The sequence below is a fragment of the Paraburkholderia sp. RL17-380-BIE-A genome, assembly GCF_046028085.1.
In the GTDB taxonomy this organism is placed as follows: domain Bacteria; phylum Pseudomonadota; class Gammaproteobacteria; order Burkholderiales; family Burkholderiaceae; genus Paraburkholderia.
Map to the genome: position 1 here is coordinate 1 of NZ_JARESQ010000002.1, position 461373 is coordinate 461373.

General features: G+C 60.9%; 418 protein-coding genes and 9 pseudogenes (1 of these 427 only partly in view). 202 read left to right on the forward strand and 225 right to left on the reverse strand.

Annotated elements, in window-relative coordinates:
* From P0D68_RS02745 to P0D68_RS02775, 7 genes are all read right to left on the reverse strand, one after another.
* Positions 1-632 (reverse strand): citrate/2-methylcitrate synthase (locus tag P0D68_RS02745; protein WP_408294446.1); only part of this gene is annotated, 632 nt, incomplete at its 3' end.
* An 81-nt stretch (positions 633-713) separates the two neighbouring features.
* A complete protein-coding gene (locus P0D68_RS02750) occupies positions 714-986 on the reverse strand; it encodes an FAD assembly factor SdhE (protein ID WP_091804882.1) in 273 nt (90 codons plus the stop codon).
* Position 987: 1 nt separating this feature from the next.
* Positions 988-1692 (reverse strand): succinate dehydrogenase iron-sulfur subunit, encoded by a 705-nt coding sequence (locus P0D68_RS02755; RefSeq protein WP_012428644.1) that lies wholly within the window; start codon positions 1690-1692, stop codon positions 988-990.
* A gap of 24 nt (positions 1693-1716) precedes the next feature.
* The gene (gene sdhA / locus P0D68_RS02760; RefSeq protein ID WP_091804886.1) at positions 1717-3492 is read right to left on the reverse strand and encodes a succinate dehydrogenase flavoprotein subunit; all 1776 of its coding nucleotides are present in this window, start codon (positions 3490-3492) and stop codon (positions 1717-1719) included.
* 4 nt (positions 3493-3496) lie between these two features.
* Positions 3497-3865: a succinate dehydrogenase, hydrophobic membrane anchor protein gene (gene sdhD / locus P0D68_RS02765; protein WP_091804890.1), complete on the reverse strand. Its 369-nt coding sequence runs from the start codon at positions 3863-3865 to the stop codon at positions 3497-3499.
* A 3-nt stretch (positions 3866-3868) separates the two neighbouring features.
* Entirely contained in the window at positions 3869-4285 is a 417-nt protein-coding gene (gene sdhC, locus P0D68_RS02770; protein ID WP_091804894.1) for a succinate dehydrogenase, cytochrome b556 subunit, read from the reverse strand.
* A 168-nt stretch (positions 4286-4453) separates the two neighbouring features.
* A complete protein-coding gene (locus P0D68_RS02775; RefSeq protein ID WP_091804898.1) occupies positions 4454-5254 on the reverse strand; it encodes a GntR family transcriptional regulator in 801 nt (266 codons plus the stop codon).
* A 494-nt stretch (positions 5255-5748) separates the two neighbouring features.
* Here P0D68_RS02775 and P0D68_RS02780 point away from each other — a divergent pair, with 494 nt between their 5' ends.
* The 6 genes from P0D68_RS02780 to acnA all read left to right on the forward strand — a co-directional run bounded on the left by P0D68_RS02780 (position 5749) and on the right by acnA (position 14211).
* Positions 5749-6732: a malate dehydrogenase gene (locus P0D68_RS02780; protein WP_007178772.1), complete on the forward strand. Its 984-nt coding sequence runs from the start codon at positions 5749-5751 to the stop codon at positions 6730-6732.
* 269 nt (positions 6733-7001) lie between these two features.
* A complete protein-coding gene (locus P0D68_RS02785; RefSeq protein WP_408294453.1) occupies positions 7002-8018 on the forward strand; it encodes an HpcH/HpaI aldolase/citrate lyase family protein in 1017 nt (338 codons plus the stop codon).
* A 160-nt stretch (positions 8019-8178) separates the two neighbouring features.
* On the forward strand, positions 8179-9366 hold the full coding sequence (prpC, locus tag P0D68_RS02790) for a bifunctional 2-methylcitrate synthase/citrate synthase (RefSeq protein WP_408294455.1): 1188 nt from the start codon (positions 8179-8181) through the stop codon (positions 9364-9366).
* 103 nt (positions 9367-9469) lie between these two features.
* Positions 9470-9976 (forward strand): hypothetical protein, encoded by a 507-nt coding sequence (locus P0D68_RS02795; RefSeq protein ID WP_091804907.1) that lies wholly within the window; start codon positions 9470-9472, stop codon positions 9974-9976.
* 25 nt (positions 9977-10001) lie between these two features.
* The gene (locus P0D68_RS02800; protein WP_408294458.1) at positions 10002-11453 is read left to right on the forward strand and encodes a bifunctional 2-methylcitrate dehydratase/aconitate hydratase; all 1452 of its coding nucleotides are present in this window, start codon (positions 10002-10004) and stop codon (positions 11451-11453) included.
* 40 nt (positions 11454-11493) lie between these two features.
* Entirely contained in the window at positions 11494-14211 is a 2718-nt protein-coding gene (gene acnA, locus P0D68_RS02805) for an aconitate hydratase AcnA (RefSeq protein WP_408294461.1), read from the forward strand.
* Positions 14212-14316: 105 nt separating this feature from the next.
* Here acnA and P0D68_RS02810 read toward each other — a convergent pair whose 3' ends face one another.
* From P0D68_RS02810 to P0D68_RS02845, 8 genes are all read right to left on the reverse strand, one after another.
* The gene (locus P0D68_RS02810; protein WP_408294464.1) at positions 14317-15378 is read right to left on the reverse strand and encodes a hypothetical protein; all 1062 of its coding nucleotides are present in this window, start codon (positions 15376-15378) and stop codon (positions 14317-14319) included.
* Positions 15375-16391: a sensor histidine kinase gene (locus P0D68_RS02815; RefSeq protein ID WP_408294467.1), complete on the reverse strand. Its 1017-nt coding sequence runs from the start codon at positions 16389-16391 to the stop codon at positions 15375-15377. Before P0D68_RS02815 ends, P0D68_RS02810 begins: the two co-directional genes overlap by 4 nt.
* Positions 16392-16403: 12 nt before the next feature.
* A complete protein-coding gene (locus P0D68_RS02820) occupies positions 16404-17012 on the reverse strand; it encodes a response regulator (protein ID WP_408467986.1) in 609 nt (202 codons plus the stop codon).
* Between the two features lie 191 nt (positions 17013-17203).
* The gene (locus P0D68_RS02825; RefSeq protein WP_408294506.1) at positions 17204-18271 is read right to left on the reverse strand and encodes an OmpA family protein; all 1068 of its coding nucleotides are present in this window, start codon (positions 18269-18271) and stop codon (positions 17204-17206) included.
* 152 nt (positions 18272-18423) lie between these two features.
* Positions 18424-19263, reverse strand: a complete 840-nt coding sequence (locus P0D68_RS02830) for an ABC transporter permease (protein WP_091805049.1) — start codon at positions 19261-19263, stop codon at positions 18424-18426.
* A 15-nt stretch (positions 19264-19278) separates the two neighbouring features.
* A complete protein-coding gene (locus P0D68_RS02835) occupies positions 19279-20547 on the reverse strand; it encodes an ABC transporter permease (protein ID WP_408295193.1) in 1269 nt (422 codons plus the stop codon).
* A gap of 177 nt (positions 20548-20724) precedes the next feature.
* Positions 20725-21774 (reverse strand): ABC transporter substrate-binding protein, encoded by a 1050-nt coding sequence (locus tag P0D68_RS02840; protein ID WP_091805055.1) that lies wholly within the window; start codon positions 21772-21774, stop codon positions 20725-20727.
* A gap of 110 nt (positions 21775-21884) precedes the next feature.
* Entirely contained in the window at positions 21885-22982 is a 1098-nt protein-coding gene (locus tag P0D68_RS02845; protein ID WP_091805058.1) for an ABC transporter ATP-binding protein, read from the reverse strand.
* A gap of 129 nt (positions 22983-23111) precedes the next feature.
* On the opposite strand from P0D68_RS02845, the gene pdxR (P0D68_RS02850) reads away from it, so the two are divergent.
* Positions 23112-24662, forward strand: coding sequence for a MocR-like pyridoxine biosynthesis transcription factor PdxR (gene pdxR, locus P0D68_RS02850; protein WP_408294511.1), 1551 nt, complete (start codon positions 23112-23114; stop codon positions 24660-24662).
* Positions 24663-24681: 19 nt separating this feature from the next.
* Here the strand turns inward: pdxR (P0D68_RS02850) and P0D68_RS02855 are convergent, their stop codons facing one another.
* A complete protein-coding gene (locus P0D68_RS02855) occupies positions 24682-28425 on the reverse strand; it encodes a DUF748 domain-containing protein (protein WP_408294514.1) in 3744 nt (1247 codons plus the stop codon).
* Positions 28426-28688: 263 nt separating this feature from the next.
* Positions 28689-30107: a DUF1254 domain-containing protein gene (locus tag P0D68_RS02860; RefSeq protein WP_408294517.1), complete on the reverse strand. Its 1419-nt coding sequence runs from the start codon at positions 30105-30107 to the stop codon at positions 28689-28691.
* Between the two features lie 297 nt (positions 30108-30404).
* Between P0D68_RS02860 and P0D68_RS02865 the strand changes: the two genes are divergently transcribed.
* The 3 genes from P0D68_RS02865 (at position 30405) to P0D68_RS02875 (ending at position 35689) form a co-directional block, all read left to right on the forward strand.
* A complete protein-coding gene (locus P0D68_RS02865) occupies positions 30405-31076 on the forward strand; it encodes an FMN-binding negative transcriptional regulator (protein WP_408294519.1) in 672 nt (223 codons plus the stop codon).
* Between the two features lie 139 nt (positions 31077-31215).
* Positions 31216-33552, forward strand: coding sequence for a heavy metal translocating P-type ATPase (locus P0D68_RS02870; RefSeq protein ID WP_408294521.1), 2337 nt, complete (start codon positions 31216-31218; stop codon positions 33550-33552).
* Positions 33553-33715: 163 nt separating this feature from the next.
* Complete coding sequence (locus P0D68_RS02875) at positions 33716-35689, forward strand: methyl-accepting chemotaxis protein (protein WP_408294524.1); 1974 nt, start codon at positions 33716-33718, stop codon at positions 35687-35689.
* Positions 35690-35774: 85 nt separating this feature from the next.
* Here P0D68_RS02875 and P0D68_RS02880 read toward each other — a convergent pair whose 3' ends face one another.
* Complete coding sequence (locus P0D68_RS02880) at positions 35775-36428, reverse strand: glutathione S-transferase family protein (RefSeq protein WP_091805076.1); 654 nt, start codon at positions 36426-36428, stop codon at positions 35775-35777.
* A 218-nt stretch (positions 36429-36646) separates the two neighbouring features.
* On the opposite strand from P0D68_RS02880, the gene P0D68_RS02885 reads away from it, so the two are divergent.
* Positions 36647-38107, forward strand: a complete 1461-nt coding sequence (locus P0D68_RS02885; protein WP_091809016.1) for a polyhydroxyalkanoate depolymerase — start codon at positions 36647-36649, stop codon at positions 38105-38107.
* A 122-nt stretch (positions 38108-38229) separates the two neighbouring features.
* Here P0D68_RS02885 and P0D68_RS02890 read toward each other — a convergent pair whose 3' ends face one another.
* The 7 genes from P0D68_RS02890 to P0D68_RS02920 form a co-directional block, all read right to left on the reverse strand.
* Positions 38230-38664, reverse strand: coding sequence for a cupin domain-containing protein (locus P0D68_RS02890; protein WP_408467987.1), 435 nt, complete (start codon positions 38662-38664; stop codon positions 38230-38232).
* Between the two features lie 169 nt (positions 38665-38833).
* Positions 38834-39445: a flavin reductase family protein gene (locus tag P0D68_RS02895; RefSeq protein WP_091805081.1), complete on the reverse strand. Its 612-nt coding sequence runs from the start codon at positions 39443-39445 to the stop codon at positions 38834-38836.
* A gap of 190 nt (positions 39446-39635) precedes the next feature.
* Positions 39636-40589 carry a 3-hydroxyacyl-CoA dehydrogenase family protein gene (locus tag P0D68_RS02900; protein WP_177205135.1) on the reverse strand — a complete coding sequence of 318 codons (954 nt, stop codon included), beginning with the start codon at positions 40587-40589 and terminating at the stop codon, positions 39636-39638.
* Positions 40590-40698: 109 nt separating this feature from the next.
* Positions 40699-41001 (reverse strand): invasion associated locus B family protein, encoded by a 303-nt coding sequence (locus P0D68_RS02905; protein WP_408294531.1) that lies wholly within the window; start codon positions 40999-41001, stop codon positions 40699-40701.
* A gap of 435 nt (positions 41002-41436) precedes the next feature.
* The gene (locus P0D68_RS02910; protein WP_177205136.1) at positions 41437-41595 is read right to left on the reverse strand and encodes a hypothetical protein; all 159 of its coding nucleotides are present in this window, start codon (positions 41593-41595) and stop codon (positions 41437-41439) included.
* A 328-nt stretch (positions 41596-41923) separates the two neighbouring features.
* Positions 41924-43243 (reverse strand): hypothetical protein, encoded by a 1320-nt coding sequence (locus P0D68_RS02915; protein WP_408294534.1) that lies wholly within the window; start codon positions 43241-43243, stop codon positions 41924-41926.
* A gap of 132 nt (positions 43244-43375) precedes the next feature.
* The gene (locus P0D68_RS02920; RefSeq protein ID WP_408185068.1) at positions 43376-44062 is read right to left on the reverse strand and encodes an MgtC/SapB family protein; all 687 of its coding nucleotides are present in this window, start codon (positions 44060-44062) and stop codon (positions 43376-43378) included.
* A 297-nt stretch (positions 44063-44359) separates the two neighbouring features.
* Here P0D68_RS02920 and P0D68_RS02925 point away from each other — a divergent pair, with 297 nt between their 5' ends.
* Positions 44360-45469, forward strand: a complete 1110-nt coding sequence (locus P0D68_RS02925; protein ID WP_408295196.1) for an AGE family epimerase/isomerase — start codon at positions 44360-44362, stop codon at positions 45467-45469.
* A gap of 201 nt (positions 45470-45670) precedes the next feature.
* On the opposite strand, the gene P0D68_RS02930 is transcribed toward P0D68_RS02925, so the two are convergent.
* Positions 45671-45946 carry a hypothetical protein gene (locus tag P0D68_RS02930; RefSeq protein WP_408294537.1) on the reverse strand — a complete coding sequence of 92 codons (276 nt, stop codon included), beginning with the start codon at positions 45944-45946 and terminating at the stop codon, positions 45671-45673.
* A gap of 218 nt (positions 45947-46164) precedes the next feature.
* Between P0D68_RS02930 and P0D68_RS02935 the strand changes: the two genes are divergently transcribed.
* Positions 46165-46368: a cold-shock protein gene (locus P0D68_RS02935; RefSeq protein ID WP_007178724.1), complete on the forward strand. Its 204-nt coding sequence runs from the start codon at positions 46165-46167 to the stop codon at positions 46366-46368.
* A gap of 112 nt (positions 46369-46480) precedes the next feature.
* Here the strand turns inward: P0D68_RS02935 and P0D68_RS02940 are convergent, their stop codons facing one another.
* Positions 46481-48103: a methyl-accepting chemotaxis protein gene (locus P0D68_RS02940; RefSeq protein WP_408294540.1), complete on the reverse strand. Its 1623-nt coding sequence runs from the start codon at positions 48101-48103 to the stop codon at positions 46481-46483.
* A 269-nt stretch (positions 48104-48372) separates the two neighbouring features.
* On the opposite strand from P0D68_RS02940, the gene P0D68_RS02945 reads away from it, so the two are divergent.
* The 3 genes from P0D68_RS02945 (at position 48373) to P0D68_RS02955 (ending at position 50633) form a co-directional block, all read left to right on the forward strand.
* Positions 48373-48807 (forward strand): PaaI family thioesterase, encoded by a 435-nt coding sequence (locus P0D68_RS02945; RefSeq protein WP_091805101.1) that lies wholly within the window; start codon positions 48373-48375, stop codon positions 48805-48807.
* A 116-nt stretch (positions 48808-48923) separates the two neighbouring features.
* Positions 48924-49226, forward strand: coding sequence for an ArsR/SmtB family transcription factor (locus P0D68_RS02950; protein ID WP_408294543.1), 303 nt, complete (start codon positions 48924-48926; stop codon positions 49224-49226).
* Positions 49227-49280: 54 nt separating this feature from the next.
* Positions 49281-50633: a pyridoxal phosphate-dependent decarboxylase family protein gene (locus P0D68_RS02955; protein WP_408294546.1), complete on the forward strand. Its 1353-nt coding sequence runs from the start codon at positions 49281-49283 to the stop codon at positions 50631-50633.
* Between the two features lie 160 nt (positions 50634-50793).
* Here the strand turns inward: P0D68_RS02955 and P0D68_RS02960 are convergent, their stop codons facing one another.
* From P0D68_RS02960 to P0D68_RS03000, 9 genes are all read right to left on the reverse strand, one after another.
* A complete protein-coding gene (locus P0D68_RS02960; RefSeq protein WP_408352389.1) occupies positions 50794-51642 on the reverse strand; it encodes an ureidoglycolate lyase in 849 nt (282 codons plus the stop codon).
* Positions 51643-51698: 56 nt separating this feature from the next.
* Positions 51699-52442, reverse strand: a complete 744-nt coding sequence (locus tag P0D68_RS02965; RefSeq protein ID WP_091805112.1) for an SDR family oxidoreductase — start codon at positions 52440-52442, stop codon at positions 51699-51701.
* A gap of 64 nt (positions 52443-52506) precedes the next feature.
* Positions 52507-53337, reverse strand: coding sequence for an amidohydrolase family protein (locus tag P0D68_RS02970; RefSeq protein WP_408295199.1), 831 nt, complete (start codon positions 53335-53337; stop codon positions 52507-52509).
* Positions 53338-53344: 7 nt separating this feature from the next.
* On the reverse strand, positions 53345-54385 hold the full coding sequence (locus P0D68_RS02975; RefSeq protein WP_408294552.1) for an aldo/keto reductase: 1041 nt from the start codon (positions 54383-54385) through the stop codon (positions 53345-53347).
* A 135-nt stretch (positions 54386-54520) separates the two neighbouring features.
* Positions 54521-55840 carry a UxaA family hydrolase gene (locus P0D68_RS02980; RefSeq protein ID WP_091805118.1) on the reverse strand — a complete coding sequence of 440 codons (1320 nt, stop codon included), beginning with the start codon at positions 55838-55840 and terminating at the stop codon, positions 54521-54523.
* 43 nt (positions 55841-55883) lie between these two features.
* The gene (locus tag P0D68_RS02985; RefSeq protein ID WP_177205137.1) at positions 55884-56210 is read right to left on the reverse strand and encodes a UxaA family hydrolase; all 327 of its coding nucleotides are present in this window, start codon (positions 56208-56210) and stop codon (positions 55884-55886) included.
* Positions 56211-56235: 25 nt separating this feature from the next.
* Entirely contained in the window at positions 56236-57285 is a 1050-nt protein-coding gene (locus P0D68_RS02990; protein ID WP_091805124.1) for an ABC transporter permease, read from the reverse strand.
* The gene (locus P0D68_RS02995; RefSeq protein WP_408294557.1) at positions 57275-58795 is read right to left on the reverse strand and encodes a sugar ABC transporter ATP-binding protein; all 1521 of its coding nucleotides are present in this window, start codon (positions 58793-58795) and stop codon (positions 57275-57277) included. Before P0D68_RS02995 ends, P0D68_RS02990 begins: the two co-directional genes overlap by 11 nt.
* 8 nt (positions 58796-58803) lie before the next feature.
* On the reverse strand, positions 58804-59853 hold the full coding sequence (locus P0D68_RS03000) for a sugar ABC transporter substrate-binding protein (RefSeq protein ID WP_408185060.1): 1050 nt from the start codon (positions 59851-59853) through the stop codon (positions 58804-58806).
* 346 nt (positions 59854-60199) lie between these two features.
* On the opposite strand from P0D68_RS03000, the gene P0D68_RS03005 reads away from it, so the two are divergent.
* The 3 genes from P0D68_RS03005 (at position 60200) to P0D68_RS03015 (ending at position 62770) form a co-directional block, all read left to right on the forward strand.
* A complete protein-coding gene (locus P0D68_RS03005) occupies positions 60200-60988 on the forward strand; it encodes an IclR family transcriptional regulator (protein ID WP_091805133.1) in 789 nt (262 codons plus the stop codon).
* Between the two features lie 194 nt (positions 60989-61182).
* Positions 61183-62115, forward strand: coding sequence for a fimbrial protein (locus tag P0D68_RS03010; RefSeq protein WP_408294560.1), 933 nt, complete (start codon positions 61183-61185; stop codon positions 62113-62115).
* A 109-nt stretch (positions 62116-62224) separates the two neighbouring features.
* A complete protein-coding gene (locus tag P0D68_RS03015; protein WP_091805141.1) occupies positions 62225-62770 on the forward strand; it encodes a hypothetical protein in 546 nt (181 codons plus the stop codon).
* Positions 62771-62918: 148 nt separating this feature from the next.
* Here the strand turns inward: P0D68_RS03015 and P0D68_RS03020 are convergent, their stop codons facing one another.
* Positions 62919-65348, reverse strand: coding sequence for a bifunctional acetate--CoA ligase family protein/GNAT family N-acetyltransferase (locus P0D68_RS03020; protein WP_408294564.1), 2430 nt, complete (start codon positions 65346-65348; stop codon positions 62919-62921).
* Between the two features lie 396 nt (positions 65349-65744).
* Between P0D68_RS03020 and P0D68_RS03025 the strand changes: the two genes are divergently transcribed.
* On the forward strand, positions 65745-66617 hold the full coding sequence (locus P0D68_RS03025) for a LysR substrate-binding domain-containing protein (protein ID WP_408294567.1): 873 nt from the start codon (positions 65745-65747) through the stop codon (positions 66615-66617).
* Between the two features lie 110 nt (positions 66618-66727).
* Here the strand turns inward: P0D68_RS03025 and P0D68_RS03030 are convergent, their stop codons facing one another.
* The 14 genes from P0D68_RS03030 to P0D68_RS03095 form a co-directional block, all read right to left on the reverse strand.
* Positions 66728-68329 carry a peptide chain release factor 3 gene (locus P0D68_RS03030; RefSeq protein WP_091805156.1) on the reverse strand — a complete coding sequence of 534 codons (1602 nt, stop codon included), beginning with the start codon at positions 68327-68329 and terminating at the stop codon, positions 66728-66730.
* 735 nt (positions 68330-69064) lie between these two features.
* Positions 69065-71653 (reverse strand): fimbria/pilus outer membrane usher protein, encoded by a 2589-nt coding sequence (locus tag P0D68_RS03035; RefSeq protein ID WP_408294569.1) that lies wholly within the window; start codon positions 71651-71653, stop codon positions 69065-69067.
* Positions 71654-71837: 184 nt separating this feature from the next.
* Positions 71838-72581 (reverse strand): fimbria/pilus periplasmic chaperone, encoded by a 744-nt coding sequence (locus P0D68_RS03040; RefSeq protein WP_408294571.1) that lies wholly within the window; start codon positions 72579-72581, stop codon positions 71838-71840.
* Positions 72582-72655: 74 nt separating this feature from the next.
* Positions 72656-73213, reverse strand: coding sequence for a fimbrial protein (locus P0D68_RS03045; RefSeq protein ID WP_091805162.1), 558 nt, complete (start codon positions 73211-73213; stop codon positions 72656-72658).
* A 277-nt stretch (positions 73214-73490) separates the two neighbouring features.
* Positions 73491-74051, reverse strand: a complete 561-nt coding sequence (locus tag P0D68_RS03050) for a fimbrial protein (protein WP_408294574.1) — start codon at positions 74049-74051, stop codon at positions 73491-73493.
* Positions 74052-74469: 418 nt separating this feature from the next.
* A complete protein-coding gene (locus P0D68_RS03055; RefSeq protein ID WP_408294577.1) occupies positions 74470-75852 on the reverse strand; it encodes an MFS transporter in 1383 nt (460 codons plus the stop codon).
* A 118-nt stretch (positions 75853-75970) separates the two neighbouring features.
* Positions 75971-77410 carry an NAD-dependent succinate-semialdehyde dehydrogenase gene (locus P0D68_RS03060; protein ID WP_408294580.1) on the reverse strand — a complete coding sequence of 480 codons (1440 nt, stop codon included), beginning with the start codon at positions 77408-77410 and terminating at the stop codon, positions 75971-75973.
* On the reverse strand, positions 77407-78444 hold the full coding sequence (locus P0D68_RS03065) for an aldo/keto reductase (protein ID WP_408294583.1): 1038 nt from the start codon (positions 78442-78444) through the stop codon (positions 77407-77409). Before P0D68_RS03065 ends, P0D68_RS03060 begins: the two co-directional genes overlap by 4 nt.
* An 83-nt stretch (positions 78445-78527) precedes the next feature.
* Positions 78528-79052: a formaldehyde-activating enzyme gene (gene fae, locus P0D68_RS03070; RefSeq protein ID WP_091809027.1), complete on the reverse strand. Its 525-nt coding sequence runs from the start codon at positions 79050-79052 to the stop codon at positions 78528-78530.
* Between the two features lie 603 nt (positions 79053-79655).
* Positions 79656-79946, reverse strand: coding sequence for an H-NS histone family protein (locus P0D68_RS03075; RefSeq protein WP_408185049.1), 291 nt, complete (start codon positions 79944-79946; stop codon positions 79656-79658).
* 138 nt (positions 79947-80084) lie between these two features.
* Positions 80085-81284, reverse strand: a complete 1200-nt coding sequence (locus P0D68_RS03080) for a serine hydrolase domain-containing protein (protein WP_408294586.1) — start codon at positions 81282-81284, stop codon at positions 80085-80087.
* Between the two features lie 241 nt (positions 81285-81525).
* Positions 81526-81729 (reverse strand): hypothetical protein, encoded by a 204-nt coding sequence (locus tag P0D68_RS03085; RefSeq protein ID WP_007178697.1) that lies wholly within the window; start codon positions 81727-81729, stop codon positions 81526-81528.
* Positions 81730-82229: 500 nt separating this feature from the next.
* Positions 82230-82490, reverse strand: a complete 261-nt coding sequence (locus tag P0D68_RS03090) for a YgdI/YgdR family lipoprotein (RefSeq protein ID WP_408185047.1) — start codon at positions 82488-82490, stop codon at positions 82230-82232.
* A gap of 87 nt (positions 82491-82577) precedes the next feature.
* Complete coding sequence (locus P0D68_RS03095; RefSeq protein ID WP_091805189.1) at positions 82578-84053, reverse strand: sigma-54 interaction domain-containing protein; 1476 nt, start codon at positions 84051-84053, stop codon at positions 82578-82580.
* Between the two features lie 311 nt (positions 84054-84364).
* Between P0D68_RS03095 and P0D68_RS03100 the strand changes: the two genes are divergently transcribed.
* Together P0D68_RS03100 and P0D68_RS03105 are read left to right on the forward strand one after the other, a co-directional pair.
* Positions 84365-85765 carry a GntP family permease gene (locus P0D68_RS03100; protein WP_091805191.1) on the forward strand — a complete coding sequence of 467 codons (1401 nt, stop codon included), beginning with the start codon at positions 84365-84367 and terminating at the stop codon, positions 85763-85765.
* Positions 85766-85868: 103 nt separating this feature from the next.
* A complete protein-coding gene (locus P0D68_RS03105) occupies positions 85869-86270 on the forward strand; it encodes a RidA family protein (protein ID WP_091805194.1) in 402 nt (133 codons plus the stop codon).
* 22 nt (positions 86271-86292) lie between these two features.
* Here the strand turns inward: P0D68_RS03105 and P0D68_RS03110 are convergent.
* From P0D68_RS03110 to P0D68_RS03145, 8 genes and pseudogenes are all read right to left on the reverse strand, one after another.
* Positions 86293-87903 (reverse strand): annotated as a pseudogene (locus tag P0D68_RS03110) (ATP-binding protein); the annotation flags it as partial.
* A 244-nt stretch (positions 87904-88147) separates the two neighbouring features.
* Entirely contained in the window at positions 88148-90244 is a 2097-nt protein-coding gene (locus P0D68_RS03115; protein WP_408467988.1) for a TnsB C-terminal domain-containing protein, read from the reverse strand.
* Between the two features lie 223 nt (positions 90245-90467).
* Positions 90468-91451, reverse strand: coding sequence for a PDDEXK family nuclease (locus P0D68_RS03120; protein WP_408467989.1), 984 nt, complete (start codon positions 91449-91451; stop codon positions 90468-90470).
* Positions 91424-93079: a hypothetical protein gene (locus tag P0D68_RS03125; RefSeq protein WP_408467990.1), complete on the reverse strand. Its 1656-nt coding sequence runs from the start codon at positions 93077-93079 to the stop codon at positions 91424-91426. The genes P0D68_RS03120 and P0D68_RS03125 overlap by 28 nt, the downstream gene beginning before the upstream one ends.
* Before the next feature lie 56 nt (positions 93080-93135).
* The gene (locus tag P0D68_RS03130) at positions 93136-94722 is read right to left on the reverse strand and encodes a TnsD family Tn7-like transposition protein (protein ID WP_408467991.1); all 1587 of its coding nucleotides are present in this window, start codon (positions 94720-94722) and stop codon (positions 93136-93138) included.
* 10 nt (positions 94723-94732) lie between these two features.
* Complete coding sequence (locus tag P0D68_RS03135) at positions 94733-95818, reverse strand: hypothetical protein (RefSeq protein WP_408467992.1); 1086 nt, start codon at positions 95816-95818, stop codon at positions 94733-94735.
* Positions 95819-96155: 337 nt separating this feature from the next.
* Entirely contained in the window at positions 96156-96341 is a 186-nt protein-coding gene (locus P0D68_RS03140; RefSeq protein WP_408467993.1) for a hypothetical protein, read from the reverse strand.
* Between the two features lie 1292 nt (positions 96342-97633).
* Positions 97634-98143, reverse strand: a complete 510-nt coding sequence (locus P0D68_RS03145) for an HAD domain-containing protein (protein WP_408467994.1) — start codon at positions 98141-98143, stop codon at positions 97634-97636.
* Positions 98144-98326: 183 nt separating this feature from the next.
* On the opposite strand from P0D68_RS03145, the gene P0D68_RS03150 reads away from it, so the two are divergent.
* From P0D68_RS03150 to P0D68_RS03215, 14 genes are all read left to right on the forward strand, one after another.
* Complete coding sequence (locus P0D68_RS03150) at positions 98327-98845, forward strand: DUF6471 domain-containing protein (RefSeq protein WP_408467995.1); 519 nt, start codon at positions 98327-98329, stop codon at positions 98843-98845.
* Positions 98846-99035: 190 nt separating this feature from the next.
* Positions 99036-99401 carry a hypothetical protein gene (locus tag P0D68_RS03155; protein WP_408467996.1) on the forward strand — a complete coding sequence of 122 codons (366 nt, stop codon included), beginning with the start codon at positions 99036-99038 and terminating at the stop codon, positions 99399-99401.
* Positions 99402-99554: 153 nt separating this feature from the next.
* A complete protein-coding gene (locus P0D68_RS03160) occupies positions 99555-100367 on the forward strand; it encodes a BPSL0761 family protein (protein ID WP_408467997.1) in 813 nt (270 codons plus the stop codon).
* Positions 100364-100621: a hypothetical protein gene (locus tag P0D68_RS03165; protein WP_408467998.1), complete on the forward strand. Its 258-nt coding sequence runs from the start codon at positions 100364-100366 to the stop codon at positions 100619-100621. The genes P0D68_RS03160 and P0D68_RS03165 overlap by 4 nt, the downstream gene beginning before the upstream one ends.
* Positions 100622-100784: 163 nt before the next feature.
* On the forward strand, positions 100785-101375 hold the full coding sequence (locus P0D68_RS03170; RefSeq protein ID WP_408468074.1) for an HAD domain-containing protein: 591 nt from the start codon (positions 100785-100787) through the stop codon (positions 101373-101375).
* Complete coding sequence (locus tag P0D68_RS03175; RefSeq protein ID WP_408468086.1) at positions 101263-101760, forward strand: hypothetical protein; 498 nt, start codon at positions 101263-101265, stop codon at positions 101758-101760. Before P0D68_RS03170 ends, P0D68_RS03175 begins: the two co-directional genes overlap by 113 nt.
* Positions 101757-102545: a metallophosphoesterase gene (locus P0D68_RS03180; protein ID WP_408467999.1), complete on the forward strand. Its 789-nt coding sequence runs from the start codon at positions 101757-101759 to the stop codon at positions 102543-102545. The genes P0D68_RS03175 and P0D68_RS03180 overlap by 4 nt, the downstream gene beginning before the upstream one ends.
* A gap of 143 nt (positions 102546-102688) precedes the next feature.
* The gene (locus tag P0D68_RS03185) at positions 102689-103666 is read left to right on the forward strand and encodes a hypothetical protein (protein WP_408468000.1); all 978 of its coding nucleotides are present in this window, start codon (positions 102689-102691) and stop codon (positions 103664-103666) included.
* A gap of 24 nt (positions 103667-103690) precedes the next feature.
* The gene (locus tag P0D68_RS03190; protein WP_408468001.1) at positions 103691-104272 is read left to right on the forward strand and encodes a DUF2442 domain-containing protein; all 582 of its coding nucleotides are present in this window, start codon (positions 103691-103693) and stop codon (positions 104270-104272) included.
* Positions 104273-104380: 108 nt separating this feature from the next.
* On the forward strand, positions 104381-104620 hold the full coding sequence (locus P0D68_RS03195) for a helix-turn-helix domain-containing protein (protein WP_408468002.1): 240 nt from the start codon (positions 104381-104383) through the stop codon (positions 104618-104620).
* Between the two features lie 41 nt (positions 104621-104661).
* Positions 104662-104874 carry a helix-turn-helix domain-containing protein gene (locus P0D68_RS03200; RefSeq protein WP_408468003.1) on the forward strand — a complete coding sequence of 71 codons (213 nt, stop codon included), beginning with the start codon at positions 104662-104664 and terminating at the stop codon, positions 104872-104874.
* Between the two features lie 115 nt (positions 104875-104989).
* Positions 104990-105292: a DUF2442 domain-containing protein gene (locus P0D68_RS03205; protein WP_408468004.1), complete on the forward strand. Its 303-nt coding sequence runs from the start codon at positions 104990-104992 to the stop codon at positions 105290-105292.
* Between the two features lie 159 nt (positions 105293-105451).
* Positions 105452-107236, forward strand: coding sequence for an SWIM zinc finger family protein (locus tag P0D68_RS03210; RefSeq protein ID WP_408468005.1), 1785 nt, complete (start codon positions 105452-105454; stop codon positions 107234-107236).
* Positions 107237-107328: 92 nt separating this feature from the next.
* Positions 107329-108873, forward strand: a complete 1545-nt coding sequence (locus P0D68_RS03215) for an IS630 family transposase (RefSeq protein ID WP_408468006.1) — start codon at positions 107329-107331, stop codon at positions 108871-108873.
* Positions 108874-108891: 18 nt separating this feature from the next.
* On the opposite strand, the pseudogene P0D68_RS03220 reads toward P0D68_RS03215, so the two are convergent.
* The 3 genes and pseudogenes from P0D68_RS03220 to P0D68_RS03230 form a co-directional block, all read right to left on the reverse strand.
* Positions 108892-109389: pseudogene (locus P0D68_RS03220) on the reverse strand (YncE family protein); the annotation flags it as partial.
* Between the two features lie 39 nt (positions 109390-109428).
* Positions 109429-109881 (reverse strand): chromate resistance protein ChrB domain-containing protein, encoded by a 453-nt coding sequence (locus tag P0D68_RS03225; RefSeq protein ID WP_408303222.1) that lies wholly within the window; start codon positions 109879-109881, stop codon positions 109429-109431.
* Positions 109878-110612, reverse strand: a complete 735-nt coding sequence (locus P0D68_RS03230) for a superoxide dismutase (RefSeq protein WP_408303220.1) — start codon at positions 110610-110612, stop codon at positions 109878-109880. The genes P0D68_RS03225 and P0D68_RS03230 overlap by 4 nt, the downstream gene beginning before the upstream one ends.
* A gap of 198 nt (positions 110613-110810) precedes the next feature.
* Between P0D68_RS03230 and P0D68_RS03235 the strand changes: the two genes are divergently transcribed.
* Positions 110811-111788, forward strand: a complete 978-nt coding sequence (locus P0D68_RS03235; RefSeq protein ID WP_408303218.1) for a chromate resistance protein ChrB domain-containing protein — start codon at positions 110811-110813, stop codon at positions 111786-111788.
* A 213-nt stretch (positions 111789-112001) separates the two neighbouring features.
* On the forward strand, positions 112002-113345 hold the full coding sequence (chrA, locus tag P0D68_RS03240) for a chromate efflux transporter (RefSeq protein ID WP_408303305.1): 1344 nt from the start codon (positions 112002-112004) through the stop codon (positions 113343-113345).
* 92 nt (positions 113346-113437) lie between these two features.
* Here chrA and P0D68_RS03245 read toward each other — a convergent pair whose 3' ends face one another.
* Positions 113438-114499, reverse strand: a complete 1062-nt coding sequence (locus P0D68_RS03245) for a DMT family transporter (RefSeq protein WP_408468007.1) — start codon at positions 114497-114499, stop codon at positions 113438-113440.
* A 148-nt stretch (positions 114500-114647) separates the two neighbouring features.
* Here P0D68_RS03245 and P0D68_RS03250 point away from each other — a divergent pair, with 148 nt between their 5' ends.
* From P0D68_RS03250 to P0D68_RS03275, 6 genes are all read left to right on the forward strand, one after another.
* The gene (locus tag P0D68_RS03250) at positions 114648-114923 is read left to right on the forward strand and encodes a metal/formaldehyde-sensitive transcriptional repressor (protein WP_408303216.1); all 276 of its coding nucleotides are present in this window, start codon (positions 114648-114650) and stop codon (positions 114921-114923) included.
* Between the two features lie 11 nt (positions 114924-114934).
* On the forward strand, positions 114935-116230 hold the full coding sequence (gene dmeF / locus P0D68_RS03255) for a CDF family Co(II)/Ni(II) efflux transporter DmeF (protein WP_408303214.1): 1296 nt from the start codon (positions 114935-114937) through the stop codon (positions 116228-116230).
* A gap of 214 nt (positions 116231-116444) precedes the next feature.
* Positions 116445-117140 (forward strand): VIT1/CCC1 transporter family protein, encoded by a 696-nt coding sequence (locus P0D68_RS03260; RefSeq protein ID WP_408303212.1) that lies wholly within the window; start codon positions 116445-116447, stop codon positions 117138-117140.
* 153 nt (positions 117141-117293) lie between these two features.
* Positions 117294-117989: a glycine zipper 2TM domain-containing protein gene (locus tag P0D68_RS03265; RefSeq protein WP_408303210.1), complete on the forward strand. Its 696-nt coding sequence runs from the start codon at positions 117294-117296 to the stop codon at positions 117987-117989.
* 152 nt (positions 117990-118141) lie between these two features.
* Positions 118142-118426 (forward strand): hypothetical protein, encoded by a 285-nt coding sequence (locus tag P0D68_RS03270; protein WP_408303208.1) that lies wholly within the window; start codon positions 118142-118144, stop codon positions 118424-118426.
* Positions 118335-118586 carry a hypothetical protein gene (locus P0D68_RS03275; RefSeq protein ID WP_408468088.1) on the forward strand — a complete coding sequence of 84 codons (252 nt, stop codon included), beginning with the start codon at positions 118335-118337 and terminating at the stop codon, positions 118584-118586. Before P0D68_RS03270 ends, P0D68_RS03275 begins: the two co-directional genes overlap by 92 nt.
* Here P0D68_RS03275 and P0D68_RS03280 read toward each other — a convergent pair.
* The 4 genes from P0D68_RS03280 to P0D68_RS03295 all read right to left on the reverse strand — a co-directional run bounded on the left by P0D68_RS03280 (position 118571) and on the right by P0D68_RS03295 (position 123150).
* Complete coding sequence (locus tag P0D68_RS03280) at positions 118571-119332, reverse strand: phosphatase PAP2 family protein (RefSeq protein ID WP_408303206.1); 762 nt, start codon at positions 119330-119332, stop codon at positions 118571-118573. The two genes, P0D68_RS03275 and P0D68_RS03280, sit on opposite strands and share 16 nt — an antisense overlap.
* A complete protein-coding gene (locus tag P0D68_RS03285) occupies positions 119329-120537 on the reverse strand; it encodes an MFS transporter (protein ID WP_408468008.1) in 1209 nt (402 codons plus the stop codon). Before P0D68_RS03285 ends, P0D68_RS03280 begins: the two co-directional genes overlap by 4 nt.
* Before the next feature lie 111 nt (positions 120538-120648).
* Positions 120649-121248, reverse strand: coding sequence for an efflux RND transporter permease subunit (locus P0D68_RS03290; RefSeq protein WP_408303202.1), 600 nt, complete (start codon positions 121246-121248; stop codon positions 120649-120651).
* 147 nt (positions 121249-121395) lie between these two features.
* Positions 121396-123150, reverse strand: a complete 1755-nt coding sequence (locus P0D68_RS03295; protein WP_408468009.1) for an SIR2 family protein — start codon at positions 123148-123150, stop codon at positions 121396-121398.
* Positions 123151-123967: 817 nt separating this feature from the next.
* Between P0D68_RS03295 and P0D68_RS03300 the strand changes: the two genes are divergently transcribed.
* Both P0D68_RS03300 and arsC (P0D68_RS03305) read left to right on the forward strand, forming a co-directional pair.
* Complete coding sequence (locus tag P0D68_RS03300; RefSeq protein ID WP_408468010.1) at positions 123968-125062, forward strand: ArsO family NAD(P)H-dependent flavin-containing monooxygenase; 1095 nt, start codon at positions 123968-123970, stop codon at positions 125060-125062.
* A complete protein-coding gene (arsC, locus tag P0D68_RS03305) occupies positions 125059-125481 on the forward strand; it encodes an arsenate reductase (glutaredoxin) (protein ID WP_408303196.1) in 423 nt (140 codons plus the stop codon). Before P0D68_RS03300 ends, arsC (P0D68_RS03305) begins: the two co-directional genes overlap by 4 nt.
* A 91-nt stretch (positions 125482-125572) precedes the next feature.
* Here the strand turns inward: arsC (P0D68_RS03305) and moaA are convergent, their stop codons facing one another.
* From moaA to P0D68_RS03320, 3 genes are all read right to left on the reverse strand, one after another.
* A complete protein-coding gene (gene moaA / locus P0D68_RS03310; protein ID WP_408468011.1) occupies positions 125573-126700 on the reverse strand; it encodes a GTP 3',8-cyclase MoaA in 1128 nt (375 codons plus the stop codon).
* Between the two features lie 80 nt (positions 126701-126780).
* The gene (locus P0D68_RS03315) at positions 126781-129258 is read right to left on the reverse strand and encodes an arsenate reductase (azurin) large subunit (RefSeq protein ID WP_408303192.1); all 2478 of its coding nucleotides are present in this window, start codon (positions 129256-129258) and stop codon (positions 126781-126783) included.
* A gap of 16 nt (positions 129259-129274) precedes the next feature.
* Entirely contained in the window at positions 129275-129799 is a 525-nt protein-coding gene (locus P0D68_RS03320) for an arsenate reductase (azurin) small subunit (RefSeq protein ID WP_310042955.1), read from the reverse strand.
* Positions 129800-129975: 176 nt separating this feature from the next.
* Between P0D68_RS03320 and P0D68_RS03325 the strand changes: the two genes are divergently transcribed.
* The 5 genes from P0D68_RS03325 to P0D68_RS03345 all read left to right on the forward strand — a co-directional run bounded on the left by P0D68_RS03325 (position 129976) and on the right by P0D68_RS03345 (position 134480).
* Complete coding sequence (locus P0D68_RS03325) at positions 129976-130854, forward strand: substrate-binding domain-containing protein (protein WP_408303190.1); 879 nt, start codon at positions 129976-129978, stop codon at positions 130852-130854.
* Positions 130855-130864: 10 nt separating this feature from the next.
* Positions 130865-132322 carry a sensor histidine kinase gene (locus P0D68_RS03330; protein ID WP_408303188.1) on the forward strand — a complete coding sequence of 486 codons (1458 nt, stop codon included), beginning with the start codon at positions 130865-130867 and terminating at the stop codon, positions 132320-132322.
* A gap of 11 nt (positions 132323-132333) precedes the next feature.
* On the forward strand, positions 132334-133674 hold the full coding sequence (locus P0D68_RS03335) for a sigma-54-dependent transcriptional regulator (protein WP_408303186.1): 1341 nt from the start codon (positions 132334-132336) through the stop codon (positions 133672-133674).
* 42 nt (positions 133675-133716) lie between these two features.
* The gene (locus tag P0D68_RS03340) at positions 133717-134025 is read left to right on the forward strand and encodes an acylphosphatase (RefSeq protein ID WP_408303184.1); all 309 of its coding nucleotides are present in this window, start codon (positions 133717-133719) and stop codon (positions 134023-134025) included.
* 239 nt (positions 134026-134264) lie between these two features.
* Positions 134265-134480, forward strand: a complete 216-nt coding sequence (locus tag P0D68_RS03345; RefSeq protein ID WP_408303182.1) for a GDCCVxC domain-containing (seleno)protein — start codon at positions 134265-134267, stop codon at positions 134478-134480.
* Between the two features lie 138 nt (positions 134481-134618).
* Here P0D68_RS03345 and P0D68_RS03350 read toward each other — a convergent pair whose 3' ends face one another.
* From P0D68_RS03350 to P0D68_RS03360, 3 genes and pseudogenes are all read right to left on the reverse strand, one after another.
* Positions 134619-134957 carry a cation efflux transmembrane domain-containing protein gene (locus P0D68_RS03350; RefSeq protein ID WP_408303180.1) on the reverse strand — a complete coding sequence of 113 codons (339 nt, stop codon included), beginning with the start codon at positions 134955-134957 and terminating at the stop codon, positions 134619-134621.
* A gap of 124 nt (positions 134958-135081) precedes the next feature.
* Positions 135082-135144: pseudogene (locus P0D68_RS03355) on the reverse strand (cation transporter); the annotation flags it as partial.
* Between the two features lie 209 nt (positions 135145-135353).
* Positions 135354-135551: a heavy-metal-associated domain-containing protein gene (locus P0D68_RS03360; protein WP_408303178.1), complete on the reverse strand. Its 198-nt coding sequence runs from the start codon at positions 135549-135551 to the stop codon at positions 135354-135356.
* A 157-nt stretch (positions 135552-135708) separates the two neighbouring features.
* Here P0D68_RS03360 and P0D68_RS03365 point away from each other — a divergent pair, with 157 nt between their 5' ends.
* From P0D68_RS03365 to P0D68_RS03385, 5 genes are all read left to right on the forward strand, one after another.
* Positions 135709-136071 (forward strand): hypothetical protein, encoded by a 363-nt coding sequence (locus P0D68_RS03365; RefSeq protein ID WP_408303176.1) that lies wholly within the window; start codon positions 135709-135711, stop codon positions 136069-136071.
* Between the two features lie 92 nt (positions 136072-136163).
* Positions 136164-137459: a TolC family protein gene (locus tag P0D68_RS03370; RefSeq protein ID WP_408303174.1), complete on the forward strand. Its 1296-nt coding sequence runs from the start codon at positions 136164-136166 to the stop codon at positions 137457-137459.
* Between the two features lie 11 nt (positions 137460-137470).
* Positions 137471-139000: an efflux RND transporter periplasmic adaptor subunit gene (locus P0D68_RS03375; RefSeq protein WP_408303172.1), complete on the forward strand. Its 1530-nt coding sequence runs from the start codon at positions 137471-137473 to the stop codon at positions 138998-139000.
* Complete coding sequence (locus P0D68_RS03380; RefSeq protein WP_408303170.1) at positions 138997-142206, forward strand: efflux RND transporter permease subunit; 3210 nt, start codon at positions 138997-138999, stop codon at positions 142204-142206. The genes P0D68_RS03375 and P0D68_RS03380 overlap by 4 nt, the downstream gene beginning before the upstream one ends.
* Complete coding sequence (locus P0D68_RS03385; RefSeq protein ID WP_408303168.1) at positions 142203-142550, forward strand: copper-binding protein; 348 nt, start codon at positions 142203-142205, stop codon at positions 142548-142550. The genes P0D68_RS03380 and P0D68_RS03385 overlap by 4 nt, the downstream gene beginning before the upstream one ends.
* Before the next feature lie 348 nt (positions 142551-142898).
* Here the strand turns inward: P0D68_RS03385 and P0D68_RS35625 are convergent.
* Together P0D68_RS35625 and P0D68_RS03390 are read right to left on the reverse strand one after the other, a co-directional pair.
* A pseudogene (locus P0D68_RS35625) lies at positions 142899-142997 on the reverse strand (YncE family protein); the annotation flags it as partial.
* A gap of 45 nt (positions 142998-143042) precedes the next feature.
* Positions 143043-143240: a heavy-metal-associated domain-containing protein gene (locus tag P0D68_RS03390; RefSeq protein ID WP_408303166.1), complete on the reverse strand. Its 198-nt coding sequence runs from the start codon at positions 143238-143240 to the stop codon at positions 143043-143045.
* Between the two features lie 261 nt (positions 143241-143501).
* On the opposite strand from P0D68_RS03390, the gene P0D68_RS03395 reads away from it, so the two are divergent.
* From P0D68_RS03395 to P0D68_RS03425, 7 genes are all read left to right on the forward strand, one after another.
* Complete coding sequence (locus P0D68_RS03395; protein WP_408303164.1) at positions 143502-143906, forward strand: hypothetical protein; 405 nt, start codon at positions 143502-143504, stop codon at positions 143904-143906.
* Between the two features lie 67 nt (positions 143907-143973).
* Positions 143974-144300, forward strand: coding sequence for a hypothetical protein (locus tag P0D68_RS03400; RefSeq protein ID WP_408303162.1), 327 nt, complete (start codon positions 143974-143976; stop codon positions 144298-144300).
* On the forward strand, positions 144300-145718 hold the full coding sequence (locus tag P0D68_RS03405) for a TolC family protein (protein ID WP_408303303.1): 1419 nt from the start codon (positions 144300-144302) through the stop codon (positions 145716-145718). The genes P0D68_RS03400 and P0D68_RS03405 overlap by 1 nt, the downstream gene beginning before the upstream one ends.
* Position 145719: 1 nt before the next feature.
* Positions 145720-147015 carry a multicopper oxidase family protein gene (locus tag P0D68_RS03410; RefSeq protein WP_408303160.1) on the forward strand — a complete coding sequence of 432 codons (1296 nt, stop codon included), beginning with the start codon at positions 145720-145722 and terminating at the stop codon, positions 147013-147015.
* Positions 147016-147078: 63 nt separating this feature from the next.
* Positions 147079-147429, forward strand: a complete 351-nt coding sequence (locus tag P0D68_RS03415) for a copper-binding protein (RefSeq protein ID WP_408181466.1) — start codon at positions 147079-147081, stop codon at positions 147427-147429.
* A gap of 67 nt (positions 147430-147496) precedes the next feature.
* Positions 147497-147871, forward strand: a complete 375-nt coding sequence (gene copC, locus P0D68_RS03420) for a copper homeostasis periplasmic binding protein CopC (protein ID WP_408303158.1) — start codon at positions 147497-147499, stop codon at positions 147869-147871.
* Positions 147871-148812, forward strand: a complete 942-nt coding sequence (locus P0D68_RS03425) for a CopD family protein (protein WP_408303156.1) — start codon at positions 147871-147873, stop codon at positions 148810-148812. Before copC ends, P0D68_RS03425 begins: the two co-directional genes overlap by 1 nt.
* Positions 148813-149074: 262 nt before the next feature.
* Here the strand turns inward: P0D68_RS03425 and P0D68_RS03430 are convergent, their stop codons facing one another.
* The 4 genes from P0D68_RS03430 to P0D68_RS03445 are packed head-to-tail and all read right to left on the reverse strand — an operon-like array spanning position 149075 to position 152705.
* Complete coding sequence (locus P0D68_RS03430; protein ID WP_408468012.1) at positions 149075-151312, reverse strand: copper-transporting P-type ATPase; 2238 nt, start codon at positions 151310-151312, stop codon at positions 149075-149077.
* Between the two features lie 20 nt (positions 151313-151332).
* Complete coding sequence (locus P0D68_RS03435; protein WP_408303301.1) at positions 151333-151989, reverse strand: methyltransferase family protein; 657 nt, start codon at positions 151987-151989, stop codon at positions 151333-151335.
* Positions 151973-152227 carry a DUF2933 domain-containing protein gene (locus P0D68_RS03440; RefSeq protein ID WP_408303152.1) on the reverse strand — a complete coding sequence of 85 codons (255 nt, stop codon included), beginning with the start codon at positions 152225-152227 and terminating at the stop codon, positions 151973-151975. The genes P0D68_RS03435 and P0D68_RS03440 overlap by 17 nt, the downstream gene beginning before the upstream one ends.
* A gap of 25 nt (positions 152228-152252) precedes the next feature.
* Entirely contained in the window at positions 152253-152705 is a 453-nt protein-coding gene (locus tag P0D68_RS03445; RefSeq protein ID WP_408303150.1) for a hypothetical protein, read from the reverse strand.
* A gap of 395 nt (positions 152706-153100) precedes the next feature.
* Between P0D68_RS03445 and P0D68_RS03450 the strand changes: the two genes are divergently transcribed.
* Genes P0D68_RS03450 through P0D68_RS03460 form a run of 3 tightly spaced genes read left to right on the forward strand, consistent with a single transcriptional unit; the run spans position 153101 to position 155066 of the window.
* The gene (locus P0D68_RS03450; protein WP_408468077.1) at positions 153101-153721 is read left to right on the forward strand and encodes a LemA family protein; all 621 of its coding nucleotides are present in this window, start codon (positions 153101-153103) and stop codon (positions 153719-153721) included.
* Positions 153718-154566 carry a TPM domain-containing protein gene (locus P0D68_RS03455; protein ID WP_408303148.1) on the forward strand — a complete coding sequence of 283 codons (849 nt, stop codon included), beginning with the start codon at positions 153718-153720 and terminating at the stop codon, positions 154564-154566. The genes P0D68_RS03450 and P0D68_RS03455 overlap by 4 nt, the downstream gene beginning before the upstream one ends.
* A 2-nt stretch (positions 154567-154568) precedes the next feature.
* Positions 154569-155066 (forward strand): TPM domain-containing protein, encoded by a 498-nt coding sequence (locus tag P0D68_RS03460; protein WP_408303146.1) that lies wholly within the window; start codon positions 154569-154571, stop codon positions 155064-155066.
* Positions 155067-155255: 189 nt separating this feature from the next.
* On the opposite strand, the gene P0D68_RS03465 is transcribed toward P0D68_RS03460, so the two are convergent.
* The gene (locus tag P0D68_RS03465) at positions 155256-156116 is read right to left on the reverse strand and encodes an MBL fold metallo-hydrolase (RefSeq protein WP_408468013.1); all 861 of its coding nucleotides are present in this window, start codon (positions 156114-156116) and stop codon (positions 155256-155258) included.
* Positions 156117-156202: 86 nt separating this feature from the next.
* On the opposite strand from P0D68_RS03465, the gene P0D68_RS03470 reads away from it, so the two are divergent.
* The 6 genes and pseudogenes from P0D68_RS03470 (at position 156203) to P0D68_RS03495 (ending at position 160405) form a co-directional block, all read left to right on the forward strand.
* Entirely contained in the window at positions 156203-156520 is a 318-nt protein-coding gene (locus P0D68_RS03470; protein WP_408468014.1) for a metalloregulator ArsR/SmtB family transcription factor, read from the forward strand.
* A gap of 15 nt (positions 156521-156535) precedes the next feature.
* Positions 156536-156970 carry a YeeE/YedE family protein gene (locus tag P0D68_RS03475; protein WP_408303725.1) on the forward strand — a complete coding sequence of 145 codons (435 nt, stop codon included), beginning with the start codon at positions 156536-156538 and terminating at the stop codon, positions 156968-156970.
* Between the two features lies 1 nt (position 156971).
* Positions 156972-157403: a DUF6691 family protein gene (locus P0D68_RS03480; protein WP_408468015.1), complete on the forward strand. Its 432-nt coding sequence runs from the start codon at positions 156972-156974 to the stop codon at positions 157401-157403.
* Positions 157404-157465: 62 nt separating this feature from the next.
* Complete coding sequence (locus tag P0D68_RS03485) at positions 157466-158284, forward strand: sulfite exporter TauE/SafE family protein (RefSeq protein WP_408468016.1); 819 nt, start codon at positions 157466-157468, stop codon at positions 158282-158284.
* Positions 158285-158477: 193 nt separating this feature from the next.
* A pseudogene (locus tag P0D68_RS03490) lies at positions 158478-159783 on the forward strand (MFS transporter).
* A gap of 100 nt (positions 159784-159883) precedes the next feature.
* Positions 159884-160405: an aspartate carbamoyltransferase gene (locus P0D68_RS03495; RefSeq protein ID WP_408303740.1), complete on the forward strand. Its 522-nt coding sequence runs from the start codon at positions 159884-159886 to the stop codon at positions 160403-160405.
* A 73-nt stretch (positions 160406-160478) separates the two neighbouring features.
* Here P0D68_RS03495 and P0D68_RS03500 read toward each other — a convergent pair whose 3' ends face one another.
* Both P0D68_RS03500 and P0D68_RS03505 read right to left on the reverse strand, forming a co-directional pair.
* Positions 160479-160826 (reverse strand): carboxymuconolactone decarboxylase family protein, encoded by a 348-nt coding sequence (locus P0D68_RS03500; RefSeq protein WP_095417062.1) that lies wholly within the window; start codon positions 160824-160826, stop codon positions 160479-160481.
* A gap of 66 nt (positions 160827-160892) precedes the next feature.
* Positions 160893-161411 carry a hypothetical protein gene (locus tag P0D68_RS03505; RefSeq protein WP_281663804.1) on the reverse strand — a complete coding sequence of 173 codons (519 nt, stop codon included), beginning with the start codon at positions 161409-161411 and terminating at the stop codon, positions 160893-160895.
* A 266-nt stretch (positions 161412-161677) separates the two neighbouring features.
* Between P0D68_RS03505 and arsD the strand changes: the two genes are divergently transcribed.
* Positions 161678-162046 carry an arsenite efflux transporter metallochaperone ArsD gene (arsD, locus tag P0D68_RS03510; protein ID WP_408299952.1) on the forward strand — a complete coding sequence of 123 codons (369 nt, stop codon included), beginning with the start codon at positions 161678-161680 and terminating at the stop codon, positions 162044-162046.
* A 13-nt stretch (positions 162047-162059) separates the two neighbouring features.
* On the forward strand, positions 162060-163814 hold the full coding sequence (gene arsA, locus P0D68_RS03515; RefSeq protein WP_408299943.1) for an arsenical pump-driving ATPase: 1755 nt from the start codon (positions 162060-162062) through the stop codon (positions 163812-163814).
* Between the two features lie 142 nt (positions 163815-163956).
* Here arsA and arsB read toward each other — a convergent pair whose 3' ends face one another.
* Positions 163957-165030 (reverse strand): ACR3 family arsenite efflux transporter, encoded by a 1074-nt coding sequence (gene arsB / locus P0D68_RS03520; protein ID WP_408299950.1) that lies wholly within the window; start codon positions 165028-165030, stop codon positions 163957-163959.
* 2 nt (positions 165031-165032) lie between these two features.
* A complete protein-coding gene (locus P0D68_RS03525) occupies positions 165033-165548 on the reverse strand; it encodes an arsenate reductase ArsC (protein WP_408299941.1) in 516 nt (171 codons plus the stop codon).
* A gap of 200 nt (positions 165549-165748) precedes the next feature.
* On the opposite strand from P0D68_RS03525, the gene P0D68_RS03530 reads away from it, so the two are divergent.
* Positions 165749-166090: an ArsR/SmtB family transcription factor gene (locus P0D68_RS03530; protein ID WP_310817220.1), complete on the forward strand. Its 342-nt coding sequence runs from the start codon at positions 165749-165751 to the stop codon at positions 166088-166090.
* A 114-nt stretch (positions 166091-166204) separates the two neighbouring features.
* Here the strand turns inward: P0D68_RS03530 and P0D68_RS03535 are convergent, their stop codons facing one another.
* The 3 genes from P0D68_RS03535 to arsH are packed head-to-tail and all read right to left on the reverse strand — an operon-like array spanning position 166205 to position 167716.
* Entirely contained in the window at positions 166205-166678 is a 474-nt protein-coding gene (locus tag P0D68_RS03535; protein ID WP_408299938.1) for an ArsI/CadI family heavy metal resistance metalloenzyme, read from the reverse strand.
* Positions 166679-167017 (reverse strand): ArsR/SmtB family transcription factor, encoded by a 339-nt coding sequence (locus tag P0D68_RS03540; protein WP_408299936.1) that lies wholly within the window; start codon positions 167015-167017, stop codon positions 166679-166681.
* 9 nt (positions 167018-167026) lie between these two features.
* Positions 167027-167716 carry an arsenical resistance protein ArsH gene (arsH, locus tag P0D68_RS03545; RefSeq protein WP_459252018.1) on the reverse strand — a complete coding sequence of 230 codons (690 nt, stop codon included), beginning with the start codon at positions 167714-167716 and terminating at the stop codon, positions 167027-167029.
* Between the two features lie 495 nt (positions 167717-168211).
* Between arsH and P0D68_RS03550 the strand changes: the two genes are divergently transcribed.
* The 4 genes from P0D68_RS03550 to P0D68_RS03565 all read left to right on the forward strand — a co-directional run bounded on the left by P0D68_RS03550 (position 168212) and on the right by P0D68_RS03565 (position 172713).
* Positions 168212-169453: an MFS transporter gene (locus P0D68_RS03550; RefSeq protein WP_408299932.1), complete on the forward strand. Its 1242-nt coding sequence runs from the start codon at positions 168212-168214 to the stop codon at positions 169451-169453.
* Between the two features lie 38 nt (positions 169454-169491).
* A complete protein-coding gene (arsN2, locus tag P0D68_RS03555) occupies positions 169492-169926 on the forward strand; it encodes an arsenic resistance N-acetyltransferase ArsN2 (protein WP_408468017.1) in 435 nt (144 codons plus the stop codon).
* 682 nt (positions 169927-170608) lie between these two features.
* Positions 170609-170947 carry a hypothetical protein gene (locus P0D68_RS03560; RefSeq protein WP_408299928.1) on the forward strand — a complete coding sequence of 113 codons (339 nt, stop codon included), beginning with the start codon at positions 170609-170611 and terminating at the stop codon, positions 170945-170947.
* A 1010-nt stretch (positions 170948-171957) separates the two neighbouring features.
* A complete protein-coding gene (locus P0D68_RS03565) occupies positions 171958-172713 on the forward strand; it encodes an H-NS family nucleoid-associated regulatory protein (protein ID WP_408468018.1) in 756 nt (251 codons plus the stop codon).
* A gap of 70 nt (positions 172714-172783) precedes the next feature.
* On the opposite strand, the gene P0D68_RS03570 is transcribed toward P0D68_RS03565, so the two are convergent.
* The 5 genes from P0D68_RS03570 to P0D68_RS03590 form a co-directional block, all read right to left on the reverse strand.
* Complete coding sequence (locus P0D68_RS03570) at positions 172784-173044, reverse strand: hypothetical protein (RefSeq protein WP_408468019.1); 261 nt, start codon at positions 173042-173044, stop codon at positions 172784-172786.
* Between the two features lie 52 nt (positions 173045-173096).
* Positions 173097-173405 carry a hypothetical protein gene (locus P0D68_RS03575; RefSeq protein ID WP_408468020.1) on the reverse strand — a complete coding sequence of 103 codons (309 nt, stop codon included), beginning with the start codon at positions 173403-173405 and terminating at the stop codon, positions 173097-173099.
* Between the two features lie 546 nt (positions 173406-173951).
* Entirely contained in the window at positions 173952-174620 is a 669-nt protein-coding gene (locus P0D68_RS03580) for a hypothetical protein (RefSeq protein WP_408468021.1), read from the reverse strand.
* Between the two features lie 141 nt (positions 174621-174761).
* Positions 174762-174980, reverse strand: a complete 219-nt coding sequence (locus P0D68_RS03585; protein ID WP_408468022.1) for a hypothetical protein — start codon at positions 174978-174980, stop codon at positions 174762-174764.
* Between the two features lie 244 nt (positions 174981-175224).
* On the reverse strand, positions 175225-176748 hold the full coding sequence (locus tag P0D68_RS03590; RefSeq protein ID WP_408468023.1) for an ATP-binding protein: 1524 nt from the start codon (positions 176746-176748) through the stop codon (positions 175225-175227).
* 897 nt (positions 176749-177645) lie between these two features.
* On the opposite strand from P0D68_RS03590, the gene P0D68_RS03595 reads away from it, so the two are divergent.
* The gene (locus P0D68_RS03595) at positions 177646-177768 is read left to right on the forward strand and encodes an H-NS family nucleoid-associated regulatory protein (RefSeq protein WP_408468024.1); all 123 of its coding nucleotides are present in this window, start codon (positions 177646-177648) and stop codon (positions 177766-177768) included.
* A 744-nt stretch (positions 177769-178512) separates the two neighbouring features.
* Here the strand turns inward: P0D68_RS03595 and P0D68_RS03600 are convergent.
* Positions 178513-179711 (reverse strand): IS3 family transposase gene (locus P0D68_RS03600; protein WP_085952698.1). Its coding sequence is split into 2 segments (ribosomal slippage): positions 178513-179396 and positions 179396-179711, totalling 1200 coding nucleotides; the frame shifts between segments, so codons are not numbered across the junction.
* 837 nt (positions 179712-180548) lie between these two features.
* On the opposite strand from P0D68_RS03600, the gene imuA reads away from it, so the two are divergent.
* The 3 genes from imuA to P0D68_RS03615 are packed head-to-tail and all read left to right on the forward strand — an operon-like array spanning position 180549 to position 185811.
* Positions 180549-181256 carry a translesion DNA synthesis-associated protein ImuA gene (gene imuA / locus P0D68_RS03605; RefSeq protein ID WP_408468025.1) on the forward strand — a complete coding sequence of 236 codons (708 nt, stop codon included), beginning with the start codon at positions 180549-180551 and terminating at the stop codon, positions 181254-181256.
* Positions 181186-182655, forward strand: a complete 1470-nt coding sequence (locus P0D68_RS03610; RefSeq protein WP_408468026.1) for a Y-family DNA polymerase — start codon at positions 181186-181188, stop codon at positions 182653-182655. Before imuA ends, P0D68_RS03610 begins: the two co-directional genes overlap by 71 nt.
* Before the next feature lie 6 nt (positions 182656-182661).
* The gene (locus P0D68_RS03615; protein WP_408468027.1) at positions 182662-185811 is read left to right on the forward strand and encodes an error-prone DNA polymerase; all 3150 of its coding nucleotides are present in this window, start codon (positions 182662-182664) and stop codon (positions 185809-185811) included.
* A 78-nt stretch (positions 185812-185889) separates the two neighbouring features.
* Here the strand turns inward: P0D68_RS03615 and P0D68_RS03620 are convergent, their stop codons facing one another.
* The 3 genes from P0D68_RS03620 to P0D68_RS03630 are packed head-to-tail and all read right to left on the reverse strand — an operon-like array spanning position 185890 to position 189285.
* The gene (locus P0D68_RS03620) at positions 185890-186822 is read right to left on the reverse strand and encodes a plasmid partitioning protein RepB C-terminal domain-containing protein (RefSeq protein WP_408468028.1); all 933 of its coding nucleotides are present in this window, start codon (positions 186820-186822) and stop codon (positions 185890-185892) included.
* Positions 186819-187718, reverse strand: coding sequence for a plasmid partitioning protein RepB C-terminal domain-containing protein (locus P0D68_RS03625; protein ID WP_408468029.1), 900 nt, complete (start codon positions 187716-187718; stop codon positions 186819-186821). The genes P0D68_RS03620 and P0D68_RS03625 overlap by 4 nt, the downstream gene beginning before the upstream one ends.
* A complete protein-coding gene (locus tag P0D68_RS03630) occupies positions 187690-189285 on the reverse strand; it encodes a recombinase family protein (protein ID WP_408468030.1) in 1596 nt (531 codons plus the stop codon). The genes P0D68_RS03625 and P0D68_RS03630 overlap by 29 nt, the downstream gene beginning before the upstream one ends.
* Before the next feature lie 275 nt (positions 189286-189560).
* Here P0D68_RS03630 and P0D68_RS03635 point away from each other — a divergent pair, with 275 nt between their 5' ends.
* From P0D68_RS03635 to P0D68_RS03665, 7 genes are all read left to right on the forward strand, one after another.
* Positions 189561-189920, forward strand: a complete 360-nt coding sequence (locus tag P0D68_RS03635) for a hypothetical protein (RefSeq protein ID WP_408468031.1) — start codon at positions 189561-189563, stop codon at positions 189918-189920.
* Positions 189921-189959: 39 nt separating this feature from the next.
* The gene (locus tag P0D68_RS03640; RefSeq protein WP_408468032.1) at positions 189960-190922 is read left to right on the forward strand and encodes an SOS response-associated peptidase family protein; all 963 of its coding nucleotides are present in this window, start codon (positions 189960-189962) and stop codon (positions 190920-190922) included.
* A 223-nt stretch (positions 190923-191145) separates the two neighbouring features.
* Entirely contained in the window at positions 191146-191418 is a 273-nt protein-coding gene (locus P0D68_RS03645) for a hypothetical protein (RefSeq protein WP_408468033.1), read from the forward strand.
* Between the two features lie 252 nt (positions 191419-191670).
* Entirely contained in the window at positions 191671-192228 is a 558-nt protein-coding gene (locus P0D68_RS03650; RefSeq protein ID WP_408468034.1) for a hypothetical protein, read from the forward strand.
* A gap of 161 nt (positions 192229-192389) precedes the next feature.
* Entirely contained in the window at positions 192390-193328 is a 939-nt protein-coding gene (locus P0D68_RS03655) for an H-NS family nucleoid-associated regulatory protein (RefSeq protein ID WP_408468035.1), read from the forward strand.
* A 253-nt stretch (positions 193329-193581) separates the two neighbouring features.
* Positions 193582-197484 carry an NACHT domain-containing protein gene (locus tag P0D68_RS03660; RefSeq protein ID WP_408468036.1) on the forward strand — a complete coding sequence of 1301 codons (3903 nt, stop codon included), beginning with the start codon at positions 193582-193584 and terminating at the stop codon, positions 197482-197484.
* 197 nt (positions 197485-197681) lie between these two features.
* On the forward strand, positions 197682-199520 hold the full coding sequence (locus P0D68_RS03665) for an ATP-dependent nuclease (RefSeq protein WP_408468037.1): 1839 nt from the start codon (positions 197682-197684) through the stop codon (positions 199518-199520).
* A gap of 291 nt (positions 199521-199811) precedes the next feature.
* Here P0D68_RS03665 and P0D68_RS03670 read toward each other — a convergent pair whose 3' ends face one another.
* Positions 199812-200738, reverse strand: a complete 927-nt coding sequence (locus P0D68_RS03670) for a DUF2971 domain-containing protein (RefSeq protein WP_408468038.1) — start codon at positions 200736-200738, stop codon at positions 199812-199814.
* A gap of 328 nt (positions 200739-201066) precedes the next feature.
* On the opposite strand from P0D68_RS03670, the gene P0D68_RS03675 reads away from it, so the two are divergent.
* Positions 201067-201987 carry an HNH endonuclease gene (locus tag P0D68_RS03675; protein WP_408468039.1) on the forward strand — a complete coding sequence of 307 codons (921 nt, stop codon included), beginning with the start codon at positions 201067-201069 and terminating at the stop codon, positions 201985-201987.
* Between the two features lie 90 nt (positions 201988-202077).
* A complete protein-coding gene (locus P0D68_RS03680) occupies positions 202078-202740 on the forward strand; it encodes an HNH endonuclease signature motif containing protein (RefSeq protein ID WP_408468040.1) in 663 nt (220 codons plus the stop codon).
* Between the two features lie 170 nt (positions 202741-202910).
* On the opposite strand, the gene P0D68_RS03685 is transcribed toward P0D68_RS03680, so the two are convergent.
* The 4 genes and pseudogenes from P0D68_RS03685 to P0D68_RS03700 form a co-directional block, all read right to left on the reverse strand.
* Positions 202911-203576: an HhH-GDP family DNA glycosylase gene (locus P0D68_RS03685; RefSeq protein WP_408468041.1), complete on the reverse strand. Its 666-nt coding sequence runs from the start codon at positions 203574-203576 to the stop codon at positions 202911-202913.
* Positions 203573-204193: pseudogene (locus P0D68_RS03690) on the reverse strand (7-cyano-7-deazaguanine synthase). The gene P0D68_RS03685 and the pseudogene P0D68_RS03690 overlap by 4 nt, the downstream one beginning before the upstream one ends.
* The gene (locus tag P0D68_RS03695) at positions 204190-205521 is read right to left on the reverse strand and encodes a nucleoside 2-deoxyribosyltransferase (protein ID WP_408468042.1); all 1332 of its coding nucleotides are present in this window, start codon (positions 205519-205521) and stop codon (positions 204190-204192) included. Before P0D68_RS03695 ends, P0D68_RS03690 begins: the two are co-directional and overlap by 4 nt.
* 2 nt (positions 205522-205523) lie before the next feature.
* Positions 205524-205910 (reverse strand): hypothetical protein, encoded by a 387-nt coding sequence (locus P0D68_RS03700; RefSeq protein WP_408468043.1) that lies wholly within the window; start codon positions 205908-205910, stop codon positions 205524-205526.
* Between the two features lie 711 nt (positions 205911-206621).
* Here P0D68_RS03700 and P0D68_RS03705 point away from each other — a divergent pair.
* Entirely contained in the window at positions 206622-207959 is a 1338-nt protein-coding gene (locus P0D68_RS03705; protein ID WP_408468044.1) for a hypothetical protein, read from the forward strand.
* Between the two features lie 67 nt (positions 207960-208026).
* Here P0D68_RS03705 and P0D68_RS03710 read toward each other — a convergent pair.
* The 9 genes and pseudogenes from P0D68_RS03710 to P0D68_RS03750 all read right to left on the reverse strand — a co-directional run.
* Positions 208027-208140 (reverse strand): annotated as a pseudogene (locus P0D68_RS03710) (HU family DNA-binding protein); the annotation flags it as partial.
* An 8-nt stretch (positions 208141-208148) separates the two neighbouring features.
* Entirely contained in the window at positions 208149-209636 is a 1488-nt protein-coding gene (locus P0D68_RS03715) for a hypothetical protein (protein ID WP_408468045.1), read from the reverse strand.
* 143 nt (positions 209637-209779) lie between these two features.
* Positions 209780-210460: a hypothetical protein gene (locus tag P0D68_RS03720; protein ID WP_408468046.1), complete on the reverse strand. Its 681-nt coding sequence runs from the start codon at positions 210458-210460 to the stop codon at positions 209780-209782.
* 92 nt (positions 210461-210552) lie between these two features.
* Complete coding sequence (locus P0D68_RS03725) at positions 210553-211563, reverse strand: hypothetical protein (RefSeq protein WP_408468047.1); 1011 nt, start codon at positions 211561-211563, stop codon at positions 210553-210555.
* Between the two features lie 31 nt (positions 211564-211594).
* Complete coding sequence (locus tag P0D68_RS03730; RefSeq protein WP_408468048.1) at positions 211595-212182, reverse strand: SLATT domain-containing protein; 588 nt, start codon at positions 212180-212182, stop codon at positions 211595-211597.
* The gene (locus P0D68_RS03735) at positions 212160-213044 is read right to left on the reverse strand and encodes an SMODS domain-containing nucleotidyltransferase (protein WP_408468049.1); all 885 of its coding nucleotides are present in this window, start codon (positions 213042-213044) and stop codon (positions 212160-212162) included. Before P0D68_RS03735 ends, P0D68_RS03730 begins: the two co-directional genes overlap by 23 nt.
* 204 nt (positions 213045-213248) lie before the next feature.
* Positions 213249-213467, reverse strand: coding sequence for a DUF2188 domain-containing protein (locus tag P0D68_RS03740; protein WP_408468050.1), 219 nt, complete (start codon positions 213465-213467; stop codon positions 213249-213251).
* A gap of 260 nt (positions 213468-213727) precedes the next feature.
* A complete protein-coding gene (locus P0D68_RS03745) occupies positions 213728-216265 on the reverse strand; it encodes a S8 family peptidase (RefSeq protein ID WP_408468051.1) in 2538 nt (845 codons plus the stop codon).
* 81 nt (positions 216266-216346) lie between these two features.
* Positions 216347-217354 carry an AAA family ATPase gene (locus tag P0D68_RS03750; protein WP_408468052.1) on the reverse strand — a complete coding sequence of 336 codons (1008 nt, stop codon included), beginning with the start codon at positions 217352-217354 and terminating at the stop codon, positions 216347-216349.
* A 701-nt stretch (positions 217355-218055) separates the two neighbouring features.
* On the opposite strand from P0D68_RS03750, the gene P0D68_RS03755 reads away from it, so the two are divergent.
* Both P0D68_RS03755 and P0D68_RS03760 read left to right on the forward strand, forming a co-directional pair.
* Positions 218056-218589: a hypothetical protein gene (locus P0D68_RS03755; RefSeq protein WP_408468053.1), complete on the forward strand. Its 534-nt coding sequence runs from the start codon at positions 218056-218058 to the stop codon at positions 218587-218589.
* A 505-nt stretch (positions 218590-219094) separates the two neighbouring features.
* Positions 219095-219475: a hypothetical protein gene (locus tag P0D68_RS03760; protein WP_408468054.1), complete on the forward strand. Its 381-nt coding sequence runs from the start codon at positions 219095-219097 to the stop codon at positions 219473-219475.
* 195 nt (positions 219476-219670) lie between these two features.
* Here the strand turns inward: P0D68_RS03760 and P0D68_RS03765 are convergent, their stop codons facing one another.
* Positions 219671-221608, reverse strand: coding sequence for a histidine kinase dimerization/phospho-acceptor domain-containing protein (locus P0D68_RS03765; RefSeq protein ID WP_408468055.1), 1938 nt, complete (start codon positions 221606-221608; stop codon positions 219671-219673).
* A 302-nt stretch (positions 221609-221910) separates the two neighbouring features.
* On the opposite strand from P0D68_RS03765, the gene P0D68_RS03770 reads away from it, so the two are divergent.
* From P0D68_RS03770 to P0D68_RS03795, 6 genes are all read left to right on the forward strand, one after another.
* Positions 221911-223614, forward strand: a complete 1704-nt coding sequence (locus tag P0D68_RS03770) for a methyl-accepting chemotaxis protein (RefSeq protein ID WP_408294594.1) — start codon at positions 221911-221913, stop codon at positions 223612-223614.
* A 549-nt stretch (positions 223615-224163) separates the two neighbouring features.
* Positions 224164-224415, forward strand: coding sequence for a hypothetical protein (locus P0D68_RS03775; RefSeq protein WP_007178686.1), 252 nt, complete (start codon positions 224164-224166; stop codon positions 224413-224415).
* Positions 224416-224754: 339 nt separating this feature from the next.
* Complete coding sequence (locus tag P0D68_RS03780; protein ID WP_091805204.1) at positions 224755-225747, forward strand: DedA family protein/thiosulfate sulfurtransferase GlpE; 993 nt, start codon at positions 224755-224757, stop codon at positions 225745-225747.
* A 90-nt stretch (positions 225748-225837) separates the two neighbouring features.
* Positions 225838-227571 (forward strand): FAD-dependent oxidoreductase, encoded by a 1734-nt coding sequence (locus P0D68_RS03785; RefSeq protein WP_408294597.1) that lies wholly within the window; start codon positions 225838-225840, stop codon positions 227569-227571.
* A 169-nt stretch (positions 227572-227740) separates the two neighbouring features.
* On the forward strand, positions 227741-228019 hold the full coding sequence (locus P0D68_RS03790) for a hypothetical protein (protein WP_408294600.1): 279 nt from the start codon (positions 227741-227743) through the stop codon (positions 228017-228019).
* A gap of 97 nt (positions 228020-228116) precedes the next feature.
* Positions 228117-229370, forward strand: coding sequence for a winged helix-turn-helix domain-containing protein (locus P0D68_RS03795; RefSeq protein ID WP_408294603.1), 1254 nt, complete (start codon positions 228117-228119; stop codon positions 229368-229370).
* A gap of 20 nt (positions 229371-229390) precedes the next feature.
* Here the strand turns inward: P0D68_RS03795 and P0D68_RS03800 are convergent, their stop codons facing one another.
* From P0D68_RS03800 to P0D68_RS03830, 7 genes are all read right to left on the reverse strand, one after another.
* Positions 229391-229990 carry a LysE family translocator gene (locus P0D68_RS03800; protein ID WP_408294606.1) on the reverse strand — a complete coding sequence of 200 codons (600 nt, stop codon included), beginning with the start codon at positions 229988-229990 and terminating at the stop codon, positions 229391-229393.
* A 226-nt stretch (positions 229991-230216) separates the two neighbouring features.
* Positions 230217-230474 carry a hypothetical protein gene (locus tag P0D68_RS03805; protein ID WP_091809029.1) on the reverse strand — a complete coding sequence of 86 codons (258 nt, stop codon included), beginning with the start codon at positions 230472-230474 and terminating at the stop codon, positions 230217-230219.
* A 202-nt stretch (positions 230475-230676) separates the two neighbouring features.
* Positions 230677-231885 (reverse strand): osmoprotectant ABC transporter ATP-binding protein OsmV, encoded by a 1209-nt coding sequence (locus tag P0D68_RS03810; protein WP_091805223.1) that lies wholly within the window; start codon positions 231883-231885, stop codon positions 230677-230679.
* Complete coding sequence (locus tag P0D68_RS03815; protein ID WP_121320045.1) at positions 231882-232535, reverse strand: ABC transporter permease; 654 nt, start codon at positions 232533-232535, stop codon at positions 231882-231884. The genes P0D68_RS03810 and P0D68_RS03815 overlap by 4 nt, the downstream gene beginning before the upstream one ends.
* A 15-nt stretch (positions 232536-232550) precedes the next feature.
* The gene (locus tag P0D68_RS03820) at positions 232551-233447 is read right to left on the reverse strand and encodes a glycine betaine ABC transporter substrate-binding protein (RefSeq protein ID WP_091805229.1); all 897 of its coding nucleotides are present in this window, start codon (positions 233445-233447) and stop codon (positions 232551-232553) included.
* A complete protein-coding gene (locus P0D68_RS03825) occupies positions 233444-234160 on the reverse strand; it encodes an ABC transporter permease (protein WP_091805232.1) in 717 nt (238 codons plus the stop codon). Before P0D68_RS03825 ends, P0D68_RS03820 begins: the two co-directional genes overlap by 4 nt.
* A 620-nt stretch (positions 234161-234780) precedes the next feature.
* Positions 234781-235680, reverse strand: coding sequence for a DMT family transporter (locus P0D68_RS03830; RefSeq protein ID WP_408185038.1), 900 nt, complete (start codon positions 235678-235680; stop codon positions 234781-234783).
* Positions 235681-235837: 157 nt separating this feature from the next.
* On the opposite strand from P0D68_RS03830, the pseudogene P0D68_RS03835 reads away from it, so the two are divergent.
* Positions 235838-236755, forward strand: a pseudogene (locus P0D68_RS03835) (helix-turn-helix domain-containing protein).
* A gap of 35 nt (positions 236756-236790) precedes the next feature.
* On the opposite strand, the gene P0D68_RS03840 reads toward P0D68_RS03835, so the two are convergent.
* The 4 genes from P0D68_RS03840 to P0D68_RS03855 all read right to left on the reverse strand — a co-directional run bounded on the left by P0D68_RS03840 (position 236791) and on the right by P0D68_RS03855 (position 243321).
* Positions 236791-239811 carry an FAD-binding and (Fe-S)-binding domain-containing protein gene (locus tag P0D68_RS03840; protein WP_408294612.1) on the reverse strand — a complete coding sequence of 1007 codons (3021 nt, stop codon included), beginning with the start codon at positions 239809-239811 and terminating at the stop codon, positions 236791-236793.
* Between the two features lie 33 nt (positions 239812-239844).
* On the reverse strand, positions 239845-240594 hold the full coding sequence (locus P0D68_RS03845; RefSeq protein WP_408294615.1) for a 2-keto-4-pentenoate hydratase: 750 nt from the start codon (positions 240592-240594) through the stop codon (positions 239845-239847).
* Positions 240595-240633: 39 nt separating this feature from the next.
* Positions 240634-241920: an MFS transporter gene (locus P0D68_RS03850; protein ID WP_091805248.1), complete on the reverse strand. Its 1287-nt coding sequence runs from the start codon at positions 241918-241920 to the stop codon at positions 240634-240636.
* A 180-nt stretch (positions 241921-242100) separates the two neighbouring features.
* Positions 242101-243321, reverse strand: coding sequence for a pyridoxal-phosphate-dependent aminotransferase family protein (locus tag P0D68_RS03855; protein WP_408185034.1), 1221 nt, complete (start codon positions 243319-243321; stop codon positions 242101-242103).
* A 161-nt stretch (positions 243322-243482) separates the two neighbouring features.
* Between P0D68_RS03855 and P0D68_RS03860 the strand changes: the two genes are divergently transcribed.
* Positions 243483-244205 carry a GntR family transcriptional regulator gene (locus tag P0D68_RS03860; RefSeq protein ID WP_408294620.1) on the forward strand — a complete coding sequence of 241 codons (723 nt, stop codon included), beginning with the start codon at positions 243483-243485 and terminating at the stop codon, positions 244203-244205.
* Positions 244206-244397: 192 nt separating this feature from the next.
* Here P0D68_RS03860 and P0D68_RS03865 read toward each other — a convergent pair whose 3' ends face one another.
* Positions 244398-244673, reverse strand: a complete 276-nt coding sequence (locus P0D68_RS03865; RefSeq protein ID WP_408294623.1) for a hypothetical protein — start codon at positions 244671-244673, stop codon at positions 244398-244400.
* A gap of 230 nt (positions 244674-244903) precedes the next feature.
* Between P0D68_RS03865 and P0D68_RS03870 the strand changes: the two are divergent.
* Positions 244904-245056, forward strand: a pseudogene (locus tag P0D68_RS03870) (GntR family transcriptional regulator); the annotation flags it as partial.
* A 432-nt stretch (positions 245057-245488) separates the two neighbouring features.
* On the opposite strand, the gene P0D68_RS03875 reads toward P0D68_RS03870, so the two are convergent.
* Positions 245489-245749 carry a hypothetical protein gene (locus P0D68_RS03875; protein WP_091805257.1) on the reverse strand — a complete coding sequence of 87 codons (261 nt, stop codon included), beginning with the start codon at positions 245747-245749 and terminating at the stop codon, positions 245489-245491.
* Positions 245749-246282, reverse strand: coding sequence for a hypothetical protein (locus P0D68_RS03880; RefSeq protein ID WP_286162147.1), 534 nt, complete (start codon positions 246280-246282; stop codon positions 245749-245751). The genes P0D68_RS03875 and P0D68_RS03880 overlap by 1 nt, the downstream gene beginning before the upstream one ends.
* A gap of 540 nt (positions 246283-246822) precedes the next feature.
* Here P0D68_RS03880 and P0D68_RS03885 point away from each other — a divergent pair.
* Positions 246823-248409 carry a Na+/H+ antiporter gene (locus tag P0D68_RS03885; protein ID WP_408294627.1) on the forward strand — a complete coding sequence of 529 codons (1587 nt, stop codon included), beginning with the start codon at positions 246823-246825 and terminating at the stop codon, positions 248407-248409.
* A gap of 48 nt (positions 248410-248457) precedes the next feature.
* On the opposite strand, the gene P0D68_RS03890 is transcribed toward P0D68_RS03885, so the two are convergent.
* Positions 248458-249096, reverse strand: coding sequence for an HD domain-containing protein (locus tag P0D68_RS03890; RefSeq protein WP_091805264.1), 639 nt, complete (start codon positions 249094-249096; stop codon positions 248458-248460).
* A 239-nt stretch (positions 249097-249335) separates the two neighbouring features.
* Between P0D68_RS03890 and P0D68_RS03895 the strand changes: the two genes are divergently transcribed.
* Together P0D68_RS03895 and P0D68_RS03900 are read left to right on the forward strand one after the other, a co-directional pair.
* Positions 249336-250295, forward strand: a complete 960-nt coding sequence (locus P0D68_RS03895) for a GlxA family transcriptional regulator (RefSeq protein WP_408294631.1) — start codon at positions 249336-249338, stop codon at positions 250293-250295.
* Between the two features lie 116 nt (positions 250296-250411).
* Entirely contained in the window at positions 250412-251170 is a 759-nt protein-coding gene (locus tag P0D68_RS03900; RefSeq protein WP_408294634.1) for an SDR family oxidoreductase, read from the forward strand.
* Positions 251171-251271: 101 nt separating this feature from the next.
* On the opposite strand, the gene P0D68_RS03905 is transcribed toward P0D68_RS03900, so the two are convergent.
* The 13 genes from P0D68_RS03905 to P0D68_RS03965 all read right to left on the reverse strand — a co-directional run bounded on the left by P0D68_RS03905 (position 251272) and on the right by P0D68_RS03965 (position 266179).
* Positions 251272-252018, reverse strand: coding sequence for a winged helix-turn-helix domain-containing protein (locus tag P0D68_RS03905; protein ID WP_408188023.1), 747 nt, complete (start codon positions 252016-252018; stop codon positions 251272-251274).
* 855 nt (positions 252019-252873) lie between these two features.
* Positions 252874-253239: a response regulator gene (locus tag P0D68_RS03910; protein WP_007178665.1), complete on the reverse strand. Its 366-nt coding sequence runs from the start codon at positions 253237-253239 to the stop codon at positions 252874-252876.
* A 20-nt stretch (positions 253240-253259) separates the two neighbouring features.
* On the reverse strand, positions 253260-254231 hold the full coding sequence (locus P0D68_RS03915) for a chemotaxis protein CheX (RefSeq protein WP_408294638.1): 972 nt from the start codon (positions 254229-254231) through the stop codon (positions 253260-253262).
* Positions 254232-254268: 37 nt separating this feature from the next.
* Complete coding sequence (locus P0D68_RS03920) at positions 254269-254811, reverse strand: hypothetical protein (RefSeq protein WP_408294641.1); 543 nt, start codon at positions 254809-254811, stop codon at positions 254269-254271.
* Positions 254808-255542: a methyl-accepting chemotaxis protein gene (locus P0D68_RS03925; protein WP_408294644.1), complete on the reverse strand. Its 735-nt coding sequence runs from the start codon at positions 255540-255542 to the stop codon at positions 254808-254810. The genes P0D68_RS03920 and P0D68_RS03925 overlap by 4 nt, the downstream gene beginning before the upstream one ends.
* 44 nt (positions 255543-255586) lie before the next feature.
* Positions 255587-257977, reverse strand: a complete 2391-nt coding sequence (locus tag P0D68_RS03930; RefSeq protein ID WP_408294647.1) for a HAMP domain-containing protein — start codon at positions 257975-257977, stop codon at positions 255587-255589.
* A 247-nt stretch (positions 257978-258224) separates the two neighbouring features.
* On the reverse strand, positions 258225-258920 hold the full coding sequence (locus P0D68_RS03935) for a DNA alkylation repair protein (protein ID WP_408294650.1): 696 nt from the start codon (positions 258918-258920) through the stop codon (positions 258225-258227).
* Positions 258917-259324 carry a DUF1398 domain-containing protein gene (locus P0D68_RS03940; RefSeq protein WP_408294653.1) on the reverse strand — a complete coding sequence of 136 codons (408 nt, stop codon included), beginning with the start codon at positions 259322-259324 and terminating at the stop codon, positions 258917-258919. Before P0D68_RS03940 ends, P0D68_RS03935 begins: the two co-directional genes overlap by 4 nt.
* A gap of 24 nt (positions 259325-259348) precedes the next feature.
* Positions 259349-259846 (reverse strand): MarR family winged helix-turn-helix transcriptional regulator, encoded by a 498-nt coding sequence (locus tag P0D68_RS03945; protein ID WP_408294656.1) that lies wholly within the window; start codon positions 259844-259846, stop codon positions 259349-259351.
* Between the two features lie 491 nt (positions 259847-260337).
* Complete coding sequence (locus P0D68_RS03950) at positions 260338-263688, reverse strand: enterotoxin A family protein (RefSeq protein ID WP_408294659.1); 3351 nt, start codon at positions 263686-263688, stop codon at positions 260338-260340.
* A 602-nt stretch (positions 263689-264290) separates the two neighbouring features.
* Positions 264291-264809 (reverse strand): hypothetical protein, encoded by a 519-nt coding sequence (locus P0D68_RS03955; protein ID WP_091805298.1) that lies wholly within the window; start codon positions 264807-264809, stop codon positions 264291-264293.
* A 211-nt stretch (positions 264810-265020) separates the two neighbouring features.
* Entirely contained in the window at positions 265021-265500 is a 480-nt protein-coding gene (locus P0D68_RS03960) for a nuclear transport factor 2 family protein (protein ID WP_408294662.1), read from the reverse strand.
* A 13-nt stretch (positions 265501-265513) separates the two neighbouring features.
* Positions 265514-266179: a TetR/AcrR family transcriptional regulator gene (locus P0D68_RS03965; RefSeq protein ID WP_408294665.1), complete on the reverse strand. Its 666-nt coding sequence runs from the start codon at positions 266177-266179 to the stop codon at positions 265514-265516.
* A gap of 108 nt (positions 266180-266287) precedes the next feature.
* On the opposite strand from P0D68_RS03965, the gene P0D68_RS03970 reads away from it, so the two are divergent.
* On the forward strand, positions 266288-266938 hold the full coding sequence (locus P0D68_RS03970) for a YceI family protein (RefSeq protein ID WP_091805309.1): 651 nt from the start codon (positions 266288-266290) through the stop codon (positions 266936-266938).
* Between the two features lie 75 nt (positions 266939-267013).
* Here the strand turns inward: P0D68_RS03970 and tdh are convergent, their stop codons facing one another.
* Both tdh and P0D68_RS03980 read right to left on the reverse strand, forming a co-directional pair.
* Positions 267014-268045, reverse strand: a complete 1032-nt coding sequence (gene tdh / locus P0D68_RS03975) for an L-threonine 3-dehydrogenase (RefSeq protein WP_408187654.1) — start codon at positions 268043-268045, stop codon at positions 267014-267016.
* Positions 268046-268058: 13 nt separating this feature from the next.
* On the reverse strand, positions 268059-269258 hold the full coding sequence (locus P0D68_RS03980) for a glycine C-acetyltransferase (protein ID WP_091805315.1): 1200 nt from the start codon (positions 269256-269258) through the stop codon (positions 268059-268061).
* A gap of 149 nt (positions 269259-269407) precedes the next feature.
* Here P0D68_RS03980 and P0D68_RS03985 point away from each other — a divergent pair, with 149 nt between their 5' ends.
* The 3 genes from P0D68_RS03985 to P0D68_RS03995 all read left to right on the forward strand — a co-directional run bounded on the left by P0D68_RS03985 (position 269408) and on the right by P0D68_RS03995 (position 271700).
* Positions 269408-270046: a helix-turn-helix domain-containing protein gene (locus P0D68_RS03985; protein ID WP_408294670.1), complete on the forward strand. Its 639-nt coding sequence runs from the start codon at positions 269408-269410 to the stop codon at positions 270044-270046.
* A 113-nt stretch (positions 270047-270159) separates the two neighbouring features.
* Entirely contained in the window at positions 270160-270558 is a 399-nt protein-coding gene (locus P0D68_RS03990) for a DUF2471 family protein (protein WP_091805320.1), read from the forward strand.
* Between the two features lie 59 nt (positions 270559-270617).
* Positions 270618-271700, forward strand: a complete 1083-nt coding sequence (locus tag P0D68_RS03995; protein ID WP_408294673.1) for a tyrosine-type recombinase/integrase — start codon at positions 270618-270620, stop codon at positions 271698-271700.
* 71 nt (positions 271701-271771) lie between these two features.
* Here P0D68_RS03995 and P0D68_RS04000 read toward each other — a convergent pair whose 3' ends face one another.
* Positions 271772-272977 carry a DNA-binding protein gene (locus tag P0D68_RS04000; protein ID WP_408294676.1) on the reverse strand — a complete coding sequence of 402 codons (1206 nt, stop codon included), beginning with the start codon at positions 272975-272977 and terminating at the stop codon, positions 271772-271774.
* A gap of 2091 nt (positions 272978-275068) precedes the next feature.
* Between P0D68_RS04000 and P0D68_RS04005 the strand changes: the two genes are divergently transcribed.
* Positions 275069-276418: a replication initiation protein gene (locus P0D68_RS04005; protein ID WP_091805329.1), complete on the forward strand. Its 1350-nt coding sequence runs from the start codon at positions 275069-275071 to the stop codon at positions 276416-276418.
* Positions 276419-276475: 57 nt separating this feature from the next.
* Here the strand turns inward: P0D68_RS04005 and P0D68_RS04010 are convergent, their stop codons facing one another.
* Positions 276476-277534: a ParB/RepB/Spo0J family partition protein gene (locus tag P0D68_RS04010; RefSeq protein WP_408294679.1), complete on the reverse strand. Its 1059-nt coding sequence runs from the start codon at positions 277532-277534 to the stop codon at positions 276476-276478.
* A gap of 25 nt (positions 277535-277559) precedes the next feature.
* Positions 277560-278222: a ParA family partition ATPase gene (parA, locus tag P0D68_RS04015; RefSeq protein ID WP_007178644.1), complete on the reverse strand. Its 663-nt coding sequence runs from the start codon at positions 278220-278222 to the stop codon at positions 277560-277562.
* A 1173-nt stretch (positions 278223-279395) separates the two neighbouring features.
* Here parA and arsC (P0D68_RS04020) point away from each other — a divergent pair.
* Complete coding sequence (arsC, locus tag P0D68_RS04020) at positions 279396-279755, forward strand: arsenate reductase (glutaredoxin) (protein ID WP_091805341.1); 360 nt, start codon at positions 279396-279398, stop codon at positions 279753-279755.
* 36 nt (positions 279756-279791) lie between these two features.
* On the opposite strand, the gene P0D68_RS04025 is transcribed toward arsC (P0D68_RS04020), so the two are convergent.
* On the reverse strand, positions 279792-280778 hold the full coding sequence (locus P0D68_RS04025; RefSeq protein WP_408294684.1) for a sulfonate ABC transporter substrate-binding protein: 987 nt from the start codon (positions 280776-280778) through the stop codon (positions 279792-279794).
* A gap of 229 nt (positions 280779-281007) precedes the next feature.
* Between P0D68_RS04025 and P0D68_RS04030 the strand changes: the two genes are divergently transcribed.
* The 5 genes from P0D68_RS04030 (at position 281008) to P0D68_RS04050 (ending at position 284260) form a co-directional block, all read left to right on the forward strand.
* Positions 281008-282384 (forward strand): GntT/GntP/DsdX family permease, encoded by a 1377-nt coding sequence (locus P0D68_RS04030; RefSeq protein WP_408294687.1) that lies wholly within the window; start codon positions 281008-281010, stop codon positions 282382-282384.
* Between the two features lie 134 nt (positions 282385-282518).
* Positions 282519-282809: a DUF1272 domain-containing protein gene (locus P0D68_RS04035; RefSeq protein WP_408294690.1), complete on the forward strand. Its 291-nt coding sequence runs from the start codon at positions 282519-282521 to the stop codon at positions 282807-282809.
* 302 nt (positions 282810-283111) lie between these two features.
* Positions 283112-283243 carry a hypothetical protein gene (locus P0D68_RS04040; protein WP_408187342.1) on the forward strand — a complete coding sequence of 44 codons (132 nt, stop codon included), beginning with the start codon at positions 283112-283114 and terminating at the stop codon, positions 283241-283243.
* Positions 283244-283694: 451 nt separating this feature from the next.
* A complete protein-coding gene (locus P0D68_RS04045) occupies positions 283695-283979 on the forward strand; it encodes a hypothetical protein (RefSeq protein ID WP_091805353.1) in 285 nt (94 codons plus the stop codon).
* 11 nt (positions 283980-283990) lie between these two features.
* Entirely contained in the window at positions 283991-284260 is a 270-nt protein-coding gene (locus P0D68_RS04050; protein WP_286162148.1) for a DUF6723 family protein, read from the forward strand.
* A gap of 168 nt (positions 284261-284428) precedes the next feature.
* Here the strand turns inward: P0D68_RS04050 and P0D68_RS04055 are convergent, their stop codons facing one another.
* Entirely contained in the window at positions 284429-284635 is a 207-nt protein-coding gene (locus tag P0D68_RS04055) for a hypothetical protein (RefSeq protein ID WP_091805358.1), read from the reverse strand.
* A gap of 366 nt (positions 284636-285001) precedes the next feature.
* Between P0D68_RS04055 and P0D68_RS04060 the strand changes: the two genes are divergently transcribed.
* On the forward strand, positions 285002-285556 hold the full coding sequence (locus tag P0D68_RS04060) for an NADPH-dependent FMN reductase (protein WP_091805361.1): 555 nt from the start codon (positions 285002-285004) through the stop codon (positions 285554-285556).
* 97 nt (positions 285557-285653) lie between these two features.
* On the opposite strand, the gene P0D68_RS04065 is transcribed toward P0D68_RS04060, so the two are convergent.
* Together P0D68_RS04065 and P0D68_RS04070 are read right to left on the reverse strand one after the other, a co-directional pair.
* Complete coding sequence (locus tag P0D68_RS04065) at positions 285654-286664, reverse strand: hypothetical protein (RefSeq protein ID WP_408294696.1); 1011 nt, start codon at positions 286662-286664, stop codon at positions 285654-285656.
* A gap of 226 nt (positions 286665-286890) precedes the next feature.
* A complete protein-coding gene (locus tag P0D68_RS04070; RefSeq protein ID WP_408294699.1) occupies positions 286891-289182 on the reverse strand; it encodes a hybrid sensor histidine kinase/response regulator family protein in 2292 nt (763 codons plus the stop codon).
* Positions 289183-289890: 708 nt separating this feature from the next.
* Here P0D68_RS04070 and P0D68_RS04075 point away from each other — a divergent pair.
* The 7 genes from P0D68_RS04075 (at position 289891) to P0D68_RS04105 (ending at position 296958) form a co-directional block, all read left to right on the forward strand.
* Positions 289891-290259, forward strand: a complete 369-nt coding sequence (locus tag P0D68_RS04075; RefSeq protein WP_408187339.1) for a response regulator — start codon at positions 289891-289893, stop codon at positions 290257-290259.
* Positions 290252-290875 (forward strand): chemotaxis protein CheC, encoded by a 624-nt coding sequence (locus P0D68_RS04080; RefSeq protein ID WP_091805369.1) that lies wholly within the window; start codon positions 290252-290254, stop codon positions 290873-290875. Before P0D68_RS04075 ends, P0D68_RS04080 begins: the two co-directional genes overlap by 8 nt.
* Positions 290872-291810, forward strand: coding sequence for a sensor domain-containing diguanylate cyclase (locus P0D68_RS04085; RefSeq protein WP_091805372.1), 939 nt, complete (start codon positions 290872-290874; stop codon positions 291808-291810). Before P0D68_RS04080 ends, P0D68_RS04085 begins: the two co-directional genes overlap by 4 nt.
* Positions 291811-292074: 264 nt before the next feature.
* On the forward strand, positions 292075-292923 hold the full coding sequence (gene hpnD / locus P0D68_RS04090) for a presqualene diphosphate synthase HpnD (RefSeq protein ID WP_091805376.1): 849 nt from the start codon (positions 292075-292077) through the stop codon (positions 292921-292923).
* A 4-nt stretch (positions 292924-292927) separates the two neighbouring features.
* Complete coding sequence (gene hpnE / locus P0D68_RS04095) at positions 292928-294196, forward strand: hydroxysqualene dehydroxylase HpnE (protein ID WP_408294704.1); 1269 nt, start codon at positions 292928-292930, stop codon at positions 294194-294196.
* Positions 294193-296223: a squalene--hopene cyclase gene (gene shc, locus P0D68_RS04100; protein WP_408294707.1), complete on the forward strand. Its 2031-nt coding sequence runs from the start codon at positions 294193-294195 to the stop codon at positions 296221-296223. The genes hpnE and shc overlap by 4 nt, the downstream gene beginning before the upstream one ends.
* 3 nt (positions 296224-296226) lie before the next feature.
* Positions 296227-296958 carry a phosphorylase gene (locus tag P0D68_RS04105; RefSeq protein WP_408294709.1) on the forward strand — a complete coding sequence of 244 codons (732 nt, stop codon included), beginning with the start codon at positions 296227-296229 and terminating at the stop codon, positions 296956-296958.
* 70 nt (positions 296959-297028) lie between these two features.
* Here P0D68_RS04105 and P0D68_RS04110 read toward each other — a convergent pair whose 3' ends face one another.
* Together P0D68_RS04110 and hpnN are read right to left on the reverse strand one after the other, a co-directional pair.
* Complete coding sequence (locus tag P0D68_RS04110; RefSeq protein WP_408294712.1) at positions 297029-298069, reverse strand: MlaA family lipoprotein; 1041 nt, start codon at positions 298067-298069, stop codon at positions 297029-297031.
* Positions 298070-298071: 2 nt separating this feature from the next.
* Positions 298072-300687: a hopanoid transporter HpnN gene (gene hpnN / locus P0D68_RS04115; RefSeq protein WP_408294714.1), complete on the reverse strand. Its 2616-nt coding sequence runs from the start codon at positions 300685-300687 to the stop codon at positions 298072-298074.
* A gap of 212 nt (positions 300688-300899) precedes the next feature.
* Between hpnN and P0D68_RS04120 the strand changes: the two genes are divergently transcribed.
* On the forward strand, positions 300900-301505 hold the full coding sequence (locus P0D68_RS04120) for an MlaC/ttg2D family ABC transporter substrate-binding protein (protein ID WP_408187333.1): 606 nt from the start codon (positions 300900-300902) through the stop codon (positions 301503-301505).
* A gap of 150 nt (positions 301506-301655) precedes the next feature.
* Here P0D68_RS04120 and hpnH read toward each other — a convergent pair whose 3' ends face one another.
* Positions 301656-302810, reverse strand: coding sequence for an adenosyl-hopene transferase HpnH (gene hpnH / locus P0D68_RS04125; protein WP_091805395.1), 1155 nt, complete (start codon positions 302808-302810; stop codon positions 301656-301658).
* Between the two features lie 10 nt (positions 302811-302820).
* A complete protein-coding gene (ispH, locus tag P0D68_RS04130; RefSeq protein ID WP_091805398.1) occupies positions 302821-303765 on the reverse strand; it encodes a 4-hydroxy-3-methylbut-2-enyl diphosphate reductase in 945 nt (314 codons plus the stop codon).
* Positions 303766-304106: 341 nt separating this feature from the next.
* Between ispH and hpnC the strand changes: the two genes are divergently transcribed.
* Together hpnC and P0D68_RS04140 are read left to right on the forward strand one after the other, a co-directional pair.
* A complete protein-coding gene (gene hpnC / locus P0D68_RS04135) occupies positions 304107-304973 on the forward strand; it encodes a squalene synthase HpnC (RefSeq protein ID WP_408294718.1) in 867 nt (288 codons plus the stop codon).
* Positions 304973-306145: a glycosyltransferase gene (locus P0D68_RS04140; protein ID WP_408294721.1), complete on the forward strand. Its 1173-nt coding sequence runs from the start codon at positions 304973-304975 to the stop codon at positions 306143-306145. The genes hpnC and P0D68_RS04140 overlap by 1 nt, the downstream gene beginning before the upstream one ends.
* A gap of 61 nt (positions 306146-306206) precedes the next feature.
* Here P0D68_RS04140 and P0D68_RS04145 read toward each other — a convergent pair whose 3' ends face one another.
* Together P0D68_RS04145 and hpnA are read right to left on the reverse strand one after the other, a co-directional pair.
* Positions 306207-306749 (reverse strand): hypothetical protein, encoded by a 543-nt coding sequence (locus P0D68_RS04145; RefSeq protein WP_408294722.1) that lies wholly within the window; start codon positions 306747-306749, stop codon positions 306207-306209.
* Between the two features lie 136 nt (positions 306750-306885).
* Positions 306886-307896, reverse strand: a complete 1011-nt coding sequence (gene hpnA / locus P0D68_RS04150; RefSeq protein WP_408294725.1) for a hopanoid-associated sugar epimerase — start codon at positions 307894-307896, stop codon at positions 306886-306888.
* Between the two features lie 223 nt (positions 307897-308119).
* Between hpnA and P0D68_RS04155 the strand changes: the two genes are divergently transcribed.
* Positions 308120-308413 (forward strand): acylphosphatase, encoded by a 294-nt coding sequence (locus P0D68_RS04155; protein ID WP_007178616.1) that lies wholly within the window; start codon positions 308120-308122, stop codon positions 308411-308413.
* A gap of 146 nt (positions 308414-308559) precedes the next feature.
* Here the strand turns inward: P0D68_RS04155 and egtD are convergent, their stop codons facing one another.
* Positions 308560-309540 carry an L-histidine N(alpha)-methyltransferase gene (gene egtD, locus P0D68_RS04160; protein ID WP_408294728.1) on the reverse strand — a complete coding sequence of 327 codons (981 nt, stop codon included), beginning with the start codon at positions 309538-309540 and terminating at the stop codon, positions 308560-308562.
* A gap of 600 nt (positions 309541-310140) precedes the next feature.
* Between egtD and rarD the strand changes: the two genes are divergently transcribed.
* Positions 310141-311037 carry an EamA family transporter RarD gene (gene rarD / locus P0D68_RS04165; protein WP_408294731.1) on the forward strand — a complete coding sequence of 299 codons (897 nt, stop codon included), beginning with the start codon at positions 310141-310143 and terminating at the stop codon, positions 311035-311037.
* 49 nt (positions 311038-311086) lie between these two features.
* On the opposite strand, the gene P0D68_RS04170 is transcribed toward rarD, so the two are convergent.
* Positions 311087-311626 carry an Mpo1 family 2-hydroxy fatty acid dioxygenase gene (locus P0D68_RS04170; protein ID WP_408294734.1) on the reverse strand — a complete coding sequence of 180 codons (540 nt, stop codon included), beginning with the start codon at positions 311624-311626 and terminating at the stop codon, positions 311087-311089.
* Positions 311627-311717: 91 nt separating this feature from the next.
* On the opposite strand from P0D68_RS04170, the gene P0D68_RS04175 reads away from it, so the two are divergent.
* A complete protein-coding gene (locus tag P0D68_RS04175; protein ID WP_408294737.1) occupies positions 311718-312431 on the forward strand; it encodes a Crp/Fnr family transcriptional regulator in 714 nt (237 codons plus the stop codon).
* A 254-nt stretch (positions 312432-312685) separates the two neighbouring features.
* Positions 312686-313240: a transglycosylase SLT domain-containing protein gene (locus P0D68_RS04180; RefSeq protein WP_408295205.1), complete on the forward strand. Its 555-nt coding sequence runs from the start codon at positions 312686-312688 to the stop codon at positions 313238-313240.
* Between the two features lie 44 nt (positions 313241-313284).
* Here the strand turns inward: P0D68_RS04180 and P0D68_RS04185 are convergent, their stop codons facing one another.
* From P0D68_RS04185 to P0D68_RS04195, 3 genes are all read right to left on the reverse strand, one after another.
* Positions 313285-314169, reverse strand: a complete 885-nt coding sequence (locus tag P0D68_RS04185; protein WP_408294740.1) for a 4-hydroxy-tetrahydrodipicolinate synthase family protein — start codon at positions 314167-314169, stop codon at positions 313285-313287.
* A 2-nt stretch (positions 314170-314171) separates the two neighbouring features.
* On the reverse strand, positions 314172-314513 hold the full coding sequence (locus P0D68_RS04190; RefSeq protein ID WP_091805430.1) for a hypothetical protein: 342 nt from the start codon (positions 314511-314513) through the stop codon (positions 314172-314174).
* Positions 314514-314772: 259 nt separating this feature from the next.
* A complete protein-coding gene (locus P0D68_RS04195; protein WP_408294743.1) occupies positions 314773-315153 on the reverse strand; it encodes a hypothetical protein in 381 nt (126 codons plus the stop codon).
* A gap of 336 nt (positions 315154-315489) precedes the next feature.
* On the opposite strand from P0D68_RS04195, the gene P0D68_RS04200 reads away from it, so the two are divergent.
* Positions 315490-317229: a methyltransferase type 11 gene (locus P0D68_RS04200; RefSeq protein WP_408294746.1), complete on the forward strand. Its 1740-nt coding sequence runs from the start codon at positions 315490-315492 to the stop codon at positions 317227-317229.
* 64 nt (positions 317230-317293) lie between these two features.
* Here the strand turns inward: P0D68_RS04200 and P0D68_RS04205 are convergent, their stop codons facing one another.
* The 3 genes from P0D68_RS04205 to P0D68_RS04215 all read right to left on the reverse strand — a co-directional run bounded on the left by P0D68_RS04205 (position 317294) and on the right by P0D68_RS04215 (position 319028).
* Positions 317294-317554, reverse strand: a complete 261-nt coding sequence (locus P0D68_RS04205) for a hypothetical protein (RefSeq protein WP_408294748.1) — start codon at positions 317552-317554, stop codon at positions 317294-317296.
* Positions 317547-318296, reverse strand: a complete 750-nt coding sequence (locus P0D68_RS04210) for a DNA/RNA non-specific endonuclease (RefSeq protein ID WP_408294751.1) — start codon at positions 318294-318296, stop codon at positions 317547-317549. Before P0D68_RS04210 ends, P0D68_RS04205 begins: the two co-directional genes overlap by 8 nt.
* 372 nt (positions 318297-318668) lie before the next feature.
* On the reverse strand, positions 318669-319028 hold the full coding sequence (locus P0D68_RS04215; protein ID WP_091805444.1) for a DUF3564 domain-containing protein: 360 nt from the start codon (positions 319026-319028) through the stop codon (positions 318669-318671).
* A 160-nt stretch (positions 319029-319188) separates the two neighbouring features.
* Between P0D68_RS04215 and P0D68_RS04220 the strand changes: the two genes are divergently transcribed.
* Entirely contained in the window at positions 319189-319899 is a 711-nt protein-coding gene (locus tag P0D68_RS04220; protein WP_408468056.1) for a DUF4410 domain-containing protein, read from the forward strand.
* A 52-nt stretch (positions 319900-319951) separates the two neighbouring features.
* On the opposite strand, the gene P0D68_RS04225 is transcribed toward P0D68_RS04220, so the two are convergent.
* Together P0D68_RS04225 and P0D68_RS04230 are read right to left on the reverse strand one after the other, a co-directional pair.
* Positions 319952-321655 (reverse strand): acid phosphatase, encoded by a 1704-nt coding sequence (locus tag P0D68_RS04225; RefSeq protein WP_408294756.1) that lies wholly within the window; start codon positions 321653-321655, stop codon positions 319952-319954.
* Between the two features lie 99 nt (positions 321656-321754).
* On the reverse strand, positions 321755-322042 hold the full coding sequence (locus P0D68_RS04230) for a hypothetical protein (RefSeq protein ID WP_091805453.1): 288 nt from the start codon (positions 322040-322042) through the stop codon (positions 321755-321757).
* A gap of 302 nt (positions 322043-322344) precedes the next feature.
* Here P0D68_RS04230 and P0D68_RS04235 point away from each other — a divergent pair, with 302 nt between their 5' ends.
* A complete protein-coding gene (locus P0D68_RS04235) occupies positions 322345-323319 on the forward strand; it encodes an IclR family transcriptional regulator (protein ID WP_091805457.1) in 975 nt (324 codons plus the stop codon).
* Between the two features lie 79 nt (positions 323320-323398).
* On the opposite strand, the gene P0D68_RS04240 is transcribed toward P0D68_RS04235, so the two are convergent.
* Positions 323399-324472, reverse strand: coding sequence for a porin (locus P0D68_RS04240; protein WP_408294760.1), 1074 nt, complete (start codon positions 324470-324472; stop codon positions 323399-323401).
* A gap of 440 nt (positions 324473-324912) precedes the next feature.
* Here P0D68_RS04240 and P0D68_RS04245 point away from each other — a divergent pair, with 440 nt between their 5' ends.
* From P0D68_RS04245 to P0D68_RS04320, 16 genes are all read left to right on the forward strand, one after another.
* The gene (locus tag P0D68_RS04245; protein ID WP_091805463.1) at positions 324913-325227 is read left to right on the forward strand and encodes a non-heme iron oxygenase ferredoxin subunit; all 315 of its coding nucleotides are present in this window, start codon (positions 324913-324915) and stop codon (positions 325225-325227) included.
* Position 325228: 1 nt separating this feature from the next.
* Positions 325229-325540 (forward strand): recombinase-like helix-turn-helix domain-containing protein, encoded by a 312-nt coding sequence (locus P0D68_RS04250; protein ID WP_091805466.1) that lies wholly within the window; start codon positions 325229-325231, stop codon positions 325538-325540.
* Between the two features lie 49 nt (positions 325541-325589).
* Entirely contained in the window at positions 325590-326681 is a 1092-nt protein-coding gene (locus P0D68_RS04255) for an aromatic ring-hydroxylating dioxygenase subunit alpha (protein ID WP_408294765.1), read from the forward strand.
* Positions 326674-327441 carry an SDR family oxidoreductase gene (locus P0D68_RS04260; RefSeq protein WP_408294768.1) on the forward strand — a complete coding sequence of 256 codons (768 nt, stop codon included), beginning with the start codon at positions 326674-326676 and terminating at the stop codon, positions 327439-327441. Before P0D68_RS04255 ends, P0D68_RS04260 begins: the two co-directional genes overlap by 8 nt.
* A gap of 26 nt (positions 327442-327467) precedes the next feature.
* Positions 327468-327995 (forward strand): cupin domain-containing protein, encoded by a 528-nt coding sequence (locus P0D68_RS04265; RefSeq protein ID WP_408294771.1) that lies wholly within the window; start codon positions 327468-327470, stop codon positions 327993-327995.
* A gap of 50 nt (positions 327996-328045) precedes the next feature.
* Positions 328046-328945 (forward strand): alpha/beta fold hydrolase, encoded by a 900-nt coding sequence (locus tag P0D68_RS04270; RefSeq protein WP_408294773.1) that lies wholly within the window; start codon positions 328046-328048, stop codon positions 328943-328945.
* Entirely contained in the window at positions 328946-329842 is an 897-nt protein-coding gene (locus tag P0D68_RS04275) for an IclR family transcriptional regulator (protein ID WP_091805483.1), read from the forward strand.
* On the forward strand, positions 329842-330639 hold the full coding sequence (locus P0D68_RS04280) for an SDR family oxidoreductase (RefSeq protein ID WP_408294776.1): 798 nt from the start codon (positions 329842-329844) through the stop codon (positions 330637-330639). The genes P0D68_RS04275 and P0D68_RS04280 overlap by 1 nt, the downstream gene beginning before the upstream one ends.
* A complete protein-coding gene (locus P0D68_RS04285) occupies positions 330632-332290 on the forward strand; it encodes a thiamine pyrophosphate-binding protein (RefSeq protein ID WP_091805491.1) in 1659 nt (552 codons plus the stop codon). The genes P0D68_RS04280 and P0D68_RS04285 overlap by 8 nt, the downstream gene beginning before the upstream one ends.
* Positions 332283-333113 (forward strand): aspartate dehydrogenase, encoded by an 831-nt coding sequence (locus P0D68_RS04290; protein WP_408294779.1) that lies wholly within the window; start codon positions 332283-332285, stop codon positions 333111-333113. Before P0D68_RS04285 ends, P0D68_RS04290 begins: the two co-directional genes overlap by 8 nt.
* 40 nt (positions 333114-333153) lie before the next feature.
* Positions 333154-334644 carry an aldehyde dehydrogenase gene (locus P0D68_RS04295; RefSeq protein WP_408468079.1) on the forward strand — a complete coding sequence of 497 codons (1491 nt, stop codon included), beginning with the start codon at positions 333154-333156 and terminating at the stop codon, positions 334642-334644.
* 16 nt (positions 334645-334660) lie between these two features.
* The gene (locus P0D68_RS04300; protein WP_408294782.1) at positions 334661-335623 is read left to right on the forward strand and encodes a VOC family protein; all 963 of its coding nucleotides are present in this window, start codon (positions 334661-334663) and stop codon (positions 335621-335623) included.
* Positions 335620-336885 (forward strand): NAD(P)/FAD-dependent oxidoreductase, encoded by a 1266-nt coding sequence (locus P0D68_RS04305; RefSeq protein WP_091805506.1) that lies wholly within the window; start codon positions 335620-335622, stop codon positions 336883-336885. Before P0D68_RS04300 ends, P0D68_RS04305 begins: the two co-directional genes overlap by 4 nt.
* Positions 336886-336910: 25 nt before the next feature.
* Positions 336911-338314, forward strand: a complete 1404-nt coding sequence (locus P0D68_RS04310; protein WP_408294785.1) for an MFS transporter — start codon at positions 336911-336913, stop codon at positions 338312-338314.
* A 608-nt stretch (positions 338315-338922) separates the two neighbouring features.
* Positions 338923-342396: an RHS repeat-associated core domain-containing protein gene (locus P0D68_RS04315; RefSeq protein WP_408294788.1), complete on the forward strand. Its 3474-nt coding sequence runs from the start codon at positions 338923-338925 to the stop codon at positions 342394-342396.
* 67 nt (positions 342397-342463) lie between these two features.
* Positions 342464-342964 (forward strand): Imm50 family immunity protein, encoded by a 501-nt coding sequence (locus tag P0D68_RS04320; RefSeq protein WP_408294791.1) that lies wholly within the window; start codon positions 342464-342466, stop codon positions 342962-342964.
* Positions 342965-343782: 818 nt separating this feature from the next.
* Here the strand turns inward: P0D68_RS04320 and P0D68_RS04325 are convergent.
* The 6 genes from P0D68_RS04325 to P0D68_RS04350 form a co-directional block, all read right to left on the reverse strand.
* On the reverse strand, positions 343783-345489 hold the full coding sequence (locus P0D68_RS04325; RefSeq protein ID WP_408294794.1) for a J domain-containing protein: 1707 nt from the start codon (positions 345487-345489) through the stop codon (positions 343783-343785).
* Between the two features lie 6 nt (positions 345490-345495).
* Positions 345496-347205 carry an Hsp70 family protein gene (locus tag P0D68_RS04330; RefSeq protein ID WP_408294797.1) on the reverse strand — a complete coding sequence of 570 codons (1710 nt, stop codon included), beginning with the start codon at positions 347203-347205 and terminating at the stop codon, positions 345496-345498.
* Positions 347206-347511: 306 nt separating this feature from the next.
* Complete coding sequence (locus P0D68_RS04335; RefSeq protein WP_408294800.1) at positions 347512-347973, reverse strand: GNAT family N-acetyltransferase; 462 nt, start codon at positions 347971-347973, stop codon at positions 347512-347514.
* A 127-nt stretch (positions 347974-348100) separates the two neighbouring features.
* Entirely contained in the window at positions 348101-349204 is a 1104-nt protein-coding gene (locus P0D68_RS04340; protein ID WP_408294803.1) for an NAD(P)/FAD-dependent oxidoreductase, read from the reverse strand.
* A 136-nt stretch (positions 349205-349340) separates the two neighbouring features.
* A complete protein-coding gene (locus P0D68_RS04345; protein ID WP_408294806.1) occupies positions 349341-349544 on the reverse strand; it encodes a DUF3562 domain-containing protein in 204 nt (67 codons plus the stop codon).
* 176 nt (positions 349545-349720) lie between these two features.
* Complete coding sequence (locus P0D68_RS04350; RefSeq protein WP_408294809.1) at positions 349721-350785, reverse strand: DMT family transporter; 1065 nt, start codon at positions 350783-350785, stop codon at positions 349721-349723.
* A 286-nt stretch (positions 350786-351071) separates the two neighbouring features.
* On the opposite strand from P0D68_RS04350, the gene P0D68_RS04355 reads away from it, so the two are divergent.
* From P0D68_RS04355 to P0D68_RS04390, 8 genes are all read left to right on the forward strand, one after another.
* Entirely contained in the window at positions 351072-351680 is a 609-nt protein-coding gene (locus P0D68_RS04355; protein WP_408294812.1) for a lipocalin family protein, read from the forward strand.
* A gap of 70 nt (positions 351681-351750) precedes the next feature.
* Positions 351751-352527, forward strand: coding sequence for a DUF1295 domain-containing protein (locus tag P0D68_RS04360; protein ID WP_408185850.1), 777 nt, complete (start codon positions 351751-351753; stop codon positions 352525-352527).
* Between the two features lie 68 nt (positions 352528-352595).
* Positions 352596-353708: an SAM-dependent methyltransferase gene (locus P0D68_RS04365; RefSeq protein WP_408294815.1), complete on the forward strand. Its 1113-nt coding sequence runs from the start codon at positions 352596-352598 to the stop codon at positions 353706-353708.
* A 297-nt stretch (positions 353709-354005) separates the two neighbouring features.
* Entirely contained in the window at positions 354006-354812 is an 807-nt protein-coding gene (locus P0D68_RS04370) for a class I SAM-dependent methyltransferase (RefSeq protein WP_408294818.1), read from the forward strand.
* A 198-nt stretch (positions 354813-355010) separates the two neighbouring features.
* The gene (locus P0D68_RS04375; RefSeq protein WP_408294821.1) at positions 355011-355610 is read left to right on the forward strand and encodes a cytochrome b; all 600 of its coding nucleotides are present in this window, start codon (positions 355011-355013) and stop codon (positions 355608-355610) included.
* 48 nt (positions 355611-355658) lie between these two features.
* Complete coding sequence (locus P0D68_RS04380) at positions 355659-357110, forward strand: glycosyltransferase family 2 protein (protein ID WP_408294824.1); 1452 nt, start codon at positions 355659-355661, stop codon at positions 357108-357110.
* A 171-nt stretch (positions 357111-357281) separates the two neighbouring features.
* Complete coding sequence (locus P0D68_RS04385; RefSeq protein WP_091805534.1) at positions 357282-358502, forward strand: Rieske 2Fe-2S domain-containing protein; 1221 nt, start codon at positions 357282-357284, stop codon at positions 358500-358502.
* Between the two features lie 453 nt (positions 358503-358955).
* Positions 358956-359372 carry a rubredoxin gene (locus P0D68_RS04390; protein WP_091805538.1) on the forward strand — a complete coding sequence of 139 codons (417 nt, stop codon included), beginning with the start codon at positions 358956-358958 and terminating at the stop codon, positions 359370-359372.
* 29 nt (positions 359373-359401) lie between these two features.
* Here the strand turns inward: P0D68_RS04390 and P0D68_RS04395 are convergent, their stop codons facing one another.
* Positions 359402-360256 carry an oxidoreductase gene (locus P0D68_RS04395; protein ID WP_408294828.1) on the reverse strand — a complete coding sequence of 285 codons (855 nt, stop codon included), beginning with the start codon at positions 360254-360256 and terminating at the stop codon, positions 359402-359404.
* Positions 360257-360430: 174 nt separating this feature from the next.
* On the reverse strand, positions 360431-361360 hold the full coding sequence (locus tag P0D68_RS04400) for a LysR family transcriptional regulator (RefSeq protein ID WP_091805544.1): 930 nt from the start codon (positions 361358-361360) through the stop codon (positions 360431-360433).
* A 112-nt stretch (positions 361361-361472) separates the two neighbouring features.
* Between P0D68_RS04400 and lysA the strand changes: the two genes are divergently transcribed.
* A complete protein-coding gene (gene lysA, locus P0D68_RS04405; protein WP_408294831.1) occupies positions 361473-362714 on the forward strand; it encodes a diaminopimelate decarboxylase in 1242 nt (413 codons plus the stop codon).
* A gap of 12 nt (positions 362715-362726) precedes the next feature.
* Here the strand turns inward: lysA and P0D68_RS04410 are convergent, their stop codons facing one another.
* The gene (locus tag P0D68_RS04410; RefSeq protein WP_408295211.1) at positions 362727-363647 is read right to left on the reverse strand and encodes a LysR substrate-binding domain-containing protein; all 921 of its coding nucleotides are present in this window, start codon (positions 363645-363647) and stop codon (positions 362727-362729) included.
* A 123-nt stretch (positions 363648-363770) separates the two neighbouring features.
* On the opposite strand from P0D68_RS04410, the gene P0D68_RS04415 reads away from it, so the two are divergent.
* Both P0D68_RS04415 and P0D68_RS04420 read left to right on the forward strand, forming a co-directional pair.
* Entirely contained in the window at positions 363771-364538 is a 768-nt protein-coding gene (locus P0D68_RS04415; RefSeq protein ID WP_408294834.1) for a transporter substrate-binding domain-containing protein, read from the forward strand.
* A gap of 38 nt (positions 364539-364576) precedes the next feature.
* The gene (locus P0D68_RS04420; RefSeq protein WP_408294837.1) at positions 364577-365692 is read left to right on the forward strand and encodes a succinylglutamate desuccinylase/aspartoacylase family protein; all 1116 of its coding nucleotides are present in this window, start codon (positions 364577-364579) and stop codon (positions 365690-365692) included.
* Between the two features lie 43 nt (positions 365693-365735).
* Here P0D68_RS04420 and P0D68_RS04425 read toward each other — a convergent pair whose 3' ends face one another.
* The gene (locus tag P0D68_RS04425) at positions 365736-366005 is read right to left on the reverse strand and encodes a cupin domain-containing protein (RefSeq protein ID WP_408294840.1); all 270 of its coding nucleotides are present in this window, start codon (positions 366003-366005) and stop codon (positions 365736-365738) included.
* Positions 366006-366151: 146 nt separating this feature from the next.
* Positions 366152-368305: a phosphocholine-specific phospholipase C gene (locus tag P0D68_RS04430; protein ID WP_408294843.1), complete on the reverse strand. Its 2154-nt coding sequence runs from the start codon at positions 368303-368305 to the stop codon at positions 366152-366154.
* Between the two features lie 159 nt (positions 368306-368464).
* On the opposite strand from P0D68_RS04430, the gene P0D68_RS04435 reads away from it, so the two are divergent.
* The 5 genes from P0D68_RS04435 (at position 368465) to P0D68_RS04455 (ending at position 376380) form a co-directional block, all read left to right on the forward strand.
* The gene (locus P0D68_RS04435; RefSeq protein WP_408294846.1) at positions 368465-368776 is read left to right on the forward strand and encodes a hypothetical protein; all 312 of its coding nucleotides are present in this window, start codon (positions 368465-368467) and stop codon (positions 368774-368776) included.
* A gap of 155 nt (positions 368777-368931) precedes the next feature.
* Positions 368932-370914, forward strand: coding sequence for an amylo-alpha-1,6-glucosidase (locus tag P0D68_RS04440; protein ID WP_408294849.1), 1983 nt, complete (start codon positions 368932-368934; stop codon positions 370912-370914).
* 51 nt (positions 370915-370965) lie between these two features.
* Positions 370966-373776 (forward strand): MGH1-like glycoside hydrolase domain-containing protein, encoded by a 2811-nt coding sequence (locus tag P0D68_RS04445; protein WP_408294852.1) that lies wholly within the window; start codon positions 370966-370968, stop codon positions 373774-373776.
* Between the two features lie 160 nt (positions 373777-373936).
* Positions 373937-375544 carry a glucose-6-phosphate dehydrogenase gene (zwf, locus tag P0D68_RS04450; RefSeq protein ID WP_408294855.1) on the forward strand — a complete coding sequence of 536 codons (1608 nt, stop codon included), beginning with the start codon at positions 373937-373939 and terminating at the stop codon, positions 375542-375544.
* 35 nt (positions 375545-375579) lie between these two features.
* Positions 375580-376380 carry an ROK family protein gene (locus tag P0D68_RS04455; protein WP_408294858.1) on the forward strand — a complete coding sequence of 267 codons (801 nt, stop codon included), beginning with the start codon at positions 375580-375582 and terminating at the stop codon, positions 376378-376380.
* A 42-nt stretch (positions 376381-376422) separates the two neighbouring features.
* On the opposite strand, the gene P0D68_RS04460 is transcribed toward P0D68_RS04455, so the two are convergent.
* Positions 376423-377418, reverse strand: a complete 996-nt coding sequence (locus tag P0D68_RS04460; RefSeq protein ID WP_408294861.1) for an aldo/keto reductase — start codon at positions 377416-377418, stop codon at positions 376423-376425.
* A 453-nt stretch (positions 377419-377871) separates the two neighbouring features.
* Here P0D68_RS04460 and P0D68_RS04465 point away from each other — a divergent pair, with 453 nt between their 5' ends.
* From P0D68_RS04465 to P0D68_RS04490, 6 genes are all read left to right on the forward strand, one after another.
* Complete coding sequence (locus P0D68_RS04465; protein WP_408294864.1) at positions 377872-380058, forward strand: TonB-dependent receptor; 2187 nt, start codon at positions 377872-377874, stop codon at positions 380056-380058.
* Between the two features lie 67 nt (positions 380059-380125).
* Positions 380126-380809: a Fe2+-dependent dioxygenase gene (locus tag P0D68_RS04470; protein WP_408294867.1), complete on the forward strand. Its 684-nt coding sequence runs from the start codon at positions 380126-380128 to the stop codon at positions 380807-380809.
* Entirely contained in the window at positions 380806-381528 is a 723-nt protein-coding gene (locus tag P0D68_RS04475; RefSeq protein ID WP_408294870.1) for a PepSY-associated TM helix domain-containing protein, read from the forward strand. The genes P0D68_RS04470 and P0D68_RS04475 overlap by 4 nt, the downstream gene beginning before the upstream one ends.
* 317 nt (positions 381529-381845) lie before the next feature.
* Positions 381846-386792 (forward strand): response regulator, encoded by a 4947-nt coding sequence (locus P0D68_RS04480; protein WP_408294873.1) that lies wholly within the window; start codon positions 381846-381848, stop codon positions 386790-386792.
* A gap of 121 nt (positions 386793-386913) precedes the next feature.
* Positions 386914-387603, forward strand: a complete 690-nt coding sequence (locus P0D68_RS04485; RefSeq protein ID WP_408294876.1) for a nitroreductase — start codon at positions 386914-386916, stop codon at positions 387601-387603.
* A gap of 70 nt (positions 387604-387673) precedes the next feature.
* Complete coding sequence (locus P0D68_RS04490; RefSeq protein ID WP_091805591.1) at positions 387674-387985, forward strand: high-potential iron-sulfur protein; 312 nt, start codon at positions 387674-387676, stop codon at positions 387983-387985.
* Between the two features lie 52 nt (positions 387986-388037).
* Here the strand turns inward: P0D68_RS04490 and P0D68_RS04495 are convergent, their stop codons facing one another.
* Both P0D68_RS04495 and P0D68_RS04500 read right to left on the reverse strand, forming a co-directional pair.
* Positions 388038-388388: a DOPA 4,5-dioxygenase family protein gene (locus P0D68_RS04495; RefSeq protein WP_091805594.1), complete on the reverse strand. Its 351-nt coding sequence runs from the start codon at positions 388386-388388 to the stop codon at positions 388038-388040.
* Positions 388389-388423: 35 nt separating this feature from the next.
* Positions 388424-388897: a GNAT family N-acetyltransferase gene (locus P0D68_RS04500; protein ID WP_408294880.1), complete on the reverse strand. Its 474-nt coding sequence runs from the start codon at positions 388895-388897 to the stop codon at positions 388424-388426.
* Positions 388898-389275: 378 nt separating this feature from the next.
* Between P0D68_RS04500 and P0D68_RS04505 the strand changes: the two genes are divergently transcribed.
* The 7 genes from P0D68_RS04505 (at position 389276) to P0D68_RS04535 (ending at position 394359) form a co-directional block, all read left to right on the forward strand.
* Positions 389276-389632 (forward strand): hypothetical protein, encoded by a 357-nt coding sequence (locus P0D68_RS04505; RefSeq protein WP_408468057.1) that lies wholly within the window; start codon positions 389276-389278, stop codon positions 389630-389632.
* 114 nt (positions 389633-389746) lie between these two features.
* Positions 389747-390019: a DUF1488 family protein gene (locus tag P0D68_RS04510; RefSeq protein WP_091805600.1), complete on the forward strand. Its 273-nt coding sequence runs from the start codon at positions 389747-389749 to the stop codon at positions 390017-390019.
* 870 nt (positions 390020-390889) lie between these two features.
* On the forward strand, positions 390890-391363 hold the full coding sequence (locus P0D68_RS04515) for a hypothetical protein (protein WP_408294886.1): 474 nt from the start codon (positions 390890-390892) through the stop codon (positions 391361-391363).
* Positions 391364-391632: 269 nt separating this feature from the next.
* Positions 391633-391986: a YciI family protein gene (locus P0D68_RS04520; RefSeq protein WP_408185874.1), complete on the forward strand. Its 354-nt coding sequence runs from the start codon at positions 391633-391635 to the stop codon at positions 391984-391986.
* Positions 391987-392133: 147 nt separating this feature from the next.
* Positions 392134-392547 (forward strand): YciI family protein, encoded by a 414-nt coding sequence (locus P0D68_RS04525; protein WP_408294890.1) that lies wholly within the window; start codon positions 392134-392136, stop codon positions 392545-392547.
* Positions 392548-392673: 126 nt separating this feature from the next.
* Positions 392674-393081, forward strand: coding sequence for a VOC family protein (locus P0D68_RS04530; RefSeq protein WP_408294893.1), 408 nt, complete (start codon positions 392674-392676; stop codon positions 393079-393081).
* Positions 393082-393084: 3 nt separating this feature from the next.
* Positions 393085-394359, forward strand: coding sequence for an RNA polymerase sigma factor (locus tag P0D68_RS04535; RefSeq protein ID WP_408294896.1), 1275 nt, complete (start codon positions 393085-393087; stop codon positions 394357-394359).
* A gap of 36 nt (positions 394360-394395) precedes the next feature.
* Here the strand turns inward: P0D68_RS04535 and P0D68_RS04540 are convergent, their stop codons facing one another.
* From P0D68_RS04540 to P0D68_RS04570, 7 genes are all read right to left on the reverse strand, one after another.
* Positions 394396-395088 carry a class I SAM-dependent methyltransferase gene (locus P0D68_RS04540; RefSeq protein WP_408294899.1) on the reverse strand — a complete coding sequence of 231 codons (693 nt, stop codon included), beginning with the start codon at positions 395086-395088 and terminating at the stop codon, positions 394396-394398.
* A 188-nt stretch (positions 395089-395276) separates the two neighbouring features.
* Positions 395277-395894 (reverse strand): LysE family translocator, encoded by a 618-nt coding sequence (locus tag P0D68_RS04545; RefSeq protein WP_408294900.1) that lies wholly within the window; start codon positions 395892-395894, stop codon positions 395277-395279.
* A gap of 61 nt (positions 395895-395955) precedes the next feature.
* Complete coding sequence (locus P0D68_RS04550; RefSeq protein WP_091805624.1) at positions 395956-396534, reverse strand: DUF4337 domain-containing protein; 579 nt, start codon at positions 396532-396534, stop codon at positions 395956-395958.
* A 192-nt stretch (positions 396535-396726) separates the two neighbouring features.
* On the reverse strand, positions 396727-396903 hold the full coding sequence (locus P0D68_RS04555) for a DUF1427 family protein (protein WP_408185880.1): 177 nt from the start codon (positions 396901-396903) through the stop codon (positions 396727-396729).
* A gap of 114 nt (positions 396904-397017) precedes the next feature.
* Complete coding sequence (locus P0D68_RS04560; RefSeq protein ID WP_408294906.1) at positions 397018-397983, reverse strand: quinone oxidoreductase family protein; 966 nt, start codon at positions 397981-397983, stop codon at positions 397018-397020.
* Between the two features lie 172 nt (positions 397984-398155).
* Complete coding sequence (locus tag P0D68_RS04565; RefSeq protein WP_408294909.1) at positions 398156-399010, reverse strand: AraC family transcriptional regulator; 855 nt, start codon at positions 399008-399010, stop codon at positions 398156-398158.
* Positions 399011-399133: 123 nt separating this feature from the next.
* Positions 399134-400078 carry an AEC family transporter gene (locus P0D68_RS04570; protein ID WP_408294911.1) on the reverse strand — a complete coding sequence of 315 codons (945 nt, stop codon included), beginning with the start codon at positions 400076-400078 and terminating at the stop codon, positions 399134-399136.
* A gap of 124 nt (positions 400079-400202) precedes the next feature.
* Between P0D68_RS04570 and P0D68_RS04575 the strand changes: the two genes are divergently transcribed.
* Positions 400203-401069: a LysR family transcriptional regulator gene (locus P0D68_RS04575; RefSeq protein WP_091805636.1), complete on the forward strand. Its 867-nt coding sequence runs from the start codon at positions 400203-400205 to the stop codon at positions 401067-401069.
* A gap of 9 nt (positions 401070-401078) precedes the next feature.
* Here the strand turns inward: P0D68_RS04575 and P0D68_RS04580 are convergent, their stop codons facing one another.
* The gene (locus tag P0D68_RS04580; RefSeq protein ID WP_408295214.1) at positions 401079-401747 is read right to left on the reverse strand and encodes a VC0807 family protein; all 669 of its coding nucleotides are present in this window, start codon (positions 401745-401747) and stop codon (positions 401079-401081) included.
* A gap of 231 nt (positions 401748-401978) precedes the next feature.
* On the opposite strand from P0D68_RS04580, the gene P0D68_RS04585 reads away from it, so the two are divergent.
* Positions 401979-402515: a GNAT family N-acetyltransferase gene (locus P0D68_RS04585; protein WP_408294914.1), complete on the forward strand. Its 537-nt coding sequence runs from the start codon at positions 401979-401981 to the stop codon at positions 402513-402515.
* Between the two features lie 70 nt (positions 402516-402585).
* Here P0D68_RS04585 and P0D68_RS04590 read toward each other — a convergent pair whose 3' ends face one another.
* The gene (locus P0D68_RS04590) at positions 402586-403326 is read right to left on the reverse strand and encodes a GNAT family N-acetyltransferase (RefSeq protein ID WP_408294917.1); all 741 of its coding nucleotides are present in this window, start codon (positions 403324-403326) and stop codon (positions 402586-402588) included.
* A gap of 109 nt (positions 403327-403435) precedes the next feature.
* Here P0D68_RS04590 and pdxR (P0D68_RS04595) point away from each other — a divergent pair, with 109 nt between their 5' ends.
* Positions 403436-404947: a MocR-like pyridoxine biosynthesis transcription factor PdxR gene (gene pdxR / locus P0D68_RS04595; RefSeq protein WP_408294919.1), complete on the forward strand. Its 1512-nt coding sequence runs from the start codon at positions 403436-403438 to the stop codon at positions 404945-404947.
* A gap of 250 nt (positions 404948-405197) precedes the next feature.
* Positions 405198-405530, forward strand: coding sequence for a hypothetical protein (locus P0D68_RS04600; RefSeq protein WP_091809052.1), 333 nt, complete (start codon positions 405198-405200; stop codon positions 405528-405530).
* Between the two features lie 44 nt (positions 405531-405574).
* Here P0D68_RS04600 and P0D68_RS04605 read toward each other — a convergent pair whose 3' ends face one another.
* Positions 405575-406381, reverse strand: coding sequence for an aminoglycoside phosphotransferase family protein (locus P0D68_RS04605; protein WP_408294922.1), 807 nt, complete (start codon positions 406379-406381; stop codon positions 405575-405577).
* 211 nt (positions 406382-406592) lie between these two features.
* Between P0D68_RS04605 and P0D68_RS04610 the strand changes: the two genes are divergently transcribed.
* Complete coding sequence (locus P0D68_RS04610) at positions 406593-407177, forward strand: flavin reductase family protein (RefSeq protein WP_091805650.1); 585 nt, start codon at positions 406593-406595, stop codon at positions 407175-407177.
* A gap of 30 nt (positions 407178-407207) precedes the next feature.
* Here the strand turns inward: P0D68_RS04610 and P0D68_RS04615 are convergent, their stop codons facing one another.
* Entirely contained in the window at positions 407208-407693 is a 486-nt protein-coding gene (locus P0D68_RS04615; RefSeq protein WP_408185888.1) for a GNAT family N-acetyltransferase, read from the reverse strand.
* Positions 407694-408059: 366 nt separating this feature from the next.
* On the opposite strand from P0D68_RS04615, the gene thrS reads away from it, so the two are divergent.
* Positions 408060-409274 carry a threonine--tRNA ligase gene (gene thrS / locus P0D68_RS04620; protein ID WP_408294927.1) on the forward strand — a complete coding sequence of 405 codons (1215 nt, stop codon included), beginning with the start codon at positions 408060-408062 and terminating at the stop codon, positions 409272-409274.
* A 74-nt stretch (positions 409275-409348) separates the two neighbouring features.
* Here the strand turns inward: thrS and P0D68_RS04625 are convergent, their stop codons facing one another.
* The 8 genes from P0D68_RS04625 to P0D68_RS04660 all read right to left on the reverse strand — a co-directional run bounded on the left by P0D68_RS04625 (position 409349) and on the right by P0D68_RS04660 (position 418181).
* On the reverse strand, positions 409349-410080 hold the full coding sequence (locus P0D68_RS04625; protein ID WP_408294930.1) for a maleate cis-trans isomerase family protein: 732 nt from the start codon (positions 410078-410080) through the stop codon (positions 409349-409351).
* 20 nt (positions 410081-410100) lie between these two features.
* Positions 410101-411480, reverse strand: a complete 1380-nt coding sequence (locus P0D68_RS04630) for an isoxanthopterin deaminase (RefSeq protein ID WP_408295217.1) — start codon at positions 411478-411480, stop codon at positions 410101-410103.
* Between the two features lie 86 nt (positions 411481-411566).
* Positions 411567-412907, reverse strand: a complete 1341-nt coding sequence (locus P0D68_RS04635; RefSeq protein ID WP_408294933.1) for a nucleobase:cation symporter-2 family protein — start codon at positions 412905-412907, stop codon at positions 411567-411569.
* Between the two features lie 143 nt (positions 412908-413050).
* Positions 413051-414157: a CobW family GTP-binding protein gene (locus tag P0D68_RS04640; protein WP_408294935.1), complete on the reverse strand. Its 1107-nt coding sequence runs from the start codon at positions 414155-414157 to the stop codon at positions 413051-413053.
* A gap of 40 nt (positions 414158-414197) precedes the next feature.
* Positions 414198-414788, reverse strand: a complete 591-nt coding sequence (locus P0D68_RS04645) for a UbiX family flavin prenyltransferase (protein ID WP_408294938.1) — start codon at positions 414786-414788, stop codon at positions 414198-414200.
* Positions 414785-416179: a UbiD family decarboxylase gene (locus tag P0D68_RS04650; RefSeq protein WP_408294941.1), complete on the reverse strand. Its 1395-nt coding sequence runs from the start codon at positions 416177-416179 to the stop codon at positions 414785-414787. Before P0D68_RS04650 ends, P0D68_RS04645 begins: the two co-directional genes overlap by 4 nt.
* A gap of 119 nt (positions 416180-416298) precedes the next feature.
* Positions 416299-417225 carry an amidohydrolase family protein gene (locus tag P0D68_RS04655; RefSeq protein ID WP_012428924.1) on the reverse strand — a complete coding sequence of 309 codons (927 nt, stop codon included), beginning with the start codon at positions 417223-417225 and terminating at the stop codon, positions 416299-416301.
* Entirely contained in the window at positions 417225-418181 is a 957-nt protein-coding gene (locus tag P0D68_RS04660) for an amidohydrolase family protein (RefSeq protein ID WP_408185894.1), read from the reverse strand. The genes P0D68_RS04655 and P0D68_RS04660 overlap by 1 nt, the downstream gene beginning before the upstream one ends.
* Before the next feature lie 240 nt (positions 418182-418421).
* Between P0D68_RS04660 and P0D68_RS04665 the strand changes: the two genes are divergently transcribed.
* Positions 418422-419309: a LysR substrate-binding domain-containing protein gene (locus P0D68_RS04665; protein WP_408185895.1), complete on the forward strand. Its 888-nt coding sequence runs from the start codon at positions 418422-418424 to the stop codon at positions 419307-419309.
* Here the strand turns inward: P0D68_RS04665 and P0D68_RS04670 are convergent.
* Positions 419296-420192: a LysR substrate-binding domain-containing protein gene (locus P0D68_RS04670; RefSeq protein ID WP_408294944.1), complete on the reverse strand. Its 897-nt coding sequence runs from the start codon at positions 420190-420192 to the stop codon at positions 419296-419298. The genes P0D68_RS04665 and P0D68_RS04670 overlap by 14 nt on opposite strands.
* 145 nt (positions 420193-420337) lie before the next feature.
* Here P0D68_RS04670 and P0D68_RS04675 point away from each other — a divergent pair, with 145 nt between their 5' ends.
* The 3 genes from P0D68_RS04675 (at position 420338) to P0D68_RS04685 (ending at position 423537) form a co-directional block, all read left to right on the forward strand.
* The gene (locus P0D68_RS04675) at positions 420338-420865 is read left to right on the forward strand and encodes a (2Fe-2S)-binding protein (RefSeq protein WP_408294947.1); all 528 of its coding nucleotides are present in this window, start codon (positions 420338-420340) and stop codon (positions 420863-420865) included.
* On the forward strand, positions 420866-423115 hold the full coding sequence (locus tag P0D68_RS04680; RefSeq protein WP_408294950.1) for a xanthine dehydrogenase family protein molybdopterin-binding subunit: 2250 nt from the start codon (positions 420866-420868) through the stop codon (positions 423113-423115).
* A gap of 107 nt (positions 423116-423222) precedes the next feature.
* The gene (locus P0D68_RS04685) at positions 423223-423537 is read left to right on the forward strand and encodes a helicase (protein ID WP_408185899.1); all 315 of its coding nucleotides are present in this window, start codon (positions 423223-423225) and stop codon (positions 423535-423537) included.
* Between the two features lie 25 nt (positions 423538-423562).
* Here the strand turns inward: P0D68_RS04685 and P0D68_RS04690 are convergent, their stop codons facing one another.
* A complete protein-coding gene (locus P0D68_RS04690) occupies positions 423563-423946 on the reverse strand; it encodes a nuclear transport factor 2-like protein (RefSeq protein ID WP_091805700.1) in 384 nt (127 codons plus the stop codon).
* Between the two features lie 33 nt (positions 423947-423979).
* The gene (locus P0D68_RS04695; RefSeq protein WP_408294954.1) at positions 423980-424777 is read right to left on the reverse strand and encodes a hypothetical protein; all 798 of its coding nucleotides are present in this window, start codon (positions 424775-424777) and stop codon (positions 423980-423982) included.
* Positions 424778-425018: 241 nt separating this feature from the next.
* Here P0D68_RS04695 and P0D68_RS04700 point away from each other — a divergent pair, with 241 nt between their 5' ends.
* Positions 425019-426146: an aminotransferase class V-fold PLP-dependent enzyme gene (locus tag P0D68_RS04700; protein ID WP_408294957.1), complete on the forward strand. Its 1128-nt coding sequence runs from the start codon at positions 425019-425021 to the stop codon at positions 426144-426146.
* 350 nt (positions 426147-426496) lie between these two features.
* On the opposite strand, the gene P0D68_RS04705 is transcribed toward P0D68_RS04700, so the two are convergent.
* The 6 genes from P0D68_RS04705 to P0D68_RS04730 form a co-directional block, all read right to left on the reverse strand.
* A complete protein-coding gene (locus tag P0D68_RS04705) occupies positions 426497-427474 on the reverse strand; it encodes a phytanoyl-CoA dioxygenase family protein (protein WP_408294960.1) in 978 nt (325 codons plus the stop codon).
* 724 nt (positions 427475-428198) lie between these two features.
* Positions 428199-428528 carry a hypothetical protein gene (locus tag P0D68_RS04710; RefSeq protein ID WP_408294963.1) on the reverse strand — a complete coding sequence of 110 codons (330 nt, stop codon included), beginning with the start codon at positions 428526-428528 and terminating at the stop codon, positions 428199-428201.
* 167 nt (positions 428529-428695) lie between these two features.
* Complete coding sequence (locus P0D68_RS04715) at positions 428696-429988, reverse strand: NAD(P)/FAD-dependent oxidoreductase (protein WP_408294966.1); 1293 nt, start codon at positions 429986-429988, stop codon at positions 428696-428698.
* A gap of 7 nt (positions 429989-429995) precedes the next feature.
* Positions 429996-430742, reverse strand: a complete 747-nt coding sequence (locus P0D68_RS04720) for an amino acid ABC transporter ATP-binding protein (RefSeq protein ID WP_408294969.1) — start codon at positions 430740-430742, stop codon at positions 429996-429998.
* The gene (locus P0D68_RS04725; protein ID WP_091805720.1) at positions 430739-431395 is read right to left on the reverse strand and encodes an amino acid ABC transporter permease; all 657 of its coding nucleotides are present in this window, start codon (positions 431393-431395) and stop codon (positions 430739-430741) included. The genes P0D68_RS04720 and P0D68_RS04725 overlap by 4 nt, the downstream gene beginning before the upstream one ends.
* Positions 431396-431424: 29 nt before the next feature.
* Complete coding sequence (locus P0D68_RS04730) at positions 431425-432189, reverse strand: substrate-binding periplasmic protein (RefSeq protein WP_408294973.1); 765 nt, start codon at positions 432187-432189, stop codon at positions 431425-431427.
* A gap of 153 nt (positions 432190-432342) precedes the next feature.
* Between P0D68_RS04730 and P0D68_RS04735 the strand changes: the two genes are divergently transcribed.
* Positions 432343-433167 (forward strand): IclR family transcriptional regulator, encoded by an 825-nt coding sequence (locus P0D68_RS04735; protein WP_091805723.1) that lies wholly within the window; start codon positions 432343-432345, stop codon positions 433165-433167.
* Positions 433168-433286: 119 nt separating this feature from the next.
* Here P0D68_RS04735 and P0D68_RS04740 read toward each other — a convergent pair whose 3' ends face one another.
* Positions 433287-433598 (reverse strand): H-NS histone family protein, encoded by a 312-nt coding sequence (locus P0D68_RS04740; protein WP_408294976.1) that lies wholly within the window; start codon positions 433596-433598, stop codon positions 433287-433289.
* A 215-nt stretch (positions 433599-433813) separates the two neighbouring features.
* Here P0D68_RS04740 and P0D68_RS04745 point away from each other — a divergent pair, with 215 nt between their 5' ends.
* From P0D68_RS04745 to P0D68_RS04760, 4 genes are all read left to right on the forward strand, one after another.
* On the forward strand, positions 433814-434443 hold the full coding sequence (locus tag P0D68_RS04745; RefSeq protein ID WP_408468058.1) for a TetR/AcrR family transcriptional regulator: 630 nt from the start codon (positions 433814-433816) through the stop codon (positions 434441-434443).
* Positions 434444-434768: 325 nt separating this feature from the next.
* Complete coding sequence (locus P0D68_RS04750; RefSeq protein ID WP_408294982.1) at positions 434769-435668, forward strand: LysR family transcriptional regulator; 900 nt, start codon at positions 434769-434771, stop codon at positions 435666-435668.
* 101 nt (positions 435669-435769) lie between these two features.
* Positions 435770-437110, forward strand: coding sequence for an MFS transporter (locus tag P0D68_RS04755; protein ID WP_408294985.1), 1341 nt, complete (start codon positions 435770-435772; stop codon positions 437108-437110).
* 4 nt (positions 437111-437114) lie between these two features.
* The gene (locus P0D68_RS04760; protein WP_408468059.1) at positions 437115-437831 is read left to right on the forward strand and encodes an aldolase; all 717 of its coding nucleotides are present in this window, start codon (positions 437115-437117) and stop codon (positions 437829-437831) included.
* A gap of 77 nt (positions 437832-437908) precedes the next feature.
* Here P0D68_RS04760 and P0D68_RS04765 read toward each other — a convergent pair whose 3' ends face one another.
* From P0D68_RS04765 to P0D68_RS04785, 5 genes are all read right to left on the reverse strand, one after another.
* Positions 437909-438742, reverse strand: coding sequence for an AraC family transcriptional regulator (locus P0D68_RS04765; protein ID WP_408294991.1), 834 nt, complete (start codon positions 438740-438742; stop codon positions 437909-437911).
* 211 nt (positions 438743-438953) lie between these two features.
* On the reverse strand, positions 438954-440456 hold the full coding sequence (locus tag P0D68_RS04770) for a DHA2 family efflux MFS transporter permease subunit (RefSeq protein ID WP_091805743.1): 1503 nt from the start codon (positions 440454-440456) through the stop codon (positions 438954-438956).
* 261 nt (positions 440457-440717) lie between these two features.
* Entirely contained in the window at positions 440718-441395 is a 678-nt protein-coding gene (locus P0D68_RS04775) for a glutathione S-transferase (protein WP_091805746.1), read from the reverse strand.
* A gap of 73 nt (positions 441396-441468) precedes the next feature.
* Positions 441469-442692: a dienelactone hydrolase family protein gene (locus P0D68_RS04780; RefSeq protein WP_408294995.1), complete on the reverse strand. Its 1224-nt coding sequence runs from the start codon at positions 442690-442692 to the stop codon at positions 441469-441471.
* Between the two features lie 227 nt (positions 442693-442919).
* Positions 442920-443906: a zinc-dependent alcohol dehydrogenase family protein gene (locus P0D68_RS04785; protein WP_408294998.1), complete on the reverse strand. Its 987-nt coding sequence runs from the start codon at positions 443904-443906 to the stop codon at positions 442920-442922.
* A 111-nt stretch (positions 443907-444017) separates the two neighbouring features.
* Here P0D68_RS04785 and P0D68_RS04790 point away from each other — a divergent pair, with 111 nt between their 5' ends.
* Positions 444018-444872: a LysR family transcriptional regulator gene (locus tag P0D68_RS04790; RefSeq protein WP_408295001.1), complete on the forward strand. Its 855-nt coding sequence runs from the start codon at positions 444018-444020 to the stop codon at positions 444870-444872.
* Between the two features lie 94 nt (positions 444873-444966).
* Here the strand turns inward: P0D68_RS04790 and P0D68_RS04795 are convergent, their stop codons facing one another.
* The 9 genes from P0D68_RS04795 to P0D68_RS04835 form a co-directional block, all read right to left on the reverse strand.
* Positions 444967-446607, reverse strand: coding sequence for an AMP-binding protein (locus P0D68_RS04795; RefSeq protein WP_408295220.1), 1641 nt, complete (start codon positions 446605-446607; stop codon positions 444967-444969).
* Between the two features lie 79 nt (positions 446608-446686).
* Complete coding sequence (locus tag P0D68_RS04800; protein WP_091805762.1) at positions 446687-447082, reverse strand: RidA family protein; 396 nt, start codon at positions 447080-447082, stop codon at positions 446687-446689.
* Complete coding sequence (locus P0D68_RS04805) at positions 447079-447522, reverse strand: acyl-CoA thioesterase (protein ID WP_091805765.1); 444 nt, start codon at positions 447520-447522, stop codon at positions 447079-447081. The genes P0D68_RS04800 and P0D68_RS04805 overlap by 4 nt, the downstream gene beginning before the upstream one ends.
* Positions 447519-448727, reverse strand: coding sequence for an acyl-CoA dehydrogenase family protein (locus tag P0D68_RS04810; protein WP_408295006.1), 1209 nt, complete (start codon positions 448725-448727; stop codon positions 447519-447521). Before P0D68_RS04810 ends, P0D68_RS04805 begins: the two co-directional genes overlap by 4 nt.
* A 1-nt stretch (position 448728) precedes the next feature.
* Complete coding sequence (locus P0D68_RS04815) at positions 448729-449580, reverse strand: enoyl-CoA hydratase family protein (RefSeq protein ID WP_408295009.1); 852 nt, start codon at positions 449578-449580, stop codon at positions 448729-448731.
* Positions 449581-449605: 25 nt separating this feature from the next.
* On the reverse strand, positions 449606-450166 hold the full coding sequence (locus P0D68_RS04820; protein WP_408295012.1) for a MarR family winged helix-turn-helix transcriptional regulator: 561 nt from the start codon (positions 450164-450166) through the stop codon (positions 449606-449608).
* Entirely contained in the window at positions 450163-450936 is a 774-nt protein-coding gene (locus P0D68_RS04825) for an SDR family NAD(P)-dependent oxidoreductase (protein ID WP_408295015.1), read from the reverse strand. Before P0D68_RS04825 ends, P0D68_RS04820 begins: the two co-directional genes overlap by 4 nt.
* The gene (locus tag P0D68_RS04830; RefSeq protein ID WP_408295018.1) at positions 450933-453305 is read right to left on the reverse strand and encodes a bifunctional salicylyl-CoA 5-hydroxylase/oxidoreductase; all 2373 of its coding nucleotides are present in this window, start codon (positions 453303-453305) and stop codon (positions 450933-450935) included. The genes P0D68_RS04825 and P0D68_RS04830 overlap by 4 nt, the downstream gene beginning before the upstream one ends.
* A gap of 116 nt (positions 453306-453421) precedes the next feature.
* A complete protein-coding gene (locus P0D68_RS04835) occupies positions 453422-454423 on the reverse strand; it encodes a bestrophin family protein (RefSeq protein ID WP_408295021.1) in 1002 nt (333 codons plus the stop codon).
* 423 nt (positions 454424-454846) lie between these two features.
* Between P0D68_RS04835 and P0D68_RS04840 the strand changes: the two genes are divergently transcribed.
* The 3 genes from P0D68_RS04840 (at position 454847) to P0D68_RS04850 (ending at position 456865) form a co-directional block, all read left to right on the forward strand.
* A complete protein-coding gene (locus tag P0D68_RS04840; protein WP_408295223.1) occupies positions 454847-455728 on the forward strand; it encodes an RNA polymerase sigma-70 factor in 882 nt (293 codons plus the stop codon).
* Between the two features lie 178 nt (positions 455729-455906).
* A complete protein-coding gene (locus P0D68_RS04845; protein ID WP_091805789.1) occupies positions 455907-456386 on the forward strand; it encodes a carboxymuconolactone decarboxylase family protein in 480 nt (159 codons plus the stop codon).
* Between the two features lie 71 nt (positions 456387-456457).
* Positions 456458-456865, forward strand: coding sequence for a cupin domain-containing protein (locus tag P0D68_RS04850; RefSeq protein WP_408295024.1), 408 nt, complete (start codon positions 456458-456460; stop codon positions 456863-456865).
* Between the two features lie 875 nt (positions 456866-457740).
* Here P0D68_RS04850 and P0D68_RS04855 read toward each other — a convergent pair.
* From P0D68_RS04855 to P0D68_RS04865, 3 genes are all read right to left on the reverse strand, one after another.
* The gene (locus P0D68_RS04855; RefSeq protein ID WP_408295027.1) at positions 457741-458538 is read right to left on the reverse strand and encodes a DedA family protein; all 798 of its coding nucleotides are present in this window, start codon (positions 458536-458538) and stop codon (positions 457741-457743) included.
* 72 nt (positions 458539-458610) lie between these two features.
* Positions 458611-459489, reverse strand: coding sequence for a hypothetical protein (locus tag P0D68_RS04860; protein ID WP_408295030.1), 879 nt, complete (start codon positions 459487-459489; stop codon positions 458611-458613).
* Between the two features lie 5 nt (positions 459490-459494).
* Positions 459495-460250 carry an SDR family oxidoreductase gene (locus P0D68_RS04865; RefSeq protein ID WP_408295033.1) on the reverse strand — a complete coding sequence of 252 codons (756 nt, stop codon included), beginning with the start codon at positions 460248-460250 and terminating at the stop codon, positions 459495-459497.
* Between the two features lie 802 nt (positions 460251-461052).
* Between P0D68_RS04865 and P0D68_RS04870 the strand changes: the two genes are divergently transcribed.
* Positions 461053-461373 carry the beginning of an NAD(P)/FAD-dependent oxidoreductase gene (locus tag P0D68_RS04870; protein ID WP_408295226.1) on the forward strand. The gene runs 888 nt beyond the window's last position, so the window shows 321 of its 1209 coding nt (coding positions 1-321); it begins with the start codon at positions 461053-461055; its stop codon lies beyond the right edge, outside the window.

Genomic DNA, 461373 nt, shown 5'->3' on the forward strand with positions numbered 1-461373 from the left:
CACGGGTTCGAGAACATCATGTGCATGAAGTTCGCGCTGTACGACAAGTCGTTCTTCGGGTACGCAAACGGCTGGCCGATGCTGTACTTGTACGCCATGGCGACGAGCGTAGGCAGCTTCGCGATCATGCGAATGGCCGACACTTCGCGGTGACGCGGATTGTTGATGTCGAGCGAGTCGTGATAGAAGGCCGACAATGCGCCGACTGCAGCGACCAGAATCGCCATCGGGTGTGCGTCGCGACGGAAACCACGGAAGAAGAAGTGCATTTGCTCATGCACCATCGTGTGGTTCGTGACCGTCTTCACAAACTCGGCGTTCTGCTGCGCGTTCGGCAGTTCGCCCTTCAGCAGCAGATAGCAGGTTTCGAGGAAGTCCGCGTTTTCCGCGAGGTTGTCGATCGGGTAGCCGCGGTACAGCAGCTCGCCCTTATCGCCGTCGATGTAGGTGATCGCGGAATTGCACGCCGCCGTCGACATGAAGCCCGGGTCGTACGTGAACTTGCCGGTCTGGCCGTACAGTTTGCGGATGTCGATCACGTCCGGGCCGAGAGTGCCCTTGTAGATCGGCATTTCAACGCTCGGCGAATTGTCGCTGAACGATAGCGTGGCTTTAACATCTGACGGGGTCATAGCAGATCCTCAATCGAAGTATGGAAACAGGTTTTCGATAATTGCACGCCTGGAACAACGGACAAGCGGCACACGGGCCGCTCAGGCATTCCGCAGCAACTCCAGCACCCGGATCACATCCGGGTCGGCAAGGTCGCCCTCCGGTTCCTTGCGCGCGAGCAGCAAGTCCATCAGGTCGTTATCGCTCAGCTCGAGCAGGCGCGTGAGAGCGCCCACGTCGGCATCGCTGAGGTCATGCTCATATCGGCCGAAAAAACGTTCAAAGATCAGATCGTTTTCCAGCAGGCCCCGCCGCGCGCGCCAGCGAAGGCGCGCGCGGCGGAGAGGGTCGGACTGATGCGATGTGTCGTCCATCTCAAACAGCGCGGCGAACCATCAATTCCTTGATCTTGCCAATCGCCTTGGTCGGGTTCAGGCCCTTCGGGCAAACGTCGACGCAATTCATGATCGTATGGCAACGGAACAGACGGTACGGATCTTCCAGGTTGTCGAGGCGTTCGCCGGTCGCTTCGTCGCGGCTGTCCGCGATGAAACGGTAGGCTTGCAACAGGCCGGCCGGACCAACGAACTTATCCGGATTCCACCAGAAGCTCGGGCACGAAGTCGAGCAGCTAGCGCACAGAATACATTCGTACAGGCCGTCGAGCTCGTCGCGTTCTTCCGGCGACTGCAGACGTTCCTTTTCCGGCGGCGGCGTATCGTTGATCAGGTACGGCTTGATCGAGTGATACTGGTTGAAGAACTGCGTCATATCGACGATCAGGTCGCGAATGACCGGCAGTCCCGGCAGCGGACGCAGCACGATCTTTTGCGGCAGATCGTTCATGTTCTGCAGGCAGGCCAGACCGTTCTTGCCATTGATGTTCATGGCGTCCGAACCGCACACGCCTTCGCGGCACGAGCGGCGGAACGACAGCGTTTCGTCAACTGCCTTCAACTTCAGCAGCGCGTCGAGCAACATGCGTTCGTGCGAGTCGATTTCGATCTCGTACGTTTGCATGCGCGGCGCTGCGTCCTTGTCCGGGTCGTAGCGATAAATTTCAAATGTACGCTTTGCCATTTCTGAATTCCTTTGACTTGTGCCTTAGAAGGTCCGCGCTTTCGGCGGAACCGATTCGACCGTCAGCGGTTGCATGTGAACCGGCTTGTAGTCGAGGCGATCGCCTTCGCTGAACCACAGCGTATGGCGCAGCCAGTTTTCGTCGTCGCGATGTTCGAAGTCGTTCTGCGCGTGCGCGCCACGGCTTTCCTTACGCGCTTCGGCCGAAACCATCGTGGCGCGGGCCACTTCGATCAGGTTCGCCACTTCCAGCGCTTCGACACGTGCCGTGTTGAACACCTTCGACTTGTCCTTCAGATGGATGCTGTCGACGCGGTCAGCCACTTCGCGGATGCGCTCGACGCCTTCCGACAGCAACGCCGAGGTACGGAACACGCCAGCGTGTTTCTGCATCGTGCCGCGGATGTCGTTTGCGACCGATTGCGCGTACTCGCCTGAGGACGAGCTTTCCAGCTTCGCCAGACGCGACAGCGCGAAATCAGCGGCGTCGGCCGGCAGCGGCTTGTGCTCCTTGATTTCCTTCACGTGCTTGACGATGTGATTGCCGGCGGCGCGGCCGAACACCACCAGGTCGAGCAGCGAGTTCGTACCGAGACGGTTCGCACCGTGCACCGACACGCACGAGCATTCGCCCACTGCGTAAAAACCGTTGACCGGCTCTTCGTGACCCTTCGACGTACCCACGACCTGGCCGTGAATGTTCGTCGGAATACCGCCCATCTGATAGTGGATGGTCGGCACGACCGGGATCGGCTCCTTGATACAGTCGACGTTCGCGAACTTCAGCGCGATTTCGCGGATCGACGGCAGACGCTTCATGATCGTCTCGGCGCCGATGTGCGACAGGTCGAGCAGCACGTGATCCTTGTTCGGACCCACGCCGCGGCCTTCCTTGATTTCCTGGTCCATCGAACGCGAAACGAAGTCGCGCGGCGCCAGATCCTTCAGGGTAGGCGCGTAGCGTTCCATGAAACGCTCACCGTTCGAGTTACGCAGAATGCCGCCTTCGCCGCGCACGCCTTCGGTAATCAGCACGCCCGCGCCGGCCACGCCGGTCGGGTGGAATTGCCAGAATTCCATGTCTTGCAGTGCGATGCCCGAACGCGCCGCCATACCCAGGCCGTCACCGGTGTTGATGAACGCATTGGTGGACGCCGCGAAGATGCGGCCCGCGCCGCCCGTGGCGAACAGCGTGGTCTTGCCTTCGAGAATGTAGACGTCGCCGGTTTCCATTTCCAGCGCGGTCACGCCGAGCACGTCGCCTTCGGCGTCGCGGATCAGATCCAGCGCCATCCATTCGACGAAGAACTGCGTCTTGGCCTCGACGTTCTGCTGATACAGCGTGTGCAGCAGCGCGTGACCGGTACGGTCAGCCGCCGCGCAAGCGCGTTGCACCGGCTTTTCGCCGTAGTTGGCGGTGTGGCCGCCGAACGGGCGCTGGTAAATCGTGCCGTCGGCGTTACGGTCGAACGGCATGCCGAAGTGTTCGAGTTCGTAGACTGCGTTCGGTGCTTCGCGGCACATGAACTCGATCGCGTCCTGGTCGCCGAGCCAGTCGGAGCCCTTGATCGTGTCGTAGAAGTGATAGTGCCAGTTGTCTTCGCTCATGTTGCCGAGCGAAGCGCCGATGCCGCCTTGGGCAGCGACCGTGTGCGAACGCGTCGGGAACACCTTGGACAGCACGCAAACCGACAGACCAGCGCGCGCGAGTTGCAGCGAAGCGCGCATCCCCGAGCCGCCTGCGCCGACGATAACCACGTCAAACTTGCGACGCGGCAGAGAATTCTTGATTGCAGCCATTCTTTTACACTCTCCAGAGAATCTGCGCAGCGTAGCCCGCACATGCGAGCAGCCAGACGATCGTCAGCGCCTGAAGGAACAGGCGCGTGCCAACGGGCTTCACATAGTCCATCCAGATGTCGCGGATACCAACCCAGGCGTGATAGAACAGCGAGAGCAGCGTGACGAACGTGGCGAGCTTCATCCATTGCGTCGCGAAGATCGACGCCCAGCCTTCATACGAAAAATCGCGCGCGCCGAAGAACCAGACGAGCAGGATCACCGTGTAGATCGCCATGATCGTGGCGGTAATGCGCTGGGCGAGCCAGTCGCGCAGACCGTAATGCGCGCCGACGACAAGACGCTTCGAACCGATTCGGTTATTAGCTGACATTTTTTAGAATGCTCCGAACAGTTTTGCCGCGAATGCGATGGTGAGCAGCGACGACACGACGAGAACTACGATAGAGGTCGACTTGCCTTTTTCCTTCGTGACCGCATTGTGGTTCGTGTCCATCAACAGGTGACGGACGCCGGCGCAGAAGTGGAACAGGAAGGCCCACGCGAGAACGAGCGTGATGAGCTTGACGACGATGTTGGAGAGGAAGCCTTTGAAGACTTCGAAGCTGAGTTCAGAAGTCAGACTCTGATCGAAGAGGTACAGCAGGAACGGAAGAAAAACAAAAAGCAGACCACCGCTCACGCGGTGCAAGATCGATACTCGCCCCGCTAGCGGGAGACGGTACGCAGTCAATATCTGCCCGATACCGATGTTCCGGAATTCCGGCCTCGGTTTTTTTACGGCTTCAGCCATGCTAGACCCCTACTATGTAGTCACACTAATCCGCAATTTTAGCGCCTTTTTATATCGCGCTGCAGCGAAAACCACGAGTAGTCCGTTGCAGCCTGCGCGATAAAGGCGCCTTCAAACAGGCACGCGCGCGGGACGCGGCGCCCTCATTCAAACCGTTTCAAACCCGTTTCAACTTAGATCGTTCTGATAGTAGTACCCGGTTGTGACATACCAACCACGGCGCACTTCGACCGGCCGGTCTCCGTATGTATAGGACACGCGCTCGACCGATAGCAGCGGAAAACCCGCCGGCACGTGCAGCAGGTCGGCCACGGCGGGCTCGGCCGCCACCGCGCGGATCTTCTCCGTTGCGCGGATCATGCGCGTGCCGAATTCCGTCTCGAACATCGCGTAGAGTGGACCTTTATACTCCGACAACCGCTCGAGCGTGAGGCCGCGAAACACGGCGCCGGGCAGCCAGATTTCGTCGAGCACAGTGACTTCGCCGTCGAACTGCAGCAATCGCTTGATCAATACAACCGGATCGGCGGGTTTCAGATCGAGTTGCCGTGCGATGTCCGCCGAAGCGCGCAAACGCCGGCACTCGAGCAGGCGGCTCACGTGCGGGTGTTCCGCTCCGTCATCGGCCAGCAATCTGAGGAAGCGAAACTGGGCGCGGTCTTCGTTGTGCGTTGCAACAAAAGTGCCCTTACCCTGGCGGCGCACCAGCAGGTTGTCGGCAGCAAGTTCGTCGATCGCTTTGCGCACCGTTCCTTGGCTGACCTTGTATCTGGCCGCCAATTCGACTTCACTAGGAATGATCTCGCCCGGCTTCCACTCGCCGCTTTCAAGGCTCTGCGTGATCAGCCCCTTGATCTGCTGATACAAAGGGCTGAAAGTGGGCGACGTGGCCGGGGCGGCAGCGGGTACACCCTCGCCTGCGGCGCCTTGGCCGTTCGGATTCGTGGTGTTCGCCGGGTTCGAATTCATCCGCGCATTTCATCATAAAGGGCTGGGCCGCGTCTAGGGTTTTCCCCTCAATAGATATGTCTTATATAAGACATAAGATAATGTTGACTTTGTGTCTAGCGACTCCTACACTCCTTGTCGAACAAGGGTTTGCGGGTTTTCGGAGGCTGTTTCGCGCAGCGCCGCGACGCCCCGGCAGCCACCCTGCACCATGCTGTTCCCACGCAGTTCAGGTTTCGATTTCGCCGCCATTCATTGGCCAGACGCTTGCCGAAACGCGCTGTTTGCAGGAGCCCGCACCGTGCAGCGGCTACCCGGCGCTTCGTATTCCCGCTCCCATGCAGTTGTACAGGTTTCCGGCACGGCGGTCTCGCCGCAACGCGCCGCTCGCCCTCGGCAGATTACGAGGCAGTCCGCGAACAGTGAATTCCGCCGTGTTTCATAACGCTTCGCTGAACGCGCATATAGAATGGCGTTTTCCCTAGCGTCTAACGCATCGTCCTGGAGATTTCTCAATGGCTAAGCCCGCAAAGCGCGTTGCCGTCACCGGCGCCGCAGGTCAAATTGCTTACTCCCTGCTGTTCCGCATCGCCAATGGCGACCTGCTCGGCAAGGATCAGCCGGTTATCCTGCAACTGCTCGACCTGCCGCAAGCACAAGGCGCCGTCAAAGGCGTCGTGATGGAACTGGATGATTGCGCATTCCCGCTGCTGTCGGGCGTCGTGATCACCGACGATCCCAAGGTCGCATTCAAGGATGCAGACGTGGCCCTGCTGGTCGGCGCCCGTCCGCGTTCGAAAGGCATGGAACGTAAGGACCTGCTGTCGGCGAACGCCGAAATCTTCACGGTTCAGGGCAAGGCGCTGAACGAAGTCGCCAGCCGCGACGTGAAGGTTCTGGTGGTCGGCAACCCGGCCAACACGAACGCTTACATCGCCATGAAGTCGGCGCCGGATCTGCCGAAGAAGAACTTCACCGCCATGCTGCGTCTGGACCACAACCGCGCGCTGTCGCAACTGGCGGCCAAGTCGGGCAAGCCGGTCGCTTCGATCGAAAAGCTGGCCGTGTGGGGCAACCACTCGCCGACCATGTACCCGGACTTCCGCGTTGCAACGGCAGAAGGTCAGGACCTGACCAAGCTAATCAACGACGAAGAATGGAACCGCAACACGTTCATCCCGACCGTCGGCAAGCGCGGCGCGGCGATCATCGAAGCACGCGGCCTGTCGTCGGCAGCGTCGGCGGCTAACGCGGCAATCGACCACGTGCGTGACTGGGTGCTCGGCACGAACGGCAAGTGGGTCACCATGGGCATTCCGTCGGACGGTTCGTACGGCATCCCGGAAGACATCATCTACGGTGTGCCGGTTACGTGCGAAAACGGCGAGTACAAGCGCGTCGAAGGTCTGGAAATCGACGCGTTCTCGCGCGAGAAGATGGACGGCACGCTGCAGGAACTGCTGGAAGAGCGCGACGGCGTTCAACATCTGCTCGGCTAAGCGGCTGATGCAGACAAACCGGAACTCCTGAGAAAACGCCGGGCCGCCCCAAGCTTGTTATCCCGCTTGGGGGCTTGGCGCAAAGCGAAAGGTCTGGGTGCTCCCAGACATCAACGTGGCGGGTTCCGGTTTTTTTTTGTGCGAACGCAGTTGTTCGCATCTGATTCGAGCGCGTTTTGCGTAGTTGCCGCGACGGTCTGGCAGAGCGCGCCCGAATCAGATTTCTCCAAACAGTTTTTCCAAACCCTACCCACACCCTGACGCCGAAGATGCGCGCCCTCACACCCGCCGAAGTGCTGTTTGACGGCGAAGTGCCGCCCGCTGTGCTGCCTGCCTGCGATCACTACGCCGGCAGCGAAAAGCTGATGCTGAAATCGCTCGCGTTGCAGCAGCAGCTCGGCCCGGTGTTCGATATCACGCTCGATTGCGAAGACGGCGCGCAGGTCGGTCGCGAAGCACAGCACGCGGAACTGGTCGCCTCGCTGCTCGGCAGCGAGCATGACCGCTTTGGCCGCGTCGGCGTGCGGATTCACGACTTCGACCACGCGCACTGGCGAGACGACGTCCGCCTCATTCTGCGTGCCGCGAAGCGAGCGCCTGCTTACATCACCCTGCCAAAAATCCGCAACGTCCCCGATGCCGCCGAAATGGTCGCGTTCATCGAGGCCACGCGCCGCGAACTCGGCATCGAGCAACCGGTGCCGGTGCAATTGCTGGTCGAGACGCACGGCGCGCTGACGCGCGTGTTCGATCTGGCCGCACTGCCCGGTGTGGAAGCGCTGAGCTTCGGGCTAATGGACTTCGTCTCCGCGCACGACGGCGCGATTCCCGACACGGCCATGCGCTCGCCCGGCCAGTTCGATCATCCTCTGGTCCGGCGTGCGAAGCTGGAAATCTCGGCTGCCTGCCATGCGTACGGCAAAGTGCCGTCGCACAACGTCAGCACGGAAGTGCGCGACATGAGCGTGGTGGCAAACGACGCCGCGCGTGCCCGCAACGAGTTCGGCTACACGCGCATGTGGAGCATCCACCCGGCGCAAATCGAGTCGATCGTCGCCGCGTTCGCGCCGCGCGACGAAGAGATCGCCACGGCCACCGAAATCCTGCTGGCCGCGCAGTCCGCCCAATGGGGCCCGACGCGCCATCACGACACGCTGCATGATCGGGCGAGCTATCGCTATTACTGGTCGGTGCTGCGTCGCGCGCAAGCCACCGGTCGCACCGTCCCACAAGACGCCGCGCCGCTCTTCGCGAAAGTGGGCACTAACGTGCAAGCCGCATCATGAGCATGCGCGTCCATGCGGCGATCGGCACGGCGGCGTTGAATGGTGTACCTGTACACCGTCTTGCAATCGAAACACTGAATCATCTGGCGCTGCGGGCGAGCGACGTCGAAGGCGTAGGTCAACCAGAAGCAATGAGCAGGCACAAAGGAGATTGCGGGAGATGAGCGAGACAACGCAAACCGCCGGTGCACAAGGCGGCAACGAACCCCAAAGCGGCTTCAAACCGAAGAAATCGGTCGCCCTGTCCGGCGTGACGGCGGGCAATACCGCCCTCTGCACGGTCGGCAAGACCGGCAACGACCTGCACTACCGCGGCTACGACATTCTCGATATTGCGAGCGCCTGCGAATTCGAAGAGATCGCGTACCTGCTGGTCCACGAAAAGCTGCCGACCCAGGCCGAACTCACCGCGTACAAGACCAAGCTGAAGGCGCTGCGCGGCCTGCCCGCGAACGTCAAGGCCGCGCTCGAATGGATCCCGGCCGCAGCACACCCGATGGACGTGATGCGCACCGGCGTGTCGGTGCTGGGCACCGTGCTGCCGGAGAAAGACGATCACAACCTGCCGGGCGCGCGCGACATCGCCGACAAGCTGATGGCCTCGCTCGGTTCGATGCTGCTCTACTGGTATCACTACTCGCACAACGGCAAGCGCATCGAAGTGGAAACCGACGACGACTCGATCGGCGGCCACTTCCTGCATCTGCTGCACGGCGTGGAGCCGTCGAAGGCGTGGGTCGACGCAATGCACGTGTCGCTGAACCTGTACGCCGAACACGAATTCAACGCATCGACCTTCACGGGCCGCGTGATCGCGGGCACGGGATCGGACATCTATTCGGCGATCACGGGCGCGATCGGCGCGCTGCGCGGGCCGAAGCACGGCGGCGCCAATGAAGTCGCGTTCGAGATCCAGTCGCGCTACCAGACGCCGGACGAAGCCGAAGCGGACATCCGCCGCCGCGTCGAGAACAAGGAAGTGGTGATCGGTTTCGGCCACCCGGTGTACACGATTTCGGACCCGCGCAACAAGGTCATCAAGGAAGTCGCGAAGAAGCTCTCGAAGGAAGCGGGCAACACCAAGCTGTTCAGCATCGCCGAGCGGCTCGAGTCGGTGATGTGGGAAGCGAAGAAGATGTTCCCGAATCTGGACTGGTTCAGCGCGGTCTCGTATCACATGATGGGCGTGCCGACGGCCATGTTCACGCCGCTCTTCGTGATCGCGCGTACGGCCGGCTGGAGCGCGCACATCATCGAGCAGCGCATCGACAACAAGATCATCCGTCCGAGCGCAAATTACACCGGACCCGAGAATTTGAAGTACCTGCCGCTAAATAGGAGAAAATAGCGGTCGCTGTGCGCTTTCAAAGCGCGTGCAGTTTAACCACGCGGTCGCCAGGACCGGTAGCCCGCGGAATGTTTAACTGAAACTAGATAGAAAGGTTTTCTCCATGAAAAAGCTGATGATCGCCGCCGTGATTGGCGCCCTGTCCACGACGATGCTGGCCGTCGCGACTGACGCCGTCGCGCAACCGGCGACCACCACGAAGCCGGCAGCCAACGCTGTCCCGAAAAAACCGCAGCCGAAGCGCCTGATCAAGCGCAAACCGAACCCGGCCAAGGAAGCAAAGGTCGATCCGGTGCCGGAAGGCGCGGAAAAGTGGTCGTGCAACGAAGGCCTCGCGTTCGAACTGAAGGGCGACATGAAGCGTGACCAGATCGTCACGGTTCACTGGGCTAACAAAAATTACAATCTGCCGCGCGAAGCAACCACCACGGGCGCAGACCGTTTCCACGACGCCGCAACGGGCATGGATCTCGTCGTGATCCCGACGAAGGCCATGTTGTTCTCGGACAAGGACAGCTCGCGCCTGGCCGACGAGTGCAAGACAGCAGCCATGGTTGAAGGCGCTCCGGCTCCGACGCAATCGAACGCGATCAACAAGAGCAGCAACTAAGTATCGTCATCAGGAAAACGTCCCGATGTCCGCTCCGATTTCCAACGTGCGACCCGACCCGGACCAAGTCCTGGTCGATATCGTCGATTACGTGCTGGAGTATCAGATCGACAGCACGCTCGCGCTGGAAACCGCGCGTCACTGCCTGATCGATACGCTCGGTTGTGGACTCGAGGCGCTCACCTACCCAGCCTGCACCAAGCTGATGGGACCGATCGTGCCGGGCACGATCGTCCCCAACGGCGCGAAGGTGCCCGGCACGTCGTTCCAGCTGGATCCCGTTCAGGCCGCCTTCAATATCGGCGCCATGATCCGCTGGCTCGACTTCAACGACACATGGCTCGCCGCCGAATGGGGCCACCCGTCGGACAACCTCGGCGGCATTCTCGCGACAGCCGACTGGCTCTCGCGCAGCGCCATCGCAGCCGGCAAAGAGCCGCTGGCGATGAAAGACGTGTTGGTCGCCATGATCAAGGCGCACGAAATTCAAGGCTGTATCGCGCTCGAGAACTCCTTCAACAAGGTTGGGCTCGACCATGTGCTGCTGGTGAAGCTGGCGTCGACCGCGGTGGTCGGCCAGTTGCTCGGTCTCACGCGCGACGAGCTGATCAATGCGGTCTCGCAGGCGTTTGTCGATGGGCATGCGCTGCGCACGTACCGCCACGCGCCGAACACCGGTTCGCGCAAGTCGTGGGCCGCGGGCGATGCGACATCGCGCGCGGTGCGTCTCGCGCTGATCGCGAAGACCGGCGAGATGGGCTATCCGTCGGTGCTGACGGCGAAGACGTGGGGCTTTTACGACGTTCTGTTCAAAGGCAACGCATTCAGGTTCCAGCGTCCGTACGGTTCGTATGTGATGGAAAATGTGCTCTTCAAGATTTCTTTTCCGGCAGAATTCCACGCACAAACGGCGGCGGAAGCCGCGATGAAGTTGCACGCGCAACTCAACGCAGCCGGAAATCATGTGGACGACATTCGCAAGATCACGATCCGCACGCATGAAGCCGCGATTCGCATCATCGATAAGAAAGGCCCGCTGAACAATCCGGCCGACCGCGATCATTGCATTCAGTACATGATCGCCGTGCCGCTGATCCACGGCCGCCTGACGGCCGCGGACTATGAAGATTCGACCGCACAGGACGCGCGCATCGACGTGCTGCGCGCGAAGATGGAATGTGTCGAAGACCCGCAGTTCACGAAGGATTACCACGATCCGGAGAAGCGCTCGATCGCCAATGCACTGACGATCGAATTCAACGACGGTTCGACATTCGACGAAGTCGTAGTCGAATACCCGATCGGTCATAAACGTCGTCGCGAAGACGGGATTCCGTTGCTGGTCGAGAAGTTCAAGACCAACCTCGCGCGCCGCTTTCCGGTCAAGCAACAACTGGCGATTCTCGACGCGTCGCTGGATCAGGCAAGGCTCGAAGCCATGCCGGTCAATGAATACGTCGATTTGTACGTCATCTAGTCAGGTACAGTAGTTCCGCGATCAAACCAAGGAAAACACCATGGCCCACAACCTCCACAAAACGCTCAAGGAATTCGACAGCGGTTCCGGCAAAGGCAAGTTCTACTCCCTGCCGCAACTCGGCAAGGCACTGAACATCAAGATCGACCGCCTGCCGGTTTCGATCCGTATCGTGCTGGAATCGGTGCTGCGTAACTACGACGGCAAGAAAATCGCCGAAGAACACATTGAGCAACTCGCGAACTGGAAGCCGACCGCAGCGCGTGTCGATGAAATTCCGTTCGTGGTGTCGCGTGTCGTGCTGCAAGACTTTACTGGCGTGCCGCTGCTCGCCGACATCGCCGCGATGCGCGGTGTCGCGAAACACATGGGCAAGGATCCGAAGTCGATCGAACCGCTGGTCCCGGTCGATCTGGTCGTCGATCACTCGGTGCAGATCGATCACTTCCGCGAAAAGAATGCGCTCGACCTGAACATGAAACTGGAATTCCAGCGCAACAACGAGCGCTACCAGTTCATGAAGTGGGGCATGCAGGCATTCGACACGTTCAAGGTCGTGCCGCCGGGCGTCGGTATCGTTCACCAGGTGAACCTGGAATACCTCGCACGCGGCGTGCACAAGAAGGCTGAAGGCGCGGACACGGTGTACTACCCGGATTCGCTGGTCGGCACCGATAGCCACACCACCATGATCAACGGTATCGGCGTGGTGGGCTGGGGCGTGGGCGGCATCGAGGCGGAAGCCGGCATGCTCGGCCAGCCGGTGTACTTCCTGACGCCGGACGTGGTCGGCGTCGAACTGAAGGGCAAGCTGCGCGAAGGCCTGACGGCGACCGATCTGGTCCTGACCGTCACCGAACTGCTGCGTAAAGAGAAGGTAGTCGGCAAGTTCGTCGAATTTTTCGGCGAAGGCACGAAGTCGCTGTCGCTGCCGGACCGTGCGACGATCGGCAACATGGCGCCGGAATACGGCGCAACGATGGGCTTCTTCCCGGTCGACGAAAAGACCATCGACTATTTCAAGGGCACGGGCCGCACCGACGCAGAAATCTCCGCCTTCGAAAACTACTTCAAGGCGCAAGGTCTGTTCGGTATTCCGAAGGCCGGCCAGATCGACTATACCAAGGTCGTCACGCTGGATCTCGGCACGGTCACGCCGTCGCTGGCAGGTCCGAAGCGTCCGCAAGACCGTATCGAAATCGGTCATGTGAAGTCGACCTTCAGCGACCTGTTCTCGAAGCCGGTGGCGGAAAACGGCTTTGCGAAGAGGGCGGAAGACCTCGACGCGCAATACACCACGAGCAACGGCGTCGACGTGAAGAACGGCGACATCCTGATCGCGGCCATCACGTCGTGCACGAACACCTCTAACCCGAGCGTGCTGCTCGCCGCCGGCCTGCTGGCGAAGAAGGCTGTCGAAGCCGGCCTGACGGTCGCTCCGCACATCAAGACGTCGCTGGCACCGGGATCGCGTATCGTCACGGAATACCTGACGAAGACCGACTTGATGAAGTATCTCGACAAGCTCGGTTTCACGCTGGCCGCTTACGGTTGCACGACCTGTATCGGTAACGCGGGCGATCTGACGCCGGAACTGAACGAAGCGATCACGAAGAACGACATCGTCGCGGCAGCGGTTCTGTCGGGCAACCGTAACTTCGAAGCGCGTATTCACCCGAACATCCGCGCCAACTTCCTGGCCTCGCCGCCGCTGGTCGTCGCTTACGCGATCGCCGGCAATATCACGCGCGACCTGATGACCGAACCGGTCGGCAAGGGCAAGGGCGGCAAGGACATCTACCTGGGCGACATCTGGCCGACCAGCGAAGAAGTCAACGCACTGCTCAAGTTCGCGCTGGACGCCGACGCGTTCCGCAAGAACTACGCGTCGCTGACCAAGAAGGGCGACCTGTGGAGCAAGATCGAAGGCGAAGAAGGTCAAGTCTACGACTGGCCGAAGTCGACCTACATCGCTGAGCCGCCGTTCTTCGGCAAGGACTTCTCGATGACGCCGGCCGACAGCATTGCTGCTGTGACGAACGCGCGTGCGCTGGGCATCTTCGGCGACTCGGTCACGACCGACCACATCAGCCCGGCTGGCTCGATCAAGGAAGACTCGCCGGCAGGCAAGTGGCTGAAGGAAAACGGCGTGCAGAAGGCCGACTTCAACAGCTACGGCTCGCGCCGCGGCAACCACGACGTGATGATGCGCGGCACGTTCGCGAACGTGCGGATCAAGAACCTGATGATCCCGGCGAAGGCAGACGGCTCGCGCGTGGAAGGCGGCCTGACGATTCACCAGCCGAGCGGCGAACAACTGTCGATCTATGACGCAGCAATGAAGTACATCGACGCCGGCACGCCGACCGTCGTGTTCGCGGGCGAAGAGTACGGCACGGGCTCGTCGCGTGACTGGGCTGCAAAGGGTACGCAACTGCTGGGCGTGAAGGCTGTGGTCGCACGCAGCTTCGAGCGGATCCACCGTTCGAACCTGGTCGGCATGGGCGTTCTGCCGCTGCAGTTCAAGGGCTCGGATAGCGTGCAGTCGCTCGGTATCACCGGCGAAGAAACGTACGATATCGAAGGCCTCGGCGCTGACTTCAAGCCGCAACAGGAAGTGACGCTGGTGATTCGCGGCAAGGACGGCAAGGAGAAGCGCGTGCAGGTACTGCTGCGTATCGACACGCCGATCGAAGTCGACTACTACAAGCACGGCGGGATTCTGCCGTTCGTGCTGCGTTCGCTGCTGGCCGCTTAAGGCTGGCGATAGCGCAAACAGCTTGGCTGTTTTGCAGGGGCTGCGTCCTGTGGAGGACGTGGCCGACTTTGAAGCCCGACCATTGGTCGGGCTTTTTTTTCGCCACTACTTCGGAATGCGACCTGTCTGGAACGCGTCCGGGTTGTCGGTGATCCTGCGCTGGGTCATGCGAACGCTCCAGTCGGTGTCACCCGGCGTCGGCGCGCCGGCGCGCGTTGTGATTGTCGCGCGACGCATCTGCGCCGCCCAAGCGAGCAGCGCCGTGCGCTCGGCCGTTTCGTTTGCGGACGAGGAGCGTGCAGTCCACTCGGATGACTTCGACGCGGAGGGCCGCGTGGCCGGGTTGGCTGTGCGGCTCAATGCGAGACGCCCGTCGACTTGCGCTTTGCTGAAGCGCACGATCGGAAGCGGGTGATCCGCCTTCGCGGGACGGCTCGGCGCCGTTCGATGCATCGGCTCTCGCAGCTCGGCATGTGACGCGATCTGTTCGACACGTTGCGGCTTCGCAGTCGGGACATGGCCAAGCGCAGTGCGCGGGGACGTATTGGTCGGCGTAGGCACTCCGGACACTGCGGCCTTTGGTGTCGCATTGGTCGGCTTAGGCGTTCCGGACACAGCAGCCTTTGGTGTCGATATTGAACTAGCCGCCAAGGCTTCGTCTTGCGCAATCGTTCCGGCGAATTCAGCTGGCGAACGAAGCGCCACCGGCCGTGTTACCGCCGTGGCCGCCAGCTTCCCGGCGTCGTGCGTCGTACAGGTGGTCAGCAGCCATGCTAGCGCAATGCTGCAGCCCGCGAAGATCGCCGCTCCAAGCAGATGATCCGACCGCGTCGAACGCGGGCGCACGCGCCCCATCTCCAGGTAATACCTCGCTTCGGCCAGCTGCTCGTCGAAGCGGCGCGAGTGGTCGCGCCGTTGAGGCAGTTTATAGAACAACAGAAACTTCACGCCCGGTGGAAACGGCCCGCGACGTGCCGCCGACGCCCCGCGTTGTACCGCATTCTCGATTACCTGTTGCGCGCCGGTACGTGCTACGGGTTGCGGTTCGCGTTGCGCCGCGGACTGCGCCGGCCGCCGCCGCGATCCGAAGGGCGGCGGCAACGCATCGAACGGCCGCGCGACCGGAAGCGCCAGATCGCCTTCGATCAAAGCCAGCGGTCGGCTCATCGTGAGGTGCTCCGGTATGCGCAGGCCGTTGCTTCGAGTTGCATGACGAGCATTCTCGCGCGCGCCATTAGCGCGTCGGCTAAGGTGGCTCTGTGCTCACGAGGCGATACGCTCGCGCGCCGCAACGCGTCCATCAAATCTCGCGCGCCGACGAGCCCCACTGCGCCACTCAAACGGTGCAGCACGCCTTGGAGATGCTCAAAGTGACCTTCACGAAGCAACCCGCTGAGCCGCCCGAGGTCGTCGTTCATTGCGTCACGCCAGTTGGTGATAAATGCTTGAAGATCGACTCCCTCTTCAGACAAGGCATCCAGATAACGGCTGTCGAAGGGCTCAAAGGAGCCGCTCGTTGAGCGATCCCGTGGCTGCGCGGCTCTGGAGAAAGGAGGCGTCTCGACGTTACCGCAAGTCGTTTGCGCGGACCGCGCCGATTGTTCGACGCAAAACGGCGCGTTGAAGATTGCTCGAGGGCCTTCCTCAAGATCGCTCGAGACGCAGAGTTCGCCGCGCATGCGCTGCGCCAATATTCTGCAAAGCGACAAACATGCTTCAGCGTCGCCAAGCCATCTGGCCATCTGTGGATCTTCAACAGTTGGAGCGTAAAGTGGCTGCGGGACAGCGGGCGCGTGTTTGACGGGCGCATCGACCACGCTGATAAAAATTCGTTGCGAGTTCGAACTCAACGGCTGTGCCCGCACGACGAGCGAAATCTCTCCCTGCATGGTGAGTTGAATCGTTCGATTGAGCAAATGGAAAACGAGCTGACCCAGGCGGGCACCGTCGGCAAGAATCGTTTCAGCTACCGATTGATCGACACACACGCGCAAACGCAAGTCGCGACGACGTGCGAATGGAGTGAGCAGAGCGATAACACCATCTATCACTTCGCGCAGATCCGTCATGCTCTCGTCGAGAACGAAAGCGCGGGATTCCAATGGCGAGGCGTCCAGCAGATCGTTAAGCGTTTGACGCCACGTACACGCGGAAGAACGGGACAGGCTCACAATGGTCATAGCCTACACAACCTAATCGACCAAACGATGCGAAGTCGCAAACTCGATTAGTCCTGCCAATGACGAAAGACCGAGTTTTTCCTGGATGCGGCTCTTGTAGGTGCTGACAGTTTTGTCGCTCAAGGATAGGCGGACGGCAATGTCCCGATTGCTCACACCGCGCGCCAGATATTGCAATACCTCCACCTCTCGCGCTGACAAAGCGCTCAGTCCGCTCACGGCCTCAGCTTCGGCGCTGTCAGCCGGGAAGCAGTCGTAGCCGGCCAGCACCGCCTCCACGCCGCGCATGATCTCTTTCATTTCCTGCGACTTGCCGACGAAACCGTGGACGCCCGAGCGCATTGCGCGCGGCGCGAACGTGGCCGGGTCGTGGCCCGACAACACCATCACTCGAATGGGTGGATGAACGAGCCTGAGACGGGGAATCACATCGAGCCCACTAATGCGCGGAATGTCGAGATCCAGTATGGCGAGTTCCGGGGTGTGCACCCGAGCCATCTCCACGGCGGTCTGGCCGTTGTCGGCCTCGATCACTTCTTCCACGCCGAGCAATTGCATGAGCTGCATTTTGATGACCATACGGAACGCCGGATGGTCATCGATAACCAGAATAGTTGACATATCTCCTAATCCTTCTGAACACGCGTTGCGACGCCGATTGTTGTCAGCGTCAAGCTTGAGAACGCACGTATGTGTGCGGGCACAATTGCCCGTGGCGAATGGTGGTACGACACGGACTCGTCGAAACGATCGACCTTCTGCGCGCTGTTGTTCGCACGCCGGAACGCAGGATCGTGTTAGCTGCAAGGGCACTAGGAACGCGCCGAGACAAGTTCGATCTCGACGCGGCGATTGGGCGCGAGGCATCGCCTCAAGACATCACGGCTGGTCTGCCGGCAATCGACCAGCGGGTCCGCACTGCCTCTGCCCAGCGCGGTCATCGGCAAGCTCACGCCATGCGCTCGCAGATATCGCTCGACCGTGCGCGCACGTCGCAACGACAAGCCAAGGTTGTATGACTTGTCGCCGAGGCGGTCGGCGTAGCCGGTGATCTTCAGCGCGTGCAATGCGGGAACGGCTCTAAGGTCTGTCGCCACGTCATCAAGCTGGCGCTTGCCGGCAGGCAAGATGGCGGCTTCTTCGCCGCCGTTGAAGCGGAAAAGCGAATCGGCCTTTAGCGTGATCTTTTGCGGCGACTTTGCAGCAGAGGCAAGAGCCGATGCGGGGGTTGGTATTGGCTGCCCGCATTGCAGAGCCCGTTGCGCCGATTGGCGCAAGTTGTCCTGCACCTCCGGCAAGCGCTTCTCGGCGTTGGTGAAGCTGCGGCGCCAAGCGTCATGCCCGGCTTGCATCAGTTCGACTTCAGCGCATGCGAGCGGCAGCTGCGCCGGCGGACATGAAACGACGGCGGGATCCGACTTGATGGTATTGACGATTTTCCACAGATCGGGGCGCACCGTGGACACCGTGCGCAGTGCGGGATTGGCTGCGGATAACGGCGTGCCATTTTCCAGACTCAGCGTGATCGTGGCCGCCTGGCCGATCGCTTCTTCGACGAAGCCCCAGTGGTCGTTAGCTTGGCGCGCCTGTTCGGCGGCAGTGATCCAGCATTGCGCCTTGGCGTGAAAATAGCCGTTCTTGTCGCCCGGCAACCGATCGAGCCGCGCTTGTAGACTGGTCAGCGCCGCACTACTGCTTGCGATGGGTGCGTAGGTGCTGACCCATTGCGCGTTGACCGCGCCTGCGGCTTCGTCTTGCGTGGCGCCGAAGCCGGTTTGCAGCAACGTGGCATCCTGGATGCCGAGCCGTTCACGCGCGGCGTGGTCCGCGCAGGCTGTCAAGGCCAGCGCGCACACAAGCACCGTTAGCTGGTGTTTCATTGATTCTCTGCGACGAGCGCATCTTCTTATCGACGGCTACGAGTATGAAGAGACGCTGATACGCAGGGAATGGGAACAATCTTAGAATATCGTCTGAAATTTGTTGCGCATCATGCGATGCGAACAACAACGCGTTGCCGTTCGCATTGCATTCAGGCCTTGACCGCCCGTGCTGCGTTTCGCCCACGCAGCCACTCGAGCGCCAGCAACAGGCTGGTCGAGAACACAATCAGAATTGTCGCCAGCGCCGCGATAGTCGGGCTGATATTTTCCCGAATGCCGGTGAACATCTGACGGGGCAACGTAGTCTGATCCGCGCCCGCAAGAAACAGTGTCACGACGACTTCGTCGAATGAAGTCGCGAATGCGAACAGTGCACCCGAAATCACGCCCGGCGCGATCACAGGCAACGTGATGCGGAAAAACGTCTTCAACGGATTCGCGCCCAGCGACAAACTCGCCCGCACCAGGTTGTAATTGAACCCCTGCAACGTCGCCGCGACCGTCGTCACGACAAAGGGCACACCGAGCGACGCATGCGCGAGAATCAGCCCGATGTACGTATTGGCCAGCCCGAGCGGCGCAAAGAACAGATACATGCCCACGCCGACCACCACCACCGGCACGATCATCGGCGAGATCAGGATCGCCATGAGCAAGCCTTTGCCGCGAAAATTCGCTTTGGTCAGTCCGATTGCCGCGAGCGTGCCGAGCACGGTTGCGACCACCGTCGCCGAAGGCGCGACGATAAAGCTGTTCTTGGCGGCCATGCGCCATTCATCGGATGCGATCAGGTTCTGATACCAGCGCAGCGACCAGCCCGGAATCGGATACACCAGGAACGTACTCGACGAAAACGAGAGCGGCACGATCGCCAGCACGGGCAAGATGAGATACAGCAACGTCAGCACGGCAAGACCGCGCAGCGCGAAATACCAGACGCGCTCGACCCATGACGTATGCGGCGCGAACAATGGCTTGGCAAGTTTCATCGCAATAAACTCCGTTCAGCCGAGGCTCAGTGACGAACGCGTGAAGCGCCCGTAAATGACATACAGCACGAGTGTCGCGGCGAGCAGCAGACCGCCGAGCGCGCACGCCATGCCCCAGTTGATCGTCACGTTGGTGTAGTACGCGACGTAGTAGCTGACCATCTGATCGTTCGGCCCGCCGAGCAAGGCCGGCGTGATGTAATAGCCGATTGCCAGAATGAAGACCAGCAGCGCACCCGCGCCGATGCCCGGATAAGTCTGCGGCACATACACGCGCCAGAACGCGGCGAACGGATGGCTGCCGAGCGAGACCGCGGCGCGCTGATAGGTTGGCGGGATCGACTTCATCACGCTATAGAGCGGCAGGATCATGAACGGCAGCAGAATATGCGTCATCGAAATGTAGACGCCGGTGCGGTTGAACAGCAGCGACAGCGGATCATGCAACAGTCCGCTGCCGATCAACGCTTTGTTCACCAGCCCCTCGCTTTGCAGAATCACGATCCATGCCGCCACGCGCACGAGGATCGAGGTCCAGAACGGAATCAGCACGAGAATCATCACCAGATTCGCGCGACGTTCGGGCAGCGTGGAAATCCAGTATGCAAGCGGGTAGCCGAGCAGCAGCGCGAAGACCGTTACCGCGGCGCCGATAACAAAGGTGCGGCTGAACACGGCGAGATAGATCTGTTGATCGGGATCGGTCGGGATGATGTGGCCGAACGCGTCCTGTTTGTGATCCAGTGAAGCAAGCAAATAGAACGGCGAATACGCGCCGGAGTTTTTGGCTATCGCTTGCCAGTACGTAATGTCGTTCCAGCGTTCGTCCAGTTCGACGAATCTGGCGTGGACCTGGGCGGGCGTCAGCTGCAAGGGTTTGCTGTTGTCGTCGGCGAACGGCATGGCGTGCGCGGATTTGGCGATCAGCGAGCGATAACCCGGAATCTCGACGTTCAGGCGTCGCGCGAGTGCGCCCATGCCGTCGCTGTCGGCGACTGCGGCGAGGTCGACGGCCAGGGCGGTATAGGCGGCGTCTGGTGGCGTGCTCTTGCGATCCCAGGCGCTCAACGCCGCGAGGGTATGCGGCAGCGCGTTGACCACTTCGGGATTCTGCGCGGCACGCGTGAGCAGCGCGCCGATTGGCACGACAAAGATCAGCAGCAGAAAGATCGCGAGCGGCGCGATCAGCAGCAGGGCCATGGCCCGCTTTCTGGATTCCGCGGCCTTCAGCTCGCGCTTGAGCCGGCCACTTGATTCAGGCGTCGAATCGGCAGCAATGGTCATCGAGGTCAAACCCGTCTCCTTTGTCGACCCGAGTTAGCGCTTTAGCGCTTACTCGGGTCCCATGCAAGGCTGTCGGCGGGAGTTAGCGCTTCAGCGCTTACTCCCGCCCCATGCGTTCACTACAACAACCCAGCGCGGGTTCACCCCAGGTCAACCCGCGCCTTCACACCTCACGCCCTACTTCGAAGCCCACGACGAAAAACGCTGCTCCAGTTCATCGCCATGATCGGTCCAGAACGCGAGGTTCTGCAGCACCGCGTTCTTGCCGTTAGCCGGCGAGTTCGGCAGATTGGACAGCGTCTTCGGATCGAGCGCCTTGATAGCCGTCACGTTCACCGGACCGTACGCAATGTTGTGCGCGTAGTCCTGTTGCGGCTTCGACGAAATCGAATAGGCGATGTACTTCTCGGCCAGCGCCTTGTTCGGCGTGCCCTTCGGAATCGCCCAGTAGTCGAGGTCGTAGATGCTGCCGTTCCACACCACCTTCAGGTTCTTGCCTTCCTTCTGCGCGGCGTCGATCCGGCCGTTGTACGCCGTGGACATCACCACGTCGCCCGCCACGAGGAATTGCGGCGGCTGCGCGCCTGCTTCCCACCACTGAATGTTCGGCTTCAGTTCGTCGAGCTTCTTGAACGCGCGGTCCTGGCCTGCCTTGGTGGCGAGCACCTTGTAGACTTCCTTCGGCGGCACGCCGTCGGCCATCAACGCGAATTCGAGGTTATAGCGCGCGCCCTTGCGCATGGCGCGCTTGCCCGGGAATTTCTTGACGTCCCAGAAATCGGCCCAGCCGGTCGGCGCCGTTTTCAGTTTGTCGGCGTTGTACGCGAGCGCCGTCGACCACACGAAGAAGCCCACGCCGCAGGTTTGCGGTGCTTCGGGAATCAGATCGGACTTCTTGCCGATCTTCGACCAGTCGAGTTTCTCGTACAGCCCTTCATCACAGCCGCGGCCGATATCGCCCGATTCGACTTCCACCACATCCCAGTTCACATGCTTGGCTTCGACCATCGCTTTCACTTTGGCCTGCTCACCGTTGTATTCGACAGCGGTGACTTTATTGCTGGTCTCCTTTTCGAACGGCTGGTTGAAGGCGACCTTTTGCGCGTCGCCATTCGCGCCGCCGAAATTGACGACCGTCAATTCGGCCGCATTGACTTGCGCGGCGCCCAGCGCGAGCGCCACAGCACCGACAGCGATGGCGCAGCGCGATTTCCCGATCTTGCTCATGGTGTGTTGCTCTCCTTTGGTGGTGTGCTTCCAGCTCAATACAGTGCGACTTTGTTATGTGCTACCTGATCTGACCTGCCCGCGTCGAACACAGTGCGTATCCGGCGCATTCACGCCCCTGCGAATACCCGCAGATGCTCGGGTGCGAACTCCAGTGCGACCGGCGCGCCGGGCGCGAAGGTGTCGAGCGCGTCGGTGCCGAGCGGCACCTTGACGAAGCACTCGTCCTGTTCATGCAAACCACAGCGCATGCGCACGTGGTCACCGAAATAGATCAGCCCGCGTGCCTCGCCGGCCAGCGCATTGGCGCCCGGCCGTGACAGGCCGTTGGCGAGCTTCATGCGCTCGGGGCGAATACATGCAACCGCCGGCGTACCCGCCCGCGCGCCGCCGATATTGCGACCGGTGAGCCGCGTGCCGTCGCTCAGACGGAATTCGCAGAACTCACCCTCGACATTCGCGATCGTGCCGCGCAGCTTGTTGCTGTCGCCGATGAAGTTCGCCACGAACTCATTGCATGGCGATTCGTACAGCCGATCGACGGTATCGAGTTGCTGCACGATGCCTTTATCGAACACGGCGACGCGGTCGGACATGGTCAGTGCCTCGCCCTGATCGTGCGTGACGTACACGAACGTCACGCCGAGTTTCTCGTGCAATGATTTAAGTTCGTACTGCATGTGTTCGCGCAACTGTTTGTCCAGCGCGCCGAGCGGCTCGTCCATCAGCACGAGCTTCGGTTCGAACACCAGCGCGCGGGCGAGCGCGATGCGCTGCTGCTGTCCGCCTGAAAGTTGCGCGGGATAGCGCTTTGCGAAGCTCTCCATGCGCACCATCTTCAACGCGTTATGGGTGCGTTCCGCGCGCTCCTGCGCCGAAATCTTGCGCACGGTCAATGGATAGGCAACGTTCTGTTCGACTGTCAGATGCGGAAACAACGCATAGTTCTGAAACACCATGCCAATGTTGCGCTTATGCGGTGGCACTGTGTTGAGCAGCGTGCCGTCCAGCCAGATCTCGCCGCCGGTGGGAAACTCAAAACCCGCCAGCATCATCAGGCAGGTGGTTTTCCCGGATCCGGACGGCCCGAGCAGGGTCAGAAATTCGCCCTGATAGATATCCAGATCAAGTTGTTTGACGACCAGCGTTTCGCCGTCGTACGTCTTGCGCACACCCCGAAAGCTGACGATCACGTCATCGGTTTTCATCGGTTAAGTCTCCTCTGCGGTCCGGCTGGCTCCCCCGCAAAGCAGCGGGATTGCATCCATTGCGTGGCTCACTATAGACCGTTACGGTTCTACAATATGGAACCATTTCATTATTCCGGATAGAACCACTTGGACACCGTGATCTTGTCGGATTGGCTGGCCGCGAGGCTCGACCGCACGGCCGCCGAACCGGTCTACAGGCAGACGCTGCGGCTCATGCAGCAAGCCATTCTGACCGGCCAGTTGCCGCCGGGCACCAAACTGCCCAGTTCGCGCACGCTCGCCGAAGACCTCGGCATTGCGCGCAACACGGTTCTGCACGTCTACGATCAGTTGACCGCTGAGGGCTACGTGATCTCGACCACCGGCAGCGGCACTTACGTCGCCGACACGAGGCCGGACACGGCAGCCGTGAATACGCGCAAGAAGCCGGCGGTGGCGAGCGTCGACAAGGCAGGCAGTACGGCCACCACGGAAACCCCGAAGCCGCCGAAGCGCGATCTGGGCGACCTGTCGACTCGCGGACGGCGCCTGATCGATAAAGCCGGCGTGTCCGCCAAACAATGGGGCGCGTTCATGCCAGGCGTGCCCGACGTCGCGGAATTTCCAGCGCGCACGTGGAGCCGCTTGCAGGCGCGTTTGTGGAAGGAGGCCAATCCCGATCTGCTGACCTACGCGCCAGGCGGTGGCTACCGGCCATTGCGGCGGGCATTGTCGGATTACCTGCGCGTCGCGCGCTCGGTGAATTGCACGCCGGATCAGATCATCATCACCACGGGTATTCATCAATCCATTGATCTGGCTGTGCGCCTGTTGACCGATGTCGGCGACCGCGCGTGGGTCGAAGAACCCTGCTATTGGGGCGCGCGTAGTGTGCTGCAGTCATCGGGGATTACCCTTGTGCCGGTGCCGGTGGATGACGAAGGTCTGAATCCGCGCGAACAGGATTTGCAACAGCCGCCGCGGCTCGCACTCGTCACGCCGTCGCATCAATATCCGCTCGGCATGGTGATGAGCCTCGCGCGCCGCCGCACGCTGCTCGAATACGCGCGCCAGCACAACGTGTGGATCATCGAGGACGATTACGACAGCGAGTTCCGCTACGGCAGCCGTCCGCTCGCCTCGCTGCAAGGACTCGACGATGCCGGCCAGGTGATCTACGTCGGCAGTCTGGGGAAGATGCTGTTTCCGGGCCTGCGGATCGGCTACATGATCGCGCCGGAGCATCTGGTCGACACGTTCCGCACGGGCGTGGCCGAGTTATACCGCGAAGGTCAGTTGATGCAGCAAGCGGTGATGACCGACTTCATCATGGACGGCCACCTCACCTCGCACGTTCGGCGCATGCGTGCGCTATACGGCGAGCGCCGGCAGATTCTGATCGACGCGATTACCGCGCGTTTCGGCACCGAGTTGCCGGTAATGGGCGATGAAGCCGGGCTGCATCTGGTGCTCGGCCTGCCGGATCACGCGAACGATCGCGCGGTGACGGCCGCCGCTTTCGACGCCGGCGTGATCGTGCGCCCGCTCGCGAGCTACTACAGCAGCGACCCGCCCGCGCGGCGCGGACTGCTTCTCGGCTATGCGTGCGTGCCGAACGACAAGATTGGTCCCGCGTTCGACACCCTTGCGCGCGTCATCGAGCAAACCGCATTGAAGACGCCGACGCGCGCCGCTTGAGCGCCGGGTCTGAGTCTGCTCACTTCAGGCCGAAGTCGACTCGCGTCGTCGCGCCCTTGTCCTTGATGCCGTCCGCGGTCAGCTTCGGCGCGACGATGAACACGCGGCTGCTGTCGATCTTGCCGTCCAGATACTGCTGCACGCTCTGCGCCCGCTGTTGCGCGAGCTGGCGCAGGCTGGCGTCATCGATCGGTGCGTTGGCGGCGAGCGCGCTCTTCATGTCGTCGTCCGGCAAGCTCTTGGTCAGGCCGACAAAGTTACGCGGTTTCTTGAAGTCCGCCGATTTGTAGGCCTTGCTCAGGTACTTGTCGTACTCCTTCGGATCAACGGTGACGGTCGAGAGATCAACGCTCTCGCCATTGCCCACCACGTCCTTGATCTTTTGCTGCTTGACGAGGCGGTCCACATAGCCGGTGCGCAACGCGGGTTCGTCCACAGCCGGATCCACGCGGCCAATCAGGTCCATGCGAATCGACGGCTTGTCGCTCAACGCCTTCACGATCGTGTCGAGCTTCTGGGTGTCGGCGTCCGTGAGTTTCGCCGAGCCCGGCTCGAACTCGACATAACCCAACTCCTCGCCCTTGCCGCCGAACGCATTGGCGATCAGAGAGAACGGCGCGGTCACCGCTTTTTCGAGCAGATTGAGCACCGCATGCCAGATCAGGCCGCCAATGCTGAATTCCGGATTCGACAGCGAGCCGGACACCGGCAGGTTCACGTCGATTTCGCCGCGCGAGTTCTTTAGCAGCGAAATCGCGAGACGCACGGGCAGTTTGGTCGCCGTATTGTTGTCGACGTGATCGCCGAACGTGAGTTGATCGATGAAAATGTGATTGTTCGCGTTCAGTTGATCGTTTTCGAGCTGGTAGTGCAGATCGACATTCAGCTTGCCCTTGGTGATCGGATAACCGGCGTATTTCGCCGAATACGGCGTGAGATTGGTCAGCTCGATATCGTGCGCGACCGCCGTGAGATCGAGCGCCGGTTTCGCAATCAGCGGATTGACCGTGCCGCGAATCGATAGCGGACCATTGGCGGCCAGTTTCGCGGCGATGTCGACCGGCGCGGATGTGGTGGATTGCGTGCCGAACGCGCCGACCGTGCCCTGAATGCCGACCAGGTTCGCCGTGAAATTCGGCTTGATGAAATTGTCCGTGTACGTCACGCGGCCCTGTTGCAGAACCAGCTGGCCGAAGTGCAGCTTGACCGGGCTTTGCGGCGGCGTAGCAGCCGTGACCGTGGCGTTTGCGGCCGACGCCGGCGGCGGTGCGGATGCGGCCGCCACCGTCGAAGCTGCTTGCGGCGTCAGCGGCACGGGTTCGGCGCCGCTCTTGTCACGCGTCAGCGATTGCGCGGCGCCGGATTCGTGCGCGACGACGTCCTTGAGGTTGAGCTTGCCCTGCGCGTCGAGCAGCACGCGACCATAGAACTTCGTGAACGTGACGCGGCCCGCGTCGACCACGGTGCCATGCTCGTCGTAATCGGCTTTCAGGTTGGACAACGCGAGCGAGCCCCATCCCGCGAATGGATCCGAGGTCGCCTTGTCGAGCATGCGCACTTCGACGAGCGCCATGTCGCCGTGATAGGTCGCCTTCAGCGACTTCGCCTGGCTCAACGCGAGAACGCCGTCCGCATTGAGCAGCGCGCTCGCGATCACCGCATTCAGCTTGCTGCCGAAGTACGGTTCGAAGGCCGCCGCGTCCAGCCGGTTGGCATTCACTTTGACGGCCACCTTGAGCGGCGTCGCCGTCACATCACCCTTGACGCCCAGCGTGCCCTTCTTGTTCAGCGTGGCCTGCAGATCGACCGGCAGCGGACGGCTCAGGTCGTCGCTGATGTTCTGCACCTTCAGTTGCAGCGGCGTGATGTTCAGTTTCACCGGCTGCGGCGTGGTGTTGTCCGTGAAATTGGCGGTGGCGTCCTTCAGGCTCAACTCGCCGATCTTGTAACGCCACGCGGGCCCTTCCGCGTGCGCCTTCTTGACCGCATGGATCGCGGTGCGCTCCGGCGTGGCTTCGTGCTGTCCGCCAAGCGAGGCGAGGTTGATGCTGCCGTCTTTCAGACGCTGGGCATCGACCGCGAGCCCGGTCGTGTCGATGCTGGTCACTTCGGCGGTGCGCGCCGTCACATCCACCTGCTTGACCTTTGCGCTGCCTTGCGTGAGCGCAATCACCGGATCCTTGCTGCCGCGCGCCGCGAGCTTCAGCGACTGCAGATTCACTTGGGTGTCGGTGACCATCACGGCCGCCGGCAACTTCGACCAGTTCGCGCCGACATTGGCCGTGGCGGAGAGCGTGCCGTCCATGACTTGCGCCGCGGTCGCGGTGTCGAGGTACGGTTGCAACCTGGGCAGGTTCAACGACTTCAGGTCGAGCTTCGCGCTCGCCGTTTTCGCCACGAAGCCGAACGCGCCGGCCACACCGAGCGATCCACCGCTGTCCTTGAAATCGGTATTGAGCGTGTAATGGGCGGGTGCGGTGGCGAGCGTCGAAAAATCGGTCAGCGTCACGGCCAGTTTTTGCATGCCGGCATCGACGGGGCGCGACGCGGCGTTGTCGCGAACGTTGACTGTGCCGTCATTGAGCATGAAGCGTTTGATCGCCAGGTCCAGTGGCGGCGCTGCCTTCGCGGTGGCATTGGCGGCGGATGCGGCAAGCGGCGCGCTTGCGGCCGGTTGTGCGGCAGCAGCTGCCGGTTCCGGCGCGAACATTTTCTCGACGCTCAGCACGCCGTCTTTATCACGCGCGAGATTGGCGGTCGGCGCGTCGATACGGATCTCGTCGAAGTGATAGAGGCTCTTCAACGGCTCCAGCGTGGCGGCGGCCACATGCACGGCGCGCGCCGCGAAGAACGGCGCCTTGCTTTGATCCTGCACGTCCACGTCGTTCATATCCACGGTGCCCGCCACGCGCAGCGAAGGCGCGTCGTTGGAGACCACGAAGTTGAGCTTGAGATCAGTGGACAGTTTGCCGGACTGCACGATCACCGGCAGTTTGGTCGGCACGTAGGAGATGAGACGCGGCACATCGAGCCCGTCGAAGCGCAACGACACCTCGGACTCTCGCGACGCGGCAAACGGCTTGGTCTTGCCGTCGATGGCAAGCGGACTGCCGTCGATGCGCGCCCGCAGCAGCGGCTCGACGAAGATATCGGTTTTCGAAGGCAGCGTAGCGATGAACGGAATGCCGAGCTTCCATTGATCGATGACGTGCGTGGCGCCGAGGAGTTTGTCGTCGAATGTGACCTGGCCGTTTTCGAGGCGAATATTCGATACGGAAAATAGCGTCGGTTTGCTGTCCGGCTTGGCCGGCTGCTTCGAGAATTTCTCGATCAGGTCCGTGAAATTGAAACGCTGCGCGTCGTAACGAACAATATGGAAGCGCGGCGAATCGAGCTGCACTTCGTCGATAATCGGCGCCGCGCGAAACAGCGAACTCCATGACGGCTGCACGATGAGCCGCGAGATATCCACGAAGTCACCCGCGCCGCCGCGCTCGCCAATATGCACGCGATCGGCTTCGAGCCGGAGCGTATACGGATTGAGCGCAATACGGCCGATGGTGGCGGGACGGTCCAGTTGTTTGCTGAGCTGCTGCTCGGCAATGTGGCGAATCAGCGGCGGTGCAGCAAAGAAGCCCAGCAGACCGAACAATACGAGGAAGATCAGCAGGCCGGTAATGACACGCCGGGTGCGGCGTGACTGCGCGACATCGCGCACGGTCTGCATGGACGATGCTAGTGATGCTTTATTAAGGCTTGCCATGCTCGGTCTTGGGTAGTGCGGCGGCAAGCCCGCCGCGAAAACGAAAATCCCGCAAGCGGCAGTATAAGTCTTGAATGTTTCGCGGGATATAAATGTAAGGCGAGGCTTACACATTCCCCTGCGCGATAGCGCCGCATGTCCGCCGTTGTAAATTGGCGGACATGCTTTGCTCGATGCGTTAGCGAGTTGTTAGCGGGTAATCCGCGCGTGTCTCTAGCCGGCCGTTATTGAACCACGGCTGTCACGTCACGGACACGCTGCTATCACTGACGCACGACGGCCGGCGGTTGCCAACTGCCGTCGGTGGCTTGCGCCTTGGGCGCGTACAGACGCAGCACGAGTTGCAGATCGGCGCGCGGCGCCGGCAGCCAGTTGCCGCTCTTGCTGCGAGCGGACGAGACGGTCACGTCGAGCGAGCCATCGCGATTGCGGCGCGCGCCATTGCGGTCGCCGACCGCGAGACGCGCCGGCGCGCTTTCGCCCAACGCGCCGTCTTTCGTGTAGGCGGTGATCGACCAGAAGCCGCGCACCGGCGGCAGCTGATTCGGCGCGAAGTGGATCACGTAACGGTTTGCGCCGTTGAGCGCCCGACCGTCGCTGTCCTGGGTGACGACCGCGCGAACTTCGTCGTCTTTCGTGCCGATACCCGGTTGCGCGTACGCGGCATAGGCGCGCAGCGCGTAGTCGGGACCGTAGGTGCCTACTCCGTCGCCGAACCAGCTCCAGCCGTTGCCGTTCAGCAGATTGGACGGCGGCGTGACGACGCGCTCATGACCGTCGGCAAGACCCGCCGTAATGGCTTCTGGCGCATTCGGCAGCTTGACCGGCTCGCCGGGCGTCACGCCGAGGTCGGAAAGGAATTTGAGCGCGTGCGGATCGGCCGGCGTCGGCGGATTGTCGGGCAAGGCCTGCGCGAGCCGGTTGAAGAACCCATTGGCATCGAGCGCGGCGACTTGCGCGGCCGGCGTGCCGGAAGCGGGCACGGCGGCGTCGGCGGCATTGCTGCGCGCGGGGGCGATGGAGGCAGAACGCGTGTCGCCCGCGTAGACGCTCAGCGGCGCGACGCGAATGGCGCGCTGTAGCTTGCGAACTACCGTCAGATCACGTGTGCCGTTCGACTGGATACGCACGCTCACCCATGCATTGCGAGTCGGCACGTCGACCCGCTTCACGCCTTTGGGCAACTCGCCCTGCCAGCCCGGGCCGACGAAGGCGATCGCCTGCGGCTTGATGCCAGCCGCACGAGTGGCGAACTGCGAGCTGGTCGACCAGACCACGTTAGTCCACATGTCGAGCACGCGGGCATCCACGTAGCGGCCGTGCGAGTCGGGCAGCGCCACGATCACCGGTTCACTGCCGAGGTCCAGCCAGCCGGTCGAATCGAACGTATCGAGGCTCGGCTGCATCGGATTGGCGGCGCCGATCGGCGGCAATGCCTGAGCGTGGCGCAGCGTATTGAGCGGCGCACGGCCGGGATCGGTGCCGACCGCCGCGTCGCGCGCGACGCCCATCAGCACCAGCGGATAGCCGAATACGTACGAATCGGCGACTTCGTCCTTGATCCAACCGGTGGATTTCTGCGTTGCGGTGGGAGTCGACGCGCAACCCGCCAGAAATACGAGGCCTGCGAGCGATGCGCAGGTCCAATGACTCGAGTACAGCTCTCGGCGATTTTTTATCATTCGTTCAGGTGGCGGAACGTGTGGTCCTAAGGGAGACGCCGGTGCGCGACGAACCCTGCTTGCGCGGCCTCCCAAAGCCCAACGCATCCAGTCCGCGGTTCGCGATGCCGACAACACCGGGTTGTATCGTATCCTTGGTCACCAGGCAAGCGCAAAGGCAGCAATAGCGCCGGTTCGCGCGCGCATACAGTCCTTTTTGCAGTACTGTTGACGTTTTTTTATTACATCGGCCCAGGCTTCGAAGCCTCGGGCGACTTTCATCGCTGCTCTTTCGCCCCCTCGTATCCGGAGCGCTTCATGTACATGCCTGCCCATTTCGAAGAGAACCGTTCAGAGGTTCTCCACCGCCTGATCGCCGAGCAGCCCTTCGGCGCGTTGATTACTCACGGGCCGAACGGGCTCGACGCGAATCATTTGCCGTTCGAATTCGAAGCGCCCGCTGCGGGGAGCCAGTCCGATTCGGCGACGGGTGAGACGTTCGGCATCCTCCGCGCTCACGTCGCCCGCGCCAATCCCGTGTGGCAGGAAGCCGCGGCGAACCCGGAAGCGCTCGTGATCTTTCAGGGCCCGGCCGCCTACATCTCGCCGAACTGGTATCCGAGCAAGCACGAGGCGCATCGGCAGGTGCCGACTTATAACTATATGGTGGTGCATGCGCACGGCCGGATCGTCGTGCGCGACGACGAGTCTTTCGTGCGCGGCCTCGTCGCGCGCCTGACCCGCAAGATGGAAGCCGGCGAACCGGTGCCGTGGAAAATGGGCGACGCTCCCGCCGACTTCATCGCGCAGATGCTCGGTGCGATCGTCGGCATCGAAATCGAGGTGACGCGACTCGTCGGCAAGTGGAAGCTCGGTCAGAACAAGGCGGCGGCCGACCGGCGCGGCGCGGCCGACACCCTGCTGGCGCGCTCAAGCGACGAACAGCAGGCGGTCGGCCAAGCCATGCTGGACGCGCCGCCCGCGTTCTGAGCGGACGTTTCCGCGATGAATCAGCGCCATACCGGCGCCGTTGAAGCACGCACTGCAATTCGTCCTTGACCTTCCCATTATGGGAAGGTCAATACTGGCCTCATGATGCGGCCTGATGCCGCCACGAGCCTTGCCTACCATGACCGAACTTGCCACCGCCCAGCGCCCCGCGGATGCCGCCGACGCTTCCGCCCACACCACCGAACTCGACATCGGCGGCATGACTTGCGCCTCGTGCGCGATGCGCGTCGAAAAGGCGCTCGCCAAAGTGCCGGGCGTCGTGAGCGCGTCGGTGAATCTGGCGACTGAAACCGCGACTGTCGATCTGGACGGCGCAGCCGCCGGCCCGGACGCGCTGATCGCCGCCGTCAAGAAAGCGGGCTACGAAGCGACGTTGAGCGCACCGCCGGATACCTCCACCGCCGCCGACGAGGCCGCGTCCGCCGACCGCAAGCGCGACCAGACCCGCCGCGAGCTGGCCGCCGTGCTCGCCTCCGCCGCGCTGACGCTGCCGCTCGCCGTGCCGATGGTCGGCGAATGGTTCGGTTTGCACGCAATGCTGTCGCCCTGGCTGCAATTCGCGCTCGCCTCGATCGTGCAGTTCGTGTTCGGCGCGCGCTTCTATCGCGCGGCCTATCGAGCGGTGCGGGCCGGCGCGGGCAACATGGACTTGCTGGTGGCGCTCGGCACATCGGCGGCGTATGGCATCAGCGTCTACGAACTGGCGACCCATCCCGGCGACATGATGCATCTGTATTTCGAAGCGTCGGCGGTCGTGATTACGCTGGTGCGCTTCGGCAAGTGGCTCGAAGCACGCGCCAAACGCCAGACCACCGACGCCATCCGCGCCCTCAACGCGCTGCGCCCCGATCGCGCGCGCATTCGTGTCGGCGCCGACGAGCGCGACGTGCCGCTCGCGCAAGTGCGGGTCGGCACGGTGGTGCTCGTGCGTCCTGGCGAGCGCGTGCCGGTCGACGGCGCGGTGCTCGAAGGCCGCACGCATATCGACGAATCCCTGATCACCGGCGAAAGCCTGCCGGTGCCGAAGCAGGTGGCCGACCCGGTCACTGCCGGCTCGATCAACGGTGAAGGCGCGATTGCCGTGACGACCACGGCGATCGGCGCGGAAACCACGCTTGCGCGCATCATCCGCCTCGTGGAAAGCGCGCAGGCCGAGAAGGCGCCGATCCAGCGGCTGGTCGATCGGGTCAGCGAAATCTTCGTGCCGGCGATCCTGGCGATTGCCGCGCTCACATTGGTGGGCTGGCTGATCGCCGGCGCGGGCGGCGAAACCGCGATTCTGAACGCGGTCGCCGTGCTGGTGATCGCGTGCCCGTGCGCGCTCGGACTGGCCACGCCGGCGGCCATCATGGCCGGCACCGGCGTCGCGGCGCGGCGCGGCGTGCTGATCAAAGACGCCGAGGCACTGGAAACCGCGCATCGGGTGACGATTGTCGCGTTCGACAAAACCGGCACGCTGACGCTCGGCCAGCCGTCTGTCACCGCGTTCGAGCCGATTGGCGGCATCAGCCGCGCAGAGGCGCTGGAGCTTGCGGCAGCGGTTCAGCGCAACAGCGATCATCCGCTGGCGCGCGCGGTGGTCAAAGCCTATGAAGCAGCTGCGACGCAGCCCGCCGACATGCCCGCGGCGATTGGCGACACCGTTGCGGCTCCCACGCAGACGCGCGCGCTGCACGCCAGCGCCGCACGCGCGGTCGCGGGCCGCGGCGTCGAAGCGGAGGTCGACGGCCGCACGCTCGCGCTGGGCAGCGGACGCTGGCTCAACGAACTCGGCATCGAATTGCCGCCTGAACTTGCCGCGCGGGCTCACGAACTCGAAGCCGCCGGCAACACCGTCTCCTGGCTCATGCAGCGCGATCCGCAAGCGCCCGCGGCTCTGGCATTGATCGCGTTCGGCGACACCGTCAAACCGACGGCGCGCGCGGCCATCGAACGGCTGGCACGCATGGGCATCACGAGCGTGCTGGTCACCGGCGACAACCGCGGCAGCGCGGCGAGCGTCGCCAAGGCGCTCGGCATCGACGAATTCCACGCGGAAGTGCTGCCCGACGACAAAGCCCGCGTTATCCGCGACCTGAAAATTCGCAGCGCCGGCATTGTCGCGATGGCCGGCGACGGCATCAACGACGCGCCCGCGCTCGCCGCCGCCGACATCGGCATTGCCATGGCGACCGGCACCGACGTCGCCATGCATGCAGCCGGCATCACGCTGATGCGCGGCGATCCGGCGCTGGTGGCCGACGCCATCGACATCTCACGCAGGACCTGGCGCAAGATCCAGCAGAACCTGTTCTGGGCCTTCGTCTATAACCTGATCGGCATTCCGCTGGCCGCCTTCGGCCTGCTGAACCCGATGCTGGCCGGCGCGGCAATGGCGTTTTCGAGCGTCAGCGTAGTCACCAATGCGCTGCTGCTGCGCACGTGGCGCGGTGCGCAGGATGGTTCGGCACGCTAAGCGAGTACGAGCCTAAATACCCTGTGCGCCGTACGGTTATTACGAACTACTTTCGAATTTTTAAAGAAGGCGGACGCAGCGGCCGTAAACCAGCCATCGATGCCGGTCATGCCTATGCATGGACCAGGCATTCCGCTTGTGCTTCTTTACTCCGCAACCGCCCATGGAATTTCTCTCTTTGCGCCGTGCCAGCGTTGGCGCGCGGCTCGCTATCCTGTCGTGCGTGCTGGTCGCGTTGATCTTCGCCGCGTTCACTTGGGCGCTCACCCGCACCGCCGGCAAGCAGATCAGCGACCAGGTGCTCGAACGCATCGCCGATAAAGACCGCTCGATCGCCGCGATGATCAAGTTGTTCGACAAGGCCTTATCGAACGAAGTCGACCGCTCAATGTCGCTGTTCGCGAGTTTCCTGCCCACCGAATACACGCTCGACGAGACCCAGAAAGTCGATATCGGCGGTGTCGCCACGCCGACCATCAAGGCGGGCGACAAAGTCCTGAACCTGGACTTTTCCATCCCCGATCTGTTTCTCGAACGCAGCGGCGCGGTCGCCACCGTATTCGCGCGCAATGGCGACGACTTCGTGCGCGTTACCACTTCGCTGAAGAAACAGGACGGCTCGCGCGCCATCGGCACGCTACTCGACCGCAAGGCACCGGCCTACGCACTGCTCCTCGCGAACAAACCCTATACGGGACTCGCCGCGCTCTTCGGCAAACGTTTGATCACCCAGTACCGCCCGATCACCAACGCGAGCGGCCGCGTGATCGGCGCGCTGTTTGTCGGCGTCAATGTGGACAAGGAAATTCAGTCGGTCGAAGACGGCATTCGCAATCTGAAGATCGGCGACAGCGGTTACTACTTTGTTGTCGATGCGTCGAAGGGCGCGGAGCGCGGCAAGCTGATCGTGCATCCGGCAGCGGCCGGCCAGAACGCCGACAACGCGAACGCACCGTATCAGCAGATGCTCGACATGAAGGACGGCCAGCTCGAATACAGCTCGGCCGACGCCACGCTCGGCGAGCGCGGCTCGCGCGACAAGTTCGTGTCGTTCGTTACCGTGCCGGAATGGCAATGGCTGGTTGGCGGCGTCGCGCCGCGCGACGAAGTGATGGCCGACGTCGTCGCCACCCGCAATGAATTTCTACTGCTCGGCTTCATCCTCGTCGGCGTGTTCGCGGTGGTGTTCCTGATAGCGGTGCGGCGCCTCGTGAGCCGTCCGCTCGAAGAAGCCGCCAAGGCGTCCGAACGTTTCGCCTCGGGCGATCTGAGCGTGCGCGTGGCGAATGGCGCAAACGCGCGCGCCGATGAAATTGGCCGCCTGATGCAGTCGATCGACGGCATCGGCGAAGGACTCGCGCGCATTGTTTCGCAGGTGCGCAATGCATCGACGGACATGTCCCACGGCACCGAAAAGATCGCCACCGGCAGCGGCAATATTGCCGCGCGGATCGCCACGCAGGCGAGCAGCCTCGAAGAAACGGCGGCGAGCATGGAAGAGATCACCTCGACGGTGCAGCAGAACGCCGACCACGCCGCGCAAGCCAACACGCTCGTCACGCGCGCCGCCGACGCCGCGCTCGAAGGCGGCCGCGCGGTTGAACGCGTGGTGTCGACCATGGGCGAGATCAGCCGCTCGTCGCAGAAAATCGCCGAGATCACGACCGTGATCGAGGGCATCGCCTTCCAGACCAATATCCTCGCGCTGAACGCCGCCGTGGAAGCGGCGCGCGCCGGCGAGCACGGCAAGGGCTTCGCGGTCGTGGCCTCGGAAGTGCGCGCGCTGGCGCAGCGCAGCGCGGCCTCGGTGAAGGAGATCGAGAGCCTGATCGCGAGTTCCACGGCGACCGTGCAAAGCGGCTTCCGGATCGCCGAAGAAGCCAGTTCGACGATGCAGGGCATCGTTCAACAGGTCAGCCAGGTCCGCGCGATCATGGGCGAAATCAGCGTCGCCTCGCGCGAGCAATCGGGCGGCATCGAACAGGTGAATCTCGCCGTCACGCAGATCGGCGAAGCCACGCAGCAGAACGCTACGATTGTCGGCGAAGCGGAACTTGCAGCGGCCGAGTTGCGCGATCAGGCCGCGCGCCTTGCGCAGGTGGTCAGCGTGTTCAAGCTGGAAAGCGCGCGCAATTGAGGGTGAGCATCGCGGCACGGCGTTGCGTGCCGCAGCGCGCCGCGCGCCGTTGCAGCAGCAACAGCGTTTCTTCAATACACCCGCTTCAGAATTCGACGTCCAGCTCGTCGATCTCTTCCACTTCCTGTTGCGCGTCGGCGATCCACTCCTGCATCTCGGGCAGCGCCATGATCCGCTGTCCGTATTCGACGATTTCCGGATCGAGTTTGACGTCGTAGGTGACGAATCGCGTCACCACGGGCGCGTACATCGCGTCCGCCGTGGTCCGCTCGCCGAACAGAAACGGCCCGCCATACTGCTTGAGGCACTCGCTCCAGATCGTCACGATCCGGTCGATGTCCGATTGAGCGCGCGCCCACACCTTGAAGCCTGGAAAATGCGCTTTGAGGTTCATCGGCAAGGCCGAGCGCAGGGAGCCGAAACCCGAATGCATCTCGCCGCAAATCGAGCGGCAATGCGCGCGTGCGCGAATGTCTTCTGGCAGCAGCTTCGCGTCCGGTTTGAGTTCGTTCAGATATTCGGCAATCGCCAGCGTGTCCCAGATCTCGATGCCGTCGTGAACGAGGCACGGCACCAATATCGATGGCGACAGCAGCAGCAGTTCGGCGCGTGCCGCTGGATCGTCGATCGGCATGACGACTTCTTCGAAAGGCAATCCGCTGAACCGGGTCAACAGCCAGCCGCGCAACGACCACGACGAATAATTCTTGCTGCTGATAGTGAGCGTGGTATTCGCCATACGATTCTCCTCCAGATGAGGCGTTCGGTCGACGCCTGACGCCATGCGTGCACGTTGCCGTGCGCGCGCGCACCAAAGCGCGGCAATTTCGGCCCGTTGCCCTGACTCGCGCAAATGCTATGCCAACGTGCAGGCAGGGCCGCCCCCGTGCTTATGCTGATTGGCACATGACTTGCCTCTATTTGGGTTCCATCCTCTTCAGCATTCGTGCGAAGGTTATGAACCTGTTCGCATATCCCACATATCAGGCTTTCGCCGACATGATGCTGCCCATGCGGCACGGTGCGGCACTGATGAATCATTCGCTCGACGCGTGGCCCGCGTTCGGCGAAACGTCGCATGGCCGATCGATCCGCGCCGCCTGCGAATTGTTGACACTCGCCGGTCTCACGCCCGTGCGGCCGCCGTTCGACATCGATAGCGTGGTGTCAGAGGGCAAATCCGTGGCGATCGTCGAAGAAGTCGCGGCGCACACGCCATTCTGCTCGCTGCTGCATTTCCGTAAGCAGACCCCGCCGTCGGTGCCGCAGCCCCGTGTGCTGGTGATCGCACCCATGTCCGGTCACTTTGCGACACTGCTGCGTGGCACTGTGCGCACCATGCTGACCGAACACGACGTCTACATCACCGACTGGCACAACCCGCGCGACGTTCCATTGAGCCAGGGCCGCTTCGGCTTCGACGAATTCGTGCAGCACGTGATCGACTTCACTGAAGCGATCGGGCCCGGCGCGCATCTGCTGGCCGTGTGCCAGCCGACAGTCGCCGCGCTGGCTGCGGTCGCGCTCATGGCCGCCGACGATCATCCCGCGCAGCCTGCGAGCATGACGCTGATGGCCGGTCCGCTCGACACCCGCATCAACCCGACGCGCGTCAACGACCTCGCGAAGAGCAAGCCGATCGAGTGGTTCGAGCAGAATCTGATCAGCGCGGTGCCGTTCGGTTTTGCGGGCGCGCACCGGCGCGTGTATCCGGGCTTCGTGCAGTTGACCGCGTTCATGGCGATGAATCTCAACCGCCATCTCGATTCGTTCGAGACGATGCATTACGAACGCGCCAAAGGCGATCCTGCGAAAGCCGACACGATTCACACGTTCTACGAAGAATACTTCGCGACGATGGACCTGACCGCCGACTTCTACCTGGAAACCGTCGATACGGTTTTTCAGCGGCATGCGCTGCCGATGCATGCGCTCGAAGTCAAGGGGCGTCTCGTCGAGCCGTCGAAAATTCGCCGCACGGCCTTGCTCACGGTGGAAGGCGAGAAGGACGATATCTGCGCCGTCGGGCAGACGCTCGCGGCGCAAGACATGTGCGACAAATTGCGGCCCTATCTGAAGACGCACCACGTGCAGACCGGCGTCGGGCATTACGGCGTGTTCAATGGACACCGCTGGGAGCGGCAAATCTATCCGCGCGTACGGGCCGTGATTTACGACAATGAGCCGCGCGCGGTGTTGGTCGGATCGCGGGCGCGCACGATCCAGCCAGTGCCCGCGGCCAAGGCTGCCGAGGTCACGGCGGCAGCGCCGGCCGCGACGGCGGTGGTCGATGTGGAAGTGGATGCGGCGGTGAGGGTCGGGTCGAATGGATCGGGTGCTGCGCCGAGTGAAAGTTCGGCCGCTGCCATCAAGCCGCAGACGCCACGCGCTCCGCGCAGGCGGCCGCCTGCAGCGTAATGCGCGTTTCTTGGTGCTTTCTTAGCGCTTTCCCAGCACCTTTAGCGGCGCTGTCTCGATGGGCGGTCTGCGTGCGTGGCCGCGCGTTGATGCGCGCTGCACACGCAGACGCGTTCCCTTCGCTATGCCGCGACGCTCTTCCAGGGCGTCACCGCCGGCACGTCACACGGCCCTTCGACGTCGATCGATTTGAAATCGGCCGGTGAGACGATTTCGATGTACTCCATATCTTCCGAATAATCGAACAGATAGTGAACGATGCCCGGCGCCTGATGCACGCAATCGCCGGCGGCAACGAGCGTCTCCTTGTCGCCGTACATGAAGCGCGCCCAGCCCTTCAGCATGATCACAATGTGGAAGTCGGCCTCATGACGGTGCCAGCCGGTGCCTTGCTCTGGTGCGTGATTCGCCTTGACGAGTTGCGCGAGCACCTTGCCGCCGGTCGCCTGCGCGATGCCTAAATCACGGTAGAGAAAAAAGTCGCGTAAGCCCTGGTCCACGTAGGACGTGTCTTGCGGACGGACATGGCTGAATTGCGTGGCGAATTCGGTGGACATGATCGCGCTCCTCGCGAGTGAGCCGGCAGTTGAAAACGACGCGTTGGAGCGTCGGTTGCAAGCATCAAGCGGGCCAGTCCACTGGAGCCGGTTTTGCACGATTCGCAGGCGCTGCGCTGAATGCCGCGCCGCCTCGCGCGGCGCGATCTGGTTTCAACCGCTGCGGTGCTTAGGCGCTTGGGCGGAACATCTGGAACATGTCGCCGATTTCCGCATAGTCCCCGCGATAGCCGGCGCGCATGATCGGCTGCGCCGCATGCGTGTCGAACAGGCCGTCTTTCAGATAGGCCTCGTTGATGTGCACGCCGACCACCTGGCCGAGCGACAGGTAGTTGTCCATCGGTTTGCCGTCGAGTGTATGCAGACGCACCACTTGCAGCAGTTTGCACTCGAGCGCGGCCGGCGATTCGGCAACGTGCGGCACGGCGACGTTACGGCCCGGCGCAGGCGTGAGACCCGCGAGTGCGAATTCGTCGACAGACGGCGCGACCGGCGCCGACGAACGGTTCATCTGCTCGGCGAGCGGTTTGGTGGCCAGGTTCCAGACGAATTCGCCGGTGGCTTCTATGTTGGTGACGCTGTCTTTACGACCTTCGCTGCAAAAACCGATGATCGCCGGGAAGGTGGCGAACGCGCCGAAGAAACTGTATGGCGCGAGATTCAAAGTACCTTCGGCGTCGCGCGACGAAATCCAGCCGATCAGCCGCGGTGCGACGATGGCTTTGAAGGGATCGTGCGCAAGGCCGTGGCCCGTGGCGGGATCGTAGAAGTAGTGGGACATGGCGCTGAGTCGGCTTGACGGATTGAGCCTGGATTGTGGGCTAGAGGGCATTTATACAGCAGAGCGGCGGCCGCTGCTGGGCATGGCATTTCCCGCAAGGCACCCCGCGCCATTTCCGGTGAGGCCGTGATGATGCGCAAGAAGCCTCGCCCCCGTTCCGGCAATCAGCCGCCGTCGCCGTGTCCGTTCATCAACCGCGACTGATCACGCGGCGGCGTCCTTCTTTCACCTGCGCCAGATGCGCGTCGTCCCATTCGTAGAAACCGGCGCCGCTGCGCACGCCGACGCGCCCTGCGTCGACCTGCTCGCGCAATAAGTCGAGCACGTCTTCGTCTTTGGCCAGTTCGGGCATCAGATGCGTGGAGATATCGAGGAAGGTGTCGAGCCCGCCCATGTCCGCGCCCTCGAGCGGCCCAACGATCCCCCAGCGGCGTCCGAGCGACGCCTTCATCACGCGGTCGACCACGTCAGGCGTCGCCGCCCCGGAGCGGACAATGTTCAACGCCTCGCGCAGCACCGCGAACTGCAAGCGGTTGCCGACAAAGCCCGGAATCGCCTTCGCCAGCACCACCGGCTCCATGCCGATCGCGCTCATCAACGCGGCGGTCTGCTGGGTCACTTCCGGCGCGGTCGCCGTGCCCGGCACGACTTCGACGAGCGGAATCATGTGCGGTGGGTTCCAGAAATGCGCGATCACGAAGCGCTCTTTCGCGCGCAACGGCGTGACCAGTTGATCAGGCGGGAAACCGCTGGTATTGCTCGCGAGAATCGCGTCATCGGAGAGCAACTCAGTCAGCGCCGCATACAGGCGATGCTTCAGTTCGAGCACTTCGGGAATCGCCTCGATCACGAATTGCGCCGACGCCATCACGTCGAGTTGCGCATGGGTTTCGATGCGCGCCAACGCCGCTTGCCGTGCCGCCTGATCGATGCGCCCGGCGTCGATCAGCTCGTCGAGCACCGCTTCCGCTTTCGACGCAACGCTCGCAAGACGCGCCGGATCGACGTCGTGGACGATCGTTCTGTGTCCGTGCAGCGCGCTTTGCGTCGCAATGCCGACGCCCATCAATCCTGTGCCAACTACGCCTATGACTGCCTTGTCCACGCCGCTCTCCCGCTGCCGTCGATAAAAGCTTCGAAGCATAGCGCAGCGCGCCGATTCGCAAGGCCGAACGCGACAAAGCCGGTCTTCCGCGAGGAAGGACCGGCTTTGTGCACTTCACGCCGCGTCGCGCGGCGCGGTCATTCGGCCATCAGTAGCGCGGCGGCGGCGGACGATGGTCGCCGTGGTGGTGCGGGTCGTAATCGTGCGGGTGATGGCGCATCCAGTCGTCATGAGCCCAGTAGCGGTGGCCGTCGTAGTAACGATCGCCATGCCAACCGATATTGATCGACACGCCAACAGGCGTCATGTGCGGCTGACCGTACACCGCCGGTCCCGGACCGTTCTCCACGACCACCCGTTCCTGGGCGAATGCGCTGCCGGCTGCGAGCACCGCGCCGCCCGCCAGCAGCGTTGCAATGATCGAACGCGATGTCTTGTTAAAGGTTTTCATAGTGACCTCCCATCAAAGTTTTGTATCAAGCCGGCGTCCGTCGATCGGCCTCGAACTGCAATGTCAGGCTCGAACCAGACGCCGTACGCTTGAGACCAACTTTAGCGGCGCAAACCGCGTGAAGACGTGAGCACTTGTAAGCGCTCATTTCAAAGAAGGGGACGGATGAAAGGCCCGCGTTTTAGCGGTCAACGCCCGTCCGTCAGGCCATGCGAGATGATTTGACCGTGCGGCAAACCGGCGCAGTGTCAGCCGCCGTTACATTCATTTCGGGGTAGAAATATTCGGACAGCAGGCCTGCGGGCGAAAAATGGGCCCCAAAAAACAAAAGCCACGGTACGCGTTTCGCGAACTGTGGCTTCAATCATTCGATGCGCACCCGAAGTGCGCGCCCGTACGCGGTGATCCGCGCTTCAGGCGGGTGCAGCGTGGCTATTAGTCGGTCAGCTTGATGCCGAACAACGTGGCTTGTGCCCTGCGCACGCGTTCTGCTTCGCGGCTGCGTGCTTCGTACGAATACTCAGCGTCCAGCGGCAGATGGGGCGACGCAAAGAGGTCGCTGACCTTTTGGAACAATGCAAAGATGAAGCTCATGGCGACTCCCGGTTGGTTACTGCATTAGCTAGGGTTTTCCCTTAAGAAGCATTATAGGGTTTTCCCTAGAGTAACGCTAGTGCAATGCAGCAATTTTTTGGCGTGGCGTCTTGTCACGGCGCATTTCCCACATTGTGCGTCGCATCATGACAACGTCCCCGTTTTCGGGCATTCAGGGCCGGAAGGGAGAGTCGCGCGCAGCGCGGTCTTGACGCGATTTCTGTTGAAACCGGCTTTGAGAGGGGAAGGGAGCAAGAGCACCGCCGGTCGGCGATCGTTGTTCGGATCGCCGCGGCCGGTGCGTTACCAGCGCGGCGGTCACTGACCATCACTGCGGAATAACCGCTTTCGGCCTATGCGAATGCTGCGCCCGCGCGGCGCGTTTGGTATGCGCCGCCGTGACGGCAGCTTGCGGAGAAGTGGCGGCGGCGGCCGCGGCCGCGCCGGAAGCGGCACTGGCGGCCGCGGCATTCGCCATCGCCATATGCGTGTCGAGCAAACTGGCCATCGCCGCTTGCTGGTTCTCCATCATCTGTTCGATGCGATGCTGCTGGGCAGTGGTTTCACGCGTCAGGCGCATTAGCAACACGGTCTGCGTGATGCCGATCGCAACCGTCACCAGCAACGCGCCCACCACGATCGACAGCATCCACTTCATGCGGCGCGAATGATCGGTCGCGGCGCGGCGCTGATCGGCGATCACGCCATACAGCGCGTCGACGGTATCGGCGAAGGCGGTGGCCCGCGCGCGATCGAGTTCCGGCGCGGCCCGCAGCGCGGCCGCGGCCGCTTCGGCGCGCCGGGCTTCGCGCCACGGCGCGGCGAACTCGGCGCTCGCTTGTGCGGATGCCGATGAATTCGTCGATGTCTGCGCGGCAGGCGTCGGCTCGGCGGATGCAGCGCTCGCCTGCGCCGAAGCGGTTTCATCCACCGTATTCGGGGGTTCAACTGAAGTCGCTTCTCGCGATGCCGAAGCCGAAGCCGAAGCCGCCTTGGCGAAAGTCGCAGCAAAACGTTGCGGCGCCTTGCTGCCGCCCAAGGTCTGCGCGGACGCGGCATCAGTCGACGCACCCGTCGTCGCGCCCGCCTCGGACGCCTGGCGCAGCGCGGTCACGCTGCGCACCACGGTTGCTGCCGCCATGGCTGGCGTCAACGGGGCCGCCGGTTTCTCGTCGGCATTAGCCGTTGCCGGCTTCGTGTCGCCCAAAGCCAGTTCGCCGACCGGCGAAGCCGTCGTCGCCAGCGGCTCCATTTCGAGCCCGCTCAGTTGCGCGTTGACCGGCATCGGTTCATCGGACTTCGCGGCGCGGGGCGCACGGCGCGCCGAGCGCGCGTCGAGCGGCCCGCTGTCGCCGGCATCGATCGCGCCGACCGCCGCCAGCACTACATCGGGTAACTCGAAACCGTGCAGCGTGCCTTGCCGGATGTCGATATTCATCGCTTCCAGCGTGGCGCGGGTGGGATCGTCGGGGAACAGGTCGAGCGTGCTGTCGTCGCGAGAGGCGTCGCTCAGTTGCGCGAGACGTTGTGCAGAGCGCGCGGCGCGCGCCAGCTTGTTTTCAGTTTCGGTCGAGACGGTGGCCTGACGCCGCTTCTTCGAAGCTGTGCGCGAAGGCCGGGACTGCGTGGATGCTACGGAATCTGCCATAGAGAAAAAAGCGGTCGTCGCCGGAAAGCGGGCGCCGAGCACCGCTCGTCAATGCCGTTGGAATTTTTCGAGACCGCATTGTCGCATGGCCGCCCGCGCCCGCCGAAGCCATTCGCCGAGGATTTTCCGTTTTCACGAAGTCGCGTCGTCCTGCCGGAACTGCTTCACGCCGTGCAGTTGTCGCAAGCGGCCGCAGATCGCGTGATATTCCGTATTCGACACGCGATGCAAGGTGATCATCACCTCGTCGCACTCGGGCGCGTCCTCGCTTTGCTGCATCACGAACTGTTTGACGCGCGGGCTTGCGGCGCCGAGTTCGTCGTGCAGCGAGTGGAAGGTCATGGTGCCGCGCTCGACGATCATCGTCAGTTGGCGCCGCTGCTTGACCGTGATGAAGCGGCGCTCGAGCGGCTTGATGCCGGCAAGGATGATCAAAATGATGATGGTCGCCGCGATCGACGCCGTGTACAGCCCGCCGCCCACCGCCAGACCGATGGCGGCGACCGACCAGAGGCTCGCCGCCGTCGTCAGGCCGCGCACGATCTCGCCGCGCAGCAGGATCGAACCCGCGCCGAGAAAGCCGATGCCCGACACGACCTGCGCGGCCATCCGCGACGGGTCGAGCACCACGTGCTCCCCGCCCAGCACTTCGGCAAAACCGTAGGCCGAGACGATCATGATGAGCGTCGAACCGACGCACACCAGCATGTGCGTTCGTAGACCCGCGGCCCACGAAAGCCGCTCCCGCTCGAAGCCGATGACACTGCCGAGCGCCGCGGCCAGCCCCAGACGGGCGATGAGTTCGATATTCCCCAGCATTGTTTTTCCTCCTTATCGGCAATTATTTGAGATGTTTTCCGCACCGGCGCCGGAGTGCCGGCGGGACCTGTTTGCTTTATGCTAGGCCGCACGCCGCGAGGCGGGTTGCCGGGCGGGTTGCCAGGCAGGTTGAGCCGGTCGCACTGCGAGTCGTGGTGCTGATTTCGGCTTGGCGGCCGGCAAAGCAGGTAGCATCCGCGCTCACCAACAGGTTGGCCGGCGAATGCGCCGCGCTGCGACTTTGGCTACGGCACTAACCCGTAGGCCCTTCGAAATACGCGTTTGACCAATTTGACTATGCAGAGCACGAACCCTTCCGCCGCTTCCACCATCGCCCTCGCGAAGAGGCTGCGCGACCACTTCACAGGCGTAGTGCTGCCCATGTGGCGGGGCGCGGGTTTCAACGCCGCACTGAAGCTGCCCTACGAAGCGGTTAGCGCAGAAGGGCATCAGCCGCTACCTGCCGAGCGTTACCGGGCCATGGCCTGCGCGCGGCAATTGTTCGTCTTCTCCCAAGCGGGCGACGAAGCTCACGCGCAGGTGCTGTTCGATTCGTTGACGCGTACCTTTCAGGACACCCGCCACGGCGGATGGTTCTTCAGCGTCGATCCGCAAGGCGCACCGCTCGACACCACCAAGGATCTATACACGCACGCATTCGTCGTGTTTGCCTGCGCGGAATTTGGCCGGCGCTCCGGCAATCCCGACGCGCTGGAGCTCGTGCATCGCACGTCGGCGGTGATCCAGTCGAACTTCGCCGCCGAAGGCGATCTGTTCAACGCCGCGCTGACCGCGGACTTCGCCGGCGTGACGGGCACGCCGATCCAGAATCCTTTGATGCACCTAACCGAAGCCTGGCTGGCCGCTCGCGAAGCCACACACGACAACGCTTTCGACGCCGCGTTGCGGCGCCTCGCCGGCGCGGTCGCCCGTCACTTCCTGCACGCGCCCACGGGTTGCATCGCGGAACTGCCGATCGGTGCGGCCGAGAACCGTCTGGAACCCGGTCATCAGTTCGAATGGTTCTGGCTGGTCAAGCAGGCGGGCGCCGTGTTCGAAGGTTCCGGTCTTGCCGAAGCGATGCCACGAGCATTCAGCTTCGCGCAGCAGCATGGGGTGGACGGGGAGACAGGCGGCGTGTGCGCCTCGCTTGATGAAACCGGGCGGACGAAGGATGCGACCCAGCGGATCTGGGCGCAAACCGAGTATCTGCGTGCGCTGGCAAGCCAGGACGAACAGATAGCGCTCGCCGCGCTGCCCCGGCAAATCGAACGGTTCCAACAACGCTTCCTGCGTCCGCAGGGCTGGTTCGAGTGCAAAACGCCGGCCGGTGAGGTGGCCCGGGCAGACATGCCGTCGACCACGCCTTACCACCTGGCGACCGCCTATGAGGCCTTGCCGGCGTAAGGCCGCCGGTGAGACGCGCATCGTGCGGCTGTCTTGTGTCCGCCAACCAACCTGTCCGACGCTGCCGAGGCCGCTAAAAACTTGACCAACCCCGGTAGCGTCCGCGACTTGGGCACCCGAGCGATCGCGAAGCCGGCTGGCGCCGGCCGCGATCTCACGACGTCATGACGGGTCCGGACAAAAAGCCGACCGCCTGGCCGATCAGTACTCTTCGCGCTGCCAGGTGCTCCAACCGGAGTCGGCAGATTTAAAACGCATATAAGTTGCGCTTTGCCCGGTGGGGGTGTCCGACACGTCGCCATGCGGCTTGCGATCGGTCGTGTGGAGGGCGAAAGCCTGGCGGTCCGCGGTATCGACCGTAATACGGCCGATCGGGTCCGGGGCGCCTTCTTGAGGGGATTTAGACTCCAATATCGCCAGATAGGGGGTCAAACGACTCCAGAACGAGGTAAGTTCTTCTTGCAAATAATGTGTCAATGTTTTTCCTGGAAGAGTAATACAAGCAGTTTACCCTACCGGGCGGAGTGGCCTTCCAATTGCTTCCCAAGCCGGAAAAATGCCGATGCGGGGGAATACCCGAATACTGGTTGGTTGGCGTCCGTCATAAAGACGTGATACAACTCCTACTTCGCGCTCGATCTCGCGTTGAGAAATAGCGGTCGCGAATGCAACACACAACATTTACTGGATTAAAAATGGCAACAGGTACTGTGAAGTGGTTTAACGATGCAAAGGGCTTTGGCTTCATCACGCCGGACGACGGCGGCGAAGACCTGTTCGCGCACTTTTCGGAAGTTCAAGGCAGCGGCTTCAAGTCCCTGCAGGAAAACCAAAAAGTGACGTTTGAAGTTAAGCAAGGCCCGAAGGGCAAGCAAGCTGCGAACATCCAGCCGGCCTAAGTACCGTCAGGTACGTTGAGGCACCCTTAGGCGCTTGCGTCTAATGCAAAATGGCCCGCTTTGGCGGGCCATTTTCTTTGTCTGACGGTTTGGTTTTTAGCGCTTGCGCGGGCTAAATCGCGCGCATGCCGGACAACGAAAAATCGGCTGATGGGCCACGCGCTTCGTCGAATTGTTGCGTGCGCAACACAGATTCCGAAATTTCGAACACGGAAACCGCCTGCTTCAACTGCTGCGTCTGCTGATGCAGCGATGCCGCCGCTGCCGCGGCCTGTTCGACGAGCGCCGCGTTCTGCTGTGTCATCTCATCCATCTGCACCACCGCCTGGTTGACCTGTTCGATACCCGTGCTCTGCTCAAGCGACGACGCGCTGATTTCCGCCATCATCTGCGTGACACGCGAAATCGAGGCGGACACGTTGCTCATCGCTTCCCCGGCATGCTCGACCAGCGCCGAACCGCCCTGAATTTCGGCGACCGATTCGCTGATCAGCGTTTTGATTTCCTTCGCCGATTGCGCGCTGCGCTGCGCGAGGCCGCGCACCTCGCCCGCCACCACGGCGAAGCCGCGCCCCTGCTCGCCGGCGCGGGCCGCTTCCACGGCCGCGTTGAGCGCGAGAATATTGGTCTGGAACGCGATGCCGTCGATCACCGAAATGATCTCGGCGATCTTGTCCGAGCTCTGCGCGATGCCGCGCATCTTGTCGACCACCTCGTTGACCACTTCGCTGCCGCGCGAGGTCGCCTCAAGCGCGGTTTCGGCGAGCGCATTGGCCTCCCGGGCGTGCTCGGCGTTCTGACGCACGGTGGCGGTCAATTCCTCCATGCTCGACGCGGTTTCTTCCAGCGAAGCCGCCTGGCTTTCCGTGCGCGCCGACAAGTCGGCGTTGCCGGTCGCGATTTCGTCGGCGCCGAGGTGGATCGAGTCCGCGGATTCGCGCACGGTTTGCACGGTACGCGCGACGCTCGCCTGCATTTTCGCGAGGCCCGAGAACAGCCGGCCGATCTCATTGGTGCCGCGCGCGGCGATCGGCTGGTCGAGGCGGCCTTGCGCGATACGGTCGAAGTGTCGGCCCGCTTCTTCCAGCGGCGCCACCACGCCCCGGCGCAACGCCGCATACACGGCGAACGTGCCGGCCACCAGCGCCAGCAGGATCACGAGGCTGACGGCGCGAAACGTCGCCATGCGCGTATCGATCGAATCGAGTGATGCGCGGCTCGCCGCGTTGCCGAACTGCACGAAGTTATGTGACTCGCCGAGGTAGGCGTCCTGGAACGACTGGGTCGGCTGGTCGAGGAACGCCTGAATGTTGTTCGCGTCGAGAAACTGCACCAGTTCCGCGAGCGCGTCGTGCAGCTTCTTGTAGCGCTCGGCGAGGGCCGCGGCACGGGCGCCGTTCTCGTCGCCGGTCTTGGGGGCGCTCATGAAGGCCGCGAACGACTGGTCGGCGGCCGTCAACTGTTCGCGAGCGTGCTGCACGATGTCGGTCGGCTCGGAGCCACCCCGCACCATGCGCGTGCCGGCGCGCGAGAGATTGATGCGCGCGTCCATCAGATGCTGGGTCGTTTCGTTGACCGCGTCCACCTGCTTCAAGGCGATGTTGGACAGATCGTTCACGTCGTCATGGGTACGCGTGAGCGACCAGAACCCCAAACCGACCGTGACAAGCTGGAAAACGCAGAAAGCGGCCAGAACACACAACAGGCCGGATGCGACCTTGATCTTGCTGAACATCGTGAATACCTGAAGGCAAAGAATAACGGGAGCTACGTCAGGGTTAACGGCATCGCCGAGCCGCGCTTGAGACCAATTCCATCAAAGATCGTCTTACGCCCCCTTTACATCGGCCAACTTCACCATTGCAATCACTTCGCACAACAATGCATGGAGCAAATTACCGATTCCCCTTGACGCGGCGCGTGCGCGCTTCCTAGAGTGGGTAGGGACTGCACGACGCAGGCCAGTGCAGATTGCCATCGCGGGCTATGCCCGAAGGACTCACAATGACCGACCTCCTCGACCGGGCGCGCGGCGCACTGCATGCCCAGCCGTTCAGCATGCTGTTGGGCGCAGAGTTGATGCACACGGGCACCAACGAACTCACGCTGAGTCTGCCGATCCGCGACGAGTTGCGGCAACAGCACGGCTTCGTGCATGGCGGCGTCATCAGCTATCTCGTCGACAATGCACTGACGTTCGCCGGTGCGCTGCTACTCGGGCCCAAAGTCGTGACCGGGGAATACAAGATCAATTACCTGCGCCCGGCCATCAACGGCACGCTGATCGCGCGCGCAAAGGTCGTCTATGCGGGCCAGCATCAGGCCACCTGCCAATGCAACGTGTTCGTGATGGAAGGCAACCGCGAAAAGCTGATTGCCGTCGCGCAGGGCACCGTGAACCGGATCAGCGAAAGCGGCGAACACGAACACGGCAACTGAGACCGTAGCCTTTCCTGAAGCACATCGCGCCGTCATCGAGGCGCTTGTTCACGTTTCGTCATTTAGCTAATATACGAAACGTTATCCACCGATGGCTCCATTCGGCGCACTGCCTCATGACAGACGACCTCACGCGCATCAACGCGCTCGCGAATGCCAGCCGGCTCGCCGTCATGCGCTGGCTGAAAGAGCCGACGCTGCATTTCCCGTATCAGGACCACGCCGATATCGAAACGATCGGCGTGTGCTGCACGTTCATCACCGACAAGCTCGGCATCGCACCCGCCACGACCACGCGCCACATGCGCATCCTCGCCGATGCGGGACTCGTTCGCGCGCAGCGGATCGGCAAATTCACCTATTACAAACGCATCGACGCCGAGTTGCAGAAGCTCGGCCGCGACCTCGCCAATCTGTAGGCGCGCGGTATTCACGAGACCGCGCCGCCACCTTCCCGACAGCTTAGGAGCCACATGGACGAACTCGCACTTGCCACCGACGCGGACCAGCGCGCGCACGCTTACCTTGCCGGTATCGGCAAACGCCGGGTGTTTCCAGACGCGGCCGCGCTCCAGCAACTCGCGGCCTTCGATGAAGCCTTCCCGCAACACGGCCACGCGCCCGCCGACGTACTGCGCCTGCTCGACGAAAGCGGATCGCCTGGCACGGTCGCGTCGAACGATCCGCGCTACTACGGCTTCGTGATCGGCGCGGTGCTGCCGGCCGCGGCGGCGGCCGAACGTTTGATGGGCGCGTGGGACCAGTGCGCGTCGACCTTCGACAACTCGCCGGTCGCGGCCACGATCGAGAAGATCGCCGCACGCTGGGTGCTCGACGCGCTCGATTTGCCGCGTGAAGCGGCGATCGGCTTCGGCACCAGCGCAACGGCCTGCACGCTCGTGTGCATCGCGGCCGCGCGGCGCGCTCTGCTCGCACGCAAGGGTTGGGATTTCGACAACGACGGCCTGGACGGCGCGCCGCCGGTGCGCGTCGTGATCTCCGAGATGGCGCATATCACCGTGAAAAAGGCGTTGCGCGTGCTCGGCTTCGGCATGAAGCGCGTGATCGCCGCGCCCGTGGATGCGCATGGCCGCATCGATCCCGCGCAGTTGCCGCCGCTCGACGACATGACGATCTTCTGCGTGCAAGCCGGCGAAGTGAACACCGGCGAATTCGATCCGTTCGCGGAAGTGATTCCTCGCGCCAAGGCGGCCGGCGCGTGGGTCCACGTGGATGGCGCGTTCGGCCTGTGGGCGCGCGCCTCGTCGAAACGGGCGCTGACCGAGGGCATCGACGGCGCGGATAGCTGGACCACCGACGGCCACAAGTGGCTCAACACACCGTACGACGGCGCAATGGCGATCTGCCGCGACGCGCGCGCGATCTCGGCGGCGATGAACAGTGACGCGGTCTATCTGAGCGGCGCGCATGACGCGCAGAAGAATTTGAACCTGGAGTTCTCGCGCCGGGCACGCGGCATTCCAATTTGGGCCGCCTTGCGTTCGCTCGGGCGCAGCGGCGTGCAGGAGATGGTCGACCGGCATTGCGCGCAGGCTTCGCGAATTGCCGAAGGTCTGCGCGCCGCAGGCTTCGAGGTGTTGAACCGTGTCGTGCTGAACCAGGTGCTGGCGCGGGCGAAGACCGACGCGCAGACCGTCGCGATTCGCGAAGCGGCGCAGGCGTCGGGCGAAACGTGGTTCGGTCAGACTGTCTGGCAAGGCCGGCCGGCGTTTCGCATCAGCGTGTCGTCGTGGCGCACGGAAGACAAGCACGTCGATCAGTTGGTGGCGTTGCTTGCGCGTTTGCTCGCCGAGCAGCGCGCCTGAGCGACGCGCCGGCGGCACGCCTGTCGATCGTCGAGCGGCTCCGCTCGCGCAACGGCTCACGGAGCAGCGCCATCAAACCGCAGCGGCGCACACAAAAAAGGCGGTTCCTGCTCGATACAGGAACCGCCTTTCTTCATGCAGCCAAACTCGCCAGCGAGACTTACTCCGCCGCGTAGGTCTTCTGCGTTTGCTCGCCCAGACCTTCAATTCCCAGGCGAATCGTCTGGCCCGGCTTCAGGTACACCGGATTCGGCTTCACGCCCATGCCGACGCCCGGCGGCGTGCCGGTCGAAATCACGTCGCCCGGTTGCAGGCTCATGCACTGCGATACGTACGAGACCAGCTTCGCGACGCCGAACACCATCGTCTTGGTGCTGCCGTTCTGATAGCGATGGCCGTCCACTTCGAGCCACAGGCTCAGGTTCTGCGGGTCGGCGACTTCATCGCGCGTCACCACCCACGGGCCGATCGGGCCGAACGTGTCGAAGCCCTTGCCCTTGTCCCACGTCCCGCCCTTTTCGATCTGCCATTCGCGTTCCGACACGTCGTTGATCACGCAGTAACCGGCGACGTAATCGAGCGCGTTGGCTTCGTCGATATATTTCGCCGGCTTGCCGATCACCACGCCGAGTTCCACTTCCCAATCGGTCTTCTTCGAGCCGCGCGGAATTTCCACGTCGTCGTTCGGGCCGCTGATTGCGCTCGTCCACTTGTTGAAGATGACCGGTTCGGCCGGCACCGGCAGATTCGATTCGGCCGCGTGATCCGCGTAATTCAAGCCGATACAGATGAACTTGCCGATCTTGCCGACGCACGGACCCATGCGCGGATTGCCTTCGACCAGCGGCAGCGAGGCCGGATCGAGCGCGCGCAGCTTGGCGAGACCTTCGTCGGTTAGCGCGGCGCCGTCGATATCGGCGACCACTTTCGACAGATCGCGAATCTTGCCTTGTGCGTCGAGCAAGCCCGGCTTTTCCTGGCCCTTCGGCCCATAACGAAGCAGTTTCATCCTGACACTTCCTTTGAGTGGTGTTCGGTTCGTGGTTCAGCTTGGGTCGGCGTACCTCAGTTCGACCAGCCGCCGTCGATCACATGCGCGTGGCCCGTGGTGAACGACGATTCGTCGGACGCGAGATACAGCGCCAATGCGGCGATCTCTTCCGGCTTGCCGATACGGCCCATCGGCTGACGGGCGACAAAAGCCGCCTGCACGGCGTCCAGCGTCGCGCCCTGTGCCTGAGCCTGGTCGACGATCCGCTGTTCGAGCGACGGCGAAGCCACCGTGCCCGGGCAGATCGCGTTACAGCGTACACCACGCGTAATGAAGTCGGCAGCAACGGATTTGGTCAGCCCGATCACCGCGGCCTTGGAGGCGCTGTACGCGAAGCGGTTCGGCACGCCCTTCACGCTCGACGCCGCCGACGACATATTGATGATCGACCCGCCGCCGTTGTCCAGCATGGCGGGCAGGAACGCGCGGATCGTGCGGTACATCGCCTTCGCGTTCAGGTCGAACGCGAAGTCCCAATCCTCTTCGCTGCATTCGAGAATGTTGCCCGCATGCACGAAGCCCGCGCAGTTGAACAGCACGTCGATCGCGCCCAGTTCGGCGGCCAGCGCCTTGATCGCCGCGTTGTCGCGCACGTCGAGCTTGCGGGCGTCGACCGGCTTGCCGGCGAGTCCGTCGATGCGGATGTCAGTGGCGATCACACGCGCGCCTTCGCGTGCGAAGAGTTCGGCGGTGGCGAGTCCGATGCCTTGTCCTGCCGCTGTGATCAGGGCCGTCTTGCCGGCCAGTCTTTGTGTCATCTACGACTCCAGTTGAATGGGCTGTGCATTTGCTTTTGCTTCTGCTGCTTGTCTCTTCCAGAAATCAAAGTCGATAAAACGCAGCGGCATTGCCGCCGAAAACGGCTTCGCGCTCGCCTTCGCTCAAGGAGCCGAGCAGCATATTTGCCACCGAATGCCAGAGCAGATAGTCGCCGTTCAGATCGAGCACCGGCCAGTCGCTGCCCCACATCAACCGCGCCGGCCCGAACGACTTCAGCAGATGCTCGACATACGGCTGTAGCGTTGCCTCGGTCCAGCCGGGCGAGGCCTCGGTCACGAGGCCCGACAGCTTGCAATGCACATTCGGCAGTTTCGCGAGCCGCGTAATCGCGTCGGCCCAGCCTGGATAACCGGCGTGCCCGTAGCGGATGGGCGGCTTCGCCCCGTGATCGACCACGATACGCAGCGCCGGAAACCGCGCCGCGAACGTTTCGAAAGGCTCGACGTGTCGCGCGTAAATCAAACCGTCGAACGCGAGGTCGTGTGCGATCAGCGCTTCGATCGCGGGGGCGAGATCGGGGTTGGTGATCCAGGTATCGTCGGGCAAATCCTGCAGCATCGGCCGCACGCCCTTGAACTTCGGCTCGTGCGCCAGCGCTTCGATCACGGCCGGCGCCGTGGGCAACAATAACGGCACCCAGCCGACCACCCCGGCAATCGACGGCTCATGCCGCGCGAGGTCCAGCAAATAGCGTGTTTCGTCGATGGTCGGGGCCGCCTGCACCACCACCGTCCGTTCAATGCCCGCGCGCTCTCGCAACGGTTTGAGATCCGCCGGGCCAAACGTCCGGTACAAAATCTTCAGTTCCGGCGTGAGCCACTCGTAGTCGCCGCGAGCGGGGTCCCAATAGTGCTGGTGGGCATCGATAAGCATCGTCAAATCAACTCTCCGGCGCGGGCGCGCGGTTGTCGAGCAAGCCTTCGTCACGCAATGCGGACCACAAGCCCGCGGGGATCGGCTGCTCGAACGACGCCGCGTTCTCGCGCAATTCGTCGGCACTGCGCGCGCCGGTCAACACCGTGGCGACCGCCGGATGCGCATACGGAAACTGCAAGGCGGCGGCCGCCAGCGGCACACCGTGCGCACGGCACACCGCTTCGAGCTGCGCGACGCGCTCGATCACTTCGCGCGGCGCCTCGCCGTAATTGAATTTCAGATCACCTTCGACGCCGCGCGCCAGAATGCCCGAGTTGAACGCGCCGCCTAACAGGATGCTGACGCCGCGTTCTTCACAGGCCGGCAGCAGGTCGTCGAGCGTGGTCTGTTCGAGCAGCGTATAACGGCCCGCGAGCAACGCGCAATCGATATCGAACTCGGCCATCGCATCGAGTATTACCGCACCTTCATTGACCCCCAGTCCGACGGCCTTGATCGCGCCCGCCGAGCGCAATCTGTCCAGCGCGCGAAACCCGCCGCCTTCGGTCAGTTGCCGCCAGTAATGGGGATGATTGTCGCCATGCGTGGCGCGGCCAATATCGTGCACCAGCAGAATGTCGATATCGACGATACCGAGGCGCTGCTGGCTGTCTTCGAACGAGCGCAGAATGCCGTCGTGCGTGTAGTCGTAAATGGCTTCGAAAGGGAGCGGGTTTTGCCAGCCTTCCTTGTCGTCGAAAGGCGTGGTGCGCGGCACGAAGCGGCGGCCCACCTTGGTGGACAGCACGTAGTCACCACGCGGATAGCGCCGCAAGACGTCGCCCAGGCGATGCTCGGCCTTCGTATTGCCGTAATGCGGCGCGGTGTCGAAATAACGCACGCCGGCGTCCCACGCGGCGGCGATGGTGGCGTGGGCTTCTTCATCGGACAGGTCGCGGTAGAGGCCGCCCAAGGGCGCCGTGCCGAGTCCCAATCCGCTCACCTGCACCGCCCCACGGCCGATGCGGCGCCGTTGCCCGATCTTCGATGCGATCGTTGCCGTCATTCAGCGCGTCTCCAGTATCGACCGGAGTTGACGCTTCAGCGCTAACTCCGGTCCCATTCGTGTTTTACCATGCACGCGCAGCATGTGCCCGCAGCGTGTACGACCTGCTTGCCGGAAGGCCTGCGGACAAACCGCTCAGTGCGGCTCGATCGCGACGACCCGGTGCTGCGACGCGGCGCTCGACGGCAAGCAAGCCGGGCCGACCGGATCGAACGTCTTGTAGGTCAGGATGAATTCCTGATGGCCGAGCGTTTCCGACTTCGAGGCCGCGCCACCCGACACCGCCACGGTTTGTTCGAACACTTCGCGGCCGACTTCGTCGAGTGTGCCGCGGCCCTCGAGAATACGACCCGCGTCGACATCCATGTCGCCGGCGAGGTTGCGATACGTCGCCGGATTCGCGCACACCTTGATGACCGGCGAGATCGCCGAGCCGACCACCGAGCCGCGCCCGGTCGTGAACAGGATCACATGCGCGCCACAGGCGATCAGTTCGCCGATCTCGGCGTTGTCGCTGATGTTCGGAAAGCCGAAGCGCGGTTCGCCGTCGGGCACCACGTCGAGCAGATACAGGCCGCCGGTTGGCGGAATGTCGCCGGGTTTGACGATGCCGACAATCGGCGACGCCCCGCTCTTGGCATAGGCGCCCAGCGACTTTTCTTCCTGCGTGGTGAGACCGCCGTCCGCGTTGCCGACCGCAAAACTGCCGTGGCCGAGAATCGAGTAATAGCGCGCTGCCTTCGCGACACAGGCAACGATCTCTTCACCAAGTTCGGGCCGTGACGCGCGCGTTTTCATATGGAACTCGCAACCCACCAGCTCGCCGGTTTCTTCGAAAATGCACGTCGCGCCCGCGTCGATCAGATGGTCGAACGCGCGGCCCACGGCCGGATTCGCGGTGATGCCGCTGGTGCCGTCCGAGCCGCCGCAAATGGTGCCGATCACCAGTTCGCTCAGCGCCATCGGTACTTTCTCTTGCGCGGCGAGTTGCCCGCGCACACTGCGAATCCAGTCGACGCCGTATTGAATCGTGCTGCGCGTGCCGCCCTTTTCCTGGATGGTCAGCACTTCGACCGGACGGCCGCTTGCGCGCACCACGTCCACCAGATAGTGCTTGTTCATGCTCTCGCAACCGAGCGAGACGAACAACACCGCGCCCACGTTGGGATGCGTGGTGAGCCGCTCGAGCATTTTTTCGGCATAGCTGTTCGGATAGCAGCCGGGAAAGCCGATCAGATGCACTGGCGGTTCGCGTTCGGCGGAAGGATCGTCGAACGCATCGAGCGGTTCGCGAAACTGCGTGACGATCTCGCGCGCGACGTGATGCGCGCATTCGACCAGGTAAGCCACCGCGACCACATTGCGGATGCCCTTGCGGCCGTCGCGGCGCAGGTAACCTTGCAGCGTGGGCTGCTGCGATGCGGCGGATGGAGATGCTACGGAAGTGTCAGTCATGATCATTCCAGCGCGGCGTCAAGGCCACGACATTGTGCTCACATCAGTGATGGACGAACTCGTGGCCCGCGTCGTGCGTATAGGTGGGCAGGTAGTCGCTCTCGAGATTGTGCGTATGCAGATGCGCACCGCGCGCCACTGCTTCCGTCACGTGACCGATCACTGCGCCGTAGCGCAGCACCTTGTCGTCTTTCGCGAGTTCATGGCGCGCCACCTTGTGACCGAGTTCGATGGTTTTGGTGAGCGTCACGCGCTCGCCTTCAATCTCGACCTGCGTGCCGCCGTCCAGCCGCGCCGCCGCGATCAGGCAGTTGTCGGCGGGGCTGAGCAGGATCAGGCGTGGGTCCGTTTGCATGGGGCGGCTGGTCAAGTGAGGTCTCCGGAATGCGTGTGCATTAGTTCTGGCCTTCGCCGCTTGCGAGGCGCGCCACCATCAGCGAGCCCAGGATGATCGCGCCGTAGATCGCCTGGATCCAGAAAGACGGCACCTGGGCAAGCGTCAGCAGGTTCTGCACGACGCCGAGCAGCAGCACGCCGGTGAGCGCACCGAACATGGTGCCCTTGCCACCGTCGAGCGAAATGCCGCCGATCACCGCTGCCGCGAACACCGTGAAGATCATGCCGTTGCCCTGGTTCGCGTTGATCGCGCCGACATAGCCGGTCACGATCAAACCGCCCAGCGACGCGAGCACGCTGCCGAGCACGAACACGCCCCACGTAATGCGCTCAACGCGAATCCCCGCGGCGCGCGCCGCCTCGGGATTGCCGCCGATCGCGTACAACGCGCGACCCAGCCGGTGATAGCGCAACACGAAGGCCGCGATCGCGAACGCCACCGCCGCGAGCCACACGGACAGCGGCAAACCGAACACGATGGTGGTCGCAAGCGTGAAGAACGACGGCGGCATATCGAACAGCGTGCCGCCCTTGGTCGCACCGACCAGCATGCCGCGCAGCACGATGAGCATGGCCAGCGTGACGATGAACGCGTTCAGCCGCAAACGCACCACCAGAAAGCCGTTGATGAAACCGATCACCGCGCCGACCGCCACGATGGCCAGCAAGCCGGCTGCCGCAGGCCATTGCAGGCCGAAGCCCGCGGACGCCGCCGGCATCACCAGCATCGCGCCCACGGCGGGCGCAATGCCAACCGTCGATTCGAGCGACAAATCGAACTTGCCGGTCAGCACGATCAGCGATTCGGCGAGCACGACCAGCGCCAACGCCGCGGAGGCGCCCAGTACGCTGATGAGATTCGCTTTGGTCAAAAAGCTGGGGCTGACAAAGGCGCCGATCACGATCAGCAATGCGAGCGCGGGCAGCAATGCCAACTCGCGCAGGCGCGCGAGTTCGGAGCGCGCGCGTTTGCCGCGAGTGGACTGCGCCAGCGGCTGAGCCTGAGCTTGCGCGGTGCCGAATGCGGGACTGGGCACACTATTCTTCATGGAGACTGACTCCTTCAACGGATGCGATCAGGTCGTGGTCCTGCCAACCCGCCGGAAATTCGGCCGCGACACGGCCACGGAACATGACCAGCACGCGGTCACAGGTGCGCAGATCGTCGAGTTCGCCGGACACGACCAGCACGGCCTTGCCCTCTTCGCGCACGCGATCCACGACGGACAGCAGTGCTTCTTTCGATTTCACGTCGACGCCCGCCGTGGGATCGATCAGCACCAGCACATTGGGATTGGTGGCGAGCGCACGCGCCATCACCACCTTCTGCTGATTGCCGCCCGACAGGCCGGACACCACATGCTCCGGACCTTGCGCAACGATGCCGAGCGCGTCGATCATCTTCTGGCCGAACGCGTTCTTCTTCGCCGGCGGGGCGATGCCGAACTTGCCGAGCAAACGCGCGATCGTCATCGAGGCGTTTTCCGCGACCGATTGCGTGAGCACGAGGCCTTCGTGATGACGATCCTTCGGCACACAGCCAATGCCGTGCGCGAGCGCCGCGGGCACGTTGCCGGGCGGCAAGGTCTTGCCATCCACCCGGATCGCGCCGCGTTTGGCGGCACGCAGGCCGGCAATCGCTTCGGCCACGCTCGTACGGCCGCTGCTCGTCGCGCCGGTCAGGCCGACCACTTCGCCGCGCCTGACGGTGAACGACACGCCTTCGTAATCGGCGCCCGCGAGGCCGTCGACGTGCAGCGCGATCGCCGTGTCGGCGGGCAATGCGTCGCGCGCCGCCGCGTCGGCGACGGCGAGTCCGCCGCGTTCGCCGGTCATCGCTTCGATCAACTGTTCGCGCGGCAGCGCTGAAACCGGTGCGCTGACGATATGCCGCGCGTCGCGCAGCACCGTCACGGCCTGGCAGATTTCATAGACTTCCTGAAGATGGTGCGAGATGAACAGGAAGGTCACGCCTTCGCGCTGCAACTCGCTGATGCGCCGGAACAGGCGCTTGATTTCGTCGCCGTCGAGCTGCGCGGTCGGTTCGTCGAGAATGATGAAGCGCGCGCCGTACGACAGCGCACGCGCGATTTCCACGAGCTGCCGTGCCTCCACCGTCAGATCGCCGGCGCGGGCGTCTTCGCGCACGTCGATCTTCCAGTGATCGAGCAGCTCGCGCGCGTCGCGCCGCATGGCTTGCCAATCGATCACGCCGCCGCGCAGCGGCTGCCGGTTGATAAACAGATTCTCCGCGACGCTCAGGTCGCGGATGATCGTCGAATGCTGATAGACACACGCCACGCGCTCGCGCCACGCGTCGCGATCCGCGATCGACGGCGCGGCCGCGCCGCTGAAACGCACCTCGCCGGTGTCGGGCTTGCGCAGGCCGGTGAGGATCGACACCAGCGTCGATTTACCCGCGCCGTTGCGCCCGACGAGCGCATGCGACTCGCCGGGCATCACGCGGATGCTCACGTCTTTCAGCGCGGCCGTCGAACCGAAGCGTTTGGTGACTTCGAAAGCTTCGACGACGGGCACGGAGGGCGTGGAATCGCTCATTTGACCGCTCATTTGACGGTATTGCCCCACAAGGCTTTGTCGTCGACATTCGACTTCGTCACGAGCGGTGCGGGCAGTTGGTCTTCCAGAATGCCCGGCGCCAGCTGGATGATGTTGCTGCCGTGATCGGTCGGGCCCGGCTTGAAGGTCTGCCCTGCCAGCGCCGCCTTGATATAGAACAGCCCGTATTTCGCATACGAATCGGCGGGCTGCGACACGGTTGCGTCGATATCGCCGCGGCGGATCGCGTCGAACTCCTGAGGAATGCCGTCGTTGCTGACGATCACGACGTGCTTCGCGTCGCCGACAGGAAAGAGCATTTGCTTGCGGCGCAGGGTTTGCAACGTCGGCGACAGATAGACGCCGCCAGCCTGCATGTAAATGCCTTTCACGTCGGGATTCGCGGTCAGCAGGCTGTCGAGCGCGGTCGCCGCGACGTCGCCTTTCCAGGCTGCGGGAATCTCCAGCACCGACACGCCAGGATAGCCCTTCATGCATGAGCGGAACGCTTCGGACCGGTCGCGTCCGTTGACCGAGGCGAGGTCGCCCATGATCTGCACGACCTTTCCCGACTTCACGTGATCGCCAATGTACTTGCAGGCCTTTTCGCCATACGCACGATTGTCGGCGCGGACCACCATCGCAACCTTGCCTTGTGTGGGCGCGACGTCCACCGCGACCACGGGCACGTTCTTCGCCGCGGCGGCGTCGAGCGCGCGGCTGATCGCCGCCGAATCCAGCGGGCCGACCACGATGCCCTTCGCACCGAGGTTCAGCAGGTTGTTCATGTCCGTGATCTGCTGCGCGGGATCGCCGTTTGAATTGACGGGCGCAAGAATGTCGAGGCCCATGTCCTTCGCGTACTTGGGCAGATAGTTGTTGTACGACTGCCAGAATGGCGACGTGAGCAGCGGCAGGCCGAGGCCGATCTTGCCTGCGTCGGCGGCCTGCGCGGCGCCGGTCACGCCAAGGCCGGCGAGACAGACGGCGGCCGCCGCGGCGGATAGCGAACTGCGGAACAAACTGCGAGCCGCGTGCGGCCCTTTCGCGAACGACATGGTTGTCTCCTGATTTGCGTTGTTGAACTGCGTGAACCGACACGGAATGCCAGCACTTCGTCCTGCGCTTTCTTATTGAGGGCCCCCAAACCTGCCGATTCGCGCGAGGCCCCCGAGGGTGCGCGAAAGAATTTGGGATGGCCCAGTGTTTTTTCTTGTCGAGTATAGGCGTGCGTTCATTCACCAATGAACGTATTATTCATATACGGACTTTTCGAAGTCAAGCAATGTGCACTGCACCAAGCGTCCGTGTTTTCCCTGGACCGGTGTCATCTCGCACGAGATTCGTCACGCACTTACACTCACGCGCCAGATAATGAGAACTGCACACGGAACCTCGCTCACGATGGACGCAGAAGACAAAGACGACGCCGACCGTTATCGTGCCCCGGCGCTCGACAAAGGCCTCGACATCCTCGAACTGCTCGCCGAGCAGAAGGAAGGCCTGACGCGCGCCGAAATCACCAAGCTGCTGGGACGCAACGCGAGCGAGATGTATCGCATGCTCGAACGGTTGGTCGCGCGCCAGTACGTGGTGCGCTCGGCGGCGGGCGACCGCTATTCGCTCAGTCTCAAGCTGTACGCGCTCGCCCATCGTCATCCGCCGATGAACCGTCTGATCTCCGAAGCGCTGCCGCTCATGCAGCGCTTTGCCGATGCTGCCGAACAATCGTGTCACCTCGTGGTGTACGACCGCGGCAATCTGCTGGTGATCGCGCAGGTGGATGGCCCCGGTACGTGGGGTATGTCGGTGCGACTCGGTTCGCGCGTCGGCCTGATCGATACGGGGTCGGGCCGCGTGATGCTCGCGTTCCAGAGCATCGAGCAGCGCGAACAGATGCTGGCCGAACATACCAAGGTGAAGGGCGAGGTGACGATCGACCGTGACGCGCTCGAACAGGCTTGCGCGCGGATTCGCGCGGCGGGCTTCTCGCAGAAGGACAGCCAGCAGACGTTCGGCGTGACCGACGTCACGTTTCCGATCCAGGGGCCGTCCGGCCAGGCGATCGCGGCCCTCACCTGTCCGTACCTACGGCGTATCGACGAATACGTCGCGCCGACGTTGGAAGCCGCCACCGCGCTGCTGCGCGAGACGGTAGAGGCGTTGTCGATGTTTCGTGAGAATGCCGCGTAGCGTGACTAACCGTCGCGTGTATTCACCGGGCTAAACAAGTACTATGCGAGGCCGCCCGAATTCCCTCAGGCAGTGGCGAATTCACTCGCATACGAAACTCTGCCATGCACGAGTACTCTCCCCGAATTGCACGTCGTCGATGTCTCGCTGTTGCCACTCTGGGAGCCGCCGCGCTCGCCGCACTGACAGTTAGCATGCCTGCTGATGCATTTCCACAGTGCACGGTCACCGGGAACGGATCCGTCGACTTTGGCACGATAGCGGTGCCGCACGATGCGCCAATTGGTTCATCGATTGGTCCGCCCGTGTCCATCACGTTGTTGGTAAGCTGTCCGCGTAATGACTATGATGGCGGACACGGCTATTTTCTCCAGTACGCCGCCTACGCAGCTGTAAACGCATCCGTGCGCGATGTGTGGGATACGAGCTTGACGGGCATCGGAGTCCGGGTCACCGACGTCACTTATAACAACGCAATTCTGTCGCGTACACGGGAGGGGGATTTTGCGCCGGCCGTCGGGTCCGGGGTAACGTATAACGCCAACTATGTTTTCACATTTCAACTCGTGAAAACTTCGGCTGAAGCAAGCAACGGACAAATCCTCAACCTGGTGTTGGCGTTGCTGAAAAGTCACGACATTAGTCACAATGTCGACTCCGCGCCTCTCAACACTTTGTCGATCGGTACAGCGACAATCGCCGCGAGTACCTGCGACGTGACGACGCCGTCTCTCAGCGTCTCGCTACCGCCGGTCGCTGCGAATGCATTTCCCGCGCGGGGTGCAACGGCCGGCAATACGAATTTCGGCATTGACCTGTCCTGCCAGCCTGGCGCCAACGTTTTCGTTACGCTCACCGACGCTACAGATTCGGGCAACACAACGAGCAATCTGACTCTCACAGGCGATTCGACCGCCTCGGGCGTCAATCTCCGTGTGCTGGACAGTAACGGATCGCCGGTCAGTTTCGGACCGGACTCGGCTGCACCGGGTACGACAAATCAATGGCTGGTCGGCCCGTCCGCGACCACAACCGGCATCCCGCTCACGGCACAATACGTTTCAACCGGCAAGGTTTCACCTGGCACGGTAAAGGGGCTGATGACCTTTACATTGAGCTATCAATAGGCCAAGCACCCAGGCTCGAAACCGGACCGCTCCCGCACATGGTTTAGAATGACGACCCTCTCAAAAATCACGCTGCATGGGTTCGCTCATGCGCGCCCATCGATAAGCAATGGCGAAACTTCTGACCGATTCCGAATTCCAGCGTTTTTCCGAACTCCAGCAGAAGCAGTCGAGCTTCACGATCACGCCTGAAGAAGCCGACGAACTGCGCGACATCGTCGCTCACGCGCAAAAGCGGCGCGACGATCGCGCGGCGGCGATGCAAAGCATCGAGACCTTTATTCAGCAATTCGACATCAGCCCGGACGAGCTGTTTTCGCCGGAGCAGATCGGTGAGGCCGCGCGTACTTATGGCCTGATTCCGGCCGCTAAGAAAGAGCGCGTGCTGCCGCCGCAATTCACGTTCAACGGCAAACCGTATCAGTGGACGGCGCGTCCGCTGCCGGACGATATTCGCGTGCCGCTGTTCGATGCGTTCAAGGCCGGTGAGTCGGTCAAGTCGTTCATCGCGACGCCGAAGGATGCGAGCCGTTGTGCGGCGACCATCGCGCGCCTGGAGCGCGAGACCGGCGCGGTGTATGGCGATGCGTGGCTTGAAGAACTGTCGGTGACGCGCACGCAAGTCGACGAAGCTGCGGCCAAGCTGGCGGCCTGAGGCGGCTCAGCTCATTCACGCTTCCTGCGGCGAGATGCCTTCAGCGCCTCTCGCCGCTTAGATCACAGCTTCGATCACCGCTGCAATTGCCGCAGTTGCCGCGGCCGCGCCGCCGGCCCGTTGTACCGGCGACGCGACGGTGATCCAGCTAACTCTGCGCCGTCGGCGCTCCGCCTTCCGCGCTCGCGTCGGCCGGTTCATCCAGCGCCATACGAAAGCCAACGACGCCCGGATCCTCCGTCCGCGTAATCGTAAAGCCGCAAGCTTTGGCGAGCGAGATCATCGCCACATTCTCGCGCAGTGCCTCGCCGATCAGCCAATGCGTACCGCGCGCCCGCGCGTATTTGATGATCCGGTCCATCAGCAATTGGCCGAGACGCCGGCCTTTCTGGTCCGAGCGCACCGCCACCGCGAATTCGGCCGTTTCGTTGTCGGGATCGGCGACCGCGCGCACCACGCCCAGTGTCCGCGAGAAACCTTCTTCGCTTCGCACGGTGGCGATCAGCGCCATTTCGCGGTCGTAGTCGATCTGCGTCATGCGCGCGAGTTGCGAGTGGTCGAAGCTGCTCACCGCGCCGAAAAATCGCAGGCGCAAATCTTCGGGCGTCATCGCTTCGACGAAGTCATGATGCGCGGCCTCGTCTTCCGGACGAATGGGCCGCACGGTCACTCGCAAGCCTTGCCAGTCCAGCGTCTCTTCGAAGCGGCGCGGATAAGGCACGATCGCGAGGCGGCTGCGCTTCGCCGCGACGCTCAATGAAGGATCGACCACCGTCACCTGATCGCGATACACCCTGAGCGTCAGCGTAAGTCCGACGAGTTCCTTGACGTCGCACACGGCTTGCGAGAGCCCCGTGAGCGCGGCCAATGCCGGTTCCGGCGCGACCAGCCGCGCGTAGCGCGAGCGCGCGACGATGTCACGTGCGAGCATGGGATTGAGCGGCGGCAAGCCGTAAACCCGCAGCGGCTCGGCCAGGCCGTCAACCGACGGCGCGGTGAAGCGAAATACGGGGCCGAAGTTGTCGTCGTCGTGAAGTTCGACGATGAGGTCGACTACGGGCTTGCCGGCTGATCCAGAGCTGGCTTCCGTGCCATCGGCGGCCTGCGGCGCCGTCTCCACGCGCAATCCGAATCGCTCCAGAAACCGCGTCGCCGCTTCGCCGGTGAGTTGGTGCTCACCTGCGGCGAGCGCTTCGCGTGCCTGGGCTTGAGCCGCGTCGATCGCGGCGGGGATTTGCGCCGGCAAACCCTCGGGCGTCTGCATCAGCAGTTCGCGTCCCATCCGATAATCGACCAGCCGCGCGAAGGCGCGCGCCAGCCGCTGCGGTGTCGTATGAACGGGAATGCCCTGCGCATGGAGCGCGTCGCGCGTGGCGGCATCCACGCCGCCGAAAAAGCACGCGAGCAAACCGCGATACGCGAAGCGCTGATTCGCGATCAAGGCTTGCGCCACTTCGCCCACCGGTGCGCTGTGCGTCGACGCATGCACGACGAAAGCCGTGCCCGTACTGCGCTGGTTCGCGAGCAGTTCGAGGGCGGTCCCGAAGTGCTCGGGGCGCGCGTCGTCGCCGAGCCGCAGTGGATTGCCGCCGATCGCATGCGGCAATGCCTGTTTCAATGCCTCGGACGCTTCGTCGGGCCACGGCGCGAGCGTGTCGCCGGCCGCCGCGAAGGCATCGCAGGCGAGCGTGGCGAGGCCGCTGTCGCTCGTAATCAGCGTGGCCGTGGCGCCCGCCGCCACGCGGCCCACGCCCAACGTCTCGATTTCGTCGAGCAAGTCGTCGAGCGAGTCGACCCGCACCATGCCCGCACGGCGGAACGCGGCGGTGTAGAGTCCGTCGGCGGGATCGGCGCGGCCGGAGCGCAGCGCCAGCACCGGCTTGTTGCGCGCCGCCGCGCGAGCGGCCGACATGAACTTGCGCGCCGCGCGCACGCTGTCCAGTTCGAGCAGGATGGCACGTGTGCCGGGGTCGCTGGCCAGATAGTCGAGCACGTCGCCCGCGTCCACGTCCGCCTCGCCGCCGAGCGCCACGGCGTGCGAAAAGCCGAGGCCGCGCGCCCGCGCCCAGCCGAGCACGGCATTGGTCAGCGCGTTCGACTGCGATACCCACGCGACGCCGCCCGCCTTCACCGTGCACGACGGCGCGCCCAGATGCGCGCGCAGCGCCGGCGACACCACGCCGAGACTGCCCGGCCCGACGATCCGCAGCAGATTGGGCCGCGCTGCCGAGAGCGCATGCCGCAGCGCGAGCCGGTCGTCATCGCTGCGCACCTCGCCGACAATGATCGCCGCGCGCGTGCCCAAGCCACCGAGCTGACGGATGATGCCCGGCCACGTCGCCGGCGGCGTGCAGATCACCGCGACTGTGGGCGCTTCCGGCAAGTCGCCGGTCTCGCCGATCACGGCATGGCCGCCGAGCGTCTGATACTTCGGATTGACAGGCCAGAGCGGCCCGTCGAAGCCTCCTTCCAGCACGCGCGTCCACACCATCGCGCCGGTGCTGCCGGGCCGCTCGGAGGCACCGATCACGGCGACGGATTTGGGTCGAAACAAGGCGTCGAGATTGCGAACGGTCACGGGCGCTCCAGGACTGGGGACAGCGAGCCGCGTGGCGGCCGGGCATGCGTCTCCGTCAGCATAGGCGAAGTCGGGCGCTCGCGCGGCGCTTCTCGGCGAACACGTCGGTTGCGGCGCATCGCCGACGACAGCCCTGGGCGCGCAGCGGATATTTCTTATCGAGATCAAGCAAAATGACAGAGGCAAATGCGACAATCGCCAGGCCGCCACGATGGCGGCCTATTTTGAATAATCGCTGGCCCATGGTGATTCAAATCATGCGCGCAGGAGACGCTCGCAAGGACGTGTGCTTGAGAGACAACGCGCGGCTGGCGACGCACCACGAACTCGATCCGCCGTTCCGCCCGATATCCGCCGGCCGGACTGTGGACGACTAAAAGCAATAGAAGGTGATTTATGCGGCGCTTGCCATCGCTGATCGCGTTGCGCTTCTTTGAAGAGACGGCCCGTCACATGAGTTTCAATCGCGCGGCCATTGCACTGTGCGTGACCCAAGGCGCCGTGAGCCGGCAAATCAAGCTGCTCGAAGAATCGCTCGGCGCGAAACTGTTCGAGCGCGACCACAAGGGCATTCGTCTGACGCAAGCCGGGTTGCAATTGCTGCCGTGCCTGTCCGAAGCCTTCGACACGATCGAGCGCGGCTTTCGTCAGATTTCGGTGGCCAAGGGGCGGCGGCTCGTGCTCGCCGTGCCGCCCACTTTCGCCACGCAATGGTTTTCGCCGAGGCTCGGTTCGCTCGCGGTGGAGTTGCCCGACGTCGAACTGTCGGTTCGCACGGAAGCGCACGGCGACTTTCACTGTCAGATCCGCTTTGGCCGCCACGCGCTGCCGGACGGGCATTCCGAATTGCTGATGACCGAGCGCCATGTGCTCGTGGGCACACCTCGCCTGCTCGATCAACCGCTCGACGCGCTGCTCGAACGCATGCCGGCGTTGCATGTGCTGCATAACGACGCGCGGCTCGACCTGTGGCCGAACTGGCTCGCCAAGGCGGGCAGGCCCGCGCGTTACGCGGACAACGGCATCGAGTTCTCGACACTCGAGCAGGCGATTCGCGCGGCGAGCAAAGGCGCGGGGCTGGCGGTCGTGGACCGGAACATGATTGTGGAAGAATTGGCGGACGGCAGTCTCGCGCAGTTTTCGGATGTCGAAGTGAGCGGGCCGTTCGGGTACTGGCTCGATATTCCGCAGCGGCACGTGGGGCTCGAACATGTGCAGGCGTTGGCGGGGTGGCTGCGGGAAGAGGTGTTGAAGCTGGACCCGCAATGATGAACCAGCAGCAACCTTAGTGCCGTTAACGCAAATGGCCCCGTTTTCACGGGGCCATTTGCGTTGCGTTGCATTGCCGTGCGTTGCGCCCGACTACGGGCGCCACAGACTTACATCGCCTTCTTGAACGGCGCGCCCGAATGCTCGCGCAATTCGTTGAACACGATCTTCGGCCAAGCCTTCTGCGCGACTTCGATCTCGGACACGTGCGAAGCAAGATAAGTCGGCGCATCCGACGCGTCGAGCGCAATGCGCGCCGCGTACGAATCGGTGAAGCGGCGCAGTTCGGCCGGATCGTCGCAGGTTACCCAGCGCGACATGCGGTAGCGCGCCGGCGCCATACGCACGTCAACCTTATATTCGGTCGACAAACGGTGCGACACCACTTCAAACTGCAGTTGGCCGACCGCACCGAGAATCATCAAGCCGCCCACTTCCGGGCGGAACACCTGAATCGCGCCTTCCTCGCCGAGTTGCTTGAGCGCCTCGCCGAGCTGCTTGGCGCGCATCGGGTCGACCACTTCCACCGTCTGGAAAATCTCCGGCGCGAAGAACGGCAGGCCGACGAACTGCAACTGCTCGCCTTCGGTCAGCGTGTCGCCGAGACTCAGCGTGCCGTGATTCGGAATACCGATGATGTCGCCCGGATACGCCTCGCTCACCGTCTCACGACGCTGCGACAGGAACGTCACCACGTTGTTCGCACGGAACGTCTTGTTCGTGCGCGTCACCTTCACGGCCATGCCGCGTTCGAAATGCCCCGAGCACACGCGGATGAATGCCACACGGTCGCGGTGCGCCAGGTCCATGTTCGCCTGCACCTTGAACACGACACCGGTGAACTTGGGCTCGTCCGGCATGACCGGACGCTGCACGGTCATGCGCATGGAGGGCGGCGGCGCCAGATCGACCAGCGCGTCGAGAATTTCCTTCACGCCGAAGTTGTTGATCGCCGAGCCGAACAGCACGGGCGATTGCTGACCGGCGAGGAACTGCTCGCGATCGAAATCCGGCGAAGCACCGGTGATCAGATCGATCTCTTCCTTCGCCTTGATCCAGGCATGGCCGAAGCGGCGTTCGCCTTCTTCGTCGCTCGGCGCTTGCAGCGTTTCCACTTCGCCGCCAGCCTTGTCCTGTCCCGCGCGGAAAATGCGCACCTGATCGCGCTGAATGTCGTAGACACCCTGGAAGTCCTTACCCATGCCGATCGGCCATGTAAACGGCACGGCTGCGACGCCCAGATGCTGCTCGATTTCGTCGAGCAGTTCGAGCGGTTCGCGCACTTCGCGGTCGAGCTTGTTGATGAAGGTGACGATCGGCGTCTTGCGGCTGCGGCAGACTTCGAGCAGCTTGAGCGTTTGCGCTTCGACGCCGTTCGCGCCGTCGATCACCATCACGGCGGCGTCGACCGCGGTCAGCACGCGGTAGGTGTCTTCAGAGAAGTCTTCGTGGCCCGGCGTGTCGAGCAGATTGATGACGGCGTCGCCGTACTCGAACTGCATCACCGAGCTCGCCACCGAAATGCCCCGCTGCTTTTCGATCTCCATCCAGTCGGACGTCGCGTAACGGTTGCTCTTGCGGCCCTTCACAGTACCGGCGATCTGAATCGCGCCCGAGAACAGCAGCAGCTTTTCCGTGAGCGTGGTCTTACCCGCATCCGGGTGGGAAATGACCGCGAACGTGCGGCGGCGTTTGAGTTCGGAGACTGACATCGGGTCTGGCGGTCACGGATAGGGGTTCGGGCGGTTCCCGGCGGCTTGTGGCTGCCGGTGTGCCACGCCTTGCGCGGCGGCGTCGAGCTGCGGGAGTTGGGCCGGCGGCCCGCGTCACAATGGCAACTCGACCGCGTCGGAAACAGGTCACGAACGAGCGTTCGACAATACGGGAATCGCCAGCGCAGAACAGCGCAGGGAACGAATGATACACGTCATGGGGACCGGCGTATCGAAAAGGGGCAGGTGCGGCGGAGAAGCGGCAGGCGGGTCTGCCCCAGGAGGCCTACTGATAGGACATCGTGAAAGTGGCCAGCGCTCTGATCGAGCCTGCCTCCACATCTCCCGTTCGGCCAAAGCGTAGCAGTCGTCTCTACCGGTGCTGAATCGTCAAATCTGCAGGGCATCTGAAACTGTGTTGGCGCAAGCGTGGCAATCGTCGCACCAACCGTTGGATTGGCGGGCACGGAGATCGATCCCGCGCTGATTATGTTGTTTGCACCGCTTGCATTACAGATAAGCACTGCGTGAGCTGCCCTGGCCGCGAACAAATTGAAAACCAGTAATAACATGAGGCACCCGACGATCCGAATGCGCGAACGGCGGTCGCGCCGCGCAACGGTCGCACAGAACAATGCCTCATAGACTGTCGCTTTTCGACTGCAAAGTTGCAGACAAGATTTGAACGCTGAGATTCAATCACCCTTCGAATTCAGTTGCTGAGTACTACGGCAATCAAGGTTCGCCTTTTCCGGTTGGCGCCCCATCCACGCAGTGCCCTTCCACAGACATGTAGACCGCCCCCGCGTTACGCGTCTGCGCCGGCAGCACATAGTCAATGTGGCATTGCTCGGAGGCCGTCGCACCCCATTTCACGAACAGCGAGCCTTTGTCTTCGATCCCGCGCGCGAAAATCCGGCTGTCCTGCGCAACGACGCCTACCGTGCGTCCACTTGCATCGACGACATCCGCGCCGAACGGCAACGCCTTGTCGCCGAGTTGCGGCGCGCGAATCAGCACGGCGCGTCCGGTCACCGTCTTGTACCTGATCATCACCACTGAGCCCAACCGCGGCACCGCCTGCTCCGACGTCGATTCAAACTCGACATCGGTCGAGGTGCCCTTTGGATCGATGTCCACCGTGTTCATGCCATACGGCGTCAAATACGGGACCACCGCAAAGCCGCCTGCGTTGAGCTTCACACCGGGTGAACTGGTCACGCTCGCGCCGGCGGCGCCCGGCGCTTCGATAACGCCGAACGTGTCGCCCACCGTCTGCGAGAAGGTGACGCCGCCCGGATGCGCGACGATCGACCCGCTCACCCCTGCCGACACCTGGCTCGATCCGGTTCCCCCGCTCGCCGATCCCGTCAACTGCGCGTACGGTGCGCGATAGGTACCGCTCGCGCCCGCGCTCGCCGTGCTGGCGCCGGAGCCGCCGCCGTACGTCCCATACGCGCTGTATGAGTACTGGTTGCGATCACCCAACGAACCACTCACGTTGGCCTGCAGACTGGTCTTGCCGCCGGAACTGCTGAGGTTCGTCGACATGAGCGGCGAATGCGGGTCATGGCCGAGCGGCAACGTCGTGCTCAGCATGATCTGGTCCGACATCGATCCGTTCGAACTGCGCGTGCGCCCTGCGCTGATGCTGTACGTACCGTACCTGAAACGATGGGTGTAGCCTGCCTGATAGAACACATCGCTGCCGCTGCGATTCCAGTATTGCTGTGCGGAAGCGTTCAGGTAGACCGTGCCGTATTCCTTGAAATTCTGATTGAGCGTGGCCTGAAAACGATTGCGCTGGCGATACACCGAATTCGGATCGCCGCCGTGCATTGCGAGGTCACGCGCGGACGCGGCATCCCACAAGTTCATGTACCCGGCCGTCGAATAGCGATACGCCGCGATCGCAATGTTGGTGTTGGTCGGATTGATGAACTTGCTATAACCAACGCGCAAGCTGGTGCCACGCGAGGTGGCCTGATCCGGAATCTGCGTCTCGGCGGCCGTCACGTCGACGGAGAAAGCACCCAGCTGCGTGTTCAGTGCGGTGCCCAGGTCGGCGGCCAGATAGCCGTCCGCAGCGACACCGCCGCCATAGAGCGTGATCAGATTGGTCAGCCCGCGCTGCAATGTGAACTGCTCGAAAATCGGGTTGGTTTCGAGCGTGGCATAACGAAGCTCACCGGCAGTGACCGAAAACCGTGTGGTGCCGGGCCGCAACGACTGGGCGACCGAGGCGTAAGGCACGGTAAAGCTTTTCGTGCGGCCATTGGCCTCGGTGACGGTGACATCCAGGTTGCCGCCATAGCCGGTCGCGTACAGGTCACTGATTTCGAACGGGCCCGGCGACACGGTGGTTTCATCAATCACCTGCCCGTTCTGCCGAACCGTCACGCGCGCATTCGATTCAGCCGTGCCACGCACGACCGGCGCATAGCCGCGCAGGGATTCTGGCAGCATGCGGTCGTCGGTGGCGATCTGCGCGCCGCGAAATTGCACGCTGTCGAACACATCGCCGGTCGTGTAGCCGTCGCCGACCGTCAACTGCGACTTCATCGCGGTGATATCACGCTGAAGGTAGGTCGCAATGTTGTCGAACTGCGTGGCGGCACCGGCTTGCTGGGTCACCGAGGACTGATGGCGGAAGTGCCACGCGCCGATGTTCACGCCGGCATTCAAACCGACATAGCTTTGAGTCGATTCAACAGCCGATCCAGCGCTGTGGTACGCGTTCGCGTTGTAGCTCAAGAAAGCTGCGTTGACTCCGTTCTGCCACATCTCGGGCGGCACGTAACCGCGCGCGGTGTTTCGCATGTATTTTTGCGGCACGCTGAGGCTGATCTTCTGTTCCGCGAAATCGAAGTCAACGGTCGCGTCGGGCACGGCCGCCGTGAGGTCGACGCATTCGCCGGTAACGCCGGTGTCGGCCCCCGGTTCCGCCTTCACCTTCACCTTCGCCTCGCTGCTCGCCGCGACCTTGGCGAAGTCGACGCCAAGCTTCTCCAGCATTTGGCGGCTAAGGCAAGGACGCGCCGCAGTCGTTCCGCTCGCGGCGACAAACCGCACGTCATGACGCGCGACACGAATACCGTTGAGGTACACATCGACGGAATAAATGCCTTCAGATACCGGGTTGCCACGCGCGAAGCGCGAGACGTCCACCGTCGCATTCGGATCGACGCGCAGAAATGTCGTATCGAACTCCACGGCTGCGCCCGCTTGAGCGGGTTCGGACGCCTGTGCGCCTGTCGGCTGAACGCCGCCCAGCGCCGCGAATGCCAACGTGACAACGGCGGCGACCGGGTTGAGACTGAACACACCCGCGCGTTCAGTGCCACGAGCGGCCGACCTGCGACAGCGTAGGTCCTTCATGATGTGATCGGAATTGAATGTCCCGCCGCAGGCGTGCGTCATCCATGCGTTGCCGGCGCAACGCGCGCCGTGCAGGAGAAAGGGTTGGCCAAAGGCGGCACGCTGCCGCCCCCGGCCGGGCTGTGGCGGTCTATTCGCCGAGCGCCGCGTCGCCGGTGATCGGGCCGCCGTAGTCGCTGATTGCGATGTAGTGCACCTTCGCGCCCGCGGCGACACCATTCATCTTCGCCATCGGCAGGACCGCTGAGGTGCGCGGTGCAACCATGCCCCCTTGCTCGTTCCTGAAGGTGTGGCCATTGCTCTCGACGTCGATCTCGCTCAACGAGACGTAGTAAGGCGTCGGATTCGAGACGCTGAGCGCCTGCCCTTTGCCATCCGCCGACGCCGCGATGCTCCAACGCAGTTGCGCGGCCGCATCTTCAGGTTTGCCGGGTAGCTTGTCCGGCCGCGCGAAAACCTTGATGCGGGTGCGATACGCGAGGCTCAAAGTATTGGCGTCCGAAGCAGCACTTGCCTTTGGTGGGATGTCCAGCACATTGAGCCAATAGACCGACTCGCGGTCCTGAGGTAATGATTCGCCCGTGTACATCACGCGTAACGTCTGCGCCTTTTTCGCGTCCATGCGGAAAATCGGCGGCGTAATCACGAACGGCACTTTGATCTCGCCGGGTTTGGCATCGGCATTGCCGTCGTCGATCCAGACCTGCACGAGGGAGGGTTTGTGGCTGTCGTTATCCAGTTTGACCGAGACTTCACGCTGCTCGAGTGGATACACCACACGCGTACCGCCAATAGTCACGCTTGCCTGTGTGCTGCCGGCCAATAGCGCACAGGCAAAGCCGATTACTATCGGCATATTTTTGAGCAGCTTCATTACAGTCTGTCTTTCAATAATCCAGAGGAAGGCCGCAAAAAGGCGCCCGCCCAGCGAGCGCTTCGGACCTTCGCTTACTGGTATTCCATCGAGTATTGAACCGACGAGGTGACCGTACCGGGAGCCGCAACGCCTGTCGCGTAGTACTGCGCGAAATACTGCAGGGTTGCCGCGCCGCCCGTGATGGTTGCCCCGTCCGTGGAGACATCGTTGTTCGCGCCCGTCGTGACGTTGATCGGTTGCATCTGCGCGTTGAGGAGACGAACCTCCACGTTTTGCGCGGTGCCGCTGTTCGACAGATAGCCATTCGTCTGGTCGACCGTCGGGCCGTTCTCAAAACGCGCAACTGCTTTGGTGGCCGTGCCGCTGCAGCCGCTCAGTTTCAGTTGCAGATCTGCAGGGTTCGACGTACCGGCCACTTCGCCTGACGACGAAAGCGAACCAGTCGGGACCGGCGCCAGCGTGACTGCCTTGTCGGCCGGGGTACCGCTTGCGCTGCCGTTGATCGAACACGTGCTATCGGTCACGGTGCCGGAGATGGAGATCGTGCCATCCGCCGCATGGGCGCCAAGGGGTACGAGACCGAACAGAGTGCCGGCGGCGATCGCGATTGCGGGGAGGGATAACTTCATAACGTTCAGTCCAATAAACTAAGAAAAGCCGATCAAATCAAAAAGCGATCCTTGTATTGCTCGAGGATCGCCCCATGCGTCAAGCATGCCAATCATTCAGTTCAGGAATACGATAGTTCCTGCTCTAAACGCCTGACCTGTCCTTCTGAGATAGGAGAATGCGATGTTAAGTTGTCCCACATCAAAATTACATGAGACAAATCGCCTCTTTCCGTGATTTCAGTCAATGGATTGATTGAATCAATGCACGCCGGTAAGGAGCGTCTCTATCTGCAATTTACTGATATTGCATCGTGTATTGAACCGACGTGTAGACCGTACCCGCCTGGGCTGCATCGAGCGCGTAATACTGTGCGAAATACTGCAACGTTGCCGCGCCGCCGGTGATAGCCACCCCGCTCGTACTGATATCGTTGTTCCTGCCCGTCAGCACATTGATCGGCTGCATTTGCGCGTTGAGCAGTTGAACTTCCACGTTTTTCGCGGTGCCGCCCTGGTTCGCCAGAAGGCCCGTTGACTGGTCGATTGTCTGGCCGTTTTCGAAGTTGGCAATCGCCTTGGTAGCCGCGCCAGTGCAACCCGTCAAAACGAATCTCAGATCTGCCGCGTTCGACGTACCAGCCACGGCACCTGATGTCGTAAGCGCACTGGCCGGAACCGATGGCAGCGTGACTAACAGGTCGGCGGGCGTGCCACTCGCCGAGCCGTTGATCGAGCAAGTGGTGTCTGTCACCGTGCCACTGATGGTGATCGTACCGTCCGCCGCATTGGCGCCAGCCGGCGCGAGACCCAACACACCGCCAGTAGCGATCACGAATGCGGAGATCATCGATTTCATTGCTTGTATTCCTAAAGATTAGACAGAAAACTCAACGGCAGTCGCGGAGATACGTCGTACCGTTGCACACCTCGATCACGCTGATTTCGCAAGGCAAACAGGCAAAATAAAATGCCGAATAACTTGATGTCGCGCAAAAAAGTCAATCGTAAGTTTTACTGGATAAGAAATACATGAGGCAAATTGCCTTTCCTGAGATTTCGACGGGGATATCAGGCACCAAGTGGCTGGCTGTGTGTCCGGCAGAGTGATGCATCAATGCACGAAGAATCGGTCGAACTGGCTCTTCGTGAATAGGCTGGACGCGGCAATACGCCACGCAAAATTTGTGTCGGCCAGCAAGCTGATCAGCCTGTCCAAACAAAAACCCGCCGCATCGTTGCCAATGCGGCGGGTTATTTTCTAGCAGAGAAAAGCGCTACGCGCCGCTCGCCTCGTTCAACGTCAAATGCTTCGTCTCGGGCGCCCACGCAATCGACACCACCATCCCGATCAGCAATACTGCGGCAAGCACCATCATCGTGATATGGAAACCCAGATGCACGATGCCGAGCGGCAGCAAAAACGTGCCGACCGCCGAGCCAAGACGGCTGCACGCAATCGCGAGACCAACGCCGCAAGCACGCACCTCAGTGGGAAAACACTCCGGCGGAAACACGCCAACCAGATTGGAAAACGCCGACATGGTCAGCGTGAAAATCGCGAATGCGACAATCATCCCCAATGCCGCCGACTCCGGCAGCAAACTCAATGCGATCAGCGAAACACACGTCACCGCGAACGAACCGATCAGGAAGACACGACGCGGCAGCTTGATCGTCAGCCAGATACCAATCAGCGCGCCCAGCACGAGAAACCCATTGAGCAGAAAATCCGCGCTGGAATCGTTGTTCAAATGAATCGCTTTCAGAACGGTCGGCAGAAACGTATAGACCGCGAAATACGGAATGACGAGACACACAAAGAACGCGCAATTGAAAATCGTGCGTCGAATCAGATCCGGTTTGAACAACCGCATAAAGCCGCCCGCCGTTTGCGCGTGTTCATCATGAGCGCCGTCGAGGGTCACGTTCGCGCCAAAATGCTTGAGCATGACCGATTTGGCCTCCGCGACCCGGCCTTTGCCATGCAACCAGCGCGGCGACTCCGGCGTGCCTACGCGCAACACGAGCACGACCAACGCCGGCACGCCCGCCGACGCAAGCAACCAGCGCCATGCATCCGGCGAAGCATCGGCGTAATGCATGCCCAGCACGTTCGCCGCCACGTAACCGATCGTCCACACCACGCTGAACGACCCGAGCAACGTGCCACGGTGCTTGCGCGGCGAGAATTCCGCGAGAATGGCGTGCCCCACCGCGAAATCGCCGCCCATGCCGAAACCGATCACCACCCGCAGCAGGCACAATTCGAGCGGTGAGCGCACATAGAACTGCGCGAACGCGGCCGCGGTAATGATCAGAAAGCTCAGCAGAAAAATCTTTTGTCGTCCCAGGCGATCGGACAGCCAGCCGAAAACCAGACTGCCGAAGAAAATGCCCATCAATGCGGAACTGCCGATCATGCCCATCCAGAAAGCGTCGAGCGGCATCTGCCGATTCATCGATGCGAGCGCGTAACCGATCGTGCCGAGCGCGAAACCTTCGGTGAAGTGCGCGCCGAACGTCAAGCCGGCGATCTTGACGTGAAAGGCATTGAGCGGAACATCGTCGAGAGGAATGGGGCGGTGCGCGGGTGCTGCTGCCGCCGGCAAAGTGGGGGCGAGGCCGAGAGTGGCCGCCTGCATGTCCTGATTGCTCACGCTGTCTCCTTCGTTGGTATGAGTCGTCGGGCGTGGCTGGCGTGCTGCCGGTCGCCCGATTGCGTGGTCCGCCAGTGCGGCATGCGTGTGCATGCCGCCGCGGCCCGCGGTCTGAAGATCAGCGCCCGAGGCCGCCCATCATCATGTATTTCAGTTCCGTGTATTCATCGAGCCCGTATTTCGAGCCTTCGCGACCGAGCCCTGACTGCTTGACGCCGCCGAACGGCGCGACTTCCGTGGATAGAATTCCTTCGTTGATGCCGACCATGCCGCTCTCCAGCGCTTCGCCGACGCGCCAGGCGCGGGCCAGGTCGCGTGTATAGAAATACGCCGACAAGCCGAACGGCGTGTCGTTAGCCGCGGCAATCGCTTCCTCTTCGGTCTTGAAACGAAAGCATGCGGCCACCGGGCCGAAGGTTTCTTCCCCAGCGATCAGCATCGAACTGGAGGCGTCGGCAAGAACGGTCGGCTCATAGAACGTGCCGCCTAGCGCATGCGGTTTGCCGCCCGTCAAAATCTTCGCGCCCTTTTGCAATGCGTCGGCAACGTGCGTTTCGACCTTCTTCAGCGCCGCCTGATTGATCAGCGGACCTTGTTCGACCTCGCCTTGCAACGCGTTGCCTACGCGCATCTTGCACACGGCTTGCGTCAGCGCCGACGTGAATGCTTCGTAGATGCCGTCCTGCACGTAGAAGCGATTCACGCACACACACGTCTGCCCGGTGTTGCGGAATTTCGAAGCCATCGCGCCCTGCACGGCGGCGTCGAGATCCGCGTCGTCGAATACGATGAAGGGTGCGTTGCCGCCGAGTTCGAGCGAGAGCTTTTTCAACGTGTCCGCCGATTGCTTCGCCAGCAGCTTGCCGACGCGCGTCGAGCCGGTGAACGACAGCTTGCGCACCACGTCGGATTCGGTGAGCACGCTGCCGATCGCGACGGCATCGCCGGAGACGATGTTGAACACGCCCGGCGGAATGCCCGCCTTCTCCGCGAGCACCGCCAGAGCGAACGCGGATAACGGCGTTTCCTCCGATGGCTTGAGCACCATCGTGCAGCCGGCCGCGAGCGCGGGACCGGCCTTGCGCGTAATCATGGCGAGCGGAAAATTCCACGGCGTAATCGCCGCCACCACGCCCACCGGTTCGCGCGTCACAATGATCTTCGCGTTCGGATTGGGGCTCGGGATTACGTCGCCATACGCGCGCTTCGCTTCCTCCGCGAACCATTCGAAGAAGCTGGCCGCATAGCCGACTTCGCCGCGGGCTTCGGCAAGCGGCTTGCCTTGTTCGAGCGTCAGCAGTTCTGCAAGCGCGTCGCGATTCTCGAGCATCAACTCGCCCCAGCGTTTGACGCGCACGCTGCGCTCTTTTGCGGTCAGCGAACGCCATGCGGGAAACGCGCGCTCGGCAGCCGCGATGGCTTGCGCGGTTTCCGCCGCGCCACCTTTGGCCACTTGCGCAACCACCTCGCCGGTTGCGGGATTCAATACGGCGTATGTGCCGGCGCTTTCGTACCACTCGCCGCCGATGTAATGCGCTGTGCGGAGAAATTCGTTCATGCCGCCTTCTCCAGCGTTTCGACGAACACACCTTGTGCGAGCCGCGGTTCGCGGGCAACACGCTTGCCCGCGGTGTAATCGTTGATCAGATCGCACGGCGTGTAGTTGCGTTCGAGTTCGAACAGTTCGTCCGCCGAGAGCGTCGTGCCGAGCGCCGCGAGCGCGCTATCGAACTGCGCCGGCGTATCCGCGCCGACCAGCATGCTTGCGACGCCGCCATGGTTCAGCACCCACGCCTGCGCGATTTGCGCGGCCGACACCCCGCGCCGTGCGGCCACGCGCGCCACCGAAGCGGCAATCTCACGCGAAGCCACATCGCCATACATTTGCGCGGTGAAGAAGTCGGTCTGATTGCGCGTCGAACCCGGATCGCACGTCAGCAGCCCACGCGCCAGCGGACTGAACACCGAGACGCCGACGCCCTGATCCTGGCAATATGGAATCATTTCGCGCTCTTCCTCGCGGTACGCCAGGTTCAACTGCAACTGCATGTTGATCGGCTTGTGCCAGCCGTTGCGCTCGCAGACCTGCATGATCTTCGCGAACTGCCACGTGTACATGGTCGATACGCCAATGTAGCGGGCCTTGCCGGCGCGGACGATATCGTTGAGCGCACCCATGGTTTCCTCGACCGGCGTATTCACGTCGAAGAAATGCAGCATGTAGATGTCGACGTAATCCATGCCGAGACGCGTGAGCGAGGCGTCGATGCCATCCATGATGTGCTTGCGCGAATGGCCGCCGGCGTTCTGATACGCCCCCATGTCGTAACCGACCTTGGTCGTCACGACGATTTCCTCGCGGCGCGCAATACGCTTCAGAATGCGCCCCACCACTTCTTCGCCCACGCCGGTCGAATAGAAGTCGGCGAGGTCGATGAAATTGACGCCCGCTTCCAACGCATGACGGACGATCGGCTCGCTTTGGGCTTCATCGAAAATCCACGGCTTCCATTGCGGCGTGCCCATATTCATCGTGCCGAGGCACAGACGCGAAACCTTCAGGCCGGATTGGCCGAGGCGAATATATTCCATTGTGCTTGTCTCCTTCCTGGTCGCATCCAGCGGCGCGGACGGTGAGTGGCGCATCCGCGCTCACCGAACCGCGCGCCATGCGATTAACGTTGTTTCGGTGTGTAGAACGGGTTCGATACGTCGCGTGCCGCGGCGAATACTTCTTCGCGATGCGGCAGGCCTTTCATCGCCGCGAGGATCGCGTTCCTGCATGCGCGGTAGTTGTTTTCGAAGACGGCGTCGAGATCGTCCGCACTCGGGTTGACCCAGTTCGCGGACACCACCACCCAATCGTTTTCTGCTTCGGGCGGCAGCGTGCCGTTCTCCAACGACTCCGCCACCGCCTTCGCAATGCCGGCTTGCGAGGCGCCCCATGTCGCATTGCCGTGGAAGTCGCTGCCGATCTGCGCCTTGTTCACATAGAGCGTCAGCGGCTTGGTCGGCACGCCCGGACGCGCGATGACGACGAACGGCGCGTGGCCCGCGGACGGCGTCGCCAGTGCGGTGGCGAAAGCCTGCCCTGCCGGGCCGTTACGCGGGCCGACCAGTACGTTGATGTGCGCGAGGTTGACGCCGGGGCCTTCGAATCCTTCGCCGATAAAGAGTTGTTTGTCCGTCGATACGCTCATGGTCGTTCCGTCGAGGTTGAGTGGATGGCCGATTGTGACGTTCGGCATCCGCGACCCTGTATCGATGAGTTTTGATGCGGGGTATGAGAGGAACTCAACTCCGGGTTAGTCCCGAGCGCAGTGGTGTGCGCGTATCGGTGAGCGCAAAGGTGAGGGTTTTCGGGACTCTCGCCGACGCACCCTCGATTGGCGATGAAAGGTGAGCATGCCGAAGCTCGCTCTCGCACCTGCACGAACGCGAACTGCGGCGTGTCGAGGCCAACGCGACAACTGGAAAGGGAATGGGCTGGGGCCGCCGCGATTCTTCGCAGAGCCTGGGAACGCGCGCCAGCAATGGCTGGCGCGGGTTTCCGCGAAACAGGATGAGTTGCCGCGAGACGCGGCGTCAAGGTGGACGCAAGGTGCGTCACTCGCCAAAACCTGGCTCACCGAAGCAGAGAGCCGAGGCGCAAACAGCACAGCCTGTCGAACGACTCCGGCTCCAGGTTCACGCGAAAGGTGAGCGTTTTCGGGACCTGCGTGACGGTGCGAGAAACTCCGCTCGCGACATCACTTCAGACAATCCGGCGCACGACGAGCAGACACGCCATGCGCCGACGCGCTTCAGACTTCGATCAGAAAGCGCTCGCGATTCTTGCCGGCAAGCCACGCGGGCGAGCGCCCACGGCCGCTCCAGGTTTCGCCGGTCTTCGGGTTGCGATACTTGGCAACCGAAGCGGTTTTACGGGCCGCAGTGCGCTTGCTCGTAAAACCCAACTCTTCGGCTGTCAGATCGTATTCGGCCACCTTCTGCTTGATGTCGGCGATCGCCTGCGCAATTTCCTTCTCGCGGGCCGCTGCGACTTCCTTGTGGAGTTTTTCGAGTTGGGCAGTCAACTGCTTGTACGAGGCCATGGCGGGTGCTCCGATCGTTTTGACGAGTACTGAAGTGCGGACACTATCAGACGAATAAATTACCGGATAGAGAGGCGTAAAGCCAGGCGCCGTTGACGCGGCCAGCAGCCGTCGGCCTGCCTGCCGCAGCCCGGTCACTCAGTCGTCAATCGCATCGTACACGCGGCGTTCGAACTCAACTGCCATTGAAAACGGTTCGATCGACCGCCGTTGAATCAGCATCAGCCCAATCAGGTCCTCGACCGGATCGGCGAACCAGCTCGTGCCATAGGCACCCGGCCAGCCGAACGACCCCGCCGAGCGATAGCCGAGCGGCAACTGCTGCGCAGGATCATCGACGACCGACACGCCGAGGCCGAACCCCTGGCCTGCCCACAGCACATGTCCGAAGGCCGGCACGCGGCGTTGGTCGCGCGTCAGGAAGTTCGAGCGCATCAGATCGACTGAGCGATGCGACAGCAAACGCGTCGTACCGACCCGCCCACGTCCGAGCAGAAGTTGCGCGAATTGCAGATAGTCCTGCGCTGTCGAAATCAGGCCACCGCCGCCGCTCTGGAATCGGTCCCGATTCGCCCATCGGCTCGAAGCAGGATGATCCTCGACCACACGCCGTCCCGTGCCCGCTTCGACGCCATAGGCGGTGGCCAACCGTGCGAGTTGTGCATCGGGCACCCAGAACGCCGTATCGCGCATGCCGAGCGGCTCGAAAATCCGCGTGCGGAAAAACTCGCCGAGCGGCATGCCGCTCACGCGTTCGATCAGCACGCCGAGCACGTCGGTCGCGATGCCGTAGTGCCAGCGTGAGCCGGGCTGAAACATCAGCGGCAAATCCGCGATGCGGGCGAGCCACGTGTTGGCGTCCACGCGCGCTTCGAAACCGTTGAATGCGGCCGCGTAGGCCTTGGACAGCGGCCCGGTTGCGGTGAAGGCATAGGCGAAGCCCGCGCGATGCGTCAGCAGATCCAGCACGGTGAGCGACGCTCTGGCCGGGTCGGTTTCGTCGAGCGGACCGGTGGGGTCGCGCAGCACGCGCGGTGCGGCCAGTTCAGGCAACCAGAGGGAGATCGGCGTGTCGAGGGCGAGCCGGTCCTCTTCGATCAGCATCAGGATCGCGGCGCTGGTGACCGGCTTGGTCATCGAGGCAATGCGGAACAGCGTATCGCGCTCCATGGGCAATTGCGCGGCTTCGTCTCGCATGCCGAGCGGCTCGAAGTAGCCGATCTCGCCGCGCCGCCAGACCATTGAAACCACGCCCGCCACTTCACCGCGTTCCACATAGCCTTGCATGGCGTTGGTCAACGCCGTCAATCGAGACGCAGAGAGTCCTGCTCGTTGCATGTTCGTCCTGAGTCAGTGGGTAGGAATGCCGGCCTGCTCGTTATGGCTTGGGGGCGCCGTCCGTCCGCAGTTGGTCTACTGCCCGCATCCGTCCGTCTGGCGCGTACGCAGCAAATGCGCGGCTTGCGTCGAGACAGCCGTCCGGTACGCGGCAACCCGCCCGGCCGTTACGTTCCTTAATTTTTGCAGACGATGTTACCCGATGAAAGGGAACGTCGAAGCCGCCCACAGTTGCGGTAGTTCAGCCTTTTTGCCGCTCTTCCAGCGCCGAAAGCGCGGCGTTAAGCCGTTTCACGCGGCTCGCTTGCGCCGGCACCCGAACCGCGCCCGATACGGAATCGATGCGGCTGCGCCAATACGATAGCGGAATGCGGTCCTCAGCGGAGATATGCGAGATTACGTGTTCAAGATGTTCAATATCTTTTTCGAGTTGGTGGTGATTCATTGCTTTCCCCGGATTACTCGTTGAACTATTTTCACTGCGTAAATAAAAGCATAAAGCGTGCCGTTTTGGTTCTTTTTATCTGAAACGGAAAATCCTTCCTGAGCACCCTCCACGCAAGGACTGAAGCGGCAAAACCTGCCTGCGGCCTGATTTCCAAGGCTGTCAGAAAAGAATAGCGCCGCTAAACTTCGCGTTCCGTTAGGTTCCGCACCGACTTAGCTTAACGGCAAAAAATTCGCGGATTTAATTTCGGTCGGCGGTTGGAAATAACATGAAGCGCGGCATTAAAAACCATTACGCATAAGTGCCGCAGGGCGAAGCTGCATTAGACGCAGGTCTTTACGACCTGCCATGCACTTGTCGTCCCGATCTCGAGGAATCGAATGAACCGATTTGCCGGGTGCAGATGAAATCGGCGCTGCGATAGAGGCGCCCGCCGTCACGATCGGGCGGCGGGCCGAAGGAAGAGAATGCCAGAGACGCTTATCGCGCCCGCGCCGTTACTTCGCCCGGCAGGCGTAAATCAGATTGAGCGTGCCATTCTCGGTCGACTGACGCACCACGTCGAACGCGCCGCCGCAACCCGCGCTGGCCTGCTGCGAGCAGGAGTCGGAACCGGCCGGGCACTGCACCAGCGTCGTTGCGCGACCATCCGACAGAAACAGCGGCGCGCTACTGCTGCAACCGCTCAGCGCGACCACGGCGCCGACCGCCAGCGTGGCGCTGGCCCGGCTCGCAAAGGAGGAGAGACTGCGTTTCATCTGAAACCCCGATCACATCTTGTTTTTCGATCACGCGATTGTGCCACGCGGCAATTACGCTGCGTCACTCGACGTCGCCGAACGTGGTCATACGCCGATGCCGTAAGCGGCGATCTTCTTGTAGAGCGTCGCGCGGCCCATGCCGATCTGGTTGGCCGTCTCGATCACGCGGCCACCGTTGGCACGCAAGGCGTCGATCAGGAAACGCTTCTCGAAGGCCGCCATCGCGTCGCTCCACGACGCCGGTTCGGGCGCGCCTGCTTGCGCGCCCGAAGCGTGCGCCGCGGACAGCGCCTCGGCTGCCGCCAAACGACGATGCCCGCCGCCCTGCGCCGAGCCGATAAACGGCGCCAGCGCCCGCGCATCGATCCGCTCGCTGTCGGAAAGCATCACGGCGCGCTCCAACGTATTGCGCAATTCGCGCACGTTGCCCGGCCAGTCGTAGGAACACAGCAGCCGCAGCGCGTCGTCCTGCAATTCGAAGTGACTGCCGCCACTTGCCTGCGTCGACAGGTCTTCGAGCATGGCGTAGGCGAGCGCTTCGATATCGGAGACCCGCTCGCGCAAAGGCGCCGCGTGGATGGTCAGCACATTCAGCCGATAGAACAGGTCGGCGCGAAAGCGCCCCGCCGCGACCAGCGCCGGCAAATCGGCCGAAGTCGCCGCGATGATCCGGACATCCGCGCGCACGATCCGGTTCGAGCCCAGCGGTTCGAACTCCTTGTCCTGCAACACGCGCAGCAGCTTGCCCTGCAACGGCAGCGGCATATCCCCGATTTCGTCGAGAAACAGCGTGCCGCCGTTCGCGAGCTCGAACTTGCCGACGCGCCCCTTGCGGTCCGCGCCGGTGTACGCGCCGGGCGCGGCGCCGAAGAATTCGACTTCGAGCAAGGTGTCGGGAATCGCCGCGACGTTGACCGTCACGAGCGGCTGATTCGCGCGCGCCGAGCCGCCGTGGATGGCATGCGCCAGCAACTCCTTGCCGGTGCCGGTTTCACCGAGCAGCAGCACGGGCGATTCTAGTTGCGCCGCGCGGCGCGCCTGCCGCTTCACTTCGAGACTGGCCGCGCTGGTGCCGACGAAACTGCCGAACGTATATTTCGCGCGACGCGCCTGGGCGAGCGACCGGCGCGTTGCGATCAACTCTTCCTGCACGCGCGAGTAGTGGGAAAAGAGCGGCGTCAGTGCCTTTAGCTCATCGAAAAGCGCAAAGCCGACGGCGCCGACAGTGACGCCCGCGTCGTCCTTTAGCGGCAGACGCGTCACGACGAGCGGTTCGCGGTCCGTTTCCAGAATATCGAGCAGAATCGGTTTGCCGGTGTTGACGACCTCGCGCATCAGGCTATTGGGAATCACCGCCTCGCAATCGCGGCCAATCGCCTGCTCGGGGTCCGAAAAACCGAAGCGCGCCGCATAGCGCTTGTTGATCCAGACCACGCGCGCGTCGGCGTCGACGATAAAGGTGCCTTCGCTGAAATTTTCGAATGTGCGGAAGAGCGAATCCATCGCCCGGCGCAATACGTCGCCGTAAGTGGCAGGCAGGCCTGCCCAGTCGTTCATCATGCTGTCGCTGTCTCCGGCTAACATCTTTTTATGATTGTCTCATTTCGTAGACAAGCTTATCTCATCGAAGAGATCGCCAGCAAGCCTGCGGTATAAGGGTTTAACCTTGGTTTGGCCTATGTTCAGCGGATTTACGTCCCGTTTTGGAGACGTTTGGGTACAATCGGCCGCACCACGTTTCGAGCTTCGGCCCGCGCTATCAGGCGGCTGGCCGCTAGCGTGCGCGTGGCACGAAACCTGCGTTTGCCGGCGCCGTGCCGTCGCACCTTCGGGACGGCGACCGTGTAGAACAACCAAGCTTTGGAGACTCAATGTCCTTTGTTATCGTCCTCGCCGCGCTGGCGTTCCTGATGTTTGCCGCCTACCGCGGCTACAGCGTCATTCTATTTGCGCCGATCGCCGCGCTAGGCGCCGTTCTGTTGACCGATCCGGCCGCCGTCGCGCCGGTTTTCACCGGCATCTTCATGGAGAAGATGGTCGGCTTCGTGAAGCTCTACTTCCCGGTGTTCCTGTTAGGCGCCGTGTTCGGCAAGGTCATCGAATTGTCGGGCTTCTCGGAATCGATCGTGGCCGCTGCCATTCGCTATATTGGCCGTTCGCGCGCCAATGCGGTGATCGTCGCGGTGTGCGCGCTGCTCACCTACGGCGGCGTCTCGCTGTTCGTGGTGGTGTTCGCGGTCTATCCGTTCGCCGCCGAGCTGTACCGCCAGAGCAACATTCCGAAGCGCCTGATGCCCGGCGCGATCGCCCTGGGTGCGTTCTCGTTCACCATGGATTCGCTGCCCGGCACGCCGCAGATCCAGAACATCATCCCGACCACGTTCTTCAAAACGACCTCGTGGGCCGCGCCCGCATTGGGCGTGATCGGCTCGCTGTTCATCATCGTGGTCGGCCTCACGTATCTTGAATGGCGCCGCCGCGCAGCAATGGCAACCGGCGAGGGTTACGGCACGGATCTGGTCAACGAGCCAGACCGCGTCGAATCGAAGCAACTGCCGCATCCGTTGCTGGCAGTCGCGCCGCTGGTTCTGGTCGGTGTCGCGAACTTCCTCCTGACCCGCTGGATCCCGAACTGGTACGGCGCGTCGTACACGGTTGCACCGGACATCCTGCCGGGCATCCACGCACCGGTCACCACGACGATCAAGGCCGTGGTCGCCATCTGGGCCGTGGAAGGCGCGCTGCTCCTCGGCATCATCATGGTCGTCGTCACGGCGTTCAACCGCGTGCGCGAACGCTTCGCAATCGGCACCAAGGCCGCCGTGGCCGGCGCGTTGCTGGCTTCGTTGAATACGGCGTCGGAATACGGTTTTGGTGGTGTGATCGCAGCGTTGCCGGGCTTTCTGGTGGTCAGCAACGCACTGAAAAGCATTCCCAATCCGCTCGTCAATGCAGCTGTTTCGGTGAGCTCGCTGGCCGGTATCACGGGTTCGGCGTCGGGCGGCATGAGCATCGCGCTCGCGGCCATGTCGGACACGTTCATCAAGGGCGCGGAAGCCGCGCATATCCCGATGGAAGTGCTGCACCGTGTCGTCGCGATGGCGAGCGGCGGTATGGACACGCTGCCGCACAACGGCGCGGTGATTACGCTGCTGGCGGTCACGGGCTTGACGCATCGACAGTCGTATCGCGACATTTTCGCGGTGACCGTGATCAAGACCATGGCGGTCTTCTTTGTGATCGCGGTCTACTACGCGACCGGTTTGGTCTGATCCGGCGGGAGTTGGGCAGGATGCCGCGCACTGCACCGGCATCCTGAGTTTTGATCGGTTACCTTGTCATCCCGACATTCGATCAGACCCAGCGCACCCGCCCATGAGCTCAACCCCCTCCTTCTGGATGATTCCCTCAGCACCCACGCCGGTCGGCCCGTTCTCGCATGCTGCCGAGGCCGACGGCTGGGTCTTCCTGACCGGCCAGATGCCGACCTCCCCCACCGACGACGCTGCACCGCTGCCCGAGGGTGTCGTCGCCCAGACCAAGCGCGTGATGGACAATCTCGTGCTGGTTCTTCAGGGGCTGGGCCTCGGCCTGCATAACGTGGTTGCCACACGTATCTTCCTGACCGAGTTCAAGCGCGACTACGCGCCGATGAACGAAATCTACCGCGCCTACTTTCCGGCGGACGCGCTACCCGCGCGAACCTGTATCGGCGTGACCGCGCTGGCGCGCGATGCGCTGGTCGAAATCGATTTCGTCGTCAAACGGCCGGGTTGATTTCGCAGGGTTGAACGGCAACTCAACGCGCGGGTTGCTCGTCGACTCCGTAGTGATCTGATAAGGCTTCGTGCAGCGAGATGGCCCGTTCGTCCATCTCGGTTGTCCAATGGCTGGAGTCGGCGCATAGCCTTTGCAACTGCCGGCATTCTTCGAAAAACCGTGGTTCCTGCACGACCACGAATGCACCGCTCGCGCTGTGCGCCCAGCCGGCCAACGCCTGCACGTCCTCTTCTTCGACAATCGCGAGCAGCCTCGGCAGATCTTTCTGCAAGTGGTCTCTGAGCATGGCCGTGTAACGCGCCTTGTCGTCCGCGCTGAGCGTGCCGGTTGCGTTGGCGACGGGAGGCGTGGAGTCCGCGGAAGCCGATGCCGATGCCGATGCCGATGCCGATGCCGATGCCGATGCCGAAGCCGAAGCCGAAGCCACCTTAGCCTGCGCGGGCACCACCGCCAGCAAAGCCGCTTGCAGTTCGCTCAACGACGCTGGCTTGGAGACATACCCGCTAAAGCCGCTCTCGTGCCAGCTCTGGGCCTGCTGCTCTTCGGCCACGGCACTGAAGGCCAGCACCGGCAGTTCCGCGTGCCGCTCGCGCAATGCCGCCAGCAGCTGGTGGCCATCCATGACCGGCATATGGATGTCGGTCAGCACCACCTCGAAGGGTGCGCGTTCGAACAACGTCAGCGCCTGCTGCCCATCCGCGGCGATCGTGGGCACGCAGCCGAGCGCCGCCAGTTGCTCGGCGATCAGGTTCTGAATCAGAGGATTGTCTTCTGCGACGAGGACTGCAAGACCCAACAACGCGGGATCGATCTCAGCAGCAGGCACAGCGCAGACGCGCGCGGACCCTTCGTCCAGCGCGGCGACCGTGCCTTCGACGGCCAGCTCGACTGCGGTCAAACACGCGGTCCGGCTGAACTCGCTCACTTCGAGCACACCCTGACCGCGCGCCTCCGGCCGGGTCGGGCCGCCGCTCGTCATCCACACCGCGCCGACCGCCTGCAACGCGCGCAACGTGGTAATCGCTTCGAGATCGTATTCACCGGACACGATCAACACTACCGGCTGATTCGCTTTCAACCATGCCTGCGCGTCGGCGAGCGACACCACTGCGTGGCTCGACCAGCCCGCTCGCTGAAGCCAGCCATCCAGAAACTCGCCGGCTTGCTGCTCGGTGCACAACACGAGCGCCGTCCCGCGTGGCGTGGGGAGACTCGCCGACGCGCGCTGCTCGTCGGGCACCGCGACGAGCGGGATCGATACGTGAAATACGCTGCCCGCGCCGGGCACGCTTTCGGCGGATATCCGACCGCCCATCAATTCGCACAGGCGCGCGCAGATCACGAGCCCCAGACCGGTGCCGCCAGTGCCGCGCGACGTACCCAGCTCCCCTTGCACGAATGGCTTGAACAGTCGTGCCAGAAGCGCCTCGCTCATGCCGGCGCCGGAGTCCGAAACCCGGCAGCGTAGCGTCGGGCGGCCCAGCGAGTCGTCCTTCACTTCCGCGTACAGCGTAATCTTGCCGGAGGACGTGAATTTGAACGCGTTGCTCAACAGGTTGTTGACGACTTGCGCGATTCGCATGCGATCGCCGATCAGGGTGCAGTCGAGTGTCGGCGAAAGGAGTGCATAGATGTAAGACGAAAATACATTGGCTGAACTTCGAGCTGAACGACGGCAAATCCATTCCCAAGAAATACTTGCCCAGTAATGGTTAGAGGCGAATCGAACACGACATTTAAGGTCCAATTAGGACTCGCCGGATACCTCACCTTACGGCCATAGTCGTGTTTTTGAAGGTGTTACCATAACAACGGCTGAACTCCTTGCTGGGCGGCGAGAAGAGCTCCCCACTACCCCGCCTTTCCTCTTCAAATCAATCGAAGTCGATATCCAAAACCTGAACTAGGTCGACGCCGCCCTCGTCAGGGGGCACGGGGTTAGAATTCAAAGGCACTTGCTGTCGTTGAATGTTTTCAACAGCAGCAGCGACGACATTCGCGGGCACCCCTGCTCTCAAGGCCCCCTCCGCAAACTCTTCGTTCTGCATCTCCTCGTGAGCCGCCTTCCGGTTCGCTCGTCTACCGGCGGAATCCATCGACGGAGGCACGTTATCCGCGTCCGCCATCACTAATTCCTTTTGCCTTGGCAAAACACCGGCTGCGGTACTTCTGATTCGCTGAACCCGGAGTTCTGCTTGCTTAAGTTGGTTGATGAACGAATGGAGCCAGTCTGTAGCATCGTCGACGTTTGCGGCGGTTTGCTGCGTTGCTTCCAACAATCGAAGATTTCCATCCGGATGTTTCCAAAGTAAATATCGCTTGGTTTCAGAGAACGCAAATACCTCCACTGGCGCCGACTCCTCTCCCGGGCGGCGGGCCACCTCCCACTCGTCGGCGTAATCCCTCAGGGCCTGCGAGGTGTAGTGCGCACTTTTAACCTTGACCCTTCCGCGAGGCGCTGACCGGTGGAAGTTGTCGAGAAGATGGGTGTAGATTAGTTCCTGCGGCCAGTCGCGAGCCCCATCACCGCGCTTCCTCGCCTTGTTAGCCATGAAAATAGCGTAGGGGCTGGGCTTTACATTCTTGCTCAGCAGCTTGGCGGTAACCAAATGTGAAACATTGGCGCCAAGGTTATGTTCGCTAATCGCAGCAAGCAGAAGTTGCATGAACTGCTGGAATTCGATTGTGGAAGTCGATGAGGCCAATTTCCGCTTCAATTCGTCTCTCTCGGAGCCACCGCGTTTGTAGAAGCCAAGCATATCTGCAAGGCGACGCTCAAACCGACCATTCACACTTTCAACGACCCCTTTTGCGTCACCTCGTCCCGGCTGCGCCATCAATATCGCAAGCCGAAGACGTTTGCAAATAGCCTCTTTCTGACCGTTGCCTATGCCGGGGCCACGGTCCAGAAACACGGCTTGAGCAACGCCATAGACGAACCCCTTCAGATGTCCCATACCGTATTTAACGAGGACTTCCTCCTTCGGAGTAAACGCGCTGAATAGGCATTTTCTGTATGCCGTGCCATTCTCCTTGCCGAGATACACATAAAATCCGACCACTGCACGGCTTCGACGGTCGACAGCCAGCATCACCACCGGTTTGCCCACATCAATCCTGTGCTTTCCAAAGCGGATAAACCCGTTGAACTCCATCCCGTCGATGTCATAGATGTCGATAATGCGTTGCGTAACGTCCTCAGCGTTACCTCTCCTTGCCTGCTTTTTTTGCTCCCACTCTTTCTCCCCGAGCTTTGCCTGCGTCGCAGCAATCGTCTTGAAGACCCGATGCCCCCAACGCAGCAGATAACTACGTTCGGGCAGCCTCCGGGGATGTATGGGCCGCGAGACTGTCTGATTACCTTGCTTGTAGAAGCCCACGGCACGAAGGAACAGAATGTCCATAGCCTGTGGCATATCAAGGTTCCTATCGCAGAACTGCTTGTAAAGTATGTCCGCAAAAATCTTCTTCCACTTGCGCTTGAAGTTCACTCCTTTGTAAGGAGTATTTGGGTTCAAGATAACATTGGAATTCGGGCGCCCCTTTTTGACGCCTGTTACCGTCTTGGGAACATCCTTTCCTCCTTTTCCCGCATTGTTCGTGGCAAGTGCATTCTCATGCTCCGCGTAGTACCAGAGACGCGTGAGCCAGGTCATCATCTGCGAAACCGGTGTTCCGCTCGCCGACGCTTCGCGCAGTGCACGGCTTCGAACACTTTTATCGGTAATAAGCTCATCGCCCGCTTCCTCAATAATTTCGTTCAACAGGTCCTTCTTGTAAGCGAAATCGAGCCTCTTGGCATCCGTCATGGGTTCCGTCATCCATGCTGGAACAAAGCGTTCAGCGACCTGGCGCAGAACACCGTCCTTCTTCATCCGCATGACTTCGGCGACTGGCCAAGCTTCGGGCATCCTTGAATTCTTTGGAGGCTTATCGCTCATCTCAAAGACATAGGCCAGCCCGTTTTTCACACATAGAAATCGCCAAAATTCCTCGTGGCCGCCTCGCACCCGCCGCACCAAGAGGGACATCCTTGGGAAAGGTGATATTCCGAAAAACTTTTTCAACCCAACAAACATATGTAATCCTATTCAATCAATATAATACGATTTATACAATTGCGGCGGCCGCTCCAGTAACGTGTCATCCCACCCCGCTGACACCGCTACGACCCTGTAACAAAACCTCGTTCGTTTAGAACCCGGATGACTCGTCGACGAGCAGATAGGAGGGAAGTGCCTTGCGGGCGATATCTCTCCCAACCAGATTTAGTGATTCGTCAACATCAAGGGGGAATGTGTGGTCAACGACTAGATACCCGAGGAATATCGCGACGGCAAACAAGCGATAAGAGTCGTCCAAACTGTACCCGCGACGATTGCCCAACATGCCTAGAATTCTGTCCATGCTTCCGACCGCGGTGCTACTCATGAGGTCAGTTGCAAATTGATGTGCCTCTATCCAGCATCGCTCGATATCGACATGGACCATCAACGAATTGAGGAACAGGTAGTTCCCATACTCGCTATCCGGAACCGTTAGCTCGTGCATTACCTCATGAGACGCCGACCAGCTGAACAGTCGCGAAATTTCTTTGGCGTGACGTCTCTTAACGTTTTTCATTTCAAGCATCGAAAAAGGTTTTGCAGAAACTCCGTGATACACCGGGTAAGGGATTCCTGGTATCTGAAGTGTCAGTAAAAAATCAATCGACATGACTTTATTCTTTGGGAAACGGCGGCCTTCATCACGATACCGACTGTACTCATCGCGGCACCACGACGGGTACTGTGTTCGTACTTCCAGGACAAAAGGACAGAAGTCGAAGAAAGCAAGCAATCTTGCTTCAAGCCCTGAATGGCAATTCAAGACACCCTGTCGCTTCAAACAAAACTGGTAGCTGGCGATGCCTAGCTTACTGTCTTGCGGCTTCTTCCAACACTCAAAGTCGCTGCCAGTTCTGACCCCTCGTGCGTCTCGAGATGGAACGAGAATTGGCCATGTGAGAATCGGACTTCCGGCGAGTTCACGCAACGGGAGCTCACCTGGCTTACTTGGGTCGAAAAGCCGCTTGACGAGCTTGTCCGGAGGCAATCCATCCCGAATCGCATCCGCACGCTCCCTCGAGAACGGAAGTTCGGAACAATCGCCTATTTTTTTACGTTGTACCACAGCCACGCTCGCAAATTTCCAAGTCTAATAAACCTGTCCTTAGCAGACAGGCCAGCGAATGCGTCGAGGTCAGCATAGCGCGAGTCCGGGAAAGACTCCGCGACCTTCCGGCACCATATCGCTTCATTCCTCCCTCTCCACTCATCGGGAGCCTCCTCACACTCCTTCAACGCGCGCAGGACAACGGGATGTTGTTTCAATTTTGTCGTGGCACCGTACATCGCTATTGGCCCCCAAAGCATCGTGGCGCTAATCCGCCTTGGCGGACAGAGTTCGTCAAGTTCACGCCGGGTCTCTCGAATCTCAGCTGCTTTCTCTTCCGCTGTCTGCGCCACCCCCAGTTGAATAAGCTTTTCGTGTACCCGCCACAGTTGCGAATCTTTGGTTGGTAGATTCTGGTCGTACCATTTTCCATCGAAATGAGCGAGAAAAACCCTAGTCCAATCTTCAAGCTGTGTTCTCCCCGCCTCCGGGTCCCGTTCCTTCAACTCAATAACCCGCCTCCGCATCGTCTCCTTCGTTTTCCTCAAATCGGCTCGCGGAAGCGCACTCCAACAAGCAATACGCTTCTTTCGTCTTTCACCGGGACCTTTCTGCTGCAAAGATGTTGCTATATTCGAAACCGCACCTGCTGTCGGCTCACCCGTCGATTCCCGCTTACAAGTATCGGTTCCGGCCTTTCTCAATGCCACTTCGAAACCGTCGAAATCGCCAAACAGAGCCTTAATCAGAATTGCATTGTGAGCAGGGTGACGGCAACTTTGCTTTCCTCTTGCACCCCGTACGAAGGCACCATTTTTGCTAAAACTTACACGCCATGCTGCCACTTGCTCCACCCCAACCTGTTCGCAAATCCGCGCTTCGAAATCCGTCCTACCTGCTTTCCCTTCAAGCCCCATCCGACTTGTCGTGTGCGAGACAAGGCTGCGGTAGTCGCCGTTGGTGTATTCGCGAGGAACTCCGCTCCGGGTGAGAGCAACCATAATTCTTGATATATCAGCCTCGGCTTCCAAGGCCGACTCGCCTTCAAACAGCCGCAGTTGATGCAGTTCTCCTCCGCACTCGCAGACTTCCATCGGAGGAGGCAATCCGCCCGCCCTCCCTCGCTTTGCGAAACACCGTTTACAGTAAGTGTGGAGCGGTTCAACGTGTTTTCCGCACACGGTCATGCCAGGCAAAAAGTCAAATCTGCGCCAATACGTCTCCCGGCTCGGACTCGCTATCTGCTCTTTTATGCACGATAGACAGATGGTCGGTATCGCACGATGCGCGCGGCCTAGGTACGCATAACCAGTTACTGCTGCCAGTCCAGGTTCGCCAACAGAAACGTGACCACGATAGAGCAACGCTTCGTCGTCCTCGTGCAGGAAAAGTTTCCACGTTGGGAAGCATGTGTAACTGTAAATCGCGTGCTCAGAGTCTTCAAAGACACTGCTGTACAACTCGACGATTTTTTCAATCTGTGAGGGAAAAATCCACGGGAGCCTAGCGGAGGTTTCGACCAACTCTCGAAGACGCTGACGTCCCGAGCTGGGACTGCATTTCATCGCCCTTTGCAAATAGGAACGAATAGACTCGTCTTCATAGATATCTGGTGTAGCAAGGAATGTGTGCCCGAAATCAAGGGGTTTCAATCGAGTCGCCTCATGTTGTCTCGTTACTGTTTGGAAAGCGGAAAGTATCCCGCTGCTCAGTCACCCGGTGCGCGATGTGGGCTGGCGGCCACTCTGCTTGCTTCGCGTACCGCGTATTCTGACGCCCCTATTTCTCTAGCAATTTGATAACGGGCTAGCCGTTTAGGTCGGCAATGTTCTCCACCGTTATCGCATGTGACCAAGTCGATAGACTTAAGCAGAAGCCGCTTAAGCTCCTCGTCAAGCCGAGCGGAATTGTGGCGCCATGACGGTTGTTGCGGTGGTGGCGAATTCACCTTCAGCCAAGCCCTATCGTAGCGGTATAGCGGCGCGAACATGTGGGGAGCCAGGCGCCGTAGCTCCGATGCGCTGACGTTTGGATGCTGCCTCCATATCTCCAGCCAACCCTGCCTGATACGAGTGATTCGCACTTTAAGCGACGCCAATTTATGCGCCTCCTTTAGTACGTCAATAGATGCGCGAATGCGGTAGATTGAAATCTGCGATAGTTGAGTTCTTATCGCTATGTCGGCAACGGACAGACCAAGCTTGAGAAGTGCAATAACCGAAGCTCGTCGGGCGTCCGTCACCTTGCGTGGCGTCGAGTGAAACGGGATTGCTTCCCGGCTGCAGACGACCGAGAGGAAAGTCGTTGACACATGGAGCCGCTCAGCCGCCGACGTTAGCGTAGGCTCCATAGCGACGATTTGGCGAGTCTCCTCAATGTCCAGTTTAGGTCGCTTTGGAGAGGCTTTTGACCGAGACCCGACGAAATGCGTCCTTTGACAGTTTTCGCCAAACCATTTCAGGAGCACACACCATACGGTATGGAGCGGCCGGTCTCCTTCCGTCAGTCGTCTTACCGCCGCTTCAACGAGAGATTGGGTGCTACACAACTGGTCGAGTCGAATATCTCCCAAACCACCAGCGAAAAAATCGGAGAAAGTTTGAACTAACGAGGACACTCGCAACCGACCCGTTCCGGTTATCCACCCGGAATCGGTTAAGCAATCTTTAACCACCGACCGGTCGTAGCCCGAATCTTGGTATAACGTGTCCACGCATGCATATACCCGGTCGGCGAATTCCAGAGCGCGCCGTACCTGCGACTCGCTCGCCAAGGCTCGGCATCCATCGTCGAAATGCTGCGTTCGCCGTTGTCTTAATCGTTCATGATGTATTGGGCACATCGTTACGAAAGGTGCCGTGGTCCGCCGGTCTACGAAGGTGAACCCGTAGGTGTCGCGAGCCACTTCATCGCACTGCTCGCACCGAAGACACTGATAACGACTTGGAGGAAAGAGGACGGGAAGTCGTGCAGGCCATAATGGCCCTCCGGCCGGTCCTTCGAGAAGCCGTTCGCGAAACAGCAACCTATGCTCACTACGCAATCCGCAGCAGCAAAAGTCATACAGTACATGTTCTGAGAGGATTGCGTCTTCGTCACCGAACACGTTTTCAGTAGCCGTGCAGAACGCTTTGATGGACCCAGGCAATCCACCGAGAGAAGGCCCGCGGTCGAGCATTTGCCTACACATCTTTTCGAACGACTGTCCAAAGTGATATTTGCCGCTTCTCTCGAGGAAACTGTTCAGCGTTTCCTCCCGCGGGAAGTCTGCGGTTACCACCGCCTCAGGTTTCATTCGGCCGCCGTCACGTCTGTGTCAGACCACGCAGATACTTACTGGTCGAAGCTACATATAGCGCTTCATACGGGAGATGGTCTGCATGTACCATAAAGTCGTCTCTGTCCAAATGTTTCGTTTCCCGAAAAGTCGTCAAGACCCGCGCCGTCTCGGAGAAACCTCTGAGACGGTTGGCCACCTCGCAACGAACATATTCTTCGTTGAGCTTTCCATCGGCTAACAACTCGGGATACAGCAAAATTTTGTGATGCAGATGGTTGAGCGCTTCACATAATTGCTGGGCCCTCCCAAATGCGTAATCCCATACCACTAGGGAAAGAAAGGGTGGGCACGGAGCGCTCATTTCCCGATGGCCGAGCTTCCAATGCCATTCGATTGCCCGCCCCCAAATGGTACGACGCTTACTCTTACAGTCGTCGGGACTCGGGCGCGGCATCGCGTCAAAATATGCCGCATGGGCAGTTGAAAAATTCGCCCCCTTGCTTCCACGCTTCATGACAGCCATCTCGAATATGTAGGTTCCCGATACGACCACAGGAATTCCCGAGCGACGCTGGAAATTCGAAATGAAGTCCAGAATTTCGTTGGCCTCGCTGCGGAGCGCATACCTGTTCCCGCCGTCAATCACAAGAAGACCCAAGTTAAGAAAGATGCAGGCGGCAATTACTGCTGAGGGGCCGTTCTTCCCACGAAAATAGGCGAAGTTGTCCTTTCGCGTCTTCGATGAAGAAAGCTCGCCCATTAGCGCTTCGCCGAAATTCTCAATGAAGCCGCTCAGCGTGGAGCAATCGGGCCAAGTCACGACGAGCATTGGAACGAAACGCATCTCGACGGGACCTTTGCCAGCTATCCTCTTCATGTATCGTGGGCGACCCATGGCTACTCGAAGTCGCTGCAGGAATGCGGTGCGTCCAGCGCCGGAGACTCCAATCAACTTTATGCTCAAGCCGACAAGACTTTCGAGGAAATCTGGAAAGGCTGGAGTCTGGCTTCCCTCCATTACATCCCCTTGGTCCCAGTAGAAGCGCGCATACCGGATTTCGCAGGGATTGCGTAATCGAAGAGAGAAGCGAACTGCGGAAAGTATCTTCATGTACAGTTCGGCTGCCTCAGTAGTCGCCAGATATGCTGTTGGGAACGCCGCGTAGGCCTCGATTGAATATCCTATGTCGATACTGTTCGGGTCCGCGGGTCGCCCTACGCCGCGCCACCGTAGCGCTTCGGTGGCATGCTCTATTGTTTTGACGTCGGGCAACAAACAGGTCAATGGATTCGTTTCGTTCGCCGGCGTGACGCATGAACGTGGAGGGAGTCGAAGGCTCCTTCGCTGACGCGCCTCAAGGGATTCCGACTCGACTTCGTCTGTGAGCTCCATTGTTTGGTACTGAGTCCCCGAAGATACGACCTGCGTGCATACGCGCTCTGCAAGCTCATTCATTGCGTTCCCTCGGGCGAGCGTATTCGGATGGGGTCGAGGCCACTTCGGTTTCGCGGGTCACAGCGCGACGATTTTCGGCAATAGCGTCGATGGGGCTTTCAATGCTTCCAAGCAATCCTTGGACACGACAATGGATTCGCTCGACGATGGCGTTACCAAGAACAATGTGAATTGTCATCCTTACCTCGCACTCGATTTAGAGGTGCTTTTGCCTGCATCGGAATGCTGCTGTCGGACCTCCAGGTGCAGCCATACCGTGTCTAATTCGCCCCCGCCAGTAAGAAGTATTGGTGGAAGACCGTCGATGCGCCGAGTGCGCGAGTACGTCATTGCCAGACCAAGCGGCGCGTGCTTATTCAACACAACACTACGAGCGGCCGGTAGGCCAATTTCGCTGCGCTGCAGTGGTTGGTGTACAAGAGGCATCAGTTCGCTGGCTCGCGCGGCGAATTGGGAGGGGGACTCGAATTTTCTTCTTCCTGATGATTGATTCAACTGGCGGCTGGCACCCCCCAAATCGGTGGACGGACGAGCAGTGAATGTCGTCAACGCCTTGATTGAAAGGCTATTGAGTTGGTCCAGCAGCAAACTGGATGTTGCGTTCTCCGCGGCCCACCATTTTTTCGTATTCGTTGAGAGAACCACGTGGCAATCTACATATGGGTCCCTCAACATTGACTTGCTCTGGATATCGCGCCGAAGGAAGCTATATCTGGTGCCGCTGGAGAGACTAGGGCGAGATGTGAAAGTGAAAGTTCTCATAGAAACCTTTTTCGCCGCATGCGCTAAGGATACGTGCGACTTAGATTTTTCGAAGCACCCTCCGAGAAAGCCCTAGCCGCTGACGGGAACGGCCTTCTCGGGTGATGCACCAACCCAACTGAGCGGCGCGCCGCAGGTCACAAATCGTCAATTGGCATCGTTTGCTTCGCTCGCTCTCAGCCTGCCCTGCTGAGGGCAAATTTTAGAAAAAAGCCCCTTCTGCCTTGTCACAATCTAAAATTTAGGAGATAATGTTTGCGATTAGCTCTGTAATTACTAGATGCAAACTAGCCGGTTATCATACTCGGCAGTTGGCGTTCGTCAAGTGTTTCTTCGCAATTTTCCTCACGCATTCCGTACAAGCCTTGCTCCGCCTATCTTTGCGGGCGGCACTCGCTTCAAACTTTCTTGCCGGCCCTCAACATTTATTCGATTTGGCGCTCCACAAACCGCCAGCGGAGCGCCCCCCCCCGAGGGCCTCTTCTAAAATGCATGGGCAAGCTGACTCCTAAAATGGCGGCAAGCTGACGTCTAAAGTGGCGGCAAGCTAACGCCAAAATTTCAGAAATAAGAGTCTTTCGACTTCCGTCGCGACGCCGAAACCCTTTAGGGGCGGTCCTGTCGGAGTTTGGTTACGCACGAGCTCATGCGGGACGCAAGGGCAACCGCTCAGCTAAAAAATGTCGCCTACGCTTTAGAAGGAAGCGCTCAAGCCATACAGCGCTTGCGGGCAAGCATCCGTCGCAGCCGCCGCCAGTCGTCATGGTCCGCCGCCCAAAGCCCGTTGGGAACAATAACTACCTCATCGCGCAACGGAACCGGCACATGGCGGGCATCGCTTTCGAGAACAGTCACGACCTGCGGCTGTCGCCTCCGAACATCTTCAGCAAGCCATTCGCTTTTGCTGGTGTTCTGGCTCAACCTGTGGCGCAACAACCTATTACCAGGTATGGTCGCGCCCACAACATGAGCCCCTAGCGATTCGGGTAATAGGTCAAGCACGCAGTGAAAGCCCACTGTGTTTACCCAACTCGACGTCAGAACGACGTCGACATGCTGCTCCTCCACAAGCAAGGCGCTCAGTTGGGTCACAGGTGCACTATCAATTGCTAGATAGATTGCGCCGCGGCCTAATCGCGGAGGGGCAAACGTTCTACGCAAAAGAACGCCCTCGACCGCAAGGTAAAGTATCGAATGAGAGGCCATCGTTGCAACCATTTCAGCGCGAACATGTGACCATGCCGGAGGCTGACGATATACTCGAAGTAGTGCCGCGCAGCGATGCCGGCAAACGGGGACTCGTTGCTGAAAAATGCTCTTTTGCTTCTATCGAGCCGACAACTCAGTGCGATGTTTTTCGCACTTAAGCGTAGTCCATAACTTGGCGAACGCAAGGATTTTATGAGCGAAGCCGATACCCCTTGGTCCCGACTGGCATCCCGCGTCGCACGAGTCGTCCTGGCGCGGAAGGACGTAACTTACGCGGCGCTCGCGGACGCGCTCGCCGCAGATGGAAGCGCGGACGGTGAACGCGCACTGGTCTCCCGTATCTCTAGGGGAACGCTGAAGCTTAGCTTGCTGCTTCAGATTATCTCCATCACTGCCGCGACTCCGCCCGAACGGTGGACTCAGGCGCTTTGCCGCGAAGGCAACTGGGAGCAAAAAGCCCGAGATGTCATCGCTAGCGAGCTTGCACGCCAGCCTGCCAACGACGTTTCGGAACTCTCGCGGCGCCTCGGCCGTCTCGGTGCAACCCTGCCCGCGAAGACCTTGGAAGCGAGCATCGCTTCCGGAGGCATGCCACTCTCCGTGTTCCTACAGTTGCTTCTTGTCCTCGGCTCGGACTCGCTCGAACGGTATGTGGACTACGAGGACCTTCTTGAAGCCGCCAAAGCTACGTCGCTAGACGAGAGCCACTAGCGTTGGCTAAAGCCGAAACGACCTTGCGTTTTCAGGATGTCGGCCTACACTGGGTAAGTGCGAAAAAAATCGCACTTGACGCGCATAAAAGTCGAACTACGCGAGCGCCCCCGCCGTTGAAGCAGCATGCAACTCATGCCTCAGGCATGCCTCGCTGACTTCGCGGAATGCCTCCTCATGGAGACAGACCATGCCAGTCTGGTTCCCTCCTTCCGTAGACATCGAGCCAGAGCTCACGCTGCAGCACTGGCGCGTCATGCAGACAGAGCGCGATGAGCGCCACCTTGTTGGCATGCGAGCCGATACGGGTGTGGCGCGCGTGACCTCCGCACTACGCGAGCTCGACGCGTTTTCGTTGGTCGCCATCACCAGCTCTGGCCGCCGGTACCGGCTTGTTAGTGAGCCCGGATGGACGCACGACACCATGTTTCTGTGGATAGCATGGTGTCTGAAGAACGATGTGTGTACTTGCTCCGACGTAACATACAAGTATTTTCATCCGCCGTTCGGCATGCTGGGCTCGCGGTCTGATTTTCAGGTCGATACGGGAGACTAGCGATGCCAGTCTTGAAAGCAACTCCCTTCGCTGAAAATCAGACCGTCAAGATGTCCGGCCGGTGTACCGCTGAGACGTCGCAACAGTGGCGCCTAGTTCGTCGTGTCTCGTGGGACGTCGACATTACGAGGGAGTGTATGTGCGGAGGTCGCCGTGACGACACCTGAACAACGGACCAAGGCCGTTAGGGAGACGCGCCAGTTCCTTGAGACAGTCCGCGGGGCCGAGGATGAAATCTTGTGGGACTTAGTACGAACAATGGCCGGCCAATTGCTCCGCCACTACCCTCAGGACGCGGACCTTAGTCGCTCTGCCCAGGCTTTGCCCGGTGCGTGGGGGCCGCCTTGGGATACGCAAATTATGGCTGCGGCCGCCGATAGACGCCGCGCCGCCACGGCGAGAGCGGCACCAACAGCGAAGCTGGCGGAACGCGCAGGCGTCGTCTTCCTCGACATTGATAACACCCTGCACGCTTCGGACGCTTTCCTTTTTGAAGGCAAAGTAATCCCAGAGTCACACACCAGCACGCTTTTCGAATTCGCCCCTACTCTCGAGCAGCTACTCGAGCCCTACCCGGCTCTCGCAATCATCCTCAGCAGCTCCTGGGTCGAAGTTCTTGGATACGACCTTACGGTGGCGCAGTTGCCGAGCGATTCATTGCGAGCACGAGTGCGCGGCGCCACTTTCGAAAAAGAAGACGCTGTTGATGAAGGTTGGGCCGCCTTGCCGCGAGGGACTCAGGTCCTTCGTTTCGTTCAGCGTCACAGGCTTCAGCGATGGCTTGCTATCGATGACATGCGCTCGGGATTCGATGGCTACGAGGTGCGCCTCGTTCATTGCCAGGTGGGTGTCGGCCTTGGAGACAAAGACGTGCAGCAAGTGCTTGCACGTCGTTTGGAAATCATATTTGGACCGCCCGATTCATGCTCGCTGTCAAGTCCATCCACCCCGGATGAGCCGACATGAAGTCGAAGCGGCAGAAATGGCCAAATTTCGTCGGCCCCGAAACTTCGCGCGTCGCGGGGTACGCGTTAAGCGGGGTTGCAAAGCAGCTGGCGCGACTACTAAAGCGGCATCTTGAACGGCGGCGCCCCATGCTGACTCGACGAGGCGAGACGGGCATTCAGAAACGCGACGTCTTTCGCCTTCTTTGTCGTGCATTTTCCAAGGCACTGCTCAATCGCGCGGCGGTGACGCGGCGCGACAGAGAAAGGCATTGATGTTCGCGCTGGCTGCGGCAGATTTGCCTCGGGCCCTCCGAGTCAGCGGCATTCCCAGCGAACTGAATCGGCAACGTAAGCGGAGCAGATGATGATGGAATTCATGGCACGACCTCAAACCTCTCTTCCCTTTTCACCTACGATTCATCTCAACTATAGGGGCATGCCGAACCGCGGTCACGGCCTACTGGACGAGTTTGGCGACATCACTCTGGATGCGTGCCGGCCGCTGCACCAATACGCGCCGTATCTTGTTGGCGTCCTCACACCATACCCAAAGGTACAAATAGTCCTAACGACTTCTTGGCTGCACAGTCTAGGGGCCGGAGAGACCGTTGCTCTGCTACCAGACCAGCTGCGTCTCAGCGTTGTCGGCACAACACTTGGCACCGCGCTCCGCTTTCGCGAAATCAGAGCTGGCAAAGCGAACACGATGACCGTCTTTTGCCACGCGGCAAGGTATGGTCTGACAAGGTGGTTAGTGGTTGACAACGAGGCATGGGGTGTCTTTTCCGGGGTCGAACAACATTTTTTGCACTCAGGACCGGAAACGGGGTTAGGCGCGCTGGAAGCACGAAAACAGCTAACGGAGTGGCTTGCTGCCAACGCGACCGGTACCCACCTGCCAGCGGACGCGTGCAATGAGTCGCGGCGACATCTCTCGGCTCCTGCAGCTGCTCGGCATTCCAGCCGGATGCGCAGCGGTCGGATTACTGCTAGGTCGGGCTTTCCGCGGCAAGCCGTCAATGGTTGAGTCTATGCGGTGGCGGCTAGTCACCAGTGCGGCGTACCTGCGCGACGCGCACAACTCGTCGCTGTCGCCGCATACCCGCTTTAAATGCGCGTTTGACGCGATGTATTTCTGTTTCTGCGAAATCGCCGGGGCACGCGGCATTGACGTCGAGGGCATGGTGCACCCTAACGCCGAAATATTAGGCGTGGGTATGTCTGCATTGATTACCTCGTCGCACGACCGCCTAACAGTGGAACGATTGATGGAATGGGCAGCCGATTCATCACCGTTCCTGCCGCAGATACCGCTAGACGAAGCATGTCGTCTGGCCGCCCGCGTCAACGCTGACACGCTTGCAATTTTCGCGCAGCCACGCACTACAGGTGACCCGGCCGGAGAACGATGATGCGCTTTCAGATTGCCTCCGACCTTCATCTCGAAATGCTCTATCGGTTCGCGGATTATCGCGTCATCGAGGCAGCGCCGGATGCCGACGCTTTAATTTTGGCCGGCGACATTCACTCACATACGCACGCTATCAAAGCGTTCGCGGACTGGCCCGTGCCGGTCTACTACGTACATGGGAACCACGAAGGATATTCGGCGCACTACTACGGCGTGACAACAGAAATCGCCAGGGCGGCAACTGGCACAAACGTCCACTACCTTGAGCGCAACGCGGTTCGCGTAGGTGGCCTCCGGATTCTTGGCACATGCCTGTGGACCGACTACGGGCTTGATGGGCATGCACCCGCAGCGATGCGCGAGGCTCAGCGTTGCCTCCGCGACCATAGCTCGATTCGCGTCGGAGACGGCGGGTATTTCACGCCAGCCATCGCTCGCGCCGAACACATGAAATCACGGGCTTGGCTTCGGGAACAGCTCGCATTGCCCTTCAATGGCAAGACCATCGTTGTAACGCACCACGGGCCGCATCCGCAATCAGTTCATCCTCGTTACGTCGGCGACCTGTTAAACGCAGCGTTCGTTAGTGACCTGACATCGCTTGTCGAGCAAGCTGACCTGTGGGTCCACGGCCACGTGCACGACTCCTTCGATTACAAGGTCGGTAAGTGCCGTGTGGTTGCGAATCCGCGAGGGTATGCGCGCAATCGACACTACGCAGAATCGCCGGACACACTGGAATGGGAAAACCTAACATTCAATGGGGCGCTCGTCGTCGAAGTGTAGCGGTCCCGGCCAGTTCGCTCGCGATTACAACGCCGGCAAGACTGCCAAGTGCCGTCGCTGGCAGTTGTAGATATCGTAGCGCGTAGTCATATTGTCATTCACGCATGGAGTCACAAGTGGCTAACAGCGGTTGGGACATTGCCATGCAACGCATCGACGCCCAATACGACCTCCCACAATTCGTAGCGTCATCTCTTGTGCGCAAAATCGCGGCGAACAAGTTCCGGCTGCCAGCGACGGACCGTAGCAAGTTCCAGAATTTGCCGGACGAAGTGATTGTCCGCATAGAAAAGATTGTCCGCGACGCGTACATCGAGGCTGGTGAGGACGTCGGCGGCAACGCTCTACGCGAGCACCTTTGGCAGCAATCCCTCGATGCCCGCCACGCCATGATTGCAAATGGCGAGCTGATTTCAGAAGATGACTTCCGCCAACGCCTCGGCGTCACTCCGCGGCGTCTCAGCAAGCTGCTGACAGACGGCAGCGTATTTAAGATGGCGGTCGACGACCTGGAGTACTACCCCGCTGTGCTTGCAGACCCAGCGCTTGACCGCGATAGATTGCAGGCAATTTGCCGAATTATTGTGCCGGCGCCATCAGGGTCTCGGTTGGATTTCCTCGTGTCGTCAAGAGGCAGCATGGGCGGGCGAAGCCCCATACAGATGCTGACCGACGATATTGATTTCAATGCGCTGCAAAGAGTGGCTGCGGTGTGGACCGCAGAGTGGTCACGCACTGTCGTTAAGATGTACGAGGGCAAACACGAGGTTGTACCGGATGGGGTTCAGCCGCTATATACGGCGGCTGCAGAAATTGACCCACGAAAGCCGCTCTGGGACCGAGTCTCGGAAGCGCTGTACGCGCATGGGTATGAGTGGCCGTTGGGTCCTTATCCAACCGTTCGAAAATTTACTCTGTTTGTTGAGCGACATACGGCTGGACAGTCAACGCTGACGCCGGAGGCTTGCGTGCAAATCGTTGTGGACGGTGAGTACGTCCGGTCCCGAGTCGTCGCTGCCCCGGGCACTGTGCTGCATCCAGAGACGGTGCTCCGCGATAAGCATGAGAGCTTCGTCGAAATCGCTAAACGTATCATCACTCATCTTTGCAAGCGCATTTAGTCGACAAATGAGCAGGGAGAACGAATGACAAGCCCCGATGAACCAACAGCAATCTCGGTAGAGGTGAATGAACGTGACATCACCCTCCTGCTCAAAGACGGTCGAGAATTTCGAGTCCCGTTACGATGGTTCCCTCGATTGCTAGCGGCGACGCCCGAGCAGCGACATGAAGCCCACGTTTGCGCGGCCGGCGCGCAGCTGCGTTGGAATCAATTGGACGAAGATATCTGCGTTGGCGCGCTCATGCTCGACGTCGAGCAGCTCTTGATTGACGAAAAGTTGAGCTCGCAGATACCCGACGACTTTCCCTCAGACACGACGCCAGCGTCACTGTCCGGGTCGCAACCAAAACTCGCCGCGCGGAGGATTGCCGGAAGGCTTGTCGTCGGCCTGACGGCACCAGAAAGATATCAGCGATGGGAAATTTGCGAGGACCTAGCGCGGCAGCTGGTTTCCAAAACGCTCAAGGACGCTGCAAAGTTTCCCGGGCACTCGCACGATACGACGCTCCGACGAATGCGACGAGCCATTGAAGGCAAGCGATGGACAAGCGCTGTTGAGACGGATTGGCTTATGGAACGGCTGCGAGTCCTGCTTGGGTGGTAACAGGTGGCGGAAAGCAGGCTCGAATGTAAACCGATTTCACGCGGAGATTGCGTGAGAGTTGAAGGCCGTTGACGGCGCCGGGTAGCCCACTGTTCCACGAGTATGGACATGAACCAAACCATGACCGTCGCAGAAGTTGCGGTGATGCTAAATGTCACACCAGCTTATGTCGTCAAGCTAATCGGCAACGGCAAACTGCGCGCTAGGAGAAATCCGGACGGCAGGTACACGGTCGCACGCAAAGAAGCGGAGGCTTACCGCTTGAGAGGAAGACGGCGCGGCCGCAGGGCGCTCGAAAACCTTGCGCGTGTCTCGGAAAGCGCCGACATCTACAACAAACAAACGTGACCGCAGACTGCTGCAGTTGCCCGCCCCTAGTGGAGCCAAACATGACAATCGCCGAAGTCGCGAGGTTCCTCTTTGTGAGCCGGTCGCACGTTAGACATCTGCTGCAAAGCGGACACCTTCACGGTGCGCCCGGCCATGACGGCGAGTACATCGTCGATGAGGGGTCCGTCATGCGTTACCGGCGAGAATTGGACGAAAGGGTAAGGCGATATCTCGACACTCAGACGGAGGACGACGAACCGCCTGGGCTTTAACAACCCGTTCGACACTAGCAGGACCTCAACAAGAGAAGTTGGACCGCCGACGCACGACTTCCGTAACTGGTGCTGCCGCGACGAACTTTCACCACGCGGCTTGAAGGATGGAGAGATGACAAATCGCATCCGACCGATTGCAATCGAAGTAACCATGAATGAGGACAGTTTCATTGTCCGCTTACAGGACGGCGGCAAGCTGCACGTCCCTTGGCGACAGTACCCGAAATTGCTGGCGGCGACGCCTGAGCAACGAAGAGCGGTCCGAATTTCCGCATCGGGCACGATGTTGCATTGGGACCAGCTTCACCAGGATTTGAGCATTGAGGGGCTACTGCGCGATGCCGAACGCAGGCGGCTCGAAGAAAGGCTTAAATCAGTGCAGCTTGCGGTCAAAGTTGACATCAAGAAGCTGTAGTTGCCGATGCGCCGGGCGCGAAATCTGGCGGCTCACCAATCCGGCGCGTTGATTGCTGGTGCACGCAGCGGTCCGATGTGGCGCAAACCCACCACCCGACACAGCCCCGCGCGGGCGGCGAGATAGAATCGTGCATTGACTCACGTAGAGAAAATACCAATGTGTGCCGCGTCTCGCCAGTCGCCGTTTACAGACATCATTACCCTCACCGAGGTCCAGTCGCTCGCTGACCTGAAAACGTTCGCTCGGGGCAAAGCCTATTTCCACGACGGTGTGGTGTCGCGCCTTGAGGAGCATGACGGTGTGCTTCGCGCCAGTGTGCGCGGCACACATCGATATAGCGTCGAACTTGGCGTAGGTGACGACGGAGAACTGACGTACGAATGCGACTGCCCCGTCGGCGGCGACGGCATCTTCTGCAAACATGCTGTTGCGACCGCGCTTTCATGGCTCGAAAACTCGGGCGAGGAAGTGTTTCAAGTCGACGAAACCGAGGCTGCAAAGCCGCGAAAAAAGCGAAAGACTTACGAAGAGCAAATCCGCGAGTACGTGGCGGCACTGGATAAGGAAAGTCTGCAGGGGTTGTTGCTCGAAGCGGTTGAGCGTGACATGACGCTGCGTGACAAGCTGCTCTTCGCTGCGCGCGCGGCAAGCGCCAGCGAATTGCCGAGCATGAAGACTGCGGTGCGTCAGGCGACGCGCATCTCGCGACCGCTCGACTGGCGCGAGTCCGGAGCGTATGGCGACGGCCTGATGTCGCTCGCAGATATGCTGCGCCAACGTCTCGCAGGGCCGAAAGCGGAGCAGGTAGTCGAGCTCGCGGAGTTGGCGATTGCCGGCGCGGAAAAGAGTCTCGAACAGATTGATGACTCTGGCGGTGACGTCATGCCGGCAATTATGGAGCTCGCATCTGTTCATCTAGCAGCCTGCCAGCAGACGCGGCCGGACGCGGTGAAACTTGCCGAGCGCCTGTTTCGCCTCCAGACGGAGGGCGTATGGGACACGTTCTACGATGTGCTGCCAGCTTACGCCGAACCGTTAGGCGACACCGGACTGCGCATGTACCGCGAGCTTGTTGGGAACGGATGGGACGCGCTGCCGTCGCTCGCCCCGAGCAATGAGTATCGCAGGTCGTTCGACCCGCTGCGGATGCGACTGGAGCGGGCGATGGAGCGGCTCGCGGAACTCGATGGTGACGTCGACGCATTGATTCGAATTCGTTCGAAGGACCTGTCGAGTCCATACCGTTTTTTGCTGGTCGCGGAGCTTTGCGCGAAGCATGGGCGTCCCGATGAAGGGCTGACCTGGGCGGAGCGCGGGCTCAGGGAGTCAGGAAAAAATACTGACGTGCGTCTGCTTGATTTCTGTATAACTGAGTACTTACGGCGGAAGGATTTTGAGAAGGCCGATGTATTCGCCTGGCAGCGCTTTGAATCGCGTCCCGTTGCCGAAGCGTTCACTGCGCTGATGGATGTCGCCAAGACAACCGGTCGGTACGATTTAACGCGCGAGCGCGCACTCAAGCATATATGGGGGCTTGTCCGCTCGGAAGAGGCAACGTCCAAGGCGAAGCGCAGTCACTGGCAAACACCGAGCCGTACCGAACTGGTCAAGGTTTTTCTCGCCGAGCGCGAAAGTGAGACCGCATGGGAGGCGTTCTGCGGAGGTCCAGTAGCGGTAAACATGTGGGCAACGATGGCGGCGGTTCGGGCGAAGACCCATCCTCACGACGCCATTGCGTTGTACCACCGCTTGCTGCCAATCGCGGCCGAGAATGGCACGCGAAATGCCCGATATGACGAGGCTGCTGGAATCGTACGGGCCATCGGCCGGTTGCGAGCAGAACTGGGCGAGCACGCGGAGTTCACCATTGAACTCGATGAAATCCGGAATACTTACCGTGCCAAGCGAAATTTCATCAAGATGCTGGCCGCGTTTCAATAGTTCTGTGGTCGCCCTTAACGCCTTGTGAAGCCGATAGGGTAGCGCGAGCGATTGCATGCTATTTCGATGCGGCCCAGATGGGGAGGCTGCCCATGTACTCAGATATCAAAGAGTGGACGCGTATCCGAGCGCGGGTTCTCAACAAGGGCGAATCTATCCGGTATGTCGCAAATGCCGAAGGGATAAGCCGGAACACTGTCCGCAAAATGGTCCGCTTCGAGTTGCCCCCAGGCTACTGCCGGGTCACCGACAATACGAGAGATGCCACCCGCCGCCGAAAACTGGCAGTGCCATGGTCAGCGGTCCAACGCATCGTACGTGCACTCCCGGAGCGCGGGGCAGCGCAGTTCCTAGCCCGCTTGTTTAGCGAGGACGACACGGAGGAACTCGAAGAGGCAGCCGGGCGTCGATTGCGCACATGGGGTGTTGTCGAATCTCCGAAGATAGGCTCTGCTGAGCGGAGCCGGCAGCGATGGCAGAACTGGATGTATCAAGTCGAACAGGGTCTCGTTTCTGTGCCGGCAGGTGAGGATTGCAGGCAACAGGACAGGCTAATGCGAATGCTGTTGCCGGTATCAAGGATGCAGCGCCATAAGTCGCTTACCATGCTGGCACACGAAGCAGGCTTTTCCTTACGTGAAATCGCGACGCATCTCGCCATTAGCCGCGCATCGGTTCGCACGTACATCGGCGATTACAAGGCGGGTGGATTGGAATCACTGTTCGCAAAAGCGAACCGCCCCCGCAGGGAGGATGACGAAGCGCTGAAGAGCGCGGTCTTCACGCTTTTGCACGAGCCACCGTCTGCATCAGGCATTAACAGGACCACATGGAAGATGGTCGACCTGCGGCGCGTTCTGGCGGTGCGTGGACATCATGCTGGCACGGATGCTATCCGGTCGATAATGCGGCACGCCGGCTATCGCTGGAAATCGGCCAAGATTGTCCTCACAAGCACCGACCCCAATTATCTGGAAAAACTTGACCACATCCGGTCGGTTCTGGCCAACCTTCAGCCTGACGAACGGTTCTTCTCTATCGACGAGTTTGGGCCCTTCTCCGTCACTATGAAGCCGGGCCGCGTGCTGGCGGCCCCCGATGTTCAGCCGAATGTTCCGCAATGGCAGAAATCGAAGGGGTGTCTGATTTGCACTGCCGCACTGGAGTTGTCGTCCAACCGGGTGACGCATTTCTATTCCACGGCCAAGAACACCGATGAGATGATTCGCATGGCAACTGGCCTGCTTGACGAGTACGGTTTGATGCGGAAGCTGTATCTCTCGTGGGACGCAGCCTCCTGGCATCTTTCGAGGAGGTTGTCGGCGTTCATCTCTGACCACAATGAAGCAGCGCAATCGCGTCATCAGCCGATTCTGGAACTGGCTCCTTTGCCTGCAAGTGCTCAATTCCTGAATGTCATCGAATCAGTCTTCAGTGGCATGGCGAGAGCCATCATCCACAATAGTGACTACGCGTCCGCGGATGCTGCGAAGGCGGCAATTGACTGCTATTTCGCAGAGCGCAATCAGCACTTCACGGAACATCCGAAACGCGCGGGCAAAGCAATCTGGCGAAAGGAGCGGACGACGAGCGAGTTTTCGGCTGCGAACAATTGCAAGGACCCTGGATACAGATAAGCAAATCTAGCTTCACCTTCGCACGTCAATGACCGTCACAGTCCTGCCGGTTTCATCTGAGACATAGAGCTTGCGTGCCTCTGGCGCGTAGGCCATCCCATTTGGGTATGCCCCCGTGGGCATGCGAGCTGTTATTCCGAGCGTCGCCATGTCGATAGCAACTACCTCGTTTGCGGCGGTAGCGGACGCATAGACACGTCCCAGTTCTGGAACCGCCAGCACTCCGTGAACCGAACTGACGTTCGCGACACGCCCGACGACACGAGACATCTCCGTGTTGAAAGCGACGACTTCGCTATCGCCCAGGTGCGCGATGAATAGCAGATGACGGCTTGGGTCAAAGCTTTCGTGGTCAAAGCGCGTTGTCCCACCGCCGAGCGGCACGTCGGCAACTTTCTGCAGAGGTAGATTGGAGGCTTCGACCGCTTCTTCTGTGCCAATTTTGGGGTTCGAAACAGATGCAATTACGACGATTGCAAGCGCTGCAGCGGCGGAGGCGCGGAGGGTCAAGAACATGTTCGAGAAGGCCACAATGTTGCCCCAGCACCATCGTTTCTACGACGCTGGCGGCCAGCCGTGTGCTTCGCTCTGACAGTCGCGACACCACGCGTAGAGCGCGTCATACATGACCATGCCATGCAAAAGCATCTCGTGGTCGTCCGCAAAGATTCGCGATAGACCGAGAGACAAGGCCAGCAGCCCTGGGGCTTGCGGAGCCAGGTCGAGCCGAGCCGTATCTGCTCCACGTACGATGACTGCAAGTGCGGCCAGAGCCGGGTCGGTCAACTGATATTCCGCGAGGAAAGTATCGAAGCTGCAATGTTCGCCAGCGTGTGAGAGCATTACGCCGGGAATGTCGAACGGTATCGCGCCCTCACGCTCGGCGACGACCGGCACCTGGTCTGTTGATACGAATAGAAACTCCGGCGACTCATCGATGAATCGGGCAATCAGCCATGGACAGGCTATACGGTCGATTTTCGGACGTTCACGCGTGACCCATTTCATGTCGGCCTCCGCGTTGGCTGTGCGGCACTGAATCGTTGTGCAGCGTTTTCCCAGTTCAACAGCGTGAAGAGTTGGGTGAGGTACTCGTTGCGCTTGTTCTGGTACCGCAGGTAGTACGCGTGTTCGAAGACGTCGAGAACAAGGATGGGTTGAATACCCCACGCTGTCAGCTTCTGATGATTTTCACACTGCAACACCATCAGCTTCCCGGTTGCTGGATGGTATCCGACGACGCCCCAGCCCGATGCTTCGACCGCCAGCGTCGCTGCGAATAGCTGAGCCTCGAATTTGGCATAGGAGCCAAAATTCTTGTCGATAGCCTTGGCCAGTTCGCCTTTAGGTTCGGCGCCTTTGCCCGAGATGCTGGTCCAATAAATCGTGTGCAGGATGTGGCTAGAGAACTGGAACGCCAACTCTTTCTCATAGAACTTCACCAATGCAAAGTCGTTTGAATCGCGAGCCTTCGCAAGCGCCTCTTCCGCCTTGTTGGCAGCGACCACTGCCGGCTTGTGATGGAAGTTGTAGTGAACTTCGACGGTTCGAGCATCAATAATCGGCTCGAGTCCGTCGTATGCAAATGGCAGTGGCGCTGCAGAATATTTGCCGTCCGCGTCTACAAGCTTGTCGCTGTAGGCAGTTTCCTCGGCTGCCTGAAGTACATCGGCGGAGGCCAGAACCAGGCCTGCGCCTACTGCAGTCGCCTTGTGCAGAAAATCTCTTCGGGTCGCCACATGCTTCTCCGTTCGTTCGCGAGAGCCACCTGTCTCGGCTGCGGCGTCACATCCGCCGACCAAACGCGCATTTTGATAGCCCCGGATTGGTCGGGCGGAATGGTGAGCCAGCTGCTCCTGCAACGAATCGTAGGCGTGAACCGCCCACAAAGCAAAAATAATTTGTAGCGTATATAACTATCATGTAGATTGCGTTACATGAATGAAATTACCGACTGGCTCCTCCTTGTGCTCACGCTTCCGACCGACAACGCAACCGTGCGTATGCGTTATTGGCGTGCCTTGAAGACCAGAGGCTGCGCTGTGTTGCGGGACGGGGTGTATCTGCTTCCGGACGGAGAAGATGCAGGTGGCGAGATGGGAGAAATGTGCGAGGGTATTGGCCAGGCGGGGGGCACAGCTTATCTGATGCGGTTCCCAAGCCGCGATGCGGCGCAGGAGCAGGAATTTCGGGCGCTGTTCGACAGAGCCGACGAATATGCGACGCTGCGGCGCTTACTCGACGAAACCCGGAAGTCGCTCGCGAGCCTTGCGCCTGCGGACATCACCAGGCTCCTGCGAAAAACGCGAAAGGAATTTGAAGCACTGTCGGGCATCGATTTCTTCCCCAATGAAGCTACGGTTCGTGCCCAGTCAGCCTGGCAAGACTTCGTCGCAGCGGCCGATGCGGTGCTGTCCCCCGGTGAACCCCATCAGACCGAAGGCACGATAAAGCGTCTCGAGCCGAGGGAGTATCAAGGCCGTGTCTGGGCCACTCGTCGGAGGCTCTGGGTCGACCGCGTGGCAAGCGCATGGCTCATCAGGCGGTTTGTCGACCGCAACGCCCGCTTCGAGTGGCTCGCCTCGCCGGATGATTGCCCCCCAGACGCGGTCGGCTTTGATTTTGATGGCGCCACGTTTACGCACATCAATGAACGCGTGACCTTTGAAGTTTTAGCCGCCAGCTTCGGTATCGACGAGGAGCCGGGTATGGCAGGGCTCGCCAGTATGGTTCATTCGCTCGATGTCGGCGGCATCGTGGTCCCCGAGGCGGCCGGATTTGAGGCGGTGATGACAGGCGCCACAAAGCGCGGCCTGAGCGATGACGAACTGCTGAACGAAATGAGCCAGATGCTTGACTCACTGCTTGCGCATTTTGCTGCCGTGGAAAAGGGAGCAACCAGGCGACGGAGGTGAACGGGCCCCTAATGGTCCCGGAGTAGCTACCTCCGTTCAGTGCCGTTTGCCAATCGCCATGGAAATTGGCGTCGCAGCCACACCGTCCGCGCGATTCGCATCACCGGTCGGTGGTGATACCACCGTGTTATCGCACACCGCTGAACATTCAATCGCAAGCTAAAGCTTTCGGAGTTCCAAGTGCAACAAAGTCAAACGGCGCCAGATGACGAAATGAGCAATCAGCGCATTGAGGCGGTCGAATCCGTGACCTTTGGTCAAGCGCTCTGGTACTGGCTCAAGCTAGGCTTTATCAGCTTTGGAGGTCCGGCTGGGCAGATTGCCATCATGCATCAGGACCTGGTCGAGCGAAAACGCTGGATTTCCGAGAAGCGATTTCTGCACGCGTTGAACTACTGCATGGTCCTTCCCGGACCGGAGGCGCAGCAACTGGCCACATATATCGGTTGGCTGATGCACCGCACTTGGGGCGGCCTAATCGCCGGAGGGTTCTTCGTTCTTCCGTCCCTCTTCATCCTGATAGGACTGTCCTGGGTCTACATGGCCTTTGGCAGTGTCCCGGCCGTAGCAGGCGTGCTTTACGGCATCAAGCCGGCGGTCACGGCCATCGTCGTCTTCGCCGCGTACAGGATTGGCTCTCGCGCACTCAAGAATGCGTGGCTGTGGTCAATTGCTGCGGCAGCATTCCTCGCAATCTTCGTCGCCAACGTTCCGTTCCCTCTCATCGTGCTGGTAGCCGGCATCATTGGGCACTTTGGAGGTAAATACGCTCCGTCCAGATTCGTGGTCGGAGGCGGACACAAGTCGGGCGACAAGGGGTTTGGTCCCGCACTCCTTGACGACGACACGCCCACCCCGCGTCATGCGCTCTTCACATGGAAGCGGTTCACGGTCGTGCTTGCGGTCTTCATGCTGATTTGGCTCGCGGCCATCACGGTGCTTTCGCTTATGTACGGCTGGACGGGAACGCTTACGCAAATGGCCTGGTTCTTCACGAAAGCCGCTTTACTCACTTTCGGGGGCGCGTATGCGGTGTTGCCGTACGTCTACCAGGGGGCCGTCGATAACTACCACTGGTTGACCGGGTTGCAGATGATAGACGGCCTGGCGCTCGGAGAGACGACGCCTGGTCCGCTCATCATGGTGGTTTCCTTCGTCGGTTTCGTTGGCGGCTGGACCAAGGCAGTGTTCGGGCCGGATGCAATATTTGCCTCTGCGGTCGCCGCATCAATCGTCGTGACGTTCTTTACGTTCCTGCCGTCATTCCTGTTCATTCTGCTCGGCGGTCCCTTCATCGAAACGACCCACGGCAATCTGAAGTTTACTGCGCCGTTGACAGCCATCACTTCCGCTGTGGTTGGCGTCATCGTGAATCTCGCCGTGTTTTTTGCCCTTCACGTCCTGTGGCCACATGGCATCAAGGGCGGATTCGAATGGCCCTCGCTGCTTATAGGGATGGCTGCCGGTATCGCACTGTTCCGGTTCAAGGTCGGGGTAATAACGGTCGTGCTCGCATGCGGTGTAATAGGCCTCGCGCTGCGACTGTTTGTTCTTTGAGGTGGACCTTATACCAGCACCAGCTGCCGACGCTGCTCATGCTGCCGCCCGTCAATAGAAGGCCCAAATAGCCGTTAGCCGTCCTCCACACGTCAATGGGTATGCCGGTGATGGATGTCGGGAAAGTGCGCGTGCGTGTGAGCGATAGGCGCATGTTGATGAGGATGCGTGTGCGGCTCCTCACCGTCCCAGTCAAAATCATGCGTATGCTGGTGGTGCTCGTCGTGCCGGTGTCGATGGTTATGGTCCAAAACTTCGTGAGCGTGCGGATGTTCATGCCGCTCACGGATATGAAGCCAGATTCCCAAAGCCATGAGCGCCGCGGCAATCCAGAAAGACAGCGATGGCACTTCCGGCCAGAGGAAAAGCGATAACGCGACGCCGAATACCGGGGCGACTGAAAAATACGCACCGGTTCGGGCGGTACCCAGATTTCGCAGGGCGACGACAAAAAGAACCAAACTCACACCGTAGCCAGCGAAGCCGGTCAGCATGGCAGCCGCCACCTTCCCGACGCCCGGCAGGTGCGCGCCGAGAAGCAGCGCGATGCACAGATTGACTGAGCCTGCGACAAGGCCTTTCAGGCAGGCAATGACCATCGCGTCGTTCGCCGAGACCTTTCGCGTCAGGTTATTGTCGACCGCCCACGCAACGCAGGCTGCGACGACGAGCAGTGCACCGAGCGAGACGGCAGTGTCGCCAGGCTGCCACGAAAGGACGACACCGCCTGCCACTATCGCGACCATCCCAAGAAATATCTGGACGTCGACGTTTTCGCGGAACACAACCCAGGCAATCACCGCCGTGAACACGCCTTCAAGATTCAGTAGTAGGGAACTGGTTGCAGCGGGAGTTGTGCTGAGACCGAGCATCAGCAGCGCAGGTCCGGCCACCCCGCCCGCTGCGATTGCCCCGAGAAGCCAAGGCACTTCGGCGACCTGAATCCGGCTTTCGTTCTGGCGCTCTCCAGTCGTGCGGCGTAGGCGTTGAACAAAAATTCCGAGAGCAAGACCAACGCCACTGCCCAGGTAGAAGAGGCCTGCGACCATGAAGGGCGACAGCGTGCCAAGCAGCGTCTTGGCGAGCGGCGTCGTCGCGCCGAATAGCGCGGCGGCTAGCAGAGCGGTAAAAGCGGCGTTGTGACGTGCATTCATGAAAGACCGCTGCAAACATTAACCGGGTTTGGGAGGCATCTGGCGAAATCAGCGAGCACGGATAATTTCACACAAACAAATGATACCCCTACCCCCTATGGTAGACTCGGAGCAATTATATACCCCCGTGGGGTATGCGGAGGGCGCGATGAGTCACACAGTTCAGGAAAAACAGAAGCTTCTTAACAGGGTCCGCCGTATCAAAGGGCAGGTCGAGGCCATCGAACGTGCGCTTGAGGAAGAGCACGGGTGCTCCGACGTCCTGCAACGGATTACGAGTTGCAGGGGAGCGATGAACGGCCTGTTGGCAGTTGTGTTGGAGGACCACATCCGGAACCACCTTGTGGATGCTGAAAACGGCGAGGAACACGGCGACAGCGCCACGGAACAGCTCATCGAAGTTGTTCACAGCTATTTCAAGTGATTGGGTTGGAAATGAATGATTTCAAAGACGCCGCGTTCGGCGCAGGGCATGACCACATCTTCCTTGGCGCTGGTCACGAAAAGAACGAGCGAAAGACGTGGGCCGTGATTGCGCTGTGCAGTGCCATGATGCTGGTTGAAATCGTTGGCGGCAGTATGTTCGGGTCGCTTGCGCTGGTCGCCGATGGACTGCACATGTCGACGCATGCGGGTGCGATGCTGATTGCAGCACTTGCCTATACATACGCGCGCAAACATGCTTCTGATTCGCGCTTCGTGTTCGGCACGGGCAAGCTCGGCGACCTGGCCGGATTTACCAGCGCCATCGTACTGGCAATGATTGCCTTGCTGATTGGTTACGAGGCGGTCTCCCGATTTCTTGCACCGATTCCTATCCATTTCGGCGAGGCAATTCCCATCGCAGTGGTCGGCTTGCTGGTCAACCTCGCGAGTGTCTGGCTTCTGAGCGGCGACCATCACGGCCATAGCCATGGTCATAACCACGGACATGGGCATGGTCATGGTCATGGTCATGACGACCACGCTCACGAAGAGGAAGCGCAGAAGATTGTCGCCCCATCTGGTGTATTCGCGGTATCAATTTTCGAGGACGGCGTGCCGCCCGTCTTCCGGATTACTCCGGAATCACCGGACTCGCGCATGGTCGCATCAACGATGACTATCACGACCGTCAGACCGGACGGGGCGCGTCAGGTTTTTGTGCTGGGGGACCGTGGTTGTTACCTGGAATCGAAAGACGAAATCCCGGAGCCGCACGCATTCAGAGCGATTGTGAGTTTGTCTGACGGCGACCATGAAGTCGAATTTGCCGAGCATGAGCATGAGCATGGCCACGACACGCATGAGGCTGTAAGCAGGGACCATAATATCCGCTCCGCCTATATGCACGTCATGGCTGACGCGGCGGTATCCGTGCTGGCAATTCTTGGTCTTGTACTGGCGCGCACCTTCGGCTGGCTCTGGATGGACCCGCTGGCGGGCATCATCGGGGCGCTGGTGATAGCCAACTGGTCTTATGGACTTATGCGCGACACCGGTGCGATTCTGCTCGATATCAATCCGGACCGGCGCATGGCGGAAAACGTGCGTCACGCCATCGAGGACCATGGCGACAAGGTTGTCGACCTGCATGTCTGGCGCGTGGGGCCTGGCCACATGAGCGTGGTAGTGTCGGTCTCGACCAGTGAGCCACAGCGAGACTCACGCTTCTATCATGCGGTGCTCGAGCGTTTCAAGGGGCTATCGCACGTCACGGTGGAAGTTCAGCCATCGAAGGCGGCGGCCTGACTTGTGGCAGTCAACTCGCCGGGCTTCGACGTATTCAGAATTGATGGCAAGCCCGGTATATGCGTCGGAAGCTGTTGCGCACGCGATGCCCGATAAGCAAGCGAGTCCAAGCACGGCAGACGTCTCTGATGTCGCCCTCGCAGCGACACATGCAAGCTGCCCTTGTGTCCATCGCTGTGAGCCAGTGAATTAACATCTCAAACTTGGAGGAGCTATGCCTGGGCGACACAAGGAACAGCATCGTCTCGAATCGATTAGCTGGTTGCGTGCCGCTGTACTGGGCGCCAATGATGGCATTGTCTCGACGGCGAGCCTCGTCGCCGGCGTGGCATCTGCGCACACTGCTCATGGAAGCGTTGTGCTCACGGCCGTGGCAGGCCTGGTTGCTGGGGCTATGTCAATGGCGACGGGAGAATATGTATCCGTTTCCTCGCAGGCGGATACTGAAAAGGCATCCTTGGCCCAGGAACAGACCGAACTCGATGCCGACTTCTCCCGCGAGCAACGGGAATTGACTGCAATTTACGTGAGTCGTGGTCTGGACTTGCCGCTTGCCGCTCAGGTTGCTGAAAAGCTCATGGCGCACGACGCACTGGGGACTCATGCGCGTGATGAGCTAGGCATTTCGGAGGTCACGGCTGCGCGACCTCTGCAAGCCGCGCTGGCTTCCGCTGGAAGTTTTGCGGTTGGCGCCGCATTGCCGGTTATCGTCGCCGCCCTTACGCCCGAATCGGTACTGCTTCCAGCCATCGTCCTCTCTGCCCTGGTTTCGCTGGCCGCTCTGGGAGGCCTCGCCGCGAAAGCCGGTGGAGCGAAAGTCGGGCCGGGTGTTATCCGCGTGGTCTTCTGGAGTGCTCTGGCAATGGGCGTGTCATCAGGCGTCGGCGCTTTGTTTGGCGCGGTAGCGTGAGCACCAGACGCTAGCGGAGGCGATACTTCTAAGAGAACCGGAGCCTAGGTGGCCGTCGGGAAATGCTACAAGTGCTTACAAATCTTGCGGACTTTACGTCCACCGGTTTGCCGGCTCCCGCGTTCTTGCTGACACACGTCAACGGAGCGCGACATGAACACCAACCCGACATCCAATCTGCCGCAACGCAGTCGTATTCATCCGCTGGTTGCCGGTGCGGCTGTGGCCGTCATCCTGGCGAGCGCGACAGGCATCGCTGCGATGACCGGCATTCTGCCAACGTCACGCGCGACGACCTCGCCTTCGACGTCAGTTGCGCCAGTGACCGCTCAAATTTCGAGCGCACCAGCGACTTCACCGCAACCTGCCACGGAGCAACGCGTCACGCATGAGGACACCTCAGCGCAACCACGCGTCCATCATCACCGTAGCGCGACGGTCGAACAGGCCCCGAGGTATGCGAACGACAACACCTACCAAAACTCCGCTCAACCCGCACCAAGGCCGGTCGCCGTCGACCCGAATGCAGGCGAAGTTGTCGCCGTCAATACAGTTCAGGAAGCCGAACCAACAACGGGGCTGGGAGCCGTGGGTGGAGCCGTCGCTGGTGGCCTGTTGGGAAATCAGGTCGGGGGAGGACGCGGTCGCGTTCTGACCACGATTGCAGGAGCGGTTGGCGGCGGACTTGCGGGTAACGGCATCGAGCATGCGGTGCGTAAGGCGACCAGCTACCAGGTGCAGGTAAGAATGCAGGACGGCAGCTACCGGAATTTCAATTATTCGACGCAGCCGCCGGTTCAGGTCGGACAGCGCGTCCATGTCTCGGGCGACTCGCTGAGCACATCGTAATCCCGGCCGGAACCGGCAGTATCCGAAGCAGGTTACTGCCGGTTACAGAATTGACATTTCAGCCGCACTTGCGGCCGCGCGCCACACCTAGAATCCGCATCGTTTCGCCATTGTCTGGCGTCCGTCGGAAGTGGGCAGGACAGGAGAACACCGTGAGACGCGCTACCCTTTTTCTGGCTGTGGGCATTTCCGCTGCATGCGCATCCAGCGCGGCTTTCGCGCACGCGGACATCGGCGTGTTTCTGGGCGTGCCGGGGCCAGTTTATGCTGCGCCGCCTGTTGTGTACGAGGCTCCGCCGCCAGTGGTCTACGCACCCGCCCCGGTCTATGGCTATGGATACCGCTATGACGAAGATTACGGCGACGGGCGCCGGTGGCATGACCACGGCCGCCACCGCGGATGGGAACACCATCGCCATTCTGACGATGACGACTGATTCACCAACGGCTGCGCCCGGCCTCGCATTGAATGCTCAACCTTTCAGCGTGACATTAACCACGTTCGAATCGCACTGCACACGATGCGCTCTTCTGGCATCGACGCACGCGGTGACAACAAGAGGGTTGGTTGTCAACATACGCTACCCGGGGGCGTAGAGGGTCATGTCCACACCGTGTTGCATGATGATGTGCACCGTCGCACTGATGACAAAGGTGACGAAGGACGCCACTCCGAGGGAAGTAGCGCCCCTTTCGTTTTCATCCCCTACGCGATGTAGCACGGCTGCCGTTGCTATCCACGCCACACCGAAGCTGATTCCAGCGAGCACATCAGAAAACCAGTGCACGCCGAGATAAAGGCGCGAGAACGAAATCAGGAGAATAAACAGCGCGGTGGCAGTCGCAATACGTAGCCGTGCGGCGCTGCCCCACGCGCGCGCAACGAAAAACGCCAGAAAACCGTAGGTAACCACGCTCAGCGTTGCATGATTACTGGGAAAGGAAAATCCCTGCAGGCCCTCATACATTGATGACGGTCGCGCACGGCGCATGGCAAACTTCAGTGTTACGACGAAGGCCTGTGCAAGCACTGTCGCCAGTATCCAGTAAGTGGCGCTCCGCAGCCGCTTTTGCCAGACGAGCCACGCAAGGACGACGAGAATCACCGGGATGGTGACGGCAGCATCGCCCAGTTCCGAGGCGGCGACCATAATGGAGTCGAGTAGCGGAAAACGGATAGATTTGAGCACCGCGTGAATCCTGACGTCGACCGTAACAAGCGGGTCCCCGCTAACGACATCCTCCAGCACGCCAAGGAAAAGCCACGTACCACCGACAGCTAGTGCGCCAGCAACGAGCAGGTTGCGGATTCCGATGCGGTTGAAGAGCAAACGCCAGTTCATGCTTCACCGCCAGACGTCGTTGTCCTCGCGACTAGCGCAATTAGCGTCGCGATACAGAATCCAGCGCCTGCATAGAACGTTGTGCCTGCTCCAAACCGGTCCCAGAGCTCGCCGGCGACGAGGCTTGCCACAAGCATTGCCAATCCGCTCGTGAGGTTGAAGAAGCCAAACGCTGTCCCTTTCAGTTCGGGTGGTGCCACTTGCGCGACCATGGTTGCCAGCAGACCTTGTGTGAGCCCCATGTGCAGGCCCCACAGAACGACGCCGAGCAGCACGATTGGCCAGTGACTTCCGTGCGCAAGCACGACATCCGACACAATCAGCACGACGAGACCGATGGCTAGCAGTCTGGTGTGACTCATCGAGTCAGCGAGCTTGCCAAAGGGGTAAGCCGAGGCCGCATACACCAGGTTCATCACGACCATGACGAGCGGCACCAGCGCGACGGGTACGCCGCCCTGCATGGCGCGCAGGACGAGAAACGCCTCACTGAACCGAGCGAGTGTGAACGCCGCACCGACAAATACAACCCACCAGTACGGCTTGCTGAGCTTCTTCAGGTTTTCGAGCTTCAACGGATTGACGCGTTTCGCACCTGAGTGGCGCTCCGGCTCCCTCACGCCGAACACAAGCAATGTCACGGCGGCGATGCCCGGAATCACGGCCACCCAGAATATCCTGCGGAAGTCGTTTGCCCAAAGCAACATCAGCACGACGCCCAGCAACGGACCGATGAAGGCGCCGACGGTGTCCAGCGACTGGCGCAGGCCATACGCGGCACCGCGCAGATGTGGCGGAGCGATATCCGCCACTAGCGCGTCGCGCGGCGCCCCCCGCAGACCCTTCCCGACCCGGTCCACAACGCGCGCGGCCAGGACAATCCCCGCCGTAGGCGCAAGTGCAAAAAGCGGCTTGCTGAGCGCACCCATGCTGTAGCCAATGACAGCGAGCCATTTCCTGTTGCCAAGATAGTCGCTCAATGCACCGGAAAATATTTTCACGATGGGCGCGGTCGCTTCCGCGACACCTTCAATGAGTCCAACCATCATGGCGCTCGCCCCCAGGCTCGTCACCAGGAACATCGGTAGGAGGCTGTGGATAATCTCCGACGAGATGTCCATGAACATGCTGACGAAGCCGAGCATCCAGACGCCACGGGGAATCTGGCTGAGCGTGCGTGCGCGAGGCTTTAGGTTAGTCTGCATTCTTTCTGATTCTGTAATCGTCCGGTTCGATGGCGGTATGGTCGCACGTCGGGGCTAAATCAATATGAAGTGCTACCGATGGTATCGGACGTTGTTCCGCCCTGAGCTGGTCTAGGTTACCTTCCGACGCTGCTTCTCACGCCTGTACACATAAAGCGCCGGTGACAGGTTTGTACTTAGCAGACCGCTCCAGACCAGACCGCCCAGCGTAACAATGGCCAGGCCCTGTTCAGGGGCGGCGCCTTTACCGAAACCGAGTGCGGTCGGCAGCAGGCCCAGTGAGGCTGTCAGCACAGTCAGGAGAAACGGCCGGAAGCGCACGTCAACAGCGTCGCGCACGGCTTCGACCACCGGGAGTCCTTGCGCTTCGTTTCGCTTTACGAACTGCAGCAAGACGATGCCGTGGTTCAGGCTCACTCCAATCAGGGTAAGAAACGCAATCAAACCGGTGGCGTTGAGACCGATACCACTCACCACCAGGGCAATAGCTCCCCCGTAGAACGCCAACGGCATCTGCAGCAGAAGCAGGCCGGGCACGAGGAGGCCGTCGAACTGCAGTGTCAGGATGCTCAGCGCGAGCGCCCATATTCCGCGACTCGCGCCAAGCATCCAGAACAGGACTCCAACCGCGAGCACGGCCCCAATGGCAAGATTCCTGGTCAAATCCGAAGCGACCACGCCGACAATGTGCCCCTGGCTGTAAATTCGCACGAAGCGTGCGCCGCCGGGCAGTTGGGGTTCGAGTTCCTGCAGAGCCTTATCAACTGCGTCGACGACAGGTAACAGCGAACAAAGTCATTGCGCTATCGTGGCTTCGGTCTTTTGACTGCTGTTCGGTCCCTCCCTGCATAACCGCTACTACCAGCCCCAACCCAGCTTTCGGCTAAACGCGGTGAATCCGGCTATGGCCGCTCGGCATTCCTCCGCGGTCTTGCCAAACAACCCGGACGAGACATACTCGGACATATCGCCGAACTCGTCGAGCGACGACGAGATACGTGCGGCGACGCTTTCTCTGTTCGCGGCTCGATGGCCAAAACTTCCTGGGGGATACCAGTCGCCGAACTCACTTGGCGGCCGGCTTTGATGACAAGCGAGCGCGACAATAATCTCGACCCAGTCGAAGTGCTTTTCAAACTCATCTTCTGAAACAAACCCCTTCCCGAGCACGTTCCAAAGTGTCTTCTGCATCCAGTCGTTAACCGGGACGTATCGGCGGTCCATCCCTTCAAGCAGTCGCCCCCAGCCTTGCGAGTCCTGCAGGAAACAGGTTGGGGGAAGCGCCATGGATATCGGAACCTCCAAGTTGTCCATGCGGACCTTCCCGTCGAATAGCTTGGACATCGCGAGTAGGTTGTCGCTGAGAGACGCACCGAGTAAGGCAGCGTATGCCACCAATGTGGCTGGGTAGTTTTGATAGTTCAGCCACAACACGAGCCCACCTTGCTGGCGGGACGCGTAGATTCGGTCGAGTAAACGGCGCAGGATTTTAGCGACCGCCTGGTCTCCCCATCTTCCGCATGTCGCAGCAACCGCAATCAATGTGGAGGCCATTGAATCGTAGGTTTTCACCCGATGCGTCACTGAATCCTTCGTCGGCTGCGAAGAAGTATCAGCGAACGGACCCGCGCGCAATTGCGTCGACAGCTCTCGCCCAAGGTTCTCAATCAAATCTGCCAACCGAATACGGTGGCTAGGGTCGCTCAGGAAGCGCTTCGCCGAAGCGACCGCAATGTCCTTGGAGAGCGGGTGAGGCTTGCTGAACTCCTCGATGGACTCGATTTTCATCTGGAGGTCCTCGAAGAAACTGTCGGCACCGTCTATCGGCAGCGTCAGGCCGCCCCTCAGAGATATGAGGTCTTTAGCGATGCGCCCTGGCTCTCCGCGAGACGTCCAGAACATCGAATATCGACGTGAGGGTGCTCGCTCGATGTTCGCGCGCAGCGCGGTATCCCAGTCGGCCGACCAGCCGCAGGTGACGAGGCCGAATTCGTCAAATACGCGGGCGAGAAATGCATTCATTCGTGGGTCGTACTCGGCCAGTTCGGTGGGTGTGTTCCGAGTACGCGTGTCGAGATAGTCGCCATGAACCTTCACGACGCAGCATTTCATGTGCGCGAGCGGCACAGCGCCCTCAATATGGTCTGGCGCGCTCAACACAACCGGCGCGATTCCTTCATCTTCAAGCGCGCGCTCCATGAGCCTGTCGAAGTTGGTCGTGATAATGACCCGCACGTAGCCGGCAAAGGCCAGTTTGGCGATGGCGCGGTGTGCCTTTGTAGGCATCTTGACGCCTTGACCCTGCTCGTCGGCTGATGGCTCGAAATATGCCCGTAGGAGTTGCTGCCTCTCACTCGGCGTCGTCGCAACCATATCGAGCAACTTGCCGTAGTCGGGTTGCTCGCCAAACTTCGCGGCATACCACGCAGCGGGGTCGGGCTCACATTGTTCCTCGGAAAGCGCGGCCAACTTACGTATCAGTTCGAGAACTATCTCCCAACCAGTGGGGATGCGCGATGAACGCGATACGCCTGAGCCGAGCAGAAGCGCGTAGGCGCCTTTGTTCGACTGCATCGAAAAGGCGAGCGAAATGAGTGGGTCGAGCATTTTCATTCCCCGGACAGCTTGGTGTCTTGGTCTTCAACTTTGCAGGGAAGATGTCCCAATGGGGCGGTCGCCCTGCAAGCCGCTGCGGTCCCGTTCCGACGGTGCGTCATCGGCGGAATCAACATTAATCTGCAATATTACCTGTCTGCCCGGGCACTGCTAAATTTCAGAAGCCGTACCGGCCTAAGCCATTCGCTAGATATGTCTTTAACCTCTTCTTCAATCTGAGAGTTTCTTCGACATATAAAGCCATAATTGGATGGAGCTCTTTCTTATGGAGGGCTGCTGCGGGAGCGCAGTGCTCTCCGTAGCAGACGCATACAGCGGAAAGGATGTCCAACCGTGCACTTTGCTCCGACATTTCCAACATCAGGCTTACAGCTCATAGTGCATCAACGTGCCGAAAGTGGGTATCTTTTAATCGTGCATCAAGAGTTCCGATAACCCACGAGTGAGGGGACTGACACCGTGCAGCTTTCTTACGGTGTTCACGTGCACACTTGGCTCGTCGTGTCGTCACTCTGTCGGGAGAACTCGTCGGCAGGGCCCGGCAGATACCGCAATTTCATCGGCTGTTAGGCGTGCGGCATGCGCTATCTGAGGCAACAACTCCATGAGTTCCTGCATCGCCACGTGCCGCTCGGCATGCCAGCGATGCCGGTATAAAGTTCTAGCGCCCGGTCTATGAGTAGCTGCAGACGTGCGGCGGACGGCCCGAGGCCGCTGGTAATCTTTCACAGGTCAGAAATCACTACGCACCCCATGTAGCCGTTTTGAACACTACATATCCGGTATTATCGAAGTATCATCTGGATGAGCATCTATGTCTAACAGCAATGTTTCGGCAGCCAGCCAAATTGACGTCGCCGTTATTGGCGGTGGTCAGTCCGCCTTGGCAGTTGCCTATTTCCTGCGCCGCGCCGGTGTCGGCTATGTCGTACTTGACAACCAGCGAGCCGCGGGTGGGGCTTGGCGGCATGCATGGGATTCACTCCACCTTTTTTCCCCAGCGAAGTGGAGTTCGCTACCGGGATGGCTGATGCCGGTGACCTCGGAGCAATACCCGTCGCGTGAGCATGTCATCCGCTATCTCACTGAATATGAGAGGCGCTATGAGATTCCGGTGCATCGCCCAGTGCAGGTAACGGCGGTGTCTTATCGCAGAGACGGGCTCCTTGTATCGACGGACCAAGGTGTATGGCTTGCAAAAGCAGTTGTCAGTGCCACTGGCACATGGAGCGGCCCTTATATTCCAGATTATCCGGGGCGACAGGACTTCGACGGTGAGCAGGTGCACTCAGCCCATTACAAGAACCCGGATGCGTTCCGCGGCAAACGGGTGCTGGTCGTCGGAGGTGGCAACTCCGGCGCACAGATACTCGCCGAACTGTCGCAGGTTTGTAATGTGACCTGGGTTACGTTGGAACAGCCGACGTTTCTGCCAGACGATGTCGACGGGCGCGTGCTGTTTGAGCGCGCAACAGAACGTTGGAAGGCGCATTTGGAAGGCCGCCCGGACCCGGCGCCTACCGGTGGGCTCGGCGATGTCGTCATGGTGCCTCCAGTTCGCGAGGCACGAGAGCGTGGTGTCCTGAAGTCGGTTCGCCCTTTCGCCCACTTCGTCAATGATGGCGTCGTCTGGGCGGACGGGACTCGCTTGCACGTCGACGCAGTTATATGGTGCACCGGGTTCCGGCCGGCGCTTAAGCATTTGCGGGCCTTGAACGTGGTCAATGCCACGGGCAGGGTCGACGTAGTAGACGGCCGCTCAGTTGTTGAGCGCAGATTGTGGCTTGTTGGCTATGGTGAATGGTGCGGATTTGCGTCAGCCACGCTCACTGGTGTGATGCGTAGCGCACGCTCCACCGCATCACAGATTAAAGACTATCTATCTTCCCTTGCGGAGCAAACGGCATGACTGTCACGATTTACCACAACCCCGATTGCGGAACCTCGCGCAACACCCTTGCGATGATTCGCAACGCCGGCATCGAACCGACCGTTGTCGAGTATCTGAAAACGCCGCCATCTCGCGCAACGCTTGTAGACCTTATCGGGCGGTCGGGACTTGGCGTGCGTGATGTAATGCGCCAGAAGGGCACGCCGTATGCGGACCTGGGGCTGGATGACCCGCTGGTCAGCGACGACCAACTCATCGACGCTATGCTGGAGCACCCCATTCTCATCAACCGACCGCTTGTCGTGACCGACCACGGTGTGCGGCTGTGCCGCCCATCTGAAGTTATTCTCGACATCCTGCCCGAAGCCCGCTCGGTGCCATTCGTGAAAGAGGACGGTGAGGTTGTCGTCGGCGAACATGGACATCGTGTGAAGTAGTTCGCCCATCCAGCGAAGTGCCTAACGGATGGACCGACTGAATAATCCCCTCGACTTCTGTGATGAATGGCAGCAGAGCGGCTGTCTGCCATCAACCGCCGATGAACGACATTTCGACTTTGGACCGGTTGTCTGTGGCGCTGGTTTCACCACGTTGCTCTGAATAGCGGTCGGCCCTCCGCGTCCATAGGTTAGCAACCAGTTGACGCAACCCTTCATCGGTGTGGCTGTTTCGCATTGGCGTGCGTATGTCCAGGCCGCGAGAGGCGAACAGACAGGTGAAGAGCCGACCGTCCGCAGACAACCGTAGCCGCGTGCAGTCGCTGCAAAACGGCTGCGAGACGCTCGAGATGGCGCCGATGTTTCCTTGACCATCGGCGTAGCGAAATCGAGCCGACGTGTCTGAGGGCTTGTCACGGCCAGCCGGTACAAGAGGGAATGCTGCGTCAATCCTGCGAACAACCTCGGACGACGGCACCACCGACGCCATTTTCCAGCCGTTGCTCGCCCCGACATCCATGAACTCGATGAAGCGGACTTCCACGCCAGTTCCCCGGAAGTGGCGTGCCATCGGCAGAATCTGCGTGTCGTTCACGCCGCGCTTCACCACCATGTTGACCTTGACCGGAGCGAGGCCGACACGTTGTGCAGCGTCGATTCCTTCCAGCACAAATGCGGCAGGAAAGCCGACGCCATTCATCCGCTGAAACGCAGCCTCGTCTATTGAGTCGAGACTGACTGTGATGCGCTTCAATCCGGCGTCTCGCAGCAACTGCGCCTTGCGACTTAGCAGAGAACCGTTGGTCGTCAGCGTCAACTCGACGTCCTCGCCATGAGGCGTCCGTAACGTGGCCAACCGCTCGACAAGGTATTCAAGGTCTTTTCGCAGCAGTGGTTCTCCACCCGTGAGACGAATCTTTTCGACACCGAGTCCGACAAACACGCGGGCAATTCGCTCAATTTCCTCGAAGCTAAGCAACTCACGCCGGGGCAGGAATGCGTAGTCCTTGCCGAAAACCTCCTTCGGCATGCAATAGACACAACGGAAATTGCAGCGGTCCGTGACTGATATACGCAAATCCCGCAACGGCCGCAGACGCGTGTCCCGAAGCGGCAACGCAATTACCGCGGAGTCTGACGCAAGCAAATTGCGCTCAGTCGGGTCAGCGGCGCTGACTTCCACGGGCGGAATGACTCGCTCCAGCGTAAATGCCTTCATCGCAGCTCCACTCCCACGTGCGGATAGCCGCCGGCTCAGGAAAAAGAGAATAAAGCCGGCAATGCGCCGGCCGTCGTCACCTATGTATAACGGCGACTCTTGAAGCTGACTTTTTGCTTGTAATCCTCCATCGACCCGACGCGACGGATGTTCGCCCACGTGCCCTTGTAGTACGGAATGATGTTGCGGTCCGTCCATGTGGTCGTGACGTTGTCCTGGATGCCGTTGATGTGACCGAACACCATGAAGGTCTGGTCATGCTTCAGTTCGGCCGCCGGATAGGCCATTGCGTACGTGGACCCAAAGTCGTTGAATACTTCGACGATATCGCCCGCGCCAATTCCGAGCCCCTGTGCATCGTCCGGGTTCAGTTCGATATACGCCATCGGGTCACGAGCGCGAACGAATTCGTTGTACTGGTCGTGGTACACCGTCTGCCACACCTCATTCGTGCGGCCGTTGTTAATCCAGAAGCGGTATTTCGACTTCTGGTCAGCGACCGTCTTCGGCAAACCCGGCCACGGCGACGGCTTGAACTGGGCCTTGCCGTCTGGCGTGTCGAATTTTCCATCCATATACATCATTTCGGTGCCGACCAGCTTGCCTCCTTCCCATGCCTTGGCCGGCAGTTGCACTCCGTTGTTAGCCATCACCTTGAGACGTTCATAGGTAACCAGGTTTCCGGTGTCGCCGCCCTGACTGTCTATCTTCTCCACTCCTGGTTGCCCGGCTCGACGGAATCCATCGTTGAAAGCGTCTTCCTCGGTGTTCCAGTCGAAACCGTCAAACCGCGCGGCCATCTTCGTGTTGCCATCCTTGCGGTACATGTCACGCAGCGTGTTGGCCACGCGCGCGGCGATAAGGCAATCAGGCATCGCGGTTCCCGGCGGGTCCATGAACCGCTCGGACAGGCGCATGCGGCGCTCACCGTTCATCGACGTCAGATTCATTTCGCCGGGGTGTGTCGCCGGCAGCATAAGGTGCGCAGCTTCCTCCAACTTTGTCGGATAGATGTTGATGTTCGTCACGAACAGCCCGCCCTTGCTGGTCGCGTCGTAGATGACGTCGACCAGTTGCTCCGTGCTGGCGCCACGGGCACCCTGCATCGCATCTTTCACAATCTGCGAGCGACGCAAGACCACTTCGCGCAATCCCTGCGCGTTGTTGCTCGTCTGGAAGTTATTGCACGCCCACCACGTCATCATCCGCCCCTTTCCGTGGATGAGTTCCTGGTCGATGTATATCTTCGTGTTGCCGGGATACGGTGGCCTCGTGTATCCCTCCTGGTGTCCGCCCATCCGCACGCAACCCGTACCTCGCCGTCCGACATTGTGAGTGGCAATAGCGACGTCCAATAGCGACGACTGAATCAGATAATTGTCGTTGCCCCAGATGATGCCCTTTTCGTAGGTATGCATCGTTCTCGGAAGCTGCCCCGGTCCCTTCGGTTTATATGACCATTCAGCTGCGTTCTTGATTTTCTGAACCGGCACGCCTGTGATTTTGCTGCACTCGTCGAGTGACAGCTTGTTGGCCTGGACAGCCGCATCAAAGCCGTTCGTATGGGCGGCAATGAAATCTTTGTCAATCCATCCCTGCTGGACAATGTAGTTAAAAATCCCGTTGAACAATGCGATGTCAGTGCCCGGCTGAATGTCCAGATGCAAAACGTTATCCTTTCCGGCTACCTGCTCGGCGACCGCGACGGTCGCCGTGCGCCGCGGGTCCACGAACACAACTTTTGTCTTCGGGAACGCCTCGCCTGGGAAGCGTTGCTTTTTTTTGTCGAGCGTCCCGCCCTGCAGGTTTGGCAACCAGTGGTTGAGGAAGTAGTTCGTCTGTGTTTCGTACGAGTTTGCGCCAATGGACCAGATGACATCGGCCAGCTCGGCGTCCTCGTACGAATTGTTCAGTTCGCCAATACCCATCTCACGGGTGGCGTGGCACTCGGAGTTGTACGCCGGTCGGTTGTGGATTCGCACCATCGGCGTTTGCAGCGCCGTAAACATCAGCTTGCCGGAACCCCACGTATTTTCGAAGCCACCGCCTGCACCACCGTGGTCGAAGGCAGAAAAGACGATACCGCTTGGACCGTCCTTGTCGAGTACCTTCTTCATCAGGCCGGCGTAAAGCGCCATCGCCTGGTCCCAGGTCGTATCCACCCACTGGTCGCTTAGATAGATGCGCGGTTGTCTCAACCGTTCCTGAGTGATTCCGTCCGCCGCGTACATGTACATCGCCATCTTGCCGCCGCGTGTCGAACTCAAGCCACTGTTCACGACGCAGGTCTTGTCCGGAACAATCATGATGGTGTGGCGCGAGCCATCGCGGTCGGTGACCACGTTTTCCATGGCAGGCGTCATGATGAGCGAGAGTGGCGGCACCTGTTTGCGAAAATCAACACCGAGCGCATTCTGGTTCGGCGCGCGGCCACCTTCCTGGTCCTCCGGCCATTTGTACACGTGGTACCCGCATCCAACGATGCAGAAATGGCAGGTCATATTGGTTCGCTGGGCCGTGACCGGCGGTAGCGCAATGCGGTCCTTATCGGTAGGCATTTTCAGCTCCTCGAACTCAGAGAACGTTGGCCTGGCGGCCGTATATCAAACCTTCCACGCCGACTGCTGACACGGTGCCTGTCTTCTCGTCATACTGAAGCCGCACCCGAGGCAGATTTTCGGTGGCCTGCCCGACAATCATCTGTCCGGCCTTTTCTGCGTCGAACATGCTGAAGTGGCAGGGACACTTGAAGACCTTCGTCGTCGGCTCGTAGACGACGGGGCAGCCCATGTGCGTACACATGGTGCTATAGGCGACGATGTCACCATCGGGGCCGACGCCACCCGGAACGCGGCTCCCAAGCTTGAGAGCTGTGCAGGGCGATGCAGCATCCGGATAGGTGAACGTAACAGGGGCGTTGACGGTCATGCGTCCCACCTGTCCGACGGCCTTTTTCGGGTAAGGGAGCTTCGTCTTGCTGGTATCCACGGGGTTTGCGGCCGAGGCCACGGTGGGTACGAGAGCAGAAGCGGCGGTTGCGGCAATTGAGCCGCCGCCCAACTTCAGGAATGTGCGACGCCGGATTTTGAGTTCGGACATGGTCTCCTCCTCGCTTGAATCTTGCTCGTGTAATCGTTAGCATCGAGCAAACGGCAAGAGGTATGCCATGCGGTCCGACGTCCGCCGGAAGGCTTGCGCCAACACGATTTGAATTCAGCAGGCCTGATGGACGCCATTACCGTCCGGTAACGGTTCGTGATGGGGAGTGAGCCGTTATGTCACCAATTCGTAACATCCGGCGGCGGCAGGTTCTACGCTTCGCGCTAGGCCTTCCACTGCTCTCGTCTTTCAAGCTTGCAACTGCCGGCGAAGGCCCGACGGTTGCGTTCGGCACGACTGCCGTGTTCCTCGATAACGAAATCAGCCTGCTCGACCGTTGGAGCCGCGAACTTGGTGAGGTATGCAACTCTGATGTGAGGTTTGTGCAGCGCAATAGCTATCGTGAGATTGATGACCTTCTCGCCGAGAATCGGCTGGATGTGGCGTGGGTCTGCGGGTTTCCATACGTCACCAACTCACAAACGATGCGGCTGTTGGCGATACCAGACTATCAGGGTAAGCCGCTTTATCGTTCATATCTGATTGTCCCCAGAAGCGATACGCAGACCACCCATATCTCGCAGCTTCGAAACCGCGTGTTCGCATTCAGCGACCCGCAATCGAATTCCGGCTTTTTGGTCCCGACCACTGAGCTGATACGTGCGGGCATCCGGCCGACCCGCTTCTTCAAGAAGTCCTTCTTCACGTATGCGCACAGAAAAGTCGTTGACGCCGTGACGACCGGACTTGCGGATGCGGGTGAGATTGATGGGTATGTCTACGACACCATCGAGAAGCAGTACCCGGAACGCACCCGTGAGGTACGGGTGGCGTGGCGCTCTCCGCAGTACGGTTTCCCGCCGATTGTCGCGCGCCGCTCGCTTGACGACGAATCGTTTCTTCGTATCCAGCGCGCGTTGGTCGGTATGAAAGACCGCCCTGCAGCCCGGGAAGTGCTGCAGCGATTGAACCTCGATGGCTTCGTGCCGGACGACGACAAGGTGTTCGATGGCATACGCCGCCTGGTTGCCATCCTGAACTCTGGGCCAGTTTAGGACCGCGCAGATGCTGTCCCATCTCAGCTACCGTTACAAGATTCCACTCGCGCTGAGCGCAGTCATCCTGCTGACGGAGATACTCGTGACCTTCGCGCTCGTAAGCGTTGCGGTTTCCGATGCCAGAAATGACCTCGAAAGTAGCGCCCAGAATCTGTGCCGCGTCCTCACACTGTCGCTTCGCGACCCGATGGTCAAAGACGACCTGTGGCGTGCCTTCGAAGTGATTCGGACACCGGTGGCGGTCAGGGAGCCCACAAATCCGCTGAAGGAAATCGTTCTGTTCGACTCGAAGGCTCGGGTGTACGCCTCCACGTCTCCCCGCAAGGAACCTGTCCAGCGCCCGGTCGCCCAGCTTCCGGCACAGTTTGGTGCGGTCATCTCACATCTACGAGGTCCAGGCGACCCGTTCTTTTTGGACTTTCCGGGATTACTCGCGAGCCGCGACGTCACCGCCGGCATGCCGGTGAATTCGGACGATGGAAGCCGACTCGGCTATGTGGTTCTGCTCTATGACGCCAATACCTTTTACGGTCGTGTCCGCTCCACGCTGCTCAAGCTAGCTGTGGCTACTGTGCCCGCCTTGCTACTACTCATACCGCTAGGCTGGCTCTGGGGCGACCGGATGGCGAAGCCGCTCTTGCGCCTCACGGCCGCCATGGGCCGCATTGGAAAGGAGCACCCTGAAGAAGTTGACGTGGAAATCACAGTGCAAGGGAACGACGAAATAGGTCAGCTGGAACAACAGTTCCGGGCCATGCTTGCCGAACTGGCGCAGAAACAGGAGTTGGAGAGAGAAGTCGTCGTCGCCGAAAGACTGGCGGCCGTCGGGCAAGTTGCAGCTGGCATCGCGCATGAAATCAACAACCCCCTAGGCGGCATGCTTAACGCTATAGACACACTCAATACGCATGGGGAACCCGACGCCCAAACCCGAAAGACCCTAGGTTTGCTCGAACGAGGTCTCGCGCAAATTCGTTCTACTGTTGGCGCATTGCTGTTTGAGGCGCGGCTGGACTCCCCGGCAATGAGTCTGTCGGACTGGCAGGACTTGAAGCTGTTGATAGCACCGCAGATACAGGCTAAGCAGGCAGCGTTTCATTGGAACATTCAGTTGGACGAGGCGATAGCATTACCCGCACACCTGGTGCGCCAGCTTGTGCTCAATTTGCTGTTAAACGCGGTGAAGGCCGTGGAGGTTGGCGGGCGTGTTGACTGCCTGGTTGCGGCCAATGGGGTTGGGCTGCAGATAACGGTATCGAACACCGGTCAGCACATTTCGGGCGTGGCCATGGAGCACCTATTCGAGCCGTTCGGGTCGGTTGCCATGGCCGAGGGTCGGCGGTCGCACAGCCTCGGATTGTGGGTGAGTTATCAAATCGTTACGCAGCTCGGTGGCACAATTTCAGTGGATAGCACACCGGGACGGACGTACTTTGCCGTGCTATTGCCGGTTACTTCTCCATGAATCAGGAGAGCATGATGTCGACCACGCTTATCTGTGTCGTCGAGGACGACCCCATCATGGGGGAGTCGTTGGCCGACCGCTTCCGGCTGGAAGGTTTTGACGTGGACTGGCATACCGACGGCGAATCCGCCCTGGATGCCTTGCAGAACCGACCGTATCAGGCCGTCATCAGCGACATCCGGCTACCCGACATATCGGGTGAAGAACTGTTCTCACGGTCGGTCGCCGCGCATACGTCAGTGCCGCCATTCTTGTTCATCACCGCGTACGCTTCGGTCGACACGGCGGTGTCTCTTCTGAAGAGCGGCGCTGCCGACTACATCACGAAGCCATTCGACATCGGCGCACTGGTCGACAAGGTCAGGCTTCTCACAGGAACGGGCATACCTGACCAGGCCATGCCGGCGCAGAGCGAACTGGGTGTGTCCGAAGCGATGCGGCGCCTTGCGGAACTGGTGCCACGAGTCGCGGGCCGCGCTAAATCGATTCTGATTACGGGCGAGTCGGGCGTTGGCAAGGAAGTGCTCGCACGGTTCATTCATCGACATGCGCCCGGCGACGCGTCGCCGTTCATCGCAGTCAACTGTGGTGCCGTCCCGGAGACGCTTCTCGAGTCTGAATTTTTCGGCCACGAGCGAGGAGCCTTCACGGGTGCGGAACGGCAAAAGAAAGGCTACTTCGAGCAGGCCGAGGGTGGCACGCTCTTCCTCGATGAGATAGGCGACTTGCCGCTGTCGATGCAAGTGAAGTTGCTCCGAGCGCTTCAGGAGCGACGCGTCACGAGAGTCGGCGGTGAGAGAGGGTTCGAAACCACCTTTTGGCTGGTCTGCGCAACGAATCGGGACCTCGCGGAACTGGTCCGGGTCGGGAAGTTTCGGGAGGACCTGTTTTATCGCATCAACATCCTGCAGCTGCGCGTCCCGGCACTTCGCGACAGGCCCGACGATGTCCTTTGGCTTGCCCATCGTTTCGTACGCGACATTGCGGGCCGGCTTGGTGAACCAACGAAACTGTTTCATCCGTCGGCCGAAGCGCGATTGGCGACATATGGATGGCCCGGGAACGTGCGAGAGTTGCAGAATCGCCTCGAACGAGCATGCATCGTGTGCTCACGCAATATGCTTTTCTCCTCCGATATTTTCGAGGAAGACGGGTCTCAGGCTGCAGTAGCGCTGGACATGGACGCTCCGCTCGACGGCTACATGGCTGCATGCGAAAGCGCGTTCATCCGAGCCGCGCTGCTGCAGCACCAAGGCCACATCTCCGAGACCGCACACGCCCTTGGCATTTCAAGGAAGAGCCTGTGGGAGAAAATGCGCAAGCATGCGATTGCGGCTGAACCGCTTCATTGAACCTCGCTCGTCAGTGCCTGAACCTGCAACCGGAGTACGCCCATGGAATCTCACGAAAAGGACGAGCCGCTTGAGACCCGACTTGTCCAGGTGCGTGGTCAGGTACAGGGCATCGGCTACAGAGAGGCCTGTGTACGCCGGGCGACAGCACCAGGCATCACCGGTTGGGTTCGCAACCGTATGGATGGTTCGGTAGAAGCGATGCTGCGGGGCTCGCCGGAGCAACTGACAGAAATGTGCGCCTGGCTCAGCGAGGGCATGTCCGCAGCGCTTGGCGACGCGCTTGAGGTAACCGAGGTGCCGCCACCGTTTGCCCGCTTTGACAACTTCGAGCGCTTGCCCACTTTCTAACTGCCCGAACTCACTCGCCTTTTGGTCCGCTTCTGTGGCGACAAACCAGGGACCGCGTCGGGTGTCTGACTGCGCTTCGCATGGCGCTTGCGAAAATACCAAGCGTCACATCGGATAATGTGGATTTTGCGTACCAAGCGCGCCGCGATGATTATTGACCCGTTAGAGGTTTCAGTCGATACGCTAACGAAGGCTACATCCGACGCTGGCTATTCGTCTCACGTCATGCAGGAGCGGTGATGAGTGCAGTCTCGTTGAATACCACTATCACGTGTCCGGCATGCGGACATAGAAAAGACGAGACGATGCCCACCAACGCCTGCGTCTGGTTTTACGAATGCGCACATTGCAAGACCGTGCTCAAGCCAAAACCAGGGGATTGCTGCGTGTACTGCTCATACGGCACCTGCAAATGTCCGCCGGTGCAACAATGTGGCTTATGCTGTGGCGGCTAACGCCTTGCGGACGGTTGCCCGAATCGATGTCTATGATGACGGGGGATATCTGGGGAAACGCGTGCTTACGTAACCCCCAAGGTATCTACTTCTCTGAGCCGGGTCGAATGAGCAGAATATCGACCCAAACCTTCATCGCTAGGAAAGCGCCGTGTGGTTCTCGTCGGAATTGCGCGACTGTTGCCAAACTTCGATGGCCTCCTTCGCCACGTATATGGCGATGGCAAGACCGACGACCAGGTCCGCGTAGCGGCATCCGGTCGCCACGACCACCAGGCCGGATGCAAGAACGCCGAAATTTGCCACATGGTCAGCGCGCGTGCAAATCCAGCTTGCTTGCATATGAATTTCGCCCTCCCGGTACCGTGCGAGCATCCGCAGGACACTGACGTTGACGCAGAGCGACACAATTGAAAACCCGACCATCGCGGCGCCAAGCGGCTCGCTTCCGAACAAAAGGCGGCGCGTCGGCGACAATGCCGGCGCTCAGGAGCATCAGAGTCGCTCCCGTCCACCGGGCTGAGTACCGCTTGAATCGGATACCCCGTGTCACGGCCATGAGCCCGAGTCCGTACGCAGTCGCGTCGGTGAGCATGTCCAATGCGTCCGCCATCAAGCCGCTTGACTGAGCCCAAAGGCCGGCCACCATACCGACGACAAACATGGCGGCGTTCAGGACCCGCGCGATACGAAGCGTCTTCCGTTCGTTTTCGGTGTTGCCGACGCGCGCCCGCAATCACAAGACATAGACCGCCCTCCAGTCACACGGCGCCAGGTTCCATCCTGGGGTAGGTGACAACTGCACTAACAGAACAGGCCGCCGCAGCACACCTGACGAGGGCGACAGGTCCGGCGCCCGCTCGGACGACCTGTTTATGCGCTGACCGCAGGATGAAATCCCGCCGCTTCAATCACAGCGGCAAGGCGTTCCGATGACAAATTCGACTCAATTTTCACGATTCTTGCCGCGACGTCGATGTTCAGTTTCGCGTCGGGGTTGACGGTGGTGACCGCGTGCGTAATCGAATTGGCACATCCACCGCAAGACATATCCTTCACTTCAAACTCCATCGCTACCTCCGCAGAAGAAACCAGACATCCCATCATGAACCTTCCCACGGAGGGAAGGTCAAGGGGCCGTACGTGGCTTTGTCGAGCGGCTGCGTGTGACGCGGGCACGGCAACCTCCTTGGAGCATGAATAAAATAGCTTCGCTATAATCCCAGCCATGAAATTTCTCCGAACATTGCTCCTGCTGCTGCTTTGCGCTGCGCTGCCCATCAGTGGGCTGGCAGCCAGCGGCTTGACTGGAGAATGTCCGATGCAGATGAGCATGGGTTCCGACGGAGGCAGCGCGATGTCGTCGGAGATGCCCGGCTGCGAGATGATGAAATCGTCTCAACCAGGAAAAGCCAAAGGCTTCTTCTGCAAGGCAACGGCGCAATGTCAACTGGGCAGCCTGTATCACCCGGTGTCGCGCATCGAGGTAACCCGTCCCGCCGGGCTATCCAGCCCCGTCGCATTCCACTACGCACAGTCGCTTACCGTCCGTGAACCGGCCGGTCTCTGGCGACCTCCTCGCGCCATCTAATCCCTTGCTGACAGGTTCGCCGCATTTGCGGCGATGTCGTCCTGCGTCCGGGACGTGGATTCCCTATGGGAGTCCGCCGTTGGGGTTAGACCATGCCTTCGACCATTGGCACGCCGTCATGCCGGCGTGCACCACTGCGCGCGCATTCGCTTTTTGCCGCACTGATTCTCACGAGCGTCGCCGCGCACGCTCAGGAAGTACCCGTCACGCTTGATGCTGCACTTCAAGCTGCCACGGACCACTCTGCCGCCATGGGGGCTGCACAGGCATCGGTGCGGGCCAGTTCGGAAGCGGCCGTCCGGGCCGGCCAGTTGCCCGACCCGACGCTCAAGGCCGGTGTCGACAACCTGCCGGTGACCGGGCAGCAGAAATACACAATCGGCCAGGATTTCATGACGATGCGCCGTATTGGCATCGAGCAGGAATGGGTGTCGGGCGACAAGCGCCGACTCCGGTCCGAGCTGGCGAATGACGTAGTGGACCGCGAGCGCGCGGGCTACCTTGGCCAGCTCGTGAACACTCGCCAGCAAACGGCCACGGCCTGGCTGAGCGCGATGTATGCAAAGAAGACCGTTTCGCTGCAGCAGGAACTCGTTGACCACATGACCCACGAGCTCGACGCGACGAAAGCGTCTTATCGTGGAGCAAAAGCGACGGCCGCCGACGTGACCCAGGCTCAGGCGATGCTCGCGCAGACCCAAGACCAGTTACTCAAGGCCCGGCAGACGTTCCAGACCGCGCTCATCGGCCTGTCCCGCTGGACGGCAATGCCCGTTTCGGACGTGACCGGCGAGCCGCCGGCGCCACAGTCATATGTGTCATCGCTGCCGCCGGAGGAGCTGAGTCAGGTGCAACCGGTGCTCATCGCAGCATCACGGAACATTACCGTCGCCGATGCCGATACGGCCGTAGCGAACAGCAACCGCAGCCCCAACTGGACTTGGGAAGTCGCCTACCAGCAGCGCGGCGGAGCGTACTCGAACATGGTGTCGGTTGGCGTCAGCATCCCGCTTCCCATCAATCGCAAGAACCTCCAAAACCGGGACGCCGCCGAGAAGGCGGAACTGGGCACCAGGGCGCGCTTGATGTACGAGGACGCTCAGCGTCAAGTGGAAGCGGACATCCGCGCACAGTCTGCCACGCTCGCGAGCGTTCGCGAACGCATCGCGAATCTCACCCATTCCCTGCTCCCGGCTGCGGACCAGCGCGTGCAACTTGCGGCGGCCGCATACAGGGCAGGCACCGGCTCGCTTGCCGATACCTTTGCTGCCCGGCGTGCGCAAATCGAGGCGGAACTTCAGGTGCTGGACCTGCAACGCGATGTCTCGCAAACCTGGGCCCAGCTCGAATACCAGGTCGTGCCGGCGTCGATGTCCGTGGGTCAGTGAAGGAGAACAACATGCAAACAAAACAACTGGCACGCGTGGCCTTGATGGCGATTGCCTCGGCGGCGCTACTCGGTATCGGCTATGTCGCCGGCACGCATCGCCCGGCGTCAGATGAAGCAGGCGCTGTAGCCACCGCTGCGTCCAGCGACAAGGTGGCCCCGAAGACGGGGCGCAAGGTGCTGTACTGGCACGACCCGATGGTCCCGGCCAAGCACTTCGACAAGCCGGGCAAGTCGCCTTTCATGGAGATGCAGCTAGAGCCGGTCTACGCCGACGAAGGCGGTGGCGCTACCGGCATCAAGATTGACCCGGGCCTCCAGCAGAATCTCGGCATCCGCTACGCGACCGTTCGCCGCCAGGAGACGTCGGACGGGTTCGACGCCATCGGCACCACCCAGTTCGATGAATCGCACTCAGACGTCGTGCAAACACGCGTGACGGGCTACATCGACCACCTCTACGCCAGCGCGCCAATGCAGCGGATTGCGAAGGGCGCACCGGTTGCGTCGCTGTTCGTCCCCGACTGGCTGGCACCGCAGGAAGAGTACCTCGCGCTCAGGCATAGTGGGATGGACAGCAGCATGCTGGAAGCCTCCCGCGCGCGTATGCGTGCGCTGTCGATTCCGGCCGGCGTCGTCGCGGCCCTGGACCGGACCGGCAAAGCGCAGACACATGTCGTGCTGTCGTCGCCAGAAACCGGCGTCGTGAGCGAACTGAACGTCAGGGATGGTGCGATGGTCACCCCAGGGCAGACGCTCGCGAAGGTCGCTGGGCTCTCGAAGCTGTGGCTCATCGTCGAAATCCCCGAGGCGCTTGCACTGAGTGTGCAGCCGGGCATGACGGTGGACGCGACGTTCTCGGGCGACCCCACACGGCATTTCAACGGACAGATTCGCGAAATCCTGCCCGGCATCAGCACAAGTAGCCGCACCCTGCAGGCACGCCTCGAAATCGACAACGCCGCGCTGAAACTCACGCCCGGCATGCTGATGCGTGTGCATGTCGGTGGGCAAAAGGCGGGTTCGCGCCTGCTCGTCCCGTCCGAGGCAGTCATCACGACGGGGAAGCGCTCTGTCGTCATCGCGAGAAGCAGTGATGGCCGCTTGCAGCCCGTTACGGTCACGGTGGGCAATGATGTCGGCAATGAAACCGAGGTGTTGAGCGGTTTGAATGACGGCGAGCAGGTCGTCGCGTCGGGCCAGTTCCTGATTGATTCGGAAGCAAGCCTGAAATCAGTCCTGCCACGACTGGAAGGTAGCGCAGGCTCGAGTCCGGGCGCTTCGGCGCCGACATCCGCTTCGGCGGCAGCGCAATCGTACGAGACTACAGGAACGGTCGAAAAGGTCACACCGCAGGAAATCACGTTCTCGCATCAGCCGGTTCCAGCACTGAATTGGCCCGCAATGACGATGTCTTTCAGCAAGCCAGAGCCCAACGCATTTCCGGATGTGAAGGCCGGCCAGACGGTGCACTTCGTTTTCACGCAGTCCGGTGATAATTACCAGTTGCAGAAGGTCGAACCCGCCGGAGGTGCTCAATGATTGCGCGCCTCATCCGCTGGTCCATTCACAACCGGTTCCTGGTCCTGCTTGCGACGGTCCTCGTTACGGCGTGGGGTGTGTATTCGGTCACCCAGACACCGCTCGATGCGCTGCCCGACCTGTCCGATACGCAGGTCATCATCAAGGCTTCGTACCCGGGCAAGGCGCCGCAGGTCATCGAGGACCAGGTGACCTATCCGCTCACCACGACGTTGCTCGGCGTGCCGGGTGCGAAAGCCATCCGCGCCTATTCGGCGTTCGGCGATGCGTTCGTCTACGTGCTGTTTGACGACAAGACGGACCAGTACTGGGCACGTTCGCGCGTGCTTGAATACCTGAATCAGGTACAAAGCCGCCTGCCGCCGGGGGCGACCGTATCGCTCGGACCGGATGCAACTGGCGTGGGTTGGGTGTACGAGTACGCACTCGTTGACCGGACGGCGCGCCACGACCTCGGGCAACTGCGCGCGTTGAACGACTGGTTCCTGAAGTTCGAGCTGAAGTCGGTGCCGGACGTGTCGGAGGTGGCCAGCATCGGCGGGATGGTTCGCCAGTACCAGGTCGTGCTCGACCCGGACAAGCTGCGTGCGTACGGCATCACGCAGACGATGGTGGCCGACGCACTGGGCAAGGCCAACCAGGAATCAGGCGGCTCAGTCGTCGAACTCGCCGAGTCCGAATATGTGGTTCGGTCCTCCGGCTACCTTCATTCGCTGGATGACTTCCGCCGTGTCGTGCTGCGCACGAACGATGCGGGGACACCCGTGTTGCTCGGCGACGTGGCGCGCATCCAGATTGGACCCGAGACGCGCCGTGGTATCGCTGAACTGAATGGTCAGGGGGAGGTCGCGGGCGGCGTCATCGTCATGCGTTCGGGCAAGAACGCCCTGACGACCATCGAGGCGGTGAAAGCAAAACTCGCTGACCTCAAGAGGTCGCTGCCACCTGGCGTCGAGGTTGTCACGACCTACGACCGCTCGCAGCTCATCGACCGCGCGGTGGACAACCTCAAGGACAAGCTCATCGAGGAGTTCATTGTCGTCGCGCTGGTCTGCGCGGTCTTCCTGTTTCACCTGCGCAGTGCGTTCGTTGCCATCCTGTCACTGCCGCTCGGCGTACTGGCCGCTTTCATCGTGATGCGCTACCAGGGCATCAATGCGAACCTGATGTCGCTCGGCGGCATCGCGATTGCCATCGGCGCGATGATAGACGCAGCCATCGTGATGATAGAGAACGCGCACAAGCAAATGGAGGCCTTCGAACACGAGTTTCCCGGAACACAACTGACGGCCGCGCAGCGCTGGGAACTGATTGCGACATCCGCCGCCGAGGTGGGGCCCGCACTGTTCTTCTCACTGCTCATCATCACGATGTCCTTTATCCCGGTGTTTTCGCTCGAAGGACAGGAAGGCAAGCTCGTCTCGCCACTGGCGTACACGAAGACGTACACGATTGCGGCCGCAGCCGGGTTTTCCGTGACGCTCGTGCCCGTCCTGATGGGCTATCTCATTCGGGGCCGCATTCCGCATGAAAATGCCAACCCCATTAACCGCGTGCTGATTCGACTCTACAGGCCGCTGCTTGAGGTAACGCTTCGACACCCGTGGCTTGCGATTGGGGTTGCCGTGGTCGCACTGGCTGCGACCGTGGTCCCGGTATCGCGTCTCGGGGGCGAGTTCCTGCCGCCACTCGATGAGGGCGACCTGCTGTACATGCCGACCGCGCTGCCGAGCATTTCGACCGAGAAAGCGAGCGAGCTGCTGCAGCAGACCGACCGGCTCATCAAGACCGTGCCGGAGGTGGCGACCGTGTTCGGCAAATCGGGACGCGCCGACACTGCCACGGACCCTGCGCCGGGGCTCGAGATGTTCGAGACGACGATTCAGTTCAAGCCGCGCAGCCAGTGGCGACCCGGCATGACACCGGAAAAGCTGGTCGATGAACTGGACCGGACGGTGAAAGTGCCGGGTCTTTCGAATGTATGGGTTCCCCCCATCCGTAACCGCATCGACATGCTGTCGACGGGCATCAAGACTCCGGTTGGAGTCAAGATTTCGGGCCCCGACCTGACGCAAATCGACCGGGTCGCGACGCAGGTCGAAGCTGCGGTGAAGGACGTGCCAGGTGTAACCTCCGCGCTCGCCGAGCGCCTTGACGGCGGGCGATACATCGACGTCGATATTGACCGGCTTTCGGCCGCACGCTATGGCCTGTCGGTAGCAGACATCCAGTCGGTCGTATCGTCGGCGGTGGGTGGTGAAAACGTTGGCGAGGTCATTGCCGGCCGCGAGCGCTACCCAATCAACATCCGCTATCCACGTGAGGCTAGAGACTCGCTTGAGAAGTTGCGGCAACTTCCAATCGTCACGGAACGGGGCGCGCAAATCCAGCTCGGCGATGTCGCGCATATCGCCATTGCCGACGGTCCGCCGTCGATTCGCAGCGAGAACGCGCGCCTTTCAGGTTTCGTTTACGTCGACATTCGCAATACGGACTTGCAGTCGGCAGTGAAGGCAATGCAACGCGCCGTTGCAGAGAAGGTGGTGTTGCCGCCTGGGTACTCGATTGCGTGGTCAGGTCAATTCGAATACCTGGAGCGTGCGGCGGCAAAGTTGCGCACCGTCATCCCGGTGACGCTCGTCGTCATCTTCGTGCTGCTGTTCCTGACATTCAACTCGGCGGCCGACGCGCTTCTGCTGATGTCGACCGTGCCGTTCGCGCTGGTTGGCGGCTTCTGGCTTATCTGGATGCTGGGGCACGCGGTGTCGGTTGCGACATCGGTCGGCTTCATCGCGCTCGCGGGTGTCGCGGCCGAATTCGGCGTCGTGATGCTGCTGTACCTGAAGAGCGCGCTTGACCGCCGGCTGGCAGATGGCGAACCGCTAACTGAAGCCTTGCTGCTTGACGCAATTCGAGAAGGCGCAGTGCTTCGTGTCCGGCCCAAGGCGATGACAGTCGCTGTAGTGCTCGCCGGTCTCATTCCCATCATGATTGGACACGGCGCCGGGTCGGAGGTCATGCAGCGCATTGCCGCACCGATGGTCGGCGGCATGGTCACCGCGCCGCTTCTGTCGATGTTCGTTATTCCCGCAGCCTGGTTCCTTTTGCAACGTCGTCGCGCACGGAACGCAAGCAAGACACATTCGCCCCATGCAGTCCCCTCCGGCACGACAGTGCCAGCTACTCAAACTGGAGAAACCCAATGAAGAAGTTGATTGTTGCGTCTGTTGTTCTTGGTGCCATTGTTGCTGCACCAGTATTCGCCGGTGATGACATGGCTGGCATGAACATGTCTATGAAGCCGACGGCTTCAAAGACATCATCGACCGCCGCTCTTACCGATGCGGAAGTAAAGAAAGTCGACCCGGCTACCGGCATGGTTACGCTGAAACACGGTGCGCTCACGAACGTCGGCATGCCGGCGATGACGATGGCGCTCAAGGCTAAGGATGCAGCCATGGTCAAGCGGATTCATGAAGGCGACAAGGTCAAGGTCCGCGTGGAAAGCGTGGACGGTGAAATGACCATCGTGAAGCTGGAAAAGCAGTAATCAGGTCTAGGTCGTCGACCAAAGGCCCGTCCCTTCGAGGTGTGTCTACGAGCGTCGACGACGTTCATCCTGCCAACAAAATTTGCCTTCGGTCGTGGATTCAAACCTCGTAGTTCGCGCCTTGAGCGCGCTTGCCCACCAAAGCTCGCGCGGACCGCTAAGGCGGTCAGGTCGGAACGGAAAGCAGCAGCGTGAATCGCCAGGTTCGTCGGCGCCGGCAGACAATGCCATGGACTGCAAGCTCTCCGATGTCGCCATCGTAGCTAGATAATCGGGCCGCTCGCGCATCTACCGTAATGAGATAGCGTTCATGAACGCGTTCGCTACCATCTGAGAACCTGACAAGGATAGCTTCAGCACTTCCATATCGATTACGCCGACGCAACGGGTGACCCGGAATGTCACCCAGAGGAACCGCTTGTCGGGCGTCAGCCCCATGTCATCGGGCCTGGAGAATGACTCGCTTGTCAGCGACTCCGTGGGGCGCTGTGATTACGCGCGGACCGTTGGATGAAACCCGGCTGCCTCGATAACGGCAACCAGACGCTCAACCGCCAAAGCTGAGTCGATTTTTACAACCTTGGTGGTGACGTCGATGTCGAGCTTTGCCGCTGGGTCGACACTGGTAACCGCCCTGGTAATCAAATTGGCGCACCCACCGCATGACATATCCTTGATTTCGAATTCCATTTTTAACTCCAGTAGCAAATCAGAAGCCCAAGCATGGACCTTCCCATGATGGAAATGTCAAGAGGCAGCGAGCCTCGTTTGCCCTGAAGTCTGTCGGGCCTGCTGGATAGTGGCCAGACGCGGAAATTTCAGGGGTGGGAAGTCGACTGTTGCCACAAATCAGGATTTTCGCGAGGCTGTTGTTGGCAAACGGTACTCGACTACAACCTGACACGGTCTTCCTTACAGTCTTCTTGTCGAAGCATGCTAAACTTTCGCACCATGTCTTACTGGCGCAAACTCTTCCTCGTCCTGCTGCTGGCACTGAGCCTTCCGGTTCAGTCGTTCGCGGCCATCTCCATGAAGTGCGGTTCATCGCATTTCGGGAGCGATGTCGCGTATGCCCAGGATGAAGACACGGATGAATCTGTGCCTCACCGTCACGTGCATGACCTGGCGATGACCGACAGCGACCGTGACAGCCATTCCCATGGCGGCGATTCGCACCATGCTCATTCATGCTCGACATGCGCGTCCTGCTGTTTCGGCGGAGCCTTGCCGGCTGTCCCTACCGTCGTAGCGTCAGCCGACGTTTTTCATCTTGTTGTTCCGTTTTCCCGCTCTGACCGCTTCGTGCCGTTTCTGACCGACGGCATCGAACGACCTCCCCGAATCTCCCTCGTCTAGTCTTTCTGTCGCGGCCGAGAAGCCGCGATGCGGAATTTCGACCTGATGGCCGCTCCTCGGCCACCAGGTGACCTACGACGAGAAAAAATCCATGCGAATGTTTATTGCGGCGCTGCCCGGCGCGGCGGCACTGTTGCCGACGCTCGTGCTCGCCACTACAACACTTCCTGACCCGACAGATGCGGCAGCACCGGTTCCGGCCATCAGCGTGCCGTCGGTGTTTGCGGACTTTCAGCCGTATCGCGACCAGAAAGCGCCCACGTGGCAGGAGTTCAATCGGGCAGTGACAACTGCGCCCGGAAAGCCGGGGATGAGCCAAAGTCAAATGCCGTCAGGCGGCAGCGGTGCCACGAATAACGAGAACAGCTCCCATCACGAGGAGCCGACGAAATGATGACGCACATCTTTTTGGGTCGCCGTGTCATTGTTTTCGGGACCGCGGTTGCGTTCCTGGCCGGATGTACGACATTTTCGAAGGATGGCGGCTTCAATACCGTTTCGACGACCGCTTCCGAGCGTCTGGGGAAAGACGCCGTACTGGTGAAGACCGACGAAGACCGGGAAGCTGTCGCAAAGCGAACGCAGGAACTGCTTTCCAGGCCATTGAGCATGGATGACGCAGTCCAGATTGCGCTGCTGAATAACCGGAGCCTGCAGGCCTCGTACGGCGAGCTTGGCATTTCCGAGGCGGACCTCGTTCAGGCGGGACGGCTGCCTAATCCCGGCTTCAGTTTCAGCCGCACGCATGGAGGAAACGACCTCAGCATCAATCGCACGTTCACGCTCGGGCTGCTAAGTGTTCTGACGCTGCCACTGGCCACGCGCATCGAGAGTCGCCGCTTCGAGCAAACCAGACTTCTGGCGGCAGACGCGATGCTCAAGGTGGCTGCCGATACCCGAAGAGCCTATATCAACGCGGTCGCAATGCAACAGTCTGCCGCGTATGCCGGTCAGGTAAAGGATTCTGCCGAAGCTGGCGCCGAACTCGCGTTGCGGATGCAGCAGGCGGGCAATTTCAGCAAGCTCGACTACGCGCGTGAGCAGGCTTTCTATGCGGATGCCGTTGCGCAATTGGCAAGAACGCGGCAGCAGTCAGTGGCCGCGCGGGAAAAACTCACCCGCATCATGGGCCTGTGGGGCGCACAAACGCAGTACACGCTTCCCGAACGTCTGCCAGAGCTGCCCACGAACCGTCCCAAGCTGAATGACCTCGAAAGCTTCGCGATGGAGAACCGGCTGGATATCCAGGCGGCGAAGATGCAGACGCAAAGCGTCGCTTCGTCCCTAGGCCTGAGCAAAGCAACACGGTTTATCAACGCGCTCGACGTCGGCTACCAGAATAATTTCACCACCGCCGATGGCCACGAACAGGGCTACGAAATTAGCGTGGAGATTCCAATTTTCAATTGGGGAGGCTCGAAGGTTGCGCGCGCCGAAGCGATTTACATCCAATCGGCCAACCGCGTCGCCGAGACCGCGATTAACGCGCGGTCTGAAGTACGGGAGTCGTATTCGGCCTATCTGACCGACTACGACGTCGCGAAGCACTATCGGGATGAAGTCGTGCCAATCCGGAAGACCATCTCGGACGAACTGCTGCTCCGCTACAACGGCATGCTCGCGAGCGTATTCGAACTCCTGTCCGATTCGCGTGACCAGGTCGGCGCGGTGAACAGCTATATCGACGCGCTGAAGGACTACTGGCTCGCGGAGACCGACCTGCAGCAGGCTGTCGGTGGTCGTCTCCCACCGCTCGCGATGGCGGCCTCCGCGATGCCATCGGCATCCTCTATAGATTCAGAAGGTAAATGACATGGTGTCACGTCGAAAATTTCTCGGCAGCTCGGGGGCCGCGCTGCTTGGAGCAGCATTGGTGAGCAAGGCAGGTGCTGCGTCGCTGCCTGAGGCACCCACGATGGCCAAGGCCACCATGCAACCGCCGCTTATGCCTCCCAATGGCCGTCCGTACACGCCTGTTGCCACGCTGAACGGCTGGTCGTTGCCGTGGCGCATGAAAAACGGCTGGAAGGAATTTCACCTGACGGCCGAGCCGGTTGTGCGCGAGATGGCACCGGGCATGAACGCGAATCTTTGGGGTTATAACGGGCAGTCCCCCGGCCCAACCATGGAAGCAGTAGAGGGCGACAAGGTCCGTATCTTCGTGACCAACAAGCTACCGGAGCACACCACCGTCCACTGGCACGGCATGCTACTGCCGTCCGGCATGGACGGCGTGGGCGGCCTCACGCAGCCGCATATCCCCCCGGGCAAGACGTTCGTCTACGAATTCCAGCTCGAGAAGCACGGAACCTTCATGTATCACCCGCACGCCGACGAAATGGTGCAAATGGCGATGGGCATGATGGGGACCTTCATCGTTCATCCGAAGGACCCCGGCGTCATGGAGGTCGACCGCGACTTCGTGTTCATTATGTCCGCGTACGACATCGACCCGGGCAGCTTCACGCCACGTGTGAACGAAATGACGAACTTCAACATGTGGACGTGGAATTCGCGGGTCTTTCCCGGTATTGACCCATTGCCGGTGCGCGCCGGCGACCGAGTGCGTATCCGGTTCGGCAATCTGACGATGACCAACCACCCCATCCACCTGCATGGCTATCACTTCGAGGTTGCGGGCACGGATGGCGGATGGATTCCGCCGGCCGCACGCTGGCCTGAGGTGACCGCCGATGTCGCGGTCGGCCAGATGCGTGCCATCGAATTCACGGCGAACCGGCCCGGAGACTGGGCGTTTCACTGCCACAAGTCTCACCACACGATGAACGCGATGGGCCACTCCGTACCGAACCTGATTGGCGTGCCGCAGAAAGACCTCGCGAAGCGCATCAACAAGCTCGTGCCGGACTACATGGCGATGGGCAGCACAGGCGGTGCCATGGGCGAGATGGAGATGCCACTGCCCGACAACACACTGCCGATGATGACCGGTACTGGCCCGTTCGGCCCGCTCGAAATGGGCGGAATGTTCACCGTCGTGAAGGTACGTGACGGATTGGGACGCAAAGACTATCGCGACCCGGGCTGGTTCAAGCATCCCAAGGGGACGGTTGCCTACGAATACACCGGCGAGTTGCCGGATAGCTGATTTTCTGTCTCGCCGGACTTTGCGGTCCAGCTCAACTTTTTATTTCAACGCAGGAGAAGAGTCATGAAGAACGTATTTGCATCGATTGCAGTTAGCTGCGCCTTGGCAATTTCGGGCTCGGCCTATGCGGCTGGCGAAATGGGCAACATGGACATGGGCAGTAGCGGAGCAAAGCAGGCTGGCGAAGCAAAGGCTGGCATGTCCCATGGGGAAATCAAGAAAGTCGACGCCGCAGCCGGAAAGCTGACTATCAAGCACGGCCCGCTGGAAAATCTGGGCATGGACGCAATGACGATGGTGTTCAAGGTCAAAGACCCCGCCATGATTTCGCAGGTCAAGGTCGGCGACAAGATTGATTTTGTGGCCGAGGAAGTGGACGGAGCACTGACGGTAACGAAGCTGCAGAAGCAGTAACGAATCGCGGGGTGTTGCCATTAAATACCGGCAACACCCGCCTGGACCATCGAGGATGCGCAAGCACATGAAAACTTTTACTCGCAAGCAACTCTCAGGACTTGCTACGGCTACCGCCATCGCCTTAGCACCGGCTGCAGCGTTCGCACACGGGAGGCTCGAGGCTGCCGTCCCGGCCGCCGGCAGCACACTCGAAACCACGCCGGACTCGCTACGATTGACCTTTAACGAAGACCTTGAGTCGACCTTTAGCATGGTTAAAGTGTCCGACTCAACCGGCCAGGCCGTAACAAAGGAAAAGGCAAAGGTCGACGCCGCCAACCCTCGCGTGCTGACCATTGCTCTTCCGAAGCTAGCGTCCGGGGCCTACTCAGTCCAGTGGGCCGTGATGACGCATGACGCCCACAAGACCAAGGGTACGTACGCCTTTCAGGTAAAGTAATGAACGACGGTCTCCTTGGCGTCTCGCGGCTTGCCTTCGTCGCCCTGCAAAACCTCGGCTTTGCAATTGTCGTCGGCGTGTTGATTAGCGACCGATGGCTCGCGCGCCAGACATCCTCGTGGCAGGTGAGCGTTAGACCGCGGCTTGTCAGCGTCCTGCGTGTCGCATCTGTCGGCGCGCTGCTGTCTAGCACGCTCGCGTTCTGGATTCATTGTGCGTTGATGAGCGAGTCTGCACTTCCTGAGGCGGGACCCGCTGTCCGCTCGATGCTAGTTGAGACCGGGTTCGGTCACGCATGGCTGGTCGGCGCTGGACTGATGCTGTGCGTGGTTATTCTTTCATTTATCGAGACAGGGAAATCAATCCGGTTGTCTCCGGTCATCTGGTTGGCCCTGGCCGGCGTCGCGCTGGCGCGCAGCAATGGAGGACACCCAGTCGATGCTGGCCTGTTCAGCCTGCCGGTGTGGGTGGACTGGCTGCATTTGCTCGCAATCAGTGTCTGGGTAGGGCTCGTGCTGGTAAGCACTTACGTTGTTACGCCGCGCGTTTTCAATGCATTGAGTACCGAGCGTGTAAACAGCGCAGCATATATCCAGTCATTGTCGGACGCGGCGACGCTGGCGCTCGTTATTCTCTTCGTTACGGGCGCCTACAACGGCTGGCGTGGAGTCAGGTCGCCTGGAGACCTGCTGCAATCGGTCTATGGCCAGGTGCTGTTGATGAAACTCGCTCTGGTGTTCGTCGCTGCAGCGCTCGGTGGGCATAACCGCTTTTTCGAGATGCCCAGACTGCTTGAATCGCTGCGGAGCGCTTCGCCAGCGTCAGCGGTAGGACCTCTCAAACGGTTTGCCGTCGTCTTGCACATTGAATCGGTAGTACTGACGGGGGCACTCGTCACTGCTGCGGTTCTTGTTTCCAGCCCACTGCCGGGTACGACGTAGCTCGTGGCAGTGCACTGTTCCCTGCGTCCACGCAGATGGCCATCGCCTTAGCTCAAAAAAGGCTGCATAACGCCCCGATTGACTTCGGCTAACGGCCATCTTTTACGGGACCCGGCAACACGTCCGGGTCTTCTTTTTATTTTATGTTCTCACGCTATCCGTTCCTCGCCCGATAACTCTTGCGCAGCGCATGCGGCGCTTGGTCGAACGAAGCTGTTCAGACGAGAGCCCCGTACCTACGCTTCGCGGCTGCATGCCTATGCTACGTCCGGGCGCCCCGCAAACGGAGCGCATTTCCAATCACGGATACCGAGCTCAATGCCATCGCCGCGCTCGCGATAATGGGGCTTAGGAGGATGCCCAGCCACGGATACAGGACACCCGCTGCGACGGGAATTCCAATCACGTTATACGCGAACGCAAAGAAGAGGTTCTGCCGGATATTCTTCATGGTGGCGATGCTCAAGGTCCTGGCCCGCGCGATGCCCCGCAGGTCGCCCTTGACGAGTACCACGCGTGCGCTGTTCATTGCCACATCGGTACCAGTGCCCATTGCAATTCCGACATTAGCCTGCGCGAGAGCGGGCGCATCGTTGACACCGTCGCCCGCCATGGCGACAACATGACCTTGCTGCTGCAACTCCTGGACATGCTTGTATTTGTCCTGAGGCAGTACGCCGGCTTTGACGCCGTCGAGCGCCAGGGATTTTGCCACCGCGTTGGCTGTGATGGGATTATCGCCGGTCAGCATGATGATTTTGATGCCGGACGCCCGCAGCAACTGAACTGCCTCCTGTGTTGTGGCCTTGACCGGGTCAGCCACGCCGATATAACCCGCGAGCCTTCCGTCGATGGCGAGATACATGATTGTCTGACCGGCTTGACGCAGCCGGTCCACGTCTGCTCCTACCGCAGTGCAATCGACTTGCGCATCGTCCATGAGCACTGTATTGCCCAACAATGCGACGCGGCCGTCAATCCGGCCGCTCACGCCTTTGCCCACGACTGCTTCGAATGCATCAACGGGCTTTGTCGGCGCCTTGTTCTCCTGCGCCTGCGTGACAATAGCCTGTGCCAATGGATGTTCACTCGGCCCTTCAAGACTGGCCGCATAACTCAGTACGGACAACTCTGACTGGTCCGCCAGCGCCACAACGGTTTGCACGCGCGGCTTTCCTTCAGTGAGGGTACCGGTCTTGTCGACCACCAACGTATCCACTTTCTCCATCAATTCGAGGGCCTCTGCGTCCTTGATGAGAACGCCCTCTTTAGCACCGCGCCCAACCCCTACGATGATGGAGACAGGCGTTGCCAGGCCGAGTGCACACGGGCACGCGATGATTAGAACGCTGATAGCGACGACCAACGCATTCGCGAGCGCCGGCGCTGGCCCTATGACAGCCCAGACGACGAACGAGACCGCCGCGCAAGCCATAACGCCTAGCACGAACCATCCTGACACCTGGTCGGCCAGTTTCTGGATGGGAGCACGGGAGCGGCCAGCGTCGGCGACCATCTGCACGATTCTCGCGAGCAACGTATCCGAACCGACTTTTTCTGCTCGCATCAGAAAAGTTCCGGTCTGATTGACCGTCGCGCCGGTCACCGTGCTTCCAGCCGCCTTCTCTGATGGGATGGACTCCCCGGTAATCATGGATTCGTCGACGCTGGAACCGCCGGTTGTGACGACGCCATCTACCGGTACCTTCGAGCCAGGTTTTACGCGGAGTATGTCGCCGACAGCGACCGCCTCGAGAGGGACGGCTTCTTCGGTTCCGTCAGGCCTCACCCGAATCGCGGTATGTGGCGCGAGGTTAAGCAAATCCTTGATGGCACTCGAGGTGCGTGACCGCGCGCGGAGCTCTAGCACTTGCCCGAGAAGAATGAGCGTGACGATAACGGAGGCGGCTTCGAAATACAGCGGCAACTCATGGCCGCGCCGGAATGCATGCGGCAGCGTGTCGGGAAAAAACAGCGCGAACAGGCTGAAGCCGTACGCGGTGGCCACGCCGAGTCCAATCAGGCTGAACATATTCAGCTGCCACGTCCTGAATGAATTCCAGCCGCGCTCGAGGAAAGGCCACCCGGCCCACAGGACGACCGGCGTGGCGAGTACCGCCTGGACGCACTGTGCCCAAGATGCGGGCATCCAGTGTGGCAGAGCCAGGCTCTCTCCGATATGGTTCACGAGTGCGCCAAGGTCGTAAGACGAAACCATCGGACCCATGGTCATTACCAGAAGCGGTACTGACAGCGCAAGCGCGACCCAGAAGCGGTGCGTCATCGATTCGAGTTCGACGTTCCGCTCCTCTACCGCGAGCGGAGTCACAGGCTCGAGTGTCATACCGCAAATCGGGCAATTGCCCGGTGCCGACGCTCGTATCTGAGGGTGCATCGGGCACGTGTAGACGACGCCTGTCTCGCCTTTGCGTTGGACTTCAGACGCTTGATTGGCGCCGATGGGGACAGGGCTGGCGGCGTGGGCGTGCGATTCAGACATTAAAAGGCCTCCGCGACGCGCTATTGGGCGTGCGCAGTATCGCTGCTGGATAGCTTTGGGACGTACCGAGGTGTATGTGCTGCGTAATCCCGCCATGCCTCACCGAAACGTAACTCCGAATCACGCTCTTCTTGCCGCGCAAGGTGCATGTACATCGCAACCAGAATCGGGAACATGACAAGCGTCACGAGTGTCGGCCACTGCAGCAGGAATCCGGTCATGATGATGACGAAGGCGACATACTGAGGGTGTCGAACCTTGGCGTACGGACCCGTTGTCGCCAACTGGCCTTTGCGTTGCGCTTCGTAGAGAACGTGCCAGGACGTTGAGAGCAGGTAGAAGCCGCCTAAGATGAGAGCGAAACTGGCGAGATGCGGAAATGCAAGGTGTGGGTTGCCATGTTGACCGGTCATCGTCCACCAGAGATGTCCAGAGTCGTGGTTCAACAGGTTCACTTTCGGAAAGCGGGTCTGCAACCACCCGGATAGAAGATAAATGGTGAGCGGAAAGCCGTACATTTCTGCGAACAGCGCAACCACGAAAGCCGAGAATCCGCCAAACGTTCGCCAGTCGCGCGCGGTGCTGGGCTTGAAGAAGCTGAACGCGAAAATTATGAAGATGAGGGAGTTGATGGCAACCAGCCCCCACAATCCATATCCACTAGCTGGGTCGTTCATCATGACCTCCCTGCTTGTCTGAGTGTTGCGCCTCGACATGTGTTCCATGGTGATGTCCGTGATGCATAAAGAGGTGCATCAGTGGGCACGCGAGGAAGATGAGATATGGCAACGCGCCAAGGAAATGCGCGCGATGTTCGGAGAACATGAAGAAGGTCGCCACCGCCGCAAATCCCATCAATGCGATGGCGCCACGCGACTTCCAGAACGGCGGTGTTTCCTGAACAGACATTTTCATACTGAATTCCTCGGCACCTGCACCGTCATTTGGCGGCTGGCGCGTTTTCGATGGACTGCCTGTCCATCATCATGGTCATCATCATCTGCATCATGTCCATGCGCTTCTCCATCATGTCGTGACGCATGCCGTTCGGGCCCATGCTGCCGTGAGGATTCTTCATGCCGTTCATCATGGCCATGCCCTGCTGCATGGCCTGCATTTGTTCATCCATCAGCTTTGCCCTTTCTTCAGGGGTCTTTGCCGCCATCATTCGCTCGTGTATCTCCTGCATCTTCTTCATTTGGGTGTCGGCGTCGCTAAGCGATTTTGGCTGCGCCTTCGATGCCTTTGCGCCTTGTGAAGCGCCCGCGCCGTGGCCGTGAGCGTCAACATCCGGTGATGCGCCTTGTGAGAGAGGCGAGCCGAATGCGAGTAACAGGGCAATGACTGCCCCAGCAATCGATGCGAGAGTCGATGTCTTTTGTTGGCTGTTCATGATTTTTCCCCGAACTATTGGTTGCGTACCATTTACTCTATCGACGCGCATGCAGACCCGATTGACCTAGCTCAAGGAACATACGTCGCGGCTGGGAGGCCTGTTTGTCTGAAGGTTGATACAGGGTCGTTGCACCGCGCGACGGTGCTTGGCCTCTCTGCGGAGGTCAGAATGCATGCGGCTTTCGTCCTGGCCCGGCCCATCACCTCGGCAACGCAGATTCTGGTAACCGGGGGGAGTGTGATTCCGGAACGAACTTGACCTGCGTCAATCGCGGTCGATTGGTCGGGCGTAGGCTGAAAGTGCCGTCGCTGACAGGTTGGAGGTCGCACGTGTGTGGGGACGGGCGGCTAGAAGAATTAAAGAGAATGCAGACTGACGACGGGAACACTCCAATGCGCGCAATGTTGACGTGGTTGATGACGGTAGTCGTGCTGGGACTCTCCGGCTGCGGCTACAACGCTATCCAGACTCAGGACGAACAGGTGAAGGCGAGCTGGTCTGAGGTATTGAACCAGTATCAGCGCCGCGCCGACCTCATCCCCAACCTCGTGAATACAGTCAAAGGCTATGCGAGCCAGGAAAAAGAAGTGCTTATGCGTGTGACGGAAGCCCGCGCGAGAGTGGGTTCGGTGCAGGCAAGCCCAGAGCTTATCAACGACCCGCAAGCATTTGCGAAATTTGAAGCGGTGCAAGCTCAGTTGACGAGTTCGCTATCAAGGCTGCTGGTCGTGTCCGAGAATTATCCGCAATTAAAATCCGACGCAAATTTCCGCGACCTGCAGGCGCAACTCGAAGGTACCGAGAATCGCATTACAGTTGCCAGAAACCGGTACATCAAGGCTGTTCAGGACTACAACACTACGGTGCGGTCGTTTCCGTCCAACCTGACGGCGAGTGTCTTCGGCTATAAGGAGAAGCCCAACTTCTCAGTGTCAAATGAAGCAGAGATTGCCCGGCCTCCACAGGTCAATTTCGATACAGCGCCGAAGCCGGCGAGTGGAGTGACCAATTGAACATCCTGAAAGCAGCGAGGGTTCTGCTGCTCGCGCTCATCCCATTCTGCTCGTCTGTCGCCAGCGCGGACGTCGCGATTCCGGCGCTGACCGCGCGCGTCACCGACGAGACGGGCACGCTCACCAGCGAGCAACGGTCCGGGCTGGAGCAAACCTTGCAGGCGTTCGAGAACAAAAAGGGGAGCCAAATCTCGGTGCTCATCGTCCCCACCACTCAGCCGGAAACCATCGAGCAATATTCGATACGCGTTGTTGAACAATGGAAGCTTGGGCGCAAGCGTATCGACGACGGCGTGCTGCTTATCGTCGCAAAGAACGACCGGACGCTGCGTATCGAAGTGGGCTATGGCCTCGAGGGCGTGCTCACCGACGCCACCAGCAATCGCATCATCAACGAAGTGATTGTCCCAAGATTCAGGGAGGGCGATTTTTACGGCGGCATTGCGGCGGGTGTTGACAGCATCATGAATGTCATCAACGGCGAGCCTTTGCCGTCGCCAGATAAAAATGCGAGCGGTACTGCTGGGAAATTCGGAGGTTACTTGCCTATCCTCTTCGTGCTTACCATGGTAGTTGGTGGTGTACTTCGCTCTCTGCTGGGACGCCTGCCTGGCTCAGTCGTGACCGGCGGCGCCGTCGCGGGCATCGCATGGCTGTTGTCTGGAACGCTCTTTGTCGCTGTAGTCGCCGGCGCGATTGCACTCGCGTTTACCTTATTCGGTAGCGGGCTCGGTGCCTATGTCGGAGGGCGTGCTATCGGCGGACTCGGGGGCGGGTCGGGCCGGACCACCTTCCGGGGCGGTGGCGGCGGGTTTGGTGGTGGCGGCGCTTCGGGAAGATGGTAGCCATGGACATCAAGCGCGTCGTGAGACACCTGTTCATGAGCCGCTGGCACGTCAACCTTGCCTTTCCTCCCAAGACTCTGCGCGCAATCGAAAAAGCGGTTCGGGAAAGCCACAGAGCACATATAGGCCAGGTCCGATTTGCGGTCGAGGGTGCGCTTCACATCGGTGTGCTGCTGAAGGGGATGTCGGCAAGAGAGCGCGCGATTGATGTCTTCTCGAAGCTTCGGGTCTGGGACACTGAGCACAATAACGGCGTACTCATCTACCTGCTGCTCGCGGACCGCGATGTGGAGATAGTCGCGGACCGTGGTGTGCACAGCAAGGTGCACGCTGCAGAGTGGGAAGCCATCTGTCAGAGCATGGAGGCAGAGTTTCGGAGCGGGAGGTATGAGACAGGCGTGCTGCGCGGTGTGGAACAGGTAACAGAGTTGCTGAGGAGGCACTTTCCGGCTCAACGGGATACGCACAGTGAATTGCCGAATAAGCCAGCGGTGTTGTGAGACATAAGGGGAGCCGGACTGATGAAGGTTGCGCGGCCAAGAGTGCCGTTATGCCCGCGAATCGGATACGCCTGAATGGCGTGTCCGCCGGAGTTTCTCAACTTCAATGGCGTTTTGCTGCAGGAACGTAATGCGCTCATGCCGACGCCAAACCGCGTACTCCGTATCAAGCGTTCGTAGCAAGCTACACTACAACGCATTCAACGGAATCTTCAGATAGCTGAGGCCGTTTTCCTCGGCGGGTGGAAATTCTCCGGCCCGTATGTTCACCTGTACAGACGGAAGAATAAGAACGGGCATCGCAAGTGTTGCGTCGCGAGCTTCGCGCATACTGACGAACTGCTCTTCCGTTACGCCGTCGTGCACGTGGATGTTATGCGTACGCTGAGCGAGCACCGTGGTTTCCCATTCGGGTTGCCGGCCCTCGGGTGGATAGTCGTGGCACATGAAAAGCCGGGTGTCGCACGGCAGGTCCAGCAGCTTTCGAATCGACCCATATAGTGTGCGGGCATTGCCGCCGGGGAAGTCGCAGCGCGCGGTGCCGACATCCGGCATGAAAAGCGTGTCGCCAACGAAGACCGCATCGCCAATCTGGTAGGCCGTGTCGGCAGGTGTATGGCCGGGAACATACAACGCTCTCGCCGTCAGGCTCCCAATCGAGAACGTCTCGTCTTCGCCAAACAGGTGGTCGAACTGGGAGCCGTCAAGGCGGAATTCAGGCTCCAGATTGAACAGCTTCTTGAAGACGCCCTGAACGGTGCGAATGTGCTCTCCAATCGCAATCCTGCCGCCAAGCTCGCCGCGCAAATAATGCGCTGCTGACAGGTGGTCCGCATGCGCGTGCGTTTCCAGAATCCACTGCACCCGCAGGCCGCGCTGGCGAATGAACTCGATGACCTTGTCGGCATTCGCCGTTGACGTGCGTCCTGCCTTGGGGTCGTAGTCAAGGACCGGGTCAATGACTGCACATTCCTGATGCCCGGACTGAGACACCACGTAAGTCACCGTGCCGGTGACCGGGTCGAAGAACGGCTGAACGATGGGCTGCATCCTGACCTCCTCAGATGTCACTCATTCTATTCACAAATAATCTACAATGCAATATAATGTTTGTGTGTAAATTAAAGGGTGGTGAGATGAGGAAGATGTCCGTCCCAATCGACCTGTCGGTGATGCAGGCATCGGCAGAGAAAGCCTGTGCGCTACTGAAGGTGCTGGCCAATCCCGACAGGTTGCTTCTGATGTGCCAGTTGTCGCAGGGCGAGTTATGTGTGAGCGACCTCGAGGAACAGTTGGGCATACGTCAGCCGACGCTTTCCCAACAGCTCGGCGTGCTTCGCGATAACGAACTCGTTGCGACACGGCGCGAGGGAAAGAGCATCTTTTATTCCATCGCGAGCAAGGAAGCGATTGCCGTCATGAACGTGCTGTACGACCAGTTTTGCGCTCAATGAAGGTGAGGAGAGGTCATGTTGATTGATATCGCGAGTTTCACACCCGGCCTGTCATTGACTGGCGGCCTGGTGATTGGCACCGCAGCTGCTGTGCTTGTTTTATTCAACGGACGTATCGCTGGCATCAGCGGCATCCTCGGTGGCCTGCTGGGCACGCCTCAGAAAGATGTGGGGTGGCGTGTCGCTTTTCTCGTAGGGTTGATTGGGGCGCCTGTGTTGGCAAGCCTGCTCGGGAATCCGGTAGCGCCTGATATCCAGGCGGGGTGGGGCGAAATACTTGTTGCGGGCTTTCTGGTTGGCATTGGCACGCGTTACGCAAGCGGTTGCACGAGCGGTCATGGTGTCTGCGGCATCTCGCGTGGGTCCATCCGGTCACTTGTCGCAACGGCAACGTTTATGGCAAGCGGCTTTCTGACCGTGTTCGTATCCAGACATCTGCTGGGAGGTTGAAATGGGTTTGCTCGCTGCTTTAATTTCCGGGCTTCTGTTTGGCGTCGGCCTGATGGTCTCCGGCATGGCCAACCCAGCAAAGGTGCTGGGATTTCTCGACCTGGCGGGACGATGGGACCCGTCACTGGCATTTGTCATGGTCGGGGCGATAGCCGTTGGCTCAATCGCGTTCCTGTTCGCAAAACGCCGCAAAAAATCCCTGCTGGGCCTGCCCATGCAGATTCCGGCAAGCACCAACGTGACGATGAGACTTGTACTGGGAAGCGCGGTGTTCGGCGTCGGCTGGGGTCTTGCGGGATTTTGCCCGGGACCCGCGCTGGTCGCGATGGGCGCTGGTTTTCCGAAGGCATGGGGTTTTGTGGCCGCGATGCTTGGCGGGATGGCCGTGTTCGAGTTCCTCGAACACGCCAAATTGAGCCGGCAGCAGGCCTGACCAGTTGAGCATTGATTGGTGAGCCGTCCGCGCAAATCCCGCGGTTCTTATAGGGCAGAGGAATGGACAGCATGACTGCAGTCAGTATGTTCCTGGGAGGTGTTGTCGGCCTGATTCTGGCGCTGACGGGGGCTGGCGGCGCCATCGTGGCAGTACCCTTGCTGCTCTTCGTACTTCACCTGGATGTGGCCGAGGCTGCGCCGCTAGCCTTACTTGCGGTCGGCCTGTCGGCGGGAATGGGGGCAATAATCGGGTTGCGTGCAGGTATCGTCCGTTATCGGGCTGCGGGTTTTATTGCCTTAACCGGCATCCTTAGTTCGCCGGTCGGACTGTGGCTCGCACACCGGTTGCCGAACGGCCCCCTGGCTCTTCTGTTTGCGGGTGTGCTCGCCTTTGTGGCGATTCGCATGTTCATGCAGGCACGCGGGTCAGATGCAAAAGCCTCAGCTGGCTCCCAGCACGTGCCCCCATGCCAGCTCGACGTCGACTCCGGCCGATTCCTCTGGACCGGCCCGTGCGCCCGGGCGCTGGCACTGTCCGGCATCGGAGCAGGATTTCTCTCGGGTCTGCTGGGCGTGGGTGGGGGCTTTGTCATTGTGCCTGCGCTAAGGCGCGCGACGAATGCTCCGATGCATGCCATCGTGGCGACTTCGCTGACCATCATTACGCTCATATCGCTATCAGGCGTCGTGTCGACTGCGCTTGAGGGGCGAATGAACTGGCGGGTCGGTGTCCCGTTCGCGGCGGGGGCGCTATTTGGCATGCTTGGTGGTCGACTCATCGCCCGGCATCTGAGCGGACCCCGGTTGCAGCAAGGCTTCGCCGTGTTCGCGGGAGTCATCGCGGTGGGCATGGTTGCGAAAGTCGTGCTTGCGGCGTAGGTCCCGGTTGACCTTTGGCGCCAACGGCCAGGGGTCGCCACACCACGATGCCTGTCGCAACGGTCGGTAGCAGAACGGCTCGTCGGGCTCTTTTTGCAAGAGGTCACTGCATCATCAATGAAGGAGGTCGGCGTGAATTCCGGCAACACCCCGAATCGTGAGGGCGTAGCATGCTGTGTCCCGACCAGCCTGCATCGCAGGGCTCAGGCGGTTCCGCAAGTCTGAACGCAATCGTCCTGTCGCATTCGGCATCCGCGTCAATTACTGGCAGGTCGTGCTGCAGCTTTTGCAGGTGCTGCTCGTAGGGATGACCGTTGGGATGACGCGCAACGTGGTGCCCGCACTGGCCGAGACCGAGTTCGGCGTACCACGCGGGTCGTTCATGCTGCTGGTGGCGTTTGTGGTTGCCTTTGGCGTCGTCAAGGGCGCGATGAATTTCGTGGCCGGGCGGCTCGCTGAGCGAATCGGCCGCAAGAAAGTCTTGCTCGCCGGCTGGCTGGTTGCATTCCCGATTGCGCCGCTTATCTACTTCGCCCAATCCTGGAGTTGGGTCGTGGTTGCCACCATGCTGCTTGGCGTAAATCAGGGTTTGACGTGGTCGATGACCCAGACGGCAAAGCTTGATATCACGCGTCCTGACCAGCGCGGCCTCGTTATCGGGTTGAATGAATTCTCCGGTTACGTCGGGGTGGCAGTGGCGGGTGTGGTCACGGGATACGCAGCATCCGTCCTCGGCCCCCGCGCAGGATTGCTCTGGTTCGGCACGGCGGTAGTTCTCCTTGCGACTCTGCTCGCCTGGCTGGCAGTGGCCGAGACGCTGCCCTGGGCCCGCTTCCAGAGCAGTCGGGAAGCGATTGCGCCGGAAAAAGGGCACCCCCAGCCCCGTCGATTTGCTGCAGGCGAACAACCGACGGGCGGTGAAGTGTTTGCCCTGATGAGCTGGCGCGACCGTCGTATGGCAGCTCTCTGCCAGGCCGGATTGGTCGAGAAGTTTGTCGACGCCTTGGTATGGGTGTTCTGGCCGGTTTACCTTCATCAACGGGGGGTGAGCCTGCCCGGCATAGGCTGGATAGTGGGTGTCTACGGCTTCACATGGGGTGGCGCGCAGCTTTTCACGGGCAGGCTGTCCGACCGGGTGGGGCGCCAACACCTCAACGTGCTGGGTATGTGGGTTTGCGGCGTCGGTGTGCTGCTGTTGCCCCTTGGCAGAGGTTCGGCATGGTGGAGTTTCGCGGCGGCGGTAGCGGGTATTGGAATGGCGATGCTATACCCCAACCTGAGCGCCGCCGTTGCCGACCTGGCACAGCCAGCCTGGCGGGCTTCAGCCATCGGTATATACCGGTTCTGGCGTCGGTGCGCTCGGTCTTGGCGCTGCTGCCGCTCTGGGCGGCAGTGTGGAGTACGCCTTCTGGTTTGTCGCTATTGCGATGGGCTTGTCCGGTCTCGTCCTCTACCAGTGGGGAGAAGAAACCCATACACGTTTTAACCCGGCTCCCTGATTCGCTAGCGTGACGCGCAATCAAAGGCCATCAACGCAACCGGCGCAAGGGCATCGGGTGTAATCATCTATCACTGTCGACCACGCAGGAGTCTCATCCAATGAAACCGGGCACATTATTTACTACGCTTATCGTGATGGCAGGCCTGGGCGCGGCGGCTGAATCGTTCGCGGCGGACGCTGAGCGTCAGGCCGAGGTCGCGCAGCGAGGTGCGGAGGTCATGCCGTTCAGCCTCAAGGCCACAACTCACATCTTCACCAAATCGGACGATGGGGGGAGCCAGCGGGTAGTTGCGAAAAGCCCCTCTGACAGCCACCAGACCCAGCTGATTCGTGAGCATCTGCGTGAAATCCAGACCCAGTTTCAACGTGGTGACTTTTCGGGGCCTGCCCGGACTCACGGCGCTGACATGCCCGGATTGGCGCAGCTCAGGGCGGCAAAGCCCGGCCAGATATCGATTACGTACAAGGACATTAAAGGTGGAGGCGAACTTACCTATCGCAGCGACGACCCGAAATTGGTGTCGTCACTTCACACATGGTTCGACGCACAACTTTCGGACCACGGTGCTGATGCGATGGATGGGCATATGCATCATCACCAAGGGATGACGCAGCCATGAGTCCCATACCGTGGTCCTCTTCGGGGGCTGCCTTGCATCGCAGACACTGATAGAAATCCGGGCACGTTGATAGTCAGAGCGAGAATTCCTCAAAGGCTCTCAACGCATGGGTGGCATACATCATTGATGGACCGCCTCCCATATAGACCGCAGTGCCGAGCACGTCTTCCAGCTCGGCCCTTGTCGTGCCCAGCTTCACCAGCGTCTGGACGTGAAAGCCGATGCAGTCGTCACAACGACAGGCAATCGCAATCCCTAACGCGACCAGCTCCCGCGTCTTTCGGTTCAGTGCCCCGTCTTTTGTCCCGGCCGCAGCGAGTTGGCCGAACGCGGTCATCAAGTCAGGCTGTGACGCGCGCATCGCTCGCATCTGAACCGATACCTCGCCTGTCAGGTCTTTGTAGCTGGAAATACTGCTCATGTCCGCTCCTGTAGTTGGCGAGCTTTTCAGGCTGGGAGGTCGTCAGTAACCGATTTTTCAGCATGCCTACTTTGTACTGGCAGGCGGTGGCCCGTCCCGGTATTGCTGCTGCCACATCATGTTGTTCATCATCTCCTGCTGCATCTGCAGGTATTGGTCAGTCATGTATTGACGCTGCCGCAGTTGCTCGGGTGTCAGGCGCGAGTAGTAGCCGCCCATATGCCCCCAGCCCCCCATCATTCCGGGCCCAGCGCCTCCCATCATTCCCGGGCCCATTCCATGACCCATCATCCCCGGGCCCCACATTCCGTGCATGATTGTCATCGCACTTTGCATTGTGGCCCAGTGCTGCTCGAGTAGCTTCTGGCGTTCCTGAGGGTCCTGAGTTTTGCGAATCTGGTCCATCTGCGCCTGCATTGTCTTCATTTGCTCCTGGAGCTGCGCCAGATTCCTGTCGAACTCAGCAGCGCCGGCAGGTGGCGTTTTTGAACTGCTTTGCGGCGCAGCTGTGTCTTTGGAAGCAGCTTGCAGCACGGGGGATGTCAAGGCAATACCGACAGCCATCGCAACTAGAAGCTTTTTCATATCTCCTCCCTGTGAACGCGCGACTCGACGACAGAGCGTATGCAGTCATCGTGCACACAAGGCTACATGTCAGCACCGACCTTCCTTTGACGCTTGTCAACGAAGCAGACGGAGGCGACTTGCAAGCGGGTCGATTCTCCATGCGGGGAAATGCCGTTCCATCGTCTGTGACTTGACTGAGGTCAATGACGCGTCCCTCAAAGGGACGAGCATGACGGAGTGGACACACCTGCGGTCCGGCCGGACAGGCAGAATTCGTGGGAGCAATGATGAGCAAACTTGATGTGTTCGAACCGGCTATGTGCTGCGCGACCGGCATCTGCGGCGTGGACGTAGACCCGGCGCTGGTTCAGTTCAGCGCCGACCTTCAGTGGCTGGCTGAACATGGTGTCGAAGTCGTTCGGCACGGCCTCGGGCACGACGCGGCATCCTTTGCGGCCAATCCGGAAGTGGTCCGGGAGCTGCATGCGGGTATGGACCGCCTGCCCATCGCAACGGTGGATGGCCGGATTATCTCCGTCGGGGTGTATCCGTCACGAGCTCAACTGATTCAGAAACTTGGGCTCAAGATTCCCGCCGCCGAAAAGCCGCACATCAAGGCCGGGGCCTGCAGTTGCAAGCCCGGCGAATGTTAACCGGCGCACCGATATGACACTTCCTGCCGTTACAACTCGCCATCTCTTTTTCACCGGCAAGGGCGGCGTCGGCAAGACGTCGCTCGCCTGCGCAACAGCGCTGCAACTGGCTGAAAAGGGTAAGACCGTGCTGCTTGTCAGCACCGACCCGGCGTCCAATCTCGATGAGGTGCTTGAGACTCAACTTTCCGGGCGGCCGACACCAATTGCCAAGGTTCCAAACCTCCACGCGCTGAACATCGACCCGGAACTCGCCGCGGCGGCCTACCGCGAGCGTATGGTTAGCCCTTATCGAGGAGTGTTGCCCGATGCGGCAATTCGCAGCATGGAGGAGCAGTTTTCCGGTGGCTGCACCGTCGAGATAGCGGCGTTCGACGCCTTTGCCGACCTGTTGGGCGGGAGTGCGACCGCGAATGCGTACGACTACATCGTTTTCGACACCGCGCCCACGGGGCACACGCTGCGTTTGCTGACACTGCCGTCTGCCTGGAGCAACTTTCTGTCGACAAACACAACCGGCAATTCGTGTCTGGGGCCTCTGGCAGGCCTCGAGCAAAACAGGCAACTGTACGCAGCGGCCGTTGCCGAACTGACCAACCGCGACCGCACTACTGTGGTCCTGGTGACCCGGCCGGAGGCATCGGCATTCCGTGAGGCGGAGCGAACCCGTATCGAACTGGCCGACCTCGGGGTTCGAAACCTGGTGCTCGCAGTCAATGGTGTTTTCAAGGCCGTTTCCTCTGACGATGACATTGCCTGCGCGATGGAAGAACAGCAGGCTGCAGCGATAAAGGCAATGCCGCCGGGGCTCGCAGCACTTGCGCGAAGCGAAACGGGCTTCATCCCCAGGGGATTGGTTGGGCTGACCGCGTTACATGCGTATTTGCACCCGGAGCAGATTGCTGCGCCCAGGACAGATAGCTCGTTGAGCATGAAGTTGCCTGGCGGCCTTTTGCCGCTCATTGACGACCTTGAGAAGGCGGGCCATGGTCTTGTCATGACGATGGGCAAGGGCGGCGTCGGCAAGACGACCGTGGCTGCGGCGATAGCGCTTGAACTGGCGCAGCGTGGCCATGCAGTCCTGCTTTCCACCACCGACCCGGCCGCGCACGTGGCGTGGACTCTCCAGGAGTCGGTGCCGAGTTTAGCCGTGAGTCGCATCGACCCGGAGCTGGAGGTCAATCGTTATCGCGATGAGGTTCTTGCCAAGGCCGGTGCTCATCTCGATGCCCAAGGAAAAGCGATGCTCGAGGAAGACCTGCGGTCGCCGTGCACCGAGGAGATAGCAGTTTTTCGCGCATTCGCGCGAACGGTGGATGAGGCCCGGGGCGCTTTCGTGATACTCGACACGGCCCCGACTGGACATACCATCCTGCTGATGGATTCAGCGGAGGCCTATCATCGCGAAGTCATGCGCACCGAGGGTGATATGCCAGAAGCGGTGCGCCAGCTTCTGCCACGTCTGCGCGACCCCGATTTCACGCGCGTTCTTATTGTGACGCTCGCCGAGGCGACGCCTGTTCATGAGGCGGAGCGACTGCAAGCTGACCTCCGGCGAGCCCAGATTGAACCGTATGCCTGGGTCATTGACCAAAGTCTGCTCGCAAGCGGCACCCACGACCCGGCACTCGCCGAACGAGGGCGCTACGAGGTGCCGTTCATAGAGCGTGTGGTGACGCAGGATACAAAGAGGGCTGTGCTGTTGCCGTGGCAGGCGACTCCGCCCGTGGGTCTACACGGGCTAGAAGAGCTGGCTCGCGGACATTGACCACAAAGCGGTCGTAGCGGACAGCATGCGCCGGCAGTCGCCGGACCGTGTACCGGCCCGTGCTCAGACGAGCACGAGGCCGTTCAACATATGGCGTATAGATTTCGACTGGCGGAGTCCCGGCATGAAGGCTACTGGGTTGTCACGCTCCCCGTTCGTACCAACGTCGCGACGCGTTGACCACTTTTACAACAGCCAGCATGACCGGCACTTCGATAAGAACACCAACCACAGTCGCCAGTGCTGCTCCGGATTTGAGACCGAAGAGGCTAATCGCCGTCGCGACCGCCAGCTCAAAGAAGTTGGATGCGCCAATCAGGCATGACGGCGCCGCAACATCATGAGACACACCGAGCTTCCGGTTGGCCAGATAGGCGAGTGACGAATTGACGACCACCTGAATCAGGATGGGCACCGCCAGAAGCAGAATGACCAGCGGTTGCGCGATGATTTGCTCGCCCTGCAATGCAAACAACAGCACCAGCGTCAACAGCAGTGCGGAGATGGAGAATGGTCCGATTTTCGCCAACGCGCTCTGGAAATGCTGGTCGCCCTTTCGAAGCAGAAACTTGCGGAGTATCTGGGCGATGATGACCGGGATGACGATGTAGAGCACCACCGACGTGAGGAGCGTATCCCACGGCACTGTGATGTTGGAAATGCCGAGAAGCAGTCCCACGACCGGAGCAAATGCAAAGACCATAATCAGGTCGTTGAGCGCAACCTGCGACAGCGTGAAATACGGGTCACCCTTGGTGAGTTGACTCCAGACAAAGACCATCGCCGTGCACGGTGCTGCAGCCAAAAGAATCAGACCGGCGACATAACTATCCAACTGGTCAGCCGGCAACAGCGAAGCGAACGCGTGTCGCACAAAGACCCACGCCAGAAAGGCCATTGTGAATGGTTTGACCGCCCAGTTGATGACGAGCGTCACGCCTATGCCCTTCAACTGACTGCGGACTTTTCCCAGCGAAGCGAAGTCGATGCGAAGTAGCATCGGAATAATCATTACCCAAATCAGAATCCCGACCGGAATGTTGACGTGGGCAAGTTCGAGCGTGGATACGGTATGCACAGCACCGGGCAGCAACTTGCCGAGAACGATGCCGGCCACGATGCACAGCGCCACCCAAACGGACAGATAGCGTTCGAAGAATCCGATACCGCTGGGCGCCCGGCGAGTGACTTTCGCAGTGGTTTGACTACCTGCCATCATTACTCTCCCTTCTCGCGCAGCGACGTACCGATGCTCTGCATTTTTTGCTGGATGGCCAACCGGTCTAGTTTTTCGAGGGGAAGGTTCGTGAAAAGCTCTATGCGCTTCTTCATCTGCACGAAGGCCTGCAAGAATGCCTTGCGCTTGTCGTCGTCCGAACCTTCGGTCTTCGACGGGTCTGCTACGCCCCAATGCGCCTTTGCCGGATGGCCAGGCCAAATCGGGCAGACTTCGCCCGCTGCATCATCACAGACCGTGAAGATGAAGTCCATTTGCGGCGCGCCTTCCTCGGCAAACTCGTCCCAGCTCTTGCTACGCAGCCCTTCTGTCTGAATACCCTGTGAGTTAAGCAGCGCGATTGCATGAGGGTTTGGCGCCGTTCCGGGATGGCTGCCTGCGCTGTAGCCGACAAAACGGTCGCTCGCGAGCTGGTTGAGCGCCGCCTCCGCAAGGATTGAGCGTGCGGAGTTGTGGGTGCAGAGGAATAAGACATTATATTTTCGGTGTTCTGTCACAGAATTCTCCTGGCGACGTTTGGTCTAGGCGGGTTTCAAATTTCTCCATATCTCCAATATAATGGAAACGTTGTGACGCAGCAAGCGCGGGCGCGCTCGGTCGTTCGGCGCTGGCAGCGGTGAAGTCTGGGTTCGACTGTTTCACCCCGCCCCGGCGGCGCCGCGTTAGAATCGGCAGATAACCTTGAAGACAGAGCCTTATGAAGGAAAAAGACGCCATCAAAGCTTTGGCCGCGCTCGCACAGCCGACGCGCCTGGCTATTTTTCGCCTGCTCGTCACAGCCGGGCCGGAGGGTCTCAACGTCGGAGTCATCCAGGAGCATCTTGACCTGGCTAGCGCGACGCTCTCCTTCCATCTCAAGGAGCTGACGCATGCTGGCCTGGTAACGTCTCGCCAGGAAGGGCGCTTCGTATACTACGGGCCCGAAATCGAGCACATGAACGACCTGGTTGGCTTTCTGACCGAGAACTGCTGCCAGGGAGTGGACTCGGCCGCATGCAAGCCAGCCAAGAAAGTGAAGTGCAAGCCCGTGACCGCATGAACAGGCGCTTAGCGAGGTAAATCGCGCAGAACACACTTGCATCATCCGCATCTGTATCCAACTACAACGGCCGCCTCGTAACCTTGGGCGGCCGTTTTCATTTGTCGCCGCGAATCAGCAGCAGCCGACTTTTTTCTCAATCACAGCCGGAATCGAGGTAACCGGGGCACAGCAGGCCCCGCCCGCTTCGGGAGCGGCCGACTCCCGGCTGTCCGCCCCGAACATCGGGATGCCGCCGAGCGTGTGATAGGTTTCCCACGGCACGCCTGCTGGGTCCTGGGTCCAGTATTTGTTCGAGCTCGCGTAGCAGCACTGCGCGCCAGGTTGGTCCTGCACCGTGACACTACCGGCAACCACCTGCTCGCGAAGAGCAGCGAGCTCTTCGTCACTGTCGACCTGAAAGCCGAGGTGATTGACGCCAGTTTCACCGCCGCGCGCCGAAATGGCGAAGTTCATGCGCGGGTCCTCGAGCATCCACTTCGCGTAATCGTCCTTGAGCACTGACGGTTCCGCGCCGAACATGCTGCTATAGAAACGCACGCTTTCGTCGAGCTTCGGGACAACAACGTGCACGTGAAATCGCTTCATTTAAGCCTCCGTTTCGTTGGTCGCGCAGCCGCATTGCTCTGCTTGCTCCGCCGCGCAGCAGTTTTCCATCAGGAAATTCATGAGCGTCTGCATGTGGTCATAGCTGGCGCAGTAGATTATGAATCGGCCCTGACTCTTGCCTTCAATGAGTTCCGCATGGGCGAGCTCTTTCAGGTGAAATGACAGCGTGGGCGCCGGAAGTCCCAGCTTTTCGGCAATTGCTCCTGGACTCATGCCCGAGCGTCCCGCCGTGACCAGAAGGCGGAAGACTGCGAGGCGGGTCTCATGTGCGAGCGCTGCCAGCGCCTTGACTGCGAGTTTCGAATCGAGGGTTGCCATGACGTGCCTTTATTGGTTGCTCGTCTGCGCTTCTTTTCGCAAATGGCCAGCGATTGCCTGGGAGGCCAGGTCGGTCGCTGGGTCGAGCGGACGGTCTTCCTTCACGCGTTCGCTGTATCGGTCTACGAGATAGTCGGCGCGGCCGCGGAGCAGAAGAGTGAACTTGACCAGTTCCTCCATAACGTCGACCAGGCGGTCGTAGTACGAGGACGGTTTCATCCGCCCGTCTTCTTCGAACTCTTCGAACGCCTTGGCAACCGACGACTGGTTGGGGATGGTGAACATACGCATCCATCGTCCGAGCTGCCGCAGTTGATTGACAGAGTTGAACGACTGCGAACCGCCACTAACCTGCATGACGGCAAGGGTGCGTCCCTGTGTCGGACGGATGCCTCCGCTGACGAGCGGGAGGTGGTCAATCTGCGTCTTTATCAGACCGGTGATGGTGCCGTGGCGCTCCGGGCTGCACCACACGTGCCCCTCTGACCACAGCGACATCTCGAGCAGCTCTCTCACCTTGGGATGGTTCTTCACGTCGATGTCGTCCGCGTGTGGCAGACCGCGTGGGTCGAAAATGCGCGTTTCCGCGCCGAACGTCTGCAACAGGCGAGCGGCTTCTTCGACAAGCAACCGCGAATACGACCGCTCACGCAGCGAGCCGTAGAGCAGCAGAATCCTGACCGGCGGCTGCCCCTCCATGCCGAGGCGCGCTGCAATATCCGTGTCGAAAAAATCTGTCCTGGCGGCCGGAAAACCATGGTCGCCCTTGGGCGCTTGAACTGTCATCTCATTAACCTGCTATTTGACATTTCCAATTATATGGAGGTGTTCGGTCGATTCAAGGCGCTTTGCGGCGCCTAAGGAACACGACCTTCATCACTTCGTTACTTTCATTCTACGACATTTCCGGTATTCTGGAAATGTGAAATCTTTGGAGGCTGCCATGGACTGCGAAAACCAGGTGTCGACCGATTCGCTCTTGCCAGTGTCGGGAGGGTGGCATTGCCGTTCCATGCAGGGATTCATCATACTGATGGCACACGGGCGAACCTCTAACGCAACGACACATTCCGCCGACGGTCGCGCCGCGACGAAGTCATGGTGCAAGTCGCTGCCGACAGACGTAGCACACGCATTTCAATTGGAGACCGGGAAACAAATTGAGCAAAGTGAGAGGTTGAAAAATTGAGCACAATGTCGAGTCGCGGCGAGAAAGCCGAATCAACTGAGAGTCACGAAAGGCGCGTGACTTGGGCATTGGCGCTGGCACAACTCGTCTCATGGGGCTCCGTCTACTATTCTTTTTCGCTGCTAGTCGTGCCCATGGAACAGACCATGGGTTGGAGCAGGACGGCGACAAATGCCGCGCTTTCGGTGGGACTGCTAGTTTCCGGATTCGCTGCCTATCCCATTGGGCGCTGGATTGACCACGGGCTCGGGCGCGGGGTGATGGTTGTCGGCTCAGTCATCGCCGCAGCCATGCTGCTGCTCTGGTCCGGCGCGCAGTCGCTGACGGTGCTCTTCGTCGTATGGATAGGCTTCGGCATCTCCATGGCGGCGACGTTCTATGACCCCGTATTCGCCATCGTCACGCACCGCTATCCGCGAAGCTTCAGGACCAAAATCACACTCATCACGCTGGTCGCCGGATTCGCCAGCACTGTCTTCATTCCGCTGACGCAGTTGCTGGTTGGCTCGGTAGGGTGGAGAACATCGCTCGTTGTCCTCGCGGCCCTGAATCTGATTGTCTGCCTACCTATCCATGTGCTTGCAATCCGTTCTTCGCGCGCAGACCCCGGTGCCCAGGCCACCAATGGCGCGGTAAAGCTGGCCAATGATGCGGCCACACGCCGTGCTCTTCATTCGCCAATTTTCTGGGCGCTCGCCATCTGCTTTACTGCCTACTATGCGACGTTCGCGGCACTCACTTTCCATCTTGTGCCGCTCATGGTTGAGCGCGGCGTGTCGAACGCTGTCCTGGTTACAACGATGGCGCTCAATGGCCCAGCTCAGGTCGCCTCGCGAGCGGTGTGGTTCACTTTCGGTCGAACCGTTCACGTGAGTAGGGTCGGCATCGTCGTCGTAACGCTCTTTCCCCTGTCGACCCTTGTCCTGATAGGCGCGGGCCAGTCCGCCGCGCTGCTGTGGTTGTTTGCGCTTTGCTACGGCGCCGCGAATGGCATGATGACCATCCTCCGCGGCACCATCGTGCAGGACCTGATGTGGACCGAAGGCTACGGTGCGGTCAGCGGCATGCTTTCGTTCCCGTCGAATATCGCCAAGGGGATAGCACCGATTGCCGCCGCCAGCATCTGGAGCCTCACGCACGGTTACGTAGCTGTTGAATGGACCGTGTTTCTCGTCTCAATTCTGTCTGCAATCGCGTTCTTTGTGGCTGTTCGGGTTAGCCGACACGCGACGACCTGCGCAGGATGATATTTCCCGGCTCCGAGTCCACCACTCATACATTCGCCATGAAGATACGTGCCGCACGAAGTGATGACCTTGACGCCATCAAAGCATTGCTCGCAGAAAATGAATTGCCAGTCGTCGATGTGACTGATGAGCTGCTGCGTGATTTTGTTATCGCAGAAGATGCCGATGGCTCAGTGGTCGGCAGCGTTTGCGTGGAGCGGTTTGGCCGCAATGCGTTGCTGCGGTCACTGACGGTAGCGAAGCATGCTCGCAATCGTCGTTTGGGTGGCGACTTGGTGGCTCACGCCGAAAACCTCGCGCGAGCTTCGGGCGTTGGCGAGCTTTGGTTGCTCACTACGACTGCTGCGGACTTCTTTTCGAGGGCCGGCTATGCATCTGTCGACCGAGGCACCGCGCCTGCAGAGTTGCAGGCGAGTACGCAATTTTCACAGTTGTGCCCTGCGAGCGCTGTCTGCTTCAAGAAGGCACTTTGACGTTTATCCTGACGGAAGCGAGGAGCGTTAAGCAGCCACGAACAGCGCCCACCGCTCTCTAGGTAAATCCCGGTGCTCACACGACTTGTGTTACGTCCGCGATGCTTGCCATTCTAAAAGGCATTGCGCCCACGAGGCACCTCCGCGACGTACAAATACTCAGAATGGTCCCCCCATCCCCGGCAGCCTAATCTCGTGCGAGCTTTGGGGAGGTTCCATCGTTTACTCGTATTTCAATTTGTGTACAAGGTACTCCTCCGTCGGTACCGTTTTCACACCTTGAGATTTGGATACTCCGAACACCGAGGCGTAAGCGGCAGGGCTGACGGTGCCGCTGCTCCGGCCGTCAGGACGTTTCAACTTCAGAAATTCATTCAGGTACCATCGGCCAACTTCCACGCCTATACGCCGAACATTGCTGGCGAGGTTGCGCTCTGCCGCAACCGACTCCAGTGCGGAGTTATTATTATCTTCGAGACCCGACCAACGGGTAATTCGGTCGGCACAGCCCTTCATCCGGCAGCCCGGGGGCGCTGCCTTGCCGCACGTCTGAATACAGATTGGGCTCAAGACGACACTGGCCCGATTGGGGTTCCGGGGCTCTGACACGTCCGCCGTGTCATGATATCCAGCAGAAGACTCTTAGCACGCTCATACGGCCCATCGGGCGAGGGAGGTCAAGGTGGCGAACAACAACGGTTTAGTGGATGGCCATCCCGAGCAGGTGCCGGAATCGTTGCGAACACTCGCCGAATATTTAGAGCGGGCTCTCGATAGCGCGATGAGCATCGTGATGGTGCGTCCCACAGATGGTGTCTGTATCGTGTATTTGGGCGACCCTGCAGGTCTGCGTGAAGACTTGAAGCAGATTGGCACGATTTCGACTTCGCTTGCAAACGAAACGCTTGAATTGACCACTTCGGGCACGAATCAGATGCATGTCGGTGGTCAGGCATATCGCTTTGTCCGCAGCTTCACGCAAGTCGGCGACATGGCGGCAGTCGTCTTTTCCGCATATTAGCTGCAGGCCATCGCTTACAGGTTGAACGACCGCGGCGTTGGCGAGTCGCAGTCGATACGACGTCGGGCGGGCACGTCGAATTGTCGCCGTGGCAACTTGGTCGGGGTCGTACGGTCCAAGAGCCGTGGCCCATTGGCCGCCTCTGCGGATGGCAATGTCCTGCCACCGCTGAACGCCCATCGGGCTCAACGGAGGACCAGTGTATCGAAGACGACATTTAGCATTGCTGCTGCCACTGATAGCTTTGGGTTCAACCGGAGCGTGGGCGCGCGATATTCAATGCGCGACCACGCGACAACCGGCTGAACGCGTCATATGCGACCACGCCATCCTGAACAACGAATACGACGATGTCTTCGCGCAGCAGCAGGCTCTCCTGAACAGTGGAAAGCTCTCACCCGAACAGCTCGCCCGGTGGAGGCAATTGCGCAACGCGTGCAGCGACGTCCACTGCATCGATACCGTATTCGCGCAATGGAAGGCGATAGCGAGGTCTGTCGAAACCACTTCCCGCTCTGCAGTGGCTCCGGTCATAGCCTCGACTAATGCCATGGCCCCTGTCGGACCTGCTTCGGAAGCAATCGTACTCCCCGCATCCCAAGCCTTGCCGACATCGGAAGCATCTCTTGTGCGTCAAGGGAGTGCCGCCGGCGTGGCGCTTCCGAAGCCCGTGGAAACCCAGGCCTCTTCACCGACGGCCGCTTCTGCTCCTTCTAGCGCAAGTGAATCCCGTAGCGCGACCGGCATGAGCGCCGGCTTGATAACGGCCTTGCTTGTCGCGGTTGGATTCGGCGTTCTCTTCCAACGCCGAAGGAGAAACGGTGGAAGCACCGGGGGACCACCAAGTAATGTTCGCGGCAAGGACAAACCGTGAACAGACCACATCGAAGGCAATGGAGCGCGACGACGCAGTCCTGCGATTTTCGGCAATACGCCGCTCCAGTGCATGCACTAGCCTTTTCTAACGCGACCATGGCATATTGCGGCCACATTCACAAGGAGGCCACCTGATGGCAACGACTTTGGAAGCAATTCAAGCACGGCTGAAAAAACTGCAGGCACAGGCAGACGCGTTGATGACAAAAGAGACGGCGAAGGTCTTGGCGACTATTCATCGACTGATGGAAGAGCACGGCCTCACTGCGTCCGACATTGGCGGGCATGCTGGCGGCAAGCCGCGCGCGAAGAAGGTCGAAGCCAAGACTGTCGGCAAAAGGGGCACTGTCGCGGTCAAATACCGAGACCCGAAGAGCGGAGCTACGTGGTCAGGCCGTGGCCGGGCACCCCAGTGGATTGCAAGCGCAAAAAATCGCGACAGGTTCCTGGTCGAGGGAAGTGCGGCGACAACGAAATCGGCTTCTCCTAGCAAAGCGAAGGTTGGCGGCAACTATGTCCGTGGGCCACAGCCGGCGATGTACAGAGACCCGAAGTCGGGCGCAACGTGGAGCGGACGCGGGCGCGCACCAACGTGGATTGCTGCAGCCAAAGACCGGAATATGTTTTTGATTGCAGACGGCGTCTCCAAAACCAGTGCGGGGGCTGCAAGCAAAACGAAGCCTTCGGCGAAGAAGGCAGTTGCCAAAAGAGCCGCTGTCAAGAAGGTCGCGGCGACAAAGACCGCACCGACGACGAAGGTTGCAGCGAAGAAGGTCGTGAGCGCGAAGGTTCCAGTTAGGAAAGCGCCAGCGAAAGACACGCAGCGCCAGAGCGTGGCCGAGCCTGCTCCGGTGACCTCAGTCGAGCCGAGCACCGAGTCGGCGACCTAAACGATGTTGTCAGGCGCCCGGTGGAGCAGCATTCTGTTGGTCTCACCGGGCGTACCGAGCCGACGACGTGTTATTGGACCTGTGCTGTCTGACGTTGCGCCGCTCGCTGTTGTGCTTGTTGCTCGGCTTGTTGTTGCGCATGCTGTTTAGCAACGTGTCTGCCGACCACGCAGCCACCAGCAGCGCCAACGACGGCGTGGTGCCCCGCATAATGCCCGGCGACCCCGCCTACAACGGCGCCCTTGAGGCAGCCTGCGGCGTTTGCCGAGCCCGCCGAAGCAAAAGCCAAAGCTGTTGCAATCAGGGCGATTTTTATCTGGCTAGCTTTCATTGTAAATAATCAGCGGTTGAATTTTCGAGATGTGGCGCCTTTTGGCGTGGTTTCAATATCCCCGCCATTCACGCTCGCGCCACTCGTGTTCACGCCATTCCTGGCGGCGCCATTCACGTTCACGCCACTCGCGACGTTCGCGCCATTCTCGGGTTCGCCAGTCGTCATCTCCGCCGTATGCAACGGCGACTGGCGGCGGAGCATATACCACGGGAGGCGGCGGTGCGTACAAGGGGTCTGCTGGCGCATAGACTCCGACCGGAATGCCGATGCCCACGCCAATGTCGACGTGCGCCGACGCGGCGGTGGATGCTGCCAACGCGACGAGACCGAATGCAAATCCAACGATTTTGTTGTTCATTTTCCCTACTCCCCCGCACATTCGAGTGCGATGTTAGTGGCTACGGGTCGGAGTGTAGGAGGGCCCGTTGGACACATGTGCAACGGGGGAGCGAGATTCGTAACATGGCATTACTGACACACGCGACGAGCGCGCAGAGTCGTCAAGACTGGGCATGCAACGTCCACGTGCGCTTCTCAGCCACTGCGAAACTGTGGGTGTCCGCTTCTACAAGGCACCGTCTGGCGGACTGATTGCATCTGGTTACTTGAAGAACTCCGTGCTGCATCATTTCCTGAATGCCGACGGTGTGGTGCAAGACCTGATGGCCGAGCCGACTGCTGTACGCACGACTTCAGCAGGCCAATAGGCCGCCTGTCCGCAGATGCCTACCATGCCAACTATGACCGGGCGACAGCCTTCCGTCGTTGGTGCGCATCGGGCCTCGCTGTCCTCTTTCGATGAATCGTTTTTTCACATCTCGATAAATCCCAGCTGAGACGCATACCAGATGACGCTGCGGAGTTTAAGCGCTGGTACCTATTGACGCTCAACGTTGCATCGGTCTCACCACTCCTTCGTGGTTTTGCTCAGGAACGTTCCAACCATTCCCACGCCAAGTCCGAATGAAGCGGTGGCTAAGCCGCCCGATGGAATCTCGGACCCGGCGTCAGCCGCTATAAGCGCTACGCCACCGAATCCCAAGGCAATCAGTTCCCATCGATTTCGGTTCTTCGCATCCTGCAAAGAGGCCGATGCCTGCGCGCTCGCCTTGCAAACAACATCCCGTGTATCGGTGATGTCCCGCCCAATGAGATTGGGGTCTGGCTTGTCAGTTATGTCCTTCCGGAAGTCGTATGCTCTATGGAGGACCTGTTTGGCAGCATCGTCGCTCACGCCAATTTGTTTCAGCGCGCCTGACTCCGAGTCGACAAAACTTCCGGCGAAAGTACGCGCTGCCTGGAGAGCTTCGCGCTGTTCAGTGCCTCCGGATTTTCCGGCTTTCTTGTGGAGCGCCTTTTTGAAAGATTGGTCGTCGCTCAAGCGTTTTAATGCGGTGCATCCTTGCGAATAAGCCTTCGCAACTTCCTCTGGGCTGGAATTGCCGTTCAAGGAGTAGATGGCATTTGTCGCGTCTCCTAAGTAGCTGAGACTGGACTCGGCATGAGTTGTTGATATGAGCGACGATGCCGACACGGCGACGAGCGTGGCAACCGTTCTCCGAGCACAGTACATGGGCACCTCCGATTCACGGGACGAGCACCACGCGAAAAATGCGACACGGACGGCGGTACCCGAGTCCGTTATAGATTGATGACCCTAATTGTGCAAGGCGAGTTCTACGCAAACCGAAGCGCGATTGCCGCGACCTCCGCGCTAGCCGTGACTATCTACCCACGCCCGACACCACGAAAGGCCTACCAACTCTGCTTCTTCGTCACTATCAAAAGCGCCGAGTACCCCGGATACCTCGACGACCTTCGTGTCGCGCGTGACCGTGCCGCTTCCTGCGAATTTCGCCGGCTGTGGGATGCCTTCCTGCTGCGGGATGGCATGACCCCACAGCGTGTATCCACGGTATTTCTCAGTTTGCATCTGTTGACCTCGAAGGACCTCTGAACCGATTCTTTCCAGTGATTGCCCGAGTTCGCGCGACTCGGCAAGCAGCTACTGGTCCTGTCGATAGACGCATAACCTGAGAAAAACGGACCCATAAGTTGAGAAACTTATGGGGCTTCAGTCATGTTTTCCCCAATGCGGGGCCGGCGGCACGCTATCTACACGCAATTATTCGAACACGGGCAGCCAGGGTGCGGAGCGGGCGAGCCGCTCCCATGCGCTATTGCTCGCGCTGCGCGCCAGGCGCGTTGCCAAACATGCTGGCGTAGTCGACCAAATCGCGGGTCATGTACCCTTTGCCTTGGTAATGTGCCCGGTCTTGCTCTGAAAATACAGGGGAGAACAGCACCATCTCTCGCTCCCAGCCGGCCAGATGCTTGTGCCCGTTGGTCTGAAGGAACGCGTTGACGTGCCGCTCAAAGACGGGGAGGTCGTGTGCACTGGGCGACCTCTTGCAGCACCCGAACCGGACCTTCTTGTTTGGTTCGTCATAGGCGACCAGGTCAATTTCGATTGCTTTCGAGACATCCCTCGGCCGATTCCAGTAGCCGAGTTTCAGGTCCGACAGCTCAAAGTCGCCCTTGCCTTTCCGGGAACTCTCAAGGTGCAGGGAACGCACCAGTTTCTCGAAAGAAAAGCCTTCAAGCGTTTCGAGCCGGCGCATGGCCGGAGCAATCACTTTCTCAAGTGGCTTTAGCCGCGCCTCTTCGCGGGCGGGCTTTGCAACTGCCAGCCACGCCTGAAGGAAGTTGTCCGCAATGTAATAGCGTGCGTTTCGACTCTTGCTGTCCGAGAATACGGGCTGGAGCTTGTCGACCATCTTGTAGCGGTCCACGAGGCGCGAGATGTGTGTTCCGAGGGCATGCTTCTCGTCCTCGTCCGTAAGCGCGGCGACAATCTCCGCATGGCCACAGCCTGCATGGTCTGCAAGAAAATGCAGGACCGAGACCGCTTTTCCCCGCAATTCCCGCAGGAACCAGGTGTCCGCTTCCTCTGAGAGCGGACTCGAACTACGAATAAACATTCGACGCAGAAGCCCGGAGGAGAACTCCGACGCCGCAACGCCAAACAGTTCCTGCTCATACGCGTCGTGATAGAACTTCGGCACACCCTCGAAGAATGTCCACAGCGTCAGCCACTGCTCAGGCCGCTGGACACCCTGGCTGGCAAACACCGATAGCAGGTCTTCGAAGTCCCAGTGGTCAAGGGGAATCTGCGCAGTTACACGTCCGTAAAGCGGCGCGCTCTTATCGTCTAGCAGGGCGTTCATCTCCGGCTGCAAGGAGCCGAGCACGAACAGACCCCCGTGCTTCAACTGCGCTGCACGAAGCTTGTCGACCTCGGCCTGCAGGAAGGAGTTGAAGGCGTGTAGTTTGCTGCGGGTGAAGTATTGGAACTCGTCGAGGACGACGATGAAACCCGCAGCGCATAGCTTGCCGATGGCAGACGCCATCGTGGGGAAATTCGTGACGCTCGTGGCAAGGTTTCGAGCTTCCTCGTGTTCGCAACCGCTCAGGCTTTGCCTGAGGGTGTATGCCACGTCCCGCTCGTCAGAGTCGGGCACCTGCATGTACACCAGCCGGTTGCTGAGGTCAGCCTCTGTCTTGGCCAACTCGCCAAGAAGGGTCGTTTTGCCAATGCGGCGGCGGCCTTCGATTCGGCAGAAAAACCACCGCCCCGATTCAACAATCCGCCGCAGCTCAGCCAGGGGCTCAGTGCGGCCGTAGAAGTCCCATCCACCCATAGTTCTATAGCGTACTTTTTTGTTTGTTAATCGAAAGCGCGCACTAACTAGATGATTTTTCGATGATTTTTTGCGAGGCCAAGCTCACGCGCGATACCGGGCCGTAACCAAGCTTCACGCCTCTTCACCGATACGGAGTCCCTCGGCTCCAAATGCCGAGCAATGGAAGCCCTACTCTGTCCCGAATTATATAGCATACTTTTTTGTATGTTAAGCCAAAACACGGGCTAACCGGATGATTCTTCGATGAATTTTTGTACAGCAGTGTTCACCGCAGGGATGCGGTGGAGAAGGAGCCGACGCTGTGCCTAGCGTGGCTCTTCCGAAGTCGGGACTTTTCCGGCTTATGCGTGTGCTTTTTTCACGTTATGGGTGTGCCCCAAGCTGGAAACGCTTATCCCACAAGGGGCAATTTCTCGGGATATGCATCCGTCTACACGTTGAGACGATTTGTCTTGACGCACCGTTCGCCGGCAATGTTCTCGGCATAAAGCTCGGCGATGATGCAAAGAAAATTACGTCGAAGCTTGGTAACCCTATCAAGAAACCTTTCCCTGCATTTCTTGTGATGCAGGGATATCAATACGCATTTGATGATTCCGCGTATGCGACATTCGATGTGAATGACGATGGCGTGCAGTTTATCTTCATAACCAGATAGCCGCGGGTGCATCAAGAGGACCTGCCATCGTATGAGGGAACGGCTGGACACCTTGCTGGTACGGACTTAACGCTGCGGTCCGGACGTCGCTGTGTCGCCGTCGCATGCCAGGCGTTGGCACGAACTCCGCCAGTCAAATTTTTGATTGCAGGTGCCGCTGAAGCGACTGTTGCGACGAACGCCGGTGTTGTTAGCGAGGTGAAGCTGTCGGAAAGAAGGCCTCGAAGACGGTCAGCGTGGGTGCTGGCAAAGGACAGCCGAAAGGTCCGCAGCCGGCTAAGTATCGCGACCCGAAGTCCGGCGCGACATGGAGCGGGCGCGGTCCGGCTCCGGTGTGGCTGTCTGGTGCCAAGGACTAAGCGAAGTTTTTGATTGACGGCGCCAGTGCGGCGGCCGATTCGAAACCCACGGCCACGAAGGCTATTGCGAAGAAAGCTCAGACGGTGATGCATATCAGGAAAACGGCGCAGCTCGCTGTTTCCGAACTCGAACTCGAATGCCGAGATATGCAGTAATGCGCGCAGTCGACCTGTGGTGGAGGGAGCATGCCATTTCGAACCGGTAATTTGCTCGTGCTACTAGCCTGCGCCTCGTCGTACTCTGCAAACGCGGTGAATGCATCGAAGCAAACGAATCGACAGCAACCGTTCATTGCCATCCCAGGAGCCATATGCTTTGGCCGAACAAGCGGCGCGGCGAATTCACTGCAGGTCAACGACAGCGACGGAGCATGCTACCGTGGCTGGCTAACAACTGAATGCGCACTCTATGCGAAGGATTGCCCGAAATGGGGCTTTCTCACCCGGTCGGGATGCCGCGTCGGGAATACTGGGACATGCTGACCGGCGCCCGGTCGCACCTTTGAGGAGCGCGATAGTGCGGCGCTGGAGCAGTGCCGGGGACCTAAAAAATGAGCTCCCGGTAAAAGTTAAAACATCATTCGCTAGATGTCTTTTTACTTCTTCATCGACATGAAGAGTTCTTTAAGACACAAAGCCACAAGTGGATGGAAGTCTTTTTAGCTCACGGGTCTGACCTACCCGTGAGTGTCAACCCATGCGCGAGCTGGAGTTGCCCCTGTAAATCAGGACACGCAGACACCGTTAAGTTGATGATGCAGCGGTTCGCCGGAACTCCCGGGGGGAACGGTACTTCAGTGCCTTATGCGGGTGGCGTTCGTTGTAATGCTCAAAGGCGCCAGCCAGATGTGAGAGCGCTGTTGGCACATCAGGCTTATGCATAAAGGCAATGTAATCGTGCTTGATTGTCTTCACGAACGACTCGGCCATACCGTTACTCTGCGGCGAACGAACAGGCGTCGTCAACGGCTCCAGGCCCAACTCGCGGGCAAAGCTGCGCGTACGGTGGTCGATGTAGGCAGAGCCGTTGTCCGACAGCCATTCGATGGGTGCGCCTGCCTGCGGCGTGCCGAAGCGTTGCTCGACCGCTGCGAGCATCACATCGCGCACGACGTCCCCGCTATGGCCGCCAGTAGTCGCTGCCCAACTAATAGCTTCCCGGTCATGGCAGTCCAGCGCGAACGTCACGCGCAACGGCGAGCCATCGTCACAACGGAACTCGAAGCCGTCCGAGCACCAGCGGACGTTACTCTGGTCAACGGCAATGCGTCCATCATGTCGGCGGGTATCGCGTCGCTGGCCAAGGCGCCGGAGCAGCAACTGATGGTCACGCATGACGCGATAGACCCGCTTGGCGTTCACGCACGGCGCACCGGTCAATTCGTGACTACGTCGCAGCAATGCCCAGACTCGTCGGTATCCATAAGTCGGCAAGCCCGCTACATGCTCGTGGATTGCAGCGACCAGCTCCGTGTCGTCGGTCTGTCGGGCGCGGCGCCCGTCCTGCCAGTCTGGAGAGCGGGCTTTTCTGACTGCCAAAGCAGAGCGCGCCACGCCGAGAACATCGCAGACCGTTTTCATTGGTCGTCCCCGGGCAGTAAGGGCGAGCGCGCAATCCAGTTTTTTGAGCGGCCGTACTCGACTGCTTCCTTCAGGATTTCCGCCTCCTGCGTCTTCTTGCCAAGCAGACGCTGCAGTTCCCTGATTTCCTTCATCGCCGTGGCCAACTGCGAAGCAGGCACCACGGCTTCTCCAGCTTTCACCGCTGCCAGGCTGCCTTCCTCGTATTGCTTGCGCCACGCAAACACCTGGTTTGGGTTCACTCCGTGTCTACGGGCAACTGCTGAAACCGTTGCTCCCGGCTCCAGGGTTTCCTGCACGATGGCTACTTTTTCCTGGACCGAACGCCGACGACGGCGCTCCGGCTCAGTCAGAACTTCAATGCTTTCCACGATTTGCCTAGGCTTGAAACTAGTCACAAGACTCCCTCTTATTTTAAGGGGTGTCTCGTGTCCTGAGAATCAAGGGGCTACTCCACGAGCCCACGCCATACCGATGGCGCGCGCCTCTCCCTCGGTTCCGCATGTCGCAAGCACGCCTGAACCTTCAATGAGTTTCCGGCCAGACGTTATGGTGCTGCTAGCGGCGTAGCCTCCGTTCTGCGGGATAGCATGCCCCCACACTTCGTATCCGTTGTATAACTCCGGTTCCATTTTTTGCTTGTGCTTCAGCTTAGTTGCTCGAGTCTCGTGCAATGTCTGCACCGGTACATTTCCTCCATATTCTGGCCACCAAAGGCGACGCGAAGTTCACTGTGAGTTGCGCCGTAAATAGCCGGTCAGCGTGAGCGGCCTCGTTTTCGGTCACTCCGCTGCAAATAAGTTCTTCGGCGATGTCGTGTGCTTGCGCCGCTATCGTTATCCGCTCAAACCATGTCGCGACGCATGCGTTCTTTGCGAGCCACAGACGGGCAGACTCCACCATACTTTCGCTAGTCAACCAGTGCCCGTGCGACCGATACGCAGCGATATCACTCACGGCCAGATAGCAGCGAAGAACGGCCGCATGCGCATCCGTGAGTACGGGCAGCCCAACTGTGTCTTCGTACATATCCACCTCCGTGTGGCGGTTAATGGGGCAACATCAAACGGGCTTTCGGCGTGTCGTGAAGGTATTCAACAGAGCTGAAAGCGGCATTGCGAGGAGTTTGAGAATCAGCCTTGCCGTCTCCCGTTTCGATGTAAGATACTGTACATATATACAGTATTTTGCGCAAACCAATGTCATCCTCAGCTCCGGCCCCAGAGCATATCCATCCATCGCTGTGGCGAGCGTCCCAGCTTGCTCGCGGGCGTGGACGTGCCGTGGATACGGGGTATCCGGCGCTCTCGGAAGAGCTTCCGGGCGGTGGTTGGCCGGTGGGAGCGTTGGTCGACCTGCTGGTCCAGCAGGCCGGCGTGGGTGAAATGCGGCTCCTTCGTCCTGCACTCAGCACGCTGGGCAAACGGCCTGTTGCCATGGTGCAGCCACCGCATGTTCCAAACGGCCTTGGACTCGAGTACATCGGTCTGCCCCCCGACCAGTTGCTGCAAGTTCGCACGCCGAAGACGGCGGATGCCCTGTGGGCGGCAGAGCAGATTCTTCGCGCGGGAAGCTGCGGCGCGCTGCTGTTGTGGGCGCAGTACGTCCAGACATCGTCATTGCGAAGGCTTCATCTCGCGGCGCAGTCTTCGGAGACGCTGTTTTTCATGGTCCGTCCGCTGGCTGCCGCGCAGGACGCGTCGCCTGCAGTCCTGCGTCTGGCGCTCCGGCCAGAACGCGATGGCCTGACGGTCGACATTACCAAGCGACGAGGTCCAGCACGCGCAGAACCTCTCTCGATTCCCCTTCAACCCACACCTGTCCTGTTCTCGCACCATGCGCGTATTTCTCGGCGTCCACTTACCCCGACTGCAGCTGGAAGTATTCCGGCCAAAGTGGTTGCCTGAGCCGATGCACGGCAGTGCGGTCCTCGAACGGGACAAAGTACTCGTCGCGGACGGTGCAGCCCGGGCAGCGGGCGTGAGAACGGGTATGAAGCGAGGCGGCGTGCTGACGCTGGCGCCAGAAGTGGAGATGTACGAGCGCGACCCGGCGCGCGAACGCGAGGCACAACGCGAAGTCGCCGTGGCGCTCATGCAGTTCTCGCCGGATGTGACATTGCTCGATGAAGCCGTTGTCGTCGCGGACATCGGCGCGAGCCTTCGTCTGTTCGGCGGACTGCTGGCAATCTGCCGGCAGACGAAAGCCATCCTCGAAGCGATTGGGCTGACCGCGCGTGTCAGTGCGGCTCCCACGGGCCAGGGCGCGTGGCTGCTCGCTAAGCACCGGAGCCGCCGCGTTCTCAAGCTCGATTCTCTCGACCGGCAGCTGTCCGCATTGCCGCTGTATTCCGTTCCGGAAGTCCGGCAGTTCGCCGACTGGTTCACCGGGCTCGGCTGCGAAACGGTTGCCGACGTCCGAAGGTTGCCTCGCGCCGGTCTGCAACGCCGTTGTGGTGAGCATCTGCTCGATTCGCTCGACCGCGCATTCGGCACAGCGCCTGAACTCTTCGACTGGCTGGAATTGCCCCCGACATTCTCGGCTCGTATTGAGATGCCTGACCGCATCGAACACGCGGAAGCCGCGCTTTTCGGTGCGCATCGTCTCGTGGTTCAACTGTGCGGATGGCTGTGCGCAAAGCAGCTTGCCCTGACCGGCGCCACGCTATTTCTCGAGCATGAACGTGGGAGGCAGGCCATCGAACCGACGGCCATCGACATTGCACTTGGGGAGCCGACTTGGCGCGAAGACCATCTGATACGTCTGCTCAAGGAACGCCTTGGACGGATTGAGCTGGCCGCGCCTGTCATTGCCTTGCGACTGGATGCGTCGAATGTGCAGCCGGCCGTGCCGGCCTCGGACTCGCTATTTCCAGAGCCCGGCGGTTCGGCCGAGGACCACTCGCGTCTCATTGAATTGCTGGTCGCAAGGCTCGGCGAGGAAAACGTACTGCGCCCCGCACCGACAGCCGATTACAGGCCGGAGATTGCGAACCGATGGGTACCGGTTGCGAGCGCCTCGAAAGGAACCATGCTGCCGGAAGGGCTGCCGCGGCCTACGTGGCTGCTCGAGAAACCGGTGCGCCTGTTGATGCGAAAACACCGTCCGTTCTACGGCTCACCGTTGCGCATGGTCTCCCCGGGCGAACGTATAGAAGCCGGCTGGTTCGACGGCGAACTGGTGACGCGCGACTACTTCGTCGCGCAGGGCGAAGACCAGAGCTGCTTCTGGATTTACCGGGAACGCGTGAGCAGTCGTGATGCGGAGGATGACCAGCGGTGGTTCCTTCATGGCCTGTTTGGATGACACGCCATGGACTCCACGTTCTCGACGCTGCCGGCTTATGCCGAGCTGTTCTGCTTTTCCAACTTTACGTTCCTGCATGGCGCCTCGCACGCGGAGGAACTGTCTGAGCGAGCGGCGCAGCTAGGATACTCCGCGCTCGCGGTGACGGACGAGTGTTCGCTCGCAGGCGTGGTGCGGGCACATGTCGCCGCGAAGGAAGCGAAGTTGCCGTTCATTGTGGGTTCGTACTTCCGCCTGGTCAATGCGGACGGGTCGCCCGCTTTCGGCCTCATTCTCATTGCCAGGAATCGCGCAGGATACGGCAACCTGTCCGAGCTCATTACGCTTGCACGCATGCGCGCGCCAAAGGGCGAGTATCGCCTTACGCCTCAGGACCTGTCGCGACCCGACAAGGACTATCGTCATCTGCTCGGCATGCCGGACTGCCTCGCCATCTTGGTGCCCGATTTTCCGGCGAAAGAGCATGCATTGGCGGCGCAGCTCGAATGGCTTGACGACACATTCGCGGGACGGGCCTGGGTTGGCCTCGTGCTGCATCAGCGTGCCATGGACGATATTCACCGGGGCGCAGTCGAGTTTGTTGCTCGCAATCTGGACGTACCTGTCGTCGCGCTGGGCAATGTGCTGATGCACGTCCGCTCACGCAAGCCACTGCAGGACACGATGACGGCCATCCGCGTGGGCAAGTCAGTACAGGAATGTGGCTACGACCTTGCGCCGAATGCCGAACAGCATCTGCGTTCGCGACTCCGCCTCGCGAACCTGTATCCAGCCGAAGCGCTCGCGGCGACCGTCGACATCGCGAACCGTTGCACGTTCTCGCTTGACGAGCTGCGGTATGAATATCCGGACGAACTGGTACCTGCGGGCATCACCCCGAAAGCCTATCTTCGGCAGGAAACATACGTCGGCGCGCAGCGGCGCTTTCCATCCGGCATCCCGCACAACGTACAGGGGCAGATTGAGCACGAGCTTGAACTCATAGCCGACCTGCAGTACGAACCGTATTTTCTCACGGTGTACGATATCGTCCGCTTTGCGCGCAGTCAGCACATCCTGTGTCAAGGTCGCGGCTCGGCCGCCAATTCGGCAGTGTGTTACTGCCTCGGCATTACCGAGGTCGACCCCGCGCGCGGCAATATGCTGTTCGAACGGTTTATCAGCAAGGAGCGCGGCGAGCCGCCAGACATCGACGTCGACTTCGAACACCAGCGTCGCGAAGAGGTTATCCAGTACATCTATGGCAAGTATGGTCGTGACCGTGCTGCTATCGCGGCGGCGGTTTCAACCTACCGGCCTCGCGGAGCGCTACGGGAAACCGGCAAGGCGCTTGGGGTCGACCCGCAGATAGTCGACCTGGTCGCCAAATCGCATCATTGGTTTGATAACAGTCAGGACCTGCTCAAACGCTTCGCCGAGTCTGGGCTCGACCCGGAGAAGCCGCTTATCCAGGCGTGGGCGCGACTTGCGTCCCAGCTACTCGGATTCCCGCGTCACCTCTCGCAGCACTCGGGCGGCTTTGTTATCAGCCGCGGCAAGCTCACGCGACTCGTACCAGTCGAAAACGCTGCGATGCGGGACCGGTCCGTTATTGAATGGGACAAGGACGACCTCGAGGCGCTCGGCCTTCTCAAAATCGACGTCCTTGCTTTGGGCATGCTGTCGGCAATCCGGCGCACTCTTGACATCGTATCGGAGCAGCGCGGTGAGCGCTTTGAAATGCAGGACATTCCGGCTGAGGACACGAAAACGTACGAGATGATTTCTGCTGCGGATACTGTCGGCGTTTTTCAGATTGAATCGCGTGCCCAGATGTCGATGTTGCCGCGGATGCAACCTCGTACGTTTTACGACCTCGTCATCGAAGTCGCCATTGTCCGGCCCGGTCCGATTCAGGGCGGTGCAGTGCATCCTTATCTGCAGCGCCGTCAGGGATTCGAGCCAGTAACCTATCCCAGCGAAGCACTGAAAACAGCCCTCGGCCGTACGCTCGGCGTGCCGATTTTTCAGGAGCAGGTGATGCAGGTCGCGATTCTCGCGGCCGGTTTCAGTGCGGGCGAGGCCGATGCGTTAAGACGGGCAATGGCCGCATGGAAGCGCAAAGGCGGCCTTGAAAAATACTATGACCGCATCGTGAATGGCATGCTCGAGCGCGGCTATGAGCAGTCGTTTGCCGAAGGCATCTTTGAGCAAATCAAAGGGTTCGGCGAGTACGGCTTCCCGGAAAGTCATGCGGCAAGCTTCGCGTTGCTGGTATATGCAAGCAGCTGGCTGAAGTGCCACGAGCCAGAGGCATTTCTTGCTGCCATGCTCAACTCGCAACCCATGGGGTTTTACTCTCCATCACAGCTCGTCCAGGATGCCCGGCGCCATGGCGTGAAGGTGCTGCCCGTCGACGTGGCAGTCAGTGCCTGGGACTCCGTTCTGGTGGCACTGCCTGACAATGACCGACCGGCTGTCCGACTCGGCATGTCGCTCCTGCGTGGCATGAAGGACGGCGCTGCAGAGCGGATAGAAAATGCGAGGGCCGTGCGACCGTTCGATACCGTCGCTGACCTGGCTCGAAGAGCGCAACTGGACCGAAAGGACCTCCACGTTCTTGCGGACGCCAACGCTCTCGCGTCATTGGCCGGCAATCGTCGAGAGGCGCTCTGGCAATCGGTTGCCGCCGTGCCAGACAAGGACATGCTTGCTGCAGCGGCGGTGCAGGATGAGACGCCCGAACTGGGCGCGCCGACGGAAGCTCACGATATCGTCGCGGACTATCGGTCAGTTGGTCTGACGCTAGGCCGGCATCCGCTTGAACTGCTGCGGCCGCAGCTGCTTGCAAACCGCCTGATGCCAGCATCGACTCTGCGCACATATCGCGACGGACGGCTCGCACGAGGCTGCGGGCTTGTTACCGTGCGTCAGCGGCCAGGCACAGCCAAGGGTGTGCTTTTCGTGACGCTGGAAGACGAGACGGGCAACGTGAATGTAATCATTTGGCCGTCCCTGTTCGAAAAGCAACGCAAGGAGGCCTTGAGTGCTTCGCTGCTCGCCGTGTACGGAACCTGGCAATGTCAGGGTGAAGTTCGCCACCTCGTTGCGCAACGGCTTGTCGACATGTCGCATCTGCTCGGCGGTTTGATTACTGCGAGCCGAAACTTCTGCTGAAGGGTGGAAGAAAATGCCAATACTCCACGCACATGGAGGCGCCCGGGGCAATTGAAAATGCCAAAGATAAACATCACTTCACGCGAGCGCTTTCGCTTTCTGGGCGCCTCTCGCTTCGTCGGCCACCGCTGTCAGCTGTGACCAGTACTCGGCGTAGTGACTGCGCAACCAGTCAGATACGGCATCGTTGCCCATCAGTTTGACGATATAGGCCGCAGACGCTGCCAGTTCGAGGTGCTCCACGCTGTACGTCTCCTCGACCGCCGAGTGAGTCGCCTGCATGGTCGCTATCTCTCGCTCCAGCTTCGCAACCTGCAGCGTAATCTCCCTGTTTGTGCGGCGCTTGAGCGGTTCGCGAACGGTCAACTGCTCGACTGGCGTTGTTGACCGGATTGCCTTGGCAAAGGCTGACGTGAAATTCCCCTGGTTGCACATCAGCTCCGCCGCCTCTATCTGCCTTATCGGCTTTAACCACTTCAGCGTGACGTAGACCGACGCGGGACACATCTTGTCCGCAAGCAACTCCGCCGCTTCCTTGCAGATTCCTTCAAGAAGGGCAGCCTTGCTTTGCACAGTCCGTGGTACCACGCCGAGAACTGTGGCTATTCGGGCCGGTGATACGCCTTTGCGGATTGCTTCTGCAATCATTCGGGCGTCCTGCGCGGGAGAGAGGTGATTCACCTGTCTGTTATAGGTGTACGTCTCGTCGTCGGTGGATATGAGACACAGTGCGTCAACCTTTCCCAGTCGTCTCAAGGCTTCAAGTCTAAGTCTGCCGTCCAGGACCACGAAGCACTCCGGCCTCGATACGTCATCAATGACAACGAGTGGCTCGACCAGACCGACGGTCGCGATGGAGGCAAGAACCTGAAGATACTTTTTGCCCGTCAAGGTCGAAACGGGGAGCGGGCGGTGCGGTCGGAGTCGCTCCAGGGCGAGCGTAATTAGCGCGGGCTTGAACGCCGCACACACTGTGGTTGGGGGGCTGGTTTGAATGAAGTTCGTCATCATGGATGCTCCCCGCGAATCTGCTGGTCCAGCACCTTCGGCACACTCGTCAAACCCTGCCGTCCAAGCAGCGCCACAAACGTATCATCCTGAAACAGCGTCCTCAGCGCGTTCTGGATAATGATTAACCGTGTGTGGACAAGGTCTGCCTTCTTTTCGAGGAGTCGATGCGCCTCGCTATCCTTGATATAGATTTTCCGCAGTTGCTCCGTGGATATCGGCACATCCGGCTCGCCACGTTTCCCGGACTTCTGGACCGTATGGTGCTGCTGTCGCTGCTGTATCAGACGACGGACCTGAGAAAGCTGCCGCCCCTTAAGGGTCCCGTCGGCATATGCATCCGCAAGCGCGCGTTGGACTTCTGCCTCATCTGAGCGCGCTATGCTTACGGCGAGCCCTATGGGCACGGCGCCGCATTCAACAGCGTGCAGAAGTCGTTCTTCGCCTTGCTCAAGCAGCAGAATCAGGCTGTGCAGGTAGCCATGCGTGAGCCCGACCTTGTCGGCCATCTCTTCGGTCGAATATCCACTATCGATGAGCGACTTTACGTCGCGCAGCAGTTCCATCGGGTCGTGGTTTCGTCGGGCAACATTTTCGACGAGGCTCATTTCGAGACATGAGCGCTCATCCTGTTCGACAATGCGTGCCGGTATGGATTTGTGACCCAGAAGCCGTACAGCTTCGATGCGACCCTGCCCGCAAACGAGGTCGTAGCGGGGGCTTGCGTCAGTACCCATCCTTCGGCTAACCGTTATGGGTCGCTTGAGTCCAACGGCCGCGATGTTTGCGACGATTGCCTGATGCTGCAAACGCCCTCGTGACCGCGGGTTCAACACGCGGATGTCATCGAGCAGGACTTCGACAATCTCCTCATTCCCTTGCTGTAGGTCGTCTTCCACCGGTTATCTCCAGTGCGCTTCGCCGAGTCAGGTGGGAGAGTATTTCCAGATTGGCGAAGTAGAATGAACTGAGCGCAGGAACATTCTGCACACAGATGGTTGTCATCTTCCCGGCCGGGACCGTGCCCAGAGGAAGCACGTAGAAGCCGCTAATGCGCACCGGCATCCGACTAAAGAGCACAAGAACCATCAAGTCGATGTCGTAGGTATCAGGCCAACGAAGTCCCCATGTCTGTTCCTGTGACCCCTCGTGTGCACACAAGCGCGCATTCAGCTTGATTTTCAGCTCATCATTCACCAGCATCAGGGTCTCGCCCTGCTCAAGCGATAGCTGATGGCCCTCCCGCGTTAATGTCGAGCGAAGGTTGGCAACAAACTCGTGAAAAATTGCGCTGGCCTGCCGACGCGTGTCGATGTAGTCGTAGTTGTATGTGGGCGTAAAGCCGACGCTTCGGTATGTGCCAGCCATCGAGCCGAAGTGCTTGCGATACTCGCTCTTTCCATGCACATGAAGCTGTCTCGCCATTGTTCGCATGGTTAGATGCCCAGAGCGCCTGAACAGGTGCTCCAGTTCCGCCTGTATCTCTTCCTTGACGACACCGCGCGAGTATCGAGTCAGACGAAACTGCGCTGCCTCGAATATGGCTGGGTCGACGATTTCCCCGAAGGCTGCAACAGACCTCACCCACTCTGAAGGGGGATTGCGGACCTGAGGTGTATGGAGGCGCACCGAATGGCGGTTGTACAGGTTGTTTCCAATGTATTTCTCGCCCATCAGGATGGCGCGGATAGTCGGCTTGCTCCACGGCCTGTCATATGGGTTATAAAGTCCCATGACGTTGAGTCGGTCAGCGATGCGTGTGGTGCTTATTTTTTCGTTGACGTACCAGTCGAATATCTTGCGTATCAATGCCACTTCGTTCGCTGGCCCTGGTACGAGTACAACACGGTCAGTCTGAATGGCCTTGTGCTCGAATGGAGCGAGCGGGCCTTTGACTGTCCCATTGGCGTCAACAAGTTGCCGGCGCAACCCATAGCCTGGGCTCGCGCCCTGCCAGAATCCCAGGCGCACCAACCGGCAGTGACCAAGAAAGACTTTTCCCGACAGCTCGCGGCTATATTCGCCAGCCATCGCCCGCTTGATGGATTTGTAAACACTCGCGAAGGGAGTGCCGTCGTTTTCAAATGGCTCAGAGCAATAGACAACACGAACACCCGCGCGCCTGCATTCGTGCTCGTGATAAGCAGCCTCGTCCGAATCTTGAAATCGGCCCCACCGAGAGATGTCGAGCACAAGCACAGTGTCGAAATCTCGGTCCGGATTGCGCACGTCAATGAGCAGGCGCACTAATGCTGGTCGTTCACGGAGCGTGAGGCCGCTCAGCCCTGCATCCTCGTAGGTACGCACGACTTCGATGCCGTGCACTTTCGCATACTCGGAAATCGCCTGCTTTTGCGCATCTGGGGAGAATTGCTGCTGGTCGGTTGACATGCGTATGTACTGTGCCGCGGCGTGCGCGCGGGTTGGCATCGAGCAGATGGCTGAAGCGCTTTCGACGGTTGTCATCGCGCGTAACCCTCACAGCAAACCTTATTGATAGAGGCGCGATTTGCGAAGTCAAGCCAAATTGTTCGTCAGGCACTCCCGCATCTCGGGTTCTGTCCAGCAGACCCTTATGTGGCGGGGCACGGATGACGCACCTTGCTCGAACAAATCTGGTTAAGAAAGATGCAGTAGTCTGCAACTTGCGAACGGGCATCCTGATAACCGACCTGCGGCCCCCCGTTCCCAGATAGGATTTACAATGGTCTGGACCATGTCATTGCTTTTACTGCTGCGCGATGAGCAATCCGCTTAACCTGGACCTGCAGGCACGTGCTGAACTGATGACGTATCTTGTTGCGTCGAACCTGCTCGCGCTCGAGTTGACCGGCGAGTGGCTCCCGACGACCAATCTCGTGGAGTCGACGAAATTGTGGATGTCGTCGAACGCCGCTGGAGCGCATGTGCTTGAACGGGTTCGGCTCGCCGGCAAGGCCCATCGTCTGGCGCAGGACCTTGTCGCACAGATGGGCGCGATGGAGGCAGGCCATGTTACCGGCATGTTTTGCGACAATCTCAGGCTGGACTTCAGGTCCGCGCTTGTGCGGAAGACTTATCAGGAATGTTTGAACAGTCTCGCTGGAGAACGCTGGCGTTAAACACAAGTGGATTGCCTCGCTCATCAACTGGAGGTCAAGGTGTGTTACTCGGCTCAAATCAAGGCGGATTATCAGAGGTTTGTGCGCACCTTTGGCGCGTTGATGGATATTGCAGAATTCACTCGCCTGTTCTTCGAGCGTGCTGAAGGTGTTAGCAGAGCCAAGGTACCCAAGGCGATGGAAGACGCCTTCAGGTCTCCGCAAACTGAGGCCGAACGCGAAATCAAAGTCCTTATCGACCGGTTCAACGCTGACCAGACAACCAAACTTGAACAAGACTTGTTCAAGCAGCGTAAGCGCTTGGCAGACGCTGAGCGGACTCTGCAGACGAAGGTGACCAAAGCCGCGACAGAGAGTCAGCGTATCGCCACTGACAAGATTGCATGGACCCGGAGCAAGCTTGATGACATACAGCGGACCGAGCCCAAACCGCGCGACTCGCGCATTTTCCCCGGTCACTATGCGCCCGTGATGGTCATTGAAGACGGTCAGCTCATTGTAAAGCCTATGCGTTACCAATGCCGGATTGCTGGCAAGCCCGCTTCCTACGACGTGAAATACCCCGGCACGTACAACGCTCGCCGCGATAATCTCGAAGGTTTTTGGCGCCCGTGTTTCGGGTACACGCACGGCGTGATGCTCGTCGATGTGTTTTACGAGAATGTGAGCAAAGCGAAGTTCGAGGGTACTTTGCGAGAAACGCATGAGAAAGATGAAAACATCGTTCTAGAGTTTCGTCCCAGTAACGGGCAATTGATGCATGTCGCTTGTCTATGGTCACGCTGGTCGGCTCCCGGCCAGCCGGACTTGCTGTCATTTGCAGCCATCACGGACGAGCCGCCGGAGGAAGTCGCGGCGGCAGGCCACGACCGATGCATCATTCCCATCAAGCCGGAAAACATTGATGCGTGGCTCAATCCAGTTCCCAAGAATCTGGATGCAATGTATGCGATTCTTGATGACAGGGACCGACCGTACTACGAGCATCGACTTGCGGCATAGTGAATAGTCGGGCGAACATCAATGGTGGCGGGGACGGTGCGACGCTGCGCACATCGGTAGCTGCGGCACTCGCCGCAGTGTCTTTGTGTTTGTCCCGTACTGACTTATTGTCGCACCCCAACGAACTGAATCGACGGCTCACTCGGATTTATTGCAATTCAGAGTCAGGTCGCGGAACACGGTGTTGCGCTAGACTGGCGTACGCAACGGGAAGGAGGTTTCGATGATACGCAAGACGCTCAATGCCTCGCGACTTCAGCAGGAGGTCGACCGGCGAATCCATCGACTGCAGGCAATCGTCGAGGATGGCGTGAAGATTCGTGTGCCAAGGCCGCAACTGCAGGAGCCGGATAAGACAGGCTGTAACTGGAACATGACCCACTTCGGAAACGCCGTCGGCTTCGACCGCGACATCGAGGAGGTCCTGAAGGCCGTGCGTACAGAATATAACCTCAGTACTGAGGTGAAAGAAACTGGCAACCCGTTCAGCGACTAGCTTGCCGGGAACGTTCGACAGATTGATGCACATCTACTTTTCATACAACTCGGTTCCCGAGCTCACCTCCGTTCCTCGCGCTGAGCGCAAGGCTGTCATACGGGCGGCTGCCCGCTCCCTTGCGGCGACAGCAGAAGGACGCAGTCAATTCCGGTTGTTCCTCGGATGGCTTTTCTTTGCTGCGGTGTCTTCTGCCTTCTTTATTAGCCAAGCCAGCACCAAACTTCCGGGCGGGTCTGTCACCATCGTTACTTGCGTAATCTGGTAGCTGCCACAGCTTGCGCGACGCTGCTTGCCGCCTGCATTCCCACCGATATCGTGCTAGCTCCAAACGAGGCGAGTGCCCGTGTGCGCTTCCGTTTCGTCGGAAACGGTGTTGATAATGTGCTTCAATACACTCCCGGAAAGGAATGTCACTTCAAGATGGACCCGGCCACCCGGTCGCTCGCAAATATCACATATGCGCAGAACGGATTGAATCTGAATGCGGCAATGTCTCCGCCACCAAAGCTCGACATGCCAAATGACATCCCGGACGTATCGAAACTCACCTACTCAGAGGTGCGGGTCCGGGCAGGAGTTGCCTTGGAGTTCGGTTCACAGTGGTCGGCCGGGCGCGGATATGTGATGTACAGCTCGGCCAAATTCGTACGGTTCACCCCCGAGGCCTCTGCCGATTACGAAGTCACGACAGGGGCCGACATCGGAAGGGCGATGGAGCTCACTGTGACCCAGCTGAAAGTTGTTGATGGTCATATCGAGCGTCTGCCTGTAGCGGCCATAACCGTACCGGCATGCAAGAGTTTATAGTCAGGCTGGCACGCTTTCAGCCTCCTCGATGGTCCCGTGACAGTGGCGAGCCCTGAGCGGTGAGGGCAGGCGCCGAAGTAGCAGAATCTCAAGCATTTCGCCGTAGCCCTTTACCTTTCACCCGTGGCATATTGCGACCACATTTATGAGGAGGCCACTCAATGGCAACGACATTGGAAGCAATTACAGCGCGAATGAAGAAGCTCCAAGCACAGGCCGATGCGCTTGCGACCAAGGAAACGGCGAAGGTCTTAAAGACCATTCATGAATTGATGGCAAAGCACGGCCTGACCGCTGCTGACATTGATGCGCACGCTGGCGGCAAGCAGCGCGCGAAACACGCGGCGGCAAAGACCGCCGCGAAGCCCGCTACGTCTGTTGCCAAATACCGGGACCCGAAAAGCGGCGCAGCGTGGTCTGGACACGGTCGGGCACCTGGGTGGATTGCAAGCGCGAAGAACCGGGACAAATTCTTGGTTAGCCTAAGTACACCGGCGGCGGCGAAGCCTGCTCCTATCGGCCAAGCGAAGGCCGCTGGCAATTACATCCGCGGCCCGCAGCCGGCGCTTTATCGTGACCCCAAGAGTGGCGCGACATGGAGCGGCCGCGGACGAGCGCCGGCGTGGATTGTTGATGCCAAAAACCGGATTAAGTTTTTGATTGCAGGTGGCGCTAAAGCAACTGTTGCGACGACCGCAGATGTTCTGAGCAAGACGAAGACTGCGGTGAAGAAGGCCTCGAAGGCAGTTGGTGCGACCTCTACCAAGGGTCAGCCGAAAGGTCCGCAGCCGGCTAAATATCGCGACCCGAAGTCCGGCGCGACCTGGAGCGGACGCGGTCCGGCTCCGGCGTGGCTAGCCGGTGCGAAAGACCGAGCGAAGTTTCTGATTGTTGGCGCCAGTGCGGCGGCCGATGCGAAACCGGCGGTCACGAAGGCTGTTGCGAAGAAGGCCCCGACTGCGAAGAAAACTGCTGCGAAGAAGGCCGTGAGCGCGAAGGTTCCGGCTAAGAAGGCGCCGGCGAAAAAAGCGCCGCGCAAGAGCGTGGCCGAGCCCACTCCATTGGCCACAGTCGAGTACGGCGCCGAGTTAACGAGCTAAACGTAGTTGTCAGATACCCGGTGGACCAGCGATTCTCTGGTTCCACCGGGTACACCAAGCCGAGAAGTTTTATTGCACCTGTCCTGCCTGACGTTCCGCGGCGTGCTGTTGACCGGCTTCGATGTTGCGAGCTGGGGAAGTTGTGCAAGCAACAGCAAAGCAATTTTGCGTATCATTGAAAGGGTTTCGGGGCCATCAGCAAAGTGGCGGGAAATCAGGAGTTACTCAATCAGACCGCACGGGCGTCCGCGAAATGACCAGCCATACAATTTCTTCGTTTGGTCCAAGACCACATCCGTGGACGCTAGCTGAAGAAGTAGCGGCGAGACAAGCGATTGCCTCGCTGCGTGGTTACGTCTATCAGGTCCATGCCTCGCTGGCCTCGTGGATGCGCCTCCCAGCAGATGGCGAGTTACATCTAGAGGTTGCCGAAGACTATGCGGAGTTATTGACTTCATGTGACGAAAGTGAGCAGATTCTCCGAGCCGTACAGGTCAAAGATACCCGCGAGTCGGGCTCTATTACGCTCAATACGGCCGATGTCCTTAAAGCTGTAGAAACGCTCTTTTCGCTCCAGGAAAGCAACCCAGGGCGGCAGATATTCCTGACGTTTCTAACGACGTCATCCATTGGAAAGGAACTCAAGAATCCGCTTTCCAGCGGAACCCCGGCTCTCGAACTTTGGCCCATCGCGGCAAACGGCGGAGATGCAACGGAGTTGCGCGAAGCACTTCGCGCGCGATTTACCGAGGGGAAACTCGCTGACTTTCTTGGACGTTGTTCGGTGGCCGAACTTCGAGGCCGTTTGTTGACTCGGTTGACATTTGCATGCGGTCAGCCGTCGTGGGAGCGACTCGAAGCGGAAGGACGTGAGTACTTAGCCAGCATTCGAAATGAGGTTCGTGCGGAGATTACCGCAGCCCGAAGAGCTTACGACGTGCTTTTAGCCGCTGTACTTCGACAGGCTTTGCAACTCAAGTCGCGCATGTTAGACCGCCAGACGTTCCTCGATGCTTTTCTTGAGGCAACCGCAGTCGCCGTACCCTCTCAACAGTTTATAGACCTGACCGATGAGGTGTTACGTTCAAGGACGATAACTGCCAGGCCTCTGCCGCTGTCAATGTCCCACGTCCTTGATTTTGCTTCAATAGCCAGTGCGGCAAGGAAACTACGTGATAACGGTCGACCGCCAACGCTACTGGCACTCTTTCCTGATGCATCGCCTCGCGTGCGAGATGCGTTGGACAGGCTTTCCGAATGTGAGCGATGGGTAGTTAGCGACGCCGCCACGAGCTCAAAGCAGCCCGAGCGACTGAAGCTTCCAGACCTTTTGCAGCGTCAAGAACTGCACCATCTCGTCTACGCCGGGCCCGGAGCTGGGAAAAGCCATGCGCTGTCGCGGGTGGCGACGAGTCTACTTGGACAGGCAGACGGAACGGGCTGGCTTTCTGCAGCTACGGACGGCGCGTGCGAAGGAAGCATGAACTCGGAGGTCTCTGCAAATTTTGGAATCGACGACAGAATGCCACTCCTGCTTCCCGTAGGAGGCGTCAAAACCGCCGATGAAGTCCTGCAGCAACTTCAAACGCTCCTACCTGCAGCCAATTTAGATGAGGTGCTACGTAGCCCGCGCGTTTGCATATTGCTGGACGGCTGGTCGGAGTTTGCGACCGGAGAGCATTTCTCGCAGCGTGCGAACCTTCTCCGTACTCTGGCGGGCGCTAGGGTTGTTGCATGTGCTCGGCATCGAGACACGAGTGACACATCGTTCAAGTGCTGGACTCTCGAACGGCTCGAACCGGTACAAATTCGCGCAACGGTCGAGCAAGCTTTCGACGGTTCGTGGACACTTAGTGACGATATGGTGGACCTCCTTCGGTTACCTCTCATCCTATCGCTCTACCTCCTTCTGGGCGGGTCGATGGCAACAACCGGCGACCTCATGGCACATTTTCACCGGCACCTCTCCAAGAATGCACCAGAGCAATTCGAAGCTGCGCTTTCGGATGCGGTTTCGGTGCTTTCGCTTTCGGGAGAACGGTCGTATAACAAGTTTGTCTCAGCGCTGCGCAATGCCGCTGTCGCGCGCGGGATAGTCGAGCCCCTATCCGTCTTGCGGCAGCTCGGAACAATTACTCAGCGTGGAAGCGTCACGGTCGCGGTGCACGACCTCTACTGGAGTTGGCTCGCGGGTGTGGGATATTTGCGTGAATCGCGGGTCGACCGTGCCGTCCTTCAACTGGAGACACGCGAGAGCTTAACCCTCGCCCTGCAGTCTGGAGAATTTGTCGAGACTTCCGCTGTATCGTCGACCGTCATTGCGGACGCGTCACTGGCTGCGACGCTCGACTCGTGTCTTGGGCGTGCGTCAATGGAGCCATATCTCTCCTCGAAGCTACATTCGATGTTTGAGCACCCGTATCTTTCGGTCCGATACCGTGCCGCCATTGCAGGTATGCGCTCAGGGAGAGCGACTTATATTGGAAAAGCGCTCGACGTCATCAATCAGCTGGCGAGTGCGAATCTTTACGTCCCCGAGATTGTCGACGCTCTTAATTCCGAAAGCCTGTTCGCAAACAGAGCTGCGCTCGGCAAATGGCTTGGGGGCCCAGGAACCCAGACGTTTATTGAAGCAATTTCGAGCGTCGGGGACCCAAAGTGGGTACCGTGGCTAGAGCAGATGTTCCATGGAGGTCTGCTTGAACCGAATCTGGCGCTGGCGGCAGCGTTAGCTTGCGACAAAGGAATACCACAGTGGGGCGTCACACACTTGGCGAGCCTGGTTTCGACATCGCCATACCTCCTCAGATTCGCCTGTGACAAAGGAGTTAACCACGAGCTCGCGCTCTGGTTGGCGAAAAACTATCCGCAAACACCGGACACCTCAATCGGGGCTTGGTTCCAGGCTAATCGCATCTTAATTTCGTGCGGCGATGACACGGTTTTCGAGGAACTGCTTCTGCGTTTTTCCTCCATGACAACGCGCGCTCAAGAATTGCTCGGAATGGCTGTGCCGGAGCTTGGAGCCGTCTGGGTCGCTCGGTTCCAGAAGCTCGCGTTCGGGGAGCCTGGCGCAAAACACCACCATCGCTTAGCTGAAACTCTCAGCCTTGAGGTAGATGATGTAACCGCGCGCGAATGGATAGCGCGTGGCTATTATCTTTCCGGCTGGAAGGTCTTAGTTGCCCGTCATGGGCATAGCGTGTTACCTGAATTGATTGCACAGCTGCCAGCTTCCTTCGGCGGGCAGCCGCAGGTAATCGCTCTCGAAGCCATTGCTTTTCTCGACGACGCGCCCGAATCGCTTCTCACGGAGTTGAACTCAAGGCTGTTCAACGAGGCGAGTCAGCGCCTTGGCATTATGCCCAAGGTCGGAGAGTCCCTTATATTCGTGGCAGCAAAGGTCAAGAGACTCGGGATGGCGTGGCTCATCGGCCAAATCTTGCGCAACCCGAACATCTTCGGGGGCTATCACGCCAAACTGGTACTGAAAGAGTACATGTCCTGGAAGAAGGAAACTGGGCAGACGTTGACTCTCGAACCAACGATGGGTCAGATTTCCTTCGAGCGTTGGTATGCCCATGTACGTTTTGTGTCGAGCTGGGATGAGCACATGTCGCCAGATGCGCTCCGATTTGTTCCTGACGCGGCAGTTGAGGCCGTCCTTGGACCATTCGCCAACGACGACGAAAAGACTGAGAAAATTCTATCGCGCCTCGATGGGTTGTCGGCGTATAACGCTGCGCTCTTTGAGAGGATGATTGCGGGCGCACGTTTGGCCCGGTTGATTCTGCAGATATTCGTCAATGTGTTGACCTCATTCCCACCGAATCAGATGTTGCGTCTCGTTCAGTCAGACCATTTGGAACCAGACGTGCTGTTTCACGGGCTGAAAACTGTCAATGACGTGTCGTTTGAAAAGACGCATTTGCTCCTAGCGAAACGGGTTATCGACGCCCCATTTAATCTGCATAACATCCGTTCCATGGCAGATATGTTGCGAAGTTACTCACGAGAGACTCTGTTCTCGTTCTTTCAGCCGCTGCTCTCTCCGGATGGTGTGGCGGAGAGCGATAACCTGCACTGGTTGCTACGCGAGACCGGTAACGCTCGGCGTGAATTGCTGGTTGATGAGCAAGGAAAGTGGCTACATTAGCCTTAAAGTTTCTGCGGGCGTGTCCGTATTATTCCGCAAGCAACGTTGTTTTTGCCACTGTTGGGTACTGAGAGAGCTGTACCTGAGGCTTTGTTTTGTGACAGGTGAGATAACCCTAAAGCACTACGCATAGCTGAGACTGCGCTCACAATTGGCACCGTTGGCGACCGTAAATATGGGTTATATGGAGGCGAGACATGCGGCTACGTCGATTTGAGATTCGCAATTTTAAGTGTATCGAATACGCATGTCTTGAATGGGATGACATGCTTGTCCTCATCGGCGAGAACAATGTTGGGAAATCTTCGGTCCTGTCGGCGATGTCCACATTCCTGAGTGGGAGCGCCATCAGAGAATTATCACTGTTTCGAAGACACCAAGCAGAAGAGCCGCACGCCATTGAACTGATTGGACACTTCGATGATTTGAGCGACGAAGAGAGGAGCCAAGGCGCTGTCCGCGGGCGTATGAACGGCGACCGATGGGTGTTAAAGAAGAAATATTGGTACGAGGCGGGGAATGATGGAGAGACTGGCGGCTGGAAGGAGCAGCTCTTTTCCTATTCAAACACGGAGCGGTTCAATGATTGGCCAGAGGCCGACAACACCTGGGCCGCTTTCCCTGCTGAATATCAGGCCGTGATTGAGACTTTGCCGAACCGGGGCGGCCGCCCAACTGCGGCACTGAAGGATGCCCTCAGGGCGGCGGTCCGGGAACAGAAGCCGGAGCTAATCAGGCAGGACGGCCCAGACTGGGTGGCAAATCCAGGCGGCGGCGGAAACTGGAAGAGCAATGCGAATTCAATCCTTCCACGACCGATACTGGTCAAGGCCGTTCAGGAGGCCAGCGACGAAACCAACGCTAAGGACGCGTCGACTTTCGGGAAGCTCGTGAACCTTATCGTGGAACGAAGTCTGATGCAACGTCCTGAGATGGCGCGTCTCCAAGCGGCTTTTGAAGATGTACTCGCGTTGTTTCGACCGGATGACGCCAACCCTCAGCGCCAAGCTCAAGAGGTTCGAGACCTACAAGACCGGATTAACAGAAGCTTGAACGAGGTCGTGGGAGGGCAGGCGGTAATTCGCACCGAAGCGCCAGAAGCGCGCTCCATGGTGCTCCCCTCTACTTCATTGGTAATCCGTGACGTGCATGCCGGAATCGAGACTGAAGTTGGGCATCAGGGACACGGTCTGCAACGAACGCTAGTCATTACGCTCCTGCAACAGCTTGCGGACGCTCAAGCAGTCGCCGGCCCTGGCGCTGTTAACGGGCCGCGTCGAGCAATTATCCTTCTTGTCGAAGAGCCCGAACTCTATCTTCATCCGCAAATGGAGCGGTTGATGAGGGACGTATTGCAAAAGCTGGCTTCCCAAGGCGGGACGCAGGTAGCATGCTGTACGCACTCACCAATCTTCTTGGACATCGCCGGCAACTACCGCGCCATTGTCCGGATGTTCAAGACGGACCAAGGCGACACGGCGCTCGGTCAGGTAACGCAGGACCTATTTCCTGGCGCTCCTCACCAAGCGGACAGGCAGCGCTTGAACACCGTGGCACGGTTCGACCCAACAGTTAACGAATTGTTCTTCGCGAAATGTGTTGTGCTGATGGAGGAGTTCAGTGCCATTGCGGCCGTCGAAAGAGCAGCCGAACTTATGGGACTTTTTGACCGGCATCAGCGCCTTCGGCGCGAAGTTGCATTGATAGACTGCAACGGCAAGCAAAACATTGTCGCGTTTCTGCGGGTGCTCAACGCGTTCCGCATTCCCTATCGCGTGCTGCATGACGAAGACCCGGGTAACGCGGCGGCGCAAGCCGAAAACGGAAAGATTCTTGCACTATTGCCGAACGGGGCAGCACAGGTACATATGGTATCTCCAGACCTCGAGGGGCTGTTAGGCTATCAGGCGCCAGGCAAGAATAAGCCTTATACCGCCGTCCACACTGTCGAGACCCTGCACGCACGGGGAGCATTACCGCAGGCGTTCAAAGACGCCGTATGTGTCGCTTACTTTGGCAGCGCCGTTGAGCCGTGACATTTCCGATATACGAGCCAGTTCCTAACCTCCGGTCGGAGGAGAATGAGACGGCTCACCGGAGAGGCTCGACGTGACCTTGGCGAGGCTACATAGCTCTACGGGTCGGTTTCGCGGATTGACGCTGTTTGAGAATTTGCTGGTGATAGAGATTCGCGCAACACTTTAGTGTCTGGCGTCGGCGAACGGAAATGGTCCGCGTGAGAGCGCGGACCAGCGCCTGCCGTAAAGTGCTCGGATAGCCCGCGAGAGCGCACAGCGTTTCGTAGCCGAGCATCTGGTTGGGCGGCGCTACACCAGTCGACGCCCAGAAATCTTTCCGGTTGCCGTCAATGGGTCAAATTCGAAGTCGTCACTGGCGAAGTGTTCTGACTCGCGTATCCCGAAGGCAGCAATTTCCAATCCATCGAGCTGGTAGCGGCCGAGCTTGAAACCGTCGGTGCGCGGCGTGACCCTGTAAAACCTCGGGTCTTCCCTGGAATCTTCGAAAAGCTTTGCTATCGTCGTGACGATTGCGACGTCGCAGCGCAGTCCAAAGTGGACTGCACGGATACGAAACGGCCGGTCTTGCGCCCCATTTATTTGAGACACAGCGCGCCACTCACGCTCATAGCGCCACTGAGACGCCTTCGCGAAGAAGTACTGGTTGAAAATTTTCTTCTCCGCCACCGACGAGCGCTTAATCAGCCACTGATGCAGGTCACTGACGTGTATAAATCGGCTCGAGCGGTAGTTGACCGGCCCAAGGACTTTGCACCGGTGGTCGTCAGTCTCATACTCAATGCAGATTCCGCGATGCTCGTCGGCATAGTGACTCCACATGAGGGGGTTGTACCACCTGGACGCCATCGACAGAACACCGTAATCCTTGAACTGCGCTTTAAGGTGTACATCGATGTCGCGGACCATGTCGCGCAAGTAGCTCGCGGTCCCATCGCCGTCATCGTCGTGCCTGCCATGCTCCGTTGCGCTATAGCGGTAGCTGGCCATCGCTTGGGCCGCGCGCTCTCTGCCCATCTGCTTCAATGCAACTGCCTTCCAGAGACGCTCGACCTCACGCCACTCGACATCGACGTGCACCTGAGGGTTGCAGTCGAACGGGTCATTGAAAGTGGAAGGCTTCGCGAAAAAAACCTCCGCCTGGCTGAACATCCGTAAAGTCGTCGTGCTGAACGAACGATATTTGAAGAGTTTGGCTGGAGGGAACTGGGCGTTCATTGAAATTTAAGAAGTGAGGAAGCACGCCGCCGACGGTACCCGCCGAGAACGGCCGGGCTGCCTCATTGTATTCGCAACGAGGCTCACTGTACGCAAGGATTCGCCCGATGTCTCAAGGTACGATTGGGAGCCTGGAGTGTGAGCCGTCCGCCGGAAATCTGCGAGTGTGAGGTAAGGGAGAAGACGCAGAGCGCCGCAACACAACAAATGAGAGCCGTGACTCCTCATCGACCGCGGTGACAAACGCATTCAAGGCTAAAATTACTGCGCTGCTTTGCAGCCAGTCGCTGCAATCGGGCCTCGCTGCCCCTTCATAACGCACTAGAAAATGACGACCTTACAAGAACTCAAGCCAACGACAAAGCAACTCGTCAGAGACATCACCGAACGCCTCGGCATCGAAATGACGACGCAGTACGACTGGTGTTTCAGCAATCCGGATGGTCCATACCTCGTCAACATCTGGCACGACGGCATGTTCGAGGAGAATGATGAAATCTACTTCGTCGACAGGGCGTCAGACTGGGCCGAAAAGAATATCGATACGGCCACGCCAGTTCAGCTAAATAGAGCAGCCGCAGTGTCGGCGCTTATTCATACAGCATACTATCGAAAGGCACCGCTTCACGTAGCCATTCTCGACGGTATTCGTCGAACCGTTGGGATTCGCGAGACCAGTGAAGCGCATCAGAGAGAACTTGACTCGGTTCTTTGGTATCCCCATCACAAGGACGAGAACCGTCGGATTGTAGTCGTCAGAGGAAAGCCACAACCGCAGAACATTGACCCTTATGCGGAAGAGGAAGAGCATCAGAGGCAGGTTAAAGTACCTACCGCACGACCACCGAAGAAAATTGAAGTTTCAGCCACTGCGATTTACGAACGGGACTCAGAGGTCGTCAAGGCAGTAAAGCGACGGGCCGCCGACGGACACTGCGAACTGTGCGGCCAGGAAGGCTTTAAAACCGCGAACGGAAGGTATTATCTTGAGGCACATCATGTTATTCCGCTGAATTGCGGCGGTCGCGATGACATCCGAAATGTTGTGGCAATCTGCGCCAACGACCATAGACGGGCACATTTTGGTGAGGAGCGGCATGACCTCCGTGACGGGCTTATTTGGAATGTGCTTGCTAGCTACTATCCCGAAGACGAAGAGTTCCTTGAGGAGCTGGATGAAAAGTCTCGCCAACTCCGACACAGCGACGCTGCGCAACGCAAACTCGAGGACAACCGGGTAGAAAGCTGAGAGTGACCGGCGAGCTCGCGTCACCAAGCCACGTCGGCGCTAACGGTAAAAAGATACAAATAACACTGACTGAACGCACCAAGGTTTGTTATGGATACGAAAGCGACGGAAGAAAATAGTAAATCGGAAGATGAGGTAGGGCCAAAAAGCCGTAAAGCGATTGCGGTGGCGACAAAGCGGGAGGTTCTTACTGAGGCAGGATATACATGCGCGAACCCGGGGTGTCGCACACTCTTGTTCGAACTTCACCACATCACGTATGTGGAGAACGGCGGCAAGGACACTGCGGACAATCTAATCGCGCTTTGCCCCAACTGTCACACACGGGTTCACAGGAAGGAGATTCATGCAGAATCCGTTCGCGCTTGGAAGGTCATGGTTGTGGCAGTGAGCCGGGCATGGACAAGGGAAACAGCAAACGCTCTACTTTTCTTGGATGGCCCACCCAGTAACGACTTGGTGCTCACGGGCGATGGTGTTGTTCGCTTCGCCGACCTAATCGTCTCTGGTCTCGCTCAGGTAGTATCCCGCGATGACTTTGTCGGAGAAGGGATGTCTCCGATTCCTATAGAGCCGAGTTTCAGGATGCAGTTTCATGCATCTGAGTTGGCGAAGAGAGCGTACTCCGTGCGTCTCACCGAAAAGGGAGCTTTACTAGCGAAAGCATGGAAGGAGGGAAGCGTCGAGCGAATCACATCGGTACTCGGAGCCATTGAAGGAAAAAGTTCTGCCGAGCAGGTATCGGAAGACTAAAAAATGTAATCTAACAATGCCCCAATCCAGAGTGAGACGGGCTCCAATCCGCGGCCCCCGACTACATAGGCTAAACGCTGAGTTTCATCGACGGTAGCTGCCCCCACGGCAGATGGTGAAGCCACCTCTAAAGACACGCGGCCTGCTCGGAGCACGGGCCGCCAATTGCCTTAGACGCCGAGGGTCAACTGCACCTGAGCCGGCGCCACCGCCCGGCGCCAGAGCCAGGCATCAAACTCGCGTCGCGGAAGCGAAAGAAGGTCCGCTGCGCAGCAGAACGACTTCCGCAGGAATTGATAGTCATCGTTCTCGACCCCAACCATCTTTGCGAACGTCCGCACATGGCGGTCAACTGCGATGGAGTCGATGCCAACGAGGCACGCCATGTAATCTACGGTCTTCGGACCGATACCATTCACGGTCTGAATCGCGTCGCAGAACTCGTCGGATACCAGACCAGCGCGCAAGTCCTTCGCGTCCTCGATTCCCCAATTCTTCAGGAAAATGACCAGCGCTTCAAACCTACTGACCTTCTCATGGTGGCGCCAGTTCAAGAATGTACCGGTCTTGCCATCCTGAATCAGCGAAATCAATGATGAAATCGTACGGCGAGTCGGATGCGTCCGCAGGATAGCCAGCACCCGCGGACGCACAACCGTCGTGTAGTTGAGTCCAGCCTGGAGCACCGAATCGGCGAGAACGGCTCCCAGGTGGTCGCACGTAGCACGCGGGTGCTTCTCCTCGAAGAGCGCACCTTCATCCTTCGCATGGTCGGCAATGCGACGCGCTGCGAGCAACACCTCGATGGCAGACCCTTTGGCACCAACCCTGCTCATACCAGCTTCGCCTCTTTCAATGCGTTCAGGCGCTCGACGCAGTTCGGACAGGCGCCGCACGGAAACTGTGCGGAAGCCTGGCACGAGTAGGTTCGCCCGATAGGCACGTCAAGTTCTGCGGCCACCCGAGCCACGTCCGCCTTAGACGACTAGCGGAAGGGCGAGTGAAAGCGAACGGGACCAATGCTCGATGTGAGTCCGTCGAGGCTGTTCATAAACGCGGCAGTACAGTCAATTTCTTTGGCGTGGTTGCTGTTGATGAAGCCAGTATAGACATCCAGGATACCGACAGTCTGTGCGCGCGCAGCAGCCGCGGCAAAGAACAGCATCGTTCGGTACGGAATGTACAGGTCGTCGTCCTTGACCTCCTCGGTCCAGAGGTCAGCTTCGCGAATCAGCCGCGACTGCGACCCTCTGAAGATATCAGACATGTTGAAGCGCTCAGGCCGCTGCATGTCGGCGGGTAAGACTTCGTTGACGCGACTCCACTCCACTTCTACGCAATGTTGCCCGTAGTCAAAAAAGATTGGTACAACCTTAACGCCGGTTGCCACGAGCTGGTATCCAACAGTCGTTGAGTCCAGCCCGCCGGAGGCCAGAAGAAGGGCTTTTTTCATCGCGATTCGGCCCTCAATTTAGCAAGAGCGTTGAAGATGCCGTTGAGGCACGCGTCAAGGTCCGCGGAGTATACCGAACTTCCGACGACTACCATCGTGTTCTCATTTTCCTGCCGTGGGTCGAAGGTGACGACGGGCTTCCCCATCGCAATTGCCATACCGACTTCGACGAGCGTTCCAGGGTCGCGGTCGAGGGGCACCGCGAAGACGGCATCGCATTCCTTCAGCAACTCGTAATCCATGTGATACGTGCGATACAGGTCGCCCTCGCTCGCGGGCCGCTTCAATTCGCCGTTCTCCAGGATAGGGCGCCGCACCCGGAAGTTGTGATATGTGAGGCTAGCCACAGCACGGTCGAGTTCCTGCTTCTTGACGTACGAGACGTCTGGGCCGGCAAGGTAGATGGAGTAGCTCGGTCGGTCGTGCCACGGAAGCATGGTCCCACCCAGCGCCTGCAGCACATCCAACGAAAGCAGGAACCCGCGCTCCATGTCGCGCTTGATGTCGTCAGGAAACGTTGACTGTGAGTACACCGTCGCAGCCTGGCATCCGCGCCATGCCGCCTCCGTCCATCCCTTGTGAGAGAGGGCCACCATCACAGAGGAATAGACGTCGCCCACGCCGACAGAGTTGACAGTCTTACCTAGCGTTGCGGGTATTTCTTCGACGCCGCCATCACGCAAATCGAAGAGCCGGCTGCCACCACGATTCTCCTTGAGCAGGAACACCTCCGGTGACAACGCCTTCACCGCATCTATCAACCCATCAACGTCGACCTTGCCGAGCGCCTCGAACAGCGAAGACGACGTCGAGATGATGACTGCCTGCACGCGCCCGATGAACGCCTTGAGCAACGACAGGTCTTCGAGGTCATATGCGATGTCGAACGAAAACCGTGCGTCCGTCGAAAATGCGTCGGAGAGAGCACTGATATCGAATCGGCCAGGGAAGACGACGACATTCTGGTAAGCATCTAGGCTCGGCAGCGGGTCGTGGAATTTCACTACCTTGGTGTCACGCATCAAGTCTTCGTAGCCTTGATACGAAACCTCCGTCGCGTCACCGATAAGGATGACGTTCGGGGCGCCGACGACATCGCCGAGCCAGATGAACTCTTTGCACCCGCACTTCGCCAGATAGCGCTTCGCTTCGTCAACGAGATACTGCGGACAGAACGCCGCAACGGCGTAGTCGAGCCCCGCAGCCCAGAGTCCCCGCGCAGCGTGCCCTACCCCACCCAAACGAAGCTTGCACTTTGCACTACCTTGAGCAAGCGTAAAGTCGACAACGAGCTCTCCAACAATCAGAACTGCGTCTGTTTGGGTCATGGCTATTGCGGAACGAAGTCAGCCTCTACGGTGGGGACGGGCGCGACTGCGGACGAACTCACCACTCCAACATAAGTCACGTCGCCTGCCAGGCATGCCGCGAGATAATTGAACGACGTGGGAAGTGCTCCTACCTTAACGCCGTTCACGTCGACTGCGAAGATGCGCTTCTTGTCGAAGACAATGCCCAGCTGGTCGCCAACAGCAGGAACGCTCCCGAATTGCGAATAGAAGTCGCTGTTTCCGACGTCCTCCAGCAGCGCGTGGAACGCCTGCTTGCATCTGTCAACGCCGCTCGCACCGCCCGCCATTCCAGTTCCGTCTCCCTCGACTTCCTTGGCCTTTGTACCTGGGTAGTCCGAAAACGAACCCGAGCCTGAGCTTCCCATAATTGCCTCGTTGCGTGGTTGATGAAGTCTGTTCCGTTCGTATCTGTGCTTTATTTCCTGAAGAAGAGTACAAGAGCGTGCAATTCGGTTGCCACGACTGCGGCACGCGCATTGAAACCTATGCCCCATGCATAGCGAGTATCGAGAAGCCGCTTGAGCGAGCGCAAACGGAAAATTGCCCTCAGGCGAAACCTAACGAGTATTGCGTTCACGGAATGGTATTCGGGAACAAGCCGACAGGACAACACCATCCGTGGTTTTTGAGTCTACGCAGAAAGGTTCGCGCTGTCACCCGCGCAAGATGGAGACAAAAGTTGCTCCTATCCTCATCCGAGAGCCCCGGGTGCGAGCCCTCCGTTTGCAGTATCTTGAAAAGGGCGTTGATTTACTTCTTCCCGTCGGATGTCCATTCATGACGCTGGGCGGACAGAAATCCAAGCGTCCTCAACATCCCCTGTCGGTTTACCTTTTCGCATAATAGCGCCGATGAACGTATCGTCAGTGATGTCTGCCTCAGCAGGTTTGCGGTACTCTGCCGGACCAAGACACATGGTTGATACCAGTCGTGACCACATTTTTTCCAGAGGCCCACTAGCTGTGTCTTACGTCAAAGCCGTTTGCTCAGTCCGCAACCAGATACGGAAGTTTTCGTATGTTTCTGTGCTTCGACAGATGTCAGCGTATTTGCAGCAGGACGTTGCAGTCGAGACCATGGACAAAGTTACTCGTATGCCATGGGTAGTTGAACGGATGGCGGTATGGGTACTGCGCGACTACCCCGGCATGTACAAGAACGCCCCTATGCAGACAGTCGACCTGCGCAAATGCATAGACCTTGCGTGGAAAGTGATGGACAAGGCCGTCACATGGACGAAGCCGGGCAACCCCGTTGACCTGCTGATGCGCTCGTTGCTGCTTGCTCAGGCTCCGCACCAAATGCCACAGGGGACTGGAGCGTTCGCTCGCCAGATAGACCTGCTCGGGAGGATAGCGCCGGAGTCGAAGCTGTATAAATCTATCGCCGATGCGTTGTGTATGGCGCCACTCGCCTATCTGCAAATCGCAGTTTTCTTCTGGGGCTCTCAGGAGCAAGGTATGCAAAACGTGTTCACGCCGGTTTATATGCAATCGCTGAAGAAGGCCTTCGGAGACAAGGCGGTTGAATGCTTTCTGAAAACAATCGTTTTCCCCCGAAAGCTGGTCGCTTCCCGGTTAGGCACGGTCTCGGAGGACGAGTGGTTCCAGCCCACCCCTTTGTACCGTACACCGTACGTCGATTACGGCAACCAGCGGTTCAATTGGGGCAGGCCCAACATTCAGCGTCATCTGGAGTTTGCCTTCAGCGACATAGTTTCGCGCGAGCAAGATACAGTTCGGCAGGCGTTCGAGAATGCGTTTGAACAGTACGTCGGTGATTCTCTTCGCAGAACGGGGTTGCAGGTTCTCAACGAAGACGAAATCAAAAAACGCTTCAAGCTGGACGGTCTATGCAACGACTTCGCTATCATCGACGGCGATGTTGTCGCCCTTTTCGAGGCAAAGAATAAGGCACTTACGCATACGCTGCCAGCTTCTGCGTCTGCAATGACCTATCAGTCAAAGTTCAAGGCGACTGTGGTCAAGGCGGCGGCCCAAATAGACAACGTAGCGAAGCAAGTCAAGGCGGATGGGGCGTTTTCACACGCGAGTATTCACCGGGTCGTTGTGACCTACGGAGACCTTATGCTTGGCTCCGCGAAGTACCTTTTCGAAAACGTAGCAGAGAAAGACGTCCCTCTGGTTCTCAGCATTGACCAGGTAGACCGTCTGGTCGAAGCCGTGAGGTTAGGGCAATGCAAGATTGGCGAATTTTTCGAAGACTACTATCAGCGGCAAGCGACGCCGCAAACGCATCTTTTCTCTCCAGGGCAGCTACTCGAACAGCAGCCATACGTCCTGAGTGACCAGCCAAAGCATCTCGATGACATTTTTAATCCTTTCTTCGACAGCATCATCAAACTCGTCGGTGACGAAACGACCGGCTACTTCCCTGGCGCAGACAAGCTGTGACGACATAGAAGCAAAAAAGCCCCTCAGACTTCCGTCGCGAGGGGCGCTTCATCTCAAACTGCTCAGTTTAGAGAGCTGCGTCCTTCAGCTTCTCCAGCGGGCGCACTTTCAGGCGGACCGAAATGGGCTTCGCGGCAAACCACTTGCCTTCACCTGCGAATGGGTCCTTGCCGAGGCGCGGCTGCGTTTTTAGAATACGAAGTAACTGACTTTGCTCCCCCGGGTTGCTTTGAACTTAACCGGCAGCGACTGGCCAACCTTGATATTTCTGCGTCGAGCTGTCATGACAACATCGGAAATTTCGACAGCAATCTGCTTTTCTGACAACAGCCCGCCAAACGCGTGAACGTCAAGCAGTTGAGTGAGACGCATCGCGGTTGGTCGACCGACGGCGATAGACTTCTGAAGTGATTCGACCTCGTGTTCGGTCTGCGGGTCGACTGTTGCGGTCATTGTGCTTCCAGGAGAGGTATGCCGAAGGGTCGCGAGGCCGTGCACGCGGTCAATGTCGTCCGCCGTGATATCGGGTTTTGTCGGCAGAACAATGTCGATTGACGAACGATGCAAAATCAAACGCATCTCCTCAATGAAGTCCAGTAGACCATAGCCAAACGAGTCTCTCGGCAGTTTGCCACGACCTGCCGCAAGTCTTTGTCCCTCGACCTCAACGACTATGTCAATTTCACGACCCTGACGGGCGGCGTCGTGCAACTTCCATAGCTGGTCAAAATAGGGCAGCGCCTTGATTCCTCGCCCAATCCAGCGCTCGTAGTTTGGCGTTGCCTGCACGTGGAAGCGCTGGCCGTCTGAGGAGACTGAAAGTGCCAGATGGCCGCCGAACAGCTGCGCTTCGCACGAAAAGCCTTTGCTGCCTGAGGACAGCGTCGCCGAACTCTGGTCAAGAAACTCGAGTTCGCTCTTCCTCTTCGACGCGACAGAGAGCCTCATAACTGCATGGCGGTCCGATGGATTCGATATTGATACGTGTCGCGTTTCGCCATTCAGGCTTTCCAGCAGCGGTGTACCGTGGAATGCGATGTCTTTGCCGTCAAGGGTGATTGGTTCCCCGTATTCAAGGAACCGCTTCATCAACTCTCGAGTGTTGACCTCGTCACGAAGGCTCATCGAGACGTTCACCGGTTCGCCGGCAGGCTCGAACATAAACGACGAGATAGAGCCGCCGTGCAGGATAGTCACTCTGAACCGCGGGTCCAGTTCTTCGAGGGACCTCGCAATAGCGGTCATTGTCGTCCCCACGCGTAAGAGAGCGTCACGCGCAGACAACACGGCACCTGACCTTGGATGCATCACAACATCGTCAACCGTCGGCGGCTTGTTGATGCCCAACAGTGCCCGTGCCTCGGCCGTTTGCTTCCATTGCGTCAGCTTTTCGACAGGATAGCCTGCCACGTCTCGGTCGATGAGCGCCGCACAATTGCGACAAAGCCAGATACCGTTCTTGAATGCAGACCGCTCCGCTGATGTCAGCGCCACGTCGTATCGCGGGCCGCCGGGCGCGGCTGCGGTAATGTGCGCCGCTTCCCCTGTGGTAACAAACCCCTCAGGGCCGGTCTTGGGGCCAACCGTTTGATTGCGACAATCTGGATTCGAACAGGCGAAGGCGACACGCCGTGCTAATTCTTCGACGACGGGTTTGTTGAAATTATCGCGTGGCATACTTTGTTAGTGTCCGGAGGCGTCACCTAGATGAGTAGGGTTGAATCCGTATCTGTGGCGGAACGCATTGCATAGAGGTTGGTACCGGGGCTTTGCCGACCGCTACCAACATTCGACGTTTTTATCCCAAGGCCACGGATATCTTAGAAATAGATGGTGTTGTGAGGTGCATGTACCCACACGCTGCTGTTCACTTCCTGTATCTCGCGGACGTTGAAGCGAAAAATTCGCTGGTCAGGAAAGTCCCGTTGAACGTCGTTGATTGTTTCGTAGCAGATGCCCGGCCCACGAGAATTGCCAAGAATGTTTGCTGGCACCCCTGGTGGGGCTGGTATATCAACAATGGCGCGCACCATGCATGGAGCAGCGATGAAGATGCCCAAAACTTTGTAGTTGCCGACTACCCATTCGTTGTAGGTACCCCGGTGCCGGCCAGTGATGGTTTCTTGCAAGTCGGTGAGATTGAGCGATTTCGGGTTCGCATCACGTTGTCCGTTCGGTAGCACGGTCGAACCTCCGTCGCCAGCATGCACATCCAACAACGAACTAGGGCTCAGAAGACCGAGCACGACCCCAACGCACCCAGTCGCGTTATTGTTGTTTTCAGTTTGACCAAAGATATCGCCGGGGCTAATCACGGAGCAAGAAACCCCTCCCATTGCGCCTCCGGTTACGACATTTCTGAGGTCATCGGGATAGTAGAGTCGTTCTCCGGGGTTGCCAGTCCCGGGCGCAATGCCGGAAAAATGAACAATCAGAGAATTACTGGTGCGAAGCAGACTATAGATGTCTGAGACTGGCGGGCGCTGATACATAAGCGACATTGATATCTTCTTCTAGAATATTCTGACATATTGCCGGACTCGTGGTGGCGACACAATTCACCACGAACGCGTGAGCCGACCTAATCGTTGAACTACTCAGACGATGCGGTCGCGTCGCCGTCAGCGGTTACAGGGGTTGCTCTGACGCCAGAATCGCGCATCGATACCAAGAAGCGCTCACCAAGCGGACATCGCAGAAAAAGCCGCATTTCAGGCACAAGGGGAGTTGGGAAACCGATTGTTGCCTCCAATGCGTGGCTGAATGCTCCGCACGCGGAGAGCGTCCCGTAAATCATCGTGGATAATGCGGGTAAGAGCGGTACCAAACCGTTCGGACGCTTTTCTTCATCGCGCCAAATCGCCATCGACTCGAACGGTCGAAGGTGCCCCGAGATAAGGAAATCGTGGTCGTCGCTAAAGATTGTCTGCACAGAAGTCCCACGATGCACCAGGTTGTCTCGCATCTGCCGAAGGTCGCGAAAGAATCCGGAGGTCCTGATGTACATGTCGGCTAACATCTCCGGAAGCCCGAACCGCGCCTGTAACGACTCGCGAGTTGTTGGTTTCCCTTCATACGTCACCATCTCGTTGAAACTCTTCTTCAAAGGCTTTTTCACCGTTGACGGCTCTCGCAGCTGCACTCGATTCCACAAACCGCCGATTACTTCCTGAAGAAGGTCGAAAAGGCCACGACATATGGAAAAAAGGTACTCTATCTCTGTCGTAACCATGCGGTTGATGCCGTGTCCAATCTTGGCACGCGAGGCATGCAACAGTTCGATTTTCGGAACCGTGGTCGTAAGATTGAGGAAATCGTCCATCATTCCCGTAATTGCGTGTTTAACGTCGGGAAACGCCGCGCGCTGAGCTACGAAATCGAGAAGATGAAAGTAAAGGTCGTGTTCAGACTGGGCATCGCGAGCAAAGTAGAACATTTCGAGTGGCTCAACGATTTTTAGCTCGAAAAATCTTCCGTCGGCGGCCGTCCAGAGCCGCCAGCGATTGTCATCGTAGAACAGCGTGGAACTCAGAAACCTCCCATGGAGCCTCACGCTGTCGATGAATGGAATGGTGGCGACTTGACTGGAATCGATTTGAGCCATGGAGAGAGATTCGTTGAACGTGCGACGGTGCTCAGGAGCGTCTCGTACGAAGCTGCTTCGGCAACATACGGTCAAGTTCCTCGTCCGTAAAAAACAGCTCTTCAGAAGCCTTTAAGGCCTTCTGAGCGTCATGATAGGCGGCGCTGTTCGTGCGGGGTGCCGATTTATAAATCTCTTCGAGCAGGTTATTGAGTTGGTCGCGACCAGTCCGGATTTCTTGAGTCGGTCGGCCGTCCTTCATGTCGACCAACAGGGATAGCAACGCCTCGCGAACCCCCCAGAGTTTCGAGGCTACCTCGGAGTGTTTTTGAGATTGCTCCCCCAAGCTTGCTTCCTTGAAATAAAGAGCAAAGCCTAACAACACGGTCGATAGTGCGGCACCGACGATGGTCCCGACGTGTGAGTCTCCGAGTACCGCGAGCAGCAGGCTGCTCGTCGCTACTGCGGACAGGATAATCTCGGCGGTCTTGATATGCTTGTAGCGGGTGATGTACCTGTCCGCCATTTTTTCGTGGGTCTTATGCGTGTACGCTGCTCGCGCATATATTTCTCGAAGTTGACCCTCAAGCGTCGCCGCAGGCTCAACGGATGCGTTTTCACGCGGGGAATCCAGGTCCATAAATTTCCCGATACTTCTGTCTGGCCGACCAGTCGTGGTTGTTTTGCTGGTACGCGATTGCCTCTATTGCCCGGAGTTCGGCAGAGCGGGCCTTGTATTGAAAGACGTCGCTACGGTAGACGCGCGAGTTGCTGCCGGGAGCGAGCCAATACAACTGTTGCGTGTCCAGATTCGCGAGATAGTTAAAGAAGTCTCGCGTCATCCAGTCGTAGTACAGATACGACTTGTCGCGATACGCCCACGTGCCAATGAACTGATAAGCGAGCGTGTCGATGAGCATCCCGCTCATCGACACATTATTTGTGTCGCGCCACGCTCGCACCATGCGAGCAAGTTCCACAAGGTTGGAGTTGCAGACCGCGTTCCTCGCAAAAAATTCGTCCATCTCGTGCTTGGGTTTGCATGACTTCCAAGACCCACCGTTGTTCGAGTCGGCGAACGTGTAACCACCTTCATTGTTGAGAAATGCCGGCAAAATTTCGAACTTCACTCCATCGGTAAAGTTGAGAGCCACAATCTGCCCGTCGGATGCCAAATATGTATTGCTGTATGTGTTGTTGATTGAATTTTTTACGAGCGTGAGTAATGCCGATTGTCCGTTGCCAACGTAACCATGAAATCGCTCATATAACTCGTACGGAAGCACGTAAAGCAAATCGACGTCGCTTACGCTGGGGATGGCCGTGCTGCGACCATAGGAGCCGACGTAAAAGCGGTTCGCCGTTTTCGAATCTAGCTTGTTGCGGAGGTCATAGTTCAGTTGGCCGACGATGCGGCCAGTTCGATAACCGATTGATGAACGCTTCTCGCCATCGATTCGAAGCGCTCCACAAAAATCCGAAAACCACTCCCCGACGCCCATACTCTCTTGCCTTTTTAGCTTGTTATGTACAACGGTTGAAGTGTCGGTTACGTTTTCCCGACTATGCGGCCCAAAGGCAAACGGGCACTCGCGCGCCGAAGCGGGTGCTCCGGTGCGACCTGTTTCGATTGAGGTTCTACCATAAGCCGGTGGCAAAACGCCTTCCGGCGTTGAGGTCGCCCAGTACGCCTGTCTTCGAGGCGCTTACCCCTTGCGCCATTTATCGGGCTTCCCGACGGTCGTGGTTCGAACCCGTTCGACGTGAATAGCTGCTTCAGGGTTTAGCTCCTTTGCACGCGCGATTGCTTCGGCCTGCGTCTGCGTTACAGCGCTCGCTCTCTCTGAACCCGCTTTTCGCACGGCGAATTTTTTGTCGTCGCGACGTTCGATGAATAGATTGTTGCTGTCTTTCTTTGTGGCCATGGCATACCTCGCAACGTGTAAGTGGCGTACAAGAAGCCCTTATTCAATCAAAATATACTATATGTAGTTAAGAAAATCAAAATTGATACTACATTGTGTGTTTTCGTCTACTGCGCGGGCGATGGTTTTACGTGAGGTCCCGTCATGCGGCGGTGACCTGCCAACCAACTTCAACGGAATCGCCATCGCGCACCAAGATTGTCGGTGAGGAGCATTAAAGAACTGAGCGGTCGTTACGCTCAAATTGACAACGACCTGCTCTACTTTTCATCCACATCAATATCGATGATGGTCTCCGGCGCGATAATGGTCGCGATAGGGGTGTAGATGTCCGTATCGATTTCGTCGGCGACGTTCAAAGAGACGACGAGTGCGTAGCGAGCTTCGCTATCCCATTGACGTGCTTCTTTCCAGTCTTTCCACCATCCGCCGACAGGAACCACTGCAATCTGGGATTTCGTAGCGAGCTGCGCCGCCGTTCCAATCCAAACGTCTGAGTGCATGGACCCGCGCGCGCGCAACTGCGCGCCGTACTTCCACTGGGCCACGTCGGGGTCGCCGAATCCGCTATCTTCTATCTCTGTTCGTTCGAGCCTATTGATACGAGCCTTGAACTGATTCGCGTCTTCGGTCGCGCCTTTGACAGCGAAGCGCAACGCATAGGACTGGTAGCGGAACTTGCTGAGCCAGCCGCGGGAACTCGGGTTCGGCTCGACAAAGTAGGAAAGCGTGATGCGCAACTCGACCTGAGCCTCGCCGAGTTCCAATAGTTCGTCGACCGGCCAGGGCAAGTCGTGAAGTTGCATCTCGCCAAGCACAATCGAGCCGCCCGGCTTGCGGTAGTACGGATTGAACTGCCGCTGAACCACGAGCGTCGGCCGGTGCGCAGTCGAATATTCGGACTGGGCGGGGCTTACCAACCCGTAGCCGAAGGTCCGAAGAAGCTTGTCCTTCTCGAGTTTCTTGGGCTCAGTCGGCAAGGTCCCCCGCATGGCTTCCGTGTGCTCGGCGCCATGTGCGACGAGGGCACGAATCGTCTCTGGCCAGTACTGCGGATACCTTGCACGAAGGTGTGCGCAAATCCGCGCAACCTCTGCGGCCGCAGCGCTGGTGTCGCCTGTATCCGCGAAAAGGTTTTTCGCTGGTGTGTTCGAAGTCGTCAACAAACGAAGCGACTCCGGGCCTACCGTCACGTGGATGCCGCCGTCGAGCGACCCATTTCCGCCTTCAGCGACGACATCCGGCTTGAACGGCCACGGCGTATTGCTCCACAGCACCGAAGTGGTCGACGCCGGTGAAAGCAAACCTGCTTTGGCGATTGCTTCGAGCGTCGCATATTTCTTGGCGTCGATATCGGCCAACGACGTCGCAGCACCCACGGTGAGCGCGTTCCAGGCTTGGCCAGGATTCTGGACTGGGCTCAGTGCGTTGATGTCCGGATACGTGCCCCACTCGGTCCACTGGACATTGCCGGCAGAAAGAACGAAGAGTCTGGGTACGCGGGGCGCGTCCTCGTCTTCCTCTTCGGCCGACCAACTTACATCAATAGGTGAGCGGCCAAACGCCAGTTGGTCGACCGTCGCGGACCACTCAGAGGGAGCGCCGAGGAGGTGGCCAACCGACGTCGTCATCATCGCGAAGACGCGCGACCTGTCAGGGGCATCGACCTCAACCCGCGCTACGGATTCTGCGGTAACGGCGCCCCACAGGTGTGGCGGCGTTTCCCCGTCGGGTGGCAGAATCTTGACCGATTCAAGGCGATGTGGGATTTCAAACTCATCTCCCGTGTTCAAAGCCGCGGTCAGGTCACCATAGAGGGCGATGCCCGCCATCTCGCTGCCATGGCCTGCATGGTCATGCTTCTTCCAATCGGGATTGTGGGTGTGAAGGTCCGCTTCATCGAGAGCTGGCGCCAGAAGCGGATGCCCGTGGTTCACGCCGGTATCGAGGATGCATATATGTGGCGCGTCCTCGTCGGCGGCGAAATCGATTCGCTCGAGAAGGTTCTTGACCCAGTCCGTCTGTTCAGCAGGCGTCAGGTCACTAAGAAAGAACTCTGCGTTCGGCTCGACGAAGCGGATTTCGGCGATAAGGTCCAGCAGGGCAACGCCCTGCTCAATTGCGGCGCGGGTCGCGCGCGCAGCAACGACCACGCGACCGGGAAATCGGACGAAACCCGGCTCGACATCGATGCCGACTTTCGCGGCCTCTTCGCGAAACTCCGTTACGACGTCGGCGAGGGCGCCACCTGTGTGTCGCAGCCAAATCTGGAACCAGTGCGGGTCGTCGTCCGCCGGCGGGTCTGCCGCGTCCGTCCACAACTCCGTGAAGGCGGCGCGGCGGATGTTGTCAATCGCATTTACGAGAGCTGCATGCTGGGGAGCCGTGCCGTTGCGATTATCTTTCTCAAGATATTCTGTGACACGTTTCACGAAGGCAGAGAGCTTGCCATCCGGAACGTGCAATACGGCGACGTCGGAGTTCGTGTGAGCAAGAACTGTCAGCAACTCGATGCCAGCAGACTTCCACTCGACTTTTCCATAGTCGAAAGAGCCGCGCGGGCTGAACTCGACGGCGATAGACATGCCGCGTCGCTCGGGCAAGCCCAAGGCTTCGCGAGCCTCCTCAAGTTCGACGATGCTGCCAGCAATATCTTCAAGCTGAGCCAACAGCCGTTGGCCGTGGGCTCCCCGGTCCCTCTGCGGCGCGTTTTCGCGCTGCACGGACAAGGGCGAGCGAAATTCAAGCGACGTCACGAATCCGTCAATGGACAGGTGACTCTTAAGTTCGTCTGCCATTCTCTCAGGTTCATCATTTGGTTTTATTCGCCTGAGAGTCTAACGCAAGATTTCCCGATTCATTCACCCGGGATGTTGTTTTTACGGATGTACGTTGTGGCCTTGAGCGCGCTCTTCCAAATGGCGGATGACGCTCGCTTCACTTACCGTCTTCTCGCCTTCCATAATTGCGTCTTTCAATGCGTCAAGACACGCCTTGACGATGTCCGCGTGTGACTCACCCTTGCCAACATGCGCGAGATGACGATAGTCGATGTCCGACGTTCCGAAGACACCCAAGCTGTTTCTCAGCAGCGTTTCAATTTGCCGCTCGTCAGGGGCCTCGTACTTAATGACGTCGTCGAACCGCCGGAAAAGAGCCGTGTCGAGGTCTTTGCCGTGGTTTGTCGCTGCAATCAGGAGACTATCGGACGCGTCCTGTTCGATGAGCTGCAAGAACATATTCAACGTACGACGCATTTCCGCTACGTCGTGCTGGCTGCCTCGCTGCAGGCCAAGCGAGTCGAACTCATCGAAAAAGTAGACGCCGCGCGTTGATTTCAGCGCCTCGAAAACGAGTCGGAGCTTGGAGGCGCTTTCACCCATGAACTTGGTGATGAGGCTGTCGAACCGCGCCGTGAAAAGCGGTAAACGGAGTTCGCCAGCCAAGGCAGCGGCGGTCATTGTCTTGCCGGTGCCTGGTGGGCCGACAAGAAGCAACTTTCTACGAGGGCTCAGTCCGTGGCTGTGCAACTGCTCATGGTGGCGCTGCTCGCGAAGAACGCGGTTCAGCTTTCCGCGCACGGCGTCTGACAGGACCATCTGCTGCAGATGCTCTTGCGGATACTGCACTGTCAGCAGTTCGGAAAGCTCGCCCTTCGGTTGAGCCAGGGGAGTCGGACGTTGCACACCCTTGCTTTGAACTGACGACAGACCGGGCTTTTTCCCTGCCTTCGCGGCATCGACGAGGTCGCGCAGTTCTGCCGCCAGCTTGGTGTGGCCACGATGAGCCTCGTCCGCGGCCATCTGCATGGCGACCGCGAAGAAATGCTCGTGATTGTCACCAGCATATGCGCGCAGTAATGCCTTCACTTGGTCGGAACGTGCCATCAGGAGCCTCAACGTGTCTTGGTGCGGAGTATAGACTTCGTGCAGCCGAAAAGTTGCTATTATAGCAACTTGATTGCAACTACAGCATCTTCAAAACGAATGTTTCCGCCTCGAAGTCAAGGTGAATTGGTACGGTGGGCACGCGGCGACAGCACGCAAGCAGAGTTCGCGGCTGCAGCGGGCGTCCACAAGTCTTCCCTCTCGAGGTATGAGTCGGAACAGCTTGGCGCACCCACGCACCTCATCAACTACTGCCTTGTGCGCCTTGCAGACGCAGTAAGTGAGCAATCACATGCCGAGGGCGTCGAAGGTGCCTTGGAGAACGCGAAACGGACTGTCGTAATCCTTGAAGGCCTTGTCGGTCGCTGACAAGCGCTGCCGATGCTGTGTATATATACAGTATCAGAGCCATGTGCCACTTTGGCGACGATTAAATTGCGCTCAAGGTGCTGCAGACGGTGAATGGAGGATGGGCGCGAGCGACGACGAGTGGGCGCTGTGGATGCGAAGGCGCGTACGGGAGGCGGTGGAATTGCTGGCAAGGGGGTGGCCGGAGGACTATCCGGCCGGGGCGGTGGAGTGGTTGATTGCCGGCGAGCTAGCCGGGCAATGAACCGGTCCGGCCCGCCACATCGCCCGTCCCTTGGCAGCGCCACGCCTTACCTGGAGAATGGTTGGGTTAAATTGCAAAGAGTCGAAGAATGCCCCTATCCTCCACCCAAATCGGAGCAATCGGAGAGAATCTTCTAGTCAACGCGGTGATGATGGCAAGCGACGGTCGGTTGTCACCGTTCCAGCCGCTAGCCGATGACGACGGGCTTGACGTGCTCTTCTATGATAAAAAAACGGGCAACTCTGTCGCAATCCAGTTGAAGTGCCGCACAGTGTCCATCCGCAAACGCAACTCTGAGGAACGAGGCAACGTCGTCCATTTCCAGATTCGGCAAGCCACGTTCAATGACGCTCGACGCGCCTACCTTGTAGCAGCGCTCTTCGACGAAGAGCTAACGCGCTTTGTCGCCACGTGGTTCATACCGATGGCGCTGCTGCCCGAGGTAGGAAAGGACATCTCCGGCAACTGGGTCATCCGTCCGAGCAAGGCAGCCGATAGCGCTGACCGCTACACGCCATACCGATGTCTTACAGCGGACGAGCTGGCACGACGCATCATTAGCGTTTGTGAAGCGCACGGTCCTGCTCCCGTTCTACCGCCGCTTGAGGGCGTGAGCCTGTAGGCAACGAACGGGTGGCGGTCGAAGAAAAAGCCACGAGAACAAAATTCTGCGATGTATTCGCGCCCCTTGCCTCTCTCTTTTTGTGTTAACCCGCCCACGCTAGCGGCAGACGGAGCACTGACTTGAGAGAACGGGACAGGCGCCACGTTACCTCTTGGTGCCAGAGGGAGTCGCGTTCCCCCTGTTGCCGCCAGACTTGGCGCCAGTAGTGCTTGGCCAGTTTCCGCCAGGAAACCCATTGGGACCACGACCTCCGCCGGGACTTCCCGCCTTCGAACCGCTACCCGCGGACTGGTTGCAGCCCGATTTCACACTTTTGCTACCGCTACTCTTGCTCATAGCCCACCCCACAAGTGCGTTGACCATCTTCGACGGAAAGCGTCGGCCTGAGATACATCTAAGGTCATTTGCGCTTTGCAGTCAAAGAAGACAAACCCGCCGGCCACTCCAGACCGGCCAGCCCGAGATTGGACGCCAGCGTATAAATGGTGTTCCTTTACAGACGATGGATACCACGAACACCGACCTACATTCAGCAGGAAGCAAGTTTGCGCCCACTTACATTGAGCGCAGTGCCGTTGAGCTATTGTCGGTCTTGCTGACAGACGTCTCCACGGATACAGAGGTAGCGGCACGAGACGCAGGGATTTCGGACGCCAGTTTCGTGCGCCTGCGCCGAGTGATGGACAGGGTTGTTTGCGTGCAGTCGGTTTTGGAAGCAATGGGCATGCGAAGCGTGGGGACGAGCAACGCGGGTGCGGAAAGCGATGAATCTCTGAAACAGGCGGCGATGCGGGGTGCAATGGATTTGCTGGTAAGGGAGTGGCCGGAAGACTATCCGACCGGGGCGGTCGAGTGGCATTTCCTAGGGAAGCCGGCAGATTAGCAGAGCTGGCGAAGCTTTCTTTATCCCTTCACTCACGGAGCTAAACGAGATGGTTGCTCGAACTAAACAGCAGCGTCTAAACGGCAGATTCGTTGAACGCAGAAGTTTGGCTTAACTCCTCTTCCTACAGGGCTTCTGAGGGGGATTTACCCCTAGTATTCAGCCGTGTTCTCAAAGAAAATTCAGCCGATATTTTTACAGCTCACAATAGAAACGGATCGGGCGGTCTCCGCGCATCGGCGCGTGAGAGAACGCGATGTTTTCAAAGTCGTCGATGGGGCGGAAGGCGTCGTTCGCGAGCAGCATCTCGCCGGCATCCATCTTCGAGAAGTCGAGTATGTCGTTGACGACGCGGCGCAGCGCATCGGACGCCACGCCCAACGTTGCAAGCCGCTGCGCATGCGCCTCGAGACCGGGTGTGCGTGCGAGCAGTTCGAGATTGCCGAGCAGCGCATTCAACGGCGTGCGGATTTCGTGGCTCATCGCCGCAAAGAAATTCGTCCGCGCACGCATCATGGCGTCCGACGCCTGCTGCGCGTGCCGCAATTGTTGTTCGAGCAGGGTCTGAGCGGTGACGTCGAGAATCGCGCAAAACAGCACGTTCTCACCGGCGTACCGCGCGGGCGCATAGGTAAACTGCAAGAACCGCGCGGGCGTAGCGCCTTCGTCTGAAGGCGGTGACGCCAGCGCCTGCGGGTGCGGCTGAGCGACCACGACGAAAGCGGCGATCCGTGCGATTGCCGCGGCCGAAGGTTTATCAGACGTCTGCGCGCGGAATTCGCTCACGATATGCGGCGGCAACCGGTTGCTGCCTGGTTCGATCGGCAGCAACACCGCTGCCAGCGCGTTGACGGTCAGAATGGAATAGTCGCTTTGCCGAACGACGCACAGACCGACCGGCGTCGCACTCACCAGAACATGATTGATGGTCTCACTTTCCAGTGAGCGGGAGGTCTCGGCAAATGCATTGCGCAACAGCCGAAGTCCGAAATAACGCGCCGTCAGCGCAACCGCCAGAAGGATCAGCGCCGCGAGGCCGCCGATCACCGCGAGTTGCCAGCCAAGCGCGACAGCAAGCGCGCCCCACGACATATAGCCGACCAGGAAGCCAAACCCCGGCTTCAGCGGCTCATGAAAGATCACGCCTTCACGCCCGTAATGAAAGACGTGCGACGGTGTTGCCGCCACCGTCTGTTGCAACATTTTGCCGGTGGGCGCGCTGAGCGGCTGCGAGGAAACGACAATGCGGTGATCCGCGGTCATGAGCAGTATCGTGCCCTCGTTGCCGGGTGGCGCAATGCGCCTCGCGAGCACGTCGAGCCGGATCGTCATGCTGATCAACGTAGTGGGCGTGTCGCCGTCGTAGTAGACGCTCACCGCCGAGATCACCGGCACGTTCTCCAGCGGATCGACATACGGGCCGAGCCAGACACGCTCGCCTTTGCCGGGCAGGCGCTTGCCGGTTTGCACCTCGAGTTGGCGTTCGAGCGTGTCGCGCAGCGTCCTTATGACTGCCAGCCGCTGCTGGGGCATGGCGGACAGGTCCGCTGCGGCGGCTTGTCCCGCCACCGGTTGTGAGAGCGAAGGCAGGATCACCGCATAGTCTTCCTTCAGCCCGACCAGCGTTGCCCGTTGCTGCAACTCGAAGGCCTGCTGCGTCGCAAGTGTCGACTGCGACGCTTCGTAGAGGCGGCCAAGCTTCTCGCCGAGTCGTGCGCCCCACGCGGCGACGGTGGCTTCGCCGACCAGCATGTCGAAGCCCGCGTCGATCCTGTCCACCTTGCCGCTCACCATGCCGGTCCGTCGAACCGATTGCTGAATGGCATCCGGCGCGCTGCGCACCTGGACAGCGGTGTAGTAATAGTCGAACGTGAGCTCGACGCGTCGCGAGAACGACTCCTCCTGGTGCAGCAGAAGGGAGATGTCGGTTGCATTTTGCGACGCGAAAGTGCGGCGATAGTCGAGTTGCGCGAGCCCGGCAACGACAGCCAGCACGAGCGCGAAAATCGCCACGATCAGCATGAGGGAACCGATCGTCGCCAGATAAACCCGTTGTTGGCGCTTCGCGTTCTGCGCGAGCGTGGCGAAAGCCAGCGCCAATGACTCTTGTGTGCGGTCGAGGATCTTCTGCATCAGCTCGCTGGAATAGCGGATTCGTGCAGGCAGACCACTGCGAAATCGAGGGACGAACTACGTCTGCAGGCCTTATATACGGGCGCAGTGTAGCCCTTTTGAAGGTATCGCGCGACGCATCCGGCACCGTTTCCCGCGGCATCCCGGACACTCATCAGACAACCTTGCATTAACGGCTCGACCTTGGCTAAACCTGAGTGGTTTACTGGGAAACCCTAAAGAGCACGGGGTTAATTGCCGTTAAACCTTGCGACCCAGTAAGCAGCGCGCGCACATGCGCGTCAGCACCAGCAAGGAAAGCCATGCGCAATAACCAGCCTGTCACCGGGCACGAGTACGAGTACCCTTCGTCGAATATGCTTGTCTCAGCGACCGACCTGACCGGCCGCATCCAGTACTGCAACCCCGCTTTCATCGCCGTCTCGGGCTTTACGCGCGACGAGCTGATCGGCCAGCCGCACAACCTGATCCGTCATCCGGACATGCCGCGCGAGGCCTTCGCCGACATGTGGGCGACGATCCGCGACGGCCGCCCATGGACGGCGCTCGTGAAGAACCGCCGCAAGAATGGCGATCACTACTGGGTGCAGGCCAACGTCACGCCGGTGGTCGAAAAAGGCACTGTGGTCGGCTATTTGAGCGTGCGCGTGAAACCGGAACGTGACGCGGTGCGCGCCGCCGAGACGCTGTACGCGCGCATGCGCGCAGGCGAGGCGCGCGGCATCCGGTTGCGCCGCGGCGTGGTGGTGCGCACTGGCCTGCTCGGGCGTCTGCAGGCGCTGATGCGCCTGCCTGTCGCCACGCGCGCGGCGGCCGGCTACGCGATCACGTTGCTGGCGCTGTTGCTGACCGGCCTCGTGGCTTGGGAAGGCACGCCGCCTGTGCCGTTCTGGATTGCGTTCGGCGTGACCGCGGTCGTCAGCATCGTGTCGTGGCAGATGTTGAAGCGGCAACTCGCCGCACCGATCAGCGACATGTCGGGATTCGCCACACGTCTCGCCGCAGGCGATCTGACCGCGGATCTGCAGATCGCGCGCCACGACGATCTTGGCGAAGTGCTCCAGGCACTGAATCAGTTGAAGGCGAATCTCGCCGCAATCGTCTACGACGTGCGCGCACAGATCACCGGCATGCTCGACAACGCCCGCGAGATTTCCAGCGGCAATGTCGATCTTGCGCGGCGCACGGAGTTGCAGGCGGCGTCGCTCGAGGAAACCGCCGCCACCATGGAAGAGCTAACCACCACGGTGCAGGCCAACGCCGACGCCACCGTGCGCGCGCTCGATCTGGCGCGGGACGCGCAGGCAGCCGCAGCAGTCGGCGGCAAGATCGCGGGCCAGGTCGAGCAGACCATGGCCGGCATCACGGCGGCGTCGCAGCGTATCGCCGACATTACGAGCGTGATCGACGGCATTGCATTCCAGACCAACATTCTCGCGCTCAATGCGGCCGTCGAAGCCGCGCGGGCAGGCGAAGCAGGCCGTTCGTTCGCCGTGGTCGCGAGCGAAGTGCGAATGCTGGCGCAACGCTGCGCGGCGTCGTCGAAGGAAATCAAGTCGGTGGTCGAAGCGAGTACGACCGAAGTCGCGGCGGGCACCGAACTGGTTGCGCGCACCACCTCGCAAATGCGCGTGATCGACGAAGCGGTGGGCCGCGTGTCGTCGATCATCGTCGAAGTGGCGAATGCCAGCAGCGAACAGGCGGAAGGGATTCGCCAGGTCAATCAGGCGGTCTCGCATCTGGATGGCGCCACGCAGCAGAACGCGGCGCTCGTCGAGCAGGCGGCGGCGACCGCGCAGCGTCTCGCGGAACAGGCCGACGTGCTGGATGAGGCGGTGCGTCTGTTCACCGTTGCGCAAGCCACGCCCGCGCAACGCGTCACCAGCACGAAGCGTCATCAGGGCTTCACGCCCGATGCCGCGCAAACCGTTGCCGCCGACATCGAGCGACGCAGCGCGCCGGGCGTCGCACGCGATCTCGAACAGGACGAAGCCACAATGGTCTGATAGATCGGCGTTACTCCCACCTCGACAGCCCAGTATTGGCGCAGCACGATGGATCCCGTCAGCGCCCAGTTGGTTGTAAGGGCAGGCTGACCCAAGTAACAACGGCGTTTAGCGGCCCGTCCCACTCATGGACGGGCTATTTTTTTGCCGGCTCTCACCACCTCTCACCACTTTCGACATCGCACTGCCCTATTCGCGCGCAGCTGGTCTGCGCGATGCACTAGCGCGGAGCGACCGACCGGCAGTGGGTCGCCGCATCCGCCTAACCAATGCGCGCGTCAACAGCGTGACAGTCATGGAGAAGAAGCGCACCGCCTCGGGGCACGAAAAATGCATTCGTCGTTGCCGGGAGTCGCGTTAAACTGGTTATCACGGCGGGACGTCACGACACGCGTTGCCCGGCGGGCCGCGCCAGTCAACACGCCTGGCGGTACGCGGCACACAGGCCGGTGAACGGGCAAATCCGTAGAGCGTGACCGTGGCGCGACAGACGTCGCACTATCCTGCCCGTACAATGGCTCGATCAACAACGGAACAAGGACAACTTCGATGCGCACTACCGGGTCCTCCGGGTCAATGGCCCTGCTCACCGAATACGACGACGCAACGGCGCGCGAACTCCGCTCGCTGCGCCTCGAATCGACAGAAGACGGCAAAGGCATTCTTTTGATCGAAGTCGATGAGCGCAAGCCAGGCATTCACCGCGAAGTGCGCTACGAAATCACGCCAGCCGAACTGATTGCCGCGATTCGCGCGCATGGCGCCGAACTGCCGGGCGAACAGCACAATCATCGTCAATGAAATACATCACGCGGCATTGCACTCGGGTGCAATTGCCGCGTGACGCTTACGCGGCGCCGCTCTTAAATTGCTTACCGATACGACGCCTACGGCATGTCAATCGGGCATTATTTCCGCTTCGGCATGCGGCGTGTCATTCAAGCCTTTTCGCTTTGTTCGAATTGCGCTCCTAATGCGCCTTTCGAACGGTTCAGTGTGCCGGCGATAACGCTTTGAACGCCCGAATAACGGACGTCTTTTCGGGGCGTTTCCTCGTCTCGAAAATGCGTCCATAATCCTTGCATTCTCCTTCGCATTCCCTACCTGCGCCGCGCCCGAAAGGGCTGCGGATGTAAGCCGATGCTACATGATCTCGTCGAGCAGTATGGGCCGGCGCTCGTGTTCGTGAACGTGCTCGCCGCCTCGATCGGGCTGCCGGTTCCGGCCATGCCCTCGCTCGTGCTGTTCGGGGCGATGGCGGCCATGCATCCCGGCTCAGTGGGCACGCAGCTGGCGCCGGTGCTCATCCTGTCGATATTCGCCACGCTGATCGGCGACAGCGCGTGGTATTTCGCCGGCCGGATGTACGGCGGCAACACGCTGAAAGCGATTTGCCGGCTGTCGCTCTCGCGTGACACCTGTGTGAAGAAGACCGAACGGTTTTTCGGCCGCTGGGGCGTGCGCGTGCTGGCCGTGGCCAAATTCGTGCCGGGCCTGTCAATCGTCTCGATTCCGATGGCGGGCGCCATGGGCACGCGCTATCGCACGTTTCTCACTTACGACAGCATCGGCGCCGCGTTGTGGTCCGGCACGGGCCTGATCATCGGTGCGTTGTTCGCGAAGCAGATCGATATGCTGTTCGCCCTGGCCGGGCGCCTCGGCCGCACCGCCGCGCTGGTCGCGGTCGCGTTGCTGCTGGCGTATGCCGCGTATCGCTGGATCCGCCGGCGCCAGCTGATTGCGAAGCTCGCGTCGGCGCGCATCGAAGTCGACGAACTGGCGGCGCTGGTGAAGGCCGGCAAGACGCCGGTGCTGTTCGACATCCGTTCGCATGAGAAACGCAAGCTCGATCCGTTCGTGATTCCGGGCTCGCAATTCGCCGACGAGCGGCAGCTCGACGAGATCGTCGCGACCTATCCGCGCGATCAAAAGTTGGTGATCTACTGTTCATGCCCGAATGAGATTTCCGCGGCATGGATGGCCAAACAATTGAACGAAGCCGGCTTCTCCGACGTGCTGCCGCTGCGCGGTGGCATGGAAGCCTGGCGCGACTCGGGCAAGCCGGTGGATTCGCTGCCCGACATGCCGCCGCCGGAAGTGGCGGTCGAGGACGTCGCGCCGAAGGCCGTGTAGCGCAAGCAGCGCAACTTGCATTTGCGCCATTCGGCGCCGCGCCGCTTCGCCTCCCGTTCGATCCGTCAATGAACACGAAGGAGCGGTTCAATGCTTTCGACTCAAGAAACTGAAGCACAACAACAAGCGGAAGGGCAACAGCAGGCCGTCGTCGCCGACGCGCCGTTTTCGTCTCTCTCGACGCGCATGCATCAGATGTTCCCCGCGCTCACCTGCGCGGAAATCGGTCGCCTGCGGCGCTTCGGCGAGATCGGTCACTGGAAGGCCGGTGAGCTGCTGTTCGAGACCGGCCACACCGGTCCCGGCATGTTCGTGCTGCTCGAAGGAAGCGTGAAGGTGTACCAGCGCGATGGCATCGGGCGTGAAGTCCTGATCGGCGAGCATGGCGCAGGGCATTTTCTTGCCGAAGTCGGTCAATTGTCGGGACGGCCCGCGCTGGTCAACGGCATGGCGCTCAGTTCGGTGGAGGCATTGCTGATTCCACCAGAAGGACTGCGCGCATTGATCGTCGCCGAAGCGGAACTCGGCGAGCGCATCATGCGCGCGTTGATCCTGCGGCGCGTCTCGCTGATCGAAAAAGGCGCCGGCGGGCCGATCCTGATCGGCAGCAGTAACGACGCGCGGCTCGTCATGCTGCAAGGCTTTCTGTCGCGCAACGGCCATCCCCATTCCGTGATCGACGAACGCGACGAAGACGCGTTGCGTCTCATCGAGCAATTCGCCGCGCAAAAAGAAGACATGCCGCTGGTGATCTGCCCGGACGGCTCGGTGCTGCGTCATCCGAGCATGCCGGAACTCGCCACGTGCCTAGGCTTGCTGCCCGATCTCGACGATGCGCATGTGTACGACGTCGCGATTGTCGGCGCGGGCCCGGCTGGGCTCGCCACCGCGGTGTACGCGGCCTCCGAAGGCCTGTCGGTGATCGTGCTGGACAGCCGCGCGCCGGGCGGCCAGGCCGGCGCGAGTTCACGAATCGAAAACTATCTCGGCTTTCCGACCGGTATTTCCGGCCAGGCGCTGGCCGGCCGCGCATTCGTGCAAGCGCAGAAATTCGGCGCGCACGTCGCGATTCCGGTCAACGTGAAGGCGCTGCATTGCGCGGAGCGGCCACATCGGCTGGAACTGAAGTGCGGCGGGCATATCACGGCGCGCGCCATTGTGATTGCGAGCGGCGCGGTGTACCGGCGCCCGGCGCTCGAAGGGCTCGACCGCTTCGAAGGGCGCGGGGTCTACTACTGGGCGTCGCCCGTGGAAGCGAAGCTGTGCAAGCGCCAGGAAGTCGTGCTGGTGGGCGGCGGCAACTCGGCCGGCCAGGCGATCGTTTATCTGGCCACGCATGCGGCCAAAGTCCACGTGCTGATCCGGCGTAGTGGTTTTGAAGCCACCATGTCGCGCTATCTGATCGACCGGATCCGCTCATTGCCGAATGTGTTCGTGCATCCAAATTCGGAAATCGGCAGGCTGGATGCCGACGAAAGCGGCTTGTCGTCGGTCAGCCTGAAAAAACCGTTGCCCGATGGCACCGATCATTTCGACACGCGCCATCTGTTCCTGTTCACCGGCGCGGATCCGAATACCGACTGGTTGCGCACCTGCGGCGTGGAACTCGACGACAAGGGCTTCGTGCTGACCGGCACGAGCGTTGAAGGAGCGTCGGTCTGCGATCTCGCCACCACGGTCGAAGGCGTGTACGCGATCGGCGACGCTCGCGCCGGCTCGACGAAACGGGTGGCGGCGGCGGTCGGAGAAGGCGCCGCCGTAGTCGCTCAAATCCATCAACTACTGGCAGTGACAGCGGGCGACGCGGTCGCGCTGGGCGCCTGAAACAATCTCTCCTGAACCGCCCGCTGGCCTCGCAACCGCCGGCCGGCGGGTAACCTGCTGTTACACACCCCTTCAACTGGTTGCACCTGCCTTGCTTTCTGTCTCGTAATATTGCCGTCAGCCATTCGACAGCGAATGGCCGGCTCTTTCGACACGACAGGAGACAAGCATGATCCAACGCGCGATCCTTTTCGCCGCCTTCGGCCTTGCCGCCGCCTGCGCCTCGACTGCCGCCTCGGCCAGGGTGGACGTCGGCGTCTTCGTCAACACGCCGGGACCCGTGTATGCAGCGCCGCCGGTCTATGCGCCACCGCCGGTCGTGTACGCGCCGCAACCGGCCTATGGCTACGGCTACGGCTACCGGGACGACGACTACCGCGGTCGCCGCTGGCATCACGATCATGGTCGGCACCGCGGCTGGGACCGGCATCACGGCCGCGGCTGGTGACAACATGGTTGGGCGCTTCACGCTACAGTAGCGGCTGCTGATTCAGGCCGGACCGGATGTCCGCCACCATCGCACTCACTCACTGATCGAAGCCCGCGTGAAGACCCTTCCGCTTTCCGCCGCCCGCACCTTGCATCTGGCCGCGCAAGGTTTGCTGACGCCGCCGCGCCGCAAGGCCGTCAAAGCCGACGTGCTCGACGCGATTCGCCGCATGGCGCAATTGCAGATCGACACGATCCACGTCGTCGCGCGCAGCCCTTATCTGGTGTTGTTCAGCCGGCTCGGCACCTATCCGCAGCAATGGCTCGACGAGCATCTCGCCGAAGGCAAGCTGTTCGAGTACTGGTCGCATGAAGCCTGTTTCGTGCCGACCGAAGACTACGGCCTGCTGCGCCATCGCATGCTCGATCCGAGCGGCATGGGTTGGAAATACGCGGCCGAGTGGCACAAGAAGCATCGCAAGGACATTGAGAAGCTGCTCGCCCATATTCGCGCGACCGGTCCGGTCCGCTCCGCGGATTTCGCCCGCGAGGCGGGCAAGGGCAACGGCTGGTGGGACTGGAAGCCGGAGAAACGCCATCTGGAAGTGCTGTTCGCGATCGGGCAACTGATGGTGGCCGAGCGGCGCAATTTCCATCGCGTCTACGATCTGGCCGAACGCGTGCTGCCCGACTGGGACGACGCACGCGATCTGCCGCCGGCGCACATCGTGACCGAAGAAGTGTTACGCCGCACCTGCCGTGCGCTCGGCGTGGCGCGCGCCGATTGGGTCGCCGATTACTACCGCTTGCCGCGCCGCCCCTACCGCGACGAACTGCATGCGCTCGCCGAGCAGGGCGAGCTGATTCCGGTGCGCGTGGAAGGCTGGAAGCAGGACACGTTCGTTCATCACGACTTCGCCGCGATACTCGACGACGCCGCGAGCGGCAAGCTCGCGTCGACTGTCACCACGGTGTTGTCGCCGTTCGATCCGGTCGTGTGGGATCGCAAGCGCGCCGCTGCGCTGTTCGACTTCGACTATGCGATCGAATGCTATACGCCCGCCGCGAAGCGCAAATATGGTTACTTCGTGTTGCCGCTGCTGAGCCGCGGGCGTCTGGTCGGCCGCGTGGATGCGAAAGCGCATCGGACCCAAGGCGTGTTCGAACTGAAGTCGTTGCACATCGAACCGGGTGTGCGGCTGAGCGCCCGTCTTGCCGGCGATCTGCGCCGCGCCTTGCAACGCTGCGCGGATTGGCACGGCACGCCGCAACTGGAAATCACTGCCGCGCCGCCGGAATGGCTCGAAGCGCTAAGCGTCGACGACGCCCCGCAAGAAGAAGTCCGCTCGCGAGCCGGCGCGGTCGCCTGAATGCGAGATCAGCGCCGCGCTCAATGCAGCGCCGCCCATGCCAGCGACAAGGAAAACACGCCGAGCACGATCGAAGCGCCGCGCTGTACCTTCACCGGATTCAGCCAGGTGAGCTTGCCGCTGCCAAGCGCGGCACCGAACGCGATCCAGGCGAGCGCGATCGGCACCAACAGGCACGCGAACATCAGCATCGCAAACGCGTAGGCCGGCAGCTGCGCGAAGGCGATAGCCGGAAAGATCGTGCCGGCGAACAACAAGCCCTTAGGATTAAGCAGCGTCGCCACGAACAGCGTGCGCATGCCGTTCGCGCGCTGCGCCGAATCGGGCAACGCCACCGCCGCACGCCACATGTCGACGGCGAGGTAGGCAATGTACAAGCCAGCCGCCACGCGCAGCAGCGAGGGCAACCACGGCAGCGCATGGGCGGCCTGGGCGAGGAAATGTCCCCAGACGGAGATCGAGATGAAATAGCCGCCCAGTTCGGCTGCGATCAGCGGCAGCGAGCGCTGCACGCCCTGGCGCAAGCCGGCTGCCGCAAGCAGCGTATTGGTGGGGCCAGGCGTAATCAGCACGACGACAATGCCGACGGCCAGTAGCGCGATAGCAGACGCAGAGAGCATAAAAAAGGACGCAGTGTTGGAAACAGTGCGCCCTTTTTATCATAGACAGCCGTCCCGCCGAAATGTAGCGGCTCGATGCGGTGGGAATCGAACGGCGATTCGCCGCCGCGTTATTCCGCCACACCGGGCGATCACTTGGAAATCACCTGACAATGGCAACGCCCGCGCCAGATCGGCCAGCATGCCGATGCGAATCGCGCCGCCCGCAGACGCCGCGCCATCGCCTTTAGTGATCCAGCTTCGCGCGTAATTCGCGCGCGGCTTCCAGCAATCCTTCGTAACCCGAACGTGCGTGCTCCGGCAAATCGGGGTCGCCGACAAACGTACCGAGCGTTTCGATCAGGCTATACAGAATGCCCTTCGCGGCACCCGATGCAATGCTGCCCGAAGATACCTGCTGATCCACGTGAGTGAGCGCTGCGTCGAGGTGCTCCAGGTCCGGCCGGTCGCCCGTGGGCGGTTTGGGCGTTACGTCTTGCGTCATGATGAAACTTCGCTCCTGTTGATGCATCGGTGAACAAGCCATCTTTTCACGTTGTTATATACCGATCGTGCGTTGCCGTCTATTCGTGATCAGAGCGAATGCGACTGACGTTAAGGCGTCGATCGATAAATCAGAAATTTCGCGCGGACGCTGTCGTGTTCGAGGAGGACGGCGCCCGCTCAGCTTGACCTATTCGCCGATTTCACGCGTGTTGAGTCGCGGCAGCCTGCGCGGCCGCCGCGGCCGCCTCCGCCACGGCGACGGCAGGCGACACGATCGACGGCTGCCCCGTCTGCCGGCGCGAGCGGCCCGAACTGAGGTAGTCCGCAATCGAATCCTGTGTGACTTCGCCGACGTAACGGCCGTCGCCGTCCAGCACCGGCATCCATGACGAATTGAACTGGTACATCTTGGACAGCACGATGCGCAGATGCTCGTCCGCGCCGACCGTCGCCTTGAACGCGCTCAGATGGTCGCCGCACACGCCTTCGCCCGCACGCGCCGCGCGGCGCGTCACATAACCGAGCGCCTGCTGGTTTCCGTCGACGATGGTCAGATAGCGGCTGTCGTTGTCGTCCATCATCTGGAACGCACGCGAGACCGGCGTATCGGCGCGCGCGGTCTCCGGCTGGGTGGCGGCGTCGCCGGCTTTCACCAGCAAGAGGCGCTTCAACGTGCTGTCCTGACCGACGAACGCACCGACGAACTCGTCGCGTGGATGCGCGAGCAGCGTATCCGGATGGTCGTACTGCACCAGTTGGCCACGGCGGAACACGGCGACGCGGTCGCCGAGCTTGATCGCCTCGTCGATGTCGTGGCTCACCATGATCACCGTCTTGTTCAGTTGGCGCTGCATCTGGAAGAACTCGTTCTGAATCGACTCGCGATTGATCGGGTCGACTGCGCCGAACGGCTCGTCCATTAGCAGCACGGGCGGATCGGCGGCCAATGCGCGAATCACGCCGATGCGCTGCTGCTGACCACCCGACAGCTCGCGCGGATAACGCTTCAGATACTGCTTCGGATCGAGCGCCACCATCGACATCAACTCCGTGGCCCGCTCGCGGCAACGCTTCTTGTCCCAACCGAGCAGGCGCGGCACGACGGTGATGTTCTCTTCGATCGTCATGTTGGGGAACAGGCCGATCTGCTGGATCACGTAGCCGATGTGGCGGCGCAATTCGACTTCATTCAAACCCGAAGTGTCTTCACCGTTGATCAGCACGCGCCCTGAGGTCGGCGCGATCAGACGGTTGATCATCTTCAGCGTGGTGGTCTTGCCGCAGCCCGACGGGCCGAGAAATACGCAGATTTCGCCTTCGCCCACCGTGAGGCTCACCGAGTCGACCGCCTTCACCTGCTGGCCGTCCTTTTGCGTAAACGTCTTGGTCAGTTTGTCGAGTTCGATCATGTCTTTTGTACTCCCTTCGGGGTCAGCAAGCGTTGCAGCGCCTGCAGCAGCAGGTCGGCGACGATCGCGAGCAAGCTCACGAGCACGGCGCCCACCAACAGTTTCATCATGTTGCTTTGGCCAATCGCGCGGATGATCAGCGTGCCGAGACCGCCCGCGCCGATCACCGCGGCAATCGTCATCACGCCGATGTTCATCACCACCGCCGTGCGCACACCGCCGAGAATCACCGGCACGGCGAGCGGCAAATCGACGAGGCGCAGCCGCTGCCACACCGTCATGCCGATGCCGATACCCGCTTCCTTGATGCCGGCGTCGACGTTGCGTAGCGCGAGGTAGGTGTTGCGCATGATCGGCAGCAGCGAATAGAGAAACACTGCGGTAATCGCCGGCACCGCGCCGATGCCCTGGCCAAAGCGCGAGAACACGGGAATCATCAAGCCGAAGAGCGCAATGGACGGCAAGGTCAGCACCACCGTCGCAATGCTCAGCAGCGGCGCGGCGAGCCATTCGTGCCGATTGATCAGGATACCCAGGGGTACGCCGACAACAATCGCGCAGCCCACCGCGATCCCCACCAGCCACACGTGTTGCGCCGTGAGTTGCAGTAATTCAGGCCAGTTGGCCGATAGATAGTCGAATACAGTCATCGTGAGGTTCTCCGCTCAGGGCAGCTTGTGCGTGCGCAGGAATTCCGCCGCGACCTCGCGCACCGGTTTGCCGTCGACGTCGACCTGCTTGTTCATCTCGAGCATGGTGTCGTTGTTCAGCGCGTCGGACAACGCGTTCAACTGCGGCGCGAGTTGCGGGTTCTGGTCGAGCGTCGCTTTGCGCACCACCGGCGTGGCGTTGTACGCGGGGAAGTAGTGGCGATCGTCTTCGAGCGGCACGATGTTGAAGCCCTTCACCCGGCCGTCCGTCGTGTAGATCAACCCGATCGGCACCTGGTTGTTATGCAGCGCCGTGTAGACGAGGCCCGGATCCATCTGCCGCGTTTCCTCGCGGCTGAATTGCATGCCGTAGGCGGCTTCGAGCGGCTTCAGGCCGTCCGGACGATTGGCGAACTCCGCGTCCATGGCGAACACGTGCTTCTTTTTCGGCTCCGCCGCCATCTTCGCGGCGAGTTGCGAAATCGTGCGGATACCGGTTTGCTGCGCCACCTGTTGCGGCAAGCCGAGCGCGTATGTGTTGTTCAACGGCGAGCAATCGAGCCAGACGAGGCCACGTTTCGCGTCCAGCGCTTTCACGCGTTCATACATGGTCTTCGGATCGAGCTTTTCGGTGATCTTGTTGTAGACGATCGCGGCCGTGCCCGTGTATTCCCACGTGATATCGACCTGTCCGTTCTCCTGCGCGCTGCGCAACAGCGTGCTGCCGAGACCGGTGCGCGCATCGATCGTGTAGCCCTTCGCGCGCAGGTATTGCGACGTGATCTCGGTAAGAACGTATTGCTCAGTGAAGTTTTTTCCACCGAGCACGAGCGTTGCCGCGCTAGCGTGAAGGCTCGTGAAGAGCAAAGCACCGGCCGCGATCCAGCGGCCGCGTTTGAACAGATCGATCATGCCGTCACCCCGCGCCGTGCGAGCAGGTAGCGGCTGCCGGCCGAGACGATGCCGTCCAGCACCAGCGCGAGAATCGCGGTGGCCGCCGCGCCGAGCAGAAGCTGCTGCTGGTTGTTCAGGTAGATGCCCGGGAAAATCAGCGTGCCGAGACTATCCGCGCCGATCAGATAGGCGAGCGGCGCGCTGCCTACGTTGATCGCCAGCGCAGTGCGCACGCCGCCGACGATAATCGGCATCGCGTTGGGCAACTCCACGCGCAACAGCGATTGCCAGCCTGTCATGCCGAGCCCGCGCGCCGCCTCGCGCAGCGCGGGCGACACGTTCTTCATGCCTTCGTAGGCATTGCGTGTGATAGGCAGCAACGACGCGAGAAACAGCGCGACCAGCGCCGGTATATCGCCAATGCCGAAGATGCCGAGCGCGATGGCCAGCACGGCCAGCGAGGGAATCGTGTTGCCGATGTTGAAAATCTGCATGAAGCGTTCGGCGTGACGCGCGAACGACGGGCGGCTGAGCAACACACCGGCGGGGATGCCGACCAGCAGCGCAAGAACCATGGAATAGCCGACGAGCAACAGATGCCGCTTCGTGTAATAGACCAGATCAGGGGCGTACTGATGCAGCGCAGCGGGGTCGATCGCGCGACCCAGCAACGCGATGACAATACCGATGGCTACAAGACTGCCGATCAGTCTGGCAGGACGATGAATCATGAAGATGCGCCTCCTTGTTCGAGCGACGCGCGCAAACAGCCACGCCGCACAGGCGTCGTGACGACGCTGCGAATGGGAAGTTCGGGACGCGGCACATGCCGCGAGGTGAACCGAGGGGTGCCAAGGCGTTTGTGTTTGCCCGGCGCGAGGGCGGGGTGAATTCGCCTTCGGTGGCGAACCAGTCAGCAAAACTGGTGCCAGATCCATCGATGATTTGGACAGCGGCGTCGAGCCGCTTGTCCGACGGAGGTTTGGGGCCTCCTTTGAGTGCCGGTTCGCACCGGCGCTAGGGCGTTTGCAAAGTGTTGCCAGTTTGCACTCAACCCCTTCCAACTTAGCCTATTTGGCTGCTATCTCGCGATTAGGATGCAACGATTATAAGTGCGTTGGGCGGATCCGTCTACCCATGTGGTTAATGCGGAGGCGCTGGCGGCGTTCGCACGCCTCCATTTCCGGCTGTACTCGGGGTCCCGAATAAGCTCACCAATGCGCTGACCGACCGCGTCATTAGCTCCCGAAAACGCTCACCTCAAACGCCGGCGGGTGCGCAGACGACCGTTGGGAATTTCACCTTTGAGCGAACGGATCAATGCGACGCCGGCCCCCTGCCAGGATGCCCGTCAGGAGGTTCGCACCCGTCGCACGAAGATGCGCCGCGTAAGGTCGAATGCCACCAGATTGCCGGCGACCACCAGCAACAGGCCGACCACGGCTAGCGCCGACCACTGATAACCTTCGAATACCGTCGATACCGCCAGCGCCACGATCGGGAACAACACCGTGCAGTAAGCCGCACGCTCGGGTCCAATGCGCCCGACCAGCATCAGGTAAGCCGTAAAGCCGATCACCGAGCCAAAAATGGCGAGATAGGCGAGCGCGCCGAGGTAACGCGCGGACGGTTCGACCGCGAACGAGAAACCTGCCAATACGCTTCCCACCGTCAAGACGCTGGCGCCGATCATCATCGCCCAGCTATTGGTGGCGAAAGGGTGCAAGCCCATCGATTGCATGCGGCTCGACAGCAGGTTGCCGGCCGAAAAGCACAGCGTGCCGAGAAACGCGATTCCCAGACCGAACCATGCCGCGTGATCACCGAGGTGTCCGGTCATCTGCTGCACGAACAGACACACGATGCCAACGAGCCCGAGCAACGCCCCGGCAATTGCAGTGGGTTGCAAAGGCCGGCCCATGAACAGCCGACCGTTGATCGAATTCAGCAGCGGCGCGGTGGAAAACACCACCGCCACGAGGCCGCTCGGCACGACCTGTTCGGCGTAGTAAAAGCACAGAAAGTTAAGGCAGAAGAGCGCCAACCCTTGCGCGACCAGAAATCGCCACGCGGCGCGCGGCGGCCAGATCGGCCGGCGCATGATACGCAGCAAAGCGAACAGCACCAGTGCGGCGATCCAGAAACGCCAGGCAATCGACACCGGCGGCGGTACGGCCCCCAGTTGCCATTTGATTGCGATCCACGTGGTGCCCCAGATCAGAACGGTGGCGACATACAGCGAAAGATTCATGGCCAAGCCTGCAACAGCGAATACGGGAACTCACTATGCCGCACCCCCGTCGGTTGCACTTGTCCAAAATTGCGCATTTTCCGGCAGCGGCAAGCCGCCTCGCGCGGGTCGCCGTATACTGACGCTCATTCAGTCAAGACAAGTTTCCGCCCGTTTCGTGAACACCAGACCGCCCGCCACCGCGACCCACTCCGCCGAAACGCCGTTTGGCCTTCAGTCGGTGTGTCACACGCTGAGCAGCGCCAACGCCAATCTGGACCGTTTCGCGTGGCTCGGCGACCGGCTGGCCATCGCCGTCTGGACGCGCGACACGGAAGAAGCCGAAACCATCTACGAACGCCCCGGCCATCACACGCTGTCGTGCTACCTGGATGGCGGTTATCGCACCGAGCGCCAGAAAATGCCCGGGCATTACGGCGCGCCGTCGCGACTCTGCGCACTGCCCGGTGACCACGAGTCACGCTGGTGGGTACGTGGCCACATGCATTTCATGCATCTGTACTTCCTGCCGGAGCATTTCACCCAGCGCGCCGTTCAGGAGCTCGATCGCGAGCCGCGCGAACTGACCCTCGCCGACCGCACGTATTTCGAAGACGCGCGCATCGCCAGTCTGTGTCAATCGCTGGCGAATGAGGACTGGCAAGATCCTGACGGCTTGCTGCGCACCAATGAGACCGCCCATCAGGTGCTCAGTCTGCTGTAGCGCGCCCAAGGCGTGCGCCGCACGGATGCGTCGCTCAAAGGCGGGCTGTCGGTTGCGACTCGCCGGCGGCTGCGCGACTATATTGAAAGCCATCTGGCGCAGACGCTCACGCTCGGCGAGCTTGCCGGCGTCGCGGCGTTGTCGGAATTTCATCTTGCGCGCATGTTCCGCACTTCGTTCGGACTGCCACCCGCCGCGTGGATCGCGCAGCAGCGGCTCGAACGCGCGCGTACTTTATTACGGACTACGACGCTGCCGCTCGCGCAGGTCGCCGAACAATGCGGCTATGCGAATGCCAGCCATTTCAGCCACCGGTTCCGCGAGAGTGTAGGCGTGGCGCCGACCGCGTATCGGCAGGCGGTTGCCGGCTGAATGCGGAAAGACGGCATGTCCCGCGCTACGCGCCGTTATTGCAACGCCATTGCCAGCAAGCGTGCCACGTGGATCGCCTCGACGCCCGCACCGTCGTGAATCTGATGCCGGCAACTCGTGCCGTCCGCGACCATGAGCGTGTTGTCGTCCATCTTGCGCACCGCCGGCAGCAGCGATAGCTCCGCCATCGCCTGAGACGTCGTGTAGTGCTCGGCTTCATAGCCGAAACTGCCCGCCATGCCGCAGCACGACGATTCCACCGTCGACACCTTCAACTCAGGAATCCATTTCAATACCGTCTGCACGGGCGTAAAGGCGTCGAAGGCCTTTTGATGGCAGTGGCCATGCACCAGCGCCTGCTGTTTGGCCAACGGCTTCAGCGCAAGCTGCAAACGTCCGGCTTCGTTCTCGCGCACCAGAAACTCTTCGAACAGAAACGCCTGTTGCGAGAGCCGCCGCGCTTCGTCGCCGAAACCGTAGTGCAGAAACTCGTCGCGCAACGACAGCAAGCATGACGGCTCCAGTCCGACGATCGGCACACCGCGCTCCACGAACGGCTTGAACAGATCGAGCATGCGCCGCGCTTCCTGCCTCGCTTCATCGACGAGACCCGCCGCGAGGAACGTGCGGCCGCAACATACGGGCCGCTCGCCATGGCGCTGATTGAAGTGCACCGTGTAGCCGGCGGCTTCCAGCACTTGCTGCGCAGCGCGCGCGTTGTCCGGCTCCATGTTGTTGTTGAACGTATCGACAAAGAGCAGCACCTCTTTCAGCGCGGCGCCGCGAGTCGCCTTGGCCGGCACCGCACTAGCCAGAAACGACTTCTGAAAGCGCGGCAAGCTCCGCTCGGGCGCGAAACCCACGGACCGCTTGAACCACGCCGACAGCACCGGCACGTTGTCGGCCAGCGCCATCAAACCCGGAAAGCGGCTCGCCGTCGACGCGTAACGCGGCATGAAAGCCACCAGCCTGTCACGCAAACGCAGTCCGTGATGCTTGACGCGCGCGGCCCGCGCCTCGATCTTGAACTTCGCCATATCGACGCCCGTCGGACAATCGCGCTTGCAGCCCTTGCAGGACACGCACAGATCGAGCGTGTCCTTGACGTCGTCGCTGGCGAGGCCCGCTTCGCCGAGTTGACCGGAAATCGCGAGACGCAAGGTATTCGCACGGCCGCGTGTGAGGTGCTGTTCGTCTTTCGTCACGCGATAGCTCGGGCACATGGTGCCCGCGTCGAACTTGCGGCAGTGGCCGTTGTTGTTGCACATCTCCACGGCCTTCGCGAGCCCGCCGGACAGATCGTTACCGGTGCCGGGCAGCGTCTCCCGTCCGGTCAGCGGGTCGCGTTCGACATTCCATGCCGACCAGTCGAGCGCCGTGTCGATGCGCTGCTCCTTGTAGCCTGGCGCGAAGCGGAAATTGCCAGCGTCGTCCATTTTCGGCGGACGCACGATCTTGTCGGGATTGAAGCGGTTATCCGGATCGAACAGCATCTTGATTTCGGTGAACGCCTGATTCAGGCGCGGCCCGTATTGCCATGCGACCCATTCGCCGCGGCACAATCCGTCGCCATGTTCGCCGGAATACGCGCCCTTGTACTCGCGCACGAGCGCCGCCGCTTCGTCGGCGATGGCGCGCATTTTCTGCGCGCCGTCGCGCCGCATGTCGAGAATCGGCCGCACGTGCAGCGTGCCGACGCTCGCATGCGCGTACCAGGTGCCCTCCGTGCCGTGCCGATGGAACACCTCGGTCAAACGGCTCGTGTATTCGGCCAGATGTTCGAGCGGCACCGCGCAATCTTCAATGAAAGACACCGGCTTGCCGTCGCCCTTCATGCTCATCATGATATTGAGCCCGGCCTTGCGGACTTCCCACAACGCTTTCTGTTCGTTCGCGTCCGGCATCTCGACGACCGAATCGGGCAAGCCGAGGTCGGCCATCAGTTCCGTGAGTTGTTTGAGCGACGCGAGTTGCGCTTCGCGGTCCTCGCCCGCGAACTCGACCAGTAGAATGGCCTGCGGCTCGCCGACCAGCGCCTTGCCGATCACCGGACGAAACGCCGGATTGCTCATCGCCAGATCGATCATCGTGCGATCGACCAGTTCCACCGCCACCGGCTTGAGCTTGACGATGTGCTGCGTCAGATCCATCGACTGCCAGAAAGTCGGGAAGTTGACCACACCGAGCGTTTTATGCAATGGCAGCGGCGCAAGCCTGAGCGTGAGTTGCCGGCTGAACGCGAGCGTACCCTCCGAGCCGACCAGCAGATGCGCGAGATTCGCGATGCCGTCGTCGGTATAAGCGCGTGGGTTCTGGCAATCGAACAAGTCGATGTTGTAGCCCGCCACGCGTCGCAAGACCTTCGGCACGCGCGTCACGATTTCGTCGTGCTCGCGCTCGGCGATCTGCTTCACGCCCGCGAGTATCTGCTGCAAGCGCGCGCCTTGCGGCGCGTCGCGCAACGAGCCGAAATGGGCTTCGCTGCCGTCCGCGAGAATCGCGTCGATCGCGTCGACGTTGTGCACCATGTTGCCGTATTCGATCGAGCGCGAGCCGCACGAGTTGTTGCCGGCCATGCCGCCGATCGTGCATTGCGCGGCCGTCGACACATCCACCGGAAACCATAGACCGTAGGGCTTGAGCCAGGCGTTCAGGTGGTCCAGCACGACGCCCGGCTCGACCGTCACCGTGCGCGCTTCGGCGTCGAACGCGACGATATTGTTCAACCACTTGCTCGTATCGATCACCAGCGCTTCGCCGACCGTCTGGCCGCATTGGCTCGTGCCCGCGCCGCGCGCGAGGAGCGGCACCTTCTCGCTGCGCGCGATTTCCAGCGCGATGCGCAAATCGTCCTGGTCGCGCGGCACCACCACGCCGATCGGCGTGATCTGATAGATCGACGCGTCGGTCGCGTAACGGCCGCGGCTCGCCGCATCGAACAACACGTCGCCGCGCAGCGATTTGCGCAGATGCTGCGCGAGCGGACTCGTCAGACGCGCGGCGGAAGGGACCAGATGGATCGGCTTGACGAGTAGAGCGGATGTGGGGTTCGGCATATCGTCGCCCTATGGCAATAACACGGGAAGCGGCTAGTAGAGCGTGAGGCTGACCGGCGCGAGCCCTTCAATGCGCCCGCTTGCCGTGCCCGCGTTCTTCGGGAAGAACATGCCGGTGTACGAACCAGTCGTGACGACCATGGCCGGCGTCACGGCAATGCCGCGCGACGTGGCGTGATTGACGAGCCACGTCAACAGACGCCGCGGATCGCCGGCCGGGTTGGCAGGCGTGCTTTGCACCACATCGTGCCCGTCGAAACTGAAACGCAGCGACGGCGCCACGAACGGAAAGTCCTCGCGATACGGTGTGAATTCGCCCACGATCAACGCGCCATGGTTCTGCAGATCCGCGAGTTGTGCGAGCTTGTCGACCGAGGGCCACGCCACGTAGCGGCTCGACACGATTTCAATGGTCGCGCCGATCGAACCAATGCTTGCCCGCACCTCGTCCTCGCTATACGGCGTGGTGGACGGTTCGAAGCTGCGTCCGAAGCGAAATGCGATTTCCAGTTCGAGCCCCAGCGGCGCGAAAACTTCACGCGGCAGACGCGCGCCGTCGGCATGCAAGTCGAGGTCGGGCAACGGCGCCCCTTGGATCGGACCGCTGTCGGACTTCGCGCCGATCTTCCAGCCGGCGATCCGCGCGCCGCATGCGTCCAGGATTTCGTGCTGGATTGCGTAGGCTGCCGCGGCATCGGCGGGCGTGTGCTCCGGCGACAACGTGTCGAGCGTGGCGTGATTGCGGCGTGCGTCGGCAAGAAGCCGGCTGAGTGCTGTCATCATGTCGTCAAAGGCAAAGAGAGAGGGAACGGTGCGGTGTGCTCAAACGCCCATGCTAGTGGGAACTTGAGCCTTGTCGCCGGCGTTGAGCGCGAACTTGCTTTCCGGCTGCATGCGGAACGCCAGCACCACGCCGATCGCCATCAACAGCATGCTGCCGACGAACGGCAATTCCCAACTGCCGAAGTAGTCGATCAGAAAGCCGCCGACCACTGGCGAGATAATCGCGGCCAATGCCGAGCCGGTATTCATCATGCCGCTCGCCGTGCCCGAGAATTCCGGCGCGATGTCCATCGGAATCGCCCACATCGGACCGATTGTCATTTCGGCGAAGAAGAAGCCGGATGCGAGACAGGCCATCGACAGATACAGGCTGTGCGTGAACATCAGCGGAATCAGCGAGAGCAGGCAGAAGAACATGCAGACCGACACCATCCAGCTGCGTGCGCGTTTCAGGCTGCCGGTGCGCGTGAAGATCCAGTCGGTCACGATGCCGCCGAGCGTGTCGCCGATCACGCCGGCGAAGAACACCACCGAAGCGAAGATGGCCGACTTCTGCAATTGCAGGTGATAGCTGTGCAGAAAGTATTGGGGAATCCAGCTCAGGAACAGCCACAGCGTCCAGCCGTAGCAGAAGTACACGATCGTGACCGGCCACATGCGGCGAAACAGTTTGCCCCACGGCACACCAGCGGCTTTCGGCTTCGGCGCGGGCAGCACGGCGAGTTCGTCGGTCGTGATACGCGGGTGGTCTTTCGGATGTTCGGTAAAGGTAATGGCCCACACGGCGACCCACAACAGGCTGAACACGCCGCAGATATAGAACGATTCACGCCAGCCCCAGGTCGCCATCACGAGCACGATCAGGCCAGGCGCTACCGCATTGCCGATTCGCGACGCCGCATGCGTGATGCCCTGCGCGAAGCCGCGTTTTTCCTTGGCAACCCAGCGGGCCATCGCGGAGGTGGCGGCCGGAAACGTCGCGCCTTCGCCGAAGCCGAGCAGCACGCGCGCAGCCAGCAGCGAAACCAGACCGCCGGCAAAGCCGGTCAGCAAGGTCGCGACGCCCCAGATGGCCCCGCAAAAAATCAGCGTGCGTTTCGCGCCGAAACGATCGCTGACCCATCCGCCGATGATCTGAAAGATCAGATACGGATATGCGAAGGCCGAGAACACCAGGCCGACTTCCGTATGCGAGAGATGGAATTCCTTGCCGAAACCCGCCGCCGCGGTGCTGACGTTGACGCGGTCGAGGTAGGTGATGAAGTACATGATGCATAGCATCACTAGAACGATACTGGTCGCACTGGTCACACGAAACCGCTTCATCGTCTCTCTCCATTGCATGTGTTGACGGCGGGCCTGATATGGCGCGCTGCGTCTCGGCCCGTCGGCGTTTTGCTCCGCGGGCCCATCGCATGTTGTTCGGACCGCTTTCTATGCGCGGCTTCTTGAGGGAAGGGCAGCATGCCTTCCCTATCTCTGCGAGTCGCTGGTCGCGCGCAATACTCAGGCCGCGGCTTTCAGGCCTTGCGTCTTGATCGGCTGGCTCAACCATTCCATAGCGGCAGGCAAGCCACTTTCCTTGAGGGGCACGCCCGCGAGCCGCAGCCCCATCTCGCAACCGGCAAGCGTGGCCAGCAGCATCAGGTCATTGCAGTCGCCGAGATGGCCGATGCGGAACATGCGTCCTTTCATCTTGCCGAGACCCGTGCCGAGCGACATGTCGAAGCGTTCATAGATGAGTTTGCGCACCGCATCGGCGTCGATACCGTCGGGCATCATCACGCCCGTGAGCACTGGGCTATACACCGACGGATCGGCGCACTGAATCTCCAGGCCCCATGCGCGCACCGCGCGACGCGTCGCTTCGGCGAGACGTTCGTGACGGGCGAACACGTTGTCGAGCCCTTCGCCGAGAATCATTTCGAGCGCTTCGTTAAGGCCGTAAAGCAGGTTCGTGTTCGGTGTGTACGGCCAGTAGCCCGTCTTGTTCATCTCGACGATGTCGCTCCAGTCCCAGAAGCTGCGCGGCAGTTTTGCCTGCTTGCTGGCGGCCATGGCCTTCGGCGAGATCGCGTTGAAGCTGATGCCCGGCGGCAGCATCAAACCCTTTTGCGAGCCCGAGACGGTAACGTCGACGCCCCATTCGTCATGACGGTAGTCGGCGCACGCGAGGCCCGAGATCGTGTCGACCAGCAGCAAGGCCGGGTGACCCGCAGCGTCGATTGCGCGACGCACGGCGGCGATGTCGGAGGTCACGCCGGTCGACGTTTCGTTGTGCACCACGCACACCGCTTTGATGGTGTGTTGTGTGTCGGCGCGCAGGCGCTCCTCGATCATTTGCGGCTGTACGCCGCGACGCCAACCTTCAATGCCCGGCAGGCCGAGAAACTCCGGCTTCAGCCCAAGGCTTTCCGCCATCTTTTTCCACAGCGTGGCGAAGTGGCCGGTTTCGAACATCAGTACGTGATCGCCGGGGCTCAACGTGTTCGACAGCGCCGCTTCCCAGGCGCCCGTGCCCGAGGCCGGGTAAATCACCACGGGCTGCTGCGTCTTGAAGATTTTCTTGATGCCGTCGAGTACCGCGAGACCCAATTCGCCGAACTCCGGGCCGCGATGGTCGATGGTCGGATAGCTCATCGCCCGGAGGATACGGTCGGGCACCGGGCTCGGACCCGGGATCTGCAAAAAGTGACGGCCAGCGGGGTGAAAGTCTAATTTGAGCATTGGGCTCCTCCGATTGAATTTTGCATTCAAAAAACTATATCAGACGATCTTCAGCGACCCAAGGCGAAAGTTGGTCGTCGACACCGGTGTTTACCCGCGCCGTTAACTAATCTTTCAGCTTCCTATAAAATCTCGCCTAATGAGATGTGGAGGGCTTTTGTATGCAAAATTCGAATTTCGAGGCGGGCATCTCCCCGTCGCCTCTCATGCCGAAGGTCGAGCGGCAGCGCTTGCACGATACGGTGGTGGAGCACATTCGCGGCTTTATCGTCGAAGGCGTGCTGGAGCCGGGCAAGAAACTGAACGAGCGCGAGCTGTGCGAAACGCTCGGCATTTCGCGCACGCCGTTGCGCGAGGCGCTGAAGGTGTTGGCCGCCGAAGGGCTGATCGAGATTTCGCCGAATCGCGGCGCGTCCGTGTCGAAGATGTCGGAGGCCGAGTTGCGCGAGACCTTCGAGTTGATGAGTGGTCTCGAGGCTTTTTCGGGCGAGTTGGCGGCTGAGCGGATGACGGCGGCCGAACTCGCCGAGATCAAGGCGCTGCATTACGCCATGCTCGCGTGCCGAACGCAAAATGATCTGGCGGGGTACTACAGCAGAAATCAGGCGATTCACGACAAGATTAACGAGGCGGCCAGGAATTCAGCACTGCGGCAGACTTATGTCTCGGTGAATCGACGCTTGCAGGCGCTCAGGTTCAGGTCGAACTTCCAGGTTCCGAAATGGGATAGGGCGATTCACGACCACGACGAAATGCTCAAGGCGCTCGAGGCGCGCGACGGGAAGAAGCTGAGCGCGATTCTCCGGCAGCATCTGCTTGATAAGCGCGATGCGGTTTTGCAGGTGCAATCGCAGGAAGCGGCGGCGGGGGGGTTGAAGGTTTGAGGCGGGGCGGGTTGAGCTAAGGCACCTAAGCGGTGTTTGCCGTTGATCGACCCGACCGTGTTCGCGTTGTTCGTGACGCTCGACTTCTGGTCGGTCGTGGCGAGCTTGTTGGTGCCGACCGCGATAGTCAGCCCGCTTGTCCCCAGACCCGTGCGCTTTTCGTGATAGCGGCAGCGCCGGGCACTTGGCCAGTTACTCCTCTGGTGACGCGTCAAGGGGGTGTTGCGTGACGTTTAAACGCTTTTTGACTTCAGGCCGCCCCTCCGCGATCACGTTAAGCATTGCTACGCCGAGCTGCCGCGCTAACTCGTCGTCAAATTCGAACTCATCGTCGTCCACAAAGAATGGTACTTCCATACACTCGGCCAGAAGCGGAGCCACCCTAGCTGACTCAACAATTTGCATGATCAACTGTTGTGGATTCTCGACGTAGGTCACAACCATTGAATACGGCGGACGTTTAAGCATCAATACCCCCTGCATTGTTGATATCTCTCAAAAGCGTTCGCCAAGCATAGAGCCTAGTTTCGCTTCCCTCTTGGTCCGGCCAAGAGACGGCATCCGTCTCTATCGTTTTCATACTGAGCATAGCATTCGGCTTCATGAGTTTCCCTACCGCCGCATTTAACGAATCCACGATCACCTCCCTTGAACAGGCCGCTGTAAAGCGTTGACCGCTTCGCAGAACTCGTCAAATATGGGATAGGGCGATTCACGACCACGACGAAATGCTCAAGGCGCTCGAGGCGCGTGACGGGAAGAAGCTGAGCGCGATTCTCCGGCAGCATCTGCTTGATAAGCGCGATGCGGTTTTGCAGGTGCAATCGCAGGAGGCGGCGGCGGGGGGTTGAAGGTTTGAGGCGGGGCGGGTTGAGCTAAGGCACCTAAGCGGTGTTTGGCCGATGCGATGTTCCCGGTCAGGTGGCCGATCAGCGACGAGCCCGTCGCACCTGCAACGGCGTCGCTAAGTTCTTTGTCTGCGGCGCAAGGAGCGAAGACATACCCGCACCGGCAGCGCCGCCAATCGTGCTGAACGCACTGCGGCTGCCAAGGCAACCAATTCACCACACCGCCAGTCGCGTGCAGTTCGGCACGCGAATCACCTCCTTCGCGCCAATTGTTGTAGTCAACCAGCGCGGCGACCATGCCTTCTGTATCGCCCCTATCCTTGGCAGCCTGCAGCGCAGTAACCGCGTCCCCGCTCTTTTCAGGTGCAGAGCAGAGTCTATTTCTCTAAGCAGAGTCTATTTCTCTAAGGCTCGGTTCTCATTGTCTCCATCAAGTTAGTCGATCGGATCCTCTGTAAGACTCATGTATTGGTTAAGCTCAGGCTGCCCCAATGCAATCAGCGTAAGCATCGCTGCCCCAAGCCTTCGCGCGAACGCATCGTCAAGCTTGAACCTATGCTCGTCCAGCAGAATCGGCACCTCGAACGTCCCGGCCACGACCGGTGCCAATCTGCTTCGCTCAACCGCTTGCACTGCAAACTGTTGACGATCTTCGATGTAGGTCAGGACTATGGAAAACGGTCTATTTTTTTCCATTAATATCCTCTGCATTTTTGATAGATTTGAAATGCCTTCTCTTTACACAGCGCGATTGCCCGCGCGCCGCCCATATGACGAGCAACCGAATTGCACATAGTCATCTGAGCATCATACTGTGCGAAGCATGCTGTTTCGTGATCTTCCCGGCCACCGCACTTCACTAATCCGCCGTCGCCGGTTCCAGATTTGAAAAGAGCGCTGTAAAGCGTTGACCGCTTCGCAGAACTCGTCAAATCCGGCACGAGCGAAGGATAGGGAACCTGCGCCTGATCGCTCAGCATCAACTCGGTGGTTTCGCGCCATGCCGGCAGTGTTTCGCCCAGTTCCTGGCCGAATAGCTTACCTGTCGGCAACGCCTTCCAGGCCATGTAGCATTCGACGCAGATATCAGGCACAAATGCTGGAGCATCCGACTGGAGTCCTGTCAGGTTCGCAGGTGGCGCAACCGGGTCGTTCCCGAGTTCCCAGTTCGTCAGCCAGACACCCAGTTCGGCATCATTGCCAACGCAAGCTGTAGGAACCTTTAACAAAAATCGTCAGATAGGGTTGAGCCAAGGCTCAAGAACTGGCGCACCGCCTTCACTTCAGAAAAATAAGCTCCGCATTCTCGCCGTGGAGATCAAGCGCAGATATCAGGTTCTTTGGTGAACGATATTCCCCACAAAAGACGGGCCGTGTGCCGATGACACGGACAACCGGAGGTCGTGTGCCAACTACCAGGTTGTCGATTCAAGTGGAGTAGATATTTGGAGACCTTGTGCATCGCAGGACACGTTATCCCCAGTTTGTGTTGACAGGGCTGTTGATAACTCGGGGGCTGCACGCTTAAGTGCTTGAAGCGAATGGTTTTGTCACCGACGGTGCGGAGGAATGCAACTGGCGGCAACCCAAATCCTGCGGGCAGGCGCGCGTCAGTTATCCCCACAAATTGTTCGCAAGGCTGTGGACAACCTGCGCAGAGTCCACCCAAGTGATTGATACCACACACCTATCCTGTGTCGGCGCAACCACAGGCACCGCACCCGCCGTGTGATAAAAAGTAGTTCTCCTGCCACCCAGCGAGGCCGCGCATGTCGTCCGTCATGGGCTTCAAAGTCGTTCTGCTGTCGCTCGTCGCGATTATCGGTTTGGAACTGCTCGCCAAGCGGCTGCGGCTGCCGCCAGCCGCCGCACTGCTGGTCGGCGGTGCGGCAATGGCCTTCGTGCCCGGACTCCCGCGCTTCAATCTCGACCCCGAGCTGGTCCTGATCGTGTTCCTCCCGCCGCTCCTCATGGACGGCGCCTACTTCTCCGTTTGGGACGAGTTCAAGCGCAATCTCGGCGGTATCCTGCTGCTCGCGATCGGCGCCGTCGCGTTCACCACGCTCGGCGTCGGTCTGGTCGTGCATTGGGTCGTGCCCGCGTTGCCATGGGCCGCCTGCTTCGCGTTGGGTGCGATCGTCTCGCCGCCAGATGCCGTTGCCGCGAAGGCCGTGCTCGAACGCGTTGCGCTACCGCGCCGCCTGATGGTGATCCTCGAAGGCGAAAGCCTCCTCAACGACGCCGCCGGCCTCGTGCTGTTCCGCTTCGCCGTCGCGGCCGCGCTAACCGGTACCTTCAGCGCACAGCATGCGATTGGACGCTTCGCCGTGCTCGCGTTGGGCGGCGTGACGGTAGGCGTGGCGGTCGGCTTCCTGGTCGTCAAGCTGCTGCGCTATCTCGACGACGCGTACCTTGTCATCATCGCATCGACGCTTTCTGCCTGGATCAGCTACATCGTCGGGGACGTGCTGGATGTATCGGGTGTGATCGCGACGGTGAGTTGCGGGATGGTGCTCGGCTGGCATCAGCACGAAGTCTTCTCGGCCGCGGTAAGAATGCGCGGCACCGCCTTCTGGCAGGTCCTAATCTTCCTGATGGAAGCGCTGGTGTTCATGCTGATCGGGCTATCGCTGCGCGGCGTGATCGTGCGGCTGGGCGGCGTCGGCGATACGTTGACCGCATTCGCGCCGGCCGTCGGCGCGGTGCTCGCGGCGGTCGTGCTGTCACGCTTCGTGTGGGTCTTCGTGACGGAATGGTTGAAAGCGCTCGTGTGCAAATTGACGCGTCGCGAGGGCGGCAAGGCCGACTGGCGCTCGGCTACTGTCACGAGTTGGGCGGGCATGCGTGGCGTGGTCACATTGGCTATCGCGCTCTCCTTGCCGGAGACCATGCCCGGCCGCGATCTGATTCTGGTCGCCTCATTTGCCGTGATTCTGGTAACGGTGCTCGGGCAGGGCACGACGATCGGACCACTGATTCAATGGATCAATCCGGACCACGCGGCCGAACGAAACGCACGGCATCTGACCGAGCCGCAGGCGTGGGCACGGCTCGAAGCCGCGCAACTCGCCGCGATCCAGCCGCTGGTGCACGGGCCGGATGGCAGCGTGATTCATCCACGTTTGCTGGAACAGTACAGTTACCGCGCGCGCATCACGCAGGGCTATCAGAACGAAGCAGCCTTCCCCGCAGCAGAACGCGCTGCCCATTACGACGTTGTGCTGGCAGCCGTCTCCGCGGCTCGCATCGAGCTATTGCATCTGCATCGAACGGGCTTGCTTCACGATGAACTGTTGACTATTCTCGAACACGATCTCGATCTGCAGGAGATCGCCGCGTTGCATGGCAGGGGCTGAGCGCCTATGTCATCTGCTCCGAATTGGCTCGTAACGCTCACCGGCAACTCACTCCTTCCACGCCGAACCCAAAATCATCGTGCAGAAATTCTCGCGATGGTAATGCGGGTCCTTCAGCGCCAGCACGTCCGCTTTCACGTTCCCGAAGGTGGTCTCCGGTTTGTGAATGGTGCCGTGCGCGAACGCGTCGATAATGCCTTCCTTGAAATGCGCGCCTCGCGGATGCGCGTGCGTGACCTCGTGGCGCTGGTGCTCGGTAAATTCATCGTAGGCGAGCCCCAGCACGTCCATCTCCACGCCCGCCGTGACCAGCGCGATCACCGGCTTCATATGCTGCGGAATGCCAGGCGTCGTGTGCAGTGCGATCGAGTTCCAAACCTGATCGATGTCGTCCTCGCCAATGCCGTGACGTCGCAGGAAATCACGCGCCGCGTTCGCGCCGTCCACCTCGAAGCGGTCGTGCTCGCTGCTATACGGCGCAACCAGCCCCATGTCATGAAACATCGCGCCGATGTACAGCAGTTCGGGATCGTACTTCAGCTGCTTGCGCGCGCCAGCCAGCGAGCCGAACAGAAAAACGCGCCGTGAATGGTGATACAGCAAGTCGGTTTCGGTATCGCGCACGAGTTGGGTGGCTTCGCGCGCCATCATGCTGTCGGGAATCTGAATGCCTGCGATCGTGGTCATGTAATGAACTCCGTAATGGATTCGAATGAACGGAACGCGCGGTCTTTGTGACTTGAAAGCGCGTTTGGTATGCTGGTCCGCGGCGCTTTTTTCAGCGATTCAAGCAACGCGTCCGATGAAGTCCAGTATTGGTCAACGCGCCGCCGCAAACAATCGTCGTGGACCGTTGAACACTGCCAAACGCACCGCGTTGACTGCCGCGGCATGCGGAGTCCGTCCATCGTCACAGGAAGTTTTCGATGCCCACCGTTGCGATCGCCATCTTTCCCGGCGTGCAGGCGCTCGACGTCGCCGGCCCCGTCGACGTGTTTTCCGAAGCCAACCGTTTCACCGCGCCCGAAGATCACTACGAGGTGAAGCTGATCGGCGCGGAATCCGCACCATTGCGCGCGTCCAACGGCATGACGCTGGTCGCGGACGCCACCTTCAGCGAAGCGCGTCGTCCGTTCGATCTTGCCCTTGTCGCGGGCGGGCCCGCGCTGCCCGATCGTGCGCCCGACGCGCGCGTGCTGGAGTGGCTCGCCAACGTCGCCACGCAGGGCGGCCGTTACGGTTCCATCTGCACCGGCGCATTCGCGCTCGGCCACGCGGGCCTGCTCGATGCCCGCCACGTCACCACGCACTGGCAGCATGCAGCACAACTGGCGGCGCAATTTCCCAACGCGCGCGTCGATTTCGACCGTATTTACCTGCGCGACGGACCACTCGTCACATCAGCCGGCGTGACGGCCGGCATCGATCTGTCGCTCGCCCTGGTTGCTGAAGATCATGGGCCGCACATCGCGCTCGCGGTCGCCAAACGCCTGGTGGTGTTCGCGCAGCGGCAAGGCGGCCAGTCGCAGTTCAGCCCCTACCTGACCGCGCCCGTCGACGAGACGTCGCCCGTTGCCAAAGTCCAGGCGCACGTCATGGAACGGATTCGCGAGAGCTTCACGGTGAAGCAACTGGCCGACGTCGCAGGGATGAGCGCGCGCAACTTCGCGCGAGTGTTCGTGCAGGAGACCGGCGTGACGCCGCATGAATTCGTCGAGCGTGCTCGTGTCGATGCCGCGCGCAAGCTGCTCGAGAGCAGTGGCGCGGCGCTCAAGGCGATCGCGTACGACTGCGGCTTCGGCACAGCAGATCGCATGCGCATTGTTTTCAGTAAGCGGATCGGCGCGACACCCATGCAGTATCGGGAGCGCTTTCGCTCGCCTTGAATCTGAGCGTACGCGGACATGAACGCGTCCGAGGGTCGGCACAGGGCGCAAGACGCGGGAAAATATTGCGTGAGAAAATAGCGGCCTTGCTCACGCCAACGATTTCAAGGACCGACATGACCACCTCTTCTCCGATCCGTGCGATCGTCACCGGCCACAACCGTGGCCTGGGCGCGGCGCTCGCCGAACAACTTCTTGCTCGCGGAATCGCGGTGCTGGGTTTGTCCCGCTCGCGTCATGCCACGCTCAAAAACCATTTCCCGGCGCTGCTCGAAGAAATCGAACTCGAACTCGCCGACACCGCCCGCGTCTCGCAATGGATCGCGACCCCTGCGCTGCGCGAATTCGTCAGCGGCGCGCACACCGTGCTGCTGATCAACAACGCAGGGATGGTGCAGCCGATCGGCCCGATTGAAGGACAGGACGCAGCGGCCATCGCAAGCGCGGTGAGCCTCAATGTCGCCACGCCGTTGATGCTCGCCAGCGCGCTCGCCGCAGCCGCCGTCGACGCAACCGACCGGCGCATCGTGCACATCTCCAGCGGCGCGGCGCGCAACGCGTATGCCGGATGGAGCATCTACTGTGCAACGAAGGCCGCGCTCGATCATCACGCGCGCGCCGTCTCGCTCGATGCGAATCGCGCGCTGCGTATCTGCAGTCTGGCGCCGGGCGTGATCGATACGAATATGCAGGCCGAGATTCGCGGAAGCGGGGCCGAACAGTTTCCAATGCGCGAGAAATTCGAAGACCTCAAGCGCAGCGGCCAACTATCGTCGCCTGAACAGTGCGCTACCCAGTTGCTCGACTACGCATTGAGCGATGCTTTCGGTCAAACGCCGGTCGCCGACATTCGCGAGATCGCGAAGCCGGCGTAACCAGCAAAAACGGAGCAAAACACGGAGCGAAAAACGGCGCGACATTGGATCGCGTCGTGCGCTCCCGAAAAGTCTCACCTTTTGGGTCGCTCGCCGCTGATCTACACGCCGGGCGCGACCAGCGCGCCGCGCTCGGCTGCACCCAGCTCGCCGTGCGGCACGAACACATAGCCGCGTCCCCACACGGTTTGCACGTAACGCGGCTCGGAAGGATCGATTTCGATCAGACGACGCAGCCGCCAGATCGACACATCGAGGCTACGCCCTTGATGCAACACGCTATTGCCGCGCAGCTTCTCGTTGAGCTGCACGCGCGTGAGCACGGTCATCGCGTGATTGACGAAGATCTTGAGCAACGCGAACTCGGAACTGCGCAACGCGAAGTGCTCGTTGTCGCGACGCAATTCGCGCGCGGAGAAGTTCAGTTCGCAGCGGCCAAAGCGATACGGCGGCCGCGTCTCCGGCGCACCCGGAGCGACCGTGCCGCGCCGCCGTAGCAGCACGCGAATGCGGGCGAGCAGTTCGGCAGGGTCGGCGGGCTTGCTCATGAAGTCGTCGGCCCCGAGTTCGAGACCGATCACACGATCAATCGCCTTGTTGCTCGCCGAGAGCAGAATCACGGGCACATCGTTGCCGCCCATGCGCAGGTCGCGCAAGACGGCGAGACCATCGCCATGCGGCGCCGAAATGTCGAGCACCAGCAGCGAAGGCCGTTCCATCTCGACCACATGCTTGAGCCCGGCGCCCGGCGGACGTGCGGACACACCGCAGCCCTGGCCGCGCAATGATTCGCCCACCACGGCAGTCAAGCCGGCATCGGCGCCCACGAAAAGAATATGCTGACTCATCCAACTGATTCCAGGAGACGATCGTTGTTCAGAGACAGGCACCTGGCGTGCGGATATAGTCAATCCGCGCCCGCTGTCGTCCGCGTCGCCATCATCCCTGCATGCGGGTGTTCTCAAAACGCGGAACAGCCCCCAAGGTTGCCAATTTCTTCCCAACTCTTTCAACTCGGAACGTGATATGGCACGCCGCATGTGCCGCACGGTAAGCGTTGCCGTCTCGCTCCCGAAAAGGCTCACCTTTGGCATGGAGCGCTTTGGGTTTGGCACGAGGCGCGCGTTGAACTGCTCCTGAAAACGCTCACCTTTCGAGCTTGGGGGCAGGCCGCAAGGGCATGCTGGGCGTGGCCCGGATGCCCGAGAACAGGCCACTCCCGCAAACCCTCACCTTTAGAACTGGCAGAGTAATTTGCATACCCAGGTAAGCGGCCGTGCGTGTGCGGGCGTTGCCTCAAGATGGAAATGCGCGATTTGCGCGAGGGAATGGGTGTTTTGAACGATGTGGTCCGGCCCTCGACACCATCGTGCTGAAACAGGGGCCGGGTGAGTGCCGATCGATTCCGCCACTCACCGTGTTCGATCCGAGGTCCTTGAGCGAAGCATGCGCACGGGCCGCACGCCTCAACGAACCATGCTTTCTGAGCGCCTTCACGCGATACATGAAAGGTCCCGAATATCCTCACCTTTGAACGAGCGAGCGTATCCGGATGCGCGGCCTCAATCACCGCGCGGATCGGTTTATTCGCGTATTTAGCCTGTTTCGACCGCCGCAGCGAACGCGGAAACCGACTCAAAGACACGTTTGCACGCGGCTCCCGAAAACACTCACCTTCGCGTGCGACTCCCGCGCAGCAGCGTTTAGCTTGCCAGTTTGCGGAACGTTTCCAGCACGGCATCGCCTTTGAACGGCTTGACGATCCATCCCTTGACGCCGGCCGCCTTGCCCCGCTCCTTCATCGCCGGGCTGCTCTCGGTGGTCAGCATGATGACGTTGACGGTCTTGTTCGCGAGCTCGCCGCGAATCTTCTCGACCATCGTGAGGCCGTCCATATTCGGCATGTTGACGTCGCTGATCACCAGCTTGATGCCGGGGCTGGCCTTCAGCTTGGCGAGGCCGTCCTTGCCGTCCACCGCCGTGTCGACGTCCAGACCGTTCTTCTTCAGAAAGCCGGCCACTTCGTCGCGCACCGTGCTCGAATCATCCACCACCAGAATTTTCGACATGTTTTTTCCTATGATCACACTCAGAACAGATCCAGCTCGCCTGCCTCGACCATTGCGCCGACGTCGTCCGAGACTTCCTTGAAATCCTCCGGCGACCAGCTCAGGCTGAACACAAAACGTTGATGCAACTTGACCGCCCGGCTCGACCGCGGGTCCTTCAACCAATACGTGAAGCACAATTGCGGATTGCCGCTGCCGAACGAAATGTACTTGTGCTTGTGATTCACCAGCAGCGGCACCTGCACCTGGCTGCGCGCCCAGGCGTCCGCATCGCCGACATAGCGGTTCTTGAAGGAACCCCAGATCAGGTTCGTCACCTCGCCGAGCACGCTGTTCAGGTCGCGGAAATCGGCTTCGCCGTGTTGCGCGTCGTCGATCATCCGGTAACGATCCAGCAGGTCGAGAATCGGTGTCTCTTCGGCCTGCATCATCATGTAACCTCGGCACCATGCGCTTTCGAGCGGAATCAGACTGAACACCTCGCCGAAGATGATGCGGTCGCGCACGATATGCGGCGTGTCGCACGTGATGGTCAGATCCTTGAACACTTCGCCCAGAATGGCCTGTGTCATGTCGGCGATGCCGCGCACCAGTGCGTTCGGATAATCCAGGCTGAAAATGTACTCGTCGATCACCTGCCGCAGCGGCGCCATATCGTGCGCAACGTACGCCGCGCAGACCACGCGCCGCAAGCTCTCCGGCAAGCCGTCCATGCCAGGGCCGTCGTCCCGCCTCATGATGATCGGCAACTCGGGACGCACCGCGTTGATCCTGATCGCGATCTCGGCGCTGGCTTCCGGCGAGCCACCGTAATGCTCGGCAAACAACACCGCGCCCAGATCGATATTTGAGCGCAGCACCGACTGCAAGCGGTTCTTGCCGACCTTGACGCCGACCAGGTTGTTCTCGTCGCAAAAGCGCTTCAGCGCCTCTTTGTGAGCCGGGCAATCGTCCAGCACCAGCACCTTGCTGACCGGCTTGTTCATGTTCATGTTGCGTTCCTGCTCGCAGCGGGGATTCGCCGCCTGATCAAAACAACTCCAGCTCGCCGCTGGTTTCTTCGAGCGCGCCAGTGTCGGCGATGAAGTCGATCGGCGCATGCGCACACACGCATACCGTCGCGGCGAGCCGCACGGTACCGTTCAGCGTGACCGAATACGACGACAGCAGACCCGGCTTCAATTCATGCAGATGCGGCAGGCAACGCGCGTTCAGCACGTAAGGCGTCGACATGCCGAGGTCTGGAAAGTAGCGCAACAACGCCTGATTCATCGCCCCGCAACACAGATTGCAGATTTCCAGAAAGACCTCCTGGAAGTGCCGTTCGTCGGCGGTGTCTTTCAGGTAGTAGGCTCGCGTGCTGTCGTCTTCGTCGAAACGAAGGATCAGCAGCAGCCTGAACACGATCGACGAAATGGTCAGCACGACCACTTGCGAGTCTTTGGATGCGCCAAGGCCGGCCTCGGCAAGCGGCGCAATCTCGCACAGATCGCCGGCATCCAGCGGCAAGCGCGCCTCGGCGGCCTGGCGGAAAATGCGCTCGAAGCTGTCCCTGGCGTGGGCCGAAATCACACCGCCACCTCGTGCAGCTTCGAATGAAACTGATTGGCCAGCGACTCGACGCTGGCGAGCGACGCCGCGATCATCTTGCCGCCGGCCTGAATGTCCTGAAACGTCGACGTCGTGGTCAAGTCATTGCGATGCAGGCTGTCGCGATAGCTTTTCGACAACTCTTCGGAACGCGCGGCGAGGGCGCGCACTTCGCTCGCCACCACCGCGAAGCCGCGACCCGCCGGACCCGCCCGCGCCGCTTCGATCGACGCGTTCAGCGACACGATCACCACATGCCGCACAATCGAGGACAGCTCCTGATTCTTCGCGTGCATGTCGTGGTTTTGCGTCATGAGCGAAATCATCTGTTCGTGCCAGCGCTCGAATGTCGCACCGAGACTCTTCAGGCGCTCGGCCTCGCCGGCGATCTGCCGGGCCTGATGCGCCAACTGGTCTTTGTCCTCGGTGGCCGCTTTCAGCGCGTCACGCAGTTCGTCCGCGCGTGCCGATTGGAGCGCGAGTTCCTCGCGTAGCTGCGTGGTCAACGAATGCAATGCCTGCTCGGACTGCTCGCACTCGCGAATGGCGGCGCTATGCTGGGCCTGCCCGGCTTCGAGCGTGTCGATCCGCGCTTGCGCTTCGGCGCGCAACTGTGCCGTCAGCTTCGCGCTGTGCAGCTTGTGTGCGGCAAATGCCAGCAACGCGGTCACCGCGCTGCCTGCTGCCGCCGCCAATACGTACTGTTGAATCACAACCGTTCCTTCGAATTCCGTCGCGCCGTACGCCGATGCGGCGTTCAGTCCGCCATCGCGTCGAGTTGCAGTGCGCCGGTTTCGCCACGCGCTTCCACGCCGAGCGTATCGACGGCGACGCTATCCGGCAGGCAAACAATCGTCTGGAACTGACGGAACGCCGCGCCCTTCTGATCGTCGGTAAAGCGCAGCTCGATGCTGCCGTTCGCGCGCTTGAGGAAATCGCGCACGGCGTCCATGCCGACTCCGCGGCCGGACAACTCCGTGACCGTTTCCGCAGTCGAGAAGCCCGGCCGGAAAATGAAATCGGCGATCGCTTCATCGCTCAGCGTGTCGTTGCTACCAATCCAGCCGCGTTCCATTGCGATACCGCGAATGCGATGGAGCGCGAGGCCGCGGCCGTCATCGCTCAGCGTGATCTGCAACGCGCCGCTGTCCACGCCCACTTCAATGTGGATCGTGCCGGCCGGCTTCTTGCCGTGCTCGCTGCGTGTCTCGGCGGTTTCGATGCCGTGATCCATCGAGTTGCGCAACAGATGCATGAACACATTGTTCAACGTGCCACCGGCCTCGCCACGCAGACGGTAACCGTTGTCGTCGATATGCACGTTCGGCGCGGGCTTGCCCAACTCGCTCGCAAGCGACGGCAGCGAGTCCAGCACGCCGGACAGCGCGTCGCGCACGCTTTCGCTGCCCAGTGCCCGCAGCGTGCGGCGCAGCGCTTCGCGCATGGACTGAAGTTCGTGCAGTTCGCCGGCGTCGGTCTGCTCCAGCATGCTCAGCGTGTGCTGGATATGCTCTTTCGCGACCATCACGTAGTGAGCCGAGTTGCCCGCGTCGTTAAGCTGGCCTTTGCCCTTGCGGCCAAGGCTCTGTTCGTTGATTTTCGCGTAGCTCTCGATCGCTTCGCGCACGCGCGTCAGTTCGCGCATCAGATGCTCCTGATCCCACGAGCGGCCCGCGTCCGGCTGGCGCAGCTCGTGATAGCTCTGTTCCGTTTCGTGAACGACGTTGGTCAGATGCTGCAGGTTATAAGTGCGGGCATTACCCTTGATGGTGTGCATATTGCGGAACAACTCGGCAATCGCCGCGTGATCCGCCGCCGAATGCTTGCGAATGATCCGCTCGTTCTCGCTGATAAAGCCGGCCGAGCTCTCGATGAAATGGTGGAACTTCTCTTCACTGACCGCGAGAATTTCGCCGATCATGTCGAGTCGGCGGCGCTGTTCGCTGGCCTCAGCGGCCAGCTTGCGCAACTCGGTGACGTCGCGCACGCAGAGCATCAGGCGCACAATCACGTCGTTTTCATCGGTGATCGCCGACCAGCTCAGGTCGAGAATCTTCACGCGGCCATCGGGCATGCGTCGGGAAATCTCGCCGACCAGCAGATGCTGATTGAACGCGAAGTTGATGCAGTCTTCGCCGAGGCAGGCATGCGCGGCCGCATCGACTTGCGAAAGCGCGTCCGAACCGAGGTCCGTGTCGGCAAAGACGAGATCCATCAAACCGCGCCCGGCAATGTCCTTCGTTTCGAAGATGTCTTCCAGATAGGCCGAGTACTCCGCGTGGATCACGGCGCCGTCGATCACCGTCAGAATGCCCTGCTGCATGTTCTGCAACATCGCCTGAATGTCCGCGGTTTTCTGCTTGAGTTGCGCCGAACTCTCCTGAATCTTCTCGATCATGCCGTTGAAGGCAACGATCGAATGGCCGATTTCATCGAGCCGGCCTACCGGCACGCGCCGCGTGAAATCCTGGCTGGAGGCGATCTCGCTCATCATGGCCTGCATGCGGCTGAGCGGGCGCGTGATCTGACGGTAGAGCAGCGAGCCGATCGAAGTCAGCAGAATGATCGCGATACCCGTGACCGCCGCGATCGCCGTGGTCGTCGTGGCGAGTGTGGCGTTCAACGCGGTAATCGCCTCGTCTTTCTCGCGATTCTTCTCGACGCGCAAGGTCTCGACGATTCCTTCGAGTTCGTCGCGATACTGCGCGACATTGGCGAACAGATAGGCCTGCGCGAGTTCGTTCTTGCCGTCGGCCTTCATTTTGGCCGTCTCGGCGATCGCGGAGAAATAGTTCTCGAGACTGTCTTTAGCTTGCGAAACAAGGCCCTTCTGGGCGTGGCTCGCGGCATCTTTATCCTGCAACGCGAGCGCCTGTTGCAACGAAGCGCGCTTCTTTTTCAGTTCGTCCTGAGCTTGGGCGACCATATTGGCGTCGGGCGCGTAGACCAGTGTCATCGTGGCGAGTTGCACGTCTTTGACTTGCGACACGAGGTCGGCGGAAGCGAGCGCGCTCGGAACGACGCCTTCGGTTACCTTGCGCACCTCGGCCGCGCTGCCGCGCGTCTGGTAGACAGCGTAGCCGCCAATCGCCGACAAGGCGACGAACATCAGAACAACCAATAGCGTGATGCGATGACGAATAGTCATGTGAACCCCCCGGGGTCTGGCCTTCGCGTCAGCCCTCAATGGGAGCAGCGCGTTTTATGCGAAATATGGTCTGACTTGCAGCGCTGCGGAGTATTGCCCACGCATGTTACTAAGCGATGACTACAGACTTTTAAACCGCATTTAACGCGTCAAATATAATTCTCAAGTTTTCGGATAAAGCGCCGTTAACAAGCGGCTTTTCATTTGCGTTTTTGTCACCGCTGCAAAAGTCCGAGCGTTCAAAGCGTCAGCTAATCGAAGGCAGATGCTTGGACGCTTCGCGCAGACTGAGCGGTGAAATAAGGTCGCGTGAAGCCGACAGAAAGCCGCTCACCGCGTCGGGCGCGTGCCACGCGTAATCTCGCAAGGCCCAGCCGATCGCTTTGCGTATAAAGAAGTCGCTTTCCGCGGCCAGCGCACGCGCGTACCCGAACAGACGATCTTCGTCGGTATGCTCGCGCCAGCCGAGTTGATGAATCATCGCAATGCGCCGCACCCATAGTGATTCGTGCTGAAGCGCCGCGTCCATGACGGCCTGCGCCTGTGGCGTCTCGACCCGCGCCGCTTTCAGCACGTCGCCGACTACGCCCGCGAGCGGATCGACCGAATCCCACCACGAAGCTTGCTGCGCGATAGTCAGCAGATGCGCGATGTCGTTGATCCCCAGCGCCTTCCATTTACGCGCCAGCAGATCCGTCGCGACATACTGGAATTCGCGCGCCGGAAGGGTCCACAAAACATGCGCACACGCCAGCAGATGATCGGCGTTCTCCACCTGCAGCCGCTTGAAAACCGGCAATACCGCTTGCCGCCGCTGCGGCGTCGGCACGCCGATGAATTCGAACTGGTGGCGCATGTACGCGCGCATCGCGAGCGCGCGCTCCGCGTCGGCGTGCGGGGCGAGCGCCGCCTGAATGTCCCTCGCGAAAGCGTCAGGCGTCATTGAGGAAAGCGCTCCACGTGCACTTCGCCGCGCCGGCCAAAATACTGCACCTGGCGTCCCGCGATCCAGACGAAATAGCCGATGCATCCCGCAGTCATGGTTCGGCTCACGAACTCCGCGTACTTGACCGCGCCGCTTTGCGCGCCGCGCACGGCCTGGTTGACCGCGTCGGCGTCGAAGGCATTCGCAATCGCGATGTCCGGTAGCGGCAATGCGATCGCGTGCGTCTCGCCGCCGGGCGCATAGTACGTATGCTCGCCGCGACGGTAATCGGTGAAGTACGATTCGACGCCGGCCTCACCGAGCGCGCGCACCACCGAGCCGAAATCGATCGTGCCTTCGTGTGAGCGCTTCGCACAGTCTTCGGCCACGAGGCGGCTGGCTTCATTGAACTTCGCGGACATGTCTATCTCCAGCAGGGAGAGCGTTTACTCGATGGGAACCGCCTTCAGGCCGTGGACGGCGACCACGTTTTTCATTGCGTCGACGATCGCCGTTTTTACACCAGCGGGCAGGTGGCCGAAGAACTCTTCGTCGTTCTGATCGGCCAGTCGCGCGAGTTCAGGCACGAGTTTTAGTCCTTCCGTACTCAGTGCAACGACGTGATTGCGGCGGTCTTCTTTGACCGTCTCGCGTTCGAGCAGTGCCTTGGCTTCGATCCGTGTGAGCAGCTTCGACACCGCACCCTTGCTCATGCCGGTGCGTGCCGCGAGCGCCGTGGCAGATGTCGGGCCCGAGTCGTAGATCTCGCGCAGCAATACCCATTCGGACACAGTCACGCCGTGGGCTTCGACCTTCATCTGGAAGCCATGCGACACGTGATTCGACACGAAGCGCAGCCAGTAACCGACATGCGCTTCAAGTCCGCTAACAGGTTTCTTTCGAGCCGGCGCGCGGGTGCTGTTCTTTTGACGAGGACCTTGCATGGGGTAACGCCATCTCCAAGAGCATTGACGGCATATTAGTTTCCTAGGAAACCAATGTCAATATTCGCGGATACCGAGGTTGGCGAAGGCCTGTCATTGCACTCCCGAATTCCCTCACCTTCGGGGTTGAAGTGCGCGGACAGGTTGCCATATTCTCACCTCGACGCATCCCGAATCTTCTCACCTATCGGTTGGCGATTTAGCGACCTGCCGCCGGGCCGCCTTGCTCGCAGTCAGCGCGTATGACCGCAACTCCCTGGAAATCCTCACCTTTTCTTAGGTGCGGATCCGGTGCGCCGGTTGCTCACCTCCTGGAATCACTCACCTTTCAACGCGATCTCCTGGAACTCCTCACCTTGACGCAAGTTTGCGGAGCGTTGAGGTGCCGATCTGCTCCTGGAACGACTCACCTTTGAGCGGATTCGAAGGGTCTCCTGGAAAGCTTCACCATTGATGAAAGTGAACAGGATGCGCTTGCGGCAATGTATTAACTACGCCGGCAGCGTCTCTTCCAGCCGCAAGCGTGCGTCTTCCCGAAACCGAAGGTCGTTCCAGACATCGTCGCTAATTTTGAAACCGCTCGAGACTGGACCGAGACTCTCATACGACTCGTGATCCGTCATCGGATCGACCGTTGCGCGCCACACAGGCTTACCGCCTAGCGTTCGCACTTCCAGCTGGTTCTTACCGATTGGGACTGCGTAAAAGCCATCTCGGAAGAGCCACGCGGCATTTTCCGACTTCAGCAACGAGATGGCCATACCCAGCGCGCCGGTTGAACGCGCAAGGTTCGCGTAGTCAAGAAAGTTGAAACCGTTGAATGGATCAAACAATCTTTCCGTCACGAAATGAGTCGCACCAGGCGGCAACAGGGAATCCGGGTTTTGATTGAACGCATACAGCTGTTCGGGCGTGCCGGTCGTGCTATGCAGATAGGAGTTTTTGTTGACGGCGAGCGGTGTGACCTCAGCGCCGCGCTGATCCGTCAGTTTCCACCGTGACCGGTCTCCGGCATCGTAGTCTGTCAGAAACGGCGTAGCCCAGCTAAGGCCCACAGTCAGGTATTTCAGATTCTCTTCATGAACGAGATGGAACGGATTGCCTCCAGCGAGGCGAAAAACACCGTTCAGGTTGCGCGGATCCTTGGGGATCGTGCCGACCGAGAGCGAATCATCACTTTCTACACTCAGGACCTTACTGTAGTTATTCGCAAAGTGGAAACGACCGTCCTCGCCCATGACGAATTGCGTAGTGCTGTTGGGTCGATTGGAGGCGTAGGTCTTGTTGTAGACCCAAACGTTCTTGCCTGCGTCGGCATACAGGATGTACGGATAGTTGCCGCCATACCCCTGCAAGGTCATCGGCCCTGCATAGTCTTTCCCGGCTGACTGGCGGGCCGCCAACTGATGGACTTGCAAGCGGGTATTGAGATAGAACTCGGCCTGCGCGAGATTAGGCTCTTGCCTCGGGGCAGAAAACCGCTTGTATTCGGGTTCATGCCAGGCGGCGCTATCGATCGGAAATCGGGCAAGCTGAGGTTGCGCTCCCGCAGTCCACGTCCGCCTGTACACGTCCCAACGGAAGGCAGGATTTTCGTGGTAGTGCCATAAGTGCCCTTGTTTCACGTCCTTCGTCTCCCACCAACCCAATATCTGCGTGTTGTCGATGTGGCCCATGGCGGCAAATTCATGGTTTTCCGCGCCGAGAGTATGTGCGCCGAGGCTCGCGTTCACATTGACCATGTTAGGGGACGGCGCGATAGCATAGATATACCCGTTCTCCGATTGATGGCGCTGGCGGTCGATGGCAACCCCCGATGTTTCGAACGTCCCGAGATAGCCGCCACTGTCTGTTTCCCCCTCGTGGGAGGCAATGTCAAAATTGTGCAGGGACAAATTGACATCGCGCAGCGGTGTAATTGCAGCGTCGAACCCGCCTCTCTTCGCGACTTCGGCCGGTTTGTCCGTTGATGGGCGAAGTAGCACCCACGGATCGGCGGTCAATGTCGAGTCGGTTGAACGTTTGAATTCCAAGCGCTTGTCCACATAAGTCTGGATCGAAGGACGACTGTCCGGCGGTGCGGTTGGCAGGTCCAGGCGCGGGGTGACGAGCTGAACGGTTGGCGCTGACCAGGCCCTTCGCTCTGCGTTGTCCAGACTGATGTCTGCTCTGCGCACGCCGGCAGCCGCGAAATCGGCTTCACGGGCGAACCATGCCGTCGTAGCGCCAATGACTCCGCCTTCGGCGCTGTATCCCCCGTCATAGACGCCACGTATTGCAGCCGACAAATCGTCAAAGTTGTTATACGTATAGGCACCGAAGTTAGGATCGTAAAGCTCGTAGTGATCGCGCGCGACATCCGGACTGTGGTTGAGCCGCTGTACGACGACCGGCCGGCTAGGCTCTCGTCTCGACGTTCCTCCCGCTTCAGCGCTTAACGAAAGATCGATAACCGCGAAGTCGTTGCGCAGAGCCACGGGGCCGCTGTCGCTGTTATACGCTTCGGCGAAGTGTGTTCTCAGTTCACTCAGGAGATCGTCTGCTGTCGTGACGCGATGCATGCCGCTGTGCCGGATGTAGTTCGCCAGAACGCTGGTAGAGGCGGACTGGAAATGGTCGTGAACGTAATTCGAACTGTTGATGAACCGCTGACGTGCATCTGGATCGTTCCGCAAGCTGCGTAGGCTTCCGATGAAAATGCCGAGCGATTGTGTTCTCCCGTCGGCAACGGCCCGTAACGCGGAGGTTGCCAGGCTTTCGTCTGGGCTGCGCAAGCCGGAACGCGCCGCACCGCCCGGAAAAAGCGTATCGAGTGATAGGGCATTCGAAGAGGCTGCATGTCGCTGGTAGATGAGGTTTTCACATTCGGGGATGGGCGGCCCCTTACCGGCAGCTCCCGGTCGCGGGCCGAGGACTGGCGTAGGCGTTCGATTTTCAGACGGTGTCGTCGAATACACCTGCAGTTTGAACGGCGTGACTCGATAGTCGCCTTCCAGCTCGTCGAAAGAGGAGCGCGTCCTGAAGGCGGTTGCCATGAAGCGGTTCAACGCTTGCTCTGTATTACCCCAGTTTGCATATTCGAATGCGCCATTGTTGGGATCGAAAATCGTATAGCGATTGCCGACTCCTCTCTGGATGAGAATGGCGTGCCCATAGTCCCTTCTATCCGTTGGCGACTCCAGACTCAGCTGGACGTACGCGATATCGTTGGGATGGCGCAGCAAATTCTGTGTCTGGTGATTGAATAAATCGATGCGGTAATTGCGGTCTCTAACGCCGGCGAACGTAATGGGTGGCTGCGGCGCATAGCGGCTTAGGCCAAGTTTGGCGCCACCGGTCTGGAAGTTGGTGATGCGACCGAACATTTCCCTTCGCGAGATGGCGTTACGGGTGTCCGCGCGCATGTCTCGCACCGCTGAGATGAGCGTCGATTCACGCTGACCGGGCGATCCGGGTGTCGTCGGCTGATCGCTCGTGCCGCGATCGAGCCGGCGGATGGCTTCCCGGACCATGCCATCACATAGGCCGCCGCTCGCCTGATTTCGACTTTCTTTATATTCGGGCTGCGCGAAGCCTTCGGAGGCAATGCTGCCTTCCTTCAATGCGTCGCCGCCAAGATCCCTGATGCATTTGCTGAGAACCGGGCCGCGTTTGACCCGCGGGCCGCCGTCGTCGGTTGTGACGGCGAGATTGGATGCGACAGGCGCGGCGCGCCCCGCGCGGTATCCGTTTCTGGCTTCGTCATTTCCAATTGAGCGCTCGCTGCCAGTGAACCATGTCCTCGCATCGTGAAAGGCGGACGCTTGCTGGCGAGCGTGGCGATTCATGCGGTGTTTCGTCATGAGGTCCGCTCGAGGAACGTCGCCGGGCCAACAGTCCGGCCGCGCATTGCGAGGCCCGCCTGGACTTTTCGAGGAGGGCTGCGGATGGCTACCTGTGTTACGTGGCTTTTCCTGCAAGGATTTGCAGGCATTGGCGACTGCGGGATTTGCGCTCGCGGGCTGGGTAGCCGGTTGCGTGCTGCTTTGCCGAGTAGCGTCCTGCTCCTCATTCGGAAGCTCGCAGCAGCGACAGGGGACGCAATTCGGGCTTGAACCGGAGACGCGCATGATTGATGCTCCAGGAGGTGGAATACCAAACGGGCTATCTCGCGGAATACGAGAACCCTGCGGCTGATCGTAGCAACGACGGTTTCCACCTTGTGGTACGCGGATATGGCGTACCGCGTTCATCGTGGCCGTCTGAAGCATCGACTGTCAGGGTGGCTCTGCCTGTGTCGTGGTGAACTCACCTGCTGGTGTTTCTCGCCTTTTTGCTGGCGATCTCCTGGAACGTCTCACCTTTGCCGGATTGACAAAGGCTTATTCCGGCGTGCTCTGTTCGGCGATTTTCCGGATTGCCCAAAAGTGCGGTCGCTCGTTATTTGTCCAGGTGACGTTCCGTGTCAGAACTTCACCTTCAACTGAAACCCGATCGTAAACGGAAGATTGTCCGACGGGATGGGCGGAATCACAATGAAGTTCGCGCCCACGCGCTTGTATTCGAGCATGACGATCGGTGCGACGACCGGTCCGATCGTATGATCGCGGCCCAAACCCCAATTGCCGTAGTTATAGCCCGAGATGATCCCGCCGATCGCCGCGATCCGCACGATGCCCCAATGCGCGAACTCCGGCGCCCACACACCGCCGCCGTAATAAGAAGGCCGGCGCAGCGAATTGCGAAAGCCGCCGGCAGTCAACGCCCATTGATTATTGAGCCAGCATTCGACACCGAGGCCCGGATTGAACTGTTCGAAATGGGTGTTCGGGTCAGGGTTGATGTGATACGAACCCAGCATGGCGTCGACCCACACGCCACCCTCGCACCAGTTGCCCGCATGCGCGGCGGACGCCGCGGCGAGGCTCGCTACAAGCGCAATGGCCGCGCGTCGGATGTTCTTCTTGATCTGCCGAAAATGCATGTCCTCTCCGCCACCGGTCGAGCGCCGGCGTCATCTGTGTTCTGGGTAGGGTTGCTTGCCGTCCGTCGCGCACTGTACCTCAACCCTTCAGCACGATGTTGAGGACACGCTCGGGCGCCCGGGCACGACACGTGCCCGTTAGCGCAGACGCAACCATAGCCGAGAACCGATGTCGGAGCGGTGAACGCGCATTGGGCGTTCGCCTGTCGGGTCAAAGACCGAGATCGGACAGACCCGGGTGATCGTCAGGACGGCGGCCAAGCGGCCAATGAAAAAGACGGTCCGCTTCGCGGATCGGCATATCGTTGATGCTGGCATGACGGCGGGCCATCAGTCCATGCTCGTTGAACTCCCAGTTCTCGTTACCGTACGAACGGAACCAGTTGTTCGAATCGTCGTGCCATTCATAGGCAAAGCGCACGGCAATGCGGTTATCGGTAAACGCCCACAATTCCTTGATCAACCGGTAGTCGAGTTCCTTCGCCCATTTGCGGCGCAGTAAAGCGACAATCTCCGCGCGGCCATGCGTGAACTCCGCGCGGTTGCGCCATACGCTGTCCTGCGTGTAGACGAGCGACACACGCTCGGGATCGCGGGTGTTCCAGCCGTCTTCCGCGCCGCGCACTTTCTGGATCGCGGTTTCACGTGTGAACGGTGGCAGCGGCGGGCGGGTTTCGATCGGGTCGGCCATGATGGTTCCTCAGTCAGGTTGCGGTTCGCCGGGATGGCGGTCGTTTGCGTGGCGGTGTAACTGGCTCGCTCGCACATTGCGCGTCGAGCAGGACTTCGGCTGCGGTTTGTGCGTCGAGCGCCGCGTCGGGCTCGCCGCTTACCAGCGCGACGGCGATTGCGCCGTCGAGCAGGATCAACCATTGACGCGACAGGCGCGCGACGCGGCGGGCGTCCATGCCCGACTCCGCCGCGAATTCGTCGCATTCGGTTCGCACGAACGCCAGCAGGCGTTCTTTGTGATGGCGCGCGACGATCCGGATCGGGTCCTCCGCGGAGGCGATTTCACCGGACGCATTCAAGAATGCGCAACCGTGAAAATTCTCCGATGCAAACCATTCACGCAGCACCTCGAACATGCCGAGCAGGCGTTTGCGTGCCGTCTTGCCGTGCCGCTGCGTGCCGGTGATAAACCAGTTCATCCAGCGTTCGTCGCGCCGGTCGAGCGCGGCCGCCACGAGCGCGTCTTTCGATTCGAAATGCGTGTAAAAGCTTTTACGCGCCGTACCGGACTGTTTGACGATCGCGTCCACGCCGGTGGCATGAATCCCGCCGGCGTAGATCAACGCTTCAGCCGCATCCAGCAGCCGCTCGCGCGCACTGCCGGGCGAGATTGATTCAGTGTGAGTGTCAGTAGCCATGAACGAATGGTAGAACGATCATTCTCCTTCGTCAAGACTTTTGTGTTTTTGCGGCGTGAGAGCGCGAACTGCTATCGTGAGCGGGATCGGTCAACGGGAACGAACTTCATGAGCACACTGAGTCTGCGCGCCGCGTTCGTGCGCGCGTTGCTGAGCGCAACGTTGTTAACGGCAATGGCCTGCACGCCTGTGCAAGTACTCACGCATTCGGTCAGCCAGAACGAAGCGCGTGTGCCGCCCGGCCGTTATGAAATCGATCCGGATCACTGCAGCATTACCTTCGACATCGATCACTTCAAGTATTCACGCTTTACGGCGCGGTTCGATCGCAAGAAGGGGGAGCTCGACTGGAACGAAGGCGGTCTGGACAAGAGCACGACGTCGGTCACGATCGACGCCGCGAGCATCGATACGAATGTGCCGCTGCTCGACAAAATGGTGAAGAGCGCCAGCTTGCTCGACGTGGAGCGCTATCCGGAGATCCGTTTCGTCAGCACGCGTTTTGAGCGCACCGGCGAATCGCGCGGCACGTTGACCGGTGATCTGACAATTCACGGCGTCACGCAAACAGTCACGCTCGACGTCACCTTCAACGGTTTTGCGCCGGATCCGCTCACGAAAAAAGACACGCTCGGTTTTTCCGCCGAGGGCCATTTCAGCCGCGCCAAGTTCGGTCTGGCGACATGGTATCCGGCTGTCGGCGACGATGTTCACGTGCGCATTCAGGCCGAATTCGTTAAAACGCCCGCAGGCGGGTGAGCGCGGTGCGGGCGTTGGGCGGGACGTTTTTGCTGCTAGCAGCGATTGCGCGCTGACGCGTGTCGGCGTACTAACTCACGCGGCAGTCCAATCGAGAATCACCTTGCCGCTCTCACCTGAGAGCATCGTGGCGAACGCTTCCCGATAGTCGTCGACCTTGAAATGGTGCGTGAGGATCGGCGAGAGATCCAGACCGCTTTGCAGCATGGCGACCATCTTGTACCAGGTCTCGAACATCTCGCGCCCATAAATGCCCTTGATTTCGAGGCCTTTAAAGATCACCTGAGTCCAATCGATCGCGGTCTGCGCGGGCGGAATGCCGAGCAGCGCGATCTTGCCGCCGTGGTTCATCGCTTCGAGCATGCCGGTAAACGCGCTAGGCACACCGGACATTTCCAGCCCGACGTCGAAACCTTCCGTCATGTGCAGGTCCGCCATCACGTCGCGCAACGATTCGCGCGAAACGTTGACTGCACGCGTCGCGCCCATCTTGCGCGCGAGTTCGAGGCGATAATCGTTGACGTCGGTAATCACGACATTGCGCGCGCCGACATGTTTGGCGATCGCCACCGCCATGATTCCAATGGGTCCGGCGCCGGTAATCAACACATCTTCGCCGACCAGATTGAACGACAGAGCTGTGTGCGTAGCATTGCCGAACGGATCGAAAATGGCGGCGAGGTCGTCGGAAATCTCAGGCGGAATCTTGAACGCGTTGAAAGCCGGAATCACCAGATACTCGGCGAACGCACCTTCACGATTCACGCCGACGCCCACCGTATTGCGGCACAAATGTCGGCGGCCTGCTCGACAATTACGGCAGAAGCCACACGTGATATGTCCTTCGCCCGACACGCGATCGCCAATCGCAAAGCCGCGCACTTCCTGGCCCATCTCGACGATTTCACCGACATATTCGTGGCCGACATGCATCGGCACAGGAATCGTTTTCTGCGCCCAGTCGTCCCACTTCCAGATGTGAATGTCCGTGCCGCAAATCGCAGTGCGCGTGATGCGGATCATCACGTCGTTATGGCCGACTTCGGGTTTCTTGACGTCCGTGAGCGTGAGGCCCGGAGCGCGTTCGAGTTTTGCCAATGCTTTCATGTGCGCCTCCGTATCAGATCACACCGAGTTCACGGCCGACGCGCGCGAATGCATCCACCGCTCTGTCGATCTGCTCGCGCGTATGCGCGGCGCTCATCTGCGTGCGAATGCGCGCGCGGCCTTTCGGCACCACCGGGAACGAGAAGCCGATCACGTAGACGCCTTCCTTCAGAAGCGCATCGGCCATTTTCGAAGCCAGTTGCGCGTCGCCGAGCATGACCGGAATGATCGGATGTTCGCCGGGCACGAGCGTGAAGCCGAGCGCGCTCATCTTGCCGCGGAAGTGGGCGCCGTTTTCGCGCACGCGCGCGCGCAGTTGCGCGCCTTCCTCGCTGGCCAGCAGTTCGAGCACCTTGAGCGATGCAGCGGCAATGCTCGGCGTCAGCGTGTTCGAAAACAGATAAGGACGTGAGCGCTGCCGGAGCAACTCGACGATCTCTTTGCGCGCGGCTACATAGCCGCCCGAAGCGCCGCCCAATGCCTTGCCCAGCGTACCGGTGATGATATCGACGCGCGACAGCACGCCGCAATGTTCCGGCGTGCCCCGTCCGTGTTCGCCGACAAAACCCACCGCGTGCGAGTCGTCGACCATCACGAGCGCGCCGTAACGGTCGGCCAGATCGCAGATGCCGGCGAGGTCGGCGATGATGCCGTCCATGGAGAACACGCCGTCGGTGGCGATCAGCTTGAAGCGCGCGCCAGCAGCGTCCGCTTCGATCAGTTTCGCTTCGAGATCGGCAAGATCGTTGTTCTTGTAGCGAAAGCGCTTCGCCTTGGAAAGCCGCACACCGTCGATGATGCTCGCGTGATTCAGTTCGTCGCTGATGATCGCGTCGTTTTCGTCGAGCAAGGTTTCGAACAGGCCGCCATTCGCATCGAAGCAACTGGAGTAAAGAATGCAGTCGTCGGTTTGCAGAAACGCGGCAAGCGCTTTTTCCAGATCCTTGTGCACGGTTTGCGTGCCGCAAATGAAGCGCACCGACGCCATGCCGAAGCCGTCGGTATCCAAACCTTGCTTGGCGGCGTCGATCAATCGTGCGTCGTCGGCGAGGCCCAGATAGTTGTTCGCGCAGAAGTTCAGCACGGACGTGCCGTTGGCAAGACGGATGTCAGCCGATTGCGGGCTGGCAATCACGCGCTCGTTCTTGTAAAAACCGTCAGCGCGAATCTGCTCGAGGGTGTCGCGCAAATGGGCGAGGTAAAGGTCACGCATGAACCAGACTCCTGAAATGGGTGAAAGCGCCCGTGTCAGCGTGTTCGGCATGTGCGACCACGGAGCGGCCTGTTATAGTCGGCTGTCAGTTTTATCGGATATTTTCGTTTTTCCGAACTAAAATCCGGTATGTCGAACAACTCTAAACGATGGGTCAGGAAATGGCAAGTTCGGGTATCCGCCGCGCCGCGGCCAACGCGGCACCCGCCTCAGGCGCAACCCCGGTCCCCGCAATCGCGGCGCCGCCGCGCGTCGGCGAGCAGATTCAGCGCTTACGCGCCGAACGGCGCATGACGCTCGACGACCTGTCGCGCGCAGCCGGTGTGTCGAAATCGATGCTCTCGGAGATCGAGCGCGATAAGGCCAATCCGACCATTGCGGTCGCCTGGCGCCTGACTAACGCGCTCGGCGTCAGCCTCGATTCGCTGTTCGCGCCGCAAAAGACGCCGGAAGCGATCGCCGTCTCCGGTCCGCACGAGATTCCCACCTTGAGCGGGCACGATGCCAAGTATCAGTTGCGCGTGTGGGGGCCGATCGATCTGGCCGGCAAGTTCGAGTGGTATGAATTGACGCTGCAGCCGGGCGGGGCGTTGGCTTCGAACGCGCACGAGCCTGGCACGCGCGAGCATCTGACCGTGCTGCACGGATCAATCGAGATAGAGGCGGCCGGCACGACGAAACGGCTCAAGGCGGCGGACACCGCGCGCTATGTCGCCGACGAACCGCATGCTATCCGCAACGCCGGCAAGGGCGAGGCGAAGGCGCTGCTCGTCGTGATACACGGCTGATCGTCAGGCAGTCAGGCGCGCCGTGACTAGCAGTTGGCGGAATCGGGACTTCAGACAAGGTTGCATCGAGCACTGTATATTTGTACAGTACAGGGTATCGATTGGAGCCGATAATGAACAACCTGATAACCGACTCGACCGACCATGCTCTGGCCGCGCTGCGCTATCAAACCGCAGCGCGCGATCTCGAACGCATCGTGCGCAACATTGCCGCGCGCTACATCGTGCAGGAGGTGCCGCTCACATGGCGGTTGCTGCATGCCATCGAAGCCGAAGCGCTCGCCGATCTCGGGTTCGCCAGCCGGCACGATGCGTTGATGCTGGGACTCTTTCAGCGGCCATCCGATCTGCCTTATCCGGAAACGGATGAGGCAGTCGACTTTGGTACCTCCACGGCATTGCCGGCGGTTTTCGCGTTCGCAGTGAGCGCCTATGAAGAGGCGGCACGCCGCGCTGCACAACCGTCACCGCAGAATGCGCCTCTCAAGCGCGCACGCGCCTGGGGCGACTAAAGGCTGCATTTCCATCCGTTGCCACCTACAATAGGTGCAACTAACGGAAATATGAGCTCATGTCTCCCCCTCATCTGACTGATCCCGTGCCTCGCCCGGCGCCTTCCACGGATCTCTTCGATCAACAACGTGAAGACTGGCGACGTGACCCGCAAATCGCTTTCGACGCATGGCTTGCCAAGCAGCATTTTCGGCGTTCTTCCGCTGAAGTCTATCAGGCGCAGTGGGGGCTTTTTCTCGATTGGCTAGGCATGCGCCAGAAGAGTCTGGCCACGGTCGATGCTCACACGATTGCCGAATTCGTCGCCGGGCTCGACGTACGAAAGACTCAGCGCGTACGCTATTTACGACTGATCGAACGCGTACTCGATCATGTGCGGGAAATCGAATCGGCTTCGACCAATCCGGCGCGCTTCATTGCTCAGGATGGCGAAGCAGCGTGGCGCAACGCGCGCGATAACGAGCCGACTGGCTTTCTCAGCCACGCCGAACGAACCGCGTTGATTGCACATCTGTTTTCACCATTGCCGAATCTGTCCGTGGCGCAGCGTTGGCGAGAGCGGCGCGACCGTGCGTTGATCGCCGTGTTTTTAGGTGGTGGATTGAAAACCGGAGAAGCCGCTTCGCTTACGGTTAGTTGCGTGATTGTTGGCTCGCCCTGGGTGACGATCGAGTCCCCGAATCCCATGCTCACGCGGCGCACACGGCTCGCACCGTTCGCCGCAGCGATTCTCGATGCATGGCTCGCCGAAAGGCGTCTTTCGGATTTGGCCGGCAATCTGGTTTTTCCGGCATCACCCTCTGGAAGGCCAATGCATAAAGCCACCATGCTGCGCGCGGTGGACGCCTTGATCGATGGCGCGGGAATTGCCGCATCGAGGGCGTCGCGAGCCAGTCCGCAGACATTGCGCAACACTTTTGCGGCGGATCTCTTCGAGAGCGGGGTCGAGGCGGAACTGGTCGGGCAATGGCTGGGATTTGTGCAGGCGGTGTCAGCAAACCGGCTATATCGCGCATGGCAAAACTGGGTGGATCAGCAGGATTCTCCTGCGGCGGATATTCCGGATCCGGCCGTTCCTCCGTTGGCCGCACCTAGGCGTGACGGGCGTTTGATGAGGAAAAGGGGAGCTGGCGAGTCCTGAAGTTCCTCACCTTTCGAGTCCCGAATTTCCTCACCTTTGCCACCTTATCCGCTATTGCGGCGCGTCAAACATCATGCGGAGGCCGGAATCGCTCCGCTCGACTGAAACCGGCGAACCGCCTCTAGCCTTGATTCGCCGAGGCCCGACGAGTGATCGCACTCGGGACATTGCAGCTCGAAACGGTGATCCACTTGCGACAACTCCGGCTCACCTTCTTCGCATTTGGGGCATCGCAGCGGCAGGGCCACGTGACCGTCCGCCGCGGTGCCAATCATTCTCAATTCGTCATCCGTCAGCCGGCCAGCTTCGACCAGTGAGCAGAGTAGGCCGGCGATTGCGGGATCAATACCTTGCTGGCCGCGTAAAACTTCTACCTCTTTTGTCAACGCATCGACTTCGTCGGATTGCTCGCGCAGTTGGGCGTCGAGTCGGTCGCCGCGCGCCTTGGCCGACGCGATCTGCTGAATAAATTCAAATTCTTTGCGACTCGCGTCGCGGAGACCGGACTGGTAGGTGGCCGCCATGCTGCGCAACGAATCGAGTTCGACCAACATCGGTTTGACGCGCCGCTCGGCTTCAGCCACTGCATCCTTGATCTGCTGCGCATAGTGTTCCGTGCTTTGGCGTAGTTCGACGTGCAATGCGTCGATCCGGTCCCGCAGCGTCGCATTGGTCGCGAATTCGTTGTCGAGACGTTGACGAAGCGCTTCGTTTTCTTGATCAAGCCGGCGCACTGTTGCCTGTAACCCCTCTTGGTGAGCATTGCCGTGCGTGGTCGCGCTCGATAACTCGGTCTCGAGGGCGCGAGCGCGCTCCCAGCCTGCCTCCGCTCGAAGTTCGCTGCGCTTGATCGCGTCTTCGGATGCTTGCTGGCGAATTTCCGCTTCTCGAGCACGCTGATCGGCCGCGGCGATTTGCGCGCGCATTTCCTCACGTTCTTCAGCGAGCGTCGCACGGGCATGTGTGACGGCTTCTTCGAAAAGTGCGCCGAGTAATTCACCGGCACGGTCTTCCAATGCTTTGGGGATAGCGCCGGCGCCAACTTTCACGCGCGACACATTTCGGATGCGCTCCCAGAAGTGGTCGATGTCTTTTGGGATATCGCTCGCGCTGCCGGTCTGGGTCAGATCGCGAACCGCTGCCATGGATGGGCGAATGCCCAGATCGAAAAAGAGTCGCTTACACGCATGTAGCGAAAGATCTTGCCGACGAGCCCCGTTGGCGCGCAGCGCTTCAAGCTCGCTCCGAATGGTTTGCCGTTCCTGATCCAGATTCATGTATACCTCGATGTCGCTCGAATTGGATAGATCATAACAATTTACGTATTGTTTGCTACGTATTTGGCTTGGTTGATCATGAATCGGCAAAAAGGCGTGCTTGCGTGGCCGATGTGCAGTGACGGATTAGTACTACCCGGTTTTTTCCGTGAAACAAAACGAAGAATAGTCAATAAGTTCTTGTAAAGAAAGAGCTTTTAAAGCTTCTGCAGCGATCGCGTACTGTTTCACGAACATGTCGTGGAGGCTACTTGGGTTGGAAGGCTTTGTCCGAAGGACACGCGGGGTGAAATTCTAGAGAGTAATAAAAGTAAACACCTTTGAACCCATGTTAAAAACGTTAACGCCACGGCAAAGCCTTATCTGGCAAGGGTTCCAGCCTGGTAAGGTGAAGCTTTGCGGGAGAGGTGGTGAGGTCTTGCGGGATTCTCGAGTGATGAGGTTCGGGGGCCTCGGTGAGCGGGTCCGGGACAGAACGTGAGCGGGTTCAGGAACCACCCCCAAAGTGCAGTAGAGGCAAAGGTGAGAGTTTGCGGGACCTGAATCCCCTGGATCGCCCGGCCATGCGTAAAAGTCAGTTCGAGGTTTGGTAACAGGTAAGGTGAGCGCTTTCGGGATGCGCGCCGAGGCTCAATTCTGGCCTTATTTTGAGCTCGTTTACCCCATTGGTGAGTCAAGTCGGGAGAAAACGGGAACCGAAGGTGAGGTTTTACGGGGCACGGGTGGCGTTTTTGCCTTATTTCTGTGCATTCCGGCACTTGAGGTGAGGGTTTTCGGGAGTGAGGCTGTGTTTCGACCTGACCTTCGGTGTGTTGTTGATGAGGTTCGTCGATCCCCGGGATGACTAAGGTGAGGAAATTCGGGAGGCAGGCTTCTGCGTGAGGAGCCGTCTGCGAAATGTGCTCGAATCGCAGTAAAGGTGAGAGTTTTCAGGAGTCTTTTTACGGGCGCGTGATCCGTGAGGTGAGTAAATACGGGATCAAAATGCCTGTTATAGGCCGGAAAGGCTCTGCTGACGGCACCGAATCCGATTCTGTTTTGTGGTCGAAGAATTCGAATGGTGAGGTTTTTCGGGACCGTCGTGGCGGCGATCGGCAATGCCGCATTTCACCGAAATGCGCTTTAAGGTGAGACTTTACGGGAGCTGTCCCAGATAGCATCGCGAATACCTAAAACTTAAGTCGTTGAAATAATTGATTAATTTGTGCGTGTTTCGCAAAGGTGAGGTTTTTCGGGGGCTCTATTTGCAGGTGGGATGATCCCTCCGGATGCCTCTGAGGTGAGGCTTTTCGGGACGGTTTTTCGATGGTTTGGGGGCCCCTCACCTCTGGAAGCCGCGTCGTTCCAAGCGCTCCACCAGCGTTAAGGTGAGCTTTTTCGGGGGGATTTGAGACGATCGAGCGAACCCGTCGAATTGGGCGCTCTGGTTAGGTACCGCCAATAAGGCGTGCACAAGTGGTAGTTGTAGCGATGCGCGAAAGGCAATTGCGCCGGTGTCCCGACTAGGCGATCCAGTGCCGTGCTTGCGTTGGCTGTGCGGGGCCTCTCTCGACCGGGGATTGCGTCGCGTGGACGCCAGAGGCTAGTGGGCGGGGCCGTATTAGGGCGGCGGGAGGCTTGTAGCCGGTCTGACGCCTGTTGTTGCGCGGTGCACGTCCTGGCGTACGGGCTAGCCCAAGTGACGCCGATTCAACGCTTCGCTTGCGGGCTTCACACGTTTTGCGCCGGCGCTCCCCTCCCCTGCTGCCAACGATGGTCGAGTCTTGTTCATCAGTTTGAGCGGTGCGAGATTGCACCCGGTCCGCGAGCGCGCCACGCATCGAAATTCGCGAAAATTTTTGAGGTGAGAAGATTCGGGAGGGAATCGCATGCGTTCGTCCGCGGCGCACAAATGGCCCGAAATTGCCAAGTCCGCGACCTGCAAGGATGCCCCGAACCTGGCGCGAAATAGCTGAGGTGAGGGTTTTCGGGAGTTGCTGGAGGTGAGTCGCACCTCGTAAACTCACTTCACCGCGAACGGTGAGACCTACGCTATAGACGGGTATCACCGCAGCCGGTATGCTCTCGCCAAATCCCTCCTCGACCAGACGCATGGCCACGAAGCGCGCCAAGAAGACCGATGTAGTCAGCCCGAGTTCGGCCGAATTGCGCAAAGCCGTCGAGGCGATCGCGATTCAGCCCAAGAGCGGCAAAATCACGCTCCTCACCCGCAAGCTGTTCAACGTGCTCCTCGCCGTGGCCCAGCAAGCAGACGAATCGGGCGACACCTATCGGGCTTTGCTGTCCGACATCGTCGCGAACTCGGCGTTTGATTCCAACGACACAGCGCTCGTCAAGGAGCACTTGCGGCGTATGGTTTCGGTGCAGGTCGAATGGAGCACCGGCACGTCCAGTCAGAAGCCGGGTCGGAAATGGGGTATTTCCACGCTGATCGCCGACGCTGAAATTCTCGAAGATCCCACCACCCGTCGCGTCTGGGTGGAATTCTCGTTTGCGCCGAAGATCAAGAAGAAGCTGCTCGATCCGGTTCAGTACGCGCGTCTGAGTCTCCAGTTCCAGAGTCAACTTCGTAGTAGCGCGGGTCTCGCGCTTTACGAGATTTGCGTGCGCTACCTGACCAACCCGAGTCACCTGACGATGCGCGAGACGTGGGAATGGTGGCGCCCTATCCTCTCCGGCACGCCAGACACGGAAGCGGGAGATGAGGCGAAGCGCGAGTACAAGTACTTCAAGCGTGATTACCTGCGCCCGGCTATTGCCGAGGTCAACGCCGTCACCAATATTTTCGTCGAACTGATCGAACATCGCGAAGGACGCCGCGTCGCCGAAATCCAGTTTCGCGTGACCGAGCGCAAGCAACCCATGCTCGCACTCGACGAACATCCGAACGTGTTCGACAGCACGCTGGTCGACCGTATGGTGAAGATCGGCATCCCGCTGAAAGAGGCGCAAACGCTGTACGCCGATAGCGAAGAAAATCGCATTCGCGCCGCGCTTCAGATGACCGAGCAACGCATGCGCAGCACGTCGTTGCCGCCGGTGCGCAGCGCGCCGGCGCTGTTCAAGGACGCATTGAAGAAGGGTTATGCGCCGCCGGTCGAAGCGCTGCCGTCCGGTAGCGCGGGCAAGGCCGCGGTGGCCGCGCCGGCCGACGACCTCAAGGCCCGACTGCTTGGCGAGTATTCGGCATATCGCCGCAAGGAAGCGCGCGAGCTGTACGACGAGCAAGGTGAGTCCGAGCGGGAGATCGCGCGGCAGTCGTTTGAGGAAGATGAGTTGCCGGGACTCGGCACCCATATGCGCGACGACTGGCGCCGTCGCGGGTTGGATTCGAAGATTGTCGAGACGGCATTCTTCGATTGGCTGGCTCGCAAGACTTGGGGTGAACCTACCGACGGGGACTTGCTAGCCTTCACGCTGAGCCAATCGCGCGCGGCGTAATCGAGCGGAGTGTGGGGCTGTCGATGTCGCCCCACCCCACCTCTGTATCAGCCCTTCTTACTTCAGCATCTTCTCAATCTGGCGAAGGATGTCGTCACGCTTCTCGCGCGTGAGCCCTTTCAAGCGCAGTTCGATTCGATCATCCCCGTACGATTTGAGATCACCGACCGATACACCGTCGAGTTTGATTTCCAGACGTTGCGCGTAGCGTTGGCGGCCTGCCGGTTTAGTGCTTTCCTGTGCGCTGGCTCTTCCTTTGACGATGTCAGCGACTTGCCGCGTGCTCAGATCGTCCGAGAGGATCTTGTTGATCAGACGCAGGGTTGCGTCGGCTCCACGAGCTGCATGGTAACGACCCACCTGATAGGCCATGTTCGAGCCGAAGCGGTCCGGTCGCGCGACCATCTCATGCATGACGACCTCGGGCAATTTGGAGATCGACAAGGCGACGGCCACCGTCGATTCGTCCAACCCGAGGTGTTCGGCGAGTTCCTTCTGACTTTGAAAATGCCGATCGTCGAGAAAGCGCCTCCATACAACCGCATTGTCGAACACGGTCTGCGAATCGCGTTGGACGTTGAGGTCGTAGCCGAGCTTGTAGCTCTGGATACCAATGGGCAGATCGATGACGGTCGCCTTCACCGATTCCTTGTTCGCTTCCTTCAATGCGCGCACCCGCCGTCCGCCATCGCTGACGAAATAGGTGCCGGGATTGTCGTAATCCGGAATGACGTGGATTGCCTGCTGCTGCCCCTGCTTTGCCAGGTTGACAGCGAGTTCGGCAATCGACGACTTCAGATAGAAATGCCGCGGATTGAACGGGCTAGGCTTGATCGTTTTGAGCGCCAGCTCGATGATCTGTCCCGGCCGGTAGCCGTGCTCAATCCGCCATGCGCGGTAGGCTGCGGATTCATTGGCAACATCGACGGCGTCGACTTCGGCAACGCTCTGCGACGGCGCAACGGGCGCGCCGATGCGCGCCGCTGCTTCGCTATTCCTGGGGTCATTCTTAACCAGACCGTCGATTGCATTCAGCCGATCGAGCGCGGTTCGCTTTTCGCTGCTGGTCGAATCAGGACGTGCTTGAAAGCCTTTGGCGAATTGGGAGGGTTTCATTCAGGGTCCTTTATGCGCATAAATTTTACGGGAGCAAAGCGGCGATCTCATTCGCGCACGCCCGTACTTCAATGGCGGCAAGCTTGGCGCCGCGATCGTTCATCTGAAGCACTGTCTGCCCTAAAGCCATGGCCTGCTTATAGGCCTCGCGAGTCGGAATCTGTGTCTTGAGCAACGGAAACCCAAGTTCTTCTAACGCACGCTTTAGTTCGCGCGTCAGCATCCGCTTTTCTTCGGTCTTGTTGAGGAGGAATACGGCACGCAGGTCTTCATTCATGAGCTGCGCTTGCTGGACGAGCTTCACCAGTCCAATACTCGACCAATAGTCTGCAGGCGATGACGATGTCGGAATCACGGCAACGCTCGCGGCGAGCAGAACCACACCGGAGACTTTCTCAGTGATAGAAGGTGGGCAATCGACGACGATGATGTCGTAGTCAGCCACGAACTTCTTGATTTCGCGATGAATCTGGCTCCCGGCTTCGGAGAGATTGACGACGGGAAAGGGGATGCCGGTATCGCCGTCGGATGATGCACTGGCCCAGTGGATCAATGTGTTTTGGCCGTCTGCGTCGACGACAAGAACGCGTTTGCCCTTCTCATGAAACGCAGCGCCCAAGTGCATCGCGATAGTGCTCTTCCCGACCCCACCCTTCTGCTGAGTTACCGCGATGATTTCTGCTGCCAATCTTCACCTCCTCTTTTTAGACGCAGATGGATTTTACCTGGATGATTTTGTATTTCAATCGTTTTTGTGTAAACGCGATAAGGATTAGCCGTTTGGGATAGGTTTATGCGCATAAAGGAGGAGCGGCGTAGCGATGCAGACGTTGCCGAAGTGACGGGATGCTTGCGGGCGCTACGCGTGCACGGCGGATACCGCTGGGTCATAACGACGGGCGGTGGCCTAGGTCTAATAGCCACTTCGCGCTTGGAGGTGCTCTTGCCGTTTAGCGAACTCGGCGCAAGGCAGTGGCCGCAGAGTTGCGGTTGCTCGACGCGTGCATCGATGGTCGGGCGACTTGGGTTGGTTGTGAGCGCACAGATAGGTCCGCGTATGCCGGCCAAAAAAATTTATGCGCATAAAGTGGCCGCAGGGCAGCTGTGCCGATGGCGACTCGCGCGCGCGAGTGGTGTCTACGCTTTGAAGTGTCAGCACGGCGATCGAAGTTCCGGACCTCGCGCATACAGCCGGTAGCCGGTAGCCGGTAGCCGGTAGCCGGTAGCCGAGAGCCGAGAGCCGAGAGCCGAGAGCCGAGAGCCTGGCCTCGCCTGCAGAAGGCTCAACAGCGCCATGCCTGCAAAGATCGATCTACGACGCGAGAGAGATGGTTTCGAAACACCGGTACACGCGCTTTATGCGCATAAATCGAAAACTCCAACCACTAAAAACAAAATCGCCCACTCAGAATTCGACGGCGTCGTGGTATAGGCCGTGTGCCCATGACATTTGCGAATGAAAGAGGCCAGTCTATATGGTGTTCAAGTGTGCACGACTCTGTGCGAGCTCACGAGATTGGGCCCATGCAAAAGTAGCCCATGCGCTAAAAACCTAGCTCGGTCCAGCGCGCTAGGCGCCATTCCGCCCGCGTCAAAAACTCGCTTTGGACTCGAACCCAAAAAATAACATTCTCAACATAAAAGCCTAGCCGAGCATTCTCATCACCCCTCGCTCGCGAGATGAACAAAGCCTCCTGCTCCTGCCGATCAGAGGCCTCCAACAACCCGCCGAGCCCGCCAATACGAATGCTTAGCGGCAGCGCATCTCCCCACCCGCTAAAATCCTTACCCAACAACCGACCCACCCGGCCATCGCCTCCACGCACGCGAGACCGACGGCCACCACTACCCCAGCCAACCCATGATCACGATCTATCACAACCCTCGCTGCTCAAAATCGCGCGCCGCGTGCGAGCTCATTACCACCACCTACAACAAGGCAAACGAAGCAACGGAAATCGTCGAATACCTCAAGCATCCCCTTAATGTTGAACAGCTCAAGCAACTCAACGCGCAACTAGGCTGCGCAGTCCGTGACATGATCCGCGACACCGAAGCCGAGTACAAAGAACTCCGCCTCTCCGACGTCTCGCTGACCGACACTCAGTTATACGAAGCATTGGCGAACCATCCCATTCTTCTGCAACGGCCAATTGTCGTGCGAAACGGGCGCGCCGTGATCGGCCGCCCGCCCGAAAACGTCGCCGCACTATTCGCCTGAATGGCCTAAAAGAGCGAGCAAGCGGACGCCGGCTGTCTATACCTTGCTAGCAGGCAAGGTGGCATCCTTGGTCACGATCTTCGTCGGGATGATGTGCAATTCGCTGAACGTGTCAGCGATATGTTGTTGCTCCGCGAGCACGCTCGCATCGACGGGTTTGTAGATGTGCGCGTAGTGCCGCAAGCCCGCTTCGATCACGCCGGCGTCGAGCCCTTGAATCGGCGCGAGCTGTGCGGCGGCCTCGCTGTAATGGCCCCGCACCCAGCCCCCCTCTTTACCGACTTCGTCCATCGTGATCGCGAGCACATCGCCGTTCTGTTGCGCAAACGACCGTGCGCTCAGGAAGAACTGATGATGGCTCACGATCCCCTCGCCATCCGCAAGCAAGCGCGCATTCGACTGGCGCTCTGCCGCTTCGAGGAATGGATCCCAGATCGCCCAGGCATCGATCGCGCCGCGCTCGAAGGCCGCGCGGGCATCGGCGGGCGCCAGGGTGACCGGCTGAATGTCGCTGTACTTCACGCCGTTTTTCTGCAGGGCCGCAACCAGAAACCAGTGAACATCCGAGCCCTTGTTGAAGGCGATCTTCTTGCCCTTCAGATCGGCCAACGTTTTGATCGGCGCATCCTGATGCACCAGGATGCCTTCGGCGTGCGGCGTCGGAATTTCATAGGCGACGTAGACGAAGTTCGCGCCGGCGGCCTGTGCGAACACCGGCGGCGCCTCGCCGACATAGCCGAAGTCGATGGCGCCGACATTCAGTCCTTCGAGCAACTGCGGCCCCGCAGGAAACTCGGTCCATTTGACAGTGATGCCGAGCGGCGCGAGACGCTTTTCGAGCGTGCCGTGCGACTTCAGCAATACCAGCGTATTGGCGGCTTTCTGATAGCCGATGCGGAATTCTTTGGCGTGCGCATCGGCGGCAAAGACGGATGGGGAGACGACGGGCAGCGTGGCGGCGGCCAGCGAAGCGCCCACACCAGCGATAAACGCGCGGCGCGTGAGCAGTGGATGACGTGACATAAAGATGCTCGTTATGAAGACGGACGCGAAACGGACCGGTTGGCTCCGACAATAATTCGTCTGCAAGCCTGGACGAACCGATAAATTCGCATAAGCAAATCACGCGAGCGAACGAAGTTTGCAGGACCTCGATCTCGCCGCCTTCCTGCGTTGAAACACCGCCCGTCGCTACAATTCGGCATCCGCGCGCAACTGCGGCTGCGTCACTCTCTCGACCAAAAGGGACACTGTGCATCTGACAACAACACTCGCGCCGTGGTCATCCCACGACACCCAATTGATCCTCTCTTGCGCGCTCGGGCTGGCGCTGATCATCGTTTTCATCAGCGTGCTGAAGCTCGCGCCGTTTCTGTCGATCCTGGTCGGTACGTTCGCGGCAGGCTTTTCCGCCGGCCTGCCGCTCGAGGCCGTCGCCAGCGCGTTCAGTAAAGGCGCCGGCGCGTTGCTCGGCGACGTCGGCATCATCATTGCGCTCGGCGCCATGCTCGGAGCGCTCATGGCCGAATCCGGCGCCGCCGACCGTCTCGTCTCAACCATTCTCAAGCACTCCACGCCGCGTACGCTGCCGTGGATGATGGCGCTCGTCGCGCTGATCATCGGCTTACCGCTTTTCTTCGAAGTCGGCCTCGTCATGATGGTGCCGATCATCTTCGTCATGGCGCGCCGTTCGCAGCAGCCGATCCTGCGTATCGCGATTCCGGCGCTGGCCGGCATGACCACGCTGCATGCGCTGCTGCCGCCGCATCCGGGTCCGCTGATCGCGGTGAGCGCGCTGCATGCGGACCTCGGCCTGACGCTCGGTCTTGGCCTGATCGTCGCGATTCCCGCAGTGATTCTCGCGGGTCCGCTCTATGGCATCTGGTTATCCAAGCGGATGCACGTCGCCGAGCCGGAAGAAATGGGCAAGCTCTTCAGCGCCAGGCAAGACACCGGTGAGCCGCCGAGTTTCGCGATCTCACTCATCACGATCCTGTTGCCGGTCGTGTTGATGTTGGGCCGCACGGTCGCCAAGCTGCTGCTTCAACCCGAGACGTTCCTGTTCAACACGCTGAATTTCCTGGGTGAGCCGTTGGTCGCGCTCGGCCTCACCGTGCTGTTCGCCGTGGTGGCGCTAGGTTGCTCGCGGGGCATGGCGCGCGACCGGGTCGGCGGCATTCTGCGCAAGAGCTTGCCGCCGATTGCCGCGCTGCTGCTGACCATCGGTGCCGGCGGCGGGCTCAAGCAGGCGCTGGTGGTAGCCGGTATCAGCACGACAATCGGCAAGATCGCGGTCGGCGCGCACATGCCACTGATTCTGCTGGCCTGGCTCATCGCCGTCGCGCTGCGTCAGGCGACGGGCTCGGCGACGGTAGCCACCACCACGACGGCGGGTATCGTGGCGCCGGTAGTCGCAGGTCTAAGCACGACGCACAATTCGCTGATGGCGCTCGCGATCGGCGCGCGCTCGGTGTTCTTCTGCCACGTGAATGATGCCGGTTTCTGGATGGTCCGCGAATACTTCGGCTTGCAATTGAAGCAGACCGTTCTGGTCTGGTCGGTATTGCAGACGATCGTGTCCGTCGTCGGGCTTGTGCTCACGTTTGCGTTATGGACGGTGCTCACGTAACGGTGGAACTGGCTTTCGCGGCATTGGCAGGAATTGACGCCCGGCTGTCCATTGCGGGTTGCCGGCGCCGCTTACACTGGCCGGCAGGCGAGGTGCCATAACGCACCTCACTTCTCTGAAAACGCGGAGCCACCATGCTTGAACTGAGACCGTCCTGCGAAGGATGCGGCAAGTCACTGCCGCCACATGCATCCGACGCCATGATCTGTACCTACGAGTGCACCTTCTGCGAGGTGTGCGCGCTCACCTGGCTGCGTAACGTGTGCCCGAATTGCGGCGGCAATTTCCAGCGTCGGCCGATTCGCACCCGGGCTCAACTCGAAAAGCATCCGGCCGGTACGACCCCGCATCCCATTTCCATCGATGAAGCGTCGCACGCGCGTTTCTTCGATCGTTATCGGGACACACCACCCAGCGAGCGCTAGACGACGCGGCGCGCTCGCGCGCCCGCCGTGCCCAAACCGCGATCCGCCGCTCGCCCGCTCGACCCACGCTTCAGCTCTCGCGCTTCACCGTACCGACGGTCTCCTCGACGGCGTCTGCGCCCGATTACGAACGGGCTAAGCGCACCTTTCCGTGGAACTCACCACGAAATTCTTCCGGATTATTTCATTATTCAAGAAATTGTCTTCCTGTCTTCGCTGTTTGTCAGCGGACGCTGAATCGATATTCTTCACTCCATCGATCGCACTTGATCGCGAACCAAACGCTGAAGAGGAGTCGTACCATGAAACGCATTTTTTCCGTCCTGATCGCTTCCGTTGCCCTGTTTGCTGCCGCTTCCGGCGCAGCGCACGCTGCCGCCCCGGCGCAGTGCAACGGTCCGGCTTCGTATTGCAACGTGTTTTTCGGCAACTGATCGGTCGAAACCCCGTAGCACGCGAGAAAGGGCGCCCGCAGTGGCGCCCTTTGTTCGTCTGGATATCTCCGGACCCATATAGCGTGTAACAGCACCAGCAGCAGCACCAGCAAACAATACACGGCACTCCGAAGCAACACTTGGGCCCGGCGCGCAAATGCGTGTAACGCTCACCCTACTAACGTGTTACAGTAGGTCAACAGCTTGCAGTTCTCCTGCGCGTACCGCGCAGTCCCTGTCGCAAACGCCTCGCATCAGAGCGCCCCGATCCGAACGGGGTCCCCTTCCTCCTACATAGCTCCACGGTGTCGTCAACCCGGCCTGACTGAAACGGTCGTTTTTCGCGTGCATCGTCGATCAATATCACGTTTCGTGGATCTGCCGCGATCTGCGGGGCCTTGCGCCCGGCAGACGCCCCGTTCGACGAAAGCCTTCACCGGAGACGAGCACCATGAGCAATACGATCAGAAGTTACCGAGGTCTTGAGATTTATCCGCTGGTCTATGCGCATCAGCCTAGCGGTCTCGATGGCGCCCGCCACTACGACTCCGGCTTCGACGCCGCCGTACGAATCTGCCGACGCGGCACCGACGACACGATGACTAGCAGTCGCGTGTTCCGCGTGCCGAGCCGTTCGCCGTTCGGCGCGGCAGGCGATGCGCGCATTGCGTCGGCCAGTTACGCGGAGCAGGTCATTGACGGCATGGTTGCCGGTCAGTCGATCGCCGGCCTCTGATGCGCGCGCCAATGGCAAGTCAGATTTCCAGGCGCGCGCAGCGCGCGATTCTTCCGGCCCTCAATGGCCGCACGAACTATCAGGTGACGGCGTCGTCGCGCCGTACCTCGAGCGGTACGGTGCCGACGCTGAAAGTGATCCGCTTGAGCGACGAGCGGGTGATCTACCCATTTCAGGGGCACGCTGACATGCCTTTTTTCGACGACGCCGACGCGGCACAGTTGTTTGCCGAGACTTACGGCTGGCAATTGGTGGATGGCGACATCGCGGTGCCGGAGTGATTGCGTTTCACCCCGTCGATCCGTATTAAAACGTCGCGCTGACTACAGCTTTGCAACTGCGCTGACGCGCCATTTCTCTGCGACGGCAATTTGCGGCGCAAAGCGAGCCGGCAGAGCCATCGGCCCCGGCGCCACGCGTGGCGACCGCTGATCAGCGGCTTGAGGCGATTAGATCTTCCCCCCGCCGTCCATCCCGCTACCGCGCCGCCATACTTCCTTGCCGCGTTCGGACAATTCACCGCTGCTGTGAAGGGCGTCCGCTTCCGTACCCTCGACGGCCATCTCGCCGCCCGGCTGTTCCTGTGCCTTCTGCTTTACTTTCTTGCGAGCAGCTACCGCTTCGTCGTGCGACTTTCCTGCGTAATTCAGACTCATGGCTCGACCCTCCAAAAAGTAAATTCGCTCATCTGCCGCGTGCGTTACCGGTCATTTGTGCCGGACATTGCGCGTTTCAGACTCGCGCGACGACCGCAAACAGCCGTTTGCCTCAAAAATTCCTAGACCGAAAGCGCGCTTGATTGACAAGGCAAAAGTACCACTTATCCACAAGGTTATTCAGTGAATCTGTGGATAACTTTTCGTGGCCTAGGGTTATCCACCGGCAAAAACGCGGTTGTACCGTCCCCAATAGCCGTGGACAAGCATTTTGGCGTCCGCCGTCGCGGCCCACCCCGCTTTTGCCTATGATGGACAACTCGTACCCTTTGCGCCCACGGGCACCACACCAGAAGGAAGCGAATCATGGCCTATCACATTGCAGTCGTCGTCGGCAGCTTGCGCCGCGAATCGTTCAACCGGCAGTTGGCGCAGGCGGTGATTTCGCTCGCGCCATCCGACTTCACCTTTGAATTCATCGACATCGGCTCGTTGCCTCTCTACAGCCAGGACTACGACGCCGACTATCCCGAAGCCGGCAAGCAGTTGAAGCAGCGCGTGGAAGCCGCCAACGGCCTGCTATTCGTCACTCCCGAGTACAACCGGTCCATCCCAGGCGTGCTGAAAAACGCGCTCGATTGGGGGTCGCGTCCGTGGGGCACCAATTCCTGGGGCAATAAACCGGGCGCGGTGATCGGCACGTCGGTTGGCGCGACGGGCTCCGCGCTGGCGCAACAGCATTTGCGCAATGTGCTGGCGTATCTCGATGTCGCGACGCTTGGCCAGCCCGAGGTGTTCATCAAGCACGACCCCGCTGTCATCAACGAAAAAGGCGAGATCCTGAACGACGGCACGCGCAAATTCTTGCAAACTTTCGTCGACCGCTACGTTGCGTGGGTCAAGCTGCACGCGGCAGCGTGACGCGATCACGATGCTGATGATCGAAGCGATCGGATCATACTGAACACGGCGGCAATGCGGTCAGCGCACCGCATTGCCGCCACGTGCGCTGCCACGTTTACACGTGGTGATGCCCCGTCACCCGCTCCCAACCATGACGCACGGCCATCTTGAAGCGCTCCCACGTGCTGTCCGGCGACGTCGTTTCCCAATGGCGTCGTGCTTCGGGCTCCACGTCGTCCCACGGCTGGTCGCGAAAACGCGCGTCTCTGCCGATTTCCGCGCCGTAGCGATAGGCGGGCACGTAGTCTTCATAACGGGCGTTTTCGGTCGCGTACTGCTCGTCATAGTGCGCGCGAAAATCTTCCTCATACTCCAGATATTCGTTCGGCATCTGACCGCCTAATCCCGCGGTCGGTTGGCCCGCTTCCGAGACGACTTCAGACGGTTGCATGACCGCGCCGGAACCCGGCATCGACCCAGCGGCAACCGCGCTACGCCCCACGTCGCCGACCAACGGATCCCTGACCGGCTCGTTGACCGGATCGATCAACGGCCGCTCGCCGAGCGGCGGAGGCACGAACGGTTCCGCGTCTGTGCTGCCTGGCGGCACGGTGTACAGGGGATCGGCCGTTGTGGCAGGCCGGTCGGCCATTCCCGCGGCTGGGGTCGACACATTCGGTGTACGCGGCGTGCCCGGCGTCATCGCGCCGATGCCGAGTTCATCGAGGACAGAATGCTCGCGCCCGGATTCCGTCTGCGTCTCCCAATCCGGCGCGCGTTCGCCGATGTCGGCCGCGCCCAGTCTCGCGAACGTATTGCGAGCCAGATCCGCATGCGCTTCGCTTGCCGCGTTGACGCATACCAGCACCGCGCCGCGGCGCACAGCCTCGGCGTAGCGCGCGGTCTCCGGTGCGCGTGGCCCGCTGGCGAACAGGCTCGACAGAAAGCGCTCGATATTCGCCAGCACGCCCGAACCAGCGACTTCGTCGGTTGCGGAGCCGACGGAGGGTTCCGGATTCGCCTGCAACTCGATGGTTTCGCGTGCAAAGCCGGTCTGGACAAGCGTGTCGCGGGCGGCTTCCGCTTGAGAATAGGTGTCGAATAAACCAATCACTGTGTGTTGCATGGCTTGTCTCCCGACGTGGTGAGGCGGAACGGACGACGCGCAAACGCACCGCCCTCCTTGCCTCGTTACGCCGCAACGATCATGCCGGGTCCAGGCGACGGACCCGCGCGCCCTTTGCGGCCTGCTCGCACGCGGTCGGCCACGCAAAAAAGCGCGACATCCGCTGCCGCGCTTTTACAACATCAGGTAAAGGTCAAATCTGGTCGATTGCCCGCCAGCGCGAGCCTTACTGCGCCGGATGCGCTGCCGGATCGGCGCCCGTTTGCGTCAGATCGTGCTGGATGCCTTGCAGGAGTTTTTCCAGTAAACCAATATCGAAAGGCTTGGAGAGCACCCGCACGTTGACGTGGCGCGCGCGATCGAGCTCCTCCGCATAGCCGGTGACCAGAATAACGGGCAGTTTGGTGTCGAATGCGAGTACTGCCTCGGCCAGATCAATGCCGTTCATGGTGCCCGGCATATGGATGTCGGATAACACCAGATCGAACGGCAGCGGTTCGCCCGTGCGTGCTCGCCGTGCGTGGGCATCGTCGAACAGGCGTAGTGCGGTGTCGGCGTTGAAGACGCACGTGACCTGATGGCCCATCATCTGCAGCAGGGCTTCGGTGCCCGCGGCCACTTCCTCGTTGTCCTCGACCAGCAAAATGCGCAGGCCCTGAGGTGTGCCGCTGACCTCCGCGCTGGCTTCAGGTGGCACCTCGGAATCCGGTTCCGCCGTGGCGCGAGGCAGATAGAGCCGCACCGAAGTGCCGGCGCCGACAGCGCTGTCGATCGCGGCGAGGCCGCCGGAACGCTCGCAGAACGCGAAAACCTGCGGTAAGCCGAGGCCCGTGCCCATGCCGTTCGGCTTGGTCGTGAAAAGCGGCTCAAAGGCGCGCGCGAGTACCTCAGGCGCCATCCCCGCCCCGGTGTCTTCGAGCGACAACTGCACGAAGTCGCCGGTGAGCGGAAAGCCATCGGCGGGACGGAAATGGATATTGGTGGCTCGCACCGTGAAGCGTCCGCCGCTCGGCATGGCGTCGCGCGCGTTCACGGCAATGTTGATGAGTGCGAGTTCCAGTTCCGCGACGTCGACGCACATGGGCCAGATTTCGACACCGATATCGATAACCAACGATACCTTCGCGCCGAGCGACGCGCGCAGCAACTCGCGGCACGCCGGCAGCCAGCGTTCGAGTGACAGGGTCTCGTTGCTCAACGGCTGCTTGCGCGCTACGCCGAGCAATTGACGGGTAAGCGACTGACCGCTCTTGAGCGCCCGTTCCATCGCCGACAATTCGCGGTCGAGTCCGGTGGCGCCGCGTCGCCGTGCAATCTGCACGTTGGCCGAGAGGATCATCAGCAGGTTGTTGAAATCGTGCGCGACGCTGCCGACCAGGGTGCCGAGTGCTTCCATCTTGCGCGACTGACGATACGTCGACTCGATCGAGCGGCGCATCGACGCTTCGGCCTGCCAGCGCTCCCACGCTTGCTCCTCGGCGCCGAGCCGGCGCAGCGACAACCAGATCACGCACCATAGAGCGATGGAGGGCGTGAACATCGACAGGATGAGCACGCCGAGGTGCCGGTACCACGCGGCCCAGATCGCCGAAGCACGATAGCCGCACACCACGTACACGGGATACGAACCAACGTGACGGAACGCCAGAATCAGATTTTCGCCGTCGACGTTCGAGTACATGCGTACGACGCCTGCGCGCCGTCCTTGCGCGAGGGCTTCGGCTAAAGGCGTTTGCGACGCCATGGCGGAAGGTTCGCGCGGCGCGCGTGGATAGTGCGCGAGCATCGCGCCATCCACGCGCACGAGGCTCATGGTCATCGCCGTGCCGTTGCCGCTGCCGTTGCCGCCGAGCAATTCGCGGTAGAACGCGTCGAAATAGCTAGGCCGCAGCGCGACGGAGACCACGCCGTCGAATGAGCCGTCCGCGCCGGTTCGTTCGACGCCCATGTTGAACACCTGTTCGCCGGCGACATGCCCGGTCATGACCTTTGAGACATGTTCGAGGCTTTTACCGTCGCGAATGCCCTTGAAATCCTCGCGCTCGCCAATCGATACGGCCGGCGACGGAAGATAGCGGCTGCTGACGAGCAAGGCGCCATCGCGCCCGAAAATCGACACGGCGGCCACCTGCGGATAGCCGCCGCCCATCACGCGCAATTTCTCGTGAATAGCCGCTTCGCGGGCGCGAATGCCGTTGTCGTCCAGGCCGCTGGTCAGATCGACGATGCGCGAGTTGAGCGTCTCATTCATGTCGAACACTTTCAGCGCGTGTTCTTCCGCGACGCGCACCGTGCGCAGGGTCATGTCGGTGGCTTCGGCCTCGCGCGTGCGCAGATCGCTGATTGCCATGGCCGCCACATACAGACATGGCAGCACGATCGCCGCGATCAGCAGTGCGATCAGCGTAATGCGCCGCACCTGGAAGTTCTGCTCCGGCACGGCGGGGAATAACGCCCCATCCTGCCGTCCCGGGGGAAGGCGGCTCGCGGATGATGGGTCGAACCGGTCTTGTGTCATGTCGATTGTACGAAGGTCTTTCGGAACGCGGAGGCCGGGAGTCGGCATCATACGAGAAGCATAGACTCGGTGCGGCGGTAGAAGTTACCGCGGCGGATGGGCCGCTTCGGGGTCGGCGTCCTTCGCATCGAGCCACGACTCAATCGTCTGATTTTTGAAACAGCGAGGAAACAAGAAGCGCAAACGTACACAAAAGGATAAAACGATCGAGTTCGGTCAGAATCTACACATATATTTTCAAGAATAGTATTTCATGGGAAAATCTCTTTAATGAAAGTGAAATTGGCGAGTTGCTTTTCCGCGGTTTTACTTCGAGAATCGGCACCATGATAAAAATGCGTCCGCTACGTTCGGACGCATCTGCCGCGGGGCACCCAGCCGCACCATGCGTACCACGCGTGGCGGAAGGCGTTCGCGGAGTCACGCGCGCGGCAAAGACCAGCCCATCCACGCAGGCCGCGCAGATTCATCTACGGGGTAGGCTTCGAACATGCCGGTCATCGCCGTTGTCCACCGTGCGCGTACGCTTTCATGCGTGCCCACCGGTTCTGTCCATTACGCCTCGCCGGGCGCACCACCCGTTCGCCCGCATTCCGCACTTCAGCAAGCCTCAGCGCACTGTGCCGCTAGCCAACAGACGTCACGCTAAAGAACTCGCCTCGCTTCGCCGTTAACGCGAGAGAGCTAATTCCGCTTTCCGACCCGCCCATGCCTTTGCCTATTGTGATCGCCGATGATTCGTTGCTTGCCCGCAAAGTGCTCACCAAGGCATTGCCGCCGGATTGGGAGGTCGACGTGTCTTACGCATCGAACGGGCGCGAAGCGCTCGATCTGTATCGCCAAGGCAAAGCGTCGGTGATGTTCCTCGACCTGACCATGCCGGACATGACCGGTTATCAGGTGCTTGAAGCATTGCAGCATGAGGATCTGAACACCTTCGTCATCGTCGTCTCCGCCGATGTTCAACCGGTGGCCCAGCAGCGCGTGCGCGCGCTCGGCGCGGCCGCGTTCATCGCCAAGCCCGTGACGCCCCAGGCGGTACTACCTATCCTCAAGGAGTACGGGTTGTATGTCTGAGCCAGTCCTCACCGAAGATCAGCGCGACGCGCTGCAAGAGGTCGCCAATCTGGCGATGGGCCAAGCCGCGACACGTCTTGCCCGACTGCTCGATGCGTTCATCGAATTGTCGGTGCCGCGCGTGAAGGTGGTGGCGGTCGGCGAAGCGGCGCAGGCGATGCGGGAGATGACCGGGATCGAGGATACCGTGAGCGCGGTGCGCCAGGGCTTTCGCTCCGACATCAAGGGCGAGGCGTTGGTGATCTGCCGCAGCGACAGCATCGAGCAACTCTGTTCGCTCGTCAGCGATCCGTACTCGCGCTCGGCCTACGAGGCGGTGAGCCAGAAAGAACTGGTGTTCGACGTCGCGAATGTGCTGACCGGCGCATGCGTGTCGTGCATTCTCGACCAGCTCGGCCGCACGCCGGTGTTCTCCGCGCCGGGCCTGCTCGGCGAAGCCATGACGCTCGACGCGGTCTTCCAGCCGGGCGTGCTGCAGTGGGAAGTCGCGTTGCTGGTCGAAGTGAACTTCGCGCTCGAGGACCAGAGCTTTCGCGCCCACCTCGTGATGCTGATGGCCGAAGAATCCATTCGCCACATGAACGGAGCGCTCGACGCGCTGCTGTCGAGCCTATGAATGTGCCCGTGGACTCGTTGAGCGATCTGGTGGTCGAACGTGTCGGGTTCGGCATTTTCGTGCTGGATCGCGACATGAACGTGCTCATGTGGAACCGCTTCATGCAGGATCACAGCGGACTATTGCCGGAACAGGTGGTCGGCAAATCGCTGTTCACGCATTTTCCGGAATTGCCGCGCGTGTGGTTGGCGCGCAAGATCGAAAGCGTCTTTCAGCTCGGCAGCTTTGCGTTCAGCTCGTGGGAGCAACGCCCGTATCTCTTCAAGTTCGACCACGACCGGCCAATCACCGGGGGCGTCGATTTCATGCAGCAGGACTGCACGTTCATGCCGCTCATGCGCGAGCGCGAAGTGGTGGCCGTGTGCGTGACCATTAGCGACGTGACGCACGTGAGCATCGTGCAGCGCGAACGCGAAGAAGCGGTCGCGAAGCTGCAGGAATATGCCGACCGCGACGGCCTGACGGGGATCGCCAACCGTCGGTTCTTCGAAACGCGCCTGCGCGACGAATACACGCGCTGGCAGCGCTACGGCGGCGATATGTCGGTGCTGCTGTTCGATCTCGACCACTTCAAGAAGATCAACGACCAGTTCGGCCACGGCGTCGGCGACACGGTGTTGCGCGTGATGGCGCAACGCGTCGCCGAGGTGGTGCGCGCGCAGGACACCTTCGGGCGCTTCGGCGGCGAGGAGTTCGCCTTGCTGCTGCCGTGCACGCCGCTCGACGACGCGATGCGCGTGGCGGAAAAGATCCGCTGCACGATCGCCGACACGCCGGTCGAAGTGCAGGGCACGAGCGTGCCGGTGACGGCGAGCGTCGGCGGCGCGTCGGCGCGTGCGGGCGTGCCTTCGTACGACGTGCTCATCAACGAAGCCGACGCGGCGCTCTACAGCGCCAAGCGGCAAGGGCGCAATCGGTCGGTGGCCTTCGTCTGACGCCGCACGGCGGAGCTATTCCGCCTCGCCAGAGGCGCGCCACGGTAGGTCGCCGGGCGCGCCGCCTTGCCGGCTTCAGGCCCGCTTCCGACCCTGTATTCGCTGGCGGCACTGCGGCCTCTTACAAAGATTGATATACTTTTCGCCGTTTCCGGCCTCCCAGCCGGGTGTTTCGCGCGTGTCCGCGCGCGCGTGCCGCCTGCCTTGCGGGCCGGCATAAACTTCTTGAACGCCTTTCAGCGGGCGCCTCCAGCGGAGATCGTCTTGGCTGTTTCCAATCTTGTCGTGGACGATACAGAAATCGACGCCGCTGCCGCCACGTCCGGCAGCTCGTTCTATCTCGCCATGCGCATCCTGCCGGCCGCACAGCGCGACGCGATGTATCAGGTCTACGCTTTCTGCCGCGCTGTCGACGATATCGCCGACAGCGACATGCCGCGCGCCGAGCGCGCTGCCGCGCTCGAGCGCTGGCGTGCCGATATCGACGCGTGCTATGCCGGCGCGCCACGTGCTTCGTTGCGCGCGCTGACGCGGCACATTCATACGTTTCATCTGCAACGCGAAGATTTTCACGCCATGATCGACGGCATGGCGATGGACGCCGCCGCCGACATCTGCGCGCCCGATGAAGCCACGCTCGACCTCTATTGCGACCGCGTCGCGAGTGCGGCGGGCCGTCTATCGGTGAGGATATTCGGGATGGACGAAGAGCCGGGCCGAGTGCTTGCGCACCATCTGGGCCGCGCACTTCAGCTCACCAACATCCTGCGCGATATCGACGAAGACGCCGGCATCAACCGCTGCTATCTGCCGCACGAATTGCTGGCGCGCGAAGGCATTGCGGTGACGAACCCCACGCAGATCGCCGACGATCCGTCGCTGCCGCGCGTGTGCGCGACGCTCGCCGAGCGGGCCAAGCAACACTTTGCCGCGTCCGACGCGATCATGGACCGCGAGCCGCGCAACCAGGTGCGCGCGCCGCGCATCATGTCGGGCGTGTATCGCGTGCTGCTTGAACGGACCCTCGAGCGAGGCTTCGACATTCCGCGCACGAAGGTCCGCAAGCCGAAGCTCCGCATGCTGTGGATCGTCGCGCGTTACGCGCTCTTCTGAGCTGATGCAAAAGCTCGTACATGTGGTCGGCGCAGGCCTTGCCGGCCTCGCCGCCGCAGTGCAGCTGCAGCGGCGCGGCGCGCACGTCGTGCTGCATGAAGCGGCTGCCCAGGCGGGCGGCCGTTGCCGGACGTATTACGACTCCAAGCTAGGCGCGACGCTCGACAGCGGCAATCACATGGTCCTGTCGGGCAACGTCGCGACGCTCAACTACACGCGGGCGATCGGCGCCGCCGACGAACTGGCCGGCCCGGCGCAGCCCGAGTTTCCGTTCGTGGATCTGGCCACGCGGGCGCGCTGGACCGTGCGCCTCTCGCCGGGACGCTTGCCGTGGTGGATCTTCGACGCGAACGCGCGCGTGCCGAACACCGGGCCGGGTGACTACCTGACGCTCGTGCCGCTGCTGTTCGCCAAGCCCGGGCGCAGCGTCGCGCAGACCATGCGTTGCAGCGGCCCGTTGTGGGATCGCCTGCTGCGCCCGCTGTTTCACGCCATGCTGAACGTCGAGCCACGCGAAGCGTCGGCGGAACTGACCGGCGCCATGGTGCGGCAGACCGTGATGGCCGGTGGCCTTGCGTGCCGGCCGCTGGTCGCGCGCAACGGTCTCGGCAGCGCGTTCGTGGATCCGGCGTTGCGGCTGCTGCAGCATGGCGGCGCGGCAATCCGGCTGGGCTCGCGTCTGGAAGAAGTGGTTTTCGCCGCCGACAACCGCCGCGTACAAGCGCTGAAGTTCGCCGGCGAAAGCATCGCGCTCGAAGCGAAGCACGCGGTGATTCTCGCGGTGCCGCCGGAGACCGCGCGCGCGCTCGTACCCGGTTTGCGCGCGCCGACGCGCTTTGCGGCGAGCGTCAACGTGCATTTCGCGATCGATCCGCCGTTTGGTTTGCCGCTGGTCACCGGGCTGCTCAACGGCACGGCCGAATGGCTGTTCGCTTTCGACGGCCGCCTGTCGGTGACCGTCAACGGCGCCGAGCAACTGCTCGATACGCCGCACGAAGCACTCGCGGCCACCGTCTGGGCCGAAGTGGCTCAGGCGGCCAATTTGCCAGCCGCACCAATGCCGGCCTGGCAAGTGGTCGTGGAAAAACGCGCGACATTCGCCGCGCTGCCGGATCAGGAAACGCTGCGGCCCGGCACGCGCACTCGCTGGAACAACCTGATGCTCGCGGGCGACTGGACGGCCACCGGCCTGCCCGCGACGATTGAAGGCGCGATCCGCTCCGGCCAGAAGGCCGCGGATACGTTGCTGAATGAACCGATGGAACGCCGATGAACGATTTATCCCAAACCCAGCCGCTGGACGCCGTCCTGTCCGAAGTCGCCGACGCGGCGCCGAACGCGCCCGCGCCGGCCGTTGCGGGCGAAGCGCCCGCTGCCTCGCTCGACGCCGCCATCACGCGCGCAACTGACGCGATTCTCGCCGCGCAAAAGCCGGACGGCCACTGGGTCTACGAACTCGAAGCCGACGCGACGATTCCCGCCGAATACGTGTTGTTGGTCCACTATCTCGGCGAAACGCCGAACGTGGAGCTGGAGCAGAAGATCGGGCGCTATCTGCGCCGCATCCAGCTGGCCGACGGCGGCTGGCCGCTCTTTACCGACGGCGCGCTCGACATCAGCGCGAGCGTCAAGGCGTACTTCGCACTGAAGATGATCGGCGACCCGGCGGACGCCGAGCACATGGTCCGCGCACGCGATGCGATTCTCGCTCATGGCGGCGCCGAAGCCGTGAACGTCTTCACGCGGATTCTGCTCGCGCTGTTCGGCGTGGTGTCGTGGCGCGCCGTGCCGATGATGCCCGTGGAGATCATGCTGCTGCCCGTGTGGTTCCCGTTCCATCTGTCGAAGGTGTCGTACTGGGCGCGTACCGTGATCGTGCCGCTGCTCGTGCTCAACGCGAAGCGGCCGGTCGCGCGCAACCCGCGCCGCGTGCGCATCGACGAGTTGTTCCGCGGCGCGCCGGTCAACACCGGCCCGCGCGATCGGGCGCCGCATCAGCATGCCGGCTGGTTCCGCTTCTTCAGCGGCGTGGACGTGCTGCTGCGCGCGGTCGACGGCCTGTTCCCGAAAACCACGCGCGAGCGCGCGGTGCGCCAGGCGGTGGCCTTCGTCGATGAACGCCTGAACGGCGAAGACGGGCTCGGCGCGATTTTCCCGGCCATGGCGAACTCGGTGATGATGTACGACGTGCTCGGTTATCCCGCCGATCACCCGAATCGCGCGATTGCTCGCCAATCGATCGACAAGCTGCTCGTCATCAAGGATGACGAAGCATATTGCCAGCCGTGTCTGTCGCCGGTCTGGGACACCTCGCTCGTGGCGCACGCGCTGCTCGAAACTGGCGAGGCGCATGCCGAGCAGGCCGCCGAGCGCGGGCTCGCGTGGCTGCGTCCGCTGCAGATTCTCGACGTGCGCGGCGACTGGATTTCGCGTCGCCCGAATGTGCGGCCGGGCGGTTGGGCATTCCAGTACAACAACGACTATTACCCGGACGTCGACGACACGGCGGTGGTCGTCATGGCGATGCATCGCTCGGCGGGGATTACGCAATCCGGCGTCGATCGCGAAGCCATCGCGCGGGCGCGCGAATGGGTGGTCGGCATGCAGAGCAGCGACGGCGGCTGGGGTGCGTTCGAGCCGGAAAACACGCAGTACTACCTGAACAACATTCCGTTCTCCGATCACGGCGCCTTGCTCGATCCGCCCACCGCGGACGTTTCCGGCCGCTGTCTGTCGATGCTCGCTCAACTCGGCGAATTGCCGCAAGGCAGCGAGCCGGCGCAGCGCGCGTTCGCCTACATGTTGAAGGAACAGGAATCGGACGGCAGCTGGTATGGCCGCTGGGGTCTGAACTACATCTACGGGACGTGGACCGCGCTGTGTTCGCTGAACGCAGCCGGTCTGCCGCACGACGACCCGCGTATGAAGCGCGCCGCGCAATGGCTCCTGTCGATCCAGAACGAAGACGGCGGCTGGGGCGAGGGCGGTGAGAGCTACAAGCTCGACTACCACGGCTACGAGCGTGCGCCGAGCACGGCTTCGCAAACCGCGTGGGCTCTCATGGGCTTGATGGCGGCAGGCGAGGTCAATCACGAAGCGGTGGCGCGCGGCGTCGCGTATTTGCAGCGAGAACAGCGCGAGCATGGCTTGTGGGACGAAACGCGTTTCACCGCGACCGGTTTCCCGCGCGTCTTTTATCTGCGTTACCACGGCTACCGTAAGTTCTTCCCGTTGTGGGCGCTGGCGCGCTTCCGTCATCTGAAGCGCAACGGTCTCACGCGCGTCGCGGTCGGGATGTAACGGATGCCTCTTTCGACCAATCGGTCAGCGGACGGCCGCCGCAGCCCCTTGCCGGTGATCGTGGTGACGGGCATGGCGTTCGAGGCGCGAATCGCTCGTGGCGAAGGTGTTGAAGTCGTCTACGCGGCGCGCGCCGATCTGCTGGAGCGTGCGTTGAGTGCGGCGGTCGCGCGCGGCTGTTCGGGCATTGTGAGTTTCGGTACGGCGGGCGGTTTGGCGCCGGATCTGGAGCCGGGCGCACTGATTGTCGCGGACGCTGTCGAGGGGCCGTTTGGGCGGCTCCAGACCGATCGTCCATGGGCGGACAGGCTCGCGGCCGCGCTGGCGGCCGGGCCGCGCGCGGCGCGTGTGCGCCGCGGCCTCATGGCGGCCGTCACCGCGCCTTTGGTGAGCGCGGGCGACAAGGACGTGCTGCATCGCACGAACGGCGCGCTGGCGGTGGACATGGAGTCGCATATTGCCGGCGCGAAAGCTGCCGCGCATGGCGTGCCGTTCGCCGTTTGCCGGGCGATTGTCGATCCGGCGTGGCGCACGCTGCCATCCGCGGCCACTGCTGGCCTGCGCGATGACGGCAGCACGGCGCTCGCGCCGATTCTGCGGGAGTTGCTGCGACAGCCGTCGCAGCTCGGCGCACTGATCCAGGTTGCCATCGACGCGCGGGCGGCGCGCATCTCCCTGGTCGAGGCGCGGCGCGCGATGAGCGAGGCCGGGGCGCTGCGGATGGCGATCGCCTGAAAGAGCCCCGTCAATTGGGTGCCGCAAGAGTGTCAGTCTAAATCGCGGCACCGTTCCGAACTTCCAGTCTCTATTGCGTCACCGGTGCCGACGCCGGCTGCGTGCTGCCGGCCGGCGGCGCGGCGGGCGGCGTCGGCGCGGCCGTGTCTGAAGCGCCGGTGGGTGCGGCGGAAGGTGCGGCGGAAGGTGCGGCGGCCGGTGCGCTCGGCGTGGAGCCTGCTGCGCCGCTCGCAGGCGTGTCGCCCGGATCGGAGTAGTTGGGCACGCCCGCCGGGGCGCCGGTGGCGGCGCCTGAGGCTGCGTTCGGCGCTTCCGCGGCGTCGCCCGGATCGGCGTAATTCGGCAGGGCACCTGCCGCCGGCGCGCCGGCGGCGGGCACCGACGAAGCACCGGAATCCCCCTGATCGTCATAGTTCGGCAGCGGCGCGCCGTTGTCGCTCGTGCCGCGCAGACGCGAACGGCGTTGCTGCGTGTAGGCGTCGCGCACGAACGAGTACTTGTCCAGCGCGGCCTGTTGCAGCAGGTCCGACGCGCCCAGCAGGTCGGAACGCACGCTCACGAACTGCAGCAAGTACAGCGGATTGCGCACCGCCGGCTCCATGTAGTTCAGCGGGTTGAACTTCACGTCGACGATCAGCCCCATGCTGTCACGCACCGAGCTTGGGCCGAACAGCGGCAGGACCAGATACGGGCCCGACGGAATACCCCAGTGACCGAGCGTCAGCCCGAAATCCTGATGGTGCTTGGGCAGGCCGGCAGGCGTCGCCCAATCGAGCAGGCCACCCAGACCGAAGGTCGAGTTGAACGCGAAACGGACGATGTCCTCGGTCGCGTCGGTGATCTTCAATTGCAGCAGCGCGTTAGCCGCGTTGGTCAGATCGCCCAGATTCGAGAAGAAGTTGCTCACCGCCGTGCGCAACGGCTGCGGCGTCACCTTCTGATACCCCTTCGCCACCGGAACGGCGACGTAGCGGTCCAGGCCATCGTTGAAACTGAATACCGCGCGGTTCACCGGTTCGAACGGGTCGCCGGGTTTGCGGTCGGGGCCGGTGGCGCAGCCTGAAATCAAACCGGTGGCGACGAGTGCCAGCGCGGCGTTACGCAGCTTCATGCTTATATTCCTTTTTGCTTCGCGCGACGTGCGCGCGGCTTACCCATCAGCACGGGTTGAAAAACCACTGCGCCGATTAACGTGCAGAACAACGAGAGCGCCAACAGGCGCCCCATGCTCGATGTACCCGGATGGTGCGACAGCCACAGGCTGCCGAATGCCGTTGCCGTGGTCGCCGCGCTGAATAGCACGGCGTGCGTCAGGCTCGACTGCAGCAGGCTGGTTTGACCATGGCGCCACGCCATCACGAAGTAAATCTTGAATGCCACGCCGACCCCGAGCATCAGCGGCAGCGCGATGATATTCGCGAAGTTCAGCGGCATGCCGAATACCACGCACAGTTCGAGCGTCACGAGCGCAGAGACCAGCAGCGGCACCAGCGTGCGCAACATGTCGCTGACGCGCCGCAGTGCGATCCACAGCAGGATCGCAATCGACACGAGCGCGTAGGCGGCGGCCTGCAGAAACGCCTTGATGATGGTGTCGGCCGAATGGAGGATCGAAATCGGCCCGCCGATCGCGCCTGGCTCCGCCTTCTTCACCGCATGGGCGAAGCGGGCGAGCATGGCGTCGTCGTTCGGATCGGTGCCGGGCTTCACCTTCGGTGAGATGTCGACGAGCGCGCGGCCGTCCTTGGATACCCAGCCTGCGGAGATTTCCTTGGGCAGGTTCTCGCGGGTGATTTCAGTTGGCTGCAGCAAGTTGGCCAGTTGGCTCAGCGCGATGCGCAGCGTACCGGACATCGCGGTTTCGGCGCGGTCGCGCGTGGCGGCATCGGCGGCGGCCAGCTTCTGTAGTGTGGCCGATAGATGCTTGGCTTCGGCGGCGCCTGGGCCTGGGTGATCGTCGGCGGCGAGCGAGAGCTGGTTCGACGCGCGCTTGAGCGCGGCGACGCGCACCGCGTCCGTTGCCTGCTGCGCGGGCTGTTGCTGCAGCGCGGGCAACAGTTGCTGCGCGGCGCTCGCAATCAGCATCAGCTTCTGCTGCTGGTCGGCGGGAACGAAGGTGTCGAGCGTGTTGACGCGGCCCACTTCCGGCAACGCGCGCAGACGCGTGGCCATGCGGTCGGCGTCGGCGAGCGAGGGCGCCAGCACATGCACGTTGTTGACCGCGGCTTCCGGGGAATCCTTCAGCGACAACAGCGTCGCCAACGATTCGGTATGCGGATCCTTCAGATGAAGCGGATTGAAGTCGAAGCGCAAATGCGTAAGCAACGGCGTGGCGCCGATCACGACGATCAGCGTGCCGATCAGCACAGGCTTGCGATGGCGATCGAGGAAATCGTCGACGGGCGCGAGCTGCTTGAAGCCCGGCGAAGCGGCTTCGCCCGGCGGATTGAAGAGCTTCAGCAGCGCCGGCAGCAGCGTCATGTTGGTGAAGTACGCGACGAACATGCCGACGCCCGCGATTTCGCCCAACTCGGACACGCCGCGGTAAGCCGTCGGCAGGAACGAGAAGAAGCTCAGCGCAACGGCCACCGCCGCGAGCGTGAGCGGCACGCCAATGCTGTGGGACGTATGCATGAGGGCGGCGGACAGGCGGTCGTCGCGATTCCGTTCCTCGCGATACTTGACGCCGAACTGCACACCGAAATCGACGCCGAGCCCGACGAACAGCACCATGAAGGCGACCGAAATCATATTGAGCGCGCCGACCATCAGCAGGCCGAGCGCCGCGGTAATGGCAAGCCCGACGAACAGCGTGATGAACACGGCGATGATCATGCGGCCCGAGCGCAGCGCCAGCCACAAAATGATCAGCACGACGATAAAGGTGCCGATGCCGTTGAGCACCGCGCCGTCCTGGACCGAAGCGAATTCTTCGTCAGCGAGCGGCTGTTCGCCGGTCAGACGAACCGTAGCGCCGTAGCGCGCGTCGAGGTGCAGCGCGGCGGCGGTGTCGCGGATCGACTTCGACGCCCTTGCGCCCGGCTCCAGTGCGTCGTAATTCACGACCGGTTGCACCACCACGAAGGCGCGCGCCGGATCGGTGGCCGCGCTCTTGTCGACCAGCGCGCGCCACGAGAAGGCGGCCGGCTGGCCGGCCAGCACACGGTCGAGCGTGGTCGCGCTTTGCGTCAGCAGATGGCTCATGTCGCCGAGCTTTACCTGACCGATCTGAAGCGGCAGCAACAGGCTCGTGGTGAGCGTGCCGGCGAGGCCGGTCAGGCTCGGATCGTGCGCGAGGGCGTTGACCAGCGGGCGCGACTGGACGAGTTGCGAGGTGGTCGACATCACCTCGTCGGTTGACGGAAACAGCAGGCCGTTATGTTCGAAGAAAGCGCCGCCGGCCGGCTGCGAAACCGCCACGAACTCCTTGGAATCGGCCTTGAGCGCGGCGGTCAGAGCCTGCGCGGCGGCGTCGGCGAATTCCGGCGCGCGCGCTTCGACGACCACCAGCACGGTTTCGCCGCGATCGGGAAAGGCCTTGTCCATGGCGTGGTCGAGCGCCGACCATTCCTTGTCGGTCTCGATGAGACGGCTGATGTCCGTGTTGATCTTGAAGTTATGAGCAACGTAGAAGCCGCTCAAAACGGCGAGCACGAACGACACCGCGACGATCCGCAGCGGATGACGCACTGAATAGGCGACGAGACGGACAATAGATGACTTCAGCATGTAGGCGAACTTGGCCTTATCACGGGTGTTGTTTTTGACGAAAGTGCACAAGTATACAGAGCCGGAGCGATCAGGCTCGTGTTCGCTAGCAAGTACGGCTCCCGGCGGGTGCTTTGGGGCGGGAACGCAATGTCGGTATACTGGTCTATCCTGCTTACGCCGCGTGCTCGCGAGCCCGGCGGCGCTTTCTTCTTTCAGGTTCTGTCGAGCGTATGAAACGTTATCTGTCTGCTTTTCTGGCCGCGGCCGTCGTCTCCACCGCGGCCTATGCGCAAAGCGCACCCGATGCGGTAGTAAAAAGTGCCGTCGAGGGCACGGTGGCCGCCATGAAGGCTGACCCGCAAGCGCGCGGCGGCGACATGGGGAAGATCACCCAACTCGTCCAGTCGCGCTTCCTGCCGGCCACCGACTTTCAACGCACCACGCGCATCGCGGTGGGCAAGGCGTGGAGCACCGCGACGCCCGAACAGCAGAAGCAACTCTACGAGCAGTTTACGCTGCTGCTCACGCGCACTTATGCTGCGTCGCTCTCGCAACTGCGTGATCAGGACGTGAAGTTCAATTTCTTGCCGATCACCGTGCCGGCGGGAGCCAAAGACGTTGTTGTGCAATCGCACGTGCTCAGCAATGGCGGCGACGACGCGATCGACTATCGCATGACCAAAGATCCCGCTGGCTGGAAGGTCTACGACATCAATATGATGGGCGCCTGGCTGATCCAGGTGTACCAGACGCAGTTCGCCGATCAGATTGCCAAAGGCGGCATAGACGGGCTGATCAAGTTTCTGACCGCGCACAACGCGCGCAGCGCGGGGTAACGGTTGATTGCCTCGTGAGGCATGACGCACGAGGTAAGAGGCACAAGGCAAGCGGTATGGGCGTAAAAAAAGCGCGGTGGCTATCAAACCACCGCGCTTTTTTTTTGAATTCGCGATCACAGGTGGCGCGAAACTGCCGCCACCGGCCGCTTAGTGTGCTGCTGTAGCCGTCTGCACTTTCTTGCCCTTGCCGGAAACCTTGATCTCTTCCAGCTTGATCTCGACATGGCGGGAGAAGACATACTCGGCCGGACGTTGCTTATCCAGAGGAATATCCTTCGTGAAAGCGCCCGACGTCTTCGGTCCGCGCAGGCTGACCTTCAGCGCCTTCAGCGGATGCGCCACCGTATCCATCACGGCGGTCGCTTCGAAACCGCAGTGAACCATGCAGTCAGCGCACTTCTCGTAGTTGCCCGTGCCGTATTTTTCCCACTCCGTGGTTTCCATCAGTTCCTTGAAGGTCTTTACGTAACCTTCGCCGACCAGATAGCACGGCTTTTGCCAGCCGAACACGGTACGTGCCGGGTTGCCCCACGGCGTGCACTCGTACGTCTGATTGCCGGCCAGGAAGTCGAGGAACATGCCCGACTGGCTGAACGACCAGTTCTTGCCATTGTTGCCGCGCTTGAAAATCTCGCGGAACAGTTGCTTGGTCTTGTCGCGGTTCAGGAAGTGCTGCTGATCCGGCGCGCGCTCATACGCGTAACCCGGCGAGACGGTGATACCGTCCACGCCCATCGGGCCCAGCGTGTCGAAGAATGCGGCAACCCGTTCCGGCACGGCGTCGTTGAACAACGTGCAGTTGATGTTCACGCGGAAACCACGGCGCTTTGCTTCCTTGATGGCGGCGACAGCCTTGTCGTACACGCCTTCCTGCGACACCGAGTGATCGTGCGCCTGCTGATCGCCGTCGAGGTGAACCGACCACACGAAGTACGGATTCGGCTCGTAGTCGTCCATCTTCTTTTCCATCAGCAGCGCGTTCGTGCACAGGTACACGAACTTCTTGCGCGCGATGATGCCCTTCACGATCTGCGGCATTTCCTTGTGCAGCAGCGGTTCGCCGCCTGCGATCGACACCACCGGTGCGCCGCACTCGTCGACGGCGCCGAGGCATTCTTCCAGCGACAGGCGCTGATTCAGGATGGGATCCGGATAGTCGATCTTGCCGCAGCCATTGCAGGCGAGGTTGCAGCGGAACAGGGGCTCCAGCATCAGGGCGAGCGGATAGCGTTTATTGCCGGAGAGATGCTGACGCATGATGTATGCGCCGACCCGGACTTTCTGTAGCAGCGGAATAGACAAAAGGTCCTCCTTAAACTTCGCGTGCGGCGAGTGGTTGCATCAGTTTCGATGGCAACTTGAATTCGACTTTCTCTTCACGGCCCGCCATCGTCGTGACATCGACAGGCCCCAATGCGCTCAGCGCATCGATTACGTTCTTCACCATCTCTTCCGGCGCCGAAGCACCGGCCGTGATGCCGACGGTCTGCACGTTCGCAAACCATTCCGGCTTCACTTCCGAACCGTCGGCGACGAGATAACTCGCCACGCCGCTTTCGCTGCCGATCTCGCGCAGCCGGTTCGAGTTCGAACTATTGGTTGCGCCCACCACCAGCAGCACCTCCACCTCTTTGCTCAACTCGCGCACCGCCGCCTGGCGGTTTTGGGTGGCATAGCAGATGTCGCGCGTATCCGGACCGACGATGTCGGAGAAACGGTTCATCAGGGCGTCGATGATGCCACGCGTATCGTCCACCGACAGCGTGGTTTGCGTGACATAGGCGAGCGGCGTATCGAGCGGCAGGTCCAGCGTTTCGACCTCGGCCTCGCTCTGCACCAGCAGCACTTTGCCCGGAATCTGGCCGATCGTGCCTTCCACTTCCGGATGACCGGCGTGGCCGATCAGAATCAGCGTGCGGCCGGCGCCGACATATTGGCGACCCTGCACATGCACTTTGGTGACCAGCGGGCAGGTTGCGTCGAGCACGTCGAGACCGCGCGCTTCGGCGTCACGCTCGACGGTTTGGGCAACGCCGTGGGCGCTGAAAATCGCCACGGCGCCTTGCGGCACTTCGTCGAGCTCTTCGACGAAGCGCGCGCCTTTCTGGCGAAGATTGTCGACCACGTGACGATTGTGAACGATCTCGTGGCGGACATACACGGGTGCGCCGTGTTGTTGTAACGCGCGATCGACGATCTCGATTGCACGTACAACGCCCGCACAAAAGCCGCGGGGTTGAGCAAGGATGACTCGCATAAGTTGGCGAACTCCGACTGACGCGGGTTCGAAGAAGTCGGTAAATCTGACTTTATCGCCGCGATCATCTAATTTAGTTGACGTCTTGAGCCCGGCGCTTGCCGGTACAGCAAAACCAAACGCGCATTCTAACGCTATCAGGCCGGCTTTGCTTTGGCGGCGCCCGGCCGGTGTTGGGCGGCCGCCGCAGCGGCGGACCCACGGTTGAAGCCGCAAGCCGGCCCATGCCAGTGCGGATGCGGCAATCATTACACGCTGCAGCGGTTTAACGGAACCCTTAAACTACGTAGTCCTGCGGCGCCCCGGCGCCCACATTACAAAAGGGTTTCGAGGCTCGCTGGATGGACGTCGATCAATACGAAGATATTCCGGTCGCGAGCGTGTTGCTGCCAAAAGCGCTGCGCACGCCTATCGGAATCATCTATCAGGTGGTCCGCACGGCGGGCGACATTGCCGACGAAGGCGACTGGAGCGCGGCCGAACGGCACGCCCGTCTCGCCGACTTCCGCGCCGGTCTCGACGCGGTCGCACAGCGGCGCGCGGCGCCGGTTCATCCACTGCTGTTCGGCAAGCTGGCCGGTGTTGTGGCGCAGTATAAACTACCGCTCGCGCCGTTCTACGATCTGCTCCAAGCGTGCGCTCAGGACATCGACACCAACCGGTACGCCGACCGGGCCGCGCTGCTGGATTATTGCCGCCACTCGGCGAACCCGCTCGGGCATCTGATGCTGCATCTGATCGGCGCGGCCACGCCGGAAAACCTCGCCGACGCCGACGCGATCTGCACGGCGTCGCAATTGATCAGCTTCTGGCTCGACGTCTCCGCCGACTGGAAAAAGGACCGCGTGTATCTGCCGCTGGCGGACCTGCGGCGCTTCAACGTGAGTGAGGCGCACATCGCCAACGGGGTTGCCGATCAGGACTGGCGGGCGCTCATGGCGCACGAAGTGTCTTTCGTCCGGGACATGCTGGTGCGCGGCGCGCCGCTCGCGTTGCGCATTCCCGGGCGTCTGGGAATCGAGTTATGCGGGGCCGTTCATGGCGGGCTGCGCTTTCTCGACAAAATCGAGACGGCGGGCTACGACGTGTTTCGCGAGCCGCCGGTGCTCAATACATTTGACTGGTGCGTTGTCGCAGCCCGCACTGTGGTGATGTGGCTGTCGCGGCGTGTCGGTGTGGCAGCGCGTTCAATCGAGGGTAATGTTTAATGGCGGTGGTTCTGTTTCTTCTTTCGTGTCTTTCCCTGCTGATCTGGTGCGTGTTGCTGTTCGCACGCGGCGGTTTCTGGCGCGCGCGTCCCGCCGCGCCGCTTAACATCGCGCCGCGCGCTTCGTGGCCGGCGGTCGCCGCCGTGGTGCCGGCCCGCAATGAAGTCGACGTGATCGCCGAAGCGGTCACCACCCTGCTTCAGCAGGACTATCCGGGCGAATTCCACGTGATCGTCGTGGACGACCACAGCAACGACGGCACCGCCGATGCAGCTCGCGCGGCCGCGTTGCAGTTGCAGTGCCCGGATCGCCTGACCGTGCTGAGCGCGAAGCCGCTGCCGCCGGGCTGGTCCGGCAAGGTGTGGGCGCAGTCGCAAGGCATCGAGGCGGTGCGCACGCTCGGCTTGCCCGCGGACTTTCTTTTGCTTACCGACGCCGACATCGGCCATCCCGCCGACGCGGTCGCGCAACTCGTCGCACGTGCTGACGCGGAACAGCGCGACCTCGTCTCGCTGATGGTGCGCCTGCGCTGCGATTCGTTCTGGGAAAAGGCGCTGATTCCCGCTTTCGTCTTCTTCTTTGCCAAGCTGTATCCGTTCTCATGGGTCAACAACCCGCGCAATCGTACGGCTGCGGCCGCGGGCGGCTGCATGCTGGTGCGCCGGAGCGCGTTGGAAGAAGCGGGCGGCATCGAGTCGATCCGCGCCGAGCTGATCGACGACTGCAGCCTCGCCGCGCGCATCAAGCATCGCGGCACGGGGCGTCATCCGATCCGGCTGGACGTGGCGGCGCGCAGCGTGTCGCTGCGTCCGTACGACAACTGGCGTGAGATCTGGAACATGATCGCGCGCACGGCCTTCACTCAACTGCATTACTCGCCGTTGCTGCTGGCAGGCACGCTGGTCGGCATGACGATCATTTACCTGATGCCGCCGGTAGCCGCACTGGTCCTCGGCCCGACGGGCTGGCCCGCGTGGCTCGCATGGGCGGCCATGTGCTGCGCTTATGCGCCGATGCTCAGCTACTATCGCCGCTCGCCGCTGTGGGCGCCGTTTTTGCCGCTGGTCGCGTTGTTCTATGTCGGCGCGACGTTCGCGTCGGCGGTGCGCTACTGGCGTGGCAAGGGTGGGCAGTGGAAGGCGCGTGTTCAGGCGCCGGTGCAGGAGCGCTGAAACAGCGGTCAGACGCAGGTGGAATGCAAAAGCGGCGCTCTCGGGCGCCGCTTTTTTTGCATCAGCCCTTGGTGAGCATCATGTAGAGCTGGATCACCATGTCCGGCGAAAACGTGAACGGAACCCAGCCGTGCCCGGTATGGCGCATGACCAGCAGACGGTCGCCGTTCGACTGCTTCTGCACTGCCATGACCGGATTCTTCGTGGACACGAAGCGCCAGCCTGGCGGAATACCCGGCGGCGGTTCCGGCGTCATTGAAGCACGCGCGTTCGACAACTCCTCGATCAGTTGGCCGATCTGCTCCGCGCGCAGCGCGACCGTCTGGCCGCCGATCGTCATGGTGATCTCGTTCTGCGCGGGGCGATTGATTTCGAGCGTGGGCTGAACCTGCGGGGCCGGCGCCTTGTCTTCGACTACGGCCGCCTCAGTGTCGGCCGCAACCGCTTCAGCCCTGGATTCGGACGCGACCGGCTCCACCGGCGCCTGCGGCGCAGTGGTGTCTGCGGGTGTCTCGGGAATGTTTTCGGCCTGCGGGGCCACGACAGCCTGAATGAGCTGATCGACGCCCACTTCCAGCGCGCCGAGCTGTTCGTGAAGATTCATGCGAGGTTTCTCTGGTAAGACCCACGATTTTACCTGCTGCGCGTAGGCTTTTACCTTTCGCTAACACGGTGACGTTGTAACAAAATGCTTGCGACCGCGCCGGATGGCCCGGCGCGGGCCGCGTGTTCAGGCACACTCAGGCCTTCAGATAGCCGGCTTGCCGGAACCAGTCGAGGGCATCGCCCAGACCCTCGCGATAGGGCCGGGCACGGTAGCCGAGTTCGCGCTCCGCTTTCGCCGATGTGAAATACATCTTGTTCTTCGACATTTTCAAGCCGTCGACGGTCACGAACGGTTCGCGTTTCGTGATCTTGGCGACTGCCTCAGCGCCCATGGCCAGCGGATAAAGCGGCCAGCGCGGCAGGCTGAGCGTCGGCGCTTTGCGGCCGGTCAGCGCCGCGATATCCGCGAGCATCTGTTGAAGGGGCAGATTTTCGCCGCCGAGAATATAGCGCTCGCCGATCTTGCCGCGTTCAAGCGCGAGGAAATGGCCGGCCGCGACATCGTCCACGTGGACGAGGTTAAGTCCTGTGTCGACGAACGCGGGAATCTTGCCGAGCGCCGCTTCCACGATGATGCGTCCGGTCGGCGTCGGTTTGACGTCGCGCGGACCGATCGGCGTGGACGGATTGACGATCACCGCGGGCAAACCGTCTTCGGCGATCATTCGTTCCACCGCGCGTTCGGCGAGCACCTTGCTGCGCTTGTAGACGCCGATAGCCTGGTCGGCTTTGAGCGGCGAGGTCTCATCGGCGGACTGGCCGGAACTGGTCACTTTCAGCGTCGCCACACTGCTCGTGTAGACAATCCGCTCGACACCTTCCTTCAGCGCCGCGCGCATGGTCGCCTCGGTGCCTTCCAGGTTCGAGCGCTCGATCTCGCTCGGGTCCGGCGCCCATAGGCGATAGTCGGCGGCCACATGCAGCAGATAGCGCACGCCGCGCAGTGCGTTGCGCATCGACGCTTCGTCGCGCATGTCGCCCACCACGATTTCCGCGTCCAGCGACTCGACGTTCTGACGCGGACTGGTCGCGCGCACCAGCACGCGCACCTTGAAACCTTTCTGTTGCGCGATGCGCGCCACCGACGAGCCAACGAAGCCGGAGGCGCCGGTCACGAGCACGAGATCGCGATTCTGTTCGGTCATTCTGTTTCCATTTCCTGCGTGACAGTCGACGGATTGTACGTGGCGCGCGTGTTGCATGTCGCGCGAACGGCCTCAAACGGGTCGGCGGGACGCGCGCATTGCCGAGCAAGCTCGCCGCGACGCGACTAGAATGCCGGCTTGAAAGAATGTGTGCATCGGATCGGAGTCAGTGCTTTGCATGGGAGCTGAAGCGCTCACTCCGGTTGACAGAGGAGAAGACGGCATGGCCCCGGATCTGGATCAGCGGATCGAAACTTACTATGTACGCGTACGCGGCACCGTGCAGGGCGTCGGTTTTCGCCACGCGACCGTGCGGCAGGCCCACGCGCTTGGAATCAAAGGATGGGTGGCGAATCTCGACGACGGTTCCGTCGAAGCCATGTTGCAGGGCTCGGCCAACCAGGTCGACCGCATGCTGTCGTGGCTGCGTCACGGGCCGCCGGCGGCGCGCGTGACCGAGGTGAGCGGCGAAGAACGCTCCACCGAAAAGCGCTACGAGCGTTTCGAACAGCACTGAGCGGCGTTCCACGCAAAGCAAAAGGCGTCGCGCCATCATGCCGATGGCGCGACGCCTTGCCGTTTTTGCGCGGCTACTTAAGCCGCTCGAGTCATTCGGCGGCGCCGCCACGGTCACCGCACGTTCGAGGCTCGCTCACCCCACGTTCAACGCGCCACGAGCAGGCTCTCCGCAAAGCCCCATTCTTCTTCGACCCATTGATGGCTGCAGACGAAGCCGGCGTCGTCTGCAATCGCGGGCATTTCTTCCGCGCGATATTTGTGGCTGCTCTCGGTCCAGATCGTTTCGCCCGCTTTGAGCGATACCGTCAATTGCGCCGCGCCCACGTGCGCGGTGATATCGCGCTTCGCACGCAGGTGCATTTCGATGCTGCGCGCGTCCGGGTTGAAGCGCGCGACGTGCTCGAACGCGTCGAGCGGAAAGTCACCGTCGAGTTCGCGATTGATCCGCGCGAGCAGGTTCAGATTGAACGATGCGGTCACGCCGATCGAGTCGTCGTAGGCGGCGACCAATACGGGCCTCGGCTTGATCAGATCTGTACCGAGCAGCAACGCATCGCCGGGCGCGAGCATGTTGCGGATGTCGCGCAGGAAACGCGTCGCCGCGAGTCTGCCGAAATTACCGATCGTACTGCCAAGAAACAGTACGAGTAACCGTTCGTCCGCCGCGCGTTGTTTGCTCACTTCGGCGAGACCTGCCAGATAGTCCCGTTCATAGCCGACGATCGAAATACGCTCGATGTCGCCTAGTTCGCGCCTGCACAACTGCAATGCACTGCGCGAAATTTCAATCGGGCAGTAAGAAGTAGGGCGCTTTTTACACAGCGCTTCCAGAATGCGCCGTGTTTTACGGCCGCTTCCGCTGCCGAGTTCGGCGACGGTCACGTCATGCGGCAGATGCGCGACGATGTCGGCCGCGTGCTTCGCGAGCAGACGTTCTTCGGCGCGGGTCACGCCGTATTCCGGCAACACGGTAATCACTTCGAACAGTGCGGAGCCCACTTCGTCGTACAGATACTTCGACGGCAACTCTTTCTGAGGCGTGTGGGTGAGGCCTGCGCGAACGTCGGCGGCGAAGGCGGAGCGTAGGTCGGGTGATGCGTCGTGCGATAGGGCTGGCTGCGTCATGCTGTCTCCAGTAGTCACATTCGATGAATCACATTCGATGAGGGATGCTGTTGCCGGGGGCGGCGGCACGCGTGGTGAGACGCGAGTTCAGGCGTGCCGTGGAGGGGAAGGGCGGGCATGGTCCGTGAGACTGCCACTGCCGGCCCGGCTAATGGCTGCTGCGTATGCTGTCCCCGAAAGGACGTTCTGCGGGGCATTGCCAACGACGCTGCAACAACGTCGCAAGACTTCTTAGCAAGTTTCGCGCTTGAGCCGCTTTGCGCGGGATCGCGAGCGATGTTGCCGGTGAAAAAGCCCGGCTGTTCCAGCCGCGCGTGAAGTTATGTTCTAGTGCACCGACGCGCAATGCGCACGGAATAATTGCAGCCTGCCGACAGAAGCTGGCCGATCTCCAAACAGATACCCGTCTAGAATGCCGGCTTGCGTCGTATTAAAAGATAAAAAACGCAGTGCCTGTTTCGCGCTGCCCGCTTGTGAGACTTCAGTTCCAATGACACCGACAAACGCCGCGCGGCCAGATGCTGCGCTGCAATCCCAGCTATTCGCGCACATACGTTTATCCGCGGCGAGCGCCGAAGCGCCCACACGATGGAGCGCCCGATGAACCAGTATGACCCAAAGCGCGGTATCGCGTTGTCGGTCTGCGCGTCAACCATGTTCGCATTACTCTCCGCTTACGCAACACTGCTCGCGCCGCTGAGCGGCCTCGATATTTTCGCGTGGCGCATTGTATGGACCGTGCCCGGCGCGCTATTGCTGGTCGCTTTGCGCAAGCGTCTGCCGATTCTGCGGCAGCTTCTTTACCGCATGGTGACGGAGCCGGCACTCGGCGTGGCGATGATCGTGAGCGCGGCGTTGCTCGGCGCGCAACTGTGGGTGTTTCTATGGGCGCCGCTGCATGGCCGGATGCTCGAAGTGTCGCTCGGATATTTCCTGTTGCCGCTGGTGATGGTGCTTGTTGGGCGCTTTCATTATCACGAGCGGCTGGATGGTTTGCAGTGGCTGGCGGTGGTGTGCGCAGCGGTGGGCGTCGGCCATGAACTGTGGGTGACGGGCGCCTTCTCGTGGCCGACCTTGCTGGTCGCGATAGGCTATCCGCCGTATTTCGTGTTGCGCCGCAAAATCAATCAGGATTCGCTTGCCATGTTCACCGTGGAGATGGCGCTGTTGTTGCCCGTGGCGGTCGTTCAGGTGTTGAGCAGCGCTTCGCTGACGCTGATCTCCGGACGCCTCGGGATGTGGTGTCTCTTGTTGCCCGGTCTCGGCGCGCTGAGCACCATTGCGCTGGCTTCGTATCTGAAGGCGAGCCGCCTGTTGCCGGTCGCGTTGTTCGGCATTCTCGGCTATGTCGAACCGGTGCTGCTCGTGCTGGTCTCGATCACGTTGCTTGGCGAAACGCCCAGCGCCGCACAGTTGGCCACCTACGTTCCTATCTGGGTCGCGGTTGCGTTGACGGCATTGCATAGCGTGCGCCTCGTTCGCTTCGCGCCTGGCTGAGCCGGACGATCCGCATCGAGCATGCAGTCCACGAATCCGGCGGCGCGCTTTAGTGATGTGCCGCCGTACGGTCCGCATTGATGCGCGTCGGGCCGACTTGCGCCTCGATCGATTCGCGTAGCGCGGGCCGCCAGCCGAAGCCGAACAACGCTTCCGCGAGAACGAACAGCGGTCCGATCAGCAGCCCGATCACATCGTCGACAAAGGCCGGCTTGCGATGCTCGTAGGCGACATGGCCGATGAACTGAAACACCCAACCGACCAGAAAAAGCCCGACGCCGATCACGAGCCACGTCAGCGTGGCTTGCGCCGCGCTCCAGCGACCAAACGCGACGCACAGTGCGGATACGAGCGCCATCAGCAGGCCGAGCGGCACGTCGAGCACGAGGTAGTAGAGCGTTGCCGCGATGAACAATACCCATGCCGGCGATAACGTCAGCGGCAGCGCGCCGATCGCAAAAGCGGGCCGGCTCAACAACACGGCCAACGCAAGCACAATCATCGGAATGCCGATGAAATGCGTGGCGATGTTGCGCCGGTCACGATGGTAGGCCGCGTATTGCGTCAACTGTTGCGTCAGCGTTCTCATGGATCCCGCTCCCTGGTTAAAGTCAGCATAATCGCGGGCAGCGGAATTTGAAACCATCGGGTAGCCGACAATCGGCCACGGAAGCCGTTCTATGACTGCGATTTTTCCATCGAATGAGCTGGTCGCGCTGCTCGAGCGCAGCGCGTGGTTTCGCTCGGCGCCGGCTCCCATGCGGGCGCAGTTGGTCGACGCAGGGCGTGTCGAGCACCTCGCCGGCGGTCAGCGGCTCTTCACTCGCGGCGATACCGACGACGGCCTCTATTGCGTGCTCGACGGGCTCGTGAGAATCGGTGCGGCGAGTTCGGCGGGCAAGGAAGCCTTGCTCGCCGTTATCGAGCCGGTGAACTGGTTCGGCGAGATCGCGCTGTTCGACAGTCGGCCGCGAACTCACGATGCGTATGCCGAGCGCGATTCCGTGCTGTTTCATGTACCACGCGCCGCGCTTGCCACGCTGCTCGCACGCTCGCCCGCTTATTGGCATATGTTCGGCTTGCTGTTGACACAAAAGCTGCGGCTTGCCTTCGACGCGATAGAAGAGGCCGCGTTGCTGCCCGCCGCGCAGCGCGTGGCGCGCCGTCTGTTATTGATGGCCGGCGGCTACGGCGAGCCCGGCGCATTGCGGCGCGTGCTCAAAGTCCCGCAAGAAGATCTCGCGATGATGCTGGCGCTGTCCCGGCAAACCATCAACCAGGTATTGAAGCAATTCGAAACGCAAGGCGCGCTGAAGCTCGGTTATGCGGAAATCGAAATTACCGACGTGCAGAAGCTGGGTGTTCTGGCGGAGCTGAATCTGCCTGCGGATTGACGGCTGAGCGTTTGTTCTCGCCTGCTTGCGCCCTGCGCGATAGACGACACGCCGACCAAACGCCGACCAAACGCCGACGCATCTTTATAAGCATTTTACGGCGCGCGCCTATTTCTATTGCGATTCGCTATATCCAGCCCGGTAAGGTCGAGGCATCCGGGTCAGGAAGCGAAAATATGCATGGGGTTAGCGCTCTGCAAGGTGTGTCACGACAACGAAAGGCCGACCGTTACGCGGTACGCCGCTTGACGAGCATGCTTGCAGCGATCGTCTTCACGTTGGCTAATGCCGCGCATGCCGCCGGCGCCGATACCGCTGCCGATGCGCAGCCGACTGCATCCGCTGCTCCGATCCTCGCGAGCGATGCCACGCTGGAAGCCAGTTTGCCGACTCTGGGCGATATCACCGCCATGTTGCGCGCACAGTTTCGTGTGGCGCCGACAGAGTCGTTGAAGATTGCCCGCGCAGTGCTCGCCGAAGCGGACCGCCACGCCATTTCCCCCATCCTGCTGCTTGCCGTGATGGCGGTCGAGTCGAGCTTCGATCGCTATGCGGTCAGCGTCGCGGGCGCGCGAGGACTCATGCAAATCCTGCCTGCGGCTCACCCGCAATTGATTGCAGGCGCGGTCGATCTATCCGATCCGGCCATCAACGTGCGGATCGGTTCGACCATCCTGCGCCGCTACCTCGACGAAAGCGGTGGCGATCTCGACGCCGCCTTGCTGCGCTACAGCGGCGGAGGCCGCGGCTATGCGCGGCGCGTGGTATTGCGTATGCAGCGTTTCGACGCAAGCCTGCGCCGCGAATGAACGACTCATTCGCGGCGCGGTGGAGAGATGGAACTGCGAACCGGCTAGTTCACCACTCCGGCAAATTCGGCGCGCAGATCCTGTAGCCGGTCGCGCGCGGTGCTCAGACGCTCGACAAGTTGCGCCGATGCACGCGAGATCGGCATGCGTGTTTCGTCGCTGAGCGAATGGTCGAAGGCGAGCATCGCTTTGATGGCGGACGGATTGGGCGCGGCGAACAGGAGCCGTAAGACCGGCAGCAAACTCGCGAACAGATTGCGCGCGTCCACGTCGCGCTCGGCCCGCAGCAGATCCTGAAACGCGACCAGCAGGTCGGCGCAGACATGCGCGCTCGCCAGAATGCCACCTGTTCCGCCGTGATGCAGACAGTCGTCCAAGGCTTCGTCGGTGCCGCACAGGACGTTGATCGGCAGCGTGCTCAACCTGCTGAAATGCTCCTTCACGCACTCCTTGATCGCGACGATGTTGCCGCACTCGATGAGTCGCGCGACGCTATCCGGCGCGATCGTCACGCCGGTCCGGTGCGGCACGTTGTACAGCACGATCGGGCGCTCGGTCGCGCCCGCGGCCTGCTCGAAGTGCCACTGCACGCCCGCTTGATCCGGGCACACGTAGGACGGCGCGGAGACCAGATAGCCCGCGCAATCCCAGCGCTCGTAGCGCTGAATATCGTGCAGGACGTCGCGCGTATTCGAGCCGCCGACGCCGATTAGCATCGGCAGACGGGAGCGGACTACTTCGCTTAAGGCCTGCAATACCGTCAGACGCTCGGCGTCTTGTAACAACGCGGCTTCGCCGGTGGTGCTCAGCGCGACAATGCCGGCGATCCCGGTGCGCAAGTAGTAGTCGGCGAGACGCTGCAATGCGTCGATATCGACTTCGCCGTTACGCAGCGGCGTGACGATAGGCAACCAGATACCTGAAAACATGATCAGCGCACCTTTGCGGCCGCGCTGCGGCGCTTCAAAGGTCCGATCATCGCGGCGGGAAGCGTCGAGATCAGCGTGTGCAGTGTGAAGTCGAGGTCGTCGAAGGCGATGTCGAGTTGAACGCGAATTTCCTCGCGCATGGCCTCAGTGGCGACGACGTAGACACCGAGCGGAGAATGAAGCAGGACGCGAAGTTGGGTGCCGGGCAGTTCGCCTGAACGGTGAGGCAGGGTCACCTGGAAGCGAACGCGAGCCGCGGGAAAGGGAATGACGTTGTTGCGTTGAACGCGTGCCTCGTTGAAGGGCTGCGCGGCGAAGCTACGAATTGTTTGTGTGAGAGCCATGTCATGCGGCGTTCGTCGACGCCATGGTTGATCAAGACAGTTCGAGATTAGACTTCCGCAGGTAAACGCAGTGCAAAAATTGAGGCGTCCGCTGAAAAAATCATGCGGGCGCTATGCCGGTTCGCTCGCTGTGCGAGCACTCGCAGCTCGAACGCGCATAAAAAAAGGCGAGTCATATGACTCGCCCTCCCTGAACGGCACAGTTCGGCTTCGATTACCTGCACATGCCTGGCCGGTGCGTGCCGAAACCGATCACGTGTTATTGCGTTTTTGTCGTGTCGGTTTTAGCGCCGTCGGCTTTTGCCGGGGCATTGCTGGCCTCTTTCGTGCTCTCCGTTTTAGTCTTCGCTGCGCTCGTGTCTGCTGCGGCTTTCTTGGTGGTCTTGTGGGCTTTCGCCGTGTGATGCGCGGAGGTCTTCTTCACATGCGCTTTGGGCGTGGCTTTGGCCGGCGCTTTCGTTGCCGCTGCGCTTTCATCTGTCGCGCCGGTTTGCACGGCGGTGCTCGCCTTCAGATTCGCCTGGCCGGCGGGTTGCGTTTGCGCGGGCTGCGCAGTTTGCGTGCTGGACGGTGCGGCCGTTTGAGCGAAAGCGGTCGACACGAGCAGAGCGGAAGCGAGAGCGGCGAAAAGCGTCTTCATGGTTTTAACTCCTGGTTTAACCGGTTGATTCTTGTGTCGCGGCTGAAATGTTTCAGCGCTGCCGGTTTAACGTTGACGGGAGGACAGGAGTTGACGACGTTGTAGTGACAAAACGTAACCGCTGAAACATATTGGGGATCCCGAAGCAGTTTCGGCGGTTCGGCTTGCGCCTTGGCGGCAAGTTGGAAACGGGCGTGTTAGCACCCAGGGCCTTACCTGTATTGTGATATAGGAGTTTTTGCCAGCGGAATATCATCTGCCCTCCATGTCACAATCGGGCGGGCTGGCTATCGCTAGAGTGGCCTGATTTCCCATCTAACTCGTGCGAAACACCAGATGAACCAGTCACTCAAACTCGCGCTGCGGCGCACGCAGGATCCGGCGTTTCTGCATGGCTACTTCTCCGGCGTCGGCTTGAACATGGGCGCTGGGCGCGATTCTGATTTCGACTACGCAGGTCTCTTTCCCGGCATCGAACAACTAATCGCCTGGAACGTGAATGAGCGTGACGTTATCCATATGGACGACGCGCCGGCCGATGTATTTGATTTTGTTCATTCGGATTGCCTTGGGCGTTTCGCCAATCCTCAGCAAGTGCTCGCCAGGTGGCTCGAACTCATCAAGCCCGGCGGTTGTCTGATTTTGACGTTGCCGGCTGATCCTCGCGTCGAAGAAAGAATATCGCCGATCCTGACGGATGTCGATCACGAACGCATCTTCACCCTGGATCGGCCTGACGCGGCGATCGCGGGTTCCGTGAATGTGCTCGACCTGGTGAACGATGCTTCGGCCGTTTCATCGTGCGAACGCATGTGCCTGCTCCGCGAGTTCGACGAGAATCGGCAAGAGGAGTCGGCGGACAGACAGCATCAAGCGGCCGCGTACGCGATAGAAATCGTGCTGCGCAAGCGCGATGTGCCTCGACTCTTCGACCTGGTCACTGCCATGCCCGGTGCGCAAACCGATTCGGCCATGCTTGACCTTTGCCACGCAACGCTAAGGCTGTATCCGTATCGATTCCAGACCTACTTCCACATCAACTTCGAACTGGTGCGTCGAGGCCTTTGCGATCAACTGGAGGACCTGTGGGACGAAAGCGTCCAACGGCTCCCGAACGAACGCTTGCCTCGGCTCTTCAATGCGCTGATGCTGATTGCTCTCGGCAAACTTACCGAGGGTTTTCGTCGACGTGAGGCGCTGTTCGACGGCGCGGATTGGCGAGGCCGGACCACCGTGGCACCGCCGGCTTACGCAAACTGGTGTGGCGAGTCGCTCGAAGGCAAATCGATCGTTATCTGGAGCGAATTCGGTCTGGGCGACGAGATTTTCTTTTTTCGGTTTGCGCGGATTTTTCGCGAGCGCCACGGGGCGGCGCGGGTGACGGTGGTGTGTCAGACGCCGCTCGTCGAATTGTTCAGGGCCTCAGGCGAGGCCGCGGCGATCTGCTCCGTCGAAGATGCGCCGCAACTGCCGCTTCATGACTATTGGGTTTATCCGCATGCGATTCCGGTGTGGGCGTCTCTTCACGTCGATCATTTGCCGGATGTCGTGCCGTATCTGCGGGCAGGCGCCGAGCACGTACCGATTGTCTTGCCGGGCAACCTGCAGGCGTTGAAAGTCGGCGTGATCTTCAAAGGTGCGCCGACGCACGAGAACGATGCTGCCAGGTCGCTGCCGTCGCTCAGCTGTCTTGATCCACTCTTCGCGCTCGACGACGTGGAGTTCTACATCATGCAGAAAGGGCAAGGCGAAGACGAAGCCGCCGACTACGCCGTGCGCTTGCGCAACGTGCATGATCTCGGACCTCGTCTTCGTTCATTTGGCGATACGGCAAAAATGATGGACGCGTTGGACCTGATCATTAGCGTGGACACATCGGCGGCCAATCTGGCGGGCGCGATGGGTAGGCCGCTGTGGCTAATGTTGCCCATGCTGGGCGACTGGAGATGGCACCTCGAACGGGAAGACAGTCCGTGGTTTCCCTCTGCCCGCCTGTTTCGGGAAAAAGGCAGAGGGTGGCCTGAGGTCGTGGAGCGAATTCGCCTGGCTTTGATCGAACTGCGGAACACCAGATGATGGCCGGCCGCTCGCACGAAGACAATGCGTCACGCCGCACGCCGCTTATCGGCGTTTTACGTGACTAATTGAACGGGTTCTGCACGACGCCGGGTTTCGCATCCGGCTCGTCCTTGACCTTCGCGGGCAAATTGCTCTGTGCCTGCAAGCTGGTCACGATCGCATCCACCGCGTCTTTCAGTGCCAACGCCGCCTTCAATCCGCGCTGATCCTGCGTCAACTCCAGCGTGCCGTTCAGCACGATGCGCGTCGTGCCGTTGCTCACCGTTAGCGCATCGCCCTGAATGTTGAGCACGTCGTCGTCGTTCGAATAGGGTTTAAACACCTTTCAGTCCTCCCGGTCGTTGATCTTTCAGGCTTTCCGGAATGCCCGGAAAACGGATGCCCGATGCCGCTTCGAGTTCGTGAATCGTCTTGATGTCGTAACGGTTGGTGGAGACATTGTCCACCACTACGGCGAACGCCATTTGCCGCGAAGGCACATAGACCACCTTGAACAACTGCGTCGGCACGAACACGCGCGTCGGTCCGATGGTCTGCAACTGCTGGCCGTTGAAGATCGGGCCGGTGACGACATAGGTGTCGTCGTACTGTACGGCGATCTTGCGCACCGAGGTTTCAATGCGCGCCCACAAACGCTGATTGTTCTCGCGATTTTGCGGCACGATGTTGGCGAGCGAGAACGATTGTGCCATCGCCTCCTGATTCCAGCGATTGCCGGCCGGGCTCATGTGGCCACGATCGAACCCGCTGCGCTTATAGTCCGCCAGCGTGGCGCCTTCGCCATCCGGCAAGCGCGCGTCTTCGAAAAACTTGTTGGTGCGCACCATGTCTTTGGCGGCTTCGATATGGTCGCGCGTGAGATGCTCGGCGGACCACAACGGACCGTGCGTGATGCCCGAATGCAAAACCGCGAAATCGCTGTAGCAAAGCATGCGCGTTTTCGGGGCCATCTTCTGATTGCTCAGAACAGGCCATTGCGAATTCGGCGTGAATTGGGTGCAGGAGGGCGCTGCGCTGGCATGAGCGGCAACAGCGAACAGCAGACAGGCAAACCACTTCTTCATGTGTCAGTCAGTCGAGGGATGGGGGCGCAAGTATAGCGTTGCGAACCCGTCTCGCGCGACGTGAAATGGACGAACGGCGCAGAGAAGGACAACGCATTCACGCGCTCCGCGCCGCAATGAAAACGATGCCGGCATGAGGCGCGCACGAAGCGCCTCCACTGCGCGCCGCACAAAAAAAAATGGGCCGCTTTGCAGCGACCCTAATGCGTGGATTTCCAACTCTACGCACGCAAACTTAAGACGGCCTTAAATCTGCTCGAGACGAAAGTTGCAAAAAGAGTCGGCGTGCGAACGCACGTGCGAATTCCTCCGTGCGCAAGCAAAATGCCGCGCACGCGGAAAGTTCGACCGATAAAAAATGAGTGCTGAAACCTAATTGCCGAACACGCTGTTCTCGGCGCGGACCGTCTGACGGTCCACCGCTTGCAGACGCCAGAAACCGCTGGTCGGCGCGCGCGTGGGCAGTGCGGTCCATGCCGCGGCGCCTTGCGCGGCGCTCACGCGTTGCTTGCGGTCCACGTGCAAGCCGCGCAGCGTACACAGCGGCGCATCCGTGCTGGGCGCACAGAGAGTCGTCACGCCGTTGTCGTCGCGTAGCTCGCCCCACGGGGGGAGATCGATCCCTTGGTGTGCTTCTCTCGACCACCGGTGTTCTTCGGTATCGAGCCATAGCACAGCATAGTCGTGGTTGACGGTGGGATCGGAACCGTTGATGAGGATGGTTAGTCGCATGGCGGGTTCCGTACAAAGTGCGAAGTTGTGCTTTACCAGTCTACGCCGCAACGAGTGTTATGCAAGGCAAAACGTATGACGATCGGGCACGAAAAAACGGACGTGTAATGGGGACGGTTGTACGATAGCCGCGTCGTGTTGAATCTCGCGGAGGCGCGCCATGCCGCATCGATTTCTGCAATGCATGTTGATGGCGGGATGCCTGGGCGCGACGGCCGCCGTCAGCGCCGCGGCGGATAGCGCGCCGTTCGCCGCACCGGCGCCGATTGTCTATGTGGCCGACTTCGAACTGGATGTCGCGAACGTAACGCCGGACAGCGGACCGGGCCAACGCGTGCGCCGGCTGCGCGGCTTGCTGCCGAGCGGACCGGGGCCGATGGGACAGGACAAGAATCCGCAGGACCACGCCAAACACATCGTGAACGAAATGGCGGACGCGCTGACGGACGATCTGAGAAAGGCTGGCGTCGACGCGCGTCGTAGTACGCCGGGTCAGCCGTTGCCGACTGTTGGTTGGCAGGTGCGCGGCGTGTTTCTGAGCGTCGACGACGGCAATCGCCTCAGGCGTGCGATGGTGGGTTTGGGCGCCGGCCAGAACGACATCCAGGTGGCGGTGTCGTGCGACAGCCTCGGCGCGGCTGACCTGCCTCCGCTCTATCAGGCCGTCGACGAAGCCGACAGCAAAGGCATGCCGGGCGCGGCCATCAAACTGAATCCCTACGTGATCGCCGCCAAGTTCGTGATGGCGAGCGGCGACGAGAAAAAAACGATCAGCAAGACGGCTCAGCAGATTTCAGATGCGGTGACCGCCAAACTGCATGGCGCCGCTCAACCGCAGCCGCAATCGCAGCCGCAACCGCAATCGCAGTGATTCGCTCTGAAACGCCTGCGGCGCGGCCACAGGCGTTATCACTCTCCAATGTTCAAGCCAGATCCAGCGTACCCGTCAGATCCCCTAACGGCGCGAGTCCGTTGCTCGCGAATGCCCGATCGCGCGCCGCCACGCCGTCGAGCGGCGCGAGGCCATGCACGCGGCTGATCAGTCGAAGAATCGAATTCGTGTCGTACACCGTGTGGTCGACGTAACCCTTCTTCGCCAGCGGCGATATCACCAATGCGGGAATCCGCGAGCCCGGACCCCAGCGGTCGCCCTTCGGCGGCGAGACCGGATCCCACCAGCCGCCGTTCTCGTCGACGGTGACGACCACGACCGTATTCGCCCACTGCGGGCCGCGCCGAATATGCTCGATTACCGTCGCGATGTGACGGTCGCCCGATTGGACGTCTGCGTAGCCGGCGTGCATGTTCAGGTCGCCTTGCGGCTTGTAGAACGTGACGGCGGGCAATCGCCCCGCGTCGATATCCGCGATCAGACGGTTGGTCGACGCGTCATTGCCGAGACCGCCGTCGCGCAGATACCGGCGGCGCGCCGCCGTGCCCGGCGCGTAATTGGCGAAGTAGTTGAACGGCTGATGGTGATACTGGAAGTCGGGCACCGCGCCGGTATCCTGATGCTCCAGCGCGTACTGCCATGCACCGCTGTACCACGCCCAGTCGACACCTTTGTCCGTCAGCCGGTCGCCGATCGTCGCGTAATGCTGCGGCGGCAGCACGCGCGGATTCGACTGATCCGCGAAGGCCGGATTGCCGCCTTCGGCCGGCCGCACGTTGCTCGGCTGATACGGCGGTGCCATGGTGTTGACGGCGTAGCCGTCGGCGGTGAACGCGCCGTCGTTGACGAACTTCGGCGGGCCGTCGAGTGCGGAAGCGGGCGAGTCCTCCGCCTGCTTCAGCCGCGTGCCGGTCGGATCACTGCCTTCGACCACCGACACCATCTTGCTGGCCGGGCTGTTCTGAATGTCGGGATAGAACGGCGCCTGCGCCGAGATCAGAAAGATGTGGTTCAGCCACGAGCCGCCGAAGGCCGCCATAAAGAAGTTGTCGCACAGCGTGTACTGCTGCGCGAGGTTCCACAGACGCAGCGTGTCGGCGGAATTGCGGTAGTGCCCCATCACCAGACCGCCGGAATCGCCCCACGCGGCGAACTGGTTGTTGCGGCCGGCGTTGATCTGCATCTGATTCTGATAGAAGCGATGCACCAGGTCGCGCGTGATCACGCCGGTGGGCAGCGGCGCCCCGTGCGCGTCAGCGATATGGAACGGGCGGTTGTGCAGGTCGACGATATCCTTCTGGCCGATCATGTAGCGCTTGCCGTCCACTTCCTGCGCTTGCGGCACGAGGCCGCCCCAGATCGCCGGCAAGCGCGGCAGCGGCGTCTTGCCATCGCGGTCGAGTTGCAGATAGCGCTCGGCGCTCACCGCATCGAGAGGGTGCTGGACGCCGGGGAAATTGCCGTACAGGTTGGCGAAGCTGCGGTTCTCCGCGTAAATCACCACGATGTGCTTGACCTGATCGTGCAGCGCGGCGTCGAGGCGCAGGTCGGCGGCGCTGCGCGGCGCGCCGTTGCTCGACATGCTCTGGTCGGTTTTGCAGCCCGTAAGCGCCAGTCCGAGACCGACCGCCGCGAGGCCGATCAGGACGCGGCGGCGGTCTGGGTCGTCGGGCGCGTCGGGGGTATTGTCGGCGTTGCCGGCATGCGGCGGCAGGGTGGAGTCGTGATCAGTCATCGCTGGGTTTCGAAGTGGCTGTGACGGGCGCTCAAGCTCCGCGCGGCGCCGCATGCGCGCGGAGCCGTTTGCAGATTCGAAGCGGGCGGAACAGGCAGGCTAAGGCAGCCGGCGCTTTACACGCCAGCTGTTATGCGTTGCGTCCACGGCAAGCAGAAGCCAATGCCGGACGTCGACGGGATGACGCTTTTGCGTGGCATAGCGGTCCACCAGCAATTCGAGTTCGTCGAGCGTTCGCCGATGGCAGGTGGCGTTGGCGCCGGAACCGTCGGCGAATTCGACGACGGCCGCCGCCGCTCGGGCCTGCTCGGGCAAGTGCGCGATACGCACCGCGCAGCCCGGATAAAGGTGCGAGTCGGCAACCTGAATCTGAATGGAATCGGACATGGGTGTGGCCTCCGAACGCTTGAGCTGAGCGAATGCGCGGCAGCGAGGCCTCGCGCAGTGGACCGGTTCAAAGCATAGCACCGCGTTAAATCGCGGCGGTGCGGCAAAAGGCATGGTTAACCACGATTTCCGGGCGCGATCCCGAGTACGAGCCCGCGCATCACGAGCGCTTTGCGAGTGTCGACGATCGAACGGCTCGCGGCGAGGCAGTCGCGTAAGAAATAATGAAGGCAGTGGGGCGCGCGGCGGCACGCGCTATCATGCTGATCTGACCTTGATGAACAGTAGAAACGGCAGCCAAGATGGCAAAAGAAGAGCAGACAGGAGCGGGACGCAAGCACGCAAAGGCACGCGGCACGGCAGCCTCGATTTCGCACGACGACGTGTCGTCGCCGGCCCGGTTGGACGCCGCCGAATCCCCGGATGCCACCGACGAAGACAGCGCCGGCGGATCGACATATCTCGTGCCTGGCCTCGAGCGCGGCCTGCGCATTCTTGCGGAATTCAGCGCGCGTGAGCCGGTGCTCGGCGCACCGGAATTGTCCAAGCGTATCGGCATTCCGCGCACCACCACGTTCCGTCTATTGCAGACGCTCGAAGCGCTCGGCTTTCTGGAGCGCGTCAACGGTGACCGCTATTTCCGCCTGAGCGTTGCGGTATTGCGCCTCGGCTTTGAATATCTGAGCTCACTCGAATTGACCGATGTCGGCACGCCGATTCTCGAACGCCTGCGCGACGCCACGGGTTTGAGCACGCATCTGCTGATTCGCGATCAGCGCGACGTGGTGTTCGTTGCCAAGGCGCAAACCCATGCGCCCATGTTCAGTTCGGTGAAGGTCCATGTCGGCACGCGTTTGCCCGCTCATGCGACGGTGCACGGTCAGGTGTTGATGGGCGATCTGAGCTTCGAGGAGTTGCGCCAGTTGTACCCCGAGCCGGAGCTCGAGCGTTTCACCGAGCGCACGCCGGCCACCGTGGAAGAACTGTATGGGAGAGTGCGCGAAAGCGCGGCGCTCGGTTATGCGTTGAGCGAAGCGTCGTTCGAGCGCGGTATTTCAGTGGTGAGCGCGCCGGTGCGCGACCAGAGCGGCAAGATCGTGGCCGCGCTGACCGTCACCATTCCGCGTTCGGATATCGGCGAAGCCGAAGAGCGCGAGCCGCTCATCATTGCGGTTTGCCAGGCGGCGCTCGAACTCTCCGAGCGACTCAGCTATCGGCCGCGTCCGGACGATCCGACCGCGGCTCAGGCGCGCCGCAAGCCGGTGGCGGCGAGCTGATTGCGTTTGCGCATTCACTTCGCCATGAGTCCGGCTGCGTTCACAGCCGGGCTGCCTGCCTCACAGCCTCATCAAGCCATCAGAACGAGTGGTGAATGCCGGTCAGGATGATCGTCTGATTCCTGCCACTCGACACACCCGCCGTAAAGAACGCCGCATCCGTGTTGGAGCCCGCGCGTTCGTACAGCGCATTCACGTACAGCTGCGTCGACTTGGACAGCGCGTAGATATCGCCGATTTCGAATTGCGTCCAGCGGTGGCCCGCCAACGTCGTCGTGGCTGCCCCGCCGGCTACCGTGTTGAACGGCGTGAACTGATAGTTCGCGCCGACATCGTAGCTCTGGTAAGTGTCCGAATGCCCCGCCGATTCCAGCTTCACGCGCGTGTACAGACCGTGCACCAGCAGCTTGCCGAACTGGTATGACGCGCCCGCACCCATGTTTTCCACTTTGTCTGCCGTGTAATTGGCTGCGGCCACGCCCTGGAAGTTGGTAATGCCCGTCGTGACGATCGACGGCGTGCGATTGTGCTCGTTCGCATACGTCGCACCGGCCTTGAACGGACCGTTCGCATAGCTAAGCGCAAAGCTCAGTGTCTTGCCGGTCGAGAAGTTGGTCGTGTTGCCAAGACCCATCATCGCGCCGACCTGAAAGCCGTTGAAACTCGCCGAGCGGAATTTCACCGAATTGTCGAACGGCACCACGCCCGTGTCGGCCAGTTCGTCGATATTGCCCGGGTGGAACGCGTACCAGCTCGCGGCCAGATAAGCGGTGCTCAGCGGACCCAGCACGTCGAAGCTGAACGGCGTCTGATGACCGAGCGTCACCGTGCCGACCGTGTCGGAGCTCAAGCCGACAAACGCCTGCCGATTGAACAGCACGCCGGATTTCGCGAACGCGCCGGTGTTCGTATAAAAGCCGTTTTCCAACTGGAAGACCGTCTTCAGCCCGCCGCCCAGATCTTCCACACCCTTCAGGCCCCAGCGGTCAGGCTGCATGTTGCCTTGTTCTTCCATCCATTTCGAATGGCCGCCTACATTGCTGACATACGCAATACCGGCATCCAGGCTGCCGTATAGCGTCACGCTGCTCTGCGCCCATGCGCCTGTCGTTGCGCAGATTGCCGTCAAGCCGGCCGCAATGATGTGCTTCACCGTTGGTTCTCCTGATCACGCGACGAAAGCTTTCGCCCGATTCGTCGCCCCTGATCCTTGCATTGGGGTTGAATGCAGTTCTGGGTTTATGCGCCAAAACTGCTACGCTTTATGTTCCACCTATGGGCGTCTGTATCGCCTATGGAAAAGTATAGTGAGTCTGGAAGTGGTCAAAATAAATTTTCGGACCCCGTACAAACCCGCATGCGGGCTGTGGGTCTCGTCTGAAAATATGGCTCGAACCTAAGCCCCCAAAGGCTCGCCGAGCGCCCGAGGCACTCGCGCCGGTTCGCGCAATATTGTGTTGCGCACGCCACACTCGGTGTTTTCCCCTACCAGTCCAGATTTTTATTTTTTCTCTTCGAAGCCGCTCCTATAATTATCCATACACGAACTGATGTTCCTTGTATGGAACATGAAGCTTCAGGAGAAGGTGAGAAATGACTGAACAATGGCGCTGCGCCGGCCATGCCGGCGACCTGTCCGACGATGCTCCGCTCGAGTTCAAGCTCGACGGCACGGAAATCGGCATCTACAAGGTGGGCGATGCGCTGTACGCGCTGGAAAACGTCTGCCCCCATGCGTACGCGTTGCTGACGCAGGGCTTTATCGACGGCGACACCGTGGAGTGCCCGCTGCACGAAGCCGTGTTCCATATCCCGACCGGCAAATGCTTGAAAGAGCCCGGTGGCCGTGACCTGAAGATGTACTCGGTACGTCTCGCCGGCGAAGAAATCCAGATCAAGGTGGAATGACATGCGAGAGCAAATCGTGAACTTCAATCCGTTCCTGAAGCCGTGGCTGGCGCCGCAGCCGAACAACGTCGCAGGCAAGGGCGTGATCGAGAAGCCGGGCGAGAGCGAAAACTTCATCTGGCAAACGCGCAAGGCCGAGCCGACCCAGTACGAAAACGACTTCGGCGACGCACTCGAAAAAGTTTTCGAAGCCGGCGCGATGGAGTTGCAGGAAGTGGTCGACGGCTTGAACCGCGTCGGCTTCCGCACGCCGGAAGGCAATACGTGGGACGCCGACCGCCTCGCCGCCGAATTCCGCCTGCTCGCCGAATAAGCGCGCTTTCCCGAACACGATTTATCGCACCCGTACCCGGAGTCTCTTCATGACGTCCCCCAATCCAACGCAAGGCGCGGCCGACCCGATCCAGTCGTATCTGAACAAAGGCCTGCGTAACTACTGGTATCCCGTCGCGCCGAGCTGGCAAGTCGGCGACGCGCCAGTCGGCATCACGCGCCTCGGCGACCAGATCGTCCTGTGGCGCGACAAGGAAGGCAAAGTCCGTGCGCTCGAAGACCGCTGCCCGCACCGCGGCGCGCGTCTGTCGCTCGGCTGGAACCTCGGAGGCAGCGTCGCGTGCTGGTATCACGGCATTGAAGTCGACGGCGGCGGCACGGTCACCAAAGTGCCGGCGGTGTCGAACTGCCCGCTGGAAGGCCAGAAGTGCGTGAAGTCGTATCCGGTCGAAGAGCATGCCGGAGCGATCTTTCTGTGGTTCGGCGATGAAGCGCATAAGGAACCCGCGCCGCTCGTGCTGCCGGAAGAACTGGTCGGCGAGGAATACGCAAGCTTCCTGTGCATGTCGCATTGGAAGTGCAATTACCAGTACGCGATCGACAACGTGATGGACCCGATGCACGGCGCGTATCTGCACGCGACCTCGCACTCGATGGCCGAAGGCGACAAGCAGGCCGACATGCGTGTGCGGAAGACCGAAACCGGACTGATGTTCGAAAAGGTCGGCCAGCGCGACGTGAACTTCGACTGGGTGGAACTCGGCGAAACAGGCACGCTGTGGATGCGCCTCGCGATTCCGTACAAGAAGAAGTTCGGCCCGGGCGGCAACTTCGGGATCATCGGCTTCGCCGTTCCCGTCGACGAAGACAACTGCCAGGTCTACTTCTGGCGCACTCGCAAGGTGCAAGGCTGGCAGCGCGACGCATGGCGTTTCATGTATCGCAACCGTCTGGAAGGTCTGCATTGGGCCGTGCTCGAGCAAGACCGCTACGTGCTGGAAAGCATGGCGCCGAATGCGCGCGATCACGAGTTTCTGTATCAGCACGATGTCGGCATGACGCGTGTGCGCCGCATGTTGCGTCAGCGTGCCCAGCAGCATTTCGCCGATCTGGACGCGCATCGCACGCAAGCGGCAAGCGCTGCGCCGGCCTCGGCAGAAGCGAGTCACAGCCATGCATAACGATGCGTCCGCAGCGCTCAACGGCCGGCGCGTCCTCGTGACGGGCGGCGCGCGTGGTCTCGGCGCGGCGTTCGTCCGCTCGCTGGTGCAAGCCGGCGCGAGCGTGGTGTTCGGCGACGTCTTGCATGAAGAGGGCCGCGCGCTCGCGGCGTCGCTCGCCGGACAAGGTCATGCGGTTACCTATGTGCCGCTCGATCTCGCCGACCCCACGAGCATCAAGGAATTCGCGGAGCAAGGCGCGGCGCAACTCGGCGGTATCGACGCACTGATCAACAACGCGGCCATCACCAACTCCGGCGGCAAGTTTGCCGACGAGTTGTCTGTCGAGACGTGGGACGCCGTGATGAACGTCAACGTGCGCGGCACCTGGTTGATGAGCACGGCAGCGCTGCCTTATCTGCGTGACTCGGGCCGCGGCAGCATCGTCAACATTGCCTCGGACACGGCGATGTGGGGCGCGCCGAAGTTGCTCGCCTATGTCGCCAGCAAGGGCGCGGTGATTTCGATGACCCGCTCGCTCGCGCGCGAATTCGGCGCACACCAGATCACGGTCAACGCAATTGCGCCGGGCCTGACCGAAGTCGAAGCCACCGCGTACGTGCCCGCCGAGCGTCACCAGTATTACCTGCAAGGCCGCGCGCTCACGCGCGCACAAGTGCCCGACGACGTCACCGGGCCGGTGCTGTTCCTGTTGTCCGATGCCGCGCGCTTCGTGACCGGCCAATTGCTGCCGGTCAACGGCGGCTTCGTGATGAATTGATCTTGTCGAATCGAAAGGAGAAAGAGATGGCGGACGCCGATATCGAACGCAAATCGTGGGAACAACCCGCGGACGCGAGCTTTGCCCAATGGCTGGACAGCCGTGTCGCGCGCCTGGAAACGCGTCGCTATGACTGGGACGCACTGAAGTTCCAGGCCGACTACGACCCGAAGTATCGCCGCGCACAAATGCGCTATGTCGGCACGGGCGGCACGGGTGTCGCGAAAGACATGAATACGGTGCCCGCCGGCGGCTTCACATTCTCGACCATGGTGATCCCGGCCGGCAACATCGGCCCGAGCCATATTCATATGGATGTCGAAGAAATTTTCTTCGTGCTGCGCGGCAAGATGAAGGTGATCTGCGAGAAAGACGGGGAAACGTGGGAAGCCGTGCTGGGCGAACGCGATCTGATTTCGGTGCCGCCGGGCGTGTATCGCACGGAAATCAACATTGGTGAAGAAGACGCGTTGATGTGCGTGATGCTCGGTTCGCCGAAGCCGATTACGCCGACGTATCCGCCGGATTCGCCGCTGGCCAAGCTCAAGCGCTAATCGAGCGCCAAGCCGCCGCCTCGAGTTTGACAACACCCCCGAAGGAAATCATGTCCGCAGTCCCGTCCCCTGCCGCTGATAGCGCCGCTCAGCACGCTACGCTCGAAGCGCGCCTTGCGCGCTTTCCGGCGCAGCAGATCTGGCTGGCGTCGCAACGCGCGCTGAGCTATCGCGAAGTGGATAGCGCCGACAGCAGCGCGCTGCCGCTCGTGCTGCTGCACGGTATCGGTTCGGGCGCGGCGTCGTGGGTGCAGCAGTTCGAAGTTCTCGGCGGCACGCGTCGCGTGCTGGCGTGGGACGCGCCGGGTTATGGCGCTTCCACGCCGGTTGCGGCCGAATCGCCAGCAGCGGCGGATTACGCGAGCGTGCTAAACGAGTGGCTCGACGCGCTCGGCATCGAACGTTGCGTGCTGCTCGGCCATTCGCTCGGCGCGATTATCGCCGGGGCGTCTGCCGTGACGCATCCGCAGCGCGTGGCCGGCTTGCTGCTGTTGTCGCCGGCCGGTGGTTATGGCGCGGCATCCGCGGATGTCCGCAACACGAAGCGCGACCAGCGTCTCGCCATGCTGAACGAACTCGGCCCGCACGGTCTCGCCGAACAACGCAGCACCAATATGTTGTCCGCTCACGCAAGCGACGAAGCTCGCGCATGGGTGCGCTGGAACATGTCGCGCGTCATTCCGCACGGCTACGCGCAGGCCACGCATCTGCTTGCCAACGCCGATCTCGCGAGTGATCTCGCGCGCCATAAAGGCCGCATCAACGTGGCCGTGGGCGCCGACGACACCATTACGACGCCCGAAGCCTGCGAGCGCATCGCGCTGGCCTCAGGCACCAAGTTGCAGGTCGTGCCTCGCGCGGGGCACGCCGGCTATATCGAAGCACCTGCCGCGTACACCGCGATCATCGACACGTTCTGTCGCACGAGCGACGGACAACGGAGCCAATGAATGACGCCCGACACCATTAGCGCCGAGCGCGACGCGGACGAAGACCGCAACGACACCGGCAACGAGACGACTGGCGACACCGCCTACCGTGTGCCGGGTCTCGAACGCGGTTTGAAGATTCTCACGGAATTCTCGCCGCGCGAGCCGGTTCTCGGCGCACCGGAACTCTCCAAGCGCCTGAAAATTCCTCGCACGACGGTGTTCCGTCTGCTGCAAACGCTCGAATCGCTCGGCTTTCTCGAGCGTGCCGACAAGGACCGCAACTATCGCCTCGGCGTCGCGGTGCTGCGGCTCGGTTTCGAATATCTGAGCTCGCTCGAACTGACCGACCTCGGCTTGCCGATCATCGAAGCGCTGCGTACTGAAACGGGGCTCACCAGCCATATCGTGATCCGCGATGGACGCGACGTGGTGTTCGTCGCCAAGGCGCAAAGCCACACGCCGATTTTCAGCTCGGTGAAGGTCAACGTGGGCACGCGTCTGCCGGCTTATGCGACGACGCACGGACAGGTGCTGATGGGCGACATGACGCTCGACGAGTTGAAGAAGCTCTATCCCGAGCCGGAACTAGAGCGATTCACGAAGCAGACGCCCGCCACCATCGACGATCTGTATGAACGGATTCGCGACGACGCGCGGCGCGGTTTCGCGATCAGCGAGTCGTCGTTCGAGCGCGGCATTTCTGTAGTGAGCGCGCCCGTGCGCAATGACACGGGGCGCATTGTCGCCGTCATCACGACGACGATTCCGCGCCACGAGATCGACGCGTCGCTGCTCGACAGCGGCCTGATCGACAAGGTCCGCCGCGCGGCCGACGAACTTTCGCAGCGGCTCAATTATCGGCCGAAAGGTGGCCCGAAATCGGGCAGCAATTACATGAAGGCATTGGGGCTCTGATGATCCAAATCGACTTGACCGGACAGGTGGCGGTGGTGACGGGCGGTTCGTCCGGCATCGGTCTCGCGACCGCCGAACTGTTTCTGCGGGCGGGCGCCTCGGTCGCGATCTGCGGCCGCGACAGCGAGCGTCTCGCACAGGCGGAAGCGGCGCTGAAGACAAAAATTCCGCAGGCGCAATTGCTCGCGCAAACCTGCAACGTGCTCGACGCCGGGGAAGTCAACGCGTTCGCGCAAGCGGTGCAGGCGCGCTTCGGCCGTACCGACATGCTGGTGAACAACGCCGGCCAGGGCCGCGTGTCGACGTTCGCCGACACCACGGACGACGCCTGGCGCGAAGAACTCGACCTGAAGTATTTCAGCGTGATTCGCCCAACCCGCGCGTTCCTGCCGATGTTGCGCGACGCGGCGAACCCTTCCGTGGTCTGCGTGAATTCGCTGCTCGCGCTGCAACCCGAGCCGCACATGGTGGCCACTTCTTCAGCGCGCGCCGGCGTGCAGAACCTGCTGAAGTCGCTCGCGGTGGAACTCGCGCCGCAGCGCATCCGCGTCAATTCGATTCTGATCGGCATTGTCGAATCGGGTCAATGGCGCCGCCGTTACGCGAAAGAAGCACAGCCGGGCCAGAGCTGGGAAGACTGGACGGCGGAACTGGCGCGCAAGAAAAACATTCCGCTAGGCCGCTTCGGTCGCCCCGAAGAAGCCGCTCAAGCACTCTTTTATCTGGCTACGACGCTGTCGTCCTATACGACGGGCAGTCATATCGATGTTTCTGGAGGCGTTGCACGACATGTCTAACACAACCACCGTTGGCGAACTGATCGCCGCCTTTCTCGAGCAATGCGGCGTTCAAACCGCATTCGGCGTGATCTCGATCCACAACATGCCGATCCTCGACGCGATTCATAACCGCGGCAAGATTCGCTACGTCGGCGCGCGCGGCGAAGCCGGCGCGGTGAACATGGCCGATGGTCTTGCGCGCGTCTCCGGCGGCCTCGGCGTCGCGTTCACGAGCACGGGCACTGCGGCGGGCAACGCCGCGGGCGCGATGGTCGAAGCATTGACCGCGGGCACCGCGCTGCTGCACGTCACCGGTCAGATCGAAACCGAATACCTCGATCAGGACCTCGCGTATATCCACGAAGCGCCGGATCAACTGTCGATGCTGTCGTCGATCTCGAAGGCCGCGTTTCGCGTGCGTTCGGTCGAAACCGCGCTGCCGACGATCCGCGAAGCCGTGCGCGTCGCGCAGACTGCGCCGAGCGGTCCAGTAAGCGTCGAAATCCCCATCGACATTCAGGCTGCCGAAGTCGAATGGCCCGCCGATCTGGCCGCGCCGCACATCACTACGCTCACGCATTGCAAGCAGCGCGTTGCGCAGCTGGCCGATTCGCTGGCCACGGCAAAACGCCCGCTGTTGTGGCTGGGTGGCGGCACGCGTCACGCGACGCAGGCGGTCGAGCGTCTGGTGAAGCTGGGCTTCGGCGTGGTGACCAGCGTGCAAGGCCGCGGCGTGCTGCCGGAAGATCATCCGGCGACGCTCGGCGCGTTCAACGTGCATGCGTCGGTGGAGAGCTTCTACAAGACGTGTGATGCACTGGTGGTGGTCGGTTCGCGTCTGCGTGGCAATGAAACGCTGAAGTACAAGCTCGCGCTGCCGCAACCGCTGTATCGCATCGACGCCGACGCGCTCGCCGATAACCGCGGCTATCGCAACGAGATGTTCATTCACGGCGATGCATCGGCTGTGCTCGAAGAACTCGCAACGCTGCTCGAAGGACGCATCAAGGTCGATCCGGCATTCGCGCAAGACCTCGCCGCCGCGCGCGAAAGCGCCGTCGCGGACGTGGGCAAGGGTCTCGGCCCGTACAAGCGTCTGGTCGACGCGCTGCAAGCCGCAGTGGGCCGCGACTACAACTGGGTGCGCGACGTCACGATCTCGAACAGCACGTGGGGCAACCGCATGCTGAAGATTTTCTCGCCGCGTGCTGGCGTTCATGCGCTCGGCGGCGGCATCGGCCAGGGCATGCAGATGGGCATCGGCGCGGCGCTTGCGGGTAGCGCGGCGAAGACGGTGTGCCTCGTCGGCGACGGCGGCTTGATGGTCAACGTCGGCGAACTGGCAACGGCCGTGCAGGAAAACGCCAACGTGATGATCGTGCTGATGAACGACCAGTGCTACGGCGTGATCCGCAACATTCAGGACGCGCAATACGGCGGCCGCCGCTGCTACGTCGATCTGCATCAACCGGATTTCGCGCAGTTCTGCGAGAGCCTGAAACTCACGCACTACCGCATCAAGTCGCTCGACCAGGCCGACGCGATCATTCGCGAAGGCATGGCGAAGACCGGTCCCGTGCTGGTCGAAGTGGACATGCTGTCGGTCGGCTCGTTCGCCACTGCGTTCGCGGGCCCGCCGGTCAAGGAACAGGAGCCGGAACATGCGTGACGCGGACTACGCGGGGCATCACGCACCCGTCGACGTCGCGATGATCGGCTTCGGCGCGATTGGCCAGGCGGTGTACCGCTCGGTCGCCGCCGATCCGACGGTGCGCGTGTCGCACGTGATCGTGCCGGAGCGCCATATGGCTTCGGTGCGTGAAGTAGTAGGCGACTCGGTGGATGTCGTGACCTCCGTGTCCGCGTTGAGCAGCCAGCCGCATTTCGCGCTGGAATGCGCGGGCCATAGCGCGCTGGTCGATCACGTAGTGCCGTTGCTGAAAGCGGGCACGGACTGCGCGGTCGCGTCGATTGGCGCGCTCTCCGACATGATGCTGCTCGACGCATTGTCCGCCGCCGCCGATGAAGGCGACGCCACGCTGACGCTGCTCTCCGGCGCGATCGGCGGCGTGGATGCGCTGGCCGCGGCCAAGCTCGGCGGTCTCGACGAAGTGCTGTACACCGGCCGCAAGCCGCCCACGGGTTGGCTCGGCACGCCGGCGGAACAGGTCTGCGATCTGAATACGCTGAATGAAGAGAAGGTGATCTTCGAGGGCAGCGCGCGCGAAGCGGCGCGCCTCTATCCGAAGAACGCCAACGTGGCCGCGACGATCGCGCTGGCCGGCCTCGGTCTGGACCACACCACGGTTCGACTGATCGCCGACCCGAACGTGACGCGCAACGTGCATCGCGTCGTGGCGCGGGGCGCGTTCGGCGAGATGTCGCTGGAAATGTGCGGCAAGCCGCTGCCGGACAACCCCAAGACGTCTGCATTGACCGCCTACAGCGCGATGCGTGCGCTGCGCAACCGCGCGGCCCGCTGTGTGATTTAAGCCATCAGTTGAATAGCTGAAGCAAACCGGAATGACCGACATGACTCACTTCGATACCAGCCTCGTGCCCACCGGCGATATTTTCATCGGCGGCGAATGGCGGCAAGGGCGTGGCAACCCGTATAAAAGCCTGTATCCGGCGGATCAGTCGGTCAACATGGAAATCTCGACGGCCAATGCCGACGACGCCCGCGACGCCGTGGAAGCCGCGGATATCGCATGGCGCCGTGCGGACTGGTCGGGTTTGAAGCCGCATCAACGCGCGCTGATTCTGTACCGCATTGCCGATCTGATCATGGCGCGCCACGAGGCGCTCGCACAACTGCAACGTCGAGACAACGGCAAGCCGATCGGCGAAACGCGTGTGCTCGTGGCGAGCGCCGCGAATACCTTCCGTTTTTTCGCGGCCTGCCTCGAAACGCTCGACGAAGAAGTGACGCCATCGCGCGGCGACTACCTGACCATGAGCATCTATGAGCCGATCGGCGTGATCGCGGCGATTACGCCGTGGAACTCGCCGATCGCATCCGACGCGCAGAAGCTCGCGCCGGCACTCGCGGGCGGCAATGCAGTCGTGTTGAAGCCTGCCGAAGTGACGCCTTTGGTTTCCTTGGCATTGGCGCGCATCTGCGAAGAGGCTGGTGTGCCGAAGGGTGTTCTGAGCGTTGTACCTGGGAAAGGCTCGGTGATCGGCGACGTGCTGGTGCGCCATCCGCTGGTGAAGAAAGTGTCGTTCACGGGCGGCACTGAAGTGGGCCGTGGTATCGCGCGCATCGCGGCGGACAAGCTGATGCCGGTGTCTTTGGAGCTTGGCGGCAAGTCGCCGACCATCGTGTTCGACGACGCCGATCTCGATCACGCGGTCAACGGTGTGCTGTACGGCATTTTCAGTTCGTCGGGCGAAGCGTGCATCGCGGGTTCGCGCCTGTTCGTGCAGCGCTCGATTTACGACGCGTTCATGAAGCGTCTCGCCGAAGGCGCGCGCAAGTTGCGCGTCGGCGACCCGTCGCGTGGCGACACGCAGATGGGTCCGCTGATTACAGCGGCGCATCGTGAAACCGTCGAGCGTTACGTCGCGCTGGGTCTGGAAGAGGGGGGCCGCTTGCTGTGCGGCGGCGAGCGTCCGGTCGGCGATGGCCGCGAAGCCGGCACGTATTTCCAGCCGACGATTCTCGAAGGCCTCACCAACAACGCCCGCATCTGCCAGGAAGAAATCTTCGGCCCGGTGCTGGTGGCCATGCCGTTCGACGACGAAGCCTCGCTGCTGAAAGAAGCCAACGACAGCGTGTTTGGCCTCGCCGCCGGCATCTGGACGCGCGACTACAAGCGCGCCTACCGGATTGCCCGCGCACTCGAAGCCGGCACGATCTGGATCAACACCTACAAGCTGTTCTCGATCTCGACGCCGTTCAGCGGCTGGAAAGAGAGCGGCATGGGACGCGAGAAGGGCCGGCTCGGCATCCGCGAATACATGCAACAGAAAAGCCTCTACTGGGGCTTGAACGACGCGCCGCTGGCGTGGGCAAACTAATACGCAAGAGGCACGTATGACGATTCTCGGCATTGAACAGATTATTTACGGCGTGACGGATCTCGCCACCTGCCGCCGCTTTTTCGCGGACTGGGGTTTGAAGGAAGTCGCACACGACGAAACCCAGGCGCGCTTCGAAACGCTGAACGGCTGCACGGTTCTTGTCGTGAATGCGAACGATGCGTCGCTGCCGCCCGCGTTCGAACAAGGCCCGACGCTGCGCGAAGTGACCTGGGGTGTGGCGACCAAAGCCGAACTCGACGCACTGCGTGGACGCTTTGCCGGCCAGCCGGGCCATTTCGAAACCGACGACGCCGTCGGCTGCATCGACCCGAACGGCATGGCGATTCGCGTTGAAGTGACGCGCAAGCGCGCGCTCGACGTGCACGGTTCGCCATCCAATGTGTGGGGCCAGACGTTGCGCGTCGATCAGCCGTCGCCGATCTACGAGCGTGCCGAACCGGTCGAAGTCGGTCACGTGGTGTTCTTCACGAACAAACTCGCCGAACAGGAAAAGTTCTATCAGGAACTGCTCGGCTTCGAAATGTCGGACCGTTATCCGGGCCGTGGCGCGTTCATGCGTTGCGCGCCGCACGGCGGCCATCACGACATTTTCCTGCTGGCATTGCCCAACGGTAAGCGCGGCCTGAATCACGTCGCGTTCACCGTGCGCGATATCCACGAAGTATTCGGCGGCGGCATGCATATCAGCCGCTGCGGCTGGGATACGCAACTCGGGCCGGGGCGTCATCCGGTGTCGTCGGCTTATTTCTGGTACTTCCAGAATCCGGCCGGTGGCCTGATCGAGTACTACGCGGACGAAGACCAGCTCACGCCCGAATGGCAGCCGCGCGATTTCGAACCGGGTCCGACCGTGTTCGCCGAATGGGCGATCGACGGCGGCATCGACGGCAATACGCGGCGCCAGAAAAACGCGAAGGCGCCCGAGGGCAAGTTCATGACGGAGCAGAAAAAATGACGGACGCTGCTGCTGCAAAGGCGCAAGCCGCCCATGCCGGACTCGAAGCGCCGCGCACGATCGTGGTGATCGGCGGCGGCCAGGCGGCCGGCTGGGTTGTGAAGACCTTGCGTAAGGAAGGCTTCGATGGCCGCCTCGTGATGATCGCCGACGAAGTCCATCTGCCATACGAACGCCCGCCGCTCTCGAAAGCGGTGCTGGCGGGCGAAGCGGATATCGACACCGTGCGGCTCGTCAAGCCCGACGATTTCGACGCGCTGAACGTCGAAGCATGGCAACCGGATTGCGCGACTTCGATCGATCGTGAACAGCGCATCGTGCGCACGCAGTCGGGACGCGAAGTGCAGTACGACCGTCTGGTGATCGCGACGGGCGGCGCGGCGCGCAAGTTGCCGGACTCGTTGGTCAAGACCTCGCACGTTGCTTATCTGCGCACGCTCGACGAAGCCGTCGCATTGGGCGAACGCTTGCGTGCCAGCAAACGTGTGCTGGTGGTGGGCGGCGGCTGGATCGGCCTTGAAGTCGCCGCCACCGCGCGCAAGCTCGGCGTCGACGCGACGGTGGTGGAAGGCGCGCCGCGTCTGTGCGCGCGTTCGTTGCCGCCGATGGTGTCCGACTTCCTGCTCGACCTGCATCGCTCGAACGGCGTGGACGTGCGTTTGAACGCCTCGCTCGTGTCGCTCGAAGATCATCCGAACGACGGTAACCGCATTCGCGCCACGTTCGCGGACGGCTCGACACTCGACGCCGATTTCGCGGTGGCCGGCATTGGTCTCACGCCGCACACGGCGCTGGCCGAAGCGGCGGGCGTGAAGGTGGAAGACGGCATCGTGGTCGATCATTTCGGCGCGACCGACGACCCGCGCATTTTCGCGTGCGGCGACGTCGCCAATCATCCGAGCGCATGGCTCAAGCGCCGCGTGCGGCTCGAATCGTGGGCCAACGCGCAAAACCAGGCGATTGCCGCCGCCAAAGCATTGCTCGGCACCTTCGAACCGTATGCGGACATTCCGTGGTTCTGGTCCGATCAGTACGACGTGAATCTGCAGATTCTCGGCGACATTCCGGGCAACGCGCAGCTCGCCGTGCGCGGCGATTTGCCCGGCAAACGCGCCACGCTGTTCCATCTGGAAGACAGCGCGATTCGCGGCGTGATCGCTATCAATACGCCGCGCGAACTGAAACTGTCGCGCAAATGGATGAACCAAGGCCGGACCATCGACCTTGCCACCCTGACCGACGCCTCAACGGCACTTGCCTAACCACATCTACGGACGGCACAACGGCATGAGAACCATCGACAACACCATGGGGGACCGCAGCAGCGCCGGTGTCTCAGGCCCTGTGACCCGGGGCTCGATCATCGCGCGTCTGGAGCGGTTGCCCAAGAATGCGATGCAGGTGCGCGCGCGTATCCTGATCGGTCTCGCGACGTTCTTCGACGGCTTCGACGTGATCGCCATCGCGGCCACGCTGCCGATCCTGATCGCGAAGTGGCATCTGACGCCGTGGGAAATCGGCTTCCTGATCGGCTCCGGTTCGGTCGGGCAACTGATCGGCGCATTCGTTTTTCCGTGGTACGCGGAGCGCAGCGGCCGCGTGAAAGCGATCGCGTTGAGTTCGGGGATTATCGGCATTACGAGTATTGCTTGCGGTTTTGCGCCGACGTTCGCGGCGTTCGTCGTGCTGCGTGTGATTCAGGGGCTCGGGCTCGGCGGGGAATTGCCGGTGGCCGCGACTTACATCAACGAGATCAGCCGTGCGCATGGCCGTGGCCGTTTTGTGCTGCTGTATGAAATCGTTTTCCCAGTCGGCCTGCTCGCCTCGAATGCGTTGGGCGCGTGGATCGTGCCGCGTTTCGGTTGGCAAGCCATGTACTTTATTGGCGGCATGCCGTTGATTCTGTTCTTCGTGCTGCGCAAGCTCGTGCCGGAATCGCCGCGCTGGCTCGCCGAACGTGAGCGCATGGCCGATGCGGATGCGGCGGTGCATGTATTCGAACGTGCGGTCAAAGGTCCACTTCCGCCGGTCACGCACTCGGCTGAATTTGAAGCGATGGCCAATCGGCACCCGAAGCGCCGCATGGGCGACCTGTTTGGTCCGGCGTATCTGAAGCGCACGCTGGCCGTGGCGATGTTGTGGATCACCTGCGGCTTTATTCAATACGGCCTCTCGACGTGGCTGCCGACGATCTATCGCACGATTTATCACGCACCGCTGCAACTCGCGCTGAATCTGGCGGTGGCGGCTTCGGTGCTCGGCGTGGTGGGGTCGCTGACTTGTGCGTTGCTGGTCGACAAGGTGGGGCGCAAGCCGATCATTAACCTGTCGTTCGTGGCATGCGCCATTTCATTGCTGCTGGCGGGTGTTTTCCACGATTCGTCGGTGTATGTGGTGGCCACGTTCTGCGCGCTTTCGCTGGGCTTCCTTGCATGCGGCTTCATCACGGCCTATGTGTACACGCCGGAACTTTATCCGACCAGCATCCGCGCGATGGGTTGCGGCGTTGGCGGCGCGTGGTTGAAGGTGGCGGCGATTTTTGCTCCCGCTATCGTGTCCAAGACGATGATCGGCGGCAATTTGCAGGTTGCGTTCTATATCCTCGCGGCCGTGCCGTTCCTCGCGGCGGTGGCGGTGCATTTTCTGGGTATTGAAACCAAGGGCAAGGTGCTGGAGCAGCTTGAGGCCTGAGGTATGTCGGTTCGGGTTTGAGGTGGGAATGAGTTTGGTGGGCGGTTGATGTTGTAGTACCGCGATAGCAGGAAGACGAAGGGCGCACTGGGTGGTGCGCCCTTTCGTTTTTGGGGGTGTGAATGTCGGAAGATTCCTAATTCAATTGAAGATATATCCGCTATAAATCGGTTTTGGCTTTCGATATCGTCCAGGTAGTTAGCAAAGCTACAGGTTGGTGTAATGGTGATATCGATGAAGAATTCTTTTCGATGCCCGCGCCTTTTCCTCCGCGCGCGGCGGGTTGCGAGTGGTGGCGCGGTGGCCGCGGTGGCCTGTCTGCTGGCTTCGGCCATGCCAGCTTGCGCTGACGAGATCACTTACGGATACGACGTGCTGGGCAGGCTCACATCTGTTTCAGTTGCGGGCGCAACCGCTTATTACGACTACGACGCGGCTGGCAATATCACGGCGATCCGTAGGCAAGCGGTGGTGTCAGCCACGCCTTCTACGCGCAGCGCCATCCCTGTGGGGCCGGCCGGCGCTCGAGAACCCGTTTCCGCGCTTGCCTCTACGGCAACCAGCCTGCGCTAGCCGAGCACGTCCCCTTCTTTCCACCCGGGAACTCCATGCAAGTCTCCGATGCCTTGGCGGTGCGTCGTGCGCTGCTGCGTCCGTTCGTTCTGTTCTTCGTTGTACTGCTGTCGTGGTTCGTGGCGCCGCACGCGCGTGCGAACGACTATTGCAATAGCCGATACATCGCCGCCGGTGCTTATCCGGCCGATCCGCAATGCCCGCTGAAGGCCGCGGCCGCTGACTTTGGCGGCATGGGCGGGTACGTGTGCGGCGATCCCAATGTGATCGCGGAATATTGCAGCGGCCCATCAGGCAGCGATACGACAGAACCCGCTTCGCCTGAAGGCAGCATGCCCGACGCGGGACAGAACAATTGTTCGAGTGACGCCACGGCTGGTTGCGGCAATAGCACCTCGGGTGCCGATCCGGTGAACCTGTACACAGGCCAGTTCTACCAGTACGCGCATGACCTGACGGTTGCCGATACGGCTGGAGGGATCGATCTGATACGGGTCTACCGTAGCGGCGGATACGACGCGTCGGGCAATCCATTGGCCGGTTCCTTCGGCGTCGGAATGAGTTTTACCTACGACACCGTCCTTGCTATGAGCACCGACCGCCAGCGCTTCGAACTGCGCGAGGCATCGGGCATTCGCGTGCCATTCACGCCGCGAGCGGGAAGCACGAAGATTTGGGACGATCTGACGAGCCCCGGCGAGTACTACCGCGCGCGGATCGATGCCGTCGGCAGTTCAGGTATGACGCTGACCCTGCGCGATGGGCGAACTCAGCAGTTCACCATGTTTGGTGGCGTCTATCGTCTGGTCCGGTTGCAGGACCGCAATGGCAACGCCGTCGTGATCGCACGCGACAGCAAAACGGGTGCGGTTACGATCGTCAGCAGCCCGAATGGCCGCGCCTTCAATTTCAATTTCATCACAGGTAGTCGCGGCACGCCGCTGGTGTCACGCGTCACCGATCCGCTCAAACGTGAAGTCACGTACCAGTACGACACGCAGGACCGTTTGATCCAGTTCACCGACGCGGGCGGTGGCGTATGGCGATACGGCTGGGACAACCAGAGCCGCCTTGTCACCGTCACCGATCCGCTGGGCAACGTTCAGGTGAGCAATACCTACGGAAATAGCGGCGACCTGAAGGACCGCGTGGTCTCGCAGAAGCTCGCTGACAACAGCACGTTCGGCTTCGCATACACGGTGGTGGAAGGCAACGTTGGGCAGACTGAAGTGACGGACCGCCGCGGCAGTGTCCGCCGGCTGGAATTCGATGCGAATGGTCACGTATTGCGCAATACCTATCCAGCCGGGCTCGATATTGCCCAGGTCCAGACCTTCGCATATGACGCCACCGGCAGGGTGACGAACCGCACATGGGCCGATCGCCGGTACAGCTATGTCTACGACACGAATGGCAATCGCGTCAGCGAGGCCGATCAATACGGCACGTTGGTTACGCGTAGCTTCGACAGTTACAGCCAGCTGCTCACCGAGGCGCAGGCCGGCGACCCGCAGCGCGGCGTGAGCACGGTCTACGCGTATGACGCGAAAGGCAATCTGCTGACTGTCACCGACCGGCTGGGTAACCGGACGACGTTGACGAACGATAGCCGTGGGCGACCTCTCACGGTGACCGACGCCCTCAAGGGCGTGACGAAATATGTTTGGACCGGCGCTGATCTGACCAGCATCACGGATCCGCTAAACCGTATTACGCAATTCACGACTGATGCGGTTGGGCGGCTGACGTCGGTGCAGGACCCGCTCGGCAATACGACGCGGCGCACGCTCGATGCGCTGGACAGGACTACGGATGTCATCGACGCCGCAGGCGGGGTGAGCCACTTCACGTGGGACAGTGGCGGTCAGCTGCTCAGTCAGGCTGATCCAAAGGGTGTCACGACGCGCTACACGTACAACGCGATTGGCCGCCCACAGACTAAAACCGATCCGTTGGGGCACAGCGAGACGTATACGTGGAACAGCGCCGGGCAGATCGAGTCCGTGACCGACCGCAAAGGTCAGGTGACGAGCTTCACCTACGATGCCGCTGGCCGTGCTTTGCAGACGGACTTCCGGACGGAGACTGGAGCGCTGCCGGTTCGAAGCTGGGCGTATGGCTGGAATGATGCGCTCGACAAGCTGAACGGCACCCGGGACTTCATTCCTACCGCGGACGGCCGGGACCAGAAGGAAGTCGATACGGTGTTCCGCTACGACAGCCTTACCGGCAAGCTGATCCGCACATTGGAGATCCCGACGTTTCAAGGAATATGGACGTATCGCTACGCGCCCGACACCCGAGATCTGGCCGGCATCGATATGGATCGCGCGACGGTGAACTACAGCCGGGATGCGGAACATCGGGTGACCCAGATCCAGTACGAGGTAAACGATGAAGCGCCGCGTACGTTCAATTACACGTACGACCCGCCGGGGCGGCTCGGTCAGGCCACGTTTGCCAATGGCATCGTGGCAGCCTATACGTGGGACCCCGCGAGTCAATTGACTGGCATCACCTACCGGCGTGCAGATGGCAGCGTCCTCGGCGACCTGACATATGGCTACGACCTTGCGGGCCGGCGCACGAAAGCAGGTGGCAGTCTTGCGAAGGTCAACCTGCCGCAAGCGGTGAGCGACGCGCAGTACAACGGCGCGAATCAGTTGACGCACTGGGCGGGCAAGACACTGTCGTATGACCTGAACGGCAATCTCGCCAGCGATGGTGTGAATCAGTTTGGGTGGAACGAGCAGAATCTGCTGACGCAGATCGACGGTGGCGTGACGGCCAGCTTCAGTTACGACATGTTCGGCCGGCGCAATGATCGCACGGTCGATGGCCACCGCATGCAGACGGCCTGGATTGGCGATGAACTGAACTTCATGGTGGCGGATGGTGACTGGTCACAGCGTATTCGCGTGTTCTCGCCTTATCAGGCAGGCGGTCCGGATGAACTGACGTTCCGGCGCATTGGTGACGACGCGAGCCAGGACAGGTATGTGCTGCGCGATGCGAATAACAATGTGATCGCGTTGACGGATGCGGATCAGCAGGGTCGGACGCAGTACAGCTATGAGCCTTACGGCGCGACGGTTCTGACCGGCGTTGCGGATCCCAATACGCAGCAGTACACCGGGCGGGAGAATGATGGGACGGGGTTGTATTACTATCGGAATAGGTATTACAGTCCGGCGACCGGACGGTTCATCAGTGAGGATCCGATAGGCTTCGCGAGTGGGCAGACGAATGCGTATGCTTATGTGGGTGGCAATCCGGTTCAGTTCGGTGATCCGTTTGGCGAGTCTAAACTCATGCCCATTACGGGCGGGCCGCCGGGCGGCTTTATCGTTCATCCGTTTAAACCCAAGGTGAACTACTACGATTCAAATGGTGATTTGTCGGCTCAGTATCATGGTGACCATTCTCATGATGGAATGAGGCCGCATGGTCATAACGCCGGACCGAATTTTGACCGCGATGAAGGGTTTCTGCTTTGTCCGATCCCTTAAGAATGGATTTTGATTTGGGCGTTGACGCGCGATCCATGCTGTCGACGCCCTCGCCAGAAGCGAGATCTTGACCGATCGCAATCTAAATGGTTCAACGGGTGCAGACACCATTGCGGAATGGGGCCAAATAATGTGTGAAGTAGATGACTATGGGTGGGGCGAGGTTGGCAACGCCATCTTGTTAAAAAAGGTATTTGGATACTGGCCGGCTTTCCACGATGCACATGTGCTGTCTATCAAGATGGAGTACGGAAAACGCGGCGCCCGAGAGCTAGATGTCGCAATCGAATTGCGACATTGGGGCCAGGATAACCCAAACTGGGTTGCAGGTGGACCAGACTGCGTCATTACACTGACCCTCCTTGAGGTAAGGATCGCAGACGTATCTATGGACGCTTTCGTTCACGATAACTCCGTAGGTGACGTTTGCTTCACGAGGACAGACGACAACCTGTTGCTTTTTGAACTTGATCCTAATAGTGGCGCCAGCGTTTTCCTTGCGTGTACATCTGCTGAAATTACTCGAATAGAGCCATATTGCGCGTCAGGTTCTTCAAGTACGATGTGACCCGTCAACGTGTGGTCGGCGCGAGGGCGGCACAGTACCGTTTGTTCACTATCGGAATAGGTATTACAGTCCGCAGACGGACAGGTTCATCAGTGAGGATCCGATCGGGTGGGCGAGCGGGCAGACGAATGCATGCTTATCCAGGCGGGAACCCGGTGTCAAAGACTGACCCGTTTGGGCTTGGACCATGGGACCAGAAGTATGGCTTGTCGAATACCTATTGGAATTGGCTCCATCGGCAAGATGGGGGTTCGTTGATCACAGACTTTAAAGACCCACGGACCGGGCAGGTGCCGAAAGACACTGCGTTGGAGTACTACAAGATCTATCTTTTAGAGACCGGGCAATGCGGGTGAAGGCTCAATATTTGTGAGGTGATGAACTTTATGCCTGGTTGCATTTTTTGTGGATCTGGTGCGGACTTCGATGTAGACGGATTCTTGGTGTCCTCGCCGTGGTCCGGTATAGCAGACATATTTCGACGCGGGCCGACTGGGAATGCATACCGCCCCATCAGAGAGTCCTCGTTCCTACAAATCGCTGTGTCGCCAATTGACGAGCATCTCCTTGAACCGCAGATTAATGCGACACTCAGTTTCTTGCAAAGCTACGAGGCTGAAGTGAGGCGGCTGGCCAGGTTTCCAGGGGTGGACGCGGTCGAGTTCCGCATGGGCCTCTTCTGGTTGCCCGACACAGCTATTTACCCGATTTCGCTCACGCCATCGTTTCTCAAGGCAGTTGGCGACGTAGGTGCGACCGTTGACATATATGTTTATGCAAGTGACGGCGTAAATTAGGTTGAGCGTTGTTCCCTCCACCTACCCCACCCGCCGCCTGCACCCTTCAATCACCCACACACTCATCAACCCCGCGCCCGCGCACGCGACGATATCCGGCTTATAAATCGCCAACGCCATCCACACGAGATTCGTATAACCGCGAAAAAACGCTGGTATAGCCGCACGCAGATCGCTCCAACGCGTCGTCGCCAGCACGCCACCCGTCGCCGACATCACCGTAAACAAGGCCCACGCAAACTGTGTCGCGCGCGCTTCGCGCTGTACCAGCAACACGATCAACGCTGCGAACCCGGCGAACCATACAGGCACACAAGCCCAAAACACAGGCGGCCGACGCGCAACCCATTCGCGCCATTCCGCCTGCGAAAACGAAATGAAGAACGCGAACAACACGCCGTGCGCATAAGGCATCAACCACGCATGCGAGTCCGTAGCGATCCAGTGCCCGGCAAAGCCCAGCGCCGTCGCACTGAAGGCCGCAAGTATCGCGAGTTCCTTCACAGGCGGCCACCCGTAAATCAACGCAGCCCAAATCGTGCAGACCCCTAGCGTGGCCATCGCGATCGAAGTCGATCTTCCGCTGCCGTCTTCGCACAGCGAAATGGTGGTCGCACCAAGCCACACAGGAACCCACCCATAGCGCAGCCAACCGATCGCGCGTAACGCCCGCAGTTTTTGTTGCTGGCCTTCGGACAGCAACACGGTGGCGGCAGCGACCATCACCAAAGCAAGCATGAGTGTCGAAACAAGAATGCCCAATTGAGCCGGCGCCCACTGATCGAACCATCGGCCGCGACTGGAATTGAGCGAAGCATCGGCAAACAGCAATCCGCACCACGCATTCAGCGCGAGCGCCGGACCAAGCAGGCGGCCCGCGCTAATGCGAAACTTGAGGCAGCGGCCCCAGAAATCGACCTTCTCGGCATCGAGCCGCAGCCGCACGACATTGGGATGGTAACGGCATAGCGCGATCAGCAGTTGCTCCATCTCGGCGCGCACGCCGGCACGAAGCAGCGCTCTGGCGCCGACCGTCATTTGAGGCAATGGCCCTTCGAGCAACGCCATCGCGTTGGGAAAGCGCAGGCGCAGCGCGTCGTAGTCCTCGTCGGCAAACACGCGGTCCAGCGCGAGCGCCGCAATGGCCGCATTGCGCCGCCGCAGATGCGTCGCGCTGTCCCGCCAGCCGAGGACCGCACTTAGGTTCGTGCGCAGCGTGGCCGGCGTGTCCTCGTTTAGACAATGGCACAGCGCCTGCCATTCGAGTTCGTCGCGCGTCGGAATGTTGATAACGCGGGCAAATAGATCTTGCAGTGTCCGCCGCGACCCGAGATCATCCGCGTGCGCGACGAAGTTTTGCCAGAGTTGGACTGCGGTTTCGAAAGCGTCCAGTTCGCGAGCGGCCTGAACTTCAGAGGTGTCGGCCGTAATGGACAGCATCACAGGCGCTTTTGTAGATCTCTGCGTGGGTTCGGTCAACTCCGCGGTCGCGATGCCGTCCACATTCACCTGCGTGGGCGCCGTGGTCGATTCCTGTGCGGCCGTACCGCTCGCCATCTGCAACGCGGACTCATACGCATACCGCAAACGCTGAAACGCCTCGGCATCTTCGTCCGGACGCTGTTGCTTCAACAGCCGCGCATAGGCGCGACGCACCGCACGCTCGTCGGCATTCGACTCGATGCCGAGCACGTCCCAAGGCCAATGATTGTTCGCAATCGTGTTCATGGCCGCTCAATAAGTCACATGCACATCAAAGCGGTCGAGCAGCGCGCCCAGTTCGCCGCGCGCCTGCGCGATTTCATCGGCATTCTGATGCTCGATCAGCGCCTGGAAGCGAGCGATATGCGCGGCCAGATATTGCCGATGGTCGCCCAGCGTTTCTTCGTAGACACGGTCCGCGCGCGTCAACAACGTCCGGTTCTCGAGTTGGTCGCGTGGATGAATCTTCAGCGCGCTCAATGCAGCGAGGCGCTCGCGGATTTCTTCCGGCGTCATCACACCGGGGTTCTCTTCAATCACCATTGCGCGTTTCTTGCCGTCCGGAAACGCGGTGGCTTCCACTTCGAGCACACCGTTGATGTCGTAAGTGAAGCGCACATCCGCGCCTGCTTCGCCCGCTGGTTTGAGCGGCACTTCGAGCGTGAATTCGCCGAGCGATACGTTGTCCGCGGTCAGCCGCGCTTCGCCCTGAAACACCTTGAGGTTGAGTATCGGCTGACGGTCGCGCACGGTAAAGATGCGCTGCATGCGGCTCACCGGCACGATCGTATTGCGCTCGATGATCGGCAGGAAGTGACCCGGCACGAATTGGCCCGGACCCACCTGCATGGCCGTGTCGATGCCGAGGCTATACGGCGCGACATCGGTCAGCACCATTTCTTCGAGCCCGGCGTCGCGTCCAACGAGACCGGCCTGTACCGCAGCGCCGAGTGCGACCACCTCGTCCGGATTCAAATGTCCGGTGGGCAGGCGACCGAACATCTTCGAGACCAGCTTGCGGACCATCGGCATGCGCGAAGCACCACCCACGAGAATGATCTCGTCGAGCGCAGCCACGGCGATTTTCGAATCACGCAAGGCGCGTTCTACCGGCTTACGCAGCCGTTCCAGCAAATGCTCGCAAGTGCGCTCCGCGGCGGCTGCGTCGAGTTGGAGCGTGTACTTGTCGTCGCCGGCTGCAAGCTCGAGGGTGACGCTTTCAACGCCGCTCTGCGTGAACTGACGCTTCGCACGTTCGGCCTGCTGATGCAGACGCTGTGCTGCAACCGGCGCGAGCGATCTGACCTTGAGGCCGTTGCGCTGGCAGAACAACTCGACCAGTGCCTCGGTGAAATCTTCACCGCCCAGAAAATTGTCGCCGGTGCTCGCGCGCACCTCCATCACACTTTCGAAGAAGTCGAGCACGGAAACGTCGAAGGTGCCGCCGCCGAGATCGAAGATCAGAAACTTGCGCTCGCAATCGCGTTGATGCACGCCATACGCCAGCGAGGCCGCTGTCGGTTCGTTGACGAGACGCAGTACATTGAGACCGGCCAGTTCCCCGGCGATGCGCGTGGCTTTGCGTTGTGCATCGCTGAAATAGGCGGGCACGGCGATCACCGCGTCGCTGATCGCTTCGCCGAGAAAAGCTTCGGCATCGGCCTTCAATGATTTGAGTACGAGAGAAGACAGCTCTTCGGGGCGCAGCGTTTGCGCGCCGAGCGACACGGTGCGGCTCGTGCCCATGTAGCGTTTGAAGTTTGCAGCGGTACGTTGCGGATGCGTATGCAGGCGATCGTGGGCGGGGCGGCCGACGAGGATCGAGCCGTCGTCGTCGATGGAAACGCACGAGGGCGTGAGCGTCTCGCCTAACGCGTTCGGGATGAGGACAGCGTGGTTGTCGCGCCAGATTGCCGCGAGACTATGCGTGGTTCCAAGATCGATGCCGATGATCGAAGGCATTTACGGTTTCCGATTCGTTTGCGCCCCTCCATGAGGAGACCGCCCAGGTTTTCGCTGATGCATTGCGTGGAGCCGGGTGTAGCTCCGTCCAATGGCGATAACGGCAGACCGCACGCAAACTTGAGCGGCGCGGACAAAAGGTCGCTGAGGGAATCGGATCGTGGGATGCGCTGCGCATGGCGGCCGGATGATCGGCCGGACATGCGAAAGCGGCGAGCCGTGCGTGGCACACGGCGTGGAGAGAGGTACTCGAAGCGCGCTAGACGAGCGTGCTGCGCGATAGCGATCGCTATCGCAACGTCGACATCACAGCGCTTTGCGATAAACCACGAAACCCGAGCGGTCCGCGACCTGGTCATACAGCTTCATCGCCGTCTGATTGGTTTCGTGTGTCTGCCAGTAAACGCGCTGCGAACCATCGGCTTTGGCGCGTGCATATACCGCCTCGATCAATGCTCGGCCCACGCCTTTGCCGCGTTCGCTATCGAGCGTATAGAGGTCTTGCAGATAGCAGATGGGTCCCGCCATGGTGGTGTGACGGTGATACAGAAAATGCACGAGACCGAGCAACTGGCCGTTGCGTTCGGCGACCATGGCATGCATCGGCTCATAGCCGTCGAAGAAACGTCCCCAAGTGATTTGCGTGATTTCGCGCGGCAGCGCTGTTTCGCCCGAGCGGCCATAGAACGCGTTGTAGGCGTCCCATAGCGGCAACCACGCGTCGAAATCGGCGGGTGCGACAGGGCGGATCTGAATCGGGCCTGACATGTTTGATTCCTCGTTAAGTGAAGATTCTCAAACCGTCAGCATAAGAAATTTGTCGCACCATTGTTAGCTCCACAAAGCGGCCAGAACTTGGAGCCACGCGCAGGGTGATCGCCTCCGCCATGGCGCGCTAGACCGTTTCCGCCTTGAGCCATCGCGCGAGCAGCGCATCGTCGCCGGTTTCCAGCGACTCCGCGATTCGGCGTCCCACCGCCGCGCCGAATTTATACCCGTGTCCGGAGCAAGCCGACACCACTAGCGTGTTGCCAATCCGCTTCGAAAAGAACCGCTTGTCCGCCGTGAAGGTGTACGCGCAGGTTTTTACTTCGGATACCGTATATTCGTCTATGCGGCCGAACGGCGGCGAAAACATCCGGCGCAAACGGTCGCCCTCGCCAGGCGCGGCAACGCGATTGGCGTCGGGGTCCAGCGCAAGCGTTTTATTGACACCCGCACCGAACTTCAGACCGACGCCGTCGATTGGTGGCAGCACATAGCCGTCATTCTTGCCGCCAATGTCGACGATCGCGGGTGCCGTCGACCACGCGTCCTCCAGATCCGCCGGCGGCTCCAGGTAAGCGACGGTATTGCGATAAGTCATCAGGTTTTCGGCGAGGGCCGGGAACAGTTGCAACGTCCATGCGCCCGCGGCGACCACGAGCTTGTCGGCACGCACGAGAGTGTCGTCTTCGAGACGCACGGAAGCGGTGTGCGGATCGACCGCGAGCACCTTCGTTTGCATGCGAATATCGGCGCCGCGCATCTTGAGCCACGCTTTCATGTCGCGTGCAATGCGTTCGCTGAACAGCGCACCACCGTCGCGATCGAAGTAAGCATAACGAAAGGTGTTGGGGTCGAGAAAGGGAAACCGCGCGGCGGCATCGCGTGGCTCAAGCCTTTCATACTCGAAATTCATGCGGTCGAGTCCGGCGCGGAACTGCTCGGCGCCGTCGCCCGCGAATTGTGAAATGCCGAGTACTCCGCAGTTTGCATAGTGTGAAACGCCGAGGTCGTTCCACAGCAGGTCCCAGCTGTCGAACGCCTCGGCGATGGTGTGCGCGTAGCCGTCCGCATCGCTGTAGGCACGGCGAATCATGCGATGCCGGTCGCCTGAAGCGGCGAGTGGATTGGGAATCGAGCCTTGCTCGATCAGTGTGATGTCGTGTCCCTGTTTTGAGAGCGACCACGCCGTGCTCAAGCCGGTAATGCCCGCGCCTACGATTGTTATCCGCATGCCAACTCCCCCCAGTCAATGGTCCTGGGTCAGAGTCTAGCAGCGGGAAAAATAATCGGCGCGCGTTGCGTACGTTCGCGCGCGAGTCTATCCAGACGAAATGTTCAGCGAGCAGGGGGCTCCGCGCGCCGCGGTGTCAGTGTTTGCGGTCCGCGCTATGACGAAGCTGATTGCGGACTTTTTTCGCCGCAAAGAGCGGTACGTAATCGAATACACGCGCGTCCTGACGATAAACAGCCAGGATGTCCGCGTACAGCTTCGAGACCGTTTCCGTTGGCGTGTCGGTTTCCTCGGCGATGCTTCTCACCAATTCGTCTACGTTGGGCTCGGGTTGAGACATGGGCTTCTCCAAGGATGCCAGGCAGGTTGGACGGACACAGCGCGCACAGCAGGAGTTTCATTAGAGGATGCGATGCACGGGCATGCCAATTGAATCGATCTATCACATGATTCAATTCACAGAGATTTTTGTCTTGCGGTGCAGCAAGTCACCGTGTGGCGCGGCTAGCCGGAAAATCAATGCGTATGCCGGTGGTGAATATCTGGGAAATGCGCGTGCGCATGCGTGATGGGTGCATGTTGGTGCGGATGCGTGTGCGGCTCGGCGCCGTCCCACGCGAAGTCGTGCTCGTGCTGATGATGCGCGTCGTGCCGGTGACGGTGTGTATGTTCGAGCGGATCGTGCGTGTGAGGATGTTCGTGACGCTCGCGAATGTGCAGCCACACGCCCAGCGTCATCAGCGCGGCGGCGATCCAGAACAGCGGCGGCGGCATTTCCGGCCAGAGCAGCCACGACAAGGTCACGCCGAACAGCGGAGCGACGGAGAAGTAGGCGCCCGTTCGCGCCGTGCCGAGATTGCGCAACGCAACGACGAACAGCATGAGGCTGACGCCGTAGCCCGCAAAACCCGTGAGCATGGCGAGCGCGACGGTCGGCACGCTGGGCCATGCGGCACCGAGTACGAACGCGAGCGTCACGTTGACCGAACCGGCCACGAGCCCTTTTACGCAGGCGATGAACATGGCGTCGTGCGCCGACACCTTTCGCGTGAGGTTGTTGTCGACGGCCCAGCACGCGCACGCGCCAGCCAGCAGCAGCGTGCCGGGCGGCAGGCCCGCCGCGCCCGGCTGCCAGGAGAGCGCCACGCCGCCCGCGACGATCGCGGCCATGCCGAGGAACACCTGCACGTCGACATTTTCGCGAAACACGACCCAGGCGATCAGAGCGGTGAACACCCCTTCCAGATTGAGCAGCAGGGAACCGGTGGCGGCCGGCGTCGTTTTCAGACCCAGCATCAATAAAGCGGGCCCCACGACGCCGCCGGCCACGATCGCGCCGGCCAGCCACGGCACCTCGCGTAACGGGAAGCGGCTGTGGTCGGCCGGTTGCCCGGTGCGCCCGCCTTTGAGCCGGCGCGCCAGAATCAGGGCGGCAAGGCCCGCGCCGCTGCCGAGATAGAACAGCCCGGCAAGCAGGAACGGCGAGAGCGAGCCGAGCAGCGCTTTGGCGAGCGGGGTCGTCGCGCCGAACAGGGCGGCGGCGAGCAAGGCGGTAAACGCGGCATTGAAGCGGGAAGGCATGAGCGGGCGATTCAGGTAGGAGAGGGCGTTGCAGACACCTCAATGCTAACCGGATGGCGCGGCTTACGCTGCGCTGAACCGCCGTTTTGGATAGAAACTCCCCGAAGGCAGGATCGGCTAGCCTCGAAGGCACGGCGGTCAGATCGCCGGAAACTGTCCCGCACGCGCCGAGCGTCGCCCGAGCGTGCTTTGCAGTGTCGCCGCGCGGATTCGCGGTCGGCGCGCGCATCCATCCGGCCCCATCGAACGTAATACCTTTATATCCGCCACGTTCGAGGCCATTGCCATGCGCCGTGTTGTGCTTACCACCGTCGCCGCCGCTGTTGCGGCAGTTCTACTGTTCTCGCTCGCGGGCTGCTCCAACGATCCGCCCAATCCCAACCCGCGCGCGAGCGAACCGCTCTCCACGGTGCCGGTCGACTTGCCGCGCTATATGGGCCGCTGGTACATCATCGCGAACATTCCCTATTTCGCCGAGCGCGACATGGTGGGGAGCCGCGCGGAATGGAAATTGCGCGACGACGGCAAGATCGAGGACTCGTACTACGGCCGCAAAAAGAGTTTCGACGCCGAGGAAAAGCACTATCAGTTTCTCGACACGCCCGTGCCGGGCAAAGACGGTGGCGAGTGGAGCGTGCAACTGTTCTGGCCGGTCCACGTGACGCAACTGACGCTCTATGTCGATCCGGACTATCGCTACACGATCCTCGGCTATCCCGGCAAAAACCTCGGCTGGATTTTTTCCCGCGAGCCGGACATGAGCGATGAAACGTATCGTGCCCTGCTCGGCCGGCTCGACGCGATGGGTTACGACACGTCGCGCTTCAGACGCGTGCCGCAGCGGCCGGATCAGTTGGGCAAAGCAGGCTTCGCCTCGCCGGGCGACAAGGACTAGCGGGCGCGCCGGACGCATCCGATCGCGCTTTCGAAGCGTATAACCCGCATCGCCTTTGAACGAGGAATCCATGCCAGCACTTGCCGCCGCCGTGATTGCCCTGATTGGGCTCGTCGTGATTTTCAGCGCGGTCTGGGCATGGCAGTTGAAAACCGAAAACGCCGGCATGGTCGATCCCATCTGGGCGTATTCGCTCGGTCTCGTGGCCGTGCTCTACGCGGTGCTCGGCACAGGCGACCCGGTCGCGCGCGCTCTGACCGCGCTAGGTGGGTTGATCTGGGGTGTTCGGCTCGGCACGCATCTGTGGAAGCGCAATGCCGGCAAGCCCGAAGACGCGCGCTATCGCCGCTTCCGCGAAGAATGGGGCGACAAGGCGGCGAGCAGGATGTTCTGGTTTTTCCAGTTGCAAGTCGTGATTTCGATGCTGCTTTCGATCGCGTTTCTGGTGCCGTCGTATCGCGGCACCGCGCCGGCCACGGGATGGATCGTACTGGCCGTGGTGGTGTGGATCGTCTCCGTGGCCGGCGAGGGTATAGCGGACCGCCAGTTGCGAGACTTCAAGGCCAATCTGGCGAATCGCGATACCGTGTGCCGCGTCGGCTTATGGCGTTACTCGCGTCATCCGAATTACTTCTTCGAATGCGTGCATTGGCTCGCGTATATCGCACTCTCGATTGGCACGCCGTGGGGCTGGTTCACGCTGCTGCCGCCGGTACTCATGGCGTTTCTATTGCTGAAGCTCTCCGGCATCCCGCTGCTCGAAGAAAGCATGGCAAAGCGGCGGCCCGGTTACGCCGATTACATGCGCACCACCAGCGCATTGATTCCGTGGCCGCCGCGGCAGTGAACGCTCGCGCAGGGCGCCTGCACACCTTCAAAATAAAAATCGCGAAAAAACGATAGGGAGTCTGTTTCATGAGCCTTTCCACCACCGGTCACACCCTGCCGCCGTCACCCGCCGAGCCCGGCGACGGCTGGCTCATTCAGAGCTGCGAACGTGGCTGGCTGCCCGACGGCGTGATCCGTTTCGGCATGCGGCAGTTGATGCGCCAGCGCCTGCGCGACGAAGCGCTCAATAACGGCGAGGTGCGCGCGCAACGCCTCAACCGTCTGCTCGATGATCTGCGTGCGAGCCCGATCGCGATCGAAACGCAAGCCGCCAACACGCAGCATTACGAGGTGCCGGCTTCGTTCTTTCACGCGCATCTCGGGCCGCATCTGAAGTATTCGTGCTGCCTGTATCCGACCGGCAGCGAGACGCTTGCGCAAGCCGAGGCGGCCATGCTGGAACGCTACGCCGAGCGCGCGGAGCTGGCCGACGGTCAGCGGATTCTCGATCTCGGCTGCGGCTGGGGTTCGTTGTCGTTATGGCTGGCGGCTCGCTATCCGAATTCGCGGATCGTCGCGCTATCGAACTCGCACGGGCAGCGCGCGTTCATTGAAGCGCGCGCGGAGCAGGCGGGCTTGCGCAACCTCACGGTGGTCACGGGCAACATTGTCGATTTCGAATTCAATGACGAACAGCTTGGCCGCGGCTTTGATCGCGTGGTGTCGATCGAGATGTTCGAGCACATGAAAAACTACGGCTTGCTGCTCGCGAAAATTGCGCGCTGGATGCGCGAGGACGCCAAGCTGTTCGTGCACATCTTCGTGCACCGCACGCTCGCCTATCACTTTCAGGTGCAGGACGGCAGCGACTGGATGTCGAAGTATTTTTTCACCGGCGGCACCATGCCGTCCGAGGCGCTGCTGCTCAATTTCCAGGACGACCTGCGCATGGAGCGGCAGTGGTGGGTGAGCGGCACGCATTACGAGCGCACGGCGAATCATTGGCTCGCCGCGCTCGACGCGGCACGTGGCCGGGTAATGCCGATGCTCGTCGATACCTACGGCGCGCGCGATGCGGCCGTGTGGCTGCAACGCTGGCGCATGTTCTATATGGCCGTGGCCGAGCTGTTCGGCTACGCGAACGGGAACGAGTGGGGCGTCGGTCACTATCGGTTTGTGAAGCGCTTTGTGAAGCGTTGAACAACGGCCGGCGAGGTTTACCAACCCCCAAAGCGGGATACGGCGTGCCGGCCGCCTTTCATTGGGTTTGCGCGCGCGTCTTTCTGAGGGGCGCCGTCTCGTAGAAGCAGCACTGACGATTTGTCGTGTTGCTGGAAACTGCGCAGTGATATGGGTATCCAATCAGAATCGATCCTGAAGTATGGACGCCCGATCTGATCGAATTGCATGGCAACGTCGGCGGAAATGTGCCGCAGCAACGACAATGGCGTTCTGTTCGCTTGCCTGTTGCCGCAACCCACCTGCCAGGAACTGCCGATGACCGCTCCGATTCCCTTCGTCCCCGACCGCTTCAAGACCAACGCCGCGCATTACCTGGCGGGGCGTCAACCGTATTCGCCGCGCTTGATTCGCCGTGTCGCTCAGTCCTGCGAACTCGGCGGTTCGCACCGGCTGCTCGATCTCGGCTGCGGGCCGGGGCAGCTGTCGCTGGCGTTTTCCTCGTGGGTCGGTTCGGGTCTCGCGCTCGACCCCGAACCGGAAATGCTGCGCATCGCGGCAGGCCTGGGCGCTGGAATTGCTCCGAATATCGAATACCGCCAGGGCAGCTCTTATGACCTGTCGCCGGCATTCGGACGCTTTCGGTTGGCTGTCATCGGCCGCGCGTTTCACTGGATGGACCGGCCCGACACGCTCGCGAGGCTGGACGCGCTGATTGAGCCGGAAGGCGCGCTCGCACTGTTCTCGACGGCGATGGTCACCGACGCGCCGATTGCCTGGCTCGCGCCCTATCAGGCGTTGCTCGAAGAATACGCGCAGAGCGACCCGGCACGCGTGCAGCGCAAGTCGGACGACTGGGAGAGTCACGACACGGTGCTCGCAAAGTCGTCATTTTCGGCGCTGGAGCGCGTGTCGATTGTCGAAACACGGCGGACGTCGGTTGAATCGCTGATCGAGCGGCCCTTGTCGATGTCGAGTCTGTCGCGTGAGCGGCTCGGCGAGCGGCTGGACGAACTGCAAGCCCGCATCCGGCAGCTACTGGATGCGCATGCAACCAACGGCTGGGTCGAGGAGCGAATCGAGTCGATCGCGCTGATCGCACGGCGCGAGGCAAGGCTCGGCTAGGCTGCAATGGCGGCTTTGCGCCGCGCGCGCGAAATAATCTGAAACATACTAGAAACATACTATTAAGCGTGTGGCGGAATAAAGCCGCACACTGGGGCGTTCTCCTACCGTGCTGCGGTGCCATGCGCCTGAATCCGCCTCGGCATGACGGGAATATCAAACAGTTTTCGCAGCAATGAATCTGCGGACGGAACAATCATGAACACGCACGCCGACTCTTTGGCCGACTCGAGCGGCACGCCAGTGCCGTCCCGTTACACCCGCACGGCCATGGTGCTGCACTGGCTGATCGCGCTGCTGATGATCGGCAACGTGGTGCTCGGCCTGAGCGCGGATTCGCTGCCGGACGACTGGGTGCGCCCGGTGATCGACACCCACAAGTCGATCGGTATCACGGTGCTGGGTCTCGCGCTCATGCGCATCTTGTGGCGTGTGTCGCACAAGCCGCCGCCGTTGCCGCGCGAGTTTCCGTCGTGGGAGAAGATCGCCGCGCACGTCGCGCATTTTCTGCTGTATCTGCTGATGATTGCGCTGCCGCTGTCCGGCTGGCTGCACGATTCCGCATGGAAAGACGCGGCGACGCACCCCATGCGCCTGTTCGACCTGTTCCCCTGGCCGCGTATCGGCTATGTGATGAATCTCGATCCGACGCTCAAGGAAAGCTTGCACGACCGCTTCGGCGCGTTGCATACGTGGCTCGGCTACGCGCTCTATGCGCTGCTGGCAATGCATATCGGCGGGGCGTTGAAGCATCAGTGGATCGATCGCAAGTCGGTTCTGAAGCGCATGGTGCCGTAAGCGCCGCGTCCACTTATCAACCGCAGCACAGACTACCCGGCAGTCATTTTGAAGAAAACCCTGGAACAGGCTCTCGCGCTCGCGTCGCCGCGCATTGTGCCGCGTCGCTCGACGCCGTTGAGTACGTTCATTCACCTGAGCGTGGTCGTGCTGTGGCTGCTGCTGTTCGCGCGCGCCTTCTTTCTGCAGGGCGCGCTCGCGTGGTCGACGGGCATTGCCTATGTGGTGTACGACACCTTGCTGCTGGCGTTCGTCACCTGGAAGACGCTGCCGCTGATGCGGCGTACGCCGCCGCTCGAGCCTGAGTTCGAGCGGCGCAGCTTGCCGAGCATGGGCGTGATCGTCGCGTCCCATAACGAAGCGGCGGTGCTGCCGGTGACGCTTGCCGCGCTGTTGCGGCAGACGCATGGGCCGGCGCAGATCGTCATTGCCGACGACGGCTCTACCGACTCGACGCGCGAGCTTCTGATCGAGCGCTTCGGCCTCACGGCGGCCGCTGACGGCGCGCTGAGCGCACCCAGCGCGCTGTATCCGAACCTGTTCTGGCTGCGCGTGCCGCACGGCGGCAAGGCGCGCGCGCTGAACGCCGCGATCACCGTGATGACCACGGAAACCGTCATGACGGTCGACGCCGACACCCTGCTCGACGACGACGCCACCTACGCCATGCGCGCCGCTTTCGCGAGCGAACCGAGGCTCGTCGCCGCCGCCGGCATTCTGGTGCCGGTATGCGGCAAGTCGGTGTCGGGGCGCGTGTTCGAATGGTTCCAGACCTACGAGTACATGCGCAACTTCATCGCCCGTTTTGCGTGGATGCGCGCCGACAGCCTGCTGCTGATTTCGGGGGCCTTCGCGTCGTTCAGGCGCGACGCGCTGGTCGACGTGGGCGGCTTCGATCCGCAGTGCCTGGTTGAAGACTACGAGTTGATTCACCGGCTGCGCCGGTATTCGGTCGACCACGGCCTCGACTGGGACGTGCGCGTGGTCGGCGAGGCGCATGCCCACACCGACGCACCGGACAATCTCGCCAGTTTTCTGCGTCAACGGCGCCGCTGGTTCGCGGGCTTCCTGCAAACGCAGTACTGGAACCGCGACATGACCGGCAATCCACGCTACGGCACGCTCGGCATGCTGATGCTGCCGGTCAAGGCGATCGACACCATGCAGCCGATCTACGGCTTGACCGCCTTTGCGCTGCTGCTCGCTTTTCTGCTCGGTGGGCATGGCGCGATCGTCGTGTCGATCTTCAGCGTGATCGGCCTGAAAACGGCAATCGATCTCGCGTTCTATCTGTGGAGCATCCATCTGTATCGCCGCTGGACCGGCGAGCGCACCGGCTCCAGTTTATGGATGGCGGTGTTCGCGGCGATTGCCGAGCCGTTCACGTTTCAACTGGTGCGGCACGTGGGCGCCACGCTCGGCTGGCTGCATTTCCTGCGCGGCGGACGGTCGTGGGGCGTGCAGCGCCGCTCAGGGCTGGTGGCGCACGACGAAGGCTAACGCGGCGCCTTTTTTTAAGGCGGTGTTCCGGGTGACGGGACGGTGCGATTGCGCGGCAAGGCACGCGGTCCGCGAACCCATGTGGTGTCGGGTTCTAGTAGACTGGCGACGACGCCGCCCGCAACCTGCGGGGCGGCAACCTTCTATCCGCCCGTGCACGGAGACCCACCTATGCATGCTGTGCCCCCGCTAGAACAAGACACCGGCGATGCGACCGTCGATGTGTCGCCCCCCCAGACAGCATCGCAAAAAGCCGCTCACGCGCCCGGCCAGGCTGCCAACGACGCGCCGGTGCGCGATCTGCGCCGCGTCGGCATCCACCCAGACTACTGGTATCCGCTTGCGTGGTCGCATGAGGTGAAGCGGGGCAAGACGCATGGTGTCACGTTCGCGGGCGACCCGATCGTGCTGGCGCGCACGGAGGGCGGCAAGGTGTTCGCGCTCGAGGACCGCTGTGCGCATCGTCAGGTGCCATTGCATCAAGGCGTGGTGGATGGCGAATCGATCCGCTGCGGCTACCACGGCTGGACGTACGACTGCTCGGGCAAGTGCATCGACGTGCCCTATCTGGGCCGCGACCGTCTGCCGAATGGCGTGCGCTCCTATCCGTGCCGCGAAGTCGAAGGCCTGATCTTCGTTTTCCCCGGCGACGCCGCTCTGGCCGAACAACGGCCCATGCCGGATCTCGGCTCGGTGTCGGACACGAAGTACAAGACGCGCCGCTTCGGCCGTCCGGTGAATTGCCACTACTCGTTCATGCACGAGAACCTGATGGACATGAACCATCAGTTTTTGCATCGCAAGCAGATGGGGCAGATGCGGGCGCGCTCGCTCGGCCGGCGCCGTGGCGAAGGCTGGGTCGAAGTCGATTACACGTTTGCGCGCATGGCCGGTCAGCAGCCGATCGGCGAAGCGATCGTGTTTGGCCAGAGCCGCAAAACCGGCGGCGACAACGACAAGGACGTGATGACGATCCGCACCGAATATCCGTATCAGACGCTGCAGATCCGAACGTCGGAGCAGACGTTGGTGATGAATCTGTGGATCGTCTACGTGCCGCTCGATCGTGAGCAGCGCACCAACCGCACGTTCGGGCTGCTGTCGATTCGCAAACCGGGCATTCCCGGCGTGCTGAATCTCGCGTGGCCGTTGCTGGTGTGGTTCACCGAACGCATTTTCAAGGAAGACCGCGAAATCGTCGAAGCCGAACAGCGCGCCCATGATTCACAAGGCGCGGACTGGAATCACGAGGTGTTTCCGGTCATCAACGAACTGCGCGCGTTGCTGCGCGAGAGCGGCGCGCCGGATCAGGTCGTGGGCGCCGGCACGGGCGATACGGCGGTGATTCGCTTCTGGGATTCGCGTCAGGGCAGCCCGCTTGCGAAGAGCTGATAGGCCGGCCTCTTTGAAGCCGGACGCCTCGCGCCAGTGACAATATCGCGCGGATAATTCGTAAGAAAAACTTTCCCCTTCGAGGGGAATTAATCCATCTCCGGACGGTAGGGAATCCCGGGCGATCGAGCGGCGATAATGGCAGCTAATGCACGGCGGTTTGCGCTAATCGACATGCGCCGGCCGCGTACCCGTGTACCATTTCGCTTTTTCCGATCTTCAAGACTAGCCCGTGACTACGCAACACATCCCTACCGCAACCCGTAAATCCCTCACTCTGCTGCAATTGCTGGGCCTCATCGGCGCCGCCGGCCTGATCGCCGCCATCGTGCTGAACCAGTTCGTCTAATCTCTGCGCGAAGTCTCGGCGCAACGCTTCCGACCCCTGCCGGCACGTCCCGAAGAAAGTCTCTTTGGGGCGCGCTGCCGGCTTTATCGATATTCCGATTTGCCATGTACAAGAAGGGCGTAGCCGTAGAAATCCAGTTTTCCCCCGAGCGGCTCAACGACGGCGCCGGCGATCCCTACTGGATCGATCTGACGCAGGCCGAGGCAGAGCGGCTGCTGGAAAGCCTGCAGGCGCGTCTCGCGGCAACCGGCGAAGGCACGGCCGCGCCGTTGGTGGTGAGCCTGGATGAAACGCCGGCGTCGCACGCGGCCGAAGCGCCGCAGGCGTCCGCCGACGGTGCGGCCTGCGCGGACGATTTCAAGCAGTGGGTCTGCGTGATCTGCGGCTGGGTCTACGACGAAGCGGCGGGCTTGCCGGACGAAGGCATTGCGCCGGGCACCCGATGGGCGGACGTCCCGGCCGACTGGCGCTGCCCGCTTTGCGACGTGGGCAAGGAAGACTTCGCGCTGGTCGAGTTTTAACCCGGCCAACGGATAACTCGCGCGGCTGATTAACCCGCGCCCTCCGGAAAATCCGCGCCTACCGTGGTGGCTTCCCATGCATCGAAATCGCCACGCATGAAGTCCAGCTTCTTGCGCGCCAGTTCGAGTGCGACTTTGCCGAGCAGCAAACGCAGCGGCGGTTTGTCCGACAGCGCAGCGTCGATGATTGCCTGCGCCGCGCGCACCGGGTCGCCCGCCTGCTTGCCGCTGCGCGCCTCGGTCTGCTTGCGGCGTTCGCCGGCCGTGGCCGCGTAGTCGTCGATCACTGTCGCCGACTGTTTGATCGACGGACCCGCCCAGTTGGTGCGGAACGGTCCGGGCTCGACGATCAACACGTCGATGCCGAGCGGTTTCACCTCGGTCGCCAGCGACTCGGATAGACCCTCCACCGCGTATTTGGTGGCGTGGTAATAGCCGGTCGCCGCGAAGCTCGTAATGCCGCCAATCGACGACACGTTGACGATCAAGCCGCTGTGCTGCTCACGCATGATCGGCAGGACGGCCTTGGTCATGTCGACCAGACCGAACACGTTGGTTTCGAACATGGCGCGGACTTCGTCGTCTTCGCCTTCCTCGATCGCGGCCAGATAACCATAGCCCGCGTTGTTGACGAGCGCATCGACGCGGCCAAAACGTTGCCTGGTTTGCGTGACCACGTCTTCGATCTGCTTGGGGTTCGTCACGTCGAGCGGCAGAACCAGTGCGCGATCGGCGTGGCCTTCCACGATATCTTTTACTTTCGACGGGTCGCGGGCGGTGACCACGGCGCGCCAGCCGCGTTCCAGCACCAGCTTTGCCAGCTCGCGGCCGAATCCGGTGGAACATCCTGTGATCAGCCAGGCGGGATTATCTCGATTCATCATTTGGGAAACTCCTGTTGATGTCTACGACATAAGAGGACTCCATGCGGCGCGAGCGCGCTGTGCGCCGTTCGCGTGCGCAATCGGTTTGCTGCAGTGCTTAGCTTGAAGCGTGCCCGGACTTTTTTCGGTGGGTGCCGGCGGCCGTTCGCGTGCTTGGATGCGAGAACGACGCCGTTATTGCTGCTTGCGTCCGGTGTGGATCTTCAATTGTAGCCGGAGCGCGGCGGCTTCGCTTTGCAGCGCCTGAACGAACGCGCCGGCGAGCGGGTGGCCCGGACGATGTTCCGGATGAATCACGCTCACGCGAAACGGCAACGACACGGCGAGCGGCCGGATATGCAGGTTGCGGCCCGCGAAATCGAGAGCGGTTAGCGGATTGACGATCGCGACGCCAAGACCTTGCCGCACGAAACTGCACACCGAGACCGCCGTGGGCGTCTCGACGAGCTGGCGGCGCGCGATATTCGCTTGCGCGAAGGCTTCGTCGATCTGAATCCGGTACGGATCGTTCGACGACAGGCTGATGAAAGGCTGATTCGCGAAATCTTTCAACGCGATCACGCGCTTGTTGAGCAATGGATGCCCGTCAGGCAGCACGCACACTTCATCCACTTCGAGCAATGGCGTGAGGCGCGTGCCCGCTGGCGGCGCGCCATGTTCGGTCAAGCCGAGGTCATAGCGCTGGGCCGTCAGCCATTCTTCCAGAAACGGTGATTCCTGCGTTGCGATCGACAAACTCGCGCCGGGTTGGGCGTCGTGAAAGCGCTTCGCCGCGCCCGGCAGGATCGAATGCGAAAACGCGGGCAAAGCGATCACGGACAACTGGCCGCCCTGGAATTCACGCAGGCTGGCGGCGGTGGACGCCACACGTTCGAGCCCGACATACGCGCGCTTGATCTCGTCGAACAACATGAGCGCGGACAGCGTGGGGCGCAGCCGGCCGTTCGTGCGCTCGAACAAGGCAAAGCCGATGCTCTGTTCCATGCGCGCGAGTTCGCGGCTCACGGTGGGCTGCGAGGTGAAGAGCATCTCCGCCGCTTTGGTGACGCTGCCCGCTGTCATCAGCGCGCGGAAGACTTCGATATGCCGATGCGTGAGCGCCATGATGGGTATATCAGAAGTGAATGGAGTTGCCGAGAATTGGTATTTTACTGAATGCCATGTTTTTAGCATGATGTCGTTGACACCAACGTTCTGACATCGAGAGACGGAAACCGTGACGCCATTCAATCCGCAACAATTCGTCGGACTCGCGCAAGAGCATGGCACGCCGCTTTGGGTCTACAACGCAGACCTGATCCGCGAGCGCATTGCCGAATTGCGCAGCTTCGACGTGATCCGCTACGCGCAGAAGGCGTGTTCGAACCTGCATATCCTCAAACTGATGCGCGACGAAGGCGTCATGGTCGACGCCGTCTCGTTGGGCGAAATCGGTCGTAGTCTTGCGGCGGGTTTTGCACCAGAAGGCGATCCAGAAGGCGTCGTGTTCACGGCGGATCTGATCGATCATGCGACGCTTTCCACTGTTGTCGAACACCGCATCACAGTCAACGCGGGTTCGCTCGATATGCTCGAGCGGATAGGACGCCATGCGCCCGAAGGCCATCGCGTCTGGCTGCGGATCAATCCAGGCTTCGGCCACGGGCACAGCAACAAGACGAACACGGGCGGCGAGCATAGCAAGCATGGCATCTGGCTCGACGATGTGCCGCGCGCGATTGAACTGGTCCGGCGTTATCGTCTGAAGCTGGTCGGGTTGCACATGCATATCGGCTCGGGCGTCGATTATGGGCATCTGTCGCGCGTCTGCGAGGCGATGGTCGAAGCTGTGAAGGGACTGGGCCACGATATCGAAGCAATTTCCGCGGGCGGTGGTCTGTCGGTGCCGTACCGCGAAGGCGAGCCAGACATCGATGTCGAGCATTACTTCCGCCTCTGGGACGCGGCGCGGCGGCAGATCGAAGCGCACGTCGGGCATGGCGTGAGGCTGGAGATCGAACCGGGGCGCTTTCTGGTCGCGCAGGCGGGGGTGCTCGTGGCGGAAGTCCACGCGTTGAACTCGCGCCCCACGCAGCAGTTTGCTTTGGTGGATGCCGGATTCAACGACCTGGTGCGGCCGTCGTTTTACGGCAGCCATCATGAGATGACGGTGCTGAGACGTGATGGCTCGCCGAGTGACGCACCGGCTGATTCGTTCGCGGTGGCCGGGCCGCTGTGCGAAGCCGGCGATGTTTTCACCCAGGCCGCGGGCGGTGTCATGACGAGTCGCTCAATGCCGACGCCCGCAGTGGGCGACTTCATCGTGTTTCACGATGCGGGTGCGTACGGCGCGTCGATGTCTTCGAACTACAACAGCCGGCCGCTCGCGCCCGAGGTGTTGCTGGAGTGTGGCAAGCCTAGACTGATTCGTCGTCGTCAAACGCTCGATGAGTTGCTCGCGCTCGAAATAGCGGTTTGATTCCAGCGTCGCTCAACGCGCCCGCACCGTGCGCGTGTAGGAAGCGATCATGGTGGCGAGTTCCTGCGCAGCGGGCGTAAGCGGAATGGCGGCGCGCTGCAACAGGCAGACGTTCTGCTCGACCGCGCGCTCGCGCACGGGAATCGAGGTGAGCGTGCTCGCAAACGGCCCACGCTTCACAACGATCGACGACTCCAGCGAGAGGCAATCCGTTGCGCCCACCAGATGCAGCGTCTCGTACAAGCCTTCCACCGTCGCGACGATATTCGGCGGCGGCAAGCCGTGGCTCTCGAACAGATGGCTCAGTCGATTGATTTGCGGGTCGGCCGTGAGATTCGGCGAGCGCGTGGCGACCCACGTGCAATCGACCAGTTCGGCTAGCGACGTCGCGCCCGCTTTCGGATGCCCCTGGCGGCAGACGATCACCGGATCGGACGGATAAAGCGGCATGACCGAGAGATCGGCGGTATCCGTATGCTTCGATACCAGCGCAACCGCGAAATCCAGCGTGCCTTCGCGAATCCACGAAATCATCATGCGCGAGGTGCCGGTCCGCAGATGCACCGCGACCCGCTCGAAGCGCGTGCGAAATTCCATCAGCACCGGCGCGAACGCATCGACGAGCGGCTCGGTCGTCATGCCGAACGTGACCTCGCCGACATAGTCGCCTTGTAGTTGCTGCACTTCCTGCTCCGCGCGTTCGCATTCGCCAATGATCGCGCCGGCCCGCTGCAACAGCCGCTGGCCGAGCGCGGTCAGCGCAATGCCCCGATTCGTGCGGGTGAAGAGCGTGGCGCCGAGCATGGATTCGAGGTTCTGCAATTGCTGCGTGATGCCACTCTGCGCAATGCCGAGCGCCCGCGAGGCCGCGCGGATGCTGCCGTGCTCGGCGACGGCGGTGAATGCCCGGAGTTGGGAGATCGTCAACGCCATGGAGGCTGCCATCCGGTGATCGGGAAAAGTGATCATGATAGTCCGATCGGGACTTCTTTGAGGCGCGGGCGCCACATAGGATGGCACCGTAGTCAATCCGCCCACCTCACACTCCGTCCTCCCATGAAAATTTCGCTGATGATCTTGAGCGCCGCGCTGGCTTTCAGCAGTGGCGCGTTTGCCGCTGATTCCACCACGCTGCGCCTCGGCATCGATCCGACCTATCCGCCGATGGACTCCAAAGCGCCCGACGGCAGTTTCAAAGGCTTCGACGTCGATCTCGGCAATGAAATCTGCAAGCGCATTCACGCGCGCTGCCAGTGGGTGGAACTCGAATTCTCGGGGATGATTCCTGCGTTGCAGGCGCGCAAGATCGACGCGATCCTGTCTTCAATGGCGATCACGGAAAAGCGCGAGCGGCAGATTCTGTTTTCGTCGAAACTGTTCCAGTTCAAATCGCGGCTGATCGCGCGGCAGGGTTCCGCGCTTGCGGGCGGCTTGAGCGCGCTGGCAGGCAAGTCGATCGGCGTGCAGTCGGGCACGCAGTTCGAAGGGTATGCGTTGAAGAACTGGGCGCCGCTCGGCGTGCACGTGGTGGCGTACAAGAGCCAGGAAGAAGTCTTCGCCGACCTGGAGAACGGGCGACTCGACGGGGCGTTGCTCGGTTCGGTGGAGGCGGACTATGGATTCTTGCGCACGCCGGCGGGCAAGGGCTTTGCGTTCGTGGGCGAACCGCTCTCGATGGGCGATCGCGGCGTAGGCATCGGCTTGCGTAAGGACGAGACTGCGGTGCAGGCCTCGATCAACGAGGCGATCGCCTCGATGCGCAAGGACGGCACGTATGCGCAGATCGCGAAGAAGTACTTCGACTTCGATCCGTACGGAAACTGATTCTCCGACTCCCGACTTTCTTCTAAAGACTCACGCTCATGAACAGGCAATCGATTCCGCTTCTCTCGCCGGCTATCGGCACGCACCGTGAACTGGTGTCGTTTCACTTCGGACCCGCGAATAGCGGTCAGAAGATCTATATCCAGTCGTCGCTGCATGCCGATGAAACGCCCGCCATGCTGACGACGGTATTGCTCAAGCGCCGTTTGCTCGAACTTGAGAAGCAGGGTGCGCTGAACGCGGAAATCGTCCTGGTGCCGGTAGCGAATCCGGTCGGGCTCGGACAATATGTGCTCGGCCAGTTTCTTGGCCGCTTCGATCTGGGCAGCGGGAAGAACTTCAATCGCCACTTCCTGCAGTTTCCGAAGTTGGTGGCCCAAGCCAAAGAAGTGTTGGGTTCCGATGCCGCCGAGAATGTGCGGATTGTTCGCCAGTTGATTGGCGAAGAACTGGCCGCGCAGAAACCGTTGACGGAATTCGAATCGCTGCAACTGGCAATGCTGAAACTCTCGTTCGATGCGGATGTGATTATCGATCTGCACTGTTCGCTCGAAGCCGCGATGCATCTCTATACGAGCGAGGCCGCGTGGGCCGAGTTCGAGCCTTTGTCGCGCTATCTCGGGGCGCAGGCGTCGTTGCTCGCCACCAACTCGGGCGGCGAAGCATTCGACGAAACGCATAGCCTGTTGTGGTGGCAATTGCAGCAGGCGTTGCCGGCCGACAAGCCGGTGCCTACCGGTGCGATTGCCGTGACCGTGGAATGCCGCGGACAGCGCGACGTCTCCTACGAGGTCGCCCAGGAAGATGCCGACGCGCTGGTGGATTACCTCGTGTGGCGCAGAGCGATCCAGCTCGAAGCGAAGCCTTTACCGGAATTGCTGGCGCCGGCCACCCCGCTGGCCGGCAGCGAACAGTTCTATGCGCCTGTGAGCGGAATCCTCATTCATCGCGCGAAGATTGGCGACACGATTCGCGTCGGGCAACCGCTATTCGATATCGTCGATCCGCTGACGGACGAGACGACAACCATCGTCAGCAAAACGGAAGGTGTGTTCTACATGCGACGCGCGATTCGCTTTGTGACGGCCGGCGCACCGCTCGGGCGCGTAACGGGCACGCGCCCTTTCAGGACCGGGGTATTGCTGGGCGCCTGACAGTTCTCTTTCCATGGGCGCGGACTGTCTACCAGGCCGCGCCTTACTGCTTCCTGCCCACCAGATACGTCACGCCGTTCGGGCCATAGCGTTCCGAATGAGGCTTGTTCGCAGGCACGTGGAAAACGTCGCCGACGTGATACGCGCGCTCTTCGTCGCCCACGCGTATATTCATTTCGCCTTCAAGGATCAGTGCCTTGGCTTCGAAGGGATGCTCGTGAACTTCCATCTCTACGTTCGCCTCGCGCGTGACAACCACGGCGTCGGGGAAGCCTTCTTTCGTCAGGCTTTCGGTGAATGCGTTACGGTCCATAGCGTGTGCCTCGGCAAAGCGATAGTGGAGCTTCACTTTAACGCCGCGCGCGATTTTCTGCAGAGCGTGCTCGCGCAATTGGGCTTCGATCGAGCCTTCCAAACCAGCCACGTACCCGATTGAAGCCCAGCGCGCATGACCCGCTCTTAATTCGCCACCAACACCGGCGCGACCGCCGCCGGATCGCTAATGCTCGGCCGCCCATTCTCGACGTGACCCGCAAGGCGGCGCGAGAAGCTGGCGTCGTCGTTGCTCGTCACCGTCAAGTCGTACCAGTGATGGCTCGACGCCAGTATCCACGCTTCTTCGATATGCGCGCCTGCCGGCACCAGCACCGGACGGGCGCGCGCACCGTAGGCGTTGTCCGTCACCGTCAAACGCGCAATGCCGCCGCCCTTGTTGCTGAACTTGAGGAACACGTTACCGTTCGCGACGTCGTATTGCACCTTCACTTCCGGCTCCGCGCGCTTGTTGCTGCCGTGGCCGCCTGCGAACTGCGCGTTCTGCGCCGTCGCCTGCTGCGTGTTGCCCGCAAACTTGCGCACGAAACCATTCGGCCCGAACACTTCGAACGTGTACACGCCGTTGGTCACCGTCAGATCGAACGTTTCGTTGAGCGACTTGCCTGCTTCGACGGTGTAACGCCACGGGCCATCCGTGCGATTGGTCGAGTACAGATAGAAATGCGCGCCCTGATCGCCGGTGTTGCCGATCGAGATTTCGAACGTGTTCTTCTTCGCGTCTGCGTGCCCGTTCACATGCAACTCGTACGGCAACGGGCGCGCGAAGCGAATCCCGCTTTCCTGCGGGTCGATCGCGCCCGGCGTCGCGGGGACGGTCGGCTTCGGCTGCGTGGCGCACTGGTTGTCGGCGATGCTCTTGTAGTTGCTCGTGTCCGGCAGCGGCGGCACCTTCGAGTCCGGCGTGCGGAAGTCGAACGCCGTGGTCAGGTCGCCGCACACCGCGCGGCGCCATGCCGTGATGTTCGGCTCATACACGCCAAAGCGTGCTTCGATGAAGCGAATCACCGACGTGTGATCGAACACCTGCGAGCACACAAAGCCGCCCTTGCTCCACGGCGACACGATGGTCATCGGCACGCGCGGGCCGAGGCCGTAGGGCAGGCCGTCGGCGGTGTAGCTGCCGCCCCGTAACGGATTCACCACGTTGTGAATTTCGCCTTCGGTGCTGACCGTCGACTTGCCTTGCGCGCCGGTCGTGGCCGGTTGCGGCGGCACGAGATGATCGAAGAAGCCGTCGTTCTCGTCGTACATGATGAACAGCACGGTCTTGCTCCAGACTTCGGGATTCGACGTCAGCGCATCCAGAATCTGCGAGGTGTATTCCGCGCCGTATGCGGGCGTGTAGCTCGGGTGTTCCGAGTACGCAGCCGGCGGGCACAACCACGATACTTGCGGCAGCTTGTTGGCCAGCACGTCGGCCTTCAGGTCGGCGATGGTGCGCACGGTTTGCGCGCGCTCATACAACGGCGAACCCGGCTGCGCGTTGATGAAGTTCGTGAAGTTCTGCAGGATGTTGGTGCCGTAGTTGCCGTTCAGCGGATCGGCGCCAGTCAGGCCTTGCTGGTAGACCTGCCACGAAATGCCCGCGGCTTGCAGACGCTCCGGATACGTGGTCCACGAGAGCAACTGGTAATTCGGCGGCCCGTCGCCGTCGACGAAATCGTTGTTGTCGAGCAGCGGACCACCCAGCGTGCCGGTCGGATCGACCATGCCGGTCATCAGATACGAGCGGTTCGGGTGCGTCGGTCCCGGCAGCGAGCAGAAGTAAGCGTCACAGATGGTGAACGCATCGGCCAGCGCGTAATGGAACGGAATGTCGCTGCGCAGGTGATAACCCATCGTCATGTCGGTCTTGGTGGCCGGCCATTGGTCGTAGCGGCCGCCGTCGATTGCGGCATGGGTCTTGTACCAGGAGTGATCCAGATCGCCGACGCATTGCGCGCTGGTGGTCGCCGTGTTCAGATGGAACGGCAGGACCGGCCGGGTCGGATCTTCCTTCGACGGTTGATACCACACCGGCTTGCCGTTGGGCAGCGGAATCGGGAAGCGGTCGTTGTAGCCACGCACACCGCGCAGGTGGCCGAAGTAGTGGTCGAACGAGCGGTTCTCCTGCATGAACACGACGATGTGCTCGACATCGCGGATCGTGCCGGTGCGCGAAAACGCGGGAACGGCAAGTGCGTTGCGAATCGACTCGGGCAGTGCGGTCAGTGCGGCAGCAGCGCCCGCGGATGAAGCCACGGTCTGCAGGAAACGGCGACGGCTAGTTGATGTCATCGAATATCACCTTCTGCGTGGGAAAAGAATAGCGCGGCTCGCGCGCCGGTGGAATCGGGTCAGTTGCTGCTGCTGCTGCTGCTGCTGCTGCCGCTGTCGCCGGGCGCGTAATGCATGACGGGTGCGACTTGCTGGTTGTCCGCGGCGAGACTGGCTTGCATGTTCTGCGTGATCGGATCGGAGGCCGCGGTTGGGTTTGCCGCAAGCGTTGAAGATGCGTTGAGGATCGGCGTGGCGGGCGATATCGCCGCACCGGGCGCGGCATCGTTGCCGGCAACGGCTTGCGATGAAGACGCCGCGGAAGGCGCGGAATCATCCGCACCGCAACCGCTCAACGCTAAAGTTGCAAGCGCAACCAAAGCGGAAAACCGAGCGGCAACCCGAGCGTCACTCGTGAGGCCTTTGTCTCTTCTCATGTTTTGCATCCAGTTCGTGAAAGCGGATGCAGTCTCCAACCCTTTCAAGAAATAATTGTGAAACGTTTGCGAGTGGTAAAACTTGCGTCTGCGAGTCGGTTTTTCGAAAGGAAGCGGAAAGTGATAAGTAGGAGAATGGTCACCGCAGCGCCATGTGCCTGTCGTCCAGGCACACCGAATGATTGACGGCTTTGTTCAACCGGTAAGTTCATGACACACATCGAACGACCTTTCGACATCACGCGTCTCGAAGACGAATGGCTGGAAGCGGATGGCTTCGGCGGGTTCGCGTCAGGTACGGTCGGCATGCTGCGCACGCGCCGTTATCACGCGCTGCTGCTCTCGGCTACGCGTGCGCCAGGCGGGCGTGTCGTGCTTGTCAACGGCGTGGAGGCGTGGCTGGAGGCGAATGGCAAGCGTTATCCGTTGAGCATGCAGCGATACGTGCCGGATCTGATCTATCCGGACCTGACAGCGAGTCTGGTTACGTTCGACACCGCGCCGTGGCCGACGTGGCGTATGCAACTCGACACGCATCTCGTGTTGACCGCCGATGTGTTCGTTAGCAAGGCGACCCGCGAAACGGTTTTGCGCTGGCGTCTGGAGGGTGTCGGAAACAAAGCTGAAGCGATCCCTCTCACATTGAACGTCAGGCCGCTACTATCGGGCCGCGACTACCACGCACTGCATCATGAAAACGCCGCATTCAATTTCAATGCGCAGACGAGCGACGATCGGGCCTGCGTGAACTGGCAACCCTACGGCGATCTGCCGGTGATCCAGTGTGCGACGAACGGCGTCTACACCCACGCGCCGGATTGGTATCGCAACTTCTGCTACGTTCGCGAGCGAGAACGTGGGCTCGATTTCAGCGAGGATCTCGCGACGCCCGGCGTGCTCACCTTCAATCTCGCCGATGGTGAAGCCGTGATGATTCTCAGCGCTTCTCACACTGCGAGCGCAACGCAATCTCCAAACGCAATGGCGGCAGCCGCGCATGCGACAGAACTCGCGCGCATCGAACAACAGCGCCGCGACGCCCTTGGCTCTCGCCTGCAACGTTCTGCCGATACCTACGTGGTCGAGCGCAACGAAGGCCGCACGATCCTCGCGGGTTTTCCGTGGTTCACTGATTGGGGGCGCGACACCTTTATCGCAATGCGCGGCTTGCTGATCGCATCGGGCCGGTTCGACGACGCTGAAGCGATCCTGCTCGAATGGTCAGGCACGCTATCCGAAGGCATGCTGCCAAATCGCTTCCCCGACTATGGCGACACGCCGGAATACAACTCGGTGGATGCGTCGCTGTGGTTCATCGTCGCCGTGCACGACTATCTCGCGACCCATCACGCTAGCGTTGCGACGCAGCAGCGCCTGCAACAGGCGAGCGAATCCATCCTCGCGGGCTACACGAAAGGCACGCGCTTCAACATCCAGGCATCCGCCGACGACGGCCTGCTCAGCGCCGGCGTACCCGGCGTTCAACTCACGTGGATGGATGCGAAAGTCGGCGACTGGGTGGTGACGCCGCGCATCGGCAAGCCGGTCGAAGTGCAGGCGCTCTGGATCAACGCATTGCGCATTGCAGCAACGTGGAATTCGCAGTGGCAGCCTGCCGCCGACCGAGCGTTGCAAGCGTTTCATGAACGCTTCATCGATCCAGCCACGCAAGCGCTCTTCGACAACGTGGATGTCGATCACGTCAAAGGCGCGATCGACCGCTCGATCCGCCCCAACCAGATCTTCGCCATAGGCGGCCTGCCGTTTCCCTTGCTGCAAGGCGCGGCGGCGCGTGCGGTGCTCGATCAGGTCGAAGCGCTGTTGCTCACGCCGCTGGGGCTGAGGACGCTCGCACCGTCCGACCCGGCTTATCGCGGGCACTACGGCGGGCCTCCATTGGAGCGCGATGGCGCCTATCATCAAGGAACCGCGTGGCCGTGGCTGCTCGGTCCGTTTGTCGAAGCGTGGCTGCGAATCCACGGCGGCGAGGCGGACGCCCGCATGCAAGCGAAAACGCGCTTTCTCGACCCGCTCTACGCGCATCTCGATCATGCCGGCCTCGATCATCTCTCTGAAATCGCCGATGGCGACGCGCCGCACGCTCCGGCCGGCACGCCCTTTCAGGCCTGGTCGCTGGGCGAGTTGCTGCGCATGGAAACGCTGCTTGCCCGGTTGCCGACCGCCGGCGCCTAAACCGCGCTACGATGTGTGTCCCACCGCCAAGCCTGATGCAAGGACGTAGTCATGCCACCGCTGCGCGCTGCCAATCTGCTCGCCACCATTGAGGGTTCACGGCTCCATTCGGCCGACTGTGCGCATTGGCAGCGCTGGGGACCGTATCTCAGCGAGCGTCAATGGGGCACCGTGCGCGAGGATTACAGCGCGGACGGTACAGCGTGGGACTCGTTTCCGCACGACCATGCGCGCAGCCGCGCTTACCGCTGGGGCGAAGACGGCATTGCCGGATTCGGCGACGACAAGCTGAGCTGGTGCATTTCGCTCGCGCTCTGGAATCGCAAGGACGCGATCCTGAAGGAGCGCCTGTTCGGTCTCACGAATGCTCAAGGTAATCACGGCGAAGATGTGAAAGAGCTGTACTTTTACGTCGACGGCACACCGACGCATTCGTACATGCGCATGCTGTACAAATACCCGCATGCCGCCTATCCCTACGAAGACCTCGTGCAGGAAAACGCGCGACGCGGCGGCGACATGCCGGAGTACGAAATTCTCGACACGGGCGTGTTCGACGATTTACGCTACTTCGACGTGCAGGTGGAATACGCGAAACACGCGCCGGACGATATCCTCATGCGCGTGACCATCGAGAACCGCGCGGACCAGGCGGCCTCACTGGATGTGCTGCCGCAAATCTGGGCGCGCAATTCCTGGTCGTGGAAGGAGAACAAGGACAAGCCCTCGCTCGTTGCCGGCGCGGACCACAATGGCGACGCGCATGTGGTCGGGCATCAGCATGGCCAGGAGCCGATCGTCGTCACGGCATGGTCGAAAGACGCGCCGGTGACATGGCTCTTCTGCGAGAACGACACCAACGTCAAGCGTCTCTTCAATACGGACGGCGCGGGTCCGTTCAAAGACGGTTTCAACGATTATCTCGTGCACGGCGATGAACACGCGATTCGCCGAGACGCTGGCACCAAGGCCGGCGCGCATGCTGCGATCGAGCTCGGACCCCGTGGACGTGCGGTCGTGTACATGCGCTGGCGTCCGCAGTCGAGTCCCGACGACGTGCAACTCGACGCCGACGCGATATTCGCGCACCGCATTGCCGAGGCCGACGAGTTCTATGGCGCGTTGCAGCACGATATTACCGACCCCGACGCGCGCCTGGTGCAGCGTCAGGCGCTCGCCGGCATGCTGTGGTCGAAGCAGTACTACCAGTACGACGTGCAACGCTGGCTCGAGGGCGACCCGCTTCAGCCTGCGCCGCCTGCAAGCCGCAAGCATGGCCGCAATATGGACTGGCGGCACTTGTGCAACGCGGACATCGTGTCGATGCCCGACAAGTGGGAATACCCGTGGTACGCGTCGTGGGACCTGGCGTTTCATGCCGCCGCGTTCGCGCTGATCGACCCGGCGTTCGCGAAGCGGCAATTGCTGTTGCTGGTGAAGGACCGCTATCAGCATCCGAACGGTCAGATTCCTGCGTATGAGTGGGCGCTCGGCGACGCCAATCCGCCGGTGCATGCGTGGGCCGCGTGGCGCGTGTACGAAATCGACCGCGCGCTCACGGGCAAGGGCGATCGCGATTTTCTCGAACTCGTTTTCCACAAGCTGCTGCTGAACTTCTCCTGGTGGGTGAACCGTAAGGACGCCGACGGCCACAACATTTTTCAAGGCGGCTTTCTTGGGCTGGACAACGTCGGTATTTTCGACCGCTCGTCGCCGCTGCCGACCGGCGGCCACATCGACCAGGCCGACGGTACCGCATGGATGGCCGCGTACGCGCTCGACCTGATGCGTATCGCGCTGGAACTCGCGTACGCCAATCATGTTTTCGTCGACATCGGCGTGAAGTTCTTCGAGCACTTTCTGTATATCGCGCAAGCCGTGAGTTGCGACGACGGCTGCGATACCGGCTTGTGGGACAGCGAGGACGAGTTCTTCTACGACAAGCTGCGTTTGCCGGACGGCAGCAGCGTTCCCATGCGCCTGCGCTCGATCGTAGGGCTGATTCCGCTGTTCGCCGTGCATGTGCTCGAAGAGCGTCTGCATGGCGGCTTGCCGTGTTTGCGTGAGCGGCTTGTCTGGTTCCTCGAACATCGTCCGGATCTGGCGAAGCTGGTTTCGCGCTGGAACGAGCCGGGCAAGGGTAACTCGCTGTTGCTCTCGCTATTGCGCGGGCATCGGATGAAAGCATTGCTGCGCCGTGCGCTCGACGAAAGCGAATTTCTCTCCGATCACGGCGTGCGAGCGCTCTCGCGCGTTCATCGCGATCAGCCGTTCGTGTTCAATCACAACGGCGACAGTTTCACCGTGAAGTATTTGCCGGCCGAATCCGATACGCGCGTGTTCGGCGGTAATTCGAACTGGCGCGGACCAGTGTGGATGCCGGTGAACTATCTGCTGATCGAATCGCTGTATGAATTTCATCGCTACTATGGCGACAATTTTAAAGTCGAGTATCCGACCGGCTCGGGCCAGGCGTTTACGCTGAGCGAAATTGCAGACGAACTGGCGCGCCGGTGTACCACGCTGTTTCTCAAGAACAAGGATGGCGAGCGTCCGGTCATGGGCGCGTATCCGTTATTGCAGGCCGACCCGCGTTCGCGCGATCTGATCCTGTTCCATGAGTATTTTCATGGCGATACTGGGCGCGGCGTGGGCGCTTCGCATCAAACCGGCTGGACCGGTCTGGTCGCGTTGCTGTTGCAACCGCGCGTGATGGGCGCATCGGGCAACGTGCCGTTGCCGGGCGAAACGGATCGGGAGCCTGTGCCAGCTTCACCGTCGGCGCAAGCCGCAGCAGCGGCGCGGTCGCCCGAGCCCGCGCCGGCATCCGCACCCGAGCCCGCGCACGCATCGGCGAAGTAGTGCGCGGCGGCGCCGAGTCTATGAGGTGAGTGAGGTTACATAAGCCCTACAACATTGCACGGCGAACAGGGGCGCGCGGCGGTTTTTGAACTGTGTGGGTTCAAGCGTGGTCTTTCATGTATCACCACGTTCGTTCCATTGGTTTCCAAAAGTGAATCCCATGTCGACTACACCGAATAACCGAACATCCGCTCGCCCCGCCGCCAGTCAACAGCCGAGTTGCAAAGTCAGCGCGAGCCCGCAGCAAGCGCCGGCTTCGCCGGCTGGCAAGCGGCCCGCGCCACCTTGTACGCTGGTGATCTTCGGCGCGGGCGGCGACCTGACGAAACGGCTCCTCATGCCGGCGCTCTACAACCTGGCGGTGGACAGCCTGCTCGACGGCGGGATGAAAATCATCGGGGTGAATCATGGCGAACGCGAGACGAGCGAGTGGCGCGAAGACCTGCACAAGTCGCTCGAACAGTTTGCCGCCGACAAAGCCAGCACCTTCCACGCCGGCAAGCTCGACGACCAGGCGTGGGACTGGGTCGCGCAACGGCTCGAATACATGGCCGGCGAATTCGAAACTGACGATGTCTTCGCGAAGCTCAAGCAAAAGATCGAGCAAGCGCCGGGCGCTAACGTGATCTTCTATCTCGCGGTCAGTTCGCGCTTTTTCAAACCGATCGTCGAGCGTCTCGGCAATGCTGGCCTGCTGAAAGAGGGCGACAGCGGCGGCTTCCGCCGGCTTGTGATCGAAAAACCGTTCGGCACCGATCTCGCTTCGGCACGCGATCTGAACGCGCATATCCTGTCGTACGCAAAGGAATCGCAGGTCTATCGCATCGATCACTTTCTCGGCAAGGACACCGTGCAGAGCATTCTCGCGGTGCGCTTCGCCAATGCGCTGTTCGAACCGATGTGGCGGCGAGAATATATCGACTGTGTGCAGATCACCGCCGCGGAAACGATCGGCGTGGAAGGGCGCGGCAAGTTCTACGAACAGACCGGTGCGTTCCGCGACATGGTGCCGAACCATCTGTTCCAGTTGCTCGGCATGGTCGCCATGGAGCCGCCCAATTCGTTCGATGCCGAGGCCGTGCGCGACAAGAAGGCTGAGATCTTCGACGCCATCCAGCCGCTGACTCCGGACGACGTCGTGTTCGGTCAATATGCAAAGGGCCCGGCGGGTGTCGGCTACCGCGAGGAGCCGGACGTCGCGCCGGACAGCACGACGGAAACCTACGCAGCGGCACGCGTGTTCGTCGAGAACTGGCGTTGGGCCGGCGTGCCGTTCTATCTGCGCACCGGCAAGCGCTTGGCCGCGCGTCGCACGGAAATCTCGGTGCAACTGAAACCGGTGCCGTTCCGCCTGTTTCGTGACACTCCAGTGGACGCACTTACGCCTAACGTGCTGACCTTGCGCATCGATCCCGCGCATGGCACGAGCTTCGACTTCAACGTGAAGACGCCGGGGCCGGTCATGCAAGTCGGGCCAGTGCAGTCGTCGTTCGACTATGGCGACTTTTTCGCGGAGCGGGCGAACGTCGGCTACGAGACCTTGCTCTACGACTGCATGCTCGGCGACGAGACGCTATTTCAGCGTGCCGACAGTATCGAAACGAGTTGGTGCGCGGTGGACGACGTGCTGCATCCGAAATCGGGCGGTGCGATGCCGGTGCATGGTTATGCGGCCGGCAGCGAAGGTCCCGCGGAAGCAGACGCGCTATTGGCGCGCGACGGTCACAAATGGCGGCCGTTGAAACAGGACGCCGTTCAGAAGAAGTAATTCAACGAGCCGCACTAACGCAATCGGGGGACACCGTGGCGACACGTAAGACGAAAGTGACAAGCAGTACCGAGCGAATTCTGGCGATCGACGTTGGTGGCACGGGTTTGAAAGCCGCGATCATCGACGCGGACGGCAAGATGAAAACGGAGCGCGTGCGAGTGGCGACACCGCATCCGTGTACGCCGGATCAACTCGTGGACGCGCTGGCGACGCTGGTCGCACCGCTCGTCGAACAGGAGCCGCCTACGCTGATGTCGATCGGCTTTCCGGGCGTGGTGCGCAACAACCGTATTCTGACCGCGCCGCACTTTGGCGTCGAAGGCTGGCACGATATTCCACTGGCTGATTCACTGGCACAGCGCCTGGGCGGATTGCCGGTTCGTATGATCAACGACGCCGAGATGCAGGGTTTCGCTGCGATCCAGGGCCAAGGCCTCGAATTCGTGCTGACGCTCGGCACGGGCGCGGGGACGGCGATGTTTCGCGACGGTGAGCTGATGCCCCATCTGGAGCTTGCGCATCACCCGGTCAGCAAGAAGGGCGTGGCTTACGACGAATACATCGGCGAGGCGGCGCGTGAGAAAGTCGGAAACAAACGCTGGAACCGGCGCGTTCAGAAGGTGATCGGGATCCTGAGCGCGCTGGTGAACTACGACAAACTGTGGATCGGTGGCGGCAACGCTGAGCGACTCAAGTTCGATCTGCCGGCAAACGTGGCGACCGTTTCGAACGATGCGGGCATTGAAGGCGGCGCGCGTCTGTGGCATGCAAAGTCCATGCGTGAATCGCGGCAATTGCCGGAAGCCAATCAACGGGCGGGCCGCTTCAAGTGATCTTCGCGCGGCGCCTGCCGCCCTCGCGGCAGGCGGTTGCGCTTAACGCGCCGCGTCGCCCCAACGATATTCCACGCTCGCTTCGTCGAGTTGCGTCTTGATCTGCGAATCGAGCACGAACTCGGACGCCGCGAGCGTATCGCTCAATTGCTCGGCGCGGCTCGCACCGATAATCGCGGATGTGACGAGCGGGTTCGCCAGCACCCAGGCGAGCGAAATCCGCGTCAGCGATTCACCGGTCGGCGCCACGATGGCTTTCAATTGCTCGATCGTCTCGAACTCGCGTTTGTGCCAATACCGCTGCTGATACATCGCGCCGGCCTTGCCGACGGTTTCGGTGAAACGCCCGGACGTCGGCGTCGCATCCAGTTGATGCTTGCCCGTGAGCAGCCCACCCGCGAGCGGGTTGTATGGCATTACGGCCAGTTGCTCTTCGTCTGCGAGAGGCAGCAACTCGCGCTCGATCTGCCGGAACAGCAAGTTATAGCGAGGCTGAACGGAGACGAAGCGCGCCACACGCAAAACATCGGCGCGGCCCAAGGCGCGGGCGAGCCGATACGCGAGAAAATTCGACACGCCGATATAACGCGCCTTGCCTGATCGCACGATCACGTCCAGCGCTTCGAGGGTTTCGTCGAGCGGCGTATTCGCGTCGTCGGAGTGAAGCTGGTAGAGGTCGACGTAATCGGTGCCGAGGCGCTGCAACGAGGCGTCGATGGCATCCAGCAGATGTTTACGCGACGCGCCTTGATCCCACGCCGCCGGTCCCATCTTGCCGACCGCTTTCGTCGCCAGAATGAAGCGGTCGCGTTTGCCCTTCAGCCAGCGCCCGACGATCTCCTCCGTGCGACCGGCAATACTCTCGCCGCCGCCGAGCGGATACACGTTGGCCGTATCGATGAAGTTCACGCCGGCATCCGCCGCCGTGTCGAGTATGCGATGCGAGTCATCTTCTTCGGTCTGCAGGCCGAAGGTCATCGTGCCGAGACACAGGCGCGAAACGGTCAGGCCGGTGCGGCCGAATTTGCGATATTGCATGGTCAACTCCGGGGGATGAACGGAACAGTTCAAGATGCAGTGTTGCAAAAAGGATAAACCGTGTCGGGAATTGATGCCGGCTGCGATCGCTGTAAACCGTTAGTAAGTTGAAAGCTTCGGTTCGGTGTGTTTTGAACTTACAAGCAAGAAAGCCTTTTATTTCAATGCAAGTAACATTACTGAAATGTAATATTCAGGCATAACTCGAGCGCCTTAAATTACATATGCCTTTCAATAGTAAAAAATAGAAACAATTCCGTTACGAGGGGTAAGCGACGCTGCGATTGATGCGGTTTTATGCGTGTGGAATGATAGCGATTCTCATTTAACAGCAGCCAGCCATCCCGTCATCGGTGCCGTGCGCACGAGACCGGCAGCCAGCCAATTGCGAATTTGTCATTGATTCCATCTCAGGTATGCGAGTCGGGCAAGCGCATCTCTGACGGGATTTCCATGTTCAACCACACGCCGCTTGCGACAGCGTTAGCGCTAGCTTTTGCCGTTCCCTTTGCGACTCCGGCGGTCGCGCAGACCGCTCCGCAAACCGCGTCGCCAGCCGCCTCGCCGGCCGCGACGACCACCGCCGACAGCCATACCTTGCCGACCATCGGCGTCTCGGCGCAGGCTGAACAACAGGACTTCCAGGCAGAGCGGTCGACGGTCGGTGCAAAGACGCCCACGGCGCTGCGCGATATTCCGCAGACCGTCACGGTTATCAACAAGGCCGTGCTGCAATCGCAAGGCGCGACCTCGTTCCAGGACGCGCTGCGCAACGCGCCGGGCGTGACGATCGGCGCGGCCGAAGGCGGTCAGATCGGCAACAACATCAACCTGCGCGGCTTCACCGCACAGAACGACATCTATCTGGACGGTTTCCGCGATCGCAACCAGTACTATCGCGACACGTTCGACCTCGAAGAAATCGAAGTGCTGTACGGTCCTTCGTCGATGCTGTTCGGTCGCGGTTCGACGGGCGGCGTGATCAACCAGGTCAGCAAGAAGGCGAACCTGAAGGACTCGGCGGAAGTCACGGGCATGATCGGCACCGACGCCAAATATCGCAGCACCGTCGACGTGAACCATAAGCTGACGGAGACCTCGGCGATTCGCCTGAACGCATTCGGCCAAAGCCTCGGTTCGACGCGCGACGAGATGAAGAACAAGGACTACGGCATCGCGCCGGAAGTGCGCTTCGGGATCGGCACGCCGACCGAAGTCACGATCTCCGCGCTGATCCAGCACAACTACGACATGCCTGACTACGGCGTGCAGGCGTTGAACGGCCACCCGTCGCCGGTGCCGAAGAACACCTTCTACGGCTTGACCACCGACCGCACGATTCAGGACGTGCAGACGGTCACGGCCGCGCTCAAGCACAAGTTTTCGGACAACCTGATCCTGACCAACCAGACGCAGTTCTCGCACTCGATGACCGACGCGCGCGAAACCGCGCCGCAAGCGGTGCTGACGGGGCCGCTCGCGAGCAGCACCGCGTTGACCAACGGCAACTACACGACGTTGTCGCCGTCGCAACTGTTCATCAAGTTGCAAAGCCACGACCGTGTGATCGAGAACCACTCGCTGTACAACGACACGATGCTGCAATACAAATTCGTGACCGGCCCGATCAAGCACGACCTGATCGCCGGTGTCAGCCTCAGTCACGACAGCTATTCGAACCAGGCGTACACGCGTAACAATCTGCCGGTCGTTTCGATGGTGAATCCCGCGTATCTGTCCACGCCCGCAGGTGTGACGACGACGGTCGGCAACTACGCAGACTCCGGATCGAACGAAATCGGCGCCTACCTGAACGACACCGTATCGATCGGCCAGCAATGGAAGGTGATTGGCGGCTTGCGTTGGGATCGCTTCCAGGCGCAGATCCACAACACGATCAGCCTGCCGGCCTACGCCACGCAAACCAATTTCTTCACCAGCGTGCGCGCCGGGGTGATCTATCAGCCGACCGACTGGCAGTCGTACTACGTCTCTTACGGCACGTCGTTCAATCCGTCCCTCGAAGCGCTGACGGTAACCAACCTTACGCAGAACCTCGCGCCCGAGTCGACGAGATCGTACGAAGTCGGCGCGAAATGGGATCTGCTCGGCGGCAATCTCTCGGTGACGTCGTCATTCTTCCGCCAGGAAAAAACCAACGCGCGCACCCAGGTGTCGCCGACGGAATACGAGCTGGACGGCGACGTTCGCGTCGACGGATTCCAGGCCGGAGTGACGGGCCACATTACGGACAAATGGCAAGTGTTCGGCGGCTACACCTACATGGACGCCATCATCCTGAAGGCGCGCGACGGCACGCAAGGTCACGTGCCGGCCAACACGCCGCGTAACACGCTGACGTTCTGGACTACCTACGCGTTCACGCCGCATTGGGAAATCGGCGGCGGTCCGACGTATATGTCGCCGCGTTACGCATCGAACACGAATTACGTGCAGGTGCCGGGCTACACGCGCTGGGATGCGACCGCGGCGTATCACGCAAAGAAATACGACGTCCGCCTGAACCTGCTGAACCTGACCAACAAGACGTACTACGACGCGTTGATTCCGTCGGACGGCGGCCGTTCCGTACCGGGTATCGGACGCACGTTGCTGGCGACGTTCGATTACCGCTTTTGATGCACGTTGAACGGGTGCGTTAGGCTTGCCGTTTTCGAAGACGGCAAGTCGACGCAAAGGAACCATCATGTTGCTGCACATTCCGAATGTACTGAGCGCCGAGCAGTTGCGCGTCGTGCGCGAGCGGCTCGACAATGCCGGCGACGCGTGGGTCGACGGCCGCGCGACCGCGGGCTATCAGGGCGCACCGGTCAAGCGTAACCAGCAGATTGCCGAACACACGCCCATTGCGCGCCAACTCGGCGACGTGATTCTCGCGTCGATCGAACGCAATCCTCTGTTCATCAGCTCGGTGCTGCCGAACCAGGTGTATCCGCCGCTCTTCAATCGTTACGAAGGCGGCATGCAGTTCGGCAGTCATGTCGACGGCGCCGTGCGAGTGCTGCCCAACGGCGTGAAGCTGCGCACCGACGTCTCCGTGACGCTGTTCATTTCAGACCCCGCCGACTACGACGGCGGCGAACTCGTGATCGAAGACACGTACGGCGTGCAGCAGGTCAAGCTGCCGGCGGGCGACATGATCGTCTATCCGGCGACGAGTTTGCATCAGGTCACGCCGGTCACGCGCGGCGTGCGCGTCGCGAGTTTCTTCTGGGTGCAAAGCCTCGTGCGCAGCGATACGCAGCGTGCGATGTTGTTCGACATGGACAACGCCATTCAACGGCTCAATGCCACCAACGCCGACGACGCCGCACGCCGCAGCCTCGTCGGCATCTATCACAACCTGTTGCGTAACTGGAGCGAACCGTGAGCGCACCCGAGGCATTCGACATTCAAGCGCCCAGGGGCATCGACCGCGCGGCCCGCGAGCCGCAGCGCCTTGACGGCGGCGAGTTGAAGGCGCGCCAGCAGCGCTCGCGCCGCGCCACCTTCATCAAGTGGCTGCGCAAGGTGCATGGCTGGGTCGGTTTGTGGGGCGCGGCGCTGGGTTTGCTGTTCGGCACCACGGGGTTTCTGCTGAATCATCGCGGCGGTCCGCTCAAGGTATCGACCGGCGAGCCGCAGGTCGCGGTGTTGCAGGTGCCGTTGCCGCAACCGGCGCCCGAGACGCCACGCGATCTGGGCAAGTGGCTCAAGCATGAACTGAAACTGGCGGGCACGCCGGGGCGTGTTCAGAAAGAGCCTGCGCATCCGGTCGCTTGGGGCGAGCGCAGCGTAGTCCAGCCGGAGCACTGGCAGCTCAATTTCGCGTCGCCCCGAGAGAACACGTCCGCCGAATATTGGGTGGGCAACGGTTACGTGACGGTCAAGCGCAGCGAGAACACGTTCCTCGCGGTGCTGACTAATCTGCACAAGGGGGTGGGCTTGAGCGTCGGCTGGGTGCTGCTGATCGACACGCTGGCCGGTAGCATCATTCTCTTGTCCCTTACCGGCGTTCTGCTCTGGACGGAGTTGAACAAACGCAAGACCGTCGGCGCGGTGTTGGTGCTGGGATCGATCGTCGCCGCAGTATGCGTCGGGTTGCTGTAAATGCCGCTGCGGGCAGGGCGTAATCCCGGAGAAATCCGCCGCCTTGCCTGACTCGCGCTCGGGAAGATCGTCTTTCCCGAGCGTTGCACCGAGGTACGTTTTACCGGCAGTTCAAGCTCCCCTCGCAGTATCCCTTCCACGCTGCCAGCGTTCCGTTCGGCACACGCTCTCCGGCGCGGCGAAAGGCCCGCTCCGCGCGTCGTCTCAACTTCCTCCGGCATCCGTCTACGTGCGAGAATCGCGCTACATCAATTGCGCGTTAACGTTGGCTATCCATTGGATCAGGCACCGCTTTTGCAATCGCGGTCCGCACGACTATGAGCCACCGCGTCGAGGAGATCGCGTTGAACGAGCCGGACCGCTTCTTATCGGATGCATTGCCCGCCGACCTCGCCGCGCCGTCATTCCTTGCCGGCGGCGGCGAACTGGGCGCGCTCATCCGCGCCTACGACTGGACGCAGACGGCGCTCGGCGCGCCCGACACCTGGCCGCAAGGGCTGAAGATCGCGATCCGCATCATGCTCACATCGCGTCAGCCGATCTGGATTGGTTGGGGCGACGAGCTGATCTATTTTTACAACGACCCGTACAAATCGATCATCGGCGGCAAGCATCCGGTCGCGCTCGGTCAACCGACCAAGGTCGTCTGGCGCGAAATCTGGACCGATATCGAGCCGCTTCTGAATACCGCGCTGGCCGGCGCGGAAGGCATCTTCGTCGAACAGAAGCTGCTTATCATGGAGCGCAACGGCTTTCCCGAGGAGACGTATTACACCTTCTCGTACAGCCCCATTCCCGGCGATGACGGCGAACCCGGCGGCATTATCTGCGCCAACAGCGACGGCACCGCACAGGTGGTCGGAGAGCGGCAGTTGGCGCTTCTGAAGGAACTCGCGGCGGTCAGCCCCGACGGCCGCGACTGGCGCGAAGCGTGCAAGCTCAGCGCGCGTGCCTTGCGGTCCAATCCGCAGGATCTTCCATTCGCCTTGCTGTACGCCGCCGAACCCGGCGGCGACACGGCCACGCTGGTCGGTTCGAGCGGCATCGAGCCGGATCACCCGGCGGCGCCGCGGACAATCAAGCTCGACGGCGACTCGCTCTGGCCGGTCGGCGACGTGATGGAGATGCAGGCGCCGCAGCTGGTGCGTGATTTGACGCAGCGATTCGGCACCGAGATGCCGCGCGGGCCGTGGCATCTCGCGCCGCAGCAGGCGGTCGTTCTGCCGGTGTCGCCCGGCGGCGAGGCGACGCAAGCCGTGGTTCTGATCGCCGGCCTGAATCCTTGCCGCCTTTTCGACGACGCCTATCGCAGCTTCCTGAATCTGAGCGCCGGCCAGATCGGCGCGGCGATCGGCTACGCGCGCGCTTATGAGGAAGAGCGGCGGCGCGCGGAGGCGCTGGCTGAAATCGACCGCGCGAAAACCACGTTCTTTTCCAACATCAGCCACGAATTTCGTACGCCGTTGACGCTGATGCTCGGCCCTCTCGAAGAACTGCTCGCCAAGCCGCAACTTGCCGCGAGCGGCGACAACGCGCGGATGGGCAGCGATATCGAGGACCGCGCGCTGATCGAGATCACGCATCGCAACGGCTTGCGGCTGCTCAAGCTCGTTAACGCGCTGCTGGATTTTTCGCGCATCGAAGCGGGACGCATGCAGAGCCACCCGCAACCCACGGATATCGCGTCGTTCACGGCCGAACTCGCGTCGCTGTTCCAGTCCGCGATCGAAACAGCGGGCCTGCGGCTCGAGGTGGAGATTCCGGCCACGCCCGTGGTCGTGCAACTCGACCGCGAGATGTGGGAAAAGGTCGTGATGAACCTGCTGTCCAACGCCTACAAGTTCACGTTCTTCGGCACGATTCGTGTCGCGGTTCGTGAGGTCGTTGGCGGTGGCGTCGAGGTTAGCGTGACGGATAGCGGGATCGGTATTGCCGAAGAAGAAGCGCCGCGCCTCTTCGAGCGCTTTCATCGCGTGGCGGGCGCGCCAGGACGCTCGGTCGAAGGCAGTGGCATTGGGCTCGCGATGGTGCAGGAACTGGTGAAGCTGCACGGCGGTACGGTGCGGGTCGACAGTGCGCTGGGCCAGGGGGCGTGCTTCACCGTCTCGCTGCCGCGTGGCGCCGTGCAGCCCCAGTCCGAAGACTCAGCCGTGCATGCCGCCATGAGCAAACACGCGCGCACCTATGTCGATGCCGCGTTGCGCTGGAGTCCGGAGAACGAAATCCTCACCGATGCGCCAATCGATGCGACGCCGGCCGGCGAGGTGTCGCCCGACGCCGCGCCGGTCTCTGCCGCGCGGCTCCTGGTCGTCGACGACAATGCGGACTTGCGTGAGTACATGAGCCGCATCTTGCGTGCGGCAGGGCACGACGTGCGTCTTGCGACCGACGGCCAGGCCGCGCTCGAAGCCGCGCGCGAGGAGCGTCCCGATCTGGTGCTCTCCGACATAATGATGCCGCGCCTTGACGGCTTTGGCCTGCTGCGTGCACTGCGCGCCGATCCGGACCTGCGCGACACGCCGGTGCTGATGCTGTCCGCCCGCGCGGGCGAGGAAGCGCGCGTGGACGGCATCGAGCACGGGGCCGACGACTATCTGACCAAACCCTTCTCGGCGCGCGAACTGCTGGCCCGCGTGTCGGGCAACCTGCAACTCGCCCGCTTGCGCCGCGAGACCGAGATGAAGCTGCGCGAGGAATCGCGCACGCTGGAGATTCTCAATCGCGTGGGCTCGACGGTGGCGGCCGAACTCGATCTGAACCGCGCAGTGCAGATCGTGACGGACGCGGCTACCGAACTGACCGGCGCCGCGTTCGGTTCGTTCTTCTATAACGTGCTCGACGACAAGGGCGGCAGCTACATGCTGTACACGCTGTCCGGTGTGCCGAAGGAAGCGTTCGCGGGCTTTCCGATGCCGCGCAACACGGCGGTGTTCGCGCCGACGTTCAAGGGCGAAGGCATCGTTCGCGTCGACGACATTACTCAGGATCCGCGTTATGGCCATAACGTGCCGCATCGTGGCATGCCGGAAGGCCACCTGAAGGTGCGCAGCTATCTGGCCACGCCCGTGCAGTCGCGTAGCGGGGAGGTGGTCGGCGGCCTGTTCTTCGGCCATCCGGAGCCTGGCGTGTTCACCGAACGCGCCGAGCGGATCGTGGCCGGTATCGCCGCGCAAGCGGCCATTGCCATCGACAACGCGCGTCTGTACCAGGCCGCGCAAAGCGAAATCGCCGAGCGCGCCAAAGCGCAAAGCGCGCTGCACGATCTGAACGAAACGCTGGAGCGCCGTGTGATCGAGACGGTGGCGGACCGCGACCGTCTGTGGGAGTTGAGCGAAGATCTACTGGTGGTGGCCGATATCGAAGGCCGTTTGCAGCGCGTGAGTCCATCGTGGAGCAATGCGCTCGGCCATAACATGCATTGGCTCATGTCACGTTCCTACGTCGACCTGGTTCACCCGGACGATGTCGCGGTCGTCAGCACGCATCTCGCCGAATTGCGTCGCACGGGCGTGCCGGTGCGCTATGAAAACCGCTTCAAGCGGATCGACGGTACGTGGCGCTGGGTCGCGTGGACGCTCGCGCTCGATCCCGACACGGCGCGCATTCACGGCGTGGGCCGCGACGTCACCGCCGACAAGGAAACCACCGAGGCGCTGCGCCACGCCGAAGAAGCGCTGCGCATGGCGCAGAAGATGGAAGCGATCGGCAAGCTCACGGGCGGCGTCGCGCACGACTTCAACAATCTGCTGCAAGTGATAGGCGGCAATCTGCAACTGCTGGCGAAAGACGTCGCCGGTTCCGAGAAGCCCGAGCAGCGCGTGCGCAATGCGCTGGCGGGCGTGGCCCGCGGCGCGAACCTCGCCTCGCAGTTGCTGGCGTTCGGGCGGCGTCAGCCGCTCGCGCCGAAGGTCGTCAATCTCGGCCGCTTCGTGCGCGGGCTCGACGACATGTTGCGACGCGCGCTCGGCGACGGCGTCGAAATCGAAACGATCGTGTCGGGCGGCTTGTGGAATACGCTGGTCGATCCCTTCCAGGTCGAGAACGCGCTGCTGAACCTCGCGATCAACGCGCGCGACGCGATGAACGGCCACGGCAAGCTCACGATCGAAGCCGGCAACGCCGCGCTCGACGACGCCTACGCCAAGCGCAACGCGGAGGTCACGCCGGGCCAGTACGTGATGCTGGCCGTCACCGACACGGGCGCCGGGATGCCGCCGGAAGTCCGTGAACGCGTGTTCGAGCCGTTCTTCACGACCAAGCCCGAAGGTCAGGGCACCGGCCTCGGCTTGAGCATGGTGTATGGCTTCGTCAAGCAGTCGGGCGGGCATGTGAAGATCTACAGCGAGGAGGGGCACGGTACGACGATTCGCATCTATCTGCCGCGGGTGCGCCAGCAGGAAGACCTCGAAACGAATATCGACGCCGGTCCCGCAAAGGGCGGCGCGGAAACGGTTCTGGTGGTGGAGGACGACGAGGAAGTGCGCACGACGGTGGTCGAAATGCTGTCCGATCTCGGCTATCGCGTGCTGAAAGCGAAAGACGCGCAAAGCGCGCTCGCGATCGTCGAAAGCGGCGTGCCGATCGACTTGCTGTTCACCGATGTGGTAATGCCCGGCCCGCTGCGCAGCACCGAACTCGCCCGCAAGGCGCGCGAACGGTTGCCCGCGATCGCGGTGCTGTTCACGTCGGGCTATACGGACAACGCGATCGTGCATTCCGGGCGGCTCGATGAAGGCATCGAATTGCTCAGCAAGCCCTACACGCACGAAGCATTGGCGCGCAAAGTCCGATACGTGCTGCAAACGCAGAATCCACTGGCGGCCGAAATCGCCGAGGCCGAGCAGCATCTTCTCGAGGTCGATCCGCCTGCCATGCCGGATAGCGCCGGCAGTTTCGCGGCTCAGACGCGGCCAAGGATTCTGCTGGTGGAAGACGACGAACTGATTCGCGCGAGCACCGCCGAATTGCTGCGCACGTTCGACTTCGACATTCTGGAGGCCGAAGGCGAGCACGACGCCAGGCAGATTCTCAGCGAACATGCGATCAGCGTGATGCTCACCGACGTAGGGCTGGCGGGCAAGTCGGGCATCGATCTGGCGCTGGAGGTGTGTGGCGAGCGGCCCGATCTGCGCGTGATCTTTCTGACCGGCTACGACCTCGTGCTGACGCCGGAGCAGCGCAAGGTCTTGCCGCAGGCCATCTTGTTGCGCAAGCCCTATGATCTGCTCGATCTCATCGATGCGCTGAAAACGCCGCTCGGCTGAGGCCGCCGCGTTAGACCTGTTGAAGCAGGCCGGCAGTTGCCGGCCTGTCAGCGGAGAAGGCGGCGCTCGCGCTAGAATTCCCGCAGACCGCCACAACCGTTGGCTCTGCCGGAATCCGCCGATGACCACATCCGATAACGCCGTCGACACCGCGCTCATCACGCGGCGTTCCATTCGCGCCTTTCTGCCTACACCGGTGCCACGCGGCGAGATCGAAGCCATTCTCGAAGCCGCCAGCCGCGCGCCGTCGGGCACCAATACGCAACCGTGGAAAGTCTATGTGGTGACGGGCGAGTCGCTCGCGCGCCTCTCGCGGGCCTTGCTCGCCGCCCACGACGACCCGCAGCGCGACGCGCTGTACCAGGAAGAGTATCCGTACTACCCGCATCAATGGGTGTCACCGTACATCGACCGGCGCCGCAAAATCGGCTGGGATCTGTATGGCCTGCTCGGTATCGGGAAGGGCGACAAGGCGCGCATGCATGAGCAGCATGCGCAGAACTACCGCTTCTTCGGCGCACCGGTGGGCTTGTTCTTCACCATCGACCGGGTATTGGAGCGCGGCAGCTGGCTCGACTATGGCATGTTCCTGCAGGCGATCATGACGGCCGCGCGCGGACGTGGTCTCGATACCTGTCCGCAGGCTGCGTTTACGCCGTTTCATCGCGTGATTGCGGCACACCTCGGCCTGCCGCCCGAAGAACAACTGGTGTGCGGCATGTCCCTCGGTTTCGCCGACGAAAGCGCGCTGGTCAACACGTTGCGCACCGAGCGTGAACCGGTTGAGCGGTTCACGCGATTTCTCGATTGACGGCGCTTGATCCCACTTGATTGCACTTGATCGCGATCGAGGCACGCCTCCCACTTTCCATCGGACCCATATGAAAACATCGCGCCGCCATTTTCTGCTGCTGGGCGTGAGCGCGGGCTCAGCGCTCGCACTCGCCCGTACCGCTTTCGCCGAGACCGCGAATACGCTCAGCGAAGCCGATCCGAAGGCGCAAGCCGTCGGCTATAAGGAGGACGCTTCCAAGGTCGACAAGGCGAAATTCCCCGGCTACACCGCCGGACAGAATTGCGGCAACTGCTCGCTGTTCCAGGGCAAAGCCACCGATACATACGGCGGCTGCACGCTGTTCGGCGACAAACAGGTCGCCGCGCGCGGCTGGTGCAGTTCGTATTCGAATATGTGAACCGCAAGCGGCGGCGCGTCGTGCGATTCGCTGCGCGCCGCGTTCGAGGCGGTTAGCCGAGCGCGCTCAGCACCAGTTCGTGCGAATGGCCGATCCATACGGCGGCGTCGCGGTGATCGCGCAGTGCGTCGCCGGTGTTGGGGTGCAGGAAGATATCCAGCGAGCCGTGATTCAGCGTGAGCCAGCCGACCAGATCGGCGAACTGGTCCTGCGTAAATGCAAGCTGATACGACCACATGGGATGCGGTCCGACCGGGCGCTCGTGAAAGCGGCCCATTTGCAGCTTGCCGCTCCAGTGCGCTTCGATCTGCTCGCGGAAGGTCCACGCGGCGTCGCGGGTGCTCGCATCGAAATACACATGGGCGTGCCAGCTAGCGATGGCGGAAGTGTCGCGAAAGGTCATGGCAGGTCCGTTACGTATCAGTCTTTATCCGACATTCATTCTGCTTCAATTTCCGCCGACGCGCGCGGCGCGCGCCTCATGTAAAACTGTCTCCCATCTTTGCCGACGATCTCGAAGCCGAGCCGCTCGTAGAGCCGCATCGCGGGATTGCCTTTGAGCACCTTGAGGGTGACCGGCAATGCGTCGGCCTGCGCGGCGCGCAACACCCAATGCAGCGCGCGTTCGCCGATGCCGCGCCCCTGAAGTGCCGGCGTGATCTGCAATTGCACGACGACCCATTCGGCGCCGGTGCGATGCGCCTTGAGCAAACCGGCCGGTTCGCCGTCGATGCAAATGACGCGCGCCGTGTCATAACGATGCAGCAGACGCGCGCGATGCTCGGTATCGTCCGACGGTTCGCCAACGCGCGCGAGGTGCTCAGTCATGGTCGCCTTGCGCAGTTCGAACAGGAAGGGTATGTCCGAGTCCAGCGCCGGGCGCAGGGTGAAGCCGGGTTCTTGAGCGGGCATGTTGGTCACGTTGCCGGTGTGCCGGCGGCTAGTAAGAATGGTCGTGAATTGTCGCGCCAGCAGCGCTTTTTTACCACGCGGTTATGTGTGTGCCTCTCGACTTTGCCGTGCGCCAGTCGCGCCGATGCCGCCAGTTGGCGGTCCGCGCCGCCGCGCAATCGCATGCTGTCGCGTGGCGTGCCTCAGGCGCGATCGGCATTTGCGGCGCGCCAGAGGCACGCTGTCGTCAGGTCGCGTTGCAGTCGCCTCGGTTCACGCGACGCGTTGTGCCCTCATTGGCATGCGCTTTGCTTTTGCCTCATGCGCGAATTGCTGGCGCGGGCGGCCTCGAAGCCGGACCGTCAACAAAAATACGCCAACCTGGCATAACAAACGAAAATGCTGAATACGAAACCACACATGGTCACGCACGGGGTCGACGGCGACGCGATGACGCTCGTCTTTTATCCCGACACCGGTTGCCTGCGCTTTGTCGATGCGCGCGGCATTTGCCACGAGCTTCGGCCGCCGCATTCCTGGTTTGCGATTTCGTCCGCATCGCGCGGCGTGCGCAGTAGCACGCAAGCCATGACGGAAGGGTTGAATGCATTGCTGCATGAGTTCTGCGCGAAACGTCCGCGCTGGTTGATCGGTTCAGCGCGCCGACCGTCGCATATGCCGTTGACGCTGTCGACGCACGCGCCGGTTCACGCGACAATGGCTCAGCTCACAACGAGCGCGGCCGTGGCGCGATAGGGTGCATTTGATCAGCCGAAAAACTCAGCGCGTGGCTTTGCGTGTGTATTCAGTTTCTTTCGGTGTCGTTCGTTCAACTCGGCGAGCGGCTTAACGAACTTTGCGAGGTGGGCTATGGAGATTATCGAGCTTGAGCCAAGCGTCTCGGCAGACGGACGCGCGGTGATTTTCCAGCTTTCGACGCGAGGACGGGACCTTGAGTGCGCCGTCACGCGTGAGGCCTTGGAGCAGCATTTCTGGCTGCAACGCGACGCCGGCGAGGAGCGCGTATTGAAGACTTTCGCGGACGGGCGCAAACGCATCACCGCCGTGGCGGAGAGAAAGATGCTGGCGCGGCCGGGCGAAAAAGTGCTGCTGACGATCAGCGACTTCGTCGCTCGAGGTTGATGACCCGGCCCGACGGGAGCGCGAGAGTTGTCCGCGCGGTGTCGCGTCGGTTAATCGCACCCACTCAAAAATGAACTAGCGACGGCGAAGGCGCCGTCGCTCATGTCTGAGGAAATCGGCCTGTTACGCCGATTCGCCAAACTGGCCTGCCAATTCCCCTCGCTTCGCGCAATTGCATTCGCAAGTGCCGGCATACACTGTTTTCCATGGCGCGACAAATCACCGAGCCCATCGACGCGGTCTTCCCCCGCGTTGTTTTGAACCGTACCGTTGATGGCAGTTTGCCGCGGTTGTGGTACGCGGCAGGGCAGTAAAGCAGTAGGTAAGAGAAGCAATGCAAACGGCGCGCGATCCATGAAGTAGCGCGTGAATCAGCAGGGGGTTGCAGTCAGGCGATGTTGAAGGCGAAGGACCCGGCTGTGATGCAGCAGTAGTTCAAGAAACAACAGCTTTTCGCAGATGTAGTTCAAGTAGCAACTCTGTTAGTTTGTGGTGGTGAAGGTCGGCAAGCATCCACGCGCGAGTACGACTGTTCCATCCTGTCCGACCCTGTTCCTTCGCGGGAACAGGGTTTTTTTTCGTCTCGTTGCGCGGCAAGGCTTGCAATCGGCGGGTTCGAACCGATATGCCGGCGTTGCACTGCGTTTTTTGCGGCGGCACCGGACAAGCGGCCGGCTGCGCGCTGTGACGCACGCTGCATCTAAACAGGACTTGAGGTCGTTTAAGTCTGTCTTAATAGTTGCTTGCCATGATGGCCACACAGACTCGCTTCGGGCCTGTCGAGCCGCCGGCGTATCGGCGGCGATTGCCGCCGTTGAACGCAAGAATCCGGTGGCGAAGCCGAGAGTTAGAGAAGGAGGTTGAACCGATATGTCCAGTAAATCGCGAGTCCGCAAGCACAACCAGCCGGCCATGTCCCCGCTGTTGCGTGCGCTGACCTATAGCCGCACCGCTCATGAGCCGGTCACCGCGGCGATGCTTCTGCAGTGCTACACCGCCCTCGATGCATTTCGCCACGGCCACGGCTCGCGGAATCTGCACATGACCTTGAGCCGGCATTTACTGGTGTCGCAAGAGCTTGCGCGGCTCGGTCTCGGCGAGGACGCGCTTGCCGACATTGAAAGCGCACATGCCGCGATGGTTCAGCTCGACGCGCGTGACATCGGCGAAGGCGCATGGGCTTTGGAAGACGTCGAATACGCCCGCTTGTGCACGGCGCTGGAGATTCTCGACGCGCAACTGTCCGTGGCATCGTTGAGCGAGATTGCGAGCGCGGAAGCGAAAATGATTGAAGGACTGATGAGGTCCGCGCAGGTTCAGGCGATTGCAGAAGCTGCTGCCTGAGGAGCAGGGTGGCCTGGTTAGGCTCTTTCCTTTCTAGTTCGCGCAAATGAAACGCCCCCATGGGGCGTTTTTTTTCAAACCTCGCATCGACGTGCGGATATTACGAGTCTCCGTAAGGCGCCCTTTGCGCAGCCATGACAGCGCCGCATCTGGTTTGCTGGAGTCATCCGCGCTTGTTAGACTGCCTCTCGCCAACCGGCCGTGAGCGCGATTTCTCCTCTTACGCTTCCAGGGCGTTCACGTTTGCGACGCGATCAATCGGAGACGCCATGTCCTATATGCTGCTCATCGTCGAACCCCCGAATCAACGCATTGAACGCGGTGAAGCTGCGGGCCGCGAAGTCTACGACCAGATGGTCCGTTTCGCCGCCGATCTGAAAGAGCGCGGCAAACTGGTCGCGGTCGAGTCGCTCACGTCCGCAAGCGACGCGGTCCGCGTGCAGGTCCGCGACGGCCAGCCGAAACTGCTCGACGGCCCGTTCGCCGAAGCCAAAGAGATGATCGGCGGGTTCTTCCTCCTCAACTGCGATACCCGTGAAGAAGCCGTGGCTATCGCCCAAGCCTGCCCGGCGGCCACGTGGTGCACCGTCGAAGTCCGCAAGCTCGGACCTTGTTTCGCCTAGGCGATACGCGCATCGATAGCGTTGTCTCGGGGTTTTCCCTGGTGGGTCGGCAGGCGTGTCGATCCGGCCGCGCGTTGCTCGTCGTGTGAGTAAGAAGCCTCCCAGTTTGTGCGGCTTTCCCTCTTACAACGAATTGGAGTAACGGCGATGCGATTCATGATCCTCGTAAAAGCGACGGCCGCGAGCGAAGCCGGCGAGATGCCGGAAGCGTCCCTCATGGCCGCAATGGGCGCGTACCACGAAGAACTGGCGAAAGCCGGCGTGCTGCTCGACGCCACCGGTCTGCAACCGAGTTCTAAAGGCTGGCGCATACGCTACAGCGGCGGCAAGCGTTCGGTGGTCGACGGCCCGTTTGCGGAAACCAAGGAACTCGTTGCCGGCTACACGCTGATCCAGGTGCGCTCGCGTGAAGAAGCCATGGAATGGGCGCGGCGTTTTCCGGCGCCGTTCGGCGAGCAAGCCGACGGCGAAATCGAAGTGCGTCAGTTATTCGAACTCGACGACTTTGAGCCCGGCCCCGAGCTGGACCGGTTCCGCGAACTGGAAGCCGGCAAACGCTGAGGCGGGAACGGAAACGCGCTGAACGCGGCGCAGGGCTGCTGACGCGGCGCAACTGGCGCAACGGGCGCACTGAGCGTAGTGCGTGGTGAGAGCCGTGCGACCGCCACCTCATCAATGGACTCCAACATGCATAAGCAGATCTACGTCAATCTCGCGGTGAATGACCTCGAACGGTCGAAGGCCTTTTTCAGCGCGATCGGTTTGAAGTTCGAGCCGCAATTCACGAATGAGCAGGCGGCCTGTCTGATCCTCGGCGAAAACATCTACGCGATGTTGCTGGTCAAGGACCTGTTCAAGTCGTTCACGCGCAAATCGCTGTGCGACGCGAAGGAGAGCACGGAGGCGCTGGTGGGCCTGTCTTGTGAAAGCCGGGAAGAGGTGGATGCGCTGGTCGCGCGAGCGCTCGCCGCGGGCGGCGCGATACCGCGCGCGCCGCAGGATTATGGTTTCATGTATGGGCATGGCTTCGAAGATATCGACGGCCACATTTGGGAGCTCATCTACATGGACCCGAACGCCAAGGCGGCGGGCTGACGCGTGACCACGGCAGCCACTCACCGTGCCATCGAGGCAGTCTGGCGGATCGAATCCGCCAAGGTCATCGCCCACGTCGCGCGAATCGTGCGTGACGTGGGGCTCGCCGAAGAACTGGCGCAAGACGCCCTGGTGGCCGCGCTCGAACATTGGCCCGACGCGGGCGTGCCCGACAATCCTGGAGCGTGGCTGATGGCGACCGCAAAGAACCGCGCCCTCGACCGCTTGCGGCAGGAAGCGCTGCATGCCCGCAAGCATCAGGAGCTGGGTCACGATCTCGACGCGCTGGAGGCTCATCTCGTGCCCGATTTCGTCGATGCCCTCGATGCCGCTCGCGCCGACGATATTGGCGACGACCTGCTGCGGCTGGTGTTCACCGCGTGCCATCCGGTGCTGTCCACCGACGCGCGCGTCGCGCTCACCCTGCGCCTGCTCGGCGGCCTCACCACGGACGAAATCGCGCGCGCGTTTCTCGTGCCGGAGCCGACCATCGCGCAGCGTATCGTGCGGGCCAAGCGCACGCTCTCGGCCGCCAAAGTGCCGTTCGAAGTGCCCCAGGCGGACGCGCGCGCGCCGCGGCTCGCCTCGGTGCTGCAAGTCATCTATCTGATTTTCAACGAAGGCTATTCGGCCACTGCCGGCGACGACTGGATGCGTCCGGCGCTATGCGAGGAAGCGCTGCGGCTTGGCCGCGTGCTGAGCGGTCTCGTGCCGGATGAGAGCGAAGTGCATGGCCTTGTCGCGCTGATGGAAATTCAGGCGTCGCGCACGCATGCACGCACGGATGCGCGAGGCCGCCCCGTGCTGCTGCTCGATCAGGATCGCAGCCGCTGGGATCCACTGCTGATCCGTCGCGGGCTCGCCGCGCTCGACAGCGCGCATGCGTTGGGCGGCGCGAGCGGCCCCTACGCGCTGCAGGCGGCGCTTGCAGCGTGTCATGCGCGTGCGCGTCGCGCGGACGATACCGACTGGGTGCAGATCGTCTCGTTGTATGACGCGCTGTCACAGGTGGCGCCGTCGCCGGTGGTCGAGTTGAATCGCGCGGTGGCGGTCGGCATGGCGTTCGGCCCGGCTGCCGGACTGGAGATCGTCGACGTGCTGGCAACCGATGCCGCGCTCGCGAACTACCACTGGTTGCCGAGCGTGCGTGGCGATCTGCTGGCGAAACTCGGCCGCGTGGATGAGGCGCGTGCCGAATTCGAACGTGCGGCCGGTATGACGCGCAATGCGCGTGAGCGCGAATTGTTGCTCGAGCGTGCGCGCGGCATTGCACATTGAGTCTTGCCGCGTAAAGCGCCGATGCAAGCCGCCGTATCAGACGGCGCACGCCCTAAGCAGATAGAACTCCCGCGGGCCATACTGCTGCGGCGGGTCGCTGAGCGGTTCGACGAAGCGGGTGATGCCGATCCGATCGAAACCCGCGGCCACGCAGGCGGCCTCCAGCGCCGTTGCGTCATGCACCGTGAAGCCGTACTCGGCAAACGGCATCTCAATCGCGGCACCCGGCGTGATGGCCGCGATCACCAGCGTGCCGTCCACTTGCAACACGCGGCGAATCTCCGCCAGGCCGGCGGTCAGGTCGGGCCAGAAGTACGTACTGTTGATCGTAACGGCCTTGTCGAACGAAGCGGCGGCGAACGGCATGGCGGTGACGTCGGCGGTTTCGAGCCTGACCTGGCCGTCGCGCACGAAAGCCGCGTTGCGGCAACGAGCGACGGCGATCATGGTAGGCGATAGATCGATACCGGTGAAACGCAGCCTCGCGGCCTGATCGAGCACGTAGGCGATATGCCCGCCGTTGCCGAGGCCAACTTCGAGCACGCGCTCGTTTGCGTGCAGATCGAGCAGATCGAATGCCGTTTCGATAACCGCGCGATTCAAGCGTTCCAGCATGTCGCCGACCGCTATGCCGATCTTGCCTGCCGGGCAGCCGAGCTGGGGAAGGAGAATGTTTGCTTCGAGGTTGGCGGTCGTCACCTCGTCTGACGGATCAATAGTTTCTCTCACAGCGATTCCTCCATGACAGATCGTGCCGGATGTGACGTTCGCTGTAGGGGTGCGAACAGTAATACGGCATCCTTAATTTATGTCATGAAGCTGCGCCGTGCTTATCTCTTTATTGCTGGCGCTGATGGAGGCGAGACTGCGTGCAAAACAGTATTTAACACGCGTCTCGAGATTAGGGACTGCTGAAGCTATCGTATCAATTGACGCACACCCAACGCGACGATCAGCCCGCCGCAAATGCGGTCGATCCATGCCTTGCAGCGGCGATAGGCGCTGGCAATCCGCGCGTGCGACAAGGTGAGCGCAACGAACCCGTACCAGCTGCTTGCCACCACGCACACCATGCCGAGCATCGCGGCAAACGTGCCGACGCCGACGTGCGCCGGCATGGCGGAGGAGAACACCGCGGCGAAGAACGCCATCGACTTCGGATTCGCGATGTTGGTGGCAAAGCCTTGCGCGAATGCCTGACGGAAACCGCCAGTCGTCGCATGCATGCTGCCAGCCGGCTTGCCCGCCGATGCATTGACGATCAGACGTCCGCCGAACCAGATCAGGTAGCCGGCGCCGGCCACCTTGACTGCCAGCGCGAGCCACGGAAAAGCCGTGAACACGATGCCGACGCCGAGAATCGCACAGCTTGCCCAGAACAGATTGACCAGCACGATGCCGGCGACCATCGCGAGCGCTTCGACTCGCGTCGCCGATGCGGCCTTATGCGCGACCGCGACGAAGTTCGGGCCGGGGATCACCACGCCGGCCACATACACCGAAAAAACGCCTAGAACGGCGGACCCATCAATCACGCTTCACTCCCTTCATTTGCGCCGCGCAGCCAACCACGGCGGCTGTGCGGTCCTTGATCCATCAAGCCGAGAAAAACGCCAGGGCGCCGGTGATCACGCCCGCTCCCGCCACCACGAACGAGAGATTGCGCAGCCACTTCTTGCGGGTCAGCAACGTGATGGCGCACAGGGCGATCGCCACCTGGATCAGCGTGGTAGCCTGTGCCCAACGATGATGGCCGTGCAGAAGCGTTTCACTCTTCACGTCGTTATCGACGACTTCCTTTTCTATGGCTTCAGCCTTCGCGCGGATCGGCTCTTTCTGCTGCTTGTATTTATCGACGTCGGCGAGGAATTTCGCATGCGCGTCGGTATTCGCGGCGGAGAGCGCCGCGCCGAGTTCGGCGAGGTTCTGCTTCTCGCCCTTCGCCTGGTAATAGTTCCACTGGTTCGACGCTTCGGTCTTTTTGATCGCGGCTTCGTTCTTGTAGTACAGCGCGAGGTTTTCGCTGTTGCCGCTCTGATAGGCGCACAGCGCACCAATCGTTGCGAGGATGGCCGTGATCACGGCCATGCGGCTTGCGAACGGGTCCGCGTCGTGATGGCCGGCGTGTTCCACGGCATGGTCGTGCGGACCATGTACTTCGTATTCTTCAGGCATCTGATTCTCCGAGGCGAAGCTTTTCTTGTCATATCCGGGCAGCGCACCGGCCCGTTGGGCCTCAATCTTAGCGTGTGACGCACGGTGACGGAAAAGGGGATGGCCTGGCGAGCCTGAAGAAGTGTCCGGGTTGGCTTGACTCGATCGATGCGCTGACTTCAGCGCAAGCAACGCGCGGCGGCTTGAAGCAGGTCAGTGAACGCCCGCGGCCAGCCAGGTGCGGACGAACGGAATCACATGTTCGCCGCCCAGCATGCCGAGCAGTCCGACCAGCGCGACGGTCGGCGGCGCGGGCGACTTCACTTCCATTACGCTGTAGAGGAGGCCGACCACCGCTCCGGCGGCCAGCGAGATCAAATACGCTTTCATGACTGTTGTACCCAGGTGAGAAGCCGCGTGACAGACCACTCGAAAAACCACGTGAAAAGCCACGTGAAAAGCCACGTGAAAACGGGCCGCCACGCCCGCCGGCCGCGACGGCGACTACATCGTGATGACGACCCGGCCGCGCGTGCCGCTGGCGACGGCGTCGTACGCTTCGCGCGCGCGCTCGAGCGGGAAGGCCTGCGCGATCACCGGCCCGGTCAGCTTGCCGGTTTCGAAACCCTCGACCAGCGCTGTCATCAACGGCGCCGAGTCGGCGACGCCGAGCTTCGCGCTATCCACACCGAGCAACTGGGTCTCGTTGTGATAGAAGTCGATCAGATCGAACTCGACGCGGCGCTTGCCCGTCGCGCTGATTTCCAGCACGCGGCCGCGTCGCTTGACGAGGTTCAATGCGGTCTCGAAGGCCACGCCGCCGACCGTGTCGTACACCACGTCCGCGCCCGCGCCGCCGGTCAGCGCTCTCAAGCGATCGGTGACGTTTTCGTCGAGCGGCACGTAGTCGTCGATCAGGCGGCCCGCCGGCGTATCCGCGTCGAGTGGATGACGGTCCACGGCGATCACCCGCGCGCCGTGTGCTTTCGCGATCTGCACCACCGCGCCGCCCACGCCGCCACCCGCGCCGATCACCGCGATGGTTTCGCCCCCTTGCAGATGCGCGTACTCGACCGTGCCGAGCCATGCGACCACGAAGTTCACGCCGATGGCGGACGCTTCGGCGTGGCTCAGTGTTTTGGGTTTGCGCGACAGTGCCGCGAGCGGCACCTTGATGAATTCGGCATGCGTGCCGTCGCGCGTGAAGCCGATATCGCCGCCGGTGCCCCACACTTCGGCGCCGAGCCAGTTTTGCGGGCCGTCCACCACCACGCCGCTGAAGTCACGCCCTGGCGTACGGGGCAAAACCGTGTGCCCGAAATGTCCGGAGACGTTCTTAACGTCGCTCGGATTCACCGAGGCCGCCTTGACCTGCACGACGACGTTGTCCGCATCGGCTTGCGGCGTGGGCAGATCGACGTATTCGAGCACTTCGGGGCTGCCGAAGGATTTGAACTGGACGGCTTTCATCGTGTGTCGCTCCATGCAAGAGGGGGCTGCTGGATTGCGGGCTATTTCGCGCAGCAGATTGAACGTAGTCTAGGTGACCGGCACAAAGGCGTTGAGACAAAGACTTTCGAATATCGGACAAGGCGTTGGGTCTGCATGCGCACGATGCGCAGAAGATACGCGCGACGAGTAATCAGCCGGGACGTGTGTTCGCCGGTTCGGGTTGGGGTTCGGGTTTGCGTTCGGGTGAGACAACGGAAGCCGCTTCGCTCAATGTGCCGCTCGGATCGAAGCCGGTGGGCGGCGCGCCGAGTTCGCGGCGGAACATGTCGCTGAAGCTGCTCGGCTGAAAACCGAGCGAGCGCGCGACGCTGCTGACCGGCCGCCCTTCGGCGAGCCAGGAGACGGCCACCGCCAGTTGCACCTGGCGGCGCCATTCGGCAAAGCCGATACCCAGTTCCCGCGTGAAGAGCCGCGCCAGCGTCCGCACGCTCGCTCCGACCGAAGCCGCATGCTGCTCGAAACTGATGGCGATCGACGGGTTGTCGATCACCGCGCGGCATAGCGCCTCGAGCCGCCGGTCCGAAGCATCGGGCAGCGCGATGCGCAGCGACGAGCGCGGCGCGTGTCCGAGTTCCAGCATGGCGAGACGGTACGCGGCGTCGAGATAGGTTTGATCGCGTGCGCCGGTGCCCTCGTGTTCCGCGATCGAGGTGATCAGTTCGCGCAGCAGGCCGTTCACTTCGAACACGTCGCTGCGCCGGCTCAGGTGACCGACGTTGCGCTCGTGAAGGTAGAGGTTGCGCATTTCCACTTCGCTCATCATGTGGATGGAATGCAGCGTGCCGGCCGGCAGCCAGACCGCCCGTTGCGGCGGCACGACCAGTGCTTCGCGGCCGACTTCCACCCACATCACGCCCGATACCGCGTACAGCACCTGCGCCCACGTGTGCGAGTGCGGGTCGATGCGCAGCCCGCGCGGATAGTGCCGCGCGAGCGAACGGGCGTCGGCGTCGTCATGCAGTTCGGGTGGGCGGGCTTTCGGCACGGCGGGTCGGTTCGGGTCGGCTTCGCGCAAGCGGATCGCGGACCGCGGCGGTCCGTGTTCGAAGCATAACGCGAGGCGCGGGCCTACGTATGTTTGCGTGCCGGCCGGCGCGTTCAGCTGCGCTTAGGTCCGATGGCCCATCAACATCAACAGCAAGGACAGGGTCGCGACGGAGCCGACGGTGGACAGCAGGATTGTCCGTGAGGTGATGTGCGCTTCACGTTCGTAGAACTCGGCGAGCATGAACGGGCCGGTGCCGGTGGGCAGCGCGGCCAGCACGACGGCCATCTCGACCAGCGTGGGCGAGAGTCCGAACACGCGCGCCGCGAACCACCACGTCAGCGCCGGCTGCACCAGCAGCTTGACCCCGGTCAGTAACCAGGAAATGCCGCGTGTGCCGGCTTCGGATGAGCGTTTTTCCGCGAGGAACAAGCCGAGGCTCACCAGCGCGCACGGGCTCGCCGCGCCGCCCAATAGTTTCAGGAAGGTCTCGACGCTTGCCGGCAACGCGACATGCAGGCTGGCGAACAGCACGCCCACAATCGGCGACACGATCAGCGGATTGCGCGCCAGCGAGCCCAGCACTTTCAACGCCAGCTTATGCGGCGTGCGCTCGCTCTGCAGCCCCACCTCGATCAGCACGATCGCAAGTGCGAACAGCACACAGGCGACGAGGATCGTGGCGATCGTGGTCGGCGTCTGGCTGGCCGGGCCGAACGCGATCAGTCCCAGGGGGAAGCCAATGTAACCGGTGTTCGGATACGACGCCGCGATTGCATCGACGCTTGCATCGGCGAGGTGCCGGCCGCTCAGCAAGCGTATCGCGAGAATCAGCACGAACACGCTGACGCACGCAATCGAAAAAGTAGCGACGAAGGCCGGCTGATAGAGCTGCTGCCAGGTGGCGTGCGCCATGATGTCGAACAGCAACGCCGGCAGCGCCAGCCAGACCACGAAGCGGTTCAGTTCCGAGGCCGAGTTCGGCCCGAGCACGTTGCGCCGGCGACATGCAAAACCCGCGAAAATCAGTCCGAAGACAGGAAGCAGGATTTCGAGGGTGGCTAACATCGGCGAAAAAATCTCGGGAAGACATGGCGATCCGCCAGCGTAGTGGCTAGCGTTGATACAATCCAATACCGTTTTTTGTGCCCGACAATACCTTTTTTGCATTGTCATTTCGCGCGAGAGCATCGTGATCGATATCAAGCCGCTGCGCTACTTCGTGACGCTTGCCGAAACGCGCCATTTTGGCCGGGCGGCGGCGCGTCTGAACCTGTCGCAGCCGCCGTTGAGCCGGCAACTGGCGGCGCTGGAGGCGAGCCTCGGCGTCACGCTGGTGGAGCGCAGTCCGCGCAGCGTCACCTTGACCGCCGCGGGCGAGCGTTTTTACGCCGACGCGAAGGCGATCCTCGCCGCCGTGGAGCAAGCCGTCAGCAACGCACAAGCTGCCGCGCAGGGCGATGCGGGCAAGCTCGCTATCGGCTTCACGATGTGCGCGGCCTATAACGTCGTGCCCGGCTATGCGCGGGCTTTTGGCGCGGCATTTCCCGAGGTCGCGCTGCACCTGCGTGAAGTCGTCTCGAACGACCTCGCCGAGCAGGTGCTCGCCGGCCATATCGACGCGGCCATCATGTTCCCGACTATCCCGGACAAGGGGCTCGCCACACGCACGATTCTCAGCGAGCCTTTGTGCGTTGCGCTGTCGCGCAGTCATCCACGATCGCGCGCGCGGCGTCTGAAGATCGCGCAACTGGCGGGCGAGCCGTTCGTGCTCGCGTCCGAGGACGTGGCGCCCACTTTGCGCGCGACGATCGTCGAGCATTGCCGCTCTGGCGGCTTCGAACCCGACATACGCTTCGAAGTGCAGTTGCAGCAAACAGTGCTGAGCCTCGTCGACGAAGGGGTGGGCGTGGCGCTGGTGCCGGCGTCGATGCGCAAGGCGCAACTCGCGGGTGTGGTGTTCCGGCCGCTGGTCGATGCGCCGCTGATCGAACAGGTGTTGGCGTGGTCGCCGGCCAATCGCAATCCGTGTCTGGCGCGCTTTCTCGAACTGGCGTGAACGCGGCGCTTATCGACTCGCGAGCGGGGTTGCCTGGTCCACGGCGTCGTCCGGATAGCGCAGCGCATCGCGTTTGATGAGCCGGCGGCACCAGAAAGTCCAGGCCGTCAGGCCGGCGTAGACGCCGTACCTCAGCACGTTGGAGGCGATGGCCGAGCGCGGGTCGTCTGCCCATTGCCAGACGATCAGACTGCGCAGGAGATTCTCGCCCGTCATGCCGATGCCCCACACGAGCGTCATCAAGCGGATATAGGCGACGAGCGTGGGACGCTCGCGCCAATGCCGCTCGAAGCTCTCGACGCTGCGATGATCCTCGCGCGACATGGTCGAGCGGCCGAGATAAAACACCAACGGCCGCGGCAGCGCGAGCGATATCAGGAATGACACGCCAATCATGCCGGACACCATGGGTTCTTCGATCGCGCGCTGCCGGGCGTTGCTGGCGAGGCCCGCGCCCGTGGCCAGTATGGAAAGCACGATGCCGACCAGCACGATCGCGCTGAGCGCGTCGAAATGGCGATAGCGCAGCAGGTCGAGGCTCATCCACGCGAGCAGCGGCAATGCCGAGGCGGCTAGCGCGCCGAGGTGGCCCCAGTGCGGGAGGGCGAGCCGGTAGGCGAGCCAGGGCAAGGCGACGTTCACGATCAGCGCGGTGAGGTAGCGCAGGCGATGTTTCATCGACAGACCGGTGGTGAGCGGGGCGATGCAGCGCATGCCGTTGTCGATGTGTTTATCGCGTCGACTCGTGTGCGCGGACGTATCGGGGAGTGTATGGCGAAGTCTCTTCTCCTGCCATAGCTTGCGGCGCGCTCGGTCCGGATTTTGGCCACGCCCCTCGCGCGGAAAAAATCTGCGATGATCGAGCGCACTGCCTGCCGAGCCACTTCAACCACGATCCGCTCTTACGCAATGTCTACCCGTCCGACGCTTCTCACTACCTCCCGCCTATCCCTACGCCCGCACACGCGCGACGATTTTCTCGATAGCTTTGCGATGTGGTCCGATCCCGAAGTGATTCGCTACATCGGCGGCAAACCGTTCACGCGCGAAGAGGTCTGGGCGCGTCTGCTGCGCTACGCCGGACACTGGGCGATGCTCGGCTACGGCTATTGGGTCGTGCGGGACAAGCAGAGCGGCCGGTTTCTCGGCGAAGTCGGCTTTGCCGACTACCATCGTGAGATCGAGCCGTCATTGATCGGCACGCCTGAAGTCGGCTGGGCGTTGGATCCGGCCGTACACGGCCACGGCTACGCAACGGAAGCCGTGCTTGCCGCTCTGGAGTGGGCCGATCAGCAGTGGCCCGGCGGCGAAACGGCCTGCATCGTCGCGCCGGAGAATCTGCCGTCGCTGCGCGTTGCTCACAAGTGCGGTTATCGCGAGCAACTTCGCACCACGTACAAAGGCAAACCGACCATCGTGCTGCGTCGCGGCGCACACGAACTCTGAACCGGCGCACGACGCGCGTCGCCGCCGGGTGTGTCGCGCTAGCCGCGTGCCGGCCGGCGCGACACGCGCTTCATTGCGGGTCGTTGCCCGCCGCCTCCCGCTGCTTTGCGATCAGATCCGCGAGCCGTTCAACCTGCTGGCCTTGCGGGTCGAAGTTGCCGGCGTCGAGCCAGCGCGCATAGGCGGAGCGCAGCGCGGGCCATTCGCTGTCGATAACTGAAAACCACGCGGTATCGCGATTGCGTTCGCGATACACGATCGCCTGGCGGAAGATGCCCTCGAACGTAAAACCATAGCGCAATGCCGCCGTGCGCGACGGACCGTTCAGCGAATCGCACTTCCATTCGAAGCGCCGGTAGCCCAGCTTGTCGAACACCTGGGACATCAGCAGGAACATCGCCTCGGTGGCGATGCGCGTGCGCTTCAGACGCGGCGAATACGTGACGTGGCCGACTTCGATCACGCCGTTGGCACGGTCGATCCGCATGAGCGCCAGCGTGCCGACCGCCTTGCCGGTCGCCAGATCGATCACCGCATGGTGCAGCGGATCGGCAGATGCGGCGGCGCGCGTCAGATGCTCGCGATAAGCCGCAAGACTCTCGAATGGACCCACCGTCAGGTAGGTCCAGTCGCTGCCGTCGGTGGCCGAGCGGTACGCCTCGTACAAGTCCTCGGAGTGGCGCTCCACGTCCACCGGCTCGATCCGGCAATAGCGGCCCACCAGCGGCTCGCGGCCGGGCGCCTGAGCGCCGTTCCAGCCCGGCACGGGGGCGCCGATTGGCTGATCGAACGCGTTGCGTCTGGGTTCCATGGATCTTCTCCTGTTCGGTTACGAATGATCGTCGTTGATGAAGAACGATACGGCAAACGTGGTATGTTAAAAAGATCCACGACAAACTCATTTGATAGGTCCAGCAGCGATGATCGAAATCATTGGGCCGCTTGCATCCGCGAGTGATGGCAGAGGAGCGAAGCCGGAACCGCTGCAAAAACAGTTGATCGAGCGCTTGCAGCAGGCGATTCTCGCGGGGCGCTTGCCGGCGGGATCGCTGCTGCCGGCGTCGCGTCTGCTCGCGGAGGAAATGGGGGTGTCGCGCAACACCGTGGTGATCGCGTACGAGCATCTGGCCGCGGTCGGTTACGTGGTCGCCGACAAGCGAGGCACACGCGTGAGCCCGCTCTCCAGCCCGTCCGCGCGCGGCGAGCCGCGCACACACCCTGCCGCGCCGGAGGTGGCCTACGCGGCGCGCGTCGGGCAGTTCGCGGCCACGCTCACCCACACGGACAACACCTTGCCGCTAACGCCGGGCACGCCCGCACTGGACCGGTTTCCGGTGACCGCGTGGCGGCGCGCGCTCGAACGGTCCATGGAGCGCGCGTTGCCGCTTGCGCTCGGCTACGGCACGCCGGCTGGCGAGCCGGCATTGCGCGACGCCATCGCCGCTCACCTGCGCATGGCGCGTGGGGTGCGTTGCGACGGCTCGCAGGTGGTGATCACCGAGGGCGCGCAGGAGGCGCTGAACCTGTGCGTGCGGCTCTTCACCAATCCGGGCGATGTCGCGTGGGTCGAGGATCCCGGTTATCGCGGCGCGAAGGCGGCCTTCAATCAGGGCGACCTGATCACGGTGCCGATCCCGGTCGACTCGGAAGGCATGGCGGCACCCGCCGACGCATGGCGCACCCGGCCGCCCAAGCTGATCTACACGTCGCCGGCGCACCAGTATCCGACGGGTTCGGTGCTCTCGGTGGCGCGCCGTCTGGAACTGATCGCTCAGGCGCGGCAAAGCGGCGCGTGGCTGATCGAAGACGATTACGACGGTGAATTCCGCCACACCGGCGAGCCGATCGCCAGCATGCAAGGGCTGGTCGACGACGCGCCGGTTTTGTACGTGGGCTCGTTCAGCAAGACGATGTTTCCCGCGCTGCGCATCGGCTTCGTGGTGCTGCCGCGCCCGATCGCCGCGCATACCGCCGTCGCGTTGCAGGAGATGCTGCGCGGCGGGCACCGGCTGGAGCAACTGGCGCTCGCACATTTCATTGAGAGCGGCGAGTTCGGGCGGCATCTGGGGCGCATGCGGCGTCTCTATCGCGAGCGACAGCAGGCGTTGCGCGACGCGCTCACCGCGCATTTCGCGCCGTCGCAAATCCTCGGCGGCAATTGCGGCATGCATTTGACGCTGCGCTTGCCGGCGCGCCTAAGCGATCAAACTCTCAGTGAACAAGCGCTTGCGAAAGGGCTCAATCCGCGCGCGCTATCGGGGTTCGCGCTCCAGCCGCGCGCTGAGACGAACGGGTTGGTGATCGGCTATGGCAGCACGCCCGCGGAGCAACTGGCGCCCGCCGTCGGCGTGGTGGCCGGGCTGGCGGCCAAGATGGACGGCAAGCCGAAGCGCCTGTCCAGCGAGGCCTCGAGCGCGAAGCTTCGCGTGTAACTTTTTGAGTTTGTCCACGTGGGCCATGTCGCGCTATCGTGTCGTTTATGCGAGGCGATTTCGATCGGTTTGAAATCGACCGATCGCCCGCAAATCATGCCGCGCGCGCCGCACTGCAACATCGTGTGACAGGCAATGCCTGCAAGGCGGATTGCCTTCAGGGCGTGGGCCGGCCGGGCCGCTGTCGGCCCGGGCATGAAGAATGCCTTTGCTGTGGTTATCTATGACGATTTATCCGACCGGAGACGACATGAAGGAAATCGAACCGACCGCGTGGTTTGAGCTTGCGGCCCACACGCCCGTCCGTGAAGGCTGGTACGAGGTGCAATTGACGAGCGGGGACACGGCTTTCGCGAAGTATGGCGACGGCGTATGGACCGAGAAACCGCTGCTCGTGTTTACGCATTGGCGCGGGCTATCCGCTGATCCATCGAAAGCCGCCGATGGCGAAGCCGAGTCGATCGCCGCCGAGGCCACCGCGGCCCAAGGCGTGCGCGCCGCATGGAATGCGTTCTTCCCCGGACTCGGTGAAGAACAGCACAAACCACTGGACGCCGTGCCCAACGGCAAAGCGCCCCACTGACTGACGCCGGGGCGGCGGCTCGTGAGTTGCCGCCCTGATTCGCCTTACGCGCGTTCGAGCGCTTCGGCAGCCAGTTTGCCGATCTTCATATCGATTTCCGGTGTCTCGCCCGTTTCGAGAATCCACGCTGCGGACAAACCGGACCACGCCAGTATCCATGCCAGCAAGCGGCGCCGCTCGAGGCCCGCCAGTCGCGCGACCCGTTCGACGCGACGCTCGAACCATCCAGGTCGCAACGCCGACGCTTCGTCCGGATTGCAGAAAATGTTCGCGTAGTCGAAACCGCGTTCGCCGTAGAGACCTTTGGGGTCTATAGCGAGCCAGCCGCGTGGGCCGAAATCGAGCACGTTCCCGTGATGGATGTCGCCATGTAACACCACCGGATTTTGCGGAGCCGCGAGCAGCGCTCGGGCGACGGCCGCGCTGTCCTGCAACCAGCTGCCGTGGTTTTGCGCAGCGGACCACAGGCTTTCGAACCAGCGTGGCAAACCGATCAGATCGGGCAGCGGCTTGTTCCGCGGCCTGTGGAGCCGCGCGGCGGTCGCGCAGAGAATGTCGATCGCGCGGTCGTCCGCGTCGCTGTTGCCGGTGCGCGCCATGTCCGCCAGCGCGTGGCTGCTTTGCGCGCGCTCGAGCAGTAGTGCGTCCGCATCGTGGGCGAGTACGCGGGCCGCGCCTTCGCCGTCCCACCACACCATTAACCGCGCGCCGAATTTCTCTTCCGGCTCCTGGGCGACTTTCAGCATTGCCGGTACGCCGTGGTGGCGCACGGGGAGAAGCCGGCTGCTGTGCGTGCGAATCGGCTCGCCGTCCTGCTTTAAGTCCCATTTGACGATGTACTCGGTGAACATCGAACGTCACCTTCCTCGCGCGGCGGCGCGAACTGCTTCGTCGAATATAACGATGTTGCTGTCAGCGGGATACGGGCAGACGGCGAGCACGGTTTCTCCAACGGTTTGATGGTGTTTCATTCTCACCCGAATCGACCCGCAATGGCACGCGCAGCACGCATCGAGCCCCGACGCTACAATCGCTCTCATTCATTCGACGCGGAACCTATGTATGAAAGTCACCCGAGAACCTGTGGCGTTGTCGCGGGCCACGCAATTACTCAATCACGGTCCGGTCACGATCATCACCAGCGCGCACGGCGGCCGCTCGAATGTCATGGCGGCCTCCTGGGCGATGCCGCTCGACTTCAATCCGCCGAAGGTGGTCGTGGTCGTGGATAGCCGCACGCTCACGCGGCAACTGATCGAGGCAAGCGGCGTGTTCGGTCTGCAGTTGCCGAGCGTTGGCTTCGCGGCACAAACGCTGGCGGTGGGTTCGAACGCCGGCACTGAACTCGACAAGTTCTCAGCTTTCGATCTTGAGACATTCCCCGCGCAAGAAATCGACGTGCCGATGCTCGCAGGTTGCATCACGTGGATGGAGTGCAAGGTCATTCCGGACGATAGCCAGCGCCACGACCTGATCATTGGCGAGGTTGTCGCGGCGTATGCGGATAGCCGCGTGTACTCGAATAACCGCTGGCACTTCGGCGACGATCCCGATCTGCGCACCTGTCACTACGTGGCCGGCGGAACGTTCTTTGCGACGGGCGATGCGTTCGAGGTGGACGCGGTGGCGAATGGCGCGGCGCAGTGACGTCGGGGGTTGCGCATATAGACACACCGCTCAAACGTCACCCTCGGCAAATTTCTTGAGCGCATCCCCCGCCAGGCGATACCGCACCCATTCGCTTTGCGCGCTGGCACCGATCGATTCGTAGAAGCCGATCGCCGGTTCGTTCCAGTCGAGCACGCTCCATTCGAAGCGGCCGCAGCCGGTGTCGCAGGCAATGTTTGCGAGGTGACGCAGCATCTGTTTGCCCGCGCCGCTGCCGCGCGATGCCGGCGACACATACAGGTCTTCCAGATAAAGCCCTTGCTTGCCGAGCCAGGTCGAATACGAGAAAAAGTAAACGCAGAAGCCAATTGGCTCACCGTTCATTTCGCAGATCAATGCCTTCGCGCTGGACTCGGCGGAAAACAGGCTCGCTTCGATGTCGTGGACGCTTGCGACGACTTCATGCTCGGCCTTTTCGTACACCGCGAGTTCAGTGATGAAGCGAAGAATCAACGCGGCGTCGGTTGCGTGAGCGGGACGGATATGGATGGTCAAGGTTGGAGGCTCGATGGATCAGTTGAGTTGCAGACCGGCGTGTTGCGAATCGCGCGCCGGTTTCGGATCAGACATACATCGTAGCGTTTAACTTGCTGTTCTGACCAGAGCGCGTCGAGAATGCGATTGACGTAGCGTCGCCGAATCGTTTACTGTCGAGCCATGGCCTTCCACTCGATTCCCTTCGCTGCCGTCACCACCACGACGACCACCTTCACAGGCGGGTCGTCTGGAGGTTGCACGCGCTAGGAGCAGAAGCAGTGGCAAACCACCAAAGGCCCCGCCGGAAACGGACGGGGCCTTTGGCGTTTCTGGACCTCCGTTTGCGGCATCCACCAGCGCTAAGCGATCAAACGGAGCAAGACTGTGAACGACATCGACCACCGTGTATTGGGCAATAAACTCGACCTCTTCCATCAACAGGAAGAAGGCGCCGGCATGGTGTTCTGGCACCCGCGCGGCTGGGAACTGTATCGCGTGCTCGAAGATTATGTGCGTGCCCGCATGCGTCGCGCGGGTTTTCGGGAGATTCGCACGCCGCAATTGCTGGCGCGCTCGCTGTGGGAAAAAAGCGGGCATTGGGAGAAGTTCGGCGCGGCGATGTATTCGTTGGCCGACGCCGAAGAAGGCCGCGCGCTGTCGCTGAAGCCGATGAGCTGTCCCTGTCATGTGCAGGTGTTCAACCAGCGCGTGCGTTCGTATCGCGAGTTGCCGATGCGTTATAGCGAGTTTGGCGCGTGTCACCGCGATGAGCCTTCCGGCTCGCTCGAAGGACTCAAACGTACGCGAGCCTTCGTGCAGGACGATGCGCACGTGTTCTGCATGCCGGTGCATATCGAGGCGGAAGTCGGCCGCTTCTGTTCGCTATTGCGCGCGGTCTATGCGGACCTCGGTTTTCCCGAGTTCAAGGTCGCGCTCGCGACGCGCCCGGCGATGCGTGCGGGCAGCGATGAAACGTGGGATCGGGCGGAAGAGGCGTTGGCGAATGCGGCGCGCGCGGCCGGGTTGGAGTTTGATGTGCTCGAAGGAGAGGGCGCTTTTTACGGACCGAAACTCGAGTTTCATCTGACGGACAGCCGCGCGCGGAGTTGGCAGTGCGGCACGATTCAGCTCGACTTCGTGTTGCCCGAGCGGCTCGATGCCGAGTTCGTCAACGAGCGCAATGAGCGTGAGCGGCCGGTGATGATCCATCATGCCGTGCTCGGCAGCATGGAGCGGTTCATCGCGATGCTGCTCGAACATCATGAGGGATGGTTGCCGGTGTGGCTGGCGCCTGAACAGGTCGTGGTGGCGACGATCAGCGACGCGAATCTGGCTTACGCGCAAGAGGTGACGCGTGCGCTCGACGCTGCCGGTGTCAGAGCGGTGCAGGACAGCCGGCCTGAGCGGTTGGAGAAAAAGATCGTCGATGCACGGGAAAAGCAGGTGCCGATTCTGGTCGTGGTGGGCTCGCGTGATGAGCGTGACGGGACGATCAGCATTCGCATGCGGGATGGACAGCAGTCGACGGTTGCATTGGCCGACGGCGTCGAGCATTTGCGGTTGGCAGCGTTGCCGCCTTCGGTGCCTCTAGTGATCTGACGCCGCGGTGGCTGAAGGGCGCATTGAATGAGGCCCTTCAGCCTTTCAATCTGGCGCAACGCTCGAACGCAAAGCTATCGCAGTTCGCCAAACAACCGCCCCCAACTCATCAACGGCTTCGTATCCACATCCACCAATCTCAACGCCTTCCACACCACTGTCGCCACCGTGTCGTACGCGGGAATATCCGTCGCCATCTCGAACGCGCGCACCAGATGCGCTGCATGCAGATTCGTGCAGAAGGTCGTCACCGCGTCTGGTCTCGCGAACGCGGCCTCGCGCATCATGATCGCGAGTTGTGTGTCGGGCACTTCGGCAAAGCTGAAATTATCCTGTAGCCCCAAATGCCGCTCCGCCACGCATTTAATACCGAGCGTCTCGTAGTTACGCACGATCCGCTGCTGAACGTCATCGGTATAAGGCGACACCAGACCGAACCGCCTTACCCCAGTTTTCTCGAAGATTTCGTTGAGCGCCAGCACCGAGGTGGTCGCGGGAATACCGGTCGCCTCGGTGATCTGCCTGCATAGCGCCTGATCGCGCTGGAACCCCAGCCAACCCGCCGACGTGCCGCTCCAGCCGATCACGTCCACCCGCGCATCGGCGAGTTGACGCGCGGCGGCCAGAATCCGGCTCGCGTCGAATTGACCGAGCGCCGCCTCGGATAACGCGATCTCCGTCACCGTGAAGCGGGCGAAGTGCGCGCTGACGTGCGGCAGTTCGCTCAGCATCGCAGCGGTAATCGGCTCTAGCGCCGTGTTCGACGACGGCGTGAGCATGCCGAGCCGGATTCGTTTGCTTTGCATCCTGAAGCGTCCCCTGTCCTTTAGTCAGCGAGCAACAGTTTCACCCCCTCGGCGGCTTCGTAACGAAGTTCGTCGAGATCGAGACCCGGAATCACGCCGTTATCCACCACCACGCGGCCGTTCACCACGTTATAGCGAACGCGCGCCGGTTCGCCCGCCGTCACCGGCGCCACCGCGACATCGTGAAAGCCGTTGAAACGCAGATCGCTAATGTCGTACAGCACGAAGTCCGCCGCCTTGCCCACTTCGAGCGTGCCGACCGCATCGAGACCGAGCACGCCGGCCCCGCCCGCGCTGCCCCAATGGATCGTCTCTTCGACGGTGGTCGCCGACGCGCCCTGCGCCGCACGATGCACGAGCCACGCGAAATGCGCTTCGTTGGTCATGCTGCCGGATTCGTTCGACGCCACGCCATCCACCGCGAGCGACATCGGCACGCCGGCGGCCGCCATTTGCGGCGCCGGCGCGATGCCGCTGCCTAAGCGCGCATTACTGACCGGACAATGCGAGCAACCGCTGCCCGTTTCGGCGAGCATGGCGATTTCGCTGGCTTGCAGATGCACGAGGTGCGCGAACCAGACGTCCGGTCCAAGCCACTCGTGATCGGCGACGAACTCGACCGGCAGCTGGTTGAAACGCTCCTTGCAGAAATCGACATAACGGGTCGTTTCGGACAGATGCGTATGCATCCGCAGACCCATCCGCCGAGCCGCGCGCGCGACTTCGGGCAGGAGTTCGGGCGGCAGGGAGAACGTCGGCGTGGTGGGCGCGACGACCACGCGGCGCATCGAGGCCGCGCCGCTGTCGTGATAGCGCGACTTCAAACGTTCGATGTCGGCCAGCATCTGATCGAGCGTCTCGGGCTTCAGTGCGACTTTCGAAAAGCCCGGATGATCGCCGGCCGCCTGCAAGGCGCCGCCCCGGCACAACACGAAGCGCATGCCGAACGAAGCCGCTTCGTCGAATAGCAGATCACCGGTTTCGGTGCTGCCGTCGGCGTGATAGAGATAGTGATGATCCGCGCAAGTCGTCACGCCGGAAAGCAGCAGTTCGGCGAGACCCAGACGCGCCGCGACACGCGCGAGGTCCGGCGTAAACCGCGCAAGCCGCGGATAGGGCACGGCGGCCAGCCAGTCCTGCAAGTCCGCATTGATACCGGAAGGCACGGCCTTCAGCAGATTCTGGAACAGATGGTGGTGCGTATTCACCCAGCCCGGATAGACGACGCAAGACCGCGCGTCGATCACGCGCTCGTCGGCGCGCGGTTCAAGGTTCGGGGCGATGGCTTCGATACGGCCGTTGCGAATGCGCAGATCGACCTGACCGAGCCGCGCGCGCTCGCCGCTCATTCCGCTCATCACCGCAACAGGGTTCTTGATCAGCAACGCTTCAGTTTGCATGCTCACGATTCAATGTCCTTTCAGTTACTGCGAAGCGGCCGGCGATCCACACAGGCGTGCCGGCCGCGCTCGTCATGCCGCGTCCGTTATTCGCGGACCATGTTGTGCGCCGGCACGAGGTCTTCTTCATGCGCGCCGTTGAGCACCGCGTTCAGCACCACGGAAACCAGGCACGCCAGCACCACACCGCTATGCAGGAACGGCTGCGTCCAGTCGGGCATATGCTTGAATACTTGCGGCGCCATCACTGGAATCAACGCGGTGGCGATCGTAAAGCCGACGATCAGCACGTTGTAGCGATTGCGCTCGAAGTCCACCTTCGCCAGCGTCTGCACACCGGCCGCGACCACGACGCCGAACATCGCGATGCCTGCGCCGCCGAGCGCCGCCGAAGGCGTCGAAGCCACCACCGCGCCGATCTTCGGCACCAGCGCCACCACGCACATCAGGACACCGCTGATCGCCACCACCCAGCGGCTGCGCACGCCCGTCAGAATCACGAGCCCGACGTTCTCCATGAAAGCGATGAACGGAAACGCCGCGAACATGCCGGCAATCGCGCTGGCCAGCCCGTTGGCGCGCATGCCGCGCACCACGTCTTCCTCGCTCACGTCCTTATCGACAATGTCGCCGATCGCGACAAAGAGGCCCATGGATTCGACCATCTGCACGACCATGACGACGATCATCGTCAGCACCGGCACCAGCGAAAACACGGGCGTGCCGAAGTGAAACGGCAGCGGCAAGGTGAACCACGGCGCTTGTGCCACGCTCGCGAAATTGCCCATGCCGAGCGAACACGCCAGAATGCCGCCCGCCACCAGGCCGATGAGCACCGACAGGTTGCGCAGGAACGCATTGGCAAATCGGTTGATCGCGAGAATGACCAATGCGACGAACAGCGTGACGCTCAGGAAGGGCAGGGCGCCAAACTGGTGTTGCGCGGCCTCGCCGCCACCGGCCCACTGATACGCGACGGGAAACAGTTGCAAGCCGATCACGGTTACGATGCAGCCGGTCACGACGGGTGGAAAGAACCTTCGTAAGCGCCCGACCAGCGGCGCGGCGAACATCGTGAAGAGACCCGCGCCAATCACCGCGCCACATACGCCGGCGAAGCCGACGCCCGGACTTGTGCCGATCGCGATCACCGGCCCGACGCTGCTGAATGCGACGCCTTGCAGAATCGGCAGACGCACACCGAACTTCCAGAAGCCGACGGTCTGCAGGATCGTCGAAATACCCGAGCAAAACAGTGCCGTGCTGATGAGCACGGTGGTGTCGGCCGGCGACATCTTCAGTGCCGACGCGACGATCAGTGGAACAGCGATCGCGCCGATGTAAGCCACTAGCATGTGCTGCAAACCGAGCGTGATCATCTGGCGCTTCGGCAGAATCCGATCGACGGGGTGTATGGCGGTGTTCATGACGTGTCTCCTATGTCGACCGGAATTAACGCTTCAGCGCTTACTCCGGTCGCATGCAAGGTACTTGCATTTTGTTTTCGATCGGAACGCGCCGCACGGGCCTCGCCGTGCGGCATCACTTCGCGCGCCGACCGGGTCTCCCGTCAGGCCGCAACCGGCACGGCAAGACAGGCATGGAAGCGGTCGGTCAGCGCGGCGCGATCGAGATCGCGTCCGATGAAAACAATGCGGCACGAGCGCGGTTCACTACCCCACACTTGCGCCGCGCGCAATTCGATGACGTTGTGCACGCCCTGCAACACATAGCGATGCGACTGGCCTTGCACGGCGAGAATGCCCTTCATGCGGAACAGGTTCGCCGCGTCCGAGTCGCGCAGTTCCGCGAGCCACGCTTGTAGTGCGTGGAGGTCGATATCCGCGTCGACTTCGATCCCGACGGAGGACACGCTTTCGTCGTGTTGATGGTCGGCGTGATCGTCGCCGAGATGAGCGTGATCGTGCTCATGTTCGTGGTCGTGATTGGCTTGATGTTCTTCGTGGCCGTGCGCGTGTTCTCCCTCGTGCAAGCCATCGGTTTCGACGAGAATCTGCGAGAACTCGTTCGCGCCCACGCCGAGAATCCTGTCGAGGTCGATCCGCGCATAGCTCGATTCCACGATCTCTGCGGTGGCATTGAGCCCGCGAATACGCTGCGTGAGCGACGCGATATCGTCCGGCCCGACCAGATCGACTTTGTTGATGACGATGCGGTCCGCACACACAATCTGATCGACCGCCTGGTTGTCGCTACCGTCCAGCACCAGATCGTCCAGATGCGCCGCGATATGCTTCGCGTCCACCATCGTGACGACGGCGTCGAGCGTGACCTGCTTCGCAATCGGATCGTCGAGGAAGAACGTCTGCGCCACCGGATACGGATCGGCGAGACCGCTCGTCTCCACAATGATGTGATCGAGCCGGTCCGGCCTTTCCACCAGCATGCGTACGATCCGCACCAGATCCTCGCGCACCGCGCCGACGCAGCAGACGCAGCCGTTGGTCATTTCGTAGATCTCTTCGGTCGATTCGAGCACGAGGCCACCATCGATGCCGATCTCGCCGAACTCGTTTTCGATCACCGCGATCTTGCGGCCGTGCTTCTCACGCAGGATGTAGTTGAGCAGCGTCGTTTTGCCGGCGCCAAGAAACCCGGTCAGCACCGTGACGGGGATTTTCTCGATTTCATTGTGGGTGGTGTGAATGTGATTCATGGCTCGTCTCCGTTTCTTCGTTCGTACTGCGGTTCGGCTATCAGGCGATTTGCGGTGCGGGTATTTCCACGTCTCGCCAGCGTTTGACGGTGCCCGCTTCGAGACCGAACAGATCGAGCACGCGGCCTAGCGTGTGATCGATCATCTGGTCGAGTGAAGCCGGGCGCGCGTAAAACGCCGGCACGGGTGGCGCGACGATCGCGCCCATTTCGGTTACGGCAATCATGTTGCGCAGATGCGCCAACGTGTATGGCGTTTCGCGCGCCAGTAGCACCAGCGGGCGGCGTTCTTTCAACGTGACATCGGCGGCGCGTGAAATCAGGCTCGACGACATGCCGCTGGCAATTTCAGCAAGCGTCTTCATCGAACAGGGCGCGACGATCATGCCCAGCGAGCGGAATGAGCCGCTCGAAATGGCCGCGGCCATGTCGTCGCAACGGTAGGTGGCGCTGGCGAGCGCGCTGACTTCGGCGAACTTGTAGTCGGTCTCGTGCGTCATCGTGAGCAGCGCGCTGCGCGAGACGGTCAGATGCGTTTCGATATCGAGTTGACGCAGCAGTTGCAGCAGGCGCACGCCATACGTAAAGCCGGAAGCGCCGCTGATGCCGACTACGAGTCGCCGCGCGCTCATCGCTGTGCTCCGGCGGCGCGGGTCAGAATGTCCACGGCCTGTTGCGAAGCACGTTCGCAAATCCGTGCGCGGATGCCGTCGAAATGCGCGCCGCGTGTCGCGTCGATTCCCATACGCGACGTGGTGCCCGCCGCGGACGACGAAGGATCGAGCGGACTGCCTGGCAAGCCGTCGACGATAAACACGTCCTCGTGCGGCTGAAAGTGCGTGGCGATCGCCCACAAGACCTGCGAGTCGTTGGTGATGTCGATGTCGCTGTCCACCGCCACGACGTTCTTCAGATACGGGTCCCAGCCGAGGAGCGCAAGCATGATCTGGCGCGCTTCGCCGTCTCGCGTCTGATTCAGCGCGACATAGCAGTGAAAATGCGTGCCGGAGTTGGGATAGTGCAAGGCGGTGACCGACGGGAAACGCGCCTTCAGCTTCTCGCTCATTTCCGCTTCGCGCGGCAAACGGGCTAACGTCAAATGTTCCGCGCAGGGACCGCCGACCACATCGACGAGCCACGCATCGTGACGGCGCATCATCGTGTCGACGCGTAGCACGTTGTTGGTCGAGCGGTCCGATGAATAACCGGTGAACTCGCCGAACGGGCCTTCTTCGGCGTGCGCGGAAGGATCGATCGTGCCTTCCAGCACGAACTCCGCGGAAGCGGGCACGCCGATGCCGTAGCGCGGCGTGCGCACCAGTTCCAACGGAGCACCGAATAGACCGCCTGCAATTGAGCGCTCGTCTGTGCCGAACGGTACGCGTGCGGCTGCGGCCAGCATGAAGAGCGGATGCGCGCCGATCACCATCGCGACTTTCAACGTGTCGCCGCGCGCTTGCGCGGTTTGCAGCATGCGCCAGAGATGGCCGCGCGAATGCAGGCTGGTGGCCAACGCGTTCTTCGCGTGCCGCATGGAGCGGTGATAGCTGAGGTTCGCGACGCCCGTGACCGGATCTTCGGCGACGATCACCGCATTGGTGATATACGGGCCGCGGTCGGTATCGAAGTGGCGGATCATCGGCAACTGCGCGAGATCGACGGCGTCGCCTTCTATCACCTGGTCCAGCACGGGACCGTTCGCCACGTACACGGGCGCGATGGGTGCATTGGCGCGTCGTTGATACGCTTCGAAGAGGCCGGACGCATCGACATCGAACAGGCGTCCAATGCGTGTGCGTGAAGCGAAAAAGTTGGTGACGAGAGGTGTCGCGATGCCGTCGACCTTCTCGCAGATCAGCATGGGATGCTGGCCGCGCGCGGCGAGTTCCGCGACGACTGCTGTGACATCCTGGTCCGCGGACAGCGGCTGAGTCAGCGTCAATACATCGTCCGAATAGTGCTCGCGATACGCCTGCGCGAAGCGATGAAAATCCTGTGTAGCGCGGAAGAGGTTATCCGCCATAGTGAACTCCGTCGAAAGCGATAACGAAAGCGGACCGCTGGTTGAGTCGAAACGCGTGAGACGAAAGAAGCAGGCGCGGCGCTAACCGCGCCTGCTTTCAAACCATCGGGCAGTCAGCGTTAAGCCGGCTGCGTCACATCATTCACGTACGTCGCCTTCAAACGCTTTTCCGCTTCGGCGAGATCCTTCGGCGGCTTGGTCGGCTCGATTCCGACCAGACGGGCGATGTTGTTGCCCATGTAGTCTTCGAGGCCGTCCTCATCCAGATTCATGCCTTGCGGTGCGGGACCGCACAGCATTTCGAGTTCGCGCAACCACATGCCCGGCTCGTTCGGCGGCGAATCCGTGCCGAACACGATCTTGTTGCGCGGCAGCTCGCGAGCGAATTCGACGATGCGCGACTGATAGCACCAGCCCGATTCGCAGTACACGTTCGGCGTGTCCATCGCCATCCAGAAGGCTTCGAACGAATAGTTGCCGCCCGTCTGAATCCCGAAGTGACCGATGATGAAATTCACCATCGGGAATTCGCGGATGATCGGATAGAACTGCGTGGGGATCGTGTACGGTCCGTCGCCGGTGTGGATCAGCACGACCACGCCGAGCTCCGCGCACTTCTTCATCGCGGGACGCAACCAGTCGAGCGCGCGATCCGGCCGGTAGCCGTGCATGTTCGCGTGCAGCTTGAGCATCTTGAAGCCGTATTCCTTCACGTGGAATTCGAGCTCGGCCGCGCCGTTTTCCGGGCCCCAGCGCGGGTTGTACGTAAAGTTGCCGATAAAACGATCCGGGTACTTCTGCGTCAATTCGGCGATATATGACATGTAGTCGCGAATGCCTTCGCGGCCGCGTCGATTGCCGTCGCGATAGCCGGTGTTGCCGGGCGGCGGCTGAATGAAGCCCATGTCGATCCGGCGCGGCTTGCCGTTGATGATGTAGGGACCGTCCATCATCTTCAGCAGGCGTTCGCCGGTGAACGGCTCGCCGGTGTGGCGCCACGCTTCGTCGACGAGGTTCGTGGGGTGCAGATGGGTATCGATGATCATCAGCGGGCTCCTGCGTAGTGGGCCTCGCCCGCGTGTTTCTTCGCGGTGCCGGCATGGTGTTTCAGATAGGCTTGCGCTTCTTCGACGCTCCTCGGCGGCGCGCTCGGCTCAAGGCCGATCATGCGGGCGAGGTTGTTGCCGAGATAATCCTCGAGCGTGTCTTCGTCGAGATTCAGGCCTTGCGGCGGTTCGTGGCACAACACTTCGAGCAAACGCAGCCACATGCCCGGCTCGTTCGGCGGCGTGTCGGAACCGTAGAGAATCTTGTGCGTGGGCAGCACCTTCGCGAATTCGACGATGCGCGATTGCAGGCACCAGCTCGATTCGCAATACACGTTCGGTGTATCGAGCGCCATCTGATACGGCTCGAAGCAATACACGCCGCCCGTCTGCACACCGAAGTGCGCCATGATGAAATTCACCGACGGGAATTCGCGAATCAGCGGATACCATTCACTCGGAATGCTGTACGGGCCGTCGCCGGTGTGCAGCTTCACGAGCAGGCCGAGGTCTGCGCATTTACGCAACGCGGGGCGCAGCCAGTCGAGCGCGCGGTCGGGGCGATACGCATGCATGTTGGCCTGCAACTGCACCATCTTGAAGCCGTGTTCCTTCGCATAGAACTCGATCGCCTCGGCGCCGTTCTCCGGACCACAACGCGGGTTGTAGACGAAGCAGCCGAGCAGACGGTCCGGGTACTTCTGGACGCATTCCACGGTGTACGCCATGTAGTCGTCGATCGACTCGCGGCCCGAGCGTTCGCCGTCGGTCCACGTATAGATGGTGTTGCCTTGCGGCGGCTGAATGAACGCCTTGTCGATGCGGCGAGGCTTACCGTTGATGATGTAGGGGCCGTCCATCACCTCGATCAGACGCTCGCCGGAAAATGGCTCGCCGTCATGGCGCCACGCGAGGTCGACCAGGTTGGTCGGGTAACAGCTAGTGTCGATGATCATGTACTCGATCTCCTTGAGAGGAACTGGTGTATCCAGTTGCCGGATCGCGGGCAGGCGCATCGATGGACTCAGCCCGTTGGGCTTGCCCATGCGGCCCTTTGCAAGACGCAGTGTTTGTGCGCCTTCCCCTCGCCGGCATCGAGTGTCACACTGATGTGCACTGCTGCTTGCGATGCAGTCTCACAAGATAAAAACGCTCTGTACAATATTTTTTAACCACGATCTTGATACGTTTGCGATATGGACATCCGGCTGTTGCGTTACTTCGCGGTGCTTGCCGACGAACTGCATTTCGGCCGGGCAGCCGCGCGGCTGCACATTTCCCAGCCGCCGCTGAGCCAGCAGATTCGCATCCTCGAAGAGGAGATGGGCACCGCGTTGTTCACGCGCTCGCAGCACCGTGTCGAACTCACCGAGGCAGGGAAAACACTTAAAGAACAGGTGCCGTTGATCTTCGCGCAGTTCGAACGCGCGATCGATCTGACGCGCTGCGCGGGGCGCGGCGAAGTGGGGAGTCTCGAGATCGGCATCATCAGCTCGGCGATGGTCGAGCCGATTCCGCGCGCTCTACGGGTATTCGCGCAGAAGCATCCGCAAGTGCGGTGGACGCTGCATGAGATGACGCCGGCCGCGCAGATTCTCGCGTTGAAGGAGCGCCGGCTCGATGTGTGTTTCTTCCGCGTCTCGCATGAGGATCCGGAGATTCGCAGCGAAGTGGTGATGCGCGAATCTGCGGTGATTGCGCTGCCGTTGGGGCATGCGCTGGCCTCGCGTGAAGAGATTGCGTTGCGCGAGTTGGAGAGCGAGCGCTTCGTGTCGTTCGGGCTGCGGCAGTCGCAATTGGCGCGGTTTCTACAGGACTGTTGCGTCGAGGCGGGGTTTACACCGCGAATCGATCAGGAAGTGGTCGAGGTGCATACGCTGTTGTGCCTCGTGCGGGAAGGGCTGGGCGTGGCCTTGCTGCCTTCTTCCGCGCGACAATTGTCGACGGGTGGTGTCGCGTTTGTGCCGGTGGCGGCGCCGCGTCCCGAGGTGTCGCTGTATGCGCGTTATCGCGCGGAGACGCCTTCGCCGGTGCTGTCGCTCTTTCTCGATACTGTGCGGGAAGTGGCGGCTAGCGTGTGCTGACCGTTTTTGCTACCAGGTCGCGTATCACGTCGATCAGCGGCGCCACGCGCTCGGCTTTCTCGCGCGGCCATACCGCGTAGAGGTTGTAGTGCGTGGGAATTTCCACCTGCGTGAGTTCGATCAGATTGCCGTTGCGTTGCGCGTCGGCGGCGAGCAGGCCGCGCGCCAAACCCGCGCCCACGCCTGCACTCGCGGCGGCGATCAAGCCGGCGGCGTTGTCGAAGACCGCTACCGCATCGGGCTCGACTTCGGGCAGACCCGCGGCGGCGAGCCAGGGAATCCACGAACGCTTCGTATAGCCGAGCAACGGCAATTCCAGCAGCTGCTCCGGCGTGAGCGGCACGGTAAGCCCGCGTTCCTCCAGCAGCGATGGCGAGCCCACGGCCGTTAGACGGTCGCCGCAGATTAGCGTGTTTTCGAAGCCGTCCCATTCGCCATATCCGTACCGCAACGCAATATCCACACGCTCGAACGCGCTGCGGTCATGGCGCGGCGTGGACAACACCGTGAGGGATGTGCCGCTCAACGCGCCGAGCAAGACCGGCAAGCGCGCGACCAGCCAGCTTTGCGCGAGTTCGGGATCGACGTCGAGCGTGATCGACTGTTTGACCGGGCGTTCTTTCACCGACGACAACGCGCGATCGATCTGCTCGAAGCCATCGGCCAACTGATTGGCGAACAGCACACCGGCATCCGTCAGCACCACGCGGCCGCTTTCGCGCACAAAAAGTGGCTGGCCGACGAATTCTTCGAGCGTGCGGATCTGCTGGCTGATCGCGCTATGCGTGAGCGACAACTGCCGCGCCGCGCTCGAAAAACTGCCGAGGCGCGCTGCCAGCAGGAAGGCCTGCATCGACTGGATGGACGGATAGCGCTTCAACATGGTGTTAGCCGGACTTACGGGTGATGGAAGAAATCGTCGCTGGCGTTGTGCTTTACGGCTTTCAATAATGGCCGCAAGCACGCGGTCTTTCACGCTCTCGTTCATGCATGCGCCGCGCTGCACAACACCATTCAGGAGACAGCGCATGATCGATATCGTGGTCAACGATACGCGGCACTCGCTCGACAATGTACCGGAAGACATGCCCCTGTTGTGGGTGTTGCGCGACCGGCTCAAATTGACCGGCACCAAATTCGGCTGCGGCGGCGGCTTTTGCGGTGCGTGTACGGTGCATCTGGAAGGCGAGGCGGTTCGCTCGTGTTTGCTGCCGATAGCCGCGGTGACGGGCAAGCGCATCACGACGATCGAAGGATTGTCGAAGGACGGCCGGCATCCGCTGCAACTCGCGTGGGTCGCCGAGGATGTACCGCAATGCGGCTACTGCCAGTCCGGTCAATTGATGCAGGCGGCCTCGTTTCTCAAGGACAAGCCGACCGTCAACGACGAAACCATCACGGCGGCGATGTCGGGCAACATCTGTCGATGCGGCACGTACTCGCGGATTCGCAAGGCGATCAAGCGGGCGGCTTCGGGTGATACGGCGCTGGCGGCGGTAGAGATGCCTGCTTGCGCGTCCGCCTGCTCGCTTCATGCTACGAACGAGGAGGCTTGAATGCGCAACGACAAAGACGCGCTGACCAGCGCTCGCGGCGCCGCGCGCCGTCGCTTCATCAAGCAGAGTTCGGCGCTGTTGGCCTCGGGGCTTGCGATCGGCTTCCAGTTGCCTGAAGCGTTCGCCAACGGTAATAGCCCAAGCGGCGACCCCAAACCGCAAGCCGGCGAATTCGAACCGAATGCATGGGTGCGCGTACTGCCGGACGATACGATCAAGCTCGTCGTCCATAAACACGACTCCGGCACGGGAACGCGTACCGCGCTCGCTGCGCTGGTTGCGGAAGAGCTGGACGTCGATCCGTTTCGCGTGGATGTGATTACGCCGGAGAATCCGTTTTACGGCGATTACATTCATCCGTTGTGGAAGGTGTTTTCGACGGGCGGGAGTACGAGCGTCTCGCTGGAATACGACCGCTTGCGACGTGCAGGCGCGACAGCGCGGGCGATGTTGATCGCTGCCGCGGCAATGCAATGGAATGTGGCGCCATCGGCATGTTCGACGGAAAACGGCTTCGTAATCGACAAGGCTGGCGGCAAGCGTGCGGACTATGGCTCGCTGGCGCAGGTCGCCGCGCGATTGCCCGCGCCTAAAGACGTCGTGTTGAAAGACCCGTCGCAGTTCAAATATATCGGCAAATTGCAGAAGAAACGCGGCGCGGCGGAGAAGGCGAGAGGCGCGTTTCCGTACAGCATCGACGTGTCGTTGCCGGGCATGCTGGTCGCGGTCGTCACGCGTGCGCCGGTGATCGATGCGCGCGTGCGCAGCGTGGATGCCAAAGCCGCGCTGGCCGTGCCCGGTGTGCGGCAGGTCGTGCAGATTCCTGGGAGGCCGGACATTCTCGGCGGCAATCAGGCGGGCGTGGCCGTATTGGCTGATGACTACTGGTCGGCGCATAAGGGGCAGGTCGCGCTGCATGTGGAGTGGGAAGACAGTCCGCTTGAAACTTTCGATAGCAGCACGCTTGCCGCGTGTCAGGCGGCGTGGCTCGACGATCCTGCGGCAAGGGTGGTGCCGACCATTCAGAGCGGCGATGTGAAGGCTGCGTGGCCGCATGGTGCGCGGGTGATCGAGGCTGCTTATTCGATGCCTTATAAGGCGCAGAATCCGCTCGAACCGATCAACGTCACTGCGTGGGCGAAGGATGGAGGGATCGAGTATTGGGGTGGTCTGCAGGTGCCTTCGACGGTGCAGGAGGCGGCCGAGGTGATCGGCGGTATTCCGTCGGATCGTGTGGTGCTGCATGAGCTGGTTTCAGGCGGAAGCTTTGGGTCGCGTGAATCGAAGTACTGGCTTTTTGAAGTGACGTGGCTTGCGTTGAAGGTTGGGCAGCCGGTCAAGCTGATGAACAGCCGCGAGGACGAAATGCGCGCGCTTTACTATCACTCGGCGAGCTATCACCGGGCGAGGGCCGTGCTCGATGCGCGCGGCAATCTGGCGACACTGCAATTGCGCGCGGTCATGCCTGCTTCGCCGGAACAATGGGAGCCGGGGTACTTCGATCGGCCGGATCGGATGGATTACAGCACGACCGAAGCGATCAGCAAGTATGAGTTCGCTTATGGCGCGCCGCATGTGGATATCGGTTGGGTGCGGCATGAGACGGGGGTGCCGACCGGGTGGTATCGGGCGGTGAGTTATATCCCGAATGTGTTCGCGGTCGAGTCGTTCATGGATGAGGCGGCGCATGCGGGGCATCAGGACCCGGTCGAGTTTCGGCTCGCGCATATGAAGGATCTGAGGCATCAGGCTGTTTTGCGTGAGGCGGCGAAACGGGCCGGGTGGGGAAAGGCGTTGCCTGCCGGGACTGCTTTGGGTGTGGCGACGAATCAGGCGTATAGCAGTTATGTGGCGGTCGTGGCGCGGGTGGCTCGCAAGGGCGATGGGGTTGTAGTCGAGAAGCTCACCTGTGTCGCGGATTGTGGGTTGGCTGTCTCGCCTGGTGGTGTAGAGGAACAGCTTTATGGTGGATTGATGTGGGGGCTCGGGCATGCGACAGCGGATCGCATTGATATTCGGCATGGGCAGATTCAGCAGAAGAACTTCGATAGTTATCGGGTCATGCGGATGAGTGATATGCCCGAGGTCGACGTTCTGATTGTGCAGGGGAATACGTCGAAACCGGGTGGCGTGGGGGAGTTGTCGAGTCCTTCGGTGGCGCCGGCGGTTGCTAATGCGGTGTTCAGGCTAACGGGGAATCGGTTGCGCGATACGCCGTTTGAGTTGGAGAAAGTGGGCCGGAAGGCGTAGGCTTGAGGCGGGGTTGCGCGATTCGATCTGGCTATTGCATCGACCGGTTGAATCCGCGACCGATTAAGCCGCTGTTAGAATGGCTGCCCTTTCCTTGGGAGCTGCACATGTCTTGGTTCATCTATGAAGTGCCCGAATACAACGAAGATGCGGCACGTATCGAACCCTTCAGCGACCTGCGTAGCCGTGTCGTGAAACTCAGTGGTCAGGCCATGGCTGACGAGCTGGAAAGCGTCCGCGAGAATGCTGCGGTGACGGCGGACACGCCGGCTCGGCCGCTGCGCGCTGCGGAAAATCCGCACGTGTTTCCGATCCCTTATGCCGATTCTATGATTCTGGTGGGGTTTATCTTCGAACTGAAGCGCGATGGTAGGCAGTTGGTGGTGTCGCCTGTGGAAATGCCTTGGTTGAAAGAGGCGTAAGGAAGAGGGGCAATGCATCGCATAGTCACGCGATTTGCTGAACCCATTGACTCCGCCAACTCGGCGCTTCAAATGGATCGGAAAAATACTGCGTCTCGTGAATAACCTTGCCGTTGCAGAACTCCATAATGCTGACCGTGTACGCCAGCCGCCCGTTATAGTTGATGGCGTATTCCGTTATCCATAGATTGCCTTCCCCTTGAATGCGCCTGACATCGAAACCTGCTGGCTTGCCTGGATGATGACTCCGCAGTGCCTGCAAATTCGTTCGCCCGAGGATTCGCTCGCCTGACTGCGGATAGTCACAGATGGCATCGTCATCGTAAATATCGTGTTCCGCGTCGAGATCGCCGGCCGCCGACGCTTGCCAGTGCGCATTCAGTGCCTCACGTATTGTCTCGTCCTGCATGGCGTGCCTCCGGATAACGTCTACGTTCAACAGTTACGTGCGTCGAGGAATAACCCCCGTCGTCGCGGCAATGCGGGTTTTTTCAGCGACGAGTTGGTCATCATTGGTCGCCACCAGCCAAAGACGTGCGTGCTCCGCGATCTGGCGGTTGTGGTCCTTCAACGGGCCCATCGCCGCAGCGGCTTTCCAGACCACCGATCCGATTCGGCTTTGCCTCCCAGACGGCGCACCTACGAGCAGGCAGTAAGGTCCCAGCGGAAGCGATACAAACGGAAGTGCCGGACTGGCGCGCACACGCCAGTCGATGAACGGCGCCTCGTTGATCAGCAGCGGCGTGGGCAAGCCGTAAAGCACGCTGAAATCGTATAGCGCCAGTTGTTCTGGCATGCCAGCGTACATACGCCTGATGTCGTCGACAACCGCTGCGCGAATCTCGTCGTCGAACATGGGTTCTTGCGCGTAGCGGCCAAATGCTTCTCGAGCCTGTGATTGATAGGCGCTGAACAGGCCGAGTTCGACGCAGTCCTGCACGGCGCGTTGAACCTCGGCGACAGAACCTGCTTCCTCTGGCGTGCCCAATTGCGCGGCTCGCAGAAAGCGGGCGAGTCCCGCTTCCTGGATCGCGGGACCATCTTTGGACACGTCGTCTTGAGCGTCCTTGCCGAGGGGTACGTAGGTGTATTTCTCGGCTGCGAAATGCGATTTCTTGCCTTCATCAAACTTGATCTCGGCATCCGCGTAGTCAAGATAGCGAGTGCCGATCCGTCCATGCTCCCAAATCCAATTTTTCAGGAACGGGCGGAGTGGATGCGGTTTGTCGTGGTCGGGCATGGGGACCTCCAAGTGTCCTAGTATAGTTCCAAGTAGGAAGCGGGTCTGCGGAGGGCGAGGCGACGGTTCAAACCGACGGAGTGGCTCGTTCTATCAAGCCAGGCGGATGCCCCGCTGGCCTGGCAGCGACCGGCGCCACGGGCCGGCAGCAGCAATGCAAAATGCTTTTTGCCGCAGCCGCACATAGCTTTCGCTAGAATCTGTTTCACGTACAAATATTCATCTATAACCGGAGACAAACGTGCCAGGCTTACTTCCCGATGTCGACCGCGAGGGGCTCCTCGAATATTCAGTCGTTTACACCGACCGATCAATCAATCATATGTCGCAGCTCTTTCAAGGAGTGATGCGCGATATTTCCGATTCTCTGAAGAAGGTCTACAACGCGAACTCGGTCGTTGTTGTACCTGGCAGTGGGACGTTTGGCATGGAAGCCGTCGCCCGGCAGTTCGCAACGAACAGGAAGTGTCTTGTCATCCGGAATGGCTGGTTCAGTTTCCGCTGGACGCAGATTTTCGACATGGGCGGCATTCCGTCTGAATCGATCGTGCTGAAGGCGCGCCCGGTCGAAGAACGGAGACAGGCTGCCTATGCACCGCCACCTATCGAAGACGTGGTCGCCGCAATCAGGGAACACAAGCCGGATCTGGTCTTTGCGCCGCATGTCGAAACCGCATCCGGGATCATGCTGCCGGACGCTTATTTGCGCGCGGTGGCCGACGCTGTGCATGCCGTCGACGGCATGTTCGTACTGGATTGCATTGCCTCCGGTACGGTCTGGGTCGACATGAAGGCGAGCGGCGTTGACGTCCTGATCAGCGCACCGCAAAAGGGATGGAGCGCGTCACCGTGCTGCGGTCTGGTCATGCTGAGTGAGCTTGCCCGCGAAAGAATCAACGGGACGACGAGTACCAGTTTCGCTTGTGACCTTCGCAAGTGGCTGCAGATCATGGAAGCCTACGAGAACGGTGGGTTCGCGTATCACGCGACGATGCCTACGGACGGTCTCGCGACGTTGCGTGACGTTATGAAGGAGACCGAGGCTTACGGCTTCGATAAAGTGAGAGCGGAGCAGCTTGAGCTTGGGAAGCGTGTTCGGTCACTTCTTGCGGATAAGGGGTTTAGAAGCGTGGCGGCTGAAGGGTTTGAGGCACCGGGCGTTGTCGTCAGCTACACCGACGATGATGGAATTCGATCGGGTAAGAAGTTTGCCGATGCGGGTTTGCAGATTGCGGCTGGCGTTCCGCTTCAATGCGACGAGCCTGAGGATTTTAAGACCTTCCGCATTGGATTGTTTGGGTTGGACAAGCTGCATGACGTCGAAGCTGCGGTAGCGAGGCTTGCGAAGGCGTTGGATAGTATTGTTTAAAGCGATTTTTCTTTTTTGCGGCGTACGTGCGTATCGCTCGTCATCGCAACCACGTCGGCAGGAGGAACTGCGAAGCTTGGTGGTGATCCTAATACGCATTGTTCGGCCAATGCCGACATTGAAACGTGCTAGATCCGGCGTGAGCAAGGTGTCCCGTTGCTCACGCCGGTGGCATCAAGCAACTGGACGCCCGCTATTTGAATCGATGAACTGGCACTCCCAACCCACTGCGGCTCGTGATCGCATTAAGCGACGAATGTCGCGTTCCGCGGGCTCTGCCGCGTTGATCCAACGCCCTGCCACCAGCGCCTTTCTACGGGGAGCGACGCTCCTCGAAAACGTCTTGCGCACTACTTGGATTTCGACGCGCCGCGGCCACCCAGTCTTCCGCGAATTCGACGCATGAGCGCCTGCTGCAATTGCTGTGCGAATCCGCTTGTTGCTCGCTGACGTGAACGCCGGACTTTGCGAGCGACCTCGATCAACACGCCCCCTCGTATCAGCCATTGCCGACGGCGTTGTGAAGCTGCCTCGGCGGGACGCTGCAGCCAGCTGAATTCCCGTGGTACATGCTCCACAGCGCCGGGCGCAGCGAAGACGACGATGTAGGCAAGACGTGCACTAGTCGTCTGGTTCGGACCAGCGCCGTGCAGCGTGCGTCCGCTATGAATCACGATTCCGCCAGCCTCGACAGGGCAGTAGTTCACGTCGTCTGGATTGAATGCGTCGATGCATTCGAGCCCATGAACCCGCTCGTCTCCTTGGTAGGGACGATGTGTCAGGACTTCGCCCAGATGCGAGCCCGCCACGTAACGCATGCACCCGTTCTCGAGCGTTGCCGCCGAGGTTGCCATCCACACCGCGATCTGCCGGCGCCCCTGCTCCGGGCCCGACTGATATGCCTCGTCCTGATGCCACGGCGTTTGTGCGCCATGCAGTGCGGGCTTGAGAATGGCATGGTCGAAGGCAAACTCGGCTTCGGGTCCAAGGATGGCGCGCGCGAGCCGAAGGGCGTCGGCAAAATAGCGTGTCTGATGAAGCTCGGGCGCATAGTTATGCGGCAACACCAGTTCGGTCAAGCTATCGGAGCCTAGGGAATCGTTGGGATCAACCAGGTCGCGCCGAGCGCCTTCCTTGAAACCCGTCCCGTCGCGCAGGAGCTTCTGCAGTGTGGCATTGATGAACTGTACGTCGTCAGCCGATGCAAAGTCCGGTACGCAAAGAAAACCGTTGCGTTCTAACGAAGAGAGATATTCCGGAAACCGGCTAGGGGACCCGATGAATGCGTTGCCGCCAAGATCAGGAGCATGTTGGGTCGCCATATCCATTCGGTTTCCTGATTTATGTTCCGAGTTATATGTGCACTCTGCAGCATTGTTCGCAGCCAGCTGATTGGTTGCGAACGAAAGCAGACTGTAATTTATATAACTGACAGTTGCTCATGGCAGACGATGCTCCGCAGCGGTTAGATCATATTTGCTCTGTATGCGTTGTTCTGTTAGATCCCGAACATAGCGAGAACGGTTAATCGCAATGAGGGATGGGTAGAGGAAATCGCCGATGTTAAGGATTCCTTTTACTATCTCGTTACAGCTGCGGTTGTTTGGCAGCCTAGAGACCACATACTTTTAAAAGATTGGGACGATTGAGATTACGGCGCGCCCACTAAGCGTGCAGTGGTGCGACCGTTAGGAAAATGTCAGGAAAAGACGAGGGAGCGCTGTCCGACCGGGCAGCGGCCCTTCATGCGACCAATGGCGAATGACCGACCCGAATTTCTCCGCGATGGACTTCGACGAAAATCGTCAGCTACGAGTCGAGCCTTGACTCGTGATGACCTTCTCCACCGAGGCGTGAATCGGTTAGACCCTCATCGATACTCACGCATCCGTCACCGCGCGTGCTGTGGCGAAGTCCTCAATGTCTGCAATGCTCGGCAGTGTGCGCCGGTGGAGGCCGGTCGTATTGACTCATTCCTGCTGCTGCGGAAGTGGGGCGCAAGTCGAAATTACTTACGCTCATATTCGCGGTTGGTCTTGAGCTTTACATCTCTCATTGGCCAGCGGCAGGCGAAACGACACTTGGCCTTGCCAACGTGTTGTTGCTTTTAGGAGCGCTGGTCCCAGATGTAGAGCTACTGTTCGTGCCACTCGGCAAACCCGAATTCGGCGCCTTGGCAGCCATCCCGCTATCCGAATTCGTAGCGCCAGGCGTGCCATAACCACTCATTCCACTGCTCGGCTGATTCACCTGATTCGCGGGACTTGCCGTGCTACCCGCTGAACCGGTGCCGTTCGAACCTCCCGCTGTCTGTGCATAAGCGCCACCCGACAGCGTAAGTGCGGCGATGGCCGCGATCAATGTGCTGATTGCCTTGCTCATGATCCATCCCTCCTTATCGGACTGAATAAAGAAACAGACGGTCGTCGCCTGCCCGACCAAAAGCGCAGCAATCGCTGTGCCGCCGACTCTTATTCATGCCGAAAAGGATACGTGCCGTTTTCAATAGGAGCTGCGCCAGCCACACCGCATACACCCGAACTTATGCTTCAAGAAAGCGCATCGAGCAGTCCATACCACGCCACGCCTGCACTGATATAAAACCGCTGCAACGCATGAAACGGCACAGGTTCGATAGAGGTCGGCGGAAGCGGCAAGCCACGTGTCGTCCCGCCGATCAAAGCGGCCAGATGTTTTCCTAACGTCGTCGCCATTGCAATGCCGCGTCCGTTGTAACCCAGCGCGATCGTCATCCCTTCTGCCGGCACATGCACGTGCGGCAAAAAGTTGCGGGTGATGGCGATACGACCCGCCCATCGGTATTCGTATTCGATGTCCTTCAGTTGTGGAAACATCAACCGGGCGGCACGTTCGAGATGCGCCCAATCCGCGGCATTGCGAGGCTCGCGAAAGGGGCCGCGTCCGCCCATCAGCAAACGTCCATGTGCGTCCTTGCGGAAATAGAGCAGCAGTCGCCGTGAATCGGAAGCCACTTCGCCACCGGGCAGAATCGTTGCGCCGACATCATCAGGTAGCGGCCTCGTTGCGACGATAAAGCTATTTGCGGCGATCACGGATTGAGCGAGTTGCGGCCAAAGCCCATCCGTATAACCGTTGGTCGCCAGCAGCACCTGCTTCGAATCGATGAGCGAACCCTGTGCCGTGCGAATCCTCCATCCTTTCGGACCACGCTCGACGCTCGCAGCACGGGTTCCGCTGTGTATCGCCGCGCCCGCCGTTTGCGCCGCGCGCGCGAGGCCGCGCGCATAGCTCAACGGATGCACGCTGCCCGCGCGCAGGTCGACCCAACCGCCGACGAATGCGTCCGTGCCGAGCCGCTTCGATATCTGCGCACGGTCGAGCAGTTCAACCGGCGCGCCGCGCGACGCCCACTGCTGCGCCCGGTTGTGTAGTGTGCCGAGCAGCTTGCTCGAATGGGTCGGCTGAATCCAGCCGGCGCGAGTCGCGTTGCATTGAATGCCATGGCGCTCGATCAGCGTGAAAACCGAATCGGCGCCGCCGCCTGCCATTTGCACGAGCGCATCGCCATCGCGTGGGCCGTAGCGTCGGATGAGTTCGTCGGGATCGTATTTCAGGCCGGGAATCACCTGGCCGCCATTACGGCCGGACGCGCCCCAACCGGGCTCGTTGGCGTCGATTACACAGACGCGTATGCCTTGTTCCGCGAGATGCAAGGCCGTCGACAAACCCGTGTAACCGGCGCCGACAATCGCCACGTCCGCTGTGACCGAGCCGTCTAGCGGCGGTGTATCGACCGCGGGTTCCGCCGTTGCCGCCCACAAAGAGGGAGGCAACGGCTTTGCAACTTCAACCAGGCTCATGATGTTTTCAAATCCGGGGGGCGTCGGTAAGCGTGGGCATCCTGCCGAGAAACTCGCGAGTGCGAGGATTGCGCGGACGTTCGAACAGATCGGCGGCGGAGCCTTCCTCGTGGATCGTGCCGTCATGAAGAAAGCACACGCGATCGGCCACTTCGCGCGCAAAGCCCATCTCATGCGTGACGACGATCATGGTCATGCCGTCGTCGGCGAGTTGGCGCATCACGCCCAGTACTTCGCCGACCAGTTCCGGATCAAGTGCCGAAGTCGGCTCGTCGAAGAGGATCGCTTTAGGTTCCATGGCCAGTGCGCGCGCAATGGCCACGCGCTGTTGTTGTCCGCCCGACATTTCGGCGGGGTACGCGTCCATGCGATGCGCGAGGCCGACCTTCTCGAGCAGATGGCGGGCCCGCTCGCGTGCCTGTGCACGCGCTTCTTTTCTCACGAATACCGGACCTTCGAACACGTTTTCCACCGCTGTACGGTGCGGAAACAGATTGAAGCGCTGGAACACCATGCCGACCTGCGCGCGCAGGTCGTGGATCTGTTTCGAAGCTGCGTCGACGGCCTGGCCTTCCACCGTGATCGTGCCGGCGTCGTGCCGCTCCAGTCCGTTGATGCATCGAAGCAGCGTCGATTTGCCTGATCCGGACGGACCGATCAGACACACGACCTGACCGCGTTCGACTCTCAGACTGACGCCTTTGAGCACGTGCTGATCGTGAAAGCGCTTGTGAATCGAGTCGACCTTGATCATCGTTTTCCCTTCAGTCCGAGACGGCGTTCGAGCCGCCGCAATCCATAGACGAGCGGCAGGCTGAGTCCGAGGTAAAGCAACGCGACCAGCGTGAAGACCGTCATGTTCTGAAACGTGGACGATGCGATGAGCTGTCCGGCGCGCGTCATTTCGGCGACGGTGATAGTCGATGCGAGCGACGAGTCCTTGAGCATCATCACGAGCGTATTGCCATATGGCGGCAGTGCGATCCGGAACGCCTGCGGCAATACCACGCGCCGCATGATCATTGCGCCGCGCATGCCGATGGACTGCGCCGCTTCGATCTGCCCGTGATCGATCGCCTGAATGCCGGCGCGAAAGTTCTCCGCCTGATACACCGAGTACGCGACGCCAAGGCCAATGAAACCCGCCTGGAACGCCGACAATTGCACGCCGAGGTCCGGCAGCACAAAATAGATGTAAAAGAGCTGAACGATGATGGGCAGGCCGCGGATCACGTTGATAAAAGTCGCGGCGGCGTTCGATACGATGCGGTTGCTGGACACGCGCATCAGCGCGAGCACGAGGCCGAGCACGGTGCTCAGAACGAACGAGCAGAAGGTGATCTCGATCGTGACAACCGCGCCTTTGAGCAGGATCGGCAGAAACTCGACGGCGTTCTGGAAGAACATGGCAGACGTTCCTTATTCGGAAAGCGACGTCATTCCACCTGCCACTTCTTGACGATTTGCGTGAGCGTACCGTCGGCCTTGATCTTTCTGATGCCGGCATTCAACTGCTCCAGCGTCGCCGTGTCACCCTTGCGCACGACAAAACACACCTGGCCTTTCACCGACGGTTGATAGCCACTGACGAGGCGCAATTGCGGATTGGGATTGTGCTGAAGCTGGTAGGCCAGAATCGGATGGTCGCCGAAGCCCGCCTTGATGCGGCCGAGTGCGACGTCGCGCATGATGTCGGCGACTGAATCGTAGGTGCGCACTTCCTTGAAGATGCCCTTCTTGTTCAACGCATCGACGAACGCGGTGCCGACCTGCGCGCCGACCACTTCGCCCTTGAGGTCGTCCATGGACGTGTACTGTCCTTTATCGTCGGCGCGCACGATCAGGCCTTCGCCATAGGAGTACACGGTGTCGGAGAAATCGACGACCTGCTGGCGCGCCGGCGTTTTCAGCATGGCTGCCGAGATGATGTCGATCTTCTTCGTGGTCAGCGACGGAATCAACGCGGAGAACGTGGTTTGCTCGATCTTCACGTCGAAGCCCGCCGCCTTGCCGGTCGCGGTGATCGCATCGACCAGCAGGCCCTGGATCGAATTGGTCTTCACATCGAGAAAGGTGAACGGCACACCGGTGGCCGTCGCTCCAATCTCGTACGTGGTGGCGGCTGCCGACAAGGCCGGCGCACCGGCGAGCAGCAATCCTGTTGCAAAGACACTGGCGAAGCGTTTGGCGAACTGGAACATGAGTCTCTCCACGAGTTGACGACGGTCGGTCGGAATATCGGTAACCATCAGTTGGTGCATATTATTCGAATCAAAAATATCGGTGGACGAAATTTGCGTATCGATATTCGATATGCTAGAGTCAACAACGATAGAGAACAATTGGGTGATTCCATGACACGCAAGACGCTCAGCGCACCGCCGGAAGTGTCCCCGGAACCGGAGGAAACGCCGGACGCACTGTTCAATCAGTCGCTGGAGAAGGGCATCGCGGTGCTGCGCGCGTTCAGTGCACAGCGAAGGTCGATGACATTGCCGGAAGTCGCGGAGGCCACGGCCATCACCAAAAGCTCCGCGCAGCGCATGATCTACACGCTGGAGAAACTCGGTTACGTGCGTAAGCATCCGCGTACCAGGCGCTATCAACTGGCGCCGCGTGTGATGCAGATCGGCTTCAACTATCTGGCTGCGGACACGTTGATCGACGTCGCCAATCCGTTTCTTTCCGAACTCACCAATGTCACCGGCGAGACGACCAATCTGACCGAGCCGGATGGCGTCGATATGGTCTACGTGGCGCGCTTCGTGTGTATGAAGTTCGTGCCGATTCACATGCCGATCGGCAGCCGCATTCCGATGTACTGCACGGCGTCTGGGAGAGCGTATCTCGCGGCGCTTCCGGAAAACGAGTCACATGCGCTGCTGCTCGCGAGCGATCGCGTTGCGCATACGCAGTACACCGTAACGGATATCGACGAGATCGTGACGCGGCTCGCGCTCGGACGGCGCAATGGCTATGCGTCGAACCGCGAGGAACTGTTCATTGGCGATATGACGATCGCGGCGCCGGTGCTCGACGGGGAGCGTCGGCCGGTCGGTGCGGTTCACGTCGTCGCGCCGACGAGCCGGTGGACGCCGGCGGAAGCTGAAGCACGCTTGGCCCCCGCCGTGATCGATTGCGCGCGCGGTATCAGCAACTCGATTAGAACGCTTGCCTGAGGGCGGGCGGCTTGATCGACGTTACTCCGTGCGTACCACGACGATTCGCAAAGAGATAGGCATCCTTATCAAACTCGCGGATCAAGGGTGCATGGAATACGCTTGAACGTCTGCAACCCTTAGTTCGATCCGGCGTCGTCAGGCTGCTTAACCAGAAAATCGTCGTAGCGCCGGTTGCGGATCCACGAAGGCGCGCGGCCACGGCCGCTCCACGTCGCGCCGGTGACGGGGTCCTGATACTTCATTTGAGGCGGCCTGGTGTTGTACCTGCCGCGCCGGTCGACGCGCAACTGGTTAGGCACGAGGTTGAAGAAGTTCATGACCTGCCGGACGTGTTCGATCGCGGCTTTCTGTTCCTGCTGCCAGGCGACCGATATCCGCTCATCGAGTTGCGCGAGTTGCTGCTTCAACATCTTTACCCTGCTGCTCATGCTTTCTTTCCGTAGTACATGACCGGGTTGTTGCATTGCGCCCTGGTCTTTGCGGTTGGCTCGCACGCTGACTCCGCAGGCTCGCCTCATCGCGTTACGTAAGCACGCTCAGAGGACCACCCGAGGCTCCTGATTTCGCATATCAAGTGATATGCGAAATGGATTCGTAATAATAGCCAGTTGAATTTTAAATATCAACTGATATCCTTCCGGCCATGAAGAAGGCGACCCCACCCCCGCGCCTGAGCCGCGAAGAAAGCCGATTGCAAACGCGCGCGCATTTGCTTGCCGCGGCGAAGCGGCTGTTTGTCGAGCGAGGCTTCGGCGCCACTTCTCTAAGAGATATCGCGGCCGAAGCCGGCTACACGCAGGGCGCTTTCTATTCGAATTTCGCGAGCAAGGAAGAGCTGTTCGTCGAATTGATGCGAGAGCGGTCTAAGGCGCAAGTGGGCGATATCGTCCGTACGTTGAATGACCCATCCGCGTCCGCGGACGACATTTTGAGCGCGTTGGAAGTCTGGGCGCAGACACTCGATGCCGAGCCCGAGTGGTCGGTGTTGGGCGTTGAATTCAAGCTTCAGGGACGTCGCAATCCCGTTTTTGAAGAAGCCTCACAGGCGTTGCTGGACGCTCACCGTGATGGCCTTGCCTACTGCATCGGGCAGATCTTCGCCAGACTGGAAAAAGTGCCGCCCGAATCGCCGACCGTCTTGGCGGCGTCCTTCATGGGGCTTTCGCAGGGCCTCGCTTTGCAGCGGTCGCTGCTTTCCGACGCACCTATCGGCCATATGATCATGGTGTTTCTGCGCGGCTTGTTAGCCGCGGCGCCATCTGTGCGCTCATGAACCTTTGCTTGTGGTTCGCAGCGAATCTTCAGGGCTCGGAACGAACGGGAAGCGCATTCCGAAGCAGATGCGGTGCAGCGCCGCATCGCTCGATATAGCTCATTGGGCACAGTCTTCCAGACTACCGACAACCGCTGTCTCGCTGTGGTCTTGTTCCTGATCGGGGTCGGCTCATAAAGCGCCGACAATCATAGAACCGTGTCCATGCCGTGATCATCGACTGCACGGACAACATCCGCAGTCGATCGATGCTGCCCGCCGCGATCGGCTCGCCGGATGGGTAACATGTACGCCAGCGGCATTTCATCCACCAATCCTCCTTTCTATGAAAACGCTTGCCAGCCGGGACAATCAATTGCGCATGTTCGTCGCCGTAGCGAAGGCGAGTTCGCTGCGCGAGGCAGCCGAGATTCTCGCTATCACGCAACCCGCTCTGAGCAAGCAGATTCGCGCACTCGAAGCAGCGCTCGACACGAAGCTATTTCTTCGCCACGGCCGCGGCATGCAGTTGACGCCCGACGGTCAAGCGCTCTTTTTGAAAGTCGAGCCGCTGCTGAATTCGCTCGACGCCGCGTTCGAACATTCGGGGCATCTGTCGCGGCATGGCGGGACCCTGCGCATTGCAACCGTTCAAACGTTGATTGCGTATTTCATTCCGGAGTTGAGCCGGCAGATGCTCGCGCTCTATCCCGATGTTCACCTCACTATTCACTGCGACAGTTCCGCGAACGTGGTCGAAAGCGTGGAGCGCGGCAAAGCGGATATCGGCTTCGTCTACGAGTCCGCAGTGGATGTGCCGGATCTAATCAGCGAACCGCTTTTCGAAGAGCGGCTGGCCTTGTACACCGCCGCGGACGACGATACCGACGCGCATGCATTGACCAACCTGGCCGCGCTGAAACTGATCCTTCCGCCAAAACCTTACGCGTTGCGCCGCATGGTCGAACGATCGCTGGGCGGCAGTGTGCAGCCGTATATCGAATGCGATTCGCTCGAACTAAGTTTGCGGCTCGTGTCGATCAGCGGTGGCGTGACTGTCCTGCCGGAGAGCTTGCCGCGCGATATGGTCGAAGATCGTGGGCTGCGCCGTACGCCGTTGAATGCGGTCCCATCGCGCCGGCTGGTCGCGATATCACGCAGCGTGCGCGGCCAGTCGCGGGCGTTCGACGCCGCACTTGAAATTGCCTTGCGCGCGGGCCCGCAAGGCGCGATAACTTCAGGTTAATCCAGAGTTATTTCTGGGCACATATCCCGCGTCGTTCACCGGACCAATACTGACGCCAGTTCGGCCGCCTCCCGCCGACCACCGAAGTGAGGAGATCACCCGTGAACGACCCGTTTTCCGCGCTCGAAGGCGTGAGCACAACAACGCGCAGATCGCCGCTGCCGGCCCGCTATAAGGCGGTCATCTCGGCCACAGTCGGATCGATCATCGAGGGCTTTGACTTTATCGCCTACGGCACGGCCGCCGCGCTCGTATTCAACCGGCAGTTCTTTCCCAACCTCGACCCGACGAGCGCGACACTCGCGTCGTTCGGCGCATTCGCGACCGGGCTGTTCGCGCGGCCGCTCGGCGCCATCCTGTTCGGGCATTTTGGCGATCGGCTCGGCCGCAAGTCCGTGCTGACCTTCTCGCTGTTCCTGATGGGCTTTTCTACCATCGCGATTGGTCTGATACCGAACTTCGCCGTGATCGGCACGTGGTCCGCGGTGCTGCTCGTCGCGCTGCGCATTTTGCAGGGCATCGCGCTGGGCGGCGAAATGGGCGGAGCCGTGCTCATGGCAGTCGAGCATGCGCCGTCCAGTCGCGCGGGCCTCTTCGGAAGCCTGCCTCAAATGGGTCCGCCGATCGGCTTACTTCTTTCTACATCGGCGTTCAGTCTCTTGAGCCGACTGCCGGAAGAGGCTTTTCAAAGCTGGGGATGGCGTATTCCGTTTCTTGCCAGCATCGCGCTGGTCTTGCTAGGCGCATTCGTACGGCGAAGCGTTGGTGAGTCGCCCGCCTTCGAAAAAGCCGCAAGCGGGCGACAGCGGGTAGACGTGCCGCTGTGGCAATTGCTCACGCGTCATAAGAAGTCATTGCTGCTGGCAATCGGCGCGAAGCTTCCCGAAGTGACGCTTTACTACGTACTCACCGTATTTCTGGTTTCTTACGCGTCGACGCGTTTGGGATTCAGCCGTAGCGCGGTGTTGCAGACCGTCATGATCGGCGCGGCAATCCAGATCGTCACCTTGCCGCTATTCGGCTGGCTGGCCGACCGGGTAGGCGTACGCCGGTTCTATATGTTCGGCGCTGTCGTCATGGCGCTTAGCGTCGTGCCTCTGCTGCGGTGGATCGATAGCGGCAGCCTCACGGCGTTACAGGTTGCGGTGGCTGTTGCGCTAGGGTTCAACTATGCGTTGCTATTCGGTCCGCAGTCGGCACTCTTTGCCGCGCAGTTTCCAGTCAATGTGAGGCTTTCCGGCATATCGATCGGTATTCAGTTTGCAGCGGCGATTGGTGGCGGGCTGGCGCCGATCGTGGCGACTTCACTGGTGGCGCAATATCACGGTCTGCAGCCGATCGCGATCTATGTCGGCGCACTCGCGGCGCTCGCCGTGCTTTGCACACGTTTGATGAAAAGCGCCCCCACGACGCCAACGCCGCCCCATTCGCAAGGAGAGTGATTCAATGAAACAACGGTCAACCATTACGGGCATCGGGAACGCGCAAGCGTCATTCCCACTCGAAAAACTCGCCGATGCCTGCCGCATCCTGCACGCGAAAGGTCATATGGCGAGTCTCGCCGGTCAGATCACGTGGCGCGATGCGTCGAACCGCGGATACTGGACGCCGGCTCTCGGAAAAAGCTTTGCAGAGGCGACGCCCGCATCGATGATTCTGGTGGACGATGAACTGACGGTGTTGGAAGGCGACGGAACTCCGAACCCGGCAGTGAGGTTTCATACGTGGGTTTATCGCCATCGGCCGGACGTTCATGCGATTGTGCACACGCATCCGCGACACATCAGCGCGCTCTCGATGCTGGGTATACCGTTGCCGGTCGCGCATATGGACGCCTGCATGTTCTACAACGACTGCGGCTTTCTTGAGGAATGGCCCGGCGTGCCAATCGACGATGAAGAAGGCCGAATCATCAGCGCGGCATTAGGCGACCGGCGCTCGGCTTTGCTTGTCAATCACGGCTATATCTGTGCGTGTGCTTCGATTGAAGAAAGCATTTATCTCGCAGTCTCGATGGAGAACGCGGCCGAACTCGCCTTGCTGGCGATGGCTGCCGGGACGATCAAACCCGTGCGGGCAGATCTGGCGCAGGCGGCGCACGACTTCCTGTTGCAACCGGCGATCGTTAATGCGACGTTCGCGTATTGGGCGGGAGATGTTTGATGAGGTGGGGTTGGGTGCGGGTTATGCGTGGGTGGGGGGGCGATACGCATCCACCCGCGTGTCGACAATCGCGTCGATCATATCTTCAACGGCAACCAGATCTCGAGCCCGCCCATTCCACTCACCGGATCGAACTTCTCGTCATATCGCTCGAAATTCGGCGCATCCGCAGGCACATGTCCCGATGCCGGCAACCATTGATTCCAGATCGTGTTCCAGGTGCGACGGATGGCCGAAACATGCTCGCGGTGACTGAACACCGCGTAGCGTTGCGGGGGAATGCGCAAGCGGCTCAGCTCGCGTGGCAGGGCCGAGAAATCGCCGACTTCGACGCCGCATAGGTAGTCGATGTTGCCGGCGTCGTCGGCGTTGTAGCAGACGCCATACGCTACATTGCCTATCTGGCCCGGCACTTTGCCGAAGTACTGGTTGAAGCGCTGCCATTGCGATGGAATCGCAGCGGAGGTTTCGCACGTGTAGCGTTCGCTCAGGCCCGCAACCAGAAGCGCTTTACCGTCTTCAAAGCGCGGGGGTTCGAGATGGGCTAGAAGGGTTTCGTCCATTTTGATCGGCTCCACGAGGGCGAGATTGTCGAGATGGCCACGCGCGCGCAGCGCGTCGGGCGTGAGCCCGAATTGCTCGCGAAATGCGCGCGTGAATGCCTCGTGAGAACCGTAGCCGGCTTCGATGGCGACCGCGAGAATGTCTGGTGCGCCGCTTGCCAGGCGGCGCGCCGATTCGCTCAACCGACGCCCGCGAACATAACGCATCACCGAAAACCCTGTAGCCGCTTCGAAGGCGCGCGCCAGATGAAAGCGCGACACGCATCCGCAGTCGGCGATGTCTTCCAGTGACAACTCGCGGGCAAAGTGGCTTTCGATAAACCACAGCGCTTTTCCAACCGGGTTCATGTGGGATCTCATGTCAGCATGGAACCAGCATAGCTCGACGCAGGCGGCCGTATTTGATCCTGCTTGCGGTTTTCAACAGCGAAGCGGCTTGGAGCCGCCATGCTCAGCCTGATCGCTTTCGGACCGTTCATCGTCAAACAGTGCCTTGCTCCCACACAAGTCCCAATCGAAACGTACTAACCCAGCCGCCCGACAACAGGTCTACGGCTGCTCAATAATTCTCGCTTGCGGCATTGTTTCCAGCGGCTCTCGACTGCCCTTCTGTGGCTGGCGCGTGCTGGTCAGCGTGGCTTTCGTGTTGAACTCCACTCGCCACCCCCGTCCGCAACAACACCCCACCCATCACCCCCGCCGCAGCCGCAAAAATCGCCCCGAACAAAAACGCGACGTGATACCCACTATTCAGCGCGGCCACGGCATCACCCGCCCCGAGCATCGCCTCACTCCGCGCCGCAGCAAGACTCGCCAGTACCGCAAGCCCAAGCGCGCCACCCATCATGAACGACGTATTAACGATTCCGGACGCGAGTCCTGAATCACTCGGATCGACATCGCTCATAGCGGCCAGCAGCATCGGATTGAACGCAATACCGGCGCCGAAGCCCAGCAAAATCATCCCCGGCATGACATCGAGCACAAAGCTGCCGCCAACCGGCGCTCGGGCAAACAACGCAAGACCGCACGCCGCGACCAGCAGCCCTACCGCAAGCGGAACACGCAGCCCGAAGCGCATCACCACCCGCGCCGACAGCCCAAGCGAAAAGAACCCCATGATCAGATTAGCCGGCAAAAACGCGAGCCCGACCTGCAACGGCCGATAACCGAGCACGCGCTGCAGATACAGCGCGGAAATAAAGAACCACGCAAACATCGCAGCCGCCCACAGCACGCCGACCACGTTCGCCGTCGCAACATTGCGCAAGCGGAACAGACCGAGCGGCATCAACGGGTGCTGGACGCGCGATTCGATCACCAGAAACACGGCAAGCAGCGCCAACGCGGCGAACAGCAAGCCGAGCGTCTGCGCCGAAGTCCACCCAGCTTCATTGCCATTCACGACGGCATAGACGGCGAGCATCAGCGAAACGGTGACGGACACCGCGCCGGCCACGTCGAGCTTCTCTCCATGCGCATGCCCGCGCGCCGACGGCAACAGCGCAACACACAGTGCGTACACAGCGATGCCGATCGGCAGATTGACGAGAAAGATCCAGTGCCAGCTCAGCAGATTGGTGAGCAACCCACCGAGCAACACGCCGATGCTGCCGCCGCCCGCGCACACGAAGCCGTACACGCCCATGGCTTTCGCTCGCTCGCCGGGTTCGGTGAACAGATTCATGATGAGCGATAGCGAAACAGCAGAGACGATAGCGCCCGCCACACCTTGAACGGCCCGCGCGCACACGAGCAGCACTTGCGAGTTCGAAATGCCGCACGCAAGCGACGCCAACGTAAACAACGTGATGCCGATAAGAAACAACTTGCGGTGTCCATACAGATCACCGAGCCGTCCACCGAGCAGCAGACAGCCGCCGAAGGTCAGCATGTACGCATTGACCACCCACACGAGCGACGTTTCGGTAAAACCGAGATCCGCCGCGATGGACGGTAGCGCAACGTTCACGATCGTGGTATCGAGCACGATCATGAGCACGCCAAGGCACAGCACGATCAGTGCGAGCCAGCGTTTGTTGCCGTGGATGGAATGGGTCATGCGGGCGGCTCCTTGGCCGTGGTCGATGGATGCCGGATGCGCGGCTGCTGAAGTCGGCAACGCGCCAAAAGAAACGCAACCCGGCGCAGCGCCGACCAGCCAGTGGGCCATGCGTTGAGGACGAAAAGCGCTGACGAAACGCGCTAGCAAAACGTGTCGTCAAAAACGCGTTTGACGAGACGCATTTCCGACAATCGGATTTTCCAGTCTAGCATCCGCGACTTTTGGCCCACAACTACGATTTCCAGGGCCGCGCAGATCTCAATCGCCGCCAAGCAATTCGTACTTGCCGCCACGTTCCAGCGCCCGCTGATAAGCCGGTCTTGCATGAATGCGCTTGAGAAAATCGACCACCGCCGGAATCTGGCCTTCCATACCGCCGCGCGCCGTGGCGGCTTCGAGCGGAAAACTCATTTGCACGTCCGCCGCCGTGAAGTCGTTGCCGACGAACCAGCCGGTCTTGCTCAACTCCTGATTGATATAGCCGAGGTGCAGCTTCAACTGCGGATCGATAAAACTCGATTGCAGTGTGGCGGCGATCTTGCGCGCAATTGGCTTGGCGAAGAACGGCATCGGCGCGCTGGCAATGCGCAGCGCGACGAGTTTGAGCAGCAGCGGCGGCATCGCCGAACCTTCCGCGTAGTGCAGCCAGTAGGTATAACGCAGCCGCTCCGGCGTGGCAGGTGCCGGCGCAAAGCGTCCCTGCCCGTATTTGTCGATCAGGTATTCGATGATCGCGCCCGACTCGGCGATAGTCTGGCCATCGTCGGTAATGACGGGCGACTTGCCGAGCGGATGCACCGCGCGCAACTCGGGCGGCGCGAGCATCGTTTTCGGATCGCGCTCGTAACGCTTGATCTCATAGGGCACGCCAAGTTCTTCGAGCAGCCACAAGACGCGTTGCGAGCGGGAGTTGTTCAGATGATGAACGGTCAGCATGGGTCGGGGGATGTTGGCCAATGAAGTGTCACATCATAAGGACGTTGTGCAGAGGCAGGCCTCTAGTCGCAGCTCACACGCGTGATTTGGCGCCCATCAACTGATTGGACGGCAGCGTTTCGTCGAGCAGTTTGCGCGCGCTTTCGATCCCGGCGACCGGCAGTCCCTCGGGGTTCAGCAAGCCGACCTGCACGAGTACGGAAGCCTGATCCCAATAGATGTGCTCGTTATAGAGCTTGTCGCCGCGAAAACACACGACAGCCAGCATGGGCACCTCGAAATACTTACCGGTTGGAGCGACGCCCGGTAGTAACCAGTCGATCTCGCAGCTATGTGTGCAGCTAAAAATGAATTCATCGACGATACGATCCGCGCCAATGGTGCGCGAAATCGGAATCAGCTTCGTATCGGCGGGATTCGAGTTGACGAAGTGATGCGTATAGAAGCGCTTCAGGTTGTCATGGCCGACACCGCCGGTCATGGTCGGAACGTGATTGACGTAGGGCTGCGCGACCATGGTCGGCATGACGGCGTCCACGTCGCGCGTGGCGAACTCGTAATAGCAGTGAGCTTCCCACAGCGCGTTGAGATCGTAGACGGGCCCCAGCACTTTGCGCAGCAGCGCAAGCGTGCGCGAATACGCCATCATCGCGGCGGGTTTGTCGTATTGCGGGCGCGACGGCGCGGCAAACGCGTGATCGCAACCGGGATACACGTATTGCTCGATCTGCGGCCGCGTACGTAACGCCGCGCTGATCCGTTCGCGGGTTGCCGGCGGACAGTGCGAGTCGTTTTCGGGGAAGTGAAACACCATCGGGCAGCGAATCGCCGGCACTTCATCCAGATACGCTTCGAGGCCCACGCCGTAGTAGCTGACCGCGCAGTCGATATCGGTGCGCGCGGCGCTCAGGAACGCGAGCTTGCCGCCAAGACAGTAACCCACTGTGCCTACCTTGCCGGCCTGTTCGGGCAGGGTGCGCAACGCCGCGATGGTGGCGGCGATATCGTCGATGGCCAGGTCTGTGTCGAACTGGCCGAGATAATCGAGCGCCTGTTTCATGTCGGCCTCGCCATAACCGAGATCGATGCCCGGTTTGATCCGCCAGAACAGGTCCGGCACCAGCACGACGTAACCTTCTTCGGCGAAGCGGTCGGCCGTCGCCTTCATGATGTCGTTGATGCCGAAAATTTCCTGCAGCAGCACGAGTCCCGGTCCCGACCCTTGCGCCGGACGGGCGACGTAGGCGTTGAACCGGCCGCCATCCTGGGCGACGACTTCGATGAAAGAGGCGGTCATGCGGTGTGTCTCCCATGCAAAACGATCCCACGCAAAATGATTGCCTGGGGAATGTGAGCCAGGCCATCGTCTGCAACTCGAAGCGTTCGAGCTTGCCGGTTTCGCTATGCGGCAATGCACCGGCAATAACGATGACGCGAGGGTATCTCTACGACGCCTCGCTATTTTTCCCGAAATCCCGCGAATGCGCGACCCGTTTCGTCGTACGGTACATTCCCGCCCGGTTCTTATTTCACGTCGACCACGATCTTTCCGGTGTTCGTCGCATCGACAATCGACTGGTAAGCAAGCTCCACGTTGCCGAAGTCGAAACTGCGTGAGTCCAGCTTCGGCACCAGCTTGCCTTCCTCGATGAGTCGGGCCGCTATACGCAGCATGTCGCCGTGGTGCTCGCGATGTTTGCCGGTGAGCAGCGGCGACAGCGTAAAGACACCCGAATACGTGGCCTCACGGAAAGACAACGGAGCCAACGCATGCGTTCCCCAGCCCAATGCGCTGACAACGTGACCAAATTGCTTAACGGCTTTGAACGAAGCATCGAGTGAAGCGCCACCCACGGTATCGGCGACGAGATCGAACCCTTCGCCTTGGGTCAACGCATCGACATACGCTTCGACCGAGTTCGCACGATAGTCAATCGGCGTAGCGCCATACGCTTTGATCACGTCCAGATCCTTTGCGCTGACCGTCGCGAAGACCTGTGCGCCCATCGCAATCGCCAGCTGAACCGAAACATGGCCGACGCCTCCTGCGCCGCCCTGCACGAGCACCGTTTGACCCGCCTGCAACTTCGCCCGGTCCGCGATGCCTTCGTAGGAAGTGATGAAGCTCAAAGGAATCGCCGCGGCCTCTTTCATCGAGAGATTCTTCGGCTTATGAGCGAGCAATCGTGCGTCCACGGCCTGGAACTGCGCAAGCGAGCCCTGCAAGCCACCCACACCGCCGGTCATGCCGTATACGTCATCGCCGACGCTGAAGCCGCTCACGCCTTCGCCGACTGCCTCGACAGTCCCGGCCATGTCGATGCCAAGCACCAGCGGCAGCGGGTGCTTCGCATGCGCGGCGTTACCCGAGCGGATTTTGGTGTCCAGCGGATTGAGGCCGGCAGCCTTCACGCGCACCAACACCTGCCCGCGTTCGGCTGTCGGCGTCGGGAGGTCGGTAAGTTCCAGAGGACCGTTGTAACGGTTGAGCACAAGCGCTTGCATAGTCATGACATTTCTCTCGATGGTGTGCCGGAACGGCTTGATTAATAGTGGTTCATGCGAGAAAGTATGTAAATCGACGTTTTTGCACGTTGTCTAAACAAAATTGCATGGATATATATGGACTGGAACGACGTTCGGATCTTTCTGGCAATTGCCCGCGAGGGAACGTTGGGCCGCGCCGCAAGGCAGGTTGGCCAGACCCAGCCGACTATCGGCCGCAGGCTGCGGATGCTGGAGGCATCGGTCGGGCAGACGCTGTTTCAGCGCACAGCGGACGGCTTCGTGCTGACGGAAGAGGGCTCCGCCGTGTTCGCCACTGCCGAGCGGATGGAAGACGAAGCGCACGCGTTCGAGCGCGCGTTAGCGGGGAAGCAACAGCAACTTACCGGCTTGCTGCGGATTTCGTCGTCGGACTGGTTTGGCGTGCATGTGTTGACGCCGGTCGTCGCGGAGTTTCTGCGTGTGAACCCGTTGGTGTCGATCGAACTCGTGACCGATTCGCGGCGGCTCAATCTGGCGCGTCGCGACGCCGATCTGCTATTCCGGATCACGCCGTTCGATGAAGCCGACGTCATCCAGCGCAAGTTCATCAAAATGGACTACGCGTTGTACGGCCCGTTGAACATCGTGCCGCCGCAGCGCGGCGACGGTACGGGATACGCGCTGCTCACCATGGACAGCGCCTTTGAAACGCTACCCGACGTGAAATGGCTGCGTGAAGTTTTGCCGAACGCGCATGTGGCTTTCGGCAGCAACAACCGCGAGGCGCAGGCGCGCATGTGCGCGGAACGAGGCGGGCTGGCTGTTCTGCCTTGCCCGTTGGGCGACAACACCGCCGGGATCGAACGAATCGATCTTGGGGAAGCGCCGCCAGGACGAGATGTGTGGTTTGGCTACCATCGCGATCTGCGCAGGTTGGGCAGATTGCGGGCGTTTCTCGATCTCGCCATCGACCGCATATCGAACATTTAATCGTTCGCGGATCGATCGACATGGCCGCCATGAAAGTGGCGGCCATGCGGTGAGTCTGCGCTCCCGTGCAGGATGGTTGCCCGGGAAATGCGCACTAACCCATCGTACGCAACTCGAACCGTTTGAGCTTGCCGGTTTCGGTACGGGGCAGTGCATCGACGAAAACGATTTCGCGTGGATACTTATACGGCGCCACGCTAGTTTTCACGAAATCCTGTAGTTGCGCGACCAGCTTGCCGTCCGCGACGTAACCGGGATTGACCACGACGAACGCTTTGACGATCTGGCCGCGGGTTTCATCGGGCACGCCAATCACGCCGCATTCGGACACCGCGTCGTGTTGCAGCAAGACGCTTTCCACTTCAGGGCCGGAGATGTTGTAGCCGGCGGAGACGATCATGTCGTCTGCGCGCGCCTGGTAGAACACATAGCCGTCCTCGTCGAGATAGACCGAATCGCCGGGCAGATTCCAGCCGTCGCGCACGAACTTCATTTGCCGTTCGTCGGCGAGATAGCGGCAGCCGGTCGGGCCACGTACCGCGAGCTTGCCGATCGTGCCAGGCGCGACCGGTTGCATGTCGTCATCCACGGCCTGCACCACGTAACCCGGCACGGCGCGGCCTATCGCATGCGGGCGAATTTCGTTACCCTGCGCCGAAATGAAAATGTGGATCAACTCGGTGCCGCCGATACCGTCGATCATGTCGATACCGGTCGCGTCGTGCCAGAGTCGCCGCGTCGAATCGGGCAACGCTTCTCCCGCCGATACGGTTTTCTTCAAGGTCGAGATGTCGTGGTGCGCAACCAGTGGCGCCATTTGCCGGTAGAAGGTCGGCGCGGTGAACATGACGGTCGCGTGAAACCGCTCAACGGTCTGCAGCAGAGTCTCGGGCGTGAGCTTCTCGATCAGCACCGTGGAAGCGCCCACGCGCAACGGGAAGCACAGCAAGCCGCCGAGGCCGAACGTGAACGCGAGCGGCGGCGTGCCGCAAAAAATATCGTTCGACGTGGGCTTGAGCACATGACGCGGAAACAGATCGCACATGGCGACGACGTCGCGATGAAAGTGCATGCAGCCCTTCGGCGCGCCCGTCGTGCCGCTGGTGAACGCGATCAGGCAGACGTCGTCGGCGGCGGTGTCGCACGCGGTGAAGTGGTCGGGCTTGTTGATCGCGAGCGTGTCGAGCGAATCCGGTGCGTCGTCGTGGAAGAGGCGCGTTTGCTTCAGGCCTGCGCAATAGAACTCGTCTTGCGGATCGGTGCAGCGTGCCAGTTCGGCGGTCAGGCGGGCGTCGCACAACGCCGCGCTAACCTGCGCCTTGTCGATGATCTGTTTCAGTTCCTTGGCTCGCAGCAAAGGCATGGTCGGCACCACGACGAGGCCGACCTTGAGCGCCGCGAGTGCCGTCACGGCCATATGCAGCGAGTTTGGCCCACGCAGCAGAACACGGTTGCCGGGCTTTAACCCCATTTCATCGACCAGCACATGCGCGCTGCGATTCACCAGCGCCAACAGTTGACCATACGTCGTGGCGCGTGGGGCGCCGTCCACATCGGACCAGATCGCGGGACGATCGCGGTGGCCCGCCTCAATGGTTCTGTCGAGCAACTCCGTCGCGCAGTTCAAGCGCGCCGGGTAGGCAACGTCAGGGTTGTCGAGCAGAAAGACAGGCCATTGATCCTGCGGCGGAAGATTGTCGCGCGCGAAGGTATCGACGTGTGCTGACGGTTCCATCATGGTCTCCCGGGCGTTGAGCCGGCTAAATGCGCTTCGGTTGGCTTGGTGGTTTCTTTTCGTGTGCTTTGTTGCTCTGTTACTGCGGGACCACGGCGGTCGCCTCGATTTCGACTTTCGCTTCGTCTTCGATCAACGCGACGACCTGCACCGCGCTCATCGCGATGTCGTAGTCGCCGATCAATTCGCGAAACGCGCGGCCGATGTCTTTCAAGGACGCGAGATATTCGCGTTTGTCGGTGACGTACCACGTCAATCGCACCAGGTGCTCAGGCTTGCCGCCCGCTTCGTGCAAAACGGCGATCACATTCTTGAGCGCCTGGATGGCTTGCGCGGCGAAGTCGGTGGTCTGGAAGCGCGCCTGTTCGTCCCAGCCGATCTGGCCGGCAATGAACACCTGTGTGCCGGTCGCCGCGACGCCATTCGCGTAGCCACGCGGTTTGACCCAGCCGGCGGGGAGAAGAGCTTTTTTCATGAGCGATGCGCCTCAATGGAGTCGGGCTGTGGGGCGAACGTCGCGAGCGCGCTCGCGATGTCGGTGGGAATATCAATGGAGGTGCCGATTTCTAGCGAAGTCGTGACGAGCACCTGTTTCGCGCGGAAGCGGGTTTCGCCGTTGCAATGGCCGACAATCTCGATCCTGATCGAGCGACGGCCGATCGCCTCGACCTTGAGAGTCAGCGTGATCGTTTCGCCCATCTGGCTCGGCCGCGAAAACTCGCAATCGAGTTTGACGATCGGCAAGCCGACGCGGCGTTGAGCGATCATCTGCGCGTAGTCGATGTGCAGACCTTCGTTGAACCAGTCTTCGACCAGCGCGTTGGTCATCACCAGATATTGCGGAAAAAACACAATGCCGGCCGGGTCGCAATGCGAGAAGCGGATCCGCACGGGCCGTTCGAAAGATGCGCTCATTGCGTATGGGCTCCGGCAGTGGCGGCAGCATGTGCTTTCAACAGATCGCGTCCGACAATCAGTTGCTGTACTTCGGTTGCGCCTTCGTAAATGCGCAGCGCGCGAATCTCGCGATACAGCATCTCGACGGCCGTGCCGCTTTGCACGCCCATGCCGCCATAGAGTTGCACGGCGGCGTCGATCACCTGTTGCGCGCCTTCGCTCGCGTGCCATTTCGCCATCGCGGCTTCGCGTGTGACGTTTTCGCCCTGGTCGCGCAACCAGGCCGCGCGATAGACCAGCAACGCACTGCTGTCGATGGTCAAGGCCATCTGTGCGAGTTTGGCTTGCGTCAGTTGAAAATCGCCAAGCGTCTGCCCGAACATCTTGCGCGAGGCGGCCCGCGTGAGACCTTCGGCCATCGCGTGACGAGCAAAACCGAGCGACGCCGCCGCCACCGACGTGCGGAAAATATCCAGCGTGCGCATGGCGAGCTTGAAGCCTTCGCCGGGCGCACCGAGCATCTGGCTGCGCGGTACGCGCGCTCCAGCAAAGTGCAAACGCGCGAGCGGATGCGGCGCGATCACGTCGATGCGCTCGGCGATTTCCAGCCCCGGCGTATCCGCATCCACGATGAATGCGCTGATGCCGCGTGCGCCCGGGGCTTCGCCGGTTCGCGCGAACACCACATAGAAATCGGCGATGCCGCCGTTAGAGATCCACGTTTTGTCGCCGTCGAGCACGTAGGCGTCGCCGTCTTCGCGAGCGGAGAGCGCCATGGCGGCGACGTCCGATCCAGCCTCGGGCTCGGACAGCGCGAACGCCGCGATAGCCGTGCCGTTGGCGACGCGCGGCAGATAGCGCGCCTTTTGTTCGTGCGTGCCGCCGAGCGAGATGGCGCCCGAACCGAGTCCTTGCATCGCCAGTGCGAAGTCCGCAAGTCCGGAGTGTTTGGCGAGTGTTTCGCGCAGCAGGCAGACGGCGCGCGTGTCGATCGTGTCGCCGTGGCCGCCGTAGGCTACGCCGCCCACGCCATATGTCAGCCAGCCCGCCGCGCCGAGTTCACGCACCAGATGACGGCAGGTGGCGTCCACGTCCTTGTGATCCTGGTGCGAAAGGTTCGCGTGGCACCACGCTTCGATACCCGCGGCCAGTTCGCGATGGCGCGGCTCGAAGAATGGCCACGCCAGCGCGCTATGCAGATCCAGTTCGGTGTTGGCGCTCAATTCAGTCTCCCTCGAACACAGGACGCGACTTCGCAGCAAACGCGCTATATGCACGTTCGAAATCGCGCGTGCTCATGCAGATCGCCTGCGCTTGCGCTTCCGATTCGATCGCTTCGTCGATGCTCATGCTCCATTCCTGATGCAGCATTTTCTTCGTGATGCCATGCGCGAAGGTCGGACCCGCGACGAGATCGGCGGCGAGCTTCTGCGCGTCTTCAAGCAGCGCGGCAGGTTCGCACAACCGGTTGTAGAAACCCCATGCGTGGCCTTCGTCGCCGCTTGCCGAGCGGCCAGTGAAGAGCAGTTCGGCGGCGCGCCCCTGGCCGATGATGCGTGGCAGGATCGCGCAAGCGCCCATATCGCAGCCGGCGAGGCCGACTCGGGAGAACAGAAAGGCGAGCTTGCTGCGGGCGGTGCCGAGCCGCATGTCGGACGCCATCGCGAGGATGGCGCCGGCACCGGCGCAAACGCCGTCGACGGCCGCGATCACCGGCTGCGGACAATGGCGCATGGCCTTCACGAGATCGCCGGTCATGCGCGTGAAGAGCAGCAGCTCCGGCATGGGCAGATCGATCAGCGGCGCGATAATGTCGTGCACGTCGCCGCCGGAACAGAAGTTTTCACCTGCACCGTGAATGACCACTGCTTTGACGTCGGTCGCATAGGTCAATTGCTGGAACAGGTCGCGCAATTCCGCATACGACTCGAAGGTCAGCGGGTTTTTGCGTTCGGGGCGATTCAGCGTGATCGTCGCGACTTTGTCGGCGACCGACCAGCCGAAGTGCCGCGCTTCATAGTTCGCCAACGTGAGGCGGTTGCCGGCCAGTAGGGCGTCGGCGTTGGATCGTGTCATGAATGTCTCCTCGTTTCGATGCGAATCAGTCTTTCAGACTGTCGAGCAGATGTTTCTTGAGTTTGCCGAGACGCTGATGAGTGCGCGATTTTTCATCGAGGCTCAAACCACCGAACAGTTCGACTACCCATTGCTCATGCGCGACCGCCATCTTGTCGAACGCCTTGCGACCCGCCGGTGTCAGGCACACGCTGATCGAGCGGCGGTCGTTCGGGTCGGTGTCGCGTGACACGAGTCCTTCTTTCTCGAGCTGATCCGTAATGCCGGTGATGTTGCCGCCCGTCACCATCAAACGACGGGAAAGCTCGGTCATCTTCAGGCCTTCCGGATGACGCTCCAACTGCGCCATCAAATCGAAACGCGGCAATGTGGTATCGAATTCGTTGCGCAGGCGCTTGCGCAATTCGGCCTGCACGAGATTGGTCGTGGTCAGCATGCGCAGCCACAGACGCAAGCCCATGTGACTATCCGCGCCCGTGCTCATTTCGAGGTCCACGACGTTCTCCGCGGGTTTGGCGACGCCTTTGCGCGGCGGTTTCGTTTCAGCCGCCGCTGGGGGCTTCCTGATGTTCGTTGACTTGGTCACATGACTTCTCCACCGGAGATGGAAAGGGATTGCCCCGTGACGGCGTCCGAGCCGGGCTGGCAGAGCCAAAGCACTGCATTGGCGACCTGTTCGGGACTCACGAAGCGATGTTGCGGATTCGAGCGAAGCAAGGTTTCGCGCGCCTGCTGTTCGGTGCGCGAAGTCTTGCTGGTGATCTGTTCAAGCGAGGCGTGCAGCAGTTCCGTTTCTGTATAACCAGGGCAAACGGCATTGACGGTGACGCCTTTGGTCGCCACTTCCAGCGCAAGCGAACGCGTGAGACCGATCACGCCATGCTTCGCGGCGCAATAGGCGGCGACGTACGCATAGCCGATCTGTCCTGCCGTGCTTGCCACGTTGACGATGCGGCCATGACCGCGTTCGAGCATACCGGGCAATACCGCGCGCGTGCCGAGAAAGACGCCGGTGAGGTTCACGTCCAGCATGCGCTGCCAGAGCGCCATGTCGGTGTGGATGAACGGTGCGGCCTGCGCCTGCCCCGCGTTGTTGACGAGGATATCGACCGCGCCGGCTTCGCGGAACGCATTCGCAACGGAGTCTTCTTGCGCGACGTCGACGCTGATGCAAGCCACGTTGCCCAATGCGCTGCATTTCTCGCGCTGCGCGTCGAGCCGCTCCGCGTTGCGGCCCATCAACGTGACACGCGCGCCAGCGCGTAGCAGGGCTTCTGCAATCGCAGCGCCAATTCCGCTGCCGCCCCCCGTGACCACTGCGTGCTGCCCGGCGAGCGTCGAATGGAGTGTGTTCACGTGGTTCCTTCGGCGCGTTGCGCACGTTCTTGCGGCGACAGACCCACGTTCGCAGCGGCTTGGGCGCGCTCGCGTTCAAGGTTGCGTTCGAGTTGCGATTTCGCCGCGGTATAGGGCTTCGGCCATGTCACGTCGAAATAGCCGATCTTGGCTGCTTCGTTCAACGTCCAGGCGGGATTGGCCAGATGCGGGCGGGCAATCGCGCACAGGTCCGCGCGGCCTGCGGCGATGATGCTGTTCACGTGATCCGCCTCGGAGATCGCACCGACCGCGATGGTCGCGATTCCCGCTTCATTGCGAACGCGGTCGGCGAACGGCGTCTGGAACATGCGGCCGAATACGGGCTTTTCTTCCTTGCTGACCTGGCCCGACGACACGTCGATCATGTCGGCGCCGGCGGCCTTGAAGGCTCGCGCGATCTGGACCGCGTCGTCGGGCGTGGTGCCGCCTTCGACCCAGTCGTTCGCGGAAATACGCACGGAAATCGGTTTGTCTTGCGGCCACACCGCGCGAATCGCCTTGAAAACCTGCAGCGGGTAGCGCAGACGATTCTCCAGCGAACCGCCGTATTCGTCAGTGCGATGATTGGTCAGCGGCGACAGAAAGCTCGACAGGAAATAGCCGTGCGCGCAATGCAGTTCGAGCCAGTCGAAACCTGCTTCGGCGGACATTTGCGTAGCGCGGACGAATTGCGCTTCGATTTCGCGCAACTCGTTTTGCGTGGCTTCGCGCGAATGCTGGCTGACGCCGCGCAGATATTGTTGCGGCGATGCCGAGACGAGCGGCCAGTTGCCTTCCGTCAGCGGTTGATCGATGCCTTCCCATGCGACGCGAGTCGAGCCCTTCGCGCCGGAATGGCCGAGTTGAATGCCGATCTTCGCATCCGACTGACGGTGCACGAGATCCACAATACGCTTCCACGCGGTGACATGTTCAGGCGCATACATGCCGGGACACGCGGGCGTGATACGCGCTTCGGGCGAGACGCAGGTCATTTCCGTCATGACGAGCGCCGCACCGCCCATTGCACGGGCGCCGAGATGCATCAGGTGATAGTCGCCCGCAATGCCGTCGACGGCCGAATATTGCGCCATGGGCGACACCACCACACGGTTTTTCAACGTGACGCCGCGCAAGGTGAAGGGCGTGAACATGGGCGGCACGGAATGCTTCTCCGGCGCGCGTTCCACGCCTGAGCGCCGGGCCAGCCAGTCTTCGAAGCCGGATAGATAGTTGGCGTCGCGCTCACGCAGATTTTCGTGCGAAATGCGCTGCGAGCGCGTGAGCAGCGAATACGCAAACTGTTCCGGCTCGAACGACGTATAGCGGTCGACATGCTCGAACCATTCCGTCGAATTGCGCGCGGCATTCTGAATACGCAATACGTCGATGCTGCGGACGTCCGTATAGTCCTTCAAGGCAGCGGCGAGATCGCCGGGATGCGCGCGGATGCTGTTGGCGAGTTCAATCGAATCTTCGAGTGCGAGTTTGGTACCCGAGCCGATCGAAAAATGGGCAGTATGCGCGGCGTCGCCCATGAGGACGACAGGCGTTTGGGTGCCGTCCGCGTTGCCGCGCCAATGCACCCATTCTTCGTTGACCACGCGTGGGAAGCGAATCCATTGCGACGAGCCGCGCAAATGCGCCGCGTTCGACAGCAACGCATTGCCGTCCAGATACTTGGCGAACAGCTTTTCGCAAAAGGCAATGCTGTCTTCCTTGCTCATTTCGTCGAGACCGGCGGCGCGCCACACGCGCTCCGGCGTTTCAACGATGAAAGTGGAAGTCTGATCGTCGAAACGATAGGCATGCGCCTGGAACCAGCCGAATTCGGTTTCTTCGAAGGCGAAGGTGAAAGCGTCGAAAAGTTTTTTCGTGCCGAGCCACACGAAGCGGCAATCGCGCATGTCGACGGCGGGGCGATACGTGGCCGCGTACTTTTGACGGATCGCACTGTTGGCGCCGTCGCAGGCGATGATCAGATCGGCTTCGTAGACGCTGTCGTCCGTAACCTGGGTTTCGAAGACCAGCTTCACGCCCAGTTCTTCGCAGCGCGCTTGCAGGATATTCAGCAGGCGCTTACGGCCGATGCCGCAAAAGCCGTGACCCGACGAACGGATTTGCTGCCCGCGGAAATTGATCTCGATGTCGTCCCAGTGATTGAAGGCGCCGAGGATCGCGTCGGCGCTGGGGGCGTCGGCGGCGCGCAGGTTGCCGAGCGTCTGGTCGGAGAAGACGACGCCCCAGCCGAAGGTGTCGTAGGGGCGATTGCGCTCGACTACCGTGACATCGTAGGCCGGGTTACGGCCCTTCATCAACAGACCGAAGTACAACCCGGCCGGGCCGCCGCCAATACAAACGATGCGCATGCTTGTTCCCCAAATGTGAACGCTGCCGATGGGGATAATTTAGGCTTAGATAGTTTAGATGTCAAGTAATCGATGAAGTTCCCGCTAGGCAGCCCCGACGCTTGTGCCGGTATTCTCTATAGCGCAATGATTGGCTGGCTCGATAGATCGTCCGCATGTTCTCCGAGCATCTCTTTCAGATCGCGCTCAATGATGCGACACAGCGTTGAAATGGGAACGTCATTTGCGCCGCCTTCAAACGGATTCTCCGTGCTTTCCCCAACTTGTTCGAGCGACGTGTACATCCACGATACCGCGACACTGCATGGCACCACCAGCCATACCATGTTGCCATGCATGAAGCCACTCACTCCATCATTCAGCTTATCGAATTCGTGAAGCAGCCCGAATGGAAAAAGCAAACAGAAGAACCTCACGAATAGCGAACTGACCGTTGCATATTGACGTGGATAGGGGAAATTCTTGAAACGTTCCGATCTCGACTGGAGATCCATGAAATCCCCAACCGCCTTTTGGAGCTCCATATAGAAGCTTGAATTCAGGTGCCCCGCAATGTGAAGCATCTTGAGCGAAGCGCCTTGCAGGCTCAGAATGAATGTAGCGATAGAAGTGGAGGAAAGGGCTTGCGCGGTTTCCGAGGGAGACAAATATTCTGGCAATAATTCGCTAATGTCTCTTTCCCACTCCGGCACACGATAGAACCGACGATATTCAGCGTTGGGACGCCTGCTCGTGCTTTCCCAGATACGGGGTCGACGCAGTTCATATCTCAACGCGGTCAGCCAGGCAAGGTGTCGATACACCAGTTTTCGGGAAATGTCTTCGTCTTTGACAAGATCCCGTGCGGCCTGGCCCCAGCGGCGGCTTCTGCTCAAGATGTCAATCCAGATGTCGAGGGCGTCCATTGCCCTGTTGTATGTCTGAACGTTTTTGAGGCCAACGATAAACGACGTTGCGGTTCCGAGCAAAACCACAATCGTCAGAGGTACCGACAGCCATGTAAGACCGAAAAACTTGTACAGAACGACCGGTACAGAACCGCAAACGAGAAGTCCGTAGATTTGTCGCCGAGTCCAGATCAAAAACTCCAATAGCTTATAGGATTTTCCAAGGTGCATTTTTGTGTCTCAGGCTACCGTAGGTGAGTAGTGAAAAAGGACGCGGACAACGTGCGCACCCAGCAGCGCCACGTTCCTCGTCCAATTGGTACCGTCCGGACCGCTCCCCACTAAGACGTTGCACGCTCGAATTCTGTGACATATGACCGAAAAATCTTTCGTCAGACTTCATGCTAAATGGTTGACCCAAGTTGTGACTGTTGTTCTTTAGACAACACCGAAGCGTCCGTTTTTGGTCTTCTGTTGAGGGCAAGACATGCATATGCTGACGGCCAGGTTCGATTCCGGCGTCGCACTATGCTCGGACCATCCGGCCAACAACGTCTCACACGGCCACTTCAATTCCATGCGTGGCAATATCCTGGTGTCGGAGCGTTATTGGACCGGCGCTCATGTATTCACACGGCTGGAGAGATCATGTTCATGAATGACGACGCTCGTGCCTTCAATGGGCTTCGCCCTCGGTTACACAAGATTGCGTATCGGATGCTGGGGTCGATTGCCGAGGCCGAAGATATCGTGCAGGACGTCTGGCTGCGCTGGCATGCGGCGCCCCGGGAGGCCATCGAAAATGTTGAGGCGTGGCTCGTCGCGGTTGCGACGCGCCTGTGCATCGACCGTCTTCGCGCCGCAAAAATTCAACGTGAGCATTATTCAGGTATATGGTTGCCGGAACCTGAAATGACCGACCCTTCTGCTACGCCAGAAGGGGTCAAGGAACGCGCCGACGACGTCTCCGTGGCCTTTCTGATGCTGCTCGAGAGGTTGACCCCGGAGGCACGCGCAGCGTTCCTGCTACGCGAGGTATTCGACGCGGACTATGACGAAGTCGCCGAAACCATCGGCAAGACGGAAGCCGCGTGCCGCCAACTGGTCAGCCGCGCCAAAGCGCAACTACGCGAAGAGCGGCCACGCTATGCCGTGCCGCGCGAAACGCATCTCCGCCTGCTGCAGACGTTCGCGCAGGCGCTGGAGCGCGGCGATTTCACCGCGATCAATGCGTTGCTGACCGACGACGCAATGCTGATCGGCGACGGCGGCGGCAAGGTGCCGAGTTTTCCGAAGCCGATGGTGGGCGGCCGGCGCATCGCACAGCTTTTCTACGCCTCGTACCGGCGCTACGGCAGCGAACTCCGCGTCAAGCTCGTGATGCTCAACGGTCAATGGGCGCTGCTGCGATTTGTCGAGGGCGAGCTCGAATCGGCGCAGTCATTCGAAACGGATGGCACGCGCATCGTCCGTATTCTCGTGCAGCGTAATCCCGACAAGCTGGCGCGTATCGCCGCGGCACACTGCAACACCTGAACGCTGCTATTTCTCCTGCCTGTGCGCGCCAGGTTGCGTTTGATTGGTGCCAAAGAGACAACACCGTGATCCCGTTTGCGGGTCTACCGCGCTACGCCACGTCGACCTACGATGACTTCGTGCGGCGCATTGCCGCTGACGACATCCGCCAGGCGCGAGTACTCACCAGGAGAAGTCCATGACACAGCGTATCAACTACATTCAGCAATCGCCGGAACTGTTCAAGAAATTCCTTGAGTTCAGCAATCAACTGAAGGACAGCGCAATCGAACAATCGATCCGCGATCTCGTTTCGACCCGCGCGTCACAGATCAATGGCTGTGGCTTTTGCGTCGACATGCACGTCAAGGAAGCACGCCTGCACGGCGAGCGTGAACTGCGACTCCATCACCTGGCGGTGTGGCGCGAATCGACGCTCTTCGCGCCGCGCGAGCGCGCCGCACTCGCGTGGACTGAAGCGTTGACCAAGCTTGCCGAGCTGGGCGTGCCGGACGATATCTACGAACGCGTGCGTACCCAGTTCTCCGAGAAGGAACTGTCCGACCTGACGTACGAAATCATGTCGATCAACGCATGGAACCGCGCGAACGTCGCATTCAGGACCGTGCCGGGTTCGGCCGACAAGGTATTCGGCCTCGACAAGGCTAACCTCACCTGAACCGTCTGGTTCTTCTGTTCCTTTCCACCGTCGTTCCGCATGTGCGGAACGCGTTATTTGGCAGGCACATCATGTTTTCACTAAAGAACACCGCAATCGTAATGCTCGTCGTCGCGGGCGCGCATATCGGCGGGGCCTGTGCGGCGGCTCCTGAAGCCGTCGTGACACCGCTGATGACAAAGCCGCTCGACGACTTTCCGGGCAAGGAAGCGCTGATGATCACCGTGACCTATCCGCCGGGTTCTGTCGACCCAGTTCATCGGCATTACGCGGACGCCTTCGTCTATGTGCTGGAGGGTTCGATCGTGATGCAGGTCAAGGGCGGCAAGGAGGTCACGCTCACGCCTGGACAGACTTTCTATGAAGGTCCTAACGACGTGCACACCGTCGGGCGCAACGCGAGCCAGACGCAACCCGCGAAGTTCATCGTGCTTCTTCTGAAGAACAAGGGGGCGCCTGTTCTCGTGCCAGAGAAGTAAGCACGCTCGTGCGGCGACGCTCTGATTTTGCCTGTTTGGCTTGTCAAGGGCATCGGCGTTCGCGTCGTCGCGAGCCGCTTCCACTTCCGGCGGATCTGCGCAGGTAAAGCGCGCCCAGATGCATCCGCCACAGAGATTGGAAGCATTAGACTTTGCCGTAAGCGGCGTCAACAGGTGCCGGCTTGCCTCGGTTGAACTGCTCATGTGCTCTCCCGTAAGGCTGCGGCCATGCTTTGCGCGGCTGGGTCCATTTCATCTTCATTGAAGGGCACGACACCCATCACCAGACCTTGGCTCACACTGTGCCGCCGGGTCTATCGTCCCAATGGCGCCGCGTCGACACGCGCGGACGTCACTCTTCGAACGGAAGAGCGCTCGTCTAGCTGTGACAGGCGGCTCACGACGTCCAGACCGGCACAAGCCAACGGGACCTCGATCAAACGTTGCCAGTGTGTCAGCGCCGTGTGTTCAAACGCCTGTGCGCGAGTCGATTTCCGAGAAGTGACGCGAATCACGTCGTTCTCCGTTGGCCCTGACGGGGTATTGACCGCCTCGTTTTGGAGCGGCGCTACGCTTGCCTTGGCCAGGTCGAACTCGCGACCTTCGACAATCCTGATGATCTCGTGAATCCTGGAAACAATGCGTATGAGCAGACGTCTGAGTCTGGCATTGCTCAAATTTCCACTCCCGGTTCGACCAACCATGGGGTGCTGCAAGGCAGTGAGACTGAAGACTCAATTCTGTGTTTGCGCGAAACCATGTGCCTGGTGACGAGAAAAGACACAAGGCTTACGAATATCGGACTAGACGAATTTGGGCTATTCGAAGCTTGAGTGAGGGCCTGCGGTGTTCGTGCCGCTGTGGTCCCGCGTTGATCAGCAATAACCCGCGATGTCGGCGGCATAGAGGGGCGTTCCCGCTTGCCTGTCTACGACCGGGGGGCGTGTGCGAGCCCTATGAGCAAACCATACAGGGCAAAGAAGACCCACCGCGACGATGCCCAACAACGACACCTGCCATCCAGATTGGTGAACGCGTGCGAACAATGCGTGGAGTCGATCGGCCAGCAGCGCACCTGCGAGGAGACCAGTGCATGCCCATATGCATACGCTGGCGCAGTCGTGCAAAATAAAGGAGCGCGTTTTAATTGCCATTGCTCCGCAAAGAGGAACGGCGACCAACGAAAGGCCGGGCACGAAACGGACAATCATTAATGCACGCGCGCCACGTTGAGAAAAGAAGCACTCGAACCTGGCAACGCTTGATTGCTTCACGAACGACAGCCTACATACCAACTGAAGGGCGCGTCTGCCGTAGCGCTTGCCGCCTTGAAACCAGAGCAAGTCGCCAAGAACTCCACCGGAAACGGCGGCGGCGAGCAGAATGGCGAAGTGGAGCAGCGCGCGCGCGAGGTCATATCTTGCAGTAGCGATGCTCGCGCCGACCGTCATCAGGGCTGCGATGGAGGGAAACGGTAGACCGAGCGACGAGGCTAGCACGCTGAAGAATATGATCAACGCTCCATACTGGGAAAGCAACTCATGGGTAAACATTGGGTAATCCTGTGGAAATGATTTTGTCGTGGTCGTAGCATTCGAGCGGGAAAGATCAGCATGAGATTTATCAGTACTTGTTTCTGGTGAATTAAGAAATCGTTTGCGTTGATGGCGCATGAAGCGAATCTGAATGCGATTTGAACTCGGTGCAGCGCCGATGGCTCGCTTCGATAGTCCGGTTGTGCGCAATCAGCTTCGGAGCGCTCCACCCAGCCACAGCGCGAGGTTGACCGAGTAACGGTGGATGTCCCGAAGGGCTTGCGGCTCGGTCTGCATCCCGTTCCCAGGAGGTTCGGTCACAAAGCTCGGGCAACCCAGTCGCGTGTCCCAGTTGTAGTCCGCAAAATGATGAAAAGTACTTTGGGCGATTGCGGGACCTCCGCGGACCGAAGGTTCGAATGCGACTGCAAGATTAAAACTCTTTCCTGTTACTTTGCTTTTGCCTCGTGCGATCACTCGAGCCGGTTCATGCTCAGGAGCGTCGACGGCACCTTCATGGGGGTGTGCGGGCAGGAACCGGATTGCGCCACCAGGAGAGTCAGGGTCTGCCAATACGGGATGGGTGGGTCCAACAATCGTGACTTCCTGAAAGTCTCCGTTTGTGCCCGAGTGAAAATTGGGCCAGGAGATGTGGGGTGAGAATGGGTCGTCCGCCACACGCCTGGATTGGTCGGGGTCGAGATTGCGCGTGTGGAAGTGGTGTGCCTTGCCCACCCCGCCCAAACTGCACAGCGAACTGCCCAGATCCATGTGATCCCTGGTGACCAACAAACCACGACCTGCCCGTCGGAATCGCGTGATCCCCTCGCAATCTTCGGAGGTCAGACCGTCGCCTTCGTCAACGGCAAACAACCACAACTCGTCGAACCCGGTTTCATCGAGTCGGGAAAGAATCGGGTCCGGTTGCCCAAGCCGCTCGTGGTCCCGAGCAACGACCCTGAACGTCACGCGCCCTTCAGGATCCTGATGTGTTTGCAGTAACTCCGCCAGGCGGCTGAATCGCGCGATCGACCAGTCGTCGCTGCAAGGCAGGATGGTCGTTTGAAGCAGGATCTGGATGGTACGCATGATGGTTAGTTAGTCATGTCAATCAATTGGAGCCATTCGTCGAGACCTATGCGGCCGAGGCGCGCCTCGCCCAGAGGCACGAGCGAACGCTTCTCGACCAGGCCGCCGAAATATCGTGCCTCGGGGTCTTTTACGACCTCACGCGGATCGCCGGCGGCCGTCAGATAGCGGGCGATGATTTCGTTGAACGGCGCTCGGTCCGGGCCGGCGATCTCGACGATGCCGTTTCGCGGCGCCGTGAGCGCCACATCGGCAACGATCGCGGCAACGTCGTCAGCCGCGATGGGCTGGAACAGGCCTGGCGAAACCCTGATTACGTTTCCATCCGCACTCGACGCGGCGATACCGCCGAGGAATTCCATGAACTGCGTGGAGCGGATGATGGTGTAGGGGATGCCGGAGGTCTCGATCAGCTTCTCCTGCGCGACCTTGGCGCGGAAATAGCCATTGTCGGGCGTCCGGTCGATTCCGACGATGGATAGCGCAACATGGTGCCGGACACCTGCTGCGGCCTCAGTCGTGAGAATGTTTCGGCCGGACGTCTCGAAGAATTCCAATACCGCCTTGTCATCAAACGATGGTGAATTAGCGAGGTCGATCACCACCTGCGCGCCGGCCAAGGCGTCCTTGAGCCCCTCTCCTGTGATGCTGTTGATTCCGCTTCTTGGCGAGGCGGCGACGACCTCGTGTCCGTTCTGGCGAAGAATGACGACGGCCTTCGAGCCGATCAGGCCGGTGCCGCCGATGACGACGATTTTCATGGTTTGCTATCCTTTGTCGACCACTCGATACCCCAAGCGGGTTCGAATGCAGATGAGGAAAAACCTGGGATTTTTCGCGGATGAATCGACCTGATTCGCGATATTCCCACGATCAACTCGCACTTTAGTGACCCGCGTTCGGGCTGCCTTGAGGCCGACAACCACGGGTGGCCGCGCGTGGGCCCAACCTTCCGCCGCAGCGCTGGTTCCGATGGACAGTCATCCTCGGTGTCGCTGGTTGAAGTGGACTCCGACAGTGCATTTTGCGGGCCGGATGTGCCCTGAGCATGCGCTATGCTCGTTAAAGCACATCGTGATCGTAGGCGGGTGCCGTCTGTTGCGGTAGACATCCAAACAGACACACGGCGTTTCCCGTCCGGCACCAATCAAAGACAGATCAAGGACTCCGCCCGTCGGAAAGCGCCGCCCTTTCACTGCGCATGTCATCTACGGGCAATTGCCCACACTCACACTCGGACATCGACTCGGTTTTGCGCAAAGGACGTAAGCGGGGCGATTGATACCACTGTCGTACCGTCTCGTTGATTGTTGCACTCGAGGCAACATGATGAGTTCGCTCGCGGGGCTACTGCCCTTCGATGTCCGAGCCTACGATCTGTCCTGACGGTGCCGCGCAAGCGACGTCTGTAACGTCGCTTGCGTGCGCGGCCGCCATCGTTCTCCGAGTTCGGGAATCATGCTCAGCGATCTCGACACTCGCCGCTGAATAAAGCAGGCACCCGTTGCTATGAGTTCGGTGCTTATCGTCGACTTCGTAATTTTTCAACCGAAGGCAATCATCATGTCGCAGAAAATCCTGATAGTGGGTGCCGGCTTCGCTGGAGTGTGGGGTGCACTAGGCGCAGCTCGCGTCCTCGATGGTGCTGGCGTAAGGACCAGTGACGTTGAAATCACATTGATCTCTCCGAAGCCCGAATTGCAGATCCGTCCGCGGCTGTATGAAAGCGAGCCGCAGCGGATGGCTGCACCGCTGCGTCCGCTTCTGGACGTCGTGGGCGTAAAGTTTCTGGAAGGCAGTGTCGAAGCGATATCCGTTCATGACAAAACGGTAAGTGTCGTGTCGGCCAACGGGTCGACGCTTTCGCTCGCCTATAACCGGTTG

Bases quoted from the DNA above. Each gene is read 5' to 3' on its own strand.
- P0D68_RS02750 (WP_091804882.1), bottom strand. From the start codon at position 986: ATGGACGACACATCGCATCAGTCCGACCCTCTCCGCCGCGCGCGCCTT.
- P0D68_RS02755 (WP_012428644.1), bottom strand. From the start codon at position 1,692: ATGGCAAAGCGTACATTTGAAATTTATCGCTACGACCCGGACAAGGAC.
- sdhA (WP_091804886.1), bottom strand. From the start codon at position 3,492: ATGGCTGCAATCAAGAATTCTCTGCCGCGTCGCAAGTTTGACGTGGTT.
- sdhD (WP_091804890.1), bottom strand. From the start codon at position 3,865: ATGTCAGCTAATAACCGAATCGGTTCGAAGCGTCTTGTCGTCGGCGCG.
- sdhC (WP_091804894.1), bottom strand. From the start codon at position 4,285: ATGGCTGAAGCCGTAAAAAAACCGAGGCCGGAATTCCGGAACATCGGT.
- P0D68_RS02775 (WP_091804898.1), bottom strand. From the start codon at position 5,254: ATGAATTCGAACCCGGCGAACACCACGAATCCGAACGGCCAAGGCGCC.
- P0D68_RS02780 (WP_007178772.1), top strand. From the start codon at position 5,749: ATGGCTAAGCCCGCAAAGCGCGTTGCCGTCACCGGCGCCGCAGGTCAA.
- P0D68_RS02785 (WP_408294453.1), top strand. From the start codon at position 7,002: ATGCGCGCCCTCACACCCGCCGAAGTGCTGTTTGACGGCGAAGTGCCG.
- prpC (WP_408294455.1), top strand. From the start codon at position 8,179: ATGAGCGAGACAACGCAAACCGCCGGTGCACAAGGCGGCAACGAACCC.
- P0D68_RS02795 (WP_091804907.1), top strand. From the start codon at position 9,470: ATGAAAAAGCTGATGATCGCCGCCGTGATTGGCGCCCTGTCCACGACG.
- P0D68_RS02800 (WP_408294458.1), top strand. From the start codon at position 10,002: ATGTCCGCTCCGATTTCCAACGTGCGACCCGACCCGGACCAAGTCCTG.
- acnA (WP_408294461.1), top strand. From the start codon at position 11,494: ATGGCCCACAACCTCCACAAAACGCTCAAGGAATTCGACAGCGGTTCC.
- P0D68_RS02810 (WP_408294464.1), bottom strand. From the start codon at position 15,378: ATGAGCCGACCGCTGGCTTTGATCGAAGGCGATCTGGCGCTTCCGGTC.
- P0D68_RS02815 (WP_408294467.1), bottom strand. From the start codon at position 16,391: ATGACCATTGTGAGCCTGTCCCGTTCTTCCGCGTGTACGTGGCGTCAA.
- P0D68_RS02820 (WP_408467986.1), bottom strand. From the start codon at position 17,012: ATGTCAACTATTCTGGTTATCGATGACCATCCGGCGTTCCGTATGGTC.
- P0D68_RS02825 (WP_408294506.1), bottom strand. From the start codon at position 18,271: ATGAAACACCAGCTAACGGTGCTTGTGTGCGCGCTGGCCTTGACAGCC.
- P0D68_RS02830 (WP_091805049.1), bottom strand. From the start codon at position 19,263: ATGAAACTTGCCAAGCCATTGTTCGCGCCGCATACGTCATGGGTCGAG.
- P0D68_RS02835 (WP_408295193.1), bottom strand. From the start codon at position 20,547: ATGACCATTGCTGCCGATTCGACGCCTGAATCAAGTGGCCGGCTCAAG.
- P0D68_RS02840 (WP_091805055.1), bottom strand. From the start codon at position 21,774: ATGAGCAAGATCGGGAAATCGCGCTGCGCCATCGCTGTCGGTGCTGTG.
- P0D68_RS02845 (WP_091805058.1), bottom strand. From the start codon at position 22,982: ATGAAAACCGATGACGTGATCGTCAGCTTTCGGGGTGTGCGCAAGACG.
- P0D68_RS02855 (WP_408294514.1), bottom strand. From the start codon at position 28,425: ATGGCAAGCCTTAATAAAGCATCACTAGCATCGTCCATGCAGACCGTG.
- P0D68_RS02860 (WP_408294517.1), bottom strand. From the start codon at position 30,107: ATGATAAAAAATCGCCGAGAGCTGTACTCGAGTCATTGGACCTGCGCA.
- P0D68_RS02865 (WP_408294519.1), top strand. From the start codon at position 30,405: ATGTACATGCCTGCCCATTTCGAAGAGAACCGTTCAGAGGTTCTCCAC.
- P0D68_RS02870 (WP_408294521.1), top strand. From the start codon at position 31,216: ATGACCGAACTTGCCACCGCCCAGCGCCCCGCGGATGCCGCCGACGCT.
- P0D68_RS02875 (WP_408294524.1), top strand. From the start codon at position 33,716: ATGGAATTTCTCTCTTTGCGCCGTGCCAGCGTTGGCGCGCGGCTCGCT.
- P0D68_RS02880 (WP_091805076.1), bottom strand. From the start codon at position 36,428: ATGGCGAATACCACGCTCACTATCAGCAGCAAGAATTATTCGTCGTGG.
- P0D68_RS02885 (WP_091809016.1), top strand. From the start codon at position 36,647: ATGAACCTGTTCGCATATCCCACATATCAGGCTTTCGCCGACATGATG.
- P0D68_RS02890 (WP_408467987.1), bottom strand. From the start codon at position 38,664: ATGTCCACCGAATTCGCCACGCAATTCAGCCATGTCCGTCCGCAAGAC.
- P0D68_RS02895 (WP_091805081.1), bottom strand. From the start codon at position 39,445: ATGTCCCACTACTTCTACGATCCCGCCACGGGCCACGGCCTTGCGCAC.
- P0D68_RS02900 (WP_177205135.1), bottom strand. From the start codon at position 40,589: ATGCTTCGAAGCTTTTATCGACGGCAGCGGGAGAGCGGCGTGGACAAG.
- P0D68_RS02905 (WP_408294531.1), bottom strand. From the start codon at position 41,001: ATGAAAACCTTTAACAAGACATCGCGTTCGATCATTGCAACGCTGCTG.
- P0D68_RS02910 (WP_177205136.1), bottom strand. From the start codon at position 41,595: ATGAGCTTCATCTTTGCATTGTTCCAAAAGGTCAGCGACCTCTTTGCG.
- P0D68_RS02915 (WP_408294534.1), bottom strand. From the start codon at position 43,243: ATGGCAGATTCCGTAGCATCCACGCAGTCCCGGCCTTCGCGCACAGCT.
- P0D68_RS02920 (WP_408185068.1), bottom strand. From the start codon at position 44,062: ATGCTGGGGAATATCGAACTCATCGCCCGTCTGGGGCTGGCCGCGGCG.
- P0D68_RS02925 (WP_408295196.1), top strand. From the start codon at position 44,360: ATGCAGAGCACGAACCCTTCCGCCGCTTCCACCATCGCCCTCGCGAAG.
- P0D68_RS02935 (WP_007178724.1), top strand. From the start codon at position 46,165: ATGGCAACAGGTACTGTGAAGTGGTTTAACGATGCAAAGGGCTTTGGC.
- P0D68_RS02940 (WP_408294540.1), bottom strand. From the start codon at position 48,103: ATGTTCAGCAAGATCAAGGTCGCATCCGGCCTGTTGTGTGTTCTGGCC.
- P0D68_RS02945 (WP_091805101.1), top strand. From the start codon at position 48,373: ATGACCGACCTCCTCGACCGGGCGCGCGGCGCACTGCATGCCCAGCCG.
- P0D68_RS02950 (WP_408294543.1), top strand. From the start codon at position 48,924: ATGACAGACGACCTCACGCGCATCAACGCGCTCGCGAATGCCAGCCGG.
- P0D68_RS02955 (WP_408294546.1), top strand. From the start codon at position 49,281: ATGGACGAACTCGCACTTGCCACCGACGCGGACCAGCGCGCGCACGCT.
- P0D68_RS02960 (WP_408352389.1), bottom strand. From the start codon at position 51,642: ATGAAACTGCTTCGTTATGGGCCGAAGGGCCAGGAAAAGCCGGGCTTG.
- P0D68_RS02965 (WP_091805112.1), bottom strand. From the start codon at position 52,442: ATGACACAAAGACTGGCCGGCAAGACGGCCCTGATCACAGCGGCAGGA.
- P0D68_RS02970 (WP_408295199.1), bottom strand. From the start codon at position 53,337: ATGCTTATCGATGCCCACCAGCACTATTGGGACCCCGCTCGCGGCGAC.
- P0D68_RS02975 (WP_408294552.1), bottom strand. From the start codon at position 54,385: ATGACGGCAACGATCGCATCGAAGATCGGGCAACGGCGCCGCATCGGC.
- P0D68_RS02980 (WP_091805118.1), bottom strand. From the start codon at position 55,840: ATGACTGACACTTCCGTAGCATCTCCATCCGCCGCATCGCAGCAGCCC.
- P0D68_RS02990 (WP_091805124.1), bottom strand. From the start codon at position 57,285: ATGAAGAATAGTGTGCCCAGTCCCGCATTCGGCACCGCGCAAGCTCAG.
- P0D68_RS02995 (WP_408294557.1), bottom strand. From the start codon at position 58,795: ATGAGCGATTCCACGCCCTCCGTGCCCGTCGTCGAAGCTTTCGAAGTC.
- P0D68_RS03000 (WP_408185060.1), bottom strand. From the start codon at position 59,853: ATGTCGTTCGCGAAAGGGCCGCACGCGGCTCGCAGTTTGTTCCGCAGT.
- P0D68_RS03005 (WP_091805133.1), top strand. From the start codon at position 60,200: ATGGACGCAGAAGACAAAGACGACGCCGACCGTTATCGTGCCCCGGCG.
- P0D68_RS03010 (WP_408294560.1), top strand. From the start codon at position 61,183: ATGCCTGCTGATGCATTTCCACAGTGCACGGTCACCGGGAACGGATCC.
- P0D68_RS03015 (WP_091805141.1), top strand. From the start codon at position 62,225: ATGGCGAAACTTCTGACCGATTCCGAATTCCAGCGTTTTTCCGAACTC.
- P0D68_RS03025 (WP_408294567.1), top strand. From the start codon at position 65,745: ATGCGGCGCTTGCCATCGCTGATCGCGTTGCGCTTCTTTGAAGAGACG.
- P0D68_RS03030 (WP_091805156.1), bottom strand. From the start codon at position 68,329: ATGTCAGTCTCCGAACTCAAACGCCGCCGCACGTTCGCGGTCATTTCC.
- P0D68_RS03040 (WP_408294571.1), bottom strand. From the start codon at position 72,581: ATGAAGCTGCTCAAAAATATGCCGATAGTAATCGGCTTTGCCTGTGCG.
- P0D68_RS03045 (WP_091805162.1), bottom strand. From the start codon at position 73,213: ATGAAGTTATCCCTCCCCGCAATCGCGATCGCCGCCGGCACTCTGTTC.
- P0D68_RS03050 (WP_408294574.1), bottom strand. From the start codon at position 74,051: ATGAAATCGATGATCTCCGCATTCGTGATCGCTACTGGCGGTGTGTTG.
- P0D68_RS03060 (WP_408294580.1), bottom strand. From the start codon at position 77,410: ATGAACGAATTTCTCCGCACAGCGCATTACATCGGCGGCGAGTGGTAC.
- P0D68_RS03065 (WP_408294583.1), bottom strand. From the start codon at position 78,444: ATGGAATATATTCGCCTCGGCCAATCCGGCCTGAAGGTTTCGCGTCTG.
- fae (WP_091809027.1), bottom strand. From the start codon at position 79,052: ATGAGCGTATCGACGGACAAACAACTCTTTATCGGCGAAGGATTCGAA.
- P0D68_RS03075 (WP_408185049.1), bottom strand. From the start codon at position 79,946: ATGGCCTCGTACAAGCAGTTGACTGCCCAACTCGAAAAACTCCACAAG.
- P0D68_RS03080 (WP_408294586.1), bottom strand. From the start codon at position 81,284: ATGCAACGAGCAGGACTCTCTGCGTCTCGATTGACGGCGTTGACCAAC.
- P0D68_RS03085 (WP_007178697.1), bottom strand. From the start codon at position 81,729: ATGAATCACCACCAACTCGAAAAAGATATTGAACATCTTGAACACGTA.
- P0D68_RS03090 (WP_408185047.1), bottom strand. From the start codon at position 82,490: ATGAAACGCAGTCTCTCCTCCTTTGCGAGCCGGGCCAGCGCCACGCTG.
- P0D68_RS03095 (WP_091805189.1), bottom strand. From the start codon at position 84,053: ATGATGAACGACTGGGCAGGCCTGCCTGCCACTTACGGCGACGTATTG.
- P0D68_RS03100 (WP_091805191.1), top strand. From the start codon at position 84,365: ATGTCCTTTGTTATCGTCCTCGCCGCGCTGGCGTTCCTGATGTTTGCC.
- P0D68_RS03105 (WP_091805194.1), top strand. From the start codon at position 85,869: ATGAGCTCAACCCCCTCCTTCTGGATGATTCCCTCAGCACCCACGCCG.
- P0D68_RS03130 (WP_408467991.1), bottom strand. From the start codon at position 94,722: ATGAAACCTGAGGCGGTGGTAACCGCAGACTTCCCGCGGGAGGAAACG.
- P0D68_RS03135 (WP_408467992.1), bottom strand. From the start codon at position 95,818: ATGAAGATACTTTCCGCAGTTCGCTTCTCTCTTCGATTACGCAATCCC.
- P0D68_RS03140 (WP_408467993.1), bottom strand. From the start codon at position 96,341: ATGACAATTCACATTGTTCTTGGTAACGCCATCGTCGAGCGAATCCAT.
- P0D68_RS03145 (WP_408467994.1), bottom strand. From the start codon at position 98,143: ATGGTTGCAACGATGGCCTCTCATTCGATACTTTACCTTGCGGTCGAG.
- P0D68_RS03150 (WP_408467995.1), top strand. From the start codon at position 98,327: ATGAGCGAAGCCGATACCCCTTGGTCCCGACTGGCATCCCGCGTCGCA.
- P0D68_RS03155 (WP_408467996.1), top strand. From the start codon at position 99,036: ATGCCAGTCTGGTTCCCTCCTTCCGTAGACATCGAGCCAGAGCTCACG.
- P0D68_RS03165 (WP_408467998.1), top strand. From the start codon at position 100,364: ATGAAGTCGAAGCGGCAGAAATGGCCAAATTTCGTCGGCCCCGAAACT.
- P0D68_RS03170 (WP_408468074.1), top strand. From the start codon at position 100,785: ATGCCGAACCGCGGTCACGGCCTACTGGACGAGTTTGGCGACATCACT.
- P0D68_RS03175 (WP_408468086.1), top strand. From the start codon at position 101,263: ATGAGTCGCGGCGACATCTCTCGGCTCCTGCAGCTGCTCGGCATTCCA.
- P0D68_RS03180 (WP_408467999.1), top strand. From the start codon at position 101,757: ATGATGCGCTTTCAGATTGCCTCCGACCTTCATCTCGAAATGCTCTAT.
- P0D68_RS03185 (WP_408468000.1), top strand. From the start codon at position 102,689: ATGCAACGCATCGACGCCCAATACGACCTCCCACAATTCGTAGCGTCA.
- P0D68_RS03190 (WP_408468001.1), top strand. From the start codon at position 103,691: ATGACAAGCCCCGATGAACCAACAGCAATCTCGGTAGAGGTGAATGAA.
- P0D68_RS03195 (WP_408468002.1), top strand. From the start codon at position 104,381: ATGAACCAAACCATGACCGTCGCAGAAGTTGCGGTGATGCTAAATGTC.
- P0D68_RS03200 (WP_408468003.1), top strand. From the start codon at position 104,662: ATGACAATCGCCGAAGTCGCGAGGTTCCTCTTTGTGAGCCGGTCGCAC.
- P0D68_RS03205 (WP_408468004.1), top strand. From the start codon at position 104,990: ATGACAAATCGCATCCGACCGATTGCAATCGAAGTAACCATGAATGAG.
- P0D68_RS03210 (WP_408468005.1), top strand. From the start codon at position 105,452: ATGTGTGCCGCGTCTCGCCAGTCGCCGTTTACAGACATCATTACCCTC.
- P0D68_RS03215 (WP_408468006.1), top strand. From the start codon at position 107,329: ATGTACTCAGATATCAAAGAGTGGACGCGTATCCGAGCGCGGGTTCTC.
- P0D68_RS03225 (WP_408303222.1), bottom strand. From the start codon at position 109,881: ATGAAATGGGTCACGCGTGAACGTCCGAAAATCGACCGTATAGCCTGT.
- P0D68_RS03235 (WP_408303218.1), top strand. From the start codon at position 110,811: ATGAATGAAATTACCGACTGGCTCCTCCTTGTGCTCACGCTTCCGACC.
- chrA (WP_408303305.1), top strand. From the start codon at position 112,002: ATGAGCAATCAGCGCATTGAGGCGGTCGAATCCGTGACCTTTGGTCAA.
- P0D68_RS03245 (WP_408468007.1), bottom strand. From the start codon at position 114,499: ATGAATGCACGTCACAACGCCGCTTTTACCGCTCTGCTAGCCGCCGCG.
- P0D68_RS03250 (WP_408303216.1), top strand. From the start codon at position 114,648: ATGAGTCACACAGTTCAGGAAAAACAGAAGCTTCTTAACAGGGTCCGC.
- dmeF (WP_408303214.1), top strand. From the start codon at position 114,935: ATGAATGATTTCAAAGACGCCGCGTTCGGCGCAGGGCATGACCACATC.
- P0D68_RS03260 (WP_408303212.1), top strand. From the start codon at position 116,445: ATGCCTGGGCGACACAAGGAACAGCATCGTCTCGAATCGATTAGCTGG.
- P0D68_RS03265 (WP_408303210.1), top strand. From the start codon at position 117,294: ATGAACACCAACCCGACATCCAATCTGCCGCAACGCAGTCGTATTCAT.
- P0D68_RS03275 (WP_408468088.1), top strand. From the start codon at position 118,335: ATGACGAAGATTACGGCGACGGGCGCCGGTGGCATGACCACGGCCGCC.
- P0D68_RS03280 (WP_408303206.1), bottom strand. From the start codon at position 119,332: ATGAACTGGCGTTTGCTCTTCAACCGCATCGGAATCCGCAACCTGCTC.
- P0D68_RS03285 (WP_408468008.1), bottom strand. From the start codon at position 120,537: ATGCAGACTAACCTAAAGCCTCGCGCACGCACGCTCAGCCAGATTCCC.
- P0D68_RS03295 (WP_408468009.1), bottom strand. From the start codon at position 123,150: ATGAAAATGCTCGACCCACTCATTTCGCTCGCCTTTTCGATGCAGTCG.
- P0D68_RS03300 (WP_408468010.1), top strand. From the start codon at position 123,968: ATGTCTAACAGCAATGTTTCGGCAGCCAGCCAAATTGACGTCGCCGTT.
- arsC (WP_408303196.1), top strand. From the start codon at position 125,059: ATGACTGTCACGATTTACCACAACCCCGATTGCGGAACCTCGCGCAAC.
- moaA (WP_408468011.1), bottom strand. From the start codon at position 126,700: ATGAAGGCATTTACGCTGGAGCGAGTCATTCCGCCCGTGGAAGTCAGC.
- P0D68_RS03315 (WP_408303192.1), bottom strand. From the start codon at position 129,258: ATGCCTACCGATAAGGACCGCATTGCGCTACCGCCGGTCACGGCCCAG.
- P0D68_RS03320 (WP_310042955.1), bottom strand. From the start codon at position 129,799: ATGTCCGAACTCAAAATCCGGCGTCGCACATTCCTGAAGTTGGGCGGC.
- P0D68_RS03325 (WP_408303190.1), top strand. From the start codon at position 129,976: ATGTCACCAATTCGTAACATCCGGCGGCGGCAGGTTCTACGCTTCGCG.
- P0D68_RS03330 (WP_408303188.1), top strand. From the start codon at position 130,865: ATGCTGTCCCATCTCAGCTACCGTTACAAGATTCCACTCGCGCTGAGC.
- P0D68_RS03335 (WP_408303186.1), top strand. From the start codon at position 132,334: ATGATGTCGACCACGCTTATCTGTGTCGTCGAGGACGACCCCATCATG.
- P0D68_RS03340 (WP_408303184.1), top strand. From the start codon at position 133,717: ATGGAATCTCACGAAAAGGACGAGCCGCTTGAGACCCGACTTGTCCAG.
- P0D68_RS03345 (WP_408303182.1), top strand. From the start codon at position 134,265: ATGAGTGCAGTCTCGTTGAATACCACTATCACGTGTCCGGCATGCGGA.
- P0D68_RS03360 (WP_408303178.1), bottom strand. From the start codon at position 135,551: ATGGAGTTTGAAGTGAAGGATATGTCTTGCGGTGGATGTGCCAATTCG.
- P0D68_RS03365 (WP_408303176.1), top strand. From the start codon at position 135,709: ATGAAATTTCTCCGAACATTGCTCCTGCTGCTGCTTTGCGCTGCGCTG.
- P0D68_RS03370 (WP_408303174.1), top strand. From the start codon at position 136,164: ATGCCTTCGACCATTGGCACGCCGTCATGCCGGCGTGCACCACTGCGC.
- P0D68_RS03375 (WP_408303172.1), top strand. From the start codon at position 137,471: ATGCAAACAAAACAACTGGCACGCGTGGCCTTGATGGCGATTGCCTCG.
- P0D68_RS03380 (WP_408303170.1), top strand. From the start codon at position 138,997: ATGATTGCGCGCCTCATCCGCTGGTCCATTCACAACCGGTTCCTGGTC.
- P0D68_RS03385 (WP_408303168.1), top strand. From the start codon at position 142,203: ATGAAGAAGTTGATTGTTGCGTCTGTTGTTCTTGGTGCCATTGTTGCT.
- P0D68_RS03390 (WP_408303166.1), bottom strand. From the start codon at position 143,240: ATGGAATTCGAAATCAAGGATATGTCATGCGGTGGGTGCGCCAATTTG.
- P0D68_RS03395 (WP_408303164.1), top strand. From the start codon at position 143,502: ATGTCTTACTGGCGCAAACTCTTCCTCGTCCTGCTGCTGGCACTGAGC.
- P0D68_RS03405 (WP_408303303.1), top strand. From the start codon at position 144,300: ATGACGCACATCTTTTTGGGTCGCCGTGTCATTGTTTTCGGGACCGCG.
- P0D68_RS03410 (WP_408303160.1), top strand. From the start codon at position 145,720: ATGGTGTCACGTCGAAAATTTCTCGGCAGCTCGGGGGCCGCGCTGCTT.
- P0D68_RS03415 (WP_408181466.1), top strand. From the start codon at position 147,079: ATGAAGAACGTATTTGCATCGATTGCAGTTAGCTGCGCCTTGGCAATT.
- copC (WP_408303158.1), top strand. From the start codon at position 147,497: ATGAAAACTTTTACTCGCAAGCAACTCTCAGGACTTGCTACGGCTACC.
- P0D68_RS03425 (WP_408303156.1), top strand. From the start codon at position 147,871: ATGAACGACGGTCTCCTTGGCGTCTCGCGGCTTGCCTTCGTCGCCCTG.
- P0D68_RS03430 (WP_408468012.1), bottom strand. From the start codon at position 151,312: ATGTCTGAATCGCACGCCCACGCCGCCAGCCCTGTCCCCATCGGCGCC.
- P0D68_RS03435 (WP_408303301.1), bottom strand. From the start codon at position 151,989: ATGAACGACCCAGCTAGTGGATATGGATTGTGGGGGCTGGTTGCCATC.
- P0D68_RS03440 (WP_408303152.1), bottom strand. From the start codon at position 152,227: ATGAAAATGTCTGTTCAGGAAACACCGCCGTTCTGGAAGTCGCGTGGC.
- P0D68_RS03445 (WP_408303150.1), bottom strand. From the start codon at position 152,705: ATGAACAGCCAACAAAAGACATCGACTCTCGCATCGATTGCTGGGGCA.
- P0D68_RS03450 (WP_408468077.1), top strand. From the start codon at position 153,101: ATGCGCGCAATGTTGACGTGGTTGATGACGGTAGTCGTGCTGGGACTC.
- P0D68_RS03460 (WP_408303146.1), top strand. From the start codon at position 154,569: ATGGACATCAAGCGCGTCGTGAGACACCTGTTCATGAGCCGCTGGCAC.
- P0D68_RS03465 (WP_408468013.1), bottom strand. From the start codon at position 156,116: ATGCAGCCCATCGTTCAGCCGTTCTTCGACCCGGTCACCGGCACGGTG.
- P0D68_RS03470 (WP_408468014.1), top strand. From the start codon at position 156,203: ATGAGGAAGATGTCCGTCCCAATCGACCTGTCGGTGATGCAGGCATCG.
- P0D68_RS03475 (WP_408303725.1), top strand. From the start codon at position 156,536: ATGTTGATTGATATCGCGAGTTTCACACCCGGCCTGTCATTGACTGGC.
- P0D68_RS03480 (WP_408468015.1), top strand. From the start codon at position 156,972: ATGGGTTTGCTCGCTGCTTTAATTTCCGGGCTTCTGTTTGGCGTCGGC.
- P0D68_RS03485 (WP_408468016.1), top strand. From the start codon at position 157,466: ATGGACAGCATGACTGCAGTCAGTATGTTCCTGGGAGGTGTTGTCGGC.
- P0D68_RS03495 (WP_408303740.1), top strand. From the start codon at position 159,884: ATGAAACCGGGCACATTATTTACTACGCTTATCGTGATGGCAGGCCTG.
- P0D68_RS03500 (WP_095417062.1), bottom strand. From the start codon at position 160,826: ATGAGCAGTATTTCCAGCTACAAAGACCTGACAGGCGAGGTATCGGTT.
- P0D68_RS03505 (WP_281663804.1), bottom strand. From the start codon at position 161,411: ATGAAAAAGCTTCTAGTTGCGATGGCTGTCGGTATTGCCTTGACATCC.
- arsD (WP_408299952.1), top strand. From the start codon at position 161,678: ATGATGAGCAAACTTGATGTGTTCGAACCGGCTATGTGCTGCGCGACC.
- arsA (WP_408299943.1), top strand. From the start codon at position 162,060: ATGACACTTCCTGCCGTTACAACTCGCCATCTCTTTTTCACCGGCAAG.
- arsB (WP_408299950.1), bottom strand. From the start codon at position 165,030: ATGGCAGGTAGTCAAACCACTGCGAAAGTCACTCGCCGGGCGCCCAGC.
- P0D68_RS03530 (WP_310817220.1), top strand. From the start codon at position 165,749: ATGAAGGAAAAAGACGCCATCAAAGCTTTGGCCGCGCTCGCACAGCCG.
- P0D68_RS03535 (WP_408299938.1), bottom strand. From the start codon at position 166,678: ATGAAGCGATTTCACGTGCACGTTGTTGTCCCGAAGCTCGACGAAAGC.
- P0D68_RS03540 (WP_408299936.1), bottom strand. From the start codon at position 167,017: ATGGCAACCCTCGATTCGAAACTCGCAGTCAAGGCGCTGGCAGCGCTC.
- arsH (WP_459252018.1), bottom strand. From the start codon at position 167,716: ATGGAGGGGCAGCCGCCGGTCAGGATTCTGCTGCTCTACGGCTCGCTG.
- P0D68_RS03550 (WP_408299932.1), top strand. From the start codon at position 168,212: ATGTCGAGTCGCGGCGAGAAAGCCGAATCAACTGAGAGTCACGAAAGG.
- arsN2 (WP_408468017.1), top strand. From the start codon at position 169,492: ATGAAGATACGTGCCGCACGAAGTGATGACCTTGACGCCATCAAAGCA.
- P0D68_RS03565 (WP_408468018.1), top strand. From the start codon at position 171,958: ATGGCAACGACTTTGGAAGCAATTCAAGCACGGCTGAAAAAACTGCAG.
- P0D68_RS03570 (WP_408468019.1), bottom strand. From the start codon at position 173,044: ATGAAAGCTAGCCAGATAAAAATCGCCCTGATTGCAACAGCTTTGGCT.
- P0D68_RS03575 (WP_408468020.1), bottom strand. From the start codon at position 173,405: ATGAACAACAAAATCGTTGGATTTGCATTCGGTCTCGTCGCGTTGGCA.
- P0D68_RS03580 (WP_408468021.1), bottom strand. From the start codon at position 174,620: ATGTACTGTGCTCGGAGAACGGTTGCCACGCTCGTCGCCGTGTCGGCA.
- P0D68_RS03585 (WP_408468022.1), bottom strand. From the start codon at position 174,980: ATGCAAACTGAGAAATACCGTGGATACACGCTGTGGGGTCATGCCATC.
- P0D68_RS03590 (WP_408468023.1), bottom strand. From the start codon at position 176,748: ATGGGTGGATGGGACTTCTACGGCCGCACTGAGCCCCTGGCTGAGCTG.
- imuA (WP_408468025.1), top strand. From the start codon at position 180,549: ATGTCATCCTCAGCTCCGGCCCCAGAGCATATCCATCCATCGCTGTGG.
- P0D68_RS03610 (WP_408468026.1), top strand. From the start codon at position 181,186: ATGCGCGTATTTCTCGGCGTCCACTTACCCCGACTGCAGCTGGAAGTA.
- P0D68_RS03615 (WP_408468027.1), top strand. From the start codon at position 182,662: ATGGACTCCACGTTCTCGACGCTGCCGGCTTATGCCGAGCTGTTCTGC.
- P0D68_RS03620 (WP_408468028.1), bottom strand. From the start codon at position 186,822: ATGATGACGAACTTCATTCAAACCAGCCCCCCAACCACAGTGTGTGCG.
- P0D68_RS03630 (WP_408468030.1), bottom strand. From the start codon at position 189,285: ATGACAACCGTCGAAAGCGCTTCAGCCATCTGCTCGATGCCAACCCGC.
- P0D68_RS03635 (WP_408468031.1), top strand. From the start codon at position 189,561: ATGAGCAATCCGCTTAACCTGGACCTGCAGGCACGTGCTGAACTGATG.
- P0D68_RS03645 (WP_408468033.1), top strand. From the start codon at position 191,146: ATGATACGCAAGACGCTCAATGCCTCGCGACTTCAGCAGGAGGTCGAC.
- P0D68_RS03655 (WP_408468035.1), top strand. From the start codon at position 192,390: ATGGCAACGACATTGGAAGCAATTACAGCGCGAATGAAGAAGCTCCAA.
- P0D68_RS03660 (WP_408468036.1), top strand. From the start codon at position 193,582: ATGACCAGCCATACAATTTCTTCGTTTGGTCCAAGACCACATCCGTGG.
- P0D68_RS03665 (WP_408468037.1), top strand. From the start codon at position 197,682: ATGCGGCTACGTCGATTTGAGATTCGCAATTTTAAGTGTATCGAATAC.
- P0D68_RS03670 (WP_408468038.1), bottom strand. From the start codon at position 200,738: ATGAACGCCCAGTTCCCTCCAGCCAAACTCTTCAAATATCGTTCGTTC.
- P0D68_RS03675 (WP_408468039.1), top strand. From the start codon at position 201,067: ATGACGACCTTACAAGAACTCAAGCCAACGACAAAGCAACTCGTCAGA.
- P0D68_RS03680 (WP_408468040.1), top strand. From the start codon at position 202,078: ATGGATACGAAAGCGACGGAAGAAAATAGTAAATCGGAAGATGAGGTA.
- P0D68_RS03685 (WP_408468041.1), bottom strand. From the start codon at position 203,576: ATGAGCAGGGTTGGTGCCAAAGGGTCTGCCATCGAGGTGTTGCTCGCA.
- P0D68_RS03695 (WP_408468042.1), bottom strand. From the start codon at position 205,521: ATGACCCAAACAGACGCAGTTCTGATTGTTGGAGAGCTCGTTGTCGAC.
- P0D68_RS03700 (WP_408468043.1), bottom strand. From the start codon at position 205,910: ATGGGAAGCTCAGGCTCGGGTTCGTTTTCGGACTACCCAGGTACAAAG.
- P0D68_RS03705 (WP_408468044.1), top strand. From the start codon at position 206,622: ATGGACAAAGTTACTCGTATGCCATGGGTAGTTGAACGGATGGCGGTA.
- P0D68_RS03715 (WP_408468045.1), bottom strand. From the start codon at position 209,636: ATGCCACGCGATAATTTCAACAAACCCGTCGTCGAAGAATTAGCACGG.
- P0D68_RS03720 (WP_408468046.1), bottom strand. From the start codon at position 210,460: ATGTCGCTTATGTATCAGCGCCCGCCAGTCTCAGACATCTATAGTCTG.
- P0D68_RS03725 (WP_408468047.1), bottom strand. From the start codon at position 211,563: ATGGCTCAAATCGATTCCAGTCAAGTCGCCACCATTCCATTCATCGAC.
- P0D68_RS03730 (WP_408468048.1), bottom strand. From the start codon at position 212,182: ATGGACCTGGATTCCCCGCGTGAAAACGCATCCGTTGAGCCTGCGGCG.
- P0D68_RS03735 (WP_408468049.1), bottom strand. From the start codon at position 213,044: ATGGGCGTCGGGGAGTGGTTTTCGGATTTTTGTGGAGCGCTTCGAATC.
- P0D68_RS03740 (WP_408468050.1), bottom strand. From the start codon at position 213,467: ATGGCCACAAAGAAAGACAGCAACAATCTATTCATCGAACGTCGCGAC.
- P0D68_RS03745 (WP_408468051.1), bottom strand. From the start codon at position 216,265: ATGGCAGACGAACTTAAGAGTCACCTGTCCATTGACGGATTCGTGACG.
- P0D68_RS03750 (WP_408468052.1), bottom strand. From the start codon at position 217,354: ATGGCACGTTCCGACCAAGTGAAGGCATTACTGCGCGCATATGCTGGT.
- P0D68_RS03755 (WP_408468053.1), top strand. From the start codon at position 218,056: ATGCCCCTATCCTCCACCCAAATCGGAGCAATCGGAGAGAATCTTCTA.
- P0D68_RS03760 (WP_408468054.1), top strand. From the start codon at position 219,095: ATGGATACCACGAACACCGACCTACATTCAGCAGGAAGCAAGTTTGCG.
- P0D68_RS03765 (WP_408468055.1), bottom strand. From the start codon at position 221,608: ATGCAGAAGATCCTCGACCGCACACAAGAGTCATTGGCGCTGGCTTTC.
- P0D68_RS03770 (WP_408294594.1), top strand. From the start codon at position 221,911: ATGCGCAATAACCAGCCTGTCACCGGGCACGAGTACGAGTACCCTTCG.
- P0D68_RS03775 (WP_007178686.1), top strand. From the start codon at position 224,164: ATGCGCACTACCGGGTCCTCCGGGTCAATGGCCCTGCTCACCGAATAC.
- P0D68_RS03780 (WP_091805204.1), top strand. From the start codon at position 224,755: ATGCTACATGATCTCGTCGAGCAGTATGGGCCGGCGCTCGTGTTCGTG.
- P0D68_RS03785 (WP_408294597.1), top strand. From the start codon at position 225,838: ATGCTTTCGACTCAAGAAACTGAAGCACAACAACAAGCGGAAGGGCAA.
- P0D68_RS03790 (WP_408294600.1), top strand. From the start codon at position 227,741: ATGATCCAACGCGCGATCCTTTTCGCCGCCTTCGGCCTTGCCGCCGCC.
- P0D68_RS03800 (WP_408294606.1), bottom strand. From the start codon at position 229,990: ATGCTCTCTGCGTCTGCTATCGCGCTACTGGCCGTCGGCATTGTCGTC.
- P0D68_RS03805 (WP_091809029.1), bottom strand. From the start codon at position 230,474: ATGACGCAAGACGTAACGCCCAAACCGCCCACGGGCGACCGGCCGGAC.
- P0D68_RS03810 (WP_091805223.1), bottom strand. From the start codon at position 231,885: ATGATCGAACTCGACAAACTGACCAAGACGTTTACGCAAAAGGACGGC.
- P0D68_RS03815 (WP_121320045.1), bottom strand. From the start codon at position 232,535: ATGACTGTATTCGACTATCTATCGGCCAACTGGCCTGAATTACTGCAA.
- P0D68_RS03820 (WP_091805229.1), bottom strand. From the start codon at position 233,447: ATGATCGATCTGTTCAAACGCGGCCGCTGGATCGCGGCCGGTGCTTTG.
- P0D68_RS03825 (WP_091805232.1), bottom strand. From the start codon at position 234,160: ATGATTCATCGTCCTGCCAGACTGATCGGCAGTCTTGTAGCCATCGGT.
- P0D68_RS03830 (WP_408185038.1), bottom strand. From the start codon at position 235,680: ATGAATCTTTCGCTGTATGTCGCCACCGTTCTGATCTGGGGCACCACG.
- P0D68_RS03840 (WP_408294612.1), bottom strand. From the start codon at position 239,811: ATGCCGAACCCCACATCCGCTCTACTCGTCAAGCCGATCCATCTGGTC.
- P0D68_RS03845 (WP_408294615.1), bottom strand. From the start codon at position 240,594: ATGATGACAGCACTCAGCCGGCTTCTTGCCGACGCACGCCGCAATCAC.
- P0D68_RS03850 (WP_091805248.1), bottom strand. From the start codon at position 241,920: ATGAAGCGGTTTCGTGTGACCAGTGCGACCAGTATCGTTCTAGTGATG.
- P0D68_RS03855 (WP_408185034.1), bottom strand. From the start codon at position 243,321: ATGCTCAAATTAGACTTTCACCCCGCTGGCCGTCACTTTTTGCAGATC.
- P0D68_RS03860 (WP_408294620.1), top strand. From the start codon at position 243,483: ATGCAAAATTCGAATTTCGAGGCGGGCATCTCCCCGTCGCCTCTCATG.
- P0D68_RS03865 (WP_408294623.1), bottom strand. From the start codon at position 244,673: ATGCTTAAACGTCCGCCGTATTCAATGGTTGTGACCTACGTCGAGAAT.
- P0D68_RS03875 (WP_091805257.1), bottom strand. From the start codon at position 245,749: ATGGAAAAAAATAGACCGTTTTCCATAGTCCTGACCTACATCGAAGAT.
- P0D68_RS03885 (WP_408294627.1), top strand. From the start codon at position 246,823: ATGTCGTCCGTCATGGGCTTCAAAGTCGTTCTGCTGTCGCTCGTCGCG.
- P0D68_RS03890 (WP_091805264.1), bottom strand. From the start codon at position 249,096: ATGACCACGATCGCAGGCATTCAGATTCCCGACAGCATGATGGCGCGC.
- P0D68_RS03895 (WP_408294631.1), top strand. From the start codon at position 249,336: ATGCCCACCGTTGCGATCGCCATCTTTCCCGGCGTGCAGGCGCTCGAC.
- P0D68_RS03900 (WP_408294634.1), top strand. From the start codon at position 250,412: ATGACCACCTCTTCTCCGATCCGTGCGATCGTCACCGGCCACAACCGT.
- P0D68_RS03905 (WP_408188023.1), bottom strand. From the start codon at position 252,018: ATGAGTCAGCATATTCTTTTCGTGGGCGCCGATGCCGGCTTGACTGCC.
- P0D68_RS03910 (WP_007178665.1), bottom strand. From the start codon at position 253,239: ATGTCGAAAATTCTGGTGGTGGATGATTCGAGCACGGTGCGCGACGAA.
- P0D68_RS03915 (WP_408294638.1), bottom strand. From the start codon at position 254,231: ATGAACATGAACAAGCCGGTCAGCAAGGTGCTGGTGCTGGACGATTGC.
- P0D68_RS03930 (WP_408294647.1), bottom strand. From the start codon at position 257,977: ATGACTATTCGTCATCGCATCACGCTATTGGTTGTTCTGATGTTCGTC.
- P0D68_RS03935 (WP_408294650.1), bottom strand. From the start codon at position 258,920: ATGACGCCTGACGCTTTCGCGAGGGACATTCAGGCGGCGCTCGCCCCG.
- P0D68_RS03940 (WP_408294653.1), bottom strand. From the start codon at position 259,324: ATGTCCGCGAAGTTCAATGAAGCCAGCCGCCTCGTGGCCGAAGACTGT.
- P0D68_RS03945 (WP_408294656.1), bottom strand. From the start codon at position 259,846: ATGCAAGGTCCTCGTCAAAAGAACAGCACCCGCGCGCCGGCTCGAAAG.
- P0D68_RS03950 (WP_408294659.1), bottom strand. From the start codon at position 263,688: ATGACGAAACACCGCATGAATCGCCACGCTCGCCAGCAAGCGTCCGCC.
- P0D68_RS03955 (WP_091805298.1), bottom strand. From the start codon at position 264,809: ATGCATTTTCGGCAGATCAAGAAGAACATCCGACGCGCGGCCATTGCG.
- P0D68_RS03960 (WP_408294662.1), bottom strand. From the start codon at position 265,500: ATGGCCGACCCGATCGAAACCCGCCCGCCGCTGCCACCGTTCACACGT.
- P0D68_RS03965 (WP_408294665.1), bottom strand. From the start codon at position 266,179: ATGGCTACTGACACTCACACTGAATCAATCTCGCCCGGCAGTGCGCGC.
- P0D68_RS03970 (WP_091805309.1), top strand. From the start codon at position 266,288: ATGAGCACACTGAGTCTGCGCGCCGCGTTCGTGCGCGCGTTGCTGAGC.
- tdh (WP_408187654.1), bottom strand. From the start codon at position 268,045: ATGAAAGCATTGGCAAAACTCGAACGCGCTCCGGGCCTCACGCTCACG.
- P0D68_RS03980 (WP_091805315.1), bottom strand. From the start codon at position 269,258: ATGCGTGACCTTTACCTCGCCCATTTGCGCGACACCCTCGAGCAGATT.
- P0D68_RS03985 (WP_408294670.1), top strand. From the start codon at position 269,408: ATGGGTCAGGAAATGGCAAGTTCGGGTATCCGCCGCGCCGCGGCCAAC.
- P0D68_RS03990 (WP_091805320.1), top strand. From the start codon at position 270,160: ATGAACAACCTGATAACCGACTCGACCGACCATGCTCTGGCCGCGCTG.
- P0D68_RS03995 (WP_408294673.1), top strand. From the start codon at position 270,618: ATGTCTCCCCCTCATCTGACTGATCCCGTGCCTCGCCCGGCGCCTTCC.
- P0D68_RS04000 (WP_408294676.1), bottom strand. From the start codon at position 272,977: ATGAATCTGGATCAGGAACGGCAAACCATTCGGAGCGAGCTTGAAGCG.
- P0D68_RS04005 (WP_091805329.1), top strand. From the start codon at position 275,069: ATGGCCACGAAGCGCGCCAAGAAGACCGATGTAGTCAGCCCGAGTTCG.
- P0D68_RS04010 (WP_408294679.1), bottom strand. From the start codon at position 277,534: ATGAAACCCTCCCAATTCGCCAAAGGCTTTCAAGCACGTCCTGATTCG.
- arsC (WP_091805341.1), top strand. From the start codon at position 279,396: ATGATCACGATCTATCACAACCCTCGCTGCTCAAAATCGCGCGCCGCG.
- P0D68_RS04025 (WP_408294684.1), bottom strand. From the start codon at position 280,778: ATGTCACGTCATCCACTGCTCACGCGCCGCGCGTTTATCGCTGGTGTG.
- P0D68_RS04035 (WP_408294690.1), top strand. From the start codon at position 282,519: ATGCTTGAACTGAGACCGTCCTGCGAAGGATGCGGCAAGTCACTGCCG.
- P0D68_RS04040 (WP_408187342.1), top strand. From the start codon at position 283,112: ATGAAACGCATTTTTTCCGTCCTGATCGCTTCCGTTGCCCTGTTTGCT.
- P0D68_RS04045 (WP_091805353.1), top strand. From the start codon at position 283,695: ATGAGCAATACGATCAGAAGTTACCGAGGTCTTGAGATTTATCCGCTG.
- P0D68_RS04050 (WP_286162148.1), top strand. From the start codon at position 283,991: ATGGCAAGTCAGATTTCCAGGCGCGCGCAGCGCGCGATTCTTCCGGCC.
- P0D68_RS04055 (WP_091805358.1), bottom strand. From the start codon at position 284,635: ATGAGTCTGAATTACGCAGGAAAGTCGCACGACGAAGCGGTAGCTGCT.
- P0D68_RS04060 (WP_091805361.1), top strand. From the start codon at position 285,002: ATGGCCTATCACATTGCAGTCGTCGTCGGCAGCTTGCGCCGCGAATCG.
- P0D68_RS04065 (WP_408294696.1), bottom strand. From the start codon at position 286,664: ATGCAACACACAGTGATTGGTTTATTCGACACCTATTCTCAAGCGGAA.
- P0D68_RS04070 (WP_408294699.1), bottom strand. From the start codon at position 289,182: ATGACACAAGACCGGTTCGACCCATCATCCGCGAGCCGCCTTCCCCCG.
- P0D68_RS04075 (WP_408187339.1), top strand. From the start codon at position 289,891: ATGCCTTTGCCTATTGTGATCGCCGATGATTCGTTGCTTGCCCGCAAA.
- P0D68_RS04080 (WP_091805369.1), top strand. From the start codon at position 290,252: ATGTCTGAGCCAGTCCTCACCGAAGATCAGCGCGACGCGCTGCAAGAG.
- P0D68_RS04085 (WP_091805372.1), top strand. From the start codon at position 290,872: ATGAATGTGCCCGTGGACTCGTTGAGCGATCTGGTGGTCGAACGTGTC.
- hpnE (WP_408294704.1), top strand. From the start codon at position 292,928: ATGCAAAAGCTCGTACATGTGGTCGGCGCAGGCCTTGCCGGCCTCGCC.
- shc (WP_408294707.1), top strand. From the start codon at position 294,193: ATGAACGATTTATCCCAAACCCAGCCGCTGGACGCCGTCCTGTCCGAA.
- P0D68_RS04105 (WP_408294709.1), top strand. From the start codon at position 296,227: ATGCCTCTTTCGACCAATCGGTCAGCGGACGGCCGCCGCAGCCCCTTG.
- P0D68_RS04110 (WP_408294712.1), bottom strand. From the start codon at position 298,069: ATGAAGCTGCGTAACGCCGCGCTGGCACTCGTCGCCACCGGTTTGATT.
- hpnN (WP_408294714.1), bottom strand. From the start codon at position 300,687: ATGCTGAAGTCATCTATTGTCCGTCTCGTCGCCTATTCAGTGCGTCAT.
- P0D68_RS04120 (WP_408187333.1), top strand. From the start codon at position 300,900: ATGAAACGTTATCTGTCTGCTTTTCTGGCCGCGGCCGTCGTCTCCACC.
- ispH (WP_091805398.1), bottom strand. From the start codon at position 303,765: ATGCGAGTCATCCTTGCTCAACCCCGCGGCTTTTGTGCGGGCGTTGTA.
- hpnC (WP_408294718.1), top strand. From the start codon at position 304,107: ATGGACGTCGATCAATACGAAGATATTCCGGTCGCGAGCGTGTTGCTG.
- P0D68_RS04140 (WP_408294721.1), top strand. From the start codon at position 304,973: ATGGCGGTGGTTCTGTTTCTTCTTTCGTGTCTTTCCCTGCTGATCTGG.
- P0D68_RS04145 (WP_408294722.1), bottom strand. From the start codon at position 306,749: ATGAATCTTCACGAACAGCTCGGCGCGCTGGAAGTGGGCGTCGATCAG.
- hpnA (WP_408294725.1), bottom strand. From the start codon at position 307,896: ATGACCGAACAGAATCGCGATCTCGTGCTCGTGACCGGCGCCTCCGGC.
- P0D68_RS04155 (WP_007178616.1), top strand. From the start codon at position 308,120: ATGGCCCCGGATCTGGATCAGCGGATCGAAACTTACTATGTACGCGTA.
- egtD (WP_408294728.1), bottom strand. From the start codon at position 309,540: ATGACGCAGCCAGCCCTATCGCACGACGCATCACCCGACCTACGCTCC.
- rarD (WP_408294731.1), top strand. From the start codon at position 310,141: ATGAACCAGTATGACCCAAAGCGCGGTATCGCGTTGTCGGTCTGCGCG.
- P0D68_RS04170 (WP_408294734.1), bottom strand. From the start codon at position 311,626: ATGAGAACGCTGACGCAACAGTTGACGCAATACGCGGCCTACCATCGT.
- P0D68_RS04175 (WP_408294737.1), top strand. From the start codon at position 311,718: ATGACTGCGATTTTTCCATCGAATGAGCTGGTCGCGCTGCTCGAGCGC.
- P0D68_RS04180 (WP_408295205.1), top strand. From the start codon at position 312,686: ATGCTTGCAGCGATCGTCTTCACGTTGGCTAATGCCGCGCATGCCGCC.
- P0D68_RS04185 (WP_408294740.1), bottom strand. From the start codon at position 314,169: ATGTTTTCAGGTATCTGGTTGCCTATCGTCACGCCGCTGCGTAACGGC.
- P0D68_RS04190 (WP_091805430.1), bottom strand. From the start codon at position 314,513: ATGGCTCTCACACAAACAATTCGTAGCTTCGCCGCGCAGCCCTTCAAC.
- P0D68_RS04195 (WP_408294743.1), bottom strand. From the start codon at position 315,153: ATGAAGACGCTTTTCGCCGCTCTCGCTTCCGCTCTGCTCGTGTCGACC.
- P0D68_RS04200 (WP_408294746.1), top strand. From the start codon at position 315,490: ATGAACCAGTCACTCAAACTCGCGCTGCGGCGCACGCAGGATCCGGCG.
- P0D68_RS04210 (WP_408294751.1), bottom strand. From the start codon at position 318,296: ATGAAGAAGTGGTTTGCCTGTCTGCTGTTCGCTGTTGCCGCTCATGCC.
- P0D68_RS04215 (WP_091805444.1), bottom strand. From the start codon at position 319,028: ATGCGACTAACCATCCTCATCAACGGTTCCGATCCCACCGTCAACCAC.
- P0D68_RS04220 (WP_408468056.1), top strand. From the start codon at position 319,189: ATGCCGCATCGATTTCTGCAATGCATGTTGATGGCGGGATGCCTGGGC.
- P0D68_RS04225 (WP_408294756.1), bottom strand. From the start codon at position 321,655: ATGACTGATCACGACTCCACCCTGCCGCCGCATGCCGGCAACGCCGAC.
- P0D68_RS04230 (WP_091805453.1), bottom strand. From the start codon at position 322,042: ATGTCCGATTCCATTCAGATTCAGGTTGCCGACTCGCACCTTTATCCG.
- P0D68_RS04235 (WP_091805457.1), top strand. From the start codon at position 322,345: ATGGCAAAAGAAGAGCAGACAGGAGCGGGACGCAAGCACGCAAAGGCA.
- P0D68_RS04245 (WP_091805463.1), top strand. From the start codon at position 324,913: ATGACTGAACAATGGCGCTGCGCCGGCCATGCCGGCGACCTGTCCGAC.
- P0D68_RS04250 (WP_091805466.1), top strand. From the start codon at position 325,229: ATGCGAGAGCAAATCGTGAACTTCAATCCGTTCCTGAAGCCGTGGCTG.
- P0D68_RS04255 (WP_408294765.1), top strand. From the start codon at position 325,590: ATGACGTCCCCCAATCCAACGCAAGGCGCGGCCGACCCGATCCAGTCG.
- P0D68_RS04260 (WP_408294768.1), top strand. From the start codon at position 326,674: ATGCATAACGATGCGTCCGCAGCGCTCAACGGCCGGCGCGTCCTCGTG.
- P0D68_RS04265 (WP_408294771.1), top strand. From the start codon at position 327,468: ATGGCGGACGCCGATATCGAACGCAAATCGTGGGAACAACCCGCGGAC.
- P0D68_RS04270 (WP_408294773.1), top strand. From the start codon at position 328,046: ATGTCCGCAGTCCCGTCCCCTGCCGCTGATAGCGCCGCTCAGCACGCT.
- P0D68_RS04275 (WP_091805483.1), top strand. From the start codon at position 328,946: ATGACGCCCGACACCATTAGCGCCGAGCGCGACGCGGACGAAGACCGC.
- P0D68_RS04280 (WP_408294776.1), top strand. From the start codon at position 329,842: ATGATCCAAATCGACTTGACCGGACAGGTGGCGGTGGTGACGGGCGGT.
- P0D68_RS04285 (WP_091805491.1), top strand. From the start codon at position 330,632: ATGTCTAACACAACCACCGTTGGCGAACTGATCGCCGCCTTTCTCGAG.
- P0D68_RS04290 (WP_408294779.1), top strand. From the start codon at position 332,283: ATGCGTGACGCGGACTACGCGGGGCATCACGCACCCGTCGACGTCGCG.
- P0D68_RS04295 (WP_408468079.1), top strand. From the start codon at position 333,154: ATGACTCACTTCGATACCAGCCTCGTGCCCACCGGCGATATTTTCATC.
- P0D68_RS04300 (WP_408294782.1), top strand. From the start codon at position 334,661: ATGACGATTCTCGGCATTGAACAGATTATTTACGGCGTGACGGATCTC.
- P0D68_RS04305 (WP_091805506.1), top strand. From the start codon at position 335,620: ATGACGGACGCTGCTGCTGCAAAGGCGCAAGCCGCCCATGCCGGACTC.
- P0D68_RS04310 (WP_408294785.1), top strand. From the start codon at position 336,911: ATGAGAACCATCGACAACACCATGGGGGACCGCAGCAGCGCCGGTGTC.
- P0D68_RS04315 (WP_408294788.1), top strand. From the start codon at position 338,923: ATGCAAGTCTCCGATGCCTTGGCGGTGCGTCGTGCGCTGCTGCGTCCG.
- P0D68_RS04325 (WP_408294794.1), bottom strand. From the start codon at position 345,489: ATGAACACGATTGCGAACAATCATTGGCCTTGGGACGTGCTCGGCATC.
- P0D68_RS04330 (WP_408294797.1), bottom strand. From the start codon at position 347,205: ATGCCTTCGATCATCGGCATCGATCTTGGAACCACGCATAGTCTCGCG.
- P0D68_RS04335 (WP_408294800.1), bottom strand. From the start codon at position 347,973: ATGTCAGGCCCGATTCAGATCCGCCCTGTCGCACCCGCCGATTTCGAC.
- P0D68_RS04340 (WP_408294803.1), bottom strand. From the start codon at position 349,204: ATGCGGATAACAATCGTAGGCGCGGGCATTACCGGCTTGAGCACGGCG.
- P0D68_RS04345 (WP_408294806.1), bottom strand. From the start codon at position 349,544: ATGTCTCAACCCGAGCCCAACGTAGACGAATTGGTGAGAAGCATCGCC.
- P0D68_RS04350 (WP_408294809.1), bottom strand. From the start codon at position 350,785: ATGCCTTCCCGCTTCAATGCCGCGTTTACCGCCTTGCTCGCCGCCGCC.
- P0D68_RS04355 (WP_408294812.1), top strand. From the start codon at position 351,072: ATGCGCCGTGTTGTGCTTACCACCGTCGCCGCCGCTGTTGCGGCAGTT.
- P0D68_RS04360 (WP_408185850.1), top strand. From the start codon at position 351,751: ATGCCAGCACTTGCCGCCGCCGTGATTGCCCTGATTGGGCTCGTCGTG.
- P0D68_RS04365 (WP_408294815.1), top strand. From the start codon at position 352,596: ATGAGCCTTTCCACCACCGGTCACACCCTGCCGCCGTCACCCGCCGAG.
- P0D68_RS04370 (WP_408294818.1), top strand. From the start codon at position 354,006: ATGACCGCTCCGATTCCCTTCGTCCCCGACCGCTTCAAGACCAACGCC.
- P0D68_RS04375 (WP_408294821.1), top strand. From the start codon at position 355,011: ATGAACACGCACGCCGACTCTTTGGCCGACTCGAGCGGCACGCCAGTG.
- P0D68_RS04385 (WP_091805534.1), top strand. From the start codon at position 357,282: ATGCATGCTGTGCCCCCGCTAGAACAAGACACCGGCGATGCGACCGTC.
- P0D68_RS04390 (WP_091805538.1), top strand. From the start codon at position 358,956: ATGTACAAGAAGGGCGTAGCCGTAGAAATCCAGTTTTCCCCCGAGCGG.
- P0D68_RS04395 (WP_408294828.1), bottom strand. From the start codon at position 360,256: ATGATGAATCGAGATAATCCCGCCTGGCTGATCACAGGATGTTCCACC.
- P0D68_RS04400 (WP_091805544.1), bottom strand. From the start codon at position 361,360: ATGGCGCTCACGCATCGGCATATCGAAGTCTTCCGCGCGCTGATGACA.
- P0D68_RS04410 (WP_408295211.1), bottom strand. From the start codon at position 363,647: ATGGCGTTGACGATCTCCCAACTCCGGGCATTCACCGCCGTCGCCGAG.
- P0D68_RS04415 (WP_408294834.1), top strand. From the start codon at position 363,771: ATGAAAATTTCGCTGATGATCTTGAGCGCCGCGCTGGCTTTCAGCAGT.
- P0D68_RS04420 (WP_408294837.1), top strand. From the start codon at position 364,577: ATGAACAGGCAATCGATTCCGCTTCTCTCGCCGGCTATCGGCACGCAC.
- P0D68_RS04425 (WP_408294840.1), bottom strand. From the start codon at position 366,005: ATGGACCGTAACGCATTCACCGAAAGCCTGACGAAAGAAGGCTTCCCC.
- P0D68_RS04430 (WP_408294843.1), bottom strand. From the start codon at position 368,305: ATGACATCAACTAGCCGTCGCCGTTTCCTGCAGACCGTGGCTTCATCC.
- P0D68_RS04435 (WP_408294846.1), top strand. From the start codon at position 368,465: ATGTTCTGCGTGATCGGATCGGAGGCCGCGGTTGGGTTTGCCGCAAGC.
- P0D68_RS04440 (WP_408294849.1), top strand. From the start codon at position 368,932: ATGACACACATCGAACGACCTTTCGACATCACGCGTCTCGAAGACGAA.
- P0D68_RS04445 (WP_408294852.1), top strand. From the start codon at position 370,966: ATGCCACCGCTGCGCGCTGCCAATCTGCTCGCCACCATTGAGGGTTCA.
- zwf (WP_408294855.1), top strand. From the start codon at position 373,937: ATGTCGACTACACCGAATAACCGAACATCCGCTCGCCCCGCCGCCAGT.
- P0D68_RS04460 (WP_408294861.1), bottom strand. From the start codon at position 377,418: ATGCAATATCGCAAATTCGGCCGCACCGGCCTGACCGTTTCGCGCCTG.
- P0D68_RS04465 (WP_408294864.1), top strand. From the start codon at position 377,872: ATGTTCAACCACACGCCGCTTGCGACAGCGTTAGCGCTAGCTTTTGCC.
- P0D68_RS04470 (WP_408294867.1), top strand. From the start codon at position 380,126: ATGTTGCTGCACATTCCGAATGTACTGAGCGCCGAGCAGTTGCGCGTC.
- P0D68_RS04480 (WP_408294873.1), top strand. From the start codon at position 381,846: ATGAGCCACCGCGTCGAGGAGATCGCGTTGAACGAGCCGGACCGCTTC.
- P0D68_RS04485 (WP_408294876.1), top strand. From the start codon at position 386,914: ATGACCACATCCGATAACGCCGTCGACACCGCGCTCATCACGCGGCGT.
- P0D68_RS04490 (WP_091805591.1), top strand. From the start codon at position 387,674: ATGAAAACATCGCGCCGCCATTTTCTGCTGCTGGGCGTGAGCGCGGGC.
- P0D68_RS04495 (WP_091805594.1), bottom strand. From the start codon at position 388,388: ATGACCTTTCGCGACACTTCCGCCATCGCTAGCTGGCACGCCCATGTG.
- P0D68_RS04500 (WP_408294880.1), bottom strand. From the start codon at position 388,897: ATGCCCGCTCAAGAACCCGGCTTCACCCTGCGCCCGGCGCTGGACTCG.
- P0D68_RS04505 (WP_408468057.1), top strand. From the start codon at position 389,276: ATGCTGAATACGAAACCACACATGGTCACGCACGGGGTCGACGGCGAC.
- P0D68_RS04510 (WP_091805600.1), top strand. From the start codon at position 389,747: ATGGAGATTATCGAGCTTGAGCCAAGCGTCTCGGCAGACGGACGCGCG.
- P0D68_RS04515 (WP_408294886.1), top strand. From the start codon at position 390,890: ATGTCCAGTAAATCGCGAGTCCGCAAGCACAACCAGCCGGCCATGTCC.
- P0D68_RS04520 (WP_408185874.1), top strand. From the start codon at position 391,633: ATGTCCTATATGCTGCTCATCGTCGAACCCCCGAATCAACGCATTGAA.
- P0D68_RS04525 (WP_408294890.1), top strand. From the start codon at position 392,134: ATGCGATTCATGATCCTCGTAAAAGCGACGGCCGCGAGCGAAGCCGGC.
- P0D68_RS04530 (WP_408294893.1), top strand. From the start codon at position 392,674: ATGCATAAGCAGATCTACGTCAATCTCGCGGTGAATGACCTCGAACGG.
- P0D68_RS04550 (WP_091805624.1), bottom strand. From the start codon at position 396,534: ATGCCTGAAGAATACGAAGTACATGGTCCGCACGACCATGCCGTGGAA.
- P0D68_RS04555 (WP_408185880.1), bottom strand. From the start codon at position 396,903: ATGAAAGCGTATTTGATCTCGCTGGCCGCCGGAGCGGTGGTCGGCCTC.
- P0D68_RS04560 (WP_408294906.1), bottom strand. From the start codon at position 397,983: ATGAAAGCCGTCCAGTTCAAATCCTTCGGCAGCCCCGAAGTGCTCGAA.
- P0D68_RS04570 (WP_408294911.1), bottom strand. From the start codon at position 400,078: ATGTTAGCCACCCTCGAAATCCTGCTTCCTGTCTTCGGACTGATTTTC.
- P0D68_RS04580 (WP_408295214.1), bottom strand. From the start codon at position 401,747: ATGAAACATCGCCTGCGCTACCTCACCGCGCTGATCGTGAACGTCGCC.
- P0D68_RS04585 (WP_408294914.1), top strand. From the start codon at position 401,979: ATGTCTACCCGTCCGACGCTTCTCACTACCTCCCGCCTATCCCTACGC.
- P0D68_RS04590 (WP_408294917.1), bottom strand. From the start codon at position 403,326: ATGGAACCCAGACGCAACGCGTTCGATCAGCCAATCGGCGCCCCCGTG.
- pdxR (WP_408294919.1), top strand. From the start codon at position 403,436: ATGATCGAAATCATTGGGCCGCTTGCATCCGCGAGTGATGGCAGAGGA.
- P0D68_RS04600 (WP_091809052.1), top strand. From the start codon at position 405,198: ATGAAGGAAATCGAACCGACCGCGTGGTTTGAGCTTGCGGCCCACACG.
- P0D68_RS04605 (WP_408294922.1), bottom strand. From the start codon at position 406,381: ATGTTCACCGAGTACATCGTCAAATGGGACTTAAAGCAGGACGGCGAG.
- P0D68_RS04610 (WP_091805650.1), top strand. From the start codon at position 406,593: ATGAAAGTCACCCGAGAACCTGTGGCGTTGTCGCGGGCCACGCAATTA.
- P0D68_RS04625 (WP_408294930.1), bottom strand. From the start codon at position 410,080: ATGCAAAGCAAACGAATCCGGCTCGGCATGCTCACGCCGTCGTCGAAC.
- P0D68_RS04630 (WP_408295217.1), bottom strand. From the start codon at position 411,480: ATGCAAACTGAAGCGTTGCTGATCAAGAACCCTGTTGCGGTGATGAGC.
- P0D68_RS04635 (WP_408294933.1), bottom strand. From the start codon at position 412,907: ATGAACACCGCCATACACCCCGTCGATCGGATTCTGCCGAAGCGCCAG.
- P0D68_RS04640 (WP_408294935.1), bottom strand. From the start codon at position 414,157: ATGAATCACATTCACACCACCCACAATGAAATCGAGAAAATCCCCGTC.
- P0D68_RS04645 (WP_408294938.1), bottom strand. From the start codon at position 414,788: ATGAGCGCGCGGCGACTCGTAGTCGGCATCAGCGGCGCTTCCGGCTTT.
- P0D68_RS04650 (WP_408294941.1), bottom strand. From the start codon at position 416,179: ATGGCGGATAACCTCTTCCGCGCTACACAGGATTTTCATCGCTTCGCG.
- P0D68_RS04655 (WP_012428924.1), bottom strand. From the start codon at position 417,225: ATGATCATCGATACCCATCTGCACCCCACGAACCTCGTCGACGAAGCG.
- P0D68_RS04660 (WP_408185894.1), bottom strand. From the start codon at position 418,181: ATGATCATCGACACTAGCTGTTACCCGACCAACCTGGTCGACCTCGCG.
- P0D68_RS04665 (WP_408185895.1), top strand. From the start codon at position 418,422: ATGGACATCCGGCTGTTGCGTTACTTCGCGGTGCTTGCCGACGAACTG.
- P0D68_RS04670 (WP_408294944.1), bottom strand. From the start codon at position 420,192: ATGTTGAAGCGCTATCCGTCCATCCAGTCGATGCAGGCCTTCCTGCTG.
- P0D68_RS04675 (WP_408294947.1), top strand. From the start codon at position 420,338: ATGATCGATATCGTGGTCAACGATACGCGGCACTCGCTCGACAATGTA.
- P0D68_RS04680 (WP_408294950.1), top strand. From the start codon at position 420,866: ATGCGCAACGACAAAGACGCGCTGACCAGCGCTCGCGGCGCCGCGCGC.
- P0D68_RS04685 (WP_408185899.1), top strand. From the start codon at position 423,223: ATGTCTTGGTTCATCTATGAAGTGCCCGAATACAACGAAGATGCGGCA.
- P0D68_RS04690 (WP_091805700.1), bottom strand. From the start codon at position 423,946: ATGCAGGACGAGACAATACGTGAGGCACTGAATGCGCACTGGCAAGCG.
- P0D68_RS04695 (WP_408294954.1), bottom strand. From the start codon at position 424,777: ATGCCCGACCACGACAAACCGCATCCACTCCGCCCGTTCCTGAAAAAT.
- P0D68_RS04705 (WP_408294960.1), bottom strand. From the start codon at position 427,474: ATGGATATGGCGACCCAACATGCTCCTGATCTTGGCGGCAACGCATTC.
- P0D68_RS04710 (WP_408294963.1), bottom strand. From the start codon at position 428,528: ATGAGCAAGGCAATCAGCACATTGATCGCGGCCATCGCCGCACTTACG.
- P0D68_RS04715 (WP_408294966.1), bottom strand. From the start codon at position 429,988: ATGAGCCTGGTTGAAGTTGCAAAGCCGTTGCCTCCCTCTTTGTGGGCG.
- P0D68_RS04720 (WP_408294969.1), bottom strand. From the start codon at position 430,742: ATGATCAAGGTCGACTCGATTCACAAGCGCTTTCACGATCAGCACGTG.
- P0D68_RS04725 (WP_091805720.1), bottom strand. From the start codon at position 431,395: ATGTTCTTCCAGAACGCCGTCGAGTTTCTGCCGATCCTGCTCAAAGGC.
- P0D68_RS04730 (WP_408294973.1), bottom strand. From the start codon at position 432,189: ATGTTCCAGTTCGCCAAACGCTTCGCCAGTGTCTTTGCAACAGGATTG.
- P0D68_RS04735 (WP_091805723.1), top strand. From the start codon at position 432,343: ATGACACGCAAGACGCTCAGCGCACCGCCGGAAGTGTCCCCGGAACCG.
- P0D68_RS04740 (WP_408294976.1), bottom strand. From the start codon at position 433,598: ATGAGCAGCAGGGTAAAGATGTTGAAGCAGCAACTCGCGCAACTCGAT.
- P0D68_RS04745 (WP_408468058.1), top strand. From the start codon at position 433,814: ATGAAGAAGGCGACCCCACCCCCGCGCCTGAGCCGCGAAGAAAGCCGA.
- P0D68_RS04750 (WP_408294982.1), top strand. From the start codon at position 434,769: ATGAAAACGCTTGCCAGCCGGGACAATCAATTGCGCATGTTCGTCGCC.
- P0D68_RS04760 (WP_408468059.1), top strand. From the start codon at position 437,115: ATGAAACAACGGTCAACCATTACGGGCATCGGGAACGCGCAAGCGTCA.
- P0D68_RS04765 (WP_408294991.1), bottom strand. From the start codon at position 438,742: ATGAACCCGGTTGGAAAAGCGCTGTGGTTTATCGAAAGCCACTTTGCC.
- P0D68_RS04770 (WP_091805743.1), bottom strand. From the start codon at position 440,456: ATGACCCATTCCATCCACGGCAACAAACGCTGGCTCGCACTGATCGTG.
- P0D68_RS04775 (WP_091805746.1), bottom strand. From the start codon at position 441,395: ATGCTGACCGTTCATCATCTGAACAACTCCCGCTCGCAACGCGTCTTG.
- P0D68_RS04780 (WP_408294995.1), bottom strand. From the start codon at position 442,692: ATGACCGCCTCTTTCATCGAAGTCGTCGCCCAGGATGGCGGCCGGTTC.
- P0D68_RS04785 (WP_408294998.1), bottom strand. From the start codon at position 443,906: ATGACTATGCAAGCGCTTGTGCTCAACCGTTACAACGGTCCTCTGGAA.
- P0D68_RS04790 (WP_408295001.1), top strand. From the start codon at position 444,018: ATGGACTGGAACGACGTTCGGATCTTTCTGGCAATTGCCCGCGAGGGA.
- P0D68_RS04795 (WP_408295220.1), bottom strand. From the start codon at position 446,607: ATGGAACCGTCAGCACACGTCGATACCTTCGCGCGCGACAATCTTCCG.
- P0D68_RS04800 (WP_091805762.1), bottom strand. From the start codon at position 447,082: ATGAAAAAAGCTCTTCTCCCCGCCGGCTGGGTCAAACCGCGTGGCTAC.
- P0D68_RS04805 (WP_091805765.1), bottom strand. From the start codon at position 447,522: ATGAGCGCATCTTTCGAACGGCCCGTGCGGATCCGCTTCTCGCATTGC.
- P0D68_RS04815 (WP_408295009.1), bottom strand. From the start codon at position 449,580: ATGACACGATCCAACGCCGACGCCCTACTGGCCGGCAACCGCCTCACG.
- P0D68_RS04830 (WP_408295018.1), bottom strand. From the start codon at position 453,305: ATGCGCATCGTTTGTATTGGCGGCGGCCCGGCCGGGTTGTACTTCGGT.
- P0D68_RS04835 (WP_408295021.1), bottom strand. From the start codon at position 454,423: ATGCACCTTGGAAAATCCTATAAGCTATTGGAGTTTTTGATCTGGACT.
- P0D68_RS04840 (WP_408295223.1), top strand. From the start codon at position 454,847: ATGAATGACGACGCTCGTGCCTTCAATGGGCTTCGCCCTCGGTTACAC.
- P0D68_RS04845 (WP_091805789.1), top strand. From the start codon at position 455,907: ATGACACAGCGTATCAACTACATTCAGCAATCGCCGGAACTGTTCAAG.
- P0D68_RS04850 (WP_408295024.1), top strand. From the start codon at position 456,458: ATGTTTTCACTAAAGAACACCGCAATCGTAATGCTCGTCGTCGCGGGC.
- P0D68_RS04855 (WP_408295027.1), bottom strand. From the start codon at position 458,538: ATGCGCCATCAACGCAAACGATTTCTTAATTCACCAGAAACAAGTACT.
- P0D68_RS04860 (WP_408295030.1), bottom strand. From the start codon at position 459,489: ATGCGTACCATCCAGATCCTGCTTCAAACGACCATCCTGCCTTGCAGC.
- P0D68_RS04865 (WP_408295033.1), bottom strand. From the start codon at position 460,250: ATGAAAATCGTCGTCATCGGCGGCACCGGCCTGATCGGCTCGAAGGCC.